The following is a 401,812-nucleotide window of genomic DNA, read 5'->3' as shown; positions in this document are numbered from 1 at the left end:
TGCGGCAGCAAGGCGAACAACAGGCCGCCCGGCTCGAGGACAAGATACGACGCCTCCACACCCTCGACCAAACCACCCGGAACCTCTACCAGAACGCCACGCCACAATCGGGCAATGGCATGGGCCTCGGTGACCTTGCCGCTGGTGGCATGAGCAAGACTGATATGGCCGAGATGTTCGAAAACGAGTATGGCATGAGCAAGGAACAGGCCGAGCAACTGGCAGAGTTCACCATTCGCTTCCACGCATACGCTAAGGAACAGGGATGGAACTCTCAGCAAGAGGCTTACGAATACGCTTGCATCATCGGCTCCATCGGCTACGGCCCCGATTCCGGCGGAGACGGCGGTAAACTCTGGGGTATCGCTGCCAACACCATGAGCCACGACCAGCTCATTTCCATGCTCGCCGCCATTGGATATCCAAAAGGTAAGAAAGACAATCCAAAAATCGGTACCGCTGAATATTTCATTAACGACATGCTTCTCTTCCACCAGGGCAAAGACGAGCATGAGAAAATATTGAAGCATCCCGCGAAGGTTGATTTCGTGCATGAGATGGCGAGCCTGGCGGCGATGCTGAACACCGACCCGAAATCCGCCCTTTACCATGAAGGCACCAGCATCTTCATACCCAACCCTCTGAACCCGAAGATGCCGGTAAAGCTGCCTAGCAACTACCGCGAAGCGGCTACCTGGGGCGGTGACATCGCGTCCGGCAGCATGGACGCCGACGACCTGCACGCCGACATGGACGCCATCAACCTTCAACAACGCCTCACCGAACACCCCAGCCAGGATCCGATGAAGATCTTAAACGACTACAACCGCCGGGTCGAACACGACCCGCGACGAAGGGCTGACGAGTTCCTCGGCAACTACGATCCCACCGGGGGCCATGATCCAGACAAGGGCATGGCATGGCTAAAGGGCACCGCCGGGGCCCAGTCCTTCCTTCCGCCTGGTGACGTCGCCCTGGGACTCGACGCGCTCAGGAAAGGCCTCGACCCCGCCAAAACCTACCGGTTCTTCTTCCAGACCCTCGACAGGGAGCGCGGCAGATGAACGCCCGGACACCCGTCAGACGGAAACGGAAACCACCCATATGGTTCATCATCCTAGCCGTGCTGCTTTCCATCAGCCTCGCCTGCGCTCCCATCGTATGGTACTGGCGCACCTCGTTCCCTGGTCGGCACGCGTCGCATGACAGCATGGCCGCCCAAATCACCGCCCTGTTCAAGACCGATGGAAGCAAGGCCCAACAGGCCGCACAGCGAAGCGGGGACAAAGACATAACCGTCGACGCGGAACAGAACCCCATGCGGGGGGCCGGATTCCACAGCATCAGCATCACGCAAAACGGCTACACAATCCGTATTCGGGATTTTGACGTCTCCGACAAGTATGCGACACATGGCAAAGGCATCGATATTATCGGCTTCAACATGCATCGAAAAAATGATACCGACACCGGAGCCGGCATGAAATTGTCAAACGATTCCGTGTCCATAGATCAGGATGACTGTAAAGATTTTTTGTCACACACCGGATTAAAGCAGAAACAGGCTGAGCACATGTGTGAACAATCGTTGCAGTATCTTCTCAATACCCTCGCCGACAACTGGTGACAGATGTATGCAGCCCCACGCCGGCGTGGAGGACAATTCACGGTTCAGGATTCATGGTCTGTATTCGACCGTCTCTCATGGCTGAACAGCGAGACCGACAATCGTTCCGACAAGGTAATCGCATGGGCCGACGACATAGCTGGCGAATCGGCCGTCAGGCCGACTGGAACGCCGATATAGACGCTATCAACCTGAGCCGCTACATCCCAGAGCCGCCAAAATGGACCGTCAGGAAGCCGTCAGAAATTACTATATGCAGCTCCCAAAGGCGACAACCGCGCCCACCAGTTCTGCAGCAACTACGACCCAACCGGCCACCATGCCCCCAAGAAGGGGCTCGATTGGCTCAAAGCCAACGGCATGTATGTCGCTACCGCCTCACCCGGAGCCGGTGCACTCGGCCATAAAATCAGCAAGGATCAGCAACAAAAGACGTTCGACGACTTCATCGCCACACTCGAAAAGGACATCAAATGAACCAGCAGCTATTAAAAAGGCATTGGCGGCATAACGTCTGTAGAGCCGTTCTCATACTTCTCATAATTATCGTCGCATTGGTCTGTTGGCATTGGACCACAACCTTCCCAGCCAGGCACCTCCTGAACACCGACATCGTCACCCAGACAAAGGCCATGATGGGCAGCAGCGCCGGCCATGTCCAGCAAGCCATCAACCGCAGCGGCAAAACCAATATCCGGATCCAGCCAAGCGACGATTTGGGCGATGATGGAATCTTCTATATCTATGTCGAGGAGGACGGGATGTTGTTCCAGATTGGACGGCCAGACGAAATACATGGGACAAACGGCAAACTCGGATTCGAAGTAACCGTCATGCCGGATAGTCCGAAGGCAAAACGGCAATTCCAAAACCCACCAGTGTACGCTGTAACCGTAACCATCAGCAATGGCACATCCACAATCAAACGTTGCCGCGCGGAAGATGATTCCAAATACGAACATTGTTTTACTCTCAATGAGAACGACGCAAAACTGGAAAAAGCCAGCAATCAGGCGGTGTGGGACGCCGTCAATACAGCTGCTGACAACTGGTGATATTCGTCCAACTATTCGATTTGATGCCGTCAGACAGCTTTTACTCGATAATCCAAACATTACCTTGCCTTGGCCTATAAACCGATAAATCCCACAATCATGATTTCCACAACTTCGCGGTAAAACCAAGGGGCTTCAGAAATTAATCTGAAACCCCTTGGAAGCTAGCAGAGCGAGATTCGAGTGAAAACATGTCTTGTTTCGCAGGAAACATTGACCTTTCTTCGTTCATCGGCATCCGCCGCACCCCGCATCTCACCCCGTGCATACGTTTCTTCAAGATTGCATACGGGTCTACACGACACTCTGAACGATGACAGAACCTGACCAGGAATGGTCAAATCGGCATCCCGGAATCCGACAATCAGCCGCCACTGCTCAACGGTCAACACGGGGAAGAAACCGGATTCCATAGTTTTTGACTATTTATTCAAAAACTGTTATCGTGATAGCCATGGCAAGACCAAGAAGTTTTGACGAGCAACAGGTGCTCACACAGTGCGGCGACATGTTCCGCCGCCAGGGCTACGACGCGACTTCGGTCGACGATCTGGTCGCCGCGACCGGATTGAAGCGCGGCAGCCTGTATCAGGCTTTCGGAAGCAAACAGGGCGTGTTTCTGAGTGTTTTGCAAAGCGTGTTACAGAACATGCCAGACGGCACGTTGCGGAACCTTCCCGAAGACGCTGCCATGGATGAGTCCGACGCCGACGAGCCGACGACGGGGGCTGATCGAACCAGCATGACTTCGGAATCAGGTTTTACTGAAGAGGACAACGGAGAAAAACCATCTGAAATCCAGACACCTTCGAACAGCATGTTTCCAGATAGTGTCCTCACGCTCGTGGCCATCACATGTCTGGAATTGGCACCGCATGACGCAAAAGCGAGAAACCTTCTTACAGATTGGTTTTCCCGGCTCGCCCCGCCACAGAGGATACAGCTGGATGAAGCTCTTGGCCAGTGCCTACTCAAACGGGCCGGAATCGGCACCTCATCAATATATAAACCCGAAGAAACACAAAGACCTCATAAGCAGTGACAACAACCATTATCAGGAGGAAACATGACCGCAAACAGCGAAGAGCCAAAGGATACGGCGATGGGCAGAAGCAAGATCGGCAATGCCGAAATTTCCGACAGAAATACCGACACGGCAAAAGCAAGCAACACCGTAACCGTCGATGACACAACCCTGACGGTAACGGTCAACGGCCTTGACAGGCTATGGTCGTTCACCAAAGGTATGAAGATACCGCTGACGCATGTGATGGGAGCGACGGTCGATCCCGGGATGCGCCTTGCCAAGCGAGGAGCAATCCGCACGCCCGGCCTGTCGACACCCGGTAAGCACGCGGGCACATTCAAACTCGAGGACGGGGACACCGAGTTCTGGAACATCCAGCAACCCGAGCAGCCGCTGGTCATCCAGCTGCGCGGCGAAAAGTTCGACCGGCTCGTGCTGGGTGTGACCGACCCACGTGGCACCGCCGATGCCATCAACAACCATTCGGCGACAACGGAAAGATGTTGAAGCCAGCAGAAGAAAAGGTCATCGTCATGAATCTCAGAGTGTTGGTTCCAGTCGCCCTTGTGGCCGCGCCGTATGTCGTCTTTGCGCCAGGACATCTTTACAAGAGACAAGACGAAAACGAACAACCTCCATGGAACGCGTCTGAGGGATATGTCGACCTGGACTTTTAGCCTGACGGCTTGCCGGATGGTCCGTCCGATGGTGGCTCCGAGGCATTGGGGCATTTTCGCGCCGGTTGCCTTAGCGAGGAACGCGATGTAGAAGCCGCCTTGAGGTGATCCGAAGATGCCGAACCCTATCGGCAATAGGTAGGCATCCCTCTCCTCTCGATGGAGGAAACGTGCAGAAAACACTGAAGACGGCCGCGTTCCCGAAGAGTTTCCTAAAATCCCGTCTATGCATGAAATCACTATCCGCAAGGCAGTCGACGATGACGCGCCGGCCTTGCAGCACATCAATAAGACCTGCCTGGGCTACGACTATCCAACCGACTGCACGCACGAACGGCTCAAGGAGCTGCTCGCCGACCCCGGCTGCCGTGTTTTCGTGGCCGTCCAGGACGACAGCGTCGTCGGCTACGTGCAGGCCAACACCTACAAGGCGACCTACGGCGATCCGGCCGTGAACGTCATGGGCCTTGCCGTCTCACAAGCCGCTCGCGGCAACGGCGCGGGACAGCGACTGATGGAAGCCGTCGAGGCATGGGCGCGCGACATCGACGCCGAGGAGGTACGCCTCAACTCCGCCGAACACCGCAAAGGCGCCCACCAGTTCTACCAGGCCATCGGCTACAAGCTCGACAAAATGCAGGCCAGGTTCGGTAAACGGCTGCGGTAGAGACGGACGATTTATCGACCGACGGCGCCTTCGTCTTCGAAGCCGGCATCATATCTGTACTGGCGTGCAGACTACTTAGGATATTTCTGCTGCCCTCCTTGCAGAAGCGAGGGAAAACCGTCAAGCCACTATGGCAATGAGACACAATGCTCAGCAACTCGCCAGACAATTTAAGATAAGCATCCTGGATGTCGGCAACTCTGACGGAACGCGCTCGACACCAAAGGTAATCGAGCCAAACGATGAAATCCTGAAAAGGCGCCCGGACGAACCGGACGGCTTCACTTAGTGGATGCCGTCCGTGCCTGCTTCGGTAGTCCATGACCAGCAGGTAGCCGATGACAGCCACGAGCATGACATCGGTAACGATGCTGTCCGCCTTGGTAATCAAGACGGCAGCGCTTGCCCCGATGCCCCTCAGATAATCATCCCCGCCAGGTCATTTCTTTGAATCGGACAAAAATACCGTCCTTGTTTAGCCGCGCCACGGATAAAGCGGCTACAGCGCAAGCCTAAATGAATCTGGCAGCAAACGCTAGCAGCCCAACGGAGAACATGCATTATCCCAATAATCGACATTGGCACGCGCTCAACAGCCATCAGCACACACAGGCGACGCCCCAGTATCCCACATCGGTATGCACCCAGTGGCCGGTGTCGTTCTTGACCACAATCGTGTAACGACCATTAGTGGTGGTTCTGAAAACTTTCTTGACACCGCGGAAAGAACCCACATTGGAGCCATCTCCGCTTAGTACCGTGACCGTAACATCCGGACTGCTGTTGCTCACATCGACAGCAACAGCAGACTCATTCTCCTTGAGATTGACCGTTTCGCTGAATCGTTTCTCTTGGTAAGGGTAATACACCGGGTCAATCACTCTTTGTTGAATAAATTGTCCTAGAACCACAACCACAATCAGCACAATGGCAACAAAAGGAATGCCGATAGCAGTCGAAACGACCTTGTGACGTTTAACGGTGTTTCTTATCTTGCGCTTTGTCCATCGTCTGTCATATGTATTCCCCATCATCTTCCCTGATTCCTGTCAGGTATCTATGTCGCACTCATGCACGTTGGCGTGTATCCAACGGTCCGTGGCGTTCTTCGCAACAAACGTATAAGACGTCTGCGGCGGCACGATGACCTGGAGCTTGCCTTCCCGGATCGACTGCACCCGACGCCCCCTGCCATCGTAGATGGTAAGAACAACGTCTTGGCTGTCGCTGCACACGGCAACAATCACTCCACCGCCGTGTGGGTCGTCATCCGTGTTATTGAAGCTGTACACCGTTTTCTCCTGGTGCGGTCAGTAGGTCGGATCAATCACTTCCATCTTTAGATTTATGACCGGTATCGGAAGCGCTATCAGTAGAATGAAAACGAGGGGCACCCCGATAACGACAATAATCGTCTTATGTCGTCTAATGGCGTCCGCCGCTTTGCTCTTCTTGCCATTTCCGGTCATTTGCATCGATTTCTTTCTGAATTGCGTCCTGATCGCCAGGGTTGACTTCCCGATTCTGCAGCATGACGTATTCGCCTCCTCCAAAACCGCACGTCAACTATAGGGCTCGCACTCATGCACATTGGAATGGGCCCAATGACCAGTAGTATTCCTCGCCTTGAACGTGTACTTCGTCTTGCCGGGAACGCTAAGATGCCATTCAAATCCGGGCCCACCAATGGAAGAGTCGACCTTGTGTCCCCTGCCGTCGTAGATAGTGACCGTGACATCAGGGCTTTCATTGGCCAGACACATCAGCACTCCATCCTCACTATACGAAGTATCAACACTATTCACAGTTTTCTCCTGATATGGCCAGTAAGTCGGATCGATAACCTCCATCTTCAGATTCACCCCAAGAACCAGCAGCACGACCAACAGGATCAGGACGAGAGGAATACCGATGGCCACAATAGCCGCCTTATGCCGTTTAACAGCAGTTCGCATCCCACGCCTTTCCATACTTTTGACTAAGCTCCCAATCCTTATGATTTATACTTCAGCTGTAGGTGTCGCATTCATGCACGTTAGCATGAGTCCAATTGCCAGTAGTGTTCTTGGCAACGAATGTATAGGTCGCCCCCGGAGGCACAACGACCTGCAAATGTCCGACACTGTTGAAAGACCGGATTTGGCGGCCTTTGTCGTTGTAAATCGCGATCCTTATATCCGCACTGTCATTACATACAGCCGTCAATGTTCCGTCATCACCCGGGTCACCTCGATTCTCTACCTTGGACACAGTCTTCTCCTGATGCGGCCAGTAGGTCGGATCAATCACATCCCACTTCAGGTTTATGACCGGTATCGGAAGCGTTATCAGTAGAATGAAGGCCAAGAGCACACCGACAGCGACAACAATAGCCTTATGCCGCCTAATGACGTCCGCTACTTTGTCCTTCTCGCCATTTCCGGTCATTTGCATCGATTCCTTTCTGAATTGCGTCCTGATCGCCAGGATTGACTCCCCAATTTTTTCGTATGTTGTCTTTGTCTCCAGTAAAATGAACTCTTTTTTATCGTGGAGCATCTGACGCATATAGCCACCTCATGCATCAACAGATAACCCATCCCCGCTAAGAGAAATCAAAACGAAAACCAAATCCGTTGGGATGCCAATGGCAACAACTAGCGGCATATGCTGTTTAACGGCCATACGAATTCTCGGCTTTTCCTATTGCCCTCCATATAACATTATTCCTTTTATCATTGCATCCAAGTCGATGGAATTGTCTAACATGCGCAGCCTACTAGCAAATCGGCGAACAGGTATCATCCGAGTAATCGATATGTGCAGTAATCCAACGGTCGGTATTGTTCTTGACAACGATTGTGTAGTGCTCACCGACCACTGTCTTCCAATTCCTCTTCACGCCGCGGAAAGACCCGTAGCTAACGCCGTCATCGCTCTGAACCTTCACTGTTACATCAGGGCTGTCACTGCTCACATAGAGCGAGACACCTTCAATCAGCTCAATGCGGTTTTTCACATTGAACTGCTTCTCCTGATACGGATAATAAATGGCGTCGAACGTATAGTACTTGATAGCCGCAAAAGAAAACCAGAACACAAGCAGCAAAACGGGAACCAGAAGCACGGCAATAATCGAGGTTGCCACCTTGTGACGTTTAACGGTGTTTCTTATCATGTGTTTCGTCATAGTCTTTGATTCCTTTGTCAATATCATCGGAATCTCCTTGGTTATCACCATGGAAATTGAGCTGGAACCTACCTAAATCGGACAGTATCTGTGCTCCACCTGCACCGGTATGCAACGTTCCTGAATCGAAGCCGACGCTACTGCCGTAATAGCCATAAAGATAGTTGCCGAGAAAGTCCGAAGACGGATAACCGTTGTTCTTCTCATCCGGCGGATTGCCATCCCATCCTCTCGACCAAATAGAGTAATTGTCCTTCCCATAAGGATGACTTTTCAAATCCAATGGATGATCCGTTTGCACCATGTTGTAAAACTCCATTAAATCGTTTTTGGACGAAATCCTAGCGACATCATCGCCGAGGCCCTGTGCAGCAACACGAATGTTGACATGCGTATTATGCAGTACTTTGGAAAGCTTCTCGTCAGCTGCAATAATCTCAGGATCATCGGCTACGAGATGATATTTTTTGCCGGGATGCAATTTTTCGTATTTTTCTTTTGCCTCATCATATGCTTTCCTGGCCTTGGCATATTCATCGAAAGCGCCAGGAGCCAAAGAATGTAGCCAGTCTTCGTAGACCTGCTCAATTTTTTGGGCCTCGTCTTCGGGCTTGAGATTCGGATCATCCTGAATCTCCGTGACCTTGACCCTGTAGGAAACAGGAAGAGTATTCGGATCCAGACCGGATTTCAGTTTGTCGCCCCGCAAGGTGTCTAGCCAACTCATATCTGCACCGGGCGGGAATATGATTGACCCGTCGGCGTTGGCGCGTGTACTGTTGATAGCCTTCACGCCCCGCATCGCGTCCTTGAACGCCTGCAAGCTGTCCTTGAACAATGGAGCCGTATCGTCAGCGAAAGCCCGAAGCGCAGCCAATTCCTCATCATATTCGGTTTTAAGTTTCTGCAAATTGTGAAGTTGCTTCTGCAGCTTTCCGTAGTCCGTCCCCAAAGCCTTTGCATCCTGCGCTGAAGAGCCGGCGGTTCCCATCGAATTGAGCTTGTCCTGATCCGTCTTAATCTTTTGCTGCACGACATCGATCATATGGTTTGTGTTGTCGAGCTGTTTCTGGACCAAGTCGCCGTCGATGTGGGTGTCGACCGCGCGTATCTCGCCGTCAGAGGCTCGGTATGCGTTCAGATCGTTCTGTATGTCTTCGACGGCCTCGTGGAGCTTCTGCACCATTGGGTCGATATAGGCGACGAACATTCCCCTGCCGGCCGTGTACGCCGCCCCCTTCAGCGTTCCCGAGTTCACAGTGTCCACAAGATGACCACTGCCTTTTAAAAGCCGCCCGAACACCTCGCTGGCACCTTTCAGGTCGGCTTGCAAGGCATTCATCAGAGCGTCCGAATCACCGGAATCATAGACTACCATCGAGAATCCCTTCTTTTCTTCTTGAGTTCGTCGGCCTCTTCCTCCAGGCGCATCGAAGTGTCCAAACAGTATCTGTTGACTTCATCGCTATGCTGTTCCGCCGACTCACGCACGTTGCGCTCCACGTCCTCTATGACGGCCAATTGTTCCTGCTTGCGTTGCGAAAGAGTAACACCGGCATCTTCGTAGAGCTGCCGCGTTCGCCCCGCAAGCGTCGAGAACTCCTCGACGAACTGCTCATCGCGAGCGTTCTCACGCCAGCGCAGACTTTCCAAATCCTCCTGTTCGGAAGTGATCTGACGAATGCGTTCAGCCCGTTTCAAATCTTCTTCCTCATCATCGGAAGGTTTCGAATGAACAACAGAATTCCCCGAATAGTATCCCATAACGCTTTACCTCACTTCCATCGCTGCGCGGCGGCTTCGTCTCGTTCCTCGATGACATGCGCAATCTGCGGGAACTTGTTGGCCTGAGACAGAACGCAAGAGACTACATCAGAAACGTCACCCATCAACGCGTTGCACAGACTCGCCCCAGCCTTCATAGACGCGACCGTGGCCGACCCCATGGTCACCGACTGGTTCGCAAAACCCGACGCATCAAGACCCGTCAGTTCGCCGATTGCCTCTTGAGCTGCCACAGCGCTCGATTTGATTTCCCCTTTGGCCATACCATATCTTCCGATCCATAAACAGAAACAAAAGTTATATCAGACTATCGTATAATAATTATTAGCAATATTTTCGATTAACTCTTTTTTGCACCGCTCACTCACAAAAATCAGTCGAACTGCACATCCTCTGCACATCTTCAGACATCCCATTCAGCGTTGAGGGTTACAGACGGCAGAAGTGCGAAAATTAAGCATGGGTTAAATGTCGAGATATCGGAGTCATTGCCAATAATTCTCAAAACAAAAAGGGTTTCAGGTCGAAACCTGAAACCCTTTGACAGCGGACAGGGCGAGATTCGAACTCGCGGAGGATTGCTCCTCAACGGTTTTCAAGACCGTCTCTTTCGGCCGCTCAGACACCTGTCCATGTTGCGATCAACGGCTTACACCGCAAACGCAACGAAAAAGATTATAGCAACCGCCCGCAGACAGCAGACGCGCACCCTTCCGGCGATCATCGAGCATTTGCGCCATAAACAAGCCACTGCTAACATCCAAGTGGCTCAAAAACGGCGAAAACACAGGGACACACCACAAACAGGCCACTCACAAAGTTCCAGCGGCCCAAAAATGGCGAAACCACAGAAAAGCGCCATAAATAAACCGCCCAATGATTGTCAACGACTTATTTATAGCGCTTTCGGATGACGAAAGACTGGGGCTAAAGCCTCAGGCCTCCCACTTGGTGGGCTCGATGACCTCGCGGCCGCCCATGTAGGGACGCATGGCCTTCGGAATCTCGATAGAACCGTCCTTCTGCTGATGGTTCTCGAGGATGGCGACGAGCCAGCGCGTAGTGGCCAGAGTGCCGTTCAAGGTGGAAACTGCGCGGGTGGATCCGTCTTCCGTACGCTCACGAATGTTCAAGCGGCGAGCCTGATACTCGGTGCAGTTCGAGGTGGACGTGAGCTCGCGATAGCGACCCTGCGTCGGCACCCAAGCCTCGTTGTCGAATTTGCGTGCAGCGGAAGAACCGAGATCGCCGGCGGCGGTGTCGATGGTGCGGTAAGGCACTTCGACCTTGGCCAGCATCTGCTCTTCCATGCCGAGCAGCTGCTTGTGCATCTCGCGGGAGTCCTCCTGTTTGCAGTAGACGAACATCTCCACCTTATCGAACTGATGGACGCGGATGATGCCGGAGGTATCCTTGCCCGCGGCACCGGCCTCGCGGCGGTAACAACTCGACCAGCCCGTGTACTTCAGGGGACCGTTGGAAAGATCAAGAATCTCGTTTTCGTGCATGCCCGCGAGCGCCACCTCGGAGGTGCCGACCAGATACTGATCGTCAGGTTCACGCAGGCGATAGATCTCGTCCGCATGCGAGTTCAAAAAACCGGTTCCGGCCATGACTTCGGGGCGCACCAGCGTAGGCGTGATGGCGAGCGTGAAGCCGTTCTCCTCGGCCTGATCGACGGCCATGGTGAGCATGGCGATCTGCATGCGGGCGACGGCGCCGCGCAGGAAGTAGAAGCGCGATCCTGAGACCTTCACGCCGCGGCGCATATCGATGCCGGCCACGCCGACACCCAGCGTCAGGTGGTCCTTGGGTTCGAAGCCTTCGGCCTTGAAATCACGCGGAGTACCGACCTTCTTGACCACCACGTAATCATCCTCGCCCCCTTCGGGAGCCTCGGGCTCGACGATGTTGGAGAACTGCCACATGGCCTTGGTATAGGCCTCGGCGGCGTCGTCCGAAGTCTTCTTGTATTCGGAGACTTTGTTGGCCAAATCCTTGGTCTGTGCAATCAGCGCGGCCTTCTCGTCCGGGGCGGCGGTGGCGACCTTCTTGCCCATCGCCTTCTGGCTGGCACGCGCCTCCTCGTACGATTTGAGGGCGGCGCGGCGGGTCTCGTCCTGCTTCAAAACCTCGTCGACAAGCTCGACGGATTCCCCACGCTTGCGTTGGGATTCACGCACGACGTCGGGATGTTCACGAATAAATTGGATATCTAGCATGACTTCAAGCCTACTTTCTCAAAGGGACACCTATGGTCGGGCTGCAAACCCGCCCTTGGACCCTCCGTTTCTGATTTATTGACATAGATAAATATGAATACCCATTATCCGTATTTACCATTTATTGCAATGTATTATTGCAATATATTTTGTAATCACAGCACTGTTGTTATCCGTCACAAGAACAGTTCCACGATGTTGTAGAAGATCGCGGTGACGGCAATGAGACCGACCACGAAAATGAACACGTTGCTGGCCTTGCCCTTGTACTTCTGCAAGACCGGCACCTTGTGGATGGCATACATCGGCAGGAGCATCAGCACGAAGGCGATCAGCGGGCCGGCCATCGTCTCTAGCATGCCGATCACGGAAGGGTTGGCCCAGGCGATGAACCAGCAGGCGAAGAACATGATGGCATTGACCGCCACACGCAGCGGGCCGCGCTTGATGACGCGATTCCGTGTCAGCGCCACCTTGCGGATTATGCCGCCAAGCCCCTCTTCGACGCCAAGATAATGGCCGAGGAACGCCTTGAAAATGCAGAAGAAGGAGGTCAGCGCCGCCACCCAGGAGATGACTGGACTGTTGAGGATATTGGCCAGATAGCTCAGGATGGAAACGTTCTGCACCTTGGCCTTGGCCAGGCTCGCCGGGTCGAGCGCCAGATCGCTGGAAATGACGAAGAACAGGACGACGGCGACCATCATGGGCTCCCCCGCCTTCAAAATCTTGATGGCCTTGCGTTCCGCGTATTTCGCGCTGTATTCCAAGCGGACGTTCACGGAGAAGGAGGAGACGATGGCGGAATGGTCGAAGGTGAGCACGATCACCGGAATGAGCAGCCACAGGTTCAAGACCAGCTTGCCAAGGTCGAGACCGCCGGCCGCGTTCTGCGGATAGCTGGTGAGCATGGAGGGGTTCCAGCGCGGGATAAGGTAGAGCGCGAACAGCACCAGCACCGCGATGACGGGCCACGTCATCCAGCTCATTACCCGGGTGACGATGGTGGTGCCGCAGGTGACGATGACGATGAGGATGGCGATCAGAATCAGGGAAAGCACCCCACGCGGCGGCGCCGGCATGTGCAGCTGATTGACGATGAAGCTTTCGGCGGTGTTGGTGATGGAAATGGAATAGACCATCAGCAGCACGAAGATCTGCGCGAAATAGATCAGCGTAAAGACCATGCCGAAACCGAAACCGAAATGCTGCTCGACCACGTCGGTGATGTCATCGCCCGGGTTCTTGGCGGAAAGCACGAACCGGCACATCGCCCGATGAGCGAAATAGGCCAGCGGGAATGCGATGACAATCGTCAGCAGCAGACCGAGCGTGCCGACCCCACCTACGTCGATGGGCAGGAACAGTACGCCGGCACCGATGGCCGTGCCGAACAGGCTCAGCATCCAACGCACGTCCTGGCCATGCCATTTCAGCGCGTAGGCTTCACTGACCTGCTTTTCCTTGGGTATTTCGGCCTCCGCATCTTCCGTTCGTCGTTTTGCTGGTTGCTTTTGTTGCGTTGCCATGAGGTACCACTTTCTGATGTTTTGTTTCTTGGGATATTGATTCGGATTCGCTTCAATCTAGGAAACGGCCCGATAACGGAACAAAACACCACGCATTACCGGGCAGATAACCTTGCCGATGCGGAATGCGATATTGGGGTGTTAACGAAGTTCAGACGATGAACCCGAGATATCGCGACCGGCGACGACCGACGACGATCGACGAGCCGAGCGCGAAACGTTCAAGCTTTGGGCAACACTGAACCGACGCGCGACGAAGGCCGCGACGTCTGATTCCATTGCCAAATTGAACATGTTGATAACCATAGTCTCGTCAAGAGAAAAAACAAATCCGCTTGACACATATTGAGACAACTTAGCGTAAACGAACCATAAAAATAGCCTGCGCGCCGCTGATTTGGAGGCTCGCAGGCTATCTGAACGGGAAAGGAAACGTCAGAACAGTTCGACGATGTTGTAGAAGATGGCGCTAACCGCGACCACACCCACAACCACGATGAAGACGTTGCTGATCCTGTGGGAGTACTTCTTGAGCGCCGGCACCTTGTGGACGCCGTACATCGGCAGGAGCAGCAGCACGAAGGCGATCAGCGGGCCGGCCATGGTCTCGATCATGCCGATGGCTGAGGGGTTGGCCCAGGCGACGAGCCAGCAGGCGACAAACATCAGAACGTTGACGACGACGTTAAGCTTCTTGCGCTCGACCACCACGCCCTTGGCATGCGTCACCTTGCGGATGATGCCGCCAAGCCCCTCTTCGACGCCGAGGTAATGGCCGAGGAACGCCTTGAAGATGCAGACGAACGCAGTAATAGAGGCGATCCAGGAGATGGCAGGGGTATTGAGCATGTTGGCCAGATAGCTCAGAATGGAAACATTCTGCGCCTTGGCCTTTGCCAAATCGCCGGGCGTCAGCGCTAGATCGCTGCTCAACACGAAGAAGAGAACGACGGTGACCATCATGGGTTCCCCGACCTTGAGGATCTTGCCGATCTTGTCGTCAGAATACTTGCCATAACGCTTGCGGACGTTGACGGAGAAGGAGGAGACGATGGCGGAATGATCGAACGTGAGCACAATGACGGGGACCAGAAGCCACAAATTAAGCGCAAGGGTGCCGAAATCGAGGCTACCGGAGGCACTACGCGGAATGCTGGTGAGCATGGAAGGATTCCAGCGCGGGATGAGATAGAGTGCGAAAATGACGAGAACAGCGATGACCGGCCAGGTCAGCCAGCTCATCACGCGGGTCACGGCACGAGTGCCGCAGGTCATGATGAGAATGAGCACGCCAACGAGAATGAGGGAAAGCAACCAACGCGGAGGCGCCGGCATGTGCAGCTGGTTGACGATGAAGCTCTGGGCGGTATTGGTGATGGAGACCGAGTACATCAGCAGGATGACCAGCACCTCGACGAAGTAGATGATGGTGAAAACCATGCCGAAACCGAAGCCGAAATGCTGCTCGACCACGTCGGTGATGTCATCGTCCGGGTTTCTGGCCGAAAGCACGAACCGGCACATCGCACGATGAGCGAAATAAGCCAGCGGATAGGCCACAAGAAGCATCAGCACGATGCCGATGATGCCCGCTCCGCCCGCGTCGATCGGCAGGAACAGGACGCCCGCACCGATGGCCGTGCCGAACAGGCTCAGCATCCAGCGCACGTCCTGGCCATGCCATTTCAGCGCATAGGCCTTGTCCGTCTTATAATCTTTGGCTTTCTGCGCCTCGCGTGGTGCGTCGGCCTGCACGCCGCCCACCTGCTCTTTTGCCTGACGCTCTTCTTGACTCGCCATGAATCCACTTTCCCTCATGTTTTCAGATTTTTTTGAAATCCACTCCAAATGGGCCACTGCCCAATACAAAGCAGAACATCATGCTTTACCAGGCAGATTGTGCCGTTGCAATCATGCAATATTTTTCAATGTTTACGAAAAACCGAATACATCAATCGGAAATATCGCTGCAGACGACGGTCGACGACGAATACGATCGACGGGTCGAAGCGAAAATGCCGATGGCACGGGCAATCAAGGAGCGGCGCACAGCAATGGCCATGACGCCTGTCTCAATTCCCTTGTCGAACATGATTCACAGTATATGGGAGCCAATCTATCCGTGATAATTCTGTGACAAATAATGAGATGGTATTGTTTCATCTCCGTTTCCTTGATTCATGCCTCCTTTACCGGCTCCACGCCCATGCGCCACTACCCCTTGAGGGGTTGCAACGACGAGCAATCACAGCCAAGCAAAAAGTCAAAACAAACCGGAGGAAATCAACGTGTAGGCTTCGTTCATCTTTTTTTCAACTTCGAGCACAACGTCACTGTATCGCGTCACAATAGAGCCATGTCTCGAACTGTGCTTTTCATCATCGTCGTCGTGGTTGCGGTATGTGTTCTCGCCGTCGCCGCCGCGTTGATATGGCGCGCCTGGAAACGCTGGCGCAGAGTGCAGAGGCTCAATGAACGAGACGACGATCAGGTTCGCTACGCTTTCATCATCAATCCTTCGAAGCCGCAGGCCGCACGCTCGCGCTTGCATATCGAGGAATTCTGCAAAGACCACAACATTACCGACATCGAATTCATCGAGACCACCCTGGAACGCGACGGCCGTGTTTGTGCCCTTCAGGCGCTGAAGGACGGGGCCGACGTCCTGGTGGCTGTCGGCGGCGACGGCACCGTGCGCACCGTGGCAAGCGCGGTAAGCGGCACCGGGCATACCTTGGGTATCATTCCCATCGGCACCGGCAATCTTTTCGCTCGTAACATGGGCATTCCGGTCGATGACATCAACGCGGCGCTGGCCATCGCGACCTCGCACGGCGAGCAGATGGTGGATATGGGACGTCTGGCTCTGCTCGACCGGCCCGGCGACGATCATGCCCACGCCTTCCTGATCATCGCCGGCATCGGTTTCGACGCCGACATGATCAGCGACACCAGCCCGGAGCTCAAGAAAAGCATCAGCTGGCTCGCCTATTTCTCGGGCGGCATGAAGCACCTATTCGCGCCGAAATACCGCGGGGCGGTCACCATCACCAGCGCCGACGGCAGCGCACATAGCGTCGGAGAAGTGCATTTCCGCACATTCATGGCCGGCAACTGCGGCCAGATTCCGGTATTTTCGCTGATGCCTGACGCCTCGTTCGACGACGGCCTGCTCGATTTCGAGATCATCGACACTTCCGGCGGCATTTTGGGCTGGATGAACCTGTTCGGCGACGTCATGCATCAGACCATCACCGGCAAGGCACAGCAAAGCCCGCTTTCCACCAATTCAACGATGGACCAGATTCAAGGCGTCAGGGCCGAAATCAAGCTGGAAAAGCCGGCACTGGCCCAAGTCGACGGCGACATGCTCGGCTCCACCAGTCACATCCGTTTCAGCGTGGAACAGAAGTCGTTGCGCGTACGCGTCCCGGCAAAAGCCGAACTCGAACAATAACTTCTATTTGGCGTAACCGGTCAGCTCCAGCTTCTTGGAGACATACTCGCCGATGTATACGCCGTGGGTGCCTTCGTAACCCTGCTTCTTGACCTCGTCTTCGAGCCATTCCTTGTCGTGGCCGATGGCCTCGAGCACGTCGGTATCGACCTGCCCGTCGACGATCAGCGGCAGACGCAAGGTCTCGTCGCCGTAGCAGATGACGGTCAACTGGCCGTTCTGCTCGAAGTAGGCCTTCAGAACCTTGGAAATCTCGTAGACACCTTGGGCGCGCAATTTGAGCATGAGGTCACTGGCGGAAACCCCTTTGCGCATGCAGGTGGCAACGTCGACCTTGCCGTGCGAGATAAGCATGACCGGGCTTCCGTCGATGAGTTTCTTGAAGAACCGGCTGTTTTCCTTGGCGAACTTGATGATCATGCACAGCAGCATCCATGTGACCAATACGAAGACGAACTGGAGCACGGTGATCTGCTCGTTGTAGATCACGCCGCCGATGATGGCGCCGAGCACGTAGTTCTGGATCTGGTCCATGGCGCTGGTGGGCGCGAGGTTGGATTTGCCGAAGAGGTTGATGTGGACGATCAGGAAGACGATGCCCACGACGAGTTTGATGATAAGTGTGGTGCTGATAAGCATGATGACGCCCTTACTTGTTTATGTTTACAATCACGATAATCAAAATTGGTTGGTTTTAGTCAGCTGAATGCGCAGTTCCCGCGAGTAACCGGTCAATCCCGCTGGTTTTCGTACTTTTCCGACCACAGAAACATACGTTTTCTAGCAGGAATGCTTGTTACCCGCAATATCCCATAGCGCGATCGCAGTTAGCGTGGTCTTCGCTCACTTTTCCACCTTGACATCGGTGAGCATGTGGGTTTCGGTGAGCTTGTAAGCGGTGTAGTCCGTGTTGAGGTTGACGGTATAGTATTTTTTCCCGATTTTGACAATGACATCCTGGTTCAGATATTTGGAATTGACGAGCACGTCGTCCTGCGAGACGTGCCGTTCCTTGGCCACTTCTTGGACGAAACTGACCATCTGCTCGCTTTTCGCACTGGCCGTTTCACTTTGCTGGAACTGCGTGTAGCCGCTACCGAGCACCAGCACCACCAGCAGCAACGCGATGATGCCCAAGTCCCGATATTTCGTCTTGAGCCGATGCCGCAGATACAACACGAAGAACGCGACCAGCGCCACGCACAGCGCGATGATGATGACGAACCGAACGACCTGATTAAAGCCATGCTGGCTTTGCAGGTAATTGATACCGTAAAATGTCATGGAAATGCCCCAAACGTAGGTTGGCAGGTAATCTCTCCCGTTTCATCGTAAGTGCGGCGCAATACGTGACCGGCTTTTGGCGCTGAGAGAAGAATTTATATTACATTTTCCAAGCGTATGACCGCTTCCGGCACCAAATCATCTGGATACGACGCGCTCGTTTTGCTTCGCATTTCCAACAATGTTTATTCAATGTTTATTGCCAATCTACAGATTAGCGTCGGAAACCATGTATAGAAAGAAGTCAACATCCGTTTGCCGTACTCATGGGTCGCGCAACCTCACAACACCTGTGTGCGATTGGTTGTGATAGCGCGCAAACCCCGTGCTTTCGCCTTGCGACTGTGGCACAATGGAGGCATGGTTGCAAACAATGCGGGCAAACCCGCCACACAAGCCGACCTCATCGACGTCAACGAGGTCATCGGACAATACTATGACGCCATCCCGGACCCGGCCGATCCGGCGCAACGCGTCTCCTTCGGCACCTCTGGACACCGTGGTTCGTCGCTCAAGACCTCGTTCAACGAGGCGCATATCGTCGCGATCACGCAGGCTATCGCGGAATACCGCAAAAAAGCCGGAGTCACCGGACCGCTTTATCTCGGCCGCGACACCCACGCGCTTTCCGACCCAGCGATGAAAACGGCCATCGAGGTGCTGGTGGCCAACGGCGTGACCGTGCGCATCGATTCGCGCGACGACTTCGTGCCGACCCCGGTCATCTCGCATGCCATCCTCACCCACAACCGTGCCGCCGACGGCTCGCAGCGCTTCGAGGGCGAAGGCCTTGCCGATGGCATCGTCGTGACCCCTTCGCACAACCCGCCCACCGACGGTGGTTTCAAGTACGACCCGGTCACCGGCGGCCCGGCTCCGGCTGAGGCGACCGAAGCCATCGCCAACCGAGCCAACGAGTTGCTCGGCTCGTTCCGCAACGTCAAGCGCGTGCCCTATGACGAGGCAATCAAGTCCCCGCTAGTGGAGCGCTTCGACTACCGCAACCACTACGTTTCAGACCTTGGCAATGTCATCGATTTCGACCTGATCCGTTCCTCCGATGTGCGTTTGGGCATCGACCCGCTCGGCGGCGCTTCGGTCAATTATTGGCCGCTGATCAACGAGAAGTACGGCCTCAATATCGGCGTGGTCCGCCCCGACGTGGACCCGACCTGGCGGTTCATGACCATCGATCACGACGGCAAGATCCGCATGGACCCAAGCTCGCAGTATGCGATGAAGGGTCTCGTTGACGAACTCAACGCCGGCGCGTGGAGCAAGTACGACCTCGTGGGCGGCACCGACCCCGACGCCGATCGCCACGGCATCGTCTGCCCCGACTGGGGTGTGATGAACCCGAACCACTACCTCGCCGTGTGCATCGCCTATCTCTTCGGCGGCGCACGTCCGGGATGGCCCAAGGGCACCGGTGTGGGCAAGACGCTGGTCTCGTCCTCGCTGATCGACCGCGTGGCAGCTTCCATTGGTGCACCTCTGGTCGAGGTGCCGGTTGGCTTCAAGTGGTTTGTCGATCCGCTCTTCACCGGCAAGGTCGCTTTCGGCGGTGAGGAGAGCTCCGGCATGAGTTTCCTGCGTCGTGACGGCCGCGTGTGGACCACCGACAAGGATGGAATTATTCCTGATCTCTTGGCCGCGGAAATCACGGCAAAAACCGGCAAGAACCCGGCTCAGCTCCATCAGGAGCAGGTCGCCGAATTCGGCGAAAGCTGGTACAAGCGCGTCGATACGCCGACCACGCTTGAGCAGAAGCAGAAGTTCGCCGCACTCTCCCCCGAATCCGTTTCCGCCACCACGCTGGCCGGCGAGGACATCACCGCCAAGCTCACCCGCGCACCCGGCAACGATGCGCCCATCGGCGGCATCAAGGTGACCACCAAGAACAACTGGTTCGCCGCCCGCCCCTCCGGCACCGAGAACATCTACAAGATCTACGCCGAGTCGTTCGTCTCGCCCGAGGCGCTCGATCAGGTGCTAAGCGAGGCCACGGATGTGGTCGACAAGGCGCTCGGCGAGTAATCAGCACATTTGTATGGAAACGATTCTTTCAGCTCAGTAATCCACGAAAGAACAACAAAGGTCGGTCGATAGTAAAATCGAAATGGCGTAATCCAGCCATTTTAAAAATATTATCGGCCGACCTTTCTGTTTTCTTAAATCCAGATTTAAGATTGTCACGGAAGTCGAAAATAGTCTCTTGCCCCCAAAAAAAATCCGCCTCAACTTAACAGCATTGTTCAACTCTCTCGTTTCTTCCTAAATATAAAACAGACTTTACATTCTTCGAAAAATACCAAAAATATAAAATGTATTTTACATTCATAGGAATTTTCTATAATATGTAAAATACATTTTATTTTGAAAGAGCCGACATGCTTATTGACAGACCACAATACTTGCGCCATTTGGAACAATGGAAAGACAAGAGCGTCATCAAAGTCGTTACCGGAGTACGCCGCTGTGGAAAATCAACTCTGCTCGAACTTTTCGCCCAGCATCTTATCGATACCGGCACTCCAAAAGACCACATCGTCTCCATCAACTTGGAATCACTCGGCAATGAGTCACTGCTCGAATACCATAAACTGCACGATACCATCCTCAGCAGGTGCAACGGCGACGGAAAATATTATGTCATGCTCGACGAAATCCAGAACGTACCCCAATTCCAGAAAGCACTCGATAGCCTCCAGACCCATCGCAACATCGATCTTTACGTCACCGGCTCAAACGCCACCATGCTCAGTGGAACACTTGCAACGCTTATCTCAGGTCGTTACGTCGAGATAAGCGTGACCCCACTTTCCTTCGCAGAGTACCGAAGCGCCGCACCAAAAGATGAGACGGTGCAACGCACCTGGTCACGTTACCTATACGAGGGGTCGTTTCCCGCAATCCATGAACTTGACGGGAACAATTCCTTGATTGACGACTATCTCGAAGGCATCCTCAACACAATTCTGGTGAAAGATGTAGCTCAACGCCTTGGCACAGCCCGCTCAGCAACCCTCGATGCCCTTACTCGCTACATGTTCGACAATATCGGCAATCTCATCACACCAAGATCCATCGCCAATGCCATGACCTCTCTGAACGCAAAAGTTTCGGCTCCCACCGTTTCCAACTATCTTGAGGCGTTGAGCTCGGCGTTCATCTTCTATCCGGTTTCCCGTTACGACATCAAAGGCAAACGCATTTTTCAACAGGAACACAAATATTATGGTGTCGACATGGGCATGCGCCGAATCTTTTGTTCCGGCAAAGTCCGAGACACCGGCCGGCTTCTGGAAAACATCGTGTTCTTGGAACTCAAAAGGCGCAACAGGGAGGTTTACATTGGTCAGGGGCCTAATGGCGAAATCGACTTCGTGACCAACGGGACGAACGGGCCGGCTTATTATCAAGTATGCGAGTCTGTCCACAATCCTGAAACATTGGAACGCGAGTTGTCGTCATTCCGTGGCATCGATGACAACTATCCCAAAACATTGCTTACTTTAGATGACGCGATGCCGACCGAATACGATGGTATCCGGCAGATTTACGCGCTCGATTGGCTGCTTGAATAAACAAAGCAATATCAACAAAGCAGTTTGATACTATTCATCTGGACCAATTAATTTTAAAGATTGTACATTACAGTAATCCTTTACTGTTGATAAGTCCGTTTGCTATACAAAATAACTTTAGTTGAGTCATAGCAACGACTGGTATATTCGATTTTTCTCGCTTCCATGTTCCTGTTGCATCCCATGAATAACCATAAGAGTAGCCCGAACCACTATCTATCCACCTCATCACCTCATCAAATGATTCGCAGATTTCATGAAAGAATGAAGGAGGAAGCTTACGGAAATCAATGATACATAAAACGTCGATAATCATCTGAAGCCAATAATCGTAGCCTCCAAAATGATTATCTTCACGTGAAAAGTTGTGTACTTTATCCAACTCCTTTTTAAAAAACTTGAGAAAACTGGGCCAGATTTTATCGCCATATTCTGGATCCAACGTATTTATAATTTTAAGCTTTTCTTGTCTTTCGTCTCTATTGGTAATAAAACTATTGATTTTGAATCGATTATTATCACCATTAAAGCCAGCAAAGTAAGAGTTTAATGCTGAAATTTCTTTCTCAACAACAGCGACTCTCTGTTTGGATTCTCCTTGAGCATCCTCCAATTCATCAGTAAATGATTCAAGCGATTCAACATCCAATACATAGACATCGCTGCCCCCATATTTTCGAATATATGGGTCCGTCTTAGGTTTTGAACGCTCAAAATGAATCTGGATTATCGGGCAATCATATCCTTTTGTTTCTCTATCTTTATATACAGAACCACACCAATCTATTGCTGAGATGACATCAGAATCCCCAAGGCCATAGCCAACCATCAACATCACATGTTCCTTAGCCAAAAAAGACAATCGTGATTGCCAATAATTTCCAGCTCGGAAAAACCTCGTATAGTCCTCATCAGTAATCACGATAGATTGTGGATCGGTTACACTTCCATGAAGGTGACAAACAGGGGTCAGATTACGGGTTTTAACAAATTTTTCTTCAGGCAGGAGCGTTAGTGTGCTACCCGGCATCAATGATTCAATTACTGAATCGTAGTTTGTCGTCAGAACCCAATCAAACGACATCATGTCAAAAAATCGTTTATACCACTCACTGCCATTTATCGGAGGGTCGCCATACTGCATAACCTTTAAAGAGACGAACTCTTTTAATTTAGATGAAGCTTTTCTTTGAGGCATATCTTCATTATCATCAGCCACAAGCCTACATATTTCAGAAGCAATTTTAGGACAATCCAGAAAATCAGATTGTGATTCCCCACTGCCAAATAGATGTTCGTAATCTGAGTCACCCTCAGCAATACCCATTTTTTTCGAGCAGTACTTCAATAAATTAACCCAACTGTCTGCTTTTGTATCGCCAAGTATAGCTTTGGTCAGCCCAGTTCCCGCAAAGAGTCCAAGCATACCTTGCTTTGAGCGTTTACAAATCAATCTCAGTAAATCATCTCGCGAAAACTCACAATCTTCAGATAACTCTTCGGCATTAGAATCCCATTCATTACAATCGTTCACAACAAACCTCTATTATTTAAAATACGATAATTATTATTATATGTTAGAATACCTTACTTTCTTACGCCTTCCCAGAAGAGGAATCTATTCCAACATTCCAATACTCAGATACCGAAAATAGACAACTTTGATTTTCCTCAGATGTTCAATCAAGCACTAGCCAAACAACTCAAGCAGCCCGCAAGGCTCTAATTGAGTAATCCCCATAAATTGACAGCAAAGTCGGTCAATACTGACACTCTAAAATGCTGAAATTGTGGAGTCTTAAAAATACAAATCAGTATCGCTATTGCCAGTTCCGATTTCGCCGGCAAAACGTAGGCTGGTAGTCATGACTATTACGGTTTCTACGGACGGCAGCGCACTCGGCAACCCCAACGGGCCCATGGGCTGGGCCTGGGCGGATCACGCAAGCAACGCAGCAAGGACGGACGGACATCAGCACGACGGCGACAGCGACGCGGGCGGCGCCACCAACGGCACCAACCAGATCGGCGAGCTGTGCGCAGTGCTCGAAGCGCTGCGAGCGCATCGAGGCGCGGAGCCGCTGACCATCGAAACCGATTCGCAGTACGCCATCAACTGCTCGACCACGTGGGTCAAGGGCTGGAAGAAAAACGGCTGGAAGAACTCGCAGAAAAAGCCGGTGAAAAACGCGCCACTGATCAAAGCCATCGACGTGGAAATCAACCGGCGCGAAGGACCGGTGAAATTCGTCTGGGTCAAGGGCCACAACGGCAATCCCGGCAACGAGAAGGTCGATGACCTCGCCCATACCTATTCCGGCGATGCGCGCAGCGGAGTGAAAGACGGCTATCTGCCGCTGGAAGGCTGGCAGTCGCTGCTCGCCTCGCCATATGCTAAGGGCGTGGATATCCCAGCCGATGCAAGAATGCTCCTCGACGGCAAAATCACCGAGGAACAATACCATCTCGGACGCGGGGCTGAGTCGGGCGATGACGACAGTGATAATCGGGACGATTCCGAAGACACCGGAAACACAACGCCGAACCGCAATGAACCAAATGGAAAGCAAATCGCAGGTGACGAAAGGGCCGCAAAGCAAACCTCCCACAAACCGACACTGGCCGAACGACTTGCGGAACCTGAAGGCGTACCCGAATACGATTTCAACGAGCGCAAGCCGATAGTCGCGCATCATCGCGCAGCCGAGAACGACGAACCCTCAGATGGCAACGATCGTCATGACCAAGACAATCATCGTGCGGGCGAATCCTCAACCATCGGCCGGACGGTGCGCTCCCATCCGGATTTCGGCGCGTCCCCGGTCGGCGATGACATCACCATTCCCGAAGACAGAAGTGATGGCACTGCCAAGCAACCCGAACCGCCAGCCGTGAATTCCACTCCCGTATCCGAGCAACCGACCGCTGACACCATTGCAGAGAACAATGAAACGGATGGGATGAGCGCGGCATCAGATAACGGGCGCAAAAACGATTCCACCGACGGTGATGCTGACAACAAAGCGGCAAACGGCGTATCCGATGATTGCGCAAATACACAGGAATCTGGACAGGCAAACAATGACGCGACGACCGCCATTGCACCAAAACCGCCGGAAACTTCCGGTAAGCCTGGGCCGAAGCAGGCCGTGCAGGCAGAAACAAATCCAGCACCTTCATATCTGCCCAGCGGTCTGAGCTTGAGCGGCCCGTTGCGCTTCTTCCCCGCGCCGCAAACCAGCCCGACCTACAATGGACGTCCGCGCCACATTCGCGGGGTTGTCGTCATCGATGGGGATGTGGCGGGCGACGGCACGATTGTGCTGAGCAATGCCCCGTTCCTCATCGCGAACAATTCCGGCAAAAAATGAGAAAACGTACAAAATCCGAACAACAATAAAAGTATCGGAACACCGATACTATGGAAGGTGACACTCGTCACTAAACGACGAAGCTATGACTTTTGAACACGACCTTTTATAAGGAGTATCAATGGATAAGAACGAACAAGACGCACTAAAAAAGGCAGCCGGCATCGAAGGCGCAAAGTTCATCAAAGACGGCATGATCGCGGGCCTTGGCACCGGATCGACCGTGCGCTTTTTGGTCGATGAACTTGGCCGCCGCACACAGGAGGAAGGCCTCAAGTTCACTGGCGTGACGACTTCCCGCCGCACGGCCAAGCAGGCCGAAGGTTACGGTATCAAGATCGTCGACATCGACGACGTGGACCATATCGATCTGACCATTGACGGCGCCGATGAGGTCGACAGCAACTTCAACGGCATCAAGGGCGGCGGCGCGGCGCTGCTCTGGGAAAAGATCGTCAACGAGAACTCCAACTACAACATCTGGATCGTCGACGAGTCCAAAGTGGTGGACACCATCGGCAAGTTCCCGCTGCCGGTCGAGGTCATCCCCTTCGGCGCCGGCCATGTCATCAAGAAGTTCGAAGGCAAGGGCTACAAGCCGGTCTTGCGCAAGAACGCCGACGGCACCGACGTGCGCACCGATGAGAACAACTACATCGTCGACCTGCACCTCGAGCGCATCGACCACCCGCAGGACCTCGCCGAAGACCTCATCAACACGGTCGGCGTGGTGGAGCATGGCCTCTTCCTCAACCGCGTGGACAAGGTCATCGTCGGCAACCCCAACGGTCCGCGCATTCTCACGGTTTCCGAGAACTGAGTTCGATAAAACCTCGGCCGACTTTGGCCGATCTAGTCCGATAAACAACAACCGCACGCAATTTGCTTGATTCGCATTGCGTGCGGTTTTGTATTTCCACCTCGTCAGACCGAATTCATACTTGTTTGACGGGGAATATGCGCTAAACACGACGCTCAGACTCACTCAGTGTCGCGTTTAGCGCATATCTCAGTATGTTCCGCTACTTCAGCGTCTCGACCACCTTGCGGGCGGCGTCGTAATCAGGCTCGTCGTGAATCTCGGGGACCTGCTGCGTGTACGCGACGTTGCCGTCAGCGTCGACCACGACGACCGCGCGCGAGAGCAGACCACGCATACCGCCGTCGGCAATGGTCACACCGTAGTCCTCGCCGAATGAGGAACGGAAGGCGGAACCGGTGACGACGTTCTTGACGCCTTCGGCACCACAGAAACGGGCCTGGGCGAACGGCAGATCCTTGGAAATGCAGATGACGGTGACATCGTCCAGATCTTCGGCCATCTTGTTGAACTTGCGCACCGACATTGAGCAGGTCGCGGTATCAAGTGAGGGGAAGATGTTCAGGATGACCTTGCGGCCGGCGAATTTGTCGAGCCCGAAATCGTTGAGATCGCCATCGGCGATGGAGAAAGCCGGGGCCTTGGAGCCGACGGCGGGAAGAGTTCCTACGGTGCGAGTGGGCGCACCACCCAAAGTTATTTGTGCCATACCTTCATGGTGCCACGGCAAAGGCAGGTACGCCAGTCTTTTGCGCTCTATGCCAAGCGTCCGGCATTATCTGACGCGATTGCGACATCCACACGGACAATGGTCGGCGACAACACAAACCAAACGCCTTAAGACAGATGTTATCAAAGCGAAAGCTACCTTGAAAGCCATCGAAGCAAAGAAGGGAGTATCAAGCAGACAAAATGCGAAGCCTATTGCAACGACGCCCATAGACAGCAACAAGCCGGCGACAGGCCGAACAATGCCCAGACCCGCGAAAAGAAAAAACAAAAGGCCCGGAGCCGAACGACCCCGGACCTTCCATGAAAAGCTTTATACTACTTGCGCTGATGACGAGTCTTACGCAGCAGTTTGCGGTGCTTCTTCTTGCTCATCCGCTTGCGGCGCTTCTTGATGACAGAACCCATCTGAAGCCTCCAATCCTTGACAGTAAGTTTGCAACTTGACTTATCTTACTCGCTCTTGCCGACTTAAAACGCCATGGAGCCAATTTTCGGCAATCGCGCAACGAACAAGTTACATCGAACGTTCAACACGATGGTTGCGAAATATCGGCCTAGAGCGGGAACTTGGAATAGAACCGCTGAATCGAATCTTTGGGACCTGTGGCCTGGAAGACGACGGTATCGTTCTGCCAGACGGCCGTAGCGCTCTTGTTCTTATTGCCGCTGGCCTTGACCACGTATTTGCCCGTGGCGTTGCCGGAGACCTTGACATCGCCGCTGGCCACATCCGTACCTTTCAGCGCACCGGTCAACGTGTCATACTGGGTTTTCGCCGTATCATTGCCGGACCATTGCGCCACTACGAGCGTGACATCCTTGGCCATATTCCCGGTCGAATACGTGAGTGTATACTCCTCGAGCGGAGAGGCGGAAGTCCAGTTGGCGCTGGGGGCGGCCTCAGTACGAGCGAAATTGAGAACGTTGTCGGGCATCGCCTTGAGCAGCGGTGTGGCATCCTGCGGCAATTCCTTGGCCTTGATGCTTGGCGTGGTGGGCTCAGGCTTGACCGACGTCGTCTGCTGCTGCTTCTGTTCTTCGTTGGCCCCTTTGTTCATCGCCCAGCCCGGCCACACAAACGCCGAAAGCAAGGCAAGGATGATTACCACCGCAGCCGCGACCACGACCGTAATCAATTTGCCATGGGAAGAGGAATACCTTTGTTGAGTCGACATAGCTGTAATTATTTCACATCGTGCTGACGCTGCTATTATCGGACAGACTGTCCCGTCTCGCTTGAATTACAACGTTTTAAGGGTGAACAGAACATTCGTATTCTGCCGACCGCCCGGATCAAAACCTTGAAAGGACTTGCCCTTGTCGGCGAAATTGGCTAGCGTCGGCATCATGGCTAAGAATGCGACACAGTACGTTTGCTCGGAATGCGGGTGGAACGGCGTGAAATGGTACGGACGCTGCCCCGAATGCGATGCGTGGGGCACCATAGAAGAGTTCCACGAAGCACGGCCCGCCGCCGCGTCTCGCACCGCCGCACCCGGACGCACCTCGCGCACACAGGCCAGTTCCGCGGTCATCGCCGGCAGCGCCGCCGCCAAACCGATCACGGAAATCTCGACCGACAACGTCAAGAGGATCCCCACCGGCTTCGACGAATTCAATCGCGTGCTGGGTGGCGGCATCGTACCCGGTTCGGTCGTCTTGGTCGCCGGCGAACCGGGTATTGGCAAGTCGACGCTGTTACTGGAAACCGCCGGCAACGTGGCACGAAACAACCCCAAGAAATCAGTCCTTTATATTTCCGGCGAGGAATCGCAGGCGCAGGTGCGCATGCGCGCCTCCCGCATCAACGCTCTGCAAGACAATCTGCTGTTGGCTTCGACCACTGATCTCGCGACTGTGCTCGGCCTGATCGAGCAGGAAAAGCCAAGCCTTGCCATCGTCGATTCCGCGCAGACCATCGTTTCGCAGGACGTTGATGGCATCTCCGGTGGCTCCACGCAGGTGCGCGAAGTGGCCAGCGCTCTGATCGACACCGCCAAAACGCTTGATATTCCGGTCATGTTGGTCGGCCACGTCACCAAGGACGGCTCCATCGCCGGCCCACGCACGCTCGAACACCTGGTGGATGTGGTCTGCCAGTTCGAAGGTGACGCGCAGACCGCGCTGCGCCTGCTGCACGCGGCCAAGAACCGTTTCGGCCCCACCGACGAAGTGGGCTGCTTTGACATGAGCGGCGAGGGCATCGAGGAAGTCAGCGACCCGTCCGGACTGTTCCTTTCCACAGAAGACGCACCGGTCGAAGGCACCTGCGTCACGTTCACGCTCGACGGCCACCGCAGCCTGCCGATCGAAGTGCAGGCGCTCGTCACAAAATCCGTTCTGCCGACACCAAGACGTAATACAAACGGCATTGATTCTAATCGTCTGGCCATGCTTTCGGCTGTCTTGTATCGCCATGGCCGCGTGAATCTTCTGGCCAACGATCTCTACGTTTCGACCATCGCCGGCGGACTAGCCAAGGAGCCGGCCTGCGATCTCGCCATCGTCGCCGCGCTGGCAAGTGCCGCCACCAGCAAGCCCATCGCCCGCACCACCTGCGCAATGGGCGAGATCAGTCTTACCGGTCAGGTGCGTCCTGTCCCCCAGCTTTCCCATCGCCTCAACGAGGCCGCGCGCCTAGGCTTCACCCGAGCCGTGGTCCCCACCCATCGCGGCCGTCGCGGCATCAAGGCCGTCAAAGGCCTGGAAATCGTAGAGGTCTCATCCCTGCGCGATGCCCTCGATGCGCTGGGCGTTTCCAAAGGAAGATAGTCGCAGCGGTTTTTAAAAGCCGAAACAACACCAATGGCGACTTCGCCGAGCACGGCACAAGAGTTCGCAAAATCCTGATACGGCAAGGACCGTCGGCGAAAATCCTTGACGTTTTCCAAGTGCTTTCACCCCGCAACAAGACAAGAAATATGGAACCCTCCGGCTTTTGCCACGCTTCATGCCACGGCAAATTGCTAGAATCGTCTCAATAGGCAAATTGGAATTGAATCATATGAGTGAAGACTTCAACAAGCTCCACTCGACTTCTGCAAAGGACAAGGCAATGAGCGTTGCATTTGAAAATATGAGCGAGTACGCGCAGCACATGGTCAAGGCGCTGGATCTTGAGGCGCATCCCGAGGGCGGCTGGTACCGGCAGACCTGGCTGAGCTTGCAGGCCGCGGCGGGAACGGCGACGAAACAGGCTGCGGAACGCGGGGACGCACAGCGCGGCATCAGCACTACAGGCGCATCAATGGATTCCGATGCTACCGGCATCACCATCACACCGGCGGATTCCGATAGCACTTATGCGGTAACCGAGGCCGACCTGAAATCGATGAAGGCGACGGAAGGCCGCCCTCTGGCCTCGCTGATCTATTTCCTGCTGGCTCAGGGCGACGCAAGCGCCTGGCACAAGGTGGACGCCACCGAAATCTGGCTTTGGCATGGGCCGGCCACCGTCGGTCTTGAACTTGGCGGCTATGGCGACGCCCCAGCCGACGAATCCGGCCGCACGCTCTATACGCTCGGGCAGGGAATGGCATCGGTCAATCCGGCCGCGACCGGCACCACGCCCCAGGCCAATGCGCCAGCATTCGATTCCTCATCGGAACCGATCGGTCAGGTGGTCATACCCGAAGGCTGCTGGCAGCGTACCGTGCCCGGTAAAGGCGATGCACTGGTCTCCTGCGTGGTAAGCCCGGGCTTCACCTTCGACGGCTTCACGCTTGAATAGGACAAAAATGAAGATTGCCAATCATCCCTATCGTGATTTTGCTTCATGGGCACAAACGTTTTCGCAGCATACCAACCAATCGTTGGCCGGAGCAAACCTGGTGATTGACGAGCCGCACGATGAAAACGATAAAAGCAACGCCCTGCTTCGCAACCAAGCCGCGGCTTGGGGCATGAACGTCGTCAAGGGTGACACCACAAGAGACGACGTCCCATTCGCCTATCCATATGTTCCAACCTCCGGAATCCATGAGTATGACGATGGCGCAGGAAACACCGCGCCTTTTAAGGACATGCGCAAGGCCAGCGGACTTGACGCGATGGACTACGCACAAGCACACATGCCTGTCACACACAAACTAATGGAGCGACTCGCCAAGACTGTCGATTTCCGCGGCATTCGCATCGCCACCTGCCTGATTCTCGAGCCCAAAACCGCCGTGCTGCTGCGTGAGCTCAAAGCGGCGGGCACGCAGGTCGGCGTGTGCTGCGAACCCGGAGGGGTGGACGAGCGCGTGGCCGAACAGCTGCGTGCCGAAGACATCGTGGTGGAAGCCAAAAACGACTGGACCTCTGCCCAATACTACGACGGCGCACTGCGGCTTCTGGACACGCTCAAGCCGAACATCATCATCGACGACGGCGCCAGCTTCGCACGTCTCGCCGCCCGCGAGCGCCCCGAAATCGTCAGGAACCTCATCGGCGTGGCCGAGGAGACGACCAGTGGCGTCCGCGCGTTTCAGGCCATGCAGGACGACGACGCGCTGCCTTACCCCGTCGTCGCCGTCAACGACAGCGCCCTCAAAACCGAGTTCGACAATGCCCACGGCACCGGCGAGACCTGTGTGACCACCATTCAGGAAATCCTCGGCACGCAATGGTTTGCAGGCAAGAACCTCACCGTCATCGGCTACGGGCCGGTCGGACGCGGCTTCGCCCTGCGCGTACGGGCGCTCGGCGCACACGTCACCATCTGCGACACCGATCCGGTGGCCTGTCTTAAGGCTGTATTCGAAGGTTTTCCTACCACCAATATCAACGAGGCGCTGCCAGAAACCGATATGGCCGTCTCCGCTACCGGCGTGCGACACACGCTTGCGCTCGAACACTTGCATTTGATGAAGCCGAACGCCGTACTTGCGGTCATCGGCGGCATCGCCGACGAAATCGCGCTGGACGATATCCCCTCGTTCCATCACCAGCCCGGACTCGATATCACAGCCATCCAAGTCCCCGACGGCCCTGAACTCCGGCTGCTTGCACAAGGCGACGGCGTCAATTACACGGCCGGCGGCGGCAATCCCATCGAGATCATGGATCTGAGCTTCGCCGTCCAGCTGAGCGCGGTCGCCCATCTCATCAGCAACCGGGGGAATCTGCCGAACCAAATCATCCGTCTCGACGCCGCCACCGACCGCAAAATCGCCAGTATCGCTTTGCAAGTCCGCGGCTACCAAGCCAGCCACGCAATCGCCGACAACGGCTATAGCTGGAAGACCACCCGTTTCGACGTGATGCAGGACTGATACGCCTCTGGACAATGAGCAGGATGATTCCCGACCCGAAAAACTTGAGTCGTCCTCAGTAACGGCCACGAAAATCGTCGCTCACCTTGCCGTGAGTGCAACCCTGAAATGACACCACGATTTCTATGAGATAATCGTTGCCGGCGTCAAAGCAAGAAAGCGACTTATGAATCTGTCCCCCACCTCCATCGGCATTACCAAGAACGGCCAAACCGACGAGAAGACCGTGTATCTGTACTCGGCGAAGCTCGTGATCCCCGTGACTGCGCCCGTCATCCCGAACGGCGCGGTGGCTATCCTCGGCGAACGGGTCCTGCACGTCGGCACACGGCGTTGGGTGCTTGGCGAGCTCAAGGAAGAGGGAATCGATCCGGCCAAAGTAGTTGAGCGGCATTTCGACGGTGTGTTGATGCCGGGGCTGGTCAACGCACATACCCATTTGCAATACACCGGTATGTCGAGCGTCGGGCAGGGCCACTACCAGGACTTCCACGGCTGGGAGCTGGCGTTCGACAAGGTCTATACTCAGGCCGAGCAGACCAAGCCGTGGCAGCAGTGGGCCTATGCCGGGGCACGGCAACTGGTTCAAAGCGGCACCACAGCAGCCGCTGACATCGTCACCGACATCGAGGCGGCGGGGGCGCTGGCCTCGCAGGGCTTGCATGGCATCGCCTATTGGGAGGTAATGAACTGGCACAACCAGGACTGGGAGGACCACGGTAAGAAGGCGCTCAAGGAAAGCCTCACCAAGCTCAAAGCACTCAACCTGCCGAATATCGGCATCAGCCCGCATGCGCCCTACACCCTCGATGCCGAGCCGTTCATCGACCTGCCCGACATCGCCCGCCGCCTCAACATGCGTCTGCATATCCACCTGGCCGAAACGCCGCTGGAAGCCGGCTCGCATCCGGCGATTCTCACGACCTACACCGCCAAAGACTGGAGCGACGAGCGCTGGGCCAATTACCTCGAGCTCAAGAAGCACGGCAGGGGGGCTTCGGCCATCCAGTTCGTCGACAGCCTAGGTTCGCTGGGGCCCGACGTGCATATCGCCCACGGTGTCTGGGCCAACCGCGAAGACCGACGTATCCTGCGTCAGCGCGGAGTAGCCGTGGCCCTGTGCCCGCGCTCCAACGAAATCACGCATACCGGCAAGGCTGCGCCCATCCGCCGCTATATGGACGAGGGCAACATCCTTTCAATCGGCACCGACTCGCTTTCCAGCTCCCCCAGCCTCGACCTCTTCGACGAGGCCGCCATGGTTTATGCCATCGCCCGCGAGCAGGGCTATGCCAAGGACGATCTGAGCCACCGCATCATCCGCATGATGACGCTGGGCGGGGCGGAATCGATAGGCATGCACGTCGGCGCCCAGCGCATCGGGCAGATCAACGCCGGTGCGCTGGCCGATCTCGCCTTCATCGATATGCCAGTCGAAACCCACACCCCGCGCGAAATCGAGCACACGCTCGACGAGCTGGTGCGACACGGTGCTGGGCACAATCGCGCGACAGTGATTTCCGGCAGAGTCACGTATAACGACAACGTTTTCTAACTTACATAGCCGCCCCGGCAGTCATGTTCAAAAGTCTCCTGCCGTCTCTTTCGAATATTCGATAACACGTTATCGATTATCTAAATTATCAAAGCGTGTGTCCGCATCTTTGAAAGAGTTGATAAATGCTATGATACAGATGTCAGGCCTGCCGCAAGAGCAACATTCATGCTTATCGGTAGGGTTTATATGGTATTCAGATTTCCACAAAAGCAAGAGGTCATCAACTATGTCATCGCCACTTTCCAAACGCCTTGTCCGCGGTCTCACCGCCACACTGAGCGTCGCCATGCTGGCCGTGGGCGCCGCAGGCTGCGGTTCCGGCAAATCCGGCAATACGGCAAGCTCCGCCAATTCAAACGACATCACCCAACAGACCATGACGCCGGGAACATTGACGATCGGCACCGGCCAGCCCACCTACGAACCTTGGGTCATCGGCGACAAGCCCGAGACCGGCAAGGGCTACGAAGCGGCGGTCTCCTACGCGGTGGCCGAGAAGATGGGCTTCAAGAAGTCGCAGGTCAAGTGGACGCGCACCACCTTCGACCAGGCCGTCGCGCCGGGCGCACAGAAGGACTGGGATATGAACATCCAGCAGTTCTCCATCACCCCCGAACGCAAGAACGCCGTAGACTTCTCCCCCAGCTATTACAACGAGACGCAGGCTGTCGTTGTCCTGAAAAACGGAAAGTACGCCAACACCAAGTCGCTTTCCGACCTCAAAAACGGGACCATCGGCTCCATGGTGGGCACCACCAGCTATGACTTCACCGTCTCCAAGATCAAGAAGGACGTCAAGACCTTCAACGACAACGCGGCGCTGGCTCAGGCCTTGGATTCCAACCAAATCGACGCGCTCGTCGTCGACACCCCCGATGCCGTCTACATGGTGCAGAGCGGGCAGGTCAAGAACGCCAAGGTGGTCGGCCAGATCCCCGGTTCCGAAGACAAGGACGGCATGGGCATCGTCCTGCCGAAGGGCTCGAAGCTCACGCCGGCCGTCACCAAGGCCGTCAACGCCCTGCAGAAGGACGGCACCATCGAAAAGCTGCAGCACGAGTGGCTCAAGGAATACACCACCGATATTCCGATGCTCAAGAACTGATTGCCGGAAATCTCAACAAATTCCCACTCGCGTGACCCTTTAACCGACTTCGGCACCGCCGTTTTCGCCGGTTAAAGGGTCACACTATAATTGTCCCGTCGACCCTCGATTCCTCATACAAGATTGGTCATGAATGACGCAGACTGCAACACAAAACATTAGCGCCGTCGAGCTTGAGCGCCAAGGCTACCTACGCCGCCAGAACCTCCGTTCCGTCGCTATCAGCATCGTCAGCACCCTTGTTCTCGCCGCGCTGATCGTCATCGGACTCAAGGTCTCCCCCGGCTGGCCGAACGTGCGCGAATCGTTCTTCTCGGGCAAGTATTTCGTCCAGTCCTTCCCAACGGTGCTCAAAGGCCTGTGGCTCAACCTTGAAGTGCTGTTCTTCGCCACCATCGGCGTGGCGATTCTGGGAACCCTTCTGGCCATGATCCGCATCAGCACCTCGCCGCTGCTTTTCCCGCTTCGTGCGCTGGCCACACTGTACACCACGTTCATGCGCGGCATCCCTATGATCGTATTGCTCTATCTGATTGGTTTCGGCATTCCCGGCCTCAATATTTTCGGACGCATCCCCGCGGCCGTGCTCGGCACCATCGCGATCACCCTTGATTACGCGGCTTTCGTGGGCGAAGTCCTGCGCGCCGGATTCCAGGACGTGCACCCCTCGCAACGCGCCTCCGCCCGCTCCCTGGGGCTTACCAGCGGCCAGACCATCCGCATGGTCATCATCCCCCAGGCGCTGCGCAACGTCGCCCCCGCGCTGATGAACGATTTCATCTCCATGCAGAAGGACGCGGGCCTGATCTCCACACTCGGTGCAGTAGACGCGGTGCGAGCGGCGCAGATCAGCGTGGCGCAGACCTACAACTTCACCCCTTACGTCGTGGCCAGTGTGCTCTTCATCTGCACCAGCGTGCCCTTCATCCTCCTCAATGATTGGTATTCCAAGCGTCTGCGCGGCCGCGAGCAGGGCATGGGCGTGGTATGAGCGAAAACGGCAACCAATCCGATCAATCCGTTTCGGCATCGAATCCTGAAAGCCAGGCACCAATGAGCGAAAACAACACACAGACGCAAGGCCAAGGCGCTCCGGCGCAATCGCAGCGGCAGGATACGCAAACAGTCGGAGTCACCACCACCTCCGCCAACATCATCAAGCCTGTACTGCACCTCGACAACGTGAAGAAGACCTACCGCAACGGCAAGGTCGAAAACCAAGTGCTCAAAGGCATCTCCTTCGACGTCAACCCGCACGAGGTCGTGGCACTTCTGGGGCCTTCCGGTTCCGGAAAATCGACGCTGATGAAGTGCATCAACCTGCTTGAACGCGTCGACGACGGCCAGATCTGGCTCAACGGCACCGACATCACTGACCCGCGCGTCAACGCGGACAAGTCGCGCGCACGCATCGGCGTGGTGTTCCAGCAATTCAACCTGTTCCCGCATATGAGCGTCATCAAGAACGTGACGCTGGGTGCCATCAAGGTCCACCACTGGCCCAAGGAAAAAGCCGAAGCCAAAGCGCATGAGCTGTTGCAGCGCATTGGTATGGACGCCAAGGCCAAGGCCTATCCCGATCAGCTTTCCGGCGGTCAGCAGCAGCGCGTCGCCATCGCACGCGCGTTGATGACCGACCCGGAACTGCTGCTGCTCGACGAAATCACCTCGGCACTCGACCCGATGCTTGTGGGTGAAGTGCTGGAGATGGTCACCGAATTGAAGGAACGCGGCACCACTATCCTGATGGCCACCCACGAGATGGAATTCGCCCACCACGCCGCCGACCGTGTGGTCCTGCTCCGGCAGGGCGTCATCGCCGAGAACGGCACGCCCAAAGAGGTCATGGAGGAATCGCAGAACCCCGACACGCGCGAGTTCTTCAGCCATTTCCGCGAGGTGTGAGCGGTCAGCCGAGATTCGTATCCATTTACACGGGTATTTCTATAGATTGATAACGAAAACGTCGTAATCACATCAGCGCTCAAAAATCGCGATATGATTACGACGTTTTCGTATCCTCATGGATGGATGGGCTTGCCCTGCCTCAAAGTCGGCAGACCTGCAAGCCTCTTCGTCACTTCGCGCCGGTGATCTCCAACGTCTGATCGGCGTAATCCTTCAATGCGGCCTTGAGCTCGTCGGTGCTGTCGAATTTGACTTGGCCACGCAGGAACTCGGTGAATTCCACGCGCACCTTGTGGTCGTACAGTTCCAGCCAATCATCGGTGACACAGTAAGGTTCGATAACGCGCTCGTTGATGCCGGTTTCGTCGCTATACGTCGGCTTGGTGCCGATGGAAATCGCGGCAGGCCAACGCCACGGCGAACCCGAAGCCATGCGCATCTCATCCGAAGGGGCGGCGAGATTCACAGCACCATGACCATCGGCAGAACCATTACCACTGTTTCCATCACCGTCGATTGGTCCCAAATCAATGAGCCAACCGGCATAAACGCCATCGACCGGCACATAGCCTTCGACCACCTGCGCCAAGTTCGCGGTCGGGAAGCCGATCTCGCGCCCACGCTGCTCGCCGTGCACCACCGCGCCTTCGACGGCGTGATCGCGCCCCAGAATCTCGGCGGCGGCCTTCACACACCCCTGCGAAAGCAGGTAACGCGCATTGGTCGAGCTCCACACCCGCACCTTGCGGCAGTTGTTCTTCTTCGTCCACGCACGCAGTTCGGCCTTGTTCATAGCTTCCCGCGGATCCTGCGGCTCACCGACGCCTTCCGGCATCTTCGGTTCGAAATGCATGGGAACCCACGTATAGCCCGGCCCCAAATCATCGACAACGTCGAGTTCGAAAACACGCGTGGCCTCGCAAAGCTCCGCAATGGCCTTGATGTCACCCTTGCGGTCCGCGCCCAACGCTGCGTCCTGCCCGAGCACGAGCGTACGCATGCCGAGCTTGCCGACCATCTGGCCCAGGAAGAACCGGAACGATTTGGCCGCGAACGCCATCGTATAACGCAATACAATAACCCGGTCAACACCAAGCTCGCGCATCACGCGGATCCGCTGCTCAACGGAGCTCAGCGCCTGCACATCCACATAATCCTTGGGCACATCCATGCCCTCGTGCTCGTTGGCATAGGTATGCGCGAGCGCCGGGCGCGGGTCGAGAATCATCACGACAGCCAACGAATCGGTCTGTTTCGCCAGTTCCACGACGCGCTTGATCACGGCCTGATGCCCCTTGTGCATGCCGTCGAATACGCCGACGGTCATCACCGCACGCTTGTGCGAGCTCAGGGTGGGCCAATCCACCAATCCGTTAGAGTCGGGTGTCAACCTGGTGATCTTCATCAAAATCCTTTGTTTTGTTTGCCGAAAGCCATCTTATCAGCCATGTCACCCGCGCGAAAGCCCCCTTTTCTTGAGGCTTTACTTGGCTTGCGGAAATATCACCAAGGATTTCAGCTCATGCTTGTTTGCCGGTTCCACAATGCCTACCACCTCACCGGTTTGTGGTAGATACACAGCCGCGATACCATCAGTTCTACCGGTCTTACCGGTATTGGCGTGAGATTTTGCGTTTACATCGTCAGATGAAGGCATCGGCAGCCTACGACCAAAACGCAGATTCTGGGTATCAGCTTCTGTGATAGGAATGGTCGGCATCGTACGTTGTGCGGCCTCGAGCATGGTCAGAGACCGGCGTTTCAGCTCATCGGCATCGACGTCCAGCACAGCCTTGTTCAAGGTCAGCTTCACGCCCTCACGATTGGTGAAGGTGTGCGGCTTGGCATGTGCCGTAACCACGCGTTCGGCCAATTGCGGATCAGCCAGATCGAACTTGCCAACCCGCATGCGACGCAACTTCGTCAGGTAGCCGCCGACCTCTAGCAGCTTCCCCAAATCGCGCCCGAGCGAACGGATATATGTGCCCGTGGAGCAGCTGATGCGCACGTCCACATCAACGACCAGAGTTGCTGACGCTGTCGTCTTAATTTCGTTGTTCTCGGCATCAAGCCCATCGGTTACCTCGGCATTGTGAGCACCCAAGACGGTGAATTCACTGATGGTGACCGGACGAGCGTCTAGCTCCACAGTTTTCCCTTGCCGTGCCAGCTCGTAAGCGTGGCGGCCATTGACGCGAACTGCGGAATAGGAACTCGGCACTTGCTCGATATCGCCGGTCAGATGCTCTTTGATGACCTGCTCAATCTGCTCAATCGTCAGCACACGGACGCTGCCAGAGCTTCCATCAGAATCCGAAGTAGAATCCGGTAAATGACGTGAATCATCCGCTAGTGGCGCAGGTACAACCTCTGCGGTCTCACCTTCAGCGCCATCCACCAGCTTTACCGGCGCAACCGTGGTGATGTCGCCTTCGGAATCATCGGTGGTACTGGTTTGGCCGAGACGGATGGTAGCCTCGTAGGTCTTCGTGTGATCGACGATGTAGTTCAAGAGCCGTGTGCCGTGGCCGAAACCGATGACCAGCACGCCCGAGGCCTGCGGATCGAGCGTGCCCGCGTGGCCAACTCGGCGCATGTGCAATTCCCCACGTACGGCCGCCACCACATCGTGGCTGGTCACACCGAGCGGCTTGTCGACCACGAGAAGCCCGGAAAGTTCACGCTGCTTACTCTTCTTTGACACCATCATCCTCAAAATCGGTGGCGGTCTTCTTCTTGCGGGATTCGACGTACGGATTCTCGTCGCCGGCGTACTTCGCGGTTTCGCGGACCTTGTCGATCTCTTCGTCGCGTTTGCGCGCAGTGACCAGAATGTCCTCGATCTCGTGTGCCTCGCTCGGCACCTCGTCATAGATGAACTGCAGCTGCGGGGTGAGCCGCAGACCGGCCTTCGCGCCGACCAGCGAACGAAGCCTGCCGGTGGCCTGCTTCAGCGCCTGTTCGGCACGTTTGCGCTCTCCATCGGCCTTGCCCTCCTGCCCCAGCTGCGTCCAGTAGACGCGGGCGATCTGCAGGTCGCCGGTGACGCGCACGTCGGTGATAGTGACGCCGTTCAAGCGCTTGTCGTGCAAAGTGCGTTCCATCGACGAAGCGATGACGCGCTGAATCAATGCCGCGATACGCGCGGCCCGTGGATTGGTTCCTGCCATAACGTTTCCTTTTGTTACTTACTCTAACTGTTACGTTTCATGATACCGATTGACGGGAATACCCGTTCTCAGCCAATTCAACACTATGCTGCTGGTAGACGGAGCCAGACTCCGTACTACGGTCTGTTTTACCAGCACTACTACATGTTCCTGTCAGAAAACGGACCTTCGACTCACGTCACAGTCCGTTTACCAGCACTGAGGGGCTAAACACCAACTCATCCGAAAGCACAAGATAATACAGACGCCACAATATGGCGATTGCCACCCGCAACGCGATGACGCTGCAGATGGCAATCAACTCACTGCCTGATGAATCAGTTCTTCTTAGAATCGGCCTTCGGAGCCTTGGCAGCCTTGAGCTCACCCTTGGCATCGTCGGACTTGTCGGAATCATCCTTCTTGGAAGACTGCACATCCTTGCGTTCGATTTCCTTCATCTCGAAGGTCTCGATGATGTCGCCTTCCTGAATGTCGTTGAAGTTGCCCAGGTTGATACCGGCCTCGTAGCCTTCCTTGACGGACTGTACGTCGTCCTTGAAACGACGCAGCGAGGAGATCTCCAGATCGTTGACGGTGGTGACGCCGTTGCGCAGGATGCGCGCCTTGGTGCCACGCTTGACCTCGCCGTCCTGAACCATGACGCCGGCGATATTGCCGAACTTGGAGGAACGGAAGATCTGGCGAATCTCGGAATGGGAGGTGGTGACCTCTTCGTATTCCGGCTTGAGCATGCCCTTGAGGGACGCTTCGATATCTTCGATCGCCTTGTAGATGATGGAGTAGTACTTGATCTCCACACCCTCGCGCTCGGCGAGATCCGCGACCTGACGGTTCGGGCGGACGTTGAAGCCGATGATGACGGCCTTGTCCACGCTTGCCAGGTTGACATCGTTCTGGGTGATCGCGCCGACGCCGCGGTGGATGACCTGGATGCCGACCTCGTCGGACACCTCGATCTTCATCAGGGAATCTTCCAGCGCCTCGACGGAACCGGAGGAATCGCCCTTGATGACGATATTGAGCATGTCGACTTCGGACTTGGCGAACTGTTCCTTCAAGCTCTCGAGCGAAACGACCTTGCGGCGCTTGGCCAGCTGGGCCGCGCGCTCGGAGGCCTGACGCTTTTCGGCGATCTGGCGGGCGGTGCGGTCGTCGGGGGCGACCAGGAAGAGATCGCCGGCGCTCGGCACGCTCGTCAGACCAAGCACCTGAACAGGCGTGGACGGCTCTGCGGCCTTCATCTGCTTGCCGTCCTCGTTGAGCATCGCACGCACGCGGCCGTATGAAGTGCCGGCCACGATGGCGTCGCCCACATGAAGCGTACCCTGCTGCACCAGCACGGTCGCCACGGCACCACGGCCCTTGTCGAGCCTTGCCTCGACGGTCGCGCCGCGCGCGTCCATGTCGGGGTTGGCCTTGAGGTCGAGTTCCGCGTCGGCGGTCAGAAGAATCGCCTCGAGCAGCTTGTCGACGTTGGTGCCGAGTTTCGCCGAGATGTCGACGAACATGGTGTCGCCGCCGTACTCTTCGGGAACCAGACCGAATTCGGCCAGCTGGCCACGCACCTTTTCAGGGTTAGCGCCAGGGACATCGATCTTGTTGACCGCCACGACGATCGGCACATGGGCCGCCTGCGCGTGGTTGATGGCCTCGACCGTCTGCGGCATCACGCCGTCATCGGCCGCGACGACCAGGACCGCGATATCGGTGAGCTCGGCACCACGGGCACGCATGGCGGTGAACGCCTCGTGGCCAGGGGTATCGAGGAAGGTGATCTTACGCGGTTTGTCTTCGAGGTTGACCATGACCTGATAGGCGCCGATACGCTGGGTGATGCCGCCGGCCTCACGCGCGGACACGTTGGTCTTGCGGATGGTATCAAGCAGGCGGGTCTTGCCGTGGTCGACGTGGCCCATGACAGTGACCACCGGCGGACGCGGCTTCAGGTTCTCGTCATCCTGCAGTTCTTCTTCGTCCAGATCAATATCGAACTGCTGGAGGATTTCCTTGTCTTCCTCTTCGGCGGAAACAATCTTGATATTCCAGCCGATTTCCTCGCCCAGAATCTGGAAGGTCGCCTCATCAAGGGACTGGGTGGCCGTGACCATCTCGCCCAAGTGGAACATGACCGTTACCAAAGCGGCGGGATTGACATTGATCTTTTCGGCGAGGTCGGCCAGGGTTGCGCCTTGACGCAGTTTGATGGCCTTGCCATTGCCGGTAGGAATACGTACGCCGCCGATGGTAGGAGCTTTGATCTCCTCGTAATCACGACGTTTCGCGAGCCTGTTCTTACGGGCCCTCGAGGACTTGCCGCCCTGACGACCGAATGCGCCTGCAGCACCGCCGCGACCGCGACCGCCGCCGCGGGACGGACCACCGCCCTGGTAACCGCCGCCACCGGCACCGCCGCCGAAGCGGTTGCCGCCACGACCTTGGGATTCGCCTTGGCCCTGGCCGGGACGATTGTGACCCCACTGCCCTGGCCTTGCTCCCTGCTCCGGACGCCCATTGCGGAAGCCTCCGCGGCCGCCGTTACGGCCTCCGCCATTGCCATTGCGGCCGCCACCACGGCCGTTGTTGACCGTTGGACGTGCCATGGGATGCGGACGCGGAATACCGCTGGGCATGGGCACATGCATGCCCTGCTTGCGGCTGAACGGATTGTTACCGGGACGAGGCCCGGAACCGGCATGCTGCGAATGCGGGGTCGGTTGTGCGCCAGCGTTGCCGGATCGAGGAGAACCGTTGCGCGGGTTGTTCGCTCCCGGCTTCATAGAGCCGTTGTTGCCGCTGAAACGCTGGTTGTTACGCGGCCCTGGCATACCGCCCTGACGACGTCCGTGGTCACGTCCGCCGTGCTCATTGCGGTTGTGGTTGCCTTCGTATTCGCGGCTGCCGCCCTCATGAGACGAACCATGGGTCTGCTCGCCACGAGAAGATTCGTGATGCTGGCCTTGACCTGGCTTGGCCGGGAAATGCGCGCGAGACTGCTCGCCCGGTTTCGCCGCATTTGCACCCTGACGTGGATGAGCGGCGCCGGGTTTCGTGCTGTGCGCGGAAGATTTGGATTTTGCCGGGGCACTATTTGCCCCGGAATCGTTATTTTGCGGGAACGCGGCCCGCAATTTGCGAACGACCGGCGCTTCCACTGTGGAAGATGCGGATTTGACGAACTCCCCCATATCCTTCAGCTTCTGAAGGACGGCTTTACTGTCTACGCCAAACTCTTTAGCGAGTTCATATACGCGCTGTTTTGCCACTCAGTTTTCTCCTACTATTGTGACCGCGCGTACATGCACGGTCAATGTATTGTTACGGCGAGCTTACCCAGACTCATCGTGCGACCATGATTGTGTTACCTCGTCTCCGACCGACGTATAGGCACACTGCGTACCTATACTCGGATTATCGTTATCCAGCATACTCGTGATGCTGGATTGCAGACTATTGTTCGTTTCCTGCCGTTTTGCCATCTTCCGCGGCCTTCGCAGCGGCTTGGGCCTGTGCGGCAGCATGCGCTTCGCTGGACTCGATGCCGATCTTCCAACCGGTGAGTTTGGCGGCAAGACGGGCGTTTTGGCCTTCCTTGCCGATGGCGAGCGAAAGCTGGTCATCGTGGATATAGGCGAGGGCTGTCTTGTTCTTCTCGCTGACGATGTCGACGCCGGTGGCGACGGCCGGCGAAAGCGCCGAACCGACGAACTTGGCCGGATCCTTCGACCAGTCGACGATGTCGATCTTCTCAGGACCAAGATTTTCCATCACCGCACGAACGCGAGCGCCTCCGGGGCCGATCAGGGCACCCTTGGGGTTGACGCCTTCTGTATTGGCACGAACGGCGATCTTGGTGCGGGCACCGGCCTCACGAGCGATGGCCATGATGGAAACCGCTCCGGATACGAGCTCCGGCACCTCACGTTCGAAAAGCTTGCGCACGAGTTCCGGATGCGATCGGGACACGACGATTTCCGGGCCCTTCAGGCCACGGCCGACGGTAACGACATAGACACGCAGACGGTCGCCGTGACGGTAATGTTCGCCCGGCACCTGCTCGCGCTTTGGCAGGATGGCCTCAACATCGCCCACGGCGACATGTACGTTGGCCGGATCCTTCGTATCCTGCTGGATGACGCCGGTGATGAGCTTGCCCTTCTGGCCGGCGAAGGCACCGAGCACACGCTCGTCCTCCGCATCACGGAAGAGCTGGCGAATCACCTGACGGGCCGTGGAAGCCGCCAGACGCCCGAAATCATGCGGGGTGTCGTCGTATTCCTCGCCGAGTTCCGGACGCGGATGCGGGTCCTCTTCGGTGGGTTCCACGGGCTTTTCGTCGCGAGCCCAGATGGTGAAGGTGCCGGCGCGGTCGTCGAGTTCGACGCGGGCGTGCTTCGCCGCATGTGGTGTTTTGCTGTAAGCCAATAGCAACGCTTCGGAAAGTGCGTTGTCAAGTGTTTCAGAATCGATCCCCTGCCCCGCCGCGAGCTGATGAATACCTGTCAGGTCCAGTTCCATGGTCGCAAGACCTCCTATATGAAATTATCTGTCGAGCTTTTCTAGCCCCATTAAGTCATAATCATTCAGTATTCTAGTGTTTTATGCAGACACGTCGTATTTTTTCCTCTTTGCGCAATTTCCTAGGACGGCGTGTCTTTCCAGGAGTTGTGATCGCAGCTTTTATCGTGCCTCTCGCGGCTTGCAACGCACCGAGAATCGAGTCTCCCGTCGAGTCCGCAGGCCCTTGCAAAACCGCGTATACCAACGCTGTTTCGGCCACCTCGCACACCACCACAGGCAACCCGTTCATCGACCGTTACCTATCCGCCGGCAACGCCGTAAAATCCTGGCGCGAAGCAGCCACGCTGTGCCCCTCGCAATTTAGTGTATACACCATGAAAAGCGCACAGATGCAATGGCTGCAGCACAACCTTTCTGTGTTGGTTGGAGCCACTGCGACACAACCCAATCCAGCGCTGGCCAATCTCGATAATATCTTCGCCTTGCGTGTGAGCAACGACACACTTGCCTCCATGGCTTTGGCTGAAGACAGGGCGGGCTTTGAAATCCAGATCCTCGCAGCCAAAGGCGCGGGCAATGCAACCCTGCAATTAAGCGATGATCACAAGGCCGTCGCCTCACGCCTTATCTCACTTGAAATCAAAGACGCTGACGTCACCGCCGCACCCAACGACCCGCGTGAAAAGGTTTACGACGTAGCCAACCTCATCGCTCATCCCAACACCATCACCGACCCGAGCACCGGTTTGCAGGCTTCCACCGTCGCCGTCTCCGAGATGAATTGCGCTCGCGAATCGCTCGCCGCACTCTCGCGGGCGTTGCCGGTATCAAAAAGCGATGATTCCTCTGTCGGCAATGACAATTCATCCCAAAATCAAAAAACCGAAAGCAGCGGCAAAACGCTGGCGGTGCTTGCCGATCTCATCTCTTCGCGCATTTATTTCGCATTGTCCCTAGGCTATCCGGCCTTCGACGCCGCATTATATGAGTAGATTTGGATGCTTTGGAACTGATGAAGATATGAAAACGCCTCCGGAACCGAAATTCCAGAGGCTTAAGGCGGATAAGGCGAGATTCGAACTCGCGGAGGATTTCTCCTCACACGCTTTCGAGGCGTGCTCCTTAGACCGCTCGGACACTTATCCATATGCTACGAGAAACGCAACTTTTCTAGTATAAGACAACGTGCCAACCACCGCAACCGGGCGTGGCGGAATCATCATTCCGGCAACGTACGACGGGCGCGAATCGACGCGGCACGGCTCGCCAGCTCGGTTTCTGCCGGGTAGGCGACGTGTTCGAGTGTCAAGCCACAGGCAGCTATCGGGCCGGTCGAGCCTTCACGAACCGGATTCTTCATCTTCTGAGCAAACCACTCCAGCGACTTACGATGCCGCCCTACCTGCACGCACGCGTTGACCAGCGAGCGCACCATATTGTGTGCGAAGGCGTCGGCCACAATCATGAAACAGACCAATCCGGATTCCAAGGATGGAACAAAATAACCCGTATTCGTTGAGTTGTTGGCAGCGGTTTCCCTAGCAGCACTTGACGTCTCATTGGAATCGATATCTTTCGTTCCTTTTTCGGTTCCGACATATCCGAACATATCCGTCACCGGTACACGTTTCCATACGGCTTGCTTAACCTCGCGGATCGTGGTGCCGCCGGGGTTCGGGGTGGCAAAGGAACCGAAATCGTGCAAACCGAGGGTCATCGCAGCAGCCTCGTTCATCGCGTAGACATCGAGCATATCCTCGACGTTGAGTACGAAACCACGCAGCCTAGGATCGACTGGCCTGTCTCCATCGGAAATACGGTAAACATACGTACGTTGCAAGGCAGAGAACCGCGCGTCGAAACCAACCGGGGCCACCCTGACATCATGCAGAGAGACATCATCCGGCAAATCATGAACCAGGCGACGGCGCAACGCTTCAACGGGCGACACATCCATATGTCCCACGCAACGCTGAAGCGTCTGCTCCCCCACATCCAAGTGGCAGACCTGGTGAACGGCATGCACGCCTGTATCGGTGCGACCCGCGACCACCAGCCGCAACGGTTCGACGGCATCGTCAGCCGGCACACGCAGGACGGTCTGTAAAGCACTCTCGACGGTCCCTTGCACGGTACGCAGGCCGGGCTGTTTCGCCCAGCCATGAAAACCGCCGCCGTCGTACGCCAAGTCAATTCGTAGTCTCATCGTTGCCAGTATACGTGCCTCACTGGTTTGCAAAACTCCTGAATCAAAGATGCGATGGAAATCAGGAAAATCACCACAAAATCGCGAGTTCGCCAGCATATTCGATTGAACAGGCGACAAAAATCATGGAAACGCATGAGAAAGCCTGATTTCCCGCGCATCTTCATCGGCTATCGGCCATCGGCCAGCAAGCAGCACAAACCAGACCATGCACTGGCTGGGCACCGGAAACCCGAACCACATATGCGAGAAGGCCGGAGACTTGCATCTCCGACCTTCTCGTATAAGATATTGCGCGAATCTAACGACTCACTTCTCTTCCTTGTCAGCCTTCTTGGCGGCAGACTTCTTCGCAGGAGCCTTCTTGGCAGCGGGCTTCTTGGCCTTCGCAGCCTTCTTGGCTTCCTCATCGACATCCTTCGCTTCGGTCTTCTTGACCTCGGCCTTGTCCGCGGCGACATCGGCGTTGACCTCAGTCTCCTTGGCTTCGGCAACGTCCACAGCCTTGTCCGTCTTGGTCTTGGCGGTCTCAGCGGTGTCCTTCTGGACCTTGGCTTCGGCTTCTTCGACCGCGGCCTTATCAGCGGCAACGGCGGCAGAGGCTTCAGCTTCCTTGACCACGGATTCCTTGGCGCTGACTGGCTCGGTGACGAGCTCGATGATGGCGCGCGGCGCGTTGTTGCCCTTGGACGGGGCAATCTTGACGATGCGGGTGTAGCCACCCTCACGCTGCTGCATCTGCTCGGCAATCTCGGTGAAAAGCTTGTGCACGATAGACTTGTTGCGGATGACGCGCATCACGCGACGGCGGCTGGCCAAATCCCCGCGCTTGGCGAAGGTAATGAGGCGCTCGGCCACAGGGCGCAGGCGCTTGGCCTTCGGCAATGTGGTGACGATGCGGCCGTGCTCGAACAGGCTGGTCGCCATGTTCGCGAGCATCAGACGCTCATGAGCCGGGCTTGAAGCCAGGTGCGGCCCTTTTCTAGGTGTAGGCATTATTACTCCTTAACGCCCCGGTTTTATACTGTCCAGGTGGGCATACGCCCGAACATCCGAACGGATACCGAAGCTTAAAATGAAGTTGGCGCTATATACTCTTACTCGTCTTCGGGCGAGAAGAAAGTGCCACCTTCAAGGTTGTTGGTATCGAAGCCCAGCGGCGAGGCCTTCAGCGAGAGACCCATGCTTTCGAGCTTCTCCTTGACCTCATCGATCGACTTCATACCGAAATTACGGATGTCGAGCAGATCCTGCTCGGTGTGGGACACCAATTCACCGACGGTGTGGATACCTTCACGCTTCAGGCAGTTGTAGCTGCGCTGGGTGAGATTGAGTTCCTCGATCGGAATCGACATCTCCGGGTTGACTTCTTCCTCAACCGGAGCCGGGCCGACCTCGACACCTTCCGCTTGCGTATTGAGTTCACGGCACAGGCCGAAGAGCTCAACCAGAGTGGAACCGGCGGATGCGACGGCATCGCGCGGCGAAATCGCCGGCTTGGTCTCCACATCGAGAATGAGCTTGTCGAAGTCCGTGCGCTGTTCCACGCGGGTTGCCTCGACCTTGTAGCTCACCTTAAGAACAGGCGAATAGATGGAGTCGACCGGAATGCGGCCAATCTCGTCGCCGTCCTGCTTGTTCATCTGTGCCGGAACATAGCCGCGGCCGCGCTCGACAGTGAACTCGATCTCGAGTTCGCCGTCATCGGCGAGGGTGGCGATGTGCATATCCGGGTTGGCGATGGTGACGCCGGCCGGAGGGGTGATGTCCCCCGCGGTGGCCTCGCCCTTGCCGCTTTTACGCAGATACATGACAACCGGTTCGTCATATTCGCTAGTGAGCACGATTCCCTTGATATTGAGCAGGATCTCGGTGACATCCTCCTCGACACCAGGCAGAGTGGTGAACTCGTGCAAGGCACCGGAGATACGCACCGAAGTAACTGCCGCTCCGGGAATGGAGCTCAACAGAGTACGACGCAACGAATTACCGAGCGTATAGCCGAATCCAGGCTCGAGCGGCTCGATGGTAAAGCGAGAACGCTGCGGATTCAGTGATTCCTCAGTAAGTTGCGGACGCTGTGCAATAAGCACTGTGTTATCCTTTCAGCTTCTGATCGGTGGTGCACTCACTGGTCATAAGCGGGTTGGACGGATGGTTAAATGAAGTGCTTCAGACGCGACGGCGCTTCGGAGGGCGCACACCGTTATGGGCCTGCGGGGTGACATCGGTGATGGAACCGACCTCAAGACCTGCGGACTGCAGGGAGCGGATGGCGGTTTCACGACCGCTACCCGGACCCTTGACGTAGACGTCAACCTTCTTGACGCCATGCTCCTGCGCCTTGCGGGCGGCGGACTCAGCGGCCATGCCTGCAGCGTAGGGGGTGGACTTACGTGAGCCCTTGAAACCGACATCGCCACCGGAAGCCCAGGCCACGACTGCGCCCGAGGGATCCGTGATGGAGATGATGGTGTTATTGAAAGTGGACTTGATGTGCGCCTGCCCGACCGGTACCGACTTGCGGTCACGGCGACGCGGCTTGCGCGCGGCTTGCTTTGCAGCTGCCATTGATCCTCGTTTCCTAATTACGAATGATTCCTACGTCACGAAGAGCCTGGAACGCTGCAAACCACAAGCGACGCCCCGTCCCTCTTCATAACTGCTTAGGCCTTACTTGACGGCCTTTTTCTTTCCAGCGACGGTACGCTTCGGACCCTTGCGGGTACGTGCGTTGGTCTTGGTGCGCTGACCGCGCACAGGCAGACCATGGCGGTGACGCTGGCCCTGATAGCAGTTGATCTGAATCTTACGACGAATATCCGCATCGACTTCACGACGCAGATCGCCTTCAATCTTGTAGTTGGCCTCAAGATAGTCACGCAGCGTAATAAGCTGCTCGTCGCTCAGATCCTTGACGCGGGTATCCGGATTCACACCGGTTGCGGCAAGCGTTTCCTTCGCGCGAGTACGACCGACACCAAAGATATAGGTGAGGGCGATCTCGATGCGCTTCTCATTGGGGATGTCGACTCCGGCAAGACGTGCCATTGCGATTCCTTCTATGTTTCCGTAGGTTTGTACCAAGTCACCCGGTTTCCCGGCTCGGGCCTACGTACCCGGGGTTCAGCTAAATGCTGCGACTCAGTACCTTTTCTGGTCGGAGGTTTTCCGCTCAGCCTTGACGCTGCTTATGGCGCGGGTTGGAGCAGATCACCATGACGCGACCGTGACGACGGATCACACGGCAATTCTCGCAGATCCTCTTCACACTAGGGCTGACCTTCATGGTTTTCCTTTTCTGTACCTTTACTTATAACGGTACGTAATACGGCCGCGGTTCAGGTCGTAAGGGCTCATTTCAAGGACCACACGGTCCTGCGGGAGGATACGAATATAATTCTTGCGCATCTTGCCCGAAATCGTGGCCAGCACGATGTGCTTGTTTTCAAGTTCGACGCGAAACATCGCGTTCGGCAGTGCTTCCACTACCTGACCTTCGACTTCAATCACACCGTCTTTAGCCATGAGCCTCATTCCGTTCTTTGGCTGATATTACATTTATGGCGCATCCGAAAACACACCAACTTCTTACTATAACAAAAGGAGGGACCAAACGCGACACGGCGTGTTGCATTCAATCCCTCTTTGTGATAATGGAAAATTTTGGACGTTATCTGATTAATTGCGTATCTGATAACCGACCAAACTCATGCCAAAGATTTCCCATCAGTCCAAGGCGTCGAAAATGGTCTTGGAGATGTCGTCGATATCGCCTTCGCCGTCAATCGGCACTAGGCAACCGCGGGACTTGTAAGTATCGAGCAGCGGCGCGGTCTCTTCGTCATAGGTCTTGAGCCTCTGGGCGATGGCTTCGGCGTTGTCGTCGGCACGGCCTTCTTCAGCAGCACGCTTGGCGATGCGACCCATGAGAATGTCGCGGTCGGCGTCGAGCGCCACGACCTTGTCAAGCGGGGTGCCAAGCTCTTCGAGCATCTTGTCGAGCGCCTCGACCTGGGCGGCGTTACGCGGATAGCCATCAAGGATCCAGCCGTTCTTAGCATCGTCCATGGCCAAACGGTCCTTGACGATCTTGTTGGTCAATTCGTCGGGAACGAGCTGTCCCTTGTCGGTATAGCTCTTGGCTTCCTGCCCCAGCGGGGTGTTGTTCTTCATGTTGTAACGGAAGATGTCACCGGTGGAGATGTGCGGAATGCCATAATGCTCGGCAATCAGCTTGGCCTGAGTTCCTTTGCCCACTCCTTGAGGTCCCATAATCAATAGACGCATGTCAATCCACTTTCTTGATGATGTATTTAGCAAATGATGCCCATCCGTTTCAAAGACAGATGAGCACCATTCATTATTTTTTCTTTACAGCTGTTGTCAACGACTCAACCGACGGTCATTCGGACTTATCGTCTGAATCGCTATCCTTCTCAGAGGATTTCTCGTCACTGGTCGAATTTTCTTCATCGGATTCGTCGCTTTGTGCGGCCGAATCTTGGGAATCGATAGTCTCAGTGCCTTTGATCTCGGAGTCTTTGAGTGCGGGGGCGTCCTTGACTTCCTCGGTCGTGGCAAGCGCCTCATCGGTTATTTCAACCTGATCGCTGTCGCTTTGCGCGGCCCTTTTTGTAACCTTCTTGGAAGTCTTGACATCCTTGCCCTCGACATGATCGGTGTCTTCAAGCAGGAATCCGGTGTACTGGAACTGCTCGGTCTGGGCCTTGGCCTGACGCAGGGTATCGAGGCCGACGCCCGCGATAATCAGGATGGTCGTACCACCGAACGGAAGCTTGTTGTTGAGTTTCAGCATCATGATGAGCATGGTCGGAATCAACGCAACGAAGAGCAGGTAGATGGCACCGACCGTGTTGAGCCTGTTCATCACATAGCTCAGATAACGGCTGGTGGCGCTGCCGGCGCGGATGCCGGGGATGAAGCCGCCATACTGCTTCATGTTGTCTGCAGTCTCGTCTGGGTCGAAGGTAATCGACGTGTAGAAGAAGCAGAAGAACACAATCATTACGGCGTAAAGTGCGATGTACCAGATCGAAGTCGTGTTGGCCAGGTTGGTGTTGATCCACTTGACCCACTTCTGGTCGGACTTGCCGAACTGAGCGATCAAGGTCGGAATCGCCAGAATCGAGGAGGCGAAGATCGGCGGGATGACGCCGGACATATTGATCTTCAGCGGAAGATAGGTGGAGGAGCCGCCGTACATCTTGCGGCCGATCATACGGCGCGTGTATTGCACCGGAATACGGCGCTGGGCGAGCTCAACGAAATCGACGAAGATAAGAATGACGATGAGGACCGCGACAACGATGCCGAAGTACGTCCAGTTGCCGTTCTTGCCGTTGGTGCCCCAGCCAATCTGCCAGAGCTGCGGCAGGAAGCCAGAGCAGATGGACATGAAGATCAACACGGACATACCCTGACCGATGCCCTTATCGGTGATCAATTCGGCCATCCACATGATCAGGCCCGTGCCACCGGTCATGACGAGGACCATGACCACGAGGTTCCATACGGAGCCATCGGGAACGACCTGGCCACACTGGTAGTTGAAAAGCGCGCCGGAACGTGCGGTGACCAGAATGGTGGTGGACTGCAGAATCGCCAGGCCGATGGTGAGATAACGCGTGTACTGCGTCAGCTTGGTCTCGCCGGACTGGCCTTCCTTGTGCAACGCCTCAAAACGAGGTATGACCACACGCAGCAGCTGAATCACAATGGATGCCGTGATGTACGGCATCACGCCCAATGCGAAGATCGAAAGCTGCAGCATGGCGCCGCCGGAGAAGAGGTTGACCAACCCCACGAAGTTCTCCTGGGCCGTCTTCATGGTACCGACACATTGCTGGACCACCTTGTAGTCCACTCCCGGAGTCGGTATGAACGAACCGATGCGGTAAATAACAATGATGCCGAGCACGAAGAGGATCTTATGGCGAAGTTCCTTCGTCTTCAGGGCCTGGATTAACGTCCTCACCTGGATTTCCTTCCCTTTTCGGCACAACTGATGTACCGATGCAAACACACTAGACGATAATCTTAGCGTCAAGCGTCTACCAAATTACGTCCACCACTCCGGAAAACGATAAATTTATATCAGATTTAGAGAATTATCGCCGTAAAAAAATGATGGTACCACTCCGGTTGACATATCCTCAATGAACCGTTCCGCATTTAGGAGACGGCATCGGATATCCCGAAGTAAATCCTTGGCTTGATTGTAAGCGGATAATCTGCCGTATTTCGTGCTTGAATTCCCTGCTTACTGCTTATGAGAATTTCAGACACATTCCGGCCGTTTTTGTGCTTGATTTTTTAAACTGCCTTAAGAAGAATCTGAACATAAAGATGGGCTTATTTGCGCCTATATTCCTGCACAGAATCTGACTGCCAAAGCAAGTGGTCCCCTTCGCATCCACGAAGAGGACCACCACACATGCAAACCTTACAGGTTCACATTTAGAGACATCCGAATTACTCTTCGGAAATGGAGCCGCCTGCAGCCTCGATCTTGGCCTTGGCGGACTTGGAAGCCTTTACACCCTTGAGCGTGAACGCGACCTTGGTCTCACCGTCGCCCAGAACCTTGACAGGATATCCGGCGCGAACAGCACCGGCCTTGACGAGATCGGCGACCGTGACCTCTCCACCCTTCGGGAACAGCTCAGAAAGAGCGGAGACATTGACGACCTGGAACTCCTTCTTGAAGGGGCTCTTGAAGCCGCGAAGCTTCGGCAGACGCATGTACAGAGGCAGCTGGCCACCTTCGAAGCCAGGACGAACCTGATAACGCTTCAACGTGCCCTTGGCACCACGTCCCGAGGTCTTACCCTTGGAACCTTCACCACGGCCCACGCGAATGCGGTTCTTCTTGGCACCCGGAGCAGGACGCAGATCGTGCATCTGCAAAATAGTGTTTTCTTCTTGTTCTGCCATATCAGGCCTCCTCAACCGTGACCAAGTGGCGAACCGCATTGATCAGACCGCGGGTTGCAGGGGTGTCCTCACGAACGACCGTCTGACCGATCTTATGCAGGCCGAGTGTGCGAACGGTGTCGCGCTGGGCGGGCTTGCGGTTGACCAGACCTTTGGTAAGTGTGATCTTCAGATCTGCCATTACTCTTCACCATCCTTGGCTTGTTCGGCTTCGGCCTTGGCATCCTCGCGAGCCTTGCGGGCCTCGGCGATACCTTCGGCACGAGCGCGGAGCAGGGTGTCGGGAGCGACTTCCTCTACGGTCAAGCCACGGCGTGCCGCGATCTCTTCCGGCTCCTCGAGCTGCTTCAGGGCATCCACGGTGGCGCGAACCACGTTGACCGCGGTGGCGCTGCCCATGGACTTGGTGAGAATATCGGAGATACCAGCGCACTCCATGACGGCGCGGACTGCACCACCGGCGATTACACCGGTGCCGGGAGCGGCAGGACGAAGCAGAACAGTGCCTGCAGCGTCATGGCCGACGACCGGGTGGGTCACGGTGCCGCGAACGCGCGGAACGGTGAACATGTGCTTCTTGGCGTCAAGCTGACCCTTGGCGATGGCGGCAGGAACCTCACGGGATTTGCCATAGCCAACACCGACGGTGCCATTGCCGTCTCCGACCACCACAAGAGCGGCGAAGCTCATGCTACGGCCACCCTTACGGGTCTTGGAAACGCGGTTGATGGTCACGACGCGATCGAGCAGCTCATCGCCACGATTTTCCTCGCGACGGCCACGGCGTTCACCGCGACGCTCCCCTCGACGGCCCTCACCACGGCCTTCGCCGCGTCCGCCACGGCGTGAACCGCGACGATCGTCATTGCGCTGACCCTGCTTGTTGTCGTTGGACGCCTGCGTGTTCTGATTTTCCTCAGTCACTTGGGTTTCCTTTTCGTTGTCGCTCACAGTGCAAGACCTCCCTGACGGGCGCCCTCAGCCACAGCTGCGACGCGACCATGATACTTGTTGCCGCCACGGTCGAAGACGACGGAATCGATGCCCGCGTCCTTGGCCTTCTTGGCAATCAGCTCGCCGACCTTCTGTGCGGCTTCGGTCTTGGTGCCCTTGAACCCATCGAAATCATGGGTGATGGTGGACTCACTGACCAAAGTGACGCCCTTGGTATCGTCTACGATCTGAGCGACCATGTGACGGTTCGAACGGGTGACGACGAGACGTGGACGCTCTGCGGTGCCACTGATGTGCTTGCGCAGACGAGCGTGACGACGAAGCCTTGCGACCTTCTTGCCTTTACCGAAAATCTTGACTGTCATATCACTTACCAGCCTTTCCAGCCTTGCGCAGGATGTGTTCGTCGGAGTACTTGATGCCCTTGCCCTTGTAGGGTTCCGGCTTGCGAAGCGCACGGATATTGGCCGCAGCCTGACCGACCGCCTGCTTGTCTGTACCCTTGACGACCACCTGGTTGGCGTTCGGCAGCTCGAAGGTGATGCCTTCGGGCGGGTTGACGGTGATGGTGTGCGAATAGCCGAGCGAGAACTCAATGCCCTTGCCCTTCATCTGCGCACGGTAACCGGTACCGACGATGTCCAAGGTCTTCGTGAAGCCCTCGTGCACACCCTGTACCATCGAAGCCACGATGGAACGGGCCAGACCGTGGTCCGCACGGGTCTGCAGCTGGTCATCGACCGGGTCGAAGTAAATCGTATTGTCTTCGACGCGAGCGGTGATACCGTCGGGAATAGTGTAGGAATCAGAACCCTTGGCGCCTTTGACGCTGAAGTTCTGTCCGTCGATTTTGACTTCCACGCCTGCCGGGATGGTGACGGGGAGCTTACCAATATGTGATGCCATGTTTCAGCTCTCCTTTCTCACCAAACGAAGGCGACGATCTCGCCGCCGATGCCCCGGTCGAGGCAATCTTTCTGGGTCAACAATCCTGCACTGGTCGAAATAATCGCGACACCCATGCCACCGAGTGGCATCGGCAGAGCGTCCGACTTTGCATAGCGACGCAGGCCGGGCTTCGAGATGCGCTTGATGCCCTGAATGGCACGCTCGCCATTGGGACCATACTTCAGCGTGATCTCAAGGTTCTGGCCGACGCGAGCATCCGTAGCGGTGAAGTCTTTGATATAGCCTTCGCGCTTCAGGATCTCGGCAATCGCCGCCTTGAACTTGGAGTACGGCATAGAAACGGTCTCATGCTTCGCCGCACTCGCATTACGCAGACGCGTAAGCATGTCTGCGATTGGATCTGTCATTGTCATGTGGGCTAACGCCCTTTCTCGCCGTGGTTTCCTCGGCCGGAGCAGGTATCTAAGACCTGCCCCGGCCGAGGACCTTCAGCGTCGATGTTTACCAACTGGACTTCGTAACTCCGGGCAGCTCGCCACGATGAGCCTTCTCACGAAGGCAGATGCGGCACAGGCCGAACTTGCGATATACGGAGTGGGGACGGCCGCAAACCTGGCAGCGCGTGTAGGCGCGCACCTTGAACTTTGGTTTGGCAGCAGCCTTGTTTCTAAGAGCGGTTTTTGCCATTTCAGTTCTCCTTGAAGGGGAAGCCAAGGTGCTTGAGCAGAGCCCGAGCTTCCTTGTCATCCTTGGTGCTGGTCACCACGGTAATATCCATACCACGCTGATGATCGATCGCATCCGGATCGATCTCGTGGAACATGGACTGCTCGGTGAGACCGAAGTTGTAGTTGCCCTGGCCGTCGAACTGACGATCGCTGATACCGCGGAAATCGCGGATACGCGGAAGAGCCAGAACGAGCAGCCTGTCGAGGAATTCCCACATGCGGTCGCCGCGAAGCGTCACATAGGCACCGATGGCCTGGCCTTCACGCAGATGGAACTGCGCGACGGATTTCTTGGCCTTGGTGATCTTCGGCTTCTGACCGGTAATCGCGGTGAGGTCCTTGACGGCGCCTTCGATGAGCTTGGAGTCGCGAGCTGCGGCACCGACACCCATGGAGACGACGACCTTCTGGACCTTGGCGACCTGCATCGGGTTGGAATGCTTGAATTCCTTCTCGAGCTCGGGCACGATCTTGTCGATGTACTGCTGCTTCAGGCGCGGTGTTGCCGGCGCTTCGACTGTTGTATCGCTCATGCCAGCTCCTTTCCTGATTTCTTGGCGATGCGGGTGCGCACGGTCTTGACCTTGCCGTCTTGGGCTTTGGTCGTGACCTTGACGCCAACACGGGTCGGCTCCTTGGTCTCCGGGTCGATGACCATCACGTTTGAGCGATGGATCGGCGCCTCAACGGAGACGATGCCGGACTGCTGGCCCTGCTGGGTGGCGCGCACATGCTTCTTGACGATCTGTACGCCCTCGACGATCAGACGGTCGTTGGCAAGCACCTTGGTGACTTTGCCTTCCTTGCCGCGATCCTTGCCGCGGATGACCTTGACCTGGTCGCCGGTCTTGATCTTGGCTACCATCTCAGATCACCTCCGGGGCGAGGGAAACGATCTTCATGAAGCGCTTGTCGCGCAATTCACGTCCGACCGGTCCGAAGATACGAGTGCCCTTGGGCTCATGGCCGGAGCCAAGAATAACCGCAGCGTTCTCGTCGAACTTGATGTATGAGCCGTCTTTGCGACGATGCTCTTTTACCGTACGGACGACGACGGCCTTGACCACGTCGCCCTTCTTGACCGACCCGCCAGGGATCGCGTCCTTGACGGAGGCGACGATGACGTCGCCGATGCCGGCATAGCGTCGCTTCGATCCGCCGAGCACTCGGATGGCCAAGATCTCCTTGGCACCCGTGTTGTCGGCGACATGAAGCCGCGTTTCCTGCTGAATCATTGATTCTCCTTAGCCGCGCTGGTTCTCCCCTGCCACCCGTGAGGGTGAGCAGCGGAGCCTTGCCGAACTTGTTACTTGGCGCGTTCGACGATGGAGTCGAGACGCCAACGCTTGGTCTTGCTCAAAGGCCGGGTTTCCATGACGAGCACGAAGTCGCCGTTGTGGGCGTCGTTGTGCTCGTCATGAACCTTGACCTTACGAGTGGAACGGACGACCTTGCCGTACAGGGGGTGGGTCGAACGCTGCTCGAGCTCGACGGTGATGGTCTTGTCCATTGCATCGGACACGACATAACCGCTACGAGTCTTGCGGAAGTTGCGCTCTTGCTTTTCAGCCATGCTTACTTCTCCTCAGTCTTCGTGTCGCCCGACTCAGGCGCTTCGCTGATGCCGAGCTCACGTTCACGCAGGACAGTGTACATCCTGGCGATGTCATGCTTCACGGCCTTGAGCCTAGCGGAGTTGTCAAGCTGACCGGTGGCGTTCTGGAAGCGCAGGTTGAAAAGCTCTTCCTTGGACTTCTTGAGGAAGCCCTCGATCTCGTCATTGGTCTTCTCGTTGAGATTCTTGATGCTGTAGTCTGCTGTTCCGATTGCCATCAGATGTCACCGCCTTCACGTGCGATAATGCGGCACTTCATCGGCAGCTTGTCGATGGCGCGGCGAAGGGCTTCCTTCGCGGTTGCCTCATCGACACCGCCGATTTCGAACATCACGCGTCCGGGATGCACATTGGCGATCCAGGACTCCGGGGTGCCCTTGCCGGAACCCATTCGGCTTCCGAGCGCGTGCTTGGTCAAAGGGCGATCAGGGAAGATCGTGATCCACACACGACCGCCACGCTTGATGTAGCGGGTCATGGCGATACGAGCAGCCTCGATCTGACGATTGGAAATATAGGCAGGGGCCAGAGCCTGGATGCCATAATCGCCGAACGCGATCTCGTTGCCGCCCTTGGACATGCCGCGACGCTTCGGACGCTGCTGTTTACGGTACTTAGTCCTCTTTGGGATAAGCATATCTGCTCACTCCTTTGCTTCCGAGGCGGCAGGTGCTGCTGCGGGTTCGGCTGCCGGTGCAGCCGCAGCCTCAGGGGCCTTGGCTTCCGGCTTGGAACCGCGAGCACCATTGGGACGACCACCACGACGCGGGCGACGATCGCCGCCACGGCGTCCACGATTGTTGTCCTGCTGGGCCTGCTGCTCATCGAACTGACGTTCGGTCATGTCGCCCTTGTAGATCCAGACCTTCACACCGATGCGACCGTAGGTCGTACGGGCTTCGAAGAAGCCGTAATCAATCAGAGCGCGAAGGGTCTGCAGCGGAACGCGACCCTCACGATAGAACTCGGAACGGCTCATTTCGGCGCCTCCAAGGCGACCGGAGAGCTTGATGCGGATACCCTTGGCGCCAGCGCGCATCGCGTCCTGCTGAGCCTTACGCATGGCACGACGGAACGTGACACGGTTGGTCAGCTGCTCGGCGATGGACTGAGCGACAAGCTGAGCGTCCAGAGCGGCGTTCTTGACTTCAAAGATGTTGAGCTGAACCTGCTTGCCCGTGATCTTCTCGAGCTTGGCGCGAACGCGTTCGGCCTCTGCTCCACGACGGCCGATGACAATGCCCGGGCGGGCGGTGTGGATATCCACACGCACGCGGTCACGGGTGCGCTCGATGATGATGCGGGACACGCCTGCACGCTCGAGGTCCTTGTTCATGGCCTTGCGAATCTTGTCGTCCTCGAGGACGAAGTCGCTGTAACGCTCACCAGGCTTGTTGGAATCGGAGAACCACTTCGAACGGTGGTCTTCAGTGATACCCAGGCGGTAGCCTAACGGATTGATCTTCTGACCCATCTTTAGCGGGCTCCTTCCTTGCTGGCGACAACGACGGTGATGTGGCTGGTGCGCTTGTTGATGCGTCCGGCGCGGCCCTGTGCACGAGCACGGAAACGCTTGAGCGTCACGCCTTCGTCCACATAGGTCTCTTTCACATACAGGTCGTTCTCACGGAACGCCTCGCCGGCCTTGTCTGCCTTGACGCGTGCGTTCGCGGTGGCGCTCTGCAGTACCTTGAGCACTGGCTCAGAGGCGTCCTGCGGGGCGAATTTCAGAATGGTGACGGCTTCGCTCACTTTTTTGCCTCGGATGAGGTCGACCATGCGGCGAGCCTTGCGCGGCGTCACACGGACGTGACGTGCGATTGCTTTAGCTTCCATAATCTTTCTCTTCCTTTAGCGGCGAGCTTTTTTGTCATCATGAACGTGACCACGGAAGGTCTTCGTCGGTGCGAATTCACCGAGCTTGTGGCCGACCATGGACTCGGTCACGAAGACCGGGACATGCTTGCGACCATCATGCACAGCGAAGGTGTGACCGATGAAGTCCGGAGTGATCATCGAACGGCGCGACCACGTCTTGATGACGTTCTTCGTGCCCTTCTCGTTCTGTTCGTCGACTTTCTTCTGTAAATGGGCGTCGACGAAGGGGCCCTTCTTGATGCTACGTGACATCTATTCGACGCTCCTTACTTACGGTTCTTGCCATTGGGACGACGACGGACAATCATCTTGTTCGAAGCCTTCTTCGGACGGCGAGTACGAACTTCGCCCTTGCCCCACGGCGACACTGGCGGCTTACCACCGCGAGTGGTACCACCATGCGGGTGGTCGACCGGGTTCATGGACTCACCACGGGTAATCGGGCGCTTGCCCATCCAACGGGCGCGACCAGCCTTGCCGAGTTGCACGTTGGCGTGATCGGAGTTGCCGACCTCACCGACGGTTGCGCGGCAGCGTGCGTCGACGTTGCGGATTTCTCCGGACGGCATACGCAGCTGGGCGTAAGCGCCGTCCTTGGCGACAAGCTGAACGCCTGCACCAGCGGAGCGCGCGATCTTGGCTCCGCCCAGAGGACGGAGCTCGATGGCATGAACGATCGTACCGGTAGGGATATTGCGCAGCGGCAGATTATTGCCGGGCTTGATATCGGCATTTTCGCCGGTCTCGATGACGTCACCCTGCTTGACACCCTTCGGAGCTACGATGTAGCGCTTCTCGCCATCTGCATAGTGCAGGAGAGCGATGCGGGCGGAGCGGTTCGGATCATATTCGATCTCAGCAACCTTGGCAGGAACGCCGTCCTTGTCCCAACGCTTGAAATCGATGAGACGGTACTGGCGCTTGTGGCCGCCGCCGCGATGGCGGGAGGTCACACGGCCGTAAGAGTTACGACCGCCGGTGCTGTTGAGTTTGCGTACCAGCGACTTCTCAGGCGTGGAGCGCGTGAGGTCGGAGAAATCCGACACAGACGCGTTGCGGCGGCCCGGAGTCGTCGGCTTATAAACGCGGATAGCCATAATTAGTTCTTCCTTTGACTTTTTCGGCTATTGCTTCAGTTGCCGAAGATGTCGATCGACTGGCCCTCGGCAACCGTGACGATCGCGCGCTTCTGATTGGCGCGCTGACCGAAACCGGTGCGGGTGCGCTGGCGCTTGCCTGCGCGGTTGAGGGTGTTGACGTTCGTCACCTTGACGTTGAAGATTTTTTCGACGGCCTGCTTGATCTGAACCTTGTTGGCATCAGGAGCGACCACGAAAGTGTACTGGCCACGGTCACCGGCGGCGTAGCTCTTTTCGGAGACTACCGGCTTGATGATGACATCGTGGGCGGGATTGTGAATAGCTACCATATCGTTCAGGCCTCCTTGGGCTCAGTCTTGGCGGCGACGAAGGCATCGAAGCCTTCCTTGCTGAAGACGACATACTGAGCGGTAACCACATCGTAGGTGTTGAGCTGATCTGCGAAGAGCACGTGCACCGTCGGGATGTTGCGAACGGAAAGCCACTCGTTGACGTTGTCGCGCGAAAGCACGACGGTCGTGAACTCGTTCTGGCTTACCGGGGTGAGCGCTGCGACGGCGGCCTTGGTGGACGGAGTGTCCTTGATGCCAAAGTCGACGACGGCGACGCGACCCGCGTTCGCACGGTTGGAAAGCACATAGCGCAGTGCGCCGGCCTTCATCTTCTTGGGAGTGCGCTGGGAGTAATCGCGCGGCACTGGGCCGTGAGCGATACCACCATGAACCCACTGAGGAGCGCGAATCGAGCCCTGACGAGCGCGACCGGTGCCCTTCTGCTTCCACGGCTTCTTGCCGCCACCGGAAACATCGCCACGGCTCTTGACCGCGTGCGTGCCCTGACGAGCAGCAGCGAGCTGAGCGACGACAACCTGATGAATCAGCGGAACGTGAGCCTCGACCTCTTCATTGGAGATGCCGAAGATCTCGACCGGCGCCTCAACGGTGCCAGCAGACTTGCCCTTGGCGTCGGTGACATTGAGTGTTACTTTTGCCATGATTTATCAGGCTCCCTTCACAGCCGAACGAAGCAGAACGATGCCGCCCTTGGGCCCTGGAAGAGCGCCCTTGATGGCGATGATGCCGTTCTCCTTGTCGGAGGAAACGACCTGAAGGTTCTGCACGGTGGAAGTGACATGGCCCATACGACCGGCCATACGCTTGCCCTTCAAGATACGGCTCGGCGTAGCGCATGCACCGACTGAGCCGGGGCGACGCTCGTTCTTGTGAGAGCCGTGAGTACGACGATAGGACTTGAAGCCCCAACGCTTGATGGTTCCGGCGAAGCCCTTGCCCTTGGTCGTACCGGTGACATCCACTTCGGCACCATCGGCGAACAAGTCGGCGGTCAGTTCCTGACCGGGCTTGAACTCGTCGACGTTGTCCGTGCGGACCTCGACCAGATGACGACGCGGGGTGACGCCCGCCTTCGCGAAATGACCAGCCATAGGCTTGGTCACCTTGGTGGGATCAATCTGGCCGTAACCGAGCTGAACGGCCTTGTAGCCGTCGCTCTCTTCGGTCTTGACGCAAGTGACCACGTTCGTGGACACATCAACGAGCGTCACAGGAACGAAGAAACCCTGCTCGTCCCAAACCTGCGACATACCGAGCTTGCGGCCCAGCAGTGCAGAACGATTTGCTTTCTGCAACGACATGCTTCTCCCCTCCTTTACAGCTTGATCTCGATATTGACATCCGCAGGCAAATCGATGTGCATCAATGAATCCACGGCCTTGGGGGTCGGGTCCACGATGTCGATGAGGCGCTTATGAGTGCGCATCTCGAATTGCTCGCGAGAATCCTTGTATTTATGAGGAGAACGAATTACCACAAAGACGTTCTTCTCAGTAGGCAGAGGAACCGGGCCCACCACAGTGGCACCCGCGTTCGTGACCGTCTCGACGATTTTCTTCGCCGATTGGTCGATGACCTCATGGTCATAGGACTTAAGCCTGATGCGGATTTTCTGTCCCGCCATTGCCGTCCGCCCTTTCTAGCGATTGTTGACATTACCAACCTATTTTAGGGACACCGGCGCGTACGGCCCCCGGGAAATCCCGTGGCCTTAACCACATCAGTGTGCAGCACTACAGCGCCTTCGAGAGGACGGCACCGGACTGCACTCGCTCTTTTTATTACAATTTGCGAGCCCAAAACAGGCAACTGTTCTATTAAAGCATTCGGGGGCTACTAGAAAAATTCGGGCGTGTCGTTGGCATTCCTTGCGTTTGCGTGTTTTTTCATACTACTTCCGCGTAGTCCCCACCGCATGAAAACCATTTCGATTTTTTAAAAAACGTGCCTTAAAAATATGCAAATTCCGGATGATTAATCATACGAATATTGCTGAAAATACTAAATGATGCCTACCGTCATGCAGACGGCAGACATCATCAATGTTGAGTTTTTCGCTCTCAGCGTTCGACTATCTCCACTTCGGCGACGGCGGTTCCGCCTTCACGCTCGAGCCGGCGGGCATGGCCTTCGGCCTGGGAGACACCGTAGTAGGCGGCGATGGCGATGTCCTTCATATCCTCGATCTGAGGGATACGCGGGTTCGCAGGGGTACACTGGTCCTCGTAGGCACGCATGCCGATCTGGTCCAAGATGCTCCAGAAATAGGTCTCGTCGACGCCGCACTGCTGGAAGCTGGAATCCATACCGAGCTTGTTGTCGCGGTAATCCTCCACGGCAAGCGCAAGGTTCTCGACGCCTTCTTCCGGGCTTTTGCCGGGGTCGACGCCCAGCACGCGGGCAAATTCCTGATAACGCTGTGGCGCGACGTACTTGCTGTATTTCGGCCAGCTTGTCGGCTCCTGAGGAATCGAGCCGTTGTAGCGGATGACATAAGGCAAGAGGATTGCGTTGGTATGACCATGGGCCACATCGCACAGGGCACCGATGGTGTGGGCCATGCCGTGGCACATCCCCAGGAAGGCGGAGCCGAATGCCATGCCGGCCATCGTACCGGCGTTGTGCATCTTCTCCTGCGCTTCTTTCTTGACCTCGCCCGGCTCGGCGCACACCGAGGTCTCGAGATTGTCCCAGATTAGCTTGGCGGCGTGCAGAGCCATGCCGTCGGTGAAATCGTTGGCGTAGACAGAGACGTAGGATTCCATGCAGTGCGTCAGTGCGTCGAAACCGGTGTTGCTAGCAAGCGTCGGCGGCTGGGTACGGGCGAGCACCGGATCGACGATGGCGACCGACGGTGTCAGCGCGTAGTCGGTGATCGGGTACTTGTAGCCGGTCTTGTGATCGGTAATCACCGCGAAGGGCGTGACCTCGGAACCGGTGCCGGAGGACGTTGGGATGCAGACCAGCTTGGCCTTGCTTCCCAGCGGCGGGATGCGGAAGGCGCGCTTGCGGATGTCGAAGAACTTCTCGCGCACGTCGTCGAAGGAGATCTCCGGGTGTTCGTACAAGAGCCACATGATCTTCGCGGCATCCATCGGCGAGCCGCCGCCCACCGCGATAATCGTGTCGGGGCGGAACTCGTCGCGCATCATGGCCGCGCCGCGCTCAACGGTTTCGACGGACGGTTCCGGCTCGATGTAATCGATGGTGCGGAACGTGACCGGCTCCGGGCGGCTGCGCAGCTGGTCAATGACCTTGTCGACGATGCCAAGCTGCTCCATGACCTTGTCGCAGACGATGACCACGCGGCGGATATTGTACATATCGCGCAAGTAACGAATGGCGTTGGGCTCGAAATAGGTCTTCGGCGGGACTTTGAACCATTGCATGTTGTTGTTCCTCCGCGCAATGCGCTTGATGTTCAAGAGATTGACGGCCTGGACGTTGCCAGAGACGGAGTTGCCGCCGTAGGAGCCGCAGCCGAGCGTCAGGGACGGGGCTATGGCGTTGTAGATGTCGCCGATGCCGCCCAGCGCCGAAGGCTGGTTCCAGATGATGCGGCAGGCGTGCATGCGCAAGCCGTAGCGCTTGACAAGGTCCTCGTCGTCGGAATGGATGACGGCGGTGTGGCCGGCCCCGAATTTGAGCATGCCCTCGCACATCGCGAAGCCCTGTTCCTCGGTTTCGAAACGCAACATGGCGTGGACCGGGCAAAGCTTTTCGAGCGTCAACGGCTCCTGCTCCCCTACTTCCTTGCATTCGGCCACAAGAATCGTTGTATCGTCGGGGACGGTGAAGCCGGCCTCGCGTGCGATGTATTGCGGCGACTTGCCGGGGACGATGGAGTTGAGTTTCGGCTTGCCGCCGGAATAGGCGGTGCAGCCGAACATGTACTGCTCGAGCTTGGCCTTCTCATCAGCGTTGACGAAGTAGGCCTTGCGGCGCTTCAGTTCGTCGGCGAGAGGCTCGTAGATGTCGGTATGTGCGATGATGCCCTGCTCGGTGGCGCAGATCATGCCGTAATCGAAGTGCTTGGAAAGCACCAGATCGTTGGCCACGCGCTTGATGTCGACATTCTTGTCGACGTATGCGGGAGCGTTGCCGGCACCCACACCGAGAGCGGGTTTGCCGGAAGAATACGCGGCCTTGACCATACCGGGACCACCGGTGGCAAGGATCGTGGCGATACCAGGATGAGTCATCAGTGCGCCCGTAGCCTCGACCGAAGGATGTTCGATCCACTGGATGCAGTCTTTCGGCGCGCCCGCGGCGACCGCTGCGTCACGCACGATGCGTGCGGCCTCAACTGAACACTTCTGGGCGAACGGGTGGAAGCCGAAGATAATCGGGCAGCGGGTCTTCAAGGCAATCAGGGACTTGAAAATCGTGGTGGAGGTCGGGTTGGTGACCGGGGTGACACCCGCGACCACGCCGACCGGTTCCGCCACCTCGTCAATGCCCATCACGTCGTCCTCACGAATGATGCCGACCGTCTTCTGACCGGCCAGATAATGGGTGACATGCTCGCAAGCGAAAATGTTCTTGGTTGCTTTGTCCTCAACCAGACCACGACCGGTCTCGCGAACGGCCATGTCTGCCAGCACCAGGTGCTTGTTGAGGGCCGCGATCGAGGCCTTGGCGACGATGCGGTCGACCTGCTCCTGATTCAATTTCTCGAATTGGCTCAGCGCCTCGACGCCGCGGGCGACCAGCTGGTCCACCTCATCCTTGACGTCCGGCTTTTCGTTGGTTGCGGTTTTCGTTGAAGCTTTTGTAGCGGGTGAAGTCGCGGCATTCTTAGGTTGTGCAGTCATGACTCCCCTTTCTGTTCACAGTCATGTTTGCATCACACATCGCTGCTGCAATGTGAGTCATGTCACAATATAACGGGACAGCGCTACGTTTGTCTTTTTGTTTTAGCTTGAGGCTTTACCTGACATTTCATGTTCGTTTTTGGAGTATGAAACCGAATAATCCTGCTCATTTTTGTGCGCAAAACACGTCAAGAATGTTCAACCGAACAAAACCTCACATCGAATGCAATCAAAAAAGAATTTTCGTTAGCGCTAACGAATCAAACGGAAAATGTCAGGCGCCGACAAGTCCCGCCTCATCCTCATACCCACTTTTGTCAATTTCCTTGCCAAATGTATGATACATAGAGGAGGTGGCCATGCCCAAAGCAACCACAGCTTCAATCAAAACGCAGAACCTGCACGCGGTCACGGCGCATATCTATATGCATAGCGACGTGACCAAACAGGACCTCCAGCAAACACTGGGGCTCAGCCTGCCCACCATCAGCCGGAATCTTCGCGCCCTCGAGCAAAGCGGGCTGGTCGCCAAGGGTGAGACGCTCGATTCGACGGGCGGACGCCGGGCCCGCACTTACGTTTTTCAGCCGCAGACACGTTGCGCCATCGGTGTGGGGACGGCGAGCAATCAGGTGACGCTTTGCGCGGTGGATCTTAAGGGCGATGTCATCGCCTCAGAACACTACGACGTCACCTTTTGCTCCGATCCGAAATTCATCGCGGACATCGGCCAAAAAATATCACGGTTTGCCGCCGGCCTTGAAAGCAAAGGATCACACGTCCTGGGCGCGGCATTCGCCATCAAAGGTCTCATCTCCGAAGATGGCAGCGAAGTCATCTATGGCAATATCATGAACGATACCGGCCTGAAAGTCCAAGCACTTGAAGCGGCGACGGGCCTCAAATGCGCGCTGATCCACGATTCCATGGCATCGGCATCGGCCGAGCTGTGGTTCGACAAGAGCATTCACGACGCGATATGCCTGTATCTGGGGCGACGCCCCGGCGGTGCCATCATCGCCGACGGCGCGATCAGCCTTGGACCAAACCGGCGCAACGGCACCATCGAACACATGACGCTGGTGCCCGGCGGACTGTCCTGCTACTGCGGCAACAAAGGCTGCATGGACCCTTACTGTTCCACGGATTTTCTGATTGGAAACGAGGGGCAGAATTTGGAGGAGTTCTTCAAAAACGTCCGTGCCGGAGACGAAAAAGCCTGCCGACGTTTCGATTCGTGGCTCGACTATTTGGCGCAGACCATCAACAACATACGCAACGTCCTCGCCTGTGACATCATTATCGGCGGCCCGGTGACGCAATATCTCACGGCTGAGGATTTCGCCAAGCTCAAGGCCAAATGCGACGGTCTCAATACCTTCCGATCCGATACGTACCAGATTCGCAAAAGCATCTGCGGCCAGGGCCAGGAAATCGTGGGGGCGGCATTGCACTACATCGAACCATTCGTCAGCGGAATCTGCAAGTAAACGACTGCGACTGCGCACCTGCGACCAGCCACAAAAGCCTAACTGCGACCAAAAGCACGTTTAAAGGCCCATTCGCGTGCTTTTTGGTCGCAGCCGATATAGAAACGCGACGATAAGCACGCAAAATCATGCTTATCGTCGCACATGTCTGCAGTCCATTCAAACGGACGCGTCCATCAACCGATCTCAGACGATCTGGCAGAACTCGATGGTCTCGCGGTTCGGGCCGTAGATGTTGAAGTAACGGATGCCGTTTTCCCAGAAGGTTGGGATGGACTGGATCTCCTTGTCTTTCAGCTCAAGCCCGAGCGCCTTTGCGTTCTCGAACGCGGCCTCGATATCGGGGGTATCCAGCGCCCAATGGTTGATGGCACCGTCCTTCATCGCCACCGGATCGCCTTCCCAGGTCTCAATGGTCAAATGGCCGTAACGCAGGAACGCACAACGGTTCTTGCCGTTCGGGAAGAGGCCGGCGAGCTCGAAGCCAAGCTTCTTGGTGTAGAACTCGATGGTCTCGTCCAGGTCCTTGGCGGGCATGCCGGAATGCTGGAAATCCGTGGTGAAATCGGACATTGGTTTCATCTGTACTCCTTTTTAAAATTTACTGACTGTAAGCCTACCCAAGTCTTGGGTGCCTTGAGCTGTCGGTTTGACGGATCGGAAACATACCGGATGGTAAGTTTGCCGAGCGCTATTATGACGAAATCTACTTGCCGACCTTGACGACGGCCTTGGAAACGCCTTCAATCTTGCCGTCAAGGAAGTCCTGCACATCCTCAAGCTTGAACTCGTGGCTGATCAGCGGATCAACGTCCACCTTACCGCTTTCCAACAGGCTGATGGCATCCTTAAAGGTCAGCGGGTTGATGAAGGAACCTTGGATCCGCAGCTGCTTCTTATAGATGTCATACGTATTCATCTCGAAGCTCGCTTCCTGCGGGCCCACGCCGAACATCAGAACCTGGGCACCCTTCTTGGTGGCCAGAACCGCGCTATGCTGCGTCTGAGGAAGGCCGACGGCCTCGATGACGATGTCATATTCGTTTTCGGGAATCGCGACCTTTGTGGTGTTGTAGATGTTCTTGACATTAAACAGACGCTGGTTGAGCTCGAGCTTTTCGTCGAACAGACCGGCGAAATCGACCTGATGAACGCCGTAGGCCTGCAATATCTGCACGAAAAGCTGGCCCATGAAACCGTCACCGATCACCAACGCCTTCTGATAGGGATGGATGTCGAGCAGATCCACGCCGTGCACCGCGCAGGAAATCGGCTCGATGGTGGCGGCATCCTTGAGACTGACGCTGTCGGGCAGCTTGTAGACCACGGTTGCGGGAGCGGTGAACTGCTCCTCCAGGCCACCGTCACGCGTCACACCGACGGCACTCAGGGAATCGCAGAGTTCCGGGCGCTGGGTCAGGCAGTATTCGCACTGGCCGCAATAAATATTCGGATCGACGGCCACGCGGTCACCGGGCTTGACGTTGGTGACGCCTTCGCCGATGGCCTCGACCACGCCGGAATTCTCGTGTCCCAGCACGATCGGCGGCACGGCGGAAGCGGAGCCCGGACGGCCGGCGTAAAGATCGTGGTCGGTGCCGCATACGCCCGCGTACGCTGCATTGATCAGCACCTCGCCTGCCTTAAGAGCGGGAGTCGGCCGGTCTTCGATCTCGAATTGTTTGACACCGGTTAATACAAGAGCCTTCATCGCTGTTCCTTTCCAAGTTCTATAACTGGATTTGCGGCCGCTTGCCCCTGAGTTCTGCGCTGATTCTCAACGAAAGTCGACATCGGCTTTGGCCTGCAACAAGCTCACTATAACCCCTATAAAGAACTTATGCAAATCGACTTTCTAGAAGTTTCGGATTCTTTTCTCTTTTACCTTTTCCACCGGCGCATTCGCAGAATCTGCGAGGATAATCAGGAAAATCGATGCCGAATCCTGACTTTCATCGCTTGTCCAATTGAACATGCGTACGAAATCAAGAAAATCGGGCCGAAACCCTGATTTTCATCGCATCGCCCCAAGATCGGTGTGTATGGGGCCAAATGGATATGAAAAATCCCTCCGCAACCGAATGGCTGGGAGGGATTCGTAACAGCTTTGAAAGCGAAAATCAACGCTTCGAGAACTGAGGTGCACGACGTGCCTTGTGCAGACCTGCCTTCTTGCGCTCCACGACGCGGGCGTCACGGGTGAGGAAGCCGGCCTTCTTGAGCGCGGCGCGGTTGGCGTCACGATCGATGGCATTCAGCGCACGGGCCACGCCGAGGCGGATGGCGCCGGCCTGACCGGTGGTGCCGCCACCCTCAACGAGGACGACGATATCGAATTTGTTCTCAAGCTTCAACAGAACGATCGGAGAGTTGACCTCACGCTGCTGCAGACGGGAGGGGAAGAACTCCTCTAGGGTGCGGCCGTTGATGGTCCACTTGCCGGAACCGGGAACCAAGCGCACGCGGGCGATGGCTTCCTTGCGGCGACCCGTGCCATAGCCCGGGGCGATCGTGGAAGCACCGGTGCCAGCACCGGCGTTGGTTTCAGTGGTGAATGATGTAAGTTCCTCTTCGGTCTCTTGAACCGCGGAGTTATTGGTATTTTCAGCCATGATTCGTTATCTCCTCTCGGTTCACTTGGCCTGCTGCGAAACCGCAGCGATCTCAATCGGCTGGGGCTTCTGCGGGGTGTGCGGGTGATCGGGACCAGCGAAGACGTGGAGACGATCGAGCTCGACCTTGGACAGACGGTTCTTCGGCATCATGCCCTTGACCGCTTCGCGAATGATGCGCTCAGGGTTGTGCTTGAGCAGATCGGCGTAGCTGTCGGCGCGAAGGCCGCCGGGACGACCGGAGTGTGCATAGAGCACCTTGTCCATCTTCTTGCCAGTCAACGCAATCTTTTCGGCGTTGATGATGATCACGTGATCGCCCAGATCGGCGTTGGGAGCGAAGGTCGGCTTGTTCTTGCCGCGCAGCAAAAGCGCTGCCCTGGTTGCAAGCTTGCCCAGCACCACGTCGGTGGCGTCAATGATGTACCAGTCGTGAGTCAGATCAGCTGGCTTCGGTGTGAAAGTTTTCACGAGTGTACCTTTTTCTTTATATTGTGTTCCCGGCCAAATCGGCAAAACCTTACGATGATGCCTCTCCGACCGCTTTATCCGTGGGCTCCCTGAAAGTCCTAGTGCGAGTGGGAAAGCGCTTTGAAGGACCCCTCTAGGGAAACACAACAACTCACCATTGTACCTAAGCCCCTGACTAATCGCAACGTGGCGAAACGACGGTGGCTGTGCGGCAATCTCCACGGTAAGCGCGCACGCTGCGAAACGGGGACTGAACCGGACTCCTCCACCTCTGATTAAGCGAGTAACAAGACAATCCTGCTAGAAAACGAACACTTTATCGGCTCAAAACATGCGAAAACTAACAGGACTGTCTTGTTACCGGCGCAAGTATCAGCGAAGACGGTTTGCGGCGGCATGCTGGACGTCGGTCGAAGCGTCTTCGGCAAGCCTTGTGAGAGTGGCCTGCGAGCAGTTTGGGTTGAGCGCGACGGCACGACGGACCATCGCCGAAAGAATCGAGGGGGCGTCCGGCTCGGATTCGACGCCCAACCTGCTCAGGAAATCGAGCGTATCGGCGGTGGTGTCCGGATTTTGCGCACCCTCAAGACGCATCTTCCACGAGGTTTGCGGGTTGCGCAGGGCGGCTTCTCGAACTTCAACCACCTTGTCTTTGGTGAGCCTGCCGACCAGCCAGTTCTTGTCGGCGGTGTTGGCAGCGACGGCTTTGCGGACATCGTCGTTGCCGTCTTCGGAAAGCTTGACCAGAATATTCGGGAACGGCATGGTTTCGGCCAGAAAAATTCGGTCCTGAAGCGGGGTGTGCTGGTTGCCGGCCACCGCTTCGAGCAGTGCCGTGGCACGTGAGAAAGCGGCCTGATCCGATTTCGGTGGCAGAGGCTTGCGGGCAGCGGCGCTCAGTTCCTCGGAATCCTCCGTATGCCTCAGCTCTTCGTATGTATTGGTCAGCGGCTCGAAGTCGGTATCACCGGTCTCACCATCGTTGCCGGAATCAGTCGACCCCTTGGAATCGCTGGCGGAATCATTGCCTGTATTATCGCCAGCATCATTGGCAGGACCACGATCTGCACCACTACCAGAATCATTGGCAAGGCCGTTGCCGGAACCAAGGTCGGCTTTGCCGGAATCATCCGAAGTCGCAGCAGCGCCGGGAACAGATGAGCCATCGCCGTTTGCCCTACCCTCGGAAAGGGCGGTATCGGAAACTTCGGCCTTGGCAGCATCCCCCGCCGCCGCGTCGACGGGCATGGCTTCTTGATTCTGGTTCGTTTTATCCTGTTCCGTTTCGCTCATGGTTCCAGCTTAACGCGAGCCGAAGAATCATGGACGAGGCAATGCCCGGCCACGTAGCGCTGAGCGGCAAAATCGCAATTTCCCGGTGTCGATGCTGTAAAGACGCAGCAGCGAATAGATACACGTAAGGTTTTTCGTTTCCCTGCTGACAAACCTGGACACCTTAATTTTGAATCCGCACAATTCCGCTATTAATTTTTCGTTTTTCCGTATTCATAGCACGGTGGAGCAAAAATTCGGAAAATCCGCGTTTCTGCTGTGCACCTGCACGATACCCAGAATCTGCAAGCATCAAATTGATTTTATACGTATCAATTCGCCCAGTGGTTTTAAACTGATGGAAAGCTGACATTCCAGAGCCATCAAACGGCGGAAAGCGTTGCTTGGGCATTGAAGGCCTCACGAACGCGCGTCTCGAAATCCTCGGCATTTGCGGAGGGGACGGCAAAACGGACGGTGACGCGGTCGGTGAATTCCTTACTTTCTTCCTTGCCGCCAGCCTGCACAAGCAGCTGCTCGAAACGGTCGAACCACGGGTATTCGAGCACGACACGGTAATGCTGCATTGGCACGATCCGCTCGATGTCCGCCGCCTTCACTGCCATCGATGCCGCCGTGGAATAGGCGCGGATCAGCCCGCCGGAGCCCAGGAGGATGCCGCCAAAATAGCGAGTGACGGTGATGACGCAATCGGTGAGCCTACCTATTCGTATTACATCGAGAATCGGCTTGCCCGCGGTGCCGCTCGGCTCCCCGTCGTCACTCATCCGTTCCTTGGCCGAACCCTGCGCCGCGCCAAAAATGGCCGCAAACGCGACGTGACGGGCTTTCGGATGCCTTTCGCGCACGGATTGCACGAAGGCGAGCGCCTCGTCCAAGGTGTCGATATGGCAGGCGTCGCCGATGAATTCGGACTTCTTTTCGATCAACGAATCCTCCGCAGGCGCGCTAGCGGAGTCGGCAATCGTGGAAAACCCGTCAATGATGTCGTTGCGTTCCCTGCCCACCGATGCACCTTCCAGCTATGTCAAAAACTTTTGGATACTTCCACTGTACTTTTGGTCGTGGGCACCACGTCAAAATCCTACGAACATGACGCCACTGTCATCGTCAAACCGCCGATTTCCCTCGAGTACGCCTCATTTCATACGACATCACAAAATCAATTGTGAAAATTCTTATTCTAAAATATCAAAAAATGGAATTTGACCCGCTGATCCCCTTTTGTCTGCTAGACTTACCGAGTAAGGAGCAGAGGACAAGGGCGTTCCTCAGCTCCCCATACCAACCCTCAACAAAGAAATAATGACCTGCCGTGGCCTTTGATTTCGCTGAAATTCCTCTATTCAATTACCAAGCTTTTACCAGTCGCTATCATCCCTGTTGCCGTCTACCACGCCTTTGAACGTAGCCGCACCGTCCGCCGCAAACAAGCCGATTTGAAAAGCAAGAGCTTTACCGAGACATACTGGTCTTTCACGCACGTCACGTTTGCCGCCTACCATATTGCTATGCAAATCGCTACCGAACGGCTTATTTTACGACCTTGGAAACACTGCGACCACGCCGAGGCGGAATCGTTGTTTCGTTACGCCTCCGACCCGGAAATCGGGATCCGTTGCGGATGGATGCCGCACCGCAGCATCGAAGAAAGCATGAATACCCTCGATAACGTCTTCACCGGCGATGAGAACTACGCCGTTACTTTGCGGGGCGCCGACAGTCCGATCGGGGCCATCGAACTCAAGAAAGCCGAGTCGGGCGACCATGCCGGCGAATTCGTGCGGGAAGCCGTTGACGCGCATAGTCTGTTTGAAGGCGTCGATGCGGGTCGGCTTGAACGAGCACTCGCCCACTATGACGGTGACCGGGTGCTCGGCTACTGGATCGGTCGGCCATTCTGGGGGCAAGGCATGATGACTGAAGCGCTTCAGGCTATGCTCCGGCACGCGTTCGTAGATTTAGGATGCAACGCCGTGTGGGGCGGTCACTACGTCGAGAACCCCGCTTCCGGCAAGGTGATGGAGCATTGCGGGATGCAGGCGGTGTGCCGCAAGGACGGCGACTACTTCCCTCTGATCGATCAAAGGCACGATGCTATTCTGCGGGTGATCACGAAAGAAGAATGGGAAACCTGCAGAGATAAAACCGGCAACCCGAAGCCGGCTCGTTGAAAATCCGAGCACAAAAATCAGCGAATTCGACAACGGTACTAGCTTCGCACAACTCAACAAATACCCCAACCAAACAATCTAAGCGCCCCGCACCGGTATCAAAACCGGAGCGAGACGCTTTCGTTGTTTCGCCGCGTTAACCGTCGCCGATGGAATATTTTCGTAATCAGTCTTCCAAACTGATTACGTTGATTCGATGCACGCATATACATTTACCACGTCTTTGTAATGCATATAGAGAGCCATTCGTGAGTTCATTCCGGGTTCACGTTGTGATTATTTGGGGTGATTTTGCATGATTCACAGTGAAGTCGACAACGATGCCATACACCCCGAAACGCAAATCGGGAGTAAACCTAAACTTACTCCCGACTGATCTTCATTTATACCTCTAAAGCGGAGCCGGAGAGATTCGAACTCTCGAACCGCTTGCGCAGTTAACACCTTAGCAGGGTGCCCCTATCGGCCACTCAGGCACAGCTCCGAGCTGCGAACGCGTACGCGAGCGCAACATTTGAATACTATAACAGCATCCGGCGACGCGCGCCACTCCGATTTTGCCTGTGTCTTCATTTTTCCCCATACGTTCCCAGATCCGGCAGCGGCAAGCACACGACCAACGACACATACGGCATCCTCGCTTTCCATGGTTTCAGGACGGTAACGGCGATGGGGACGGCCAGAAAAGATAGACGATATTCCGCTCTTACATCGTTTCCGGATCAGGCTGACGATGACCGGAGAACGTAACCACCACTGCAATGATAACCAACGCGACACCGGCCAAATCACCCGCCGTCGGAATCTCGCCGATAATCAAGCCGACCAGCAAAGCCATCACAGGGTTGATGGCCTGGATGACCGAATACCGCGCGGAAGAGATGCGGCGCATGATGACCTGATCGATTATATAGGGCAGGAACGAGGCGAAAACCGAAACGACGAGCATCACGCCGAGCAACTTCAGCGAACCAAATTCCCCGCGTGCCCACGTCGCACTCGGCTTGGGGCTGATGACCCCCTTGATGGCCGGAACGCCAAGGAAAACGGACTGCACCACCCAACCGATGAACATGCTCAGAGCCAGCGAATCAAGAGGACTGGAGCGCTTGGCGACCATGCGACCGAAAACGATGTAGCAGCCCCACATCACGCCGTCGACGAGGATGGCGATGAGACCGATCATAAAATGCGGGTATTTGGCAGGATTTGCGAACGAAACGCCGGCCAACAGCACCACGCCGCCCGCTGCAAGGACGATGCCGAGGCGTTCGCGCCAGCTGTGCCCGGTCAGGACGGCGACGCCGAGCGGACCGATGAATTCTATCGAAACCGCGATGCCGATGTCCATGTTGCTCATGCCCACGTAAAACAGCGTGTTCATCAACATCACGGAAATGCCCGCGAGCGCGACAATCCACCAATCGCGTGAGATGCTCGGCAGACCTGCCCGTTTCGCACCAGAGAACGGGCGACGCCAGATCATCATGAGCACAGCGCCGAAACCGATGCGATACCAGGCCGCAAGCAACGGGTCGAGCTGGGTGAACGCGAGCTTGGCGACCGACGTGGCCAGGTAAATCATCAAGCCTTCGCCCATGATGATAAGAACCACCGGAATACGATTAAATATGGCATCCAGACGGGAACCGCGTGGTTCGATGCGTGCGGAACGCGGCTTTTGGGGCCGGGGATCGGGCCCGGTCTTGCGTCGGGGTTCGGGTTGGATCTGGGACTGGTTGTTGGCAGAGGTATGCGGCGAAGGTGAAGACGATGGCATAACCACCTAAACTACACCACAATGACCAGTAATTGAAGGGTGTTTTTGCAAGGTGACACAACGAACTTCGGTGCGACGACACAGGCAAGAAACCCGCTGTAACGCAGGTGACGACACCATCACAACGGAGAGAAACCGCCGATTCCCGTTATCCGAAATCTCATCGAACCTCAAGTCTGCGAGCCATAAAAGCTGCGGCATGTCTCAGATGGCGTGACGTCCAAAATCTCACCGAATTTCAGTTTTCACGGCGGGCGTGAACGGCGCACGGCACAATTATGGTGCACTTACAATGGGGGCATGAGCACAGCACCAAGGAACGCCGCCGCGAAACGCGACTGGGGTCACGACGAGACCGGCTGCACGGTGCTGCATATCGACATGGACGCCTTCTACGCCTCGCTGGAAATCGCGAGACATCCCGAGCTAAGAGGGCGGCCGGTCATCATCGGCTGGGATGGGCCACGCAGCGTGGTGTCGGCGGCCAATTACGAGGCACGAAAATACGGGGTGAACTCGGCGATGCCGATGGTGCGTGCTCGGCAGCTTTGCCCGGGTGGGGCGTATGTCAACGTCGACATGAAGTATTACAGAATGATGTCGAAACGTATCTTCGACGAGGTGTTCCGGCAGGTCACCGACCAGATCGAACAGGTCTCCGTGGACGAAGGCTACATGGACGTTTCAAGCGCGTTGCTGCGTTGGAAGTCGCCCAGCGTCATCGGCGCCTGGATCCGCGCACAAGTCACGGCACGATTCGGCATCACCTGTTCGGTGGGTATCGCGGCCAATAAACTCGTGGCGAAAATGGCCTCGACCAACGCAAAACCGGACGGGATGCTGCTGATCCCGAAGGCACAGCACGCGCAATTCGTTCAGATGATGCCGTTGCGCGGTATCCCTGGCATCGGACCGTCGCTCGAGAAGCGGCTCAACGAATGGGGTGTCAAGACCGTCGCCGACCTCGCTGAGATGGATGAAACCGCTTTGACACAGGCCACACGTTCGAAAATCACCGCGCACAACCTCTATCTCGCCGCACGCGGGCAGGACGAACGGCCTATCGTCACGCACGCGCCGGAAAAGTCCATCGGCGCCGAAATCACCTTCGAGCAGGACACGCGCAATTTCGCGGAAGTGCGGGAGCTTTTGCACCATTGCAGCAACGAGGTCACGCACGCCTTGCGGCAAAAGGGCCTAGTGGCGCGGACGGTGACGGTGAAACTGCGGTTCGCCGACCTGAGCTACTCCACCAAGGCGCATACGTTGGAACGGCCCATCGACACCGCCGCAGCCATGTATCCCGAATCCGTCGCACTGTTGAAGACCATGCTCAGGATGCCGGCCGATGCCGGAGACGACACTCCCCTGCCGCGTGAAATCCGCTTGGCCGGGGTCAGCGCCAGTTCGCTAAGCGCCAAGGGCTCCACCCCTGTGCAGCTGACGATCGACGATTTGCTCGGTGATGGCGCGGCCAATAGCAGCAGCGCGCAAAGCAATAGCCACCGCGATCCCAGCGCGGGAAGCAACGGTAACAGCAATCAGGGCAATGCGAACGACGCCAACCACACAGATGATGATTGCATTCGCCATAACACCGGCGATTATGAAGATGGGAATGAAGACAAGCCAACGTCTGCAGTAGCCATAAATGCCACCACTAACTTTCGCGGGCACACATTACCCAGTAACGAAAATGCTCAGAACCGCAGCAACGAAACGTTGGACACCACTGTTCCCATAAGTTCTGATTCGAGCGCAAAAAACACTAATTACGATAGTGACAACCAAATACCGATTGGAACAGGACCCAAAGAAGTCCAAAGTAACGAAAATGACCGAGGCAATCGCCAGGAACGCATACGCAGCGCCGAAAGCGTGCTCGACGCGGTACGCGAGCGCTATGGCACCGGCGCGGCCACCCTCGGCCTGGAACATGGCGACTGGAAGGCCAAGCAAATCGCCAACAACAGCAAGCCGGAGCAATAGCAGACCACATTCTTGCAAAAGATGCGACCAAAAGCACGAAAATCAAGGCTAAAACGTGCTTTTCGTCGCAGCAAACTCGTAACCGCGACCAAAAGCATGCGTTTCCGTGTTTTTGGTCGCGGTTACGAGTTTGCATTATGCGCCAATCGCGCCTTCAAAGGCGCTTCGTACAGGCTGAATCGCAAATATCGGTTTTCCGGACATCATGCAAGTTCAAAGACATATTGCACAACCAACAGATCGCTGCCAATCGAGCATGTAAAGGAAATCAGCTTTTACTCGTGATTCTTTTGACTTCTATCGCATCTTCAGCAATCCACCATATGCCGTTTGCGCACCCACGCCGGTCGAACCAACATGTCCTTGCACTGGGCATAGACCATTAGCGCGATGCCGGCAGCACCCATAAGAATCACCGGAACGATGCTGGCTTCGAGGCCGAAACTGCCGCCGGTCATGATGTCGGGACCGGACCATTGAGCCACGAGCCACGAATCCTGCTTGCCGTTACCGGACACGATGGATCCGAAAATCGGGCCTTCGGCGATGTTCCACATGGCATGCTCACCGATGCACACCCATAGTGAACGGGTGACAAAATACAGCGCCGCGGACAATATACCGTCCTCGATGGCGATGGCCAAGCCACCCCACAACGTACCATCCTGATTGCCCATGTGCATCAGTCCGAATACCAGCGCCGAAACCGCGAGCGCGCCCCAAGAGCCAAGCCACTCTTCGACCAAGCGAAGCAGCATGCCTCGCATCATGATTTCCTCGGCCACACCAGCGCAGATTCCCATGGAAATGATGTCCATCCACGGGTTGTAATGGGTGTTCAAGCCCAGAATCCGATAGTTGCCTGTGAGCGCGAGAATGCCAACACACAGAGCAATGGCGACGAAACCTATGACGCCGCCGACAATGAGCCCTTTCCACCTTGAAAACCGGAACTCAAGAGGAAGCGAGCGGTATTCCATGCCATAAACGACAACCAGATAACCTGCAATCGCAGCGGCAACCTCGGCCAGCATCTCAAAAAGTGCAACGGGAGAATGAACGTCATTGGCTTCGACCACTTTCCAATCACCAGTCGCCACGACACCTACCACTACGATGACCAGCGATGTAACGATTTCCACCAAAATGAATACGCCAATGAAAGCGAGCCCACGCAACAGCGGATTCAGCCTTTGAGGTTCGGCCGTTCCCGTCTTTGCGTTTTGTAAGCGCTCAGGATGGTCTTCCGTGAGCTGATCACCAGTTCGTATTGTCTGTTCGATGTGCATAGTCTCACAGGATAATCCAGCCGACTTACCGATGACATCCAATGCCGAGTGTAATCTCAGACATCGTTTCTTATTGCGGCAACGCCTACCGCCATGAACTATGTAAAGATGCGACGAAAAGCACGTGAATGGAGCCGTAAACGTGCTTTTCGTCACATTCTTGGTTTGGCTGCGACGAAAAGCATGCGCTTCCGTGCTTTTGGTCGCGGTTACGAGTTTGTGTTATAGGCTGATTGCATCTTCAAAGATGCGTTGCAAAGTCTAGATAGCAAATACCACCCTGAAGGTCACATATTGTATAAAAGTCGATTGCCACTTCATTCGCTTCTCAAATAATTCTCATAGTTATCCACATTTTCTACGTCACACAAGAAGTTATCCACGAAACGCCCGGGCAATTTGTAAAAGGGGTATCATTCGACCACATAACCTGGATTGAGTTGACATCACTCCCATAGTGCACCGTAACGTGATGTTATGAAAATAAACTCTCGTCTTACCGAGTTGCTGAGCCACGCCGAAGCCCAGCATCGATGTCTTCACGCTTGCGAGCATCGAGACCAGCAGCGGCTCAGGGCCTTGGTGGAATCCGGGGAAGTGACCCGACCGTGGCACGGACTTTACGTACGTACAGCAATCTGGCAAGAACTTGACCCCAGTGAACAGTATTTGTGGATCATCAGAGCGTTACACGATTGGCATCCGGAATGGAATTTCGCTGGAATCAGCGCCATAAGCGTTTACGGGATCGAGCATCCTTATTGGTTGCACGACCATAAGGAAGTTTTCCTGGCCACTGCCAAATCGATGAGTTCCCGAAAAGCAAAAGGGGTTCGATATATTCATGTTCCTGAAGTCGTTACAGTTCAGTCATCTCATATTTCGATAACATCCGCTGCGAGATCATTATGCGATTGCGCGGCTAGATATGAGTTTCATGAGGTGCTGCCAATGTTTGATTCTGCAATGAGGAAGAAACTGGTCAACGAACAAGCCATCATCAAGGCCAGTGCAAACGTACGGGTCGCCGACAGCAAAATCCAATCGCTTCTGCGCTTTGCCGATTGGCACAGCGAAAACTGCGGCGAATCGGTATGTCGCGCGATTATGCTCGAGGAAGGGTTCGGCAGGCCTAATCTACAGAATGAATTTCGAATTCCAACAGCCAATGGAGACATGCTCACTTACCGAGTCGACATGACGTATCGTTTGCCAAACAACAGGCTCATTGGCGTGGAGTTCGACGGGATGGACAAATACGTCAACCCTGACATGACAAACCATCGCAGTATCCGCCAAGTCGTACACGAAGAAAAGGAACGCGAACGTAATCTGCTCACCGCGACCCCAATCAAGAGGATTGTCAGACTTGATTTTATCGACATCATGCAGCGCACACGGCTAATTCAGAAACTCAGCGATGCAGGAGTGCCACGCAACTTTGAATACAAACGCTAATGCGACCAAAAGCACGAAAATCGACGCTAAAACGTGCTTTTCGTCGCAGCAAAATCAAAAACGCGACCAAAAGCATCAGAATACGTGCTTTTGGTCGCGTCGAGAATAGTCCCTCAGCCACGCAGACGGGCGACGACCTCGGCGATGGACGCGTCGGTGGCGGTAGCGGAGAAACGCAGGTGGGTGGGGGCGCCGTAGAACTCACCCGGGCTGGCGATGATGCCGAGGCGGGCCAGATCGGCCATGTCCTGCCAGCAGTCGCCGCTTTTCGCACGGACCCAGACGTAAAGCGCCCCTTGCGGCATGTGCGCATCGTAGCCGTAAGCACGCAGACCATCGACGAGCTCATGCAGACGCCTGTTATAACGGGCGCGTTGAGTACGAACCGCGTCGGAATCGCCCAACGCAGCAGCCATCGCGGCCTGAACCGGGCCGGGAATGATTTCGCCGATCTGCTTGCGGTAGACGGTCATCGGGCGGACAAGCTCTGGATCACCGGCAATGAGGGCGGTTCGGTAGCCGGCCATGTTGGACTGCTTGCTCAGCGAGTAGAGTACGAGAATGTCTTTGGCACTTCCGTCGCAGACGTCGGGCTGCAGCATGCAAGGTGCTGGCGCAGACTCGTCGTGAGAACTGAAATCTCGCTTCTCACTTTCCTCGGACTGCATGTTGCCAGGAGTTGAGCTTGTGTCTCCTGCAACAATGTTCTCAACGTTTTCAGGCGACGTCCCACTCGTTTGCTCGATAGAATGCCTATTGCTTATCTCGGCATTGGTATCGTCAGAGACATTATTGTCACCTTCCCACGTCAGCAATCCGTAGCATTCATCGGAAAGGACCACGGCGCCGATTTCGCGCGCGGCGGCAACGATGCCGTGCAGCTGGGAGGCCGAAAGCACTTCGCCGGTCGGATTGCTCGGGGAATTGACCCAAACGGCCTTGACCCCGGGAACGCAACGCCAGGAATCGACGTCTGCGATGTCGGCGGCCTTGTAGGTCTTGGCACCGGCCAGTTGGGTGCCGATATCGTAAGTGGGGTATGACACTTCGGGCTGCACAATGACATCGCCGGGACCGAAATGCAGCAGCGAGGCCATCAGAGCCACGGCCTCCTTGGAACCGACCGTAGGCACGAAATCGGCGCCGATCGCCTCGAAATCGACACCGCGATTGGCTAGGAACCACTCCGAGACAGCCTTGCGCAACATCTCGGTTCCTGCAACAGTAGGATAGCCATGGGCGTTGGGCGCATCGGAGGAAACCGCAAGCGCCTGCTGCACGCTCAGGGGCACAGAGTCGACCGGTGAACCGACGGAGAGGTCAATCATGCCACCGGGAGCGTTTTTCGCGGTTTCCTTGTACGGCGCGACGCGATTCCAATCGTAGGGAGAATCAAACCTGTAGAAACCCATTGCCGCCGCCCTTCACGTCGTTTCAATCAAAAGAAAACATCTACCTGCGATGATACCGGCGAGCGTGCCAAAACGAAATGGAAGAATGAAACAAATCCGCAATCGGACCGAAATCGTTCCAGCGTCAGTGTTTGCCATATCTAAGTTGTCGCGTCCACTTGAGGCGTAATACGTAATTGTCGTGCTTGAGCCATGCCAAAAAGACAAGACGCTCGCTGCACCGCCACGCACAAGTTGTCAATGCTCCCCAAAAACAAAACCCGCATGTCTTCACACCTGAAATGGAAGACACGCGGGCCAATAAAACTGAACCGAAAACCGAGCCTAAAGAACCAAGGAATCAATCCTGGTTCTGCGGGGGCAGCGCGGCGATGCGGGCCTCGTCCTTGCCGGACGGACCAGCGGCCTGGGCACCACCCAAATCACCGATGTCGTTGAAGTAGGTGACCGCAGCATCCTTGTACCAGGACCATTCCTCGGGAACGTCGTCCTCATAGAAAATCGCTTCGGTGGGACAAACCGGCTCGCAGGCGCCGCAATCCACACACTCGTTCGGGTTGATGTAGAGCGTGCGCTCGCCCTCATAGATGCAGTCGACCGGGCATTCGTCGACGCAAGCCTTGTCTTTGACGTCGATGCAGGGCTGGGCAATCACATAAGCCATTGAAGAGGCCTCCTTACAAGCTTCAAGTAGTATCAGCCTACGATTAAGCAACGACGGCCGAAACCGTCGTCCGTGATGCAAAGGAAACGCCGTAGAGTCGCCACCGGCGCTACAGGCGGCGCGCCTAGTGTCGGTTCTATCGTCAGCTATTGTCGACCAAGCACTCCGTAGGCTTCCGTAGACTTTTCCACGCGTTTCAAGGCTCAACGAGCATGTCCGCAACACGAATCCGCCCACTATATCGGCATACCTGCAAGTTCCTACGCTCTTCGGGTCTCCGCACTTTCTTCCGTCAGACCGGCCAAGTCCAGGTTTTCCTCCGCCTGTTCCACGTCCGCGTCAAGCTCGCCCGTACCAAGCAGGGAATGGCGATAGGAATAGCCGAAGTAGATGCAGAAGCCAATCAAGAGCCAGACCACGAACCGAATCCACGTCAGCACCGTGAGATTGAGCATCAGCCAGAGATTGGCCACGGCGATCAGGATTGGAACCCACGGGCTGCCGGGAATCTTGAACGAACGCGGCAGGTCGGGGCGCTTCTTGCGCATGATCGGGATGGAAATCGCAACCAAGGTGAAGGCGGAAAGCGTGCCGATATTGACCATGTCGGCCAGAATCGAGACATCGAAGCAGGACGAGACGATCGCGACGAGCACACCCACGGCGATCTGCAGCTTGGCGGGCGTGCCATGCTTGCCGACCTTGGAGAGACCGCGCGGCAGCAAGCCGTCCCGGCTCATCGCAAAGACCACACGGGTCAGGCCGAGCAACAGCACCATGACCACGGTGGTCAGACCGATGACGATGGCGAAGGAGATGATCTTGGCCGCCCAGGTCGCGCCCGCGAGCTCGAAGCCGGTGGCGAGCGACGGGTCCTTGGCCTTGGCGAGGTCCTTGTAGGAGACCATGCCGGTGGTGACGATGGCGACGAGCATGTACATGATGATGACCAACGCCATCCCCAGGCCGATGCCCAGCGGCACGTTGCGCTTCGGATTCTTGGCCTCCTCGCTGGCCGTGGCCACCACATCGAAGCCCAAGAACGAGAAGAACACCAAAGCCGCGCCGGAGACGATGCCGGAAACGCCGTAAACGGTGGGCTGCTGGCCAGTGACCCATTGCAGCAGCGGCTGGGTCATGACACCGCCGGAAGCCGGACCGAGGACTTTGCTGGCCGGTTCGGACGGCGGGATGAACGGGGTGTAGTTCGACATTTTGATATAGAAGAAGCCGACGATGACCACGAAAACGACGATGCCGATCTTCAGAATCGTGAACGCGCCGTCGACGCGGGCGCCGATTTTCGTGCCGAGCACCAGAAGCACCGTGAAGAACGCGACGACGATGATCGGAGCCCAGTCGAACGTGAACCGACCAAGATGAACCTCGGTGCTGGAGTTGAAGCCCATCAGGCGCAGGAAATCATTGAGGTAGACGCTCCAGTATTTGGAGACTACGGAACCGGCCATCAGCATCTCGAGAATCAGGTCCCAGCCGATGATCCACGCCACCAGCTCCCCAACCGTGGTATAGGTGAACGTATAGGCGGAGCCGGCCGCAGGAATCATCGAGGCGAATTCCGCATAGCACATCACCGCGGCCCCGCAGATGATGCCGGCGATAAGGAAGCTCAAAATGGCGGCGGGCCCGGCGTGGAAGGCCGCAGCCTGCGCGCCGATGGAGAAGATGCCCGCGCCCACGGCGACGGCCACCCCCATGACGGCCAGATCCCAGGCTCCCAGATTACGCACCAGCCTGCGGTCGCCGGTGGTCGTCTCAGCCAATGCCTGCTCCACCGATTTCGTCCTGAACAGTTCCATTCGACCCTCCCCCTTCACATCTTGAAGCCTTACGAAAATGTCAACTTCACCATAGGGATATGACATGACGAGAGCGTTACCGCAATTACATACCAGACCTTGTATTACAGATAAAACAGGACAATTATCTTATTGTTTTATCGTTGCGAACTGTTCGCGCGCAACGGCATTCCCGTTATCCCGCGAAGGCGACAATCACGTTGCTTGAATGACTGAATGCTTGCAATCCGGCAACCACCGCTCATCGCAGATCCATGCCCACAACCACCGGCTCGGGAACCAAGCGCACGCCGAACCGTTCTTCGACACCACCTTGGAGCGTTTTCGCAAGTTCGGCGACATCGCCGGCACTGGCGCCGTCGCGATTGGTCAGCGCGAGCGTATGCAGCGTTGAAAGGCCTGCTTTGGCGTCTTTGCGCACTTTGTAGCCTTTGTGGAATCCCGCGTGATCGATCAGCCACGCGGCTGAGGTTTTGACACCCGGCTTGCCGTCGGGCAGCATCGCGTCGAAGCACGGCGCATCTTCAGGAAGTGTTGCGGCCTGCGCCCGCGTCAATATCGGGTTCATGAAGAAACTGCCACAGCTGTGCCTGTCGAAGTCCGGCTTGGCCTCTTCAATACCGTCGGCAACGGCCCCACCTTCCGACTTCGCCGAATCGCGCTGCAACGCCGAGGCCTGGGCGATATTGCTCCGGTCTTTGCAGCCTTGCATCCATCGCGAGGCATATCGACCGGTATCTTCCAGCATGCCCTTTAAGGCACGTACCCGCAGCACGGCCTGGCGAATCGCCGCAATCGGCATCCGCTCCCCCATTTCAACGCCGAGCGCCTTGGCCAGCTGGCCGAACGCCACCTCGCCGGTGTCGCTGCGCTGCAACGTAAAGGTTACAGAAAGCACCACGTAACGCGGTGTCGGGAAATAGTGGTCCGCTGGCTTTGCAGGAGCGCTATACATGCTGGATTTGAGAGCCGAACTGCGGTATCCGAAATGCATATCGTCAGGGCTGAGCTTCCGAATATCGCCGTTTTTACGGTCGAAAACCCGTACCGAAGACACGGACGAGGCCACTTCCTGACCGTATGCACCGATATTCTGCACCACCGACGCGCCTACAGTGCCGGGAACACCGGAAAGCCCTTCCACTCCGGAGAAACCGGAGGAAACGCAGAACGCAACGAAATCGTCCCAATTCGCTCCGGCTTCGGCCACGATTTTGACCGCTCCTGCAGTTTCATTTACAGCAATCCCTGTCTTCAGAACCGAAATACCGTGCCGTTTGTCGCGCACGACAACACCATGGAGGGGCTCATCAGAAATGAGTAGATTCGACCCGCCGCCGATGACTAAAAGCGGGAAGCTCGCATTATCGGCGCTGCGCACCGCGGCGATGAATTCCTCTTCGGTTTGCGGCTCAACGAACCGATCGACAGGCCCGCCCACACCGATGGTGGTCAATTGCGCCAATGCCGGTGTTTCCAACGCTGACGTTCCGAAATGTTGCGAATCCGTCTGCCTCATCATGCCGTCGTCACCAATCTTTCCGTGTATCGCCTGTATCAGCCGTTGCGCGTATCTGCGCGGCAGGTATCATTTTTGCTTCTTTGCCATTGCAGCCGCAATTTCCGCGGCCCGAATATGAAAAAAGCCCGACCGAAGTCAGGCTTCTCAACGTTTCAAACTCAACGAGTCTCGCGGTGCACGGTTTCCTTGCCGCAACGAGGGCAGAACTTCTTCAACTCAAGACGATCGGGAGTGTTGCGACGATTCTTCGTCGTGATGTAGTTACGCTCCTTGCACTCCGTGCATGCCAGCGTGATGCCCGGACGGACTGCGGCGCTTTTGCTTGCCATTGGTTCACCTTCTGCGTGTTGTTTCTTACCGGCTTCTGTCGGAAGTTTGTAGCGGGAAAGAGACTCGAACTCTTGACCTTACGATTATGAGTCGTACGCTCTAGCCAGCTGAGCTATCCCGCCAGAGAGCCTCGGGTGAGAATCGGACTCACGACCTCTTCCTTACCAAGGAAGTGCTCTACCACTGAGCTATCGAGGCGTGGCGGATAGTGGATTCGAACCACTGAAGCTATCAGCGGCTGATTTACAGTCAGCTCCCTTTGACCGCTTGGGAAATCCGCCAATTACTCACTTCTCAGTTTTAAAACCTCGAAGCAGGCAACTTGACTATAATGGCACGAACTGCAGACGGATGCAAGCCCACGACACGCCTAGTGTGTCGCAACAATAATGCCGCCAGACCAACAAAACGTTGGAATGGCGGCATTTTGGCAAGATTTTATATGACAGAGACTTTTAGGCTTTCATCTTTCACCTGTTGATTTTCAGGCAATTCCGTCGGCTTTCAGGCTCTTGCAGACCTCAATGACCTTATCGTTGGCTTCGGTCTCGCCGATGGAGATGCGGATGCCCTCGTCGTCGAAAACGCGGGTGGAGAGGCCGGCCGCGGTGAAGCGCGCGGCGGCCTCGCCGGTCTTGCTGCCGAGCGGCAGCCAGAAGAAGTTCGCATACGGCTCCGGGAAGTCCCAGCCCTGCTCGCGCAACGCCTTGACTACGCGGCCGCGTTCGCCAATCAGCGCCTGCACGCGCTCCATCAGCTCGTCCTTGGCGTCGAGCGAGGCGATGGCCGCGATTTGCGCGGATTGAGTGACACCGAAGGGCAGCGACATCTTGCGCATGCCGGTGATGACGTCGGGCTGGGCGATGCCGTAGCCGATACGCAGTCCTGCCAGTCCATAGGCCTTGGAGAAGGTGTGCGCTACCACGATGTTCGGGTACTCGCGGTAAAGCTTCATGCCGACGCTGGTGTCGGGAGCGGTGTTGAAGTGGATGTAGGCCTCGTCGAAGAGCACGATGACGTCGCTCGGCACGGCCTCCATCAGGCGGCGGGCGTCCTTGTCGCTTACGGACGAGGAAGTCGGGTTGTTCGGGTTGTTGACGATGATCATGCGGGTCTTGTTGTTGATCGCGGCGATCATCGCGTCGATGTCGTGGCCGCCGTCCGCGCGATTCGGAATCTGGACGCTGGTCGCACCCGCGCCGGAGACGATGATCGGGTAGGCCTCGAAGCTGCGCCACGGGTAAATCACCTCGTCGCCGGGACCTGCCAAGAGGTTGGTGAGCTGGGTGATGACCTCGGTGGAGCCGCAACCGAGGACGATCTCGTCCTGGCCGACCTCGTAATCCTTGGCAAGGCGTTCGATGACCTGCCATCCGCCCATATCCGGATAGCGGTTGATGCGGTCGAGCGCGTGGTCTTCGATGGCCTTCTGCACGCTGGGAAGCGGCGGGTACGGATTCTCGTTACTGGAGATCTTGAAGGACTTCTGGCCCGCGACTGCGGGGGCCGGCCTGCCCTGCTTGTAGGCAGGGATGGTATCAACAATGGCACGATGTTTGAAAGTCATAACCGCATTGTAAGTCGGAACGAGAGATATTGCACATTTCGCAGGCCGTTTTTAAGACGGATTAAAACAAAATGCGTCCCAGCCGTTTGAAGGGCTGAGACGCATCGATAAAACCTGGCGAAAGGGCAATCAGTTCATGATCGCGAGCACGTCGCGGGCACCGACGATGAGGTAATCCTCACCGTTGTAGTGCACCTCGGTGCCGCCGTACTTGGAATAGAGCACCTTGTCCCCGATCTTGACGTCCATCGGGATGCGGTTGCCATTGTCATCGCGACGACCCGGGCCGACGGCCAGGACTTCACCCTGCTGCGGCTTCTCCTTGGCGTTGTCCGGAATGTAAAGACCGGACGACGTCTGCGTCTCCGCTTCGGCTTGCTTCACAATAATCTTGTCTTCCAACGGTGTAAGTGAGATCGACACTGTGGACCTCCTCTTTCTTTATGAGAGTTGCATTTCCTCGCGCGAGGACACCGCTTTCAGAGGCTGACGATCACTTTCGGCACCGTCCCTTTGCGCTTACCTGTCTATCGTAGCGCGAAAATTAGCACTCTGCCAACCCGAGTGCTAACGCTCTGAGTGAAACCTTCACAATTCAAAACAGCAAACGTTGATTTTTCAACGAACAACCGAAGCACAGACGAAGCAATAAAAATCCGAACGTACCGCTCAGACGTTGCGCCGTTCGAGAATCTTTTCAAGTCCAGTTCCCAATGAATCCGACGACACCGCCGGCGCCTCCGTATCCGCAGAGACTTCTTCAGCGTGGAACTTCTCGGGATCGCTGGTATAAGCCGGCTTCTCGTCCTTCGCCTTGCCGTTACGCTCGGCGGCGGCATGTCCACGCTTGGCTGCGGCACGAATCCGCTTGCGGCTCTTCTTCGAAATCAGCCTGCCCACGGAACCTTTTGCCGGTTCGACTTCGGATTTGGACTCGGAAATAGCAGAAACCGAAGAACCTGAATCCTTTTGCACATCCCTGGTGGCCTGATCGGCAGATTCCTTCTTATGCTTCGACGTCGATGAAGAGCCGGCTTCCGTCTTGTTTGCAGTTGCCTTGGCGACTTGGCGCATGGACTTGATCTCAAGGCTCTTCGGCTCTTCGCTTTTGACCTCCACGCCGTTGCGCGGAGCACCCAATGAGAACGAAATGAGATCCTGGTTCGGGGCCAGATCGACCAGGTCCAAAGCCTGCGCCGGATGGACCTGCTTGAGTTCGTTGGTGGCATCGCTCGGCTCGACCTGTGGCTGCTTGGCGACCGAATTCACCTTGTCGGAGCCATTGGCTGCAGTATGCTGGCGACGCTCGTTTGCCGGCTTGGAAGTCTGCTTCTTCGCCGATGCCGGAGCAGCCTTAGCCTGTGTATTCGGCCTGCGCTTGGAAGACGATGGCGAAGTTGGCTTGGATTCGGTTTTCTCTTCAACCGCGGCGGAACGCTTCGCCTGATTGCCGGACTTGGTCTCTGCTTTCTTGCCCGTAACCGTTTGCTTGGCGGCGGCCTTCGCCTTCTCACCCTTCGCCTCCGAGCTGGCGGCAGAAACCTTCTGGCTGACCTTGGCCTGCGCTTTGGCGCGGCGGTTTTCGATATGCTCTTTTTCAGCCCGGGACTGCTTCATGGCCTTTTGGATTTCCTGCTCGGCCATCAGACCGGTGGGCTGCTCGTCACTGGAAACGGAGGTTTGCGAAATCTTGCCGGCGACTTCGGCATTGGCATTGGCCTTGGCGGACTGGGAATCGGTGCGGACCGAACCGTCACGACGGGATTGATGGGCCTTGGCCTGCGCGGCACGCTTCGCCTTGAGATCACGCTCCCATGCCCTGGCATGGTTGGCCGTACGCACGCCCAACGCCACGACGACGGCCAGCAAGGCCGCGGGAATCAACGCGAACAACGCACTGAACTTCAACGGGAACGAAATAGCAAGTACGATCAGCGTAACAACCAACAACGTGGCGGAAATGATGGCACGACGATGTGCCGCCTCGCGACGAAGCTGACGTATATGCGCGATTCTGGCACGTTCCTTCATGGCCTTTGTGGGTCGTGCAACCGATGCCTTCGCTGGGCTCGCGGCAATATCTTTTCGCTCCGATTGCATGACAATCCCTTTCGCCGAAGGCCGCCACTCATCGCTGAAACGAGTACCGCTATCGGCATCCACCAGATGCAGCGACGGCGAGTATTTGTCCTCGCGATGCTCGACCACCCTTTTCATGCTATCCGCGGTGCGCCGCGGCAGCCAGCCAAGTATCAGGATAACGAGAATGACCAGTACAACAACGCCGCTCACCCACGCATAATCCATAGCTTTAAGAATAGATAGTGTTGGTGACTTTTTACACACGTGTAGTTTGCGCGTGTCATACAAGCAGACGGCGCGTAAAACCAAGCGGCGCGTCCTCAGCCAGCAGGCTATAGACGTCGTGGTCTCGCCACTGGCCATGAATGTACATGCTTTTGAGTCTCAGGCCCTCGCGGTGGGCCTGCAATTTCTCCGCTACCCTGCGGGAACGTTGGTTTTCCGGCAGCATCGATATTTCCAAGCGGTGCAGCCGGGGGCCGGTCGGACTGAACATCGCCCAATCCGCAAGCATCGCTACGGCCAACGGCGCGACACCGTGCCCTGCGTGACCTTGATCGACCCAATAGCCGATATTGCCGCTGCGCATCGAGCCGTAACAGATCGCGCCCACCGAAATCTGGCCGATAATGGCCATCTGGTATTCGATGACGAAAAGCGCTCCGACTCCAGTTGCTTCATCATTACGCTGCCGCTGCAGCCAGGTGTTGAACGTCAGTCCGGGACCGTGCATCGGATCGTTGGAATCCCAAGGCTCAAGCCACGCGGCATTGCGTTGTCTGGTTTCGTTCCATCCCGCCTCGTCCTCGGCGCTCAGCGGACGCAGTCGAATTTGCATGGCGCCCTCGGGCGGGACCAACTCGGCCGGCATGGTGATGGCGTTGGGGTTGGGCGCAAGCACGTTGCGCAGCGATCGAAAGACTGACACACGTCCATAGTACCCATCCGTCCTCCACTCGCAGCAATGTCACAGCTCGTCGATAGATCGCTGTCTAGGTAGTATGAGCGTATGAACGACAAAGCAGAGAAAATCGACGCACACAAACAGGTCATGCGGCATGAAGCCATCCGCATACGCAAGGAAATCGGCGAAGGCGAGCGGGCAGAGGCCGGCGAGCGATTGGGGAAACTAGCTGCGTCACTGGTGAATAATTCGCCAACCGTCGATCTGAAGCCTGGAGACAGCGCGGCGGCTTACGTTTCAATGGGGACGGAAGTGCCGACGTTTGAATTATTGGACACGCTTGTTCAACGCGGGTTGCGAATGCTGGTGCCTCGACTTGGCAAGGGCCGCGATATCGGATGGAGCGAATATGACGGAAAAACCGGACTCCGTCAGATGCCACACACCGCTACGGGCGGGTTAAGACCGGCGGAACCGGAGGGCGAGATTTTAGGACCTGAAGCCATTGCCGACGCGAAAATCGTCTTTATCCCGGCCTTCGCCATCGACCTTGACGGCACACGACTCGGTCGCGGGGGTGGCTGGTACGACCAGGTTCTCGGGCTTTGCCGGGAGGATGCACTGAAAATCGGGGTCTGCTGGGACCGGGAATTCATCGATCATCACCACGCCGTGCCTCGAGAGGAGCACGATATCCCGGTCGACGTCATAATGACAGATAAGCGAATTATCACCATATGACATCGATCGTCAAGGGGCCGGCACCGCGATGACGTCGGAACGCCTCATACGACTTGAATAAGCTATATTCCTTGAAAGCGTTCTGCCGGTAATCCGCATATCGGAATATCGAAAACCGATACTTTCCATCAGTTAAATCCTCGCCGACCGGTTGCCAAGCATCCCTTGACTTCACCGGAAACGAACGCGCGTCAGGGCTGGGACTAGGATATGTACAGTTGACTTGTTGAGATTTTACTTTGTGGAGGGACCGTTGCCTACTTATCACTACCGTTGCAAGAATTGTGGATACGATTTTACCGAGCAGCAGTCATTCTCCGACGATCCGATCACCGTTTGCCCGAAATGCGGCAAAGAACAGGTACGCAAGGTCTATTCCGCAGTTCCCATCGAGTTCAAGGGGCACGGCTTCTACCGCACCGACAAGGGCGGGTCGTCGTCTTCTTCCAAAAAGTGACTGCGGACTGATTAAGTCTTAGAAATTTTCAGAAAGCCGATAACTTGCCTTGATGCAGGTGCCGGCTTTCGTGTTTTGGAAATCATCGATTGATTGACGGATTTCGGATGTGGATAACCCGTTTCGCACTCCACCATGACACGCCTCAAATGTTCATAACCCCTAGCATCCGACCACAGTACCCGTTTTCGTTCCGATGATTTTGCGTTTTGGTTCATCATGGAATCATGAACCTTTTTCATCACACCGGCAAACAGAGCCTAGGCGTAAAGAAACCGACGCTCAGGCAACGACGCACCATACGGCAAACACGCACCATGCTCGCGGCGTTGTGCGTGGGGCTTGCCGTTTTCTTTGCGTTGCAGTCGATTTCCAGCAGCATTGCCACCAAAACCGCGGTCGCGGCGACGCGCGCCATCAAACGCGGGCAGACCATCCATGCCGATGATCTCAAAACCGTACAGATTGCCGACAGCCCCGCATTGGCGAGCGTATTCAGCTCAGATGCCGACGTGAAAGGACTGATCGCGCAGGTGAACATCGAAACCGGCAGCATCATCGCCCGGCCGATGGCACGCGCCTCGCCGGTAATCGGGCACGGGCTGACTGCCATTGACGTCAAAATCAGCGGATCGACAAACGGGCTGATCCCCGGCGACAAAGTCTCGCTCGTAGGCAGCGCCGGATGCGAAGCCGTGCCGAATCTTCCGGCTCAAAACCCTCCGGCGAACCAGCACCCGAAAGACGATTCGACACCGAGAGGCTCTCCCGACGGAAACGATTCGGAAAACGGGGAAGCGTCAAAAAACCAGTCGGATGCCCCTGAAAGCGACGATAAAGGCAACGATGACGGCAATGACGATGCTGCACGGGCATCAAACGAGGCAATGGCAACGCCATCGGATGGTCAGACGTGTACGTTGGTAAGACTTGCGACGGTCACCGGCAGCCCACATCGCGACGATGGCGGCAACGTCACCACCCAACTTGCCATGCCGCCGCAGGATGCCGCGCGCATCATGGCGGTGCAGGAACGTATGCCCATTATGGCCGCCAAACTCTAGCTGGCAGGAATCTCAATATAAAGCGAGGAAGTCAAGGAGGAGATCATGAACGGAAAACAGACCGGCAAAACAATTCCAGGCTAATAAACAGGAAAGGGTGATGGTTTTACTATCACCATCACCCTTTAGCGATAAACGCCAAGCCCTACTTGTCGCGTTCACTGAAAATGGCCCAATGCGGGGGCAGCTCACGCAGGATGCGGCTGTCGTCGTCATCCTGCTTGCTACCTTGCGGACGGCGGTCTGACGGGTCGGTTTCGACGCCATCGACGTCGAAACGTTCGCTGCCCTTGCGCACCACGCGTTTATGGGTACGCGACGTTCGACGGTTCGGATCATAGGCCTGCGCCATCAGCGAACCTCTCGGTAGAGCTCGCTGATACGGCTGACGATCCGGTCGACTTCCTTGTCCGGGTTGACGAACGCGGCGACGCTCCAGACGGTCATGACCGACCAACCGAGCGTTGTCAGATCCTGCATCAGCACACGATGACGCTTGCGGGTGGACTGGATTCCCATGAACTGCGCGTCATCGGTCATCACCGCCAGCGAGAACGGCTTGTCTTTGAGGCCGACGACCAGAGGAATGGAGGCACCACCATCGAAACCGTAATTCGCAGCGACCCTGAGCCCGCGCGCTCGGATGCGATCGGCCAGATCGTTGAACAGTACATTCTTGCCTTTGAGCGACACCGAGGGACGCACCACTTCCTTGCCCAGGCCCTCAGCCCATTTGAGCATGACCTTCAGAAGCTTCGGACCCGGCTGGTGAAGACGGTCATCCTCCATGTCGGCGGAGCCGAAGGCCGAAATGATATCGACATTGCGGTCGGCCAAGGCGAGGGCGTCAAGCAGCTTGCCGTCGCCACCCTCGCCTTCCAACGAACCGAACTGCTGAAGCAGGCGGCCGTGAGAGGTCTTGGCGAAGCACAGCGAAAGGATGACATCGCTGGCTCGCACGCCGGCGATCTCGTCGATGTCGACCAGGCGCACATGGCGAAGGAAACGCCCCATGGCCTCATCCTTCAACGAAAGGGACTTCAATTCGGCACCAAGCCTCGTGCGGAAGACCGGGGTCAGGGTGACCACGGCGAGCAAATAACCGGCCGGCACCACGGTGAAGGCGGCGGCACGTTGCTTAATGACGGCGATGACCTCGTCGATCTCCTGCTGGCTACTTTCCACCAATCCCGTGGCAAGCACCGGCACGCCGTTGGCTTCGACCCTGTGGAAGCGAACCCTGCCCTGCACCGATTCCGCAGCCACGTCTCGGCGGGCATTGCCGTAGCCCTGCGCCGAAAGGAACAGGGAGAGCCGGGGATCGCGGCAAACAGGCCGAGAATCAATCGTGACCTTCGGCAGCAAAGCGACCAGGGCGTTCACCGATTCGGAGGTGATGGTGGATTGATGGGCGATGACCACCACGCGCCTGGCACGACTCAAAACGCTCAGCAACTCAAGGGAGGGAATATGGGAGGCGGCATCGATGATGGCCACATCGGCGATAGGCTGGGGATCGCTCAGGACGGCAAGAGTGAAAGGCGTGGCCATGATGACGGGCTTCACCGCCGCAAGGATCTGCGGATATTCACGGGTGATATGGCTCAGCGGCACATGCACGTTGCTGGCCAGCAACGTGTGCAGCTGGTTGGCCTCCTGGGTGTGAGAGAAAAGCATATCGCACAGGTGACGCATGGCTTCCTGCTCAAGCATGGGCCCCACGGAATTGACATGATCAATATCGACCTGCACGAACCGGTCGGCCGCGGACTGCAACGCGGAACCGTCCTGGTTGGAGATAATCGCCGAGGACCGCACGATATCCTCAAAGACCGTCGTCCACCAGGAAAGCTGAAGCTCGCCTTCCACGCCGTCCACGGACACGCGGCGGTTGCGCATGTCTTCAATCAGCGCGTCAAGCCCCACGGCGTGGAATTCGCGTTCAAGGCCGGCACGCCCCGGCAACGTATCCAGAGCCTTACGGTCGGAATACAACGCCTTGAGTCGGGTCTCGAGTCGGGCCAAGTCAACGGTTTGCAGATCGCCGCCCTCAAGCGTGGTGGCGAGCACGGCATCGAGAGCGGTGATGTCGCGCATCAGGGCTTCCTGCGTCTCAACTATCGTATCCAGCTTCGGCGGAAGCACGGGCCATCCGCCATGAGGCACGATTTCATGCCATTGTTCCGATTGCTTGTCCACAACCTTCAACGCATCGTGCAGGTCCTCCACCTGGGAGCCAGCCCGAAGCAGACTCTTGGCCTCTTTGACATGCCGACGACGCTCCCAGAAGCCCATGCTCGTCCCCTCGGTCTTGCGCTGGGCCTTGGGCTTGCTCGCCTCAATCATCGAGTCGATGTCGCGTTCGAAAATCTCGGGCTGGAAGACGTCGAGCACGCGGCGCAGGTTCTTCAACACCGTGACCTGACGGCCCCACTCCTGTACCGTCGACGGCACCGGGAACCCACAGGTTTCGGCGACGGACGCCACCTGGTCACGCGTTGCGGGAAGAAGGCGCTGCAGCAGATTCTCGACCTTCTGATAGGCATTGACCGCGTCACTTTGCGTGAAAAGCGAGGCACCGTACCAAGGCGTGGTCTGCGGGCCGACAGTGAATTCGCCGTATTCGCCGGCTTTGCGAAGCTTCTTGATCCAATCTTGCATATGCGGGGCGATGGCCCTCGCGGTTTCATTGGAAAGGCGGACATGCGTAGCCGGATGGCTCGGCATTGCGGAAATGCTGGCCAGATTCTGGATGGTCTGGTAGGCGGAAACGCCCCACTCCTTGCTTACCCCGTGCAGATCGCCGAGGTAACGGGTCAGCCGCGAGCGCACCCCGACGAGCTCATCGGAGACCTGATCGAAACGGGCGACAGCGGCGCCGGGTTGAAAGCCGACGGCCGCAATCAGTTCCTGGTCGATTTGTTGCGCGGCCTTGGAATCGGCCATATCCACCACGCGACTGCTCAGATGGCAGGAATCCATTTCGTGGGTGAAACGTTTCTTCTGCCCTGCCACTGCTGGCACATAAAGCACCGTCCGCCCGGCGGATATACAGCGGGAGGCGATTGCGGCGGCGATTTGCGCCGTATCGTTGCCAGAGGCATCGTCGAGAAACAGCGAATGGCCCTGCGCCGCCATATTCGCGGCATACCGCACGACATTGTCGACGTCCCCGGCCTCGTGCTCACTGTGGGGATCGGCATCGAAGGGACTGAAACTCGGAAGTTTTGCATCCTTCAAAGCGCTGATGGCATCGGCGTTGCCGGCCAATGCGTCAAGGGCGGTGTTGCCGCTGGGGCCCTTGGCCAGGGAATCGATGATACGGCGGCTTTCGGCGAGCATCTTGGTGGCTGGGTCCATGAAGCAACCCAAGATGATATTGCGTTCGATGTCGAAATCCGGAACCGCGAACTTGACCTCGTCGGTGATGGCGGTGAACACGGAAGAGGTGTCGGGAGTGCCGCTGGCATAGTTCCTGCCATCAAAAAGGGCGGTCTCGTCGATATCGACATGCTGGTCGTGCATCGCGGTGGTGAACGCGGGATTGAGGCTGACATGTCCAGTGAAACGGATGACGGCATCAGTTTCGCGGCCGCCCGGCTTGCGGTGTACCTCGACCGGATAGAGCAGGACCGGAACGGAATTGCCTTTCCACGTGGCCACACCGACCACCAGGGAGAGTTCGGCGACCCCGGCGGACCGCGTTCTGACGGCTTTGTCGTCGAGGACACGCTCGAGCCTACGGCCGGCCGCACGCAGCATCCCCGCATCGCGGAACATGGAGTCGAGGGTGGTGTGACCGCTGGCGAAGAGCTGGGCGATGCCGGAAGGATGGGCATGGGTCAGATCGAGTTGCGCGGCGAGCTGTCCGACGTCCTCCAAAGGCGAAGGAACCAACCCGCTGCGATAGCTGTCATACCATTTGCGCATCCGTTGGATGCCGTTTACTGTCTGGTTCGTCTCGCTCATTGTTTGCGTCCCTCCCCGACCTCTTTACGATACTCGATATACCCGGAATTTTGCGAAAGCGCAGCGTCGACATCATCGTTGCCCACCGCCGAAAGCCATGCATACAAATCGCCGTACAACGAAGGGTTCATAGCCAGGAACGGCAGGAGCTCAGGGTGCTTCGCCATTTCGAACTGCACCGAGAAGTCCGTGGTTTGCTTGGCTTCCTGCGAGCTCATACCCTCCACTTCGACTTCGGGCTGCGGCTGGTCGAAGTCGCCGTTCGACACCTTTTCGAACACCGAACCGGGCTCAAAGGCTGGTTTGAAGGTTTGTTGCGCATCGAACGAGCTGCCGCCGGCATTCGGGGTTTGGACGAACGCCGGGGAATCCACAACATCCCGGATCGGAGGCATGAACTTGTTGCGCTCCTCGGTTGCCTTGCGTTTCGTCTCGTCGTTTTGCGGTTCCTGCACAACGATTGGATTCGAGCGGGAACGGGAACCGCCGCCCTGCCGGGAGCTTTCATCCATGGCGACGAATACCGGAGCGTCATGGTCGGCTGAAGTCTGGCCGGAAGCCTGACCACCCGTTACACTGCCAAACCGATTTGCCTGCTGCTCTGGCTGGGCGAGGCGCTGTGCCTGCTGATCCTGCTGCTGCAGCTGGGCAACCTGCTGCGCGGCTTTCTGTGCTTGCTGCTGCTGAGCTTGCTGAACTTGCCCGGTCTGACGCTGCTGCGCTTGAGCGGCAGCCACATTGCCGCCATCAACGTTGGTCGGCGCCTGTGCTGCCACCGACGAATTCATCGGTTGTTGCACGCGGGAGGCATCCCCGGAAATCTGCTCATCTTTTTGACGCGAAGGCAGCGACACCTGCCGCACTGGTGCCCCGGTCTGCGATGATTTGCTTTCGCCGAGGCGAGCGGTTGCGGCCACCGACGGTTTCGTGGATTTGTTGCCGGTTGCGGAGGGCTGGGCAGATTTTACTGCCTCGGCGCCTTTGTCTTCGGTCTCGCTCTCCATGGCGTCTTTGAACAGATCGCGCGCCTTGGCGTCCTCGACCTGCGGATCGGGTGCGATCACGTTCAGCGAAATCTGGTCGATGGCATGGTCGGCTTGCGGGCTTTCGGGTTTTTGGCTGGTGCCGGCCTCGGTTGGCGACGGGGTGTCGGCGGCAATATCGTCGGCGCTGGTAGCAGCATCCTTGGCTGCCTGATCATCCGGAGTCGGGGAATCACCATTGCCCTGCGCCCTGGCGGCAGCCGAAGCCCCAATGCGGCTAGCCACATCGGCGGCGCTGAACGCCGTGGTGGGCTCCCCCGCACGCAGATTCAGTATGTCGTCAACGGACATATCGTTCAGGTCAGGCTCGACATCGGCGCTTTCCGCACCGGTGACCGCGTAGTCGAACAGGTCGGTAATCTGGTTGCCGCCTTCGTCATCGTCGTCGACATCGACACGGACGAAATCGACGGGAACATCGCCGAACTGCAATCTCATCGGCGAATCCGGCAAAATGAAATCCTGATTCGGCGTCAGCGGACGCAAGCCCTTTTCCTCGACCACGTACGAGCCGTTGGTGGAATTCAGATCGGTGACCGAAGCACCGCCATTGGCCGCCACCGTGAACACCGCGTGACGTTTCGACATCGAACGCGTGTCGTCGTCGATCTCCAGGCGGCGATGCCCATCATCAGCAAGCGCTCGCAGAGGCCTACGGCCGATCTCAACGTTTTCGCCGGGCCCGACATCGACTTTTGTGGAGCCATTGACTTTGATGACCCAATGTTTCGTCGTTCGCGGATCAGACACCTTGCGGCCTCCCCATATACACTTTGCTCATGCTCATGCCATTGTGCCATGTTTGTCTTGAATCCGACAGAAAAATGGCAGACATTGACAACACTCACTCATGAGCCTGTCCTTGCTTTTGCTTTCAAGGACACGCCTTAGGTACTACGATAGCCGACAAAATGAACAAACCCTGCGAGCGGAGATTCCGCGCACAGGGTTTGTAACAATTTCTTTGGATTCAAACGGCTAACTGTCTAAAAAGCGTCGGCCGCGAAATCCGCAAGAAGGAAAGAACTACTTGAGTTCGACGGAGCCGCCGGCCTCTTCGATCTCGGACTTGGCCTTCTCGGCGTCTTCCTTCTTGGCCTTCTCGAGGATGGTGGCAGGAGCACCGTCGACGAGCGCCTTGGCGTCAGCCAGGCCCTTGCCGGTGATGTTCTTGACGGCCTTGATGACCTGGATCTTCTTGTCGCCGAAGGAGGAGAGGACCACGTCGAACTCGGTCTTCTCATCTTCGCCGGCACCTGCACCAGCGGCAGGAGCAGCGGCAACGGCAACAGCCGGAGCGGAAGCTTCGACATCGAACTCGTCCTCGAACTTCTTGACGAAGTCGGAGAGTTCAACCAGGGTCATTTCCTTGAACGCATCGAGGAGCTCATCGCTTGAGAGCTTAGCCATAATGGCTTCCTTTCAATCATGGCGGCGGATTTTTTGTTGGGTTCCGTCACCTAAATTCTTAAATTTCTTTAATTATTCACTACAACTGCTAAAAATCTACGCGGCCAAAGCCTCGCGGAAATCAAGCGGCCTTTTCCTGCTTCTCGCGCAGGGCGTCGAACGTACGCACGGCCTTTGTAGGCAGAGCAACGAACGTGCGAGCGGCCTTGGCCATAGAGCCCTTGAGGTCGCCTGCCATCCTGGAGAGCAGGGTTTCGCGAGATTCGAGATCCGCGAGTTTCATGAAGCCTTCGGCATCGTACATGGTTCCGTCTGCGAAACCACCCTTGATGACGAGGGCCGGGGTTTTCTTGGCAAAGTCACGCAGGACCTTCGCAGCCTCGACGTAATCACCCTTCACGAAGGTGATTGCGGAGGGGCCGGCGAGCGCTTCATCGAAGCCCTCGTACCCAGCCTCTTTGGCGGCGATGCGAGCGAGCGTGTTCTTAGCCACTGAGTAGGAAGTATCGCGGCCTAGCTTTTCGCGCAGATCGGAAATCTGCGGAACGGTAAGCCCGCGGTACTCGGTAAGGTAAACCGCATCGGCGTTACGGAATTGATCCGTAAGCTCGGCGATCACCGCTTCCTTTTCGGGCCTTTTCATGGCGTTCCTTCCTGAGTCGACCATTGATTGGGAAATTCGGAACGTTGCGGCTTTGTGGGCGATTTATCCGTTGCTGCGAAATCGCAACCCTACAAAAAATGCCCTGCACATAGGCAGAGCACCATACCGGCCACTTGCGCGACCCGCCTCTTACCGAGGCTTATGACATTCAACCTATGCTGGCTTGGCGAACCAAACTTCGAGAGGCTTGCACCTCTAACCAACAGTCTGTGGTTTACAGATGAATAGTATACGGACGCCGCCCGACCGCGCGACACGCCCCGCTGCAAACCAGCGGCAGAAATACCCGTGGGACGTTGCCGCTACTTCCCTGCTGAACGTCGCTGCGACCAAAAGCACGAAAAGTAGGCAGAAAACATGCTTTTCGTCGCAACTTCACCATTAACGCGACCAAAAGCACGAAAAATGGGTCCGAAACGTGCTTTTCGTCGCAACTTGCGAGAAACTGCGACGAAAAGCACGCGATTGGAAAGGCGGACGCCCAAGCAACCCTACGACTGGCAGTCAGATGGCCAAGCAGACAGATGACCAGCCAGTCCAAGCAGTCTCGGCCAACAATCAGGGGAGACCGGCAATCAGACCAAGGTCAGTACAGACCCACAGACTGCAATCAGAGCACGGCCTGGAGAGCAAAGTCGAGGATGAACAGGGCGGTGACGATCCACATCACCGGATGCACCTCACGAGCCTTGCCCTTGCAGATCTTGACAAGGCAGTACATGATGAAGCCCGCGGCGATGCCGTAGGAGATCGAGTATGAGAGCGCCATGAACACCGAGGCAAAGAGCGCCGGGATGGCTTCACCTAGGTCGCCCCAGTTGACTTCCTTGAGGCTGGAGGCCATCATGCAGCCGACCACGACCAGGACGCCGGCGGTTGCGGCGGACGGGATGGCGGAAACCAGCGGCGAGAGGAACATCGAGATGAGGAAGCAGATAGCGACGGTCACCGAGGTGAGGCCGGTGCGGCCGCCCGCGGCGATGCCGGCCGAGGATTCGACGTAGGTGGTGATGTTGGAGGTGCCGAACAGGCCACCGACGGAGGTGGCGATGGAATCAGCGAAGAGCGCCTTGTCCATCTTGGAACTGAAGCCGTGGCCGTTGGCCATGTTCTTGATGTCAGTATCAGAGAAAATGCCGGTCTTGCGGCCGGTGCCGACCAGCGTGCCGATGGTGTCGAACATATCGGACATTGAGAAGGCGAAGATGGTGACAATAACGAGGGGTAGGCGGCCGAGGTTGCCGAAAAGCGCCGGGAAGCCTTGCGGGCTGAAGATCGCGAGGAAGGTGGTGGGTAATTGCGAGAATGTCGCGCCGATCGAAACGGAATTGGACATCGTGGTGACGCCGAAGGGGATGCCGATGACGGCGGCGGCGATAATCGAGATCAGCAGCGAGCCGCGCACGTTGAGCAGGGTGAGGACGATAGCGATGGCCAGACCAATGAGGAAGACCCAGAGCTCAGGGTTGTTCAGCATAGAGAGGCCAGGCGTCGCGTGGATCGGGCCGCCTTTGGCCGCGGCTTTCGGGTCACCGGGAGTGAAGGAAATGAAGCCAACGTTCAACATGCCGACGTACATCACGAACAGACCGATGCCGCCGCCAATGGCGTGCTGGAGGGATTCGGGGATGCAAGCAATGATGAGCTTACGGACGGAGGTTACGGTGACCAGAATGTTGATCAGACCGCACAGGAATGTCATACACAACGTTTCCTGCCAAGTGAATCCAAGACCGGCGCAGACGGTGTAGGCGAAGAACGCGTTGAGACCCATGCTTGCGGATTGTGCATACGGAACGTTGGCAAAAAGCCCCATAACCAAGGTTCCTGCGACGGAAGCGATGATGGTGGCGAGGAACACGGCGCCCCAGGGCATGCCGGTGGTGCTCAAGACTTGCGGATTGACCACGATGATATAACTCATCGCGAAGAATGTGGTGATGCCCGCTGTGATTTCAGTGGATACGTTGGTGTGATTTTCTTTGAGATGGAAGAACCTGTCCATCGTTCTCTCTTCCTTGGTTTTGCATCGCCAATTCAGATTGCAGAAAAAGGGCGGTCGGCGCTTATGGCGTTCAACACTACAAGACCGACGAACTTCACTAACTGCTGATAGATGAATTGACGATACGGAGGTTGCTGCGACTCGCCCGCGTTGACGCGGACACCTCGAATATAACACCGGTCATAGCCACGGATTTTCTAATGGATTAGATGGTCTTTTGTACTAAAAACTTCGCAACCCGAACTCAACCGAAAAACAGACGCCCAGACTAGTGAGAAAAGCACCAAATCGGTCCCCGAATGGTGCTTTTCTCCGCAATTAAGGCAGACAGCAATGGGAAAAGCACCTTTTCGAGCAGTTTTTTGGCGCTTTTTAGACTGGTTGGGTGTGCGAGGTGGAGACTCAGCCAAAACGGCCGGAGATATAGCGCTCGGCCTCCTCGTTTTGGGGGTTGTTGAACATCGTGGTGGTGTCGGAGAAATACTCGAGGTGGCCGGGCTTGCCGACGGCCTTGAGGTTGAAGAAAGCGGTGTAGTCGGCCACGCGCGCGGCCTGCTGCATGTTGTGCGTGACAATGACAATGGTGTAGTCGCGCTTGAGCTCGTTGATCAGATCCTCGACGGCAAGCGTGGAGATCGGGTCGAGGGCGGAGCACGGTTCGTCCATCAGCAGCACCTGCGGGTGGACGGCGACGGCGCGGGCGATGCACAGGCGCTGCTGCTGACCGCCGGAAAGTCCAATACCCGGCTTGTCGAGCCTGTCTTTGACCTCGTTCCAGAGGTTCGCCCCGCGCAGGGCCCATTCCACCAGCTCGTCGGCGTCGGACTTGGAAATGTGCCGGTTGTTGAGGCGAATGCCGGCCAAGACGTTCTCGCGTATGGACATGGTCGGGAACGGGTTGGCCTTCTGGAAGACCATGCCCACGTCGCGGCGCACGGCCACCGGGTCGACGCCTTTGGCGTAAAGGTCGTGGCCGTCGAGCAGCACCTTGCCCTCGACGCGCGCGCCCGGCGTAATCTCGTGCATGCGGTCGAGCGTGCGCAGGACCGTAGATTTACCGCAGCCGGACGGGCCGATGAAAGCGGTGACCTTGTTGGCCTGAATGTTGAGGTTGACGTCCTGGACGGCCAGGAAATCGCCGTAGTAGACGTTGAGATGTTCGACATCGATGCGTTGGCCCATGATGACTCGCTTTCTCGTTAATTACATTTTCGATAATGCTGTTGATTTTTACGATCTAGAATAAGACTCGTTATTTTTGATTTGCTCGATTACCGTTTACCCGATTATTCGACCGATAACCTACCGAATTTGACCGTTGACCCCGCAGCTGCAAGGTAAACGACATTTTTTCATTTCGCCTCCACGCTGAAGAGGTGCTGGACCAGGCGGCCGACGAGGTTCAGGACCAGGACGATGGCAATGAGCACGAGCGCCGCAGCCCACGAACGTTCGGATGGGATGGAGGCGACGCAGCCCGGGCCGGCGTTCGGCGGGCAGGTCACGGACATCTTGCTGTATTCCTGGTAGACGAAGACCGGCAGCGTGGTCATCTGGCCGCTGAAGAGGTTCCAGTTGGTGGTGACGATGAATCCGGCGGTCATCAGAAGGGGTGCGGTTTCGCCAATCACACGCGCGATGGCGAGGATGACACCGGAGACAATGCCGGGCAGTGCCGTTCGCAGCACGACCTTGACGATGGTTCGGGATTTAGTGACGCCGAGCGCGTACGAGGCCTCGCGCAGGTCGTCGGGAACGATCCGCAGCATCTCCACGCTGGAATTGACAACCGTCGGAATCATAAGAATCGAAAGCGCGACCGAGCCCTCGAAACCGTTGGAAACGCCCGGTCCCATCAGAATCGCGAAGAGCGAGAAGGCGAACAGGCCGGCGACGATGGAAGGAATGCCGCTCATCACGTTGACCAGCAGCGAGATGGCCTTGGCAAATTTGCTGCCACGCGCATATTCGGTCAAATAGATCGCGCACATCAGGCCGACCGGCACGGAAATCAGCATCGCGCCGAGCGTGACCTCAAGCGTGCCAATGATGGCGTGCTCGATGCCGCCGTGGCCGCCGGAAGGCGTGGGCATGCCGCCGATCACACCGGACATGTTGAACGTAAGGAAATTCAAATTGAGCCGCTTGACGCCCCGCGCGATGGTGGTCCAGAGCAAGGAAATCAGCGGAATCATGGCGATGACGAACGCGAGCCCGATGACACCGGCCATAATCCGGCTTTTCCATTCGCGTTGCTTGAGCAAAGCGTTCGAAGGCTTGAACTTCGAGAAATCGGGGGTCGGGCCGGCCGATTGCGAAGCATTGGAGACCATTGCATTCGAAGCTTTTGCTACTGAATCGACAGCAATGGTTCCGGCCTGAGCATCCTTCAAAGTTGCGGTAACCTTATCATTTTCTTTCATCGCGCACCTCCCTTCTTGGTGATGCGTCGGGCAAGGAGATTGACCACGAACGTGATGACGAAGAGGACCAGGCCGGTGGCGATCAGCGCGGAGACGCCCAGCGAGTCGGCTTCGGGATATTGCGCGGCGATATTAGCGGCAATCGTCTGGCTTTTCGAAGCCTGCAGCCAGTGCCACGAGTAGGTCATGCCCGGCGAAAGCACCATCATCACGGCCATGGTCTCCCCCAGCGCGCGCCCGAGTGCGAGCATCGAGGCCGAAACCATGCCAGACTTGGCGAACGGAAGGGCGGTGAGTTTGATCATCTCCCATTTGGTGGCGCCCAGCGCGAGCGCCGCCTCCTGGTCGAGGCGCGGGGTGGCCGCGAAGATGTCACGCGTCATCGAGGTGATAATCGGCATGATCATGATGGCCAAAATCACCGCAGCGCTGGCGACGGTGCGCGGCGGGTTGGCGGCGGGCCCGGCGAAGAGCGGAATCCAGCCCAGATGCGTAGAAATCCAGTTCCAGAAGGGATACATTGCCGGCACCAATACCAGCGCGCCCCACAAGCCGTAGATGACGGAAGGAATCGCGGCAAGCAAGTCGACGACGTAATTGAGCACGGTCTGAATACGTTTGCGCGCGTAGAACGTGATGAAGAGGGCCACCCCGACGGCGACAAAAAAGGCGATTGCCAGCGCAAGCGCCGCAATCACCACCGTACCGAAAACCAGAGGCCCGACATATTGCCAGAACCCGTGCGCCTTGCCTCCGCTCAGGGAGGCGAACACTGCGGAGGTCTTGGCCTGCGGACCGGCGAAAATCGGCCAGGCGCGCAGCAGCAGGAAAAGCACCACCGCGCCCAGCGCCACCAGAATCAGTGCCCCGCAGCCGACAGCCACCGCGTGGAAAACCTTGTCCTGGCTGTGCCGACCGGATTTGGCGTTGGTAAAATCAAGGCCGTCGCGCCGATCGTTCGCCCCGCCGCCGGCCGAAGCGCCTAAACCCGCGCCGATCTGGCCGGCCGCAGCGGGCATAGCCTCCACCGCGCTGCCGCTTTCAGATGTATTCGCCATGCTTTTGCTTTTCCTTACGTTAACGTTCGAGGTTCGGAGCTCAGAGTTCGGGATTCGGAGCCCAAAACCCAAAGTCCGAAACCCAAAACCCAGAACCCGGAGTTCAAAGCTCGGAACCAGCCAAATCGGCCGGTCGAATCATTTCGTTTCCAGCCAGCTTGTCGACTCGAATATTCGCCTATTGGATTATCTCGTTAAAACAGTTATCAGTTATTCCGATTATTCAGTTATTTCGTTTGTATTACATCCACGGATTTCAGAGCCTTCTTCGTCAGCGCTCCCCCGAGCGCCGCCGAGCCGGTGTTGTCCGCGGCGATCTTCTGGCCGTTCTCGCTTAAAACATAGCCCAGCCAGTCGCGTACGAACACGCCGGTTTTCGCATCCTTGTAGGCCGGGCACGCCACGGCGTAAGAGGAGGAGACGATCGGATAGTTTCCCGCAACGGCGGTGGCGTAGTCGACGTTCACCACCACGCGCTTGCTGCCCTTGGGCATCGCGCGCAGCGGCGAGGCGTTGACGGTTTTCGCGGCGGCATCCGCGGCGGGCGCGACGTAATCGGCCCCGACCTTGACCGAAGCCGTGCCGAAATTGCCGGCCTTGGCGAGGTCCGCGTAGCCGATGGTGCCGTCGGCCTGGCCGATGCTGCTGACCACGCCGTCGGTGCCTTTCGCGGCCTGCCCGACCTCGTTGGGCCAGTTCTCCTGCGCCTCGTAACCCCAGTCGTTGGGCGCCGCGGCCTTCAAATAGGATGTGAAATTATTGGTGGTGCCGGACTTGTCGGAACGATGGACCACGGTGATCGGCGTGGCGGGCAGGTTCACCTTGGGGTTTTCGGCCTTGATGGCGTCATCGTTCCATTGGGTGATTTTCCCGTCGAAAATGCGCGCGATGACGCTGGCGTCCATATTCAGGTGCTTGTCCTGCCCGGAAACGCCTTTGAGATTGAACATGACGGCGATCGGGGAAACATAGACCGGGACGTCGAAGGCGGTGCCGGATTTGCAGATGCTTTTGGACTGCTCGATCTGCTGGTCGTTCAGTGGTGCGTCAGTTCCCGCCCAGGCGGTGGCGCCGGTCAGGAACGTGGAGACCCCGGCCCCAGAACCTGAGGGGTTATAGGCGATTTTCGCGTTGCGGTTCTTGTTCTGATACGTCGCGATCCAGGCCTCCACGGCCCCCTGCTGCGAGGAGGCACCGGCACCGTGGAATTCGCCGGAAATGCCGGAACTCTTGCCTTTGGATGCGTTGGTAGTATCGGCCGGGGTGTTGTCACCGCAGGCCGAAAGTGCCGCCATCATCGCAAACGAGGAAACAACGGCGATGAGACGCTTACACATGGTGCTGTGCATGATGTTGCTCACGGTTTCATTATGGCAGATAGTCTGCCGCCGGTCACTAGGCAGGCGCCCGGTTCCTGGTTACGTTTGCGGGCCCGACGCCGACCAAACGAGAATCTGGCCGCCGACCAAGCCGGAAAAGCACAACCGACCGTTTGCTTTTCAGCGGTGAATTATTAACCCGTAAAGATTGGCGTTATATTACTTTTGATGTATTACATACTGGCCGAACGGCTCCGACAGCGCCGACCAACCGCGCGCCAAGCCGCCGACCTTTTGGCTCTGCAACGGCGTTGCCGCGCGGTTCGGAATCCTTCGGTTTTCTCATTGGGCGAACATGAGGAGGGCGAGGGAACGTTCTATAACTGGGTGCTCAATGACGGCATGCACGACCATACGGCCGTGCACTCATTGAGCAGCCGCAATCCCTACAGCCGTGTGACGATATTGACGGCGAGGCGCGCGGCGGTGTCCGCGTACTCGGAGATGTCGAATTCCCTGAACTGCTCGTAGGTGGTGTCGGCCTCGTCAGAAAGTGCGCGGATGACCAGGGCGGGCACATCGTTGCGGGCCGCGACATGGGCCACAGCCGCGCCCTCCATCTCCACGGCGTCGGCGTGCGTCTTTTCGGCGACCACGGCGGCGGCCTCAGGGGTGCCGATGAAGTTGTTGCCCGAGGCGATGACGCCGGTCATGTGGTGGATGCCCAACTCGTCGAGCGCCGCGCCGGCCACGTCGAGCAGGTGCGGGTCGCTGTGGAATTCCTCGGTTTCGGGCTTCCACTGGGCGATCATGCGCATGTCGCTATCGAGGTAGCGCAGTGTGCCGCCGAGCACGATGTCGTCAATGTGCATGGATTTGTTGAGCGAGCCGGCGATGCCGGAGAAGATGATGGCGTCGGGATGGAAGTTGTCGACGAGGCACTGGGTGGTGGCGGCCGCGTTGACCAAGCCCATGCCGCCGACAGTCGCGGCGACCGTGATTTCCTCGCCGGATCTGGAGGTGAGCGTGCCGACGTTGATGTCAAGGCTCGCGGTCTTGCGGTGTGTGACGCCGTTCAGCGACTTGGCAATCAGCGCGACTTCCTCTTCCATGGCTCCGATGATGGCAACAGTCTTCATAGTTCCTCGTTTCTCTGGAAATGCTGGGTTCCAGATTATACGAGCCACTGGTCCGCTTCGGCGTTGCGCACCGCCCCCGCGCAGCACGGAGGACGTTTCATCGACTTTTCCCGTTCAATGCTGCGGAACACACGAATCCGAAATTACATTATCCCGGAATTCCAATGTTCTTCCGATTGCAATACGTATCACGCGCAGCAGAGAAAGCATTCCGAGAGGAATCGGGCGTTCAGCGCTACGCCGGGCAGCAGCTCAGGCGGCACGCCGGGCGGCGACGGCGGCGGCCAGCTCGCGCAGGAGGCGCTCCGTTTCGGGCCAGGAGATGCACTTGTCGGTGATCGACTTGCCGTATTCGAGCTGCGAAAGCGGGGCGGCAGGCTGGTTGCCACCGGCGATGAAGCTCTCCATCATCAGCCCCGTGATGCCCTGCTCCCCTGCAGCGATGCGCCTGGCGAGTTCGCGCGCAACCGCAGCCTGGCGAATCTCGTCCTTACCGGAATTGCCGTGCGAACAGTCGATGACTAGCCCGTGGCCCGCGGCGGAATCCTCAGGCATCTCGCTGCGGATGGAGTTCATCGCCACCTGAACCGAATCGGCATCGTAATTGGGCCCGTGCGAGGAGCCGCGCAGCACGACGTGGCAATCAGGGTTGCCGAGCGTCTCGACGGCGCACGCCCGCCCGAGGTGGTCGATGCCAAAGAACGTATGCTGCTGGGTTGCCGTATAGCACCCGTCGATGGCAGCCTTGACGGAGCCGTCGGTGGCATTCTTGAAGCCGATCGGCATGGAAAGCCCGCTGGCCAGCTGTCGATGGATCTGCGATTCGGTGTTGCGCGCACCGATGGCGCCCCAGCTCACGGCATCGGAAATGTATTGCGGACTGGTGGGCTCGAGGAATTCGGTCGCGGCCGCCACGCCCTCGCCCAGCACGCCGAGCAGAATCCTGCGCGCGAGCAGCAGGCCCTTCCTGATGTTGTGGCTGCCGTCGAGGTCCGGGTCGTTGATCAGACCCTTCCAGCCCACGGTGGTGCGCGGCTTCTCGAAATAGACGCGCATAACAATAAGGAGCCGGTCGTCGAGCTCGTCCTTCAGCTTGGCCAGCCGCCCCGCGTAATCCAGCGCGGCCTGCGGGTCGTGGATGGAGCAGGGGCCGACGATGACCAAAAGCCGGTCGTCCCTGCCGTAGAGGCAATCGCGGATCGCGTCGCGCGAGCGGACCACCAAGTCCGTCGCCTCGGCGCTCAGCGGCATATCCGAAAGCACGTCGGCCGGCGTGGGCAGCGGCTCGAGCTCGAAGACGCGGCGGTTGACGATGCGGTTGACCCCGGCCTCGTCCTCCCAACGCGGCACCCCGGCCACCTTGAGCGGGTCCTCCCCGTTCTTCAACGCCTTTTGGAAGGCTGCGCGGTTTTTGGTGTCGTCAAGGTCATGCTCGGACAAGCCCGCAGCGACATCGCTTTCAAGTTTGCCGTTTGGCATGTTTTCTGCGTTCCCCATCGCGAAGTCCTTCTTCATAGTCGTTTTCGACATTTACCAACATACTAAGCCATCGATTACATACCGATCATAGCGCCAGCAAGGCATAGCCTGCCCATAACCATTGAGCAGGTATTCGATTGCGTGAGAAAAGCACTAAAAAGTGCCCGAAATGGTGCTTTCCCTCAGTAAACGCGTAACCGTAGGCGAAAAGCACTTTTTATGGCACATTTTGGCGCTTTCTCACTTGATTGATCAACACTGATGAGAAAAGCACCATTTTCGATTCCCAAAGGTGCTTTTCTCCTCACTAACGGTTCTTCGACGAGCCGAGTCAGTCAAGCTGACGGCGTGCGTCGATGGCGTCGGCCAGCGTGTGCAGCAGCTCGTTGGTGCGCTCCCAGGAGATGCAGGGATCAGTGATGGAACGGCCGTAGACCAGCTGGTCGAGCGGCGCGGGCGACTGGTGGCCGCCGCGGATGTTGCTTTCCATCATCACCCCGAAGATGCCGGGTTCGCCCTTGGCCAGGCGTGCGGCGATGTCCTCGATTACCTCGGCTTCGCGCACCTCGTCTTTGCCGCAGTTGCCGTGCGCAGCGTCGATGACCAGCCCGTGCTCGCTGGGCCCGGTGACCTTCGATTGCTTCAACATATCCAGCGCCTCGGCCACGGACTTCGCGTCGTAGTTAGGCCCGGTGTTCGAGCCGCGCAGGACGATATGGCAGTCCGGGTTGCCCTTGGTCTCGGCGGAGATCACGCGGCCGTCAAGGTTCACTGAAAGGAAGTGGTGTTCGTTGGCCACGGCGTAGCAGGAGTCGGCGGCGACCTTCACAGAGCCGTCAGTGGAGTTCTTGAATCCGATGGGCATGGACATGCCGCTGGCCAGCTCGCGGTGGACCTGGCTTTCGGTGTTGCGCGCGCCGATAGCCCCCCAGCTGACCATGTCGCACAAGTACTGCGGCGTGATCGGGTCAAGCCATTCGGTAGCGGTGGGCAGCCCCTGCTGGAGCACGTCGGCAAGCACCTTGCGCGCCAGATGCATGCCCTTGCGGATGTTGAATTCGCCGTCGAGGTCCGGGTCGTTGATCAGGCCCTTCCAACCGATGGTGGTGCGGGGCTTCTCGAAATAGACGCGCATCACGATCATCAACTCGCCTTTAAGCTCCTCGTTGACCTTGGCCAGACGCCCGGCGTAATCCTTGGCCGCCTTCGGGTCATGGATCGAGCAGGGGCCCACCAGCACGAGCAGGCGGTCGTCGCGGCCATGCAAGATGTCACGGATCTCCTGACGAGTTTTCAGCACCAGATCGCTCATCGGCTTGGTGAGCGGGGTCTCCTTCAAAAATTCGCGCGGCGCAGGAATCGGGTCAAGCTGGCGGATGTTGACATCCACGGTTTCGGGGTAGACGGCTTCCTCGCCGAACCTCTGTGCATCCTTAGCACTTCCGGACTCTTGCATAATCGCCATGACTGCCTCCTTGCGCCATCAGGCACCCGATCGGGTGCCGGTTTGTTCATAGGATTGCCAATTATAATCATTTGGCCGCGCCCTGTCCAGCAAGAGCCACATTGCGCGCCGTCGCAGCGCACCAACCCCGCTTCGCCACCCCTCGTTTGCACCACATTCGAGGACCGCAACCAAACCCAACAGAATATCAAAAATCGTACACTTATTGGGATTTTGGAATTACATTTTTTGTACGACGTGGTAGTAAAATCTAATTAGTTGTTTATATGGCGTATGGGGTACTATAAGTTTCGCAGGAAAGCTTGGTATGTCTAGATGATGGTTTTACGCAGTCTTGTCGCACTGGCGTTGTGCATTGCGAATTCGGCGCTGTTCGACCCTCCCACCCAAGCAGGACCGAGAAACGGGCTCTTTCGTCTATAACTCGGGAGTATGCTGGCACTTCCAGACATGAGGGCAAGGTCCCCGACTGCTCACACCTGCAGCCCCAAGCATACTTCTAGCTACATAAAATAAAACTTCCCCGCAGATACCTACATCCACTCATGGAAGCCCAACCCCAAATGTGCTGAACCCTTTGCCCTGTTTGGCGGGGCAACGGGTTCAGCACATTTAAAGGCGAGAGCGCCCTAATTAATCAAAATCTCATTCGATTAGGTTTAAGTAGTTGCCTGTGGCCAGAAGAATCTGGCCATAGGCGCGTATTGGCCGAAAATAGCCTACAGGGCTGTTTCTCTCAGGCCAACGCCCTCCGGGCCCTGCAATTATTGAGTTCGCTTTCGCGAACACTCAAACCTGCGTTGTGCCGTCTCAAGACGGCACAACGGGCGCTTGCAAGAAAAGTCCACAGGACTTTTCTTTTATGCAAGCGCTCCTAATTAATCAATACCCGAAATCCAACTCTCCCGGTTTCAACTGGTTGCCTGAGGCCAGAAGCTTCTGGCCTCAGGCGCGTGTTAGCTGCAAACAGCCCACTGGGCTGTTTGCTCAAGCTAACGCGCCCATCGGATCCCAAGCAGGCAACATGGTGGCAGGCTCGGTGAGGGCGGCCTGGTATTCGGCGGGAAGCATCGACTTCGGGACAGCTACCTCGTAGACATAATCGCTGAACCAATCGTCGCTCATGGTGAAGTAACCCTTGTCGGCCACCTTGCAACCCCATGAGTTCTCGACGCGCCAGCGGTTGGTGGTCTTGCCGTCGTCAGCCACGTCGACACCGACGAACGCCATCGCGTGGTTCATCGCGGAATCGCCATAACGCACGCGCGCTTCCTTGTCCATATCGAAATCGACGCCGTAGACCTTGCCGTACTCGTAGAGATCGGTGGCCCAGGCGCCGTTGTCGCGATCCATCATCGGGTGGCAGTCCGCGCCGAACCAAGCCGGCATACCCTCTTCAGAAAGGATGCGACGCACGCAATCCTTCATGAACTGGTTGGGGACGTTAAGGTATTCGGTCGGATCTCCCCCGACAACGTTGCCCAGGTGCTCGATGCCGATCTTCTTGCCCTTGGCGTGCTCGGCGCGCGGGTCGTCAACCAGGCAAACGTAATCCTCAAGATCGGCGCTGCCGACGTACTTCTTCCAGAACTCGACCGGGGTCGTTTCGCCGTCGCGATGGAAATTGCCGTCCTTGTCGGTCCACTCCCAGTCGAAGCTCTTCGGCGGCTCGCCCAGGTGAATGGTGAGCATGCGGTGTCCAGCCTCGACGGTCTCGTCAACGATGCGCTCGATGGCGGACGGATCGGCGTACATGTGCGCCACGGCAGTGTGCAGCAGGCGGCGCAACTGCGTGTTCATCTCGCCGGTGTTGGTAGAAGACGCGGTCTCCGGGAAGAAGTCCTTGGGCACGGCGCCGTACTTCTTGTAGACGTTCATGGCCATCGTCCACTGGCCCCCGTCGCCCATCACGTCGGAAAGCAGGTGCTGCATCAGCTGGGAATCGGCGGGTTCGCCGGCACGCACCAGGTCCGCGACGTCACGCACGAAGTAGTTGATGCGCTCGAGCTTATCGTAATACATCGCGTAGTTCTGCGAGAACTCGAACTGCTCCAGGTTGAGGTTCTTCTTGGCCACGAAGCGCGCAACGTTGAGAGAGCTGAAGAGCCAGCAGCGCCCAGAATGGTTCTGGTTGGTCACCTCACCGTTATCCACGCTCACGGAGAAGCGGCGCTGGAGCCTGCGGGCACGCTCGTAATTGTGCGCCACCGGGTTGATGCCCGAGGTGGTGACGGCGTTCATGGCCAGCGTATTGACAGGCTTGGCCTCAAAATCCCCCTGCAGTTGGCCAAGACGTTCGGCGCTCAGCGGCTTCATTTCACTCATCAGATGATGCTCCTTTGATTGGTTTACTTTTCCACCATATTCCATGCGCTGTATCGCGCGCGCAGGGCGCGTCCGGACGCGGTGACGGGTCGGAGCCCTGAGCTCAGAACTCGGAATCTGGAGCCCGGAACCCTCGGACGGCGGGGCGGAAAACGAAAGTGCGCCATGACAACTTGCCACAGCGCACTTTCAGCGATTGTGCAGATCTTACAGACCAGGCCGAATCAGCGGTCGGCGTGTGCTCCACCGGAAGGCTCGCCGCCCTCGGGGAAAATCACATGATCGTAATTGACGCGGCTCTTGTTGTTGGCCTCGAATTTGGCGTTGGCTGGAACTCCGCCGTTGGCCGGCGCGTTCTGGGCCGCTGGAGCGGCAGGGACAGCGGCGTTGGCTGCCTTGTTGGCCGCTTCAGGATTCTTGTTTTCCGTATGGCTGACCAGATTGGAAAGCTGCTGCATGCCGCTCTTGGAGGCGCCGCCTTGCCGGGCGTGGGATTCGTTCTGCGTCTGCGGCTGATGGGCGGCTTGGCCGTCCTGATGAGAGGACTGCTGCTGCGCCGGCTGCGACACAGCCTTCCTGGAGACGTTGCCAGTGGGCGTGTAGGAGGCCGGCATCTGCTGGGGTGCCTGCGCGGATGCATGAGAAGCCTGCGGGGCCTGCTGCGCACCGGCGTTGCTGTTGCTGCGTGCTGACTGCTCGACTTGTGTGCTGTCCTCAGCCTTGCCGTGTTCGTCCTTTTGCTTGTCCGCCTGCGCGGCGTCGTCCAGATCGTTGGCCACGGCGTTGACCACCGGGACGTTGGGCCCGTCCTTCTTGTCGTCAGCGAAACCGAATCCGGAGAACGCGTTGGTGAACATCGCACGCAGCTCGGTGACGCGCTGGGTGATGGTCGATTCGCGTGCCTGAAGGTCCTTGATGCGCTCCTGAAGCCCGTCAAGCTCTCCTTGTGCAGCCTTACGGCGCTCCTCGACACGGACCTCGGCGTCCTTCTTGGCCTTCGAGATGATCTCCTCGGCCTGGCGATCGGCTTCCTGGCGCTTGGAGACCGTGTAGTTGTCGGCCTCGTCGCGCAGGTCCTTGGCCTTGGAAACCAGCGCGTCGGATTCCTTCTTCGCGGAGACACGGCTTTCCTCGAGCTTCTTCAGCAGGTCGTTGACCTTGCTAGTGGCCTCTTCCTGCTGCTTGGAGATGTCGGTGCGAATCTGCTCGACCTCGGCGTTGACCTGGCTCAAGGTCTTGGTGCGCTTGACTTCGGCGTCGTCGGTGATGCCCTGGGCCTTCGCCTTGGCGTCGTCAGTGATTTCCGTGGCCTTGCGCTGGGCTTCGGTAGTCATTCGGGAGACCTGCTCACGCACATTGGCGAGCTTCTTGTTGGCCTCGGCGAGCGCGGTCTCGATCTGGTCGCTGGCGTCGCTCTTGAGCTTGGCGACCTCGTCGTTGGCGGCCTTGCGCTGCTCGGCGACCTGCTGGGTGGCCTTGGCCTTGAGCTCGGCGATCTCGCGGTCCTGCTTGGCCTTTTCGCTGGCGAGACGCTTGTTGTGCTCCTCGCGCGAGTTGGTCAGCTCGATTTCGATGGTGTCGCGCTGCTCAGTGACCTTCTTGGCGGTCTCCTCGCGAAGCCTCGTGGCGTCCTGCTTGGCGGAGGTCGTAATCGACTCGGACTCGGTCTGCGCCTTGGCCAGGATGGTGGCGGCCTTGGAATTAGCCTCGTCGGTGATGTGCTGGGCGTCGAGCTTCGTGTTGTTGATCAGGGTCTCCGCCTGGTGCTGGGCCGCGGCGCGGGTGCTGGCCGCATCCTGCTTGGCGCGGTTCACCAGCTCGGTGCTGGTCTGCTCGGCGCTGGCGAGCATCTGCTGGGCGTTGGCTCCGAGAGACGCGAAGGAGCTGCCCTGTGACGCCTTCTTGGCGTTCTTCTTTTCCTCTTCGAGTTGGGCGCGCAGTTGCAGAATCGTCTGATCGCTGGAATCGACCTGTGCACGCATGCGGTCGAGCGTCTGTTGCAACGAAGCGATCTCCTGGTCTACCTGCTCCTTGTTATACCCGCGCAATTCTGTCGTGAAGCGGTCATCCGCCATGGTGATTCCTTTCGATTTGCGGTCTCGACCGCAGTTTTTGAAAGCTGATAAATACTATTAGCTTATTGTAGTATATTTTGAGAAATTATTGCCCGCCTGTGTCCAATCCACACAGACACCACGCGATTCTTTTTTGCGATTTTCCCGATTGCCGAAAAAACCGAACGCAACGCCTCGCATTGCCCTGTTGGGCTGCCTGTCGGACTTCAGGCGATGAGGATGCCCGACGACGTCGGCTCGAGGAAGTAGCGGGCGGTCTGGCGCACCACCACGCGGCACGCCTCGACCTGCTGGGCGCGCGTCAGGCCGTGCTGCGGGTGCGGTTCCTCGTTGATGATCGGCAGGCTGACGAAGCCGGAAAGCACCTTTTGCTGGGACGCGGCCCACTTCATCAGATTGTAGAAAAGCGAATTGCACACGAACGTGCCCGCGTCCGAGCTCAGGGCCGAGGGGATCTCCTCCCGCGCGAAATCGTCGAGGATGGAACGCAGCGGAAGCCTGGTCCAGAAAGCGGCGGGACCGTTGGAATCGATGGGTTTTCGCGACGCTTCGGGGGCCTCGACCGGCAGGCCGGTCTGCTCGCCGGAAATCGTGGTGCGGGACGTGTCGATGATGTTGTTGGCGCAGCGTTCCAGGAGAATCCCGCGGGCCGCGGCCTTGAGGCCGGTGGCGATGACGATGTCGGGGTGCATGGCTTCAAGCGTTTCCTTGAGCTGGGGCCAGCACTGCTCGACGTTGACCGGCAGATCGACGGCATTGATCGATATGTCCACGTCGCGCAGGAGGTCATCGCTTTCGAGGGCGGAGGTGGCGCCGAGGCCCTCTTCGGCCAGCGCGTGCGGCACGACGTGCGAGGGGTTGTTTTCGATTCCTTCGTAGGGATCGAAGCCGGAGATGACAACGTTCAAGTGTTCCATGGTTCCCAGTTTAGCGCGGAGTGTGGCGCGAACGGGGTGCAAAATCGCAGGCAGGGAAAGGGCGCCAACAATGACCGGCGATGACGCTGATTATTGTGCATTCCGTTTTATTGCGCATTCCGTTGAGCACGGCAGACGCGTGCACACCCGTTTCGTTGAGCGCGGCACACCCATTCGTGGACGAACCGGCCTATTCACGCACGATCAGGGCGAGCATGCGGCCTTCGTGCTGCTTTTTGGCCAAGCTCGCGCGGCGGTGGGAATACCAGAGCGGGTTTTCCAGCGTGCACAGGCTGTGGCGGATTTCTTCCATGCGTTCGTTGAGGTCGGGACTGCCCACGCCTTCGCCCTCGCCGTCGGCGGCGCACAGCGTGGCGAGCTCGGCGTCGTGGTCGAGATATTGCGTCGCGGCGGAGACGCGCGGGACGGAACTGATGACGTTGTCCGCGGGGATGCCAGCCTTGGCGAGTTCCTGCAGCGCGGCCTTGGCGATATCGATGCCGGGGCCGCCGAAACGGGTCAGCGTGAAGGTGCCGGGGAATTGCGCGTCGAACTCGTCGGCGATCTCGTCTCCGACCTCGTAGCAATCGCCGCAGATGCACGGGCCGAGCGTGGCCACGATGCGATTGGCCTGCGCGCCTTTCTGTGCCATCAGCTCGACCGTGGCTTTGATGACGCCATTTTGCAGGCCTTTGCGGCCGCAATGCGCCGCGCCGATGACACCGGCCTGCGGGTCCGCCAACAGCACCGGCAGGCAATCGGCTGCGAACATGCCGAGGGCCATGCCCTGTTGCGTCGTGACCTGGGCGTCAGCCTCGAGCCTCGGGTAGGCGGCCGCCAGGTTTGCGCCGGTTTGAGTTCCATTTGGAGAAGATTCATTATTTTTAATTGTATCGGAATTCTTGGTTGGATCAGGTTGACGAATCTCGGTGCGGATTTCGGATTCGCTGATTTCTGGCCCGTGATCGGTATCAATTTCCTCGATGTCCTGTTCCACAACGATTTCATTGGCATCGCCGGTATTCGTTTTGTCGCCATCGTCGCCGGAACCGATAATCGTGCCGGAAAAATCGCAACCGTACGGCGCGTTGGTTTCGAATATCTCGTCGATGTCGACGGCTCGACCGGAATGAACCTGAGCCACCAACGAAAGTGGGGCCCCCACGGCCTTGGCCAGCGCAACCCGGTTGGCTTCCACCGTGGCCGGACTCTCCCCTGTTTTGCCGCCGAGATTCAGGTCTCCCCAATCGCCGGTGCTTACGCCGCCAAGCCGCGTCGTATAAATGACCTTGATGCCAGGTGCCAAGTCGATGGGAATGGTGACGGGAATAGGATTGCCCGCCGCGTCGACCGGCGCGATGGCATTGCTGTCGATGATCTCGTCATCGTATTGGCCGTTTTCGGGGGTTTCATTTACAGAATTGCTCATGCGTTCAACTTTAGCGGGTTATGATTACCTGTCATTCAGCCTTGAGCGTGCGCTGTTTGGCGTGGGAACGGATCATCGAGTGTTCCGGGACCGCGAAGGGCAGCGGCATCGAAAAGACGTGCGCGGGATTGTTGATCTCCTCGACCGACTGGTCATCTGCGTCTTCCATCCCGCCTGCGGCAACCGTGTAATCGATCGGCTCGCGGCCGGGGATCAGGAATTCGATCAGCTGGCCGGGTTCGATCTTGTTGCGGCTCATCAGGGTGAGGCGTTGCGTGGCTTCGTCGTAACCGATGACCTCGCCGACCACCAGCCAATCGCGGAAATAGCCGCCGCGGTCCGTGTTCTGACCGGCCTTGTGCTCGGGATAATAAAAACCGGTGGAATAGTCACGGTGCGAGACCTTGTAAGGTTCGTCTTTCAGCCATTGTGGGAGCTCGACGGACTTCGGCTCGGCGTAACCCTGGGCTTTCGTGGCCTCCTCGCCCACCAAAGCCAGGACGCTCGCGGAAATCGTGGTCTTCGCCGCGGCCTCGGCACCGGCGCTTTGCACGCCGTGAAAACCGATGGAACCGCTGGATTCGAGCTGGCTCACGGCCTTGGTGACGCGCACGACGTCGGAACGACGCACCATGTCATGGAAGGGCTTGAGCTGGTTGCCTTCCCGGTCCTCGAAACCGCGCTGGACCATATATTCATTGACCGCACACTTGTAAGCGTTCGCCATCGACGCAACGTAATACGCGCTTTTGGCGCGGCCCTCGATTTTGAGGCTCGTGGCGCCGGCGTCGATCATATCGTCAAGGTGATCGAGCATGCACATGTCCTGCGAATTGAAAAGGAACGTGCCCTCGTCGCTCTCCTCCACCGGGAAGAACTGGCCGGGGCGCTTCTCCTCGACGACGTGGTATTTCCAGCGGCAGGGCTGCGAGCATTCGCCGTGGTTCGCGTCGCGGCCGTTCATGTAATTGGAGATCAGGCAGCGGCCGGAGAACGCCATACACATCGAGCCATGGACGAAGCACTCGATGTCCATATCCTCGGGGATGTTCGCGCGGATGTCGCGGATGGCCTGCAGGTCGAGCTCGCGGGCGAGCACTACACGGCGGGCGCCCAGTTCGTAGAGAGCGTTGGCTGCCAGGTAATTGGTGACGCCGGCCTGCGTGGAGACGTGCAGCTCGAGCTGCGGGGCGATGGAATGGGCGGCCATCATCACGCCGATGTCGGTGACGATCAGCGCGTCGATGCCGGTCTGGGCGAGGTGGGCGATGTAGGTCTTGATGTCCTCGACCTCGTTGTTGTGCGGCAAGACGTTGCAGGTGACGTAGACCCGGGCCCCGCGTTCGTGGGCATATGCCGCGCCGGCCTTGAGATCATCCATCGAAAGGTTCTTCGGCGCGGAACGCATGCCGAATTCCTTGCCGCCGCAGTAGACGGCATCCACGCCGAAGTCAATCGCCGTTTTGAGGCTGCGCAGGCTCCCCGCCGGAGCCAGCACCTCCGGCTTCCGCCGCCGCACCATCTTCGCCTGAATCGGCTTATTTTCGACGTTTCCGACGTTTCCAGCCATCACTTCACCTTTATTACTCTCATACTCGCCCATTTGCACCGTTCCAGTCTAAACCCGATTATGTCAGCCAATGCGACGAGTGCCGCAACCCCCACATGATGCCCTAACACTGCATGCCTTAAGAATGCGAGGGTAGCAGAATGTCATACAATTTCCCGTAGCGGTGAACACGAAAAGAATCTGCAGAGCCCTTCCCGCTACAGGAATCCCCGTCTACATAAAACCATCACATCAAGATCGTTAAAATTCCAAGGATTCGCAATCGCCAGGAATCACCACCGCAGCACGCAATCCCATCACAGCCAAAAATCACGTTCCCTGCTGCGAAAATCCCCGCCCATACAAAACCATCACATGTGGCACACGTTATGCTGTCGTAAGTAACTAGACGAACAGACAAGTGCAAGGCCCGCCATTTGTATTTGGCGGGCCTCGCACTATCTCGCACTATCTCCACGTACATCAACCCAGCAAAACAGCAAGGCATAGAAGGAAGGCGACAAGATTCAGGAATGGCCCGTAGCGGTGAATGCAAAAAGAACCTGCAGAACCCTTCCCTGTTGCGAAACCCCACCCACACAAAACCCACACATCGAAATCGTTGGAGTTCCAATGATCCACAATCACACGAAATCAATGCAACAGCACGGAACACAATTATGAATAAAAATCACGTTCCCCGCTGCGATTCCACATGAAAAAGGCATTCACGACACATCAAACGACACATCATTTGAATATCGATGCACCCGACCAGCATCATCACAACGAAATCGGAGAACACCGATCAATCAGCTCCGCTATGCACCGCTCAGGCGTTGAAATTGACGAATCCCACACTTATTCTCAATACAATAACGAATCGAATCGAACAACCATCAATCGCCAATCGTTGGTTGTGGCAAAGCCGGAGCTATTTGCTTATCGAAAAAATCCTCGTCGACAACAAATGCATCTTCTACAGTAACGCCAATCAGCGGCATGAACATCTTGAGCTCTTTGCCACGAGCCCTATCTGAGGTTCTTGTCTTTATCTTGTTGAGTTCCCGATTCACAACAAGAATAAATCTATAGTTTTCCTCAGGTTTGGACACATTGGAGAAACTTTCATGTACCAGCATGAACCAGGTTTCATAATACTTACGCAGCAACCAGACTTCATAGTCTCTATTGGTTTCTGAAAGAGGTTGCTTAGGATCAGGTTTATTGAACCTAAAATATGGAATGCCCTCTTTACTGGTAGTCGGCTCTCCTGCACTGTCAAATTTAAATTCAATGAGCCAAACGGTTCTACTATTAGGATTCGGACTTTCCACTATTGCATCAACGCTGCAAGGCGATTTTTCCTCTCCGAAACCATACTTGTCCGAATACCATTCCGCGACTTTATCACCGTCAAAAGCCTTTTTCTGACTTTTGACAAGAGGATGTGGTTTTTCGCCTTTGGTCATACTGAGATTCTCAAATGTGTCTTTTGGAATATTCAGTCGAGCCAAGTTTTTTGCGAGACATTTATTCGATGGCATCTTCCAGCCCCTCGTTAAGCCGGAATTCTGTCCCTTCTATATCATCGAAGGGGCTGATCATGGTCTCATAGAGTTCTTCCCATTTCTCCTGCCCTTTAACCTCATAGAACGATACGGTGCCGTTTTTGTGCCCTTCGGCCGAATATACATGATGTTTGTCTGCCACACTGTATTTTTGCGCATACACGCGCAGAGCCTTAAGGAAGTAGGGACTGTGCGTCGTGACCAAGACGTGCACATTCATCTTTTTCATCAGCAAGACCAGAGCCTCAGCGTACTTAAGCTGCCACTGAGGATGGAGGTGAATCTCCGGCTCATCGAGAATAAGGAAAGTGCCCGGCTGCAAGGTTCCGTCGGACAACAGAGTTTTCAGCAACACCACACTTTTCGTGCCCATCGAGCCATTAGCCACAGGAATCTGATTTCCCAGACGGGGATCACGCAGCTTCGAACCCGAACTGTCATCATCGTTATCGACAACAACAGGAGTTATGCCATTCAGAAACTCAATAATATCATGAGCTTCAGGTGCGACGACAATTTGCTCGCGTTTATTCCTTCTTCTTATCTGATCTATGTTTGATGCTTCACGGCCTTCTGCCGTTCCAGCAGTGTAATAGTAAGCGGGATCGCTTACATACTCCAACATCGATGGATTATCGATCAGAATCGCGCTCTTTTGCTCATCAAAAGAATCCGTATATTCCACACAGGCAGCATGATTCAAGCGGACCCGCAAAACAGTACGGGTTTTATCGGTAATCCAAGCTTTTGCGATGTCTTGTGCCGGCTCCGTTTCAGTGACGACCGCATCGGCGAACATAGAAGAAAAAGTTTGAGTCGCATGATCTACAAGGAATTCTTCCAATGTGACATTCGTGATTTCGAGACTGTTCTTAAAAAGCTCTTCTTTATGGACAGAAATTGCCGATAATGCAGACAAGGCCTCTTTGCCTACTGCGGATTCAGGCAACTCCTCTTGAATTCGTTGCACAAAAGTGTCAGGTTCATCTATTCCGTTTTTATCGGAAAGCACGGCAATGATTGCGTCAGTAAGTGCCTCTATTGCGATTCCACGTTGCCGATGTGCCAAGTAAGTACGATTTTCGGCGGGTTTCCAACGCTGGATATTAAAGGAAAGAAATCTCCTTAACTTATTCCTAACCCATTGATTCATGCGCTCGGTACGGTCATATCCGGGATTGATCGCAGCAAAAAGCGCCTTGCCCAACGTGCTTTTGCCGCGATCGTTCTCTCCTGCAATCACAGTCAATCCATCGAGCGCTATGGAAGCATCTGAAATCTTCCCGATATTACTAACATGAAATTGCATATATCCCCGCCAAACCGATGTGTGCCATATCTTTCTGATTACTTAAAATATAGTATCAATCATACCTAGAGGCTATTCCGCTGTTTTCAGCCATCACGTCTCCTTTATTATTTATTTTCGCGCTCACCCCATTGCGGCGTTCCAGCTTGGACCAACGCTCACAAACTCCTGCTACTAACCGGTCAATCCTGCTAGTTTTCGTACGTTTTCTAGGTACAAAACATACGTTTTCTAGCAGGATTGACCGATTACTAGCAGAAAGCCGCCACCACTCAGGCGTTGAGACTGGCGAGCTCTTCGGCGGTAAGCTCTAGGTCGCCGGCCTTGAGGCTGTCGAGAATCGTGGCAGGGCGATGGGCGCCGGGGATCACGAAGACGTGACGACCCAGGCTCAGCTCCCAGGCGAGCACGACCTGCTGGTGGCTCACCCCATGGGCGCGGCCGACCTCGCGGAACGGGTCGTACTTGGTCTCGTCCTTGGCCCTGCGGTAGCCGCCGAGCGGGCTCCAGCAGACAAACGCCAAGCCCAGCTTCTCGCAATAATCGAGGGTGTCCTGCGTGGAGCGGTAGGTCGGCGAGAACTGGTTCTGCACCGCGACAAGCTTATCGCCCAAGATGCCGCGTGCAATGTCGATCTGCTCGACAGAAGCGTTGGAAATGCCGGCTTCCTTGGCCACACCTTCATCCAGCAGCTGCTTGATGGCCTCGATGGATTCGTTATAAGGAACGGACGGGTCGGGGCGGTGGAAATAGAGCAGGTCAATGGTGTCGACGCCGAGCGCGAGCGCCGACTGCTTGCCGGCCTCGATCAGGTGCTCGGGCTGGCCGTTGACTCCCCAAGTCGGGGTCTTGCCGTCGTCGGCGAAGTTGCGGAAATGGCCGATCTTGGTGGCCACGGTCACCTCGTTCTTCGGGCCATCCCAGCTTTCCATGGCGCGACGCACCAGCTTTTCGCCGGTTTGTTCCTCGCCGCCGGAGCAGTAATACGACCAGGCGGTGTCGATGTGACGGCAGCCGGCGTCGAGCGCGGCGTGGATGGTTTCGATGCCCTTGGCCTCGCCGAGATTGTTTTCGATGGTCAGCGGCATTTCGCCCAAACCGATGGCGGTGGTGTCGAACGGTCCGAGATTACGATGTAATACCATGTTGTTCCTTTGTCTGCGTTTCTATATCGATGCCTCCAGCCTACGTAACCAAAGCGACCGATTTATCGCACCCGCACAAGTAAATGCGACAAACACGTCACCAATCCCAACAACCCGTCTATCGCATCCGAACGAACGAATGCCGGGAAACACGTCACCAAACCCAGCGACCCGTTTACCGCACCCGAACGAACGAATGCCAGGAAACAGCCACTAAGACAACCTAAGCTAACCTGAACGAACCGATTTTGCATGGATGCATCCCCTTGCCTGTGCAAATCGTACGATAGTGAGCAATATATAGAAAGTTCGCCATAAAAGGTAAAATGCAGTCAGTTTCTTTTAAGAGATTTGAGAGAAGAAAGGGCCGCGATGGCGCCGACGATACCCGATTGTGATTTCATCCGCGAGCTGGGAACCGGCTCCACGGCCGACGTGTATCTCTACCGCCAGCACAGCCTCAACCGCGAGGTGGCCGTCAAAGTCGGCAAATCAAGGCAGGACCGCAGTTTCGACGAGACCTTCGAAAAAGAGGCCAAGATCATGGCCCAGCTTTCGGCGCACCCTTATATCGTCTCCATCTACGGCTCGGGCTTGACCCCACAGACCGGCCTGCCGTATCTCGTCCTCGAATACGCGCCGCACGGTTCCTATAAGGAGATCATGCGCAGCCGCAGGCTCAGCGTCGCCGAGGTGCTCGACCTCGGGGTCAAGCTCACCGGAGCCCTGCAGACCGCGCACCGCCACGGCATCATCCACCGCGACATCAAACCGGCCAATATCCTTCTCACTTCCGCCAATCAGCCGGCCCTTTCCGATTTCGGCATCTCGACCAGCATCTACGAGGCGAAGTCGCGCACCGGCTTTTCCGTGCCGTGGGCACCCCCGGAAGTGCTGACCGGCAAGGGCGGCGGCACCGAAACCTCCGACATCTATTCGCTGGCAGCCTCGCTCTACGGCCTGCTCGCCGGCGAATCGCCCTTCGAATACGTCTTCCATCCGCACACGCAAAGCGAGCTGGCGCTGAATATCGTCTCGGACTCGTTGCCGAAAAACGCCATTCCCGACGTGCCCAAGGAAGTCGATCAGATCCTCTTGAAGGCCATGGGCAAAGACCCGGACGCCCGCTACCTTTCGGCGCAGCAGCTCGGCCGGGCCCTGCAGCAGGCGCAGGAGGATTGCGGGCTCAACGTCACCCCGTTCGTGGCGGAGGGCTGCGACCCGTTCTCGGCGCATCACCCGATGCCGCAACCGGGCAAGGGCCGGTTCGGCGCCAGGGTGGCCACCCCGCAACGCAAACGCTCGAAGAAGCCGCTGATCATCGCCGTGGCCGCGCTGGCCGCGGTGGCGATCATCGTGGCCACGTTCGCTTTCGTGGTGTTGCCGCGCATGGATAGCAAGAAATCCGACGAACGCACGAAAATCGATACGATGCAGACCCCGCATTCGGGTGACGGCAGTTCGGAAAACGCCAAGAACGGCAAAGGCAACGGCCAGGACAGAGGTCAGAAGGACGACATCACCAGCGAGAACGCGGGGGCCGCGGTGCCGCAAGCCACGAACCTCATGGGCACCGCCGACGGCCAGAATGTGACGTTCACCTGGAACAACCCGGCCCCCAAGCCCGGGGACACCTACGCCTGGGCGGAAGTCGAGGACGGGTCGGCGGCACCTGGCACCCAGACCTCGATCGTCAAAGAGCCCAAGGTCACCCTCAATGTTGCTAGCGGCAAACCCCAGACATGCATTCAGGTTAGTATTGTAAGAGCCGACGGACGAATGTCTGCCAGCCCCGCGATGGCCTGTGCGGTAACAAAGCAGTAAACGCTACGACAAGGTCATCGCCGAGCGGCGGATAAAAGGATTTTCGGGTGAATCGTTCGAGGCTATAACAGGGAGGAAAGCAGCTGATGAAGGCATCGCGCAAATCACAGGGTGAGCATAGCGTCCGTCTTGCCTTGAGGCGCCTGAATTCGCAGACGAACCGCCGCTGGCTTACCCCTGTCCTCGTGCTGCTCCTGCTGCTCGGCATCGTGGCTGGGGCCATCATCATCAATACTTTGACACGCACCCACGTCCACCTCGACGACGGAACGGTATGGGTCACCTCGCTTAAGGACCGCAAGGCCGCACGTTTCAACGTCAAGCTCCAGCAGGCCAACGGCGCGGTGGCGCCCACCACGCCCACCTTCGACGTCAGCCAACACGACGACAACGTGATCCTTTCGGACGGGGCGAAGGCGCAGGGCATCGTCGCCTCGAACCTCGGCATCCACGGCAAGGCCGAGGTCAAAAATTCGACTTCGACGTTCATCGGCGACAGCACGGCGGCGTTCCTGAACCACAAAACCGGCAACGTGTGGGTCGGGGATGCGGACAACCTCGATTCCATCACCCCCAAGACCTCCTCCCCCCAGATGCAGCTGGGAACCCACGGGCTCATCGCGGTGGACCGCAACGGCTCGGTCTACGGCTACCGGCCGGGCGACGGCGCGGTGCTCAAAATGGACAACGCCCACAGCGTGGTGAAGACGCTCAAATCCATCACCGACGGCAAGGGAACCAATGCCGACAGCTTCACCGTCATCGGCGACCGCCCGGTGATCGCGGCCAAACAGAGCATCATGTGGCAGGGCGGCAGCGCGCAAATCGATTCACGCGGACCGGTGAGCCTGCAGGCCCCAGCGGTCGATGACGCCCAAGGCGACTGGGTGGCGGCGAGCGCACGCAACGGCGTCTTCACCGTTGATTTCAAGCATGGCAACAAAACTGCCGCGTTCATGAACAAGGGCACAGCCGAGGCCGCTCAGCCCGTCTCGTCAAAGGGCTGCGTCTATGCCGCCTGGTCGCAGCAGGCGCACAACTATATCCGCCTGTGTTCGGCCGACGGCGCGGCTGAGGCGAACCAAGGCAAAGGCGACACCGCGAAGGCCCCGTGGCAGACCCTGCAGTCCATCTCGCCGACTTCGCAGCTGGTCTTCCGCACCAACCACCGGCTCGTGGTCTTGAACGACGTGACCAACGGCAATGTGTGGAACCCGGACCAGTCCAACAAGGTCATCAAGATCCAATGGCGCCAGATCGAAACGAAGAAGACCGCCAACCAGCAGAAGAATTCCGATTCCGCCAACAACCAGACGCAGTTCAAACCCACCTGCTCCACCAAATCCGGCGAGATCAAGGCCGAGGACGACAATTTCGGCGCGCGCGTGGGCGGCCAGCAAATCCTCGACGTGCTGCGCAACGACGAGCAGACGGATTGCTCGGTGCTGCACATCACCAAGGTCGGCCCCGTCTCGGGCGCCGGCATCACCGTGGCCCCCATCTATTCGGGCCGCTACCTTCAGCTGGACACCACCGGTGCCACGCCGGGCAGGACGAGCTTCACCTACGACATCAATGACGGCCGCGGGCAGTCGAGCACCGCGACGGTCAACCTCACCATCACCGGCGGCAACGTCAACCAGCCCCCGGCTCAGACCGACACCCCTCCCGAATACGACGTGGAGCAGGGAGCCACCTTCAGCGTCAACGCCCTGGGCAGCTTCACCGACCCCGAAGGCGACCCAATGACGCTGGTCTCGGCCGTCGCCCAGAACAACAACCAGGTCGCCGTCTCCACCCGCGCCGACGGGCAGCTCGTCTTCAACACCGGTTCGCTGACCGGCGGCCGTGTGGGCGTGGAAGTGACCGTCTCCGACGGCATGCACACCGGCAACGGGCTCATCTACTTCTCCGTACGCCCGGCGAACACGCTGGGGGCGATGATCGACGCGGTGACCAAAAACACCACGCCCGATACCTCCACCACCGTCGAGCTCAAGCAATACGTGCATGGCACCAGCGCCCAGCCGCCCGTGCTTTCGGCGGTCAACACCCCGACTGGTACGACCACTTCCACCAATTCGGCCGACCTCTCCTTCACCTTCAAGGCCAGCAACCCCGGAACATATTACGTTCCCTATACCATCAGCCAAGGCAGCGTCGAGGCGCAGGGCCTGGCACGTTTGGAGGTGCAGCCAGTGACCGGCGAATCGGCCAAACCCATCGCCGCCAATGACGTGGCGCTGATGGGGGCCGATCAGACCGCCATCGTGGAGCCGCTCAACAACGACACCGACCCGATGGGCGGGGTGCTTTCGGTGACCTCCGTCAACGTCGACCCGAAGCTGGGAATCAAGACCGGGCTGGTGGCCCACAAGCGCGTCTATATGACCGCTCGCCAAATCCCCACCAAACCCGTCAAACTCACCTATACCGTGGCCAACTCCGCCGGCTCGTCCCGCGGCACCATCGTGCTGCAGCCGCCGGCCCTGACCACCGCCAACGCGGCGCCGAAAGCCGCCAACGTCACCGCCAACGTGCGCACCGGCGGCATCGTCAGCGTCGATGTAATCGACCACGTCTCCCACGCCGACGGCACCACCGTCAAGCTGCAGAACACGCTGCAGTACAGCAAGAAGACCTTCAAAGGGCTAGTCTTCGTCTCCGGCGACGACGTGCGTTACCAGGCCTCGAACACCCCGGGCGTCTACCCGGTGACCTACACGGTGCGCGACAACCTCGGCAACGCGGCCTCCGGCATCATCACCATCACGGTGCACGCCAAGGACGCCAACAACAAGCCAGCCCCCACCCCGCAGGACACGCAGGCGCAGGTGGCCGCCGGCCAGAAGGTGCGCATCCCGATCACCCTGACGGGCATCGACACCGACGGCGACGACGATACACTGCTCGGCCTCGGCGACAAATCGCCGAAGATGGGCCGCATCGACGAGGTCGGCGCGAACTATATGGTCTACGAGGCCTACAGCGATTCATCAGGAACCGATACATTCACTTACGCCGTAGAGGATTGGACCGGCCAACGCGCCCAGGCCCAGATTCGCGTGGGCGTCTACAAGGGCACCTCCGATTCCGGCGTGTACGCACGCGACGACCAGGTGACGCTGCGACCCAACACCGAAGCCAACGTACCGGTGGCGCAGAACGACATTTCCGGCGACAACACCGATCTCAAGGTCGACAAGAACCTGCAGATGCAAGGCATCAGCGGGGCCAGCGTCGCCGACAACATGATCTCCTTCAAGACGCCGGCCCAGGCGGGAACGTCATACATCGTCTACACCGTCAAAGACAAGGCGGGCCTTTCCGATACCGCGACGCTGACGGTGACCACCGACCCGAACGCGCCCATCGAACCGCCAACGGCCTACGATTACCGCGTGCCCTCCGCCGCCACGCTCGACAAGAAATCTGTCGATGTCGATCTTTCGCAATGGATTGCGAACCCCTCCGGCACCGCCAACGAGCTCAAGGTCGGCATCGACCCGACCGCTGCCGACCACGCCCACGTCAAGGGCGGCGACAAATCCACCACGGTGACCGTCGACCTCACCGACGAGGCCAGAAGCGTGCCTTACACGGTGACGAACACCACCTACCACATCACCTCCACGGCCTTCGTGCAGGTGCCGCAGTACGGCGTCTTCCCACCGACGTTGCGCCCGAAGGCGCCGCCGATCAAGGTCAACGCCAAGCGCAGCGTCAATATCAACCTCGCCGATTACGTGCGCGTCGGGCCCGGCAAGACCCCTTATGTCGACAAGGATTCGATCAGCGCCACCAAAAGTGATAATTCCGATTATTACGTCAACGACCAGACCCTGAAGTTCACCGCACCGAAGGACTACGCGGGCCCGGCCTCCATCACCTTCACGGTCTCCGACGGCAAGCGCGACGACAACAGCAAGGACAAGAACGGCTCGAAGCAGGCCAAGATCATCAACTCGTCCGTGCTCACCCTGCCCATCACCGTCATCGGCCGCAACGTGCCGCCGCCCACCTTCTCCGCCTCCACCATCAGCGTCGCGGCGGGCGAGGACGCCAAGACCATCGATCTGACGGCCCTGACCCACGCCCCCAGCGGCCTGGACGAGGATGAGAAGGACTACAGCTATTCCGGCGGCCAGGCCTCCGGCTCCATCGAATCGCATCTCACCAGCGGCGGCAAGCTGACGGTGAAGGCGTCGACCGACGCCGCGGTGGGCTCGATATCGAGTATCCCGATCACCATCAAGTATTCCAACGGCACCGTTTCGGCTGGGCTGACGGCGCAGGTGGTGCAGTCCACACGGCCGCTCGCCAAGATCTCCGGGGTCAGCAAACGCATGAACGCCGGCGACTCCACCACCGTCGACATCCTTTCCGGCGCGTTTAACCCGTTCCCCGACACACCGCTTACGGTGGTAAGCTGCCAGGCCGACGACACCGCGAAACTCAAGGTCGACTGCGGCTCGAGGGGTTCCATCGGCATCCACGCGGCCGCCGACATCGGCGCCTCGTCCAACACCGTGGTGGTCAACGTCCAGGACGCCACCAAGACCAAGGAGCGCGAGGTCAGCGCCACCATCACCATCTCCGTGATCGACAAGCCCGCCCCGCCGCTGCTCTCACCGGTCGCCGGCCAGCCCGCCGACAGCGCGGTCAATCTGAGCTGGACGCCGGGCAGCGCCAACGGCAGCCCCATCAGCGACTACGAGGTGGATTACGACGGCAACGCCAAATCGTGCGGCGCCGTGACCACCTGCAATATCACCGGCCTGACCAACGGCAGGAACTACAGCTTCAGCGTGCGCGCCAGGAACGAGGCCGGCTGGTCGAGGCCGTCGAACAGCGTCGACGCCATGCCGGACAAGGTGCCCGACGCCCCCAGCGGCATTAAGGTCCAAGGCGACTACCAGAAGGTCACCGTCAGCTGGGGTGCGCCCACCTACACCGGCACGAAGCCTGACGATTACACCGTCACGATGAACGGCAAGGTCAAGCACACGAGCAGCCTGAGCCAGACCTTCGATTTGGGCAACGGCGAGATCAGCGACGGCTCGACCTTCAGCGCCACCGTGCGCGGGCACAACCGCGCAGGCGACGGCCCGGTGAGCGAGACCGTGTCCGCCGGCAACAACGTGGCCTGGGGCGACCCGGACCAGCCGACGGTCTCCATGAGCCAGAGCGCCAGCGGAGATAGGATGGACATCAAGGTCACCCTGGGCAACATGCGCAACGCAGGCTGCGGAAGCATCAGCATAGGCGGCGATTTCTCGCCTAACATCACCTGCAGCAGCCTCAGCGATTCGGTGGCGGTCCAAAAGCACCAATACAACGTCAAGCAGAGGATCTCGGTGGTCGTCAATCCGAAGCATTCCGCACGCTCCACCACGGCGGTCACCGCCGAGGCGACCCCCGGCTATTCCATCAAGCAACCCATCATCGCCGTCTCCAGAGCCGACAACAGGTGCTACGTCAATATCAACGGCAGAGGCGAATACGACGGCTTCTCGATCAACGGCGGAGGCATGACCACCGACACATCGCCCCAATACGGCACGGTCAGCCCGTGGAGCACCTGCGCCGGGGTCAACGTGGCCCAGATTCTCAATGGCTCCCCGGGCCCGAGCGCAACGGCCCAGTCCAATGACGTCTACAAGAAGCAGACCGAAATCACCTCGCCCCTGACAATGACCTGGGATACGAGTGATCGCCACAAAATCAATGTGACCGGAGGCAACAGCGACTCTTACAACGGCCATGTTGTCTACAACCTGACCATCAGCGTGGACGGCAAGAACACTTCCTGCGCCGGTTGGCAGCCAGGCCAGGCCATGAGCTGCGACGTCACGGGCCTTGGCGACGAGGACTATAACAATAGCGATTTCTCGTGGGCGATCAACGCCACCATCCCGGATGCAGGCAGCAACACCCAATACAACGCCACCGCAAACGGCACAGGCGTCTACGGTACGAGAGCCCCCGCTTCCTCATCCGTTAGCTCCAGCGAACCGGGCGGCGGCGAGGCCAAATCGCAGAGCCTCGTCGACTCATTCCCCACACTGCAGCGCACGGTCATGCAACGCAATCTCGCCGTCGCGGCCAGGCAACAGGGGGCGAGGCGATGATGGCAGGCACACCAATGAAGCGCACGGGTGCGAAACCGGCCATGCCTTTTCGCAACCCCATAGGGGCATCCGAAAGGCCTGGCAGCCAAGATAACCAATGCATCAACAACAATCCATCGGCTCATCGAGCAATCATAAAGGAGAATCTATGAGCACACACAAGAGCGACCCGTCCAACGATGAGACGAAAATCTCGGACGCCACGCACCTCTCCGATGCCACCCACCGCCCGGAATTCGTCAGCAACGACGAGACGAGTGATCGCAGCAAAAGCGCGTTCCCCTCGCTGCCGAAACGCTCGAGGTTCGCAGGCAAGCCGGAACCCCGGCACACCGCCACAGATCCAAGTGACGACAGCACCGTGCTCGGTTCCATCCAAGGCATCGGCGAAGGCGAGGAGATCTCCGAGGAAACCGTACTGAGCACCTCGATGCCGGGCGACAGCACCGGGTTCCCCGACCTTCCCGGCGAACAGCCTTCGGGCACGACATTGGACAGCCAAACCGTCGGCAGCTATGCGGCTTCGGCCACTCCCACGACCACAACCACTCCCGCGGATGCCGCCACTTCCACGGCTGCCACTAGCCCCGCGCCCGCCGCCACCAACCCGACACCTGCCACCGACAATACGGCAGACGCCCCGCAAAGCGGATACGAAGCGCCGGCCGCAACGTCCTACGCCGCTCCCGCCGCCAACGACACCCAGTCACAGACCTTCCTCGAGCCCCAGGCCAGCAAGGATTCGCTTGAGGCCCCCTACGCCTCGGCCTCGCCGGCCTCAAGCATCATCACGCCGCCGAAGGACTCCATCTTTGATTTCAAGCGTTCCTTCGACGCCTTGGTTGACAACATCGGCAAAGTCGTGGTCGGCAAGCCCGAGCCCATCAAACTGTGCGTCACGGCCCTGATGGTCGGCGGCCATGTGCTCCTGGAAGACAACCCCGGCACCGGCAAGACACAGCTGGCGCGAGGCCTGGCCAATTCCATCGCCACCTCGTTCAAGCGCATCCAGTTCACCCCTGACCTCCTACCCAGCGACGTGGTCGGCGTGACCTTCTACGACCAGAAATCCGGCGAATTCGAGTTCCGCGAGGGCCCGATCTTCGCCTCCATCGTCTTGGCCGACGAAATCAACCGCGCTTCGCCGAAGACCCAGTCCGCGCTCCTGGAGGTCATGGAGGAGCAGAAGACCACCGTCGACGGCAAGACCTACCCGATGCCGCAGCCGTTCATCGTCATCGCCACGCAGAACCCGCTGGAGCAGCTCGGCACCTATAAGCTGCCCGAGGCCCAGATGGACCGCTTCCTGATCAAGACCTCCGTAGGCGCGCCTGGCCACGACGTATCGATCGACATTTTGAAGGACATCGACATCACCGACCGCGCCGACACCGTTTCGGCCGTGCTGAGCGGCGACGACATCATCAGGCTGCGCAAGACCGCCAAGGATGTACGCGTCGACGACCGCATTCTCGAATACATCGAACGCCTTGTGGAAGCGACCAGATTGAGTGAGAAGCTTCGCGTGGGCTCCTCCATGCGTGGCGCGCTGGCACTGACGCGTTGCGCACGCATCTGGGCCGCCGCCGACGCACGCGACTACGTGCTCCCTGACGACGTGCAGGACCTCGCCGTGCCGGTGCTCGCCCACCGTATCATCCTGAACGCCGAAACCGCGTTCAAGGGCGAAACCGCCGAGCAGGTCGTCGCGCAAATCGTCGAGTCCGTCCCGGCACCTTCCATGGGAGCCTGAAAGAAACACCATGCACTTTTCCAGAAACCGACACCAGCCGCAGGCGATGCAGCCCGGTTTTCCCGCATCCTCGCAAAACGGGGCCTTTGCGGTGGGCGACGGCCGCCGCCGCAAAGGGGCTCGCCGCCTCAAGGGGCGCAGACCCAGCCTGCTGGAAAACAACACCCGCCTTGCACGTCTGACACTCAAGGCGCGCCACCGTGCGGCGATTGCGCGCAAGAGGCTGCCCGGATGGCTCACTGCCTACGTCTCGCCGCTGGGTTGGTCTCTCACCGGCATGGCCGTGGTCTGCCTCGCGGCGTTCCCTGCGCTGGGATGGCACGAGCTGCTGGTCTGCGGAATCATCGGTCTGGTCATGTTGGTGAGCGGCATCGCCATGTCACTCGGTAATACAAAGTTTCATGCGGCACTATCCGTTTCCGATAACCGCATCACCGTCGGCGAACATGTCAAAGTCGACGTCAAGATCTCCAACCCCGGCAAAAGCCCGACCGTCAGCGTACTCGGCGACCTGCCGATGGGCGAGATGCACCAGCGTTTCCGCATCCCCGCGCTGGCCCCGGGCAAGGCCAAGAACGAGCAAGTCGAGTTCCGCGCCACCTCGCGCGCGATCCTGCCGGTAGGCCCGCTGAAGATCAGCAAGGGCGATCCTTTCGGCATCGTCCGCCACGAACAGTCACTCTCGCAATCGGTCAACGTCTTCATCCATCCGAAAACCGTTTTCCTGAACAGCCTTGATTCCGGCATTTTCCGCGACCTCGAGGGCAGCCCCTCCGGCCAGGTGGTCGACGACGACCTTGATTTCTACGGCCTGCGCGAATACCGCCCCGGCGACGACATGCGCAACGTCCACTGGCTTTCCTCAGCGAAAACGGGCACGATGATGGTCCGCCAGTACGAAGCCACCAAACGCACCGACACCTCTATCACGCTGGGAGTCAACCCCACCGACTACTCGACCGAAGACGAATTCGAGCTGGCCGTGAGTATCGCCGCCTCCATCGGCACCGAATGCCTGATCGAAGACCGTCCGCTGTCCATCCAGGCCGCCTCGGATTCCCTGATCCCGCGCGGAGCCATGCCATTCCTCGACTGGATGAGCGGGGTCAAGCCTGATATGGATGAGAACCCGAACCTTGCCGTCGCGACTCTTGCCACCAGTCCCGGCGCCTCGTTCTATTTCTTCGTGGTCGGCTCGGGCACGAAACTCGAACGCCTGCGTCGCATCGCCGCCGCGCTGAGCCGCGAATCCATCTGCGTCATGCTGCAGATCGACCCCATCGCCGGCAACGCCATCCACCAATACGATGACTTCACCCTGGCCACGCTCGCCTCCCTCGACGATCTTCCACTGATCATGGAGGCGCTGAAATGAGCGGCACCAATCCTATGAGTGATTCCTTCAATGCGGCGGACCGGGCCAACGCTCCGGCTTCCGCGGCGGCATCCCTGCCCGATTTCACCGGCACGGCCGGCACCACCGGCACCTGGGCGAGTACCACCCGCACCCCGATTGCGCTAACGGCCACCAGCGACGGCCAGCGCCAGAGATTCGTCACCGTGCGCCGGCCCTGGGCCACCGCCTCCATCGGCGCCCTGATCGTCCTTGCCGCCGTGTGCCTCAATTCTGCAAATCTCATCGACGTCTACGGCAATGTTCTGGTTTGGGCCACGGCAGCGATTCCAGCCGCACTGCTGGGCGTGCTGATCGCGCTGGCCGGCGTCAATCCGGCGTTGAAACTGTGGTGGCAGATCGTCTTCCTGGTCCTCGCCCAGTTCCTCGTCGGGCCCGTCATTGCCCTCAACGACACCACCATCGCGCATATCGTGCCGAGTTTGCAGACCATCACCCAAGGCTTCATACAGACCTTCGGCTCGTTCAAATACGTCATCGCCGTCATTCCCCCGCTCGGCAACGCCAACGGCAGCCTGATGGCGCTGTGGACGCTCAACCTGTGGACGGCGTTCCTCGCGGGCGTCTTCGCGGTTTCGGCGAGCAACAAGATCAATCTGATCACCGTCTTCCCGCTGGCGTTGAACCTCGCGGCGAGCGCGCTTCTGGGCACCGCCTACGGCACGCTGCGCCCGGTCTGCGGCATCATCGCCATGCTGGCATTGGTCATCTGGCTCTCCTGGCGCTGGCAATCGCTGGATATGCGCCGGCCGATAAGCATGATCATCATCATCGTCCTCGCCGTCGGCCTTTCCTTCGGCACGACCCTGATCGTCCCCCAGCACCGTCTCACCCTGCGCGACCGCTACAACCCGCCGCTCGACCCGCACCAATACACGAGCCCGTTGAGCGACATGCGTTCCTACGTCAAATACCACAAGAAGGAAACGCTGCTTTCGGTTTCGGGGCTTCCCGCCGGTACTCCGGTGCGTCTGGCCGTCATGGACCGCTTCGACGGCAACGTCTGGAACCTTTCGGATTCCACCGATGCCAGCGATTCCTCGGATTACCGCAAGATCGGCAGCAGTATCGCCAACAACACGCAGGGCGAGCAGTTCAAGGCCACCTTCAAGGTGCACAAAGGCTTCTCCGAGCAATGGCTGCCCCTGGCCGGCGATGCCACGTCGATCGGGATGAACACCCAGGACTTCTACTACAACATGGGCACGCATTCCGCCATTGTGTCGAACAGCTCCCTGGGCGGGCAGACCTACACCGAATCCGGCGTCATCGCCGACTTGCCGAGCCAGCAGCAGATCACCCACGCCAGCGCCCAGCGCATCACGCAGCCCGAGGCCAAGGACATCCCCGACAGCGCCAGCAAGCTCGCTCCGTCCCTCACCGGCAGGCAGTCCAGCGACGGCGCGACCGCACAGACGCTCGCCACCGCGCTCAAGACCAAAGGCTGGTTCTCCCACGGCCTTGCGGGTGATTATCCTTCCCTGCCCGGCCACGGCAACTTCCGCATCGATTCCATGCTCGGCGGCACCGCGATGGTCGGCGACAGCGAGCAGTACGCTTCGGCGATGGCGATGATGGCCCGCGAGCTGAACCTCCCTTCGCGCGTGGTGCTCGGTTTCATCCCGAAAGACAAGGACGGCAACATCACCAAGTCCCGCACCTCACACGGCAAGGACGGCGTCACCGAAACGAACTTCACCGGCAACGACATCGAAGCCTGGGTCGAGATCAACTTCAAGGATTACGGCTGGGTCCCCTTCTACCCCACGCCCAAGGAGACGAAGGTCCCGAACAAGAACCAGGACCTGACCCCTCCGAACCCGAAGACCCTCGTGCGCCAGCCTCCGGTGCCGCTGGTCGATCCTTTGCACGACCAGAACCAAGCCCGCGACCAGTCCTCGCTCGACGGCGCGGATGCCGGCAACCAGAACGGCAACGCCATGCTGATGCGGATCCTCGAAATCGCTGAGAAGGTGGCCATCTACGGCAGTCCGTTGTGGATCATCCTCATCATCTGCGGACTGATCCTCCTGATCAAAGCCATCCAACTGGCCGTCATGGCCCGTCGCGGCAGCTCGGGGCAGCGCATCGCCTCCGGCTGGAAGGCCATCGATATGCTCGCCGACCAAAGCGGCATCAAGACCTCCGGCACCCGCCGGCACCAGGTCGAGCAGATCGACAAGGCGCTTCACGCCGCAACCGAAGACGCGGCAGCCACCTCGGCCGCAGCGTTAATGGTTCCCGAAGCAGGCCAGGCGACGAGCCGCAAGGCCAGGAAAGCGACCGAAAAAACGGCGAAAAAGGCAGCCAGGAAAGCGACCAAAGCCCGGAAGAGAAAGACATCGGCCAAGAGCCGTCCGATCGATCTCGAGCAGCTGAGGTTGCTTTCACGCGAGGCCGATTGGGTCGCCTTCTCCGGCGAGAAGCCTCAGAAGGATGCCTCGGCGGATTACTGGAAGCGCGTCAAGGCCATGCGCAAGGCCATCCTCGCCAACCAGCCCCGCATGCGCCGTCTGCGTACCCGTCTTTCGCTCAAGGGCGTCTTCCATATGCCGCACCTCAACCTCAAACGGTTCAGGAAGGCGGCTTCCACAAACGCTTCGGGCGCCAAGCCGCGCAAAACCTCGAAGACGAATGCGACAAAGAGCACGTCTATACTCAAAGGTGTGCATTCGAAACGAAAATCCGCCAAACAGAAAGGTCGCTGATCATGTCTGAGCATCCACATATCCGTGCGGCCATGGGCAGCGATATCGGCAGAAAACGCCGCAACAACCAGGACTCGGGAGTCAACGAATCCGGCGTCTACATGGTCTGTGACGGCATGGGAGGAGGTGTCGGCGGGGAACGCGCCAGCGCGCTGACCGCCGAACACTTCAAAGCCATCGCCGGTGAACCGATCAGGTCGAGGCAGATTATCGAATCCGCGTTGGATACGGCCCAAGACGATGTCTATGAGCTGGGCCAGGACCTCGGCGGTGTGGCCGGAACGACGGCCACCGGCATCATCCTGCCCGCCCGCCCCGGCGAGGACGGCAACGAGCAGGCGCCGCTTTGGTACGTGATCAACGTCGGCGATTCCCGCACCTACCATTTCGACCTCGACGCTCGGGGCAACGCGATCGCGTCCTCGATCAGCCATGTCACTAAGGACCATTCCCAGCGCCAACAGGCCATCGACGCCGGGCTGATGTCGCCGCAGATGGCCAACGCGACCATCCCCCGCAACGTCATCACCCAGTGCATCGGCGCGCCGCAGGGCGTCAGGCCCGATTTCTACGCCGTGGTGCCGTCCGGCCGTTTCGTCGTATGCTCCGACGGACTGTATTCCGAAGTCCCCGACGCGCAAATCGCAGCGATCTGCCAGGCGAACCCGGACCCGGAACGCGCCATGGAGGCACTTGTCAAGGCCGCGCTTGCAGCCGGCGGCAAAGACAACATCACGGTCATCGTCGTCGATGTGTGGCCGGATAGGCCCTATGACGAACCTTGGCACGCCAGCAAGCTCGACGACGGAGAGGAGCTGGAGACCATCGGGGACATCACGCTTGACAGCCTGCATACATAAAATTTCCATCAATTCTTCGTTTTTTATTTCATCCGTGCGTCATTCGCGCGACATAACGAAAACGAACCGATATAATCATTTATTAGTAAAGCAGTAAACTATCGATAACAACAAGCCAGATGAACGTCGTGCGGTTCATCCGATAAGAAAGGGAAGTGAAGCAAATGGTTGATTACGACACCGCTGTCACCATTGTTCAGGATTCCGACGCAGACCCAGTCATGCTGGCGAAAGTCGCCTACGAAAACCCCGATTTCGGCGCGAACGTGGCCGCGAACCCACGTGCCTACCCGGGACTGAAGCGTTGGCTCGCCGAGTTCGGCGACGACCGAGCCCGTGAGACACTCAAATCCATGGGCTTCGAGGTGCCCGAAGTCGGCGTTTCGGTCCAAGAGGCACCGGCCCAGCAGGCCGCGGTGGAGCAGGTAGCGACCCAACAGCCGGCCCAGACTTCAACCACGGCTTATTATGGCGGCCAACAGGCGCAGCCGCAGGCTTCAACACCTTATATCGCCGACCAGCAAGCCGCCAACGGACAATATGTCTCTCCCAGCGGACAGTATGCTGCCACCACCGCCACCAACCAGTACGCGACGCAGCAACTGACCAACACCAACCAGTATTCGGCACAGCAACCGACCACCGCCACCACAGGCTACAACCAGCAAATGCCTGTCGCCACGAACGCCTACGGATACACGGCCGAGCAGGCACTCGACCCGAACACCGACCAGATGACCATCGCCAGCATCGCCCAGTACGCCCCCGAGCTGCGCCCGTGCCTGGCCCGCAACCCCAACACCTACCCGGAGCTGCTGAACTGGCTCGCCCAGCTGCACGACCCGGCCATCGACGCCGCCCTGGCCACACGGCAATAGTGCTTGTGGCCGATCCGGCCAAGTCGCTTACGGCGGTCGGCCGGTTTGCGCCGGCCTGCCAACAGCCGAGTCGGAGCATGGCTTATTAAATAACGGATGTCCCGCTACCCTACCGAATCATCGGGTAGCGGGACATCCGTTATTTGTTATTTGAAGTATTGCAAAGCCTGGGAACGGACTTCATCGCCCTAAAGGCTAATCAGTCCTCGACCTCGGTGAGCTTGAAGAACTGGTCGCCGATACGCAGCGTCGTGGGGGCCTTCAGCAGAACCGGGCTGTCTTTGACCTGCTGCTCGTGGTCGTCTTCGACGATGTAGGTGCCGTTGAGCGAACCATAGTCCTCAATCCAGAGCGTACCGTCCTTGTCGTAGCTCACGGCGGCATGGTTGCGCGAAACCGTGCGCGTCGGATCGGCGAGCTTGATGGACATCGCGCCTTGCGGCACGGTGGCCGAAACGTTGCGGCCCAGCAGGGCGCTCTTGGTCAGCTCGATATCCTGGCCGGTGGCATCGTTGTGCAGGCGGTAACGCTTCATCGGCTTCTTACCCATGAACGCGCTGGAAAGCACCGTGCCGTCCCAGTCCTCGATATCGCCCTCGCTGTTGGTCTGCGGGGCAGAGGAGGTCCAGGAATCGTCGACGGCGGGCCTGCTGGTCGCGGCAGTGCTGTCTACGATCGTCTGCGGGGTCTGGGCCGTGCCTGGATCCTTGGCGGACCAATCGGCCGAAGTCTGGTTCGCGGATACAACTGTAGCGTCATCGTCATACCAACCAAGCTCCGGTGGTGGCGGAAAAGGCAAAGTGCTCATAGAGGCCATGGTAGCGCAGAACCGCAACATTCTCGATAGAACTATCATTAAATCTCTCCGAAATTCAACAAACTTAGCCCTTTAATCGCTAACTCAATATACTTTGTGAAGATAATGAAAAATCAATATCAATAAAAAATATCAGATGATAAGGTTTATTTACGCAATACAATTAAAACAATTGCGTAAATATCAAAGGAGATTGTAATGTTTAAAAAAAGTATCTTAAAATTTATTACAACAGGTACTGCAGCCGTCTTTCTTGTTATCGGTACGGCTTCCCCAAGTGCCAATGCAGCTGATTCTGGGCCACAACCACCTCTGACTGACCAATATGTCCTATCTCCCACGTATGTCTCTCCCGATGGGGTACGCGTCACAGCAGGAGACGGCGTGGAAGTCCATAGCGGTAAAGTCGAGCTTGACCCTCACGGCATGACCCGCTCTCTGACAAATTTCCGTTTTGGTTCAAGCTATGCATCCAGTAATGAGCAGATGCAACTCTGGTACACCGGAAAAGCATATGCATCTGGGAAAAAAGATTATAGGTCACCTAATTATGTGACACCCAGACGAGTCATTCAGGTCTGCTTCAAATACACAAGAGGCGGAAATGATGTGCTTGGTTGGCAATGTTCCAATGCTTCTCTTGGTCCCGGCTTCTATCCAGGTCAGACCGTGAGCAGAACAGTCAACGATAGTTTAAATCCTTGGGCGCAAAAAACCGTTTTCCAGTATTCTTATAAAACTACAGTATGAAATACGATAAAATTACAAGGATCGCAATGACTGCAATTCAAGCGATCCTTGTGTGCATAATTATCCTACTTACAGCTATTGCACAGGATTCAATCACCGAATCGATAAACGCTTGGCCAGAGGTTGCAAAAACCAGAATTTTAATTAGCATTTCCTTATTAGTTATATCTGTTGCAACTGCCGCTTTGTCGATAGTAATGCTTAATCTTCTTTACGCATTACTAACAAATCAAAGCAAGTCTGGTATCCTTAGACAGTTGAGAATCATTTGTTGGCTCTCGATTTTTTTGGGAACATATCTATTCACTGTTTTCATCGTATTCTGGGCAATAACTCGTCTGATGCATCCAAGCATCATTCTTATAGTATCATTGGTGATTGCAGTCGTCATCTTTAATGTAATATTTGCTACAGCTGGCATTCACATCATTAATCAACACTGATATCATCACATTATCCGGCTAGCCGTCATCTTCTTCAAGAGAATATGAAAATCGGCTAAAACTTTTAAAAGACCAAACTGAGATTAAAGGGTCTTGTTCTTTTACCACTTGTATGCAAAAAAGTAAAAGAACAAGACCCTTTAAAACTTAGGAAAAGACGCTACTTATCAGACTGCCTTGCATTCACATCAACTAGAGACCTGCGAGCCGGAATCGTCGGCTCCAGTATCTGCGCCTGAAGTGAAATCGGTGTCTCCACCCAGCTCGGTGGCCCCGCCCTGATCGTTGAGGAAGTCATCGGGGTTGAAGTCGTCGCCAAGCTTCAGGTCGCCGAAGTCGATATTGGAGAAGTCCATATCGTCCATGCCACCTTCGCCGAAGTCGGTGTTCGCGGTGTCGCCGCCCAAGCCGAAGTTCGGGTAGATGGTGTCGCGGATGGCCTTGTCGGGCTCGACCGTCGCGTTGCGGTAACGCGCCAGGCCGGTGCCGGCAGGAATGAGTTTGCCGATGATGACGTTCTCCTTCAGGCCCTTGAGCTCGTCGGACTTCTGCTCCAAAGCGGCCTCCGTAAGCACACGGGTGGTCTCTTGGAACGAAGCGGCGGAGAGCCAGGAATCGGTGGCCAGTGAAGCCTTGGTGATGCCCAGAAGCTCTGGACGGCCGGCGGCGGGCTTGCCACCCTCCTTGACGGCCTTCATATTGGCGTCGCGGAACTTGGATTGATCGACCAGTTCGCCAGGCAGCAGGTTCGTGGTGCCGGAATCGATCACCGTGATGCGGCGAAGCATCTGGTGGACGATGACCTCAAGGTGCTTGTCGTGGATATCCACGCCCTGGGAGCGGTACACGTCGTGCACGCCCTCCACGATGTTGACCTGAGCCGCGCGGGGTCCCAAGATACGAAGAATCTTCTTCGGATCGACGGAGCCTTCGATCAGCTGGGTACCGGTGTCGACGTGGTCGCCGTCCTTGACCAAGAGCGGCGCACGGCGGGTCACCGGATAAGTGATCGGCTCGATGGTCGTGTCGTCCGGGGTCAGCGTGACCTGGCGGCCGTGGTCGGAATCCTCGACCTTGACAGTGCCCGGATACTCCGTGATCGGAGCCTCGCCCTTAGGCGTACGCGCCTCGAAGAGCTCGGTGACACGGGGAAGACCCTGGGTGATATCGGAAGCGGAAGCGACGCCGCCGGAGTGGAAGGAACGAAGCGTGAGCTGCGTACCGGGCTCGCCGATGGACTGTGCCGCGACGACGCCGACGGCCTCGCCGACATCCACCAAGCGGTTGGTGGCCAGCGACCAGCCATAGCACTTCGCGCACACGCCGCGCTTGGACTCGCAAGTCAGCACGCTGCGTGCCTTGACCTCTTCAACGCCGTGGGCGACCATATCGCGCAACACGTCCATGGAAAGGGCATCATCGCGCTTGTAGAGCACGGTCTTGCCGTCCTTTGGGTCGATGACGTCGTTGGAAAGCAGACGGGAGTATGGGCCGCCGTCAGCATCCTTGACGAGCACGAGATTGCCGTCCTCATCGCGGTCGGCGATCTTGATTGCCAGACCCTTCTTGGTACCGCAATCCTCTTCGCGAACGATGACCTCCTGGGCCACGTCGACGAGACGACGGGTCAGATAGCCGGATTCCGCGGTACGAAGTGCGGTATCGGCCAAACCCTTGCGGGCGCCGTGCTGGGAGATGAAGTATTCCAAGACAGAGAGGCCTTCACGGTAGTTGGACTTGACAGGACGGGAGATGATCTCGCCCTTCGGGTTCGCCACAAGTCCTCGCATACCGGAGATCTGGCGAATCTGCATCCAGTTGCCTCGGGCTCCGGACTGCACCATGATGTTGACGTTGTTGTCGTCCTTGAAGTTATCGCGCATGGCGTCCGCGACCTTGTCGGTGCATTCGGTCCACAGGTTGATGAGCTCCTGACGGCGTTCCTCTTCGGTCAACAGACCCATCTCATACTGGTCATTGACCTTGTCGGCCTGGCCTTCGTAGTCATGGATGATGTCGAGACGTTCCGGCGGCTCGACGATGTCGGAGAAGGACATCGTGACACCCGACCAAGGAGCACGGGTGAAGCCGAGATCCTTCAGGGCGTCCAGCGTCGCGGCCACCTGAGCGGTGGAGTAACGCGTGGCGATGTCGTCGACGATCGTGGAGAGCTTGCCCTTGGCGACCTGCTCGTTGATGAACGGGTAGTCGACCGGCAGGGTCTCGTTGAACTTCAGACGGCCGTAGGAAGTGGCGAAGAGGACGGAACCGTCCTTGAAACGCTCTTCCTTGACCACGTCCGGGCTGCCCGGCTCGGGGTCGACGACCTTGAGCTCGCTAGGTTCCCAATCGGTGGGGAGCACGAAGTCCTTGGGCAGGCGCACGAGCACCTTGGCCTGCACGTCGACGTCGTTGCGGTCGACGGCCATGCGCAGTTCCTCGGGAGAACCGAGCACGCGGCCCTGGCCCTTGGCACCTTCAACGACGGTGGAAAGGAAGTAGAGACCCAGGATCATATCCTGAGAAGGCATGGTGACGGTGTGGCCATCTGCCGGCTTCAGGATGTTGTCGGAAGCCATCATCAAGGAACGAGCTTCGGCCTGTGCCTCGACGCTCAGCGGCAGATGGACTGCCATCTGGTCGCCATCGAAGTCCGCGTTGAACGCGGCGCAGGCGAGCGGCGGCAGGTGGATGGCCTTGCCTTCGACCAGGATCGGCTCGAAGGCCTGAATGCCGAGCCTGTGCAGCGTAGGCGCACGGTTCAGGAGCACCGGGTGCTCGCTGATGACATCCTCAAGCACGTCCCAGACGGACGAATCCTGACGGTCGACCAAGCGCTTGGCGCTCTTCATGTTCTGCGCGTAGTTCTGGTCCACGAGCTTCTTGATGACGAAGGGCTTGAAGAGCTCCAGGGCCATCGGCTTCGGCAGACCACACTGGTGCATACGCAGCGACGGGCCGACGACGATCACGGAACGGCCGGAATAATCCACGCGCTTGCCCAAGAGGTTCTGACGGAAACGGCCCTGCTTGCCCTTGAGCATATCGCTCAGGGACTTCAGCGGGCGGTTCGAGGCGCCGGTGACAGGGCGGCCACGACGGCCGTTGTCGAACAGGGAGTCGACGGCTTCCTGCAGCATGCGCTTCTCGTTGTTGAGCATGATCTCGGGGGCACCGAGTTCGATGAGCCTCTTCAGACGGTTGTTGCGGTTGATCACACGACGATAGAGATCATTGAGATCAGAGGTCGCAAAACGGCCGCCATCGAGCTGCACCATCGGGCGCAGATCCGGAGGAATGACCGGAATGGCGTTCAAGACCATGGCCTCGGGCTTGTTGTCCGTGGTGAGGAATGCGTTGACGACCTTCAAGCGCTTCAGAGCGCGTGCCTTGCGCTGACCGGAGCCGGTGTCGATCTCTTCGCGAAGTTGCTTGGCGGCAGCTTCGAGGTCGAAGTCACGCAGACGCTGCTGAATGGCTTCGGCACCCATGGAACCTTCGAAATAGTCGCCGTAGCGGTCGACCATTTCCTGCCACAGGTCCACATCGCCTTCCATGTCGCCCGGCTTCAGGGTCTTGAAGCGGTCGAACACGGCGGCAAGACGCTGTGCCTGATCGTCGTAGCGCTGGCGGATGGCCGCCATCTCGCGCTCGGCGGAGTTGCGGATCTTGGACTTGGCGCTGCCCTTGGCATCGCCGCTGGCCTCGAGCTCGGCCATGTCGGCCTCGAGCTTCTTGGCGCGTTCCTCGATCTCGTTGTCGCGGCGCTTGTTGAGCTGTGCGATCTCGGTGTCGAATTCGTCCTGCAGATCCGGCAGATCCTGCTGGCGCTGCTCTTCGTCCACACTCGTGACCATGTAGGCCGCGAAGTAGATGACCTTTTCGAGGTCCTTCGGCGCGATGTCAAGCAGATAGCCCAAACGGCTCGGCACACCCTTGAAGAACCAGATGTGCGTTACCGGTGCGGCCAGCTCGATGTGGCCCATGCGCTCACGGCGGACGCGGGATTTGGTGACCTCCACGCCGCAGCGTTCGCAGACGATGCCCTTAAAACGGACGCGCTTGTATTTGCCGCAGGCGCACTCCCAGTCGCGGGTCGGTCCGAAGATCTGCTCTCCGAACAGGCCGTCCTTCTCGGGCTTCAAAGTTCTATAGTTGATGGTTTCCGGCTTCTTGACTTCGCCGTAACTCCACTTGTGGATGTCCTCGGTAGTGGCGAGTCCGATCCTCAGTTTGTCAAATGCGTTGACGTCCAGCACTATGTTGTCCTGTCTTCCAATTGGTAACAATTACGATTTTCGGCCGGCTTGCCGGGCTTGGTTTTCTATGTATCGCCAAGCCCCGGGCTAAGCCGTATTTGTTAAGCGTTGCCTCTAGCGGTATTCCGGCTGAGGCGCCGCCTGATCGTCCTTGGCCGCGGCGTCCGGGCGGGCGCCGATGTTGAAGCCGAGATCGTTGGAGTTGCCCACAGGGTCATCCTCCGCGTCGTTCAGGTCGATGGCCACGCCGTCAGCGTTGAGCACTTCGACGTTGAGCGAAAGGGACTGCATTTCCTTAAGCAACACCTTGAAGGACTCGGGAATGCCGGCCGGCGGCAGGTTCTCGCCCTTCACAATGGCACCATAGGCGCGCACGCGGCCGTCGACGTCATCGGACTTGGTGGTCATCATCTCGTGCAGCGTGTAGGCGGCGCCGTAGGCCTCGAGGGCCCACACCTCCATCTCACCGAAGCGCTGGCCGCCGAACTGTGCCTTGCCGCCCAGCGGCTGCTGGGTGATCATGGAGTACGGGCCGGTGGAACGCGCGTGGATCTTGTCGTCCACGAGGTGGTGCAGCTTGAGCATGTACATGTAACCCACGGAAATCGGCTTCGGGAAGGGTTCGCCGGTACGGCCGTCGAACAAGGTCGCCTTGCCGTCTTCGCCCACGAGCTTGTTGCCGTCGCGATCGGGAAGGGTGCTCCGCAGGAGGCCCTGGATCACGTCGGGACGCACACCGTCGAAGACGGGGGTGGCCACCGGGGTGTTCGGGTCGCCATGCTCGGCGCCCTGCGGCACGTACTTCTTCCATTCGGCCTCGAGATCCGGGTCGAGCTTGATGTCCCAGCCTGCGTGAGCGATCCAGCCCAAGTGCAGTTCCAGCACCTGGCCCAGGTTCATTCGGCTAGGCACGCCCAGAGGGTTCAGCATGATGTCGATCGGGGTGCCATCGGGCAGGAACGGCATGTCCTCCTCCGGAAGGATGCGGGAGATACAGCCCTTGTTGCCATGGCGGCCGGACATCTTGTCGCCCACCGTGATCTTACGATGCTGGGCGATGTAAACGCGAATCATCGAATTGACGCCGTTGGGCAGCTCGTCGCCGTCCTCTTCGGCCTCGTCGCGGGTGATTTCCTTGATGGAGATGACCGTGCCGGTCTCGCCGTGAGGCACACGCAGCGAGGTATCGCGCACTTCGCGGCTCTTCTCGCCGAAGATGGCGCGAAGCAGACGCTCCTCAGGGGTGAGCTCGGTCTCGCCCTTAGGCGTGACCTTGCCGACCAGGATGTCGCCGGCCTCGACCTCGGCGCCGATGCGGATGATGCCGCGCTCGTCGAGGTTGGCCACCGCTTCCTCGCCGACGTTCGGCAGGTCGCGGGTGATTTCCTCGGCACCGAGCTTGGTGTCGCGGGCGTCGATTTCATACTCTTCGATGTGGATCGAGGAATAGGTGTCGTCCTTCACCAGACGCTGGGAAATGATGACGGCGTCCTCGTAGTTGTAACCGTTCCAAGGCATGAACGCGACCAGCACGTTCTTGCCCAACGCCAGCTCGCCCTTTTCGGTGGCCGAGCCGTCGGCCAGGACGCTGCCACGCTCAACGCGCTCGCCGTCATGGACCAGCGGCACCTGGTTGTAATTGGTGGTCTGGTTGGAACGCTGGAACTTGGCAAGCTTGTAGCTCGACTGGGTTCCGTCGTCGTTGGTGACGCGAATGATATCCGCGGAAACGTAGGTGACCACGCCGTCTTTCTCGCTCAGGATGGTGTCGCCGGAATCGTAGGCGGTGCGCCATTCGGCGCCGGTGCCCACCAGCGGGCGCTCGGACTTCACGAGCGGAACGGCCTGACGCTGCATGTTGGTGCCCATCAGTGCTCGGTGGCCCTCGTCGTGCTCCAGGAACGGAATCAGCGAAGCGCCGACGGAAACCATCTGGCGCGGGGAGACGTCCATGTAGTCGACCTCGGAGACCGGCACATCGACGGCCTCGTCCTCGCCTGCACGCACAAGTGCGGTCTTCTCGACGAAGTTGCCGTTCTCATCCAGCTTCTGGTTGGCCTGTGCGATGACGTGTTCGGCATCGCGGTCAGCGGTCATGTATTCGATGTCGTTGGTGACGTGGCCATCGACGACCTTGCGATACGGGGTCTCGATGAAACCGAACGGGTTGACGCGGCCGAAGGTTGCCAGAGATCCGATAAGGCCGATGTTCGGGCCTTCAGGGGATTCGATTGGGCACATACGTCCGAAGTGGGACGGGTGGACGTCGCGGACCTCCATGGAGGCACGATCGCGCGAAAGGCCACCGGGGCCCAACGCGGAGAGACGACGCTTGTTGGTCACGCCGGAAAGCGGGTTGTTCTGGTCCATGAACTGCGAGAGCTGGGAGGTTCCGAAGAACTCCTTGATCGTCGCGTTGACCGGACGGATGTTGATCAGGGACTGCGGGGTGATGGCCTCGGCGTCCTGAGTTGTCATACGCTCGCGAACCACGCGCTCCATACGGCTCAGGCCGGTGCGCAGCTGGTTCTGGATGAGCTCGCCGACCTGGCGGATACGACGGTTGCCGAAGTGGTCGATATCGTCGGTTTCGACGCGAAGGTCGACGTCCTTGCCATCACGCTTGCCGGGGAAGGTCTTGTCGCCGGCATGCAGTGCCACGAGGTACTTGATGGTGGCGATGATGTCTTCGCGGGAAAGGCTGCGATCGGTCGGATCGGCTTCGAGGCCGAGCTTGCGGTTGATCTTGTAGCGGCCGACGCGTGCAAGATCGTAACGGTGGTTGTTGAAATAGAAGGACTCCAGCAGGTTCTTGCCGGCTTCCGGGGTGGCTGTATCTGCCGGGCGGATCTTGCGGTAGAGGTCGGTCAGGGCCTCGTCCTGCGTGTTGATGGTCTCCTTCTCGAGGGCATCGAGCACGAGCGGATAATCCTTGAAGGACTTCGCGATCTCGTCCTTGGTCATGCCGATGGCCATGAGGAAGACGATGGCGGACTGCTTGCGCTTGCGGTCGACGCGCACGCCCAAAACGTCACGCTTGTCGATCTCGAACTCGAGCCATGCGCCGCGCGACGGGATGATCTTCGCACCGAAGACCTCCTTGTCGCTGGTGCGGTCCGGCGTGCGATCGAAGTAGACGCCCGGGGAACGAACGAGCTGCGAGACGATGACGCGCTCGGTGCCGCCGATGATGAAGGTGCCATGCGGGGTCTGGAGCGGGAAATCGCCCATGAAAACGGTCTGGCTCTTGATCTCGCCGGTGTCGCCGTTCTCGAATTCCGCGTTGACGTAAAGCGGTGCGGAATAGGTGTAATCCTTCTCCTTGCACTCCTGGACCGTGTGGCGCGGTTCCTCGAAGTACGGGTCGGAGAACGTCAGGCTCATGGTCTGCGCGAAGTTCTCGATCGGGGAGATCTCCTCGAAGACTTCCTGCAGGCCCGAAGTATGGGCCACATTGTTGGTGCCGGCCTTGATATCGGCTTCGGCCTTCTTCTTCCAGCGTGCGTTGCCGATGAGCCAATCGAAGCTATCGGTCTGCACCCCCAGAAGGTAGGGCACATCGATGGGTTCCCTGATGGAACCGAAATTCACACGGTCCGACGCCTTATGCAACTTGATGTCGTGCTCATCGGCGCGTGCGATGACTTGTGTGGTGTTCGTCTTGAGCTTATTTTCAGCCAATGGACGTTCCTTATCGCTCGCTTGATCTTTCAAATTCATTTTCCAAGGAAACGCGCCGCAAACGGCTACACTACGCGGGCGCTTCATCGTTAGAGCATGCCCGCAATATGACACACCTTATGCAAAATATTTATTATACACGGCATTGAGACGAAATAGCAAGCGCCACGAAACAGGCCTTGGAGATTTACACAAACTCCGGTAATGTATCCAATAAATGATATATATTATAAAAATGTAATAAGTGATGTATATTATAAAACATGCAAAGAATGACCGCCTTGGCAACTTCAAGTATCATAGTATGATTAAATTTGATATAAGAGCGGTTACTGCTGGAACTCTAGATTGCATCGGAAGATTTCATGAGAAGAATCATGGTACTTGGGGCTGGTTATGCGGGCTTGCATGCCGTTAAGCAGCTCGTCGCTCAGAACCCGGACGCGGAAATAATGCTGGTCAACAGGGATGTTTACCACTACGACACCGCACGACTCCACGAAGTGGCCGTCGGAAGAACCGATCCCTCCGAAATCAGCTTCAACCTGCGCGAAACGGTTGACCCGAGGGTCTCCCTGGTTATCGACGAAGTGATGAGGATCGACCACGACATCCGGGCCGTCGAACTGCGCAAAAACGGGCTGGTCTTCTACGACTATCTGATCAACGCGCTGGGTGGTGCCTCCTCGACGCCGGACGTCCCGGGAGCCACCGGCAACGTGCTGCCGCTGATCACCCTCAACGACGCGATGAGCGCACGAAGCCACGTCGAGCGCGTGCTCACGGATTACCGCTTGAGCCAGAACCCTTACGACCTGCGCATCGCGGTGTGCGGAGACGGATTCTCGGCCGTCGCGTTCATGGCCGCGCTGCTGGACCAGATTCCGGGGCTTGCCAAGCAATTCGGCGTGCCGGCCGACCGGATGGAAGTCCACTGCTTCGCCTCCAACCCCAAGCCCCTTTATCGTTTCGACGCAAAACTCACCGAATGGATCATGGAGGATCTGGGTGGCAGCGGCGTCATTTTCCATCCTTCTTCGCGGGTCACCAAGGTCGAGCCGGGCACCGTCTTCGTCGGCGACCAGGCTTTCCGCGCCAACACCATCGTCTGGGCGACGGGAATCCGCGGCAGCGAGGTCGTTCCGGTCTCGGGCTATGCCCAGAAATTCAACCGCGTCATCGTCCGCGACGACCTATCGGTGGTGGAGGCCGACGGAGGCTGGCCGCGGGAATTCGTGATCGGCGACGTTTCTGCCGTGCCAAACCCGCAGACCGGCCGCGTCTACCCGGCCAGCGCCCAGCTCGCCATTCAGCAGGCAGACTGCGCCGCAAGCAACGTTATCTCGCTGCTGCAGGGCGGGCGCACCTACCGGTTCGTTTTCAAACCCTACGGCACGATCCTGCCGCTCGGTCGGCACTCCGGCGTCGCCCAGCTTGAGGATTCCAAGGGCAACTACACGCGGCTCAAAGGCGCCAAAGTCAGGCTGCTCATCAACAGGATGAACAAGTACTTCAGGGAATCCATCGTTTAGGGATCGTCCGGGCTTCTGGCCTCTAGGAATCGTCTGAACTTCGCGTGTTTCCTGATTATCCGGGCACGCCCATTGTTTAGACCTGACAGATTGTCCGGGTGCTTCCCAATTATCCGGGTATGCCGATTGTTTGAACTTGCCGGATTATCCGACGCGCGATTACGGCGATTCCGTTATTCCCCAAGCATTCGAAATATATTACCGGTTATTTGACGATAACCGGGACCTTCTCGCTTTTCACGTCCGGGTGGCCTTTGAGGCTCAGCTGGGCCAGATAGGTGCCACGTTTCACGCGCGGAAGCTGATTGTCGGGCACGCAGGTGGAACCGGTTTTGTCGGCCGGCCAGGTGATTTTCTGCACGTCCTTGTCACCCTTGGCCATCAGGAGATTACGGGAATCCGCGGGGCAGGCGGCGGAACTCCAGATGGTGTCGCCATTCTGCTCGCTTGAGGCCGCGTCGGCATTGTCATCCGCCTCGGAATCCGAACCATCGTTGGAAGTACCGGAAGACGAACCCGATTTAGAAGACGAACCCGACTTGGAATTCGTGTCGGAACCGGATTTTGAAGCGGAATCGTTACCGGAATCCGAATCCGAGTCCGAAGCCGAACCGTCGTCCGAAATCGTGTAAATGGTAAGGATGCGCGAGGCGTTGGAGGCGTCAACCACGCAGGAATCGTTGCCCTCATAGCGGATGGTGGCCTTGAAATCAAGCGATCCGCCGAGTTCTACACTCTGAGAAACGGGGCTCAGTTCCAGCTTGACGTCCTTTGCGCCGCATTTCCTGACGCCGCCCTGATTGGCTTTATCATCCTGATTGTTTTTATTATTATCGGACTTTCCGGGTTTCTTGGCCAGTGTCTTTTTCCTGCTTCCGGAAACGGAGCTTGAAGACGATTGCCCGCCATGCCCGCCGTGAGTGGCGATGACCTTGGTCGTAAGCGCGTAAACGCCGAACCCGATCAGTGCCAGAAGCGCCAGCGCGACCACACCCACGACGATGCGGCGGCGAAGATAGACGCGCTGCATGTCCTTGCTGGTTTTGCGCTTGCTTTGGCGCTTTTTCGGTTGCTGAGCGGTCATAGCTTCCCAGTGTAAACGACCTTGCTGAATTCGACGTTGCCACACATCATTTCAACATCAAAACGGCAAAACCAAAATATTATGAACAAAACGAGATTCGACGACGGCCTGCAACCAGATCAATGCCTGATTGCAGGTCAACCGCCGAATCCCGTCGAATCCGAATGATTTTCTAAAAGCTTTCAGTCCTTCTGAAGCTTCATATCATTGACCATCTCGTACCATTCTGCGATGGCGCTGTGGTCTTCCTTCTCGTGGCCATGGGCCTTGAGCGACTGCATGATCTCCATGGCGAGCGCACTGAACGGCGCCGAGACATTGATGCCATGCGAGGTGTCCATGACGTTCTGCAGATCCTTGATATGCAGTTCGATACGGAAACCGGGGTCGAAGTTGCCGGAGAAGATCTTCTCGGACTTCTGATCCATGACCACACTGCCCGCCAGACCACTGCGGATGGCCTGATAGACACGCTCCGGGTCGACGCCAGCCTTTTTCGCCAGCGAATACGCCTCGGAGATGCCCGCGATGTTGATGGCCACGATCATCTGGTTGGCTAGCTTGGTGATATTGCCGGCTCCAATCTCACCGACCAGGGTGACCGTCGATGCCATCGTCTTGAGCAGGTCCTCATACTTGGCGAAGACCTTCTCGTCGCCGCCGACCATCACCGCGATGGTGCCGTCGACGGCCTTGGGCTCGCCGCCGGAAACCGGGGCGTCAAGGAAGTCGACTCCCATCTCGCCCAGGCGCTTACCGAAATCACGGCTGGCCAGAGGTGCGATGGAGCTCATGTCGATGACGGCCTTGCCTGCGCTCAGACCTTCGGCGATGCCGTCCTTATCGAACAGCGCGCTTTCCACGTTCGGAGAATTCGGCAGCATGGTGATGACAACATCGCAACGCTGTGCAACGTCCTTGCCGCTCTTTCCCTCTTCGCCGCCCGCTTCGACGACAGAAGCGATGTTCGACGTATTGCGGTCATAGCCAACGACCTGATGGCCGGCCTTCAGAACGTTGATTGCCATGGGCTTGCCCATGATTCCCAATCCTACAAATCCAACTTTCATTATGTTCCTTTCTATACAAAATCAATGAGATTCTGATGTCCCCGTTCATAGAGACCGGGAAACAAGTCTGTTTCAGGTCCTTTTTGCCATCAGAAAGGCGCGCATCGCGCTCTCCCCTGCAATCGGTACCGTTTCGGTCACACGCGCCATACACCGCTTAAGAGATGTCGGTTCGTAAACGCAGGAAAGCACCAGATCGATACCTTCTTCATAGACACCGCCCAAATCATCGGCACGACTGCCCACCACAGCCACAACGGGCACGCCGAATTTCTTGGCCCTTAGGGCTACGCCGATCGGAGCCTTGCCATTGGCCGATTGCGAATCCATCCTGCCTTCGCCGGTGATGACCAGATCGACATGCGGCATGACTTTCTCAATGCCGATGATGTCGAGGACAGTATCGATGCCGCTTTTGATCTCGGCGCCGCAGAAAGCGACCAACGCGGCGCCGAGTCCGCCTGCCGCGCCTGCCCCGGCGACGGAGGCGACATCGAAGCCGGCGACATCGAAAAGCAGCTTGGCATATTGGCTCATCCACTGATCAAAACGGTCAAGGTCACGGGCGCCAAGCCCCTTTTGCGGACCGTAAATGTGCACCGCACCGTCGGGACCTACCAGCGTGTTGGAGACATCGGTCAGCGCGACGAATTCCGTCTTGAGGATGCGCGGATCGGCATCCGACCAATCGATGGATGTCAGGTTCTCAAGTCCTGCCAAACCACAGGGCACGTATTCGCCGTCGGCATTGAAAAACCGCACGCCCAGCGCCTTGGCCATACCGACACCGCCATCGCTGGTCGCACTGCCTCCCAAACCGATGAAGATTCGCTTTGCACCGGCATCCAACGCATCGAGAATCATCTGCCCGACACCGAACGTGGAAGCGTTCAGCGCGTTTTCGCGGTTCTGCTCGATGAGGGTCAGGCCACTGGCCTGCGCCATTTCGATGATGGCGTCGTCATCGGAAAGGACGTACTTGGCAACGACATCCGCTCCCAGCGGCCCCCGAACATGAACATCACGGAGGTCTCCTCCCTTGGACGCCATCACCGCCTCAACGGTACCTTCCCCGCCATCTGCGATGGGATATTCGAGGACCGTGCAGTCCGGCGCGACGCGACGTATTCCACGTTCAAGCAACTTTTCCACTTCTATGCTCGAAGCCGAGCCTTTAAACGAATCCGTCGCCAAAAGAACCGAATACCTGTTCATCGTATTCTTCCTCCTGATTGACTGCAAACCATTGCCTGTTGCCGATTACCTATCGTAATATATTCAAACAGCTCAGGATAGGTATCCAGCTTCGCGCATGGCTTTCTTCATCCCATCGAGGGCGGCGCCTGTCGCAGCCTCGGTAGGACGGATGGAAGGACCGACATCCATGCCCATGAGATTGGCCATGTCTTTGGTCGGCGACGGGAAGCTGGCCGCATCCTGCGAGTTGCGTATGGGGTTGAGCTTGAACTGGTCTTCCAGCGAACCCTTATAGTCCCCTTGCTCGAACTTGTCGTAGATGCCGCATACCAGATCCGGATAGATGTTGGCTGTGGAGCATACGGCTCCGGCGCCACCCACGCACAGGCTTGGGTAGACGATGGTGTCCTTGCCGGCGAACACGGCGAAATCGATGTTCCGCGTTTGACGCACCAATTCCTCGATGTTGGTGACATTGCCGCTTGAATCCTTGACCCCGATGATGTTGTCGCAGTCATGGGCCAAACGGACCATGATGTCGACGGGAACCGGATAACCGGCACGGCCCGGGTTGTTGTAGATGAACATGGGCTGCGGAGCGATCGCCTTCGCAATGGTGGAATAATGATGATAAAGCGCTTCTGCTGTGGGCTCGATAAACATCGGCTGCAACACCGAGACCGCAGCAACGCCAAGTTGCGTGGCCCTCTGCGCCAATTCGATGGCCTTGCTTGTACGTATATGGCCAACACCAAACATGACCGGCACCCTGCCCGCGGCCTCATCCTTGATGATCGTGGTCGCAGCGAGCATCTCGTCATCATCGAACATATAGAATTCCGAGTTGCTGCCGAAAGCCAGTATGCCATCGACGCCATGCTCGATGACATAATCGACCTGCTTGCGCAACTTGGCCTCGTTAATGTTCTCATGCTCATCGACCGGGGTGAGAATCGGAACGAAAATACCTTTAAATGTCTGCTTGTCACTCATGATTTTCAGCTATTCTTCCTGATTTGAGATCGGCCATGGCGGCTTGCCTCCATCCACCGGCATTACGCCGCCATGGCCATATTTTCTTCTGGTCTCGTTCAGCGCACCATCGAAGGACGATGCGGGTCGAACTTCCAGCCCGGAATGAGATACTGCATGCCGACAGCGTCGTCACGGGTGCCGCAATCGTTGTCGACATAGAGTTTGTGCGCCTTTTCGACAGCGTCCCGGTCGACCTCGATGCCCAGACCCGGCACATCGCGGCGAACTTCGATCTCGCCATTCTCGATCTTCGGCGGGTTTTTGGTGAGATACTGACCGTCCTGCCAGATGTAATGGGTATCGCAAGCATTGAGTTTGCCGGGAGCCGCGGCGGCGGATTGTGCCACCATGGCCAGTGAGATGTCGAAGTGGTTGTTGGAATGCACACCCCAGGTGAGGTCCATGTCGTGGCAAAGCTGGGCGACGCGTACGCAGCCCTCCATCGTCCAGAAGTGCGGGTCGGCCAACGGGATGGTGACCGAATCAAGGCGGATGGCCGCCTTCATTTCACGCCAATCCGTATCGCACATATTCGTCGCCGTCGGCAAGCCGGTGATGCGATGGAACTCGGCCATCGTCTCACGGGCCGAGAAACGGCCTTCGGCGCCGCACGGATCCTCGACATAGGTGAGTATGCCGGTCATGTCATTGCACAGGTCGATGGCTTCCTCCAACGACCAGCCCTGGTTCGGATCAAGCGTGATGCGTGCGTCGGGGAAGGCCTTCTTCAGAGCCTTGATGGCCTTGATTTCCTCCTTGCCTTCGAACACACCGCCCTTGAGCTTGAAGTCGTGGAAGCCGTAACGCTCCGTGGTGGCCTTCGCCTGCGCGACGATGGCATCCGGGTCAAGCGCAGGCTCGCGACGGATACGACCCCACTCATCGGAATTGTCGTCATCATGGATATAAGGAAGATCCGTCTTCGTGCGGTCACCGACGTAGAAGAGATAGCTCAGGAAGCGAACATGGTCGCGGACCTGCCCGTCGCCGAGCAACGCGGCCACCGGAACCTCCATATGCTTGCCCAACAGATCGAGCATCGGTGTTTCCACTGCGGTCTGTACGTGGACGGTGGTGCGCAGATCGAAGGTCTGGTTGCCACGGCCGCCCGCGTCGAGGGACGCATACTTGTCGTGAATATTGCGCACGATGTTCTTCCACTGGCTCAAGGGCTGGCCGATGACCATCGGCTTGACCTCGTTCAAGACATCGGTGACCTTCTTCGTTCCCGGAACCTCGCTGATACCCGTATAGCCATCGGTATCCGTCATGATCACGATGTTTCTGGTGAAGAACGGGCTATGCGCCCCGGAGAGATTGAGCAGCATGCTGTCATAGCCTGCTACGGGAATCACTTCCATTGTCTCGATTTTCGGTACCATAATTATTTCCTCCTAAAAAACTTGAAAAAATTGATTATCGGATTGTTGATCCTGTGTTCTGTTCTTGCTTGTCACGCGCTCAGCGCACCAGTGCCGGGCGGTGCGGGTCGTACTGCCAGCCCGGAATCAGGTACTGCATGCCTCTCGCATCATCCCGTGTGCCACAGCCGTTATCGACGTAGAGCCGATGGGCGGCGTCCAGCTTCTCACGGTCAAGATCAATGCCAAGCCCCGGCACATCACGTGGCACCTTGAGACACCCGTCCACGAAGTGAGGCGCCTTCTTGCCCAGATGTTGGCCGTCCTGCCACATGTAATGTGTGTCGCAGGCGTTGATGCGTCCGGGAGCCGCGGCGGCGGATTGTGCCACCATGGCCAGTGAGATGTCGAAGTGGTTGTTGGAATGCACGCCCCAAGTCAAATCAAGGTCATTGCAAAGCTGGGCCACACGGACCGCGCCTTCCATGGTCCAGAAGTGAGGATCAGCCAGCGGGATCGTCACCGAATCAAGACGGATGGCCGCCTTCATCTCACGCCAATCCGTATCACACATATTCGTCGCCGTGGCCAGGCCGGTGATGCGATGGAACTCGGCCATCGTCTCACGGGCCGAGAAACGACCTTCGGGGCCGACAGGATCCTCAACGTAAGTTAGGATTCCGGTCATGTCACGACACAGCCTAAGCGCCTCTTCCATCGACCAACCCTGATTCGGATCGATGGTGATGCGCGCATCGGGGAACCGCTTCTTCAACGCCTTGACAGCCTCGATCTCCTCTTCACCGGGGAAAACGCCGCCCTTGAGCTTGAAGTCATGGAAGCCGAAACGCTCCTGGGCCGCTTCGGCCTGATGAACGATAGCATCCGGGTCAAGCGCAGGCTCGCGACGGATACGACCCCACTCATCGGAGTCATCGTCGTTACGCAAGTAAGGTAAATCGGTTTTATCGGGATCCCCGACATAGAACAGGTAACCCAAGAAACGCACTTCGTCCCGGACCTGCCCATCGCCGAGCAACGCGGCCACCGGAACCTCCATATGCTTGCCCAACAAATCAAGCATCGGCGTCTCGACGCCGGTCAACACATTGGTGAGCTTCTTGAAAATCATGGCATGTGCGGTCTGAACACCGTTGGATCCGGCTTCACTTGCGAGATGTTTTTTGAGCATTTCCTCGCAATCCTGAACGACGCCTTTCCACTGGCTGATCGGCTTTCCCTCGACAAGTGGGACGCAAAGTTCAAGCCGGTGGGCGATGACTTCCCCACCAGGCACCTCGGCCACACCAGTATAGCCATCGCTATCGGTCATCACCACGACGTTACGCGTGAAGAACGGCTCATGAGCGCCGGCCAAATTCAAGAGCATACTGTCGTAGCCGGCTACGGGAACGACCTCCATATGCTCGATTGTCGGTACCATCTTTGTTCTCCTTCGATACAAAGTAAATTCCATTTATATGAAATCCAGAAAACGTTGCGTTATCATTATCCGCTCCGTGCACACCGATACGGCATATTCTATGTGACGAAATGAGAAATTCAGTTTCTCCTGAAACATGTTCCGTGTACCATATAACCAGATAATTTCTCAATCTCCGAGAGGACGACCTCATGGACATCAATCCCAAAATCGCGGAAACGATTGTATCCAACATCAAAGGCGTGCTCAAACACGAAATCAACCTTTTCGACACTTCCGGAACCATCATCGCCAGCACCGACAAATCCCGGATAGGTACAGGCCATGACGGGGCCAGGCTTGCCGTCGCGCTTAAACACACTATCGCCATCGACAACGAACATCAGTTCGAAGGAGCGAAAAACGGCATCAACGTTCCCGTGATGATCAACGGCTCCGTGGTGGCGGTCATCGGCATCACCGGCAAACGCAGCGAAGTGGAGCCTTTCGGCAACATCATCAAGAAAATGACGGAAATCCTCATCCGGGAAAACATCGAGCAGGTCACCCGATTCGACCGCCGTATGACGATGTCCAACCTCATCAACATACTGACCTCGTCAAGTCAGGATCCCGGACTGATCGACTATCTCTCCTCCGTACTTCATCTCGATCTCGACCGTCCCAAATTCGTCATCGTCGGACACGGACAGACCCACGACAACACAATCACCGCCCAGAACAACCGGTTCAACGCCTTAAGCGAGCTGTTCCACGAAATGCCGCAAAGTCTTTTCTCGATGGATACCCAGGAAATCCGCATGCTGATTGACAAAGAGGACGTCCACGACCTCACCAGTTTCCTACGCACAACGCAGGAAAAACTGGCGGAATCAGATCATGACGTCTTCAGATTCGGCATCGCCGACCCAGCCTCATCATGCGAGGCGTATCCACATCAATACGAACAGGCGTGCGAGGCGGCCAACTGGTTGCAGTTCTCACACGAGCAATCCATCGCCTATTACCATGATCTCGACTACGGCGTCTTCATCGCCTCGATTCCGGCCGCGGAAGCAAAACGATTCGTCGATCATGTCTTCAACGGCTTGGACGAGCAACAGATCGAGGATTTCCACACGACCTTTGCCGCCTACCGGGACTTCAACGGCAGTATCATCCACGCCGCGAACAAGCTGTTTCTGCATAAGAACACGCTGCAGAACCGTCTGAACAAAATCGCGTCGGTGACCGGCTACAATCCGAGGATTCTCAAGGATTACACGGTTCTCGACACCGCTTTCACCCTTCGCAGCTATCTTAAGCAAACATCCCCGTCCTACCCCTCGGAAAAGGCCGTATAAAACGGCAATATCGGGCCGTGCCAACAATGAAGGCACGACCCGATAGACTCAAGAGGGATTCTCGGAGCAACACCTCACTCGCAAATCCCAGATTACCTTAGGCCCACAGGGGCTTTGGCAGAAACACTCCGGAGAGCACACCGAAGACCACGATGATGATATTGATGGCCCAAAGCTTCCAGAAGGTGAACTTGATGTGCTGGTCAATGGTGATGCCGGTCAGGTCGGTGGCGATGTAGAGCTGCGGCTGGGCGATTACAGAAATCATGGCGCCGAAGTTCGAGAACAACGTGACGATGACGACGTCCATCGGCACACCGTACTTGGCCGAGAACGCTCCGATAAGCGGCATCAACGCGTAGAACCACGTATCGTTGGTGAACAAGAGCATAAGCGGCGTGGCAAACAGCGCGATGATGATGTAGAAGTAAGGTCCGATAGCGGAAGGCACGATGGCCATCAGCGCCTTGACCATGGCATCGAGCATACCGCTCTCCTGCATCACACCTACGACGACGCCGGAAAGCAGCACCGCCGGGGCCACAGGGAAGAGCGAAGATGCATATTTCTTCAGCAGCTTGGTCTGCTGACCCTGATCGGGGAAGTTGATGGCGAGCGCCACCACCAGGCCGAACGCGAAGACGTAGTACTGCGGAATGGTCTGGAAAGCGATCAGTACGAAGATGAGGAACGCGGTGAGCAGAAGATTCCACCAGAAACGGTTGTGGCGGGTCAGCTCGGTGTCCTTGAACTGGCTGAGCAGCTCTTCATTGCTGATTTCGACTTTCTCAGTGGTGTTCTTGCGCGCGCGGATACCGAAATAGACGGCGACGGCGAGCAGGACGATAAGCATGAAGATCTGGACGGGAACGTATTTGAGGAACAGCCTGGTGGATACTCCCGAACCGCTCATCAGGCTTGCGGCCCTCAGTATCTTCGGGTTCCAAGGGGTGTTGCTCATCACCAGGATGGCCACGCAGATAAGGAATGGCAGTATGCGTTTATCGATATGGAACTTCTCGAAAAGCGGCAACATCAGCGGGACCGTGATAAGGAAGACCGAGGTGACCGAGCCATCCAGCTCGCAGATGCACGCGACGATGACCGTCAGCACGCAGATGATGGGCGCGGAGATCTTGACGTGTCGCATCACCGCCTTGACGATATCGTCGAACAGACCAGTATCCGACATCAACATGAAATAAGGCAAGGAGAACATCATCATCAGCGTGATGCTGTATGTCTTGCCGATACCGGACGTGATCCATTTGCCCATATCTAGGAAAGCCGTATGGGTAATCGCCATGGCAACGAAGCCGGCGATAACAGGAATCACCGTAAACGCGAGAAGAATGTTCATCTTCTTCTTCAATAGGACAACGGTAATAAGAATCATCGTTGCGAAGCCAAGTATAGCCAACCAAATATTCACTGCACTGACCCTTCCAATCGTCGACTCATCGGCGGCCGCTTCATAGCTCGCAGCTCGATAAGCCTTTAGTATTTCTACTTTGAATTCGCAACGTTCTCTATACAATAGAATCGTAAATATCGATTATTCTATCAAGAGTCTAAAGCACAAATTAGCCTATTCGATACCTACTCAAAATGGTACAGAGAACAGTGATGAGAGGAACGTAGATTCGTATGCTTAGGAACAGGATGCAACGGATTGCTTCATCCACGGTACAGCGTCGTCACCATGAGTCCACGACGAAACACACCAACGCTCAGGAGGGATCGCCTATGATAAGACCAGCAGAAACGTCAGATCTGAAAGCCGTTTATCACATCGTCGGAGAAACGAGTCCATGCAAACTTGATTTCCAGATGTTTGCCCGCACCTATATCAGCCAACTCGAGAATTTCGACCACAAACTTGGCATTTGCGAGGAGAACGGCGAAGTAGTTGGCTTCGTCGGAGTGCTCTGCACTTGGCAGCTTTACATGGGCGATCGAGTGGCCGAAATCAAGGACCTCGCCGTTGATAAGGCGCATCAGGACCATGATGTGCGTGGTGAGCTCCTGGCCTGGGCCGAAAAAGTCGCACGTGAAAGCGGATGCGGCAGAATCAGCATGTGCTCGGTGGTCAAGCACGAGGACAGCCACAAATTCTACGAAGACCACGGATTCAAGAAGATCTTCTACCGTTTCGACAAGAACATCGCCGAATAGCCTTTAACACAGGTTTCTTTCCTTCAAGGCCGGCCTCTTCTGCACACGCAGTCGAGGCCGGTCCTTTTTGCTTGGAACACACTTTGTCTGGAACGCAGATAATTGAGACACAGACAATTGGCGCACCGAAAATTGAGGAAATGGCGAAATGATTCGCAAGCGCAATATTGAACGGCCGAAGCGAAGGATCTTATCGCGGCAAACTCAGCGAACCGTCTGGACTGATCTCGATGAGGCCGTCCTCATCCAAGCTGGCGATGCAGGCGTCCAGCTGAATCTGATCGTCCCAGAGCTTTTCGACTGCGGCTCGTGAAAGGGACACACCTTCACCAGTCGCATTTTTCCCAGCCGGCCGACTATTTTTGCCCTGTTTCACTGTTGATACCGCTTCGACGACGTCATAGTCTGCGTTTTTCTTCTGCGTCGGGGCGATATCGGAATCATTGCCGGACGACACCTCTTCCGGCGACGAAACCGCGAGCGCACGCAAGGCGTTGAGGACGATGCCGCGCACCTGACGGTTCGTGCCCTTGAAGCTTTGGCACGGACGGGTGCGCCTCTCCCCCATATGCGGGCAACCGGCGGCATAAAAGCGACTGTGCGAGGCCCACGGATCCTCGTCGATCTTCGGGTTCTTGGCGGTGCAGACCAGCGCGCCCAGCTCGATCAGCGCCTCGTTCCAAATCACGCTTTCCTCGGGATTTCGCGGCAGCACGGCGTTCGCCAGCTTTCGTTCCTCCGGTTTGGTGGCACCGCCGAAGGATTCCTCGCCCTTGAATGTGCGCCAGAGCACGCGGCGGACATTCGTGTCGAGGACGGCGATGCGCTCGCCGAACGCGAAGCTCATCACCGCGCTGGCCGTGTAATCGCCGATGCCGGGAAGGGCGGTAAGTTCGTCATACGTTTTCGGAAGTTGGTTGTGATATTGTTCGGCGACCACTTTGGCACATTCCTGAAGACGCAACGCACGCCTTGGATAGCCGAGCCTGCCCCAAGCGGTGATGACCTCGGCCGTGCTTGCCTTGGCAAGGCTTGCGGCGTCGGGCCAGACATCCATCCAATTGTTCCAGTACTGTACCACCCGGCTCATCTGCGTCTGCTGGCTCATCACTTCGGAAATGAGGATGCCCCACGGCGTCGTGCGGCCGAATCGCCACGGCAGATCGCGTGCGTTCTCGTCCCACCACGAGAAGAGCTCCTGCTTCATCATCTCGAGTTCGGCGGCGCTGAAGCCCTCAACCACTTCGTGAGAGTCTTCGCCAGCTTTCGTCATGTTCATTTCCTTATCAACCATCCGCACCATTTTGCACTGAAGCCGCTACAGTCGCGCGAAACGCGTAATCCGCACAATTCATAATCGCCGATGCCTTAGAAACGCCACGCACAGGCCTTTCTTACAGCACGGAATAGAGAATCCCGGCATTTCGCGTATCAATACTGTGAACACGCAACGCAGAACACCTTTTTCATCGCATTTTCGCTTCCCTACTGCATTTTGCGAAATATCGGAAAAGAGAATGGCGGAATTCCAACATTCTTCATCATCCCATTTCAGCGATCCGTAGCAGGGAACGCATAAAACCGCACCATATGGCTTCCCTGCTATTCGATACGCGCTCAAAGGCATCGGTGGCGCAGCGATGATCCGGAAATAACCGAAAACCGAGAAAGTGCACGGTGTCGCTTCGCGGAGATAGTTTTGAATCATGACAGACGTAGCGCAGGCGGCGGGAAACGCCGAAAATCCAGAAAACAAAGTCACCGACATGTATGAATACGGCTATCGCAAGTCCAATTACGGGCCCGACGAGCTCGTGACCGACGCGCACGGCAACCCGATCAGCGTGGTTGACGCGATGATGAGCGCCAAGGACGCCAGCGAGGCCAAAACGGTGACGCCGCACCTGTGCTACTACTCCCCGCGCATCCCCGGCAACACCGGCTCAGCCATCCGTCTGTGCGCCGTGACCGGAACGATCCTGCATTTGGTGGAACCGCTCGGATTCAACCTCAAAGACACCAAGCTGCGCCGCGCCGGGCTTGATTACCACGACATGGCCCACGTCGTGCTGCACCCCGACTTCGATGACTTGGTGAAGTCCATGCCCGATTCGCGCATCATCGCGTTCACCGCACACGCCACCAAGCTTTACACGGATATCGAATACAAGCCGACCGACATCCTGCTTTTCGGCCCAGAGCCGGGCAACATTCCCGACCCGATGGACATCATGGCCGGCCCGCACGTCGCCGAGCAGGTGCGCCTGCCGATGCGGCCTTCCTTGCGTTCGCTCAACCTTACGAATTGCGCCTCCATCGCTATCTACGAGGCCTGGCGTCAACTCGGCTTCAAAGGCGGAGAATAATTGAGAATCAGCCTTTAGATATATTTGACTTGTCGGTTGGAGTCGTCTCACCTCGGGGCATCAGCCCGGGTCTTCAAAGCTTCGCTCCGTTGGGCTTCACCGGTAGGGCGTTTTTCTTATTTTTTCGTCCTCTTATATTACGAAGTTGGGCCGCTGATTATCTTCAGTGGCCCAATCTTATCAATTACGGTACTTAAAACTTATATCACCATTCACAACGCTCAGTTCTTGAAGCTGTGGATCGGGGCGGGGATGCGGCCGCCACGGGTGACGAAGGCCTCGCAGGAGGTCTGGTTGACCGGGATGATCGGGGCGTAACCCATGAGGCCGCCGAAATTGGCCACTTCGCCGACGCCTTTGCCGTAGACGGGGATGACGCGAACGGCGGTGGTCTTCTGGTTGACCATGCCGATGGCAGCTTCGTCGGCGATAATGCCGGAAATCGTGGAGGCCGTGGTCTCGCCTGGAATCGCAATCATGTCAAGGCCAACCGAGCAGACGCAGGTCATTGCCTCCAACTTTTCGATGGTCAAGCAGCCTGAGGCAGCCGCGTCAATCATGTTCTTGTCTTCCGAGACCGGAATGAACGCGCCGGAAAGCCCGCCGACGTAGGAGGAGGCCATGATGCCGCCCTTCTTCACCTGGTCGTTCAACATCGCGAGCGCCGCGGTGGTGCCGGGAGCGCCGACCTGGTCGAGCCCGATTTTCTCGAGCACTTCACCCACTGAATCGCCGACGGCGGCGGTGGGAGCCAGTGACAGATCGATGATGCCGAAGGGCACCCCGAGCCGTTTCGAGGCCTCCTGCGCGACCAGCTGACCGACTCGAGTGATCTTGAAGGCGGTGCGTTTGATGGTCTCGCACAAAAACTCGAAATCCTTGCCTTTGGCTGCGTCCAATGCGCGAGAAACCACGCCGGGCCCGGAAACGCCGACATTGACGACCACGTCGCCTTCGGTGACCCCATGGAAGCCGCCGGCCATGAATGGGTTGTCGTCCGGGGCGTTGCAGAAGGCCACGAATTTCACGCAGCCGTAGCTGTCATTGCTGCGTGTGGCGTAGGCGGTGTCTTTGACGACATGGCCCAAAAGCTCGACGGCATCCATGTCAATGCCAGTCTTGGTGGAGCCGACGTTGACCGACGAACAGACGATATCGGTTTGCGATAACGCCTGCGGAATCGATTCGATGAGCATGCGCTCGGCCGGAGTCATCGACTTGGAGACCAGCGCGCTGTAGCCGCCGATAAGGTCTACACCGACTTGTTTGGCCGCACGGTCGAGCGCGTGCGCGATCTTGACGAAATCGGCCGGCGATTTGCAGGAGCTGGCGCCCACCAGCGCGATCGGCGTGACGGTGATGCGCTTGTTGACGATCGGGATGCCAAAGTCGCGTTCGATGGCCTTCCCGACCTTCACCAGATCGTGCGCCTTGTCGGTGATCTTGTTATAAATATTGTCGCAGACCGTATCCACGTCGGCGGCGGCGCAGTCGAGCAGCGAAATGCCCATGGTAATCGTACGCACGTCGAGCTTTTCCTGCTCGATCATCTGATTGGTCTCGTGGACCTCCATAATGTTCAGCATTGTTCGCTCCCCAATCAGACCCGGTGCATGCTAGTGAAGATTTCCTCGCGCTGGCAGCGGATGCGCACGCCGATCTTGTCGCCAAGAGCCTCGAGATCGTCGACCAACGCCGAGAATTCCTCATCGGACTTGCCGTAATCGACGATCATCATCATGTTGAAGAACCCTTCGATGATGGTCTGCGAGATGTCGAGAACGTTGACCTTGTGCTGCGAAAGGTAGGTGCAGACCTGCGCGATGATGCCGACCGTGTCCTGCCCGACCACCGTAATGACCGCTTTATCCATGTGGACTCCTTAAAACCGATGTGCGAAACCGCCGGTGGCAAACGCGCGCCAACCGATTCCCAAGTATAAATGAATGCGCGATGCGGGCGGTCACGATGTCCGCGAATAAACGCGAAATGGCCAATAAACGGACATCCGCAACACACAAAACCGACGTCGTCGGATGCTTTGACCCATAGCAGTCGCCTGCGGTAATGATAGATTGGGACAATAGACAATACGATGATAGTTGGCACCATCTGATGGAGCAGGCATGGAACATTCGCTGTTTCTGGGAACGAAAAGCAAACGTGACGGGGCTTCCCTTGCCTTCTCCTATTGCGGGATATCACAAACCGAGGCAGGACATTCCTACGGCCCTTCACTGACCGACAGCTGGGTGTTCCACATCGTGCTGAGCGGCACCGGCGAGGTGCATACCTCCAGCGAGACATACCGGCTCGGCGCCGATGACGGTTTCCTGATCCATCCCAACGACATCACCCGCTATCAGGCGTCCCGGGACACGCCTTGGGCCTATCTTTGGTTCGCGATGAAAGGCGACGCGATACCCGAATACCTTGATGCAATGGGGTTCTCGCACAACACCGTCGCGTTTTCGGTGGACCGGAGCACACCGTTTCTGCGCGTTCTTTCCTCGGCGCTCTATCATACCTCCGACAACATCGCCGACCAGCTCGAACTCGATGCGCTGGCCAACCATTTCCTTTCAACCTTGAGCCGGCATCTCAATTCGGTCGATCAGAACGGTTTCCCCAACCAACTGAGCGAGATCGTCAAACGGGCGATATCGGTCATCCACAATGAATGGCATCCGGGCATCACGGCGGGCTGGGTCTCCAGACGCATCAACGTTGACCGCAGTTATCTTTCGCGTCTTTTCCACAAGGAAACGAACATCACACTCAAAAACTACATCGACCGGATGCGGCTTTCACACGCGCGCGACCTGCTCGGCATGACCGACCTGAGCGTCGCGGAAATCGCCGCGGAATGCGGGTTCAACAGCGAGGAAGCCCTTACCCGCAGTTTCCATGAAACCCAGTCAATGACGCCAACCGAATTCAGACGTTCCCGCAACGGAGTCGTCAACAATCTGGGTATCGGCATCAATTTCCTGCGTGCCGCATTCAATGCCGACGCCGGACTCGAGGACGACTGAAGGTAACCAAACGTCAATGCCGATGCCCGGCGACCGCTTGGCGTGGCTGTCTGTCGCCGCCCTCAGCATGAGCCCAGCAGGCATTCAACTTGAACCCAACAGGAACTCAGCAGAAACTTAGCACGCGCTCAGCACAAACAGCCTTGAGTCGAAATCATGCGGGTCCCCGAGGCTGTTGACGCCGCCCGCCTCGGCGGATGAGGAAGCCGAGGCATCGGTGGAGATCATGCCGATTCTCATCAGCTCGTCGCCGCCGAAGGTCAGGCCGTTGATGGTGCTCGCCCCTCCCCTGACTGCAATCCGATAGCGAAGCGCGGGGTCAAGGCCCTGCAGATACAGGCGGGTAAACGGCGACATCGGATGTTCGAGCATGCGATAGTCCCCGACGATGGCCTGCCTGCGATCCTTGGAGACCACCATCCACGCCATGCAGTCATTGCGCCGTGAATCTCTCTCAAATGGCGAAACCAAGCGGTAGAAGTCACCTTGATGGATCAGCTCACGATTTTGCTTGAAGAAGGCCACGTCATCCGCGACCTGTTTGAATTCCTCCTCACTCAATACCGCTGGGTCAAGTTCGTAACCGAAGGTGCCGAACATGGCGACGTTGGCGCGGGTGTTCATCGAGACCTCGCGGCCGGTCTGGTGGTTGGGAACGATCGAGACGTGCGAGCCCATGGAGCTCAGCGGGTAGAACATACTGGTGCCGTATTGGATGGACATACGCTCCACCGCGTCGGTATCGTCGCTTGTCCAGATCTGCGGGGCGTAATAGAGCATGCCCATGTCGAAACGGCCGCCGCCCGAAGCGCAACCTTCGATAATCAGATCCGGGAAGGCTTCTAGCAATCGTTCGTGCAGCTGGTAGACGCCGAGGATATAACGGTGGAAGATCTCGCCCTGATGCTCGGCGCCGCGCGTCGCGTCAAACGCCTCGGTGATGTAGCGGTTCATATCCCACTTGATATAACCGATGTTCGCGCTGGAAAGCACCGTATGCATCTGCCGGTAGATCTCGTCGACGACGTCCGGGTTCGTGAAGTCGAGCACGTATTCATTGCGCCCGTGGCTGGCCCTGCGGCCAGGCGTGTGAAGCATCCATTCCGGATGGGCGCGGTAGAGCTCGGAATCCTTGTTGACCATCTCGGGCTCGAACCAGAGACCGAACATCATGCCCAGCCCATTGATGCGCTCGGCGAGTCCGTTGAGCCCGTGCGGCAGACGCTCAGGGTTGGGCGTCCAATCCCCAAGCCCTGCGGTGTCGTTGTGCCGATTGCCGAACCAGCCGTCATCGAGCACAAACAGCTCCACTCCGAGCTTTTGCGCCTGTCCGGCTATGGAAAGCAGCGCCTTTTCGTCGAAATCGAAATAGGTGGCCTCCCAGTTGTTGATGAGCACCGGACGCTCCTTGTCGCGCCACGGGCCACGCACAAGATGGCGGCGCACAAGGTCGTGGAAAGCATGGCTCATGCCGTTGTAGCCCTCGCAGGTGTATACAAACACCGCTTCGGGGCTTTGGAAGCTGGAACCGGGCTCAAGATGCCAAGTGAAGCCGAAATCCGCGATGCCCATCTGCACTCTTGAAACGGCGAAGGGATCGACTTCGACGTGCGCCTCGAAATTGCCGGAATAGACGAACGCGGCGCCTATGACCTCGCCGTGGGATTCCGTGGCATCAGGGCGGGCCAGGGCGAAGGCTGGATTGTGGATATGGCTCGAGGCCGACCCGCGCAACGAGCCTATCTGCTGGATGCCCGGGTGCAGCCGGCTGGTTACGATGCTTCGCTCGCGGGCCCATGAGCCGGTGAGCTGGGTGAAAACGTAATCGTCGTCGGGCAGGTCGAGGCTCAGACTCATCAGCCGCTCGATATCGACGGCCTGGTCGCCTTCGTTGCGCAACGTTATGCTCCGGGTCATCACCGGCAGATCCGCAAACATCGTGTACATCAGCGTGGCCTTCACACCCGTAGGCTCGTCGCCAAGATCGATCGAAAACGTCACCGCCTCGTTTTCCCGATCGACATAGGTGGCCGGCAGGCCCTCGAGTTTCGGCTTGCCTTTGCCGATGCGGTAGCCGTCGAAACGGAAGTCGGTGATACGCGAACCGTTGGGCTGGGCCATACTTATGGCTGGCATGCGGTAATCGCTGGTACCGTATTCGGGAAATTCCTGCCGCAGGTGCTCAAGCGAATAGACCAGATTGCCCTCGATCGGGCACGAAGCTGTGGACCGACGCTGCATCTCAATCAGATAGCCGAAATCATCCTGGTCCCGCACAGCGGCCCCATAATACAATTGTAAGAGTTTGCCTTCGCCGTTCACCGCGATGATGTAGCTCACCTGACCATTGGTCAGATGGAACTGCCTACCATCGTCGTGAACAAACACCCGTGCCTCGCCATATGAGGATTGCATACGTTGTCTCCTTTGATCGGCCTGCCGCCGCTGACCCATATCGGGGTGTACGACGAAACAAAACGCCTCAACTATGCATTGTTCTATACCGACCCTGTCGATGAAAGCGATATCGGTGTCTTCCTCCCGCGATTTTGTGACCGGACAGGGCGCCGCCAAGCCGTCTGAAGCGCGTCTAGGCCGTTACGAAGTTCCACGAACCATCACAAACAAACAACAAAATCACGCAATCAGCCCACGTCATTGCCGCATCGCCGCGGCTTTGCGGGCACATAATACTTAGGAAAGCTGTTGTAACGAAGCACATATGGCAGTCAATGCGGATCGAAAGGAACACAGCGATGGGCAGGATGAGCTCCAAAACCGGCGATTCATGATTGCCCGGGACATGCAGGGCCGCATGAGGCAGAGGTGCCGGAATGCACGCCCTCGAAGACGCAAGAAGAAAGACAACCTTATTCGAAAGCCATGGGAGCGTAGTGGCACCATCTTTCGCAGACAGAACAAGAAGGGGAACAACATGAGCAAATTAAAGCAATCCATCACTTACGCATTCGGCGCGTTCGGACACGACGCCTTCTATGCGGCATTGACGACGTATTTCATCACCTTTGTCACCAGCCAGCTTCTGGAGACACCGAACGGCGGCCAGGTCAACGCCTGGCTGATCGGGATCATCACCACGTTGGTCGTCACCATCCGTGTCGTGGAGATCTTCTTCGATCCGTTCCTGGGCGCTTTAGTCGACAACACCCACACCCGATGGGGAAAGTTCAAACCGTGGATTATGGGCGGGGCCATCATCAGCTCCATCGCTCTGGTGCTGATCTTCTCCAATTTCTTCGGACTCACCGCAACCCACCCCATTGTCTATCTGGTGCTGTTCGTCATCGTGTTTGTCATCGCCGACTTCTCCTATTCCGTGCTTGACGTCGCGTTCTGGGGTCTGCTGCCATCGCTGAGCCTGGACTCCGATTCCCGCGCGAGCATCAGCTCCATCGCCCGCTTCGGCTCGACTTTGGGCGGCACCGGCGTCGCCGTGGTTCTGGTACCGCTTAATGTCTGGTTCTCCCACATCTTCGCGCATACGCAAGGCAGCGAACAGACCCGCGCCGGCTGGCTCGGATTCGCCATCGTGATCGCCGCGCTCTCGCTTGTCGGCGCACTGCTCACCTGCTGGGGCACTCAAGAGGGGCAGGACGCCATCAGGAAGAACACCCAGAAGACCTCGTTCCGCGACATCTTCCGTATCATCGGCAAGAACGATCAGCTGATGTGGACGGCCCTGGCCTATCTGCTCTTCGCCTTCGGGTTCTCCACAACCAATTCCATGATCGTCTATTACTTCCGTTACGTTCTGGGCAAGCCGGAATCGTATTCGCTGGTGGGTGTGGTCGAAGCCGTGCTGGGCATCCTCGCCGTTGTCAGCTTCCCCACCCTGCAACGTCTCGTCACCCGCAAGCGCGTCTACCTGTATTCCGTCGTCATCGAAGTGGTGGGCTATATCCTCTTCATCTTCTCCGGGCGCAGCGTGACGCTGGCCTTGGTGGCGACCGGCCTGTGCTATGTGGCGCAACCGCTGGTGTTCCTGGTGGTGCTCAACACCATCTCGGACTGCGTGGAATACGGCCAGCTCAAGCTGGGAACGCGCAACGAATCCGTCACCCTCACCGTCCGCCCGTTGATCGACAAGCTTGCCGGCTCATTCTCGACGGCTATCGTCAGCTTCGCCGCCGTGTCGGCAGGTATGACCGGTTCGGCCACGGCCGCTGACATCTCGAATACCGGAGTGACCCAGTTCAAAGGTTTCATGCTTTACATGCCGCTGGTCCTCATCGTGATTTCGGCCATCGTCTTCGCGCTGAAAGTCACCCTGACGGAAGGCAGGCATGAGGAAATCGTGAAAAAGCTTGAGACCAAGCTCAGGCCGGAAACCGAGGTCTCCATGGAAGCTTCCGTCGTTCAATCCCCGAGCGGGGACACGGTGGAAGAAACCGCAAGCGTAACGGTGGAATCCAAGCCAAACACTACCGACACGGCAGAGAAGAATTAATGGAAACCAGGTAGGTTACCTGTCTTGCTTTGAAGGCCCATGAGCGGCATCGCAATCTCAGCGATACTGTCGTTCGTGGGCCTTCATTCCCTTCAGATAGTGAGGGGCATCGGCGCTATGATCGCTGCGGCCAAGGTCCTGCTGCGAGCCGTCGGCGACCAGTTGGGCGCTGAACATCGCCTCGTATTCGCTCATGCTCAGGCGCTCGCGATTATCGAGCAAGGCACGGTGGCTTTGGGTATCCAAGCGCTCACGGTAACCGGGCTGCAACGTGCCGAAATAAAGTTCCGCTACGGAACCGGAACCGTAGGAATAGAGACCGATGCGGTCGCCAGGTTTGAGACTTTTATCATTTTCGAGCAGCGAGACCAGAGCGATGTAAATCGAGCCGGTGTAGATATTGCCGACCTCTTTGCCGTAGACGATGCTCTGTTCGAAACGCTCGGTCAGGCGCACGTAATCAGCTTCGTTGATTTTGCCGTTACCCAACGTCCGCAGGCCTTTGCGGCCCATTTTCGAGAACGGGATGTGGAAGAGCAGCGCCTGCAGATTTTCAGGGCTTGCCACACCTTGCTGCTGCGCTTTGTCCCAGAGTTCCTCGAACATGCCGACGTAGACTTCCTCCGAGAACTTGCCGCGTGCGAAGGCGACGGTGGAATAATTTGGACGCCAGAAGTCACCGGTGCTGCGGCTTTCGTAGAATGATTCCGGCTCGATGGCGAGGATGGACGGGTCGCCGGTGACGAGCATCGCCACCGCGCCCGCGCCCTGCGTCACTTCGCCCGGTGTATCGAGGCCGTAACGGGCGATGTCCGAAGCGATGACCAGCGCCTTGCGGCCGGGATGGCTGCGCACGTAATCGCAGGCGAGCTGAATGCCGGCGGTGGCCCCGTAGCAGGCTTCTTTGATTTCGATCGCGCGAAGATCGTCATTCAGCTTCAGCAGGTCTTGCACAAAAAGCGCGGCGGCTTTGGACTGGTCGATGCCGCTTTCCGTGGCGAGAACCAGCAGGCCGATTTCCTGCCGATCGTCGGCTGAAAGCATCGGCTCGGCAGCATTGGCGGCCATGGCGACGATGTCCTGGTCGAGCGCGGCGACCGACATCCTGCTCTGGCCGATGCCGACAAGGAATTTGTTCGGGTCCACGCCCCTCGCTTCGGCCAAATCGACCAAATCGAGATAGTGGTTGGGTGTATAGAAGTTGATTTTGTCAATGCCGACCTTGACATTGTCGGCCTGGTTGGATTCCTGTGTCATGACTCGTCCGTTTCGTGTTTGTTTTTACTGCAATTACTTCAATGTATTACGTAGCTGGGTAAGCAGGTTTGCCGCGGTTTCCAAGCTGGCATGTGCCGGATCGGCGCGAAGCCCCGCCACCACCCGCTCCAGCTCCTCCGGTCTTGCTCCGGCGGACATTGCAAGGCTTTTGAACTGCAGGTTCATATGGCCCTCCTGGATGCCGCGCGTCACGAGCGCGCGCATCGCCGAAAGATTGGAGGCCAGACCAACGCTGGCGACGATGCCCATAAGACGTTCGGTATCAGGATTATGCAACAGCTTGAGGCTCAATTTTGCCATCGGTAGCGTCGATATCGCACCCCCGACGCTGCCCAGCGGCAGAGAGATATCGATACGGCCGACCAGCTGGCAACGCTCTTCGTCGATGGTCCATTTCGTCCAGGTTCTGCGTTGCTCGTTGAGGTCGGCGTAGGCGGCAGCGTTGATGTTTCTGGTGTCGTTGCCAGTGGCGAGCACCGCTGCGTTGATGCCGTTCATGATGCCTTTGTTGTGGGTGGCAGCCCGCAACGGCGAGATTTCGGCGAAACGTGCCGCCGCGACGATACGACGCGCGACCTCAACACCATCCATGTCACGGGTGGGCAGGTTGTCGAAATCGATGCGTGCCTCGGAGCGCGCACGCTGATTTTCCGTATCGTTGGAAAGTATCGCCATCAACAGGTCAAACCCGTCAAGCCGGTCGGCGCAATACCTGGCGACGACTTCGGCGATGGTATTGACCACGTTCGCACCCATGGCATCGCCCGGGTCGATCAGCAAGTCGATTTGCGCAAATCCTTCAGCACTTTTTACCACACTGATCTTGCGCAACCCTCCCCCATGGGTTTCCAGGCTGGGATGCGCGTCACGGGCAACTTTGCGGATTTCCACCTCATGCTCATGCACAAATGTTCGCAGAACCTCGAAATCCTCAGCAATACCGGTAAACACTATCTGCGCCGTGATGCCGTCACGATGCACCGATGTGCGGAAACCGCCGGCGCGGGCGATGCGATGCGCTGCATTGCTGGCGGCGGCGATTACGGAGGGCTCTTCGACCGCCATCGGAACCCGCAGCTTTTCGCCGTCTATGACGAAATGGTCGGCCAAGCCAAGAGGTACCGGGAAATTGCCGATCTGGTTCTCCACCATATTGGCGGCCACCGCGGTCGGCAATGCCGGTTCGTCGCTCAAAATCCGCAGATCATCATCCTCGATCGCGCCTTCGGTACGCAGTTGCGCAAGCCGATCCGCCGTGGAAAGCTCGTAGAATTTCGTCATCGTATGTTCTCCACCTCCATGGCCACGCCCTGACCGCCGCCGACGCACAACGCCGCGACGCCGAGCGCCTTGCCCGTGCGGCGCAGGTTATGGACCAGCGTGGTCAATATCCTCGCCCCGGAAGCACCAAGCGCATGCCCCAGCGCGAGCGCCCCGCCGGAAATGTTGTAACGTGTCGGGTCGATGCCCAGCTGTTCACGCGTCAGCCACGCTTGGGTGGCGAACGCCTCGTTGACTTCATAGAGATCGATGTCGGCAACCTTCTGCCTGCAGCGTTCCAGCACCTTTTTGATAGCCGGAATCGTGGCGTAGCCCATCTGGTCGGGCCGATAGCCGACCTCGGCGTACCCGCGGATCACCGCCTGCGCCTTAAGCCCGAGTTCGCGGGCTTTGGCCGCCGTGGTCACCACCATCAATGCAGCACCGTCGCTCAGTGGAGACGTATTACCTGCAGTTACGATTCCTTCGACTTCGTAAACCGGCTTCAGCCTGGAAAGCCCTTCAATGCTGGTTTCCGGCCGCATGGTTTCATCGCGTTCAAGCCCGCCGACCGGCAGCACTTCGTCATCGAAATAACCGGCATTCCAAGCCGCAGAGGCCTTGCGCTGGGAATCAACCGCATACTGATCCAAAGACTCACGCTCCACGCCGAAACGTTTCGCCAGATTTTCTGCGGTGACCCCCATGGCGTAGTCACCGAACGCATCGTTGAGCGCATCGTGATGCAGCGTGTCGCTCCAGTGTTCGAAATCGAATTCATTCTTGCCGGTACGACGCGCGAAAGCGGTCGCGTTCGACATGCTTTCGGTTCCGCCGGTCAGCACCACGTTTGCGTCACCCATTGCGATGGCGCTTTGGGCCAGACGGATGGCCTTGAGCCCGGAACCGCAGACCTGATTAATGGTCATGGCAGTACCGACGATCGGCATTCCCGCGCCGAGCTGCACTTGCCGCGCGACGTTCTGTTTGGAGCCGGTGCCGAGCACATTGCCCAGAATCACCTGATCGAAGATTTCCGCGGACAGACCCGAACGTTGCAATCCGCGTTTGACCAGCTCAGTGGCCATATCCACCGCGCTCATTGCGCTCAACCCGCCACGGAATTTACCGGTTGCACTACGCCACGAGGCGGCGATGACCACGTCATCATCACGAATCTGCGTCTCGCTCATCGGGCCGCTCCCACGAATTGCGGGTTCGCCGAATCCCCGAGCCGCTCCAAGTCCAAATCCAACATGCACATAAGCACGATCCTCCTAGCGTTTGTCAGATTAAGCGAGAACCGCTGGGACGCGAAAGGGCTGTGACGGTATCTCCACCAGCGTTCACAGCCCCTTTACGGATATCGCAGGTTCATCACAACTTCAGCAAAATTACCATAAAGTTGTATTGCAATCAGTACTGAGCCCTTGCAATATCATTACAAATTGGATTCGATGATCGTATTTACGCCTCTTTACGCGCAGAATCGGAAGCGACCGCGGCCAAGGCACGGGGTGCATGGAAACCACGATGTGCAAATTCGTCGGCCACAGCCTGGGCCACGGGACGGCCTTGCCCTTTGTCGACCAGCGCAATGATGGAGCCGCCGAAACCACCACCGGTCATGCGGGCGCCGTAGGCTCCGTGTTTACGGGCCACATCCACGGCCACATCCAACTCGGGGACGGTGACCTCGTAATCGGCGGCCAACGAATCGTGGGAGACGTTGAACAGGCGCCCTGCCTCCTTGATATCCCCGGAACCAAACGCCTTCACAAACTCCGGAACGCGCCAGATCTCAGTGATGACATGGCGGACACGCTTCTTCATGGTCTCATCAGGCAGCTTACCGAGCACATCCTGCAACGCGGCCTGCCTGGCATCGCTGTTATCACCGGCACTCTCAAAAATACTGTCAGCAACGACGCGCAGGTTTTCAACGCCAAGCACCTTCGCGGCCTCTCCGCACATGCTGCGGCGGGCCTCGTACTGACCATCGTTGAGCTGGTGGTTCGCCTGCGTATCGACGACCAAAAGCTCCAATCCCAACGAATCCAGATCGAAGGGCTGCTGCGAGACGCTGTGCAGCGCGTCAAGCTCCGGGCGGCAATCCAGAAGCAGCGCATGGTTGGGGGTGCAACGCATGGAAGCGTTCTGGTCAAGGCCACCGGTCGAAGCACCGGCCATGTCGTTCTCGGCTTTTATCGCGGCCTGGATCAGAGTGACACGTCCTTCGTCGCTGCCGCCGAAACCGAGCTTGTAAATGTCGTCAAGCGCGAGCGCCGTGGAGCAGGTCATCGCGGCCGACGAGCTCAGCCCGCCGCCGACTGGCACACACGAGACGAATGCGGCGTCGAAACCTTTCACCGCGTCAAAGCCGGCCTCGCGCAGCGCCCATGCCACGCCAATCGGGTAGGCGGCCCAGCCGTCGACATCCCGGGCCTTCAACCCATCGAGGTCGACCGTCACCGGCTTGTGGCCGCCGAAACTGGAAACGACGCGCACCACGCCGCTTTCCTTCGGGGCGACGGCGATGAACGTGCGGTGCGGCAGGGCGATGGGCAGGCAAAGCCCGGCGTTGTAGTCGGTATGCTCGCCGATCAGGTTCACGCGTCCCGGCGCCGACCACACGCCGGCGGGGGCTTCGTTGAACGTATCGACAAAGAGCTCGGCGACCTCGCCGACCGCATCCTTGGCGTCAAGCGGCTCAAGGTATTGGACATCTCTGATATTGCTCATTTGATTTCCTCCATGACAGAAGTTTGCTTACGATAGCGGCAATGACGATTCCTACGACACAGACGCAACAGAGAAACCGGCTCAGTCGATGTCGATCGGACCGAGCTCGTGGAAGCGTGCGGCGATGCGTTCCGGCGTGGTGTCCGAGACCCAAGCCCCCATGCCCGATTCAGAACCGGCCAGATACTTGATCTTGTTGGTGGCGCGGCGGAACGAGAAGAACTGCAGATTAAGCCGGTAGTTCTCGCGGCGCCTGTCGTGAATCGGCGCCTGATGCCAGGCAGAAATATACGGCAGATCCATGCCTTTGCCGTCGCCTTTGTCGAAGAAGGCGTTGCCACGGCGCAGCAGATGCGAATACATCGAGGCGAGATCCCAGCGTTCCTGATCGTTGAGCTCGTCAATGGTCTTGACGTCGCGAACCGGGGCCACGTGAACCTCCAAAGGCCAGCGCGCGGCAGCGGGAACGTAGGCGACCCAGCTGGAATTGCGCATCACGACGCGGGTTCCGGCAGACATCTCGGCGTCCATGATGTCGCGCAGAAGATTGCCGCCGGTCTTCTCGAAATAGGCCTGCGTGTGTTTGAGTTCGGTTTCCATCTTCGGCGGAATGAACGGATAGCAGTAGACCTGGCCGTGCGGATGCGCCAGCGAGACGCCGATTTCCGCGCCGTGGTTCTCGAAGGGGAAGATCTGCTCGATGCCGTCCATATGGGAGATTTCGGCCGTACGGAAGGCCCATGCCTCAACGACCGTGCGCAGACGCGAAACCGGCAGGTCGGCAGGCAGACCGTTTTCGTTCGGATCGAAGCAGATGACCTCGCAGCGTCCGGCCGCAGGCTTTTGCTCGAAAAGCGGGTTGCCGTCGACGTAGGAAACCACGTTCGGCACACCAGGCGCCTGCACCATCGAGGGGAAACGGTTCTCGAAGATGACCACGTCGTAATCGGTGTCGGGCACTTCCCCGTCCTGATAGGGGTCGCCGGGCTTGCGTGCGGCGAGCGGGTTGCCTTTGGCCGTGGCGCCCGGCCCTGCGGTAATCGGCCGGTTCATACGGGCCGCCGCCATGGGAATCCAGTCGCCGGTCAGCGGATCGCGGCGCATGATCGGCTCGGCATACGGCACTTCGTGGCCGTCGGCGTCACGATGCGGCGCAAAGCGGTCAGCCAGCGGACGCGGGTCTTTAAGCTCGCGGGTTTTCGCGCCGGAAACATATTCCGGATCGTCGTCAAGATAGAAGAAATCGCGCCCGTCCGCCAGCGTTGTGGGCGTGATGCGAATATGCTCAGACGCATATTTTCCGGGGTGATAATACTTGAATTCCTGCTGCTTCATTGCTTTCCTTTGCGTAGGTTTTCATGTCATCAAGCCATAGGCTTTCGCTTTTCAAGGCGATTGCCGCCGGCAACGATATTGTCAAAAATGCCAAATGCTCATTTGCAATGCATTCGGGTCGACTTCAGTGTGCGAACCATCACCTTCCAACAATCGATCGTGAGCGTTCAACCCGCCGAGCATGGACTTTTCACTCCTCGACCTGACCCGGGCCCTTCGTCAAAACCAGGTGCTTGACCAGCTTGCGCGTCTCCTCGGCCGAAGTCGGGTCGAGCCCCTCGTCGGTGATGAGAGTGTCGACTTGGTCGAAGCGGGCGAAAAGCGAAAGCGAGGTACAACTCCACTTGGTGTGGTCGGTCAGGATGATGGTCCTGTCCGCGATATCCATCATGGCCATGTCCGTGGCGGCCTCGAGCGAGTTCGGCATGAGGAAGCCGCGTGGAATCGAGACGGAATGGGTGCCCAGGAATACGGTATTGACACGAAGCGATTCGATGACCTTGTCGGAAATCGGGCCAACCAGCGAGTTCGACCGGGTGATCACACCGCCGGTGACGATGACCTCGACGTCCTTCGACTCCAGTGCCTGCACCAGTTCCGCCACCGGAATCGAGTTGGTGAGAATGGTGATATTGCTCGCTCGCTGGCTTTCCAGCAGATGCTGGGCAAAAATGTAAGACGTTGTACCGCCGCCGATGGCGATCACATCGCCGGGCGAGACGTATTTGACGGCTTCCTGCGCAATCGAATCCTTCAATCCGATGTCCATCTGGGATTTCACGGAGAACAGCGGTTCGCTGAGCAATGTGCTGGTAGTCACCGCCCCGCCATGGACGCGTTTCAACAGTCCTTTGTCCGCAAGATCGGCGATGTCCCGTCGCACCGTCATGGCCGAAACGCCAAGCTCTTTGGAAAGTGCGGTGATTCGTACCGCGCCGCGGGTACGAAGTCTGCTTAAGATCAAATGCTGTCGCTGTGACGAAATCATATGAACATTATCGCACAAATATGCGCATCAAACAAACTCACTTGAGCGTTTCATCTGGTAGGTTTATCAAAACCGAACATTTTGACAACGATAACCCTATAATCTTTCAGTAAATAAAACAAAAATGCCCAAATCGTAAGGATTGAATCCACCCGAACCTATTGGGCTACGGACGCGCGAAGCCATCAAAATCATATCGGGGAAGACAAAAGACGATAGAGCCCTATACAAACAAGAACACGACAAAACCACGTATTGCAAACCGCGAACAATACGCCACAAACGTTCTTGGCTCACTGCCCGTCATCGGTCTGCCCTGCGTCGAGATCCTGCTGCTCGACCTGAGGATCGGCTTGCGGCTGGTCCTCATTCTGTGTTTCGGTCCTCTGGTAGGTACGTCTATGCGAATAGCCGTTGCCGGAACTGGGTTGGCTGTTGGCATCCGCGGAAACGTTGGCACCGCCCATAAACTTTGGGTCGGGGTTGCCATAGCTGTTGTCGATTGGAGCGTTGATGTCGGCCAGATACTTGTTCATGAACTCCGTCCACGCAGGTGTTGCGATGTCGGCACCGTACCAGTAGCTGTGGGACTGACCGTTGATGGTACGCCCGGAGAAGGAGACGTTGTATTCGGCATTGCCGACAGAGACGAAGGTCGCGACCTGATTGGGAATGAACCCGGAGGTCAACATACGCGTCTGTTCGTTGGTACCGGTCTTCGCGAAGGTCTTGCGCCCGTTGTCGAGCTGGGCTTTCTTGGCCTGGCCGTCGGAGCGGACGACACCTTGATTCATCGCATAGGCGGTGGTCTGCGCGATGGCCGGGTCAATGGCCTGATGGCAGTTGGCGCTGGGAACCTTGAGCGACTTGCCTTGCTTGTTGACGACCTTCTTCAAGGCGATGGGCGTGCATTCAACGCCGTTGGCCGCGATCGTGGCGTAGACGTTGGCCATCGTCAGGGGCGAGGCCGCGACGGTACCGATGATCATAGGACCAGGCCAGTTCTTGGAGGTAAACAATTTGTCACCAATTGAGGCTTGGTGATAGCCGACGGTTTTCGCGGCATCGACGATCGGGCACATCCCGATCTGGTCAGCCATGGCGGCCTGAGTGGTGTTGTGTGAATGGACAAGGCCGTCGAGTACGGATTCGGCACCACCGACTCCACCTTCCGAATTCTTTGGCGACCAGCCGTTGTCGGTACCCGTGTATCCGGGGCAGGCGAAGGAATGCCTGGGATAGAAGCCCTTGGGGTGCACCACATCGGTGATGGACCGGCCCTGCTGCATCCAGGCAATCATGTTGATGGGCTTCCAGGTCGAACCGACTTCCCAACCACTGCCTCCGCCGTCCTTCTGATCGACCGCATAGTTGACGGCCGTGCGCGTGGGATCGCTTTTTGCAGCATCGGTCGGGTCATAGGTGCGGTTAAGGCCAAAGCCAAGCACCTCACCGGTTCCTGGTTTGACAGCGGCCATAGAGACCTCGAACCCGCTGGGATCGTTGGGAGGAATGGTGTCGCGTGCGGCCTGCATGGCATCGGCGTTGGCATGCACGTCCATGGTGGTGTAGATGCTCAGCCCGCCTTCGTTCAGAAGCTTGGTGCGATCCTTGGCGGTTTTGCCGAACTCTTTGGAATTGAGGATCTGCTTGGTGGCGAAATCGCAGAAGAAGCCGGCGTCTCCGGCGACCTGGCAGCCGACCTGCGTGGAATTGTCCTGCAGGTTCAGGGTGCTGGCTATGGGTTGAGCGCGGAACTTGTCGTGATCACCCTGCGAGATGAAATGCTGCTGCAGCATCAGGTCCAGGACGATATTGCGCTGTTTCTGCGCTTCGGGCTGGTTTTGGGCCACCGACGGGTCGTAGCGCGCCGGGTTCTTGGTGATGGCCGCGATGGTGGCTGCCTGACCGATGTTGAGGTCGGCTGCAGAAACGTTGAAGTACCGTTTCGCCGCTGTTTCCACGCCATAAAGGTTGTTGCGCCCGAATTGGGCGATGTTGAGGTAGCCCTGCAGGATCTCGGCTTTGCTGTATTGCTTCTCCATCTGCACGGCGATGAGCATCTCGCGCACCTTGCGGGCGATGGTGTCTTCCGAGGCGTGGTATTCGGCGATGGGGTCGTTCTTTTCCTTCGCTTCAATAAGTAATACATTCTTGACGTACTGCTGCGTCAGCGACGAACCGCCCTGGGTGTCGCCATGTTTGATGAACGTCTGCACGAAGGCTCGCAGCACGCCCTGCATATCCACGCCGGAATGCTCGAAGAAGCGGCGATCCTCACGGGCGACCACGGCCTGCTGCATCGGCTGCGAGACCTGACGCAGCGGAACCACTGTGCGGTTCTGCGCGTAGAAGGAAGCGATAACGGTTTTGCCGTCGGAAGCATAGATGGTGGATTTCTGCGGCAGACTGGTGACGTCGAAATCGATGTCTTCAGTTTTGAGCGACGGTGCGACGGTGCGGGCCATGCCGTTGAGTCCGAGCACGCCGGGTATGAAGAACATGCCTCCGACCACGCCGCCGGCGATGCAAAGGGTAACGTAGGTCAACAGCAGGGCGATCACGCGCCGCGCGGTGAGGTTGTTCTTCATTTGAGGCATGGTGTCATTCTAGGATATCGCCTCTACCGAAACGGCCAAATGCGTAGCCTTATCGCCCATTGCGTACACCGGCCGGGAAAGACTCAAAAAGTTACTGAAAAACGAGCTGGGAATTGCCGGATAACCAATAAAAAATTCGCGGCACGAAGTCTAAAAACCACGAGCCGCGAACAAGGGCGAATATACGACGAAGCGATCAATCAATGACGGGAACGACGGATCAGCGCACCGGGCTGATAGATGATGATCGAGCGACCTTCTCGCGCGATCCAACCACGGTTGGCGAAGTCCATCAATGCCTTGTTGACCGTCTCACGCGAGGAACCGACCAGCTGCGCCATCTCTTCCTGAGTCAGATCATGAGGCACCTTCACGCCGGATTCCACAGGCTCGCCGAAGCGCGATGCCAGATCAAGCAACGTCTTGGCCAGGCGTGCGGGAACGTCCATGAAGACGAGGTCGGAAATCTGCTCGTTGTTGGCGCGCATGCGATTGGCCATCACCTGCAGCATGTCCACGGCCACGCGCGGATGCTTGTTGAGCCAGGCGAAGAGGGTGTCGTGTTCGAGCCAACCGACCTGGGTGCCGTTGTTCATCGCGATGGCCGAAGCCGTTCGCGGGCCACCTGCCGGATCGAAAACGGGAATCTCGCCCAGGATCTCACCTCGGGTATGGATGCTCAGCAGCTGCACACGGTTGTCGCTGGCCTCGCGGATGAGCTTCACCTTGCCGCTTTCCATCAGATACATGCGTTGGTCGGTGGAACCCTCATGAAAGATGTAGTCACCTTTCTCGAATTCCGCGCGCTTCATGTACGGCATGAGCTCCTCCGCATCGGCGTGGGAGACATGCTTGAACAATGCCGTCTGCAGAAGTTCATTGTCCGCTTCACTTGCCTCATTCGGACTTGCCACGAGATCGCACCTCCAAAAATTGCTTCGCTTGCCACCAGAAATCCACTGCGTCGAAACTGGTCGAAATAAAACCTACCTTAATTGTAGCTCAGCTTCGCACGTGTTTCGAGGTAAGACGAAAGTATTTCAAACCGCATATCCGTTTGCCGTCTGATGGGTGCAACCCGTTTGACGGCCGATTTGACGGCTTTGTCACTGAGCTTTTCCGAAGAGGTTTTGAGTATCCTCCCCATTTTTTGCGCGTCGATGTCATAGGCAAGGGTGACATGGTGCAACAACGCTCCCGGCCCGCCATCCGTCGGCGGAAAGAAGCGCTGGGCGGCACCGCCGATCTTGCCTTGGGCGCAGGCAATATCGTTGGTACCGCTGAAAAACGCAGCAATGCCAAGGCCATTGAGCGCATCGACCGCCCACTGGTCGCACAGGCGGAACGATTCCTCGAGGGGCACGGAAGCCACGAATCCCTTGGGCGCGTAGAGGGAATAGGTAATGACCTTGCCCGGTTCGATGAACATCGCGCCCCCGCCGGTACTACGGCGAACGACGTCAAAACCTTCTCGTTTTGCCGCCTCCACGTCCACCTCTTGCTCGATGGATTGGAATCTGCCGACCACAACCGCCGGTCCGGACCAGCTCCAAAAGCGCAGCGTTGCAGCCCTCTGACCGGCAGCCACCTGCCGCGCCCAATCCTCATCCGTCTCCATCTGTTCGACAGGAGTGCGGGTAACGTCATGCACCACCTGCGGGTGCAACGAACTCCAACGCTTTTTACGGATTTGATGAAAAGCGTCAGCATTTGACGTCAATATGTCTGAAACATCGTCAACACCAACATTTGCACAAATTGAACGGCCCTTTTCGTCTGAAGAACCGTTTTCTTCTTTCCGCAAAGCCCTTTGGTAGGCCTTCGATATCGCGGCAGCGTCGACACCTACCAGTTCGAGCGACGGATAGCGCCGAAATACGTCGGCCAACGGCGAGCCTGCGACAAGGGCTGCTCCGAGATCCGCAAGCATGGCCCGCGCGACGTCATCGTCGCCCAGAACGAAAAAATCGCCGTCAATCGTACAGGTTACCGGCTTGCCGGCAGCATCCACCACGACATCGACCCCGACCAGCTTGCCGCCGGGGGTCTTGTATTCGCCTCGCATCAATCATCACCATATCAAAGGGCGGTGCGAAAACGCCGACAACACGTTTCCGCACCGCACCAAAACAACAGATCAACCTCAAGGTTCAGATTCCTCAAACCTTGCCTATGAACAGCTAAAGCGTACTATTCGCGCAGTTCCACGCCTTTGGCGTCCCTGTGCCAGGGTGAGCCGTAGTTGGAACTCAGAATGAGCACGCCTTCGATAAGGCCCCAGATGAAGGCCGCAACGGGACCGAGTCCGAAAAGTATCCAGCCGACCAAGGTCAGGAGCAGCTGGGCCACGGCCTTGCCGTAGAAGCCGAGATAGAAATTATGGACGCCGAGACATCCCAAAAAGATGCCCAGCAGCCCCGCAGCCATCTTGCTTTTGGGCTGGTAGCCGTAAGGCAATGGCTCCGGCTGGCCGTATTGGGCCATGTAAGGCTGGCCTTGCGGATAACCGCTTTGATTCTGCGCCGAATATGGATCGCTGTAGCCACCGGGAGCGTAACCGTAATTCGGCTGACCGTAGTCGGGCTGAGCATAACCGGCCTGGCCGTAATTCGGCTGGCTGTACTGCGACTGCTGCGGCTGTCCGTAGTTGGGCTGAGCATAATTCGGCTGCTGGCTGGATTGTGAAGCACCGGCCTGGCCGTATTGGGACTGGCCATATTGCTCGCTCTGGCCTTGATATTGCCCATAAGCTCCGCCCTGTTGGCCCTGCGAAACGTTGGAACCTTGCTGATTGTCAGAACCCTGGGGAGTTTGTGCCCCGGATTGACCGCCTTGTGGATCTGGTGTATTGTTCATACCCTTAAGCCTAGCCCAAACGGTCGAAACCATCATGCGAAAATGCTGGAAACCGGCTGGAAAAGCAGGGTGACGTTATCATTTTCGAACAGTTTCTTTAAAAAAGAATCGGGTGCTCTAAGTGGCGGAAAGCACCCGAAACCGATGAATATCAATATATTCTACGAAATTATTATTCAATATATTGTATTATTTTTTCTTTATTTGAGACGTCACAGCCTTGCGAGAATATCCCGTCCGACTTCGGCCGTGGTGCGCTGCTTTTGGGCGTTTTGCGCGATGTCGTCCTCGACGACCTTCTCGATGCGCTCAGCCGGCTCATCCATGCCGAGGTGACGCAGCAGCATCGCGGCGGAGAGGATGGTGGCGGTCGGGTTGGCGATGCCCTTGCCGGCGATGTCGGGGGCGGAGCCGTGGATGGGTTCGAACATCGAGGGATATTCGTTGCTCGCGTTGATGCAGCCGGAGGCGGAATAGCCCACGCCGCCGACCACGGCGCCCGCCTCGTCAGTGATGATGTCGCCGAAGAGGTTGTCGGTCAGAATCACGTCGAAACGGCTCGGATCGGTAACCATGAAGATGGTGGTCGCGTCGATGTGCAAGTAGTCGTGGCTGACTTCGGGGTATTCCTCGCCGACCTTGTCGACGATGCGCTGCCACATGTCACCGGCGTTGACCAGCACGTTCTTCTTGTGCACCAGCGTGATGTGCTTCCTGCGCTTCATCGCCAGATCGTAAGCGTAACGCACCACACGCTCGACGCCGTAAGCCGTGTTAGTGGAGACCTCGGTGGCCACTTCCTGTGGGGTGCCTTTGCGGATTGCGCCGCCGACACCACAATACATGCCCTCGGTGCCTTCACGCACGACGACGAAATCGATGTCGCCCGGATTCTTAAGCGGGGACTCGACGCCTTTGTAGAGCTTGGACGGACGCAGGTTGACATACTGGTCAAGATCGAAACGCAGTTTCAACAGCAAACCACGCTCAAGCAAGCCGGCCGGCACCGGGAGCCGAGGGTCGCCAATGGCCCCCAACAGAATGGCGTCGGTCTTCTTGATACGCTCGAGATCCTCGTCGGGCAGCACCGCCCCATCACGCACATAACGTTGGGAGCCGAGGTCGAATTCCTCGTAGTCGAAGTCGGCCACGCCTTGTGTGGCTTTCTCCATGACCTCTTGGGCCGGAGGGATGATTTCCTTGCCAATGCCGTCACCAGGGATGACGGCGATATGATATGTCTTTTTAGTGCTCATAGCCCATGACCATAGTCGTGAAAATCACACTGTCCACTATTTGGTCCGGGAAATGGACATTCTCTCGAATCATGCCAAGACCACGGTTACGCCTATCTCAAGCCGTGCTATTTTTCAATCGCACCGAATCTTGGCTATTCGCTGATTCCCATCGTGTCAAGGCACCAGGCATTTTCGTCGCTGACTTCCTGCCATTGCTTGTAGCGGCCGGAGGTCCCGCCGTGGCCGGCCTCCACCTCGACGCGCACGATGGCATCCACCCCTTGCGACTGCAGGCGGGCGATCCACTTGAGTGGTTCCACATAGAGCACGCGGGTGTCGTTCAGTGACGTGGTGGCGAAAATCTTCGGGAAATGCTTGGCAGGTTTTCCGCTTTTCTTTTCCGAATCGGTGTCGCCTTGCCAAGGGCCGAATGGCGCGTTTTCGTAAGGGGAATACGACTTCATATAGTCGTAGACACTCTTGTCGTGAAGCGGGTCTCCCCACTCGTCCCATTCCGTGACCGTCAGAGGCAACGACGGATCGAGTATCGAGGTCAGCGCGTCCACGAACGGAACATCCGCTTCGATACCCGCATAACATTCCGGCGCCATATTGGCCACGGCACCCATCAATAGCCCGCCCGCGGAGCCGCCGTTGGCGACGGTGCGTTTCGGGTCGGCAAGCCCGGCCTGCTGCAAGGCCTTGGTGGCATCGACGAAATCCGTAAATGTATTACGTTTATTGAGTCTTCGACCTTGCTCGTACCATGCGCGGCCCATCTCGCCGCCGCCGCGAACATGCACCACGGCGTAAAGCACGCCACGATCGAGCATGCTCACGCGCGCCACGGAAAAACCGGGATCGCTGTCGGTCTCATACGCGCCGTAACCGGTGATGAACATCGGTCCGGGGGCAGCAGAGGAGAACCGACGCTCATCGGACTTGTCGCCGGCGGCATCCAACACATCAATGCCACTCAAATCTGTGTCCAACGCAGCCATGGCCTTGCAGCGATCCGGCCGCCAGACCAAGGAAACCGGCACCAGCTCGCCGTCGTGCACCCGCACCCAGATACGCCGTTCTCGATAGTCTGCTGCGTTGAAGCCGCCACGCACTTTCGCCTGCTTAAGCAGCCTGCTTTTGCCAGTGGCCACATCAAGTTCACGAAGCTGGCCCGGCTGCGTATAGCTCGAGAACGAATAGCGCAGGCGCGGCACGTCATAGGAAGGGTTGCCGCCGGCACCGATGGAGTACAGGCGTTCATTGCCATCTTCCACGTCTGGCCGCAACTCGCGGAAACGCCACGAACGGTGCGCCAGAAAGTCCTGCAGCGCCTCGTCTTTGGTCATCACCGCGATATGCGGAAGACTGTCTTTGCGATAACTCAGCACCACAAAATTGCGATACATGGCAATGCCTTCAATACCAAGCCCGCGAGCGCCTTGCAATATGGATGAGTTCACTATATTCCAATAAGGAGTATCCACACGCTTGCCGGAAGCCCCGGGTTCCACAAGGTTGCCGCGCTCGCAGCCATACGGCGACCCTTGGGCCACGACCACTCCCTCACCGAGCCGATATGGCGGCTCGTGCAACTTCAGATCGAGCATATCGACCTCGAAATTAGGGTTTCTTGCGTTGTGATAGACCAAAGCCACCGGAATATCGTCCCCGCCGACACCACCGCCTTCGAACCGCGCGAAGCTCACGTCGTATTCGACACCTTCAATACGCGGTATAAAAGCCTTGAACTCCCCTTCCGGCTGGTCGACCGGCAGCATCAGGACTTCGCTGGTGGTTTTGGACGAGCAACCGATGACCAGGTTGCGCTCGTCGAAGCTCAGCCCGACGCCGATCCAGAACCGTTCGTCGTTTTCATGGAAGACTTCGACATCGGCGTCGATGCTCGTGCCGACCCGGTGCCGACGAACCGCGTACGGCCTCCACGAAGGGTCAAGCAGGGTATAGAAGACCCACTTGCCGTCAGGCGTGAAACAGGCCTCGGCAATCCCTTTGAACACCTCGGGCAGCTCGTGGCCGTCCTCGAGACTGCGGATGCGATAGTCGTAGCGTTCGCTGCCGGCGGTGTCGACGCCGTAAAGCAGCCAGCGGCCGTCCCGGGTCAGGTCGAGTCCGCCCAAACGGAAGAAATCGTGGCCTTTCGCCTCGACGTTCGGATCGAAGACGATCTGCTCCCCCGCTATCGAACCGGGTGCGTCACTCGCCTTGATCTGCGGCGGATCCCAATCGTCCGATCCGGCAATCGGCAGACGGCACTGCACCCCGTATTGCAAACCTTCCTGCGTGCGCACGAAATACCAATATCCATCCATTCGTGTCGGCACGGACATATCCGTTTCGTCGACCCGGGACTTGAGCTCCTCAAAAAGACGGTGCTTAAGCCCGTCGAAACCGGCCGTCTTCGCTCGGTAATACTCGTTTTCCTCACGCACGAACCCTTGCAAATCCGGCGAATTCTTGTCTCGCATCCATTCATAGGGGTCTACGAAGGTGTCGCCGTGCACCGTGCGTGAGTGCGGTTCGCATTTTGCCTGAGGGGCAGCCAAAGCCTTCAGAGCAGCCAGGTCGTCAGCACCTTGCGTCATTGGTGTCGTAGCGTTCGTTTCGTCAGTCATAAGCATCAAGCCTATACTCATCGAACGAACAACCGCATGCCGCCGGATCGAGGCCGGAAACCTACTGAATTCCCAATGTATTGCGCAAATATGGCAGCATCGTCTTCATGATGTTGGCTCCGGTGGTTCCGGTGAAAACAGGAACGTCGGTCACCGGCATCGGCTGGGTGGCGGTGAGCCCCGTAACCTGAGCCAAAGCGAACGACTCGCTCGGGCTCAGCTCGCGGATGGCGATGGCCAGCACCCGTCCTGGGTGACGCCGCGCGATGGTGGCATAGGTTACCGGGTCCTTCTGCCCGTCGTCGCCGATGAGGATGAATTTCATATCAGGGAAATCCTCCATCAGCTGCTCGGCGAACTGGAGCTTGTGCTCGACGCCCGAGGGAACGAAAGTCTTGGGCCGGGGGTCGAGGTCGCGCAGCAGCAGCGGCCCGGCCGGATAGCCCTGTTCGGCGATGAAATGGCGTATCGAGCTTTCGACGTTCCACGGCGAGGTCGACAGATAGAAGAACGGCGCGTCCGGCATCATGTCGGCCAGGCGTGTAAACAGTGCGCTCATTCCCGGTACGGTACTGCGTTTCTTGGGGTTGAGCAAGAGCAGATTGTAGGCCGCCTTCATGGGGCTTGGAGCATGGGTGACCATGATGGTGTCGTCGACGTCGGTGATGACGCCCACCTTCGCGCCTGGCGGCACCACAAAGAGCTCTGAGGTGACTTTCCTACGCCCGGCGACCTGATAGGAAACCACATGAACGCCCGGCGTATTGCCGCGTTCGGCGACCAAATCAAGGTAACCGGCGCTGTCGGAGACTGCGTATTCACAACTGGTCTCGCGCGAGGAATCGTAGGGGTCGTAGACCTCCGAAACACCGACCTGCACCTGATTGACCGGCACGCCGTCAATCTCGATTTTGACGCGCACCCCTGAGGCCGGCACCGCCAGCATGCCGCGGATGCCACGTATCAGCTCACCTGAACGCGCGCCACCCGGTGCCATCACCGTCCTGCAGACGAGCCTGGCATAATCGTCGGTGCCATAGCCGGCGTAGGGCTCGACCTTCGGGTACCAGCCCCACTTGCGCACCAGCCTGGTCGAAAATCGCGTCCACACGCCGAAACCTTCGGTGATGACCTTTCGGCTGCCCTGGACCCAAGAATCGCCGAACCGATGCGGCGAGGTACCGATGGTCTTCGCAGAATCAAACGATGTGGAAGCGCGGTGCACCTCGATCGGCACTGTGGGCATTTCGCCGGCCTGGGCCGGGTCGACGTGCTGTGTGACGCGTTTGCGTACCATTCGTTTCCGTTCGTTCACTGCTGGATGTATTTACTGTATTGATGGGATCATACGGTTATCAATTTACCACGAAATAATATTAACTATCGATTATGAAAATACCGGTGATCGATTATCCAGCGTTTCCGGCCGATTATTGCGCGCGACGGACCATGGCGGCGTACTGATCCGAGTCCATCAGCTCCGGCTCGTCATCATCCATCTCGATCTTCAGAATCCAGCCTTCGCCGTACGGGTCGTTGTTGACGACCTGCGGGTCCTCGGCGACGGCGCTGTTGACATATTTGACGGTGCCTTCGACCGGGGAGATGAGGTTCTGCACGGTTTTCGCGCTTTCCATTTCCACGATCTCGTCGCCGGCACGTACCGGGGTATCCGGCTCAGGCAAATCGACATAGACGATCTCGCCCATCTGCGAGGCCGCGTATTCGGTCAGCCCGATGACGGCCAGGCCGTCCGCATCGTCAACCCAGACATGGTCCGCGGAGTATTGCAGGTGGTCGGGCACGTCTAAGGAAACGGCTTTGGAAGCTCCGCTGGCCATCGCGGAATCGGAGGTATCGGCATTGCCGGCCTCTTCGGTCTCATCAAAATCATTGATACTGTTTTCGCTCATACTGCCAGACTACAGCATCAATCACTTTCCGTTTTGCATTTCGCGAAACCCGTCGTTTTGCGCCGTAGCCCTCAATCAGAGTCCAAGATTTTGCAACCATCCTGACGATCGTCGAATGCAGACAAACACCCGAATACAGCTGGATACAGCCGAACGTCCTTAAATTGGTTAAGCGCTCTGCTTGCCGAAACAAACAAAGCGCTTAACCATTGAAAATCGGACGGACCCGTGTTTAACGAACCGGGCCTCCGGGCTGGGCGCCGACGACCTGGACCAACGTGCCTTGCGGACAGTTGTCGAAGATCCATTTGGCATCCGAGACGTTCATGTTGACGCAGCCGTGCGAGCCGTGGCCGGCCGGGTCGCCGGTGCCGATGCCCGTAGGGTTCCAAGGAGCGCCGTGGAAGCCCTGGCCACCGTTGAAATAGCTGACCCACTGCACGTTGGGTGTGACATAATCCGCCCCACGCATGGTCTGCACGGTGTAGCGGACGTTGATGACGTAGTTGCCGAGGCTGGTCTCGTGACCCGGCTTGCCGGTGCACACCGGGAAGGACTGCACCTGCTGGTCGTTCTTGTAGACGGTCGCGGTCTGGGTGGAGCGGTCGACGACGATGCGCATTTCGGACTTGGTCTGCTTGACGTCGAATTTGGTGATGTCCGCCGCCGCCTGGACAGTGGCAGGCTGGCTGCCGGTCATGGCGTTGTAGACTTGATCGGCCACAGCGTTGCCGTCCTTGACCTTGACTCCGTTGACGCCCTTGGTCATGGTGACGAGCACGTTGCCCGAGCCGTCGACGATATCCTGCTGGCTGACCATGTCCTGATCGAGGTGTTTGGGCATTTCGCTGTTCATATAGCCGGCAATCGCACTCTTGTCGATGTCGAGCTTGATGGTGCCCTTTTCGAGATCGGCGTCAGGCTTGATCCAAGAGGCGAGCTGGACCACTGGCACTTCGAACTTGCCGGTATCACCGTTGGTGACAACAATCTTGTTGGCCAGAATCTTGTTCGCGCTGTCAGCGGCGGATCGGGCAGTCTCTTCGGTGATGGGGGTATCGATGGTCTTGTAGGAGATCCTGACGGACCTGACCTGCCCCGGGTCGGAGAGAAGGGTATTGACGGACTTCTTGACGCCGTTCATTTCCGGCGAGCGCCCGCCGTGGCCCGCGTGGGCCACAAAAGTTTTGGAATTGCCGTCAAACGCAATGCTGGAAGGAACGGCCTTGTCACCGTCCTGCACGAACGTATTGGTCAAGTAGGTATCAATCGGCAAGTCAGTGACGTTGGCCGCGAGCTTGACTTGGGTTTTCTGGAAGGGAACGACACGACCCGCACCCTGACCTTTGGCGGCCAAAAGATTCTGCACGGTCTTATCGGTATCGACCTTCACGCCCAGGTCCTTGAAATTGGCAGTGGCCTTCTTGCCCTGCCCGTCGGTGATGACGACTTTCGAGCTGCGTGCCTGCTGGTCGACGATCTGCTTCAACTGCCCGGCATTCTGCCCGGCCACGGCCACATTGCCGAGATGAACGCCAGGCGCCGCCTTGTCTTTGTAATACCAACGGGCACCGAAGAACGAAGCCACCAACGCGACGATCAACACCGCGAACACGATAGCCGCAATGATGATCCCCAGATGGCGCTTTCCCTTTTTCTTGGACTGCGTGGGAGCACCGACACCAAGCGCGGCAATATCAGCTTGACTCAATTCGCTCGTCAAAGCCTCAGGCTCATTGCCGCTGTTGATCACGTTGTCCATTACTTCCTCCAGATACCCTTCTCAGCGTACTGAGTTACTAGATTATCCCAGAGATATGACTTGAAGGTAGTGCAGAAACCGATCAACGAAGTCGTTCGCCATATAGCGAAAAACGAAACGCCCAAACAGATAATCTCAAGGTATCCAAATATTTAAAATGACACAAGCCATCCGTTTTTGCATTACAATTTCTGTCCGTACCACTCTTCGATCATGTAACGCGCGATGGTTGCCTTGCCAGGCTGGACCACTTTGCCGCGGGTCAAAGCTTCGGCGAATTCGTCTCTGGTGAAGAACCGGGCATCGAGAGTCTCTCTACCATCCACCTTGACATCCGTGCCGAGCGCACGAGCTTTGAACGCAACCATCAGGGACGCCGGGAACGGCCAAGGCTGTGAGCCCAGATATTTCACCTCGCCAAGCATCAAGCCTGTCTCTTCTATGGCTTCGCGCCTTACCGCATGTTCTAGGTTCTCGCCGGCCTCGACGAATCCGGCACACACCGAATAGTGCAAAGGATTTTTCCACGTCCTGTTGTGCTGCAGCAGCAGTCTGTCTTGTCCGTCGACAATCGAGGTGATGACCGCGGGCTCGATACGCGGGAACAGCAAGGACTCGTGAGCCTTGCAGTCTGCGTTGCCGCATTGCTGGGCCCATCCCGCCATTGCAGGACGCACCGGGCAGCCACAGCGCGGGCAATATCTCTGGTTGTCGTGCCAGCGGCTCAGCGCAACCGCCGTGGTGGCCTGCCCGGCTTCACGGGCCGAGGCGTGCGGGGCGAATCCCATCAGAGAAACCCAGTCGAAGCGTTGCAAGGCGCGCCCGAGGACTTGGGTTTGCGCGGCACCGCCACCGATACCGTCTTTCAGTGCAAATCCGGAAATGTCAAGGGCAACGACCGCTTGAGGGTGTTCGCTGCCAACGCCATAGCTGCCAAGGAATATCGGGATGATACCGGTTTCTTCACAATCACCAAGCTTGTCGCCAAACTCACGCAAAACGTATTGACCGGGCACCCCGGCCAGGCGTATCTTCGCGGTTTCGTAATCGACCCGCGCCGCCTGACCATCCGGCACCGCCACAAGGCCGTCGCGCACCAAAACAACCGTGGTCCCCGGTTGCGCCAAGACATCGGCGAAAAGGTTCGGGTCGCTTCTGCGTTGTGTCTGGTAGTCGATGTCGCCCTGCGCCAGCGGCAGGAACGGCAGCATCTGAGTCAATGCCAGCGATGAAAACGAAGCAGCCATGTCAACCTCTTTTATCAATGCTTCAAACCCTGCAATCCATCATCGACACGTACGTAACGCCTCTTACGAAAAGATTTCGGAGCGGTCAGACAAATTCGATGATTTATTATTTGGTATTCATTATCTTACGATAATTCACGATGCCTGTACCCGTTCGGCCAAGTCCAGCAACGCATTTGCGACAGCATCGGGATGCTCGACGGCGCTGAAATGGCCGCAATCGGGGACGGCGGTGAAAGCGACGGAAGTGGAGGTCATGGCATCGGCCAGCGGCCGCATCTTGGCGGGCGGGCTCGAAGGGTCATTCTCACCGCTGACCATCGCTGCAGGGGCGGTGACACGCGCCAGCTGGTCGGTGGTATCGACGCGTCCGGCAGCCATGCGCTCACGCCAGGCAAGTCCTTCCGGCTTTTGATCGTGAATCCAACCGGCCAGCAGATTCTGAAATCGCTGGCCCTGCTTGACGCTCGAATCCCCCGCCTGCGGACGCGCAAAGTGCATCACCGGCTCGACAGTGTTGTCGTCTTCGCAGGTTTGCGCGACATTCAGCCGGTTTGCGCGGGCCTCGGGGCTGTCCGCGATAGTAGTGGTGTCGCACAAGGCAAGCCCGGCAACGGTTTCGGGGAACAGCCGCGCAATATCCATCGCGATATAGCCGCCCATCGAAAGACCCACCCAAATGGCCTTTTCATGACCCGTGATATGCAGCATGGAGACATAGGCTTCGGCCACTTTGTCCATCGCCTCGGCATAAGCACCGTCTTTGGCAATCGATCCCGTGGCATGCGCATCGGGAATCGAGGCATCGCCTGCACCCGGCGTATCCGGTGCCCAAATCGGGAACGGCGCTACCCCTCGCTCGTCACCCAACCGAATCAGACTTGCAGCGCACTCGTCCCACATCCGCGCATCCACAGGGAAGGCATGGAGCAGAATCAGCGGAATGCCCTTCCCTAAACGATAGACCTTATTATTAATGCGAATATTCATCTTGCCTATTCCGTTTATTCGCCGACGCCGGCCCACGAAAGCGCACGGCGCACGATCTGGCCGTGCCCGCCCGCCATCTGGGCAATGAACGTGTCGAGCTGTTTGCCGCCCACGTCGCACCACTCCACGTCGAGCGCGGGGTCGAGCGGCTTGCAATCGCCGGAAATCTGGACCACATAGCACAGCGCGATGGCGTGCTGGCGCGGATCGTAGAACTCGGAAATGCCTGGCGTCGGGAAGAATTCGGCGACGGTGAAGGGCTGGAGGCTCGCCGGCAGAATCGGCAGCGCGAGGTCGCCCAAATCCTTGGCGATGTTGCGCGCGATGGCCTCGCGGATGGTCTCGTGGAAAAGGATACGGCCGGTGATCAGCGTGCGTTCCACGGAACCGCTGTCGCGCACCCGCAGCAGCGAGCCGACCTCGGAAATCCGTCCCATCTCGTCGGCACGCACCGGAACCACTTCGGTGTAAACGATGGGTAGCTTGGCGCGCGCTTCGTCGATATCGTGCGGCGAAAGCCATCCCGGAGGGTTGCCGTTGCTGCCACCACGCACAAAGTCTTCGGGTGTGATGCCATCGAATTCGCCGCGATGCCGCCCCGCATCGAAATCGCCCTCGTCGGGCACTTCATCATTCAAGACTGCCATGGCTCCATTATCGGCGTTGTGGCTGACGAATGCGCGAGGCGAACAGTCTTTTCGTCACTGGCTTAGCAATGTTGGGGTTTCCTGCGAGACTGAATATTACACCGTTGCGTGAGGTTGAAGTCCACGAATGGTGCAACGCACAAGCGGAAGGAGCCATAATCATGGCAACGCAGACTTTGACGGCAAAGAACTTTGAAGAGACCATCACCAACAACGACCTGGTGTTCGTTGATTTCTGGGCCACCTGGTGCGGCCCGTGCAAGGCGTTCGGTCCGGTTTACGAGAAGGCCAGCGAGGCCAACCCCGACATCGTCTTCGGCAAGGTCGACATCGATCAGAACCAGGAGCTTGCCACGGCGGCCGAGATCCAGGCCGTCCCCACGCTGATGATCGCCAAGAAGGGCCAGATCATCTTCAAGCAGGCCGGCGCACTGCGCGCCTCCGACCTTGACGAGGTCATCAAGCAGGCCCGCGCCCTTGATGTCGATGCCAAGCAAGACGCCAACGCCTGAGAGCCCGGAACCTTAGGCAGGAAACGTTCGGGTTCGTAAGCTCAAACGAAGTCTGAAGGATTCCTGAATATTTTTCGTGTAAAGCGGTATGCCGATAGCCAGCAACGTTTGGCTATCGGCATATTTGCTATCGAATCGACAGAATACCGGCATTTCAAAGCGTAATACGTAATTCATTTTGTCAGAAACCACTATATTCTGACCATTTATACAAGGGATTTTTCGTGCCACTGCGTTATAATTATGTTTGTTTTGTGATGTAGTGATGTACCCGCGCATGCGGATTAAAGAAGTTGCGGCGTTGCATCCCGCGCGTCAAGGTATGTGCGGAAGAGATATGAGATGAGAGTTGTACGGTGCGTCCGTTGTTTGGCGCATGTGAACTGTAGGACTACTTTAGGAGTATTTAAGGCAAATGGCTAAGGCTAACCACCGTAAGCAAACCAAGACCTTGAGGTCGCTGAGCAAACGCCAGTGGACGAAGATCGCGGCCGGCGTAGCAGCGGTTGTGGCATTAGTGGGCGGCAGTGTCATCGCCGTCCATTCCCATGATGCACGCCAAGATTCCGTCAATCGCGTCACTTCGTATTCGGCCACCGACGCCAATGCACTGGGCGTCTCCCGCGGCAGCGACCGCGAGGACCTTCGCGGCGGCAAGGCCGGCGACACCTATGTCACCGTCAAGATCAACGGCAAGAACCGCGCCGTGGTCGGCTCCCACTTCACCGACGTCAAGTCCGTGCTCGATCAGGGCGACATCACCCTCGAGACCGGCGACGTCGTCAATCCAAGTCTTAAGACCAAGGTCAATGAGTCCACTGTCATCACCATCGAGCGTGCCGACGCGAATCTCGAGACTTCCGACGCTCCCATCGGTTTCAACGTCGTGACCAAGGAAACCTCCGACTTGCCCAAGGGCCAGCAGAAGGTCGAGTCCGAGGGTCAGGAAGGCGTGATGGAGACCACCAGCCTCGTCACGAAGGCCGGCAAGAAGACCATCTCCTCCAACGTATTCACCTCATTCGTGAAGCAGGCTCCAGTCGACAAGGTCATCCTTGTGGGCACCGGTTCCAATTCCCCTGTTTCCAGCGCGGCTGCCAACATCGGTTCCACGGTTCCTGTCGGCGAGATGCAGCAGTGGGCACATGATTATCTGCTTTCCAACGGCGGCTCGGAGGCCGACTTCACCGCTACCGTCTACATCATCAGCCATGAGTCCGGCTGGCGCGTCAACGCGCAGAATCCTTCCGGCGCCTACGGTCTGCCTCAGGCATTGCCCGGCAATAAGATGGCGAGCGCCGGTGCGGACTGGGCCACCAACTATCAGACCCAGCTCAAATGGTTCTGGGGTTATTGTGCACGCTACGGCGGCGTACAAGGCGCCTACGCTCACTGGCTGACGGCTCACAGCTACTGAGTTTGAATAGCAGTAAATAATAAATCGTTTGGGGCTTCCGGTTACACGCTGGAAGCCCCATTTGTATCTCAAAATTAAAAGTAGCCGTCACCATGCATGCACACGGTGACGGCTACTTGACGATCAGTCTATTAAGACCTGCCAAATCAAATCAGTCCTTGCGGAAGCCCTTCGGGTTCTTGGTCTGCCAGTTGAGAGACGAAGCGGCCATCTCATCGATGCCTAGCTTGGCCTTCCAGCCCAGCTCACGCTCGGCCTTGGAGGAATCCGCATAGCAGGCCGCGATGTCGCCGGGGCGACGGGGCTTGATGGCGTACGGAATCTTGTGACCGGCGGCCTTCTCGTAGGCCTTGATGACCTCGAGGACGGAGTAGCCGTGGCCGGTGCCAAGGTTGTAGGTGTAAACGCCGGGATTGTCGATCTTGTCGATCACCGCGGCGTGGCCCTTGGCAAGGTCGACGACGTGAATGTAGTCGCGCACGCCGGTGCCGTCGGGGGTCGGATAATCGTCGCCGTAGACCTGGACTTCCTTGAGCTCGCCCAGCGCCACCTTGGCGATATATGGGGTGAGGTTGGCGGGAATGCCCTTCGGGTCCTCGCCCAGGAGGCCGGATTCGTGAGCACCGACCGGGTTGAAGTAGCGCAGCAGCACGATGGTCCAGGTGTCGTCGGCGACATAGACGTCGCGCAGGATCTGCTCCTGGAAGAGCTTGGAGGTGCCGTACGGGTTGGTGGTGCCACCGACGGGGCTTTCCTCGGTGAGAGGCAGATGCTCGGCCTTGCCGTAGACCGTGGCGGACGAGGAGAAGATGATCTTCTTGACGCCGTGGTCACGCATCGTCTTCAGCAACACCATCGTGCCGGTGAGATTGTTGTCGTAGTACTCGATCGGCTTGGCGACGGACTCGCCCACGGCCTTGAGGCCCGCGAAATGAATGACCCAGTCGACGTCGTTCTCCTCGAAGATACGGTTCATCAATTCTTCGTCGCGTACATCCCCGTCGTAACGCTTGACTTCCTTGCCGGTGATCGTCTTGACACGGTCAAGCGCTTCCGGCACGGAATTGACGTAATTGTCGACGCTGATGACGTCGTAGCCCTTGTTCAGCAGCTCAACATCGGTGTGAGTGCCGATGTATCCGGCTCCCCCGGTAACCAACACAGTTGTCATTTTTGCTCCTTATTGTGTCGCAACCTAACAAAACATAACATTAGCACACACATAGTACACATGTTTTGTAACAATTTGCAACATTTTGACTGCTTGCATATTGTCGACTCGGACGCATATGCCGTTCATCATCCAATAATGCTAGCATCTCGGACACGGAACAAACGGAAATGCCAACAGCCGATACGAAACCGGCCCAAACGTGGCTGGCAAAAAGCGAAAATTGCCTTCACCGACGTTTCAACCGGAAAGCCTTACCGCAAGCCCGAAAGCCGTACCTTTCACTTGCCGTCCATGGCCATGAGCTGATCGATGGTGACGAATTCGTAGCCTTGGCCCTTCAGACCGTCGATGATGCCGGGCAGCGCCGCGATATCCTCGCTCCTGTCACCGCCGCCGTCGTGCATGAGGATCACCGCGCCGTTGTAGGCCTTGGAAAGCGCAGCATTGGCTATCTCCGGCGCACCCGGCTTCTTCCAATCCTTCGTATCGATGGTCCATATCACGTTATAATCAATCAGATCGCTGACGTAAAGCCACTGATTGGGCCCGAAATTGCCGTACGGCGCACGCAGCATCTTGGTCTTGACGCCGGAAGCCGACTTGATACTAGACAAGCCCCGCGAAATGTTTTCGCGCAACTGGTCAGGATTGAGCTTGTACATGTCGGGATGCGAATAGCTGTGGCTGGCCACCTGATGACCCTCGGCCACCATGCGCTGCTCGTATTTCGGCCAGGCCGCCGCGCCGTTGCCGACATCGAAGAACGTGGCTTTGACCCCTTTCTCTTTCAGGATGTCGAGAATGGGCCCGCTGTATTGGCTCGGCCCGTCGTCGAACGTCAGCGCAACCACCTTGCGCGTTGCGGGCTTGGGCGAGAACGTATCGACGATGACGTTCTTCGGTTCCTTGACCACACCTTTGTCGACCTTTTCACCGGAAATCTTGCCGGTCCAGACTTCCTTGCTGCCCTGCTCACCTTTCTGCGTGAGTTTTTGTATGACACCATGACCGTTGACGTTGACACCGAACGGAATCATCGTGCGCTGGATATCGTGCTTTTCGGTCAGGTTTTTGCCGTCTTTTACGGTAATTTTCGCGTTTTCAGGCAGCTTGACCTTGTTGAGGTCTATAGGCGCATTGGCTCCGTGCGCTACGGCACCTTTATTGCTCGCCGTTGTTTTTTTCGCAGAGCCGGACGTCCCGGCATCCTTGGCTACGTCGGCATCCCCGATTTCCTTGCCATTGAGCGTATACCTCACCGGACCGCCGCCGGCCCTTTTGAGAACCTTGCCTGAAACGGAAAGCAACTTCCCCGGTTTAGCACCGAAATCATCATGATCGGCCGCCAGTTTGCCAAGCGACGTATTGGCGCTCACCTGTTGCTCGGCACCGTTGACACTCACCTTGATGGGACGAAATTGGCTGTAGCCCCACGCACCCATGCCCGTCAGCGCGAGCACGATGACCAACACAAGAAAGACAATCAACAAGATGCGAGCCAACTTGGCTCCCTTGCGCACTTTGATCGTCTTGATCGACAGTTCCTCGATGGGCACTTCTTCGGAGAGTTTTTCTTCGGGTTGCGCAGATGGTTCGGAAGAAGGCTTCGCAGCAGGTTCGGCAGGCGTCGTATCTTGACTTGGCTCTATCGGATAGCCATCTTCTTCATGATCATCGGCATTGCCGGAATCATGACCATCGGTGGCATCGTCGGCTTCGGCAGCAACATCTCCATCAGCACTGTCAGGATTCACAGCATTACCGGCCGCGGCCGCACCATCCGCGTCGTCGGCGTTACCCGCAGCGTTGTCTGCGTCCTTTGTGTCATCCGCATGGCTTTCGCTGTCATTATCGACTTCGGCTTTATGGCTGGCTTTGTCTTTATTCTTTACGCCTGTTTCCTGAACGGCTTCGTCTTTATTCTCGCCATCAGCGTGGCCACCAGTTTTCGTTTTGTTCTCTAGCGTTTTATCATTCCTGGAGGCCGATTTGCCATTAATCTTTTCTTTGCCACTGGCATCAGACTTATTTTTTGCCGCTTCATCATGGCCGGCAACGTTTTTGGCACCATGGGATTCATCGCGAGCAGGATTGGCTTTGATATTGCGCGCGACGGCGGCCTTGCCCGATACAGGCTTCCTGCGCTTGTTCCTCCTGCGTGTCATTGTTCCCTTCCATCTGTCGGCGCGAATCTCCCCGCCAACTCAACGTCATTCAACGCCTAAGCAAGACACTACACAATCAGCTGGAAATGGGGAAACCAGGAGATTTTATAAGTCAGCTGATGACTGGTACCTTGCAATCTTGAAATCCGAAAAATACCTCATCCTTATGATTGTGACCAACAGCTCTTCAGCATCTCATTTTTTTATAATGATTTTATCTTCGGCAACATCTCGCAAATGCTTGCCATACGATGATTTCCCATATTTTTCTGCAGCTGACAGCAACTGCTCACGTGTAATCCATCCGTTTTCGTAAGCCGCCTCTTCAACCGCAGCAATCGGCAAACCTTGCGCCCGCTCGACGGTCCGCACAAAAGCGCCGGCTTCGTAAAGCGATTCCATGGTCCCCGTGTCAAGCCATGCGTAACCACGGCCAAGAGTGCGGACATTCAACGTACCGTCATTGAGATAAATACGGTTCAAATCCGTGATTTCAAATTCTCCCCGAGGACTGCGCTCGACCTTTCGGGCAAATTCAACAACACGTTCATCATAAAAATACAAACCAGTGACAGCATAGTTGCTGGCTGGATGCTCCGGCTTTTCCTTGATGCTGACGGCCTTTTTATCCTTGTCGAATTCGACGACGCCATACCGTTCGGGATCATCGACATAATAGCCGAAAACCGTGGACTGACCATGTTGGGCCAGGTCGACAGCCTCCTTGAGTACATGCCGCAGCCCGTTGCCATAGAAGATGTTATCGCCGAGTACCAGGGCACAAGGCTCCCCGGCAATGAATCCCTCACCCAACGTGAAAGCCTGGGCCAATCCTTCTGGTTTCGGTTGCACCTTATACGACAGTTTGATTCCAAAATTGGAGCCGTTTCCCAACAGGCGCTCGAAATTCGGGAGGTCATCCGGAGTGGAAATAATGAGGATATCGCGTATTCCGGCCATCATCAGCACGCTCAGCGGATAGTAGATCATCGGTTTGTCGTAGACAGGAAGGAGCTGCTTCGAGGTAACCGTGGTCAACGGATAGAGACGCGTGCCTGATCCGCCTGCGAGAATTATGCCCTTCATATCCACTCACTTTCAGCCAATGCCAACATGCAAGAATGTCTATTCAGTGTAGTCCCGACAATTCAAGAAAGAAGGCACGCGGTTTTATCTATGCGTTTTCCTTTTAATTGTCTAGACATCATATCGGTTTTACACACGCTTCTCTATAACTATATAGTTCTTAAGCGCTCGCTCCCAATCCACGGGGCTATAACCTGCTGCCTCAATCTTGGACAAGTCCAAAGCACTGTTCGTCGGGCGAGACGAAATCGGACCAGCGGCGTGAGCATAGTATTCTTCGGTAGTCACCGGGATCACCTTGTCGCTGTTGCCATTGGTCTCATCAAAAATCTCCCTGGCAATTTCCGCCCAGCTTTTCACCGAGCCTGATCCAGTCAGATTATAGGTACCGTATGGAGCACCGGCATTGAGCAGGCAGAAGATCGCCTGCGCCATGTCATCGGTGAAGGTCAGCCGGCCGAACTGGTCATCGACCACGGTAACTTGATTGAGCTTGTCCTGCGGATCGGCGACGCGATTTGAAAGGCCCATCATCGTACGGACGAAGTTATGGCCCTTGCCGATTACCCAGCTGGAACGCAAGATGTAATGGCGCGGAGCATTGGCGACAGCGATATCGCCGGCCGCTTTGCTCTGCCCATACACGCCAAGAGGCGAGAAGGCTTCGGTCTCCGTGTGTTCCTTTTGTGTGCCATCAAAAACATAATCGCTGGAAATATGCACCAGTGTCAGATTATGCTCACGCGCAACCTTAGCCAGGAGTGCCGGTCCTTGGGCGTTGGCCTTCCACGCATCACAACGGCCTTCAGGTGTCTCGGCTTTGTCGACTGCGGTATAGGCTCCGGCGTTGATGACGGCTCCGTAGAGGCTCCAGTCATAGCTTTCGTAGGCCCTCGGATCCGAAAAATCGAATTCATCACGGTCCGTGAATTCGAAGCCTTCCAAACCGTGTTCCTCGACATATGCCTGAATCGACTGGCCAAGCTGACCGTTCGCCCCGGTAACGAGCGTACGGCGAGGAGCCATGGGCTTGGCATCCTTGAGCATGGGGTGGTGCAGGTCGGCCTCACTGCGCTCGCTTTGATCCAGCGGGATCGGCCAGTCGATATGCAAATCCGGATCAGCGAGATTGACGAACGTGTAGGTTTTCTTCTGTTCCAACGACCAGTGCGCGTTCACCAGATAAGTGTAGACGGTTCCGTCCTGCAAAGCCTGGAAGCTGTTGCCCACACCGCGCGGTACATAAATCGCCCGAGACGGATCGAGGCGGGTCGTATAGACCTGTCCGAAGCTCTCCCCGGGGCGCAGATCCACCCACGCGCCGAAGATCTCTCCGGCAGCAATCGAGATGTACTTGTCCCAGGGCTCGGCGTGGATGCCGCGCGTGACTCCTTTTTTATCGTTGTAGCTGATGTTGTTCTGCACCGGTCCGAAGTCCGGCAGACCCAAGGCTGTCATTTTCGCCCGCTGCCAGTTCTCCTTGAACCAGCCGCGGTTGTCGCCGTGCACCGGCAGGTCGAACACCAAAAGCCCCGGGATGTTCGTCTTCGTGACCTTCAGGTCCTTCTCAAATTCAAATGCCATATCCAACCTCGTTTGAGTTTCGTTTGCGTAATTGCCGAACTATTTCAAGACAAAGCGCGCCACACCTTGCGGGCGGCGCACAACGAAATCACTGGCCTTGCTTCTTATACTTAGCTTCGGTGGCCGCCTTGGCGGGCCTCCACCAGTCCTCGTTGTCCGTGTACCACTGAATGGTCTGCCTCAAGCCGGATTCGAAATCGGTGTGCTTCGGTTTCCATCCCAGCTCGGTCATGAGCTTGGTCGGGTCGATCGCGTAGCGCCGGTCATGGCCGGGACGGTCGCGCACCCAGTCGAACGCGTCCTCGGGCTGGCCCATCACTCGCAGAATGTCATGCAAAACGTCGAGGTTGTTGCGTTCGCCGTTGGCACCGATCAAATAGGTCTCACCGACTCTGCCCTTGGTCAAAATCGCCCAGACCGCGCTGGAATGGTCTTCGGTGTGAATCCAGTCGCGCACGTTCAGGCCGTTGCCGTAAAGCTTCGGACGGACGCCGTCGAGAATGTTGGTGACCTGGCGAGGGATAAACTTCTCCACATGCTGGTACGGGCCATAATTGTTGGAGCAGTTCGAGATCGTCGTGCGCAGTCCGTAAGTGCGGTGCCATGCACGAACCAACATATCAGCGCTGGCCTTGCTGGAGGAATACGGGCTGGACGGACGATACGGGGATTCCGGAGTAAAACGATGGGGATCGTCGAGCGCGAGGTCACCATAGACCTCGTCGGTGCTGATCTGGTGGTAACGGACGTCGTACTTGCGCGCCGCCTCAAGCAGACGGTAGGTGCCCACGATATTGGACCGAATGAACGGCTCCGGATCGGCGATGGAATTGTCGTTATGCGATTCGGCCGCATAATGCACGATGGCATCGTGGCCAGGAACGATCTTGTCAAGAAGCTCGGCATCGCAGATATTGCCGTGCACGAACTCGACCTGGTCTTCCGGCAAGCCCTTGATGTTTTCAATATTGCCGGCATAAGTCAGCGCGTCCAGCACCGTGACGTGCGTCTCCGGGTGATTCTTCGCGACATAGTGCACGAAGTTCGACCCGATAAACCCGCATCCGCCGGTCACAATGATGTTTTTAGGCGCAAATACTTCTTCTGTCATAAATCACAGTTTAAGATACCTCTTAGATTTACAAACCACCATAGAAATCAAGCCTTGCCATATACGGATAGCACTGGGCATTCAGCTTAATTGCTATTCGAATTGTTTCGCCTCTTTACGCGTTGTCACCCAAGGAGCAACGATTCGACTGATCGAATTCCAAAACCGCTCAAATAACCTGCCTCGGAAACGGTCGACAGTGATTTTGAATATCAAGCTTCTTATCCAATCAAGCAGCATGCAAGACATATATATTATTACTGTAGCCGCAATCGCATATAGGAGAAGCCACGGTGAATGAAGGAATGGCTGAATCCTAAAAACTCTCTGCCAGAGGAGAACCTTCACCGTTCCGAACTCAGTGATGAGGTAGATGGCAAACGTATGTTTTGCCAGCCTATTGACTATCTTCGACTGGAAATGCAGATTACAGAATAAAGAAAACCAGCCAAAGGCCTCAAAAAGCACAGCCGGATTATAAATGGTCGGCGTTAAGTTAAATTGCAATATAACATGCATCGAAGTCCATGCATATCCGATGAGCAAACACACGACGCTTAATATGGGCTTACTGAACAATTTGGGCGCGTACCAACGAATATAAGAAACAATAATAAATAGTCCAATGAGTTCAAGATTGATGAATACCGAACCGTAAGTAAAAGATTTCTTAATAATCGGAATCTGCGAGTTCAAACCCGCCACCAAGGCAATGACACATAGCACAAAATGCCATTTTTTCGTCAACCCTTGCAGCAGTTTGATCAGGAAGGGAGACACTACCAAAAAGCCCATATAAGACGTGGTAAACCACCAAGTGTCAGAAAGAACCGGCGTAAACGCATTTATGAGATATTTCAAGAAGTCCTTTTTCGAAGAAGCCGAAAGCGGAGCCCAACCCTCTGCAATGCTTAACACCGAAAGCGTCAAAGACCAGAACAACACTTCCCATTCCAAAGACCAAGCCTTTTTAAAGGATTCATGCAGAGAAGGGGTCGAATCGCAAAGGAAATAGGCAGTAATCGCAAAGAAAAGAACAACTCCCATCTGCCCTTGGGAAAGCATGAAAACTTCTACCAAAAAACGATTGATTCCTTTTGGAAGCGTTATCCAAACATAAGGAACTTGATGTATAGCAAAATGGTGGAACGTAATGATGAACATTGCCCAAAGCCGCAAAGCTTCAAAGTTCGATTGTCTTTCTCTATGCATTTCTTAATCCCCTATTCCAGTGGATACTTCCCAATCTGATTGACCTTTCAATCAAATTTTTCGAACAATTGGAAACCAAACGCAAAAGTGACATTACTGCTCTGCCTATCATTCTGAATTAATGATATTTTGTTTCCCTACATACGAAACGCTTTCTTCTTCCCCAGCCATCGACTCATTGGCTAGACTATCTTCCTGGATCAGATAATTCGGCCTCTCTTTTGTCTGCGTAAAAATGCGTCCGAGATATTCACCGATGATTCCCAAGGAAAGCAGTTGAACGCCGCCAAGAACCAACATAACAACCAGCAGAGATGCGTACCCAGGCACCGCTACGCCTTCGGTCAATGTCTTTATTAAAACAACCAATGCATAAATGACAGCACCCAAGGAAACCGTGATGCCGGTATATGTCGCGAATTTTAACGGTGCGGTTGTAAAACTTGTGATGCCGTCTACGGCCAGATGGATAAGTTTGAAATAGTTCCACTTCGTCTTGCCGGCGACGCGTTCATCTCTGTCATAAAGGAATTCAATTTTCCGGTATCCAATCCAGCTGAACAACGCCTTTGTGTTACGTTCTGATTCACCCAAACGCTTCATTGCCTCGATGCACTTACGATCCAACAGCCTGAAATCACCAGTGTCTTTTTGGATGCTTACACCGGAAACATGCTGAAGCACCCAGTAATAACAATGAGAGGTCAGCTTTTTGAGCCAACTTTCGCCGGCTCGACTGCGTCTTCTGGCATACACATCGTCATACCCTTGACGCCAAAGCTCGACCATTTGCGGAATAAGTTCAGGAGGATCTTGAAGGTCGGCATCTATAATGACCAGCCCATCGGTCTGAGTGTGCCGAATACCGGCAAACATGGCTTTTTCCTTGCCGAAGTGACGAGACAGAAAAATGTAGTCAACGTACGCATGATCTTCAGCATATTGCAAAATCAATGAACGTGTTTTATCACGGGAGCCATCATCGACAAACAACAGCGTGTAGTCCGCATCATCCTCGTTCATCTTGACGAAATTCTCAATCCTGTCAAACAATATAGATAATGACGCCTCTTCGTTGTAACAAGGCACCAAGATGGTCACAGATTGTCTGTTGCTCTTCCCCGCACTATTTTTGCAGCACATGCTTTGAATTTGCTCCAAATCTGTCTTCACCTACACCGGTAATTAGAAACAACACATACTCTTGTACCATTATAAACCCAGCATAAAAGCCATTCCGAGCTCAAATTACCAGCGCAACACCCGCGGTGCCATGCTGCAGGCATGTGTCGGGAGAGGGCAGGAACCATATTGGGGAACTGTGGCGCAACCAGTCGACGATAAACCGTAAGCCAAAACGAGGCACACGGCTCATCCGTAACAAGAACAATCATATGAGACCCACCCAGCCGGAGGAGCCGAAAATGGACAAACCACCATAAGGAAAACAACCGGTACGGTTGCGACCAGAACAAGGCATATTCAACAAATTCGCTGTTATAAACTAATATTGTTCCCAGATACGCGAGCTATATCCCGCCAAGAAGCTGATTAAAGTTCGTTAACCTTGGAACGACCGAATGGGCATTCCACGAAAAGGAAGAAAACCCGGAATGAATACGCTGAAACACGCACTGGAGCGCAGTACATACAGAGTATGGGCCTCGATCTTATCGTGTTGGGTGCTGTCTCTCCTTATTTCCCTCATTGTGAAGAGGGTCGATGACGATCTGCACTACGAGAAGGCACTCAGCAAAATGAACGGGCTGAGCTGGCTGGCGAGTCGATACCAGACATGGTCCGGACGATTGTTCTCTGATGCGATGACCGCGCTGGTTATCCCATTGCCTCAGCTTATATGGTGTATCCTCAATGCATGTTTTTTGGTTCTGCTTGCGTACGCAATGTCGAAAGTCGCTTTTGGTGAGGCGACCGCTTCCAATATCGTATTCTCATATGCAGTGTTCTGGCTGCTGGCGCCGCGCATTATCGCCGAATCAACTTTATGGCTTTCCGGCTCAGCTGGATATCTATGGCCGACGGCATTGGCTGTTTCCGGATGTATCCCGCTGACTAATGCCATGCGCGGCAAGGCGACGAAGCATAGTGGCATCTATATTGTTTGCGCGTTCCTTGCCTCGTTGGGCTGTGAACAGATAGGCCCATGCATCCTTGGTTTTGCACTGATCACGCTAGTGTATATGTACACAAAGAGGCACAAGTTTGTTTTCTCGGTGACAGGTATTCTCTCGGCATCAATCATCGGATTAATCATTGAGCTGACATGCCCAGGCACTCACGTAAGGGCACAGCACGAAATAAAACATTGGTACCCGGGATTCGACAAGATGCCGATCACCCTGAAAATGGTCAAAGGACTCATGTGGGAATTTGACTTCTTCTCGAGATTCTTGTTGATGATTATCGCACTCATCGCATTCAACCTGGTTGTTTCCATAATGTGCTCGCGGCATGGCGACCTTTTTGCGAGCAAGGATGAAAACGAGAAAACGGAAAAGTTCTACGGAATTGTATGTGCCGCCGTCCTAGCGATGTTGTGCGTGGTATGCTTCCAGACCAACCTGAAACTGAGTTTCTCGCTATCTCAATTCGTGGGCATAAGAACATCAATCATTCAGCGGCTACTTCCCTATCTTTTCTGGATACTTTTTGTTGTCCTTGTCGCTTTGTTGGTAAGGCGGTATGTTCAAGAAAAACACATCGTACTGTTCCTGTTTTTGGCGGCTTTTTGCGCCGCTGCAATCATGTGGTTCTCTCCTACCATCTATGCCTCGAGCTGTCGCACCCTGTTCGTTTCCGGGATTTTGCTGGGGATGATTCTATGCATAATCGAACAACAGTTCAAAAACAAGATCATGTACTTGACGGTAGTGCTTCTCGCCATCTTCAATTACATGAATATGTTTGCCGTTATCCTACACTCCGGCTTTCATCTTCCGATGTTTTAACGGCTCTTTTGATTATGGCGATAGCGACAAGAAAACGTCCCATCAGCCATTGAAAAGACAGAAGAAAATCGAATCGTCTTCGCTCGTATTCCTCTTGCCCATATACAAAACAGCATAAGTTCCAGAAACAGCACTGCGTTCTCATAATCCAGTTTGTTCATTTTCTATAGACATGATAAACTATTTGAACATCGCTGTAGCTGAAAGAAAGTAGGACTCAGTGTTGTCGAAGAAGCAATTTTTAACCCTTGCGTATTTACACGCTCATCCAAACGCACGGCAGCGTCTCATCATGGAGAAGACCGGCCTCTCTCTTGGCAGCGTCAATGTGGCGATGCGCGAGCTTAACGACGCAAGATATATCGAAAATTCTCGTGTTACTTCCGCAGGCCTAGAAGCCCTAGCTCCTTATAAAGTGGACAACGCCATCATCATGGCGGCAGGTCTGTCATCTAGGTTTGCTCCCATCTCCTACGAGAAGCCCAAGGGGCTGCTGAAGGTCCGCGGCGAAATCCTCATCGAACGCCAAATCAAACAATTGCAGGCCGCCGGCATCCACGACATCACCGTCGTCGTAGGCTACAAGAAAGAATTCTTCTTCTATCTCGAACAGAAATTCGGCGTAACCATCGTGATCAACAACGAATACGCCACACGCAACAACAACGCGTCATTATGGCTCGTGCGCAACCGACTAGCCAACACCTACATCTGCTCATCGGACGACTACTTCACTGTTAATCCCTTCGAACCATACGTATGGAAAGCCTATTATGCCGCACAATATTCGAAAGGCTTCACCAAGGAATGGTGCATGACCACAGGAGCACAAGGGCGTATCACATCTGTACAGTTGGGCGACAGCGACGCCTGGTACATGATTGGCCATGCCTACTTCGACCGCGCGTTCTCAAAGAAGTTCCGAACCATCCTGGAGACCGAATACCAATTGCCCGAAACCGCCGATAAACTTTGGGAATGGCTCTACATCAAGCACATCAATGAACTCAACATGGAGATGCGTCCATACGAACAAGGCACCATCCACGAATTCGACTCACTGGACCAAGTACGAACCTTTGACCCGGATTTCCTGCAAAACGTCGATTCGGACATTTTCGACAATATCACGAACGTGCTGCATTGCGACAAGGAGGAAATCCACGACGTCTACCCACTCAAGCAGGGCCTGACCAACCTGTCATGCCACTTTGCCACCAACAGCGGCGAGTATGTGTACCGTCATCCGGGAGTCGGAACGGAATTGCTGGTCGACCGCAGCGCCGAAGTAGAGGCGCTCAAGACGGCCAAGCGACTTGGTCTTGATAATACATTCATTTACGAAGATTCGAAACAGGGCTGGAAAATCTCACATTTCATCGATCACGCGCGCAATCTTGATGCACACGATCCAGACCAGGTAGTTCACGCCATGCAGATGGCACGCGCACTGCATGAGAGTGGAGCGAGCGTGAAACGCCAGTTCGATTTTTACGAAGAAGCCAAACACTACGAAAAACTGCTACGCCAGAAAGGCCCCATTGACATCCCCAACTTTAAGGAAATGTCCGCGCAAGTGGAACGCCTCGAAGAATATGTCCGTGCCGACAAGGCACCGAAATGTCTTAGTCACAACGACTTCTTCGCCCTCAATTTCCTTATCGACGAAAAAGGTGCATACTCACTGATCGATTGGGAATACGCCGGCATGAGCGACTATGCCAACGACTTCGGCACATTCTGCGTGTGCGACCAACTCAATGAAAATGAAGTTGATGCCGCATTGGACGCCTACTTCAATCGCACACCAACCCTTAGTGAGCGTCGCCATAATTATGCGCACATCGTACTAGCCGGATGGTGCTGGTATCTCTGGTCGCTGGTCAAACAGGCCGAGGGCGATTTCGTGGATCAGTGGCTCTATGTTTATTACAGCTACGCCGCAACTTATCTTGACCCCACTCTGACACTGTACGAGAAAGCCTCCCTTTGAAATTGAACATGCTTAGAAGCTTGAAAATTGACATATTGGTCCACGGAATCGAGCTCGCTATGTTTGCACTGGCCACCACTTGACAAACAACAATCAGATACTACATTATTATCCAATTTGCTCATTTTCTTGTACTAGTGATATCCTTTTGAACAAAATTGCATTAGAAAGAAAGCAGGACCACGTGTTGTCCAAAAAGCAGTTTTTAACCCTCACCTATATACGAACTCACCCCAATGCACAGCAACGTCTCATTGCTGATGCAACAAATCTCTCGTTAGGCGGCGTGAACGCAGCGATAAGCGAACTCGTCGACGAAGGCTATATCGCCAACTCTTGTATTACCGCTGCAGGCTCCGAAGCACTTGCCCCCTATAAAGTGGACAACGCCATCATCATGGCGGCAGGTCTGTCGTCCAGATTCGCCCCGATCTCCTACGAGAAACCCAAAGGCCTCCTCAAGGTCCGCGGCGAAATCCTCATCGAACGCCAAATCAAACAATTGCAGGCCGCCGGCATCCACGACATCACCGTCGTGGTGGGCTACAAGAAAGAATTCTTCTTCTATCTCGAACAGAAATTCGGCGTATCCATCGTGGTCAATGACGAATATGCCACGCGCAACAACAATGCCTCTCTGTGGCTCGTACGCGACCGGCTGGCCAACACCTACATCTGCTCGTCAGACGACTACTTCACTGTTAATCCCTTCGAACCGTATGTATGGAAGGCATATTATGCAGCCGAGTATTCTGAGGGGCCAACCAAAGAATGGTGCATGACCACCGGCACACATGGACGTATCACATCAGTCACGGTAGGAGGCTCCGACGCATGGTACATGATTGGCCATGCCTACTTCGACCGGGCCTTCTCAGGGAAGTTCCGCTCAATTCTAGAGACCGAATACAAATTGCCCGAGACCGCCGACAAACTTTGGGAATCACTTTACATCGAGCATATCAAAGAGCTCGACATGGAGCTGCGTCCCTATAGGAACGGCACCATCCACGAATTCGACTCACTGGATGAAGTCAGGACTTTCGACCCGGATTTCCTGCAAAATATCGACATGGATATCTTTGACAATATTGAGCATATACTCCATTGTGACAGAAAAGAAATCCACGACGTATACCCGCTTAAACAAGGACTTACCAACCTGTCATTCCACTTTGCCACCAACAGCGGTGAATATGTATATCGTCATCCGGGCGCAGGAACGGAAACAATGATCAATCGTCGCGCAGAAGTGGAGGCGAATGAGGCCGCCAAGCGAATCGGCCTCGATCCCACGTTCATTCACGAAGATCCCGAACTTGGTTGGAAAATCACACATTTTGTCGATCACGCACGTAACGTTGACCCGCACGACCCCGACCAAGTGGCACATGCCATGCGGATAGCACGCACACTTCATGAAAGCGGCGCAACTGTTGAACAACAGTTCAACTTTTATAAGGACGCCAAGCGTTATGAGGGGTTGCTGCGCCAAAAAGGACCTATTGATATTCCAGGCTTTGAGGAGATGGCCTCACGGGTAGAGCGTCTAGAAGAACATGTCCGCGCCGACAATGCCCCGGTATGCCTTTGCCACAACGACTTCCTGCCCCTCAACTTCCTCATCGACGAGAACGGATCCTATTCTGTCATCGATTGGGAGTTTGCCGGCATGGGCGATTATGCCAACGATTTCGGCACCTTCTGCGTGTGCGGCCAACTTGAAGAGGATGAAGTCGACGCTGCTCTTGCCGCCTACTTCGGCCGGCCCCCGACGCACAATGAACGATGCCATAACTACGCCCACGTCGAGCTCGCCGGTTGGTGCTGGTATCTATGGGCATTGGCCATGGAGGCCGAGGGCCATGTGTTGGATGAATGGCCTTATATATATTTCCGCTACGCCACAACGTACCTCGATCGCACGCTGGCACTATATGAAGAGAAAGAAGAATCATGAAATTTGGTGTAGCTGCTGGCCTGCTATGGGGGTTCGATACCGTTGTCCTTGGCATCGCACTTGCCATGCTGCCCTTCTCCGACCCAAGTCAAAATGCATCGGCTGTTGCCATCGCGGGAGCCTTCATCCATGATGCGTTCTGCGCCATATTACTTATCGTTTACATGGGTGCCCGCAAGCGCCTTGGCGCAACCTGGCGCGCACTCAAGACCCGCAGTGGACTCGTAGTGTTGCTGGGCGGCCTGCTGGGCGGACCGATTGGCATGACCGGCTACCTAATCGCGATCAACAACATCGGAGCCGGATACACCGCTATCATTACGGTCTGCTTCCCCGTATTCGGAGCTGCGCTCTCATTTGTCGTCCTCAAAGAGAGGATGCATAAGGGACAGATCGTGGCACTTCTAGTAGCTCTTGTCGGTGTAATGGCTGCGGGCTTCATCTCCTCGGGTGACTCAAAGCTGACGAATCCCGTGCTCGGACTCATTGGCGCCCTCATCACCGTTGTGGGATGGGGATCTGAAGCCGTACTATGCGCTTGGGGTATGCGCGATGACTCCGTTGATGACGATAGCGCCTTCCAGATCAGGGAAACAACCTCGGCTCTCGCCTATGGCCTTATCGTCGTGCCATTGTTCGGCGCTTGGAATCTCAGCGCACATGCGATAACGCACGTTTCGGCAGCTGTCATTCTTGGAGCCGCATTTGCTGGAACGGCATCCTACCTGTGTTATTACAAGGCTATTTCTGTTATAGGAGCCTCGAAATCGATGGCTCTCAACATTTCATATTCCGCATGGGCTGTGCTGTTCGCATTCATCCTGCAAGGGACCGTGCCAAGCATAATAACTATACTGCTCTGCCTGGTTATCCTCGGCGGTACAACCCTAGCGGCTTCGGATTGGAACGAACTGTTCCATGGAAATAAGAAGCAGATAGCAACTAAGTAAAAGCAAGAAACTGACTAATTCGATCCCCGACGCGAAGTCAGAGAACGGATTAGTCAGTCAGAACACGAGAATACAAAACACAGTGAAATAGCGGTATGAAACTGCAGTGTAATGTTTTCCCCTCACTATTTTGGTTTCATATTTTATTACACATAAGCCGCTGACCTATATCTCAATAGGCTTCCAACAGTTTTGTATGCTTATCAACAAATCGAGGTAAGAAGTGTCTTTCTTCCTGCCTCTTTACATAGGGTTACCGGCACTCAGAATTCCGATAACCCTATTTATAGGATAGAAGTATTAATATGAACTCCGTAAATCATTGAGTAGAGCATACTTAACGATTGGAGCCGAATTTTACCGGTAACCAATACAGTTATCGACAAGGCAATTAGAGTTTAATGGAACAGGAGAGAAGAGGATGCCTTCATATCTATCCCTTGAGACCATACATCAGGAGTCATTCAACCTTCTCTGCAAATTTGATGCTTTTGCGCACGAACATAATCTCAGGTATTCTCTCGACGGTGGAACTTTACTTGGCGCAGTTCGACATAAAGGCTTTATCCCATGGGACGATGACATAGACGTCTCAATGCCAAGACCTGATTTTGAAAAATTCATACAGCTGGATAGTTCCGTTCCGTCTGATTGCCGTATCTTAAAACCAATAAGTTCAGATTTCCCATTGCCGTACGCAAAATTCTGCAATCCGGCTATCAGATGTATGGAAAGCAATGTACGAGCACCATATACCGAGTATCTCTGGCTGGACGTGTTTCCGCTTGATGGTTTTTCCCAAAATCCTGAAACAGCTCGTGGCCAATCCACGAAGGTCCAACGACTCCTTGTGGATGCAGCGCGCAAATCTTTTAAGTCGTTCGGTTATAAGAAGTATCCCAAAGCAATCTATCTGTGGCTTACCAAACAACTTGCCTCCTTAGGAATGACACAATCGCCTATGCAGGATTATCAGGAAGTCACAGAGATTGCGAAAAGCGTCGCATTCGGAACCACACCATATTGTCGTACGCTAATCACAGCTCCTGCTATGAGTTTTTATCGAACAGAGGACTTTGACGATCTTTCACATCTTGAGTTCAATGACCGTCAGTTCGATGCCGTCAAACATTACGACGAAAGCCTTAGGCTCACCTACGGAAATTATATGGAACTTCCGCCAGTTGAAGATAGACAAACACATCATCTGCTCGCATGGAGAATTGAATAGGACCCTGCTTGAGTGGTATATAAAACATGCACGATTAACTTTAAAGGCGGACTTTGATTCAATTAGATGATTGGGCCTAGATAATATAAACAAATTAAGTCGCAGCAGATGTTTATGTCTGCTATTTTAGCTCTTAACACATCACAGAGAACAGATTGCGAGTAACGATAGTATGAGTCGTATGAGAAGTAACCTTATCTCGCAATATGGGTTGCAGATTGCAAAATATATATTTCCTTTCGTCACCTTACCGTATTTGACTCGCGTACTTGGCCCCGATCATTATGCTGTTCGCGCTTACATCATGTCTGTAATGAGCTTTATGCAAGTCTTCCTAGACTATGGGTTCAGTTTGTCTGGGACAAAGACAGTAGCCGAAAACGAACATAATCTTCCCAAGCTTCGGGAAAACATTTCTTGTGTCATGATTCTGAGGATTCTGCTCTACATAGTGGGCGCGGCAATCATAATAGGCCTAACCTGTTTCTTGCCCATAATGAGAGAAAATCCCCTATATACTGCCATAGCTTATATCAGTATTTGTTTTAAAGCCGGACTACCCGACTTCGTTTTCCAAGGTTTGGAAGACATGGGAATCATAACGCAACGTTTTGTCGGGTCGCAGACAATCGCCATGATATTGACTTTTGTACTCATCCACAAGCCTTCGGATTTAATCCTTGTTCCCACAATCGAAGCAATCGCCTCTTTCATCGCCTTCATTTGGTCATGGGATAACGTTGTTCGCGTTCGCAAAATATATTTTACGAAGGTTTCGAAAACAGCACTCTGGCAAGCGTTCAAAGATTCATCAATCTTTTTCCTCTCCTATGCAGCAACAACCGCCCTCAGCACTGCAACTACCATCATGATCGGCATCTATATTCCGAACCGAGCGGAAATCTCATATTGGTCTCTGGCTATCACCATCATAGGAGCCATACAATCGCTATACGAGCCGATTACGAACATACTTTACCCGCATATTGTCAAGTCCCATGATATAAAGCTATTCAAAAAGCTTCTTGGACTCGGCATGATTGTTGTAGTAATTGGAACGGTGCTATTCGCGGCCTGCGCGAAAATAATCATGCTTCTTTTGGGAGGAAGCAAATATCTTGCCGGCAGCAGTGTCATGGTCTCGCTCGCTCCTATGCTGCTCTTCTCCTACCCAGCAATGATGATTGGCTTCCCGCTCTTGGGCGCGGTCGGGAGAATTAAGCTACTGACTCTTTCTTCCGTAGTGACTTCGGCCTTCCACATCATCGGGCTGTTTGTACTTGGATTCAGCGGATTCTTTAATATCACAACTTTAGCCATATTGCGTTGCTGCACAGAAGGCGTGCTGTTTATAACACGCTTCTTCATGGCCAAAGATATCCTGTTCCAGAAAAAGGGCTCCAACTAGACAATGTAGGAAAAACAGCAATCACGAGTTTGATCGATCGGTTCGGGCTTGCAATGAGATACCCGATGTCTTGGATACCGCATAACCCCAAAGCTTGTTGAAGTAATAGTTATGCTTCCTGTCAAAGACGTACCTGAACAGTGCTTGCCGGACGAAATCGAGCAACAGTACCAATATGAAGATTACCAAGCAACAGACTACATAAGCCGCAAAAAGGATCCAACCGTCAAGCCGAGTACTATTGACAACCATGGTGAGAATCGACCTGACGCTCTGATCCGTCAGAACCAAATACACCGCAAGAGTTGAAGCGGCTAATTTGTTAATGGCAAGATTGACGCGTTTTTACTGCAATTCGCCAAAATCAAAAGTCCCAAGGCTATCATCATAGGAATGACACAGGCCGGGCAATTGAGCCATTCATCAAAGGCGACATTTCGTCCTTTTTTGACATAGTACATTTGTCCTAAAGCCTGCGAAATAAAGCCCACCACTCCTCCGAAGGCAATCAGATAGTATGCGACTCTTTTTTGCTTGAGCACATCGGGGTGGTACCACTTCACATACGATAAGAGGACATACTGAAAAACAAAAAGGAAGATGGAATAGCTCATGCCTCGGGCTATTGACGGTGCAAAGTTCGGAATCCATCCCCAAAACAGAATAAGAGCCAACGCTAACCAGAAATGGTAACGTTGTCTCAACTTATACAATCCGACGGTCAGCGGAGGAAAAATGATCAGGAACATGACATAGGCAGAGGGATACCACCAATGTTCAAGCGTTACCGGGAACAAAGTCCGTGCTGCGATAATGACCAATCTCTTGGCCGACAAATTCAATATGCCGATCTTCATCAGACATAGATCAATTGCAAATAATATAAAAGAATAATACAGAAGCTGTTTCTCAAGTTGCCAAGCACGGCCAAGAGACCGCTTAAGACTAGGTGTCTCTTCACATAGGAACCACACGCTGATACCAAAGAACAGGCAATCCCCTCCTCCAAGTTCAGTAATGAAAGAGGCGGCTTCGGCCAAAGGAAGACGTTGCCAGAAACCATGACCATGATTATAGAACTGAGCAATTTTAGGAAAATGCTGGAAAGCAATCAGCAACATTGCGACAATCCGTAGCAATTCGATGGACAAGTTTCTTCCTCGTCGACGAAGGGGATTCGCTTTGACTTGGCTTTGGCAACTTGTACCCCCGTTAATGCTGATAACAGTAAAATGACGGTTCAGACCTAGCCTGTTCTACCATCGTCTCTGGTACAGAACGGTAACCCGGACTGTAAATATCGCTCCGTTTGTCTATTTAATAAGACACGTCCATTCATATTCTAATCGGCATATTCCGACGACGGTTGTACACGCTTCTTTCGAAACAGATACAGCAAAATCAGCAATTGGAACACATCCGGCAAATACAGTAAAAAGTTGTCAAAAAACGACAGTATTATAACTTGAATAACAACGGCAAATACCAGAATCGAGCGTTCGTCACGTGTGTTCATGAGGATATGTGAACTCCAACCGGAGACAGCTCCATATAGCCCAGCAATAATCAACACACCCAATACACCATAAGCAGCATAAAAAACAGAAAAGTAACCAGAGGCAGTGAAATTCGAAGACACGAGAGCACCACTATTAAATAACTGGTAAGCCGCCTCCCTGGAGACGCGAGGCCTCAAGACTGATGGCAAATACTGCGAAATAAGAGGGAATCCCAAATGCAAAGGCGGCAATCCAACCAATCTGTTGATATTTGCCAGTGTCATGGTGACATACATATATACCCAATAGAAGCCCGATAAAAAGCCAATCGGGGTCGTTTTGAACCGGGAAACAACATTGAAATTCGAAGTTCGGAAATTACCTATGACGCCAAATAGCAGAATGCCAACAAGAATGAGAGGCAACAGAAGCCTCTTCGTCCATTTGGGCTTCAAAAAAGCCAAGACAACAAGGAGCTCCACTGCCGCACTTACAATCATCTGCCGAGAAATCAAACATACATAGAAGAGAAGGATAGCACCAATAATGATGGCATCATCTCTCCAAATGTTATGCTTTTGGGCCGTAAAAAGCTCATATTCAGCCAACAATATAGTCACGAGTGCAACGGAATTGAACAAGCCGTGGAAGGTGGGGATTCCATAGTCAAAATAAGTTTTAGAGCTTCCGGTAAGAAGCCAGACAATGGGAAGCCCTTTTGAATACACTATTTCTATGATTTCGGCAAAGAGCCACGCCAAGGAAAGAAAAACAATCTGAGTGTGTGTCACCGATCGGCGCTCCCCCTCCTTGGGGCCAACCGACAAAGTAGGGATAAATCTAAATATCACAAAAAAAAGAGCAAAGAAACATAGAGCAGCAAGCAATACGACATAGGTCTTATCAGCGGGAACATCCTGCAACTCAGACAACCGTAATTGATACAGAAGTACCACAGCCAGCCATACAACCACATATATGCTTAGCGGATTGATCCATCTTTTGCATACCCAATAACTGGCTGGCAGTAACAATAGTGAAATACCTATATATGCTAGTACCAAAACACTATCTCCATTACATAATCGCCTAAACACTACCGTTACAGAACAGTCATTACGACAACAAACCCTTCTGCTTCTCTTTTCCACGGAACAGTGCCATTCATCTGCACTCATCTATGTCTGGCACATTTCCGAAACCTCTTTCGACAGTGCCACAAAAATATTATCATGCCTATTACATATATGTTGCTCTCTAAAAAAGAATATACATGAACGAGTTACACATGCCGGAGCCACAAATAACTTTGCAGCTTGAATGTATTCGCCGATATCATTATCATGGCCTCGGCCTCATCATGAACTCACCGAAATTCACCAGGTCATTCTCCGCCTCGATGACAGTCTACAATTGAATCCAACATGTGAAACTGCCACAAACCAGGGATGACTCATACTTATTCAAGTCTAATTTTGCATTCTTCGGATTATTAAATCTTTAACAAGTCGTATCCGTTTGCCAAGCATTGAGGACAGGGAACCATGTTCCAAGGATGTCACAGTGCCTTCATGCCGTCGGTACAAGCCCAATCGTTCCCGACATAAGCCGCACTTACCATACATTTCATTGATAAGACCAATCCACTGATCGTGCATAGGTATGTCTTTGGGCATCGGGAGAGCATAATGCAGTATCTCCCTTTTAAACGCCATCGCACTGCCCACATATGAATTACGTATGATGTTATTGACAAACCCCAAACGTGAGTTTCTAAGATTAAAAAAGGATGGGTGCAATTCTTTTAAATCCGAATCTACAACAGTGACATCATGAAGTACACAAGTGATCTTGGGATCGTCCACGAAAAACTTGCAGACCGTCTCAATCTTGTGCGGTAACCATACATCATCCTGATCGGAAAGGAAAAGAATTTCTCTGCTCGCAGTATTCAAGCCGTTCTCAAAATTGGCAATCACTCCTTTTCCTGGACCTTTCAGGAAAGAAATATTCGTGTACTTCGAACAGAAATCACGAATCTCCTCAATGGTGCCGTCCGTTGAACCATCATCAGTGACAATCAGCTCATCTTCATCAGTCAGTTGAGATAAAATAGACTGAATCTGTTCTCTGACATACGGCATACCATTGTAAGTCGCCATTACAACACTCACCGAGGGTCTCACGAAAGCCTCTTTTCTCTCTGCATCATTGCTGCTTCATCAATATCCGACATCTAACACACAGATGCTCTCTATCAGCAGCGCTGTGTCCTCTTTCTTAAAAGAGGCCCCACGATAATCTTGTACAAACGGGGGCTTATACAGAACAGAAGAGCCTGGAGCCTTTTGGCCCAAGACAGGCTCGAATCGCGTAGTAAGCAGCTCCAAGTCCCCTTATTATCGACTAACCATTCCTGCTCTTTCCGAGACAAAGCAGTGTCGTCATCAACTTCAATCAGTTCGTTATAGACGGCCATTTTGGTGATGGCCAAAGCACTTTGACAAATATTATTGAGAGAAGGTAATCTGGAAGAGAAAAACTCAGCTTGTTGCTGCGCTGCTACGGCGTAATCGATATTGATCTTTCCGCCATGCAATATGCTTCCAGCCCGGTATACATAGCAATAAAGAGGAACATTTCTATAAATGACAGAATCGGCATTGGCAAGGACCTTATATGTGGTGTATGCGTCTTCAGTTATCTTTCCTTTTGGATAAGAAATGCCGCTGAATAGTTCTTGCTTATATAGTTTTGCACAAGCACTCGCATCAAAGGATCTCCAAGAGTTCAATGCCGCAATGGCATCATGCAAAGTGAGTTTTTTACCCTCGAAACCGGATTTGGAAGCCTTGACCGCTTTCCCGTCAGGATAGACCTTGTTCATCCCGCAAACAGATATGTCTGTATCGGCTTCCACAAGCCATTTCAGCAAAAGCTCAACATACTGTTTATCGACATAGTCATCTGAATCGATGAATGTCACATATCTTCCCGAGACATGCGATAGAAGCACATTGCGGGTTTCGGCCAAACCGGCGTTCTCTTGGGAATAAACTCTGATACGTCTATCTTGTTGCGCCATGCGATTGCAGACAGAAAGGGTCCCATCTGTGGAGCCATCGTTAACGACGATAATTTCTATATTGGAGTAAGTTTGCTGGATTACGCTCTCCAAGCATTTTTCGACAAAACTCTCGACATTGTATGCTGGTATGAGAACAGATACAAGCTCATCGTTGGTCACAGTTTGCACAACCCACTCCGTTTGTTATACTAATCAACTTGGTTAAGTCTATCAAAAACAAAGTATCGAGGGACGTCAATCGGTTAAACGGAGTTTTTTAAGCAGATTCAATGGTCTTCCACAAACCAATCATCATGCATTCAGGTGGCAGAACATAGTACATGCCGACAATTTGTTTAACTGAGTTTACCCGCTTTATTACCGCAATATCTTGCAACGCAATCAAGGAAGAAAGGCGGGATCTCTCCATAATGTTTATCTTCGCACAGATGTTTCAGCACATACAAGACCATGCGTTTCCCCTCGCCATATTCCGAAGCGTTCATCAACTCCGTCTTGTGATTTTTCAGGAAGATACCGATCTCTTTATTTCTTCGATATTGTTGCCTGAACGAAAGATTGTGGGAATGGATGGCCTCTGCATTCGCCGCATAAGCCACCTTGTAATCAGCCCCGATGAACTTCGAGGCCATAAGCATATCCTCGTTCGTGTTGCACGGGTTATCAAAACCACCACAGTCCAAATAGGCTGTACGCCGATATGCGCTGCAAGCGTCTGAAGCAAAGAACGTTTTGATTCCCAGAGTCGGTAAATCAGATAAGTCCCGAACGAATGAAACCGAGGGATAATTAAACGCACGAACCAGTCTTTCAAAAGGCCGAGCGTCCGCTCGCGGTAATTGGCGCCCTGAGACCATAGCGATTCTTTCATCGCTGAAAGGCTCTAACAAATTCTCTACATACTGATCATTCGCAGGAAGAGCGTCCTGAGTCATAAAGAGAACATAATCGGTTTTGGCCATCAAAAAGGCCTTATGCCGAGTTCCCCCGTGATCGAACTCGGAACGTGGAATAACGGTTACCTGAGCTCCGGATTCTCTTGCCAGATCCGCCGTATTATCGTCAGAGCTCGAATCAATCACCAGAACCTCATCCAACGGCCGGGATTGCCTGTTAAGGGCACCAATCAATTCACTTATGCTTTGAGAAGCGTTTAACGTCGGAATAACCAGACTTACCGATGCTGAAACTTGCCCCACTGTATTGGCCTCCGCTAAATGTACTAATGATTATTTATTTCTGACTAGAACCGTTGACGTAGGTAACACCGGGATCTTCCCAACCCATCGGGCTCTGATCAAGCTGCAAATCCGAAACCGTCTTTGGCGAGGTCGTGACATCGAAGGAGAAAGTCACCGTGGCACCCGGCATTACTGTTGCAAGACTTGCGTACAACGGTTTGCCGTTCAACGTCATTTGCTTGGGCGTTGTGGCTTCCCCCTTGAAAGTGAGATTGGATATGCTGCCGCCGGCAGGAGCATAAATCAGAGTTTTTTCAGCACCTGAGCCAAGAGGCACGCCACCAACTCCCATAATGTAATGCGGAACAGATTGCAGTTCTGCATTGGTCATGGTGTTGGTCATCGTGTAATCGACATGATACTTACGAGCCCCGGTGGCATTAGTACTCGTTCGGGTAATCTTCGAAGTGCGATGAATGTACCAGCTCATTTTGGACACATTCTGTTCATTGACATATACGCCGACTTCGGGATTCTCCTCACTACTTGGAGTTTGCCCGGTGTACCCATTCTCCATATATTTTTGTTCCGTTTGCTTATCGAAAGAGTACACAGTGAAATGACGCCAACGAGCCATGTTCCCCATGATCCCTGCAATTTGGGAAAGTTTCTGGAAGTCCAAGTTTGAGAACATATTCCCTATCGACTGTGTGGCGACTTCTCCAAAGAGAACATCCTGCTGCTCAGGACTGAATTTCTTATACACCGTATTCAGAAGATATTCTGTCGTGTTCTGACCATCAAGTACCTGGCCGTTGGATAGTTTGACATTCCCATTTATACTTATCAGTTTTTGCAGGAATACAGGATCGATGGTGATGACTCCATCGATAGGTTCCTTCGCCCCTTCTGGCGTCTTCGCCCAAATCTCTCGCATCATGGTCGCCGTCCGTGCTGTATCCGGGGCAGCAGCCAGATCACGAACATCCAGGGACATATGCTCCGGCCCCCACGTGTTGAATATTTCCATCTCACTATCGGTTGGCTTGCCCGGACCGTAAGGGATATATACGGTATTGGGCTGAAAATCGCCAACCGCGATTTTTCCGTTGTTCGTCGTCAAGCTTCCAATCGAACCAACGAGGCCACCACCGGAACGGACCTCGGAAGTGGTCATAGACATCACAGCATAATGATGGGACTGGTTAGCTCCGAGAAAGTCCGGAACAATCTGGAAGGTCTTGGAAAGTTCGTCGATTTTTTCAGCCAAAGAATCGAGTTTCTTATCAGAAGCATCGTAAGCCTTGCGCACCATCCCCAATTTCGCCTTTTGCGCAGGCAATTGGTGATATGCCCGCACTTCGCCTTGCATTGAGTCATTAGCCTTTTTTATCTGTTGCTGAGCTTGCAGAATGGGTTGAAGGTTAATCTGCCCATCGCCTTCACTCAGTTTCGCCGATTTCAATTGATCGACAACATTGATGAACTGGGGAATGGAATCGTGCGTAATATCGTCGACGGTCGAGGCCATGCCCTGCACCGTTTTGATGTCATTGCCGACAAGCGGAACTTTGGCAGCCAAGTTCCATAACGTCCCATGCGCAATGTCATTGGCCTGTTTGGTCTCGCTTTGCACCTGGGGTAGTTTCTGAGAAACCTGATCGAGGGAATTGAGGTCATTTGTACCCGAAAAACCGCTGAGCATCGTCACAGCATTCTGCTCGTGGGCCTTTACCTCTTTGGCCTGGCTGTACATCGTCTTGGCGGCATATGCCCCAAACCCAGCCATTGCAACCAACAGCACGAATATCACCAACAGCACCCATGGCCAGGCGCGATGCCGACGCATAGGTCTGGTGGCCGCCAAATGCCTGCCTCGTGGTTCACGCATGATACTTCCCTTCACCGATATAACAATGAACCATTATGCACTACCACCTTGGATTTCAAGGCTTTAGCGCAAATTCTGCACAGATTCGGTATAAGTAGAGGACAATGATGCGGATATCGGGTGCCATAGCAATAAAATATCTATGCAAGGTAGCGAAACAGGCACACGCCGAAAAAGAGGCAAAAATGCCTTATTTGCCTATGAGCTATGTATTATGGTGTGAGCGGTTTCATGCGACAGAAGAGGTTACATCGTGGCACAGAGAGTCGAGTCGGGTCCGGTTGTACGGTCCTCTGATGCCGATCAGATGAACAATAAAGCCTTGAAAATCGAACAAAATCCGCAAACTCGCTTTGCAAACCAACACAGGAAACGCACAGCTTCCTCACGTCCGCACCGCGGAGACGAATCCGTAGGCAACAGCTTCTTCGACGGTTCATATTTCCTTTCGGACAGCAAAGGCAAATTCCATTCAAAGGCCACCGCCAACCATCAGCTGCTAAGCTATTCCATTCCCAAATGGAGTTTCGTGTTCAACACGACGCTTATTGTGCTCGATGTAGTGATGACGCTTTTGGCGACCACGGGAGTGTTGTTCTTTGATACCGATGCTTACGCGAATCTGCGAGATGACGGCTCAGGTTCAAGACGACTCAACGAATTTCTGATTCTCATCTGCGTCGCCTGGTTGGTCAGCTTGGCCTCGCAACATATTTACCACCGTCACGCCATGGGCGAGGGCTATGAGCTCTATAGTAAGATTCTTAACGCCGCTTTGGTTGATTTCGTCATTATCTGCATGTTCAGCTATATTTTCAAGCTCGACATTCCGCGCTCCCTGACCATCCTCATACCGATTTTCTCGTGCATGCTGGAGCTGCTTGAGCGTTGGATCATGCGCCGTTCTTTGCATCGGCACCGCCGCAAAGATACCTATATGTATGACACTGTGATTGTCGGCTCCCCCGAGGGAATCCACAAGGTCATCGCGCAACTGAAGGAAAACCCGGGAATGGGCTACAGGCCCATCGCCGTCTGCCCCGTGGTTTCCATCTCCGATAGCGTTGAAAATCAAAACTCTCCGGATGCCCAGCAGCTCGTTTCGGTACCGTTCAGCGCCACTTGCCCCGAGGAAAAAGACCTGCGGATATTGCCGATGGATTCCCACTTGCCGCAAAAGGCCAAGGAGCTCGGTTCGCAGGCTATTCTCATAGCCGACGTCATGTCCCGCTATTCCGAGACGATGCGCACCTTCTCACTGGCCGTAGAATCCATGGGCATCGAGCTCGCGTTCATGGCCAACGTCGCCGACATCGCCTCCTCGCAGCTTCATCTACGCAGCAATCCCTCAATGCCGATGCTCACCGCCCGCCTTCCGCAGTATTCCACATTGACCAGGGTACTTAAGCGGGTGTTCGACATTGTCGGCTCCACGTTCGCCATCATCGTCTCCTCGCCGGTCATGGCCTTCGTCGCCATCCGAGTCAAGTCTCAGGATGGCGGCCCCGCCATGTATTCCCAGCAGCGCATCGGGCTCTACGGCAAACCGTTCACCCTCTACAAATTCCGCTCGATGAGCGTGAACGCCGACAAATACGACGAAGAGGTGGCCGAGGAAACCGGCAACGCGCACGGCATCCTCTTCAAGGCCGAAGACGATCCACGCGTCACCAAGTTCGGGCATTTCATTCGTAAGACATCGCTTGACGAATTCCCTCAGTTCTTCAACGTATTCAAAGGTGATATGAGCCTCGTCGGTCCTCGACCGCAACAGCAGTACGAGGTGGATCAATATGGTTCGCTTTATTCCGCACGTCTTTTGGTCAAGCCGGGCATCACCGGTCCATGGCAAATTTCAGGGCGCAATGCCTTGAGTCAGGAGGAAAGCGAACAGCTCGACATCTCATACGTCGAGAACTGGTCGTTTACCGGCGATATCGCCATTCTGCTCAAGACCGTCATGGCCGTTTTCCGCGGCACTGGCGTGTGATGTCCGCTGTTTGCGGTGCGCGAAGGTAACAGTTCCCGATGCAGGACCCTCTCCGCAGTAAGTGTATGACACTTTCACTTTACTGCGTCCGCTCTTTTGTGCGTACCCAGAGTGCGACACTTCCAGCCTCAGCCATCCGGCTGATGGTGTAATCTGAACCGGGTTAATAAGCGGCAACGGAGATGTTTCTTCTCCGCATAAATCATAATCGAATGCTTTTGAATATAGTGGGAAACGTATGCAGGTAATGATGAAAATTTCAGCGCAACAAAGAAGGAGTGACTGATCGTGACCGACCCTGTGCAAGCATCGGCAGAATCTCCTTCGAAACCATCCTTGTCGAAAGCCCTCACCAAAGAGGAATCCTACGTCGACGGGCACCTGAGCCACGCGGCCTTCGTCTCCATCGCCATCCTCACCTTCATCACCTTCATCGGCAACTTCACCCAGCTGCAACTGAGCGCCGCCCTGCCGACCATCGTCCATGAGTTCGGCATCAACGTGACCACCGGTCAGTGGCTCACCTCCGTCATCCAACTGGTGCAGGGCGTCATGGTGCCGTTGACAGCCTACTTGACCCGCCGCTTCTCCACCCGCCAGATCGTCATCGCCTCGATGACCATCTTCACGCTGGGTTCGATACTGGCCTGGTTCGGTCCATCCTTCATCCTCGTGCTCGCCGGACGTACGCTCGAGGCCATCGGCTCCGGCGTGATGTGGCCGGTGCTGCAGATCATCGTCTTCTCGGTCTACCCGATGTCGAAACGCGGCATGGCCATGGGCACCGTGGGCGTGGCCATGAGCGTGGCCCCTGCCATCGGCCCGACTTTCGGCGGCTGGCAGACCGATGCGAACGGCTGGCGCTCGATTTTCGTTTCGCTGACCATCGTCGGCGCCATTGCATTGGTACTCGCCATCTTCTTCCTGCATAACTTCGGCGAGCGTGACAGCGAGGTGAAGGCCGACTTCTTCTCGGTGTGTCTTTCGGTCATCGGTTTCGGCGGGTTGCTTTTCGGCTTCACCAATATCGAGGCCTACGCATTCACCGCTCCCGTGGTCTGGCTGCCAATGGCCGTCGGCATCGTCGGCATCGTCTGGTTCGTTGTCCGCCAGCTCAAGGGAGCCAAGCGCTACAAGGCCCAGTTAAAGGAGCTTCTTGCCGGTCTCGAAAAGAACGAGCACCTGCAGGAAGAAGCTGATCGCCCGCAGAACGTGGCGGAGCTGCGTGCCGCCATCAAGCGCCTGCGCGCCGACCCTGATTCCGCCGCCAAACTTGAGGAACATTTCAAGACGCCCAAGGTCCGCGAGCAAATCGAAAAGATACGCAGGCTCCAGCCGCCACTGCTCGACCTGACCGTTTTGAAGAACAAGAACTTCCGCGTCGGCACCATCACCGCCGCCATGAGCTTCTTCGCCTTCAGCTCCATCACCGTCATCATCCCGCTCTTCATCCAGAACGACCGCAGCTATTCCGCCACGATTTCCGGCCTGGTGATGCTTCCCGGCGCGCTCGGCCAATGCATCTCGCAGTTTGGCGGCGGGCGTCTGCTTGACAAGTTCGGTGCACGTCCTGTGGCTCTGATCGGTTCCTTCACATTGATGACAGGCACCATCATGATGAGCTTCATCGGCATGGATGTGCCGATCTGGTGGGTCTCGATCTGCCAGTTCACGCGCCAGATCGGCATGGGCTTCGTACTGATGCCGATCACGACATGGTCGCTCAACTGTTTGACACCCGGAAGCGTTTCCGCAGGTTCCGCCGTCACGAACACGGTTCGGCAGATATCCGGGGCCATCGGCGCGCCGGTCCTGGTCATTCTGATGGAGGAGTTCACCAAGGTCTTCAAGCCTCTGATGGGTTCTCGCCATAATGCTGCCATCCTCGCCAACGTCTGGGGCATCAGGATATCGCTCATCATCAGCTCGGTCATCGCGCTCGGCATGGTGCTGCTCGTTCTCTTTGGCGTGCGTGGCCAAGGCGCCGGCTCTGCCCGCGACCTCGCCAACCGTACCCTGCGTCACGTCCGCGTCCCCCGCTTCCACGCGCACGCCAAGCAAGCATGATTTAATCCGCCCTTCGCAAAGGCCGATACATATCCTTAAAAACGAGGATTATGCATCGGCCTTTTCATATTCGTTTGTTATGTTGATTGGCTTAATTCCCAATCCGGGATTCCTTTTACACGTTTTTCTGTTTTGCAGATTTGGCCGATCATCCGAGATCCCCAGGTCTACGACTCACATCAAACCCATCACGGCAACGGTAACAGCCGGCTTCCCTTCTTACTGTTTTCACCGCTTCCCTCGCATTGTTCGCAATGCTTCCTCTCCTACTGCCTTGGGATCTCTTGAGTGGGACAGGTTCGCAGAACCTTGGAAATGGCTTGCTTTTCAGCGGTGGTGACGGAAAGACCATATTTCTGTTTGACACCGATCTGGCGGGCGACATAGGCACAGCGAAACCTGCGGTTCGTCGGCAGCCAGTACGCGGCGGAGGCGGAACCCTTCTGCTGGTTGGCCGGGCCGTCGACGGCCAATAGGTTGTATGCGTCATTGCCGTAGCGCTGCTTCGTGGCCGCGTCCCACTTACTGGCACCAGACTGCCATGCGTTTTCGAGCGCGACCACATGGTCGATCTGCACCGCGGCGCTGGTCTGCCTGCCACGCACAAAACGGATGGACTTTCCGGTATACGGCTCCTGCAAGGCTCCGGACTTGACCTGGCAAGCGCTTGGCGCCTTGTACTTAATCGCCGTCATGTCACGTTTCAGGATATCGTCGCGGATGGTGCAGCCGTCGCCATCGTCGTCGGTAGTGTTATAGCCAAACGAATCACGGTTGTAACCGCGCGTACTCGGGTGGTCGTCCACGGGAAGCGTCGCCAACACCTGTGCCACCGGTCCGGTCGCCACGTATTGGCCGGTCATCTGGGCAAGCGGTCTACTTACTTTCGGCAACACGAATCCGGTGGCGACGCCGATCATGCAGGCAGCCAAAAGCAGGATCAGAAATCGCGTCAGCAAACTGTCGGACCTGATCCACCGACGTCGGAAATGGGCCCCACCGCCCCTCTTGCCGCCTTGAATGGCGTGACCGCCATAGTTGTTGACTCTTGTGTAAATCGCCTCTCTATCACGCCCAAACATCATGCTTACCTTCTAGTTCTTCCAAATAATTCCTATCGCAAAGAAAAGCAACCGGAATGGCTCCTGCCAACTTAGGTTCAGGAATATAAAAAATAAGAGGAGAAAGCAAGGGCCAAAGGCCGTTTCAAGGAAAAATCAAGATTTCTTGATATTACGTTTTATGGAAAAGAAATAATAAAGAAAGATTCAGGGTAAGTTTCAAGAAGAAATAGGCCAATAACTAAGCAAACCAGAACAGTCGCCAAGAAACGAAATCAACCAAGCAAAACGAAAGTTGCCCGGCACCTCTTGCGGGGTGTCGGGCAACTTATCGATTCGACTACGCTTTAGCGCGCCTCACGCACTTCAGACGAGCGGGGCGAGGTCCAGCGGCACGCCGGGGCCCATCGTCGAGGTGAGCGTCGCCTTGGAGATGTAGCGGCCCTTCACAGTGGAAGGACGCAGACGCTTGATCTCTGCGGCCACAGCCTGGAAGTTCTCTTCCAGAGCCTTCTGATCGAAGGACTTCTTGCCGATGATGAACGACAGATTGCCGTTCTTGTCGACGCGGAACTCGATCTTGCCGCCCTTGATGTCCTTGACAGCCTTGGCCACGTCCATGGTCACGGTGCCGGTCTTCGGGTTCGGCATGAGGCCACGGGGGCCGAGCACGCGGCCCAAACGGCCGACTTTGCCCATCATGTCGGGAGTAGCGACCACGGCATCAAAGTCGAGGAAGCCGCCCTGCACCTTGGCGACCATATCGTCGTCGCCGACCAGATCGGCGCCGGCTTCGGTGGCTTCGGTGGCCTTCGGGCCACGTGCGAACACGAGGACCGTTGCGGTCTTACCGGTGCCGTTAGGCAGATTGACCACGCCACGGACCAGCTGGTCCGCCTTGCGCGGGTCGACACCCAGGCGATAGGTGGCTTCGATGGTCTCATCGAAACCGCGCTCAGGCATGCTCTTCAGCAGTGCGATTGCCTCGGAAGCGGTGTACAGATTGCTGCCGTCGACCTTTTCGGCCGATTCACGATATTTCTTGGAATGCTTGTTAGCCATCTGTGTCTCCTCCCTCAGCCTTCGACCGTGATACCCATCGAACGGGCGGTGCCCGCGATGATCTTCATTCCGGCTTCGACGTCGCGAGCGGACAGATCGGCCATCTTGGTCTCGGCGATCTCACGGACCTGTGCCGAAGTAACAGAACCGACCTTGTGGGTCAGCGGATTGTCGGTGCCCTTCTTGAGACCAGCGGCCTTGAGCAGAAGCGTTGAGGCCGGCGGAGTCTTCAGGATGAAGTCGAAGGAACGATCTTCGTAAACGGTGATGACGGCAGGAATGGTCTGACCCATCTTGTCTTTAGTGGCATCGTTATACGCCTTGCAGAACTCCATGATGTTGACGCCATGCGAACCGAGGGCGGGGCCCAGAGGCGGTGCGGGGGTGGCCTTGCCAGCCTCGACCGTCACCTTGACCAATGCGGTGACTTTTTTCTTAGCCATAAAAATGGCTCCTTTTCATTGTCCGTGCGGTAATGACGGTCGCCCACGACACCCTGCGATATATCGGGTTCCGACAGTTTCTGTTGGTTGCCGTCTCGCGATGGACAACGTGTCGAACTGTGATAATTCCGAAACCAACATATCGTCAGTCTCGGTAAAACCGTCGGTATATCAAGTGCCACGGGTCTCCTCCCGCAACTGATATTGCTGTGCTGTGCTAGCGGGTCTCCCCTCCAGACACAAGCTTATCTATTATTCCAAGTAAGCCCGACAATAACGATGCTGATTCAGTAATCATCATTACTCAAATCAGCAACAACAACCCTGATACAAACAATGCCGCAGACCTTGCGATCTGCGGCATCATTACTGAAAACTGAATGAAACGAAACTCAGACGATCTTCTCGACCTGGCTGAAGCCCAACTCGACCGGCGTATCGCGGCCGAAGATGGAAACCAGAACGGTGAGCTTCTGCGTGGTGGGCTCGACGTCGGAAACAGCACCGGCCATCGTGGCGAATGGGCCGTCGATGACGGTGACCTGATCGCCGACCTTGTAGGAAACCTCGACGGTGCGCTTCTTGGCTGCAGCAGGCTTGTCGCCAGCCTCTTTGAGAGCTTCGGAAGCAATCATCGGCGCCATCATCTTGACGACATCCTTGCGGCTCAGCGGTGCTGGCTCTTTGGTGGGGCCTACGAAACCGGTGACGCCTTCCGTCTCGCGAACGATGCGGCGGGCATTCTCATCAGGCCACATGCGGATGAGCACGTAACCAGGCACACGCACGCGGGTGACAACCTTCTTGCCCTTATCGGTATGCTTCTCGACCTCTTCCATCGGCACTTCGATCTGGAAAATCTGGTCTTCAAGGCCGTAGCTCTGGATACGCGACTCGACGTTGGCCTTCACACGCTTTTCGTAGCCGGAATAGGTATGAAGCACATACCACTTGCCATCCAATCCGCGCAGGCTCTTGGAGAATTCCTTAACGGCCTTGGCACCGGCATCGTCGGCATCCTCGCTTTCGGCATTCGCCGCGGTGTCAGCATCCGCTTTGCTATCCGTGTCATCGGTTGCTTCGGCAGCATTTTCAGCCACCTCAGAATCTTCAGCGGAAACCGCGTCTGCGGAATCGTCGGAAGCCTTTTCGGTTTCTCCCGCGTTCTCGATACCGGCAACGGCGTCAACGGCCGCGCTGTCAACGCTGGAAGCCGCCGCAGTCTGATCATCGTCCGGCAAATCGGGCAATGCGTCCAAGCCTTCGAGGTTTACTTCATTATCCATGCTGTTAGTCACCTTTAAAATCGTTTACGCTCAGCCGAAGATCCAAAGAGTCAGCTTGCCGAGACCGAAATCCATTCCCGAAACAAGCGCCATCAGCAATACGACGAAAATAAACACTGCAATAGACCAACCGGCCAGCTCTTTGGCGGTTGGAGTGACAACCTTACGCAGCTCGTCGATAACCTGCTTGATGAACAAGCCGATGCGCATGAAAATATTCGGCTTGACGCTCTCTTCAGACTCGTGTGCCTTCGCCATATCCGTCCTTCGTTTGGCTTGTGATTACTTGGCAGGGAAGGCGGGACTCGAACCCACAACCTACGGTTTTGGAGACCGTTGCGCTACCAATTGCGCCACTTCCCTAGGTGAACTCTGTCTACGATACTCGAAGCACGAGACCATGCGACATAAACCGCCGAGGAAATAGTTTAGCCCATTTCTGTGGTTTCGTCCACTCCTCGTGTCGCGGCAAGACCAATTGTGCCGTGCCCAAATAAGGCTATGGCGCGCCTAATTCGGATAACCACTCAGATTTTCAAGCAATCTCGCGTAAAACGATATGACCTCAGCCGACCCATTCCTTAAAACGCCGCATGCCCTCGGCCAAGTCATCGTCATCAAGCGCGTACGAGAAACGTAGGAAGCCGGGGGCGCCGAAACCTTCCCCGGGGACCGCCGCAACGTGGGCCTCATCAAGCAACAGCTCGGCGAGTTCGGAGGAAGTCTTGGCTGCTGAGCCGTTCTTGCCGAGCGGATGGCCCAGCAGCGCAGTGACATCGGCGAGAGCATAGAACGCGCCTTTGGGGGTACGGCAAGTCACTCCATTGACAGCGTTGAGACCGGCGACAATGGCCTTGCGACGCTTGTCAAACGCCTTACGCATCATTGCCACCGCATCCAGCGATCCGGAAACCGCCGTAAGAGCCGCCTGCTGGCAGACGTCAGCGACGTTCGAAGTCATATGGCCTTGCAGCTTGGCGGCGGCTTTGGCCACCGGAACGGAACCGATAAGCCAGCCGACACGCCAGCCGGTCATGGCGTAGGTCTTGGCTACGCCGTTGAGGACGATAAGCTGGTCGCGGACTTCCGGCACCACCGCGCCGATATACGCCGTTTTTTCACCGTCGTAAGTCAGGTGTTCGTAAATCTCGTCGCTCAGGACCCAGACGTGGTGCTCCACGGCCCACTCGCCTACCTCGCGCACCGTTTCCTCGCTCCAGACCGCGCCGGTCGGGTTCGAAGGGGTATTGACGAAGATGGCCTTGGTGCGCGGCGTACGCACGGCCTCAAACGCTTCGACCGTTGGTTCGAAGCCGTTTTCCGGACCGCTGAAGACTACCACGGGCTTGCCGCCGGCTAGTTTCACGGCCTCGGGATATGTGGTCCAATACGGAGCGGGAATGATGACCTCGTCGCCGGGGTCGATCAGAATCTGCAACGCTTCGTAAACGGCCTGTTTACCGCCGTTGGTCACCACCACCTGGTCTGGCGAAATCTCGTAGCCGGAATCGCGCAGCGTTTTTGCGGCAACAGCCTTGCGAAGTGCAGGCAGGCCCGGAGTCGGGGTGTAATGGTGGTTCTTCGGGTCACGGCAAGCTGCTGCGGCGGCATCGACCACGTAATCAGGTGTCGGGAAATTGGGTTCGCCGGCACCGAAACCGATGACGTCGACACCCGCAGCTTTCATCGCCTTCGCCTTGGAATCCACGGCCAAGGTAGCGCTCGGCGCCACACAATTGATACGGTCACTCAACGTCTGCCACTCTGCCATTTTTATCTCCCGCGTTTCTCGGTATGTTTTCCACTACCAGATTAGACCGCTGTGGCGAATTGGTGTATCCGACATGCAAAAAACTGAGACGAGAAATGAGAAGGATTACAGCAAGACCAGATTATCGCGGTGAACCAGAGGATGGGCGTATTCCTCGCCGAGCAGGCGCTTGAGCTGGGAGGTGTCACGACCGAGAGTGTGCGGAATCTCATCGGAATCGAAACTGGAGAGGCCTTTGGCGATATGATTGCCGTCTTCATCGTCGATCCAAACTGGGTCACCGGCGGAAAACTCGCCGTGGACTTCAAGTACGCCGGCGGCAAGCAGGCTGGCCTTGCCTCCGAGCACAGCCTTGATCGCGCCTTTGTCACCAACCAGCGAACCGCGCGGATTCGCGGCGAAACCAATCCACAGGCGGCGCGAAGAATCGCGGTGAGCTGCCGGAGCGAAGGCCGTTCCTGTCGGCTTGCCACTCAGAACGTCGGCGATGTTACCGGCGCTGGTCAGCACTACAGGGATTCCGGAATTGACTGCTATACGGGCCGCTTCGAGCTTGGTCACCATGCCGCCGCTGCCGACACCGGATGAGCTGCCGGCCACCGAGACTTCGTCCAAGATCTCGTCGACGTCTGGCACGAAACCGACCCGCTTGGCATTTGGCTTGGAAGGTGGAGCGGTATAAAGGCCATCAACATCGGTGAGCAGAACCAAGGCATCGGCACGCACCAGATTGGCCACCAGTGTGGAAAGATGGTCGTTGTCGCCGAAACGAATTTCGTTGGTCGCCAACGCGTCGTTTTCATTGACAATCGGTACCACGTTGAGGCCAAGAAGACGCCGCAACGTGCGCTGAGCGTTGCGATAACGCGAAGCGTGCATCGTGTCGTCGGCAGTGAGCAGAATCTGGCCGACACGCACGCCGTAACGCGCGAAACCGGTCTCATAATGCTGCATCAGCACGCCCTGGCCCACCGATGCCGCAGCTTGCTGGGTGGAGACGTCGGCCGGCCTTGCGTCGAATCCCAACGGACCAAAACCAGCTGCGATGGCACCGGACGAAACCAGCACCATGCGGGTACCACGTCTCGCGGTTTGTGCCAGGACCTCGACCAAAGCGCTGACCTTGCCGACATCCAAATGGCCGGACGGCTTGGTCAGCGAGCTGGAGCCGACCTTGACCACCACGGTCCGCGCGTTCGCCACCGCAGCTCGTACCTTTGCTTCCGTCTGCATTCCGGTCTCCGACATTTCAGCCACGCTTCGTCATTATCTTTCCGTTACCACTCAAAAACCGCCGTATGAACCTTATTTTTCAGTGGTTTCCTGCTCGTCGAAATCGTCATGACCGCCGAGAATCGCATGTTCGTCGTGACGGTCGTCGTCGACGCTCGGGTCGGCCCAGTGGCCGGCGGTGCGTTCCTGACGCATGGCCTCGCGCACGGCGGTTTTGGCGTCCATCATCTCATGATACTGGCGACGACGCTCGGCGTTAGTGCGGCGGCGGACACGGTTGCCATCGGCTCCGTCATCCAGGCGCAAATCCTTGCCTCGGGCACCCAGTTGGGCACCGTCGAGCATTTCCGCGCCCGCGGCGATGGTCGGATCCCAATCGAAGGCGACCGCGTTCTCGCCCTTGCCGATACGCACTTCGTCGCCAGGCTTGGCACCGTGGCGACGCAAATCGTCCTCGACGCCAAGCTTGGCGAGACGGTCGGCGAGATAACCCACGGCCTCGTCGTTGTCAAAATTAGTCTGACGCACCCAACGCTCCGGTTTCGTACCGGTGACGGTGAACCATACGGCTCCCCGCCGGTTGCTTTCACGCTCCACATGGAAATCAAGCGATGTGCCGCGTTCATCATCGGCTCGCCGACGTCTACGCACCGGCTGTTCCAACGGCTTGATGACTATGCGTTCCTCATCGCGCTCAGCCTCTTCCTTGGCCAACTTCGTGCGCAGTTCGGTGACCATCTTGCCCAAAGCGAAACCGAGCTCTTTCAAACCTTCGTGCGAAGCGGTGGAGACGATGAAGGTCTTCAACCCCATCTTCTCGAATTCCGGGCGCACGAATTCCGCCAATTCCTTGGCCTCGGGCACGTCGGCTTTGTTGAGAATGATGACGCGCGGACGTTCCGGAATCGGGATGACACCGAGCGGCAACTTGAGCTGGGCAGCATATTTTGCCAGTTCGTCTTCCAGCGCGTGATAGTCGGAAATCGGGTCACGATCCGGCTCCAACGTGGCGCAATCAATGACATGCGCGATGATTTCGGTACGCTCGATATGACGCAGGAATTCAAGGCCCAGGCCCTTGCCCTCCGAAGCCCCGGGAATCAGGCCCGGCACGTCGGCGATCGTATAGCGGTATTCCTCAAGACTGACCACACCCAGGTTCGGGACCAAGGTGGTGAACGGATAATCGGCAATTTTCGGCTTAGCGGCGCTCATCGCGGCAATCAGGCTGGATTTGCCGGCTGACGGGAAACCGACCAACGCCACGTCAGCGATGGACTTGAGCTCAAGTATTACGTCACGTTCCTCGCCGGGCTCACCAAGTAGCGCGAATCCGGGGGCACGGCGTGTCTTGTTGGCCAACGCGGCATTGCCGAGGCCTCCCATGCCGCCTGCAGCGGCGACGAATCTGTCACCGACATGACGCAAATCAGCCAGCTCACGGCCAGGATGCTTGGCCTTGCCCTGCGCGCCCTTGGCTTCGAAAATCACGGTTCCCGGCGGAACCGGCAGCACCACGTCGGCACCTTTCGAGCCGTCTTTGGTGTCGCCCAAGCCCATAGTGCCGCTTTCGGCCCTGCGGTGCGGAACGAAACGATAATCCAAAAGATTGTTGGCATTGGCATCAGCCACAAAGATGACGGAACCGCCGTCCCCGCCGTTGCCGCCGTTCGGCCCGGCCAATGGCTTGTACTTCTCACGCTTCACGCCTGCGGAACCATTGCCGCCATCCCCGCCCTTGACGTGGACGGTCACTCTATCTACAAAGTCTGTCATATTTCCTTACCTTACCGGTGGGTATTCATCTTCCCATACCCCCACCGACGAGCCGCGGGATTATCGTTTTGGGCAAAAGCCGCTATCGGCGCACACCAACAGCTAACTCATCGAAATACATAAAAAGGCCGCACCCGCTGGGTACGACCTTTTTGTTAAAGCTAATTAAGCTCGACTGCTCACTCGGAGACTACGTCGACGACCTTGCGATCGCGGCGAACGCCGAACTTCACGTTGCCGTCGGACAGCGCGAACAAGGTATGATCCTTGCCGGTGCCGACGTTCTGGCCGGCGTGGAACTTGGTGCCACGCTGACGAACGATGATGTTGCCGGCGACGACAGGCTCGCCACCAAACTTCTTCACGCCGAGGTATTGTGCGCTTGAATCGCGACCGTTGCGGGAAGCGGATGCGCCCTTCTTATGTGCCATTGTCTGTTCCTTTCAGTCTTTATTTACCGTAACCTAAAAATCAGGCGATTGCCGTGATCTTGATGACGGAAAGCGGCTGACGATGACCCTTGCGACGGGCGACACCAGTCTTGTTCTTGAACTTCTGAATGTTGATCTTCGGACCCTTGGCCTCATCGTCAACGACCTCGGCCTTGACGGAAACCTTTGCAAGATCCTTGGCGGCGAGCGTCACCTTGGCGCCGTCGACCACGAGCGCGACCGGGAACTCCACGGTATCGCCCTTCTTCGCATTGAGACGGTTGACCAGGATGACGTCACCGACCTCGACCTTTTCCTGATGGCCACCGGCCTTCACAATCGCGTACATATCTCGTTCCTTGCTATTTCGAAAGCTAAACTGCCCAGCACGTCTTCGACTTCCACGGCCAGACACCAGTCTTTTAGAGTACACCGACCCACGTACTAACGTCAACCAATATTAACGGCATGTCGGTACGTTGCGGCCAACCTGGGGTGTTGTGTTCCCGATTTCACCAAAGAAAGGCAAAAGCGAAACACGGAACCCAAACTGACTCCCAGCCCTAGTCGGCTGACGATTCAGAAGAAGACACATCCGAATCGGAGGACTCTTCCTTCTCCTCATCGTTGGCCGCCACCGCCGCCGCTGCAATCTGTGCCAGCTTGGCCTTGACTGCCGGGCTTGAGCCCTTCGGAGCCTGCACTTCAGGAGCACTGCCGTGGCCATGCTTGTTGGTGTGGACGAACGGATCGCCGCCCTTCATAGCATAGGGATCAGCATAATCAGAGGAAATCGTGGGTTCGTCGTGGAGGATGAAGCCGCGGCCCTTGCAGGTCGGGCATTCCTCGGAGAACGCCTCGACCAGACCCTGGCCGATGCGCTTGCGGGTCATCTGCACGAGGCCCAGTGAGGTGACTTCGGCCACCTGATGCTTGGTGCGGTCGCGCGCGAGGCATTCGACCAGGCGCCGCAACACAAGGTCGCGGTTGGCAGGCATCACCATGTCGACGTAATCGATCATGATCATGCCGCCGATATCGCGCAGACGCAGCTGACGAGCGATCTCTTCCGACGCCTCGAGGTTGCAACGGGTGACCGTCTCCTCAAGCGACTTGCCCTTGCCGATGAACCGACCGGTGTTGACGTCGATGGTGGTCATGGCCTCAGTGCGGTCGATGACGATCGAACCGCCGCTGGGCAGATAGACCTGACGTTCCATGCCCTTGCGAAGCTGGGAATCGATCTGCCACTTATCGAAGACATCCTTGCCCTGATGCTCTTCCGGATCCCACTTTTCGAGGCGATCCTTCAAGTCGGGGGCCATGGTGTCAAGGTATTCCTCGATGCGCTCGTAGACCTTGTCGCCCTCGACGATGAGCTTGGAGAAGTCGTCGTTGAAGATGTCACGCACCACGCGGATAGCGACGTCGGGCTCGCCCTGCAGAAGCTTCGCGCGCTTGCCGTTGTGATAGAGCTTGCGCTTGTCCTCAATCTTGCTCCACTGACGCTTGAGGTTCTCGAGATCCTTCTTCAGTGCGTCCTCGCTGGCACCGTCAGCTGCAGTACGGATGATAACGCCCATATCCTTCGGGGCGATCTTGGAGACGATGGACTTGAGCCGGCCGCGTTCGCGTTCGGGCAGCTTGCGGCTGACACCGGTCATGCCACCGGAGGGGACGAGCACGAGGAAACGACCCGCGAGCGTGACCTGCGAGGTCAGGCGGGCGCCCTTGTGGCCAATCGGGTCCTTGGTGACCTGTACCAGAACGGGGTCTCCGGACTTGAAGGCAAGTTCGATGCGGCGTGGCTGACCTTCCAGACGCGTGGCGTCCCAGTTGACCTCGCCGGCGTAGAGCACGCCGTTGCGAGGCTGGCCGATGTCGACGAATGCGGCCTCCATGCTGGGCAGCACGTTCTGCACGCGACCCAGATAAATGTTGCCGACGGTGGCGACTTCCTGGATGTCGGAAACATAATGCTCGACGAGCACGTTGTCTTCGATTACGGAAATCTGGGTGTGCTGGCCCTTTTCGCGCACCACCATCAAGCGGTCGACGTTCTCGCGACGGGCGAGGAAGTCCTGCTCGATCAGCTGATTCTGACGGCTGCGTTCACGGCGGTTGTCGCGGCGGCGCTGCTTCTTGGCCTCAAGACGAGTGGAGCCTTCGATATCGGTGATCTCGTCGATATACTGCTGCTTACGCGAGCGACGCGAGGTCGAACGCGACGACGAATCGCGCCCGCTGTCATTTTCATCGCTCTTGGAGCCACGATGACGGCGACGGCGACGGGTCAGCGGCTGGTCGTCATTGTCCTCATCGGACTCGCGCCTGCGACGGCGTGTCTCGCCACGACTCGACGAATCCTCATCGCGCTCGCCGCGTGAGCCACGAGAGCGACTACTGCGGCTTTCGTTCTCGTCTTCCTCATCCTCGTCATCATCACGTTCACTGCGGCTGGAACCGCGTCCACTTCGAGTACGACGCGAACTGCGCTCGTTTGAACGGTCACTGCCTCGCCTCCGACGCGAGCGCGCTTCGGACTGTTCGGCCTCAACGTCATCAATCGGACGATAGATGATGTCATCATCCTCGAGGTCTTCCTCAATCTGCTCAACCTCGTCGGCGGCATGACGCTCTTCAGCATTGAGCCTGCGACGGCGGTGCGTGCGGCGCTCGGTGCGCTCGGCAGCTTCCTCATCATAAATATCGTCATCAATATCCGACCGGCGCGAACGACGGGAAACACGCGGGGAATTCTCATTGTCATCCTCGTAATCGCGATTGCGACCATCGGATTTGCCGCGTCTTGAACTTGACCTGCCCCGACGCTCCTCCTGCTCTTCGTCCAAACGGTCATCGTCACGCTCGGCACCACGCCGCGAACGGTTGCCACGCCCGGAACGACGCGATCCGCTCTCGCCATCCTCGTCATCATCAGCTGCGCGGGAACGAGAACGCCGGCGAGGCGTTTCGCTTTCCCCGTCATCCTCACCTGCGCCGGGAAGCACAGGCTCTTGGAAAAGCAACGACGTCATCGGGCGAGGAGTGCGACGACTTTCGTGGCCTTTGGGCAGTCCTTCGACGGCGTCAATGACACGATCCTCGGTAGTTTCGATGTCGGTTTGCGTTTTGGGTTCGCCGTCTGACACGGAATCGGCAGACCTGGTACGTGACCTTGCACTGCTCGTGCGGCGGCTACGACTTGTGGGGGAAGCTTTGTTCGATCCATCCTCGGATTCTTCGCTTCTTGTATTTTTCCTGCGCGTTTGCGATTCATCGTTCGAGTCTTCATCGCTACGGACACGGCTACGTGTACGGGTTCTTCTTCTCGTGCCGGATGCCGAGGTTTCGCCACCACGCGAAGAAGAGGCCGTTCCGCCGGCCTTCGTGCCTGGCGCTTCTGCGCGTGCGTCGGTTCCGTTTTCGTCGGGATTTTCCTCGCCTTTTGCCGATTTGGCACCTTCACGTTCCTCGACTTTCAAGGCGACGTCGGCGCCCGCCGCGCCTGCACCGCGTACTACACGACGACGAACCGTACGTCGACGTGTTGTGGACTCGCTATCCGCAGACGAGGATGAAGAAGAATTGGTATCATTTAATTTGGCGTCGTCGACTTGCTCGACCCCGCCTCGGGTTACTCTGGGCACAATGCTCCTCGTCGACATGCTGCAATCATGTCGGCTTATCTGGCCGTCTACAGCTCTCACACCGCGCTCTCACCGCGGCCACGCAACACTCGCGCTTGTAGCCGGCAATCTAAAAGTCTACGTTCGTCACGGCGGACACCGACACTCGCGGATTAGCACACGAGGGGATCAACGCCATCGGAATTCGGCAACTTGCAGAATCACCGACTTTCATTATACGTCCATCGCGCGTCAATAGGGCGCAAACTACGTAAAAATTGCCCGCGAAGCCTCCACCAAACAATCGATTGACCCGCTAACGCAACCAATCCTCAAGGATTTCGGCAAGCAGCGTGAGCTGGCTTTCCGGTATCTGCTCGTCGGCCTTGTGCGCCAAGAGCGGAGAGCCGGCTCCAAGATTGACGGCGGGAACGCCGATGGATGAGAAGCGGGCGACGTCGGTCCAACCGAGTTTGGCTTGGGGCTTCAGACCGGTTTTCTCTTCGACCAACTTGGCCAGGGAAACGGCGAGCGGGGCATCCATTCCTGGGCGGGCGGAAGGCGATTCATCCTTCATCTCGATATCGAAACCCTCGAACATGCCGCCGGTAGCCTTGTGCTCGTCGTTGCCCATTTCGGCTCCGGCGTCGGCTCCCATCATCAGCGCCTTGGCGGCCGGCAGATCCTTGTCGGGCGCGAAACGATAGTTGACGTGGATACGACACTCATCGGGGATAACGTTGGTGCCTTTACCACCGGATATCAGGGTGGCGTTGACGCCTTCACGGTAGGTCAGGCCGTCCACCTCGATATCCTGCGGAACGTATGCTGCAAGCCGCTCGAGGACCGGTGCGGCTTTGTGGATGGCGTTCTCCCCCATCCAAGCACGTGCGGAATGGGCGGCGACGCCATGGGTGACGACGTCGAAACGCATGGTGCCGTTACATCCGCCTTCGATGCCGCAATCGGTAGGTTCGCCGATAATCGCGAAATCGCCCTCTATCCATTCGGGATGGGCCTTCGCGACTTTACCAAGGCCGTTCTTTTCCGCCACGACTTCCTCGTGGTCATAGAAAACATATGTAAGGTCATATTTCGGTTCCGTCATCGTCGCCGCCAGATAGAGCATCACGGCGTCGCTGGCCTTCATATCGGTGGCGCCGCGGCCGAACATCACGCGTTCTCCCAGATCCGCTTTCGCCACCACATCCTCGCGGATACGCTTGTCTCCCGGCTTAAGCCAAACCGGCGGGAAATTGTCGATAACCGGAACCGTGTCAAGATGTCCGGCAAGCACGACTCGCTGATCCCGTCCGAGCGAAGTCGAGGCGACCACCGTGTCCCCCATGCGGCGCACTGTCAAATGCGGCTGGTCGCGCAGAAATGCCTCCACATCGTCGGCGAGCGCCGTCTCGTCGTCGGAGACGGAATACGACTTCATCAAGCCTTCGAACAATCCGTTGAGTGCGGCTTTGCGCGTGGTTCCCTGTTTTATCGTCAAACTCATGGTTTTATCCTAGCGAACCGGCGGCGAGATTTCACACATCTGCCAAATCCGGGACACGACCAGCATTCGCTACTTGTCAGCGCCCGACTGCGAAATCAAATGGATTCCCTACTGTTTGTCAGATTTTGTTTGATGTCGTCGGCCTATAATGCCCTCAAATATATCGAACGATGGTTCCCTGCTGATTATGTTCTGAGACGGGTCTTCACAAATCGCCAATCATGAGATTATATTAAGGAGGGCATGGTTTATGTAGGCCGCAGCCAAGGGAGAGAGATTCATGGGTTTGCTGAGCGCGATGCAGGGATTTGTGGTCATCGCCGTCATCATCGGAACCGGCTACGTGGCGGCGCGTTTCAACGTCGGCGGACCAACCGCCCAAATGGTTTTGAACCGCTACGCGTTCTTCGTTACCAACCCGTTTCTGATGTTCGCAATCCTTTCGAAAGAACCGATTCTGGAGATCTTCCATCCCTCGATCATTGTCGCGTTTTTCTCCGCGCTGGCCGTAGGCGTTCTTTTCCTGATTTTGAACAAGCTTTTCTACCATATGGGACCTGCCGACGCGACGGTGGGTGCGCTCAACTCGCTATATCTCAACTCCAATAACATCGGCCTGCCTATCGCCACCTATATTCTCGGCAACCCCGCGTTGGTCGCACCGATTCTGGTGATGCAGCAGGCGATTTTCACGCCGATCGCGCTCACGGTCTTGGACTATACGACCACCGGCAAGATGTCGCTCAAGAAGGCGCTGATGCAGCCGCTGCACCAGCCGCTGCTCATCGGCTCGCTTGGCGGGATTCTGGTTTCGGCGATAAGCGCATGGATTGGTTTCTATCCGATTCCGAAGTTCATTTACGACCCGGTCAACATGATCGGGCAGGCGGCGGTGCCGATGATCCTCATGGCGTTTGGCATGTCGCTGCATGGCACCAAGCCGATGCAGAACAAGAGCTCGCGTTCGGCCGTGATCGGGGTCACGATCCTGAAAAACGTCGTGATGCCGCTTATCGCTTTCCTGATTGCATTCTTCATTATGGGCTTCCGCGGCAAGGTGCTTTACGCCTGCGTCGTGCTCGCGGCGCTGCCGGCCGGCCAGAACGTCTACAATTACGCGGCCCGCTACAATGTCGGCATGACCTTCGCGCGTGACGGCGTGCTGATTTCCACGGTTTCCAGCCCTATCGTCATCGCCATCATCGCAGCGATTTTGAGCTGAAAACGGCAGGAGGATTCCGTTCGTCGCCCAAGCAACAGCATCGAAACCTCTAAATCGATTATCAACGTATCGGTACTGTGAAGACACAGCATTGAGAAGCCTCCAAGGCAAATAAATCATTCCCTGCTGCAAATGCGACAATTGGCAATTTTCGATGCGCGCTATTCTGCGGTTTTTACCTAGGCACAATAAGAAAATACAGCATTGAACCCTTAATCATTCTCATTTTGTGTTCAATGCTGCAAACGTGAAGACCAGCTGTATCAAATGCCATTTATGTCGAATTCCGAGAACCGACAATATATCAAATACAAGCCATGCAAATCAAACGTAAGTTCGCATTCCACGCTTGTCGGCGTGAATGAAGGTGCTGATTACTGGTTGCGGTAATCCTCGGCCAAGATATTGAGACGATCGATGAAATGTGGCCAATCGGTGTTCATCGCGGTCAAAAGCTTGCGCTTGGGCACCTCACTGACTGGAACCCAAGCAATTTCCATGCTTTCGTCGTCGTTGGGATGCGGATTGACCTCGTGGCCCGGCTTCTCGAAAGCGAAAACCGTGGTATAGGCCCAAGGGCCGTGCTCCTCGCGATGGGTGCCGATGACCTCGATATCTTTCGGGGTGATGTTGGCTTCCTCGTAGCTTTCGCGCAAAGCACCCTCGATCGGGCTTTCACCGTCCGCAAGCGCCCCGCCTGGAATGCCCCATGTGCCGCCTTCCGCGCTCCACATCGCGCGATGTTGCATGACCACATCCGTGACTTCGCCGGTTTCCTCGCTGCGTCGTGCAAGCAAGACCCCGGCAGCACCGTTCAATCCCCAATGACGACGGCCGCAGGCGCACTGCACCCAACCATCGCCAGGCTGATGGACGTTGTCTTTCGGTGGGACGATTGACGCGGTCTGCGCTTCCGCCTTTGCTCTGGCGGCTGCAGCGACGGTTTTCGCCTTCATACTGGACTTGATTTTGCCAGTGTCTACTTGGGATTCGCTTATAACTGATTCGTTATCAGTTCCAATATTTCCAGCATTTATCGATACCGAATCGGAATCAGCATTTGTCTCAGCGTTGCTCGCAGTTCTTGCGGCCTCCATTCGAAGTTTCGCCGCAGCCACTTTGCCGAGACCTGCGTTCCACAAATCCGTCCAGGCAACGCCCATTTTCTCGACCATGCGGCGCAACAGCGGCAGACTCAGACCGAGCACACCACTCGGGTCGCCGTCGACGCCGTCGATGAAAGCACCACCAAGGCCTTCCAACGTAAAACAACCTGCCACTTCCAACGGCTCACCAGACGCGATATACGCCTCGATATCACGGTCGGAATAATCGCCGAAACGCACCGTGGCATGACTCGAAGCCAGCTCCTGACGTCCAGTAGCGAAATCAATCAGGCAATGGCCTGTCCACAATTCGCCTGACTTGCCACGCATCGCGATCAAACGTTCGCGCGCGACTTCCGGCGTGTGCGGTTTGCCGAGTGCAACGCCATCGAAAAGGAACATGGAATCACAGCCGATGATCAATGGACCAACTTTGGCCACGGCAAACCCGGGATGTTCGGCCAGAGCTTTCTTCATCGGCTCGGCCTCAACCGGCACGGAGACACCGGAAAAATCGCGGGTCAGCGTCGTCGGGTCACCGTTCGCGGGTTCCGCCGAGATTGCAGCGCACTCGGTGTCATCATTCTGTTCTTCGGCCTCAAGCGGATAAGCCGTAACCTGCTCTCCACCAGCATTCCGAGCCGCTCGCGCGACCTGAAGATATGCCTGATACACACTCTGCGACTTGGCCTGCGCAAGAATCATCACGCGCTGCTCGCAGCTCAGAGAATCGACGGCGATACCACGCGCCTTGGCCTCGGCGGCAAGCGCGGCCGGCTCATCGACGTGCGAGACGTGGATAGTCGGGCTGATGCCGGCGGAATTGAGCACGTTGCGCCGGGAAGGCGACTGTGAGGCGAGAATCAACGGAATCGACATAACACTCCAAACATTTCACCGGTCGAAACCGGCGTAAAACTTATCTATTGCTACCCTACCCAAATTTTGCGCCGGATGTCAGGGCTAATCATATAAATGCGAGAAATTACGAACGTCACCGCTTCACTCCCGGTCTGGCTGCAAACTATAATAATTCGATCTGAACGCCTTGGGGACTGACAGGGAGATGGAGGACGCGCCAGTGGCCGCTTCCCAGCTGAGGGGCGACGACCTTGTCGATTTCGGCTGAGACATCGCCGTAGTGAAGGACCAGAACGCACGGGCCCGCGCCGGAGACGGCGGCGGCAAAACCTTTGGCGCGCAATGTTTCGATAAGTTTCCATGAAGGCTGCATCAGCCCTTTGCGATAGGGCTGGTGGAGTCTGTCTTGCGTGGCGGCGAAAAGCAAAGCGTTCGAGCGCGAGGCGACGGTGGGATTATCGACATTATCGGAAACCGATAGATTATCATTTGCCGATTGGCTGACGGAATCGTTGACAAGGCTCTTCGGGTTCATCGCAGCTGGGAGCAGCGCGACACGGGAGATGTTGAATACCGCATCCTTATATGACAACTTCTGCGGCAGAGCTTCACGCGCCTTTTGCGTGGAAAGCTCGAAATCGGGGACGAAGACGGCAGCGGTCATGGCGCTGGAGACCGGATAGTTGACGGTATGGAATCCGGCACGCAGCGGCTCGCCGCCGGGAATGCCTACACTCCCGACACCTTCTGCGGTCTGAAAATTCCACGAAACCGTAAGTCCGCCGTAAACCGCGGGAGCCACGTTGTCGGGATGGCCTTCCATCGAAGCGGCCAGCTGGAAAACCGTTTCGCGGTTGAAATCGGCGTCCCCCTGAGCGAAAGCGGCCGCAGCGGCGATGCCTGCGACGATGGCTTCAGCCGACGAACCCATGCCACGCGCCTGCGGGATATTGTTGTGCGCCTCAAGGGTGAAGCCGAAACGACGCAGGCCGAACGACTCGCAGGCACGTCGGAAAGCCGAGACTACCAGATGCGTCTCATCGTGGGGCAGCGTGTCCTCACCCTCTCCGTAGATGATTACCTTCGCGGTGGTATCTGAAAAATCGACCCCGTTACGTTGGCCGGGTTGACTATTTGGGTTGTTCAGATTATCGACTGGCTCATTTTCATTGATAGTAAATGTGAGCTCGTCGTGATAATCCAGCGCCAAGCCGACGGTGTCGAAGCCGGAACCGAGATTCGCGCTCGTGGCGGGCACGCGCACCTTGACCTGCCGAACTTTTGGTGCCATTCCTGCCATACCCGTCTCCTCAAACCCCTATTTGCCAACTATTACCAACCGATAGCAATAGCATAACGCAGACCTGACGGAACCTAGCCTTACATCTCACGCAGAATCGAAGGCTCGCCGACGACGAAATCGAACTTGCAGACGTCATCGACTGTTTCACGCAATGTCGTCTCGCTGCACCGGTGCGTCACGACGCGTAGGGTCTGCAACTCGCCGGAATAGCCCGGATCGTGCGGGGTGGGCTTCAAATCCTGGTTGATACCGTTGATGGACACGTTGTGGTCGGCGAAAGTCTTGGAAATCGCGGCAAGGATGCCGGGCCGGTCGCAAATGCAGAACCGAACAGCGAACGCGGCATGGGACGAGCTCAACGGGGCCTTGGGCAGTTTCTGGTAGGTCGAGATCTGCGGACCCGTGGCGCCTTGGACGATGTGACGGGCCACGGTGACGATGTCGCCCATAACGGCCGATGCCGTGGGAGTGCCGCCCGCGCCGCGACCGTAGAACATTAGATCGTCAGCCGCCTGCGCATGAACGAATGCCGCGTTGTAACTGCCATGAACACTGGCAAGCGGGTGATCGTCGGGAATCAACGCGGGATAGACGCGAGCAGAGACGCCGTCTTTATCGTCACGCACGACGGCAAGCAGCTTAATGACCTTGTGCTCTGCTGTCGCCAATGCGATATCGTCAGCGGTAATATTTGTAATACCTTCCATGGTGACGTCATCAATGCTCACCGGGGTGTGGAACGCAAGCGAAGCGACGATGGCCGCCTTGTTTGCGGCGTCCTCGCCCTCGATATCACCGGTCGGGTCGGCTTCGGCGTACCCCTTGGCCTGCGCATCTTTCAGCGCTACGTCGAAATCGAGGCCCTTCGTAGTCATTTCATCAAGAATGTAGTTGGTGGTGCCATTGAGGATGCCCAAAACGCTGGTAACCCTGTCGCCGGCCAACGACTCACGCAGGGGGCGAATCAGAGGAATCGCGCCGCCCACCGCGGCCTCGAAGTAGATATCGACCCCGTCTTCCTCGGCCGCGCGATAAATCTGCGGACCATGCTTCGCAAGCAACGCCTTGTTGGCGGTGACCACGGAAGCGCCGCTGTCGAGAGCCTTCAAAACCAGGCTGCGGGCGGGTTCAAGACCGCCCATGAGCTCGACCAGAATGTCGCTATGAGTGGCAACGTATTTGGTGTCGGCCGTAAGCAGAGATTTATCGATCCAAGGGAAGTCGACCTTTTCGGGGTCGCGGCAGGCTATACCGGAAATCTCGAGCGGCTGGCCGATGCGCTGCTGCAACTCGTCCTTTTGCTCCACCAGAATCCTGGCAACTTCAGAGCCGACGGTTCCAACACCCAACAAACCTACGCGAATCGGGGTCGCGCTGTTGTGAATGCCTTTGCGCAGGACTTCAGCCTCGCTGCCATCGTCCTGCGTTTGCTGCCGCGACGAACCTTCCACCTGACCCATGCTCTCTCCCGTTTCAACCACACATCGCACTTGTATAGACTTACCAATCCTAGGAAATGAATTCGACAGGCGGGAAAGACCGGTACTCTCAGCTCACATCGAGGGCGAGAAGGTCATCGATGGTCTGGCGGCGCAGCATAACGTGAGCATCTTTATCACTGACGGCGACCACCGCGGGAATCAGGGCCTGGTTGTAGTTGCTGGCCATCGTGCGGCCGTAGGCACCGGTGACGGGGACAGCGAGAATGTCGCCACGCTTGAGATCGCGGGGCAGGCGGCATTCATGGACGAGGATATCACCGGATTCACAGTGCATGCCGACCACGCGGGAAAGCATGGAATCCTTGAGATTACCGTTTTCGTCTTTCTCACCGCCACAGTCGCGATTGGCGAGCTGAGCCGTGTAATCCGCGCCATAAAGGGCCGGACGAATGTTGTCGCTCATGCCGCCGTCGACCGAAACGTAGGTGCGTTCGCTGATTGGGTTTCGGGCTTCGTCTTTTGTGCCTTCCGGCAGCGCGACGTGCTTGATGGTGCCGACGCGGTAGAGCGTCACGCCCGCCGGAGCAACAATCCAACGGCCGGGTTCGAAGGAGATGACCGGAGCCGGCATACCAAGCGCCTTGTTGATTGAAGTGACGGCCTGCGCGAGGCGGCCGAGCTCGACATCGATGTCCATGGAGTCCTCGGCATCGGTGTAGGCCACGGAATAGCCGCCACCCAAGTCAACTTCGGACATCGTGTAGGCATCGGTGGCGTAGAAGGTCTTACGCAGCAGCATCATGCGTCGCGCGGCCTCTATGAAGGCGTTGGCGTCGTGAATCTGCGAGCCGATATGGGAATGGATGCCGACCAGCTCAAGGTCTTCCTGACGCTTGTAAATGTCTTTGAGCACGGCGAGCGCCGGCCCGTCTGCCACGGCGTTCATGGCTTCGGCGAGCGCGCGTTCCTCGTCGGAGATCTTGACATGGCTGGTATCGTAGGGATATTTTACGGAGTAATCGAGCTTTGGCTTGTACAGAGCATTCACCGACGTTGAGGCTGACGAAGCGGAATCACCGGCAGTTGTATTGCTCGGCTTGTTTTGGTCATTGCCGAGCTTACCGAGAATATCAAGTACTTCCGGACCAACACCCGCCGGAAGCAGCGGGACACCGAACTTCTGGTCCTCGTGGGCGGTGGAAATGTATTCGTGACCGCCGGCGTGAATGCCGGAGGTGACACGCAACATCACGCGGGCGCGCTTGCCGAGGCGATGCGCGATGGCGGCGATGCGGGCGGGTTCGTCAGGCGAGTCGACGACGATTTTCGAAAAACCTTTCTTGATGGCCAGCTCGATCTCCTCATCGGATTTGTTATTGCCGTGCAACACGAGCCTGCGGCCGGGCGCACCAGCGGCGAGCGCGATCTGAATCTCCCCCATCGAACAGGTGTCAACGTGCATGCCGGCCTGCGTAACAATGCGCACGACCTCCTTAGAAAGGAACGCCTTGCCCGCGAAACTGACGTGGGTGGTGTTGGTATTGAACGCCTTCGCTGCTGCGGCGACGAACTTTTGCGCACGATCACGCACTTCATCGGTATCAATCAAGTACAACGGCGAACCGAATTCGTCGAGCAACGATGCGGCGCTGTGCCCGTGGAACGTCAGTTCGCCGTCTTTATTGAACGCCGTCGCTTCCGGCCAAATCGGAGTGATGCCCATATCTTTCGCCTCTTCTGTTCGTCTACCATAGAATTTTAAGCTGTACATAACGATAGCGAATCATCGTGAAAATGCAGGAATCATCTCACCTTGACAACTTATTTGCAGTAATCGCACAAGAAATCTCCTAAGGGGAATGTGATATTAGGACAAATAGAAAAGTGACGGGAAAACATTCAGCCGTTGCAAATCTGCATGGCCACGCCATCCGGCATGATCTCGAACCCATGCTTTTGATAGAACGTCGCGTTCTTGCTTTCTTCCGGCATGACTTCAATGTAGAAGTAATCGGCGTAACGCTGTTTGACCATCTCGACCATGTGACCGGCGATTCCCCGCCCTTGATATTTGGGATCAACCAATACGTAATGCATATAGGCCATCATCGAGGTATCATCCAGCACCCGCACCAGCCCGACAAGCCGATCACCGTCCCACGCCGAAAAGACCGTGGAGGAACCCATCAGAGCCTTGTACAAACGTTCCGGGTACTTTCCGGAAACCCAATCGACGGAAAGGAAGAGATGCTCGACCTGATCGCGCGTAAAACATTTTTCATCCGTGAATTTGATGCCTTCGTCGGCCATTTTCCTCTCCTTTGTTTCACTTTCTTCGTATTGAGCCTATCTGACACATAAAAAATCGGCCGCGCTGTTCCACAATGGAAGACGCGACCGATTTGCTATATATTCTTCTCTCACATCTTGTCGGGTGCAGTGACGCCGAGCATCGCAAGGCCGGAGGCAATGACGCGCTGGACGGCGTCGTTCAACTGCAAACGGGCTGCGGCACGGGCAGGCTCAGGGTTCTTGGCGATGCGGACGGCCTCGAGCTTGGCAGCGTCCTTTTCGCGGGCCTCGAGATCCGTAAGATCCATCGGCACCACACGCTCGAGGTTGTACCACTTGTGGTAGGTTCCGGCGAGCGCTTCGAGATAGTGCGCAATCTTGTGCGGGGCACGCAGGTCGCCGGCATCCGAAACGACGGACGGCCACTGGGCCAGAGCACCAAGCACTTCACCGTCGGCGGGAGTATCAAGCAGCGACAAATCGGCGACGTTAGCATCGATCTTCGCGGCTTCGGCGTTGCGGTCGACGTTGCAGCTGCGGGCGTGCGCATACTGAACGTAATACACTGGGTTTTCGTTGGTATGCGAGGCCAGCACGTCGAGGTCGATGTCGACGCTGGTGTTGTAGTCGGTGCGAGCAAGCGAATAACGCGCGGCGTCCACGCCCACGGCCTCGACCAGATCGTCGATGGTGACGACGTTGCCGGCGCGCTTGGACATGCGCACGGCCTTGCCATCCTTCATCACGTTGACCATCTGGCCGATGAGAATCTGCATGTTTTCGCCAGGCTTGTCACCGAACGCGGCGCACATCGCCATCATGCGGCCGATGTAGCCGTGGTGATCGGCACCGAGCATGTAAATCGCGATGTCGGCCGGCGCGGAAGGCTTGCCGTTACGGTGGCGTTTGTTGTAGTAATAAGCAATGTCGGCGGCAAAGTAGGCATACTCTCCGTTGGATTTGATGATGACGCGGTCCTTGTCGTCGCCATGCTTGGTGGAGGCGAACCAGGTGGCTCCATCCTTTTCGTAGATGTCGCCCTGCTCGCGCAGCTTGGCGATGGCTTCTTCCACAGCACCGTCCTGATACAGGCTGTTCTCGTGGAACCATACGTCGAAGTTAACACGGAAATCCTTCATAGACTGCTGGATTTCTGCGAACATCATCGGCACCGCGCGCTTGCGGAACTCCTCGCGCTGCTCGGAATCGCCCTCGCCGAGCGGATTGCCATCCTTGTCTTTGCCGCCATCGACGCGCGGCAGGTTCAGCACGTCGATGCCGTCGGCCTTGGCTTCGGCAATGACACGATCGGCGATTTCGTTGATATACGTGCCTTTGTAGCCGTCGGACGGGGTTTCCTCACCGTGAGCGGCTGCCACGAGCGACTTGGCAAAGCGGTTGATCTGCTCGCCATGGTCGTTGAAGTAGTATTCGCGTACCACCTTGGCTCCGTTGGCCTCAAGCACACGGGCCATGGAGTCACCGGTCGCGGCCCAGCGCACACCTCCGATGTGGATCGGGCCAGTCGGGTTGGCCGAAACGAATTCGAGGTTGAGCGTCTTGCCGCCCAAGTGGTCGTTCAGGCCGAATTTCGTGGAATGAACGGTTTTCGCCTCGGTCTCGGTTCCAGCAGCTTCGGTATCGCTGTCCTTTCCTTTCCAGACTTCGACGCCTTTATCGACGGGCTCCACCTCAACGCCCTGCTCAAGAATCTGCGAAACCACTGCGGCCGCCGAAGCGGAATCCAGCGTGATATTGATGAACCCGGGCCCCGCCACCTCGACAGAGGCAATGCCATCGGCGTCCCGCAGTTTCGCCGCAAATGCTTCAGCCAGATCGCGCGGCTTCATGCCGGCCTTCTTGGCCAGCTGCATCGCCACGTTCGATGACCAATCGCCATGAGCGCGGTCCTTCGGCCGCATAACCGCCAGTTTTTCAACCGCTGGAATCAGATCAACGGTGAGTTCGCCGGCGTCCCCCGCCGAAACCAACTCATGTGCAATATCAGAAATAAGTTCACTTAACGCTTCAGGATTCATGTTCCACAGTTTAGCGTGTCTCGGCAACCTTCTGAATCTCGACCAAATAACTCGAACCTTATCGGAGGAATCGAAATTTTATATTGATTGCTACTTTGCAAATCCCTGCTTTAGTAATTCCAGAATTTAAAACGATACTGCGGAAAGTTTCACTTACACTTGCAGCTCCCCGTCAAAATCGGAAAGGTTTGAAGTATGCTGAAAACTTTTGGCGATGGAGCGGGTAGTTTAAAGTGCAATTGAAATTCTTCTGCGTCCGTGGATGTCAGGATTTTGCTAGTTTGCACGGCTTTTTACCATCGAAGAGACGGAGCCGATCGCCATAGGCGCCATAGCTAAGCCGAAAAACACACAAACGGTGAATTGGTTGTGTTGCAACAAGAAAAGCACCAAAAAGAACAGCGAAACTACCATCAACGTTGTCATTGATATTCGGAAGAAACGATAACCAGCTTCAGTCAGCCGCTTCACCAATGTAATCAGTGAAATGCCAGAAATCGCAAACAGCAAGGACTGAAGCGCCAAACAAACAGCAGTAATCGCACCCACGCTCTCGTCCCGCATGTCGATGGCAAACAGCAACGCGAAACCAGCCAGGAATAACGCCGTACCGAAGCAGATCAAGGCGAACTCGAAAATCACCATGCGCGTGGGCCGGTATTTCGTGCCTCCCGCATTCTGCTCGCAAAGCCCTTCCGTGTTTTCGTCGGTATAGAAAATATCGCTCCAGTCGCCATGGGCGAGCGCACCGTTGTCGTCGCCTATCGCCGCAACCTTCTTGCCGAGCCTGAAAGTCGGGACATAGAGCGTTGGCTGGCCATCGAAAGCGGAACACCTTGACCGCCCGGAAATGAACATTGCGGTCGACTGTTCGGCATCGGTCGAATAGGAGATATCCAGCTCCCTGGCCAGACCGACAGAACGTTGCAACGACCAAGCCATATCCGCCATTCTCTGCAACGCCTCCGGGTAAGTCTTGCAGGGTTGGGCCGGATAGTAGCCACTTTCTATACCTGATATGGAATCGCAATACACTACGCACCAGAGCCCGTCGCTCTTCCCGATGCACACGCGCCCTGTCAATATTTTGCCGCAACTGAAATATTCGGAGGAGATGACGCCTGCCACACGTTCGGGCACCTTCCATTCCTCGCCATGATAAGTTTCAGCAAGATTCGATATTGCAGCAGGCCTGGAGGCCTGAGGATCCTCCATTAGCAGCACCATATAAAAGACTGCGCTCGTCGGATTCAGAAAATCAGCGATCTTCGATCTTGAGTCGTCGGACTCAGACCGCAAACGCACAATATGATACATACCGCTTTCGTAGAGCAGACGATATGAATCCCGGCGTCCTGTGGCAGTTGCGGTTGAAACATTTGGACTGGTTGGACTAGTTGAGCCAGCCGGACAGGTTGAACCGGCCAAATCAGCTGAGCTAGCCGAAGAATCGATTTCCTCGGGAAGACAATCAATGGATCTATCACCCAGTAAGACGCGATAGTCTCTGGCTTTTGCCGCGCTTTGCAAGGCACCCAACCAATCCCGTTTGGCATTGAGTTTGGAAAGGATAAGGGACTGGCCGGACTCGACGGAAACTTTGACGTTTGGAGAATTTGCAATTTGAGCAAGTTGTGGCGAATCGGCCTTACCCGGCAATTCTGACAATTCAGCCTCGCTTGCACCGTAGTTCTTTCGATCCAGCGTCACAACACCGCCAACGGAAAGCGAACCGACAGAACGTTCGTTCCGACGTTTCACTGCGCTAGCACTAACGGTCTGACGCTCGTTTCCGTTTTCCCACTGAGTCGAAGCATTCGCACGGTAGTATCCGTTGTGAAGTTTGAAAGACAAGACCACAGCCAGCAACGTAAAAATCGCAGTAAACGCAATGAGCACCATACTGAAATTTTCGTTGTCAATGGTCCATAGACCCTGAGTGTGGAACCTGTCAAAAATCGTTGCCACTAACGCCAAAAGTGAACCAAGCAAGATAGCCGGTACGCCAAACGCCTTGATACGCTTGGTAATCGGTAAAGGAGCCCTGAAAATAGCCATAAACATGGAGTAGCCAAGCAGAAAAACCGACAGTGCACCGAGAAGGGCAAGCGTGATTCTAGTCAGAATATTCAGTGGTTCGACAATAAAAACGAGCATTATAATGGCCCAGAACAGCCCGAACACGCCACTCACCAGTACCAGCGCTCGCCGAATCAGCTGTAACGGATGCGCAAAGACATCAGCATTGCGAAAATACCGCTTTATCGCAATTACCACATTTCCCGACCGCACATCTTTGGCGCTGTTCGATTTCATATCTGAAGCCCATCGTTAATTATAAAAGACTAAAAAATATTATAAAACTAAGTGCACTTTAGCGAATCTGTGGGCCCGATGGGATTCGAACCCACGACCTTCTGCTCCGGAGGCAGACGCTCTATCCAGCTGAGCTACGGACCCAAACAACTGTTACAGCATAGCACCGCAGCCGACCAACGGCGTGGCTTCGACGGCGGTGAAGGATGGGTGCCAGGCAGTCCCGAATCCAATAGCAAGCGGCACAACGTTGCATAACTATCCGCAGACGCTGCTCATGGAAATGATCATCCCCACACATTTCTGCCGTTTCGATTCACATATATGCACAAGAAAGTGCATAACGCCCCCATTTCGTCTAGACTTGGAATATGTCTCCTGAAATGAACGATTTCGAATTCGACCGGCGGTTCTTCTGCCACACGATGCCCGCGGAACTGGATGACGGCAGTGCGCCGACGCTTATCGTGCAGAGCTACTACGTTCACTCCGACAATTATGCGCTACGCGTGCGGCTCGTAAGCCGGAAAATCCGTATCGAAATGAACGCCGATACCGACGCGATGGCTGTGCTCGACCAATATCGAGACAGCTTCACCGAAGCATCCGTCGCCATCAAAGGACCGTCAGTGGGCGGCACTCGTTACGAGGCCGAGCGCGAAATCGACGCCAACATCGCCGCGGAACTCATCAAGCGAGGCGGACAGGTCATTATCAAGAACCGTTTTGCCGCTTGGATCGGCGAGGACGGCTGGGATATCGACGTGTTCGGTGGCTCCAACGCACCGCTCATCGTGGCCGAAGCCAAACGTTCGCGACCGGTGACGAACCTCATCATCCCGGATTTCTGCGTCACCGAAATCACCGATCAGGCGCGCTTCTCCAACGACGGACTTGCAGGAAAACCTTTCAGCACCTGGAGCAAGGACTTCGACCGCGAGCTGGCCGAACAGGGCCCGCACTTCGAGCAGATCTACGGCCACAATCGCCACGAATCATCAACTTCTGACGCGGCCTTCTGACGGCAGCGTCGCAAACATTCACACTGAAAAAAGTAAGGTGCCCTTTTCTGGCAGTATCGTCAGAAAAAGGGCACCTTTTAGGATCGAGAAACGACCAGTCTCAGTACATCAGCGTCGAGAGACGACGGCGGGCGGCCTTGAGGCGCGGGTCGTCGGGCTCGGGGATGACGAAGTACTCGAGCAGGCGCTTGCGTACCGGCTCTAGGTCGGCCTTGTGGCCAGCGGCAAGGAAGTCCAAGAGCCGCGAGAACGCATCCTCGATCTGGCCGCCGATCATGTCAACATCGGCTACGGCAAGCTGCGCATCGACATCATCGGGATGCTCAGCCGCAGCGGCACGCACCTCGCGCACGTCGGCGCTGCCGGAACGGGCCAGCAGCAAGGCTTTGGAACGCTCGCGGGCGGCCAAGGTATCGTTCGGGTTGGCTTCGAGCACTTGAGCATAGGCCTCGGCAGCACCGGCATAGTCGCCGTCGGCCGCAAGCTGATGAGCCTGCTGATGCTCGGGCGGCACCTGTTCGGCCGCGTCAGCTCCGCTTTCGTCGCCCGCAGCCGCATCGGCATCCGGATCGCCGGAATACGGCGCAGTGCCCGTGACACCGGCCTGCTGAGCCAGTTGCACAATCTGCGGCAGCAAGGTATCGGTGATTTGCGTCAATTCCTCATCACTCGGCAGGCCCTCGAGAATCGGCATCGGCCGTCCGCCGATGAGCGCGAACAGCGCCGGTGCACCCTTAATCTGGAAGGCTTGGGCGATGCCGGGTTCGGCGTTGATGTCGACGCGGGCGAGCTGGACCTGCCCCTTCATACCATTGACGGCATCCCCGAGTTTCTTCGCCATCGAAAATAGCCGATCATCGGTCGGAATCCACAGCAACAGCACGATGGGATACGTGGCGGAGGTCTGCAAAACGGCCTGGAACGTAGCCTCGGTGACATCGATGACGTAGCCGCCCGCGCTCGGGGCGCCGCCGGCCTGACCCGGCTCGGCCTGCACCTGATGTTTGATCGAACTCAAATCGACCGCACCCGCCAATGAAATGCCCGGATTCGACTGAGGATTGTTTGCTGCTGCCAAAAGTGCCTTCTTTCTCGCTGCGCCATTGCGACACAGGACTTGCTATCTGCCCGATACGTACATAACAATGTCTAATCTACCTGCCGCCCGTCCCCACAGAGCGCTGCTTTGCCTGTCGGCGGACCATGAGAATAAAGAAAATCGTGGCAATAAAGGCAGTAAAGCAATGCTAATGATTATCCGATTGTAATCATCTGGCTACGATTCTTCGACTATCTTTCGTGCAACCCGATAAGCGCAACAAAAGACAGAATCGACGACCTAGAGCGCCTCGACCTTGATCGGCTGACGCTCGGCGCCCACGGCTACCACCTTTTTGCCGGACTTGGCCGGCGGCACATAGAAGGCCAGAACGTTGACGTAGGTCACTTTCATGGTGCCGGTGGCCTTGCCTTGGCCGAAAAGCGCACGCTCGGCGTCGCTGGCCGGTTGCGATTCGCGGCCTTCGCCGGCGGTACGCGTCCATTCTGAATTGATCTGCGCGACCACCAAGTCGCCGCCTTCGGTGGATCGCATCACCGAAATCTGGTTGTTGACCGGGGCGAAAGTCTGCGTCTGCGTGCCATGGTTGCGTTCCATGCCTTCCTGGACCGTTGCGGAAAGCTTGGCCAAATCGTCGCGGAAATAATCATTGCCGAATTTCGAAGCGAACTTGCTCTGTTGTCCGTGAGTCAGCACATCCGCATAATCCTCCACTGTCTGCTGCGGGGAAAGCGAGAGGCCCGAATCATCCGCAGAGCCCATGCTGGCACCGATTGACGGAATGGCGAACTCCGGAAGTTTCGCGCCTTGGAAGAGCCTGACGACGCCCCATAGCTTGTAATTGCTGCGCGGGCTCGCCTGGGTCATCACCAGCAAACGCTTGGACTGTTGGTCCTGTGTGGTGGTGGTGATCGAGAAAACGGAACGCGGCCAGCCCGATTGGGTGGGGATGATCGTTTGCGCGATGTCTTTCGGGATGGTGGCCTTGGGGTCGATGGCGCCGGTGGCCTGGGCAATCGACAGTTCGCTGGTCCTCACTTCAAGGGCCGGGCCGGTGACGCGTGCCGAAAGCCCGTCAGGGTTTTTGGCCTTGTCCGAAGCGTCGAGAATATTGAGAGTCGTCTTGCGTATCGCCTTTTCCTGGGCTTCGGTGATGTCCGGGGTCTGGGTTGAGGATTGCGCCCCCTGCGGTTGCGGAGTTTGTTCGCCGCACGCAGCAGCGCCAACCATCGTTGCCGCTGAAAGTACCACAGCCGTCAATGTTTTCAACAGTTTTTTCGTACTCATTCCGTTTCCCCGTCCCCGCGCACATTCGACGCCTCACCGGTTGCTTCCGAATCGGCCTGGGCGGGCCCGGCCTCGCCGTTCGTCGTATCACTGTTCGCCGTATCACCGTCTGACGTTTCGGAAGAGAAACGGGCGAAATACGCACGGAGATCGTCCGCCGAAATCACCGTGGTCTCAGCCTGCGCGTGGTTCTTGTCAATTAATTCGTCAGCACTTGAGGCCGTTCGAGCCTCGCCGTTTTGAGTGTTTGCATGTTCGGCGTTGCCGGATTGGGAGTCGCCTTTCTGATGCTCAAGCGACACGGCCACGCTGGCAGTTCTGAAGTCGACACCTTTTCCTTCACGGCCATTGGCATTGTTGGCGTCATCTCGATCACCGGCATCGTTACGCTTGTCGCTGCCATCGCGATTATCGGCACTATCTGCACTACGGAGATAATCATCACTGGCATCGCTGGCGGCGGCATGCCGCGAATGCCTGCCCACCGTGGTCAATGGCGCTGCAGCATCGGATTCGGATTCCTGCTCTGGCTTGCCGCGGTGCCGCGCGAAACGGCTCATATCTTGATGATTTTCATCAGTATTTGCAGTATCAGCATCTTCGTGTGCCTGTGTGAAAGCCGTATCCGTGGTAGTCGGTGACGCTGCAGCCTGCTCGCTGGAATCTTCCGTTTCGGAACCCTGAGGTTGGTCGGTTTCGGTTTCGCCGGTTTGTCCGGCGGACGGGCCGCCAAGAACCTGATGAGAATCGGACGCGGTTTCTTCTGCGGTATCCGTTTCATCTTCAGCATCTTCGTCCGTGTCGTTGCTCATCTGCATATCGGCCACAAGATTGCGTCTGGTTGGGTCGATGATGCTGGGTGCCGAAACTTCGGCGTCCGAAAGCCCGTCTCCTGTACCGGCAGATAGCAGCGATCCATTACTCGCCGCACCAGCCCCGCCATTTTCGGCTGAGGACGAGGCCCCCGAACCCGCAAGATCGGAAGGTTGAATCTTATGAGACGGACGATGGTTATGGCTCGAATGCGTCAGACTCGTCTTGAGCACGGCGATGCTGCCGGTCATGGCCTCAGAAATGGAAACCTCTTCAGCCTTCGCCTTTTCGCGTACCTCACGGCGTTTCGCCCGCTTGCGCTTGAACGATTCGTTGGCCATGATCGCAAAGATGGAAGCGGACAAGATGGTCAGCACCACGCACACGCCGGCCGCGATGAAGAACGGCATAGCATGATTCGGGACCTGATCGCGCACCCAATGCATCGTAACGCTAACGCTTGGCTGCGCCGACTTCTTGACGGACGACGATTTCCCCGCGGACGCCCCCATATCGACGATCAGCACCTGATCGTTCTTCACATCATCGAGGTTCATCGTAATCGCGGAGTCGCCGCACTTCACGCTCGTCCACATATCCGAGTCCTTGAACGCTACCTCGCCGTCCCCCTGCGCAGCCGCAAGCTTTGGTCCGGTCGCGGTTTTGGTAGAAAGTGCCTTCCAACCGTCCAGCCCGGTGACGCGGGTGTAGTCCTGACCGGCAAGCCAACCGGTGGCATCCTTCGCATTGCCCAAGGCCACGCAGGTCGACGCCACGGATTCGGCGTTTCCGGTTTTATCGGATTGGGCTGAAGACTTAGCCGAATTACCTTGCGTGCTCACTTTTACATTGACAGATTTGGCAAGCAGGTTCAGCATGCCCGAATCGGTGACGACATAGCGGGTTCCGGAAATCGAAGCGGTCGCGCTCACCTCATGCGCCGGCTTCCAAACGGTCATATTCAAGGTGCCAAGGACGATGAACAGCACCGCAAGAAGGCCGAAAACAGGCGCGACGACGCCACGCATGATAGTCGCGTGTTTGGTCGGCTTTGCGTTGTGCTTGTGCTGCTTATCGTGTTCTGAAGTCATATCGCCTTATATTCTACAAGGCCTGTCCGATAGAAGTCTGGGAAAACAGCCCTCTTTTGAGCCAGATACGCATGAACCATGTCCGAGAATCGTTATCAAACCTTGAAAATTCAGGTAGACAAGCTTTGCCGATTCTTTTGTTCATAGATGAACGAGGCTGGGAATTCTCGCCAAATGGTGCAATCGTAGGTAAATCAGGGTTCAGGGCTAATGTGGTGGGTTATGAGCAACAATCACTCGCGAGCATTCCCTCGCATTCTTGCCGCAGCCTGCACCATCGCCCTTTCGTTAGGCATGGCCGCCTGCGGGTCAAACAGCGACAAATCCACAAATTCCTCTGAAGACACACAGATGGCCGGGGTCAAAGCCACAGGGGCACTTGGCAAAAAGCCGAAAATTACCTTCCATACCCCGATGAGCGTGGTCAACAATTCCTACGTCGTGCTGCAAAAAGGTAACGGTGCCGCCATTCAAAAAGACAACCACGTCTGTATTCAAGGCATCGCGCTCAACGCCAAGGATGGCAGCGAGATGATGAGCACTTGGGAGAAGAATACACCCGACTGCTCGATGGTGATGAACGAAGAGGGCATCACCAACAAGACATATTACAATGTGCTCAAAGACCAGAAGATCAATTCGACCGTGGCTTTTGGTATCAACGACCACAATAAGACCAGCACCTCCTACATCATGGCAATCACGTTGGTTTCGCAATCCAAGCCAATCACCCGCGCTAAGGGCGACAAGGTCACCGACGTGCCGGCAAACCTGCCGAAAGTGACGCTCGGCGAAAAAGGCGCGCCATCCATCGATTTCAACGGCTACAAGCCCGGCAACGACCTGGTGGTCCAGCCGCTCATCAAAGGCAAGGGCCAGAAAGTGGATGAGAAGGACACCATCGACGCCCATTACACCGGCTGGGTGATGGACAAGGACGGAAAGCCCTCGAAGTTCGATTCCTCGTGGGACCGCGGCAAGCCCGCGCAGTTCTCGCTGCAACAGGTTGTCAAGGGTTGGACTCAAGGTCTGGCCGGTCAGACAGTCGGTTCGCAGGTACTGCTGGTCATTCCTCCGTCTTTGGGCTATGGCAGCGAGTCGAAAGACAAGATTCCCGCCAATTCGACGCTCTACTTCGTGGTCGATATCCTCTACGATTATGGCGAGATGCAGACCCAGCAGTGATTCGGCTGCAAGAATCTGACAATTAAATCAGGACAGAAATTCCCGGACATTCATCATTGCGTGATGTCCGGGAATTTTCGTATCTCGCCACGCTCCACACAAATTTCGATTTGGGGTTATAGGCCGAACACCAGTTGTAACCAACTCTTTTTGGCCTATAACCCGATTCCGGCCAAATTAGACAGACAGATAGATTACAACCAGACCGCAGTGGCAGAACATCGAATTAACAGTCCGGCAGTTTTTATTTAGTGCTGATTTTCATCAGAACAAACGCAAGCTGTCGTCATCCGTGCCTTTCATGTCCTCATAGTCGAGGATGAGGCAATCGAAACCGCGTTCGGTCGCGAGGACTCTGGCCTGCGGAGTGATGGTCTGAGCGGCGAACATGCCACGAACCGGGGCGAGCAACGGGTCCTTGTTCAAGAGCTTGACGTAACGGGTGAGCTGTTCGACGCCGTCGATGCCGCCGTGGCGCTTGATCTCGATGGCGACGTGCTGGCCGTTGCCGTCGATTGCCATGATGTCGACCGGGCCGACGGGCGTGGGGTATTCGCGGCGCACGAGTTTCGCGCCCTTGCCGATGCGCTCGATCTGCTGGGCCAGATAATACTGGAGGTGGTCTTCGACGCCGTCCTTAACGAGGCCCGGGTCCTCCCCCAAATCGTAGGTCTCATCGGAATAGACGTGCTGCACCGTCACTTCAAGTACGTCAGTCGATTTCTGCGCGGCTACGCGAAACACCTTCTCCGGCAATGGTTCCGCATTCGCATTCGCATCAGCATCGGTATCGGTTTGAACAGAATCCTTCGCGGCGATGTAGTCTTCCGCCCCTGGCACTGTTTCGACATTTTCTTCTTGACTTGACGACACCATTACGTCGTCTCTGTTTTTCGTTTCAGGTTCCGGCGTGACCTCTTTGATGGTGCAGGGCGCGGCCATCCAGTTGAGCGGCTTGTAGGAGCCGAGTTCGGAGAAAATCAGCAGACTCTGGTCAGCCTTGATCATCAACACGCGCTTGGCCATGGGCAACGAGGCGTTGAGTCTCCCGGAATAGACGGCGGAGCAGTCAGCAACAATAATTCGCACGTTGCCACTTTACCCGAGCCTCTGGGCGAAACCCAGAAGTTCGACCCATCATAACCCGAGGAAACAATCGGTTACCTTTTGAACAAGTCACTCATCAGGCAGCGAAGAAATAGCAAAAGCGGAGACATCGAGTGTATCGATGTCTCCGCAATTTTGACGAAAGTCGTCAACGAACCGGCCGAAACTTAGTCGGCGGTCGCCGTTGGATCCTTCTTGGTGTCCACGCCGGTTTCCACAGCGACGGTCAACGAGTTGGAATCAAAGGACGCAAAGCCGTCAGTCACTTCGAAGCTGTGACGATTGCCGTCGACGTCAACGGCCGAAATCGTGCCTTTGTCGATTACCGTCAGTATTGGCTCGTGGTCAGGCAGAAGACCCATGCCACCCTCGCTTGCGGGGATGGAAACGGACTTCGCCTCACCGGTCCATAGCGGGCGGTCGGAGGCGACGATATTCACCTTCATCGTTGAGCTGGCCATCACGCATATTCCTTCTGCATGTCGTGCCACTTGTGCTCGAGGTCATCGATGCCACCGATGCCGTTGAACGCCTGCTCGGGCAGCTCGTCGTACTGGCCGTCGCAAATGCGCTTGAAGGCCTCGACGGTCTCGTCGGCGGGGACATAGGAACCTTCCAAGCCGGTGAATTTCTTCGCGACGTAGAAGTTCTGACCCAGGAACTGCTGGATCTTGCGGGCGCGGTTGACGGTGGTCTTGTCTTCCTCACCGAGCTCGTCGATGCCGATCAGGGCGATGATGTCCTGGAGCTCCTTGTTGCGTTGCAGAATCGCCTTGACGCGGTTCGCGGTGTCGTAGTGCTCCTGGCCCACGTAGCGCGGATCGAGGATTCGCGACGTGGACGAAAGCGGGTCGACGGCCGGGTAGATGCCTTGGGAGGCGATGTCACGCGAAAGCTCGGTGGTCGCATCCAAGTGGGCGAAGGTCGTGGCCGGGGCCGGGTCGGTGTAATCGTCGGCGGGCACGTAAATGGCCTGCAACGAGGTGATCGAGTGACCACGGGTCGAGGTAATGCGCTCCTGCAGGGAGCCCATCTCGTCGGCCAGGTTCGGCTGGTAGCCCACGGCGGACGGCATACGTCCGAGCAGCGTGGAGACCTCGGAACCCGCCTGCGTGAAGCGGAAGATGTTGTCGATGAAGAGCAGCACATCCTGGTTTTCGACATCACGGAAGTACTCGGCCATGGTCAGAGCGGTCAGCGGCACGCGAAGACGCGTCCCCGGGGGCTCATCCATCTGGCCGAAGACCAACGCGGTCTTCTCCAGAACTCCTGCATCGCCCATCTCGCCGATCAGATCGTTGCCCTCGCGGGTACGCTCGCCGACACCGGCGAATACGGAGACGCCGCCGTGGTTCTGCGCCACGCGCTGGATCATCTCCTGGATCAGCACGGTCTTGCCGACACCTGCGCCGCCGAAGAGGCCGATCTTGCCACCCTCGACGTACGGGGTCAGCAAATCGATAACCTTGATGCCCGTCTCGAACATCTTGGTGCGGCTTTCGAGCTGGTCGAAGGCCGGCGGATTGCGATGGATGGACCAACGTTCCTTGATTTCGATATGCTCATCGGGCTTGGCGTTCAGAATATTGCCCGTGACATCGAACACATGTCCCTTGGTCACGTCGCCGACCGGCACCTCGATGGGGCCGCCCGTGTCGGTGACCGTCGCGCCACGCACGAGGCCATCAGTAGGCTTCAATGCGACGGCGCGCACCGTGGAATCGCCGATCTGCTGCTCGACCTCAAGGGTAATCTCCTTGACGGTCTCGCCTTCGGTGTTGCCCACGTTGCTGATCTTGACTTTCAGGGCATTGTAGATGTCGGGCAGGTGCCCCGCCGGAAACTCGGCGTCAATGACCGAACCCTGGACGCGGGTGATGCGTCCGGCATTCAGATCAATCGCCGAATCGGCGGAGGTCGCTGTGGACTGAGCCGTTGACTCGTTTTCAGCCATGTGCGTTCCTACTCTTCCTCTTTGTTCAGCGCGTCTGCGCTGCTGATTATCTCAGTAAGTTCCTGGGTGATCGAGGCCTGACGCGAAGCGTTGAGCTGGCGCGTGAGCGAATCGATCAGATTGTTGGCATTGTCGGTCGCGGTGTGCATGGCGTTCTGTCGGCTTGCCGTCTCTGAGGCGGCAGCGGTCAACAGACATTCATGAATGCGTGACTGCACATATTTCGGCAGAATCGCATCAAGCACCTTGTCAACGCTCGGCTCAAAAGCGTAAAGCGGCGAAGTGTCATCGTCCTGCACCACGGCTGCCGCATCGGTTCCAGCTTGGTCAATTGTCGACGGCACGCCAGCACCCTGCTCGGTTCCCGTAGCGCTTCCGGCTTTCTGGTCACCGTTGCGCACGAGCTCGACGGGCAGCATCCGCAGCACGCGAACCTTCTGCACCACCATATTCACGAATTCCGTGAAGATGATATACAGCTCGGATACACCGCCTTGCGCGGCCGTCTTCATGTAATCGCCCAACAGCCGATCTGCGATTTCCCTAGCGATTTCCGCTCCCGGCTGGTCGGTGTTGCCTTCCCACGTCGCCGCGATCTTGCGATTGCGATAACGATAATAGGAGACGCCACGACGACCGTAAACATAGAGCAGAGGCTGCTTGCCCTCCTTATCGAGGCGCGTGAGCAACGATTCCGTCTCGCGAATGATCGACGAAGTATAGGCACCTGCCATACCGCGGTCCGACGTCAAGGCCAGAACGGCGACCCGAGGGTTCTTTTCCGTGGACTTGACGATCGGATGATCGATATCGGTATGTGCGGCCAGCGCCTGAACGGCATCGAAAATCGCGTCGCTGTATGGCTTCGCATTGAGCGCCACGGTGCGGGCCTTGGCGATATGCGAAGAAGCAATCATCTCCTGCGCGTTGAAGATCTTGCCCAACGACGTGGTGGAGTTGATACGTGATTTCAATCCGAGTTGCGAAGCCATGGGTTACTTATCCCCCGCCACAATCTTTTCCTGCTCGATCTTGGTAGGCGTGGTGACGTCGGACTTCTTGACCACCAACGGCTTGCCGGCCTTGGTCACATAGTTGCCGCGGTATTCCTCGACAGCTGCGTCCAGAGCCTTCTCCGTATCGGCGGTGAAGTTTTCGGTGTCACGAATCGTCTTCAGGATGTCGGTGTTGTGATCGAGATAATCCAAGAGACCATGCTCGAAAGGCAGCACGTCAGCGATCTCCAGATCGTCGAGCTTGCCATGGGTGCCGGCCCACACGGAGACGACCTCCTGCTCCATCGAATAAGGGGAGAACTGAGGCTGCTTCAACAGCTCGGTCAGGCGGGCGCCACGCGTCAGCTGCGCCTTGGAAGCCGCATCCAAGTCGGAGGCGAACATCGCGAAGGACTGCAACGAACGATACTGTGCCAGCGAGATCTTCAAGGTACCGGAAACCTTCTTCAACGCCTTGGTCTGGGCCGCGCCACCGACGCGGGAGACCGAGATGCCGACGTCCACTGCGGGGCGCTGGTTGGCGTTGAACAGATCGGACTGCAGGAAAATCTGACCATCAGTAATGGAAATGACGTTCGTCGGGATGTAGGCGGACACATCGTTCGCCTTCGTCTCCACAATCGGCAGACCGGTCATCGAGCCGCCGCCAAGGTCATCAGAGAGCTTGGCGCAGCGTTCGAGCAGACGGGAATGCAGATAGAAGACATCTCCCGGGTAGGCCTCACGCCCCGGCGGGCGACGCAGCAGCAGGGAAATCGAACGGTAAGCTTCGGCCTGCTTCGACAGATCGTCGAAGACGATGAGGACATGCTTGCCGTGATACATCCAGTGCTGGCCGATGGCCGAGCCGGTGTAGGGGGCGATGTACTTGAAACCTGCGGAATCGGAAGCCGGGCTGGCCACGATGGTGGTATATTCCATCGCACCTGCCTCTTCAAGGCTCTGACGCACCGAGGCGATGGTGGAACCCTTCTGGCCGACAGCCACGTAGATGCAACGCACCTGCTTCTTCGGGTCTCCGCTCTCCCAATTGCTCTTCTGGTTCAAAATCGCATCGATAGCGATGGCGGTCTTGCCGGTCTGACGGTCGCCGATGATGAGCTGTCGCTGACCACGGCCGATCGGTGTCATCGCGTCAATGGCCTTCAAACCCGTGGAAAGCGGTTCCACAACGGGTTGACGATGCATAACGTCCGGGGCCTGAGCCTCGAGAATTCTGCGGCCTTCGCTTTTGATTTCACCCAAGCCATCGATCGGTTTGCCCAGAGGGTCAACCGTACGCCCGAGATATCCGTCGCCGACCGGCACGGAAAGCACCTCTCCGGTGCGCCGTACCTCCTGGCCTTCCTCGACACCTGCGAAGTCGCCGAGGATAACCACGCCGATCTCGCGGGGATCAAGGTTGAAAGCCAGGCCGAGCGTGCCGTCTTCGAACGTCAGCAGCTCGTTGGCCATGCAACCAGGCAGTCCCGTTACATGCGCGATGCCATCGCCGGCCGTGGCGACATAGCCCACCTCTTGGGTGGGAGTGTCGCTGGGCTTGTACGAATCGACGAAGTCGTCGAGGGCCTTTCGCACATTCGCAGGATCAATGGTAAGTTCTGCCATGATCACTCCTTATTGATTAATTTGTTGACTGTAAGTCTTGTACAGGTGCCGTTTCCAACACCTTGTTTGGTCGCGCTGTCCACTCACATTTCCGTGGTCACTTTGCGACGCAGCTGCGAAAGCTGGGCGGCCACGGTGTTGTCCGTGACGTCCGCTCCGATCTGTACGCGCATACCACCCAAAACCGCGGGATCGACCGATGAATTGATATGCACCGGACGGCCGAGCTTGGCCGAGTAAATCTCGACAAGCCGCTTGATCTGCGCCATACTCAACGGCGTGGCAGTGGTGACGGTGACCATCGATTCGCCCATATGACGGGTGAACTTGCTGATAAGCCACTGAAGCGTCTCAAGGAAGCGGCGATGACGTGGATTGGCGACCGCATGTTCGGCCAATCTCATGGTCACCTTATTGAGCTTCGAATCCCCGAAAACCGTATGCAGGAGATCAAGGCGTGCCTTAACCGGTGCGAAATCGTCGGAAAGTTTGGAACGCAGCACCGACATCTTGAGCAATGCGGAATGCATTTGCGCCAATTCGACAGAGACAGCGAGCGTGCTGTCGGTCGCATCAGCGTAATACATCATCGCGTCGACCGCGAAATCCTCCACGGCGTTGGCGATATCGCCAACCCGGCTCCAATTACGCGGGACCAAATCGTCAAGAATCTCCACGGTCAAAGGATCGGCCTGATTGGCAAGAATGGCTTTGACGAGCGCAACCTTGTCGGCAGCAGGCCGGGACGGATCGGTGAGCGAACGCTCCACCTGCGCATCATGGTCAAGCAGATTGGTGACGACGAACAGCTCTTCGCCGATTCGCCACGTATCGGTTCCCCTGTCCCTTAATTTCGGGGCCAGGGAATCACGTGATGTGCGGTCGGCGTTCACTGACGCTTCTCCTCGCATTGTTCACCTCACTTCTTTTCAAATCCATGTGCTGACATACTGCCGGAAATCCCGGAACGCCATCACTTCGTAGAGTCCATTTTCTTGTCGAGATCGTCGATCATGTCGTCGAGCATGTTGGTCTGCACGTCGCTGTCCTGGAGCTTGGAGCCCAGAATCTTGCCGGCAAGGGCCGTGGCCAATGTCCCGACCTCGCTCTTCAAACTCACCATCGCCTGCTGTTGCTGCGAGGCTATCGAACGCTGGGCGTTCGCGGTGATCTGCTCCGCTTCCTTGTCCGCACGGGTATGGGCGTCGGAGATAATCTTCGTCGCCTCGGTACGCGCGTCATCGGTGATCTTCGAAGCATCGACACGAGCTTGGTTGAGCTGGTCCTCATATTTCTTCTTGGCCGCATCCGCATCGCTTCTGGCTTTCTTGGCCTTGTCGATGTTGCCTTCGATCTTTTCGGCGCGCTCGTCGAAAATCGAGTTGAACTTGGGCATGAAGAACTTGTAGAAGAACAACGCGACGATAACGAGAATAATCAGGGACCACACAATGTCGTAGACCTTGGGAATGAACAGATCAATGCCGCCGTCTGCAAGTGTCACCATGAAGTCCTCCTTTCACGTTTTGTTGCTGTTTGTACTTTCTTGCCAAGTTATGAGACTACTTGATAAGCAGAGCCACGAAGCCGAGCAGGCCGAGGAGCTCGACCAAAGCCAGACCGATGAACATGATGGTCTGAATCTTGCCGCTCATCTCAGGCTGGCGAGCCGTGGATTCCATGGCCTTGCCGAACAGGATGCCGAGGCCGATGCCTGGGCCGATGGTGGCGAGACCGTAGCCGATGACGCTCAGGTTGCCGGCAACCTCTGCGAGGGTGATGATATCCATTTGTTTTCCTTTCTAACGGGATGGATTCACGTTAAAAACTTGAATTCTTCTTGTCACGTTTTGTTGTTGGACTATGCGGGCCTCTCACTCGTCCGGATAGCTCAAGTTGATATACACAGTCGCGAGAATCGCGAAGACGTAGGCCTGCAGGAAGGCGATGAACGCCTCGAACAGAGTCATCACGAAACCGCCGACGAACCAGAGACCGCCCACCGGGATACCGACGAACTTGTTGGCCGCCTCGATGAACCAGTACTGCGCGAAAGCCAGGCAGGTGGCAAGCACCAAGTGGCCCGAGATCATGTTGGCGAAAAGTCGGATGGTCAGTGAGGCCGGGCGGACAATCAGCAACTCAAGAAGCTGAATCGGGGCGAGCAGAATATAAATGGGCCACGGCACGCCGGGTGTGAAGCATTCGTCGCGGATATAGTGCCACAGGCCCTTTTCGCGAACCGCAGCGATCCAATACTGGATCAACACCCAGATGGCGAAGACCAACGGCATCGTCACCGTTGCCGTCGCAGCCATGTTCGCACCGGGAATGATGCCAAAGAGATTGAAGACGAAAATCGTAAAGAACAACGTCGTGATCATCGGCACATAACGGCGACCACGCAACTCGCCCATCGTTTCGTAGACGACATTGTTGCGCACAAATTCGATGCCGTACTCAACCAGACCCTGCCAACGTCCAGGAATCAGCTTGGCGCGCGCTGCGGTGATACCGAGCACCACAAGCAAGACGACCGTGGCAACAAGACGGATGAGAATGATGCGGTTGATGGCGAATGGCGTGCCCTGGAAAAGAATCTCCGGTGGCAGGAAGTCATTGACACCCGGCAAATCCGGACCCGACGACGCCAACAACATATTCGCGCCAACAGCTTCGATCATGTGTCCTCCCTGATTCATCTCAGGCTTACCAGTCTATTCCACACAGCGGAAATGGAAGTGTCGCTTTTCACAAATCGATGCAAATTGCTGACAATCTCACTTCTCGGGTCTTTCTGTGACAAGAAATTATGCTGAATTTGACACACTCGGCACGATTCTCGACTTTGAATGACCGGTGATGATTGTACGTCGCTTTTGCGAAAAATTGTAAATCGGGTCACAATTACGGTCAATACCAGTATTTACGGATAATCATTAACATCAATAGACAGCTTGATGTCGAGATATTTCAGCCTTCGACCGCCCCGGGAATGAGCCCATATCCGTCATTTTCGAGCGGTCTGAAACAATCGTTACGCGGAGCACCGGGTTCATGTCGAATTGAACGGTCGGTGCCCAATTTCTTCTCTGCGCGAAGTTTTGGAACTTCCCGCAGATTGTACGGGGTCGTTTCGTAGACCCAGTTGAGCCAGTTTCGCCACAGCAGATTCGCGTGGGCACGCCAAGAGAAAAGCGGCTCCATCGTCGGGTCGTCGTGCGGGAAATAGTTTGCGGGGAACGGCACATTCGTAAGGCCTTTGGCCTCGTCACGCTCGTATTCGTCACGTAGGGTGTACTTGCCGTATTCCCAGTGACCCAGCACGAAAACCTCGGAAAAATCGCGCGCGGCTATGAGGCCGGAGCCCGTTTGCGGACCCCAGGTGAGTACTTGCAGGTCTTTGTTGGCGGCGATATCGTCCTCGTTCATGCCGGCCACACGCGAGTGCGGCTGCAGCGAAATCTCGTCGAAACCGTTGGTGATGAAACAATATTCGTCCTGCAGATATTGCGGGAACACACCGAAAAGCTTCTCTTTGAAATTCTGCTTGCGGATTCCGTAACGATAGTTGAGGCCTGCCATCGCGCCCCAGCACAGGTACATCGTGGAGAAGACATGGGTCTGCGCCCAATCGAGGATCTGCGTGAGCTCCTCCCAATAATCTACCTCGGCGAAATCAAGCTGCTCCACCGGCGCGCCCGTGACCACCAAGCCGTCGTAATAGTTGTCTTTGAACGCGTCGAAATTCTCGTAGAACTTCAAGAGATGGTCGGCGCTAACGTGGGTGGATTCATGGGTTGAGGTCTTCATGAAATCGATGTCGACCTGCAGCGGCGACTTGGAAATCAGACGCAACAGCTGCGTTTCCGTCTCGATTTTCTTGGGCATCAGGTTGAGGATGACCAACTTCAGTGGGCGGATCTTCTGCTGCTCCGCTTCGGGCTTCTCGATGGCGAAGATCCGCTCCGAATCGAGTATCTCACGAGCCGGCAGTCCGCTGGCAATCTTGATAGGCATGGTTCCATTATGGACGCACTTCTGCCCAGTTTCTGCCCTAATAGCAAAAAACTCGCCGGAAACTTGACATTTGCGTTATTACCCGTAATCTAGATTATTGCTGTCTTAAACAGCCGTCGCGGGGTGGAGCAGTTCGGTAGCTCGCTGGGCTCATAACCCAGAGGTCTCAGGTTCAAATCCTGACCCCGCTACCAATGCCTCCGGTTTCACATTGAAGAATCGGAGGCTTTTTCTATATCTACAAGGTTCCATTGGACGCAGCCGAGCTCAATCGGTGGGAGTCGAAGTAAGGCCCGGCAGCAGTGCCGACTGTGCAGAATCGATTTCCGCGTCCTTCGGATTCTGATGGAATTGTCTGTGCGCAATCCACAGTTTGATTCGTTCTGTGACCCTATGGTGTATCTGCCAGTCTTTTTCGTTCCACCAGTGGCTGCGGCCTTCGACGGGAGCATGATCGTATCCACAACGTCGCAGTCGAGTCGGGGATTTTCTCCAGTGGATGCAGATTTCCGCGTCATCCGGTATTGTTGCCGCTTCGTTTTGGGGGCATATTATCAATTTCATGGTGGATCCACCTGTTCTGACTACAGGTACCATATTGACGCCCGACCTGACCCATTTGCCGTCTTCGTCACGTTTCCAATCCATTATATACACGTTGCAATTGTGCCCAAAAACTCGCACAGCAAAAGCATCGCCGTCTCCGTCGTTGTCTATCTCCGCATATCTCGACCCTTTGGAGACATGAAGCTGTTCCAGTGTAGGCATTTGTCCAGCGGACACCAGCTGTTCCATTTTGGTTCTACGAATTGACCATGAGGCCTCTGGACGTTGCCGAATCGTTCGAATAAGCGAAATAACCGCGAGCAAAAAAGACAGTATCGACATGATGATTGCGACTTGATCTTTCACTATTGCCTTCCTTTGTTGGTTGCTGAATTTTCTGACAATTACCAGTGTACGGCTCGGGAAGGTACTTACCTCGGGTGATTACCAATGAGGACAGTTTGCATCGACACGAATCGCTCCGCGCCGATCCAGCCCTAGCTATCGATACTTCCCTCCGGATGACAGTCACTACACAGCCTGTCACAGCAGCGAGCAACAAGTCCACAACGACGTTATCGCAACCTCGCCGCCAAATATAACGGCGGACCAAACGCCGCCACAACGAGATAACCGGCCGATACGACAGGTCTGCGGAATACAATGAGCTGCACAATGACATAAAAGGAGACAAGCAGCAGTGGGAATCTTCTGGATATTATTCATCGTCGTGTCCATCGTCAGCATCGCCGTGTGCCGAATCTTCAAATTCATTGCGGAAATCGTCGTGTTCGCGGTCGTCGTCCTGATCCTGCTTTTTGCCTTGCTCTTCTTTGGCCTCTCGCGCGAAAATAAAACCGACAAGGATAACGAGCCTCCGCTCGAGGAAAAGCCGGAAAGCCACATTTCAAGAGATCCCGCAGATAACATCCCGAAAAAGCCGTTTGCGCTGCTCAGCTTCCCTGCAAACAAACGCAGGGCCGCACGGATAAACGCCAAATACCAAGAAGAAAGGGAAGCGGCCGACAATGCCAGCGAGACCACGTTGCAGATGCCGTATTATCGTTGCCCTCCGTCAAAAGCCATCAAACGTTTCTTCGCGAAATATCTGAGATTCTCGGGACGTTCGAGCCGAAGCGAATATTGGTGGCCGGATTTGCTTATTTTGGTTGTCGGCCTCGCATTGCTTATCATTGACAAAACCGTTCTCGGCAGGAACGGGAGTCTGCTCGATGTCATCTGGATACTTGCGATCTTCGTACCCATACTCGCTGTAAGCATTCGCCGACTCCACGACTCCAACAAATCGGGATGGTGGATATTACTACCGATAGCCTCGATCGCCGTCGGCGCCATCATTGTCGTCATCGCCTCTTCGGCTGCAAATGTAAGTATCAGCACGCTGGTTTTGAATGCCGGACATATCGGTTCCGGTACCGCTTTTGCCGTAGTCATCGCCGGAATCATCGATTTCATAGCTGCTGTTTTCTGGATTGTGCTTATGACGCTTGCACCGAACCCGGCTGGGGCACGTTTCGACAGGACCGATCAATAGGTCTGCACTACGGACATGGAGATAGCCAGAATCGAAAACGGTGAAGTCGGCAAACCGTGTTGACCGCTGCAAAGGCACATCGCCCCTGCCCCAGAACCGGAATCCGTTCAATGTGGCATCCAAGAAGAAGTATTCAACGTGATTTTTCAACACGCATGTTAACGGTTATGACGAAAACATCGCGTGAACCGTAAACAAAAGCGGTCGGTTTGATTGGCCTTTGAGCAGATCAAACCGACCGCTTATTCTATAAAACCGTTATCGTCTTCCTTCCTATTTGGCGGTTTTGGCGGCAGTCAGGTCGTAAATCGTCACGCCGTCGACCGTCTGGGACTTGAAGTTGGCCTTGACCCATGTGGCGATCTGGCCGGAGGCGTTCGAGCCGCCCATCTGGTTGCCGCCTATGCCGCCCCCCATTTCGCCTCCGCCGATGTAATAGTGAATCTTGCCCTCCTTGACGTAACGCTTGAACTGCGCGAGCGTTGGGCTCGGGTCGGAGCCGTTGAAGCCGCCAATAGGCATGACCGGCTTCTGCGTGGCCAGCTGGTAACCGGACGCGCTCTGCGAACCTGTGGCCGCGGCGATCCATGTGTATTGGTCGGCATCCTTCATCAGGAGCTTTTTAAGCTTGGTACCAACCGAACTCGCGCCATCACCGCCGAGCAGGCCCCCTGCGCCGCCGTGACCACCACGAGCGCCACCTTGGTTTCCCCCGAGCTGGTTGCGACCGGACTTGCCAGAGGCTGTGAAACCGTTTTGACCATTCTGGCTGCCCTGAACACTCTGCATACTTCCGCTGTTTTTGCCGGCTTGGCTATTCGTACCAGGCACTCCTCCGGTGGTGCTTCCGTTGGAATTATTAGAACGGACGGAACCATTGGAATTATTCATAGATTGGCCACCGAACTGGTTCGAACCACGGTTGCCGGGAGCAGTGGGGCCATTGGCATTGTTCGCACCGTTGGCACCGTTTCCGCTGTTGGTGCTGCCCTGGTTGTTCTGGCCATTCTGGCTAGGCATAGCGCCACCGAAACCGCCTTGACCCTGACCTTGCTGGCCTCCACCGGGCATACCACCTCCGGGACCGCCCTGGCCGCCGCCGGGTCCGCCCATCGAACCTGAAACCTCGGGACCAGCAGTGACTATCGATCCGTAATGACCCGTGGCGACGGTGTAACCCGTCCAGGCGGTTGGGCCGGCATAGAGTGCAAGCATCGCCAAGGCGATACCAATCAGGCCAATCTTGCTCACCACTTTGCCACCATTACCGGAACGCAGGGAGTGCAACGAACGTATAGGCAGCAGGGCGATGGCCGAAATCAGCAATGTAAGCGTTGCCAGACCGCCAAGAACGAGCACTGTGGGGCGCAACCACGGCAGCCAAGTCGAACGGGACAGCAATTGCGCGGCCCACAACGTGTTGACGAGTACCAGAACCGTCGCCAATAGACGCGACCACAAGGCGCCTCGCCGTTCCCATAGACTTTGCACGGCCACAGCCACCATCACGGCCACCGCAGGAGCGAGTGCGACAGTGTAATACTGATGGAAGATGCCGCCCATGAAACTGAACGTCAGCCAAGTGACGACGAGCCAACCGCCCCACACCATCACGCCTGCGCGGCGCATATCGGTGCGGCGCACGCGAATCGAAACGGCGAGACCGATGAGGATGCCGGCAAAGGCGATCGGCGCGAGCCAGGAAATCTGAGTGCCATAGACGCCGTCGAACAGACGCGTGATGCCGGTCTGGCCCCACATGCCACCGCCTTGGCTGTGGCCGCCGTGACTTTGGCCCCCACCAGCGCCTGGAGCGCCGCCCGGACCGCCACCCATGCCGGTCATTGCACTGTAGGCATTGCCCAGCGTTTCGGAAATCTTGCCACCGCTAGCTCCAGTTCCTGCGTGGCCGGTTGCATGGCCTCCGCCACCTCCGGGAACCACAGAACCCGTCTCGTTGCCGGTCAAGCGACCGAAACCGTTATAGCCGAAGGTGAGCTCTAGGAACGAATTGTTCTGCGATCCGCCAATATACGGCCGAGAGGCGGCAGGGACGATGACAGTAAGCAGGACCCACCAACCGGCGCTGACCACCATCGAGGCGAGCGCAACAAGGCTGTCAACCAGACGCCGCCAGAACTTGGTCGGCGAAGCGATCAGGATCGCAAGTGCAAAGCCCGGAAGGACAAGGAAGACTTGCATCTGCTTGGTGAGGAAGCCGAGGCCGATGCATACGCCGCCGAGCGCCAGCCACAAGGTACGTTTGCGATTGCCTTTGCGGTCCGGATCATATTCCAGCGCTCGCAAAACTGAGGCCGAAGCAGCAATCATCAGCAAAACCAGCAGCGCATCAGGATTATCGAAACGGAACATCAACGCAGCCACCGGGGTCAAGGCGAGCGTCGAACCGGCAATGATGCCGGCCCAATTGCCCCAATACCGGCGAACCGAAGCGTATAGCAGCCAAACGCTCAGCACCCCGCACAGCGCTTCCGGAAGCAACAGGGCAAAGGAGTTCAGGCCGAACGCCCTGATGGAAAGCGCCATCAACCACAATGCGGCCGGCGGCTTATCAACCGTGATGGAGTTTGCGGCATCGGACGAACCCCACAGGAACGCCTCCCAGTTTTTCGAGCCTGCTTGAGCCGCGGCCGCGTAGAACTCGTTGGCAAAGCCGTTGGCCGTGAGGTTGACGAACATGATCGCCGCCGTGGTCACCATCATGATGCCGAAAGCGAGCCAATCGACCCAAGTGCGTTTTTGGGCGATGGAATGCCGGACCGTGCGCACCGGGTCGGCGGAGACGAAACGGCCTCCGGGAATGCCGGTGAATACGGACCTGATGCGTCCGAAACTGGGACGTTGGCCGGAATCGGTCTGAGCCGTGTCCGTGGTTTTGGACGAGTTGGACGAATCGGCTGAGTTGGCGGAATCGTTGGGATTGCCGTAATTACTCGTGGCCGAAGAAAATCCGGGGTCACGCTCGGCACCGTTCAGGCCTAAATTGCCTGGTTGGTTTGGCATGTCGTTCATGGATGTGTCCTTTATTGATACGATTAGATGAGTGAAGCGGCAAGTTCGCGCCGCATCCGTTTGATGCCCGCAAGGTCTTTGCGGACGGTGTCGGGAATGTCGACCGTTGTGCCCGTATCCTCGACCCAACGCACCGGGAATATATAGGTAGGCAGGTTGTAAGTCTGGGCGAGCGTCAGAAGCTCGGTGTCGAAGAACCACTCGTTGTCTTGTATTCTCGGCAGCAGAAATTCGGCGGCCTTCGCGCTGATTGCCTTGAAACCGCACTGCGCATCCTCGAAGGTGACGCCCAAGGTTGTTCGCAACAAGGCGTTGTAGCTCCGGGAGATGAACTCTCGCTTGGCAGAGCGAGTGACGTGAGACTCATCGAGCAGACGGCAGCCGCTCGCCACTTCGGCTTGACCGCTCAAAATCGAATTGACCAGCACATCGGTCAGGCGGATATCGGTGGAAAGGTCGACGTCCATATACGCCCGGGCTTTGGCTTGAGACTCGTCCCAAGCCAGTTTCAACGCGAGGCCCCGGCCCTTTGCCGGAATACGGATCGCGCGAATGAATTTTGGATATTGCCGGGCCAGACTGACGGCGATCGGCCAGGTATCATCAGTGCTCGCGTTGTCGGCGATGACGATGTTCCAGCTGTATAGCGGGAAATAGGACGGCTGGGATTGCGTCAGGAACCGGCTATTACGCGACGAGACAAGGAACCGCATCAAGGCGAGGACCGAGTCGGCGAGCTGCTCCCGCTCGTTGTAGACGGGGATGACGATGTCGGCATCCACGTACGCCGGCTTTCCCACGCGCTCGGCGATGGAGACAAAGTTGGGAGGATTGGGCAGGTTACGCCCGGTCTTCTCGGTTACGTTGATGGAATGAAAACCATGTTGTGCCGTTTGCGGCTGCTGTTGTGTTGTCATAATGACAGTACACACGACGATTTTGGATATACACTCAGGCAATCGTGGGACGAAGCCCGAAACCTGTCGCCAATACCATGGAAGTTTGCTGAGCGTTATCTGGATGCGATAAACCGGTAGCTCGTCGTTGAAACGAATGTTATATATCACCCGTCCGATGTTGCGATGACGCCGCAAAAGGCATGAAAAATGACCCCGGGACAGACCGAGGCCATTATCAAATCGTATATTCTTCTATTGTTTAAAGTCGCGCTCACCTCATGCTTCCCGCAACGTCGTATCGGCAATGGTTAACGAAGCGCCCGGGTCTTCTGAAGCCGAGCTTCCGGCGACACCTGACGTCGAGCTTCCAGAGCTGGAAGAAGTATCCGTTTGTGATGAGCTTGTCCCCTTGGAACGGCTTCCGGAGGAATCGGACATACCGCTACGGGACTTTCCGGAGTGACTTCCGCTGCCGCTGTTTTGAGAATCGGAACCACCGAACATGTCCGAGCCGTCAGCCGAACCCATTGAATCGGATTGATTCGAATCGTCGGACGATCCGGATCCGTCTGATTGCCCAGAATCCCCGGACAATCCGGACCCATCCTGCCCGGACAGGCCGGACTGACCGCTGTCATCCATAGACTGACCGCTGGCACCGGGCATCTGGCCCATGCCTCTACGGCCCTGGCCCGAAGGCATCTGGCGTTCCATTTGCTGGCTTTGCGAAGGCACCACCGATTTCGCGGTGGCGAACCCTCCGATCGCGCCACCGGCCAAGCCGCAAACGAGGGCGATGCCGATAATCGCGCCCCACATCTTGCCGGAATGTTCATTCGGCTTCTGGCCAGGGTGGAAGGTGCCGGTTGCGGCGAAACTGCCGGCACCGACCGACTCACCGTTGGCCATGTAACTCGCGCCACCAATCGGCTGGCCATTCGTTGCGAAACCGTTCCCGCCCATCGGCTGGTGGCTGCCTGCAAAGCTGCCGGCACCACGCTGCTGACCGTTGGTCCCAAATCCTGCGCTGCCACCAGGCTGGCTATTGGGACCATTCGGCGACTGATACGGCGGGTATCCGGCTGTGGCTCCATAAGCAGAAGTCGACGGGCTACCACCATAAGCGTTGCCATCGGTTGGGGTGAATACAGAAGTATTTGCAGGATTGGTACCTGATGGTGTAGTCGTTTCCCCAGTATTTCCCTTGACGTTTGTGTCCGAGTGGCTTTCGGGACGCATATTCATAGTGGCGTCAGTATCGTTACCGGCGGCATTTTGGACATCCGCCGCAGTTTCAGCTTTCGTCCCACCATTGGCGTTCTTGTTCTTCGTTACGTTGTCGTTCGTATTCTTGTCCATATTGATGCTCCTGTTCGTATTCCTGTGCGCCTGCCGGATACCGGCAGACGAATCAAATGACTGCCTATTGGCGAAATAGCTACCCGCACCCCCATAAATCGCAAGTGCCCATATCGCCTCGACCAGAAAAAGGATAAACGGATGACCGTTTGCCCACCTTTCTGCGTCGGTTGGTTATATTGAACAAGGTCATCATGGGCGGGCGCTGTGGCAAAGCCCAAGAAATTCCGCTACTTTCGGCAGATATTCTTGAACGTAAGCTGAATGGTTGCTGAATTTGATTGATTCGCAGAACCGGGAGTCCGGGGCTTCCAAATTTTCGGAAACCCCGGAAGCAGACGACACTGGCACTTCAAATCACCGATGCCGAGGGCAGTATCGGTCGCGTTTCAGCACTTCCAACAGAAGTGCACCGAAGAGGAACGCGCCGGCGACAAGCAACAACAGGGTGATGGATGCCCCGCTGATGACCAGAGCAGCGGGAACGGGAGCAGGAGCGGCAGCGGACTGATCGACCTTGCGCAAACCGTTCCAATCGTCAAGGTTGGAGGACACCGGCTGCATCACATTCATGGTTTGGCCTCCGATTTTGACGGTCTTCGCATGCAAATCGCTCGAACCCGGAAGCCACGTTTCGGCGATACCGGGCACTTGGCCGGCCACGATCCCGGAAGAATCGGCACCACCCGAAGCCGGCCCGCCGGTTTCTTCTTCGGCTGTTTCACCGGCCGAAGAAGCCGAACCTTCGCCGCCATGAGCGGTGGTCCCCTCGTCCTCGGAACCATGTGCCCAAGGATTCGCATCCACGCCCTGAAGAGCGACGAGCGGAATCCCGGTGACTTTCGCCCGGTCCATATGCCTTGCCGTCACGTCTTTGAGCGTGCCGACCACATCGACATGCTCTCCAGGCTTCAGCACGAGGTTCGACCACCCGGCAGGATACCTGAAACCACTCACCGCACCATCGCCGGCAAGGGTGGTATCGCTGATTTTCAGGTCACTGGCCTTGAACAGCGCCCCATGCCCACCTTCGTGGTCGCTGGTGTTGGTGATGGTGAAGACGATTTCGGTGTCTCCGTCGACGTTGAACGCGTCATCCGGATTGTCGCGGTCGCCTTTCGACCAACCGCTGGGCTTGTCCCACTTTTCGATATGCAGCGAAGGAACCAGGTCCGGCGTTCGGGTCCACACCACGTTCGATTCGTTCGCTTGACCGTTGAGGGTCTCGATGAACCTGTTCTCGTGGCGCTCGGTCGGTTTCATCCGAGCGACTTGGATATAGGCACGCCAACCTTGTTCATTCGCCTCGTCTTGGGAAACCAGTTGACGATAGGCTTCAGTTGCGGCGACAGTGATCTGCAGGTGCTCGGCCTGCCCGGAAGCCGCACCGCCGGAACCGCGAAGCGAAACACCACCGTTATCTGTCACAAGGGTGAACAAATCGCCGCCGAATTTGTCAATAGCATCGAATCCGTTGCCGGCAATTCTATCCCCCTTGCGTGCGATCACCCTGCCGTCCGCACCATGCAGATCACGGGTCGCGTATACGGCCCATTGGCCGGTGTACTGGTCATAGTCCGAATCGAGGTTATCGACGATATTCCACCCATCAACTCGCGGATAGGCGCGATTCGCAGGCAGAACGGAGCTGTCGAGCTGATAGAGGAACGTGCTGCCCTTATAGACGCTGGAGCCGTTCACGGATTCGCCGCCGACCTGGACGATCACATCCTTGGCGGGGTTGATCGGTTTCAAGGGGTTGCCCACTTCGTTGGTCTCTTTGCGTATCGTGTTCTCGACTTGGACGGCCTTATTCTTGACGACATATCCATCACTGACCTTTTGCACTTTGTATGGCATCACAATGTGATAGCGCTGGCCAAGCAACGATTGGTCAATCGCGGGATCGGCAAGCGGGTCATACTTGTCTTGCGAGGCATACGCCTGCAGATCCTTGGGTTGAGGGTCGCCTTTCAGCGTCGCCGCCGTTGCCGCTACGAAAGTATCCACCGTTTTGGCGAAGACGTAAAGCACGCCGTCATGAATCTTGATGTTGAATTTCGCGGTATAGTCCAGGCCGTCATCGCCGGTCACCGAAATATCCGTAGGGTCGACCTTGAGATATTCCTCGTTGAAATCATCGACGATTCCAAGTCTCCAGACTTTATAGGCCTGACCCGTCTGGGTGGCGTCCAAATCGATGGCATAATTTCCGCTGTCGCCAAGAAGCAACGTCCTCCCGTCGATGGAGACGGTGGGATCGCCCTGCTTCGAGCTTTGGAAATCGTGTTTGGCGGGATTCAGGGCAGATGGGATGTTGAACACCTCATTACTTGGGGTCACGGAGTTGTTCAGGGTGAGCATCCACTGGTTGCCAATCCTATGGTCAGTTGGCGCATCAGCAGACACAGTACCTTCCAACCGCAGCTGTAATCGCGGCGTGCCTCCAGCCTGCCACTGGGAGATGAGGGCAGTGTCGGTTAGAGAAACCGCGACCTCATGCGCCGTGTCTTCCCACTTGGTCACGTATTTCGACTTGGGTATCATGCGTCCGCTGTTGAGATCCATCAGCTCAAGCGTCTGTTTGTCGGGCTTGAGGTAGCGGTCATAGCGATCGGTGAACACAATGGTTTTTACCGCATAAGCCAAGGAGGGCAAACGTAATTGGGTGTCCAAATCATATTCGACCTTCTGACCGGGGTAAACTACTTTGCCGTCCACAGAACCCTGATCGCCGCCTTGCGAGGCCTCGCTGACCACATCCTTCTTCACCGACGGCAAGTAACCGTAGATCTTCGGCAAATTGGTGTATTCGACTTGCCTATTGACGCAGATCAAGCCTTCATTCAGTAAATCGGTTCCGGCAGGATTCGCACCGAAGACAAGCTCGTCGCCGGGCCCTTTATGGAAGTCCTCACGCACTTTCGCGGCACCCATGCCGTTGGCGTAGTTCGCCACGAAAGGCACGAACATCGTGATCTGGACCGGACCGGCGTGACGCGAAAGCGTGGTAAGCCAACCGCGCTTGGCAGTTGCCGTGATCTTCGTTGGAGCTGACTGGGAAATGTCAAATTCCTCGGTGACATCGGAGCCTGCGACTTCGTTGATCGCATCAACGCTTGACTCGCTGCTTGAGGAGGTCGCTGCCATGTAAACACGCACTTTGGAAAGTGCTTGGGGATCGACCAAGTAGTCGACCTTCGCGTAGTCATCGGTCAACGAAAGTTGGTTGATACGATGTTGCAGCGCGCTCGGGTCGGTTATCGGAAGATTAACCACAGCGCCCAATTGGTCGCCGTCAAGGAACGTGAGATTGTCGGCACCGGTCGCATTGCTCTTATTCGGGTCGATGGCCAACTTCCATTTGCCTTCGCCATCCAGTCGCACCCAGCTTTTGTCGGGGTTTGGGCTCCACACATACACCCGTGGCGTATTCGTGGCAGCCGTTTTCCCGTTCCACTGCTCACTGCCCTTGTTGACGAGGGTTTTGGTCGTGTGCGCATCAAGGTTTCTGGGCATGATGCCCATCAGTATCATTTTAACCTTGTGATCCCGCGTCTGCTTGCCACTGCCGTTAAGAATCGCCGGCTTTGCCCTGGAGGTGGTCACATTCCCGTTGGTCTCGATGTCGAAGTCGCGGGTGCGATCCACATCATCGACGAAGACATTGGTCCGATTGCTGGAGAAGTGGGCATATGGAGCGGCCTGCGACCAATCATCCGTAATGGCATATTGGTCCAGATCCTTGGCCAGGTTCTTGGGCAATGTCCCGCCGACAAAGACGGTCACATCGTCGCCGGTGACGTATGTTTTGTTGTCGGCCGCCACATTATTGGTATGCCCAGGGTCCTCGGTATTTTTGGCTTCCGTTGGGTCCATGACCCATGCCTTGTCTGGATTCGGGCTGCGCACAAACACTGAAGGCGTATTCGTATCCGCATCCTGCCCATTGAATCGCTCTGTGCCGGAATTGTTCATGGACACGGCATCGGTGGCCGTCGTCTCCGACTTGAAACTGCCATCAAGCACCAACTTGACCACCCGATCATTGCCTTGATGCGCACTGCCGGCAAGCATCGACTGACGGGCCACGGCCGTTGTCTTGAAACCGGTGGTGGTGATACTGAAATCGGCGGTGCGATCGATGCCGCCGACATACACTCTAGCGTTTTCGTTGGGGAAATCGAGATAACGAGAGGCATCCGACCAGTCATCGCTCAACGAATATTGCGAAAGATCCTCTATCAGGTCCTTGGGCAAAGTGCCGTTGACCACGCTGGAAACCCGGTCGCCCGGAACAAACGCCCTGCCGTCGCTGCCTGCCTGATTCGTATGGTTGGGATCTGAAACGGACAAGGACTCATTGGGGTCAGTGGTCCATGCCTTGTTCGGGTCAGGGCTACGCGTTGGGAATTCATAATGTGGGGTGTCCACAAAGGCTTTTTTATTCCACGAGACCGAAGCCGTGTCCCCCACCTGGTTGGTAGTCGGATTGTGCACCCCTACCTTGAACTCAAACCGGAAAACGTGGTCGGCGGGCATCTCCCCTATATCCTTCGAGCGGTCGGCCCTGACCGTGTTGGTGGACCGGTCCCAATTCATCACGAATTGATCGGATATATCCCTATTTGTAGTGGTATCCGTGACTTTCATGCCCGACACGTCATAATCGACACCATTGGGAGCAATGACATCCCTGAAATGCAGCTCGTAACCGCCCCGACCGGTGCCTGATTCGATGGTGGTCGTGTTCGACATACCATCCGTACTCGTTCCCTCCTGCACGGATTTAGTGGGTGCGGAAGGCGCCAAAGAACCTATATCCCAGCGCTCGGCAGCGTCGGCATAGCCGATATGGCCGGCATCGGCGCTCATCCTTCCCTGCTTGTACACACCTACATCGAACCAATATGGGCCCTCTTGCCAATGGCTCATACCCAAATCCGAGGGAACGAACAATGGCGACCATGAATCACCATTGTTATGAATCGCGGCGATTTTCGTAACTCGAGTCCCCGGCACATAGCCGTCAGGTTGGCCACCATAATACAGGGTCACATTCGCATTCACATCCTCGCTGATAGGCGACCCATTGCCGGTAGCATGAATGAGATCACGGACCGGATCGGTGGCGCCGACAACGACGCCTGCCGGCATCTGCTGACTCGTGGTCAGACCGAGAGTGTAGTCACGTGGAGGCTGCTGGTTGTTGACCGCCAGGCACACCACCTGCACGCCAGACGGAGTGGCTGCCGCCTGCGCGTTGATGCCGTCTTCGAACATCGATTTGCCGCGCGCGAGCCATCCGGAGTCCCAACCAGCCAAACTCCCAGAGGGATTCACTGCATCCCAATCAGCATGGAACCGGTTCATGAAATCCGATCCGTTCGTGCCCCATAAGTTGATTTTGTTGCCGCCGGCAATGGAAGGCGTCGCCGACACCGTCATCATCACCCCGACCACACGTGCCTGGGTTGCGGGCCCATCAGTCGGATCCGCGATGGCTCTGCTGATTGCATCACGGCAAACCGGCTTAATCCTCCCATCGAAACTGGCGCCCACCGGCGTTCCAGGATTCGACGCTGCAAAGCGGCTATGAATCTGGCTCAATGCATAGGTGATGGAATCTTCGCCCCAGCCTTGTACAGGAGTGCCTGAATATGAATTATTGTCATAAAGCCATAAAGCATCATCGTTGGGGCCGACGCTACCACCTCCGCCAACGCCACCACCCCCGATGCCCATTCCAGCATTCGCCACACTAGGAACAAGCATCGAAAATGCTGTCAACATCGCCAATCCGCAAGCAATCAAATGTCTTATGCTTCCGGGTTTCAGCCAGTTACGCCTTTTCATCTTTCTCCTCCATTCGCTAAGATGGAGGAAGAGCACCCGCAAGGGTCCTCTTCCAACTATTGGAGTCGCGTTCTCTGCCCGAATCCGCCAAGATAAACAGCGGGGAACACGACAAAATCTTTGATTGTTAATTACCTGAAATTATGTTGCCATTCCCGTCGACTTGATTCCCGTTTCGGTCAAGACAATCATGCGGGCCGAAGCACATAATGTCGTGATGGCCGCCTAAATCATCATGCGCTCCAGGATCATTTGAAGTTGCGACCCAGCCATGTATTTGGGGAACAGATGTTGTGGAATTCCGTGACCCAGAACCAGACGAGCCACCACGCGCCGAACCAGAGGACTTCGAGCGTGTCGAAGCCCGCTTCTGCGTAGCCTCGGCCTGAGCCTGCGCTGCGGCCTGAGCAGCCTCGGCATCGGCAGCAGCCTTCGCCTGCACACTCGCGTTGACTGCGTTTACCACTCCATCAAGCGTCTGCGCGGCCTGTTGCAAATCGGCAAGTTTGGATTGTTCATTGCCAATCAGCCTATTTGCCGCATCAACCTGTTGCGAAAGCACCGTGCGAGTCGCGTCATCAGCCACATTGCCGGCCGATGAATCCAATAGCTGCTTGGCTTGCCCCACCTTCGCAGTCAACGCATCGCGCACATCTTTCAATGTTTTCACGTCACGGCTCGCAAGCACCGCTTTCGCCGACGTTCCAACAGCCCTACGTGCCAACTTCAACGATTTCAGCGAAGCCGCAGCCACTCCTTCCTGCTTTTGGGCAGCTGTACGCGAAACCGCGTCACAGGCAGGTACGCTTCTTTGTGCCAGATCGCTGAGCTTCTTCTGATCACCGTGCAGCGTTTCCCAGGTTTTGCCATCAGCAACACCCTTCTTATCCGCTTTCGCCGCCTCGATCACTTTATCGTCAAGAGGAGCTCCGGCAAGCTTGCGAATCTGCGCCGCATATTGCCGACAGTTCGAGAGCGCTTCGTCCTTGGTATGGGCGTTGAAAGCCACCACACCGGCAGCGCCAGCCACAATGATGACAACCACGGCAATTGCGGCGATCCATACCGCCGGTCGCCTCCAGAACGGTAGCTTATCGCCACCGGAAGCAGCCTCGCCTTCATCTGACTGCTCATCACCAGCGCTTGGCGATGCTGCTTGCGCGTCTAACACATCGGGAGGCGGCGCACTCTTCTCTCCGCGTTCGTCGGCGACCTGCCCCGATTCCACCTCATCGTTCATCTTTCTCTCACTTTCTTGTTCACAACCCGATACTGCTATCGTTGCATAATTGTGCAAATTACCGTGCGGATTTCGGGTACTGTGGTCGAATGATAGGGGTCTCGGCGTGTTGTGGATAACTCGATTTTCACTATCCACATTTCGCCGTTTTCAGATCACCCTCGACCGATTCGTCCACATGATTATCAACTATCTCGTAATGCAAAGAAATAGTTATACACAAATTCTATCATTTTGTCTAAAAATAACGAAGGTCATCAAACCTGCCTTTACAATGATGACTACAGAACGAGTCACCGACGCGAAAAACGAGGCGGTAATAAGATGTCAGCCAATACAACAAGCCATGAATTCAGTGAGCCGGCAACGCCCAGCATCCCCATAAGCGCGCCTCGCCAATTCGGGCGGATAGTCATCATGTCGGTCACGCCAAGCGAGGAGCGCGGAATTTTCCCGGCACGCGTCGAATTCGGCGAAATGTTCACCGTCACGGCCCAAATCTTCATCGAAGGCCGCAGCCATACTGGTGCTACAGCGATTCTGAAAAATCCGCACGGCGAAATTAGGCAACGGATTCCAATGGACTGCGTTAATCCCGGCCTTGACCTGTGGAAAGCCAATCTCACCGCCGGCAATCCCAGCGATCTAAAACCTTGGGAAAAAGGCTTCGATGCAATCCAGCGGCAACTCGGCGAATGGACGGTCGTGCTGGAGGGCTGGGAAGACGTATATGACTCCTGGCTGGCAGACGCACGAATCAAGGTCAACGTCAACGACGATGCCGAAAACGCGTTGATTTCCGGCTCACAACTTTTCGTACGTTGGGCAGGGAACAAAGACGCCAAACTCAGTGATTCACAGCAAAACATCTTGCGAAAGGCCGCTCGACAGCTTGCCGACGATTCTCTGGAAATCAAGGAACGACTTTCTGCCGCCGATAACCCAGCGGTTGAAGCGTTGCATCGCTCCAACCCGTTACGCGACGGGCTTACCGCGAGCGACCCGCAACGTTTCAAGGTCGAGCGTCCCGAATCGAGCTTCACTGCATGGTATCAGTTCTTTCCACGCTCCGAAGGTGCCACGCGAGATCCAGAAACCGGCGAAATCACGCAGGGAACCCTTAAAACAGCGATATCCGGGCTCGATCGCGCAAAGGCCGAAGGCTTCGACGTCGTCTATCTGCCGCCGATATTCCCCATCGGCGTCACCAATCGCAAGGGCCGCAACAACGCTCTGATCGCAGGACCAACCGACCCCGGCTCCCCCTTCGGTATCGGTTCAGCGCTCGGCGGCCACGACACGGTCGATCCGCTGCTCGGCACGATGGACGATTTCAAAGCCTTCTGTGCCTATGCGCACAAGCTGGGACTGGAAATCGCGCTGGACTTCGCCCTGCAATGCTCGCCTGACCATCCGTGGGTGAAAGAACACCCGAACTGGTTCCGCCACAAGCCGGACGGCACCATTGCCTTCGCCGAGAACCCGCCGAAGAAGTATCAGGACATCTACCCCATCGATTTCAACATCGACATGCCCGGCATCGAGCGTGAGACCGAACGCATTATGGACCTCTGGATTTCCGCCGGCGTTACGATTTTCCGCATCGACAACCCACACACCAAGCCGGTGCGTTTCTGGCAAGACGTCATTGAAGCCGTGCAACGCAAGCACCCCGAAATCCTCTTCCTCGCCGAGGCCTTCACCCGCCCGGCCATCATGCGCGCGCTGAGCCTCGCGGGCTTCACCCAGTCACACAGCTATTTCCCTTGGCGCAACACCAAGGACGAGGTGGCCGAATACCTGCAGACCACCAACAGCGACGAGGCCTACTACCAGCACAACACGTTCTGGCCCACTACGCCCGACATTTTGACCGATTATCTGCGTGACAACGGCCCCGAAGGACACAAAGTCCGTGCAATACTTGCGGCTCTGGGCTCACCGTCATGGGGCATCTACAACGGCTACGAGTTGGTGGAAAATCGCCAGCAGGAGGGCCATGAAGAGCAAGCCGACAACGAGAAGTACGAGATCAAGGTTCGCGATTGGAACACGGCCGAGGAATATGGCATCACCACTTTGCTCACCGAACTCAATCGCATCCGCCACGAGCACCCCGCCTGCCGCAGTTATCACGATTTGACCATGCTCTGGACCAGCGATCCGAACATCGTCGCCTTCGCCCGCCATGTCCCAGCCATTCTCAACGAATCCGGCACAGACGACACCCTCATCGTCGCGGTGAACCTCGATTGCAAGGCCGCCCATACCTCAGAGGTCAACTTCGACCCGGCCTTGCTTGGTCTGCCACGCGACCACACCTTCGACGTTCATGACGAACTCGGTGGCGGCAGCTTCACCTGGTCCAGCAACAACAAGGTCACCCTCGACCCCGCCGAACGCCCGGCCTATATTTTCAGCATCGCCGGAACCATGTCGGACTGACAACAAATCACGGCCGAAGGCAAAATCAAGCGAATAGACGCATCGGCGTGTATCTGCGCTAGACTTGATTTCGGTAATAAAACCGTACACACAACGTACGCAAGGCACGTTCAAAAGGAGCAAACATGGCTGAAACGTTCAATGTCCTCGTTGAGATCCCGCGCGGATCGAAGAACAAGTATGAGATGGACGAGGAGACCGGCCGCATCAAGCTCGACCGCACCCTCTTCACCGCGATGGGCTATCCGGATGATTATGGCTACATCGAAGACACACTGGGCGAGGACGGCGATCCGCTCGACGCGCTCGTCATGATTCCGAACTCCGTTTTCCCCGGCTGCGAGATCAAGTGCCGCGCCGTGGCGCTCTACCACATGGAAGACGAAGAAGGCGGCGACGATAAGGTGCTGTGCGTGCCTGCCGACGTGCGTTTCGATGACATCAAGGATGTCGACGATGTCAACGAGTATCACAAGGCCGAAATCAAGCATTTCTTTGAGCAGTACAAGGCTCTGGAGCCCGGCAAGGAAGTCATGCCCGGCGATTACTGGACCGGCGCCGAAGAGGCCGAAAAGCAGATCGTTGCCGCTCGCAAGCGCCTCGCCGACCAGAAGAAGTGAGCAAGGACTTTAAGAAATAACGTTGCATTGAGTGCGATGCTGTTCGTCGCACGAGAAACATACGTTACAGGGTGTTGGAATCCATATACTGGTTCCAGCACCTTATTTTTATCCACTACGAATTCAGGAACCAACACTGATGATCGTCGAAATTCTGCTTATCGCGGTGTCCGTTTCCATGGACGCCTTCGCTATCGCCATTGGCAAGGGACTGGCCACCAAACACGTCAGGCCGGTCAATGCCATCAAAACCGCGCTGTGGTTCGGCGGGTTTCAGGCGCTCTTCCCCATTCTGGGCTACTTCTTCGCTTCACTGTTCGGCAAATACGTCGAAGCCGTGGACCATTGGATCATTTTCGGTCTACTCGCCCTTATTGGCGGCAACATGATTCGCGAGGCGTTCGGTGAGCCCGAGGAGGACGCCAAGGAGACTGCGCAATTCGACTGGCGCCACATGGCTCCGCTTGCCGTTGCCTGCAGCATCGATGCCTTTGCCGTGGGTGTGAGCTTCCAGTTCATGCCGCTCAACATCTGGGGAGCCGCTGCCATCATCGGCGTCATCACGGGTGCCTTCTCCATCGCCGGTCTTTACTTGGGTCATTCCATCGGTGTGCGCTGGCAGCAGACCGCCCAGATTATCGGCGGCATCGTCCTCATCCTCATCGGCCTGAAAACCCTGTTGGAGCACCTCGGCATCATCACTTGGTGAATATGCAAACATGACCGCCACATGCATATGCACAGCGAGCAAATGTCCAAACCCAATTCGATACAGCACTGAAGATCTGGCATACTCAAAAATGTGTTCGACGCTGTATCGAACAGCAGAGAACGGAATTTCAATCGAAATAAGGCTTCCCTGCTGCAAATATATCCATCACAGCAATTTGTCAGCCACCAGAATCATTGGTATTTCAACGTTTTGCAATTCTCAAGCAAAACACGACACAGCGCTGAAGAACAATCACGGCATCTACACTCGTTCCATGCTATGAATCGCGACAACACCATCAGCCAACAAAAGCAAGCAGCGCAACCACCGCGAGGAACACCACAAAGCCGCCGTACATAATCGGCATCAGAGCAAAGGAATACATGCCATAACGACGGAACTTCTGCACCTCTTTGGGATCGTTGGTATCTTGCTTAAAGCGTGTAATGGGACTTCCGGCAGCAAGGTAATCTTTCATCCATCTGGTCGAAGCCCACGACAAAGCAGCCAGCAAAGCCACGGCAATCACCGCGACCAACGCGACAACAAGCGGCTTACGAGCGCCCAGATTGCCAACGCCGAAATAACGCAGCAAGACCGGAGCGAACACCCAGCCCGAAGTCCCTGCCATCGCGACGTCAAACATCAGGCTGTGCGAAAGAGAAAGCACCATATTCGTCCGTTCGCGGCGCAGCATCTGATGCAGGAAACCGAGGATAACGAACGCCGCCAAGACAACCAGCAAGGCAATTGCCCAGATGGTGCACCAACGCAGCAACTCGTCGCCTGACAACGCATCGAACCGGGCGGATACGTGACGACGCAGTCCACGCGGCCCGGCCACGCGATCGGTCAGCGGCAACGCCTCCGCCAACGACGTCTGGGTGCCGTATATCAGTGCCAATCCGCCAAATGCCCCTACCATGACATCAAAGACGCTGCTATGCAATGGCCAGAGAATCCCTACAAAAAGTGCCAAAACCAAGGCAACCGCTGTAAAAAATCCCACTTCCATACGACCCTCGACAAAACATGCGGCAACCATCAGAACGGCAATGACAGCATATGCGCCGATCTCAAACACCACCATCTGCTTGGTGGAGCCTGTCGACGATTTGGAGTCCGCCACACTCGCAGCCTTTTCATTGTCGCCATTCGCCGCAGCAGCCATCCGTAACCCCGTTTCGTCTTACGCCACTCGTTTTTCATGCCATTTTACGCACGAAAATCCCGTCATCCAAAACCCTGCTGTCTGACTGTTTACCCGGCTTCAAAACCGTGGAAACTCCGGCGTAACACTGCCGACACAAACAGGGTTTTCTATAAGGAATATGGTAGCTGCCAGTGTCCACAACCAGCAGGTACAATAGAGACAATCGAATAAACCCCAATGACGTCGCACACACGGCGGCAAGCTATGCGTAGGCACTGCCGGAGATGGCACGGCCTGCAAAGCCATGGGGCCGCGATTGGGAGGGAGGGCTCAATGACCGATTTGACATTAATGACGATGGCCCCCAACCCTGCCAGCGTGCTGCCCAGTCTCGCCCTGCTTTCCTACCGCGTGCGCGTGCTGCCGATGGACGCCGCAAGCCTAGTAAAACTTCCGGAAAACACCATTCTTTTTCTTGATGCACGCGACGACCTCGCCAATGCCAAGACGCTGTGCAACCTGATTCACGCTTCAGGCCTTTCCATTCCGATCATTCCCATTATTACGGAAGGTGGCTTCACGGCCATCAACATCCAGTGGGGCGTGGCCGACGTCATGGTGAGCAGCGCCTCCCCCGCCGAGGTGGAAGGCCGGCTGCGGCTGGTCTGCGAGCGCGGCCAGGCAACCCCGACCATGTCCCGCACTTCGGTGGAACAGGAGAATTACCGCGAAGACGGGCAGATCCGTTCCGGCGATCTGGTGGTGGACACCAAGGGCTATACGGCCACACTCAACGGCGAACCGGTCAACTTGGCGTACAAGGAATTCGAGCTTCTGAAATATCTCGTCCAGCATCCGCATCGAGTCTTCACCCGCGCCCAGCTCTTGCAGGAAGTGTGGGGCTACGACTATTACGGCGGCACGCGAACCGTTGACGTCCATGTGCGTCGCCTGCGCGCCAAGCTCGGCGGCGAGTATGAGCACATGATCGGCACCGTGCGCAACGTCGGCTATCGTTTCGATCCGCCTGACGACGACAACGCCAACATTGACGGAAACGACGATAGCGACGAAAATACCGGCGATGGCGCAAACAACGCCTGAAATCCGCAAAATAGGTGACAATACGAAATTTTCGCGCCTATAGTGGCGAAAGAATCACCTGATTATCAATATTCGATAATCAGAAAACGTCTATACACAAGGAATGGAAGCCGATGCCTAGGGAAACCAAAGCGCAACGCGCAGAACGCATCCACGCCGAATACGACGTACTCTGCGAAATGTTTCCCGAGGCGATGTGCACGCTCGATTACGAAACGCCGTTCCATCTGCTCGTCGCCACCGTCCTGAGCGCGCAAACCACCGACGTGCGGGTCAACAGCGTCACTCCCGAGCTCTTCCGCGACTACGGCACACCAGAAACGCTCGCGGTGGCCGACCCGGAACGCATCGAAGACATCATCCATCCGTTGGGTTTCTACCATACGAAATCAGCGCATATCATCGAACTTGCAGCCCAGATCGTCCGTGATTTCGACGGCGTGGTGCCGCAGACGATGGAGGAACTCACCACGCTTTCCGGCGTGGGTCGCAAAACCGCGAACGTCGTTTTGGGCGACGCATTCGGCGTGCCCGGCTTTCCTGTCGACACGCATGTCATCCGCGTCACCGGCCGTCTGCGCTGGCGTACGGATTGGCGCAACAAGCACCCCGACCCGGTCAAGGTCGAAAAGGAAATCACGCAGTATTTTGAGCCGAAAGAATGGTCTGACCTTTCACATCGTCTCATCCTCTTCGGCCGCAACGTGTGCACCGCGCGCAACCCCGACTGCGAATCCTGCCTGTTGAACGACACTTGCCCCTCCGCTTTCCATCCACTCTGACCCGGCCTGCCTCAAAATCCATTGAGCCGCAAAGCTTTACCCGTTTTCAGGAATCGTTCAGCACCGGATAGTAGAATTCTGAGCTATGTCACGCCATAAGCAGCAAACGAGCGGGCCCGTAAGAGGCCTCGCCTTCCTCGGTGCTGCCGTCGCGCTGTTCGCTCTTGTCGGCGTCGGCTGGGCTCATTTCGGCCATCGCACCGGCGACGCCACGTTGCTTCATTCCGGATCGGAAGTCACCGTCGGCTTGGATGCCACGGCCCCGCAATCTCTCGATATTCGCAGCGTGCAAGGCAAGGAACTCGACCAGGCGCTCATCGGCAATGTCTACGAAACCTTGGTCGGCCGCGACCAGAACAACAAACTCGTCCCGTCCATCGCCAAAAGCTGGGATGTTTCGAAAGACGGCCTCAACTATACGTTCACGCTCAATCCCGATATGCGTTTCGCCAACGGCGACGCGTTGGATTCCACTGACGTGGTCTATTCGCTGCAACAGATCGTCAACAAAAACTACGTAGGGGCCGAGGACCTAACCGGCCTCAAATCCGTCAAAAACCCCGACACGTCAACGGTGCAAATCGCACTTTCCACGCCTAATCCGAGGCTGTTACGCACACTTTCCTCACGCGCAGGAATCGTCTACGACTCAGCTTCCAGCGTCAACTACACCAAGCAGGCCGCGGGCAGCGGTCCATTCACCGTCCATAGCTTCGAACCCGGCAATTCCATCGTTTTCACACGCAACCCTTTGTATTGGAAGCAGCAGGCGGCCAGTTCGCAGATGACCTTGCGCTATTTCGACTCCGCAGGAACACTGAACACAGCGATGAAAAACGGCGAGATCCAGCTCGCGGTGCTGCGCCCCTCGGACTCCCCGAAACCCTTCCAAGGCAGCAAAAAATACAGCGTCTCCAAGGGCTTGACCACTTCAAAAGTGACGTTGGCGCTCAATAACAGCAGCGATTCGATCTTCTCTGACGAACGCGCCCGCTCGGCCGTCCGCTACATTCTCGACAACGAGGCCATCACCAAAAGCCAGCCCAATGCGGCGTCCGTGCTCAACGGCCCGATCAGCCCCTTGGAACCCGGTTACGACGACCTTTCAGCGATATTCCCCGCACAACCTTGACGCAGGAAAGAACGACCTCAATTACTGGATAACCCGCCCCGGATATTTCGGCGATATCACCTTCCTGGTCCCCACCGAATACCAGGCTCTCGGCCAGCAGGTGCTCGACCAGTTCAAGACCACCCAGCTCCATCTTGTAATGCAAGTTGTTGACGACGACACCCTGAACCAACGGCTCGACAACGGCGATTACAAAATGGCCATCGTCGCCATGCAGGGGCCGGACGACCTGGGTGCGTTCGCCAATGGTCGCTTCGGCTATCAGAACAGCGAGGCCCAGCAGGATTACCGCAACGCCTTGGCCTCGCCCAACGACATCGAATACCAGCAGAATCTCCGCGCCTATGCCAAGACGGTGAGCTCCGACGCCGGAAGCGCTTGGTTCTACACCGAAAGCAGCATGGTGGCCGCAGACAACAACGTCACCGGTTACCCGAGGAATATGACCGACGAACTGCTGCCGCTACGCGATGTGAGCATGAAGTAGCAAACCCAACGCTCACATGCCAACCAGCGCGTTGTCTATGTCATCATTCCTTTCTAAAATTGGACGTTATGACTGATCAGGACAATAGCATTATCAATGCAAGCCTTTCGCCCCTTCCCGACAGGGTCGGCGTCGACGGCTTGGAAGACAAATGGCGCGCCGAATGGGACAACGACGGCACCTACGAATTCAAGATTCCGCGCGACGGCAACGGCGAGCCCGACCGCAAGGCCGTCTACTCCATCGATACCCCGCCACCTACCGTTTCGGGCAGCCTTCACGTCGGCCACGTTTTCTCCTACACCCACACCGACGTCATCGCCCGCTACGAGCGCATGAGGGGCAAACACGTCTTCTACCCGATGGGCTGGGACGACAATGGCCTGCCCACCGAACGCCGCGTGCAGAACTACTACGGCGTGCGCGTCGATACGTCGCTCAAATACGATCCTGATTTCAAGCCGCCGTTCGAGGGCACGCAGGGCAAGAAGCTCGAGGCCCGCGACCAGGTGCCGATCAGCCGCAAGAACTTCGTGGAGCTGTGCGAGAAGCTCACCGCGCAGGACGAGAAGCAGTTCGAGGCGCTGTGGCGTTCACTTGGCATGTCCATTGATTGGCGCCAGACCTACCACACCATCGGCGAGCACCCGCAGCGCGTGGCGCAGAAGGCGTTCCTGCGCAACCTCGCGCGAGGCGAGGCCTACCAGAAGGACGCTCCCGGCCTCTGGGACGTCACCTTCCAGACCGCCGTGGCGCAGGCCGAGCTGGAAAGCCGCGAATACGACGGCTTCTATCACCGCGTCGCCTTCCGTTTTGAGGACGGCACCCCGATTTACATCGAGACCACTCGCCCGGAGCTTTTGGCAGCTTGCGGCGCGTTAATCGCCAACCCTGACGATGAGCGCTACCAGAAGTACTTCGGCCAGTACGTCTACTCCCCACTGTTCAAGGTGAAGGTACCGATTCTCGCGCATCCGGCCGCAGAGATGGACAAGGGCGCCGGCATCGCGATGTGCTGCACCTTCGGCGACCAGACCGATATCGAGTGGTGGCGCGACCTCAACCTGCCGACCCGCCCAATCATCCAGCGCAACGGCCGCATCATCATGAGCGTGCCGGACTGGATCACGGACGTTGACGGCAAGGCCATCTTCGAGGAGACCGAAGGCAAGACCACCTTCACGGCCCGCAAGATCATCGTCGAGCATCTGCGCGAATCCGGAGACCTCGACGGCGAGCCGAAGCCCACCAAGCGTATGACGAACTTCTACGAGAAGGGCGACAAGCCGCTCGAGATCGTCACTTCGCGCCAGTGGTACCTGAAGAACGGCGGCACCGACATGAAGCTGCGCGCCGAGCTTCTCGAGCGCGGCAAGGAACTTCAGTTCCACCCCGACTTCATGCGCGTGCGTTATGAGAACTGGGTCAATGGCTTGAACGGCGACTGGCTCATCTCGCGCCAGCGCTTCTTCGGCGTCCCGTTCCCGCTGTGGTATCCGGTCAAGGCCGACGGCGAACCGGATTACGACCATCCGATCACCCCGAGCGAGGATCAGCTGCCGATCGATCCGACCAATGATGTGCCGGACGGCTACAGCGAAGACCAGCGCGATGTGCCTGGCGGCTTCACCGCCGAAAAGGACATCATGGACACCTGGGCCACCTCGTCGCTGACCCCGCAGATTGTGACCCACTGGGCCGAACCAGATCAGGAAAGCAAGGACCTCTTCAAGGCCACTTTCCCAATGGATCTGCGCCCGCAGGGTCAGGACATCATCCGCACCTGGCTCTTCAGCACGATGGATCGCGCTCATCTCGAGAACCGTTGCCTGCCGTGGGCGCATACCGCGCTTTCCGGCTGGATCCTCGACCCTGACCACAAGAAGATGTCGAAGTCCAAGGGCAACGTGGTGGTCCCCAAGGAGCCGGTCGACAAGTACGGCGCGGATGCGGTGCGTTATTGGGCCGCTTCCGCCAAGCTTGGCCTCGATGCCACCTACGACGAAGGCCAGATGAAGATTGGCCGTCGCCTGGCCATCAAGCTGCTGAACGCCACTAAGTTCGCACTGGCCATCGGCCGCGAAGATGACAACCATCATGTTGGCGCTGCCGCTACAGCCGCTTGGAACCCGGCGGACGTCACCGAGCCGCTTGACCGCGCGGTGATGGCGCGCCTGGCCTCAGTGATTCGTGAGGCCACCACCTCCATGGATGCCTACGAACATTCCAAGGCGCTCGAACTCATCGAGACGTTCTTCTGGCAGTTCTGCGATGACTACATCGAGCTGGTGAAGAACCGCGCTTACGGCACCGCCGATTCCACCGGCAAGACGCCGTCCGAAGCCGCCGTGAAATCCGCACGCACCACGCTGGGCTTGGGCCTCGAGGCGTTCGCGCGTCTCTTCGCACCCTACATGCCATTCGCCACCGAAGAGGTCTGGCACTGGATGCACGCCGGCGAGGGCTCCGTGCACACCGCCGCCTGGCCGAAGGCCGAACCTTACGAAGCCGCCGCCGGCGACGCCGATCCGGACATGCTCGTCTGGGCAGGTAAGGCGCTGGCCGAACTTCGCGGCCTGAAGTCGCAGGCCAAGGTCTCCATGAAGACCCCGATTCTGAAGGCTACGTTGAACGTACCCGAAGCCGGCAAGAAGGCGGTTGAGGAAAGCCTTATCGACATCGCCGAAGCCGGAAAGGTCACCGGCCCGCTTACGGTCGCGGTCGACAATTCGGCCGATACTCCTGACAACGAGATCGTGGTCAAGGTCAGCGACGCCGAACTCGGCGAGCCACCGGCCAAGAAGCCGAAGAAGAAATAACCTTCCGCCGCAAAACCGGTAATAACAAACGCGAGTGGGGCTGCACGTTCAATCGGTGCAGCCCCACTCGCGTATTCTTATCTCCTTTATGCGCTCCTGTCAGCAACGGCCCTCGGGCGAATGACGTTTTAACGCTTATGTTTTAACCGTTACGTTTCACCGTTTTACTTGTTTTTATCGCCTTTGCCCAAATCGAGCCGCTTGAGTTCGGGGATATCACTCAATGGATTATTGCCTTGGGCATGTTTTCCATGGACATCGTTGCTCCCATCGGAACCGGTTCCGCTTTCCTTACCCCGTGCACCGGCATTGCTATCAGTATCAGCCACATTCTCAGGCAATCCCTCGGCCGCCTCGGATTCGTTCAACGAACCGGTTTCCGCCAGGACTCCAGCGTCTTCCTCATCGTCCGATGCTTCGAAATCCGCTTCTTCATCAGCGATGACATCAATGCCGATACCGGCTTCTGCGCTACCATCGTCATCGTCAACATCATCCAACGCGTCCGGATCGGCATATTCCTTGGCATCTTCGAAAGCGACTGACGCAGGAGAGTATGGGCCATCCTTGCGATCACCTTTCGTGTCGCGCTCCTCTTCGCGCGCGGCGATGTCCTGCAACGTATGCACCATTCGCATTACGTCATCATCGGTGATGAGCCTCATTTGATCCTTGGTCATCACCGAACGCATGACCATGCGGATATGCGCAATATCGAACGCCGGCCCCTTCTCGCGTTTCGACTTGTCCTTTCTGGCGTAGATTTCCAAGCCATGCTTGCCCTGATGGGCATGAACGTGAGGTGTCCATTTATCGCCTGATTCCGAGGCATCATGCAGCACGGCGAGTCTGGAGAACAAAACCACGCTTTGCATGCTCGAAAGCCCGAATCCCGAACACATCAGGTACCATGAAATCGAATGCTCCAATGTGCCGCCAAGATATTCATCGTATTCGTCCAGCGCCAACCGAATAAGGAACAACTGGTCTTCAATCCGCTTTTCCGGAGTGTCCAGATTGTCGACGATTTTGAATTTTTTCCTACTGACGATCTTCTTGCCGTGTTTCTTGCTCATACCAGCCTCCTTGCCAACGTATGTGAAAGCACATTACAGTGCAATACTATCATTTTTGGAAGTTTCGTTTCCCCAGCATAACAAGGCAAAAGTCATCGTTGACTTGCCAGCATTCACCTTAAGCGAGAACTTACATCAGCAACGAAACGTCATACAAACACTTGATGCATTTCACGCATAGATATCGAGCACGCCAGGATCGCCGCCGGCTTCGGCGATACGTTGATGGCGCTTTTTAGCCTCGGTGACCACGAATTCGCGGTAGTTCTCTTCGATGCTCGGCTCGAGTCCAGCGTTGATGGCGACTTCTTTGAGCCGCACGGCCTGCTGGTTTTCGCGTTCCCGGTCCTCTGGGGCGAACCCGGCCTGTGACTTCAAGACGCCGACTTCGGACGTATATTTGAAACGCTCTGCAAGCAAGGAAACAATGGCCGTATCCACGTTGTCAATGGACTGGCGCAATTGCTTGATGCGTTCGACGGCGCCTGCGACCTGCGGATTGGCCTGTTCCTGGGCATCGTTGATGGTCGTGTTCTGCCAGCTTTCTTTTTGCGGAGTGTCAGCATTTTCAGAAAAATCAGTCATGTCTTTACCTTACGACAAGAACCCCACCACTGTCCTGTAACCCAAACGACGAAGCGCACCAAAGCATCCATATCAACGCTGAACTGTCACTTTGCATGCACTTCAATCTGCAGCGAGATAATGAAAATACCGCTCGAAAGAAAAACAAAACGACGTCTGGCCATAGTCAGACGTCGTCAGGGATTCAATGAAATCCATTCAATCAGGCGTTACCGCTGTTCTGTTTGACGATGGCCTGCAGGAAATCGCGGTTGGTCGCCGTCTTCTTCAGACGCGGCACGATGGTCTGGTAGGCCTGCTCGGGCTCGAGACCGCCGAGGAGACGACGCAGACGATAGATGACCGCCAACTCGTCACTCGGGGTGATGAGCTCCTCGCGGCGGGTGCCGGAGGCGTTGATGTCGATGGCCGGGAAGAGGCGCTTGTTGGCCAGATCGCGCGAAAGACGGAGCTCCATGTTGCCGGTGCCCTTGAATTCCTCGAAAATGACCTCGTCCATCTTGGAGCCGGTTTCCACCAGCGCCGAAGAGATGATGGTCAGCGAGCCGCCGTTTTCGATGTTGCGGGCCGCGCCGAAGAACTTCTTGGGCGGGTAGAGCGCCTGCGCGTCGACACCACCGGAAAGCACTCGGCCGGAAGCCGGGGCGGCGATGTTGTAGGCACGGGCGAGACGGGTCATGGAATCGAGCAGCACCACCACGTCCTGTCCGAGCTCCACCAAGCGTTTGGCACGCTCGATGGCCAGTTCAGCAACAGTGGTGTGGTCGGAAGCCGGGCGGTCGAAGGTCGAGGAGATGACCTCGCCCTGCACGGTGCGCTCCATGTCGGTGACTTCCTCAGGGCGTTCGTCCACGAGTACGACCATGAGGTGCACTTCGGGATTGTTGACCGCGATGGCGTTGGCGATGTTCTGCAAAGTGATGGTTTTGCCGGCCTTCGGAGGGGAGACAATCAGGCCACGCTGGCCCTTGCCGATCGGTGCCACGAGGTCAATCAAACGGCCGATGATCTTATTCGGCGTGGTCTCCTGCTTGAGGCGTTCCTGCGGATACAGTGGGGTGAGCTTGGAGAACTGCGGGCGGCTGGCCGCCTCTTCGACGCTCATACCGTTGATGGTGTCAATGGACTGCAGCGGCACGAACTTCTGACGCTGGTTGCGGCGTTCGCCCTCGCGCGGCTCGCGAATGGAGCCCTGCACAGCATCGCCCTTGCGCAGCCCGTACTTGCGAATCTGGCCCATGGAAACATAGACATCGTTCGGCCCCGGCAGATAGCCGGAAGTACGGATGAACGCGTAGGAATCCAGCACATCGACGATGCCGGCGACAGGGACCATGCCCTCTTTGTTATCGCCACGACGATCGTGCGCATTGTCAACATTGCCGGCTTCATCATTGCCGTAACGGTCGTTACGGTCATTGCGATTGTCGCGGTCCTTATAATCGTAATTATTGCCACGATCGCGCCCACGCAAGCGGCGCTGGTGCCGGTCGTTACCACGATCATCGCGGTTGTAGCGGTCGCTGCGACGTGCATGGCGGGTGAACTCGCGACGGGGTTCATCCTCTTTGGTGTCGTTGGTATGTTCCTCGTCATTGCCGGGAACGGGCAAGGTTGCAAGAATATCGTCCAAGTCGCGAACCTCATTGGAAGCGGTATCGTGACGGGACTGCTGCTCGGCGCGATAGTTGCGACGGCGGGCGTGTTCCTCGCTGCCTTCTTCCATTTCACGTTCACCGCGACGATGCGCGACAAACGACCTGTTCCTGCGATGCGGGGGCTCGACGTCATCAAAAAGCCTAGGCTCCTGCTCAGATCGTTCTTCCTCGTTTTCCTGTTTTTGCGAACGCCTCACATTCCCCCCTGCAGAAGAATGCCGGATAGCCCTGGTCTCGACCTTTTCACGGTTTTCGTCATTGCCCGATACAGCATCCGCGGTTTTTTGATCAGAAACGGACTCTTGGCTTTTATGGTTTCCCGCCTCGTCAACATGTTTGGGGGCGGAATCCTGCTCTTGCACGGATCCGGACTTATCGCTTTCGGCACCGTTCTTGTTCTCAGCCGTTTTAGGCGCGGCCTTGGGAGCACGGACTGTGACACCACTGGGTGCCTTTCCCCCTGTTCTTGCGGCTTGAAGGGTGGCGAGCAATTCCGGTTTACGCATCGTTGACGTACCGCGAAGTCCCATCTGCTTGGCGAGCGTCTTTAGCTCAGGCAGCTTCATATCCTCAATATTCTGGCTAGTTGCCACTATAATGTTGCCTTTCCTTGACTTCCTACGGCATTGCCCGGAAGCTTAATGAAAAAGATGCGGCATATTGTATAAACCGCTTGTGAACATTCGATACCACCATGTGGTTCTCGAACTTTCTTTAGGTTACAACCGATGCAAGACCTTCGCCATGAGCCAACAGACAGCGTGTCGAAAACGCAAAAGGCGAACACTCTTTCAAAGAGCATCCGCCTTGTTACTATGCTTTAAAACCGATTGCCGTCTACTTTTCCTCGTGATAGGACTTTTCGGTGTTGACCGACCAAACGTTCTTCTTGTCGGACCGACCGGACTTGATGTTGTCCACTGCCTCCATCGCACTGGCCATGGAATGGTCCTGGTTGTTGTAACGGTGCTGACCGTTGCGGCCGACGCAATACAAATTGCCGAATGAATCGAGATAATCGATCAGCTGCGGCATCTCGTCGTAGGTGTCGAAGTAAGCAGGATACGCCTTCTTGACATGTTCGCGATGGGAATCCAAAACGTCCTCAGGACCGTTGATCACGCGCATGCGGGTCAGTTCCTTGATGGCGAACGCAGTGGCCTCCTCGTCGCTCAAGTTCCAGAAGTCGTCGCCTTCCTCGCAGAAGTACTCGAGGCCGATCCACACGGTGTCGTCAACATCCTTGACCATGTAAGGACTCCAGTTGTTGAAGATCTGGATGCGGCCGACCTTGTAGCCCGGGTCCTGCACGTAGATCCAGCAGTCCGGCACGATCGGCGGGTTGCCGAGCGTCTTCATGTCGGTGGTGTTCTTCAAACGCAAATGCTTGACCAAGAGGCCGACGGTGACGAAATCGCGGTACGGCAGGCCATTGGCGATGCGCTTCATATCCGCGGGCACGTCCTCGGTGGTCGTGGCGATTTCCTTGGACGTAGCGGTGTCGCCGGAATCGGAAGCCTTGCCGGCTTCGTCAACCTTGGCAGCACGATCGATGGCATTGACCAGATCCTTGATCGGCATCGAGGAAATGAAATCATCGGCCGTAAGCTCCACACGCTTGCCATCGGCATCCTCGTAGATCACACTGGAAATGCTGCCGTCGTCCTTCTGATGCAGTTCAACCACGTTCGCATCGGTGATGACCTTGCCGCCGCCGTCGACGACTTGGCCCTCGACGATCTCCCAAAGCTGGCCCGGGCCGAGCTTGGGGTACCAGAACTCCTCAATCAGCGAGGTTTCGACGTCCTTTGAATTCCGCTTCTTCGGCATCATCTTTTGGATGGCGTTCTTGAGCACGGAAATGACGCTCAGGCCACGCACGCGCTGTGCGCCCCAATCCGCCGAAATCTCGGCAGGGGTACGGCCCCACACCTTGGTGGTATAACCCTCGAAGAACATCGAATAGAGCTGACGACCGAAACGGTTGATATAGAAGTTCTCGAGATTGTCTTCAGGCAGCTTGTGGACCATGCTCCACAGATAGCTGAACCCGGCTTTCAGCGTCAGTTTCAGGCCCAGCGCCTTGAACAGGCCCGGAGACAGGGAAATCGGATAGTCCAGGAAATGGCGGTTCCAGAAAATACGCGAAACGCGGTGGCGCTTGAGCATCACCACATCCGTCTTCTCCGGGTCCGGGCCACCGGGCTCGAGGTCGTGGTGACGGCCGAGCTTCTTGTCGTCGTAGGATAGCGCGCCCTGCAATGGCATGATGTTCTTCCACCAGTCCATCACGCGGTCGTCCTTGGAGAAGAAGCGGTGACCGCCAATATCCATACGATTGCCGTTGTGCTTGACGGTGCGGCTGATGCCGCCGAACTCGCGCGTGGCCTCCAAAACCGTGACGTCGTATTTGTCGGCGCCGCCATCCTTGAGCAACTCCCAAGCCGCTGTGAGGCCTGCAGGGCCGCCCCCGATAATCACTACAGACTTTTTATCCGCATCCTCAGCCACAACTGCCTCCCGAAAAAATACATACCTTGAAGCCGATACGTCCCATTACACAAATCATCACTAGCCTACACGAAAGCGCAAACCAGACCAATCAATCCCAAATAACATACACGAACATTCTTCAAATTCGCTGGAAATTAAATCACTTTGGAAAACTAACTCACGATGGAAGGAAAGATATACTTCGCTCGGGACGCTCCTTGGCCGCTCGGCCGTGTCTTACGCCCGAGCAAAGCATATCTTTCCCTCCATCTTCAACGCCCAATTGTTAATAAAGGGTTGTTAACCAATAAGAGTCTATTTTTTTTATTCGCTTAAAAGTGCCCTCAGAACTCTGACATCGAACGAGTCGCTCTCCTACCAGATTCTATGGCTGAGGTTCGGGAGGTCGGGGCATGTGTTGTCCGACCGTAAAGACTTGGCCTGCGCAAAATTAGAAATTTTGCCTTCGCGCTCAATACATCGCGCTCACTTCGCCTACGAAAAGCCCACTGGGCTTTTCGCTTAACGGCTCAGCCCGGAGCGTGTCGGACAATGTATGCCCCGACCTCCCGGGCCGTCATAAGCACAAACAATCAAGCCAAGGAATCAGGAATATCGATGTCGGACTTCTGCACTTCCTCTACGTTGACATCCTTGAACGTAACAATTCTCACGTTCTTGACAAACCGCGAGGAACGATACACGTCCCATACCCAGGCGTCAGTGAGCTGGACGTCGAAGTAGACGTCCTGGCCGGCCGAACGCACGTTAAAATCGACCTTATTGGCCAAGTAAAAACGTCGTTCCGTCTCCACAACGTATGTGAAGAGCTTGATGACGTCGCGGTACTCCTTGTAGAGCGCCAGCTCGGCGTTCATCTCGTAATCGTCGAGATCTTCAGCGCTCACCGGACGCTACCCCCTGATTTATCGGTTGAAGCCTTCTTATCGTTGGCATTGCCTTTTTTCTGGTCGTTGTGGCCAAGATTACGCCACCACGCTTTTTTCGATTTCTTGCTTTGCGTGGCCGAATAGGGCCATGACGTTTCGGAATCATCATCGGCATCGTGCTTGCGATCGTCGTGCTCAATGCCTGCGGATGGAAGTTCGCCCGAACCTGACTTACCCGCTGTTTCAGCGCCGTTTGAACCGGTAGCGCGAGCCGTCTGTTCCTCGGCGTTTTTCGCACCGTCTTGTCCGCAGCTTCTGACGGCTTGGCTATTGGCCTGACCGGAACCGTTGCCCCCGGTTTCATCACAGCTGGCATCGGTGGCGCCGTCTTTGTCTTTTCTTGCCTTGTGCTGCTTGATTTCGATGGAATGCTCTCGGGCGGCCATGGCTTCCTTCACTCCGGGGTTGCCTTCGATGACATGCATGCCGAACGCATCGAGCGAACGAATCGGATCGTATTCGTCAGCAAGGGTATCAAGAACGATCAAATCCTGATACTTGCCAATGGAAGCGTCCCACAGCGAATCACGCGAAGTTCCAGACTTGATGAAGCCCAGGGACTGATAAACGGAAAGCGTACGCGAACTCTTCTCCGGAACCGCAACCCAGATACGGTGCATGCCGAGCCCGACCGGTGGCGTGGCGAAACCGTAGGTCATCACACGCGGCATCGCATCGCGCGAATAGCCGCGGCCACGGTAATCCTTGCCCAGCATCACCTGGATGCGGGCGGAACGGGCCCAACCGTCGATATCGATCAGGAAAATCATGCCGATGACGTTGTCGGTGGCCTCGGCGTCGATCTTGCCGTCAATGTCGTGGTCGGCGTCCGTCAAAATCGCCCAAGCCATCGTGCGGCGCGCTTCGGGGTCGCCAACTCCGGAATCGGACGAGGCGATGCCATTGACCCACGCGACAGAACGCTTCACCCACGCCTGAACCACGGCGCGTTCGGACTGCTTGTCTTTGCCGGTATCGCCGGAAGCGTTGAAATAGACTTCCAGCTCATCAAGCTTGGGAATGTCCTCAAGGGTGGCTGGGCGCAGATGCACCATCTCGCCACGGATCTCAGGTATGTCGATGCGCTTGGGCAGTTGACGTGAATCCGCCTGAACAGTAGGGTTTTCGGAGTTTCCAGACATTTGCTTTCATTCCTCCAACGCGCTTGGAATCTTCTTTAAGATTACCGTGTTCGCCTGACTATTGGCTGAATGCCCTCGTGCCCGTACTCTATATAAAAATGGGACGGACACGTTTCCATGTTCGTCCCATAGATTTTCACTGCTGCAGAATGTAATCAGACCAGCAAAATCTGACGATTCTGCCTTCGCACTCGATACATCGCGCTCACCTCAGCTACGCGAAGCCCACTGGGCTTCGCGCTTGACACTTCAGCCCTTCATCTTCTTGATGACCAGAGCGCTTACAGCCTTGGCGTCGGCCTGACCGTGGGTGGCGCGCATGACGGCACCGATGATGGCGCCCATCGGCTTCATGTTGCCGCTCTTGAGCTTTTCGGCCACATCCGGGTTGGCGGCGAGAGCCTCGTCAATCGCCTTGTCGAGCGCACCGTCGTCGGAAACGACCTGATAGCCGTGCTTCTTCACCACTTCGTCAGGTGTGCCGTCGCCGGCGAGCACGCCGGTGACGGTCTGCTTGGCGAGCTTGTCGTTGAGCTTGCCGTCGGCGACGAGCTTCTCAACCTCAGCCACATCGGCCGGGGTGATCGGCAGCTCTTCAAGCGAAAGACTGCGCTCGTTGGCGACGCGGGAGATCTCGCCGAGCCACCACTTGCGGGCACCGGCTGCGGTTGCGCCGTCCTTGACGGTCTCTTCGACCAAGTCAAGCGCGTCGGCGTTGATGATGTCGCGCATCTCGAGATCGCTGAGGTTCCATTCCTTCTGCAGACGGGCACGGTGCTCGCGCGGCATTTCGGGCATGGTCTTGGCGATTTCGTCGATGTGATCCTGCGTGATGTGCAGCATCACGAGGTCGGGGTCGGGGAAGTAACGATAATCGTTCGCATCGGACTTCACACGGCCGCCGGCTGTGGTCTGCGTGGCCTCGTCCCAGTGACGGGTCTCCTGCAGGATCTCGCCGCCTTCGTCCAAGATGGCCGCCTGACGACGGATCTCGTACTGCAGGGTCTTCTTGATGCCGCGGAAGGTGTTGACGTTCTTGGTCTCGCTACGGGTGCCGAGCTCGGTCTCGCCTTTCTTGCGCAGCGAAATGTTGACGTCGGCACGCATGTTGCCCTGCTCCATGCGACCGTGGGAAATGCCCAGGGCACGCACGATGTCGCGGATGGCACGCATGTAGGCGTCCGCAATCTCCGGGACGCGGTCGCCGCCGCCCTCGACGGGCTTGGTGACGATCTCGATCAGCGGAACGCCAGCGCGGTTGTAATCGACCAACGAATGGTCGGCGCCTTCGATACGGCCGTCAGCACCGCCCACGTGGGTGTTCTTGCCGGCGTCGTCCTCGATGTGCGCACGCTCGATCGGCACGCGGAAGGTGGTGCCGTCGTCAAGCTCGACGTCGAGGTAGCCGTTGCCGTTGGTCGGCTTGTCGAACTGCGAGATCTGATAGTCGCGAGGCATGTCCGGGTAGAAGTAGTTCTTACGTGCGAACTGGCTCCACTCGTTAATCTGGCAGTGCAGCGCCAGACCCAGCTTGATCGCGAAATCGACGGCGGTCTTGTTGACCACTGGCAGGCTACCGGGCAAGCCAAGGCTTACCGGGGTCAGCTCCGTGTTCGGTTCCGCACCGAACTCTTCGTGCGCCGGGCAGAACAGCTTGGTCTGCGTGCACAGCTCGACGTGGGTTTCCAGACCGAATACCGGGTCAAATTCCTTGACGGCATCGGAATACTTCATCAATTTTTCAGCCATGATTTTATGCTCCTTGCCGTCCGATTACTTTGCGTTGCCCAGCCACGGGGTTTTGAGGGACTGCCAGATCGGGCCGCCCCACTGCTCCTCGAGAGCCACTTCGAGCGCGGCCGCAGGCTTGTACATCTGCTCGTCGTGCTTCTGCGGGGCCATGAGCTGGAAGCCGACCGGCAGACCGTCGTCCGAAAGCCCGGCAGGAATGCTCATTGCCGGAATGCCAGCCATGTTCGCCGGAATCGTGGCGACATCGCTCATGTACATGGTCAGCGGGTCGCTCAGCTTCTCGCCCAGCTTGAACGCGGTGGTCGGAGAGGTCGGGGCAACCAACACGTCGGCCTTTTCGAACGCCTTCTTGAAGTCGTCGATAATCAGGGTGCGAACCTTCTGCGCCGAACCGTACCACGCATCATAGTAACCGGCGGAAAGGGCGTAGATGCCGAGAATGATACGACGCTTGACCTCGTCGCCGAAGCCGGCCTCACGGGTGTAGGCCATCATGTTCGCGGCGGTCTGCGGCACGCCTTCCGGCGGCATAACGCGCAGGCCGTAACGCATGCCATCGTAACGGGCCAAGTTGGAGCTAACCTCGGAAGGCATGATGATGTAATAGGCCGCGAGCGCATAATCGAAGTGCGGGCAATCAACCTCAACTACTTCGGCACCCATATCCTGCATGAGCTTGACCGCTTCGTTGAAGCGAGCTTCGACGCCGGGCTGATAGCCGTCGCCGCTCAGCTGACGCACCAGGCCGACGCGAACACCCTTGAGGTCACGCTTGTAACCTTCGCGGGCAGCCTTGGCAATCGGCGGGACATCCATTGGGATGGACGTGGAATCACGCACATCGTGGCCGCCGATGACTTCCTGCAACAGTGCGGAATCGAGCACGTTACGGGAGACGGGGCCAATCTGGTCGAGTGAGCTCGCCATGGCGATCGCGCCGAAACGAGAGACACCACCGTAGGTGGGCTTGACGCCGACCGTGCCGGTGAGGCTACCAGGCTGACGAATCGAGCCGCCGGTATCGGTACCCAGCGCAAGCGGCGCCTCGAACGCGGCGACCGCGGAAGCGGAACCGCCGCCGGAACCACCGGGAACGCGCTCGGTGTCCCAAGGATTGTGGGTCGGGCCATACGCGGAATGCTCCGTGGAGGAACCCTGCGCGAACTCATCGAGGTTGGTCTTGCCGAGCAACGGCATGCCAGCGGCCTTGAGCTTGGTGATGACCGTGGCATCGTACGGCGGAATCCAACCTTCGAGAATCTTCGAGGCGGCCGTCGTGGGAATGCCCTTGGTGACGATCATGTCCTTGATGGCGATCGGCACACCGGCAAGTTCCGGTAGACCTTCGGTTTCTCCGGCGGCGTTCTTCTTGTCGAATTCGTCGGCCTGGGCACGTGCCTCGTCGGCGGAAACGTGAAGGAAGGCGTGCAGATCCGGCTCGGCGGCGTTAATCACGTCGAGTTCGGCGTCGACCAGCTCGCGGCTGGAAACTTCCTTGTTGCGAATCTTTTCCGCCATCTGTGCGGCGGTCAGCTTCACCAGTTCGTTTTCGTTTGTTTCGGCCATCACTCATCACCTCCAAGGATTCGCGGTGCCACGAACATACCGTCTTCGGTGGCGGGGGCGCCGGAAAGCGCCTCTTCGCGGGTCAGCGGCTTTTCGGGGACATCGGGGCGCAGATACGCCTCAAGCGGGACCGGGTTGGCAGTGGGTTCGACGTCATCGGACGCGACTTCCTGCACCTTGTTGATGGAATCGGCGATGACGTTCAACTCGCCTTGCATGCGGGTCGCTTCCTCGTCGGTGAGCGCGATCTGGGCGAGATGACCCAGATGCTCGACTGTTTCTCTTGTGAAAGTAGGCATAACCTTAACTATATGAGTCGTCTGTGACGTTCAGATGACGAGTATTCCACGGCAAAAACCTCATCCCGATAACGAATACCTCAATATTCTGGCAACTTCTGCGACTAACAAGACAATCCTGCGGAAAAACGTATATTTCAGAGACCCAAAGTGCATGTTTTCTCGCAGGATTGTCTTGTTTCCAGCGCAACCTACCGTCTATCGGGCCGAATCGTCACTTCACGTCACGTTTGCGGACGATGAACGTTCCGACAATGTAGAAGACCGCGGCCCAAGCCAGCATGAGAAGCCCGCTTTGCCACCAGTTCGGGACGAACCAGCCCTTGGGCAATTGGCTCGGTGCCGAAACCGGGGATGGCCCCGACATGAACGTGTCGACCAGGCTGGAAGGCATCAGATTCGAAAGTTCCATTGCCCATTGCATATGCTTCGAAAGACCATAAATGATACCGAGTATCGAAGTGGACATGGTGTAGATGGCTATGAAAACGACCACGCCGCCGGCGGTCGAACGGAGCATCGCGCCAAGACCGAGCGCAAACTCAGCGACCAAAGTCACCATCGCGGCGCCACCGAGAACGACAATCAACGGAAGCCAGCGTTCCTTCGAGCCTAGTGGCGTCTGCTTGCTGCCGCTGAGCATGGCCTCCAACAAACCCCAGGAAACAAGCAGCATTACCAAGGAAAGAACAAACGAATAAATGGCCACCGCAACGGCTTTGGCGTTCATGAACATCACGCGCCGAGGGTTGACCACCAGTGACATCTGCACCGACGAAGTCCCGTATTCGCCCGTAATCGAAAGGATGGCGACCACACCGATCAGGATGAACGCAAAGGCCATGCTTTGGGCAACACAGTTGAACAGTTCCGTGCGCGGAATTGGGGCAGCCGTAGCCATCCATTTGCCTCTGGCGTCGTAATGGCTCTCCTGCTTGACGCTCCATGCAAACATGGCTGCGAAACCAACGGTCAGCAGGACGGAGATGGCCGAAAGCCACCAGGTCGAAGCGATGCTGAACAGTTTCAGCAGCTCGGCACGGATGCTGCCGAGGAAACTCAGGTGCACGTGGGCCATGCTGCGATTCTGGTTGAGATCCTTAGGACGCTGGTTGATGTTTCCCGATCGATGGTTTTGCACGGGTTTTTCGGCCGTTGCATTCGTTGCATTCGGCATCGCCCTATTCATCACGTTTATATTCGCAGTATTCGCCGCGTTCATTGTCATCGTATTCTCTGCCATCACATTCGCTGTCATCGTATTCGCTGCATTTGCTGTCATCGTGCCTGTCCCCCGTTTTGCCGCGCTGCATTGCTGTATTGAATCGGCTGCTGGCCGGGCAATTCGTGCGTGGCGTATTGCACCTGCGAATGCGTGAGCGCCATGTAGGCATCTTCCAACGAAACCTTTTCCTCGACCAGTTCGTAGGTCACCAATTGTGCTTGGGCGAAAACCTGCGCGGCCGCCTTGAGATCGGCCCCGGTGACATGGAACACGGCACCTTCGCGCGGGTCGGAAGCGGAACGTTGGTCAGATTCCACCTTCACTTGCGGCGCGTTGGCAAAAATAGCCATCAATTTCTGAGGTTCCGGGGTGACCACGCGAATGGAATTGGTGGAATGCTCGGCAACGAAATCGTTGACGGTGGTCGTCTCCAGAATCTTGCCCTGCCCGATAATGACCAAATTGTCGGCAGTAAGCGCGACCTCGCTCATCAAATGCGAGCTCAAAAGCACCGCACGGCCTTCACTGGCACAATAACGGCAGAGCTCACGCACCCACTTAACACCTTCGGGATCCAATCCGTTGACCGGTTCGTCGAGAACCAGATTGTGCGGGTCACCCAAAAGAGCGGCGGCAATGGAAAGCCGCTGGCTCATTCCAAGAGAGAAGTTGCCGGCCTTACGCTTTTTGACACTGGCGAGGCCGGTCATGTCGATGACCTCGTCGACGCGACGCTTAGAAATGCCATTGGTCAGTGCCAGCGAGCGCAGATGGTCGTATGCGGAACGGCCTTTGTGGGCGGATTTGGCATCGAGCACCGCACCGACGCAAGTCATGGGAGCACGAGCCTTACGAAAATCGCCGCCATCAATGAGCGCCTGCCCGGAATCCGAGGAAATCAAGCCAAGCGCCGCCCGCATCGTAGTGGACTTGCCGGCACCGTTGGGGCCGAGAAAGCCGGTGACCTTGCCGTCAACGGCCGTAAAACTGACATTGTCGAGCGCGACCTTGGACCCGAATCGCTTGCTCAAATTGGTTATTTTGATCATATTTTGAATATAACATGCCAAAGCAAAGGGCCAGTACCTGTCTAGGGGACGTTTCAGGGTCTGTTCAGGGATAAATCAGGGTCAAGTAAACCGACGCCTAAAAGAAATACACTTGATCCCCATGCTTCACCGCAGAACCTTTGCCAGGCATGGCAAACGCAACAACCAAGTAGTCGTCGGCAAACACGATGGCTCCGAGGTATCAGGAAATTCTGTCGCTACCGACAATCAGCGGCCTTCCGGAGCCTCGAAGAAGTATTCGATTGATGATCTCGGCCAATAATTGTCTTCTCTGGTCATCAGTTCGCTGATAAGACCGTCTTCAACAGAGACACTGTAGGCCCGTTCTCCCCTTTCGGAAACGGTATCATTGAGTTTCCAGACTCCGCCATGCGTACCATTGTAACCATGCTATGAGTTCCAGCCCAGAACTATGGTATTGTCACCGCCCACTTTCATTGTGTATTCGCTGATATCCCAATTATCGATGGCGTTTACCTTGAGACTCCAATCGCCCACGACCCATTTTCGAGGCATGACAAGCGTGGCGGACGACGAAGATGGATCGGACTGCGGTTGCTCGGCGTCAGAAGGCCTGCCACATTGAGGGCAAAACCGGACGCCATCTTGCATTTTCGCGCCGCAATGATTGCAGAATCTCATTGTTCTTCTCTTGTCTCTTGGGTGAGAGCCGACCACATCGCCGGAAAGCAATACCTTAATTCTACCCCTTTGCTAGGCAAAAGGGGTAGAATTGTCAAGAACAATAGGATACTTTTATCTGGTTTTATCTGGTGAGGTGCTGCGATATCCAGCAGTGCATGGCAACTGCGGCAGCGGCGCCGGCGTTGATCGAGCGCACCGAGCCGAACTGGGAGATATAGACCACATCGTCGGCAAGTTCCAGCGCCCGCTGCGAAAGGCCGGGACCTTCAGCTCCGAAAAGCATCAGGCAACGGTTCGGGAAGCGGTAGGTTTCGATGGGGACCGCACCGGGAATGATGTCGAGCGCGATGATACGGGAGGCTTTGGCGTTTTCGGCGATGCGATGGTAACGTGCCTTGTCCACACGGAATTCGGCCTTGGCCTCGTCGGCTTCGGCCTGTCTAATTTCCTCGGCGATTTCCTTTTTCCAGCTGGCCACCAGCTCCTCGATCGAAGGGTGATGGTCGACGTGCTGGTAAAGCTCGGTCATCAGCGCGCCCTTGCGGTTCCATTTATGAGGACCGACGATATGGACCTTGCGGGCGGCGAAGGCGTTGGCCGTACGGACCATCGAACCGATGTTGAAATCATGCGTCCAGTTTTCGACGGCAACTTCGAAGCCGTGACGGCCCTGCTGGTCGAGGTCGGCTTTGATGGCGACCACCGACCAGTAGCGGTATTTGTCGAGAACATTGCGGCGATCGCCACTGTTGAGCAGTTCCGGATCATAGCGTTCATCGAAATTCGGGGACTGCGGATCATCGGGACGCGGTTCATCAGGATGGACTTCAGACCACGGGCCAACACCCACCTCACGGAAAACCGGCTCACTCGAAGCCTGAGCCGCAGCGGTTATGGGATTGGGTTCGCGCATGTCAGTCGGCCTTCTTCGCGGTAGAGGCACTTTCGCCCAAGTCACCATCACGCAACTCATCCTCGTCGAAAGCCCTCACGAACGGCAAGTTGCTTTCTTCGTTGGAAACAGGATTGATGACTTTGATATCACCGCAATCAGCGTCTCCACCGATACCTCCGACAAGCGAAGCGATGGCGACCACCTGTGCGCCCTCATGTTCGACGACGCTGAAGTCAAGGCTCAGCTCGTTGCCATTGCGCAAAGTGACCAGCGACGAAGTCTGCACATACGACTTTTCGGAAAGCCAGGAATCCAGCAATATCACACGCTTACCGACGATCGATGGGCCTTTGATCGACGGATAAACGAAATCCATGACAAAACCGTCGAGTTCACGACCACGCGCATGGGCAGCATGCATCACCGCCGTCACCATCGGCACAGCAGCTGCGGTCAACGCGCCGACCGCATCAAAATCAACAAGGGCAAAGCCGCGTTGCCCCAGCGCGTCGAGCAACGCGTCGCCAATCAGCGCGGCACCGCGATGGTCAAGGCTCACATCGAACAGCTCGCTGAACGGTTTCCTCGCCACCGCCGATCGCAGAAGCGTCGGCAATTCCCTATCGTTTTGGTCTTTGCCCTTATCTTCGCCTCTGCTTTTGGCTTCGACGTCGATCTCGGCTTGTTCGGCACTCATTGCTTCTCCTCCGGCTCAAGATCCAATTCGGGCGCGGTCAGCTCATGGACGTCGGTCTTTTCGGAATCAACCATCTCGACCGGGTCGATGACCTTGCTCGAATCAATCTTCTGCATTTTACGCGCGGTGACCAACACACGCGATTCCAGTGACGAGGCGAAGGCGTTGTATGCCGAAACCGTACGGGTGATGGAATGGCCAAGCTTGTTGGCCTTGTCGCCCAAAACAGCAAAGCGTTCATAAAGCTCTCGCGAAAGATCGAACAGCATTTTGGCGTCATCGGTGAGGCTTTGCTGCTGCCAGGCGAAGGCGACCGACTTCAAGACGGCCCACAGGGTGACCGGCGAAGTCAGCGCGACCTTACGCGCAAATGCGTCATCCATCAACGTCGGATCGACTTTCAACGCCGCTTCGAGCAAGGCATCATTAGGAATAAAAGCGATGACGAAATCAGGAGTGGTGTCAAAGGCGTTCCAATAGGCTTTGTCGCCAAGAGTCTTGACGTGTTCGCGCAGCGCCTTCGCGTGGGCCTGCAGCAACTGGTCGCGACGCTTGAGCTCGTCCTCCGGGGCGGTGTCAGGAATCTCGCAGGCACGCTGGTAATCGGAATACGGGGCCTTGGCATCGATGGGGATGGTCTTGCCACCCGGCAGATAGACGACCATATCCGGCCGCTGCACGCGCCCCTCCGGATCGGTAACGACCACCTGCGTATCGAAATCGACATGTTCCAGAAGCCCTGCCGACTCCACGATGTTGCGAAGCTGCGCCTCGCCCCACGCGCCGCGAACCTTGTTGTTGCGCAATGCGGCCGAAAGCGAACTCGTCTCCTTGTCCAAGCGGGTTTGCTGCTCGTTCAAGCCTTTGAGCTGCTGGCCCAGGGAGCCCATCTCCTGCTTGCGGCCTTCCTCGATCTGCGTGACCTTCTGCTGCAAAGCGTCGAGATTCTTCTGCACGGGCGCGAGAGCGGAAAGCACCTTGCTCTGCTCGGCCATCGCCTTGGCCTGCTCAGCCTGCTTGCGCTCGGCCGCCTGCCGTTCCTGCTCCTGCTGCCTCTGCACACGCAGCTGTTCGGCCTGTTGAGCCTGCGCCAACTGGGATTTGACGAACGCAAGTTGTTGGTTCAACCCATCGCACTGCGTGCGGTATTGCGCGACTTGGGTGGTGAGCTCCGCAACTTGGCGCTGAAGCTCGTCATTATGGACCTGCGCTTCTTCGATATCGGCTTTGTTGACGTCTCGCGCCGTTTCCTGCCCTTTGGATTTGCCCAGCACAAATCCGGCCACCAGCCCCAACGCTGCTGCGAGGATGACCAACACGATTATCACTACAGGATTTTCGAACATATGTTCTATTACACAGGATGCCTTGGACGAAACCCGCATTGCAATAACTGCAATCAAAACCGCCGGCATCGAAACCAATGACCTTGCCACAACGGGGCTTCTCGCCTGCATCTTGGCAATGAGACAGTCACTTGCCCTCACCATAGCATGAGACGCGAGACAGACGCGTCCGGTATGTCTACAACCAGGTAAGGCGTGCGTATATCTCGTGTCAATCAGCGCGTCGCAAGAGATATCGGCACACAAAACTGCGATGATGAAGAGACAACCAAGGAGGAGCCATGAGGTTCGATTTATTCATGGGCGGTTTGGCGGTGGTGGCCGCAGCATTGGCCACATGGCTCATCATCCTATTTTTCCGCTCGCCCACTTTGTCGCAATCTTCGGTGGAAACAGCGCTTCAAGGGCTGCGCAGCCCCTCTTCCAACGACACGACACCGGCGGACGAAACCCGTCAAGCCGGCGAAGCAGACCAAATCGAACAGACCGGTGCTCAGATCTCACGCATTTCACGCCTGATGATTGTCGCAATCGTATTTACCGTAATCGTCTTCATCCCCTCGTTGCTCAGCCGTTTCACCACAACTTTGGTACCGACCTGGATGGTCAATCCTTGGCTGCAAGCCATTTTGACCACGCCGACGATGTTTTGGTGCGGCGCGCCGATCCACCGGGAGGGCTGGCATGCGCTGAGTCGCCGCGCCCCGGATGTCAATTCGCTGATTTCGCTGGGAGCCACGGGAGCCTTCATCTACAGTCTGGCGATTTGCGTGGCCGGCAACCAGTTCCCGGAAGGCTCGCGGCACGCGTATTTCGGCGGGGTCAATCTCATCATCACCTTGGCGCTGGCTATTGAGCTGGTCGAGGTCCTGATTCTTCAGGATGTCGAAAAATCTCAAAATTCGATGAATCCTGCAGCAACCTCGCAGACCATGTCTGCGGCAACGAAAACTTCTACTGCCAATGACGGCTCATCTGCTGCAGCAAACGAAGGCAACGAGAGCTCACCGTCTCAAGTCTCAGACACCGGTTCCAGCACCAGCAATACCGCCACAAACGCAAGCGCCACAGCCCACGCCCTCGCTGACCGCGCGTTCAACACGCTTATTGCCGGCATCAGAAAGCTCGCGCATTTCAGCCGTATTTTCGTCATCACTGTCATCATCATCGCGGTCTGGGCGTTCGCGCTTTTGGTCGTGTTCGGCCCGCAGCCGCGCCTGACCTTCGCGTTGTTCGGCGGAGTCGGCGTGCTGGTAATTGCAGGGTTCATTCTTGCGATTCTTGCGCTTGTCCTCATCATCAACGGACGCAGAAAAGCGCAACGTGACAATATCAATTAAGACGACGAGATGAAAGCTCTGTCGGCTTGCAACGGGCATATCCGCACAACCTGCGTAGCACAGAAGAATTTTACGCGCATTGCTGATGTTCGCTGCTACGTGTCGGATAATAACCATCCGATAGATCGTTGGAATTCCACGGTTTCTTATGTTTGCAAATTTTCTTTTGAACCAATTTCACAGCACGGAATGAATTTTATAGGCATTTCACTGCTCGCTGCTACGTGTCGAATATCATCCGTTCGTAGAATCGTTGGTATTCCGCGGTTTCTTATTTTCAGAAACCCTCATACAATCAATTATCACAGTACTGAACCGGTTTTCCCAATCTCAAGACGTTCCCTGCTGCAAATTGGTACGCTTAGTAACGCTACATAATCCTTGAAACAGCACAAGAGCCGGGCCATCGCATTGCTGCGACAGCCCGGCTCTTGTACCAGATATTGCTATCTATCGGTTATCGATAAACCTGTAAACCTGTTGCGGAACGCTTGGTTACTTGCGTTTCGCAACCGGGTTCATACCATCAAATCACTTGTCTTCGTGATCCTCATTCAGCGGATCTTCGGGCATCGTGCTCAGCTCGAGGTGATCGCCGCCAGTCTGGTCGACCAAAACGGTATCGCCGTCGTGGACCTTGCCCGAAAGCAACATCTTCGCCATCTGGTCGCCGACCTCGGTCTGCACCAGGCGACGCAACGGACGGGCGCCGTAAGCCGGGTCGTAACCGGCGTTGGCGAGCCATTCCTTCGCGGCCTTGGTGACGTCGAGGGTGATGCGGCGGTCGGTCAAGCGAGACGCAACCTGCTTGACCTGAATGTCGACAATCTCGCCCAGCTCCTCGCGGGTGAGCGGATGGAAAATGACCAGCTCGTCGAGACGGTTGAGGAATTCCGGCTTGAAGTGCGCGTGGACAGCGTCCATCACGGCCTTCTTCTTGGCCTCGTCATCCAAGTCCGGCTGCACCAGGAACTGCGAACCGAGGTTCGAAGTCATGATGAGGATCGTGTTCTTGAAGTCCACGGTCCGCCCCTGGCCATCGGTCAGACGGCCGTCGTCAAGCACCTGCAAAAGGATGTCGAAGATCTCAGGATTCGCCTTCTCCACCTCGTCGAACAGCACGACAGAGTAAGGACGACGCCGCACGGCCTCGGTCAACTGACCGCCCTCTTCATAACCGACGTAGCCGGGGGCCGCACCGATCAGGCGGGTCACGGACCCCTTGTCCATGTACTCGCTCATGTCGATACGCACCATGGCCTTCTCGTCGTCGAAGAGGAAGTCCGCCAACGCCTTGGCGAGCTCCGTCTTGCCCACGCCTGTCGGGCCCAAGAAGAGGAACGAACCGGTCGGACGATTCGGGTCGGAGATGCCGGCACGTGAGCGCCGCACAGCGTCCGAAACCGCCTGAATGGCTTCCTTCTGGCCGATGACGCGCCTGCCCAAGTAGTCTTCCATATTGAGAAGCTTCTCGTTCTCGCCTTGCATCAGACGGCCGACGGGGATGCCGGTCCATTCGGAGACGATGCCCGCCACCGAATCGGCGTCGACATGGTCGGGAACCATCGGCTCGGTTTCCTCGCCCTTTGCGTTCTCTTCGTCCGCGGCTTGCTCGGCCAGATCCAGTTGCTTCTGAATCGCTGGAACTTCGCCGTAAAGAATCTTGCTGGCCTTCTCCAAGTCGCCCTCGCGGGTGTACTTGTCGGCCTGCACCTTCTTGGCGTCGAGCTGGGCACGCAGGTCGCCGACCTTGTTGTGACCGGCCTTCTCCTGGTCCCAACGGGCTTTCAAACCCGAAAGCTTCTCGCGGGTGTCCGCCAAGTCGCTTTGCAGCTTCTTGAGCCTGTCCTTGCTGGCAGGATCCTCGGCCTTCTTGAGCTGCATCTCCTCCATCTCGAGACGGGTCTCGCGACGTTGCAGCTCATCGATTTCCTCGGGCTGACTATCGAGCTCCATGCGCAGGTGCGCAGCGGCCTCGTCAACCAAGTCGATGGCCTTATCGGGCAGCTGACGGCCGGTGATATACCGGTTGGAAAGCGTCGCCGCGGCAACGAGCGCGTCGTCGCCGATGGTCACCTTGTGGTGGGCCTCGTAACGCTGCTTCAGGCCGCGCAAGATCGCGATGGTGTCTTCAACGCTCGGTTCGCCGACGAAGACCTGCTGGAAACGACGTTCCAGCGCCGGATCCTTTTCGATGTTTTCGCGGTATTCGTCCAGTGTGGTCGCGCCGATCAGGCGGAGCTCGCCACGGGCCAGCATGGGCTTGAGCATATTACCGGCGTCCATCGAGCCTTCGGCCGCACCAGCGCCGACGATAGTATGAATCTCATCGATGAAAGTGATGATCTCGCCGTTCGCGCTCTTGATCTCGTTCAAGACGGACTTCAAGCGTTCCTCGAACTCGCCACGGTACTTCGAGCCGGCCACCATCGAGCCTAAATCAAGGCTGATGAGTTTCTTGTTCTGCAAGGTCGTGGGGACGTCGCCCGCCACGATACGTTCCGCAAGGCCTTCGACGACGGCTGTCTTGCCGACGCCGGGCTCACCGATCAATACCGGGTTGTTCTTGGTACGACGGGAAAGAATCTGGATGACGCGGCGAATCTCCTGATCGCGGCCGATGACCGGGTCAAGCTTGCCTTCCTTCGCCTGTGCGGTCAAGTCGGTGGAGTACTTCTCCAGCGCCTTGTAGCTGCCTTCCGCGTCTGGGCTGGTGACTTTCGCACCGCCACGCACACTCGGAACGGCCTTGCGCAAGGCTTCCGGCGTCACGCCGTTGTTCTTCAGAATCGTCGCGCTCTCGTTGGGCGCGGCGTCGGCGATGCCGATAAGCAGATGTTCGGTGGAGACGTATTCGTCGCCCATTTTCTGCATTTCCTTCTCCGCCTGAGCCAACGCGGCCGTCAACTGACGGCTTGCCTGCGGCTGCGAGGTCGAAGACCCGCTCGCACTCGGCAGCGCCACCAACGCGTTGCGCACTGCGGCACCAATCGCCTTCGGGTCCCCGCCCGCGGCGCTGATCAGCCCCGCGACCACGCTGTTTTCCTGACGCAGCAACGCATCCATCAGATGCAAGGTGTCAACCTGCGGGTTGCCCGCAGCCGACGCGCTTTGAATCGCGTCACCGATGGCTTCCTGAGCCATGGTCGTAAATTGTTGTTCCATGTTTTCCTCCGTTTGTTCGCCCTGTTCCTTCGTGAATCGTTGGAATTCAAGGCATTATTCAATCTCTGCTTATTACAACCGCAAACGGAGAGGTTCTATTCCCAAAACTTGAGTCTATTCGACTCAACTTTTAGACGTCATTGTCTAGTTAGTGGTTGTGAGTCGGTTCTTGACGAATCTCGACTCACACTAACCCATGGTTACCAAAAGATACTGTACATATTTCCATGGTTTCTTTTGGTAACCATGGGTTAGTGTGAGTCCAACTTTAAGAACCACATCAAGAAATCTTGAATTTTGTCCGATTACCCCAAAATAATTCGACTTATCTCCGAAAATTTCATATTTTATGGATATGTTCGAGTTAAGAAGAGAACCCAAACAAACCGATCTGATGCGGCACGCAGCATGGGAACGCCAGCAGCGGGCAATTCTGACATTGCATGAGGCGCAAAGCCGCACCTCCATGCGGCTGACGGCCAGTCATTTCACAGCGGCACATCTTATGGGAATTCCTACACCCAAACAACCCAAATCCACTGACGTCTATGTCTGCGTCAAACAAGGACAATCGCGTCTGCGGGTCCACAACCTTCAGTGCAGAACTTGGAACAACACCGACAGCACTGGCAACACTATTGAGATAGCGGGAATACTTTGCAGCTCACCGGAGGCGACTTTCGCCCAATTGTCGCGCGAATTGCTGTTGGAAGACGCAATCGTACTCGGCGATGCTCTCGTCTGCCGTGATGAAATGCTACGACGTACTTCCAAAAGGAAAATCAATCAGTATCTCAGAGATTGCCTTCCATTCAGACACCAGCACAACTGCCTGCAGGCATCTTCGTTGATACGCGAGAACACCGATTCGCCCGCCGAGACACGACTTCGTCTGACCCTATTAAAATACGGATTTCCGGAGCCAAAAGTCAATTATCGACTTGACATCAACAACGCCCACTATTTTCTTGACATGGCCTATCCCGAATACCGAATCGGCATCGAGTTCAACGGGCAGCACCACCATTATCAGATAGCCGAGGATTTGGACCGATTAAACATCATTCAGTCAAGGGGATGGCATGTATTCGCCGTCGAAAGGAACAACATCGGTACCAGATCGCTTGATTTGCGGTTCTGCAACTACCTGAATCAGGCATTTCGCGAAGCGGGAAAGCATCACAGCGAGTATTTGAGCTGCCCCATGCCGCTTTCTCAGCTCTGTGACCTTAGACGCGCTCACACTAACTGATGGTTACCAAAAGATACTGTACGTATTTCCATGGTTTCTTTTGGTAACCATGGGTTACTGTGAGCCAAGACGATTGATAGAGTTTTGAACTCTCGGCCACCGCCTGATCGACCGTTAAAAATCAGCCTTTGACCACGACGTTGCGCAGTGAGCCGATACCCTCGATGTTGACGATGGCTTCGTCGCGCGGCTTCAGGGTGCCAGAGGCGTTGGGAGTGCCGGTCATGATGACGTCGCCGGGCAAAAGTGTCGCAAAGCTGGAAATCTCGGCAATCTGCTCGGGAATCGAATGAATCAAATCGGCGGTGGTGCCGGAGGCGGCGGGCACGTTCTCGCCGTTCAGAGTGAAGGAGATCTTCGCATCTTTCCAGTCAAGGTCGGTCTCAATCCACGGGCCGAGCGGGCAGGAGGTGTCGAAGCCCTTGGCGCGCGTCCACATCGGATCGTCGCCCTGCAAATCGCGCAGCGTCACGTCGTTGACACAAGTGAAGCCGAGCACGTAATCCATGGCCTTCTCGACGGAAACGTTCTTGGCGATGCGACCCATGACCACGGCCACTTCCGGTTCGAAGTTCATATCGTTCGAGAAATCGGGAATGACAATCGGGTCGTCGGGGCCGATGACGGAGGTGGACGGCTTCATGAAAATGACCATCTCGCTGGGCGCATGCTCGGCGGCGGACTGACCCTTGGAATGCATATATTCGGCGTGGGCCTCGTAGTTTTTGGCCAGGCCGTAGACCTTGGAGGGAATGACCGGAGCGAGCAGGCGGATACCCTCTTCATCGATCAGATGGCGCTCGCCGGTGGGCTCAACCGGCTGAGAGCCAAAGGGATAGCCATCGAGCTCGACGAGGTAATCCTTCTTGTCATTGCTGTCGGTCTGCACGAATGCATAGTGCGGAACATCGTTATAGGAATAGCGTGCGATTCTCATGTCTTCAGCCTACGCCACTTCCCCGTCTTTGCTCGTTGAGAAGCCGAAATTATTCATCAGGCATCGCGACGGACACGGAATTCCAAACTTTCATGGTCATGAAGCGGGATTTCCGCAGTTTTCACGTTGTCGACGTGACCCCATTGCGGGCCGTGGCCAAGCCGCTCCACGAAAGCGGCGACTATGCTCCGCTCCCCTTGCGCTTCGACCTCGACCGTTCCATCGAGCCGGTTGCGCACCCAACCGGCGATGCCGCAGCGCCGTGCCTCGTTGACCGCGAAATAGCGGTAGCCAACGCCTTGCACCATGCCGGTGACCACCGCGCGAACGCGAATCATACGGTCACCGCCAACGACATCATCCATCTTCATTCACCAACCCTTCAAACAGGATTTCATCATAAACAAGCCACTGAGCAAGGCTAAACGATCTAAAAATGGCGGGAACAACAATAAGCGCCATAAACAAGCCGATAAACCTTGCCCAACGGCTTGTTTATGGCGCAAACACATTCCCCTGTATTAGATGAACGCGCGCTCGCCGAAAATCGCGGTGCCGACGCGCACAATGGTCGAGCCTTCGGCCACGGCGTAGTCCATATCGTGGGTCATGCCCATCGAAAGTTCGCGGCATTGCGCAGTTCCGGGCTCGCCGGACTTGAGAATCGTGTCACGCGTGCCGCGCAGGTGAGCGAAGCCGGCGCGTATCGTCTTTTCGTCGTCGACATGGGCACCGATGGTCATCAAACCTTGCAGCTGCAAGCCTTCCAGCGCGGCAATCTGGTAGGCGAGATCCACGGCCTCGTCAGGCTCGCACCCGGACTTCGAAGCCTCGCCGGACTCGTTGACCTCCATCAGCACGCCGACGACGATGTGGCGGGCGACGGCACGACGCGCGATTTTCTGCGCTTCTTCAAGTGAACCGACGGATTCGATGATGTCGACGTAAGGCAGCACCTTACCGATTTTGTTAGATTGCAGCTGGCCGATGAGATGGAAGGGGATGTGGCCGTTGGACGCAGTTTGGGAAGCGGCGGAATTCTGCGCGTTTGCTGCCGCCCCAAGTGAGAATCCTCGTTGTGCACACTGGCGAATCAAACCCTCGGCCTTGGCGGAGATTTCCTGCGGACGGTTTTCGCCGATCATGCGCACGCCGGCGTCGATGGCAGCCATAATCTCGCCGACATCGCGGGTCTTTGTTGCTGCAAGCAGTTTGACCGACCCAGATTCACGCCCAGACGCAGCCTCAGCTTTTGCGATGTCGTCAAGCACGCGATGCACGCCGTCAGTGATTTCCTTTGTTCGCGCCTCGTCGATGACCTCGTTGGCGAGATCCTTGTGATCCATATAAGCAGTCATCATTCCCCGCTTCCCACTTCGATTGTCTGCCTCCATATTATGCGCGCCCATGTCATCGTGCAGAAATTATTTGAAAATCAAATCACGATTCCACTGATGATTCATGCTCGATTCATCTGATGCTATAAAACGGACTCTTAGCAACCGTCAGGAGCAGCCTCCCAGCAGCAAAATGCGGGCACACCGTCTGACGACGAATGTGCCCGCGTTTTTGCTGCCACACTTTACTTACGAAGCCCTCAGTTCAGCCCGTGAACCGCTTTGGCCAACGAGCGGACGTAATCGGTGACGTACGGCACCGCGTCCTCTCCGTATTTGCCGACGAGACGGACGATGGCCGAGCCGACGATGGCGCCGTCCGAATCGGCGGCCATGGTTGCGGCCTGCTCAGGGGTGGAAATGCCGAATCCAATAGCAGCCGGCACATCGGTGACGGAACGCACTTCGCGCACCATGCCCTTCACATCGCTGGTGATTTCCTTGCGAACGCCGGTGACGCCGAGCGAGCTCACGCAATAGATGAAGCCCTTGGCATCCGAGGCGATGCTGTGGATGCGCTCATGTGAGGTCGGGGCGATGAGGCTGACCAAGTCAAGCCCCTCGGCGGCCAACGGCTCGTCGAACTCCGGCTTTTCCTCGTGCGGCACGTCCGGCAGGATCACGCCGTCGAGCCCGACTTCCGCGGCACGGTGCGCGAAACGCTCGAGGCCGTAGGAATACAGGACGTTGGCATAGGTCATGAAGACCATCGGCGTCTCGATCTTGTGGTCGTTGCGCAAACGCTCGACCAACGCGAAGGCATCATCGGTGGTGGTGCCGGCGGCAAGTGCGCGGTTGCTGGCTTCCTGGATGACCGGGCCTTCGGCGGTCGGGTCGGAGAAGGGAACGCCCAGCTCGATGAGGTCGGCACCGGCGTCAATCATGGCCGGCACGAGCTTTTCGGTCAAGGCAATCGAAGGATCGCCGACCGTGACGAACGGGATAAAAGCCTTGCGGCGGCTGCCGTCGGGGGCCGTGAACGCTTCCAAAATGCGGGAACGGCGAGCGCCCTGCTGGGCCTGTGTTGTTGTCTCAGTCATGAAGATCCTCCCCACGGTAGCGGGCGATGGCCGCCACATCCTTGTCGCCACGCCCGGAAAGGGTGACGATGATACTTTGGTCGCGCGAAAGCGTCGGCGCGAGTTTCATGGCGTAGGCCACGGCGTGCGCGCTTTCGATGGCCGGGATGATGCCCTCGGTACGGCTCAGGTATTCGAAGGCATCGACGGCCTCGTCGTCGGTGATGGCGACGTATTGGGCGCGTCCGGAATCCTTCAGCGCCGCGTGCTCCGGGCCGACGCCCGGGTAGTCAAGGCCGGCGGAAATCGTGTAGACCGGCGCGATCTGACCGTATTCGTTCTGGCAGAAGTAGCTCTTCATGCCATGGAAGATGCCCAGCGAGCCGGTGTTCATGGTCGCTGCGGTTTCCTTGGTGTCGATGCCGCGTCCGGCCGCCTCGCAGCCAATGAGCTTCACATCCTTGTCGTTGATGAAGTTGTAGAAGCTGCCGATGGCATTCGAGCCGCCGCCGACACACGCCAGCACCGCGGCAGGGAGCTTGCCCTCGTCCTCAAGAATCTGCTCGCGAGCCTCCTTGGAGATGACGGACTGGAAGTCGCGCACCATTGTCGGGAAGGGGTGTGGGCCCATGCACGAGCCGAGGCAGTAATGGGTGTCGGAGATGCGACGCGTCCATTCGCGGAAGGTTTCGGAAACTGCGTCTTTCAGCGTGCCGGTGCCGCTGGTGACGCCGCGCACTTCCGCGCCGAGCAAGCGCATGCGGTAGACGTTCAGCGCCTGGCGTTCCATATCCACCTGGCCCATGTAGACCACGCACTCCATGCCGAAAAGCGCCGCAACGGTGGCCGTGGCCACGCCATGCTGCCCTGCTCCGGTTTCGGCGATCAAGCGGGTCTTGCCCATACGCTTGGCGAGCAGCGCCTGGCCGAGCACGTTGTTGATCTTGTGTGCGCCGGTATGGTTGAGGTCCTCGCGCTTGAGATACACTTTCGCGCCGCCGAGATCCTTGGTCATGTTCTCTGCGTAATACAGCAACGACGGACGACCGGCGTACTTCTTCTCAAGATCGTCGAGCTCGGCGAGGAAGTCGGGATCATTTTTGTAATGATTGTAGGCCTCCTCCAGCTCGTTGACGGCGCCCATCAGCGTCTCCGGGATGTACTGTCCCCCGTGGATGCCGAAGCGCCCCTTTGAATTGGGCGAATTGGTCATGAGATTGCTCCTTAATATATACAGTTTTTTGATTATTGATTACGTCGTTGATGCCATTGATATTAGCCGGATTCGAGGGCTAACGTATCGAAGCGGCTATCCTGTAAACCTTGTTATTGCATTACATATCGTTGGTACCACCGGCTTCCGCATTATTCGAAACGTCCCGCACCGCCTTGACCGCAGCGAACATCTTGCCAGGGTCCTTGAGGTGGTCGGTTTCGACGCCAGAACTCATATCGACACCGAAGGGGTGCGTCGCGCGGATGGCTTCGGCCACATTGCCCGGATTGAGTCCACCGGCCAACATGAACGGACGATTCACATCACGAACGAGTGACCAGTCAAAGGTCTTGCCATCGCCTGCGCCTGCGTCAAGCAGCACCATGTCAGCCGACGATTCGAGAGCCTCGGCCACATCCAACGCCTCGCGCACCTTGAACGCCTGCATGATTGGAAGAGTTACCTGTTCGCGTAATTCGGAGAGATAATCCTCGTTTTCATGGCCGTGAAGCTGAATCACATCGAGGTCGGCGTCGCGTGCAATCACGGCCACGCGCTGCGCAGGTTGGTCAACAAACACCCCTACCGCAGCCGGCGGATTCGCACCGGTTTCACGGGCTTGGGCCTTCATATATTTGACCAGTTCGGCCACGCGTTCGGGAGAAATCGAACGGTGCGATTTGGGGAAGTCGATAATGAATCCGACGGCATCGCTACCGGCCGCCAAGGCGGCGTCCATATCCTGCTCGCGTTTCAGCCCGCAAAGCTTGACTTTGTAGGCGTTTGACGATTGCGCACTTGTGTCGCCGTTTAATGATTCACATTCTTCAATTGCATTGCAAATACTTGCGTTGTCTTCAAACGGCACGTGGATATCGGACGGTTCCTCAGACGTAGCCCGAGCCGATGCAGTTGGATTGTTCATTATTCCTGCTTCTTACTTCTCAACCGCAACGGGATTATTCGCAGGACCGCCGCGAAGCTCGGCGAGCGCCGCGGTCTTGTCGGGAGAACGCATCAGCGTCTCACCAATCAGCACCGCGTCAACGCCGGCGGCCTCGAGTTCCTCGACATCGGCACGAGTACGCACACCCGATTCCGAAACGAAGACGCGGTCGAGGCCGACAGTCGGGCGCAGCTTGATGCTGTGGTCGAAGTCGACGTCGAAGGTGCGCAGGTCGCGGTTGTTGACGCCGACGACGCGGGCACCGGCGGCGATGGCACGTGGCACCTCGTCAGGCTGATAAGCCTCCACCAGCGCACTCATACCAAGTTCATGCGCGAGCGCGGTGTAATCGGCAAGCTGCAAGTCGCTCAGAATCGAGCAAATCAACAGCACCGCCGAAGCGCCACAGGCACGGGCCTGATAGATCATGTATTCGTCGACGATGAAATCCTTGCGCAGCACCGGAATGTCAACCGCCGCCGCGACCTGGCGCAGGTGCTCGTCGGAGCCCTTGAACCACGTCGGCTCGGTCAGGCAGCTGATGGCCGCCGCTCCGGCCTTTTCATAGTCGCGGGCGATGTCGAGGTAGGGATAGTCCTGCGCGATGATGCCCTTGCTCGGCGAGGCCTGCTTAAGCTCGCAGATGAAACTCATGCCCGGAGCCTTCAGCGCACGCTCGAACGGAAACGCCGCGTCTCCAGTCTCCCCCGCCGCAACCTTCCGCGAGTTGACCTCACGAGCTTGCGCCTCCACCACGCTCTGCGGAGTCTGTGCCTTTTCCTCGGCCACGCGCTCGCGGGTCTTGGCGGCGATGCGCTGCAGAATATTTTCGGATTCAGCCATTTTTCTTTGGTCCTTACTTATCAGCATCAGCCTTGGCGAACGCCTGCGAACCGGCGACGAACGCATCGAGCGTCTTCGTTGCGGCACCGGAGTCGATCTGCTGGCGGGCGATTTCCACGCCTTGCCCGATGGACGAGGCAACGCCGCAAACATATAGCGCACAAGCGGCGTTGAACAGCGCAGCTTCCAGCTTCAGGCCGGTCTCCTTGCCGCCCAAAATAGCGCGGGTGATGGCGGCGTTCTCTGTAGGAGTGCCGCCGAGCAGGTCGCTCTTCTGGCAACGGGTCAGGCCGAACTCCTCAGGAGTCAGCGTCATCGGATGGTATTCGCCGTCGCGCAGCTCGCAGGCCGCGGTTTCGGCGGAAAGCGAGACCTCGTCCATCTTGTCACGACCGTAGACGACCAGTGCGCGTTTGACACCAAGGCTTTCGAGCACATGGGCAATGGGCTCAACCAGATACTCGTCGTAAACGCCGAGCAGGAAGTATTCGGGACGGGCTGGATTGGTCAGAGGCCCGAGGATGTTGAAGACGGTACGGAAGCCGAGTTCCTTGCGGATCGGGCCGACGTAGCGCATTGCGGTGTGGTAGCGCTGAGCGAAGAGGAAGGTGAAATTGTCCTTCTTGAGCAGGTCAACGGCTTCTTCAGGCGAAAGCGAGATGTTCGCGCCAAGGGCTTCGAGACAGTCGGCGGTGCCGCACTGCGAGCTGGCCGCGCGGTTGCCGTGCTTGGTCACCTTGGCTCCTGCGGCGGCGGAAATCAGGGCCGCGGTGGTGGAGATGTTGAAGGTGTTGGCGCCGTCGCCACCGGTGCCGACAATGTCGATCGTCTCGATGCCGGGGTGCGGAACGGGGGTGGCCAGTTCGCGCATGGCGGCCGCGCAGCCCGCAATCTCGTCGATGGTCTCGGCCTCGGCCGACTTGGTGGAGAGCGCTGCGAGGAAGGCCGCGTTCTGGGTCGGTGTCGATTTGCCACCCATGATCTCCTTCATGGCCTGGTAGGCCTCGTCATAGGTGAGGTCGTGCTTGTTGACGATTTTGACGATTGCTTCACTGATCATTGTTATTACTTCCTTGTGATTGATTGGTGGATAATTTTGTATTACTAATTGAATAATTACTAAATATTGAAAACCAAAGATTTATGCTCAATTGCCGAACCTTTCGACAACATCGATGAAATTCCTGAGAATATCCTTGCCGAGCGGCGTCAGAATGCTTTCGGGGTGGAATTGAACGCCGAACATCGGATCGGTGACGTGCTGGACGGCCATGATTTCGTCCGAATCGGCGGTGCGTGCAACGACACGCAACGTATCCGGCAACGTGGCTTTGTCGGCTTCCAGCGAGTGGTAGCGCGCGGCTTGGATCCGAGCAGGCATCCCGGCGAAGAGCGGACAATCATTGTCGAGTTCGACCGGCGAGGCCTTGCCATGCATGAGTTCCGCGGCGGGAACGACCTTGCCGCCCAGCGCCTCGCAGATGGCCTGATGACCGAGGCAAACGCCCAGAATCGGCACCGTTCCGGAAAGCTCGCGTACCACGTCCTCGCAAATTCCGGCGTCCGCAGGCTTGCCCGGCCCGGGCGAAAGGACGATGCCGTCCGAGCCCAGCGCGGCGAGGCCGGTGACATCGAGGTCGTCGTTGCGCACCACTTTGACATCCGGCTCGATGGAGCCGATGAGCTGATAGAGGTTGTAGGAAAAGCTGTCGTAGTTGTCGACGATGGTGATCATGCGATGCCTCCGTTCGCTTGATTGATGGCGTCCACGACGGCGAGCGCCTTGTTGCGGCATTCCTCGAATTCCTTGTCGGGATTGGAATCAGCGACGATGCCCGCGCCGGACTGCACGCAGACCTTGCCGTCGTGCTTGAAGGCCAAGCGGATGCCGATGCAGGTGTCGAGGTTGCCTGAGAAGTCGAGGTAGCCGATGGCCCCGCCGTAAATGTCACGCGGGGAATCCTCGAGTTCCGAGATAATCTGGCAGGCGCGGATTTTCGGAGCCCCGGAAAGCGTTCCAGCCGGCAGTACCGCGTCAATGACATCCAGCGCATCCTTGCCGTCGGCGAGCTGCCCGGCGACAGTGGAACCGATATGCATGACATGCGAGAACCGCAGGATATCGTGCAGCCGTTCGACTTCGACACTGCCGAGTTTGGAGACGCGGCCGATGTCGTTGCGCCCGAGGTCGACCAACATGTTGTGCTCGGCCAGTTCCTTTTCGTCGCTCAGCAAGTCCTGCTCAATGAGCTTGTCCTCTTCCGGCGTCGCGCCGCGCGGGCGGGTTCCGGCGAGTGGGTAGGTCAGCAGCTTGCCGTCTTCGAGGCGTACCAGCGTTTCGGGCGAGGCGGCGGCGATTTCGATGTCGTCGCTGGACATGAAGACCATGTACGGGCTTGGGTTTTCGGCGCGCATGAGTCGGTAGGCATCGAAAAGACTGCCGGAAGCCTGTGCCACGCTGGGGTTGGAGAGCACGACCTGGAAGATATCGCCGGCATAGATGTGTTCCTTGGCCTTATGAATCATCGAACCGTACTGTTCGCGGTTAAGCGTCAGTTGCAGCGGTCCCTCAAGTTCCAGCGGCTTGAAGTCGTAGCGCTTGCCATTATCCAGAATCTGCTGCATTTGCTCGATCTGGTCGATCGCGCGCTCGTAGGAGGCGTCCACATCATTGGTGTCGACGCCGGCGATGAGTTGCAGGCGCTGCCTGTAGGAATCGAAGGAGATGAGCTGGTCGAAGAGCATCAAATCAACATCGGGCAAGGCCTTCGGGTCGCGGGTTTCCTGCCGCAATGTCGGTTCGGCGTAAGCAAAGTAGCCAAAGGAGAAATAACCCACCAGGCCGCCGGCGAATGGCGGGAACCCTTCGAGACGAGGGCTGGAATATTGGGCGAGCACCTTGCGGATCGCATCACTCGGGTGATCGACGTGCTTGTGTTCAACGACCACATCTTCAGCGTTTGACCCTGCGGGAGCGACCCGCTTGACGGTCAAATCCCCGGCCTTGCAGGTCAGCTCCAGCGTCGGCGCGAATCCCAAGAAGCTGTAGCGTCCCATACGTTGGTCGGCCTCGGCGCTTTCCAGCAGGAAGCAATGGTTGGAAGCCGCACGCACCCTGCGCATAGCCTCGATGGTGGTCAAACGGTCGGCGAGCAGTTCGCGCATCACCGGAATGCGGCGGTATTTGCCGGTTTTCGCAAGTTCTCGCACTTCATCAAGTGTCGGCGTGATACCCGCGTATCTACTTTCGCTCGCAGCGCCGCGCACGGCCGCACCGCCGTTCGAACCTGCCGTAGCATCCGCACTTATGGTCACCATGGGCACCTCCCAGAGGCCTTCGCCTCATTTTGGGACTAAAAAAGCCCGTCCCAGCTGTCAATTACAGCCAAGGACGAGCGAATATATGCCCGCGGTGCCACCTTGGTTCACGGTCTCCCGTGCCCTTATCAGACGCCAACACGTCTTTGGCAACTGACGTATGCCTTACGTCGCAGCCTCATGGTCGAAATCCATCCGGCCAATCGGTGCGCCCTCAGCGGCCCACTCAACGGTTCGCATCTCGTCCCGGCTCTCACCATCCCAGGCTCGCTCATCGCGCGTTTCCGCCTACTTCCCCGCTTCATCGGTTTGCAGTGTTTTTAATTATTGATGTTTAGCCTACACTTTCGTTTTTGCCGCTGTCAAATTCCTCTGCCCAATTCGGGCTTAAAATGCGATCGGATTTGTCCGCACGGACGCTACTCCAGGTGAAGCATTCCAAGGCTTCACGCGCACTCATGGCAACCGGACCGGAAGCGTCCGGCATGTGGACATTTTCAGGATTGCGGACACCGAGCAGCCACGCACAATAGCCGATAACCTGTTCGGGTTTAACGCCTTCCGCTCGCAACGTGCCGATATCCAGCGAATGTTTGCGTTTGGCCAGACGGACACCAGCCGGGTCGTCGATCAAAGGCAAGTGCGCATAGTTCGAATTATTAACCTGCTCGCTTCCGTATTTTGAAGCAAAACCGGACGCAACCAACGCCCGTTGAATCCAGATCTGCAACGCCGTGGAGCGCAACAAATCACGGCCACGCACGATATCGTTGATACCCATCAGAAGATCATCGACCACTACTGCCAGCTGGTAGGAGAAGATGCCGTCGGAACGGCGAATAACCGTGTCGCCGGCCTGGAGCGGCAAATCGAAACGCTGGTGGCCGAATACTCGATCATCAAACTCGACAACGCTTCCTCGCGCGCTTTCTTCCGGCACCGCTATACGCCACGAATGACGCTGGCCCGCCTCAAGTTGTAAACGCACTTCGTTGGGGTGCTCGGCCAAAAGTTTCCGGCACGTTCCGGGATAGATCAGAAACCGGTCGCCCTCTTGCGGGGCCGACGCCGCACGCAAATCCGCCCGTGAGCAGAAACAAGGATAAACCAGCGGAAATCCGTTTGCCGTCGCAGAATCAGTCAGCCAGGAATCTTTTATACACGATTGCTCGCTAGCGTCTTGAATAACTTTGCCTTCAAGATTATCGCAAGAGTTTATGAAATCATTCGAACCATCAAAAACAACGTTCTCGCAATGAGGGAAATCATAGTCAGCGACATCCCTCAGACTCACTGATTCCAGCGAACGCAACGCTTCCTCATAGATTTCGGTGCGCTGCGACTGATAGACCGGCTCGCCATCCCAGTCCAACCCGAGCCAATGTAAATCGTCCATAATCCATTTGTCGGCGTCTTCACGAGCACGCGGTCCATCCACATCCTCGATGCGCAACAAGACCTTGCCGCGTTGCCCATCGCCGTCATCGCCCCGGCCCGAACCGATGAACCCATTCCCTTCGCCGGCATGCGCCGAAAGCCAAGCGGCAAGCATCGCGTAGACGTTGCCGATATGCATCCGCCCGGAAGGGGTGGGCGCAAACCGGCCCGTGCGCCCGCTCATTTCACCCACAGTTCGGAAGCCAGCGGCCATTCGTTGGGCGTGCAGCCGCGCAGGCTCATGGATTGCTCCTGCATCAACGGCGCAGTGGCACCAGCAGCCGGGCAGGAAGGCTGGTTGTCCAGGTGGCCGAGCCAGTGTCCGGTCTCATGGTTGACTATCATTTCGCGATAGCGGTCGAGGCTCATCCCGGCGGACAGCATCTGCGGCGTGGCACCGTTGAAGCGGTCCTGGTTGATAATGACGTTGTTGCCCACGCAGCAACTGTAGTCGTTGGAGCAGCTGGTCGAGAACGTCCTCATCTGCGAAGCCTGGGAGAAGTAAATGACAAAATCGCAATGGCTGGAATTGGCATTGTAGGCAAAGGTGGCGCCGGCACGCGGCCACCCGCGCGGGTCGTTCAATGTACGGAAAACGACATTTTCAAACTTCTGCAGCACACTGGAATCGCCCACATCGCCTTTGCTGCCCACGCAATATGAGTATTGATGGACCGGTTTGCCGCTGGCTGCCGCGGTCTTCTGCGCCGTCGCGGCGATCACCGCGCGGCTGTGATCGGTCAGGGCCTCCTGCCCGTTCGCCTTGCCGGTATCCGGTTTCGGCGGTTTCCTTTTACCGGTGTCTTTTGATGGATTCGTTCGCTTCGATTTATTGGCAACCTGGGAGGAATTTTGCCCGCTTGCCAAATCATGGTGATGGCCGACGGCCGATATCGCAGCCCTGCAGCCCAGGACGATGGCAATGACCACTACCAAAGCCACTATTGCCACGACGACGCGGCGGATAAGGTAAACGGATTTGGTCACCGACCGCGTTGCGCTGCCAGACCTTCGTCTCGCCCCGCTCCTCCTGGTAGAATTTCGGCCGCTTTCGTTTCCGAGAACGGAGCCGATGAAGCCTTGCGATATCGCAGAATCCTGACGCGGCATTCTTACGCGGGAACTCTGGACGCCGTGGGCCGCAGCACGACGGGACGTCGAATCCGTATCGGTTTTGTCGTGTAATTTATGCGAGGCTTTTACAGGATTCAGTCCCAAAAAATTACGAAGCGAGCGAAACCCGCGCCGTACGGCATGGTTGAACTCACGGATGCCGGCAAGCAGGACGCTTGCAAACCCATGCAAAAAAGCCCTGACGACCTTGCCAGCCTCGCCTGGCACAGTACTCGATGGCGATTCCCCCACCGGTTTTTTGCCGCGCGGAGACCTCGAGTCTGGCCGCCCCCCACGTTTCACACTGTCTCCTGCCTAAGGCTTCAATGGTTACGGGGTCAATAATAGAGATTCTTTGTGACGAGGAAAATCTGCGTGCCGCCAATTTTCATAATCATCGCAAACGAAAATAACCGAGGAATAACCGAAATGTGAGATCTTCTTGTAGCCGAACTTTCGATAAACCGTTTCCATTACTTCCCGGCCTGAACGCAAACCACAAAAGCCTAAAGCCAGGCGTCAGAGCCAATAAAACGGCGCAATCTGCGAATACAGACCGCGCCGCCATAGTCAGCTATAAAAATAAAGCCTTTGGGACCTTGGGTGAATCAGCCGAAGCAGACCTTGAAGATCCATGCGCCGATGATGGCGCCGACAATCGGGGCCACGACCGGAATCCAGGCCTCGCCCCAGCGGGAGCTACCCTTGTGGGGAATCGGGAGGATCCAGTGCAGGAAGCGGGGCACAAGGTCGCGGGCCGGGTTGAGGCCGGGGCCGGTGGAGCCGCCCATGGAGGTCACCAGACCCCAGACGATGAGGCCGACGACGATGGCCGCAGCAGCCGGGTCGTTCTTGCCCCAAGGCAGGGAGAGCATGCACAGTGCGCCGAGCACGAGGACGAGGGTGCCTAAGAGCTCGTTGAGGAAGTAGACGACTTTGTTGTTGGAAGCCTCGGTGGTGCTGAACGTCGCGAAAATGGCGTCAGGATTGGTTTCCATATTGTAATACGGTAGGTAGGTGATGTAGACAATCAGCTGACCCAGAGCTGCGCCCAGAAGCTGCGCGATGATATAGGGCAGGACTTCGGACCACGGGAAGAGGCCGTTGACCGCCTGGCCGATGGTCATGGCCGGGTTGATGTGCGCGCCGGAAACGGAACCAATCATCATAACCGGGAACATCACGCCGAAACCGTAGCCCATTGCTATGTTGAGCCAGCCGGTGCCGTGACCCTTCGTCCCCTTGAGTTCGGTGTTGGCCACGGCTCCGTTTCCGAATATCATCAGGAAAGCTGTGCCGATGAATTCGGCCGCGAGTTTTGCGGTAAGAGAGAATTTCATTATTCTTCCTTCTCGAGTGCGACGAACGGCGCCCTCACACAACCGCGTAGCTTGGGCACAGAACATCTATCGTTCTTAGTCATGTCTCGAAAATGGTATGTTCGGAACGTTGAACTTATCCATGTTCGATAATAAGAAGTGTAACTCGCCATGAAGCTGAAATATTCCGATTTTGGTTATTTCTTATTCTTTTTCATATTTTTGTTATATAAATCACTTTTTAATTCAACGATTTATTGAAATTTAGCCTAAAAATCACCTATGCGTTGCCTATAAAACCCGTCGGCACCATTCCGAATTCCACTGACGCTTTTATAGAATCAAGAAGACGGTTACCGTTCAATCAAGGAAGACGCTCCATTCAAACCACATTAAATTATCAGATAATGATAAACCGTATAAAAAGCCGGCAAACGTTCTTACCAATAATCAGGAAAATACGATTCCACATACAGCAATCCATCATCCGTCGACCAACGATGGCCAAACCGCCATTGCTTTCCCGTATGAAAGAGAACACACGAACGATTTTTCCAAGGCTAGGAAGACAAGACCCAGGGCGACACACCGCCTTGCACAATATCGGAAGCGTCTGTATACTGTTCTCTTGGCTCTTGTAGTTTTAGACCAGCGCCCCTATAGCTCAGCTGGTTAGAGCAGCTGACTCTTAATCAGCGTGTCCGGGGTTCGAATCCCCGTGGGGGCACAGATGAAATCCGCAGAATCGTAAGGTTCCGCGGATTTTTGATTTTCCGAGGCAATTTCCGCGATAGTGCGAAGTATCCCAAATGTATCCACATCCATAGCAAACCGCGCGGCACATACCGGATCTGACTGATCTAAATAACCCGTAAGAATTAATGAAGCGCAGAAACCACCCACCCTCGACCGACTGCATTCCCGTTGATGGTCGTAATTGTCGCTTTTTACTTGCTTGCTGATGACATCCAAGTAAAAAGCGACAAACAGAAGCTGTAAATGTGTCTTTTACTTAGCAACCCCACACAAGCAAGTAAAAAGTGACAGATAAGGCGCGACTTCGTACGAAGCGACTGGTCACACCTCTACAGCCTGCATTTCGACAGATGGATTCTTGCGCACCTTGATGGAAACCAGGGTGATGCAGAGCGCCACTAGCGCCAAGACAATCACCAGGGCAAAGGCATTCGTCGCCCCGACCGCCGACGCCGCCTTGACATTGTGCGGAATATGGGCCTCGCTCAGGGAGAGGGAAGCGGAAAGCACGGTTGTGCCGAGCGATCCGGCATACTGCTGCAGCACGTTGAACAGCGAGTTGAAATCGGTTTGTTGCGCCCCGGAGACGAATTTGCTGGCGTCCGACATCGTGTTGCCGTAGCCGAAGTTGAAACCGGCACGCAGGAACATGTAAAGCAGCGTCAAAATGGCAACCGTTGCCTTGCCGGTCATGGCCCACAAAGCCGTCGCACCGATAATCAGCGAAATGTTGGAAATCAGAAGCACCAACGTCGGGCCACGACGGTCGTAAAGCTTGCCGACGAACGGGGCGATGAAAGCACCGAGCAGCGAACCCGGCAGGAGCATCAGGCCGGCGGTCAGTGAATCGATGCCGAGGAAGTTCTCAGCGAACACCGGAAGCAGGAACGAACTGCCGATGTTGATGAACTGCAGGATGGCGTAGTTTGCGCCGCGCAGGCCCACAATTGGCTTCCTGAACAGACGCAAATTGAGCAATGGCGACTTCGAGGCCAAGCAACGCCAGATAAACAGGCCGAGCAGAGCCGCTGCCGCGCAGATGGCGATGGCGACTTTGTACGACCAACCGCCGCCAGCGCCGAACTGGTCGAAGATCTCGGTGAAGCTGACCATGAAGAAGCTCAACAACACCAAGCCGATGCCGTCGAAGGACTTGCCCGCACCCTCGGCCTTCAAGCGCAGATTGGTCTCGCCCAGAATCCACGCGATGACAAGCAGGGGCAGCGTGAACACGAAAATGATGCGCCAGGAGAAGTAGTGGTTGATGAGGCCGCCGTAAGTGGGCCCGAGCGCGGGCGCGAAGGAGGTGACCATGTTGGCGATGCCCACGTACGTGCCGCGCCGACTGACCGGCACCAGCGCGAGGATGACGTTGATCATCAACGGTGTGGAGACGCCCGTGGCCGCAGCCTGAAGCAGACGGCCGAGCAGCAGAAGCCAGTAGTTCAAGGGCAAACAGCACAGAACCGTGCCGACGAGGCTGACGATGATGGCCCAACGGAAGAGCAGGCGGGTGTCAAAACGCTTGAGCAGGAACGACGAGGTGCTCATGACGATGGTGACCATCAGCAGGTAGCCAGAGGTCAGCAGCTGGATGGTGGAAAGCGGCAGACCGAATTCGCGGGTCATCGTGGGGAAGCAGACGTTCAGCGAAGTCTCGGTAAGGATGCCTGTGAACGAAAGCAGAGCCGCTGCCGCAATGGATAGTTTCGTTTGTGTGGAAACACGTTCTTCTTGCAAGTTTGAAACCTCAATATACTTTTGCCATTTTAGGCACTTGAGGGGTGTGTCAATCGTTTGCATGCTCCGACCCCCCGAACACGCAACTTTCTTATTATACGCCGATAGCCGCTATTTTTAAAGCACCATAGCGTTAGGCTTCGCAGAAAACGACATTCGTCTGACAGCAAAACCGAAGAATGTCCATTGAGCCAAGAGCAATACGGACACAGCCGGACGATCCGCCAAAATCCGGCGTTTCGAGGGAATTCCCCATATCCACCTAATCAAAGTTGATGAATCCATTTCCGGGAGACTATTATGTTATCGTCGAGTTCGTCTAACAGACGCTTGTAACAGAGCAAGAGGAAACTTTCAAAAGAGAGGAAGTAATGAGCTATATTGACGTGGAGCACGAAGTCAAACGATATGATTCCGGCGGCTCAAAGCTTATAGCCAACAACGACATCAGCTTCTCCATCAACCAAGGTGAATTGGTCATGATTCTCGGCGCCTCCGGTACCGGCAAATCAACTCTGCTCAACATTCTGGGCGGGATGGACTCCTGCGATCAGGGAAGAGTCGTCATCGACGGGGAGAACATCGCAGAATACAACGCCAAAGAACTCTCAGAATACCGTCGCTACGAAGTGGGCTTCGTCTTCCAGTTCTATAATCTCGTCCCCAATCTCACGGCTCTGGAAAACGTCGAACTTGCCTCCGAAATCGTCGAGCGGGCGAGCGATCCCATGAGCGTGCTGAAAAGCGTGGGCTTGGAAGATCGAGCCAACAACTTCCCCTCCCAGCTTTCTGGCGGCGAACAGCAGCGCGTCGCCATTGCCCGCGCCATCGTCAAGCGTCCGAAAATCCTGCTATGCGACGAGCCCACCGGCGCCCTTGATTACCAGACAGGCAAACAGGTGCTGCACATTCTGCAGGACACGAGCCGCAAATACAATGCCACCGTGATTATCGTGACCCATAACTCGGCCATCGCACCCATGTCCGACCGTGTGATCCATATGCACGATGCCAAAATCACCAACATCGAGGAGAACCCCAACCCGATTGACATCGACACTTTGGAGTGGTGATGGCATCCTTGAACCCGCATAACGCCATTCCACCTTCCTCATCGCGCAACTTCGTCAAATCAACCGATGCTGCCGAATCTATCGACTTTACACAGGCACCAGAATCAGCCCAGTCGCCATCAGACACCGCCCAGCTCGAACAACACGACTATCATGAATTGGAGGAATCCTTCACGACAAAGCCGTCAAAACGAGAACAGCCAACCTTGAAACCTTCCATAATTCAAGCTTCGGCATCGCAAAACCATCAGCCTCATGTCTCACTTCCGCTGCCCGACAAAGTTGCATCTCAAACAATTGGCCAACACAAGATCGCGATCCCCAAGAAAAGCGTAGCCGACAGCTCAGCCACGGATGGCCGCACAACCTCTCGCGCAGCCAAAACCACAATTGATGACACCAACCCGTCAACACCCCGATTACCGCAAATACCGGTCTCCGGACGCCATGCGCGCCACACCACGCACGCCAAGGAATACCCGACAGCCTCGCCTTCCCTACCGTCCGTTTCTTTGCCGCATCGGCCCTCGGCATCAAAGCACATCTCATATGCGAGCAATGTCCGCACCACACCGGTCCACATCGACCTTCCGCCGCGCAGTCATGCGAACATGTCGCAGCAGCATACCGGTAACGGGGCGACCGCACAATCCCATAGCCGCCGGTCCGCAAAAAACATTGCGCTCTCCATCGAATACCGCAATGCCTTACCGCTGAAACGGCACAAGATCTCACACAAAATGCTCTGGCTCGACATCAAACGTTCGCTCGGCAAATCCGTCGGCCGTTTCATCTCGATTGTATGCATGGTGGCCCTGGGCTCTTTCGCCCTTGTCGGGCTTAGCGTCACCGGCCCTGATATGCGTTCGACCGCCGACCACTATTTTTCCGAACATCATCTAGCCGACATTTCGGTAATCGGCAAAACCGGTTTCGACGATTCCGCCATCAACGCCATCAACGGTACACAAGACGTAACGAAAGTGGAATACGGCTCGTTCAAGGATGTCGCAGTAAAACATCACGACGACAGCGTACGGATATTCTCCTCCACCAAGTCGATTTCAAGCTACGAGGTGCGTAAAGGCAGGATGCCGCACAAGCCCAACGAAATCGCCTTGGACGAGCATATAGGCAACAGTCATCATATCGGTTCCACAATATCTTTCGACGAAAAACCGGACGCCGCCGGCCACACGATGCTCAAACACACGGACTACAAAGTCACCGGCATCGTCCGTTCCCCGGAAATCATCAGTCCGGTCAACCACGGCCAATCCGATTCCGGTTCAGGTTCGTTGGACGGATACGCGGTTGTGGTACCGCAGGCCTTCAATCCCGGCCCATACAACATCGCCCGCCTGCGCTACAACGTGCTCGATTCACTACCTGACCATTTTTCCGATGCCTACGTCAAGAAAATGCACCGGGAAAAAGACATCCTGAACGACGACCTTGACAACCGTGGTACCGACCTATCGACCGATACCTCCCAACAAACGCAAACGGCGAGCCAATCCAATTCACCAATGCAGCAGACGGTCACCAAGCCGTCCCCGGCGCTTTACCAGGTGCTTTCCCGAGCTGAAGTACCGGGAGGAACCGGATACAACTCATATGAGACGATTTCCCGCGTCATCGATTCATTGGCCACCATCTTTCCGATCTTCATGTACCTGATCGCCGCTTTGCTGACATTCACTTCGATGACCCGTTTCGTCGAGGAAGATCGCATCAACGTTGGTACACTCAAGGCTCTCGGCTATACCAACAAAGACGTCATCAAGAAATTCCTCGTCTATGGCTGTACTGCTGGTATCATCGGCGGCTTGGTAGGCGCTCTTGCCGGCGAATTCGCCATGCCGAAAATCTTCTACAAGGCCTATGGGGTCGGTTTCGCCGTGCCTGTCATCGCACCGCAATTCAACTGGACAATCACGCTACTTTCCCTTGTGCTCGCACTGGCCGTGACCGTACTGCCTGCGTATATCGCCGCCCATCGCGAACTGAAGGAACACACCCGTACCCTGCTTTCCCCCAAGCCACCGGTCAGCGGTTCCTCAATCGCGTTGGAAAAAATCAAATGGCTCTGGAATGCTCTGAATTTCAAGTACAAAATCACCATGCGCAACATATTCCGTTACCGGATGCGCACGTTGATGACCATCGTCGGCGTATGCGGGTCGATGGCGCTTCTAGTAGCCGGTATCGGCGTACAGCATTCGATAGGCACCATCACCGACCTGCAATACAAAGACGGCATTATCGATTATGATCTGATTGCGGCGCAACGGCCCGATATCAAGCCAGACCAACAAACGGCAATCAACAAAAAGCTCCATAGCACCGCCATCAAAAACTACAAGGACATCCACTACGAGCACACTACGATGAATGCCGGCCCGCGTGATTCCAAACAGGACATCACCCTCATCGCCGTACCGCCGAAATCCAATCTCGACGGTTTCGTCAGGCTCCAGGAACGTACCAAGCACACGCCACTCGCACTTAAAAACACGGGTGCGGTCATCTCCGAGCACCTTTCCAAGATGACCGGGGCAGGCGTCGGAGACGACATCATCGTCAAAGACAGCGAAGGCAACACGCATGTTGTACCGATCAGCGGGATCTGTGAGATGTATATCGGACATTTCATTTTCATGAGTTCGAACGCCTATGAAAAGATCTTCCACGAAAAGTACGTGACGAACGCGACCATGACCGAGCTGAAGGACCGCAGCCCGGACAATGCACGGCATGAGGCGGCACAGTTCATGCATATCGACGGCATCGCTTCGGTCGCTCAGAATTCGATGTTCATCAACCAGACACAGGTGCTGGCCAATGCCCTGACGATTCTGATGGAAGTGCTGACATTGGCTTCGATACTGCTGGAAGTGGTCATCCTTTACAATCTCAACAACCTGAATCTTTCCGAACGAGTGCGAGAATTGAGCACCATCAAGGTTCTGGGCTATTCGAACGCCGAAACGACACTGTACATTTACCGTGAAACCATAATGCTTTCCGTTCTCGGCATCGTCACAGGAATAGGCCTTGGCATGGGGCTCCACCGCATCATCATCGGCCGAGTGGCGCCGAATACCATGATGTTCGACCCCAAGTTCACTTATTCGGAATTCATCGTGCCCCTCGTCATCATCGTTTTGGTGGCCTTCGTTCTCGGACTTTATGTGATGCGACGCATATGCCAGGTCGACATGCTGAAGGCTTTGCAGGCCCGCGAATAAGTTTCCATTGCTCTTCCTGAAACACAGGAGGAGCAATGACACGTTGAACGCCGGAATCGATAACATGGCTGTTTAAGGTTTTATGGCAACGAATTCACTGAACGCGGGCAAACGGCGAACAAAAGCACATACCAGATAATCAATAGAAAAGAGGGGGTTTCCAATCGTCATGATTGGAAACCCCCTCCTGCTTAAGCCAGAATAATCAAGCTACATGGTCGTGCTGCGTTTGTGCGTCATAACCATACAGCTTTCTGTGTTTGAAACTACTCGGCGACGACCTTAACGGTGAAGTTCGCGGAGATTTCGGGATGCAGGGCCACGGTGGCGGGGAATTCGCCGGTGGTCTTGATGGTCTCGACCTTGATCGCCTTCGGATCGACGGCGGCCTTGGATTCGAGGGCGGTTGCGATGTCCATGGCGGAGATGCCGCCAAACAGCTTGCCGGACTCGGAAACCTTGGCGCTCAATTCGACGACGGTGCCGTCGATGGCGGTCTTGGCTGCCACGGCGTCTTCACGGGTGGCCACGGACTTGGCCAGGCGTGCGCGCTTCATCGCTTCGATCTGCGAAGCAGCGCCCTTGCTCCACGCGAAGGCGAGGCCCTGCGGGATGAGGTAGTTGCGTGCGTAGCCGGACTTCACCTCGACGACGTCACCGGAGTGACCGAGGTTGGAGACGGACTTGGTAAGAATAACCTTAGTTTCAGCCATTGTTCTTGCCTCCTATCAGCGGCCGTTGGTGGCGTAAGGCAGCAGAGCCATCTCGCGCGCGTTCTTGATGGCGCGGGAAATCTCACGCTGTTCCTGGATGGTCACGCCGGTGATGCGACGCGAACGGATCTTGCCACGATCGGAAATGAACTTACGCAGCAGCGCAGTGTCCTTGTAATCGATCTCGGTGATCTTCGCAGCCTTCAGCGGGTTCGGCTTTTTCTTGAACGGCTTGACTGGTGGTTTTGGCCTTTTACGTGACATATCAATGTCTCCTTAACACTTGTTTAAACGTCTATTGCTTGGACTATCGCTAGAATTCCGGCTCGTCGGAATCCCCACCGAAATCGGAGCTGCCTCCGAAGGTCGAGAATCCATCACCCGAATTGGCGGAGCTGCCCCACGGATCGGCCGCGGGTGCCTGTGGCTGGCTCTGCTGCGCAGGTGCCGCCGATGCGCCACCCGAGTAGCCTGCGCCACCTTGGTATCCGCCGTTGCCGCCGTTATAACCGCCGCCATTGTTGCCGACACCGCCGTTATAGCCTCCGTTGTTGCGGGAACCACCCTGGAACCCGCCGTTCGAAGAGGACTGACGTTGCACCTGGGCGGTGGCATAGCGCAGGGACGGGCCGATCTCGTCGACCGTCATCTCCACAACCGTGCGGTTCGTCCCGTCATTGGCGGTGTACGAACGCTGCTGCAGGCGGCCTTGGGCGATCACACGCATGCCCTTGGAAAGCGAGGAAGCACAATGGTCAGCCATATCCCGCCACGCGGAACAACGCATGAAGAGGGCGTTGCCGTCCTCCCACTGGTTCGTGTTGCGGTTATAGGTCCGCGGCGTCGAAGCGATCGTGAAACTCGCCACCGAGGCCCCGCTGCCGATAGTGCGCAGTTCCGGGTCGGCGGTCAGGTTGCCGACGATTGTGATAACCGTATCTCCTGCTGCCATGACGTACCTTCCTTACCAACTTTTAACGCTTTTATAACGATAAAGCGAAAAGCAAATAGACTAAAATTTAATATTTCCTAAACGGAATTACTTGACATCCTTGCGAAGAATCTTCGTGCGGATTACGGACTCGTTCAGGTTCAGGACGCGGTCCAGTTCATCGCTGGTTGCAGGCTCGCAGCTGTAGTTGACCACGACGTAGTTGCCTTCGGTCTTGCCGTCGATTTCATAGGCAAGCTTGCGACGTCCCCAGATATCGGGGTCGGAAACAGAACCGCCCTCTTTGGTGACGATTTCCATATACTCATCGGTCAGCTTCTTCAGGGCTCTTTCGTCAAGCTCCGGATCGGCGATGAACATCAGTTCATACTTGTGTGCAGACATCACCCACCTCCTTCGGACTAAAGTCGGCCGCGGTCTTTCCGCGACAGGAGTGTGTATGCGTGCCATATCAAGGCGCGAACCCGCGTCAGATATAGCTTTTCTATATTAGGGGTTCCCGCCGACTTCACGGACCAATCAATCTGGACCGATATTGGTGCATATTTCATGCTAAATATCGACAAGAATTCCTTATTCTTGTTGGCCCTGCGACATATTCTTGATGCCATCGGTAATACCCAGACGATGGGGTCAAGAAAAGCTGAAGATCGGGAGAAAAAGATGATTTGCCCTCACTGCGGTGCCACAATACCGGAAAGCGCCAAATTCTGTTCACACTGCGGGCAAAGTACGGCCTCTGCCAACTCATTGCCTTCGCAGAATTCCAATGCTCCGAAGGGTAACGTGGTCCCCAGTGGTCAGACGCCCGGTACCCCGTCATCTTCTTCCTCGATTCCTTTGCCAGGCGCGAACGGGCAGGTTTCCAGTTTTCCTGCGGCAACCGGAACTCCCACGGGCGGCCCAATGCCTTTGCCTCAGAACTCAGGCCCGCAAGCGATGCCTTCCGGACAGCCGACAGAAGCCATTCCCCCTTACGGCACAACCCCCAATGCCACCGGTAACATCCCAGTGGGGACCATGCCTACGGGCAATATTCCTACTGGCGGCATCCCGACTGCAGGCATTCCTACAGGGGCCATGCCCAAAGGCGGCCAGCCCTCGCAGGCTCAACGGCTTTACAAGGAAATCGTCACCCCCGGCAGCCTCAAAACGATGGGATCGTCGTTGGGCTTCGGTCTGGGAGCGGCATTCGTGTTTGCCATGCTCAACGCGGCGATGCTTTCGGCCGTAAGCGGCAACGCGATTTCCTCGATGCTGAGCCATCTCGGCAATGTCTCCCAGCTGCTTGACTTCAAATCCGGCAATTTCTTCTATACCGTCATCACCATGCTCATGGCAGGCGTCTCGGGATCGTTCTCGCTGAAGGCTTCGGCGTTCGGCATTTCGACCGAAGACCTTGGAGCCAAGATTTCGATGTGGCTGCCGATGAGCCTGTCGGGGGTGGCGCTTTTGGTCGGTGCCGCTTTCGGCGCTTACTTCATCGCGCACCGCATCGGCATCCGCTTCAAATTCACCGGTATGGTCAGCGCCGCCGTCGTTGGCATAGCCACGGGTCTGATCTACGTGATTCTCGGAGCCCTCTTCCCAATGAACTCTTCGGCTTCCGTGGGCATTCTCGAAGGCCAAACCGCACTTAACGGAGCCACGTTCCGTACCTTTATCATGGCCTTCCTGATTTCCACCGTCGGCTCGCTGCTTGGCTACGCACTGGCCCAATACGCCTCCGACAGCACCAACGTCTTCCGCGCTGCCTGGCGCTACGGGCACCGTCTGCGCGGGCCGGCACGCACCTTCGTCGAGGCGTTCTTCATCTATATGGTGAGCTATACGGTCATAGCCCTGCTCACCCTCATCATCGTTTCCATATATGCCAACGTTCCTTCGGCCATCCTGCTCATTCCGGTGCTTATGCCGTATCTGCAGTTCGTTCTCTTCTCCTTCTCCTCGTTCGGAGGCATCGCCGCCGTAGGCAACAACGCGGTTTCGTTGACGTACGGCTCCCTGTTCGCCGCCAAGCCATGGGTCTTCATCCTCGCAGCCGTCATTTTCATAGTGATTACGTTCTACATCGCGCTGCGCGCTTCGGCACGCGCCTTGCAAGACAAGTACTATGCCAGATGGGAGCACATCTGGAAGGCACCGGTGGGCACGCTCGTGCTCTGGCTGCTCGTCGCCTTCGTACTTACCGGTATGGGTGTTTCGGCTTCGGGCTCCAATTCCGGAGCAGTGACCATCGTTTCTTGGTATCCCCTGCTGGCCACGGTCTGGGCACTCGCCATCGAACTGGTCGCCATGACCTTCGGCCCGGCAATGCTGACTTCAATACCAGGCCTCTGGCAATTCGTCCGCGGCGGCTGCGTGGAGCCGACGCCGCAGAACGTCAGCGCCTATGTGGATGCATGCGGGGCGCGATTCAAGCATATCGGTGGCAATAGCGCCAACGGCGCCGATACAACCGGCAGTGCCCCGATGCCGCAAACCCCAGGCCAGAACGGGATGCCCGGTGCAACCCCGACTTCGGCTGCTCCGATGCCCGGCCAGGCCGCTGCCGGTGGCGCCCAGCCGTTCCCGCAGCCTGGCCAGAACGGAGCTAATCCGCAGGCTTATGCCACCGGTGAGGTACCTGGAAGCGCATATCCGGCAGCGAATCCTTCCGCACCGGCGTACACAAGCCCTGACAATGCGGTCCATCTTGAAGACTTCAACGTGGCGGCACCCGTTGCCCCTGTCACTGGTGCCGCGGCAAAGCCGATGGATTCCAAACAAAAGCGGATCATCATCATCTGCTCGGCCGTCGTCGGAGCCTGCGTGCTGCTCGGTATCGCCTACAGCGTCTTGAACGCGACTGTCTTCAGCCCGAAGACGGTGGTCAACCAATACACCGCAGCCATCGCCGCCGGCGATTTCGACCGGGCCAACACCATCGCCGACCCGCAGGTAAGCGGCAAGAAAGCGGCGTTGCTGACCAATAAGGCTTCCAAACAGGGCTCGACCATCTCCAACGCCCGCGTGACCTCCACCACGAGGAACTCCGATGGCTCGACCTCGGTGAACCTTGCCTATACCCTTTCGGGCAAAACCCACAACGAAACGCTCAATCTGACCTCGAAGGATCGTCAAATGCTCGTTTTCAACAAATGGACCATCACCACGCCTCTGGTCTCGAACCTGCGGGTCTCGGGGCCGAACGCGGTCAAGGAACTGGATATCAATGGCATCAGCATCACCGACGAGAATTCAAGCGATACCGGCAGTTCAAGCTCACGTTCGCAATCGAACAAGGCGTACAATTTCAAGGCCTATCCCGGAACCTACACCGTCAAGGCTGCGGCCAGCGATTACATGAGTGGCAATACCTTGACATTGGAGCCGACCTCGGCGAATGACAGCTCCACTGTTTCAAACGTCGACAACACCATCACAGTCAAGCCGACGGAAAAGCTCGAAAACGCCCTCAACGACGCAGTCAAGAAGAAAATCGACGATTGCGCCTCGTCCACGGATGCCGACCCCGAAGATTGCCCCTTCGGGGAACAGTACTATCAGGACAATTCGGATTATTCGGACTTTTCCTGGTCCGTCAGTTCCTATCCGGAAGTCGACGACGCCAATATGAACGACTCGTCATTCTCCACCACGTCCAACAGCGGCGAGATGGACTTCTATTACAAATATCGCTACTTCTCCGATGAAAGTTGGGAATCCGAGAACACCAAGTGCAGCATCAGCGAAATGAACGGAACGTTCAGCATCGACGGCAACAAGGTCAATGTAAAGTTCGACGATTTTGACTGATACCGGCAAACATCATTGCAACCTCGCGCAACCCGCCTCCCGACGATTTGCGCGGGGTTGCGCTATATTAGAAGAGGTTTCTTGTGATTCATCCTTGTTCCGCTGCATCCGATATGTATGATGTCGGGTCGGCGACGCAGAAACAAGGGAGATAAAAAGGGGAAGGCGAGATATGTCGGCGATTCTCGAGGGAAAGCCCAAAAAGCGACTGGCATTGGTGACAGGACGGGCGTATCCCGAGCAGGCCGAGGCTACGGCGGAGTGTTTGGGCACCGTACCGCTTGAGACCACAGCCTATGACTTCGCAAACGGAGAGATGTACGTGCGCTATACCGAACCGGTGCGCGGTGCAGATGTGTTCGTGCTGCAAAGCCACACCGACCCCATCAACAAGTGGATCATGGAACAGCTTTTGATGATTGACGCGCTCAAGCGCGCGTCGGCACGTTCCATTACCGTCGTCGCCCCGTTCCTCGGCTATTCGCGTCAGGACAAGAAGGGTTTGGGCCGCGAGCCCATCACCGCCCGTCTGATGTTCGATCTTTTCCAGACCGCCGGTGCCGACCGCATCATGACCGTCGACCTGCACGCCTCGCAAGAGCAGGGTTTCTTCGACGGACCGGTCGACCATCTGACCGCGATGCCCGTTTTGCTTGATTATGTCAAAAACTCGATGCCGCTCGAGAACGCGACCATCGTCTCCCCCGATGCCGGACGCATCAAGGTTTCCGAACGCTGGGCGGCCAAGCTCGGCGGACTGCCGCTTGCTTTCATCCACAAGACCCGCGACGTCACCCGTCCGAACCATGCCGTGGCCCACGGCATCATCGGCGAGGTGCGCGAGCGCGACTGCGTGGTCGTCGACGACATGATCGACACCGCCGGCACGATTTGTGAGGCCGTACGCACGCTGCGCGAGGCCGGTGCGAAATCGGTGACGCTGGTCGCCACCCACGGACTCTTGTCTGGCCCAGCCATCGAACGGCTCAAGAACTGCGGCGCACGCGAAATCGTCTTGATGGACACTGTGCCGGTTCCGGAAGAAAAGCGTCTGCCGAATATGACCGTGCTCTCCATCGCCCCGCTTTTGGCTGCCGGCATTCGCTCGGTCTTCGAGTCCGGATCGGTCTCCGGCCTGATGGACGGCCTGCCCGAGGATATGCACCCACGCAATATGTATGCATAAGCAATCAATATAGGGGTTTAACGGCAGGGCATGAACGATTAACATTCATCCCTGCCGTTTTTGTCATAAGCCACAATCCAACCGAACCTGCAACTTATCACTAGACTTCTTTTTCTGATATATGATTTGACTTCATTGATAAAGCGTTTTATCTTATAAACAGGTAAGTTAATAAAGGTAAACCAAATAGTGATGTGAATCGAGGATGAAATGAACGCAAAGACGCTTTCCCTGCTGAATAACATTTCCGGATCAATCAGCATTGTCGGGTCGATGAACGCTGATTATACCGTCACCACCAAGCGCCTGCCGAAGCCGGGCGAAACCATCGCCGGCGGCCCGTTGCGCATCCTGCCTGGCGGCAAGTCCGGCAACCAGGCTGCAGCCGCCGCGCGAATCGGCGCGAAAGTGAAGATGTTCGGAGCCGTAGGAAGCGACAAAAACGCCGATTTCCTGCTAGCCAAGCTCGATGACGCCGGAGTGGACACCTCCTGCGTCCAGCACACTGACGGCGCCAGCGGCACCACCGTCATCACCGTGGACGGCAACGGCGAAAACACCATCGTCTATTCCGCAGGATCCAACGCCACCGTCAGCACCGACTACATCGAAAACCAGAAGGACGTGCTCCTGAAGTCTTCGGTGCTCGGCCTTTGCTTGGAAAGCCCGATCGAAGCCGTCACCGCTACGGCGAGGATGTGCCATGACGCAGGCATCAAGGTGCTCCTGAACGACTCCCCCTTCACCGACAAATTGCCGGAAGAGCTGATCAAGTACTCGGATATTCTCTTGGTCAACGAACACGAGATGGCACAGCTGCTCAACATCGCCGAGCCCAAGAACGGCGACTGGCTGGGCATGGACTGGAACTACATCGCCCAAACCATGCACGATTTCGGTTTCAAACAGGCGGTCGTCACCCTTGGCGGAGACGGCGCCATGGTTCTCGACGAGGATCGCACCTACCACGTTGACGCAGCAAAAATCGATGCCGTCGACACCACCGGCTGCGGCGACTCCTTCATGGGGACCCTTTTGGCAGGCCTGGCCTCCGGTTTCTCGCTGAGCGATTCCGCTTCGCTGGCTTCCTACGTGGCCGCTTACGCCGCGACGGGTTACGGGGCCCAGGCCTCCTACGGCAACGTGGACCAGATCCGCGACTTCTTCAGCACCTCCAACAAGTAGATCGTTTCGGAGATTGCGCATAAGCGCAAAACCACGAAACGGTATAGCAATGTGCCGGTCATCTTATGACGATGACCGGCACATTGCTATTGCTGGGTTTTATTCGCGCTGGAAGCTCTGGATTCGCCTCTCAGAGTTTCTCGCCTTCCTTGAGATAAGAGGTGTCACCGATACTCAGGACCTCAAGTTTGCCGTCCTTGTACTTGATTTTGGTGACGCTGGCATTCTCCAAGGGAGCGCTCTTGTATTTATCCGTCATACCGGCAAGCATCACATTGATGGCCATGCCATGGCTGACCACCAGCACATTGCCCCCGCCATTCTTGCTCTGGTCGGCGCCTATTTTCTTCACCGTGCGCAGCATGCGCTTGCGGACGGTCTGCGAGCTCTCCGCATATCCGGATTTATCCGCGAAATAATGGGCGTCGTCAAGCCATGACCACTGATCGTCGGCCTTTGGACGCTTGGCCGCCTCGTAAGCCTCGTACGAAGGGAAGCCCGCTGATTTCGCCTGCTCGGCGCCGATGGTATCGAGCGATTCACCCTCGAATTGACCGGAGCAGGCCTCACGCAGACCTTCCAGCTCATGGATGGGCTCGCTCTGACCGGATCCCTTCAACACTGCCGAGGCAGTATCATGCGCACGCTTCAAATCGCTGGAATAGACCGAATTGAACTTGACATCGTGCTTTTTGAGCCCCTTGCCAAGATCCACGGCGACCTTTTCTCCGTCTTTGGTAAGAGGGGTGTCTGACCACCCTTGAACCCTATTGAGCTCATTGAACATCGTCTTGCCGTGACGCGTCAGATAAATCGTCACTTCCGCGGGCTTGCTCCCGGTCTGTTCCTGTTTGTCCGCATCACCCGCGGAGCCGCATCCGCTGAATATCAACGTGCTCAATGCAAGCAATCCGGCCAACCATTTCTTACTCATATCCGATTCCTCCTTGAATAATTTCTTCATATAACCCCGTTAAACCATCATTTGGCTAAGGCCTATAAAAAAATACAAAACAATAATCTTGGTTAATACGGATAGATAAAGCGCTTTATCGTACCGTGGTTTATATTAGCAATAAAAGATGACATGTCAAATTCCACTGTCCAACTGCAAAAAGAGATTCGTTCGGCCTCAAATGACGGCATACCGGCTAACGGCTAGAATTGTTGAAGCCGACAATCGACAACAGCTGCCAGAAAGATCCGGGGATATAACGAGATGAATCACAAAACGACACTGAAAGACATCGCAAAGGCCTGCGGCGTGTCGGTCACCGCAGTTTCCCTGGTTCTCAACAATCGCCCGACCCGCATGTCCCAGGGAAAACGAGAACTCATCGTCGAAACGGCCAAACGACTGCGCTACGTGCCCAATCAGGCGGCCCGCAGCCTAGCCACCAACAAGTCGATGCTGCTGGCTTTGCTCATCCCCGATATCGAGAATATGTTTTTTGCTTCGCTGGCGAAAGCACTGGAGGACACGACCAGCGGCAACGGCTACTCCCTGCTGATAGCGAATTCGGACGATTCAGCGCATGTCGAGCACCAATTGCTACACCAGTTCGCCTCCCGAGGCGTCGACGGGCTGTTCCTCATTCCCTCACGAGAATCGGTGAACAATTCCAAGGCGCTCAAAAAAGACGTCAGCACCCTTGATTTTCCGGTGATCCTTACCGACAGACTCGTCAGCGAGGACTGGTGTGACGCCGTAGGGTCCGACAATTTCATCGGCGGGCAGCTCGCCGCGCAGGCGCTGCTTTCAAAAGGACACAAGCGCATCGCCTGCATTTCGGGCGACACTCGAACCGGCAACATGAACAAGCGGGTCGCCGGCTTCTCAAGCACCCTTGAAAAAGCCGGATTCCCACTGGATCCGAATCTCAATTGTTCGGGAAACTATCGATTCGACGGAGGATACCGTGCCGCCGATCACGTCATCGACGCCCATGCGACAGCCGTGTTCTGCACCAACGATCTGATGGCTTTGGGATTCATCCAACGTCTCGAGGAGCGCGGCCTGTCCTGCCCGCAGGATTGCTCGGTCATCGGCTACGACAACATTTCAGAGCAATTCGGTTTCAACCATCGCCTGTCCACGCTCGACCAGAACATCGACGCCATGGCCCGAGCATGCAGTGAACTCGTCTATTCGCGAATCAGGGACATGGGGACGCAACCGGCCCGCAACCCATGGATCACAGAACCCAAGCAGCAGTTCATCCGCCCGAAGCTTGTCAACAGGGCGACGATATCCGCTCTTTAGAACGTTCAAATGAGGAAATACCGACCCGCATTTCCGTGTGTACGACATTTTCGGCCAAAAATGTATCACAAATATAAAAAATGGGAAGATTTAGTTATTTATCAAGGAATCTATCCCGATTTGACTCATTAAATAAAACGCTTTATCATAGAAATGCATATTGATAAAGCGTTTTATCGATACAATATCTAAAACAACACCTGCAACGGCGCTGTCTGATAGCTGTTGATTGTCAGCGTAGAGTTACAACTGAAGTCAGATGCTGCGAAGACGAAAGGCAGAAACTATGAAGAAAAAGATCATTCTGGATCTGGATACCGGTGTCGATGACACCCTTGCCATCTCCTATGTATTGGGAAGTCCCGAAGTCGAATTGATCGGCATCACCAGCACATTCGGCAACGTCCTCGTCGATCAAGGCATCCGCAACGACCTCGCCATCACCGACCTGCTCGGACACCCCGAAGTGCCGGTTTACCGCGGCGAGAGCCACGCCCTTAAGTCGGATTCGTTCGCGGTTTCCGATATCTCGGCCTTCATCCACGGCAAGAACGGCATCGGCGACATCGAGATCCCCGATTCCAACCGCAAGGCGGAAACACAAAGTGCGGCCGACTTCATCATCGACTCGGTCAAGAAATACGGCAAGGATCTCACCTTCGTGCCGACCGGCGCAGAGACCAATATCGCCACGGCGCTCAAGAAGGCACCGGAAATCAAGGATGAGATCGGCAACATCGTCATCATGGGCGGCGCACTGACGGTATGCGGCAACGTGAGCCCCGCCGCGGAAGCCAACATCTCGCAAGATCCTGAAGCCTGCGACATGCTCTTCCGTTCCGGCGCGCCCGTGACCATGGTCGGCCTCGACGTGACCCTGCAGACCCTCATGACCTACAAGGATTCCCAGCAATGGCGCGAAATCGGCACCCCTGCGGCAAAGTTCCTCGCCGACATGGTCGACTTCTACATCAAGGCCTATGAGACCACCTCCCCGCACCTCGGCGGATGCGGCCTGCACGACCCGCTGGCTGCCGCCGTCGCCATCGACCCGACGCTGGTCACTACACTGCCGATCAATATGAAGGTCGACACCGAGGGCGAGGTCCGCGGGCGCACCATCGGCGACAACGAACGCTTGAACGACCCGAACAAGACCATGAAGGTCGCGGTCGGCGTTGACAAGGAACGCTTCCTGCACGAATTCATGACCCGCATCGGTAACCTTGCGGCTGCAGCAAAGTAAGTTTTCAGCAAACAATATCCATCCAAGGACGGAAAAAATATGGCAGAAACAACCAAAGAGAGCACGGTTAGCTCTCAAAAACCAAAGGCGAAAGGCAGCGATCCTGAGATTACCAGCGACCAGGCCGTCAAGGCCCTTATCCCGCTGTTGATCACCTTCATCCTCGGCACCTTGTGCCTGCAGGGATTCAATCTGGTCTTCACCCAGGTCGGCAAGGATGTGGGCGCCCCGGCGCAGGCCTCGCTGATCACCGCACTGCCCAGCATAGTGCTCGGCATCGTGTGCTTCGTCTACGGCTCGCTCGGCGATTTTGTTTCGCTGAAAAAGCTCGTGGTCGTCGGCATCACCCTGCTGATCACCGGTTCGATTTTCGGCTTCGTCGCGAACTTCTGGTTCAAGGCCAACATCTGGACCGTGATCATCGCACGCGTCATCCAGACCGCAGGCGAACAGGTCGCAGGATCCGTTTACCTCGTAGTCGCCACGAAGTACCTCAAGGATTCGTTGAAGGTCATCTTCTTCGGTATCTTCACCGCCGGCTATCAGGTCTCCGCGGCTATCGGCGTCTTCGCCGCCGGCTTCCTGACCTCCATCCACTGGCAGTATCTCTTCCTGATTCCTGTGGTCACCGTCCTCTTCCTGCCGCTGCTGCTGCACAACCTTCCGAACAAGTCGAGCACCGGCGAGAAGGTCGACGTCTGGGGCTTCGTGCTCTTCGGCACCGCCACCGCGTTCCTGACCCTGTTCTTCTCGTACATGATGTGGTGGATGCTCCTGGTCTCCGCCGCACTCTACGCGGTCTTCGCGGTTTACATCCACAAGGCCAAGAACCCGTTCATCACCCCGGACTTCTTCCACAACACCCGCTGGATCATGGCCATCAGCCTCATCCTGCTCTTCTATCTGCCGAACTATTCCTTCTCCCCGATCTTCAACGCGATCGGCAGTGAGATTTACCACATGGGCACCGACACCATTTCGCTCTACATCGTATGGGCGTTCGTCGTGGCGGCCATCTTCGGCACCTGCTCCGGTTGGATCATCGGCAAGATCGGCAAGACCCGTGGCATTATTCTTGCCGGCTGCGCACAGCTTATCGGCCTGGTCGTCGCCTCGTTCTGCGTGAACGTCAGCCCTGTAGCGCTGGCACTTGCAGGCTGCATCTATTACGCAGGCATCGGCATGATGTATTCGCCTATTGTCGACTCCGTGCTGGGCACGCTGACCAAGGACGAATCCGGACGTGGCGTGGGCATGAACGATCTGGCGATGAACGTCGCCGGCTCCATCGGCATCGCCATCATCGGCGGACTGATGAGCTCCAAGCCTATGACCGGCTTCAGCCTCGCTGGCCTGAAGGGTTCCGCAGCGAACTACAGCAACCTGTTCCTGGTAGCTGCCATCGCCACCATCGCCGGCTTGGTTGTCTTCTTCATTTGCCACAAGAAGATCTATGCACAAAAGTAAAAATCTACGGTAAGGAACAATCTTCTCCCGATTCCTTGCCGTTCAAATATTGAAACGGTGCCATACATAATGTGTGGCACCGTTTCTTTTGCCCTGCCGCCGAAAATTGGCGCATCACCTTCCAGTATGACCTCTTGCCATGACGCGATAAGGCGTGCCGCGCGAAAGCTTTGCCAAGGCCGTCAGCAACATGATCGAGATAACGACAAATAGATGCCAGGGCCTACTCTGAATACTGTGATAGAGACAAAATCTGCGTTGTTAGTCGCGAAAAATGAGATCGGCACGACAGCCAGCAACGATGCAGGGGCACAGTCACGCAACAATCCCAAAGGCCGCCACACCAACATCTGGCTGCCGGACCAGCCGGGGGCTTGGGTCATGGCGCTCTTCCCGGCACTCGGAGGAATCGTGATCGGCGGAGTTTCGTGGCGCAATGTCTGGCTGCTGGTGGCTTGGACGCTATGTTACTGCTTCCAATTCTCGACCGCCCGCTGGCTCGGTGTTCGCTCACACGAGGCCAAAGACGCACGAAAACGCCGAATCAAAATCGGCAATTCGGCCAAACCGAATAACGTGGATGTAAAGGCTTCCCGTTCAACCGTTGACAGCCAAGTTCTCAATCGGGCTTCCGAGCCGACTTCCAAGTCAGCCTCCGGTATGCAGCGCCCCCCGGTTCCCGACATGAACCTCACCCCTGCTTCACACAGGAAACGCCATTCGAACATCTACTTCGTTCCGGCGGTGGCCTATCTTATCGCCACAGCCGTGGTCGGCATCCCTGTCTTCATATTCGCTCCGAGACTGCTCTGGTGGACTCCGACCTACGCCGTACTCGCGGTGCTTTCGTTCGTCGCAGCGTGGCTGAGACGCGAACGAACACTCTGGGGCAATGCCGTCTCGGTCATTGCTGCGGGCGCGATGGCCCTGCTCGCCACTTCGCTGGGCTCGAGGTTTTTCGTAGAAGCAACCCCGCAAGAAAGCTTTACATCCAGATTGTCGCCAACCGGCCTTCATGTTACTTTGATGACGCCATATCCGTCACGGTATCTCCCGGATTCGCCATTGCTGCCGGAAGCCGGCGTTGTTGCTGCGGCCGCATTTATCCTCACCGAATATGCTTCGGTCGTTTTCGTCAAGACCATGTTCCGCAAATATGGCGATTGCCACTATTACGCGCTGTCGATTATCTACCATATTGCCCTTGCCGCGCTTGGTTTCACCGCACCTATGATGTTGCAAAACTTCGCAGGGTTCACTCCGGCTCGGGGCACGACGGCCACCACCCTGCTCTGGAGCATCACCGCCACTGTGCTGTTGCTGGTTGCGCTCATCGCGCCGCGCCACAAACGCATGAAAGCCATACAGGTCGGCGGCATCGAGGCCATCACCAGCCTGATGAATCTTGTCATCATCGTGGTCGCATTGGCGTAAGCGACAGGTTAACGCGAAAGATACGGGTTGCCGGCGATGATGAAGCGGCGCGGGCGGTCTTTGGCCTTGCTGATGCCGATGCGCTGGGTGGCTTCGATGCGTTCGCCGGAACGCAAGGAACCGGTCTCGAGACTCAGCGGCGACTTGCGCAGGTCGTGACCGTAAAGATCCATCGTGATGCCAAGCGACTTGCAAATCTTCCCCGGACCATTGAGGCAGTCCTTGATACGCCGTCCACCCCGACGCCTCTCGATGATTTCGACGGTTTTGCTATCCATCGGTTCGGCGGCACGAATAAGAGCACCGGCACCGAAGCCCTCCTCGAACGCGGTGACGTTCATACACAGATTCGTACCGTAGATCAGATAGATATAGGCGTGGCCGGACGGGCCGAACATCGCGCGGTTGCGTTCGCTTTTCCCGTGGAAGGTGTGACTAGCAGGGTCAAGCTGGTCGTACGCTTCGGTTTCGACGATGCGCACGGTCAACGTCTCGCCATCGATTTCACGAATAAGAAGGCAACCGAGCAACCCCTTCGCCACGGTTTCGGCGTCTTCACTCAAAAATGAAGGAAACATACTTCCATTGAAGCCCTCATGCGGGATCTGCGCAAGGCGCTTCAAGCGCCAGCTCGGTTTCATCCCGAACAAGGACGATTCCTCTTATCTTCAGGAATACCTGTAAAATCTTTACTCGGCTAAAATTCAGATTCATTCCATAATAGCGAAAGCAGGGGCTACCATAATTAATTTGCATTACACAATAGCATTGAAGTCAAACAACTCACAAAAAAATTCTCGATGTTACACCTTGTTATGGTATAAAAATTGAAATCGTTGAAATTTCAACGTTTCTGATTTGCCATTTGTTGCCTTTATAGCAGTGAAGTAATATCATCGTCAATCAAGCCTTCAATGCTACGAATAAGATTCTTGCATCGGGAAAACACGGTATTAACGTTTTCCTCAACAACGGTTCGCAAGCGCCGGCAAATCGACGCCCAGCAAACGCGCTTCTTCGGCGGTCTTACCCGTGACCAGCAAATCCGTGCGGCGCAAATCCGCAACGGTTTTCGCGCCGAGCAGCGCCATCAGCGAGCGAACCTGGCTCTTCCAGCTGTTGATTTCCGCGATCAGGCCATCTTCCCCGGAAGCGTCAAGCACCTGCAGGAAATGGCCGGAAATGCCCACAGCCTGCGCCCCCAGCGCGAGCGCCTTCACCACGTCGAGCGGGTTGCGCACACCACCGGAAGCGAGCACGGCCATGTCGGCCTCGTTGGAATAGGTTGGCTTATCCCCAGCGTTATTCGCATTTAATGCCTTGCTTTCAGCGGGCAACAGCGCCAGCAGGCACAAGGCCGTCGACTGACCCCAACCGACCATATAACTGTATTCGTGGCCCTGCCGACGCGCGTTTTCAATACGCGCGAAATCAGTGCCGCCTCGGCCGCTGACGTCAACGGTCTTTACACCCAGCTCAGCAAGCCGCCGCACAGTTCGCGCGCTCATACCGAAACCGACTTCCTTGACCATTACCGGCACCAAGGACGCCTTCACAATCGAGGCGATTCGCTCGGGCCATGCATCGAAGTCACGCGTACCCTCGGGCATCACGAGCTCCTGAGCGGCATTGATGTGAATCTGCAACGCATCAGCGCCGATCATATCGATGGCGTGCAGGGCCTGCTCGACGCTGACCGAAAGCCCGACGTTGGCGAAGACGAATCCGGACCGGTCGTGCTCACGAATCGTGGTGAACGTCGGTTCCAATTGCGGATCCCGGATGGCGGCATGCTGCGAACCGGAGGCCATAGCCAGACCGGCAGCAGCGGCAACACGGGCAAAAGCAGCGTTGATCGAACCAGTTTTTGCCGACCCGCCAGTCATCGCGTTGATATAGAACGGCACATCCCACGTCGCTCCGCAAACTTGCGTGGACATATCCACATCGGCGACATCGACGCTGCCCAAGCTGTGATGGATAAAAGCCAAATCATCAAAAGCATTATGTTGCTCGTCGCCATGCTCGGCGAGCGCGAGACGCACATGGTCGTCCTTGCGATTCGATCCTGCGCCGGAAACCCGGGAATTCGAACCAAGTAATTGACCTGCCGAATTGTCACTTCCAACGCCCGGATCGACGCTGGCTTTACCGGAAAAATTTCCATCGGTACGAACACCTCCGGCAACCCCACTGGACATAAAATCCGAAGTTTCGCTCATCCAATCGGCAAGCTGGATTTGCGGGGCATGCACCGACAGATTCAAGGGGACGATGCCTTTCTCCTGCCATCCGCGTGTGACGGCAGCCCTGTCGGCACCCGGCCCGGCAATCGCGATGCCACAGTCACCGCCACCGGCACCGGAACTTTTCGCCGCTGTGCCATGGCTTTCGGCCACCTCGACCAGAGCACGCAGGGCCGGGGTTTCGATAGTCACACCGGTGAAGGAGGAAAGGGTTTGCAACAGCTTGCGGGCTTCACGCACATGGGCAATGGCAGCCTGCTCGTCATCGGCGACCAGCGCCTGAGCCAAAGCATCGACACAAACATCACTGCCACTCAAAAAGTCCTGATAGGTCCGCTCATGTTCGGCGGCACTTTGCTGCTGGACATGGCCGACCAGCGAAGGCGTGGAAGCCGGATTGCCTGTCCAGCCCACCATCAAATGCAGACTGCTGCCGGGCTCGAAGGCACGCAGCCGCGCGATGCTCAATCCTGGCCATGGCATGTCAATCAGATCGCTCAAGGCCGTGTCCTGCAAGCGGTTGGTGACCCATTGCCGATCCACCGCCGTAAAGCGGATGCAGCCGCCGAACAGACTCGCCGCCAGATCACCGCCTGAGCCGACCTTCTGGGCATGGCTGGCCGCAACGAACGCCAGTTTGTATTGCTGAATCGGATCGAGCTCAAGGCCATAGAACGCGGTGAGCGCCTTCATCATGGCCACCGTCACCGCCGCGGACGAGCCCAGTCCGTACTTGCGGCCCGAAGCATCGTCCAGTTCGCTTTCGATATTGACATCGTAGATTTTAAGTTCCCTGCCCTGTTGCTGGGCCAGTTCCTCAACCGCGTGGATGACGGAAAGCACGAAGGCCGCACCCGGCTGCTCGACGTCGGGAACCGCACGCCCCGCGCGACGACGCCAGGTTACGGAAGCTTCGGGGTGGCCTGCGGAATGAATACGTCCGACTGGATCGACGCCGAAAGGCCGGGGCTGGGCGGCCGAGGTGTCGTGTTCAGTGATGCGCGCGGTCAAAAGGCGGTTGACGGCGACAAGAATGGCGGGATGGCCGTGCTCGACCACGGCGTATTCACCGGCGATATACAGTTTCCCCGGGGCCGTCGCTACGCTGCTGCCTGGTTCCTGGGCTCGTCTATCGCTCATCGCCTACCGTTCCTTCCCCTCATCATTCGTCGACTGCGTTCCTGCAGCGCAATTGGCCTTCCAAAGCTCGAATATCACCAAGTGACACTTTTCAGTACATTGCGACATGCCATCCAAAGCCAACAACCTCAATGTACGCACAATACGGCCGAAAATGGCCGCTGCGGGCATACTCTGCACCAAATACCCCGATAATCTGCGCAGCACCGCCACATTACCGACAGCTATTACGCTGCAAAGGCAACGGGCCAAACCCGGAAATGGAATACTGGCCGCTCATTGCGCAGCACCTGTCATAAGATACCAGTGACGATAATGAATCATCGCAGAACGCAAGGAGCCACTATGCCAGTCATCCATACCCACGTTTCCGTTTCCACCACGCAGGCACAGCGCGAGGCGCTCAAGGCCGCGTACGGCAAGGCCATCACCGCAGTCCCCGGCAAGACCGAGAGCTGGCTGATGTGCCCGTTCGAGGACAACATGCCGATTTACTTCGGCGGCAGCGACGATAAGCCGGCGGCCTACGTCGAGGTCAACGTCATGGGCGAGCCCGGCAGCGTCGACCGAACCGTGTGGGAATCAATGTCGAAACAGATCATGACCGCACTGCATGACGAGCTCGGCATGCCTGAGGACCGCACCTATATCCGCTATACAGCCACCGGCGATTGGGGCTGGAACGGCGGTAACTTCTGATACGCCTCACCGCAGCTTAACGCTGCCGCAATAAAAACCAAAGGCGATAAACCCATCTGATTTCATCAATCGGATTCGGTTTATCGCCTTTTTATTGGCTTCGCTTTTAGACGACGTCGTATTTATCGCTTCTGGCTACAGACAGCCTCTGCTATCTCTGTTATACGACGGTTCTGACCGCACAGGGTTTCAGACGATCTTTGGCATCGGGGTGGTGAGCGAAGTGGTGAGGTTGACCTGGACCACGCCCGCTCCGAGATGCGGCTCAACCTTTTTGAGCGTCACGGTGCGTTCGTCTGCTGCAGCGGAATCATTGTCGGTCATTGTGGCCGGGGATTTCACCGCGACCACCGCGAGGTCGTCGATGCTTGTGCCGACGCCATTGCAAAGTTCGGTCGCTTCGGCCAAAGACTCGGCAAAGCCTACCTTGAAGAGCACACGGTCGGCGGGGACGCCATAAGCGTTATCAGCAATCCATTTCACGTCTTCGACCAGGCCCATGCCCTTGTGGCTGGCGCGGTTGTTCGGCACCTCAGGGTCAGCGGAATCTGCGGGAGCGCTGGCTGCGTTGACGGCATCATTCGCACCATCAAGCGCGCCCACAAACCCGTCAAGCTGCGGGGCCAAAGCCTCACCACCATCACGGAAAAGGTTGCCAATGATCGGGTCATGGAAGTTAAGAGACTTCGCGGTGTCACGCAGGGAATCGATCTGGTCGTCCTCGCCGTCCCAAAGATTGACCAGCGGGAACGTCGGGATACCAAGGCTTTCGAGACGGTGGACGTGGAACGGGTAGCGCCAGGCGAGCTTCGGGTCATCGCGCCAGGTCGACGCGCGGGTGACCACCACGGCTGCGGCCGGCCATTCTGCGCCAAACTCACGGCAGGCGATATCGAGCCACTTCTGAGCACCGGCGTCGGCACCATAACCAGCCTCGACCACCACGACGTCGTGCAGCGCGCACGCCATCTCGACCGAAATCAGGCTCGGAATACCCAGAGAAACGTTGGCGAACGGACCGCAGTGCACGTAGACCGGCGAACCGTTGACGGTTTCGGTCTGCGCCGGCTTGACCGCATCGCCAAGGATGCCGGTGATACGCCAAAGGTCAATGAATTCGCCAAACGTGATGGGGTTGCCATCCTTGGTGCCGGCGACCATCGACGAAACCCGATCGGCGATCTCGTCCATGGAATGGGACAGTACGACGATCTGCATCAGCTCGCAGGTCGGGGTCAGGACCACGCGCTCAGGTACATTGCCCTTGCCACGGTCAACGGCGATCTGACGCAGCGAGCGCGACGGCACTTCGGAAACGCGCGGGACAAGGATGGTGTCGATACGGCCCTCGTCAATGGCTTTCTCCGCAAAGGAAACCAACAGGTTCTGCGCGTTCTCGATGGCGGCCATCTCACCGCACAGGCCCCAGTCGATCAGCTCGGGATGCGAAAGCGAGGACTTGCCGCCGCCCGAAGCGCCACCTTTGGAGCCGGCCGCGGTGATGCCCATGCTCGGCTGACGAAGCACGGCGGTAGCGTCGATGCCGCGGGCGCGCAATGCGTCAATCAGCGCGATGGTGGTAGTGGTCTTGCCTTCACCACGCGAGGCCTTCAGTGGCGTATCGGCAGTGACGAGCACGACCTGGCCGTGTTTGCGCGGTTCGTCGGTATGATTCTTCAAGTAATCGAGATACCCGAATGCGTCGATTTTCTTGACCAGTCCGTACTGAGTGGTGAATTGATCGATCAGAGCCATGCCGTACCTGCTTTCAACGCGTGTAAGAATAATCCGAAGTTACGAAATTTTTATCGTTACCAACGCACAGCCTAACCCACGAATCAACCGTGCCGATAACCCGCAACCAATACCCAAAGCCTATCAGCAGACGTCGCCGCAAAGGCAAAACGACCGGAAACAACCATTGTCAGCCATCTTCCAACAGCAAACCGTATGACATGAATTCCAAGCGACGGGACTTCGCCCATGCCTTCAACGCGACCGGCTAAAGACTATTGGCGCGGACCCTTGGAACCATAAAAGGCATTGATCTGGGCATTCAAATCGGTAAAGAACCGTTCCATATCCTTGCGATTGCGCCTGCCCTGCATCAGGGTGCTGAAGTTTGCGTTCACCTTCACGCTCACCACTGACCCCTGTGCATCGGGCATCACTACAACATTCATGTATTCACCCCATGCGGTCAGACTCACATGGGTAGAAAACACGCAGCTCAACGGTTGCGGTCCCACCGAGCGCAATTTGAAAAACTTGGAGTCACTCAGCATCTGCCGTATTTGTGCAAATACCGCATCAGCAGACAAGGGATAACGCATCTGCTGCTCTCTGGACGATTCAAATGGCTCAGCCATAATTTTGCTCCTCACATAACCTAAGGTCGGTCGGCATCAACGAGAACCACTGAATTCCAAAGTTCTACGATTTCTGTCGACCGACCTTTTGATGAACGAATCTGTCGCTTTAATTGTCGGAACGATTGAAGCCGTTGGCCATCTTCATCGAAGCCGTGTAAAGCACGGAATCGAGCAAGGCATCGGTCTCCTTCTTGATCTGATCGGCCATCGACTGATTGGCGACGCGCAGAATCTCACGCACCTCGGCATTGCGGGTGGTGGCAATGATCTGGTCGGGTTCCATCACTTCGACGTCGCCATCGGGGTTGCCGGCGTTCAATTCGGCCTGCGCCATCGATTCGGCACTGGCCTCCTTGTCGCCGCCAAGACGGGCGATCTGCTCGTCGGTGGCCGTCACCATGCGATGGCCCATGCCGCCGGTCAGCTCCTGATAGCGCTCGATGGCGTTGGAGGTCTCGGCGAACGCGAAGTTGCACAGGGCCGCGATGATGCGGTTCTCCCAATACAGGTTCTCGCTGGTCACGCGAGTGGTGGTGGCCTCGAGGTAGGCCGGCGTGGCGTCGACATTGGGATAGAAGGGAACCAATGCGTTGAAGGGGTTCGAGCCGTAGGAAATCCATTGAACGGCACGGTCGGACTGCGGACGGTACGGACGAATCTGGATCACCGCAAGCTGGCTCTGGCGGTTGACGCCGATGCAACGGTACATGTGACGAGTACGCTCATCTCCGAGCTGGCCATACGGATCGTAAGGCGTGCCCTGGTAGTGCGAGCTCAGCACATACTTGACGTCTTCAATGGTGATCTTGCGCTCGGGCTGGCGCGCCCACGGAATGTCGTCGGATTCAGGTGTGTGGTCGGCGTCCGGGCCGTCCCACACCTCGTCATAGGGGTTCAGCGTGCGCTGCATGTACCAAGCGCGCGGGGTGTTGTAGATGTGGTCGGAGTCGGAGTGGGAGCCGAAGGCATCGCGCGGATTGAACGGAGTGGTCGCCTCGACCGCGAGATCAAGATGATTGGCCTCGATGAACTCGTTGAGGTCGGCGGAGCACATGTAGTTCTCCTGTTCGTCCAAGGCATCTTCCAGATCGAACTCATCGATGCCCAGCTGGTTGGGCATGGTGACGTAGGCCTCGTCGGGCACGCGCTTAGCGATCCAATGATGGCCGCCGACAGTCTCAAGCCACCAGATCTCGTTGACATCGCTGAAGGCGACACCGTTCATCTCGTTGGTGCCGTACTGCTCGAGCAGCGAGCCGAGACGCTGAACACCTTCGCGGGCGGTTTTGATATACGGCAGGACGATGGTCAGGAAGTCCTCTTCGCTTATGCCGCCGGCGACCTCGGGCACGTAATCCGGGTCGTCTTCCTTGCCCTTGGCCGGCTGCAGTTCGACAAACGGATCGGCGCCGATGACGCGCTCGTTGGTGGTCAGCGTCTCGGTGGCGCTCATAGCCACGTTCGCCTCGTTGACTCCGGCTTCACCCCAGAGGCCGTCTTTGAGATCGGCGTTGGGCAGGGAAGTGTATTGCAACGGATTGTCGGGAAGCTCGATGTCGAGATGGTTCAGCACGCTGCGGTAATGCCGGGGCTGGTCGTCGGGCTTGACCACGACGAAACGCTTGGGGTTGAACTCCCCGTTCGCCGAATCCTCATTGCGCGCGATGATGGTCGAGCCGTCATAGCTCGCGTCCTTGCCAACCAGAATGGTGGTGCATGCCATATTTACAGTTCCTCTCAATCACTAATCAAAATAAGATAAAAAAATACAAATACCGACAATTATTTGGCAGGATTGCCAACGAACGTGATTTCGGCATCATCGACAGGACCGCTGTAGGCAAGGACCTTGTGACACAAATCGTTGAGCCAGAAGCCCTGACGCATGTCCGGCAACGGATCGACGGTGGCCCAGACGTGCAGGACATAACCGTGCGGCTTGTCGGGCGGGGTCGGGCCATTGTAGCGCATCGTGACCGCAGGATTATCAGAACCGACGAATTTGCCGGCGGCGCTGGTGCGGCCTTGCACGGCCTCGGGAATCATGGCTGGCAACTGGCGCGAAAAGTCCGGCGGAATCTGCAGGGCGTGGGAATCGTTGAAATCGAACATCAGCGCGTCGATCGGCACGTTGGCCGCCGACCAATGAATCCATTCGAAGCCGCAGACGGGAATCGAATCCGGATCGGTGAGCTGCCAATGCAGATAGTGCATGTTGGCCTGCACCTCATCGATGTAGAACGGGAACGAGACGATCGGCGTACCGTCAACCTTATATTCGGGTGCCGCAGCACCGGTGAAATCGTCAGGAACGGTGGTGAAATCTGCTGAAATCTTCATGGTTCAAGTATCCCTCGGGCTTATGACGAAACATTGGTCAATAAACGTATATGGTCCCGTGCGCGACTTCAGCGATGTCTGGCTTATAGACGATGGCGGATGGATGCATCCGCGTGCCCGGCCATCAACGGATTCATCACGCCAGCAACGCGCAGAAGAGAGCTTCGAAGAGGAGAGTCTGGTTGCCATTGCCGTTGAGACGGCGACGCGCCACAGCGATGGAATCGAGGCGGTCCACCACGCCCTGGCGGGTCAGGCGTTCGGCGAGATTGACGAGGGACGATCGCTTTTCTTCGTTGATCAGCCCGGCCGAATCCACCGCGTTGTTCTGTAGTACGGAGACGTCACGGTAGATGCTGGCGATGGTATTGAGATCACGATCGAGTACATCACGGCTGCGTCTGGTAGCTCTGCGTTTGATATCGGCTTTCTTGCCGATCTGGTTGAAAGCACCCCGCAATTGCGGCGGGATCCGGTCCTTTTCACCCAAACCGTTGATGCGCCGGAACTCGGCTTCCTGCTTGCCGGTCTGATCCTCTACGTCGCTTTGCGCCTGGGCCTTGGCATTGTCGATGAGCTGACCGGCAAGCAGGACTGCATCGGAAGCCTTGCTCATGTTGAGCACGCCAGAGACCAGTTCGGCACGGTCACTCCGAACCCGTTCGTCGGTGGCATAGAGCTTGGCGACGCCGATATGGCCCTCGGCGAGGCGTGCGCACTGTGCGGCCAATTTCGGTTCGATATGTTCCTGCGTTTCCAGGAACTTCGCCACCGACTGCGTCGTCGGCACTGCCAGATTGATGACGCGCGTGCGGGAGCGGATGGTCGGCAGCACATCCTCGGCACTCGGGGCACACAAAAGCCAGATGGTGTGGGGACTAGGCTCCTCAATCTCTTTGAGGAGCACGTTGGTGGTGCGCTCGAGCATACGGTCGACATCTTCGATGATGATGATCCGCCAAGGAGCAATGCTCGGCGTCTGCTCGGAAGTCTCGATCAAGTCACGGACTTCGTCGATGCTGATGGTGACTTTATTGGTTGCCAATATGGTGACGTCCGGATGCGTTCCAGCCAGCACCTGCTCGCTGGAACGTTCAGGCTCATCACTCAGACCGTGGCTTGGGCTTTCCAGAGCCGCGGCGAACGCTCGAGCCACATTGGACCGACCAGAGCCGGGAGGGCCGCAAATCAACCATGACTGGGCGATGGCTTTCGGGTCGCCGGACGCCACGGCACGCAGCCGCGAGACGACCTGGTCCTGGCCGACAATCGAGTCCCATACGCTCATTGTTCCTCCACTTGTTTGCTTACCGTCACCTTATTGCCCGCCACCGATAGTGGGACGCCCTACAGCCCGCACGACCAATCGGCCAGCAGATCATCGGCATCGGCACGAATCTGAGACCAGACTTCGTCAACCGGCTTCGAAGCGTCGATAACCTTGAACCGGGACTTCTCATGCGCCGCCAAATCGAGGAACGCTTGACGCGTTCGTTCCTGGAACCCATCGCCGGCCGATTCCATGCGGTCCTCGCTGTGGTCGAGCCGGCCGTGCGATGCTGCCGGATCCATATCCAGCAGGTACGTGCGTTCCGGCAACAGGTTGTTCGTCGCCCACAGACTCAACTTGCGCACTTCCTCTTGTGTAAGCTCCCGCCCTCCAGCCTGATAGGCCAGCGACGAATCGATATATCGATCGGAAATCACGACGGCCCCGCGCGCGAGCGCCGGCCGGATGACTTCGGCCACATGCTGGGCGCGATCGGCGGCAAAGAGCAGCGCCTCAGTACGCGGCGCAATCTCTCCCCCATGCAACAACAACTGCCGCAACGCCACACCCAACTTCGTGCCGCCCGGCTCGCGGGTAACGACGACCTCGCGTCCCAGCTCTTCGACATAACGCTTCAGACGTTCAACCTGCGTGGTCTTCCCGACCCCGTCAACGCCCTCAAACGAAATAAACACCCCGCTCATAATCCTCAATCCTGGCTGACAATCAGCTTTCAAATCTATCCCAGTTATGCGTTACTACCATAACTTTAAACATAACAGCAACGACAAAAAGTCGACTATGGTTCTTGTCCTACTTATCAAAATGATAATCGCTACCAAAGTGCTGGGACCACCGATAAATAATTTTTTCGTATCGTTCTTCAACCGCATCTTGGATTTTCAGAATCTGCTCATCGGAAAGCCCACCCCGATTATGTGCCAGAGAGACATGACCGTCTTTGGTCAGAATAAATTTGCTGAGGTCGCGTTTTCGCCCTTTTCCGATATGGACATGAACACCATGATGCATATCTTGGGAGCTAAAAAATACGGAATAACCCATCACACGGAATAGTTCAGTCATGTCCGTACTTCCGATCTATCGACCGGGCACGCTCAATCATCTTGTAGTTCTGTCGGAAATATCGATGAACAAAATCAAGACTATCCTTGGGAAAAGTCGACGATAGGATTTTCCCCTCATTATCGAGCACGGCTTTTCTGCCATACCCAATTTCCGTGATGGTCACCGTATCCGCGTTATATCCCAGCCGGATGCCATCTTCTTCGAGGAAATCATCGCACTCCATTTTGCACCTCCTTTCCTCCTGCAATACCGCCAATTGTAGCGGAAATGCGGGAGGACGCGAAGTAGCGTGAGCACGACGGGAACGAACAGAAACCTTGATATTCGCATGCTTGCGTTTGCCGTTACCTGCCATAGACCGAGCTGGCATATTCTGCTTCTTTCGTTTACGTGGAATCTCCATTGATTCCATGGAATCACAAAAGGCAACATTACAGGGGCAAAAACGGGCACTGTGGTCGGATGATAGGGGTTATCCACATTTGAGGCGTGTTGCGGAGTGCGTCGGCCACTTGTCCACAATCAGCGACAATGGCCATTAATTATCCACAAAAGCCGACAACGACCGTTGCTTTCAGCCTTTCAACACCAGCTCGTTGCCAGCAGTTTGAAGCATATAGGAACGCTTCGCCCGACACGGGAAGGAACCCAACGAATCAAGATTCAGACTCACACCCTGCGAGGTGACATCCAATCCGCAAGCCGACATTTTGACTTGCCCATACCTGTCAATCCACTCGACGATGACCGGATAGGAAATGGGCAGGCAATCCTTCCTAACCTTGATATCGGTCAGTCCCAGCTGCAGCCCTTCCTGCGTAGTTCGATTCCGATAATATTTTATTTTGACGTCGCCATCGCGCTTGATCTTGACCTTGCCCATGACGATTCCTTCAAGGCCATACGCCTTGGCCAGTTTGTCGGCATCGTAATAGAAATAGCGAGAATTGGGCCTCAACGATATCAGGTCCTGAAGTGCAAAACATACGAACAACACCAGACCCAAGCCGATGAATAGCGGCATGTCCTTCATCGTGAACCAGGCACGTTTCAACCTGATTCCGCCGAATATCAAAATAATCAACGCGAGCAGCCCGACGAGTCCCGCGAAAAAAATCGCAATCCAGACTACGTCCACAAGCGCTTTGTGGTGCCCTTCTGGCGTGAACCGTTCTATTCCCGGGCCGATGACAGGCCGCCCATCGCTCAGATAATTCTGCGCCGCACCATTCTGGGAACCTTCATGCCGCGTCTCATCTGTCTGCACGTCGCCATCTTGCACTTCACTGATGCCGACCTGATCCTCGGGCACCTGATCGATGCTCACCTGGTCTTCTTGATCTTCCGACATCGTTTCTCCCTGGAATTTTAGACAGAACGATTACTTGGCTGCCTTGCGGGTTGCGGTCTTCTTGGCACTGCTCGTCTTGCGCGTTGCGGACTTAGTGGACTTCTTGCTACTCGTCTTGCGGGCGGTCGACTTGGTCGTCTTGCGGAGGCCGCGACGCTTGGAGGGGCCGGCGGCGCGCTTTTCAGCGAGCAGTTGGAAGGCGGTGGCCGGGTCGATGGACTCCGGGGTGTACTGTTTCGGCAGCGTGCGGTTGGTCTCACCATCGGTGATGTAGGCTCCGTAGAACCCATCCTTGATGGTCACGTTCTTGCCGTTTTCCGGGTCGGCGCCAAGGTCGCGCAGCGGCGGCTTGGCCGCTCCCCTGCCACGACCGCGACCATACTTCGGCTGGGCAAACAGCGCCTTGGCCTTGTCTAAGTCGACTGTGAAAATCTCGTCTTCGCTGCCAAGTGAACGGGTCTCGGACTTGCCGTCCGTGCCTTTCTTGGTGAGGTAAGGACCATAACGTCCGTTGCTCGCAGTAACAACAGCTTCGTTGGTCTCGCCGGTTTTTGCGTCAGTCTCATCATATTTGCCGACTTCACGCGGCAGACTCAGCAGTTTGAGGGCATCGTCAAGCGTGACCGTATCCGGGCTCATCGTCTTGAACAGCGACGCCATCTTGGGCTTGGGCACCGTGGACTTGGCGGTTTTCTTCGCATGAGTCTTGGCGATCTTGGCTGTCTTTGCAGAAGTCTTGCCGTCCTTGGCATCAACGGAGTCAGTGGCAGCTGCAGCCTTCGCCGCAACGGCCTTGGCTTCGCGCTCGGCCTTCATCTCTGCCTCAGCCTCGGGTGAAATCAGCGCGACATACGGGCCGAACCGCCCGCTACGAACTTCAACAGTGCCACCGGTCGCGGGGTCTTTGCCAAGCACGCGCGGCCCACCAGCATTGTTCTTGATGAGCTCGTGGCCGGCCTCGACGGTCAGCTCGTCGGGAGCCATCGTCTCGGGAATAGAAGCGCGCTTCGGGTTGCCCTCGGCATCCAGATTCTTCGTGTCCTCAAGATAGGGGCCATAGCGGCCGACGCGCACCTGCAAACCGTCACCGATTTCGATGGTGTTGATGGCGCGGGCATCGATGTCGCCGAGCTGTGCGACCTGCTGTTGCAGGCCTTCGTGCGCCTCATCCTGCGATTTCGCCGCGTCCTTGCCATCACCGAAGTAGAAGCGAGTAAGCCATTCCTTGCTGGTTTCCTCACCTTGGGCAATCTTGTCGAGCCCGTTTTCCATATCAGCTGTGAACTGGTAGTCCACATACTTCGGGAAGTTCGTTTCCAAAAGCTTGGTCACGGCGAAGGCGAGCCAGGACGGAATCAACGCACGGCCGCGCTCGTAGACATATCCGCGGTCGATAATCGTGGAAATGATGCTGGCGTACGTTGACGGACGGCCGATCTCCTTGGCTTCTAGCGTCTTGACCAACGAGGCCTCGGTATAGCGGGCCGGCGGCTGGGTCTCATGGCCATCTGCGGTGACTGAAGTAGCATTGAGCACTTCGCCGGTTTTCATTGGCGGCAGCGCTTCGTTCTCTTCGGACTTGCCAGATTTAGCAGACGCCTTGGTATCCTTCGTCTTTGCAGCAGAGGACGCCGATCCCGAGGAACGATGTGGCCAGCCAGAAGCCTTCAGGAATCCAGGGAATTCGATGACGGTACCGGAAGCCTGGAAAATAGCTTCTCCACGCTCACCTGCGGGCGCCGAAAGCCGCACGGTAGCCGTGAAACCGGTGGCGTCGGCCATCTGCGAGGCCAGCGTGCGCTGCCAAATCAACGTATAAAGCTTCAGCTGATCCGGCGGTACTTTGGTAGCCAATTCGGCAGGATCATGGAACTTTGAGCCGGCAGGACGGATGCATTCGTGCGCTTCCTGCGCACCTGCGGTCTTGGTGGCATACTGCTTGGGCTTATCGGAAAGATATTCCTTGCCGAAATTCTTGGTGACGGATTCACGGGCCGCTTCGATGGCCTCGTGCGAAAGCGTCACCGAATCGGTACGCATGTAAGTGATGAAGCCGTTTTCGTAGAGTCCCTGCGCGGCACGCATGGTTTGGCGCGAGCTCATCGAAAGCCGGTTGCCCGCAGCCTGCTGCATGGTCGAGGTGGTGAACGGCGGCACCGGACGACGATGGTACGGCTTGGATTCCATCGACACCACGGTGAACGGCGCATGCTCCAGCGCCTGCGCAATCGCCTTGGTCTGTGCTTCATCAAGCTGACAGACGCTGTCTTTCTGTGCGGCGGTGGTCAATGCGCCGGTAGAAGTGAAATCACGGGAATTGGCCAGACGCGAACCGCCCAGCGAGACCATACGGGATTCAAAATCGACGTTCTCACCCTGCGCGTCGGGCGCGGAAAGCTCGGCGATAACGTCCCAATACGGCGAGCGCACGAACGCCATGCGTTCCCGCTCACGCTCGACAATCAGCCGGGTGGCCACGGACTGCACGCGACCCGCGGAAAGTCCCGGACCAACTTTGCGCCAGAGCACCGGCGAAAGCTCGTAGCCATAAAGCCTGTCGAGCACACGTCGCGTCTCCTGGGCGTCGACCATATTGGCATCCACATCACGCGTCTTACCAACCGCGGCCTTGATGGCGGACGGCGTGATCTCGTGGAAGACCATGCGGTGCACCGGCACCTTGGGCTTGAGCGTCTGCACCAAGTGCCACGCAATGGCCTCGCCTTCGCGATCCTCATCAGTCGCGAGGTAAAGTTCACTCGCGTCTTTCAGAGCACTTTTAAGTTCCGCAACGGTTTTCTTCTTCTCGGGACCCACAATGTAATACGGCTCGAAACCGTCGTCGACATCCACGCCGAAACGCCCGAACTTCGCCTTCTTGGAAGCAGGCACCTGGCTCGGTTGCGCCAAATCGCGGATATGACCAACGGAAGCCATGACCGTGTAATCCTTGCCAAGATACCCACCGATCTTCTTGGCCTTCGTCGGAGACTCCACGATGACAAGTTTCTTACCAGCCGCCATAACCGCTCCTTCACGTCTCGAGGTTACGTTCGTCATATTACTTACCACTTACCCACAGCATACAGCGAAACATCAGTGTAGCGCGTGGCGCAACATAATAATAAGGACTACCATATCGCGTCGAACATTCGTACCATCGCACCAAACAGCGGCGCTGCAAGGCATATCACGAAATCTCCAATCCGCAATTCGCCTGATACCAATGTAACATCCGTACCACGATTTTCGGTTTCCTCGCATTTTCGAACCATTCGACAGATAAAGCGAACGAAAGAAATTAATGGATAAAATAATATTTTTGTCTGTTAAATAGGTTATTTATTTGTCTAATGTATGCATTACTCTATTGGTCGAAGGGAACGTAATACGGTATTCATATCTTAATTGCCGTATTTTTGCTTGCTGAAATGAGGGGGAAATATGCGCAAAAATATAAAAACTGCGCTTGGTATCGCCGTAACTGCTACGATGCTGATGGCACCGGTACTTGCCAACGCCGATGACACCAGCGAGAAGCAACCGCAAACGGATCAGACATCACAGACTGCGACGCCAAGCCAAACAAATCAGAATCAAAAACTTTCGCCACGAACAGCAGCGCCAGACCAAAAAACGCAGACACCGCAATCGCAAGACCAAAGTTCCGCGACAAAGTCGACCTTGGCGACACCAAGCGTCTCCGCTGCGCCGGCACCAACATCATCCAAGCCAACGCCAACCGTCGGCCCGCAGGATGAATCCATCTGCAACGACAACGGCGCAGCACAGGGCAATCTGGTAGGCGGCAGCTGGGAGCTTTCAACGGCCTCCGGCGCCTGCACCCTCACCATCAAAGCCAAGTCAGGCCAAGAGGTTCAGATACCCGACAACGCGTTCTTCAGGAACATGTATGCCGAAGGCCATGCCGTATACACCGATGTTGATTTTGCCGGCAAGACCCAGCTACCAGCAGACAGCAGCAATCTTTTCAACGGTATTTCTGGCCTCAGGCATCTGCACCATACGGGTAATGTGGACGCAAGCCAGGTCACCAACATGTCTCAGATGTTCAAAAACAGCGATTTAGAGGAGCTCGATCTGAGCGGCTGGGATGTCAGCAATGTCACACAAGCAGACGCATTCAGCAACCTGCGCAACTGCAAGAGCCTTAATCTGGGCGGATGGAAGCTCAACAGCCTTCAATCCACTTCTGGCCTGACAAACGCAGGAGATTCCCTGGAAACATTGATTCTCGACGACGTCTCCGCGCCTCAGCTCACCAGTCTCGGGTCTCTGATTACCAATGAGCCCAATCTGAAGACTGTCAGCATGCGCAACTTCAGCGCGGCAAGTGCCACAGATATACGGCACCTGTTCGATTCACCGCGTCAAAGCATTGAGAAAATCGACATGAGCCATGCCACTTTCCCCAATGCCACGGATCTGATGGGCCTGTTCTCCGAAAGCCACAAGCTCACCACACTCGATATCAGCCATTTCAGCGCGCCGAAGGCCACAAACATGAGCTACCTGTTCGAAAACCTGTATGCCTTGAAGAATCTCAACATCTTCGAGCTCGACACCAAGAATGTCACGAACATGTCGCATATGTTCGACAATTGCACCAGCCTGACCAGCCTCGATCTGAGCAGCTGGAACACCGAATCGGTCCAAGAGATGAGCGCGATGTTCCGCCAATGCCAGCATGTGGCCTCCATCGATTTGAGCAATTGGGACACCAGAAACGTGACTATGATGGATAGGCTGTTCAGTGGTGACGACCTGCTCTCCGCCATAGATATGAGCACGTTCATCACCAACAACAGCACCTATATGGATAATCTGTTCGAAAGCGACCTTGCTATCAAGCAAATATCCATCGGCCCGCATACCCAATTGAGTGGCTGGCAGCCTCCGCTATTCACCTCGTTCAACGAACCGTACACCGGCAAGTGGGTGAAGGTCTATCAGCCGGGCAGCGCGTTGAGTGCCGAAGAGGCGGCCGTTACCTACGATTGGAACGATATCCAAAACGGAAGCTGCACGGATAGCGCCCAGGCTGCCGGGACTTACGTTTGGCAGGAAAACCGCACGTTGACGCTCCAGCCCGGAACGCCAGTGCCTACCGGCACCCATCTTGCCGACACGACCGCCAAGCAATACCACCTCAGCGGAGGCCATGCCACCGGCATTCACGTCGATGGCAAGTCCACTCCCCAGGATGCCAGCACCTTGGCAAAGACTCTGCCGGGCAGCCCGTACAAGCTCCTGGATGCCGACGGTTCCAACGCCAAGGGCTATACGTTCAAGTGGAATACCGCGGCGGACGGCAGCGGCACCGCTTACGATCCGGCGGATAGCGTCAATCTTGCCGGCGGCAATACCACAATCTATGCGACGTGGAAACTTACGCCGAAGCCGAAGCCGCAACCGCAGCCGAGCAAGCCTGCACAACCCTCACAACCCGTGCAAAAGCCTACCGATCCTGCAACGCCCGCACAGAAGCCCAGCAAGCCAGTACAAAAGCCCAGCAAGCCCGCTTCGCCCTCACCCAGCCCTTCGACTAGTCCAGAAAACAAGCCGAACAAGCAGGAAAACCACAAGACTCCTGCGACCTCAAGCACGACAGGCGTTGTCATCATTACTCCGTCTGCATCCGGTCCGAGTGCTTCCACAGCCCAAGCTCCGGCCCAGACTCACGCGACCGGTTCTGCAAGCCATGCAAAAGCGAACACGAACCGTCGTAGCATCTCCGGCCTGGCAGTAGCCGGCCCGCAATTGCAGATGCCCAACGATCAGGCACTCGGCAATGGCAGCAATGATCCGAAGGCTACAAGCCCGAAGAAGACGCAAGGCGCTTGTGAACCAATCGCGTACCTTCAGGGTTCTAGCTCCCCAGTCGCTTACAGGTGCAATGCTCAAGATAAGGCTCCAAGCGCCTTGACAAAGTCCGATTCGACAAGAATCGTACCGGTCTGGCCTTATATCCTGCTGGTTGTGATCGCCATTTGCGCGATAGTTTACGCCTACGAACGCAGAAACGGCACGATCAGTTCGCAACACCGCGCCGAGCAATAACCAATAAAGGAGCAACCACTCGCTGTAGCTCAGCAATCTCCAGAGAGGCCGCACACCAATCTATCGATGTGCGGCCTCTCTTTATACGTTTTAGAGTTATAGGCCAGAATATTTGATCATGACCGTGATTTGGGCTTACGGGAGTAAGTGCTTCCTCCCGTTTTTCTCCAAGATTTTAGGGCTTTCCGGTAGCCCTAAGAAGTATTCGCAGCGAGCGTCAAGTACGGCTTTGCCGACAGACACACCGCTGCAGCTCGCATCGTTGCCGCGGCTACGCGCCAACATCTCGCCAGCGGTATACTCGCCTTCGATGAATCGACATCCGAAAGCGCACCAGCACCATTCAACGGCAGCTCAACCCAAACGCCGTTGTCTGCCTAGAGCGCCGGAACCACATCGTCAGAATTGCCGTCAACACTGCTGGCTTCCAGCTTGGCGTTGGGGCCAATGAACAGTTGCTTCTGGCTCTGGCTGTGACCGAACATCTGCTCCATCATGGCGACATTGCGCGTACCCACTTGGTGACGTCAAGTTTCGGAACCTTCTGACAGTGACCGAACAACGAAATCATGTTCTTGACGTTGCTGGTATTGGAACTGTGGAGGTCAAGCGTCTCAAAGTTCCGGCAATACAATCGAGAAAAATTCACCGAACTTCTTATGCCTACAGCAGAAAATCTTTGGCGACATTAAACATAAAACAATTGCAAAGATAAACCCGTACCAGCCCTTTTGAACCGGGAGCATGTACATATTGGCTGAGATTAAAAAGGACGATCCTGCGCTAACACAGAACCCGAAAATCGGCAGAATAAAATACTCGTTGCGGAATGATGGCTTCCGCACACCATCCAACAAACGCAATGCAATATCAATGTACGATTTTTATTCTTGCACGAAGATTCAACGTATCAAACCAAACGGTAGAAAATAACGGGTGAAGCCATATTTATCGATACTTAAATCGTTTATTTATCCGTCCAATGTGAGCATTATTGTCTTTGTTTTGGGGGATAAATACGGCATTCATATCTTAATCGCCGTATTTTTTATTACTCCAAAAATGAGGGGGAAGAGGATGCGCAAGGACATGAAAACCACGTTCGGCATTCTCGCAGCTGCGAGGATTCCGATAACGCCGAGGCATGCCAATGCCAAAGACACCGGCGAGGGCTAAACCGAAACAAAATCAGGCTTCGAAGGTTCCACATCCCCATCAATCAGAAGTGCGACATCCAAGACAAAGGCCACGTCGAACGCAGCCGTACCAACCGGCACGACGAATGCATCTCGATTTGACCGTTTATCCTGCTTCACTGAGCTCGCTGCCTGCGTTATGGCTTACGGCCACCAACACAGGGAAACGAGACAGTCCAGTCGCACAAAGTACCAACCAATAAAGGAGCTGCCAATAAGGGCCATAACTCAATAATCCGAGAGGAGGGTCCCGCGGCGTCAGACGCTGCGGGACCCTCCTTTAATTGCGCCAGAAAGAACTGGATGAGTGGTGGCGCTTCCGCTCTGTACCGTTACGACGGCAATCGAAACGCTCGAAAACCAAGAATCCAGAGAAGCAGCATCGTAGCCAAAACGCCATCGACAAATGAAAACAATCGGAACAGCCGCACTGACCGATACAGCCAGACAACAGATGAGATGACGACCGACAGCCAAACTGCTGACAACACGTCAATTGACGGGCAATATAGAGACGGCGCCCAAACTTCGGAACGAGCCGTTGATCGCGGCGAACAAACCTACGACTGCGCCGAACATTCGTGCCCTACTACAACACAAACCACCACTTTTCACTACCTACAGTTATCACGATATATTTATACATATACTTTATTCACGTCATTTAATTTATATATTTATTGAAAAAACGTCTAATAACGTTGAAAAATCAACATTCGTGTTACTTATTTGTTTGGTGACATGTTATGATAACTATGCAATTTATACAACACAAAATACAGAGAAATCTGGTTAGGGATGTCCTTCATTAGACAAAAAAAGAAAAAAACCATGCAAACAAACGTAAAACTTGCAATTGGCACGGCACTCGCTGTAACCATGATGGTTACACCGACCATCGCCAACGCAGACGACATTGCAAGCTCGCAAACCGCGCAAAATCAGACAAGCCAGTCCCCAACGCAGCAGGACAAAGGACAGCAACAAACATCCGCAAAGTCACAGAGCGACGGCGCATCTTCATTGGTCAAGTCCAATCCAGTCAACTGCAACCCTAGTCACCAGCCCATAAGCGGCGTCTTAGATGGCGGCAGCTGGGAATTGACCACGCAAAACAATACTTGCACGATCTCTATCTACGCTTTCAACAACGAGGAAGCCAAAATACCATATGACTTCTTTAATCAAGACGAGTCTTTCCATGACACCGTCACCGATATTGACTTTGTCGGAAAGACGCAGCTTCCAGCAAACAGCAGTTACTTATTCGATATGATTCCGAACCTCACACATCTACACCACACTAATAATGTAGACGCAAGCCATGTTACCAGCATGGTTCAGATCTTCGAAGGCAGCCATATCGAGAATCTTGATCTCAGCGGATGGGATGTCAGCAACGTTACTGATGTGAGTAACGCATTCGGCGGTTTATACAGTATTAAAAACCTAAATCTTAGCGGATGGAAGTTGAACAGCTTACAAGATTCGCCCTATGGTGAGAACCAGTGGCTGATAACGGGCAATGACACACTAGAGACCTTGAATCTTGACAACGTTTCCATGCCACAAGTCACCAAACTCAGTGGCATGATCACGACCACACCAAACATAAAAAACATTAGCATGCGCAACTTCAACGCGCCGAATGCCACCGACGTCAAAGATCTATTCGGTTCCTCACGGTTTATCTCAGACGACCATACACGCGACGGCTTTGAAAAAATCGACATGAGCCACGCCGACCTTTCCCAAGCCACTGATTTGTCAGGCATGTTCTCCGATATGCCCAAACTCACCTCTCTAAATGTCGACGGTCTCGCCTCACCTAACGCCACCAACCTCAATCATGCGTTCAGCAATGATCCGAAACTGACCGACCTCGATTTGAGCAGCTGGGATACCAGCCAGGCTAATGACATGGGAAGCATGTTCGAAAACGACGCAAGCCTGTCCGCCCTTGACCTGGGGCAGAAATTCAACACTCGCGCGACACCGACAATGCCCAATGCGTTCGCAGGAACTCACATCCAACAACTCACTGTCGGCCCTGACGCCCCGCTTTCGGGTTACCAAGGAACATTCGACAGCGCATTCGGCGATAATGATCCGTCAACGACTGCCCCATACACTGGGAAATGGATCAAAATCGCAGGAAACAGCACCCGCAGTGTACCTACCTACACGTCCGACCAACTGCAAAAGCTGACCTGCACCGTGGAGGCCTCTGGACCACACGGTTCCCAGTGCTCGGCAAATCCCGGTTTTGCCGGAACCTACGTTTGGCAGCAGCAACGAACCCTGACGCTCAAACCCGGAACAGCATTGCCGAGCGGCACCCATATCACGGATGACAGCGCCAAGCAATATATCGTTACCGGCGGCGAAGCCAAAGGGGTCCATATCGCAGGAGAAGCCAATCCACAAGATATCAGCACCCTCAGCAGCAGCTTGCCAAGCAACCCATACGAGCTCGTGCATGCTGACGGCTCCGCGGTAACCGACTTTGCATTCCAGGGCTGGAACACTTTGTCGGACGGCACTGGCACCCTATACGCTTCTGGTGATGACATGGACCTCACCACAGGAGACGCTACCCTTTATGCAGTCTGGAGAGCAGGTTCGCCACTTCTGCCGACTCCGGGCAACCCGTCTACCCCGACTCCTGGCACCTCGCCGACCCCTGGGACCTCGCCGACTCCTGGCACCTCGCCGACCCCTGGGACCTCGCCAACTCCCGGCACCTCGCCGACCCCTGGCACCTCGCCGGCCCCCGGTACCACTCCGGCCCCCGGTACCTCACCAACCCCCGGTACCTCCGGCACGCCAGCACCGACCCCCAGTAATCCGTCGTCAGATCCTGGAACCGCAATCCAGCCCGTTTCCGCTAGCTCGCCAGTTCTGGGCGCGCCTAATGCATCACATCCAGTCGGTAGCATTGACCCGCAGGGGAACGCAAACGGCCACAATGCGGCAAGAGATTCCCAGGAAGCTTACAACCGCCATCCGGCCGCAATGGCATCAACTGGTGCGGAGTTGACGCCGGTATGGTTGACTTTGCTGCTTTTGCTTACAACCGCAACCATCATCCTTGCTATGTCGTCTGTCATTAAACGCAAGAATGAGCGTCTCACTGCGCACCTGCCGAAACATATCCAACAATAAATCAACAAAATAAGGAAAGTGCGCCACAGTATTTGTTTACTGTGGCGCACTTTTCTTATAATCATTTACTTCAAATGGCATCGTTTAAATAATTCGGAGAACGATTGCTAGTGTTCCATCCCCCATCTCGTTACAATAACAACCGAATACACTTAAAAAACAACCAGAAAATCAGAGATTAAACAGTGGCAGAAACACCAACGACAACCGAGCACGACCAAACCACAGACGACGGAGGCGCACACGACCGCGCCGAGCGCAAACGCGTTAACCGGCAGATTCTGGCGTTGGCGATTCCCACTTTCGGCCAGCTCATTGCCGACCCGCTTTTCGTCCTGATCGACACGGCCATCGTCGGGCACATCGGCGACACCGCGCTCGCCGGGCTCTCCATCGGCTCCACGGTGCTGCTCACCGTCGCCGGGCTGTGCAACTTCCTTGCCTACGGCACCACCTCGCGCGTGGGGCAGCTTGTGGGTGCCGGACGCAAACGCGAAGGGCTTGAGACCGGAGTCGACGGGCTTTGGCTGGCGCTGATTATCGGGGTCGTCATTTCTGCAGCCTTCTTCGTCGGGGCACGACCGCTGTGCTCGTTGATGGGAGCACGCGGAGCGGTACTCGACAACGCGACCATTTACTTGCAAGCCGTTATTTTCGGGCTTCCGGGAATGCTCTTAGTTTACGCGGCCAACGGCATCTTCCGTGGGCTCAAGAAAGTGCGCATCACGCTTGTTGCGGCCGTTCTGGGCGCGGCGCTCAATACCGCACTTGACTTTCTGTTCGTCTTCGGACTCGGCCTAGGCATCATGGGTTCCGGGCTGGCGACGCTGATCGCGCAGTGGTTCATGGGGATTTATCTGGTCATTCCATCACTCAAATGGTCGCATGACGCAGGCGCTTCGCTCGCCCCGCGGATTTCGGGCATCACTGCCACGGCAACCGACGGGTTGCCGCTGTTCATCCGCACGCTCGCCCTGCGCATCTGCCTGGTGGCCACGGTCGTGCTCGCCACGCACATGGGCACACAGGTGCTCGCCGCTTATCAGGCCGTCAACTCCAGCTGGAACTTCGTGCTGAACATTCTCGACGCCATCGGCATCTCCGGCCAAGCGCTGGTCGCTACGGAAATCGGCGCGAAACGCTACGGCCGCGCCCGTGAAATGACACAGATTTCGGCGCGTGCGGGGCTTTATGGCGGTATCGGTATTGGAATTGCGTTTGCGTTGCTCGGCTTCGTCGCCGCCCCCCTGTTCAGTCCGAATACGACCATCCAACACCTCATCGCCATCGGCATGGTGGTCGTGGCCGTTTTCCTACCGCTTTCCGGCTGGATGTGGGCACTCGACGGCATCCTCATCGGCGCCGGCGACTACAAATACCTCGCCGTCACCTGCTCGATCGTGACGATTATTTATCTCCCTCTCGTCCTCGTGCTTAACTTCATCGACGGCGCCTACAATCCCAGCTCCACTGTCCGCATGATCCTGCTTTGGGCCGTCTTCAATGTCATCTTCATCGGCGGACGCAGCATCTTCAACGGCCTACGAGCCCGCGGCGACAAGTGGCTGAAAAAATAAGATTACAAGGTTCATTTGCCATTGCAATAAATCAACAGTTTGATAAAACGAACAATGTAAGAATGTTCGGAATTCGAAACATTATTGGAATGTTTCGAATTTGACACAATTTAAAAATGTTCGGAATTCGAAACATTTTATAGTATAATTCTATTGAAAATTCGAAACATTTTGTAAGCAGGGGACATCAATGGATATGTTCAAAACGCAGATACGTTCCATCCCACAACTCTCTGCTACTTTACGTGACGCGCGAAAAGCCAAGGGCCTTACCCAGTCACAACTCGCCAATCGAACGAATATCCCCCGTTCGTGGCTCAGCCGAATGGAAAACGGAAAAATAAAAGATCCAAGCGCTCAAAAAATCTTTAGCCTTTTCCGAGAACTCGGTATTACTACCATCCTTCAATATCCGCCCGCAGACTCTTTTTCAAAAACCGATACATCGAAAGAACCCAAAGCTCCCAAAACTCAAAAAAAACAATCAGACAACGACATCCAAAGATCTGAATCCCATAATACACAGGCCGAATCTGCAATGGGAAAAGTGACGCTTTCAGAACTGGCGGCAAGAGGACAACGGAAAACCGAAGCATTCCTCGAGCAAATGGCCAAACACACCCAAAATGAATCTAGACAAAGTTCTCGATAATATAGATATATCCGCCACTGTCAATGAGGATAATTGCGAATGGAGAAACAATGAAGACCAAAGAATTACGTGTGTATCTCGAAGGAAGACCAATCGGTTTACTACGAGAAGACAAAAACGGCAAACATAGCTTTTTATATGACAACAATGCAGAAGGTCAACTATCCTTATCCATGCCGCCACAGCTTGAACCATGGACTGGGAAACCTATCGAAGCCTATATCGACGGCGTATTGCCAGACGATCGAACTATGCGCCAACGTATTGGACGACTTTATGACGTAAGTGCCAATAATCCCTTCGCTCTGCTTACCGCAATCGGACTCGATTGCGCAGGAGGTGCCCAATTCGTGTCTCCAGATAACCTTGATTTACTCGAGGAACCCGAAACACTCCGGCCAATCGCCAAAGGGAAAATCGGCAAACGGCTCACCAATCTCGCAAGCAATGTTCCCACAACTTGGCAAGGACCAAACGAACATTGGTCGCTAAACGGGGCACAGGGCAAAATAGCATTACGCCAAAATAATGGTGAATGGTTTGAGGCGTTGGGAGCAGCGGCGACCACACATATACTCAAGCCAGGCGTCTCGCAGCTGCACGAGCAAGCCTTCAACGAATATATTTGTATGAAAACGCTTGAAAAGCTTGACATTTCTGTTTCACAGTCAGCTTTCCAAAGTTTCAACGGAACACCAGCCATCGTAAGTACTCGTTGGGATCGCAGGGAAAAACAGGACGCTCATGGGCAAACCCATATCGCAAGAATTCACCAGGAAGACATTTGTCAAGCCATGAGCTATATGACTCGCCAGAAGTACCAATCCGATGGGGGACCAAACGCCAACTCAATCATCGCTTTTCTACGTACCAATGCGCTCGCCGAGACTGATATCATCCAATTCACCACTGGACTGATGCTGAACTTCCTCATCGGCGGAACAGACGCGCACGCCAAGAACTACGCCATTCTTGAGCCGGTCGGGGAGGCGCCTCGGCTCGCACCTTTCTATGACATCGCCTCGATTTTCGCTTACGACGCCCGCGGCGACCGAAAAGGCGAGCGCAAGATGGCCATGTCAATCGGCGGCGAATACCACTACGAGCGCATCGAATTGAAACACTGGCTCAAACTTTGCCAAGACACCAAACTCGACGAAGAACTCATCGCTGCTTTGCTCAAACATTATGCCGAAATCCTGCCCGACACATTCAACGACACCGCAAAAATCGCACTCGCGGACGTCGCCAAACTTAAGATTTCTCCGGAATCACTCACGACTCCCAACGGCAGCTCAGCAACTAAACGCAAGGAACTTGTCAACAGAATCGGCGCAGGCATCAAACGTCAATGCGACATGGTGCTTGGCTGGTAATGGCGCGACGCGCGTCAAAACAGACGATTCATCTGTGCTGATTCGGCGATGTCAACCGCACCAGTCCTCTTTCGCCGACACCAACCGAACCACCAACAAACGCGGACCAAGTACCGGCAACTATCCGCAAAACATGCTTCAATCGCTATTGAAATCACGATGAAGGAATTTAAGCATAATTTTGAGTGGAAAATATGCTTAAATTCCTATTTGATGCAATCCGTTGACCATGCCAACGCCAACAGCCCATAACGAATGTCCGGACCTTCGATATTATTTGTTAGTTAGCTAACGAATTAATTTTGTCGGGTCGCTCTGTGCGGCTCGACTGTCGAGAAGGCAAGAAGAATATGACCGATACGCCGGACGGGCGGCCGGAGAACTACGGGCGCCTGCTGCAGCAGTCTTCGAGCGCGATGTCACAACAGCTCGGGCGGTTCGCGGCACGCTACGGGCTTACGGAAGTGCAGATGTCCGTCATCAACTTCATGAGCTCGCAGCCAGGCGGCGAGGTGGCCCAGCACGCCATCGAAGAGGAGTTTCACATCCAACGCTCCACCGTCACTGTGACCCTACAGCGCATGGAGTCCCGCGGCCTGCTTACCCGCGAACAGGCACCGGACGATGCCCGATGCAAGAAAGTGAAGCTCACCGCACGCGCGCAGCAAAGCGTCGAAGCCATCCACGGCTACATCGACAACGAACAGCGCGAGTTCGAACAGCGTTTCTCCCCCGCACAAATCACCGAGTTCAAGGAAATGCTTGCGTTCTTCGCACGTGAACACGACGACGATCCCAGTATCGAGCAGCAACCGCCACGATAATTCTTGGAATCATCGAAAATCACATTTATCACTTAAAACAAAAAGAAATTAAAGGATCAAAACAAGCAATGACCTCGCAAACTGCAACATCAACCGCCGCCCCGCAACGGCAATCCGAGAAAATCCCCGGGAAAGTCTTCGGCGCCATCATCGCGGCCGGACTGCTCTCGCTAAGCGGCGTGACCGTCGAAACGGCTATGAACGTCACCTTCCCGACGCTCATGAAAGAGTTCGGCATCAACACCGAAACCGTGCAGTGGGTAACGACGGCCAACCTACTCACCATCGCCATCGTCGTGCCGCTAAGCGCCATGCTCAAGGCGCGCTTCCGCACCAAGTCGCTGTTCATCGTGGCAAATCTTTCGTTCCTCGCCGGCCTTATCATCGAGATCTTCACGCCGAACTTCGCGCTGCTGGTCACCGGCCGCGTCATCCAGGGCATCGGTGCCGGCATCGCCCTGCCGCTGATGTTCAACATCATTTTGGAAACCGTTCCGCCACAACGTATCGGCCTGATGATGGGCTTCGGCACATTGCTCACCGCCGTCGCCCCGGCCATCGGCCCGACCTTCGGCGGCATTGTCGTCTCGAACACCAGCTGGCGCGTCATCTTCGCCTGTCTGCTGCCGGTCGTCCTGATTTCGCTGGTGCTCGGCATCGCCTGCATCGAGCAGAGGAGCAAGATCCGCAACGTCAACTTCGACATCCTGAGCATCGTGCTCATCGCAGTCACCTTCGCCGGCCTCATCTTCGGCTTCAGCTCTATGACCACCAAGCCGATTTTGAGCATCCAGGTTGGCGGCACCATCGTCGTCGGCATCATCGCTCTGGTCGTCTTCTGCATGCGTCAGCTCAAGATCGATTCCCCGATCATCGACATCCGCACGCTGCGCAATCTGCGTTTCTCCGGTTTTGTGATCGCCTTCTTCCTGCTTCAGGCCATTTCGCTGGGCCTGGCGTTCGTGCTGCCGAACTATCTGCAGCTCACCGACCATCGTTCGGCACTCGTCGCAGGTCTGACCGTATTGCCAGGAGCCGCGCTTGGTGCGGTCCTCGCTCTGCTCGGCGGACGCGTTTATGACGCCGTCGGCCCGAAGCCTCCGCTTATCCTCGGCGGCCTCTGCGCTGTCATCGCCATGGCCTGCTTCTTCGGTTTCGGCCACCACCTCTCCAGCACCGCCGCGGCCGGATTCTATCTTCTTTACATGCTCGGCATCGGCCTGAGCTCCGGCAACATCATGACCACCGGCCTCTCGCACCTAAGCAACCACGAGCAGAGCATGGGCAACGCCATCTTCAACACCGCCCAGCAGTTCGCCGGAGCCGTCGGCACGTCCATCGCCTCCGCCATTCTCGCCGCCGGTCAAGCCGGTGCCACCGACATGGCCACCGGCACGGCAATCGGTGCGACGATGACCTTCGGTGTACTCCTTGTCGCCCTCGTCATCGAGTTCGCCGACATCCTCCGTTCGTTGTTCTAAAGACACGAAACCGTCGACTGACGATCCTACAGAAACAACGGCTGTGATGACGTCCCATTTCGTCATCACAGTCGTTTTATATATCGTTTTACTGAAATCAATCGTGGCGTATCCGCATAAGGCAATCCGCTGTATGAGCGAAGGCACCAAAATCAGCTGATTGCGCAGCATGGAACCGATAATCATCGATTGTTAATCCTCCGTGCTGCGAAACCGTTGAGTCAGCCAATCCACATCACCGGAATAGCGCCATTCCTGTATCCAGGAATAATTTTGGCAGCACCGAAGCCCATTACCGCTTCTAAAACGCTTCAGTGCTACCTTTCACAGCACTCTCACCTCGATCAGCCGCATTTCACATTGTGTACTGCAAACGGATCGATTACTTCCCGAGCGCAACCTTAATGGCATCGACGAACGCGTCCAGATCGGCAGGCTTGCGGGAGGTGATGAGCTTGAAGCCGTTGGCATCGTCGACGTGAACTTCCTCGTCGACGTATTTGCCACCGGCGTTCTCGATGTCTGCGGCGATATAGCGGCAGGCCGTCAGCGTCTTGCCCTTGAGCAGGCCGGAGTTGACCAGCAGCCAGGCTCCGTGGCAGATCGAGGCAACCGGCTTGCCTGCGGCGGCGAAATCCTCGGCCAGCTTTTGCGCGTCCGGATCGACACGCAGGCGGTCCACGTTGCAGGTGCCGCCGGGAACGACGAGCATGTCGAAATCGTCGGCGGAAACTTGCGAATAAACAGTGTCCGGCTCCACGATTTCGCCGACATACCGGTCATGCCGCACAGTCTCGATAGGCGCGAGCTCAGCCGCCGCCAACGTCACCTGGGCCCCCGCAGCCCGCAAATCGCGCAGCGGCCGGGTCATCTCGGTCTCCTCGATGCCCCAATTGCGCACGATAATCAATACTTTCGCGTCACTCAGCGATGTAGCCATAATCCCGTCTCCTTATATATCTCGAATATCAAGCACCTTCATTGTATAGAACAGTAAATTCAAACCGGCCCAACAGACACGGCACGAGCGTTACTTCGCTTACCTTCACCAAAAAAATTATTTAGCGCACATAATCCGGTAGAGCGCCCAGCCTTTGGCGTAGGAACCCTTGGAGCTGAAATCCTTGACCTTGACGAGCACACCGGCCTTCACATAGCCGTCGATTAGATCTTGACGGTGGAAGGTATCGTATTGCTGCCGGAAGGTGAACATCTGCAAACTCGGCGCCTGCGGACCCATCGAAAGGAAATATTTCGGCACGTTGCCATCGATCGGACAGGTCGTCGCCCTCAGTTTGGCAGGGCTTCCGGAAGCGAACGCGGCCTCGGTATCCGAGAAAACCGCACCGTTCTTTTCATGCATGGCGTTGTAAATCGGATAAAGCATATTCGCATCGAACATTGCCGAGCCATACATCGAACCGTTGAGTGGGTCGGATATGACCACCGAGGCATCACCGGTAATCTTGACGGTCTGCCGAAGCACGTCATACTTGGCTCGGGTAAGCTGCTCCTTTTCGGGCTTGCCCGCCAAAGTCGTATTGGACACCAGCGATTGCCCCAACACTTCGCGCGTGGTGTTGCCGAACTGGCAGGAAATCGCGAGCGCAGCCAGCACGATAACCGAGACCGCTCTGCCGCCATTATGTGAAAGCCAGTCCTTAAAGACACTGCCGATCGTGCGTTTCGGCCTTTTGGCATGTCGCCGAGACTTGCGCGTCCCATTAGCGCTGATACGTCCCGTCTTAGAGCCGATTCGCGCCTCGAACGCAACAATACGTTCCTCACCGATATCATCGACCAGGTGAGCCGTTACGCATGCCGCAAAGACCAGCAACGGGATAACGGCAAACGGAATCATGGTCAATGGGCGGGTTTCGGCGCGATACCATGCGGCCGCCACGATATTGGGGAACCAACCGGTCAAGGAAGTCGAGCAGACATAGACCAAGCAGACCAGCGCAAAGGCCAGAATCAAGGACATCGCATCCTTGGCCATCATTGGCGTCGGCATGGCGAAACACGATATTCGAGCGTGGCGTTGGGCAAGGCCATACTTGCCGTCGGAAGCGGGATGGCGGGCGTAAGCCTTCACATCGACGACGACCTTTTCACCATCACCGGCAACCTGTGCTTGCCTTGAAGCCGATGCCCCCGCAAGGGCATCACCGGCCGAAATGTCAATCGGCCCCGTGGCGCCCTCGGAAACATTTCGCACGTTTTCGTTGCCGGTGCGCTTGACGAACTTCGTGACCGCAAGCTTCGATCTGAGGTAACCAACTATCACGGCAACCGCGACAGCTAGACAGACCGTGACCACCACCGCCATGAAACCACCGGCAAACCCGCTGATATTGTCGGTAAAGAAAATTCGTAATGCATCAGGGACACTGCGATTGGGCACATAGGTATGGAACCAGCTGGACGGATCGAGATAGCGGGACGAATGGTAGTGCCCGATCATATAGAAGAAGAATGCGACGGAGCAAACGACCACCGCCGCAAACGCTGCGAGAATCAGCTTCCAAGGCAAGCGCAGCAGGATGAACGGGGCCATCAACAGCAACCAGGTGAAGGCGATGCGGGGATGGGCGAACATGCAGAGCAGCCCGACCAATACAGTCACCGCCAGCCAGCGTAGGATATGGTAGCGGTCCGCAATCGCGTCGAACAGACGCAGCGTGACGTAAAGCCAATACGGCAGAAGCGTGGTAGCCAGACCGAACGCAATCAATGGTCCGGAAACCAGCATTTGGAAGGGGTGACTGGCCGAAGCGACGGCAAGCAGGGGCACAATCAGCAGCATCGCGCACGAGAAAGGCCGCCACGAAGGCGATGCCCCATCGAACCTGCGCGTGAAATAGCTGGCCCAAAGCGATACACCCGCGGGCCAGACAAGACCGGAGGTCACCAGCCAGACGATGTTGAACGCAGCATAGATATTGACCTTGATGCCCAAGGTCTGCCCAGCGGAAATGATTGCGGCGGCAACGATGTGAAACATCGGCGGGTAATAGGCATCGTTGGGCCAAAGCCTTGTGGCGGCCCCGATGCCTTCACGCAGCAGCTTGCGAATGAAATAGTAGTGCGCCGGAGCGTCAATCTCCTGCAACGGCAGGTTCCATGCATCCCACGTCTTCGGGAACCATGCCAGAACGATGCCGAACGCCGCCAGCACACCGAAAACCGAGCAGACCGGCAAAGCAGCGCGGCGCATGCGTTCTTTCCATTTCACATTCATCAACAATTATCCTACCTGCATATCAAACGACTTATCCACAGGCGGCACAACACATACCAAATTCACAACATGACCCCAGATGCTTTCGCAACAGGCTGCTTTAGCCGACACCATGTCCGCAAATATCCTCCGTCGTGCGAATTTCCGTCAATCCGCGCTAAAGCGGCATGACAATGATCTTACCCAAGGCAAAATTCCCAGAAAACTTTCAATATTTCCTGAGGTTTTGTTCGTCTCATCCAAGCTAAGGCACATATACTTGAATCTGTTGCCTATGCTGCGGCCTAGCATCGAAAAGGTGCAAGCCTAAAACGCGGGAAACATGTGGTGCCTGTATGTCACGCTTGGCGGAAAGCTTTCAATGTGGCAAACTACAGGCCTGAACACAGGAGAAATAGATGTTCGTGCTAACCAATGCTTGGTCAAAGGTGATACGCCATAAATGGCGCAGCATCATGATGCTCCTTGTCGCCGGAATCATGATATTCGGCGTCGTCTTCGCCACCGCCGTCTCCAGCGCAAGCAACAAGGCACACGGCGAGACCTACCAGACACAGGCACCGATCGCCGTCATCAGGCCGAGCGCCGAAATGGAGAGCAAGATCAAGGGCGACGACGCCACAAGCGTGAAAAAGTACATGTCCTTCGACGAGTACGGCACTTACGCGATGTCCATGCAGCAAATCGGCGTACAGCAGCCGCAATTCTCAATCGGCATCTCCCTGCCGATGCGTCAGGCCGGCACGACCAAGGCCATCGCAGGCAAAAGCGATGAAAGTGCCGAGAAAACCGGCGGCGAGACCACACTTTACAGCTACTACGACAAAGACGGCATCACCATCAATCCTTGGGGCGCTTTCAGGATCACCAAAGGAAAATCCTTGGATTACCAAGGCAAAGACGGCAAGAACGTGGTCGTCTCAGAAGCGTTCGCCCGCAAGAACAACCTGCATGTGGGTAGCACCTTCAAGCTCGGCAATCCCATGACAACCGACACCTATGAATTCAAGGTGCACGGCATCTACACCTACACCGACCCCGCACCCGCCGGACACGGCAACGACGCGAAGCTGGCCAAGAACAACCGCGATAACGCCATCTACGCCGAACCGACAGTCCTCAGCACCGACAAACTGCTCAGCGACAATCCCACAGGCTGGCTCAACCCGCGCTTCGACGTCGGTTTCAAACTCGAAAGCGTCGATCAATACAAGGCCTTCACGCAAGCAGTAAAAACGATGAAGCTGCCGAAAGGCTACGAAATCAGCTCGCCGACGCTCGAGCGCTACAATGCCACGCTCAAACCCCTCGATTCGCTCAATGACGTGATGGGCAAAGTTCGCATCGGTCTCTATGCAGGCGGCGGGGTTGTTCTGCTGCTGCTCGTGGGACTTGCGTTGCGCCGCCGCAGCGACGAGATCGCCATGGATATGGTCATCGGCGTCACACGTTCACGCATCGGTTGGCAGTTCTCTTTGGAAACCTTGATACCGGCGATACCGGGACTTCTGATCGGTGGCATCGCGGGAGCGTTGTCCGCCAAACCTTTGGGGAAGGCATTGGCCGGAGGAATCGCCACACCCGCCGTATCCGCCTGCTGGATGGCGATGTGGTACTCCATCGCCATAGTGGCAGCACTGGCCATCATCGCGTTCTTCAGGGCCATGTTCGCCAGGACTTCACGGGTCTTCGATGAACGCCGGGCAGACCTTGAAGCAGCGCAATCCCTGTTCGCAGACACCACCAGGCAAAAGGCGCCAAACACAAACGACGCCGATAACGGAAAATCCAACGACAACAACGCCAGCGGCGACGGCAACACCACAGATGACAACGCATCCGAAGACGATACGGAGGCTCAAGCATGAGCAAGAACACCGATTCGAACGATGAAGCTCTGAGCGACATGCCAGACAAGAAGCCGGAGAACACAGAAGACACCTCCGCGGTCAAGTACGATGTCGTCTTTGACGATGACGATGATGCACTTGATTTCAGTAGCTTGGCGGTTTCCGGTCAGGTTCCAGCCAATGGCAGCGACGATACCGAAGCCGGAAATCCTGACGGTACTGTCGATACTGACGGCGCAAACGGTAAAGGCAATGCAAAAGAATCGGGCTCGGCAACGACACAGGCACACGAGAGCAAAACCGGTCATGCCGGCAAGCAATCGTCGACAACCGCAACAAGCGACGCCTTAAAAGCCCCTGACAAAAACTCGAATGACGAAGGTTCAGCGGACGCCGACGAGGAAAGCGGCGATAGCGGCGACAAGGCAAGTCCCGACATCGCTGCCCGCGCAAATGCCCAACGCGTCAACGAGACGCTCGGACTGGCTGTGGCGGAAGAAGACGAACTGAGCGCGCATGAGGCGGAATCCCCCGTCATCGAGCCGGCAACCGCTGTTTCTGCTCGCCTCGACAAGGAGACCATCGCCGAGGCCGACATCCTGCTGAAGCCGAACCCGACCTTCGCGCTCGACCATGTCACCTTTGTCAACAACAAAACGGGACGGAACGTCTTGGACAATATCGATTGGGGATTTTTCGCGGGATCGCTATACGCCATCACGGGCGCCGACGACGAGCAACGCCGTGCACTTCTGGCGGTTGCGACAGGTTTCTATCGGCCGGATAGCGGCCAGGTCATGGTGAAAAGCCAAAGTCTGCTGGAGCTTGAGACCAACGAAATCCGCGGCCACCGCATCGGTCTGATCACCCAACGTTACAGCCTGCGCGACGACCTTGATGCGCTGAGCAATCTGACCTTCACCATGCGCGCTTCCGGCCGCACGTTCCTCAAACCGGTGGTGGAAGCGGCACGAGATGTACTGAAATATGTCGATTTCGACGAAGCAGCCACGGGAGTGAAGGTGCCTGATCTGAAGCCCGTCAACCAACGCCGTCTCGCTATCGCACGAGCCATCTGCTGCGAGGCCACGGTCATTCTCGCCGACGATCCGCTGGGCGGACTTGATGACGACGATCGCAGCACCGTTCTCAATCTGCTTTCGCGCATTGCCCACGCCCAAGACCCGAAGCGTTGCGTTATCGTTCTGGTCCCGGGCTTCGGAGCAGAAACTGCCGGAAATACGCAAATGAACGCCTCTGAAAACGACAGTGCAGACGCGGATACCGATACCAGTGCCGAAGCAAGTAATCACGCTGGAACCGGTGACGGCAACGATACCGGCAATGCGAAGGACAAGGCGGACGCTGCCGTCGATTCAGACGAATACACCGGCGAAACCGATTACGAAGCCAAGGCCGACAAGGTCTACTCGTTCTGAACTGAGTCATATCCGAGGCTCGTTATCGTTTTGAGTTCATACAAACGATAACGGGCCTCGCTGTTGACAGCTGCTGAATCTGTTAACGTGACTAAAAGCATGCATAACCGTGCTTTTTGTCACGTTTTATTTGTTGCTGCGACCAAAAGCATGAAATTCGGCTGTTTTTCGTGCTTTTGGTCGCAGCAACGTTGGAAACCGACTACTCGTCCAGCTTCATGTCGAACTTCTTGGCGAGCGCCGGGATGTCCGGGACGCCGTACTTCCTGACAAGATCAAGCCACTGGTGCTCGTTTGCCGCGCCAAAGCGCCGGGCCTTGTGCGCGTAGGCTTCAGCGGTGAGAAAACGGGGCGGGATGGATTTGCTGTTGTATTTGTCGGCCACCATCACCACCTCCTGCTCAAGGTTCATCGGCACGTAGTCGGCCGGGGGCAGCGGAAGCCCCTGCGCAATAACCTGCTCGCGCGTCAGCCCCACCCCCGTATGGTTGCGCGCGAATTGCGCGATGGATTCATCCACACCCTGCTCAAGCAACCAGTTATAGCCGCGCAGCCCGTGCAGGATGTAGTTCGGGCCATCGAATTGCAACTTTTCGCCATCCGACCCGTCGTGCTTCAACACCAGATACGTGCCGATGTCGTGGAGCATGGCCCCCACCACCGCAAGGTTCTCATCGAGCAGGCGCGGCGGCACGATGCCCCCGTTCACCCCGTCCGTCGGCGGAACCGTGGCGCGGATAGCCTCTAAAATGTTGGGATTACTGCGTTTCTGGGCGAGTGTGGCAGGCGTGACATGGCCATCTTGAGCGGGCTTCGCGTTATCCGAATGCGCTGTATCACAGGCCGCATCACTACCGCCACCGACACGGCCATCTTCGGCGGTTTCGTTTTTCCCCATGGCCGCAGAAGAGCCGTCAATCCCTTCTATTGCATTACATGAAGGAGAGCCGCCATTCCCATATTTCCCCGTGAGCTCAGGCGCATCCTTGGGCAACGTGCAACGCCGCACGAACAGCGCATTCTGCCGACGCACCAGCTGGCGGGTGATCGTCGCGATGATGACGCAATGGGTATGGATAAGGTCGTATGCGGCCTGTGACGGCGCAATCTTATGATGCAGCTCGTCCGCCTGCGCAAGTGTAGGAATATATCCGGTCATACCTTCTATTGTAGAGGCCGTCACAACAGTCTAAGCCCGTGGCCATTGCGAAAATAATGCGACAAATAACAAGAGATGCAACGCTAAACTCTGGTCGAATCCCGTTCAATCAGCGAAAAACCGGAAACGAACGTACGCGGATCACCGTTATATCCCTCGATACGTTCGATAAGCATTTCAACGGCCTTGCGCGCATATTCATCCGTATGCGGGTCGATCGTAGTCAACCGCGGAGTCGAGAAATCTCCTTCCGGAACGTTATCGAAACCCACCACCGCTATATCTTCAGGGATTCTGCATCCATGCCTTTGCAACTCATTCATCACGCCGAACGCGAGCGCATCGTCCAAACAGACCACGGCGTCGGGGCGTTCGCCATCCAGCAATTTATCGCCGGCCCGCACTCCCGAAACGCTATTGAGCGGATAAACCGATATGACCTTTGACCAGTCGACTTCAAGGCCTCGCTCTTTAAACGCACGAACGTAACCTTGGATTCTCAGCTCCTGCGTGCCTTCCTTCGCGTCAAGCACTCGCTTCCAGTCCCGATCGGCGGGGGCTCCGACCAATGCCACGGAACGATAACCACGATCAAGCAAATCACCGGTCGTCTTTTCCAATGCATCAACATTGGGCATCGTCACCAAATCCGCTTTGCCGTACGCGCTGTAATCGCCTGCCAGCACGGTAGGATACGGCTGGGAAAGAATCGCCGCTTTATCGGCCAACGCCGTATCTGTGAAAAAAATCCATCCATCAGCACCCAACCGATACGTCTCTTCAATAATGGAGGGAATGCCCGCGCCGCCGGATGCATAGGTACTGATGATGACGCCATAGCCACGTTCGCGGGCGACATCGATAATCTGATTGGCAAGATACGATGAGAAGGGCTGCAAAAAGTCGAATACGGCCAATCCTATGAGCTTAGAACTTCCGGTTTTCAGCGACCTTGCCGAAACATTGACGGTATAGCCCAGATTGTGCATCGCTTTCAAGACGCGCTCGCGCGTTGAAGGACGCATGCTTCCTGTTCCGTTGAGTGCGTTGGAAACGGTTTTGATTGATACGTCCGCCTCCCTTGCCACGTCTTTGATCGTCACTCTGGAACGCATAAAACAATCCTTTTCACTGCCGCATTACTCAGATAAGCATCGCCCGAATGTGCTAACGCATATCAGTTAGACAACATCGTAATCCAGCATACAGCCACCCCCGAGGCAAAATCCATAAAGAAAAACCGTGCCCGCGCAGCTCGAGACTGCACAGACACGGTATGGCATCCGATGACACCCAACCAACGTTCAACAGGAATCCGTCGGATACGTCATTTCAGATGTTTTGCTGTATTATTACTGCTTTACAGCTCCGGCAGTGATGCCGCCGACCCAGTAACGCTGCAGGAAGAGGAAGGCCAGAACCAGCGGAATCACCGAGATGAAGGCGCCGCAGGTGATGAGATTCCATACCTGCTCAACACCCGCACCGGCGTTGGACTTGGCCTGCCATTGGGTCAGACCCACCGTAATCGGGAAGAGCTTGGTATTGGCAAGCACGACTTGGGGCAGGAAGTAGTTGTTCCAGCAATTGACCACGGAAAGCAGGAAAACCGTGGTGATGGCCGGAGTCATGATTGGCAGGGAGACCTGGAAGAAGGTCCTCAGTTCGCCGGCGCCGTCAACTCGCGCCGCTTCCATCATCTCGTCAGGCAGGGAAGACTGACAATACACGCGCATTAGGTAGGTGCCGAACGGGGAAAGCAACGAAGGCAGAATGACTGCCCAAATCGTATCGTTCATTCCAATCTTCGTCATGATGATGAAGGTCGGGATGACCAGTGCCGTGGTCGGAATCATCAAAGCACCAAGGACGATGTTGAAGTACACCTTGCGGCCGCGGAAGCGGAATTTGGCGAATCCATAACCTGCCATAACCGACAACGCCGTCGCGCCGACGCCACCGACCAAAGCGTAAAGCAGCGAATTGAACAGCCAACGCCAGTAGATACCATCCTGATAGGTGGTGAGCTCCTTGATGTTGTCCCACAAAGCGAAATGCTTGTCGAACCACATCGGGCCACCGGTGCCCATGAACAGTCCGGCGTTGTTCTTGGTCGCGGCGACGATAAGCCACCAGACCGGCAGTATGAAGTAGAGAATGCAGATCACCATAAAGACTTTCGCAGCGATCTGATGACCCTTGTTGATCTTCTGACCTTTATCGATATTCTGTTTCATCGCTCAGTCCTCCAATCCAGACTGCTTGCGCGTCAACGTCATGAACAAGACGCTGAAAATGACCACCAAAAGGCCAAGTGCAAACGAAACCGTCGCGGCATAGTTCATTTGGTTGTAATTGAATTCCAAAGCCTGCGCATACATGTTTGGTGTGTATTCGGGAGGTATCGCAGAGTTTGCATTGTTTCTCAACACCATAGGTTCGGTGTAGAACTGCAGCGTTCCAATCAGCGCAAAGATGGTGACCATAACCATCGAGCTGGTGATCATCGGAACCTTGATCTTCAAAGCAATCTTGGCCTCAGAGGCTCCATCGATTCGAGCTGATTCATAAAGATCCGTGGGAATCGACTGCAGCGCGGAATAGAGAATGACCATATAATAGCCGGTCCATTGCCAGGTGACCATGTTGACCAAAGAACCGAAGATACTGCCCGGAGCAAGGAAGTCAGGGGCTTTCATGCCGAACAGTTGGAAAAGCGAAGTGAAGGGGCCCATATCCTTTGAATACAGGAAGCCCCACATAAGGGCGCCGATAACCACAGGAATGGCATACGGCAAAAAATAAAGTAACCGGGAGACCGATGCGAACTTGGACTTCATGGAGTCAAGCACCAACGCCAACAGGAGCGCAAACAGAAGCTGAATGGGCACCATCACGATTGTGTAGAGCACGACCAGTTTCAGACCATTCAGGAAGATCGGATCGGTAAATACCCTTTTATAATTGGCAAGTCCGGTAAATATCGTGCCACGAACCTGCGTATAGCTGTATAGCGAAACAAAGAACGCATAGACAAGCGGAACGACAAGAAACAGGATAAACACGATGCCGAAAGGAGCAGTGAATATCCAACCCCAGCGGTTCGCCCTTGTCGTCGACAACGACTTGGTACCATGCGGCACAACATTATTTTTCTTTTTCGACATGAGCCTCTCCTCATTGAAGGGGAGGCGGGCGGAATCCGCCTCCCCTAAAACCACTTGTTACTCGACTGTGAAGCCCTGCTGCTTGGCATAGGTGCTGAGCGTCTTCTCCCATGCATCAAGCTTGGTATCCACATTGGCACCATCGCGCAGAATCGCGGCCAAAGTCTTGGTCTGCTCATCATTGGCGTAGGTCTGGAAGGGCAGGAACTGATAGCCCTTGTAGTTCTGGGCCACCGGAGCGATAATCGTGTTGATCTTCTGGTTGTTGAAGAACTTCTCACCACGATCAAGGAACGCCTGCGACTTCAGCTTCTTCTGCCAGGTCGGGTACAGGCCGGAATCGTTGACGGCGATGTCTTGAGCTTGGTCGTCACCAAAGAACTCCATGGCGACCTTCGCCGCCTGCTTGGTGTCCTTGGCCTGATCGGTCACAGTAAGAGCGGAACCGCCACAATTGATGGCCGGGTCGTTCGCGGTCCAGCCTGGAGCCTTGGCGACCTGCCAGATTGAGCCATCCTGAACGCCGGAAAGACCATTGAGGTAGCCGACCATCCACGAAGCGTGGATGATGGTGGCATAGGAACCGTCAACGTTCTTCTTGTTCCAAGCCGCGGTGTCCGTATCATCAGTGGCGACGATGCCTTCCTTGGCCATCTTCTGCCAGAAGGTCACAACCTTCTTGACAGAAGCGGAATTGACGTCGATGCCGACCTTCTCGGGATCGTTCGCGGAATACTTGAAGACCTTGCCACCGGCCTGATCGTAATAGGCATAATTGAACAGTGTGCCATTGGGCTGCCAGTTGCCGATATGACCCTGATAGCCCTTGGCCTTGAGCTCAAGGCCGGCCTTCTCATACTCGTCCCAAGTTGTGGGGAGCTGGACGCCGTACTTGTCGAAAATGTCCTTGCGGTAATACATCACGACCGGGCCAACATCCACCGGGACGCCGTAAACGCTCTTGTTGCCGCCTAGCTGGACGTCCTTCCAAGCACCAGGAGTGTAATTATCCTTGATTTTGCTAACCCCATACTTGTTGAGATCAACAAGATGCTTCTCAACGCCCGAAGCATACTGAGGCATCATGGCATATTCGAGTTGGACGATATCCGCGGCGCCGGACTTGGCTTTGATGGCCGTACTGAAGCGCGAATACGCCTTGGCGGACTGATCGGAGCTCGTCCAGCAGACCTGAACGTCATTATGGGTGTCATTGAAATGATCAATCAGTTTCTCAACTTGAGGGTACCAAGACCAAAGAGTAACCTTCTCGGCCTTCGGATTCTTCACCTTGTTGATGCACTTGGCCGAATCGTTGGCATGGGCATCGCTGCCAGCCGTTTTCGAACCACCATTGTCGGAGCCCGAACCGCATGCTCCGACCGACAAAGCCATAGCGCCCGCAAGGACGAGGCCCAGAACCTTGTTGATACTTCTCATTTTTCCTCCTTATCGTTGCGCCTACATTGGCACAATTGGATAATCAACAAACATGAATCAACGTCCAAGAAACCGGCGCAAGATTCACAGATATGGCGTCGCCATCGATGGCGACGTTGTCGGCGACCTGTGGGGTCACCCTGTCAGGATGCTCGAGTGTGTTTGAGGCTGATCCGTCATCATCGTGCAACGTCCACGACTGAGCCGCGGAGAACCGACGGCGGGCCGGCAAAGCAATCTCGAGTTTCGTATTGTCATGCAAAGACCGATTCACCAGGAAAATGGCCAATGACCCGTCCTTGCAACGCACGGCCGTATGTCCGATTGCGCTCACTTCGCCGTACGCTTGAGTATCGATGGACGGCCCTTCCAATACCGTCTCGAGAGCTATACCATTCTTGGCGAATCGCGCGGAAAGCGAGAACGGATAGAAAATGGTCTGACGCCAAGCAGGGCCACTCGGCTCGGTCATGATCGGCGCGATGACATTGACCAACTGGGCCAAAGAAGCGGAATGGACAGTGTCCGCGTTGCGCATCAACGAAATCAGCAAGTCCCCGACCACCGCTGCGTCCGTTACGGAATAGACCTGCTCCAAAAGCCTGGGGGCAGTGGGCCAATTGCCGATTCCCGATGGGTTGTTGGCCGGATCGTTGGCCTTGTACCAAACGTTCCATTCATCGAAGGAGAGATAAACCTGATGCGAGGTCTTGTGACGGGCCTTTACGGATTGAACGATAGCGGCGATTTCGTGGATGAACGCCTCCATGTCGGCACCAGAGGCCAGGAAACTCTGCATATCGCCATTCCAAGGACGCGAATACGAATGGCAGGACACGAAATCCACCAAATCATAGGTGGCGTCGAGAACGGTTTCTTCCCACGAACCGTATGTCTTCATATCGTGCGTGGACGAACCACAGACCACGAGCTCAAGGTCCGGGTCGATTTGGCGCATGCCTGCGGCAACCTTCACCGCAATTCGCCCGTATTCCTCGGCCGTCTTATGCCCTAGCTGCCACGGACCGTCCATCTCATTGCCCAAGCACCACATGCGAATGTCAAAAGGCTTGTCTGCGCCATTGGAACGACGTGCCTCCGAAAGCTTCGTACCACCGGGAACGTTAGCGTATTCCAGCAAATCCAGCGCGTTGCCAAGACCACGTGTTCCCAGATTCACTGCTTCCATCAGCTCGTTCCCACTGACTTTGCCAAGCCACTTAACCATCTCATGAAGACCGAACTGGTTGGTTTCCGTGGAATGCCAAGCGGTGTCGAGGCGGCGCGGGCGCTGATCCTTCGGGCCGACACCGTCTTCCCATCGATAGCCGGAAACGAAATTGCCGCCCGGGTAACGGATGGTGGTGGCCCCCAGCTCACGAACCAAATCAATAACGTCCTGACGGAAACCGTCTGCATCGGCAGTCGGATGGCCCGGCTCATAGATGCCGGTATATATGCAACGTCCAAGATGCTCGGCAAACGAGCCAAACAACCTATCGTCGATAGGAGCGATCTCGAATTCATCATCAACGATAAGTCGCGCTTTGTTGGTTGCGGCACCTTCTGGCATGTTCTCCTCTTTCAATTCGCCAATTTAGTACAACGTTGTCTTTATGGGCAAATATCGACCCACGAATCAAAATCAATGAGGTTAATACAACCTTGTACTTGCTGTATTTATTAACATACACCGCCATAACTTCTCTGGCAAACTCCCCTTACCTACAAGGTTGTACTTAATGGCTTTTTTCTTAGCAACACGCCGTAGAAATAATTGGTTATTCCGGTCAAGGAATCAAAAACAAAAGCCGGGCGACCGCTGCGAACAACAGCGAGCACCCGGCTTGTAAACTTCTCTATCGTTACCTTACTTCACGTGAATGGCCGTCCGCGACACCGGCGGCGGCAGGAGCCGAGAGAAGATTACCGGGGCCTTTAGGAGAAGCCTGATGCGAAGCATCTTGAGACTGTTCCGCACTTTCATCGTCAGGCTGCCGGGAAACAGCGGCCTTGCGCCGGGTGGCGGTACGGAACGCAACACGCTTGAGGCGCGGGGGGCGACGCGTGGAGAGGAAGAGCGGCTGCACCTCGACCACCGGGTTATAGGGGGCCAGGCCGAACCACTTGACCGGCGAACCGGCCACGCGACGAATGGCATACTTCATCTTCAGACTCAGCGCTTCACGGCCGGTAATCTTGGACTCCGGCATCAGGGCCTTGTGCACGAGGACGTAGCGGACGGTGCCGATGTCGGGATCGGCATCGACCTTCGGATAGACCGACTTCTGCTCCGGCAACTCCCCGGACGAAGACAAATCGTGCATAATTTGATGGATATAAGCAGGAATGGACTGCGAGACCTTGAAACCGAGCCTGATCCGCACACGGAAGATATAGTCCGTGCCGAAATCCTCGACGGAGTATTCACGGGTGAACGGCTCATCGGTGGTGACCACCGAGACGGCCCACCAGGCGCGGGCACGCTTGGGATGGTCGGCGAAAATCGAGAAGAAGATGTCAGTATCAAGCCGGCGCAACTCGGAGTCGGAAGTGAGATAGACGATGTTGTCGGCGAAATACGGGATGCGGAAATCATCATGCAATTTTGCGAGCGCAGGCTTGAAATCGCGCGGCTTCATATGGCGACGTTGTGAACGCTCAATCTTGGTTCCGTCATTCCAGGTGATCATGATCAGCAAAATCACCGCGGTCAAAAGCATCGTGAACCAGCCGCCACGCAGGAACTTCGACATCGAGGAGATGAAGAAGAGCGAGTCGGTGGTGACGAACAGCGCGAAGAAGCACACGGCGCCAACGCGATGGTGGTGGTGCCAGACGTAGGTGGTCAGGAGGATCGTCGTGGCCAGCATGGTGATGGTCAGTGCCAGGCCGTAGGCGGCCGAAATGTGTTCGGAATCCTTGAAAATGGCCAGCACTGTAAGAGTTGCTATACACAGCACGACGTTGACCGTCGGGATATAGAGCTGGCCGCGCGTACGCGAAGGATAACGCACCTGAAGATGCGGCATCCAGTTCAAGCCCGTGGCCTCGGAGACCATCGTGAATGCACCGGTAATCAAGGCCTGCGAGGCAATCACACCCGCCGCCACCGAAAGGATGACGCCGACATAGCGCACATTTGGACTCATCATCTGGAAGAACGGGTTGACTGTGACGTTCGCCAACGACTTGTCTCCACGATTGTTGAGCATCCAAGCACCCTGCCCGAAGTAGTTGAGCACGAGCGCGACGTTGATGAAGGGCCAAGTGAAGTAGATATTGCCGCGACCGACGTGACCCATGTCGGAATACAGCGCCTCTGCGCCCGTGGTCGAAAGGAAGACCGTGCCCATCAGCGAAAGACCCGCGACGTTGTGCGAGCTGAAGAGGAATTCGACGCCATAAACCGGGTTGATGGCTTCGAAAATGGTCCAGTCACCGCTCAGGTTCACGATGCCGACCAGTGCGAGGAACGCGAACCAGACCAGCACGACCGAGCCGAAAACCTTGCCGATGCTTTCGGTGCCGCGCGCCTGGACGGAAAAGAGTACGACGATGATGACGATGGTGATCATCAGTGTCAGGCTCGTGTTCTCTTCAAAGGCGTGGGTAAAGGCAGGGATGGTCTGAAGGCCTTCCACCGCCGAGGAAATCGAGACGGCCGGGGTCAGCACGGAATCCGCCAGAAACGCGGCGCCGCCGACCATGGCAGGCACGACCAGCCATTTGCCATAACGCCTGACCAGCGAGAAGAGTGCGAAGATGCCGCCCTCGCCCTTGTTGTCCGCATGCATGGCGACCAATACGTACTTCACGGTGGTAATCAGCAGCAACGTCCAGAAAATCAACGAAAGCATGCCGAGAACCGCAGGACGGTCGATCTTCGCAAGACCACCCTGCCCAGCCAAGAACGTCTGGACGGTGTAGAGCGGAGAGGTGCCGATATCGCCGTAGACCACGCCGAGCGTGACGATGGCCATCGCAAGCGTCACCTTGTCGGGGCTGGCCTGCACCCTGCGCCACCAACGGCCGATTGGGCTGCGGGAAGTCTTAGTCAGTTTCTCGGCTTCCTCACGCTCCTCCTTGTCATGCTTGGCGATTTCCTCGCGTTCCTCTCGGGTCAGCGTATCGCGGGAGACCTTGGGCGCATTGGTGAAGGTATCCGCACGTAAAAGCGCCCTTTTCTCGGCTTGCGCAGCACGCTGTTCAGCGGTCAGCGCTTTCTTTTCCGCACTGGCCACCTTCCTTTCGGCGGCTTTGGCCTTGCGTTCCACCGCGGCGACCTTTTTATCGGCGTTCACTGCTTTCTTTTGTGCGTGAACGGCGGCTTTCTCGACTTTTGAGGCCGTTTTGCGAGTTTGCGAAGAGGCCTGAACCGCCACGTCCAACGGAGTTTTGGCTCGCGTTGTCTTCCCGGTGTCATCGGCTGTGTGCTCATGCTGAGAGCCTGTATGAACCTTCTTATTTTGCTGATTCTGCTCTTCTTGACGATTTCGGGGTTCACTTGACCCATGATGTTGCGATTGCGCCATGATTTGCCCTCCAGAAACGGAAACCTTGATGCGCTTTGTCTTCTTCTCGAACCCGATATCAGGTGCTCTCGTTGACAGACCAACGGGCAAGTGTAGCCATCTATTTGTGAAAACCAAAATCGAGACGATACGGCATGAAACAGCCGAGATTCCAACGATTATCGAATCACACAAATCATTAAAAACGTATTGATTACCTGGCAGATAAATCCCCGGTAACCATAGTGGCCAAACACTTGATGTCGCAACCTCGATAATTATCGCTCAGAATGTCATTATATTGGAATGAATTTAAGCATAATTAATACTCTCGTGGTCTGCCGTGCTATGGTTTTGGCACCACTGCAGGAAAGGCAACAATGGCTATAATAATGATGCCCGCCCAACACGGTGTCAGGAGCGCAAAGAAGCAGACAATCTCAACACTCCATCACCGGAGGGAAAGCGATGCCCCAGAGGTGATAGCAGTGGATGAAAAAATCCTCGCCGCAGCCGGTGTGAGCGAAGAAGAAATAACCGAAATAGTCTGGGTACTGGCCGCATGAGAAGGACAACTCGCAACCACAAGCAGGCTTGGCGCAGGCCGCTGCTCGTCCTCACGGCCGTCCTTTGCTGCCTGGCCATTGCCATACCGGCAACGATATGGACGACACGACACACCCAGCCCAAGCCCCAGCCAAAACCCGAGACCGTCAAGATCGTCTTTCCCGCCAAGTTCACCAAAGGTTTTCTCAAAGAAGGACAAACACCAAAACAATATGCCAAGGAGACACGCGACAACGTGGTTCCGGAATGGTACACGGACTTCTACGCCACAAAAAAAGGCGACGAAGTGGCCATCATGACCCACAAACAACTCCAAAACCGTATCAGAGACAACGACCACACCATCAAAGTCGCCGTCGACAGCTTCCTTGCCCTCGCCCACGACTACCGCTGCCAATTCGGACCCGACGGACGCGAAATGACCCTCTGGGCCGACAAAAACCTTTCAAGCCCCGACTTCGCCAACATGATGACCATGCCCCAACAGGGCTACGGGCTCAACTACTACCTCAAGGGCGGGCACGGTGACTGGGACATGCACATCACCATCCGTAACTGCCACACCAACCAACTCATCGCCAGCTTCGATCGATCGCAAGGATACAACTATAATCAAGCAGACTTAGGGGACTGACACCACAAAACCCACCAGTATCAGGCGAAAACGATTCTTCACAGAAAAGATTTTCATATGAACGGACATTTCAAACGCCAAGCCGAACCTATCTCGTACGGTTTCAATGGTCTCAGTGGTTGGCAGTCGCACTCCCCCACATTCAAAACAGATTTCGAAGATCTGCAAAGCCAAAAACCAGAAACAATAGTATGGCTACTCAAACCATTGGCCGACGAGTTCTTTAAAACCATACCGGATATTCCTATCGGACAGCCCAAAGAAACAGCCATCGATAAGCATCTTACCGTTACGGTCAACAACTCATACGAAGGAGACGATGAGCCGACAGGCAATGATATGGCTCTCATGCTCCGCAGCAACGCCGCAGCGGCCGACACTATAGATTTCAGCAAAAGCGGACGCGGATTAAAGACCCACATCCATGGAAACCATATCGAAATCGTCTGCACTGATCGTCACGGAAGCAAGTCCAACAGCATCATCGTCTCCAAAGACAGACAAAATAGCATCATCAGCGTTGATTATAAGTCATCCACATCAATTCCAAACGGCACAGTAGTCTCCGAAGTAAGCATACAATCTTGCAGAACCACCGGCTGGGTACCGACAGCATGCAATCATCCAACGGAATCGCATGGGCCATCGTTACCGCCATTACGGGAAGTTTGGAAGAAATTACCCACAAAAAAACAACGCATCACCGACGCGGGTATTAGAGAACTCACCGCGGCGCTCGGTAACAACGCCGGCACTCGCAAAATGTACAGAAGACGCAAGATTCGCAGAATATCAATTATCATTCTGATAGCTCTGCTCATCATTTTGTTGACCCTGTTCTCTCCATCATGGCCGAGTTAGCCACATGCCAACCAACAAACCGTAGGCAACAACACTATGTCCTTTTTCTCTGTTCGAAAAGAGTTGCCTCCAAGCGGGCACAGCGGCTGGAACACGCACATCAACCCGCAACTGCCACACCAACCAACTCATCGCCAGCTTCGCTCAATCACAAGGATACGAATACAACCAAAAGATTCCGGGAACTGACTCCACAAACCCACCACCAACACCAATATAGGAGCGACAATCATGAACAATCACACCATCACCATCTTCAACGGAGCCGTGTCCATAGAACTTCCGGAAGGCTTTTGTACGCTAAACAGGACAACCAACAGCCCGGAAGAGCGGAAAATGAGCAGAACAATCGTCAAGCACACCGAAGATCCTGACACCACCATCATCGGAGTCTTGGGCAAACGTGAATGGAATGAGGACAATTTAGAGGACCTGCTCAACGAATACGCGAGCATTCTCTCCCGCGGCCTTCCATCAGTCGACAACATACAATTGGCAAGCCGTGACAGTCCACACACCACCGGCACCATCGGTGTCCTCCAATTCACCTATACCTCGGTGCGCAAAGAC

At 56.4% G+C, this 401,812-nt stretch carries 317 protein-coding genes, 10 tRNA genes and 7 pseudogenes (1 of these 334 cut by a window edge); 92 read left to right on the top strand and 242 right to left on the bottom strand.

What is annotated here, in order from left to right:
- From PT279_RS02730 to PT279_RS02695, 8 genes are all read left to right on the top strand, one after another.
- Positions 1-1,064: hypothetical protein (locus tag PT279_RS02730; protein ID WP_277165158.1), on the top strand; the 1,064-nt coding region annotated here is incomplete at its 5' end.
- A 146-nt stretch (positions 1,065-1,210) separates the two neighbouring features.
- Positions 1,211-1,627, top strand: coding sequence for a hypothetical protein (locus PT279_RS02725; RefSeq protein WP_277165156.1), 417 nt, complete (start codon positions 1,211-1,213; stop codon positions 1,625-1,627).
- Positions 1,628-2,100: 473 nt separating this feature from the next.
- A complete protein-coding gene (locus tag PT279_RS02720) occupies positions 2,101-2,682 on the top strand; it encodes a hypothetical protein (RefSeq protein WP_277165154.1) in 582 nt (193 codons plus the stop codon).
- 418 nt (positions 2,683-3,100) lie between these two features.
- A complete protein-coding gene (locus PT279_RS02715) occupies positions 3,101-3,724 on the top strand; it encodes a TetR/AcrR family transcriptional regulator (RefSeq protein WP_277165152.1) in 624 nt (207 codons plus the stop codon).
- A 24-nt stretch (positions 3,725-3,748) separates the two neighbouring features.
- On the top strand, positions 3,749-4,216 hold the full coding sequence (locus PT279_RS02710) for a hypothetical protein (RefSeq protein WP_277165150.1): 468 nt from the start codon (positions 3,749-3,751) through the stop codon (positions 4,214-4,216).
- Positions 4,210-4,386: a hypothetical protein gene (locus PT279_RS02705; RefSeq protein ID WP_277165148.1), complete on the top strand. Its 177-nt coding sequence runs from the start codon at positions 4,210-4,212 to the stop codon at positions 4,384-4,386. Before PT279_RS02710 ends, PT279_RS02705 begins: the two co-directional genes overlap by 7 nt.
- A 226-nt stretch (positions 4,387-4,612) precedes the next feature.
- On the top strand, positions 4,613-5,053 hold the full coding sequence (locus PT279_RS02700) for a GNAT family N-acetyltransferase (RefSeq protein WP_277165146.1): 441 nt from the start codon (positions 4,613-4,615) through the stop codon (positions 5,051-5,053).
- Positions 5,054-5,354: 301 nt separating this feature from the next.
- The gene (locus tag PT279_RS02695) at positions 5,355-5,504 is read left to right on the top strand and encodes a hypothetical protein (protein WP_277165144.1); all 150 of its coding nucleotides are present in this window, start codon (positions 5,355-5,357) and stop codon (positions 5,502-5,504) included.
- A 148-nt stretch (positions 5,505-5,652) separates the two neighbouring features.
- On the opposite strand, the gene PT279_RS02690 is transcribed toward PT279_RS02695, so the two are convergent.
- The 13 genes from PT279_RS02690 to PT279_RS02630 all read right to left on the bottom strand — a co-directional run bounded on the left by PT279_RS02690 (position 5,653) and on the right by PT279_RS02630 (position 15,850).
- Positions 5,653-6,087, bottom strand: coding sequence for a hypothetical protein (locus PT279_RS02690; RefSeq protein WP_277165142.1), 435 nt, complete (start codon positions 6,085-6,087; stop codon positions 5,653-5,655).
- A gap of 15 nt (positions 6,088-6,102) precedes the next feature.
- Positions 6,103-6,345, bottom strand: a complete 243-nt coding sequence (locus PT279_RS02685; RefSeq protein ID WP_277165140.1) for a hypothetical protein — start codon at positions 6,343-6,345, stop codon at positions 6,103-6,105.
- Positions 6,346-6,615: 270 nt separating this feature from the next.
- Entirely contained in the window at positions 6,616-7,008 is a 393-nt protein-coding gene (locus tag PT279_RS02680) for a hypothetical protein (protein WP_277165138.1), read from the bottom strand.
- Between the two features lie 52 nt (positions 7,009-7,060).
- Entirely contained in the window at positions 7,061-7,600 is a 540-nt protein-coding gene (locus PT279_RS02675; RefSeq protein WP_277165136.1) for a hypothetical protein, read from the bottom strand.
- A gap of 211 nt (positions 7,601-7,811) precedes the next feature.
- Positions 7,812-8,222, bottom strand: a complete 411-nt coding sequence (locus PT279_RS02670) for a hypothetical protein (protein WP_277165134.1) — start codon at positions 8,220-8,222, stop codon at positions 7,812-7,814.
- Positions 8,191-9,564 (bottom strand): polymorphic toxin type 44 domain-containing protein, encoded by a 1,374-nt coding sequence (locus tag PT279_RS02665; RefSeq protein WP_277165132.1) that lies wholly within the window; start codon positions 9,562-9,564, stop codon positions 8,191-8,193. The genes PT279_RS02670 and PT279_RS02665 overlap by 32 nt, the downstream gene beginning before the upstream one ends.
- Positions 9,565-9,593: 29 nt before the next feature.
- A complete protein-coding gene (locus tag PT279_RS02660) occupies positions 9,594-9,923 on the bottom strand; it encodes a hypothetical protein (RefSeq protein ID WP_277165130.1) in 330 nt (109 codons plus the stop codon).
- Between the two features lie 74 nt (positions 9,924-9,997).
- Positions 9,998-10,270 carry a hypothetical protein gene (locus PT279_RS02655; RefSeq protein ID WP_277165128.1) on the bottom strand — a complete coding sequence of 91 codons (273 nt, stop codon included), beginning with the start codon at positions 10,268-10,270 and terminating at the stop codon, positions 9,998-10,000.
- Between the two features lie 284 nt (positions 10,271-10,554).
- Positions 10,555-10,639, bottom strand: a tRNA-Ser gene (locus PT279_RS02650).
- Positions 10,640-10,942: 303 nt separating this feature from the next.
- Positions 10,943-12,229, bottom strand: coding sequence for a serine--tRNA ligase (gene serS / locus PT279_RS02645; RefSeq protein ID WP_277165126.1), 1,287 nt, complete (start codon positions 12,227-12,229; stop codon positions 10,943-10,945).
- Between the two features lie 176 nt (positions 12,230-12,405).
- Complete coding sequence (locus tag PT279_RS02640; RefSeq protein WP_277165124.1) at positions 12,406-13,758, bottom strand: aromatic amino acid transport family protein; 1,353 nt, start codon at positions 13,756-13,758, stop codon at positions 12,406-12,408.
- A 435-nt stretch (positions 13,759-14,193) separates the two neighbouring features.
- Entirely contained in the window at positions 14,194-15,558 is a 1,365-nt protein-coding gene (locus PT279_RS02635; protein WP_277165122.1) for a hypothetical protein, read from the bottom strand.
- Between the two features lie 151 nt (positions 15,559-15,709).
- Positions 15,710-15,850 (bottom strand): hypothetical protein, encoded by a 141-nt coding sequence (locus PT279_RS02630; RefSeq protein WP_277165120.1) that lies wholly within the window; start codon positions 15,848-15,850, stop codon positions 15,710-15,712.
- A gap of 264 nt (positions 15,851-16,114) precedes the next feature.
- Here PT279_RS02630 and PT279_RS02625 point away from each other — a divergent pair, with 264 nt between their 5' ends.
- Entirely contained in the window at positions 16,115-17,215 is a 1,101-nt protein-coding gene (locus tag PT279_RS02625; RefSeq protein WP_277165118.1) for a diacylglycerol kinase family protein, read from the top strand.
- Between the two features lie 3 nt (positions 17,216-17,218).
- Here PT279_RS02625 and PT279_RS02620 read toward each other — a convergent pair whose 3' ends face one another.
- Both PT279_RS02620 and PT279_RS02615 read right to left on the bottom strand, forming a co-directional pair.
- Positions 17,219-17,854, bottom strand: coding sequence for a DUF421 domain-containing protein (locus PT279_RS02620; RefSeq protein ID WP_277165116.1), 636 nt, complete (start codon positions 17,852-17,854; stop codon positions 17,219-17,221).
- A 204-nt stretch (positions 17,855-18,058) separates the two neighbouring features.
- The gene (locus PT279_RS02615) at positions 18,059-18,499 is read right to left on the bottom strand and encodes a DUF3290 domain-containing protein (RefSeq protein WP_277165114.1); all 441 of its coding nucleotides are present in this window, start codon (positions 18,497-18,499) and stop codon (positions 18,059-18,061) included.
- A 360-nt stretch (positions 18,500-18,859) separates the two neighbouring features.
- On the opposite strand from PT279_RS02615, the gene pgm reads away from it, so the two are divergent.
- Positions 18,860-20,536, top strand: a complete 1,677-nt coding sequence (pgm, locus tag PT279_RS02610) for a phosphoglucomutase (alpha-D-glucose-1,6-bisphosphate-dependent) (protein WP_277165113.1) — start codon at positions 18,860-18,862, stop codon at positions 20,534-20,536.
- Positions 20,537-20,889: 353 nt separating this feature from the next.
- Positions 20,890-22,086 carry an ATP-binding protein gene (locus PT279_RS02605; RefSeq protein ID WP_277165111.1) on the top strand — a complete coding sequence of 399 codons (1,197 nt, stop codon included), beginning with the start codon at positions 20,890-20,892 and terminating at the stop codon, positions 22,084-22,086.
- 67 nt (positions 22,087-22,153) lie between these two features.
- Here PT279_RS02605 and PT279_RS02600 read toward each other — a convergent pair whose 3' ends face one another.
- On the bottom strand, positions 22,154-23,620 hold the full coding sequence (locus PT279_RS02600) for an SIR2 family protein (protein ID WP_277165109.1): 1,467 nt from the start codon (positions 23,618-23,620) through the stop codon (positions 22,154-22,156).
- A gap of 331 nt (positions 23,621-23,951) precedes the next feature.
- Here PT279_RS02600 and PT279_RS09250 point away from each other — a divergent pair.
- Both PT279_RS09250 and rpiA read left to right on the top strand, forming a co-directional pair.
- Positions 23,952-24,548 (top strand): annotated as a pseudogene (locus tag PT279_RS09250) (ribonuclease H); the annotation flags it as partial.
- Positions 24,549-25,578: 1,030 nt separating this feature from the next.
- A complete protein-coding gene (gene rpiA, locus PT279_RS02590) occupies positions 25,579-26,277 on the top strand; it encodes a ribose-5-phosphate isomerase RpiA (RefSeq protein WP_277165105.1) in 699 nt (232 codons plus the stop codon).
- Between the two features lie 202 nt (positions 26,278-26,479).
- Here the strand turns inward: rpiA and tpx are convergent, their stop codons facing one another.
- The 3 genes from tpx to PT279_RS02575 all read right to left on the bottom strand — a co-directional run bounded on the left by tpx (position 26,480) and on the right by PT279_RS02575 (position 28,184).
- Positions 26,480-26,986 (bottom strand): thiol peroxidase, encoded by a 507-nt coding sequence (tpx, locus tag PT279_RS02585; RefSeq protein ID WP_277165103.1) that lies wholly within the window; start codon positions 26,984-26,986, stop codon positions 26,480-26,482.
- A gap of 338 nt (positions 26,987-27,324) precedes the next feature.
- Positions 27,325-27,414, bottom strand: a complete 90-nt coding sequence (locus tag PT279_RS02580; protein WP_004268639.1) for an AURKAIP1/COX24 domain-containing protein — start codon at positions 27,412-27,414, stop codon at positions 27,325-27,327.
- A 149-nt stretch (positions 27,415-27,563) separates the two neighbouring features.
- Positions 27,564-28,184 carry a hypothetical protein gene (locus PT279_RS02575; RefSeq protein ID WP_277165101.1) on the bottom strand — a complete coding sequence of 207 codons (621 nt, stop codon included), beginning with the start codon at positions 28,182-28,184 and terminating at the stop codon, positions 27,564-27,566.
- 172 nt (positions 28,185-28,356) lie between these two features.
- Here PT279_RS02575 and radA point away from each other — a divergent pair, with 172 nt between their 5' ends.
- From radA to PT279_RS02540, 7 genes are all read left to right on the top strand, one after another.
- Positions 28,357-29,781 (top strand): DNA repair protein RadA, encoded by a 1,425-nt coding sequence (radA, locus tag PT279_RS02570; protein ID WP_277165240.1) that lies wholly within the window; start codon positions 28,357-28,359, stop codon positions 29,779-29,781.
- 178 nt (positions 29,782-29,959) lie between these two features.
- Positions 29,960-30,739, top strand: coding sequence for a cupin domain-containing protein (locus tag PT279_RS02565; RefSeq protein ID WP_348519359.1), 780 nt, complete (start codon positions 29,960-29,962; stop codon positions 30,737-30,739).
- Between the two features lie 7 nt (positions 30,740-30,746).
- Positions 30,747-32,264, top strand: a complete 1,518-nt coding sequence (locus tag PT279_RS02560; RefSeq protein WP_277165097.1) for an adenosylhomocysteinase — start codon at positions 30,747-30,749, stop codon at positions 32,262-32,264.
- Positions 32,265-32,430: 166 nt separating this feature from the next.
- Positions 32,431-33,819, top strand: a complete 1,389-nt coding sequence (locus PT279_RS02555) for an amidohydrolase family protein (protein ID WP_277165095.1) — start codon at positions 32,431-32,433, stop codon at positions 33,817-33,819.
- Between the two features lie 229 nt (positions 33,820-34,048).
- On the top strand, positions 34,049-34,927 hold the full coding sequence (locus tag PT279_RS02550) for an ABC transporter substrate-binding protein (protein WP_277165093.1): 879 nt from the start codon (positions 34,049-34,051) through the stop codon (positions 34,925-34,927).
- Between the two features lie 133 nt (positions 34,928-35,060).
- Complete coding sequence (locus tag PT279_RS02545; protein WP_277165091.1) at positions 35,061-35,918, top strand: amino acid ABC transporter permease; 858 nt, start codon at positions 35,061-35,063, stop codon at positions 35,916-35,918.
- On the top strand, positions 35,915-36,832 hold the full coding sequence (locus PT279_RS02540; RefSeq protein WP_277165089.1) for an amino acid ABC transporter ATP-binding protein: 918 nt from the start codon (positions 35,915-35,917) through the stop codon (positions 36,830-36,832). Before PT279_RS02545 ends, PT279_RS02540 begins: the two co-directional genes overlap by 4 nt.
- Before the next feature lie 172 nt (positions 36,833-37,004).
- Here the strand turns inward: PT279_RS02540 and PT279_RS02535 are convergent, their stop codons facing one another.
- The 5 genes and pseudogenes from PT279_RS02535 to nusA form a co-directional block, all read right to left on the bottom strand.
- Positions 37,005-38,240, bottom strand: a complete 1,236-nt coding sequence (locus PT279_RS02535; RefSeq protein WP_277165087.1) for a riboflavin kinase — start codon at positions 38,238-38,240, stop codon at positions 37,005-37,007.
- 78 nt (positions 38,241-38,318) lie between these two features.
- Positions 38,319-39,539: a tRNA pseudouridine(55) synthase TruB gene (locus PT279_RS02530; protein ID WP_277165085.1), complete on the bottom strand. Its 1,221-nt coding sequence runs from the start codon at positions 39,537-39,539 to the stop codon at positions 38,319-38,321.
- The gene (rbfA, locus tag PT279_RS02525) at positions 39,523-40,005 is read right to left on the bottom strand and encodes a 30S ribosome-binding factor RbfA (protein WP_277165083.1); all 483 of its coding nucleotides are present in this window, start codon (positions 40,003-40,005) and stop codon (positions 39,523-39,525) included. Before rbfA ends, PT279_RS02530 begins: the two co-directional genes overlap by 17 nt.
- A 419-nt stretch (positions 40,006-40,424) precedes the next feature.
- Positions 40,425-43,271: pseudogene (gene infB / locus PT279_RS02520) on the bottom strand (translation initiation factor IF-2); the annotation flags it as partial.
- Between the two features lie 184 nt (positions 43,272-43,455).
- Positions 43,456-44,523 (bottom strand): transcription termination factor NusA, encoded by a 1,068-nt coding sequence (gene nusA, locus PT279_RS02515; RefSeq protein WP_277165081.1) that lies wholly within the window; start codon positions 44,521-44,523, stop codon positions 43,456-43,458.
- Positions 44,524-44,672: 149 nt separating this feature from the next.
- On the opposite strand from nusA, the gene PT279_RS02510 reads away from it, so the two are divergent.
- Positions 44,673-45,518: a hypothetical protein gene (locus PT279_RS02510; RefSeq protein ID WP_277165079.1), complete on the top strand. Its 846-nt coding sequence runs from the start codon at positions 44,673-44,675 to the stop codon at positions 45,516-45,518.
- Positions 45,519-45,586: 68 nt separating this feature from the next.
- On the opposite strand, the gene PT279_RS02505 is transcribed toward PT279_RS02510, so the two are convergent.
- From PT279_RS02505 to adhE, 32 genes and pseudogenes are all read right to left on the bottom strand, one after another.
- Positions 45,587-45,671: transfer RNA gene (locus PT279_RS02505), tRNA-Ser, on the bottom strand.
- A 74-nt stretch (positions 45,672-45,745) separates the two neighbouring features.
- Positions 45,746-46,732 carry a tRNA pseudouridine synthase A gene (locus PT279_RS02500; protein WP_277165077.1) on the bottom strand — a complete coding sequence of 329 codons (987 nt, stop codon included), beginning with the start codon at positions 46,730-46,732 and terminating at the stop codon, positions 45,746-45,748.
- Between the two features lie 552 nt (positions 46,733-47,284).
- Positions 47,285-47,728 (bottom strand): annotated as a pseudogene (rplQ, locus tag PT279_RS02495) (50S ribosomal protein L17); the annotation flags it as partial.
- A gap of 101 nt (positions 47,729-47,829) precedes the next feature.
- Positions 47,830-48,825 carry a DNA-directed RNA polymerase subunit alpha gene (locus PT279_RS02490; protein WP_277162567.1) on the bottom strand — a complete coding sequence of 332 codons (996 nt, stop codon included), beginning with the start codon at positions 48,823-48,825 and terminating at the stop codon, positions 47,830-47,832.
- A 79-nt stretch (positions 48,826-48,904) separates the two neighbouring features.
- Positions 48,905-49,303, bottom strand: a complete 399-nt coding sequence (rpsK, locus tag PT279_RS02485) for a 30S ribosomal protein S11 (RefSeq protein ID WP_277146299.1) — start codon at positions 49,301-49,303, stop codon at positions 48,905-48,907.
- Between the two features lie 102 nt (positions 49,304-49,405).
- Complete coding sequence (gene rpsM, locus PT279_RS02480) at positions 49,406-49,783, bottom strand: 30S ribosomal protein S13 (RefSeq protein ID WP_277143870.1); 378 nt, start codon at positions 49,781-49,783, stop codon at positions 49,406-49,408.
- 124 nt (positions 49,784-49,907) lie between these two features.
- Positions 49,908-50,021 carry a 50S ribosomal protein L36 gene (gene rpmJ / locus PT279_RS02475; protein ID WP_043164480.1) on the bottom strand — a complete coding sequence of 38 codons (114 nt, stop codon included), beginning with the start codon at positions 50,019-50,021 and terminating at the stop codon, positions 49,908-49,910.
- A 20-nt stretch (positions 50,022-50,041) separates the two neighbouring features.
- Positions 50,042-50,260: a translation initiation factor IF-1 gene (gene infA, locus PT279_RS02470; protein WP_003808114.1), complete on the bottom strand. Its 219-nt coding sequence runs from the start codon at positions 50,258-50,260 to the stop codon at positions 50,042-50,044.
- Positions 50,261-50,461: 201 nt separating this feature from the next.
- Positions 50,462-51,022 (bottom strand): adenylate kinase, encoded by a 561-nt coding sequence (locus tag PT279_RS02465; RefSeq protein ID WP_277165075.1) that lies wholly within the window; start codon positions 51,020-51,022, stop codon positions 50,462-50,464.
- Between the two features lie 376 nt (positions 51,023-51,398).
- Positions 51,399-52,730: pseudogene (gene secY, locus PT279_RS02460) on the bottom strand (preprotein translocase subunit SecY); the annotation flags it as partial.
- Positions 52,731-53,227: 497 nt separating this feature from the next.
- Positions 53,228-53,689 carry a 50S ribosomal protein L15 gene (rplO, locus tag PT279_RS02455; protein ID WP_277165073.1) on the bottom strand — a complete coding sequence of 154 codons (462 nt, stop codon included), beginning with the start codon at positions 53,687-53,689 and terminating at the stop codon, positions 53,228-53,230.
- A gap of 1 nt (position 53,690) precedes the next feature.
- A complete protein-coding gene (gene rpmD / locus PT279_RS02450) occupies positions 53,691-53,870 on the bottom strand; it encodes a 50S ribosomal protein L30 (RefSeq protein WP_277146295.1) in 180 nt (59 codons plus the stop codon).
- Positions 53,870-54,640 carry a 30S ribosomal protein S5 gene (gene rpsE, locus PT279_RS02445; protein WP_277165071.1) on the bottom strand — a complete coding sequence of 257 codons (771 nt, stop codon included), beginning with the start codon at positions 54,638-54,640 and terminating at the stop codon, positions 53,870-53,872. The genes rpmD and rpsE overlap by 1 nt, the downstream gene beginning before the upstream one ends.
- The gene (rplR, locus tag PT279_RS02440; protein ID WP_277158821.1) at positions 54,637-55,008 is read right to left on the bottom strand and encodes a 50S ribosomal protein L18; all 372 of its coding nucleotides are present in this window, start codon (positions 55,006-55,008) and stop codon (positions 54,637-54,639) included. The genes rpsE and rplR overlap by 4 nt, the downstream gene beginning before the upstream one ends.
- A gap of 1 nt (position 55,009) precedes the next feature.
- Entirely contained in the window at positions 55,010-55,549 is a 540-nt protein-coding gene (gene rplF / locus PT279_RS02435) for a 50S ribosomal protein L6 (protein ID WP_277165069.1), read from the bottom strand.
- Between the two features lie 17 nt (positions 55,550-55,566).
- Positions 55,567-55,965, bottom strand: coding sequence for a 30S ribosomal protein S8 (gene rpsH / locus PT279_RS02430; protein ID WP_277148871.1), 399 nt, complete (start codon positions 55,963-55,965; stop codon positions 55,567-55,569).
- Positions 55,966-56,053: 88 nt separating this feature from the next.
- On the bottom strand, positions 56,054-56,239 hold the full coding sequence (locus PT279_RS02425) for a type Z 30S ribosomal protein S14 (RefSeq protein ID WP_277143851.1): 186 nt from the start codon (positions 56,237-56,239) through the stop codon (positions 56,054-56,056).
- 1 nt (position 56,240) lies between these two features.
- Positions 56,241-56,813 carry a 50S ribosomal protein L5 gene (rplE, locus tag PT279_RS02420; RefSeq protein WP_277165067.1) on the bottom strand — a complete coding sequence of 191 codons (573 nt, stop codon included), beginning with the start codon at positions 56,811-56,813 and terminating at the stop codon, positions 56,241-56,243.
- Positions 56,810-57,145: a 50S ribosomal protein L24 gene (rplX, locus tag PT279_RS02415; protein ID WP_277143846.1), complete on the bottom strand. Its 336-nt coding sequence runs from the start codon at positions 57,143-57,145 to the stop codon at positions 56,810-56,812. The genes rplE and rplX overlap by 4 nt, the downstream gene beginning before the upstream one ends.
- A gap of 1 nt (position 57,146) precedes the next feature.
- Entirely contained in the window at positions 57,147-57,515 is a 369-nt protein-coding gene (gene rplN, locus PT279_RS02410; protein ID WP_091847708.1) for a 50S ribosomal protein L14, read from the bottom strand.
- A gap of 71 nt (positions 57,516-57,586) precedes the next feature.
- Entirely contained in the window at positions 57,587-57,853 is a 267-nt protein-coding gene (rpsQ, locus tag PT279_RS02405; protein ID WP_277165065.1) for a 30S ribosomal protein S17, read from the bottom strand.
- Positions 57,854-57,855: 2 nt separating this feature from the next.
- On the bottom strand, positions 57,856-58,113 hold the full coding sequence (gene rpmC, locus PT279_RS02400; RefSeq protein WP_277165063.1) for a 50S ribosomal protein L29: 258 nt from the start codon (positions 58,111-58,113) through the stop codon (positions 57,856-57,858).
- Complete coding sequence (gene rplP / locus PT279_RS02395) at positions 58,113-58,532, bottom strand: 50S ribosomal protein L16 (protein WP_277143838.1); 420 nt, start codon at positions 58,530-58,532, stop codon at positions 58,113-58,115. Before rplP ends, rpmC begins: the two co-directional genes overlap by 1 nt.
- A gap of 6 nt (positions 58,533-58,538) precedes the next feature.
- Positions 58,539-59,369: a 30S ribosomal protein S3 gene (gene rpsC / locus PT279_RS02390; RefSeq protein WP_277165062.1), complete on the bottom strand. Its 831-nt coding sequence runs from the start codon at positions 59,367-59,369 to the stop codon at positions 58,539-58,541.
- Between the two features lie 2 nt (positions 59,370-59,371).
- A complete protein-coding gene (gene rplV / locus PT279_RS02385) occupies positions 59,372-59,731 on the bottom strand; it encodes a 50S ribosomal protein L22 (RefSeq protein WP_277143833.1) in 360 nt (119 codons plus the stop codon).
- Between the two features lie 15 nt (positions 59,732-59,746).
- Positions 59,747-60,025 carry a 30S ribosomal protein S19 gene (gene rpsS, locus PT279_RS02380; RefSeq protein WP_091847714.1) on the bottom strand — a complete coding sequence of 93 codons (279 nt, stop codon included), beginning with the start codon at positions 60,023-60,025 and terminating at the stop codon, positions 59,747-59,749.
- A gap of 14 nt (positions 60,026-60,039) precedes the next feature.
- The gene (rplB, locus tag PT279_RS02375; RefSeq protein WP_277148880.1) at positions 60,040-60,870 is read right to left on the bottom strand and encodes a 50S ribosomal protein L2; all 831 of its coding nucleotides are present in this window, start codon (positions 60,868-60,870) and stop codon (positions 60,040-60,042) included.
- 35 nt (positions 60,871-60,905) lie between these two features.
- Positions 60,906-61,202, bottom strand: a complete 297-nt coding sequence (gene rplW / locus PT279_RS02370) for a 50S ribosomal protein L23 (RefSeq protein ID WP_277165060.1) — start codon at positions 61,200-61,202, stop codon at positions 60,906-60,908.
- 5 nt (positions 61,203-61,207) lie between these two features.
- Positions 61,208-61,867: a 50S ribosomal protein L4 gene (rplD, locus tag PT279_RS02365; RefSeq protein ID WP_277158814.1), complete on the bottom strand. Its 660-nt coding sequence runs from the start codon at positions 61,865-61,867 to the stop codon at positions 61,208-61,210.
- Positions 61,868-61,873: 6 nt separating this feature from the next.
- Complete coding sequence (gene rplC / locus PT279_RS02360) at positions 61,874-62,527, bottom strand: 50S ribosomal protein L3 (RefSeq protein ID WP_277165058.1); 654 nt, start codon at positions 62,525-62,527, stop codon at positions 61,874-61,876.
- A 14-nt stretch (positions 62,528-62,541) separates the two neighbouring features.
- Complete coding sequence (rpsJ, locus tag PT279_RS02355) at positions 62,542-62,850, bottom strand: 30S ribosomal protein S10 (protein WP_277143821.1); 309 nt, start codon at positions 62,848-62,850, stop codon at positions 62,542-62,544.
- 436 nt (positions 62,851-63,286) lie between these two features.
- Positions 63,287-66,040 (bottom strand): bifunctional acetaldehyde-CoA/alcohol dehydrogenase, encoded by a 2,754-nt coding sequence (adhE, locus tag PT279_RS02350; RefSeq protein ID WP_277165056.1) that lies wholly within the window; start codon positions 66,038-66,040, stop codon positions 63,287-63,289.
- A gap of 359 nt (positions 66,041-66,399) precedes the next feature.
- Here adhE and PT279_RS02345 point away from each other — a divergent pair, with 359 nt between their 5' ends.
- Positions 66,400-67,530, top strand: coding sequence for an ROK family transcriptional regulator (locus tag PT279_RS02345; protein ID WP_277165054.1), 1,131 nt, complete (start codon positions 66,400-66,402; stop codon positions 67,528-67,530).
- A gap of 186 nt (positions 67,531-67,716) precedes the next feature.
- Here the strand turns inward: PT279_RS02345 and PT279_RS02340 are convergent, their stop codons facing one another.
- From PT279_RS02340 to PT279_RS02310, 7 genes are all read right to left on the bottom strand, one after another.
- Positions 67,717-68,112 (bottom strand): VOC family protein, encoded by a 396-nt coding sequence (locus PT279_RS02340; protein ID WP_277165052.1) that lies wholly within the window; start codon positions 68,110-68,112, stop codon positions 67,717-67,719.
- Between the two features lie 124 nt (positions 68,113-68,236).
- Positions 68,237-69,241 carry a zinc-dependent alcohol dehydrogenase family protein gene (locus PT279_RS02335; RefSeq protein ID WP_277165050.1) on the bottom strand — a complete coding sequence of 335 codons (1,005 nt, stop codon included), beginning with the start codon at positions 69,239-69,241 and terminating at the stop codon, positions 68,237-68,239.
- Between the two features lie 409 nt (positions 69,242-69,650).
- Positions 69,651-70,142 carry a 30S ribosomal protein S9 gene (gene rpsI, locus PT279_RS02330; RefSeq protein WP_277165048.1) on the bottom strand — a complete coding sequence of 164 codons (492 nt, stop codon included), beginning with the start codon at positions 70,140-70,142 and terminating at the stop codon, positions 69,651-69,653.
- Positions 70,143-70,163: 21 nt separating this feature from the next.
- A complete protein-coding gene (gene rplM / locus PT279_RS02325; protein WP_277146276.1) occupies positions 70,164-70,613 on the bottom strand; it encodes a 50S ribosomal protein L13 in 450 nt (149 codons plus the stop codon).
- Between the two features lie 372 nt (positions 70,614-70,985).
- Positions 70,986-71,906: an AbrB family transcriptional regulator gene (locus PT279_RS02320; RefSeq protein ID WP_277165046.1), complete on the bottom strand. Its 921-nt coding sequence runs from the start codon at positions 71,904-71,906 to the stop codon at positions 70,986-70,988.
- 163 nt (positions 71,907-72,069) lie between these two features.
- Positions 72,070-72,297 carry a hypothetical protein gene (locus PT279_RS02315; protein ID WP_277165044.1) on the bottom strand — a complete coding sequence of 76 codons (228 nt, stop codon included), beginning with the start codon at positions 72,295-72,297 and terminating at the stop codon, positions 72,070-72,072.
- On the bottom strand, positions 72,269-72,871 hold the full coding sequence (locus PT279_RS02310) for a YigZ family protein (protein ID WP_277165238.1): 603 nt from the start codon (positions 72,869-72,871) through the stop codon (positions 72,269-72,271). The genes PT279_RS02315 and PT279_RS02310 overlap by 29 nt, the downstream gene beginning before the upstream one ends.
- A gap of 357 nt (positions 72,872-73,228) precedes the next feature.
- Between PT279_RS02310 and PT279_RS02305 the strand changes: the two genes are divergently transcribed.
- Positions 73,229-74,080 (top strand): GNAT family N-acetyltransferase, encoded by an 852-nt coding sequence (locus PT279_RS02305; protein ID WP_277165042.1) that lies wholly within the window; start codon positions 73,229-73,231, stop codon positions 74,078-74,080.
- Positions 74,081-74,477: 397 nt separating this feature from the next.
- On the opposite strand, the gene PT279_RS02300 is transcribed toward PT279_RS02305, so the two are convergent.
- Positions 74,478-74,564, bottom strand: a tRNA-Ser gene (locus PT279_RS02300).
- 222 nt (positions 74,565-74,786) lie between these two features.
- A complete protein-coding gene (locus tag PT279_RS02295) occupies positions 74,787-75,680 on the bottom strand; it encodes an EamA family transporter (protein ID WP_348519362.1) in 894 nt (297 codons plus the stop codon).
- Positions 75,681-76,160: 480 nt separating this feature from the next.
- Between PT279_RS02295 and dinB the strand changes: the two are divergent.
- Positions 76,161-77,321: pseudogene (dinB, locus tag PT279_RS02290) on the top strand (DNA polymerase IV); the annotation flags it as partial.
- Between the two features lie 836 nt (positions 77,322-78,157).
- Here dinB and PT279_RS09245 read toward each other — a convergent pair.
- Positions 78,158-78,991, bottom strand: coding sequence for a CPBP family intramembrane glutamic endopeptidase (locus PT279_RS09245; protein ID WP_277165038.1), 834 nt, complete (start codon positions 78,989-78,991; stop codon positions 78,158-78,160).
- A gap of 624 nt (positions 78,992-79,615) precedes the next feature.
- Here PT279_RS09245 and PT279_RS02280 point away from each other — a divergent pair.
- Positions 79,616-80,596 carry a hypothetical protein gene (locus tag PT279_RS02280; RefSeq protein WP_277165036.1) on the top strand — a complete coding sequence of 327 codons (981 nt, stop codon included), beginning with the start codon at positions 79,616-79,618 and terminating at the stop codon, positions 80,594-80,596.
- 113 nt (positions 80,597-80,709) lie between these two features.
- Here PT279_RS02280 and PT279_RS02275 read toward each other — a convergent pair whose 3' ends face one another.
- From PT279_RS02275 to PT279_RS02220, 12 genes are all read right to left on the bottom strand, one after another.
- On the bottom strand, positions 80,710-82,008 hold the full coding sequence (locus tag PT279_RS02275; protein ID WP_277165034.1) for an aminotransferase class I/II-fold pyridoxal phosphate-dependent enzyme: 1,299 nt from the start codon (positions 82,006-82,008) through the stop codon (positions 80,710-80,712).
- A gap of 340 nt (positions 82,009-82,348) precedes the next feature.
- Complete coding sequence (gene fdxA, locus PT279_RS02270; protein WP_277165032.1) at positions 82,349-82,672, bottom strand: ferredoxin; 324 nt, start codon at positions 82,670-82,672, stop codon at positions 82,349-82,351.
- 260 nt (positions 82,673-82,932) lie between these two features.
- Entirely contained in the window at positions 82,933-84,492 is a 1,560-nt protein-coding gene (locus tag PT279_RS02265; protein WP_277165030.1) for an amino acid permease, read from the bottom strand.
- Between the two features lie 241 nt (positions 84,493-84,733).
- Positions 84,734-86,011 (bottom strand): UDP-N-acetylmuramate dehydrogenase, encoded by a 1,278-nt coding sequence (locus PT279_RS02260; protein WP_277165236.1) that lies wholly within the window; start codon positions 86,009-86,011, stop codon positions 84,734-84,736.
- Positions 86,012-86,172: 161 nt separating this feature from the next.
- Positions 86,173-86,343, bottom strand: coding sequence for a 50S ribosomal protein L33 (rpmG, locus tag PT279_RS02255; RefSeq protein ID WP_277162537.1), 171 nt, complete (start codon positions 86,341-86,343; stop codon positions 86,173-86,175).
- Positions 86,344-86,392: 49 nt separating this feature from the next.
- Positions 86,393-86,466 (bottom strand) — tRNA-Met (locus PT279_RS02250).
- 4 nt (positions 86,467-86,470) lie between these two features.
- Positions 86,471-86,542: transfer RNA gene (locus PT279_RS02245), tRNA-Thr, on the bottom strand.
- Between the two features lies 1 nt (position 86,543).
- A tRNA-Tyr gene (locus PT279_RS02240) sits at positions 86,544-86,625 on the bottom strand.
- Positions 86,626-86,828: 203 nt separating this feature from the next.
- Complete coding sequence (locus PT279_RS02235) at positions 86,829-87,911, bottom strand: histidinol-phosphate transaminase (protein ID WP_277165028.1); 1,083 nt, start codon at positions 87,909-87,911, stop codon at positions 86,829-86,831.
- Positions 87,912-88,040: 129 nt separating this feature from the next.
- Entirely contained in the window at positions 88,041-88,334 is a 294-nt protein-coding gene (gene groES / locus PT279_RS02230) for a co-chaperone GroES (RefSeq protein WP_277165026.1), read from the bottom strand.
- 246 nt (positions 88,335-88,580) lie between these two features.
- Positions 88,581-90,203 carry a hypothetical protein gene (locus PT279_RS02225; protein WP_277165024.1) on the bottom strand — a complete coding sequence of 541 codons (1,623 nt, stop codon included), beginning with the start codon at positions 90,201-90,203 and terminating at the stop codon, positions 88,581-88,583.
- Positions 90,204-90,273: 70 nt separating this feature from the next.
- A complete protein-coding gene (locus PT279_RS02220; protein WP_277165234.1) occupies positions 90,274-90,864 on the bottom strand; it encodes a GNAT family protein in 591 nt (196 codons plus the stop codon).
- A gap of 138 nt (positions 90,865-91,002) precedes the next feature.
- Between PT279_RS02220 and PT279_RS02215 the strand changes: the two genes are divergently transcribed.
- The 3 genes from PT279_RS02215 to PT279_RS02205 all read left to right on the top strand — a co-directional run bounded on the left by PT279_RS02215 (position 91,003) and on the right by PT279_RS02205 (position 93,159).
- The gene (locus PT279_RS02215) at positions 91,003-91,638 is read left to right on the top strand and encodes a 5-formyltetrahydrofolate cyclo-ligase (RefSeq protein ID WP_277165021.1); all 636 of its coding nucleotides are present in this window, start codon (positions 91,003-91,005) and stop codon (positions 91,636-91,638) included.
- A 253-nt stretch (positions 91,639-91,891) separates the two neighbouring features.
- Entirely contained in the window at positions 91,892-92,095 is a 204-nt protein-coding gene (locus PT279_RS02210) for an FmdB family zinc ribbon protein (protein WP_277143778.1), read from the top strand.
- Between the two features lie 227 nt (positions 92,096-92,322).
- A complete protein-coding gene (locus PT279_RS02205; protein ID WP_277165019.1) occupies positions 92,323-93,159 on the top strand; it encodes an SAF domain-containing protein in 837 nt (278 codons plus the stop codon).
- A gap of 145 nt (positions 93,160-93,304) precedes the next feature.
- Here PT279_RS02205 and PT279_RS02200 read toward each other — a convergent pair whose 3' ends face one another.
- From PT279_RS02200 to PT279_RS02100, 21 genes are all read right to left on the bottom strand, one after another.
- Positions 93,305-93,511: a hypothetical protein gene (locus PT279_RS02200; protein WP_277165017.1), complete on the bottom strand. Its 207-nt coding sequence runs from the start codon at positions 93,509-93,511 to the stop codon at positions 93,305-93,307.
- Complete coding sequence (locus PT279_RS02195; RefSeq protein WP_277165015.1) at positions 93,511-97,128, bottom strand: helicase; 3,618 nt, start codon at positions 97,126-97,128, stop codon at positions 93,511-93,513. The genes PT279_RS02200 and PT279_RS02195 overlap by 1 nt, the downstream gene beginning before the upstream one ends.
- Positions 97,125-98,921: an FHA domain-containing protein gene (locus tag PT279_RS02190; RefSeq protein ID WP_277165013.1), complete on the bottom strand. Its 1,797-nt coding sequence runs from the start codon at positions 98,919-98,921 to the stop codon at positions 97,125-97,127. The genes PT279_RS02195 and PT279_RS02190 overlap by 4 nt, the downstream gene beginning before the upstream one ends.
- A gap of 276 nt (positions 98,922-99,197) precedes the next feature.
- Positions 99,198-99,581 (bottom strand): 50S ribosomal protein L7/L12, encoded by a 384-nt coding sequence (gene rplL / locus PT279_RS02185; protein WP_277165011.1) that lies wholly within the window; start codon positions 99,579-99,581, stop codon positions 99,198-99,200.
- A 121-nt stretch (positions 99,582-99,702) separates the two neighbouring features.
- Positions 99,703-100,224 carry a 50S ribosomal protein L10 gene (rplJ, locus tag PT279_RS02180; RefSeq protein ID WP_277165009.1) on the bottom strand — a complete coding sequence of 174 codons (522 nt, stop codon included), beginning with the start codon at positions 100,222-100,224 and terminating at the stop codon, positions 99,703-99,705.
- 631 nt (positions 100,225-100,855) lie between these two features.
- Positions 100,856-102,250, bottom strand: coding sequence for an NCS2 family permease (locus tag PT279_RS02175; RefSeq protein WP_277165007.1), 1,395 nt, complete (start codon positions 102,248-102,250; stop codon positions 100,856-100,858).
- Positions 102,251-102,652: 402 nt separating this feature from the next.
- Positions 102,653-103,432 (bottom strand): phosphate ABC transporter ATP-binding protein PstB, encoded by a 780-nt coding sequence (pstB, locus tag PT279_RS02170; RefSeq protein ID WP_277165005.1) that lies wholly within the window; start codon positions 103,430-103,432, stop codon positions 102,653-102,655.
- Positions 103,433-103,602: 170 nt separating this feature from the next.
- The gene (pstA, locus tag PT279_RS02165; protein ID WP_277165232.1) at positions 103,603-104,583 is read right to left on the bottom strand and encodes a phosphate ABC transporter permease PstA; all 981 of its coding nucleotides are present in this window, start codon (positions 104,581-104,583) and stop codon (positions 103,603-103,605) included.
- Between the two features lie 86 nt (positions 104,584-104,669).
- Positions 104,670-105,731, bottom strand: a complete 1,062-nt coding sequence (pstC, locus tag PT279_RS02160) for a phosphate ABC transporter permease subunit PstC (protein WP_277165003.1) — start codon at positions 105,729-105,731, stop codon at positions 104,670-104,672.
- A gap of 227 nt (positions 105,732-105,958) precedes the next feature.
- Entirely contained in the window at positions 105,959-107,080 is a 1,122-nt protein-coding gene (gene pstS, locus PT279_RS02155; protein ID WP_277165230.1) for a phosphate ABC transporter substrate-binding protein PstS, read from the bottom strand.
- A gap of 416 nt (positions 107,081-107,496) precedes the next feature.
- A complete protein-coding gene (gene mtnN / locus PT279_RS02150) occupies positions 107,497-108,189 on the bottom strand; it encodes a 5'-methylthioadenosine/S-adenosylhomocysteine nucleosidase (RefSeq protein ID WP_277165001.1) in 693 nt (230 codons plus the stop codon).
- A gap of 252 nt (positions 108,190-108,441) precedes the next feature.
- Entirely contained in the window at positions 108,442-109,668 is a 1,227-nt protein-coding gene (locus tag PT279_RS02145) for a 3-deoxy-7-phosphoheptulonate synthase (protein WP_277165228.1), read from the bottom strand.
- Positions 109,669-109,999: 331 nt separating this feature from the next.
- Positions 110,000-111,133: a 3-deoxy-7-phosphoheptulonate synthase gene (locus PT279_RS02140; RefSeq protein ID WP_277164999.1), complete on the bottom strand. Its 1,134-nt coding sequence runs from the start codon at positions 111,131-111,133 to the stop codon at positions 110,000-110,002.
- 987 nt (positions 111,134-112,120) lie between these two features.
- Entirely contained in the window at positions 112,121-113,458 is a 1,338-nt protein-coding gene (locus tag PT279_RS02135) for a C1 family peptidase (protein WP_277164997.1), read from the bottom strand.
- A gap of 224 nt (positions 113,459-113,682) precedes the next feature.
- Positions 113,683-115,533, bottom strand: a complete 1,851-nt coding sequence (locus tag PT279_RS02130; protein WP_277164995.1) for a cell division protein — start codon at positions 115,531-115,533, stop codon at positions 113,683-113,685.
- 206 nt (positions 115,534-115,739) lie between these two features.
- Positions 115,740-116,450 carry a pyroglutamyl-peptidase I gene (locus tag PT279_RS02125; RefSeq protein ID WP_277164993.1) on the bottom strand — a complete coding sequence of 237 codons (711 nt, stop codon included), beginning with the start codon at positions 116,448-116,450 and terminating at the stop codon, positions 115,740-115,742.
- A 190-nt stretch (positions 116,451-116,640) separates the two neighbouring features.
- Positions 116,641-117,879 carry a polyphenol oxidase family protein gene (locus tag PT279_RS02120; protein WP_277164991.1) on the bottom strand — a complete coding sequence of 413 codons (1,239 nt, stop codon included), beginning with the start codon at positions 117,877-117,879 and terminating at the stop codon, positions 116,641-116,643.
- Positions 117,880-117,910: 31 nt separating this feature from the next.
- Entirely contained in the window at positions 117,911-119,401 is a 1,491-nt protein-coding gene (locus tag PT279_RS02115) for a U32 family peptidase (RefSeq protein WP_277165226.1), read from the bottom strand.
- A 926-nt stretch (positions 119,402-120,327) separates the two neighbouring features.
- Entirely contained in the window at positions 120,328-120,900 is a 573-nt protein-coding gene (locus tag PT279_RS02110) for a hypothetical protein (RefSeq protein WP_277164989.1), read from the bottom strand.
- 61 nt (positions 120,901-120,961) lie between these two features.
- Positions 120,962-122,308 carry an AAA family ATPase gene (locus PT279_RS02105; protein WP_277164986.1) on the bottom strand — a complete coding sequence of 449 codons (1,347 nt, stop codon included), beginning with the start codon at positions 122,306-122,308 and terminating at the stop codon, positions 120,962-120,964.
- Between the two features lie 272 nt (positions 122,309-122,580).
- A complete protein-coding gene (locus tag PT279_RS02100) occupies positions 122,581-123,453 on the bottom strand; it encodes an aldo/keto reductase (RefSeq protein WP_277164984.1) in 873 nt (290 codons plus the stop codon).
- A gap of 351 nt (positions 123,454-123,804) precedes the next feature.
- On the opposite strand from PT279_RS02100, the gene PT279_RS02095 reads away from it, so the two are divergent.
- The 7 genes from PT279_RS02095 (at position 123,805) to PT279_RS02065 (ending at position 139,021) form a co-directional block, all read left to right on the top strand.
- Entirely contained in the window at positions 123,805-125,277 is a 1,473-nt protein-coding gene (locus tag PT279_RS02095) for a serine/threonine-protein kinase (protein ID WP_277164982.1), read from the top strand.
- An 86-nt stretch (positions 125,278-125,363) separates the two neighbouring features.
- Complete coding sequence (locus tag PT279_RS02090; RefSeq protein WP_277164980.1) at positions 125,364-131,408, top strand: Ig-like domain-containing protein; 6,045 nt, start codon at positions 125,364-125,366, stop codon at positions 131,406-131,408.
- Between the two features lie 148 nt (positions 131,409-131,556).
- Positions 131,557-133,161: a MoxR family ATPase gene (locus tag PT279_RS02085; protein WP_277164978.1), complete on the top strand. Its 1,605-nt coding sequence runs from the start codon at positions 131,557-131,559 to the stop codon at positions 133,159-133,161.
- A 10-nt stretch (positions 133,162-133,171) separates the two neighbouring features.
- Positions 133,172-134,536, top strand: a complete 1,365-nt coding sequence (locus PT279_RS02080) for a DUF58 domain-containing protein (RefSeq protein WP_277164976.1) — start codon at positions 133,172-133,174, stop codon at positions 134,534-134,536.
- Complete coding sequence (locus PT279_RS02075; RefSeq protein ID WP_277164974.1) at positions 134,533-137,283, top strand: transglutaminase domain-containing protein; 2,751 nt, start codon at positions 134,533-134,535, stop codon at positions 137,281-137,283. Before PT279_RS02080 ends, PT279_RS02075 begins: the two co-directional genes overlap by 4 nt.
- Before the next feature lie 2 nt (positions 137,284-137,285).
- Positions 137,286-138,143 carry a serine/threonine-protein phosphatase gene (locus PT279_RS02070; RefSeq protein WP_277164972.1) on the top strand — a complete coding sequence of 286 codons (858 nt, stop codon included), beginning with the start codon at positions 137,286-137,288 and terminating at the stop codon, positions 138,141-138,143.
- 164 nt (positions 138,144-138,307) lie between these two features.
- The gene (locus PT279_RS02065; protein ID WP_277164970.1) at positions 138,308-139,021 is read left to right on the top strand and encodes a hypothetical protein; all 714 of its coding nucleotides are present in this window, start codon (positions 138,308-138,310) and stop codon (positions 139,019-139,021) included.
- A 199-nt stretch (positions 139,022-139,220) separates the two neighbouring features.
- Here PT279_RS02065 and PT279_RS02060 read toward each other — a convergent pair whose 3' ends face one another.
- Complete coding sequence (locus PT279_RS02060; RefSeq protein ID WP_277164968.1) at positions 139,221-139,829, bottom strand: FHA domain-containing protein; 609 nt, start codon at positions 139,827-139,829, stop codon at positions 139,221-139,223.
- Positions 139,830-140,036: 207 nt separating this feature from the next.
- Between PT279_RS02060 and PT279_RS02055 the strand changes: the two genes are divergently transcribed.
- Positions 140,037-140,588 (top strand): hypothetical protein, encoded by a 552-nt coding sequence (locus PT279_RS02055; RefSeq protein ID WP_277164966.1) that lies wholly within the window; start codon positions 140,037-140,039, stop codon positions 140,586-140,588.
- A 26-nt stretch (positions 140,589-140,614) separates the two neighbouring features.
- Positions 140,615-141,031: a hypothetical protein gene (locus tag PT279_RS02050; RefSeq protein WP_277164965.1), complete on the top strand. Its 417-nt coding sequence runs from the start codon at positions 140,615-140,617 to the stop codon at positions 141,029-141,031.
- Positions 141,032-141,219: 188 nt separating this feature from the next.
- On the opposite strand, the gene PT279_RS02045 is transcribed toward PT279_RS02050, so the two are convergent.
- A complete protein-coding gene (locus tag PT279_RS02045) occupies positions 141,220-145,290 on the bottom strand; it encodes a DNA-directed RNA polymerase subunit beta' (protein ID WP_277164964.1) in 4,071 nt (1,356 codons plus the stop codon).
- 114 nt (positions 145,291-145,404) lie between these two features.
- Positions 145,405-149,010, bottom strand: coding sequence for a DNA-directed RNA polymerase subunit beta (gene rpoB, locus PT279_RS02040; RefSeq protein ID WP_277164962.1), 3,606 nt, complete (start codon positions 149,008-149,010; stop codon positions 145,405-145,407).
- Between the two features lie 338 nt (positions 149,011-149,348).
- On the opposite strand from rpoB, the gene PT279_RS02035 reads away from it, so the two are divergent.
- A complete protein-coding gene (locus PT279_RS02035; protein WP_277164960.1) occupies positions 149,349-150,503 on the top strand; it encodes an FAD-dependent oxidoreductase in 1,155 nt (384 codons plus the stop codon).
- A 205-nt stretch (positions 150,504-150,708) separates the two neighbouring features.
- Here the strand turns inward: PT279_RS02035 and PT279_RS02030 are convergent, their stop codons facing one another.
- From PT279_RS02030 to PT279_RS02005, 6 genes are all read right to left on the bottom strand, one after another.
- Positions 150,709-151,587 (bottom strand): hypothetical protein, encoded by an 879-nt coding sequence (locus PT279_RS02030; RefSeq protein WP_277164958.1) that lies wholly within the window; start codon positions 151,585-151,587, stop codon positions 150,709-150,711.
- A 182-nt stretch (positions 151,588-151,769) separates the two neighbouring features.
- Complete coding sequence (gene garR / locus PT279_RS02025) at positions 151,770-152,657, bottom strand: 2-hydroxy-3-oxopropionate reductase (protein WP_277164956.1); 888 nt, start codon at positions 152,655-152,657, stop codon at positions 151,770-151,772.
- Positions 152,658-152,729: 72 nt separating this feature from the next.
- A complete protein-coding gene (locus PT279_RS02020) occupies positions 152,730-153,872 on the bottom strand; it encodes a glycerate kinase (protein WP_277164954.1) in 1,143 nt (380 codons plus the stop codon).
- A 72-nt stretch (positions 153,873-153,944) separates the two neighbouring features.
- Positions 153,945-154,847, bottom strand: coding sequence for a dihydrodipicolinate synthase family protein (locus tag PT279_RS02015; RefSeq protein ID WP_277164952.1), 903 nt, complete (start codon positions 154,845-154,847; stop codon positions 153,945-153,947).
- 98 nt (positions 154,848-154,945) lie between these two features.
- Positions 154,946-156,271, bottom strand: coding sequence for an enolase C-terminal domain-like protein (locus PT279_RS02010; RefSeq protein WP_277164950.1), 1,326 nt, complete (start codon positions 156,269-156,271; stop codon positions 154,946-154,948).
- A 79-nt stretch (positions 156,272-156,350) separates the two neighbouring features.
- Positions 156,351-157,694, bottom strand: a complete 1,344-nt coding sequence (locus PT279_RS02005; RefSeq protein ID WP_277164948.1) for an enolase C-terminal domain-like protein — start codon at positions 157,692-157,694, stop codon at positions 156,351-156,353.
- Between the two features lie 191 nt (positions 157,695-157,885).
- On the opposite strand from PT279_RS02005, the gene PT279_RS02000 reads away from it, so the two are divergent.
- Complete coding sequence (locus tag PT279_RS02000) at positions 157,886-159,037, top strand: sugar diacid recognition domain-containing protein (protein WP_277164946.1); 1,152 nt, start codon at positions 157,886-157,888, stop codon at positions 159,035-159,037.
- A gap of 97 nt (positions 159,038-159,134) precedes the next feature.
- Here the strand turns inward: PT279_RS02000 and PT279_RS01995 are convergent, their stop codons facing one another.
- Positions 159,135-160,433, bottom strand: a complete 1,299-nt coding sequence (locus tag PT279_RS01995; RefSeq protein WP_277165224.1) for an SLC13 family permease — start codon at positions 160,431-160,433, stop codon at positions 159,135-159,137.
- A 266-nt stretch (positions 160,434-160,699) separates the two neighbouring features.
- Between PT279_RS01995 and PT279_RS01990 the strand changes: the two genes are divergently transcribed.
- Positions 160,700-161,212 (top strand): GNAT family N-acetyltransferase, encoded by a 513-nt coding sequence (locus PT279_RS01990; protein ID WP_277164944.1) that lies wholly within the window; start codon positions 160,700-160,702, stop codon positions 161,210-161,212.
- Positions 161,213-161,402: 190 nt separating this feature from the next.
- On the opposite strand, the gene PT279_RS01985 is transcribed toward PT279_RS01990, so the two are convergent.
- Positions 161,403-162,422, bottom strand: coding sequence for an A/G-specific adenine glycosylase (locus PT279_RS01985; RefSeq protein WP_277165222.1), 1,020 nt, complete (start codon positions 162,420-162,422; stop codon positions 161,403-161,405).
- A 496-nt stretch (positions 162,423-162,918) separates the two neighbouring features.
- Between PT279_RS01985 and PT279_RS01980 the strand changes: the two genes are divergently transcribed.
- Positions 162,919-163,578 (top strand): tRNA (cytidine(34)-2'-O)-methyltransferase, encoded by a 660-nt coding sequence (locus tag PT279_RS01980; protein WP_277164942.1) that lies wholly within the window; start codon positions 162,919-162,921, stop codon positions 163,576-163,578.
- Positions 163,579-163,799: 221 nt separating this feature from the next.
- Here PT279_RS01980 and PT279_RS01975 read toward each other — a convergent pair whose 3' ends face one another.
- Together PT279_RS01975 and PT279_RS01970 are read right to left on the bottom strand one after the other, a co-directional pair.
- Positions 163,800-165,164: a PFL family protein gene (locus PT279_RS01975; RefSeq protein ID WP_277164940.1), complete on the bottom strand. Its 1,365-nt coding sequence runs from the start codon at positions 165,162-165,164 to the stop codon at positions 163,800-163,802.
- 14 nt (positions 165,165-165,178) lie between these two features.
- Positions 165,179-165,451 (bottom strand): ACT domain-containing protein, encoded by a 273-nt coding sequence (locus tag PT279_RS01970; protein ID WP_277164938.1) that lies wholly within the window; start codon positions 165,449-165,451, stop codon positions 165,179-165,181.
- 253 nt (positions 165,452-165,704) lie between these two features.
- Between PT279_RS01970 and PT279_RS01965 the strand changes: the two genes are divergently transcribed.
- Positions 165,705-166,613, top strand: coding sequence for an AraC family ligand binding domain-containing protein (locus tag PT279_RS01965; RefSeq protein ID WP_277164936.1), 909 nt, complete (start codon positions 165,705-165,707; stop codon positions 166,611-166,613).
- A gap of 117 nt (positions 166,614-166,730) precedes the next feature.
- Here PT279_RS01965 and PT279_RS01960 read toward each other — a convergent pair whose 3' ends face one another.
- Positions 166,731-169,028 carry an alpha-galactosidase gene (locus tag PT279_RS01960; RefSeq protein WP_277164934.1) on the bottom strand — a complete coding sequence of 766 codons (2,298 nt, stop codon included), beginning with the start codon at positions 169,026-169,028 and terminating at the stop codon, positions 166,731-166,733.
- Positions 169,029-169,548: 520 nt separating this feature from the next.
- Here PT279_RS01960 and PT279_RS01955 point away from each other — a divergent pair.
- Positions 169,549-171,081 (top strand): glycoside-pentoside-hexuronide (GPH):cation symporter, encoded by a 1,533-nt coding sequence (locus PT279_RS01955; RefSeq protein WP_277164931.1) that lies wholly within the window; start codon positions 169,549-169,551, stop codon positions 171,079-171,081.
- A 57-nt stretch (positions 171,082-171,138) separates the two neighbouring features.
- Here the strand turns inward: PT279_RS01955 and PT279_RS01950 are convergent, their stop codons facing one another.
- The 18 genes from PT279_RS01950 to PT279_RS01865 form a co-directional block, all read right to left on the bottom strand.
- On the bottom strand, positions 171,139-172,338 hold the full coding sequence (locus tag PT279_RS01950) for a hydroxymethylglutaryl-CoA synthase (RefSeq protein ID WP_277164929.1): 1,200 nt from the start codon (positions 172,336-172,338) through the stop codon (positions 171,139-171,141).
- A gap of 33 nt (positions 172,339-172,371) precedes the next feature.
- Positions 172,372-173,640 (bottom strand): hydroxymethylglutaryl-CoA reductase, degradative, encoded by a 1,269-nt coding sequence (locus PT279_RS01945; RefSeq protein WP_277164927.1) that lies wholly within the window; start codon positions 173,638-173,640, stop codon positions 172,372-172,374.
- Positions 173,637-174,812 carry a thiolase family protein gene (locus PT279_RS01940; protein ID WP_277164925.1) on the bottom strand — a complete coding sequence of 392 codons (1,176 nt, stop codon included), beginning with the start codon at positions 174,810-174,812 and terminating at the stop codon, positions 173,637-173,639. Before PT279_RS01940 ends, PT279_RS01945 begins: the two co-directional genes overlap by 4 nt.
- A 274-nt stretch (positions 174,813-175,086) precedes the next feature.
- Positions 175,087-176,352 (bottom strand): galactokinase, encoded by a 1,266-nt coding sequence (gene galK, locus PT279_RS01935; protein WP_277165220.1) that lies wholly within the window; start codon positions 176,350-176,352, stop codon positions 175,087-175,089.
- Positions 176,353-176,442: 90 nt separating this feature from the next.
- On the bottom strand, positions 176,443-177,696 hold the full coding sequence (gene galT / locus PT279_RS01930; protein ID WP_277164923.1) for a galactose-1-phosphate uridylyltransferase: 1,254 nt from the start codon (positions 177,694-177,696) through the stop codon (positions 176,443-176,445).
- Between the two features lie 190 nt (positions 177,697-177,886).
- On the bottom strand, positions 177,887-178,684 hold the full coding sequence (locus PT279_RS01925; protein WP_277164921.1) for a DeoR/GlpR family DNA-binding transcription regulator: 798 nt from the start codon (positions 178,682-178,684) through the stop codon (positions 177,887-177,889).
- Between the two features lie 293 nt (positions 178,685-178,977).
- Positions 178,978-181,284 carry a transglycosylase domain-containing protein gene (locus PT279_RS01920; RefSeq protein WP_277164919.1) on the bottom strand — a complete coding sequence of 769 codons (2,307 nt, stop codon included), beginning with the start codon at positions 181,282-181,284 and terminating at the stop codon, positions 178,978-178,980.
- A 200-nt stretch (positions 181,285-181,484) separates the two neighbouring features.
- The gene (locus PT279_RS01915) at positions 181,485-182,198 is read right to left on the bottom strand and encodes a Crp/Fnr family transcriptional regulator (RefSeq protein ID WP_277164917.1); all 714 of its coding nucleotides are present in this window, start codon (positions 182,196-182,198) and stop codon (positions 181,485-181,487) included.
- A 77-nt stretch (positions 182,199-182,275) separates the two neighbouring features.
- Positions 182,276-183,349 (bottom strand): lipoate--protein ligase family protein, encoded by a 1,074-nt coding sequence (locus PT279_RS01910; protein WP_277164915.1) that lies wholly within the window; start codon positions 183,347-183,349, stop codon positions 182,276-182,278.
- Between the two features lie 125 nt (positions 183,350-183,474).
- Positions 183,475-184,140, bottom strand: a complete 666-nt coding sequence (locus PT279_RS01905; protein WP_277164913.1) for a TM2 domain-containing protein — start codon at positions 184,138-184,140, stop codon at positions 183,475-183,477.
- A gap of 212 nt (positions 184,141-184,352) precedes the next feature.
- A complete protein-coding gene (locus PT279_RS01900; RefSeq protein ID WP_277164911.1) occupies positions 184,353-185,396 on the bottom strand; it encodes a 3-isopropylmalate dehydrogenase in 1,044 nt (347 codons plus the stop codon).
- A 134-nt stretch (positions 185,397-185,530) separates the two neighbouring features.
- Complete coding sequence (locus tag PT279_RS01895) at positions 185,531-187,984, bottom strand: S9 family peptidase (protein ID WP_277165218.1); 2,454 nt, start codon at positions 187,982-187,984, stop codon at positions 185,531-185,533.
- 91 nt (positions 187,985-188,075) lie between these two features.
- Positions 188,076-189,311: a phosphatase domain-containing protein gene (locus tag PT279_RS01890; protein WP_277164908.1), complete on the bottom strand. Its 1,236-nt coding sequence runs from the start codon at positions 189,309-189,311 to the stop codon at positions 188,076-188,078.
- A gap of 133 nt (positions 189,312-189,444) precedes the next feature.
- Positions 189,445-189,855 carry a glycine cleavage system protein GcvH gene (gene gcvH, locus PT279_RS01885; RefSeq protein ID WP_277165216.1) on the bottom strand — a complete coding sequence of 137 codons (411 nt, stop codon included), beginning with the start codon at positions 189,853-189,855 and terminating at the stop codon, positions 189,445-189,447.
- 304 nt (positions 189,856-190,159) lie between these two features.
- Positions 190,160-191,689 carry a L,D-transpeptidase gene (locus tag PT279_RS01880; RefSeq protein WP_277164906.1) on the bottom strand — a complete coding sequence of 510 codons (1,530 nt, stop codon included), beginning with the start codon at positions 191,687-191,689 and terminating at the stop codon, positions 190,160-190,162.
- 182 nt (positions 191,690-191,871) lie between these two features.
- The gene (gene nudC, locus PT279_RS01875) at positions 191,872-192,936 is read right to left on the bottom strand and encodes an NAD(+) diphosphatase (protein WP_277164904.1); all 1,065 of its coding nucleotides are present in this window, start codon (positions 192,934-192,936) and stop codon (positions 191,872-191,874) included.
- Between the two features lie 135 nt (positions 192,937-193,071).
- On the bottom strand, positions 193,072-193,926 hold the full coding sequence (locus PT279_RS01870; RefSeq protein WP_277164902.1) for an alpha/beta hydrolase: 855 nt from the start codon (positions 193,924-193,926) through the stop codon (positions 193,072-193,074).
- A 14-nt stretch (positions 193,927-193,940) separates the two neighbouring features.
- Positions 193,941-194,573, bottom strand: a complete 633-nt coding sequence (locus PT279_RS01865; protein ID WP_277164900.1) for an NUDIX hydrolase family protein — start codon at positions 194,571-194,573, stop codon at positions 193,941-193,943.
- 161 nt (positions 194,574-194,734) lie between these two features.
- Here PT279_RS01865 and trxA point away from each other — a divergent pair, with 161 nt between their 5' ends.
- Positions 194,735-195,085: a thioredoxin gene (trxA, locus tag PT279_RS01860; protein WP_277164898.1), complete on the top strand. Its 351-nt coding sequence runs from the start codon at positions 194,735-194,737 to the stop codon at positions 195,083-195,085.
- 415 nt (positions 195,086-195,500) lie between these two features.
- A complete protein-coding gene (locus tag PT279_RS01855; protein WP_277164896.1) occupies positions 195,501-196,502 on the top strand; it encodes a G5 domain-containing protein in 1,002 nt (333 codons plus the stop codon).
- 151 nt (positions 196,503-196,653) lie between these two features.
- Here the strand turns inward: PT279_RS01855 and galE are convergent, their stop codons facing one another.
- The 7 genes from galE to PT279_RS01820 all read right to left on the bottom strand — a co-directional run bounded on the left by galE (position 196,654) and on the right by PT279_RS01820 (position 205,995).
- A complete protein-coding gene (gene galE / locus PT279_RS01850; protein WP_277164894.1) occupies positions 196,654-197,673 on the bottom strand; it encodes a UDP-glucose 4-epimerase GalE in 1,020 nt (339 codons plus the stop codon).
- A gap of 281 nt (positions 197,674-197,954) precedes the next feature.
- A complete protein-coding gene (locus PT279_RS01845) occupies positions 197,955-199,841 on the bottom strand; it encodes a polysaccharide deacetylase family protein (RefSeq protein WP_277164892.1) in 1,887 nt (628 codons plus the stop codon).
- A 195-nt stretch (positions 199,842-200,036) separates the two neighbouring features.
- Positions 200,037-200,927, bottom strand: coding sequence for a glucose-1-phosphate thymidylyltransferase RfbA (gene rfbA, locus PT279_RS01840; protein ID WP_277164890.1), 891 nt, complete (start codon positions 200,925-200,927; stop codon positions 200,037-200,039).
- Between the two features lie 129 nt (positions 200,928-201,056).
- Positions 201,057-202,511 (bottom strand): bifunctional dTDP-4-dehydrorhamnose 3,5-epimerase family protein/NAD(P)-dependent oxidoreductase, encoded by a 1,455-nt coding sequence (locus tag PT279_RS01835; RefSeq protein ID WP_277164887.1) that lies wholly within the window; start codon positions 202,509-202,511, stop codon positions 201,057-201,059.
- A gap of 88 nt (positions 202,512-202,599) precedes the next feature.
- The gene (gene rfbB / locus PT279_RS01830) at positions 202,600-203,622 is read right to left on the bottom strand and encodes a dTDP-glucose 4,6-dehydratase (protein ID WP_277164885.1); all 1,023 of its coding nucleotides are present in this window, start codon (positions 203,620-203,622) and stop codon (positions 202,600-202,602) included.
- 93 nt (positions 203,623-203,715) lie between these two features.
- Positions 203,716-204,834: an acyltransferase gene (locus PT279_RS01825; RefSeq protein WP_277164883.1), complete on the bottom strand. Its 1,119-nt coding sequence runs from the start codon at positions 204,832-204,834 to the stop codon at positions 203,716-203,718.
- A 108-nt stretch (positions 204,835-204,942) separates the two neighbouring features.
- Complete coding sequence (locus PT279_RS01820) at positions 204,943-205,995, bottom strand: glycosyltransferase family 2 protein (RefSeq protein ID WP_277164881.1); 1,053 nt, start codon at positions 205,993-205,995, stop codon at positions 204,943-204,945.
- A 452-nt stretch (positions 205,996-206,447) separates the two neighbouring features.
- On the opposite strand from PT279_RS01820, the gene PT279_RS01815 reads away from it, so the two are divergent.
- From PT279_RS01815 to PT279_RS01790, 6 genes are all read left to right on the top strand, one after another.
- Entirely contained in the window at positions 206,448-207,803 is a 1,356-nt protein-coding gene (locus tag PT279_RS01815; protein WP_277164879.1) for a DUF6056 family protein, read from the top strand.
- Between the two features lie 220 nt (positions 207,804-208,023).
- Positions 208,024-209,796: a phosphotransferase gene (locus tag PT279_RS01810; RefSeq protein ID WP_277164877.1), complete on the top strand. Its 1,773-nt coding sequence runs from the start codon at positions 208,024-208,026 to the stop codon at positions 209,794-209,796.
- Positions 209,797-209,944: 148 nt separating this feature from the next.
- Positions 209,945-211,756 (top strand): phosphotransferase, encoded by a 1,812-nt coding sequence (locus tag PT279_RS01805; protein ID WP_277164875.1) that lies wholly within the window; start codon positions 209,945-209,947, stop codon positions 211,754-211,756.
- Entirely contained in the window at positions 211,753-212,706 is a 954-nt protein-coding gene (locus tag PT279_RS01800) for a DMT family transporter (protein WP_277164873.1), read from the top strand. The genes PT279_RS01805 and PT279_RS01800 overlap by 4 nt, the downstream gene beginning before the upstream one ends.
- 421 nt (positions 212,707-213,127) lie before the next feature.
- Positions 213,128-213,937, top strand: a complete 810-nt coding sequence (locus PT279_RS01795) for a LicD family protein (RefSeq protein WP_277164871.1) — start codon at positions 213,128-213,130, stop codon at positions 213,935-213,937.
- A 172-nt stretch (positions 213,938-214,109) separates the two neighbouring features.
- Positions 214,110-215,345: an oligosaccharide flippase family protein gene (locus PT279_RS01790; RefSeq protein ID WP_277164868.1), complete on the top strand. Its 1,236-nt coding sequence runs from the start codon at positions 214,110-214,112 to the stop codon at positions 215,343-215,345.
- A 314-nt stretch (positions 215,346-215,659) separates the two neighbouring features.
- On the opposite strand, the gene PT279_RS01785 is transcribed toward PT279_RS01790, so the two are convergent.
- The 6 genes from PT279_RS01785 to PT279_RS01760 all read right to left on the bottom strand — a co-directional run bounded on the left by PT279_RS01785 (position 215,660) and on the right by PT279_RS01760 (position 223,004).
- Positions 215,660-216,496 (bottom strand): acyltransferase family protein, encoded by an 837-nt coding sequence (locus tag PT279_RS01785; RefSeq protein WP_277164866.1) that lies wholly within the window; start codon positions 216,494-216,496, stop codon positions 215,660-215,662.
- Between the two features lie 191 nt (positions 216,497-216,687).
- Positions 216,688-217,908 (bottom strand): O-antigen polymerase, encoded by a 1,221-nt coding sequence (locus PT279_RS01780; protein WP_277164864.1) that lies wholly within the window; start codon positions 217,906-217,908, stop codon positions 216,688-216,690.
- A gap of 405 nt (positions 217,909-218,313) precedes the next feature.
- Positions 218,314-219,018 (bottom strand): glycosyltransferase family 2 protein, encoded by a 705-nt coding sequence (locus PT279_RS01775; protein ID WP_277165214.1) that lies wholly within the window; start codon positions 219,016-219,018, stop codon positions 218,314-218,316.
- An 83-nt stretch (positions 219,019-219,101) separates the two neighbouring features.
- A complete protein-coding gene (locus PT279_RS01770) occupies positions 219,102-220,100 on the bottom strand; it encodes a glycosyltransferase family A protein (protein WP_277164862.1) in 999 nt (332 codons plus the stop codon).
- 167 nt (positions 220,101-220,267) lie between these two features.
- Positions 220,268-221,131, bottom strand: coding sequence for a glycosyltransferase family 2 protein (locus tag PT279_RS01765; RefSeq protein WP_277164860.1), 864 nt, complete (start codon positions 221,129-221,131; stop codon positions 220,268-220,270).
- Positions 221,132-221,165: 34 nt separating this feature from the next.
- Positions 221,166-223,004, bottom strand: coding sequence for a DUF4012 domain-containing protein (locus PT279_RS01760; protein WP_277164858.1), 1,839 nt, complete (start codon positions 223,002-223,004; stop codon positions 221,166-221,168).
- A 253-nt stretch (positions 223,005-223,257) separates the two neighbouring features.
- On the opposite strand from PT279_RS01760, the gene PT279_RS01755 reads away from it, so the two are divergent.
- Complete coding sequence (locus PT279_RS01755) at positions 223,258-224,994, top strand: sugar transferase (protein WP_277164856.1); 1,737 nt, start codon at positions 223,258-223,260, stop codon at positions 224,992-224,994.
- 288 nt (positions 224,995-225,282) lie between these two features.
- Entirely contained in the window at positions 225,283-227,061 is a 1,779-nt protein-coding gene (locus tag PT279_RS01750) for an MDR family MFS transporter (protein WP_277164854.1), read from the top strand.
- A gap of 266 nt (positions 227,062-227,327) precedes the next feature.
- Here the strand turns inward: PT279_RS01750 and PT279_RS01745 are convergent, their stop codons facing one another.
- From PT279_RS01745 to dapE, 13 genes are all read right to left on the bottom strand, one after another.
- Entirely contained in the window at positions 227,328-228,005 is a 678-nt protein-coding gene (locus tag PT279_RS01745) for an HNH endonuclease family protein (protein ID WP_348519361.1), read from the bottom strand.
- A gap of 483 nt (positions 228,006-228,488) precedes the next feature.
- Positions 228,489-229,184: a 50S ribosomal protein L1 gene (gene rplA, locus PT279_RS01740; RefSeq protein WP_277164850.1), complete on the bottom strand. Its 696-nt coding sequence runs from the start codon at positions 229,182-229,184 to the stop codon at positions 228,489-228,491.
- Positions 229,185-229,198: 14 nt separating this feature from the next.
- Entirely contained in the window at positions 229,199-229,627 is a 429-nt protein-coding gene (gene rplK / locus PT279_RS01735) for a 50S ribosomal protein L11 (RefSeq protein ID WP_277164848.1), read from the bottom strand.
- A gap of 392 nt (positions 229,628-230,019) precedes the next feature.
- Entirely contained in the window at positions 230,020-230,913 is an 894-nt protein-coding gene (gene nusG / locus PT279_RS01730) for a transcription termination/antitermination protein NusG (RefSeq protein WP_277164846.1), read from the bottom strand.
- 30 nt (positions 230,914-230,943) lie between these two features.
- Positions 230,944-231,171 carry a preprotein translocase subunit SecE gene (secE, locus tag PT279_RS01725; protein ID WP_277164844.1) on the bottom strand — a complete coding sequence of 76 codons (228 nt, stop codon included), beginning with the start codon at positions 231,169-231,171 and terminating at the stop codon, positions 230,944-230,946.
- 29 nt (positions 231,172-231,200) lie between these two features.
- Positions 231,201-231,276 (bottom strand) — tRNA-Trp (locus PT279_RS01720).
- 202 nt (positions 231,277-231,478) lie between these two features.
- Entirely contained in the window at positions 231,479-232,684 is a 1,206-nt protein-coding gene (locus PT279_RS01715) for a pyridoxal phosphate-dependent aminotransferase (RefSeq protein WP_277164842.1), read from the bottom strand.
- A gap of 105 nt (positions 232,685-232,789) precedes the next feature.
- On the bottom strand, positions 232,790-233,917 hold the full coding sequence (gene proB, locus PT279_RS01710; RefSeq protein WP_277165212.1) for a glutamate 5-kinase: 1,128 nt from the start codon (positions 233,915-233,917) through the stop codon (positions 232,790-232,792).
- A 72-nt stretch (positions 233,918-233,989) separates the two neighbouring features.
- Entirely contained in the window at positions 233,990-235,693 is a 1,704-nt protein-coding gene (obgE, locus tag PT279_RS01705; protein WP_277164840.1) for a GTPase ObgE, read from the bottom strand.
- A gap of 179 nt (positions 235,694-235,872) precedes the next feature.
- Positions 235,873-236,124, bottom strand: coding sequence for a 50S ribosomal protein L27 (rpmA, locus tag PT279_RS01700; protein WP_277149079.1), 252 nt, complete (start codon positions 236,122-236,124; stop codon positions 235,873-235,875).
- A 40-nt stretch (positions 236,125-236,164) separates the two neighbouring features.
- Positions 236,165-236,473, bottom strand: a complete 309-nt coding sequence (gene rplU / locus PT279_RS01695) for a 50S ribosomal protein L21 (protein WP_277143582.1) — start codon at positions 236,471-236,473, stop codon at positions 236,165-236,167.
- A gap of 214 nt (positions 236,474-236,687) precedes the next feature.
- Positions 236,688-239,792 (bottom strand): Rne/Rng family ribonuclease, encoded by a 3,105-nt coding sequence (locus PT279_RS01690; RefSeq protein WP_277164838.1) that lies wholly within the window; start codon positions 239,790-239,792, stop codon positions 236,688-236,690.
- A gap of 277 nt (positions 239,793-240,069) precedes the next feature.
- Positions 240,070-241,260: a succinyl-diaminopimelate desuccinylase gene (dapE, locus tag PT279_RS01685; RefSeq protein WP_277164836.1), complete on the bottom strand. Its 1,191-nt coding sequence runs from the start codon at positions 241,258-241,260 to the stop codon at positions 240,070-240,072.
- Positions 241,261-241,540: 280 nt separating this feature from the next.
- Between dapE and PT279_RS01680 the strand changes: the two genes are divergently transcribed.
- Positions 241,541-242,482 (top strand): AEC family transporter, encoded by a 942-nt coding sequence (locus PT279_RS01680; protein ID WP_277164834.1) that lies wholly within the window; start codon positions 241,541-241,543, stop codon positions 242,480-242,482.
- A gap of 374 nt (positions 242,483-242,856) precedes the next feature.
- Here PT279_RS01680 and PT279_RS01675 read toward each other — a convergent pair whose 3' ends face one another.
- From PT279_RS01675 to PT279_RS01640, 9 genes and pseudogenes are all read right to left on the bottom strand, one after another.
- On the bottom strand, positions 242,857-244,467 hold the full coding sequence (locus PT279_RS01675) for a Maf family protein (RefSeq protein WP_277164832.1): 1,611 nt from the start codon (positions 244,465-244,467) through the stop codon (positions 242,857-242,859).
- Between the two features lie 145 nt (positions 244,468-244,612).
- Positions 244,613-245,740 (bottom strand): homoserine kinase, encoded by a 1,128-nt coding sequence (locus PT279_RS01670; protein WP_277165210.1) that lies wholly within the window; start codon positions 245,738-245,740, stop codon positions 244,613-244,615.
- Positions 245,741-245,829: 89 nt separating this feature from the next.
- Entirely contained in the window at positions 245,830-247,212 is a 1,383-nt protein-coding gene (locus PT279_RS01665) for a homoserine dehydrogenase (RefSeq protein WP_277164829.1), read from the bottom strand.
- Positions 247,213-247,300: 88 nt separating this feature from the next.
- Positions 247,301-248,917 (bottom strand): diaminopimelate decarboxylase, encoded by a 1,617-nt coding sequence (locus PT279_RS01660; RefSeq protein ID WP_277164827.1) that lies wholly within the window; start codon positions 248,915-248,917, stop codon positions 247,301-247,303.
- 176 nt (positions 248,918-249,093) lie between these two features.
- Positions 249,094-249,504 (bottom strand): GNAT family N-acetyltransferase, encoded by a 411-nt coding sequence (locus tag PT279_RS01655; protein ID WP_277164825.1) that lies wholly within the window; start codon positions 249,502-249,504, stop codon positions 249,094-249,096.
- Positions 249,505-249,614: 110 nt separating this feature from the next.
- Positions 249,615-251,075 (bottom strand): annotated as a pseudogene (argS, locus tag PT279_RS01650) (arginine--tRNA ligase); the annotation flags it as partial.
- A gap of 108 nt (positions 251,076-251,183) precedes the next feature.
- Positions 251,184-251,525: pseudogene (locus PT279_RS09240) on the bottom strand (arginine--tRNA ligase); the annotation flags it as partial.
- 276 nt (positions 251,526-251,801) lie between these two features.
- Positions 251,802-253,841, bottom strand: a complete 2,040-nt coding sequence (locus tag PT279_RS01645; protein ID WP_277164821.1) for a hypothetical protein — start codon at positions 253,839-253,841, stop codon at positions 251,802-251,804.
- A gap of 70 nt (positions 253,842-253,911) precedes the next feature.
- Positions 253,912-253,985, bottom strand: a tRNA-Arg gene (locus tag PT279_RS01640).
- A gap of 227 nt (positions 253,986-254,212) precedes the next feature.
- Between PT279_RS01640 and PT279_RS01635 the strand changes: the two genes are divergently transcribed.
- Entirely contained in the window at positions 254,213-254,863 is a 651-nt protein-coding gene (locus PT279_RS01635; protein ID WP_277164819.1) for a hypothetical protein, read from the top strand.
- 100 nt (positions 254,864-254,963) lie between these two features.
- Here the strand turns inward: PT279_RS01635 and PT279_RS01630 are convergent, their stop codons facing one another.
- The 3 genes from PT279_RS01630 to PT279_RS01620 form a co-directional block, all read right to left on the bottom strand.
- Positions 254,964-255,941: a tetratricopeptide repeat protein gene (locus PT279_RS01630; RefSeq protein WP_277164817.1), complete on the bottom strand. Its 978-nt coding sequence runs from the start codon at positions 255,939-255,941 to the stop codon at positions 254,964-254,966.
- A gap of 261 nt (positions 255,942-256,202) precedes the next feature.
- Positions 256,203-257,153 (bottom strand): hypothetical protein, encoded by a 951-nt coding sequence (locus tag PT279_RS01625; RefSeq protein ID WP_277165208.1) that lies wholly within the window; start codon positions 257,151-257,153, stop codon positions 256,203-256,205.
- A 53-nt stretch (positions 257,154-257,206) separates the two neighbouring features.
- On the bottom strand, positions 257,207-259,114 hold the full coding sequence (locus PT279_RS01620; protein WP_277164815.1) for a hypothetical protein: 1,908 nt from the start codon (positions 259,112-259,114) through the stop codon (positions 257,207-257,209).
- A 222-nt stretch (positions 259,115-259,336) separates the two neighbouring features.
- Between PT279_RS01620 and PT279_RS01615 the strand changes: the two genes are divergently transcribed.
- Entirely contained in the window at positions 259,337-260,299 is a 963-nt protein-coding gene (locus tag PT279_RS01615) for an FKBP-type peptidyl-prolyl cis-trans isomerase (protein WP_277164813.1), read from the top strand.
- A gap of 264 nt (positions 260,300-260,563) precedes the next feature.
- Here PT279_RS01615 and nucS read toward each other — a convergent pair whose 3' ends face one another.
- From nucS to metA, 10 genes are all read right to left on the bottom strand, one after another.
- Positions 260,564-261,388, bottom strand: coding sequence for an endonuclease NucS (gene nucS, locus PT279_RS01610; protein WP_277164811.1), 825 nt, complete (start codon positions 261,386-261,388; stop codon positions 260,564-260,566).
- Between the two features lie 185 nt (positions 261,389-261,573).
- Entirely contained in the window at positions 261,574-261,867 is a 294-nt protein-coding gene (locus PT279_RS01605; RefSeq protein WP_277164809.1) for a F0F1 ATP synthase subunit epsilon, read from the bottom strand.
- Positions 261,867-263,360 (bottom strand): F0F1 ATP synthase subunit beta, encoded by a 1,494-nt coding sequence (atpD, locus tag PT279_RS01600; protein WP_277164807.1) that lies wholly within the window; start codon positions 263,358-263,360, stop codon positions 261,867-261,869. Before atpD ends, PT279_RS01605 begins: the two co-directional genes overlap by 1 nt.
- Positions 263,361-263,368: 8 nt before the next feature.
- Positions 263,369-264,352, bottom strand: coding sequence for a F0F1 ATP synthase subunit gamma (locus tag PT279_RS01595; protein ID WP_277164805.1), 984 nt, complete (start codon positions 264,350-264,352; stop codon positions 263,369-263,371).
- Between the two features lie 3 nt (positions 264,353-264,355).
- Positions 264,356-265,984 (bottom strand): F0F1 ATP synthase subunit alpha, encoded by a 1,629-nt coding sequence (atpA, locus tag PT279_RS01590; RefSeq protein WP_277164803.1) that lies wholly within the window; start codon positions 265,982-265,984, stop codon positions 264,356-264,358.
- An 83-nt stretch (positions 265,985-266,067) separates the two neighbouring features.
- Complete coding sequence (locus tag PT279_RS01585; RefSeq protein ID WP_277164801.1) at positions 266,068-266,895, bottom strand: F0F1 ATP synthase subunit delta; 828 nt, start codon at positions 266,893-266,895, stop codon at positions 266,068-266,070.
- A 62-nt stretch (positions 266,896-266,957) separates the two neighbouring features.
- The gene (locus PT279_RS01580; protein WP_277165206.1) at positions 266,958-267,488 is read right to left on the bottom strand and encodes a F0F1 ATP synthase subunit B; all 531 of its coding nucleotides are present in this window, start codon (positions 267,486-267,488) and stop codon (positions 266,958-266,960) included.
- Between the two features lie 58 nt (positions 267,489-267,546).
- On the bottom strand, positions 267,547-267,774 hold the full coding sequence (atpE, locus tag PT279_RS01575; protein WP_277143542.1) for an ATP synthase F0 subunit C: 228 nt from the start codon (positions 267,772-267,774) through the stop codon (positions 267,547-267,549).
- An 84-nt stretch (positions 267,775-267,858) separates the two neighbouring features.
- Positions 267,859-268,668 carry a F0F1 ATP synthase subunit A gene (atpB, locus tag PT279_RS01570; protein ID WP_277164799.1) on the bottom strand — a complete coding sequence of 270 codons (810 nt, stop codon included), beginning with the start codon at positions 268,666-268,668 and terminating at the stop codon, positions 267,859-267,861.
- 289 nt (positions 268,669-268,957) lie between these two features.
- Positions 268,958-270,004, bottom strand: a complete 1,047-nt coding sequence (metA, locus tag PT279_RS01565) for a homoserine O-succinyltransferase (protein WP_277164797.1) — start codon at positions 270,002-270,004, stop codon at positions 268,958-268,960.
- A 117-nt stretch (positions 270,005-270,121) separates the two neighbouring features.
- Between metA and PT279_RS01560 the strand changes: the two genes are divergently transcribed.
- Positions 270,122-270,198: transfer RNA gene (locus PT279_RS01560), tRNA-Met, on the top strand.
- A gap of 73 nt (positions 270,199-270,271) precedes the next feature.
- Here the strand turns inward: PT279_RS01560 and PT279_RS01555 are convergent.
- Complete coding sequence (locus tag PT279_RS01555; RefSeq protein ID WP_277164796.1) at positions 270,272-270,916, bottom strand: hypothetical protein; 645 nt, start codon at positions 270,914-270,916, stop codon at positions 270,272-270,274.
- A 334-nt stretch (positions 270,917-271,250) separates the two neighbouring features.
- On the opposite strand from PT279_RS01555, the gene PT279_RS09235 reads away from it, so the two are divergent.
- A complete protein-coding gene (locus tag PT279_RS09235) occupies positions 271,251-272,105 on the top strand; it encodes a DUF805 domain-containing protein (protein ID WP_277164794.1) in 855 nt (284 codons plus the stop codon).
- 273 nt (positions 272,106-272,378) lie between these two features.
- Here the strand turns inward: PT279_RS09235 and PT279_RS01545 are convergent, their stop codons facing one another.
- The 5 genes from PT279_RS01545 to PT279_RS01525 form a co-directional block, all read right to left on the bottom strand.
- The gene (locus PT279_RS01545; protein ID WP_277164792.1) at positions 272,379-275,138 is read right to left on the bottom strand and encodes a glycosyltransferase family 39 protein; all 2,760 of its coding nucleotides are present in this window, start codon (positions 275,136-275,138) and stop codon (positions 272,379-272,381) included.
- Between the two features lie 23 nt (positions 275,139-275,161).
- Positions 275,162-276,055 carry a glycosyltransferase gene (locus PT279_RS01540; RefSeq protein WP_277164790.1) on the bottom strand — a complete coding sequence of 298 codons (894 nt, stop codon included), beginning with the start codon at positions 276,053-276,055 and terminating at the stop codon, positions 275,162-275,164.
- A 258-nt stretch (positions 276,056-276,313) separates the two neighbouring features.
- A complete protein-coding gene (locus PT279_RS01535) occupies positions 276,314-277,396 on the bottom strand; it encodes a hypothetical protein (RefSeq protein ID WP_277164788.1) in 1,083 nt (360 codons plus the stop codon).
- Positions 277,397-277,753: 357 nt separating this feature from the next.
- Positions 277,754-283,189, bottom strand: coding sequence for an LPXTG cell wall anchor domain-containing protein (locus PT279_RS01530; protein WP_277164786.1), 5,436 nt, complete (start codon positions 283,187-283,189; stop codon positions 277,754-277,756).
- A 190-nt stretch (positions 283,190-283,379) separates the two neighbouring features.
- Positions 283,380-284,492, bottom strand: coding sequence for a hypothetical protein (locus tag PT279_RS01525; RefSeq protein WP_277164784.1), 1,113 nt, complete (start codon positions 284,490-284,492; stop codon positions 283,380-283,382).
- Between the two features lie 324 nt (positions 284,493-284,816).
- Here PT279_RS01525 and PT279_RS01520 point away from each other — a divergent pair, with 324 nt between their 5' ends.
- The 3 genes from PT279_RS01520 to PT279_RS01510 all read left to right on the top strand — a co-directional run bounded on the left by PT279_RS01520 (position 284,817) and on the right by PT279_RS01510 (position 288,266).
- On the top strand, positions 284,817-286,937 hold the full coding sequence (locus PT279_RS01520; RefSeq protein WP_277164781.1) for a maltotransferase domain-containing protein: 2,121 nt from the start codon (positions 284,817-284,819) through the stop codon (positions 286,935-286,937).
- A 125-nt stretch (positions 286,938-287,062) separates the two neighbouring features.
- Entirely contained in the window at positions 287,063-287,557 is a 495-nt protein-coding gene (locus PT279_RS01515; RefSeq protein ID WP_277164779.1) for an inorganic diphosphatase, read from the top strand.
- Between the two features lie 139 nt (positions 287,558-287,696).
- Positions 287,697-288,266, top strand: coding sequence for a manganese efflux pump MntP family protein (locus PT279_RS01510; protein ID WP_277164777.1), 570 nt, complete (start codon positions 287,697-287,699; stop codon positions 288,264-288,266).
- A gap of 301 nt (positions 288,267-288,567) precedes the next feature.
- Here PT279_RS01510 and PT279_RS01505 read toward each other — a convergent pair whose 3' ends face one another.
- Entirely contained in the window at positions 288,568-289,440 is an 873-nt protein-coding gene (locus PT279_RS01505; RefSeq protein WP_277164775.1) for a hypothetical protein, read from the bottom strand.
- A 315-nt stretch (positions 289,441-289,755) separates the two neighbouring features.
- Here PT279_RS01505 and PT279_RS01500 point away from each other — a divergent pair, with 315 nt between their 5' ends.
- From PT279_RS01500 to valS, 5 genes are all read left to right on the top strand, one after another.
- On the top strand, positions 289,756-290,526 hold the full coding sequence (locus tag PT279_RS01500; RefSeq protein ID WP_277164773.1) for a response regulator transcription factor: 771 nt from the start codon (positions 289,756-289,758) through the stop codon (positions 290,524-290,526).
- 113 nt (positions 290,527-290,639) lie between these two features.
- Positions 290,640-291,308: an endonuclease III gene (gene nth, locus PT279_RS01495; protein ID WP_277164771.1), complete on the top strand. Its 669-nt coding sequence runs from the start codon at positions 290,640-290,642 to the stop codon at positions 291,306-291,308.
- A gap of 85 nt (positions 291,309-291,393) precedes the next feature.
- On the top strand, positions 291,394-292,440 hold the full coding sequence (locus PT279_RS01490; protein ID WP_277164769.1) for an ABC transporter substrate-binding protein: 1,047 nt from the start codon (positions 291,394-291,396) through the stop codon (positions 292,438-292,440).
- Positions 292,355-292,927 carry a hypothetical protein gene (locus PT279_RS01485; RefSeq protein ID WP_277164767.1) on the top strand — a complete coding sequence of 191 codons (573 nt, stop codon included), beginning with the start codon at positions 292,355-292,357 and terminating at the stop codon, positions 292,925-292,927. Before PT279_RS01490 ends, PT279_RS01485 begins: the two co-directional genes overlap by 86 nt.
- A 68-nt stretch (positions 292,928-292,995) precedes the next feature.
- Positions 292,996-295,746: a valine--tRNA ligase gene (gene valS / locus PT279_RS01480; RefSeq protein WP_277164765.1), complete on the top strand. Its 2,751-nt coding sequence runs from the start codon at positions 292,996-292,998 to the stop codon at positions 295,744-295,746.
- A gap of 164 nt (positions 295,747-295,910) precedes the next feature.
- Here valS and PT279_RS01475 read toward each other — a convergent pair whose 3' ends face one another.
- The 14 genes from PT279_RS01475 to rmuC all read right to left on the bottom strand — a co-directional run bounded on the left by PT279_RS01475 (position 295,911) and on the right by rmuC (position 313,145).
- On the bottom strand, positions 295,911-296,822 hold the full coding sequence (locus tag PT279_RS01475; protein ID WP_277164763.1) for a hypothetical protein: 912 nt from the start codon (positions 296,820-296,822) through the stop codon (positions 295,911-295,913).
- Positions 296,823-296,993: 171 nt separating this feature from the next.
- The gene (locus tag PT279_RS01470) at positions 296,994-297,407 is read right to left on the bottom strand and encodes a chorismate mutase (RefSeq protein ID WP_277164761.1); all 414 of its coding nucleotides are present in this window, start codon (positions 297,405-297,407) and stop codon (positions 296,994-296,996) included.
- A gap of 202 nt (positions 297,408-297,609) precedes the next feature.
- Positions 297,610-299,658 carry a transcription termination factor Rho gene (gene rho / locus PT279_RS01465; protein WP_277164759.1) on the bottom strand — a complete coding sequence of 683 codons (2,049 nt, stop codon included), beginning with the start codon at positions 299,656-299,658 and terminating at the stop codon, positions 297,610-297,612.
- 244 nt (positions 299,659-299,902) lie between these two features.
- A complete protein-coding gene (locus PT279_RS01460; protein ID WP_277164757.1) occupies positions 299,903-301,576 on the bottom strand; it encodes an NAD(P)/FAD-dependent oxidoreductase in 1,674 nt (557 codons plus the stop codon).
- 575 nt (positions 301,577-302,151) lie between these two features.
- A complete protein-coding gene (locus PT279_RS01455; RefSeq protein WP_277143495.1) occupies positions 302,152-302,466 on the bottom strand; it encodes a DUF2469 domain-containing protein in 315 nt (104 codons plus the stop codon).
- Positions 302,463-303,650: a GNAT family N-acetyltransferase gene (locus PT279_RS01450; RefSeq protein WP_277164755.1), complete on the bottom strand. Its 1,188-nt coding sequence runs from the start codon at positions 303,648-303,650 to the stop codon at positions 302,463-302,465. Before PT279_RS01450 ends, PT279_RS01455 begins: the two co-directional genes overlap by 4 nt.
- 249 nt (positions 303,651-303,899) lie before the next feature.
- Positions 303,900-305,399: an Asp-tRNA(Asn)/Glu-tRNA(Gln) amidotransferase subunit GatB gene (gatB, locus tag PT279_RS01445; RefSeq protein ID WP_277164753.1), complete on the bottom strand. Its 1,500-nt coding sequence runs from the start codon at positions 305,397-305,399 to the stop codon at positions 303,900-303,902.
- A gap of 24 nt (positions 305,400-305,423) precedes the next feature.
- Positions 305,424-306,968, bottom strand: a complete 1,545-nt coding sequence (gene gatA, locus PT279_RS01440; RefSeq protein WP_277164751.1) for an Asp-tRNA(Asn)/Glu-tRNA(Gln) amidotransferase subunit GatA — start codon at positions 306,966-306,968, stop codon at positions 305,424-305,426.
- Positions 306,968-307,267: an Asp-tRNA(Asn)/Glu-tRNA(Gln) amidotransferase subunit GatC gene (gene gatC / locus PT279_RS01435; protein ID WP_277143481.1), complete on the bottom strand. Its 300-nt coding sequence runs from the start codon at positions 307,265-307,267 to the stop codon at positions 306,968-306,970. Before gatC ends, gatA begins: the two co-directional genes overlap by 1 nt.
- 214 nt (positions 307,268-307,481) lie before the next feature.
- Complete coding sequence (locus PT279_RS01430) at positions 307,482-308,444, bottom strand: ABC transporter permease subunit (protein WP_277164749.1); 963 nt, start codon at positions 308,442-308,444, stop codon at positions 307,482-307,484.
- A 101-nt stretch (positions 308,445-308,545) separates the two neighbouring features.
- Complete coding sequence (locus PT279_RS01425; RefSeq protein WP_277164747.1) at positions 308,546-309,541, bottom strand: ATP-binding cassette domain-containing protein; 996 nt, start codon at positions 309,539-309,541, stop codon at positions 308,546-308,548.
- Between the two features lie 787 nt (positions 309,542-310,328).
- Positions 310,329-311,120 carry a TrmH family RNA methyltransferase gene (locus tag PT279_RS01420; protein ID WP_277164745.1) on the bottom strand — a complete coding sequence of 264 codons (792 nt, stop codon included), beginning with the start codon at positions 311,118-311,120 and terminating at the stop codon, positions 310,329-310,331.
- A gap of 1 nt (position 311,121) precedes the next feature.
- Complete coding sequence (locus PT279_RS01415; RefSeq protein WP_277164743.1) at positions 311,122-311,799, bottom strand: orotate phosphoribosyltransferase; 678 nt, start codon at positions 311,797-311,799, stop codon at positions 311,122-311,124.
- On the bottom strand, positions 311,796-313,145 hold the full coding sequence (rmuC, locus tag PT279_RS01410) for a DNA recombination protein RmuC (protein WP_277164741.1): 1,350 nt from the start codon (positions 313,143-313,145) through the stop codon (positions 311,796-311,798). The genes PT279_RS01415 and rmuC overlap by 4 nt, the downstream gene beginning before the upstream one ends.
- A gap of 281 nt (positions 313,146-313,426) precedes the next feature.
- On the opposite strand from rmuC, the gene PT279_RS01405 reads away from it, so the two are divergent.
- Positions 313,427-314,485, top strand: coding sequence for a hypothetical protein (locus PT279_RS01405; protein ID WP_277164739.1), 1,059 nt, complete (start codon positions 313,427-313,429; stop codon positions 314,483-314,485).
- 531 nt (positions 314,486-315,016) lie between these two features.
- On the opposite strand, the gene clpB is transcribed toward PT279_RS01405, so the two are convergent.
- Positions 315,017-317,650, bottom strand: coding sequence for an ATP-dependent chaperone ClpB (clpB, locus tag PT279_RS01400; RefSeq protein WP_277164737.1), 2,634 nt, complete (start codon positions 317,648-317,650; stop codon positions 315,017-315,019).
- A gap of 349 nt (positions 317,651-317,999) precedes the next feature.
- Here clpB and PT279_RS01395 point away from each other — a divergent pair, with 349 nt between their 5' ends.
- Positions 318,000-318,902 carry a DUF559 domain-containing protein gene (locus tag PT279_RS01395; RefSeq protein ID WP_277164735.1) on the top strand — a complete coding sequence of 301 codons (903 nt, stop codon included), beginning with the start codon at positions 318,000-318,002 and terminating at the stop codon, positions 318,900-318,902.
- Between the two features lie 121 nt (positions 318,903-319,023).
- On the opposite strand, the gene PT279_RS01390 is transcribed toward PT279_RS01395, so the two are convergent.
- The 13 genes from PT279_RS01390 to PT279_RS01330 form a co-directional block, all read right to left on the bottom strand.
- A complete protein-coding gene (locus PT279_RS01390; RefSeq protein ID WP_277164733.1) occupies positions 319,024-319,839 on the bottom strand; it encodes a fumarylacetoacetate hydrolase family protein in 816 nt (271 codons plus the stop codon).
- A 56-nt stretch (positions 319,840-319,895) separates the two neighbouring features.
- A complete protein-coding gene (locus tag PT279_RS01385) occupies positions 319,896-320,210 on the bottom strand; it encodes an acylphosphatase (protein WP_277164730.1) in 315 nt (104 codons plus the stop codon).
- Positions 320,211-320,360: 150 nt separating this feature from the next.
- A complete protein-coding gene (locus tag PT279_RS01380; protein ID WP_277165204.1) occupies positions 320,361-321,197 on the bottom strand; it encodes a YggS family pyridoxal phosphate-dependent enzyme in 837 nt (278 codons plus the stop codon).
- Between the two features lie 239 nt (positions 321,198-321,436).
- Positions 321,437-322,276: a tryptophan synthase subunit alpha gene (gene trpA, locus PT279_RS01375; protein ID WP_277164727.1), complete on the bottom strand. Its 840-nt coding sequence runs from the start codon at positions 322,274-322,276 to the stop codon at positions 321,437-321,439.
- Complete coding sequence (gene trpB / locus PT279_RS01370; protein WP_277164725.1) at positions 322,269-323,468, bottom strand: tryptophan synthase subunit beta; 1,200 nt, start codon at positions 323,466-323,468, stop codon at positions 322,269-322,271. Before trpB ends, trpA begins: the two co-directional genes overlap by 8 nt.
- 121 nt (positions 323,469-323,589) lie before the next feature.
- Positions 323,590-324,396, bottom strand: a complete 807-nt coding sequence (locus PT279_RS01365; protein ID WP_277164723.1) for a phosphoribosylanthranilate isomerase — start codon at positions 324,394-324,396, stop codon at positions 323,590-323,592.
- A gap of 12 nt (positions 324,397-324,408) precedes the next feature.
- Positions 324,409-325,260 carry an indole-3-glycerol phosphate synthase TrpC gene (trpC, locus tag PT279_RS01360; protein ID WP_277164721.1) on the bottom strand — a complete coding sequence of 284 codons (852 nt, stop codon included), beginning with the start codon at positions 325,258-325,260 and terminating at the stop codon, positions 324,409-324,411.
- Between the two features lie 13 nt (positions 325,261-325,273).
- On the bottom strand, positions 325,274-326,320 hold the full coding sequence (gene trpD, locus PT279_RS01355; RefSeq protein WP_277164719.1) for an anthranilate phosphoribosyltransferase: 1,047 nt from the start codon (positions 326,318-326,320) through the stop codon (positions 325,274-325,276).
- An 87-nt stretch (positions 326,321-326,407) separates the two neighbouring features.
- The gene (locus tag PT279_RS01350; protein ID WP_277164717.1) at positions 326,408-326,995 is read right to left on the bottom strand and encodes an aminodeoxychorismate/anthranilate synthase component II; all 588 of its coding nucleotides are present in this window, start codon (positions 326,993-326,995) and stop codon (positions 326,408-326,410) included.
- Positions 326,992-328,578 (bottom strand): anthranilate synthase component I family protein, encoded by a 1,587-nt coding sequence (locus PT279_RS01345; RefSeq protein ID WP_277164715.1) that lies wholly within the window; start codon positions 328,576-328,578, stop codon positions 326,992-326,994. The genes PT279_RS01350 and PT279_RS01345 overlap by 4 nt, the downstream gene beginning before the upstream one ends.
- A 334-nt stretch (positions 328,579-328,912) precedes the next feature.
- A complete protein-coding gene (locus PT279_RS01340; RefSeq protein ID WP_277164713.1) occupies positions 328,913-330,199 on the bottom strand; it encodes a glutamyl-Q tRNA(Asp) synthetase in 1,287 nt (428 codons plus the stop codon).
- A complete protein-coding gene (locus tag PT279_RS01335) occupies positions 330,196-331,431 on the bottom strand; it encodes a DUF3152 domain-containing protein (protein ID WP_277164711.1) in 1,236 nt (411 codons plus the stop codon). The genes PT279_RS01340 and PT279_RS01335 overlap by 4 nt, the downstream gene beginning before the upstream one ends.
- Before the next feature lie 305 nt (positions 331,432-331,736).
- Entirely contained in the window at positions 331,737-332,468 is a 732-nt protein-coding gene (locus PT279_RS01330; protein ID WP_277164709.1) for an MIP/aquaporin family protein, read from the bottom strand.
- A 632-nt stretch (positions 332,469-333,100) separates the two neighbouring features.
- On the opposite strand from PT279_RS01330, the gene PT279_RS01325 reads away from it, so the two are divergent.
- A tRNA-Lys gene (locus PT279_RS01325) sits at positions 333,101-333,174 on the top strand.
- 350 nt (positions 333,175-333,524) lie between these two features.
- On the opposite strand, the gene PT279_RS01320 is transcribed toward PT279_RS01325, so the two are convergent.
- Positions 333,525-334,943 (bottom strand): MFS transporter, encoded by a 1,419-nt coding sequence (locus tag PT279_RS01320; RefSeq protein WP_277164707.1) that lies wholly within the window; start codon positions 334,941-334,943, stop codon positions 333,525-333,527.
- A 371-nt stretch (positions 334,944-335,314) separates the two neighbouring features.
- Here PT279_RS01320 and PT279_RS01315 point away from each other — a divergent pair, with 371 nt between their 5' ends.
- Complete coding sequence (locus PT279_RS01315; protein WP_277164706.1) at positions 335,315-336,016, top strand: ABC transporter ATP-binding protein; 702 nt, start codon at positions 335,315-335,317, stop codon at positions 336,014-336,016.
- Positions 336,016-339,267, top strand: a complete 3,252-nt coding sequence (locus tag PT279_RS01310; RefSeq protein WP_277164704.1) for an ABC transporter permease — start codon at positions 336,016-336,018, stop codon at positions 339,265-339,267. Before PT279_RS01315 ends, PT279_RS01310 begins: the two co-directional genes overlap by 1 nt.
- A gap of 266 nt (positions 339,268-339,533) precedes the next feature.
- Here PT279_RS01310 and rplI read toward each other — a convergent pair whose 3' ends face one another.
- From rplI to rpsF, 4 genes are all read right to left on the bottom strand, one after another.
- On the bottom strand, positions 339,534-339,980 hold the full coding sequence (rplI, locus tag PT279_RS01305) for a 50S ribosomal protein L9 (protein ID WP_277164702.1): 447 nt from the start codon (positions 339,978-339,980) through the stop codon (positions 339,534-339,536).
- Between the two features lie 15 nt (positions 339,981-339,995).
- Positions 339,996-340,244 carry a 30S ribosomal protein S18 gene (gene rpsR / locus PT279_RS01300; protein ID WP_277143412.1) on the bottom strand — a complete coding sequence of 83 codons (249 nt, stop codon included), beginning with the start codon at positions 340,242-340,244 and terminating at the stop codon, positions 339,996-339,998.
- 49 nt (positions 340,245-340,293) lie between these two features.
- Positions 340,294-340,932 carry a single-stranded DNA-binding protein gene (locus PT279_RS01295; RefSeq protein ID WP_277164700.1) on the bottom strand — a complete coding sequence of 213 codons (639 nt, stop codon included), beginning with the start codon at positions 340,930-340,932 and terminating at the stop codon, positions 340,294-340,296.
- Positions 340,933-341,019: 87 nt separating this feature from the next.
- Entirely contained in the window at positions 341,020-341,316 is a 297-nt protein-coding gene (rpsF, locus tag PT279_RS01290) for a 30S ribosomal protein S6 (protein ID WP_277164698.1), read from the bottom strand.
- A 402-nt stretch (positions 341,317-341,718) separates the two neighbouring features.
- Here rpsF and PT279_RS01285 point away from each other — a divergent pair, with 402 nt between their 5' ends.
- From PT279_RS01285 to PT279_RS01275, 3 genes are all read left to right on the top strand, one after another.
- Entirely contained in the window at positions 341,719-344,730 is a 3,012-nt protein-coding gene (locus PT279_RS01285; protein ID WP_277164696.1) for a hypothetical protein, read from the top strand.
- A gap of 172 nt (positions 344,731-344,902) precedes the next feature.
- Positions 344,903-345,916: a ribose-phosphate diphosphokinase gene (locus PT279_RS01280; RefSeq protein ID WP_277164694.1), complete on the top strand. Its 1,014-nt coding sequence runs from the start codon at positions 344,903-344,905 to the stop codon at positions 345,914-345,916.
- Positions 345,917-346,126: 210 nt separating this feature from the next.
- Positions 346,127-347,101 carry a ribokinase gene (locus PT279_RS01275; protein WP_277164692.1) on the top strand — a complete coding sequence of 325 codons (975 nt, stop codon included), beginning with the start codon at positions 346,127-346,129 and terminating at the stop codon, positions 347,099-347,101.
- Positions 347,102-347,231: 130 nt separating this feature from the next.
- On the opposite strand, the gene PT279_RS01270 is transcribed toward PT279_RS01275, so the two are convergent.
- Positions 347,232-348,035: a histidine phosphatase family protein gene (locus PT279_RS01270; protein ID WP_277164690.1), complete on the bottom strand. Its 804-nt coding sequence runs from the start codon at positions 348,033-348,035 to the stop codon at positions 347,232-347,234.
- Between the two features lie 285 nt (positions 348,036-348,320).
- On the opposite strand from PT279_RS01270, the gene PT279_RS01265 reads away from it, so the two are divergent.
- The 4 genes from PT279_RS01265 to PT279_RS01250 all read left to right on the top strand — a co-directional run bounded on the left by PT279_RS01265 (position 348,321) and on the right by PT279_RS01250 (position 353,511).
- Positions 348,321-349,364, top strand: a complete 1,044-nt coding sequence (locus PT279_RS01265) for a LacI family DNA-binding transcriptional regulator (RefSeq protein ID WP_277164688.1) — start codon at positions 348,321-348,323, stop codon at positions 349,362-349,364.
- 286 nt (positions 349,365-349,650) lie between these two features.
- Positions 349,651-350,610, top strand: a complete 960-nt coding sequence (locus PT279_RS01260; RefSeq protein WP_277164686.1) for a nucleoside hydrolase — start codon at positions 349,651-349,653, stop codon at positions 350,608-350,610.
- Positions 350,611-350,649: 39 nt separating this feature from the next.
- A complete protein-coding gene (locus tag PT279_RS01255) occupies positions 350,650-352,077 on the top strand; it encodes an MFS transporter (RefSeq protein ID WP_277164684.1) in 1,428 nt (475 codons plus the stop codon).
- A gap of 258 nt (positions 352,078-352,335) precedes the next feature.
- Positions 352,336-353,511 carry a YwiC-like family protein gene (locus PT279_RS01250; protein ID WP_277164682.1) on the top strand — a complete coding sequence of 392 codons (1,176 nt, stop codon included), beginning with the start codon at positions 352,336-352,338 and terminating at the stop codon, positions 353,509-353,511.
- A gap of 8 nt (positions 353,512-353,519) precedes the next feature.
- Here the strand turns inward: PT279_RS01250 and PT279_RS01245 are convergent, their stop codons facing one another.
- Entirely contained in the window at positions 353,520-354,152 is a 633-nt protein-coding gene (locus tag PT279_RS01245) for a DNA-3-methyladenine glycosylase (protein ID WP_277165201.1), read from the bottom strand.
- 324 nt (positions 354,153-354,476) lie between these two features.
- Positions 354,477-356,897, bottom strand: a complete 2,421-nt coding sequence (locus PT279_RS01240; RefSeq protein WP_277164680.1) for a phosphomevalonate kinase — start codon at positions 356,895-356,897, stop codon at positions 354,477-354,479.
- 345 nt (positions 356,898-357,242) lie between these two features.
- Between PT279_RS01240 and PT279_RS01235 the strand changes: the two genes are divergently transcribed.
- A complete protein-coding gene (locus PT279_RS01235; protein ID WP_277164678.1) occupies positions 357,243-357,596 on the top strand; it encodes a phenylpyruvate tautomerase MIF-related protein in 354 nt (117 codons plus the stop codon).
- A gap of 189 nt (positions 357,597-357,785) precedes the next feature.
- Here PT279_RS01235 and PT279_RS01230 read toward each other — a convergent pair whose 3' ends face one another.
- From PT279_RS01230 to topA, 10 genes are all read right to left on the bottom strand, one after another.
- Positions 357,786-359,351, bottom strand: coding sequence for a formate--tetrahydrofolate ligase (locus tag PT279_RS01230; RefSeq protein ID WP_277164676.1), 1,566 nt, complete (start codon positions 359,349-359,351; stop codon positions 357,786-357,788).
- Between the two features lie 254 nt (positions 359,352-359,605).
- On the bottom strand, positions 359,606-359,965 hold the full coding sequence (locus PT279_RS01225; RefSeq protein WP_277164673.1) for a hypothetical protein: 360 nt from the start codon (positions 359,963-359,965) through the stop codon (positions 359,606-359,608).
- 109 nt (positions 359,966-360,074) lie between these two features.
- On the bottom strand, positions 360,075-361,691 hold the full coding sequence (locus PT279_RS01220; RefSeq protein ID WP_277164671.1) for a C69 family dipeptidase: 1,617 nt from the start codon (positions 361,689-361,691) through the stop codon (positions 360,075-360,077).
- 59 nt (positions 361,692-361,750) lie between these two features.
- Positions 361,751-362,308 carry a YbhB/YbcL family Raf kinase inhibitor-like protein gene (locus tag PT279_RS01215; RefSeq protein ID WP_277164669.1) on the bottom strand — a complete coding sequence of 186 codons (558 nt, stop codon included), beginning with the start codon at positions 362,306-362,308 and terminating at the stop codon, positions 361,751-361,753.
- 136 nt (positions 362,309-362,444) lie between these two features.
- Positions 362,445-363,596 (bottom strand): DNA polymerase III subunit delta', encoded by a 1,152-nt coding sequence (locus PT279_RS01210; protein WP_277164667.1) that lies wholly within the window; start codon positions 363,594-363,596, stop codon positions 362,445-362,447.
- Between the two features lie 59 nt (positions 363,597-363,655).
- On the bottom strand, positions 363,656-364,282 hold the full coding sequence (gene tmk, locus PT279_RS01205) for a dTMP kinase (RefSeq protein WP_277164666.1): 627 nt from the start codon (positions 364,280-364,282) through the stop codon (positions 363,656-363,658).
- A gap of 109 nt (positions 364,283-364,391) precedes the next feature.
- Positions 364,392-364,664: a DUF4160 domain-containing protein gene (locus tag PT279_RS01200; protein ID WP_277164664.1), complete on the bottom strand. Its 273-nt coding sequence runs from the start codon at positions 364,662-364,664 to the stop codon at positions 364,392-364,394.
- Positions 364,657-365,070, bottom strand: a complete 414-nt coding sequence (locus tag PT279_RS01195; protein WP_277164662.1) for a hypothetical protein — start codon at positions 365,068-365,070, stop codon at positions 364,657-364,659. Before PT279_RS01195 ends, PT279_RS01200 begins: the two co-directional genes overlap by 8 nt.
- A gap of 171 nt (positions 365,071-365,241) precedes the next feature.
- A complete protein-coding gene (locus tag PT279_RS01190; RefSeq protein WP_277164660.1) occupies positions 365,242-366,018 on the bottom strand; it encodes a hypothetical protein in 777 nt (258 codons plus the stop codon).
- A gap of 30 nt (positions 366,019-366,048) precedes the next feature.
- Entirely contained in the window at positions 366,049-369,042 is a 2,994-nt protein-coding gene (gene topA, locus PT279_RS01185) for a type I DNA topoisomerase (RefSeq protein WP_277164658.1), read from the bottom strand.
- Positions 369,043-369,462: 420 nt separating this feature from the next.
- Here topA and PT279_RS01180 point away from each other — a divergent pair, with 420 nt between their 5' ends.
- Positions 369,463-372,099 carry a BspA family leucine-rich repeat surface protein gene (locus tag PT279_RS01180; RefSeq protein ID WP_277164656.1) on the top strand — a complete coding sequence of 879 codons (2,637 nt, stop codon included), beginning with the start codon at positions 369,463-369,465 and terminating at the stop codon, positions 372,097-372,099.
- 377 nt (positions 372,100-372,476) lie between these two features.
- Here PT279_RS01180 and PT279_RS01175 read toward each other — a convergent pair whose 3' ends face one another.
- Positions 372,477-372,617: a hypothetical protein gene (locus tag PT279_RS01175; protein ID WP_277164654.1), complete on the bottom strand. Its 141-nt coding sequence runs from the start codon at positions 372,615-372,617 to the stop codon at positions 372,477-372,479.
- Between the two features lie 1,509 nt (positions 372,618-374,126).
- On the opposite strand from PT279_RS01175, the gene PT279_RS01170 reads away from it, so the two are divergent.
- The 6 genes from PT279_RS01170 to PT279_RS01145 all read left to right on the top strand — a co-directional run bounded on the left by PT279_RS01170 (position 374,127) and on the right by PT279_RS01145 (position 382,370).
- Complete coding sequence (locus PT279_RS01170; RefSeq protein ID WP_277164652.1) at positions 374,127-376,460, top strand: BspA family leucine-rich repeat surface protein; 2,334 nt, start codon at positions 374,127-374,129, stop codon at positions 376,458-376,460.
- A 185-nt stretch (positions 376,461-376,645) separates the two neighbouring features.
- Positions 376,646-378,037 (top strand): MATE family efflux transporter, encoded by a 1,392-nt coding sequence (locus PT279_RS01165; RefSeq protein WP_277164650.1) that lies wholly within the window; start codon positions 376,646-376,648, stop codon positions 378,035-378,037.
- 190 nt (positions 378,038-378,227) lie between these two features.
- Positions 378,228-378,689: a helix-turn-helix domain-containing protein gene (locus tag PT279_RS01160; RefSeq protein WP_277164648.1), complete on the top strand. Its 462-nt coding sequence runs from the start codon at positions 378,228-378,230 to the stop codon at positions 378,687-378,689.
- 50 nt (positions 378,690-378,739) lie between these two features.
- The gene (locus PT279_RS01155; RefSeq protein WP_277164646.1) at positions 378,740-380,065 is read left to right on the top strand and encodes a type II toxin-antitoxin system HipA family toxin; all 1,326 of its coding nucleotides are present in this window, start codon (positions 378,740-378,742) and stop codon (positions 380,063-380,065) included.
- Positions 380,066-380,415: 350 nt separating this feature from the next.
- The gene (locus PT279_RS01150) at positions 380,416-380,889 is read left to right on the top strand and encodes a MarR family winged helix-turn-helix transcriptional regulator (RefSeq protein WP_277164644.1); all 474 of its coding nucleotides are present in this window, start codon (positions 380,416-380,418) and stop codon (positions 380,887-380,889) included.
- A 68-nt stretch (positions 380,890-380,957) separates the two neighbouring features.
- Entirely contained in the window at positions 380,958-382,370 is a 1,413-nt protein-coding gene (locus tag PT279_RS01145) for an MFS transporter (RefSeq protein WP_277164642.1), read from the top strand.
- Positions 382,371-382,752: 382 nt separating this feature from the next.
- Here the strand turns inward: PT279_RS01145 and PT279_RS01140 are convergent, their stop codons facing one another.
- The gene (locus PT279_RS01140) at positions 382,753-383,310 is read right to left on the bottom strand and encodes a type 1 glutamine amidotransferase domain-containing protein (protein WP_277164640.1); all 558 of its coding nucleotides are present in this window, start codon (positions 383,308-383,310) and stop codon (positions 382,753-382,755) included.
- A 117-nt stretch (positions 383,311-383,427) separates the two neighbouring features.
- On the bottom strand, positions 383,428-385,611 hold the full coding sequence (locus PT279_RS01135; RefSeq protein ID WP_277165199.1) for a DUF6541 family protein: 2,184 nt from the start codon (positions 385,609-385,611) through the stop codon (positions 383,428-383,430).
- Between the two features lie 398 nt (positions 385,612-386,009).
- Here PT279_RS01135 and PT279_RS01130 point away from each other — a divergent pair, with 398 nt between their 5' ends.
- Both PT279_RS01130 and PT279_RS01125 read left to right on the top strand, forming a co-directional pair.
- On the top strand, positions 386,010-387,479 hold the full coding sequence (locus PT279_RS01130; protein WP_277164639.1) for an ABC transporter permease: 1,470 nt from the start codon (positions 386,010-386,012) through the stop codon (positions 387,477-387,479).
- Positions 387,476-388,900 carry an ATP-binding cassette domain-containing protein gene (locus PT279_RS01125; RefSeq protein ID WP_277164637.1) on the top strand — a complete coding sequence of 475 codons (1,425 nt, stop codon included), beginning with the start codon at positions 387,476-387,478 and terminating at the stop codon, positions 388,898-388,900. The genes PT279_RS01130 and PT279_RS01125 overlap by 4 nt, the downstream gene beginning before the upstream one ends.
- Before the next feature lie 202 nt (positions 388,901-389,102).
- On the opposite strand, the gene PT279_RS01120 is transcribed toward PT279_RS01125, so the two are convergent.
- The 7 genes from PT279_RS01120 to PT279_RS01090 form a co-directional block, all read right to left on the bottom strand.
- Positions 389,103-390,059, bottom strand: a complete 957-nt coding sequence (locus PT279_RS01120; protein ID WP_277165197.1) for an HD domain-containing protein — start codon at positions 390,057-390,059, stop codon at positions 389,103-389,105.
- 83 nt (positions 390,060-390,142) lie between these two features.
- Positions 390,143-391,174 (bottom strand): LacI family DNA-binding transcriptional regulator, encoded by a 1,032-nt coding sequence (locus PT279_RS01115; RefSeq protein ID WP_277164635.1) that lies wholly within the window; start codon positions 391,172-391,174, stop codon positions 390,143-390,145.
- 237 nt (positions 391,175-391,411) lie between these two features.
- Positions 391,412-392,296, bottom strand: coding sequence for a carbohydrate ABC transporter permease (locus tag PT279_RS01110; protein WP_277164633.1), 885 nt, complete (start codon positions 392,294-392,296; stop codon positions 391,412-391,414).
- A gap of 3 nt (positions 392,297-392,299) precedes the next feature.
- Positions 392,300-393,226, bottom strand: a complete 927-nt coding sequence (locus tag PT279_RS01105; protein ID WP_277164631.1) for a sugar ABC transporter permease — start codon at positions 393,224-393,226, stop codon at positions 392,300-392,302.
- Between the two features lie 57 nt (positions 393,227-393,283).
- On the bottom strand, positions 393,284-394,666 hold the full coding sequence (locus PT279_RS01100) for an extracellular solute-binding protein (protein ID WP_277164629.1): 1,383 nt from the start codon (positions 394,664-394,666) through the stop codon (positions 393,284-393,286).
- Positions 394,667-394,709: 43 nt separating this feature from the next.
- Entirely contained in the window at positions 394,710-396,239 is a 1,530-nt protein-coding gene (locus PT279_RS01095) for an alpha-L-arabinofuranosidase C-terminal domain-containing protein (RefSeq protein ID WP_277164627.1), read from the bottom strand.
- A gap of 292 nt (positions 396,240-396,531) precedes the next feature.
- A complete protein-coding gene (locus tag PT279_RS01090; RefSeq protein WP_348519358.1) occupies positions 396,532-399,201 on the bottom strand; it encodes a KUP/HAK/KT family potassium transporter in 2,670 nt (889 codons plus the stop codon).
- Positions 399,202-399,560: 359 nt separating this feature from the next.
- Here PT279_RS01090 and PT279_RS01085 point away from each other — a divergent pair, with 359 nt between their 5' ends.
- The 4 genes from PT279_RS01085 to PT279_RS01070 form a co-directional block, all read left to right on the top strand.
- Entirely contained in the window at positions 399,561-399,746 is a 186-nt protein-coding gene (locus tag PT279_RS01085; protein WP_277164625.1) for a hypothetical protein, read from the top strand.
- Complete coding sequence (locus PT279_RS01080) at positions 399,743-400,381, top strand: hypothetical protein (RefSeq protein WP_277164623.1); 639 nt, start codon at positions 399,743-399,745, stop codon at positions 400,379-400,381. Before PT279_RS01085 ends, PT279_RS01080 begins: the two co-directional genes overlap by 4 nt.
- Positions 400,382-400,438: 57 nt before the next feature.
- On the top strand, positions 400,439-401,242 hold the full coding sequence (locus PT279_RS01075) for a hypothetical protein (protein ID WP_277164621.1): 804 nt from the start codon (positions 400,439-400,441) through the stop codon (positions 401,240-401,242).
- 336 nt (positions 401,243-401,578) lie between these two features.
- Positions 401,579-401,812: the 5' portion of a hypothetical protein gene (locus PT279_RS01070; protein WP_277164619.1), read on the top strand. It continues 171 nt past the right edge of the window; the window shows 234 of its 405 coding nt (coding positions 1-234); the start codon lies at positions 401,579-401,581; the stop codon falls past the right edge of the window.

The organism is Bifidobacterium sp. ESL0784, from assembly GCF_029433295.1.
Lineage (GTDB): Bacteria > Actinomycetota > Actinomycetes > Actinomycetales > Bifidobacteriaceae > Bifidobacterium.
Note: the sequence above shows the minus strand (reverse complement) of the source record. Positions and strands in the feature narration are given on the sequence as shown.

Coding starts and splice junctions, on each gene's coding strand:
- rfbA (WP_277164890.1), bottom strand. CDS start 200,927: ATGAAGGGCATAATTCTCGCAGGCGGATCAGGCACGCGTCTCTATCCG.
- radA (WP_277165240.1), top strand. CDS start 28,357: ATGGCTAAGAATGCGACACAGTACGTTTGCTCGGAATGCGGGTGGAAC.
- rplO (WP_277165073.1), bottom strand. CDS start 53,689: ATGGCAGAACAAGAAGAAAACACTATTTTGCAGATGCACGATCTGCGT.
- rplC (WP_277165058.1), bottom strand. CDS start 62,527: ATGTCGTTGCAGAAAGCAAATCGTTCTGCACTGCTGGGCCGCAAGCTC.
- PT279_RS01965 (WP_277164936.1), top strand. CDS start 165,705: ATGGAACATTCGCTGTTTCTGGGAACGAAAAGCAAACGTGACGGGGCT.
- PT279_RS02345 (WP_277165054.1), top strand. CDS start 66,400: ATGCCCAAAGCAACCACAGCTTCAATCAAAACGCAGAACCTGCACGCG.
- PT279_RS02085 (WP_277164978.1), top strand. CDS start 131,557: ATGAGCACACACAAGAGCGACCCGTCCAACGATGAGACGAAAATCTCG.
- secE (WP_277164844.1), bottom strand. CDS start 231,171: ATGGCGAAGGCACACGAGTCTGAAGAGAGCGTCAAGCCGAATATTTTC.
- nudC (WP_277164904.1), bottom strand. CDS start 192,936: ATGGCTGCTTCGTTTTCATCGCTGGCATTGACTCAGATGCTGCCGTTC.
- PT279_RS02030 (WP_277164958.1), bottom strand. CDS start 151,587: ATGACCGCTCAGCAACCGAAAAAGCGCCAAAGCAAGCGCAAAACCAGC.
- valS (WP_277164765.1), top strand. CDS start 292,996: ATGACTGATCAGGACAATAGCATTATCAATGCAAGCCTTTCGCCCCTT.
- galT (WP_277164923.1), bottom strand. CDS start 177,696: ATGAAGCAGCAGGAATTCAAGTATTATCACCCCGGAAAATATGCGTCT.
- PT279_RS01625 (WP_277165208.1), bottom strand. CDS start 257,153: ATGGTTGGCGCTGCTGCGTGCGGCGAACAAACTCCGCAACCGCAGGGG.
- PT279_RS01585 (WP_277164801.1), bottom strand. CDS start 266,895: ATGCGAGGAGAAGCGTCAGTGAACGCCGACCGCACATCACGTGATTCC.
- PT279_RS01995 (WP_277165224.1), bottom strand. CDS start 160,433: ATGATTCTTATTACCGTTGTCCTATTGAAGAAGAAGATGAACATTCTT.
- PT279_RS01985 (WP_277165222.1), bottom strand. CDS start 162,422: ATGATGAAGCAGGAGCTCTTCTCGTGGTGGGACGAGAACGCACGCGAT.
- PT279_RS01900 (WP_277164911.1), bottom strand. CDS start 185,396: ATGAGCACTAAAAAGACATATCATATCGCCGTCATCCCTGGTGACGGC.
- PT279_RS01865 (WP_277164900.1), bottom strand. CDS start 194,573: ATGGCAGTCTTGAATGATGAAGTGCCCGACGAGGGCGATTTCGATGCG.
- PT279_RS01800 (WP_277164873.1), top strand. CDS start 211,753: ATGAAATTTGGTGTAGCTGCTGGCCTGCTATGGGGGTTCGATACCGTT.
- PT279_RS02640 (WP_277165124.1), bottom strand. CDS start 13,758: ATGGCAACGCAACAAAAGCAACCAGCAAAACGACGAACGGAAGATGCG.
- PT279_RS01365 (WP_277164723.1), bottom strand. CDS start 324,396: ATGAACAATCCAACTGCATCGGCTCGGGCTACGTCTGAGGAACCGTCC.
- PT279_RS02260 (WP_277165236.1), bottom strand. CDS start 86,011: ATGAGGCAGACGGATTCGCAACATTTCGGAACGTCAGCGTTGGAAACA.
- PT279_RS01200 (WP_277164664.1), bottom strand. CDS start 364,664: ATGACTGAACTATTCCGTGTGATGGGTTATTCCGTATTTTTTAGCTCC.
- PT279_RS02265 (WP_277165030.1), bottom strand. CDS start 84,492: ATGGAACTGTTCAGGACGAAATCGGTGGAGCAGGCATTGGCTGAGACG.
- PT279_RS02605 (WP_277165111.1), top strand. CDS start 20,890: ATGCTTATTGACAGACCACAATACTTGCGCCATTTGGAACAATGGAAA.
- rmuC (WP_277164741.1), bottom strand. CDS start 313,145: ATGTTCGAAAATCCTGTAGTGATAATCGTGTTGGTCATCCTCGCAGCA.
- PT279_RS01920 (WP_277164919.1), bottom strand. CDS start 181,284: ATGCCTCAAATGAAGAACAACCTCACCGCGCGGCGCGTGATCGCCCTG.
- PT279_RS01450 (WP_277164755.1), bottom strand. CDS start 303,650: ATGTCTGGAAACTCCGAAAACCCTACTGTTCAGGCGGATTCACGTCAA.
- PT279_RS02700 (WP_277165146.1), top strand. CDS start 4,613: ATGCATGAAATCACTATCCGCAAGGCAGTCGACGATGACGCGCCGGCC.
- trpD (WP_277164719.1), bottom strand. CDS start 326,320: ATGATCAGTGAAGCAATCGTCAAAATCGTCAACAAGCACGACCTCACC.
- PT279_RS02080 (WP_277164976.1), top strand. CDS start 133,172: ATGCACTTTTCCAGAAACCGACACCAGCCGCAGGCGATGCAGCCCGGT.
- PT279_RS02215 (WP_277165021.1), top strand. CDS start 91,003: ATGAACGACAAAGCAGAGAAAATCGACGCACACAAACAGGTCATGCGG.
- PT279_RS02235 (WP_277165028.1), bottom strand. CDS start 87,911: ATGACTTTCAAACATCGTGCCATTGTTGATACCATCCCTGCCTACAAG.
- rpiA (WP_277165105.1), top strand. CDS start 25,579: ATGGATAAGAACGAACAAGACGCACTAAAAAAGGCAGCCGGCATCGAA.
- PT279_RS01345 (WP_277164715.1), bottom strand. CDS start 328,578: ATGGTGACCATAAGTGCGGATGCTACGGCAGGTTCGAACGGCGGTGCG.
- PT279_RS02120 (WP_277164991.1), bottom strand. CDS start 117,879: ATGAGCAATTCTGTAAATGAAACCCCCGAAAACGGCCAATACGATGAC.
- PT279_RS01390 (WP_277164733.1), bottom strand. CDS start 319,839: ATGAGAATCGCACGCTATTCCTATAACGATGTTCCGCACTATGCATTC.
- PT279_RS01415 (WP_277164743.1), bottom strand. CDS start 311,799: ATGAGTGCCGAACAAGCCGAGATCGACGTCGAAGCCAAAAGCAGAGGC.
- rpmJ (WP_043164480.1), bottom strand. CDS start 50,021: ATGAAGGTCAGCCCTAGTGTGAAGAGGATCTGCGAGAATTGCCGTGTG.
- tpx (WP_277165103.1), bottom strand. CDS start 26,986: ATGGCACAAATAACTTTGGGTGGTGCGCCCACTCGCACCGTAGGAACT.
- PT279_RS01115 (WP_277164635.1), bottom strand. CDS start 391,174: ATGCGTTCCAGAGTGACGATCAAAGACGTGGCAAGGGAGGCGGACGTA.
- PT279_RS02560 (WP_277165097.1), top strand. CDS start 30,747: ATGAAGATTGCCAATCATCCCTATCGTGATTTTGCTTCATGGGCACAA.
- PT279_RS01855 (WP_277164896.1), top strand. CDS start 195,501: ATGGCTAAGGCTAACCACCGTAAGCAAACCAAGACCTTGAGGTCGCTG.
- PT279_RS02275 (WP_277165034.1), bottom strand. CDS start 82,008: ATGGGTTTCTACAGGTTTGATTCTCCCTACGATTGGAATCGCGTCGCG.
- PT279_RS01660 (WP_277164827.1), bottom strand. CDS start 248,917: ATGGGCATCACTCCGATTTGGCCGGAAGCGACGGCGTTCAATAAAGAC.
- trpC (WP_277164721.1), bottom strand. CDS start 325,260: ATGGCTGAATCCGAAAATATTCTGCAGCGCATCGCCGCCAAGACCCGC.
- PT279_RS01385 (WP_277164730.1), bottom strand. CDS start 320,210: ATGAAGATGGATGATGTCGTTGGCGGTGACCGTATGATTCGCGTTCGC.
- rplK (WP_277164848.1), bottom strand. CDS start 229,627: ATGGCTAAGAAAAAAGTCACCGCATTGGTCAAGGTGACGGTCGAGGCT.
- PT279_RS02020 (WP_277164954.1), bottom strand. CDS start 153,872: ATGAACAGGTATTCGGTTCTTTTGGCGACGGATTCGTTTAAAGGCTCG.
- PT279_RS01515 (WP_277164779.1), top strand. CDS start 287,063: ATGGCTGAAACGTTCAATGTCCTCGTTGAGATCCCGCGCGGATCGAAG.
- rplU (WP_277143582.1), bottom strand. CDS start 236,473: ATGTACGCGATTGTGAAGGCCGGTGGCCATCAGGAAAAGGTCGAGGTC.
- pstC (WP_277165003.1), bottom strand. CDS start 105,731: ATGGCGAATACATCTGAAAGCGGCAGCGCGGTGGAGGCTATGCCCGCT.
- PT279_RS01670 (WP_277165210.1), bottom strand. CDS start 245,740: ATGGCACCAAAAGTTCGGCAGGTCAAGGTGCGCGTGCCCGCCACGAGC.
- PT279_RS02550 (WP_277165093.1), top strand. CDS start 34,049: ATGTCATCGCCACTTTCCAAACGCCTTGTCCGCGGTCTCACCGCCACA.
- rplB (WP_277148880.1), bottom strand. CDS start 60,870: ATGGCTATCCGCGTTTATAAGCCGACGACTCCGGGCCGCCGCAACGCG.
- PT279_RS02205 (WP_277165019.1), top strand. CDS start 92,323: ATGAACCTTTTTCATCACACCGGCAAACAGAGCCTAGGCGTAAAGAAA.
- PT279_RS01870 (WP_277164902.1), bottom strand. CDS start 193,926: ATGAATATTCGCATTAATAATAAGGTCTATCGTTTAGGGAAGGGCATT.
- rplP (WP_277143838.1), bottom strand. CDS start 58,532: ATGCTTATCCCAAAGAGGACTAAGTACCGTAAACAGCAGCGTCCGAAG.
- PT279_RS02625 (WP_277165118.1), top strand. CDS start 16,115: ATGTCTCGAACTGTGCTTTTCATCATCGTCGTCGTGGTTGCGGTATGT.
- PT279_RS01420 (WP_277164745.1), bottom strand. CDS start 311,120: ATGCGCGAACCCAATCCCATAACCGCTGCGGCTCAGGCTTCGAGTGAG.
- PT279_RS01620 (WP_277164815.1), bottom strand. CDS start 259,114: ATGACTTCAGAACACGATAAGCAGCACAAGCACAACGCAAAGCCGACC.
- atpD (WP_277164807.1), bottom strand. CDS start 263,360: ATGGCTGAAAACGAGTCAACGGCTCAGTCCACAGCGACCTCCGCCGAT.
- PT279_RS01090 (WP_348519358.1), bottom strand. CDS start 399,201: ATGGCGCAATCGCAACATCATGGGTCAAGTGAACCCCGAAATCGTCAA.
- PT279_RS02655 (WP_277165128.1), bottom strand. CDS start 10,270: ATGGCCAAAGGGGAAATCAAATCGAGCGCTGTGGCAGCTCAAGAGGCA.
- PT279_RS02620 (WP_277165116.1), bottom strand. CDS start 17,854: ATGCTTATCAGCACCACACTTATCATCAAACTCGTCGTGGGCATCGTC.
- PT279_RS01395 (WP_277164735.1), top strand. CDS start 318,000: ATGGATATGTTCGAGTTAAGAAGAGAACCCAAACAAACCGATCTGATG.
- PT279_RS01925 (WP_277164921.1), bottom strand. CDS start 178,684: ATGATTTCGTCACAGCGACAGCATTTGATCTTAAGCAGACTTCGTACC.
- PT279_RS01680 (WP_277164834.1), top strand. CDS start 241,541: ATGGGTTTGCTGAGCGCGATGCAGGGATTTGTGGTCATCGCCGTCATC.
- dapE (WP_277164836.1), bottom strand. CDS start 241,260: ATGAGTTTGACGATAAAACAGGGAACCACGCGCAAAGCCGCACTCAAC.
- PT279_RS01470 (WP_277164761.1), bottom strand. CDS start 297,407: ATGACTGATTTTTCTGAAAATGCTGACACTCCGCAAAAAGAAAGCTGG.
- PT279_RS01210 (WP_277164667.1), bottom strand. CDS start 363,596: ATGAGCGTATGGGACTCGATTGTCGGCCAGGACCAGGTCGTCTCGCGG.
- PT279_RS01430 (WP_277164749.1), bottom strand. CDS start 308,444: ATGCCGAATGCAACGAATGCAACGGCCGAAAAACCCGTGCAAAACCAT.
- PT279_RS01105 (WP_277164631.1), bottom strand. CDS start 393,226: ATGTCGAAAAAGAAAAATAATGTTGTGCCGCATGGTACCAAGTCGTTG.
- PT279_RS02465 (WP_277165075.1), bottom strand. CDS start 51,022: ATGCGTCTATTGATTATGGGACCTCAAGGAGTGGGCAAAGGAACTCAG.
- PT279_RS01760 (WP_277164858.1), bottom strand. CDS start 223,004: ATGCGTGAACCACGAGGCAGGCATTTGGCGGCCACCAGACCTATGCGT.
- PT279_RS02010 (WP_277164950.1), bottom strand. CDS start 156,271: ATGGTACCGAAAATCGAGACAATGGAAGTGATTCCCGTAGCAGGCTAT.
- PT279_RS01535 (WP_277164788.1), bottom strand. CDS start 277,396: ATGGACAAGAATACGAACGACAACGTAACGAAGAACAAGAACGCCAAT.
- pstS (WP_277165230.1), bottom strand. CDS start 107,080: ATGCACAGCACCATGTGTAAGCGTCTCATCGCCGTTGTTTCCTCGTTT.
- PT279_RS02630 (WP_277165120.1), bottom strand. CDS start 15,850: ATGTTCGACAAGGGAATTGAGACAGGCGTCATGGCCATTGCTGTGCGC.
- PT279_RS02200 (WP_277165017.1), bottom strand. CDS start 93,511: ATGGCGCAGGCCTATGATCCGAACCGTCGAACGTCGCGTACCCATAAA.
- PT279_RS02425 (WP_277143851.1), bottom strand. CDS start 56,239: ATGGCAAAAACCGCTCTTAGAAACAAGGCTGCTGCCAAACCAAAGTTC.
- PT279_RS01970 (WP_277164938.1), bottom strand. CDS start 165,451: ATGGATAAAGCGGTCATTACGGTGGTCGGGCAGGACACGGTCGGCATC.
- gatA (WP_277164751.1), bottom strand. CDS start 306,968: ATGGCCGAAACAAACGAAAACGAACTGGTGAAGCTGACCGCCGCACAG.
- proB (WP_277165212.1), bottom strand. CDS start 233,917: ATGCAGACGGAAGCAAAGGTACGAGCTGCGGTGGCGAACGCGCGGACC.
- PT279_RS02135 (WP_277164997.1), bottom strand. CDS start 113,458: ATGAGTGAAATGAAGCCGCTGAGCGCCGAACGTCTTGGCCAACTGCAG.
- topA (WP_277164658.1), bottom strand. CDS start 369,042: ATGGCGGCTGGTAAGAAACTTGTCATCGTGGAGTCTCCGACGAAGGCC.
- PT279_RS01315 (WP_277164706.1), top strand. CDS start 335,315: ATGAGCTATATTGACGTGGAGCACGAAGTCAAACGATATGATTCCGGC.
- pstB (WP_277165005.1), bottom strand. CDS start 103,432: ATGGGCCAACGCATCGATGTCGAACATCTCAACGTCTACTACGGCGAT.
- PT279_RS02705 (WP_277165148.1), top strand. CDS start 4,210: ATGTTGAAGCCAGCAGAAGAAAAGGTCATCGTCATGAATCTCAGAGTG.
- PT279_RS01350 (WP_277164717.1), bottom strand. CDS start 326,995: ATGATCACCATCGTCGACAACTACGACAGCTTTTCCTACAACCTCTAT.
- nusA (WP_277165081.1), bottom strand. CDS start 44,523: ATGGAACTGGACCTGACAGGTATTCATCAGCTCGCGGCGGGGCAGGGG.
- PT279_RS01595 (WP_277164805.1), bottom strand. CDS start 264,352: ATGGCTTCGCAACTCGGATTGAAATCACGTATCAACTCCACCACGTCG.
- rplI (WP_277164702.1), bottom strand. CDS start 339,980: ATGGCTGAAACTAAGGTTATTCTTACCAAGTCCGTCTCCAACCTCGGT.
- rpsH (WP_277148871.1), bottom strand. CDS start 55,965: ATGACAATGACAGATCCAATCGCAGACATGCTTACGCGTCTGCGTAAT.
- PT279_RS02295 (WP_348519362.1), bottom strand. CDS start 75,680: ATGGGCGAAGGCTTGATGATTTACCTGGCCACGTCGGTCGCCAAGCTC.
- PT279_RS02575 (WP_277165101.1), bottom strand. CDS start 28,184: ATGTCGACTCAACAAAGGTATTCCTCTTCCCATGGCAAATTGATTACG.
- PT279_RS01510 (WP_277164777.1), top strand. CDS start 287,697: ATGATCGTCGAAATTCTGCTTATCGCGGTGTCCGTTTCCATGGACGCC.
- PT279_RS02500 (WP_277165077.1), bottom strand. CDS start 46,732: ATGAGACTACGAATTGACTTGGCGTACGACGGCGGCGGTTTTCATGGC.
- PT279_RS01475 (WP_277164763.1), bottom strand. CDS start 296,822: ATGAGCAAGAAACACGGCAAGAAGATCGTCAGTAGGAAAAAATTCAAA.
- PT279_RS02680 (WP_277165138.1), bottom strand. CDS start 7,008: ATGCGAACTGCTGTTAAACGGCATAAGGCGGCTATTGTGGCCATCGGT.
- rplX (WP_277143846.1), bottom strand. CDS start 57,145: ATGGTAGCCAAGATCAAGACCGGCGACCAGGTCAAGGTCATCCGCGGC.
- gcvH (WP_277165216.1), bottom strand. CDS start 189,855: ATGGCCAGCGGAGCTTCCAAAGCCGTTTCCTTAGACGTGCCCGACCAC.
- PT279_RS02725 (WP_277165156.1), top strand. CDS start 1,211: ATGGCCGCCCAAATCACCGCCCTGTTCAAGACCGATGGAAGCAAGGCC.
- PT279_RS01170 (WP_277164652.1), top strand. CDS start 374,127: ATGCAAACAAACGTAAAACTTGCAATTGGCACGGCACTCGCTGTAACC.
- PT279_RS02145 (WP_277165228.1), bottom strand. CDS start 109,668: ATGCCAAACGGCAAACTTGAAAGCGATGTCGCTGCGGGCTTGTCCGAG.
- atpA (WP_277164803.1), bottom strand. CDS start 265,984: ATGGCAGAACTTACCATTGATCCTGCGAATGTGCGAAAGGCCCTCGAC.
- trpB (WP_277164725.1), bottom strand. CDS start 323,468: ATGACCAATTCGCCCAATTCAAAGGGGCGCTTCGGCATCCACGGGGGA.
- PT279_RS01655 (WP_277164825.1), bottom strand. CDS start 249,504: ATGGCCGACGAAGGCATCAAATTCACGGATGAAAAATGTTTTACGCGC.
- PT279_RS02065 (WP_277164970.1), top strand. CDS start 138,308: ATGGTTGATTACGACACCGCTGTCACCATTGTTCAGGATTCCGACGCA.
- PT279_RS01690 (WP_277164838.1), bottom strand. CDS start 239,792: ATGTCGACGAGGAGCATTGTGCCCAGAGTAACCCGAGGCGGGGTCGAG.
- PT279_RS02555 (WP_277165095.1), top strand. CDS start 32,431: ATGAATCTGTCCCCCACCTCCATCGGCATTACCAAGAACGGCCAAACC.
- PT279_RS01975 (WP_277164940.1), bottom strand. CDS start 165,164: ATGCTGAACATTATGGAGGTCCACGAGACCAATCAGATGATCGAGCAG.
- obgE (WP_277164840.1), bottom strand. CDS start 235,693: ATGACAGACTTTGTAGATAGAGTGACCGTCCACGTCAAGGGCGGGGAT.
- PT279_RS02670 (WP_277165134.1), bottom strand. CDS start 8,222: ATGACGAAACACATGATAAGAAACACCGTTAAACGTCACAAGGTGGCA.
- PT279_RS01605 (WP_277164809.1), bottom strand. CDS start 261,867: ATGGCCAGCTCAACGATGAAGGTGAATATCGTCGCCTCCGACCGCCCG.
- PT279_RS01215 (WP_277164669.1), bottom strand. CDS start 362,308: ATGAAGATTTCAGCAGATTTCACCACCGTTCCTGACGATTTCACCGGT.
- rpsR (WP_277143412.1), bottom strand. CDS start 340,244: ATGTCACGTAAAAGGCCAAAACCACCAGTCAAGCCGTTCAAGAAAAAG.
- PT279_RS01180 (WP_277164656.1), top strand. CDS start 369,463: ATGCGCAAAAATATAAAAACTGCGCTTGGTATCGCCGTAACTGCTACG.
- PT279_RS01075 (WP_277164621.1), top strand. CDS start 400,439: ATGAACGGACATTTCAAACGCCAAGCCGAACCTATCTCGTACGGTTTC.
- PT279_RS02535 (WP_277165087.1), bottom strand. CDS start 38,240: ATGAAGATCACCAGGTTGACACCCGACTCTAACGGATTGGTGGATTGG.
- PT279_RS01905 (WP_277164913.1), bottom strand. CDS start 184,140: ATGAACAATACACCAGATCCACAAGGCGGTCAATCCGGGGCACAAACT.
- nth (WP_277164771.1), top strand. CDS start 290,640: ATGCCTAGGGAAACCAAAGCGCAACGCGCAGAACGCATCCACGCCGAA.
- rplR (WP_277158821.1), bottom strand. CDS start 55,008: ATGACAGTCAAGATTTTCGGTAAAGGCAAGAAGGTCGCAAGGCTTCGT.
- rpsF (WP_277164698.1), bottom strand. CDS start 341,316: ATGTCTGCACACAAGTATGAACTGATGTTCATCGCCGATCCGGAGCTT.
- fdxA (WP_277165032.1), bottom strand. CDS start 82,672: ATGGCTTATGTGATTGCCCAGCCCTGCATCGACGTCAAAGACAAGGCT.
- PT279_RS01910 (WP_277164915.1), bottom strand. CDS start 183,349: ATGCGAGGCGAATACAAGACCCCCGGCGGCAAGCTGGTCGGGGTCGAT.
- rpmG (WP_277162537.1), bottom strand. CDS start 86,343: ATGGCAAGCAAAAGCGCCGCAGTCCGTCCGGGCATCACGCTGGCATGC.
- PT279_RS01825 (WP_277164883.1), bottom strand. CDS start 204,834: ATGCATAGAGAAAGACAATCGAACTTTGAAGCTTTGCGGCTTTGGGCA.
- PT279_RS01295 (WP_277164700.1), bottom strand. CDS start 340,932: ATGGCAGCAGGAGATACGGTTATCACAATCGTCGGCAACCTGACCGCC.
- PT279_RS02055 (WP_277164966.1), top strand. CDS start 140,037: ATGTTTAAAAAAAGTATCTTAAAATTTATTACAACAGGTACTGCAGCC.
- galE (WP_277164894.1), bottom strand. CDS start 197,673: ATGACAACTGTGTTGGTTACCGGGGGAGCCGGATACATCGGCACTCAC.
- PT279_RS01665 (WP_277164829.1), bottom strand. CDS start 247,212: ATGGGTCAGGTGGAAGGTTCGTCGCGGCAGCAAACGCAGGACGATGGC.
- PT279_RS02115 (WP_277165226.1), bottom strand. CDS start 119,401: ATGGTGCGGCGGCGGAAGCCGGAGGTGCTGGCTCCGGCGGGGAGCCTG.
- rplN (WP_091847708.1), bottom strand. CDS start 57,515: ATGATTCAGCAGGAAACGCGGCTTCATGTCGCCGACAACACGGGTGCC.
- PT279_RS01310 (WP_277164704.1), top strand. CDS start 336,016: ATGGCATCCTTGAACCCGCATAACGCCATTCCACCTTCCTCATCGCGC.
- adhE (WP_277165056.1), bottom strand. CDS start 66,040: ATGACTGCACAACCTAAGAATGCCGCGACTTCACCCGCTACAAAAGCT.
- rpmD (WP_277146295.1), bottom strand. CDS start 53,870: ATGGCAGATCTGAAGATCACACTTACCAAAGGTCTGGTCAACCGCAAG.
- PT279_RS02060 (WP_277164968.1), bottom strand. CDS start 139,829: ATGAGCACTTTGCCTTTTCCGCCACCACCGGAGCTTGGTTGGTATGAC.
- PT279_RS01380 (WP_277165204.1), bottom strand. CDS start 321,197: ATGACTGCTTATATGGATCACAAGGATCTCGCCAACGAGGTCATCGAC.
- PT279_RS01280 (WP_277164694.1), top strand. CDS start 344,903: ATGTCGGCGATTCTCGAGGGAAAGCCCAAAAAGCGACTGGCATTGGTG.
- pstA (WP_277165232.1), bottom strand. CDS start 104,583: ATGGTCTCCAATGCTTCGCAATCGGCCGGCCCGACCCCCGATTTCTCG.
- PT279_RS01980 (WP_277164942.1), top strand. CDS start 162,919: ATGACAGACGTAGCGCAGGCGGCGGGAAACGCCGAAAATCCAGAAAAC.
- PT279_RS01235 (WP_277164678.1), top strand. CDS start 357,243: ATGCCAGTCATCCATACCCACGTTTCCGTTTCCACCACGCAGGCACAG.
- PT279_RS02175 (WP_277165007.1), bottom strand. CDS start 102,250: ATGGACAGGTTCTTCCATCTCAAAGAAAATCACACCAACGTATCCACT.
- PT279_RS01950 (WP_277164929.1), bottom strand. CDS start 172,338: ATGACACAGGAATCCAACCAGGCCGACAATGTCAAGGTCGGCATTGAC.
- atpE (WP_277143542.1), bottom strand. CDS start 267,774: ATGGATATCATCACCCTCGCAGAGGTTGCCGGCAACCTGAGCGTCATC.
- PT279_RS02665 (WP_277165132.1), bottom strand. CDS start 9,564: ATGAATGCCTTGCAAGCCGACCTGAAAGGTGCCAGCGAGGTGTTCGGG.
- PT279_RS01120 (WP_277165197.1), bottom strand. CDS start 390,059: ATGACCGGATATATTCCTACACTTGCGCAGGCGGACGAGCTGCATCAT.
- PT279_RS01145 (WP_277164642.1), top strand. CDS start 380,958: ATGACCTCGCAAACTGCAACATCAACCGCCGCCCCGCAACGGCAATCC.
- rplJ (WP_277165009.1), bottom strand. CDS start 100,224: ATGAAAAGGCCCGAAAAGGAAGCGGTGATCGCCGAGCTTACGGATCAA.
- PT279_RS01715 (WP_277164842.1), bottom strand. CDS start 232,684: ATGGCAGAGTGGCAGACGTTGAGTGACCGTATCAATTGTGTGGCGCCG.
- PT279_RS01635 (WP_277164819.1), top strand. CDS start 254,213: ATGTCTCCTGAAATGAACGATTTCGAATTCGACCGGCGGTTCTTCTGC.
- PT279_RS01940 (WP_277164925.1), bottom strand. CDS start 174,812: ATGAGCGAGACGCAGATTCGTGATGATGACGTGGTCATCGCCGCCTCG.
- PT279_RS02100 (WP_277164984.1), bottom strand. CDS start 123,453: ATGGTATTACATCGTAATCTCGGACCGTTCGACACCACCGCCATCGGT.
- trpA (WP_277164727.1), bottom strand. CDS start 322,276: ATGACTGAGACAACAACACAGGCCCAGCAGGGCGCTCGCCGTTCCCGC.
- PT279_RS02220 (WP_277165234.1), bottom strand. CDS start 90,864: ATGCCGGCCGAGTTGGTCCCGCCCGAGGGCGCCATGCAAATTCGACTG.
- PT279_RS02015 (WP_277164952.1), bottom strand. CDS start 154,847: ATGAGTGACAAGCAGACATTTAAAGGTATTTTCGTTCCGATTCTCACC.
- metA (WP_277164797.1), bottom strand. CDS start 270,004: ATGCCTATCAAGATTGCCAGCGGACTGCCGGCTCGTGAGATACTCGAT.
- PT279_RS01100 (WP_277164629.1), bottom strand. CDS start 394,666: ATGAGAAGTATCAACAAGGTTCTGGGCCTCGTCCTTGCGGGCGCTATG.
- PT279_RS02280 (WP_277165036.1), top strand. CDS start 79,616: ATGAAAATAAACTCTCGTCTTACCGAGTTGCTGAGCCACGCCGAAGCC.
- gatC (WP_277143481.1), bottom strand. CDS start 307,267: ATGCCTACTTTCACAAGAGAAACAGTCGAGCATCTGGGTCATCTCGCC.
- PT279_RS01485 (WP_277164767.1), top strand. CDS start 292,355: ATGCGGCGTCCGTGCTCAACGGCCCGATCAGCCCCTTGGAACCCGGTT.
- PT279_RS02720 (WP_277165154.1), top strand. CDS start 2,101: ATGAACCAGCAGCTATTAAAAAGGCATTGGCGGCATAACGTCTGTAGA.
- PT279_RS02565 (WP_348519359.1), top strand. CDS start 29,960: ATGCCACGGCAAATTGCTAGAATCGTCTCAATAGGCAAATTGGAATTG.
- PT279_RS02315 (WP_277165044.1), bottom strand. CDS start 72,297: ATGCCCAAGCAACGCTTTCCGCCGTTTGATGGCTCTGGAATGTCAGCT.
- gatB (WP_277164753.1), bottom strand. CDS start 305,399: ATGGCTGAAAAATTGATGAAGTATTCCGATGCCGTCAAGGAATTTGAC.
- rpsS (WP_091847714.1), bottom strand. CDS start 60,025: ATGTCACGTAGCATCAAGAAGGGCCCCTTCGTCGACGCCCATTTACAG.
- infA (WP_003808114.1), bottom strand. CDS start 50,260: ATGGCTAAAGACGGTGTGATTGAAGTCGAAGGTCAGGTAGTGGAAGCA.
- PT279_RS01645 (WP_277164821.1), bottom strand. CDS start 253,841: ATGAAATCGAACAGCGCCAAAGATGTGCGGTCGGGAAATGTGGTAATT.
- PT279_RS01340 (WP_277164713.1), bottom strand. CDS start 330,199: ATGAGCGGGCGCACGGGCCGGTTTGCGCCCACCCCTTCCGGGCGGATG.
- PT279_RS01795 (WP_277164871.1), top strand. CDS start 213,128: ATGCCTTCATATCTATCCCTTGAGACCATACATCAGGAGTCATTCAAC.
- PT279_RS01490 (WP_277164769.1), top strand. CDS start 291,394: ATGTCACGCCATAAGCAGCAAACGAGCGGGCCCGTAAGAGGCCTCGCC.
- PT279_RS01815 (WP_277164879.1), top strand. CDS start 206,448: ATGAATACGCTGAAACACGCACTGGAGCGCAGTACATACAGAGTATGG.
- rpoB (WP_277164962.1), bottom strand. CDS start 149,010: ATGAATTTGAAAGATCAAGCGAGCGATAAGGAACGTCCATTGGCTGAA.
- rpmA (WP_277149079.1), bottom strand. CDS start 236,124: ATGGCACATAAGAAGGGCGCATCCGCTTCCCGCAACGGTCGCGATTCA.
- serS (WP_277165126.1), bottom strand. CDS start 12,229: ATGCTAGATATCCAATTTATTCGTGAACATCCCGACGTCGTGCGTGAA.
- PT279_RS01125 (WP_277164637.1), top strand. CDS start 387,476: ATGAGCAAGAACACCGATTCGAACGATGAAGCTCTGAGCGACATGCCA.
- PT279_RS01675 (WP_277164832.1), bottom strand. CDS start 244,467: ATGTCGATTCCGTTGATTCTCGCCTCACAGTCGCCTTCCCGGCGCAAC.
- nusG (WP_277164846.1), bottom strand. CDS start 230,913: ATGGATAATGAAGTAAACCTCGAAGGCTTGGACGCATTGCCCGATTTG.
- PT279_RS01500 (WP_277164773.1), top strand. CDS start 289,756: ATGACCGATTTGACATTAATGACGATGGCCCCCAACCCTGCCAGCGTG.
- PT279_RS01880 (WP_277164906.1), bottom strand. CDS start 191,689: ATGGACAACGTGATCAACAGCGGCAATGAGCCTGAGGCTTTGACGAGC.
- PT279_RS02035 (WP_277164960.1), top strand. CDS start 149,349: ATGGTACTTGGGGCTGGTTATGCGGGCTTGCATGCCGTTAAGCAGCTC.
- PT279_RS02340 (WP_277165052.1), bottom strand. CDS start 68,112: ATGAAACCAATGTCCGATTTCACCACGGATTTCCAGCATTCCGGCATG.
- PT279_RS02090 (WP_277164980.1), top strand. CDS start 125,364: ATGAAGGCATCGCGCAAATCACAGGGTGAGCATAGCGTCCGTCTTGCC.
- PT279_RS01405 (WP_277164739.1), top strand. CDS start 313,427: ATGAGGTTCGATTTATTCATGGGCGGTTTGGCGGTGGTGGCCGCAGCA.
- PT279_RS01240 (WP_277164680.1), bottom strand. CDS start 356,897: ATGAGCGATAGACGAGCCCAGGAACCAGGCAGCAGCGTAGCGACGGCC.
- PT279_RS02130 (WP_277164995.1), bottom strand. CDS start 115,533: ATGGCGGATGACCGCTTCACGACAGAATTGCGCGGGTATAACAAGGAG.
- PT279_RS02690 (WP_277165142.1), bottom strand. CDS start 6,087: ATGATGGGGAATACATATGACAGACGATGGACAAAGCGCAAGATAAGA.
- PT279_RS01130 (WP_277164639.1), top strand. CDS start 386,010: ATGTTCGTGCTAACCAATGCTTGGTCAAAGGTGATACGCCATAAATGG.
- rpsC (WP_277165062.1), bottom strand. CDS start 59,369: ATGGGTCAGAAGATCAATCCGTTAGGCTACCGCCTGGGTATCACTGAA.
- PT279_RS01260 (WP_277164686.1), top strand. CDS start 349,651: ATGAAGAAAAAGATCATTCTGGATCTGGATACCGGTGTCGATGACACC.
- PT279_RS01540 (WP_277164790.1), bottom strand. CDS start 276,055: ATGACAACACAACAGCAGCCGCAAACGGCACAACATGGTTTTCATTCC.
- PT279_RS01990 (WP_277164944.1), top strand. CDS start 160,700: ATGCAACGGATTGCTTCATCCACGGTACAGCGTCGTCACCATGAGTCC.
- PT279_RS01425 (WP_277164747.1), bottom strand. CDS start 309,541: ATGATCAAAATAACCAATTTGAGCAAGCGATTCGGGTCCAAGGTCGCG.
- PT279_RS01955 (WP_277164931.1), top strand. CDS start 169,549: ATGAGCAAATTAAAGCAATCCATCACTTACGCATTCGGCGCGTTCGGA.
- PT279_RS01895 (WP_277165218.1), bottom strand. CDS start 187,984: ATGACGCAAGGTGCTGACGACCTGGCTGCTCTGAAGGCTTTGGCTGCC.
- rpsK (WP_277146299.1), bottom strand. CDS start 49,303: ATGGCAGCTGCAAAGCAAGCCGCGCGCAAGCCGCGTCGCCGTGACCGC.
- PT279_RS01530 (WP_277164786.1), bottom strand. CDS start 283,189: ATGTTGACAGCATTTTCGATGCTTGTTCCTAGTGTGGCGAATGCTGGA.
- PT279_RS02195 (WP_277165015.1), bottom strand. CDS start 97,128: ATGAGCGAGACGAACCAGACAGTAAACGGCATCCAACGGATGCGCAAA.
- PT279_RS01080 (WP_277164623.1), top strand. CDS start 399,743: ATGAGAAGGACAACTCGCAACCACAAGCAGGCTTGGCGCAGGCCGCTG.
- PT279_RS02050 (WP_277164965.1), top strand. CDS start 140,615: ATGACTGCAATTCAAGCGATCCTTGTGTGCATAATTATCCTACTTACA.
- PT279_RS02320 (WP_277165046.1), bottom strand. CDS start 71,906: ATGAGCGAAACGGAACAGGATAAAACGAACCAGAATCAAGAAGCCATG.
- rplA (WP_277164850.1), bottom strand. CDS start 229,184: ATGGCTAACAAGCATTCCAAGAAATATCGTGAATCGGCCGAAAAGGTC.
- PT279_RS01095 (WP_277164627.1), bottom strand. CDS start 396,239: ATGCCAGAAGGTGCCGCAACCAACAAAGCGCGACTTATCGTTGATGAT.
- PT279_RS02070 (WP_277164972.1), top strand. CDS start 137,286: ATGTCTGAGCATCCACATATCCGTGCGGCCATGGGCAGCGATATCGGC.
- PT279_RS01330 (WP_277164709.1), bottom strand. CDS start 332,468: ATGAAATTCTCTCTTACCGCAAAACTCGCGGCCGAATTCATCGGCACA.
- rplE (WP_277165067.1), bottom strand. CDS start 56,813: ATGAGCGATACAACAGTCGAAGCGCCGGCAACACCGCGCCTGAAGCAG.
- rpsQ (WP_277165065.1), bottom strand. CDS start 57,853: ATGGCTGAAAAGCAAGAGCGCAACTTCCGCAAGACTCGTAGCGGTTAT.
- PT279_RS01890 (WP_277164908.1), bottom strand. CDS start 189,311: ATGGTACGCAAACGCGTCACACAGCACGTCGACCCGGCCCAGGCCGGC.
- PT279_RS01545 (WP_277164792.1), bottom strand. CDS start 275,138: ATGAACGACATGCCAAACCAACCAGGCAATTTAGGCCTGAACGGTGCC.
- PT279_RS02545 (WP_277165091.1), top strand. CDS start 35,061: ATGACGCAGACTGCAACACAAAACATTAGCGCCGTCGAGCTTGAGCGC.
- PT279_RS01270 (WP_277164690.1), bottom strand. CDS start 348,035: ATGAGTAAGAAATGGTTGGCCGGATTGCTTGCATTGAGCACGTTGATA.
- rfbB (WP_277164885.1), bottom strand. CDS start 203,622: ATGACAGAAGAAGTATTTGCGCCTAAAAACATCATTGTGACCGGCGGA.
- PT279_RS02110 (WP_277164989.1), bottom strand. CDS start 120,900: ATGACCAAAGGCGAAAAACCACATCCTCTTGTCAAAAGTCAGAAAAAG.
- PT279_RS02140 (WP_277164999.1), bottom strand. CDS start 111,133: ATGGCGATTATGCAAGAGTCCGGAAGTGCTAAGGATGCACAGAGGTTC.
- PT279_RS01790 (WP_277164868.1), top strand. CDS start 214,110: ATGAGTCGTATGAGAAGTAACCTTATCTCGCAATATGGGTTGCAGATT.
- rplV (WP_277143833.1), bottom strand. CDS start 59,731: ATGGAAGCTAAAGCAATCGCACGTCACGTCCGTGTGACGCCGCGCAAG.
- PT279_RS01505 (WP_277164775.1), bottom strand. CDS start 289,440: ATGGCTGCTGCGGCGAATGGCGACAATGAAAAGGCTGCGAGTGTGGCG.
- trxA (WP_277164898.1), top strand. CDS start 194,735: ATGGCAACGCAGACTTTGACGGCAAAGAACTTTGAAGAGACCATCACC.
- rpmC (WP_277165063.1), bottom strand. CDS start 58,113: ATGGCAATCGGAACAGCAGACTACAGCATCAAGAATCTCAACGAGAAG.
- PT279_RS01110 (WP_277164633.1), bottom strand. CDS start 392,296: ATGAAACAGAATATCGATAAAGGTCAGAAGATCAACAAGGGTCATCAG.
- rplD (WP_277158814.1), bottom strand. CDS start 61,867: ATGGCAAAAGTAACACTCAATGTCACCGACGCCAAGGGCAAGTCTGCT.
- PT279_RS02675 (WP_277165136.1), bottom strand. CDS start 7,600: ATGCGTCAGATGCTCCACGATAAAAAAGAGTTCATTTTACTGGAGACA.
- atpB (WP_277164799.1), bottom strand. CDS start 268,668: ATGATCGAAGCTGTTGGCGCGAATATGTTGTTGGCGTCGTCGGGTCCG.
- PT279_RS01845 (WP_277164892.1), bottom strand. CDS start 199,841: ATGACACGCAGGAGGAACAAGCGCAGGAAGCCTGTATCGGGCAAGGCC.
- clpB (WP_277164737.1), bottom strand. CDS start 317,650: ATGGAACAACAATTTACGACCATGGCTCAGGAAGCCATCGGTGACGCG.
- rplW (WP_277165060.1), bottom strand. CDS start 61,202: ATGGTAGCTATTCACAATCCCGCCCACGATGTCATCATCAAGCCGGTA.
- pgm (WP_277165113.1), top strand. CDS start 18,860: ATGGTTGCAAACAATGCGGGCAAACCCGCCACACAAGCCGACCTCATC.
- PT279_RS01220 (WP_277164671.1), bottom strand. CDS start 361,691: ATGGCATGCACCACCATTCTGGTTGGCAAGGACGCGAGCTATGACGGC.
- rplF (WP_277165069.1), bottom strand. CDS start 55,549: ATGGCATCACATATTGGTAAGCTCCCCGTCACCATCCCGGCAGGCGTG.
- PT279_RS01150 (WP_277164644.1), top strand. CDS start 380,416: ATGACCGATACGCCGGACGGGCGGCCGGAGAACTACGGGCGCCTGCTG.
- PT279_RS01245 (WP_277165201.1), bottom strand. CDS start 354,152: ATGAAACCGAGCTGGCGCTTGAAGCGCCTTGCGCAGATCCCGCATGAG.
- PT279_RS01135 (WP_277165199.1), bottom strand. CDS start 385,611: ATGAATGTGAAATGGAAAGAACGCATGCGCCGCGCTGCTTTGCCGGTC.
- PT279_RS02125 (WP_277164993.1), bottom strand. CDS start 116,450: ATGGAACACTTGAACGTTGTCATCTCCGGCTTCGATCCCTACGAAGGA.
- PT279_RS01945 (WP_277164927.1), bottom strand. CDS start 173,640: ATGACGAAATTCTACGAGCTTTCCACGGCGGATCGGCTTGCGCAACTG.
- PT279_RS02005 (WP_277164948.1), bottom strand. CDS start 157,694: ATGGTACCGACAATCGAGCATATGGAGGTCGTTCCCGTAGCCGGCTAC.
- PT279_RS01230 (WP_277164676.1), bottom strand. CDS start 359,351: ATGGCTCTGATCGATCAATTCACCACTCAGTACGGACTGGTCAAGAAA.
- PT279_RS02635 (WP_277165122.1), bottom strand. CDS start 15,558: ATGGCGAGTCAAGAAGAGCGTCAGGCAAAAGAGCAGGTGGGCGGCGTG.
- PT279_RS02105 (WP_277164986.1), bottom strand. CDS start 122,308: ATGCAATTTCATGTTAGTAATATCGGGAAGATTTCAGATGCTTCCATA.
- PT279_RS02615 (WP_277165114.1), bottom strand. CDS start 18,499: ATGACATTTTACGGTATCAATTACCTGCAAAGCCAGCATGGCTTTAAT.
- PT279_RS01160 (WP_277164648.1), top strand. CDS start 378,228: ATGGATATGTTCAAAACGCAGATACGTTCCATCCCACAACTCTCTGCT.
- PT279_RS01265 (WP_277164688.1), top strand. CDS start 348,321: ATGAATCACAAAACGACACTGAAAGACATCGCAAAGGCCTGCGGCGTG.
- tmk (WP_277164666.1), bottom strand. CDS start 364,282: ATGAGCGGGGTGTTTATTTCGTTTGAGGGCGTTGACGGGGTCGGGAAG.
- PT279_RS02540 (WP_277165089.1), top strand. CDS start 35,915: ATGAGCGAAAACGGCAACCAATCCGATCAATCCGTTTCGGCATCGAAT.
- PT279_RS01275 (WP_277164692.1), top strand. CDS start 346,127: ATGAACGCAAAGACGCTTTCCCTGCTGAATAACATTTCCGGATCAATC.
- PT279_RS01195 (WP_277164662.1), bottom strand. CDS start 365,070: ATGGAGATTCCACGTAAACGAAAGAAGCAGAATATGCCAGCTCGGTCT.
- rbfA (WP_277165083.1), bottom strand. CDS start 40,005: ATGGCAGGAACCAATCCACGGGCCGCGCGTATCGCGGCATTGATTCAG.
- PT279_RS02335 (WP_277165050.1), bottom strand. CDS start 69,241: ATGAAGGCTCTTGTATTAACCGGTGTCAAACAATTCGAGATCGAAGAC.
- PT279_RS01190 (WP_277164660.1), bottom strand. CDS start 366,018: ATGTCGGAAGATCAAGAAGACCAGGTGAGCATCGATCAGGTGCCCGAG.
- PT279_RS01225 (WP_277164673.1), bottom strand. CDS start 359,965: ATGGCTGAGCCATTTGAATCGTCCAGAGAGCAGCAGATGCGTTATCCC.
- PT279_RS01255 (WP_277164684.1), top strand. CDS start 350,650: ATGGCAGAAACAACCAAAGAGAGCACGGTTAGCTCTCAAAAACCAAAG.
- PT279_RS01960 (WP_277164934.1), bottom strand. CDS start 169,028: ATGCAATCCTCATATGGCGAGGCACGGGTGTTTGTTCACGACGATGGT.
- rplL (WP_277165011.1), bottom strand. CDS start 99,581: ATGGCTAAGCTCTCAAGCGATGAGCTCCTCGATGCGTTCAAGGAAATG.
- PT279_RS01140 (WP_277164640.1), bottom strand. CDS start 383,310: ATGGCTACATCGCTGAGTGACGCGAAAGTATTGATTATCGTGCGCAAT.
- PT279_RS01155 (WP_277164646.1), top strand. CDS start 378,740: ATGAAGACCAAAGAATTACGTGTGTATCTCGAAGGAAGACCAATCGGT.
- rpsI (WP_277165048.1), bottom strand. CDS start 70,142: ATGGCTGAAAATACCAATAACTCCGCGGTTCAAGAGACCGAAGAGGAA.
- garR (WP_277164956.1), bottom strand. CDS start 152,657: ATGAAAGTTGGATTTGTAGGATTGGGAATCATGGGCAAGCCCATGGCA.
- PT279_RS02580 (WP_004268639.1), bottom strand. CDS start 27,414: ATGGGTTCTGTCATCAAGAAGCGCCGCAAGCGGATGAGCAAGAAGAAG.
- PT279_RS01525 (WP_277164784.1), bottom strand. CDS start 284,492: ATGAACGATGAGGTGGAATCGGGGCAGGTCGCCGACGAACGCGGAGAG.
- rpsJ (WP_277143821.1), bottom strand. CDS start 62,850: ATGGCGGGACAGAAAATCCGCATCAGGCTTAAGTCCTATGACCATGAG.
- PT279_RS02000 (WP_277164946.1), top strand. CDS start 157,886: ATGGACATCAATCCCAAAATCGCGGAAACGATTGTATCCAACATCAAA.
- PT279_RS01085 (WP_277164625.1), top strand. CDS start 399,561: ATGGCTATAATAATGATGCCCGCCCAACACGGTGTCAGGAGCGCAAAG.
- mtnN (WP_277165001.1), bottom strand. CDS start 108,189: ATGAAGACTGTTGCCATCATCGGAGCCATGGAAGAGGAAGTCGCGCTG.
- PT279_RS02710 (WP_277165150.1), top strand. CDS start 3,749: ATGACCGCAAACAGCGAAGAGCCAAAGGATACGGCGATGGGCAGAAGC.
- PT279_RS01520 (WP_277164781.1), top strand. CDS start 284,817: ATGTCAGCCAATACAACAAGCCATGAATTCAGTGAGCCGGCAACGCCC.
- PT279_RS02075 (WP_277164974.1), top strand. CDS start 134,533: ATGAGCGGCACCAATCCTATGAGTGATTCCTTCAATGCGGCGGACCGG.
- PT279_RS01615 (WP_277164813.1), top strand. CDS start 259,337: ATGAGCAACAATCACTCGCGAGCATTCCCTCGCATTCTTGCCGCAGCC.
- rpsM (WP_277143870.1), bottom strand. CDS start 49,783: ATGGCACGTCTTGCCGGAGTCGACATCCCCAATGAGAAGCGCATCGAG.
- PT279_RS01835 (WP_277164887.1), bottom strand. CDS start 202,511: ATGGCATTTGAATTTGAGAAGGACCTGAAGGTCACGAAGACGAACATC.